A 461,373-nucleotide genomic window follows, 5' to 3' on the forward strand; every position below is an offset into this window, starting at 1 on the left:
ACTGGTATTCGGTTTCTTGGAACGAAAATGATAAGAAGAACACCTTTTTCAAGTATTCAGGTTGGGTAATGGTAAAAAACAGAGAATAATTTTCAGAACTCAATAGAAAACCGTTGCCTGTGTAACGTTTTTTGTTTTGTAAAATCCTTATCTTAGATATTCAAACTTACATCATGAAAGATTTATTGATAAAACGTTTTGAATATTACAAAATGCTCGGTGACCAATCTTTTGAGCAGCTTTCAGATGAACAGATTTTCTGGCAGTTTAATGAAGAAAGCAATTCTATAGCGATTATTGTTAAGCATATCGCCGGAAATATGTTATCCAGATGGACTAATTTTTTAACCGAAGACGGCGAAAAATCATGGCGGAACAGGGATGAAGAATTTGTTGATACTTTTAAAACGAAAGCTGAGGTTCTGGAATATTGGGAAAAAGGCTGGAAATGTTTTTTTGACGCTCTGAACCAGATGAATGATGAAAATGTACATTCCATAATTTACATAAGAAATGAAGCACATACGTTTATGGATGCCATTTTCCGTCAGTTGGCGCATTATCCTTATCATATCGGGCAGATTGTGTATATCGCAAAAATGATGAAGAATGAAGACTGGAAAAGCCTTTCTATTCCGAGAAACAAATCGCAGGAATTTAATTCTGAAATGATCAGTAAATTCAGACAGCAGTAATGAAGAACTTTACGATTCAAAATAAAGGAATTATTTCTGATGAATTTTTAAATAGAAAAATTACAGATTTTCATTCTGCGTGCCAATATGTTTCGATCTTGCCTTATAAAAGAAATAATGATAAAAGCAGAACCGAATGTGTTTTTGATGATTTTGGCGGAACCTGCAGCACAAAACACGCCCCCCTGAGAAAACTTGCGCTCGAAAACCATCATAGCGATGTAAAGCTGATTCTTGGAATTTTTAAAATGGACGCAGAATACACTCCGAAAATTAGCGCTACTTTGCAAAAATTTAATTTGAAATACATTCCGGAAGCGCATAATTATCTCAAAATTGATAACGAATATTTCGATTTTACAAACCGCAGCTCACATTATCATCAATTTAAAGATAAACTGCTGATTGAAAAGGAAATAGAATTCAACGAAATTGGGGCTCAGAAAATTTCATTTCATAAAGATTTTCTTGGAAAATGGCTGAACGAGGATCGCATCGCTTACAGTTTAGATGAATTGTGGAATATCAGAGAACAATGTATCAGAGATTTGCAGCAAATTGATGAGCCTGAAATTCATAATTCATTTCCGGTTTGTTACCAGAACAGTCCGGAAATAAAGGATGAATTTAATCAATAGACTGAATCAATTCAGAATTCATCTTAAAATGATTATCTTTGCACCCACAAAATTCAGAATCAATAAATGTCTCAATTTCAAAGAACTGCCGCATTTCATACTCTTGGCTGCAAATTAAATTTTGCGGAAACATCTACCATTGCCCGTCAATTAACAGAAGCAGGTTACGAAAAGGTAAGTTTTGATGAAAAAGCGAATGTGTATGTTATCAATACCTGTTCGGTAACTGAAAATGCCGACCGCGAATGCAAACTTCACGTAAAAAGAGCCATGAAAGCCAATCCGGATGGTCTGGTTGTAATCGTGGGATGTTATGCACAGTTGAAACCGGAGGAAATTTCACAGATTGAAGGGGTAGATTTGGTTTTAGGAGCCAAAGAAAAATTCAATATTCTGAGCTATCTTGATGATCTGGAGAAATCTGAAAACGAAGGGATCGTTCATTCATGCGAAATTGAAGAAACCGATTTCTTTATCGGAAGTTACTCTATCGGAGACAGAACCAGAGCTTTTCTGAAAGTTCAGGACGGTTGCGATTACAAATGTACGTACTGTACAATTCCTTTGGCAAGAGGAATTTCCCGTTCCGATACCATCGAAAATGTATTGAAAAATGCCAAAGAAATTGCTGAAAGAGACATCAAGGAAATCGTTCTTACAGGCGTAAACATCGGAGATTACGGAAAAGGTGAATTTGGAAACAAAAGACACGAACATACTTTTTTAGATTTAATTTCTGAGCTTGATCAGGTTGAAGGGATCGAAAGAATCCGTATTTCTTCCATCGAGCCGAATCTGTTGAAAGATGAAAGCATAGAACTGGTTTCGAAAAGCAAAAGTTTTGTTCCGCATTTTCATATTCCTTTACAATCGGGAAGTGATGAATTGCTGAAAAAAATGAAGCGCCGTTATTTAACGAAATTATATACCGACAGAGTCAATAAAATCCGTGAGGTAATGCCGGATGCAGCGATTGGTGTGGATGTAATTGTCGGTTTTCCGGGAGAAACAGAAGAACTGTTTATGGAAACATATAACTTTCTAAATGAGCTTCCAATAACTTATCTGCACGTTTTCACCTATTCTGAAAGGGAAAATACGGAAGCGGCAGAAATGGAAGGCGTAGTTCCGATTCCCGAAAGAAAAAGACGCAATAAAATGCTTAGAATTTTATCTGAAAAGAAAAAGATGGCATTTTACCAGACCCAGCTTGGAAAAACACTTCCTGTACTTTGGGAACACGAAAACAAAGACGGAAAAATGTTTGGCTTCACAGAGAATTATGTGAGGGTTCAGAAAGATTTCGATCAGGCTTCAGTCAATCAGATTGAATTCTTAAAGCTTGAAAAAATAGAAGCGGACGGAACCGTTTCTGTGATGAATTCTTTTGAGAGTTTTCTCGAGAAAATTTAATATTCTTTTAAACAATTCATTTAAAATAATTCAGACATTGCTATCAGAGTGATGTCTTTTTTTGTTTTAATGAAATCGAAACCTGAAATCATCACATTTAATCCAAAAATAACTTCTTTCATTAGTGTTTTTGATGTTTCTCAAGCCGTTCATATCAATTTAAATTTTTTAACTTTGGTAAAATTCAAAATGATATGAGAGACAAATTTTTGCTTTGGGGAGCTATTATTCTCGTCGTTGCGTGGTCGGTTGCTTTTTTAATAAGGGCAGATTGGTGGATTCCTGTTTTGTTAACCATTGTGTATGCAATCGGAATTTATAATATTACCCAATCTAAACATGCTATTCTAAGAAATTTTCCTGTTTTGGGCTATTTCAGATACTTTTTTGAGAGTATTTCACCGGAAATGCAGCAATATTTTATCGAAAGAGAAACCGATGGAAAACCTTTTCCGAGAAATCAGCGTTCTGCGGTGTACAGAAGAGCCAAAAATTTAAGTGATACTGTGCCTTTCGGAACACAGCTCGAAGTTAACCATAGAAAATATGAAGGAATTAAGCATTCCATTTATGCAAAATCTCCGATGGAAGAGCTTCCGAGAGTCTGGGTAGGAGGAGAGCAGTGTTCTCAGCCTTATCATGCTTCGTTATTTAATATTTCGGCAATGAGTTTCGGGGCTTTAAGCGACCGCGCTCAGATTTCTTTAAACAGAGGCGCAAAAAAAGGAAATTTTTACCACAATACGGGAGAGGGAGGGATTTCCCCGCATCATCTGGAAGGAGGCGATCTTTGCTGGCAGATTGGAACCGGATATTTCGGCTGTCGTGATGAAGAAGGGAAATTCAATCCGGAATTGTTTAAAAAATATTCCACTTTACCCAATGTAAAGATGATTGAAATTAAATTATCTCAAGGGGCAAAACCAGGTCATGGCGGAGTTTTACCGGCTGTTAAAAATACACCGGAAATTGCCAAAATCCGTCACGTCACGCCGGGAATGACGATTATTTCACCGCCTTCACATACTTCTTTTTCCGATGCTGCAGGTTTGTTGAGGTTTGTACAGCAGTTAAGAGAACTTTCCGGAGGAAAACCTGTTGGTTTTAAATTGTGTATCGGAGACACCAAAGAATTTGAAGATATCTGTGTCCAGATGAATGTTCTGAAAATTTATCCTGATTTTATAACCATTGACGGAGCAGAAGGGGGAACCGGAGCTGCACCGCCGGAATTCTCGGATGGAGTAGGAATGCCATTGGAGCCTGCTTTGATTTTTGTTAACAGAACGCTGAATAATTATAATTTAAGAAGTAAATTAAGAGTGATTGCAAGTGGAAAAGTTCTTACAAGTCTAGACATTTTAAGAGCAATCGCGATGGGTGCAGATATGTGTAATAATGCGAGAGGATTTATGTTCTCTTTGGGCTGTATTCAGGCTTTGAGGTGTAATAATAATATGTGTCCGACAGGAGTTGCTACTCAGGATAAAATGTTAATTAAAGGACTTGATGTTACGGATAAAGCGGAAAGAGTGTATCATTTTCATAAAAATACGCTTCATACATGCAATGAACTGATTGCAGCGGCAGGAAGAAGTTCTTACGAAGAAGTAGATGCCACAATGTTCATGAGGGGCGATGAGTTTGATCACTTGGCGGATCTCTATTTTCCGGATATTTTGGGAAATGTAAAGCAGAAAGCTAAGTATTAATTTAAGTAAATAAAAAAGCGCTTCTTATTGGGAAACGCTTTATTTTTTATTGTTCTAGAACAGGTCTAGGTCTTGAATTATAGAGTTGAAAGTTAAATACAAAACAACTGTTTTGAAGAGAATATCCAACATAGTTGTAATGAACATCTCTTGCAAATGCTGCTCTTGAAGGAACAATGATTACGCCCTGCAAATTGTATGCATTACCATCTGGTAAATTATCATATGATTCAAAATATTTTAATCCTTCTTGAAAACCTTCAATTTCGTAATAACTTCTGTTTTTTGCAGCTTCTAAAGTTGCATTACTCAAAACGCTTTGTTTTACATAATAGAAAGAAGGATCTGTTACAGGAGATCCGGAATCGTTTATAGTATTTACTAAAGTTCCAGTAGAGGTAAATGAAACATTTCCATCAACTTGTGTAGCCAAATAATAATTTGCTCTTATCATAGTTTTGATTTGACTATTGGATGATATAGCTTTTCCTGGATTCGGCTGTGCTCCGTTTCTTATAATATAAATAACTCCTGAAGGAAGTTTTACAGGATTTAATTCAGATAATTTTTTCTCATTATCATCAGAAGTATCTGTAGAACTGAATGCTTTTATATTTCCCTGTGAATCAAGGTAATTTCCATCCATAAACTTTTGGATCGCCTGATCATCATATGAATTTCTTACCGAGATGTCTTCCGGTTCTACAAATGTTTCAACTTCATCATCCTTTTTACATGCCGTGAAACAAAGAGATCCAGCAAGGATATATAAAAATATTTTTTTCATTTTTCAAAAAACTTTAATTACTTTACAAATAATATAACGACAAAAGTATAAAAAATTATGAGAATAGATAAATTTTTATGGAGCATTCGTTTTTATAAGACCAGAACCATTGCTACTGAGGAGATTAAAAAGAACAGAGTGTCGATCGGTGCGTCGGTTGTAAAGTCTTCTAAAGAGGTGAAGGAAGGAGATGTAATTAAGATCCGTAAAAATCAGATTGACTATCAAATTAAAGTAATTCAGATTCCTAAAAGCAGGATCGGAGCAAAGCTTGTTCCTCTTCATATAAAAGATGTGACTGATAAGGAACAGTATGAGCTGTTAAAAATGCGTAAAATGTCTCAGGATTATTACCGGAATAAAGGTGAGGGAAGACCTACGAAAAAAGACCGCAGAGATATGGACGATTACGTAGAAAATGATATTGCCTCAGATTTTACGGACTGGGACGATTTCTTTGGCGAAAATGGGGACGACTCTGAAAACGAAGATTAACAATAAAGCTCTAGAGATAGAGCTTTTCTGTTATTTCATTCACAATATCTTCCGGAGTTCTGTTGTCTGTAATTATGCTGATCTGTGCTTTATTATAAAAATCATTCCTTTCGAATAAATGCTTGGCTATAAATTCTGCAAGATTTTCATCAGTAATATTTGCAATTAAAGGTCTTTTTTCCTTCTGTTTAGAAAGTCTTTCTGTTAAAGTTGCAACAGAAGCCCTTAAAAAAACACTTTTTGAATTATGGTTGATGATTTCCATATTATTATAGTAAACAGGAGTTCCGCCCCCCAGACTTAAAATCGTATTTTTTTCGGACGCAAGAATTTCTTCCAATGTCTCTCTTTCCAGCTTTCTAAAATAGATTTCTCCCTTTTTATCGAAGATTTCAGGGATTGTCATTTTGTTTCTTTTGGAAATCTCTTTATCCAGATCAATTAATTTAAAATTGAGTTTATCGCTTAATATTTTGGAAATGTGAGATTTGCCACTTCCCATGTATCCGACTAGTGAAATTATCATGAATTTTTTTTAAACAAATTTGCAAAAAAGTTTTGAGATAAAGAAAAAACTCATATCTTTGCACCACTAAAAACGAGGGACATTATCACTGTGTTAATCGTTAATAAAGTGACCGACTCGGTAGCTCAGCTGGTAGAGCAATACACTTTTAATGTATGGGTCCTGGGTTCGAATCCCAGCCGGGTCACAAGCAAAAAAGATTACTGGATTTTTGTAGTTTTTATTGCCTGCGTGGTGAAATTGGTAGACACGCCATCTTGAGGGGGTGGTTTCCTAAGGATGTGCTGGTTCGAGTCCAGTCGCAGGCACAATGCAGAAAATTTTAATAATTAATAGTAAAGTTTAGAATTTTAATTTTATATTTAATCCTATTAGTTGTGACGACTCGGTAGCTCAGCTGGTAGAGCAATACACTTTTAATGTATGGGTCCTGGGTTCGAATCCCAGCCGGGTCACAAGTTTACTGAAAAGTAAATTTTTTTCATATTAATATTTTGTGATTTGGTGTTTCAAGGGCTTTCTCAAGAAGCCTTTGATTTTGAAAAATAAATTTTGCAGGAACAAAATAATTTGTATCTTTGCAGCTCTTAAAAAAAAAGAATATTACTTTTTAAAAAGTAAATTCAAATTAAGTGACCGACTCGGTAGCTCAGCTGGTAGAGCAATACACTTTTAATGTATGGGTCCTGGGTTCGAATCCCAGCCGGGTCACAAGTTTACTGAAAAGTAAATTTTTTTCATATTAATATTTTGTGATTTGGTGTTTCAAAGGCTTCGTAAGAAGCCTTTGATTTTTTATATAATCTACCTTTATTTATAGGCATAGAGTGAAACTAACAAGCGTTGCCTATGAGAGCAACGCTTGTTAGTTTAAGATGATTTTGAATTTGATTGAATTAATCCAGAGGCATATTGTCGATTAGTCTTACTCCATCCACAACAACTACAATAAATGCACGGAATTTTCGGTCTTTGTAAAAAAAGTCTGTTTCTTTCAGTGTTTCTTCATCGGCGATTAGAAAGTATTCTAATTGCATTCCTCTCTGCTGATCAAAAATATCCTGTACTCTGGATTTGATTTCCGGAACGGTGATGACTCTGAACCAATCGTTTACTTTTTTAAGTGTTTCATAAATAACAGCAGAGGCTACTCTTCGGTCTTCATGAAGTCTTTGGTTTCGGGAGCTTAAAGCAAGTCCGTTCTCTGCTCTGTAAATTGGAACACCCTTGATGTTGATCAGAAGTTTTTTCTTTTCAACCATTTTTTTGATAATCGCCAGTTGCTGGAAGTCTTTTTCTCCGAAATAAGCATTATCAGGCTTTACCTGACTAAAAAGTTCTTCTACAACCGTTCCTACTCCGTCAAAATGCCCCGGTCGGGATTTTCCTTCCATTTCATTTTCCAGTCCGTCAAAATCATAATGCTGGCTTTCTGTTTTTTCAGGATAAATATCTGTAACTTCAGGAATGTAAACAGCATCTACCAGACCGGATTTTTCAAGGATGGAAATATCTCTGTTGATATCTCGGGGATACTTTTCGAGGTCTTCCCGATTGTTAAACTGGGTAGGATTAACAAAAATTGATGATATCACCAGATCATTTTCTTCTCTGGCTGCTTTATATAGTGATAAATGTCCGTCATGAAGGGCTCCCATGGTAGGTGCAAAACCTATCTTCTTGCCCATTTCTTTCTGTCTTTCAATGAAATCCTGAAGAACTTTTTTACTTTTTAGAACTTCCATAGTTTATTTTAATAGTAATTCAAAAATACTAAAAATATCATATAATTATGACACATGATGTCCTAGTTTTAATAATTTTAGAAAGGGAATTATCGTAAAAAAATGTTAATTAAAATAATAATGAATGTTTTTTCGTAATTTTGCACATTAAAGCATTTTTACAAAAATTAGATAGAAATTTATGCCGAATCAAAAAATACTGTACATTACTACAGAGATGTATCCATATCAGGAAGATACAAATATGGCTGCAGTGGTAAACAAAATGGCACTTAAGATGCACCAAGAAGGCAATGATGTAAGAGTTTTTATGCCAAGATTTGGACAAATAAGTGAAAGAAAATTCCAGCTTCATGAGGTGATCCGCCTTTCAGGAATGAATATTATTATTAATGATCTGGATCAGCCTCTTATTATTAAAGTAGCGTCTCTTCCGGGGGAAAGACTTCAGGTTTACTTTATTGATAACGAAGAGTATTTCAAAAGAAAACAATATTATTTTGATGATGAAGGACTGCCTTTTGAGGATAATGATGAAAGAGCAATATTTTTTGCCAGAGGAGTAATTGAAACCATTAAGAAACTGAATTGGGTTCCGGATGTTATTCATCTGAACGGATGGATGGCTTCTTTTGTTCCGATTTATCTGAAAACCTATTACGAAACAGATACTTATTTCAAGGATGCCAAAATCGTTCTTTCATTATACAATGAGAAAGACGCATCTTTAGCTTCCAATATCGACGAAAAACTGAAGTTTGATAATATTTCAGGATTAAAAGCGTTAGATAATCCGAGTGTAAAATCTTTTGTGATCGAAAGCATGAACTACGTAGATATGGTTGTAAAAGGAGATGAATTTTTAGATGAAGACTTAGATAAAGCTTTCAACGAAAGTTCTACTCCCAAATCGGAATATCTTGACGTAGATTCTATAAATCAAATTTATTAAAAAACACATTTTTAATGATTCATACTATTAAAAAAGCAATCACCGTTTTTTCTATGGTGGTTTTCGGAAGTGCATTACTTTATAATTGTGAGCCGGATGCAGATACACTGGGGGAACAATTATTCTTAGATGGTGCTGCACAGGGAAATGAAAAATCTTTTGATGTTACTGCATTCAATATAAATAATAATGATAGTATCCGAAGTGATGCCTCAAAATTAACTTATGCTGTCTTAGGTGCTTTCAGTGAAGGGCAATTCGGAATGCAAAAAGCTTCTTATCTAACGCAGCTCAGATTACCACTTTATGATCCTGATTTTGGAACAAACGCTGTTGTAGACTCTGTAGTTTTGGTTATGAAGCCTAGATACGCTACTGACAGTGTTACAACCAATACAGTAGATGATAATTATACTTACACAACAGCAGCCGACGGAAGTGTTAATGCTAAAAAAGTAGTAAATACATATCCTGTTTTAAAATTTGGTAAAACGAAAAGAACATTTAATTTAAGAGTTCACGAGGTAAATACTTTTTTAAAAGGAGCTTCTGATAGCGTTAAATCTAATCAGACTTTTGATATCGGTGCGGATTTAGGTTCAAAGCAGTTTAAAGGCTATGTAAGTTCTATAGCCATCACCAAAGATGATGGCGGAGCAGCTTTATTCACCGCGTCAACTCCAGGAATTAGGATTCCATTAGATAAAACGTTTTTTCAAAATAAAATTATAGCAAAGAAAGATCAGCCAGAACTTCAGGATGCTTCAAATTTTATTAGATATTTTAAAGGGATTAGAATTTCTGTTGACGAACAGGATGGATATTTATTCCAGTTTTCACCTAATGATATGGATCTTATCATGTATTATAAATATGATAAAACAGAAAACGGGACAACTACTAGACCGCAAACAACATTTTCATTTCCGTTAGGTTCTGCCAATACACATGTTGGACAGTATGAATATAACAGAACTGCTTCTGCATGGGCAGCGGCTACAATTGGGAATCAAAATAATGGTGCTCCAAAACTATTTTTACAGGGAATGGGAGGTCCATCAATAGGTATTAAAATTCCAGATGCAACTATTAATCAGCTTAAACAACTATATCAAAATGATAAAGCTGCTATTATTAGTGCTAAAGTCAGAATATATACAGATCCTACGGACTGGAATAATAATTTTGCTAAACCTAGAGAATTTACAATTTTGCAAAAATATAAAGATCTTACTTCATCTACTCCGGATAAAACTAGAACAGGCTTTACTTCTGATATACTAAATTTAGCAGGTTCTAACAATTATAGTATTTATAAGATTTTTGATTATGATAAAAATCCTACATATTATGATTTTATAGTTACCAAATCGGTTAAAGATCTTGTAGAAACTTCAGCAGATAATACTACAAAATATTTTAGAATTGATATGGGATCTTTCCAGACTAATTCTGATGGTATTAGTTTAGTAGGATATAAGTTCACTACAACACCATATAATACAAATAGAGCTGTTTTTGTGGGATCACAGGCAGGAAATCCAAACAGAGTTCAGTTAAAAGTAATTTACGGTACAAAATAATTTAAAATACACTTGATAAAAATATGTGCGGAATCGTTGGATATACAGGTTTTCAGGACGCTTACGATATTGTAATTAACGGTCTTAGAAGATTAGAATACAGAGGGTACGATAGTGCCGGAATTGTTCTTGAAAATGCGGAAAATAAACTTGAAGTTGAAAAAACAAAAGGCAAGGTAGATGATTTGGTAAATATCTCCAGTCAGTTAAAAGGAGTTGCAAAAATTGGTATGGGACATACACGTTGGGCTACACATGGTGTTCCCAGCGACAGAAATTCTCATCCACATTTATCCAATAACGGAAAAATAGCACTTGTTCATAATGGGATCATTGAAAATTATGATACGATTAAAACGATGCTTACTGAAAAAGGATTTACATTTAAATCTGAAACAGATACGGAAGTTTTAGTAAATCTAGTACAGTATTTTATGGATTTAAATACTGAAATGGATTTTCCTACCGCAGTAAGATATGCCCTTAATGAAGTATATGGAGCATATGCGATTACAGTAATGCATGAAGATTTTCCGGGAGTATTGGTTGTAGGAAGATTAGGATCTCCTTTGGCAATAGGAATTGGAGATAAAGAGTATTTTATCGCTTCAGACGCTTCTCCATTCGTAGAATTTACGAAAGAGGCTATTTATCTTGAAGAAGGTCACATGGCGACGATTTCTCTTGAAAATGGAGTAGACATCAGAACAATCAGTGAGAACTCTAAAATTGAACCGGAAATTCAGGAGCTTAAATTAAGTCTAGAGCAGATTGAAAAAGGAGGGTATGAACATTTCATGCTAAAAGAAATTTTCGAACAGCCTAAATCAGTTCATGATACGATGAGAGGAAGACTTATTGTAGATGAAGGAGTTATAAAAATGGCAGGAATCTGGGATCATATCGAGAAATTTAAAAATGCCAATAGAATCATTATTATTGCTTGCGGAACTTCTTGGCACGCAGGACTTATTGGAGAATATCTAATTGAAGAATATGCAAGAATTCCTGTTGAAGTAGAATATGCTTCTGAATTCAGATACAGAAATCCGATTATTACAGATAAAGATGTTGTTATTGCTATTTCTCAGTCAGGAGAGACTGCAGATACCATGGCAGCTTTAAAATTGGCTAAAGAAAGAGGAGCATTTATTTATGGTATTTGTAATGTCGTAGATTCATCTATTGCAAGAATTACAGACGCTGGATCTTACACGCATGCTGGTCCTGAAATCGGAGTAGCTTCTACAAAAGCATTTACTGCACAGTTAACCATTCTTTCTTTAATAGCTCTGAAATTAGGAAAACATAATGGAAATTTAGGAAATGCTGAATTCATGAGCTTAATTGCTGAACTGGAAGCCATTCCTAAAAAAATAGAAGATGTTTTGGGAACGACTCACGAGTTGGTACAAAATATCGCGAAGGACTTTGTAAGTGCAACAAATTTCTTATATTTAGGAAGAGGATACAACTATCCTGCAGCACTTGAAGGTGCTTTAAAATTAAAAGAAATCTCTTATATTCATGCTGAAGGATACCCTGCTGCAGAAATGAAGCACGGTCCTATTGCTTTAATTGATGAAAATATGCCTATTGTTATCATTGCTCCTAAAAAAGGACATTATGATAAAATTGTAAGCAACGTTCAGGAAATTAAAGCAAGAAAAGGAAAAATTATTGCTGTTGTAAATAAAGGAGACACGCAGGTAAGTGCGATGGCAGATTACGTTATTGAAATTCCGGAAACATCAGAATGTTTCTCTCCAATCGTTGCATCAGTGCCTCTACAGTTGTTGGCATACTATATTGCAGTGTATCGCGGAGCTAACGTAGACCAGCCTAGAAACCTTGCGAAATCTGTAACGGTAGAATAAAAATTACTTGTAAATAAAATAAATTTAGATTTCTTCCGTTATTTCAAAAAAAATCTTAAAAGTTTCTTAAAAAAATTATATATTTACGGCTTAATTATAAAAATTAACATGAAAAGGATATTTCTTTTATTATTGTCTGCGTCGGTAGCATCGGTATCTTGTTCAGGTGGGGGAGCCTCTTCAGTGGGTAAACCGGGAACAAAAGGAGAATTGATACCTAGAGAAAAAACAAAATCATTTGTTGCAGAAAGACCTTACGGAATGGTAGCTATTCCTGCAGGATCGTTTGTTGCAGGATTAACTGATCAGGATTTCACAAACAGTCCTGAAAAGGCTCCGGCAAAAACTGTTACTGTTTCTTCTTTCTTCATGGATGAAGCAGAAACTACTAATGCGGAATACAGGGTATTTATCAATTATGTAAGAGATTCTATCGCAAGAACTTTACTTGCTGAAGCTGCCGGAGAAGGTGGTGAAGGTAAAGGTAAAGGAACAAGCATCGGAGATTATGCATACCTTGCTCAGAAAGAAGAGAATTTAACACCATATCAGGAATATTTAGAAGGACAAGGCGGTGGAAACGAAGGAAACTACGATCCAACGAAAAAAATCGACTGGAAAGTTCCTTTGCACTGGAGTACATCTAAATATCCGGATGTAGAATATGCGGAAGTTTTAGAATCTATGTATTTACCAGCTTCTTCAAGAATCGGTAATGAAAGAATCCTTGACGTTAGTAAATTGAAGTATACTTACAGATGGGGAGATATGGATGTAGCAATGGCTGAAAAAGAAAGAGGAGTAAACTACCTTAGAAGCGAAAGCATTGCCATCTATCCGGATACTACTGTTTGGGTAAAAGATTTCCATTTTGCTTATAACGAGCCTTTGTTTGAGCAGTATTTCTGGCACAAAGCTTACAAAGATTATCCTGTAGTAGGGGTAACCTGGGATCAGGCAAGAGCATACTGTAACTTCAGATCTAAATTGAAATCTGATTATAACGAAAGCTTAAAAAGAAGAAAACAAAGACCATTGCAGTTCAGACTGCCTACGGAAATTGAGTGGGAATATGCTGCAAGAGGAGGAATGCAAAATGCTACTTATCCTTGGGGAGGTCCTTACTTAATGGACGACAGAGGTTGCTACTTGGCAAACTTCAAACCGAAGAGAGGTAACTATATGGAAGACGACAAAAAAGGTACTTATACATATACAGCTCCAGTTAAGAAATTTAAGAAAAATGGATTTGGGTTATTTGATATGGCTGGAAACGTTTCTGAATGGACATCATCTGATTACAACAACTCTTCGTACGGATTCTCATCTACTTTAAATCCTTCTACGAAAGATTTGGCAGATACTAAGAAATCTATCAGAGGAGGATCTTGGAAAGATGTAGGATATATGCTTATGAACGGTGCAAGAGACTGGGAAAGAAAAGACTCTGCAAGAAGTTATATCGGATTCAGAACTGTACAGGATATTCCTGAAGCTGCTGTTAAACCAAGAAAAGTTAACAGATAATTCAATCACCATTATTTTTCGATAAATTTTATTTAACATTAAAAAAAACTAACTTATATGTTTAAGACTAAAGATGCTTGGATGAATTTCTTCTATTCATTCGGTGCTGCAATTGTAATTCTTGGAGCTTGGCTTAAAATTACTCACATTACCTTGGGACCAATTAACGGAAACATGGCCCTTACAGTGGGACTTATTACGGAAGCTATCATCTTCATTATTTTCGCTTTCGACCCGCCAAAATCTGAGGAGTCTTATGCTTGGGAAAACGTTTATCCTGAATTATTAGATAAACACGCAAACCCAAATCCATTACACTCAAATGTATCTAAAAGCAACTCTGCTCAATTTGCTGAATTAGAAAACTCTCTTTCTACCAAATTAGACAAAATGCTTCAGGATGCTAAACTTGATGTTCAGTTATTTGAAAGATTAAGAACAGGAATAGATAAATTTTCAAGCTCAGTAGATCAGATCAACCAGACTGTTGACGTTTCTGCTTCTACTCATAAATATAACGAGCAGTTAAATAAAGCAGCGCAGCACATGGAAAGCATGAATGCTTTATATGCAATGCAAATGGAAAGCACTAAAAAACAATCTGAGTTTACTAATAAATATGTTGCAGATATGCAGAAATCTGCTGAACAATCAGAAAAATTCAATCAGGAACTACAAGGTTTAACTTCAAACTTAAACAATCTAAACAGAGTTTATGGTGGTATGCTAACTGCTATGAAGTCTTAATTTCCCAAACCATTTTTAAATTAACTACTTAATCAAAAAACAAAGAAAAGAGAATGGCAGCAGGAAAACAGACACCTCGTCAGAAGATGATCAACCTGATGTATTTGGTGTTCATCGCTATGATGGCCCTAAATATTGATGCGGAAATCATCAGGTCATATTATGACTCTACTAAAGCTCTTAATGAAACAAGAACTTTAACTGAAAGAAAAAACGAAAAGATTTTTGAAAAAACTCTTGAAGCTAAAGCTCAGCAGGTTCCCGATACTTACGCGCAGCCATGGGCTCAGTATCAGGTTCTTAGAGATAAGATCAATGTTTTGGTAAAATCTGCTCAGGAAATTAAAGATGTTCTTAAGAAGAAATCAGAGTTTCACGATAAAGATGCACAGGGAAAAGATGTTGACGTGAGTGAAAACTTTGCAGCGCTTAACAATAATGAAGCTACAACTGAATATTTTTTCAGAGAAGGAGATGAAAACACACCGTCAAAAGGTGCATTGGAATTAAAGGCAAAAATTGATGATGTAAGAAATTACATTAACGCTACTTTCGGAAACAATCCGCAATTGAAGGATTTGGTTGAAAGAGCTAATAAATCTTTAATTGCCGAATATCCAAAAGGAAAATCTCCAAATGACAAAACTTGGTTCCAAAACAAGTTTTATCATCAGCCGCTAATTGCTGCAATTTCTAACTTAGAAATTATTCAGAATGATGCAAGAAACGTTCAGTCTGATGCATTGGCATTAATGCTACAGGAAAAAGTGGATGCAAGTATCAAATTTACAAGCTATGAAGCAATTGTTTCTGCGCCTGTAGATGTTGTTGCAGGAAAACCGGCTGAAGCAGTTGTAATGTTAGGAAACTATTCAAACAGTAATAAGATCAGTATTTCCGGAGTAAGCAGACAGGAAAATGGAAAAGGTTATGCAAATCTTAATACAAGCGGAATCGGACAAAAAACATTTAGCGGAAATATTACATTAACAGATGCGACTGGAAAAGCTCAAAACTTCCCTTTCACACATACTTATAATGTAATTGCAGGACCACAGGAAGTTAAGCTTCAAAAAGGTTTATTGCTTTCTCCTGATAAAATGAATGTTGTTTACAGAGGCTTAGAGAACCCTCTTTCTGGATCAATCTTGGGTGCTGATAATTCTAAATTGTCTCTATCTGCTCCAGGTGCAGTAGTGAAAAGTGCAGGTCCTGGTAAATGGAATGTAATTCCTTCTACTGGAAATACTCTTAAGCTTACATTATCTGGTACAGATCCATCGGGTAAAACTGTTTCTCAGACATTTGAATATAGAATTAAGAATGTTCCTGCTCCTCAAGGTCAAATGAGAGGTCAAACAGTATTGAATGTTCCTGCTACTTCTATACCAAATCAAACAGTACAGGCAGCAATTCCTGATTTTGATTTCCCAGTTTCATTTACTGTTAATCAATTTATGGTAAAAGTTCCGGGTAGAGCTGCATTATTAATCAAGGGAAGTAGTCTTGATGAAGCTGCAGGATTAGTGAAAAATCTAAGAGCTGGAGATGTAGTATATGTCTTCGACATTAAAGCTACTGCCACAGGTTTAGGAAATCAGACGTTGAAAAATATCTCACCAGTTGTAATCAACGTTCAGTAATTTTAATAAGATAAAAAAATATTATGAAAAAATATATTAGCAGTCTTTTAGTATTGGTTTCGGGGTTTGCATTCTCCCAAACCATCCTGAACGCTTCTTCTCCAGAGGAGTTTAGACAAATGAGAGCTGAAAACAAACAAAAAATTGGTGATAGTATTGTTGACAAAAAGGTAAAGCCTTTGGAATATGGATTTGTTGATGATAAAGACATTCTTAAAAGTATGTTTGTTTGGGAAATCATTGATATGAATGATAAAATTAATCAACCATTCTACTATGATAATCCTGATGGTCTTACATCTAGCCAGACTAGATCTTTATATCAATTGTTGTTAGATGCTGCTACAAGTGGAAAAATTGCTGAAGTTTATGATGATGAAAATTTTGTAACTAAATTGAGTCCAGAAGGTATTCAAAAAAGATTAGAAAGTGTAAGAATTGCTGATGCAGCGATTGACATCTTAAATTCAGGGAGACAATTAACAGAACAGGAGAAAAAAGAATATACTGACGTTTTTAAAACGACAACTGATAAAGTTAAAGTTTTAAAAGTAATGGGTATGTGGTTCATTGATAAAAGAGATGGTCAGTTGAAATATAGACCACTTGGTCTTGCTGCTATGGGACCAGATCCTGCGGTACAAGGAAGAACAGGACCAGATGGACAGCCTTTAGCTGGAGCAGATGAATTGATTGATCTTTTCTGGATTTATTATCCAAGTGCAAGAGATATCTTAGCTAACAATTACGTTTATAACAGAAAAAATTCATCAGCAGATTTATCTTTTGATGATTTGATCAACGCTAGAAGATTCTCTTCTGTTATTTATAAATCATCAGCAGGACTAGGTGATGGAGTCATCAAAGACTATATTCCAAGAGACGCTGAAGATCAGATTGACGAAAGCGACAGAATTAAGGCGCAGATCCTTCAAATGGAAAATGATATGTGGAATTACTAAGATTTCACTTGATAATTATAGAAAACCTGAGTATTTTTACTCAGGTTTTTTTATTATGAAGAATGTAGATTATATTATCGTTGGAGACGGATATGCGGGACTTTTTTTTGCACATCAGTTAATCAGAAACAACAGGTCTTTTGTGATGTTTTCGGAAAGACAGAAGAGTGCTTCGCAGGTTTCTGCGGGAATCATTAATCCTGTTGTCCTTAAAAAGTTCACCACTTTCTGGAAAGCACAGGAACAGATCGATTTTCTTAAAAATACTTTAAAAGAAATTGAGAATTATACAGGACAAAACTATCTTATAGATGCACCTATCCACAGAATTTTTCATGATGAAAATGAACAGGCACTTTGGCTGAAAAAATCCAACAATGATGATCTTTCTCAATTTTTAGATAAAAATTTTGATCTTTTAGAGGTGGTAAAAAATGATTTTCTTTCAGGAAAGGTTAATCAGTCTGCAAGATTAAATGTTAATGGATTTTTTACGGGTTTATTTGATTTTTTAGAAAAAAATGAAAATTTAATCGCTGAAAAATTTATTTATTCTGATTTAGATGCAGAAAGATCAACATATAAAAATTTTACATTCAAAAATATTTTATTTTGTGAAGGAATGGGAGTGAAGCATAATCCTTTTTTTTCCGATATTCCCGTAAACCCCAATAAAGGTCACCATATCAAAGTAGAACTTTCAGAAAAAATTCCTGAAAATATTACTATCAAGAAAAAGCATTTTCTTTTTCCGGTAAATGATCAGTTGTATTTTTACGGCGGTACTTATGACAGAGAGCAGCTGCATCAGGAAATTGACGAATCTGCCGTTGAGCAGCTTAAAAAAGGGCTGATGGAATTTTATCCTCATCCTTTTGAAATTAAAGACATCAATTTTGGATTCAGACCAACCGTAAAAGACAGAAGACCGATTATCGGAAGACATTCTGACCATCACAATTTTTATGTTTTCAATGGTTTAGGAGCCAGAGGGATTCTGAACGGCTGTTATTTTTCCAAAAGCTTATATGATTTTATTGAAGAGGGCATTCCGTTGCATGAGGAAATTTCTTTAGAGCGGTTCAAAAATAAAAATTAAGGCTGAAACTCATAAAAGTTCAGCCTTAATCGCTAACAAATAATATATTTTTAGTTCACTGCCGTAGCATAAATTGTATTTTCTGCCCATCCTCCGGCAAATGCGTCCAGATAGATTGGAGTAGATGAAATTCCACCTTCTGTACTTCCGGCAATATATCGGTACGTTTTTGTTCCCGAAGATGTATTATGGATAAGAATAGTTCCTGTAGCAGTATCATAAGTTCCCGGTCCGGTAACTTTAAAACTCATTAAGGCAGGAGACTTTACATCGGGAGACCTGTTTCCGGCCTGTCCGATTGTAGTAAGATTTTCTTCAGAAAAGGTGCTTCTTACAAATAGCCAGTCATTAGGAGACAGAGATCCGCCCGCAGGTTTTACAAGCTGGCTCACCGTTATCATCCATTTTCCGGGAGGTAACTGAATGGTGGCTCCTGTGTATCTGTATTCGCTGAATTTTATAAAAGGAAGATTATAGCCTCCGTTAGATCCTGAACCTATAATAACCTGTGTGGAAGGAGATACCCAAGTGGCAACTCCATTGGCATCTGAAGTGAGAACTTTTCCTGCTCCCTGTGTACCATCTGCAATTTTTAATGCTCCTTTTGAAGCCGAACGAACATCCAAAACGGTAGAAGGCGAAGTTGTTCCTATTCCTACTTTTCCGGTTTTATTCAAAGTCATAAGCGGATCTCCATCCGGTTTAGCTCCGGAAAAGAGCTGCAGAACATCCTGCGTATTTCCCAATCCATAAAAATCGTCTCCCGCGGGACTGTTCCATAACGCCAGCTTTTTGCCATTCCCGCCTCCTAAATCCAGTTTGTTTTGTGGAGTAGTGGTTCCTATTCCGATTCTGTTATTGGCTGCGTCTACAGAAAAGGTACTTCCGTCCACAGAGAAGGAATGAACGGATGAACCTAAGAACGCCAAAGTATTGGCTCCCTGACTTACCAATCTGTTTCCCGAAAGAGTTCCGTTGGAATTATAGATATTTGAATCTTTATCAACGGTAATCAGCTTTAACCAGACCACACCTGTAAAGTAATAGTATCCCACACTATCAATATTAACCGCTGTACCGGATAATGAACCTGTGGAAATATTGTTTACAAATATTAATGTGGAAACCGGTACATTTTTCATGCTTTGGGCTCTTTGTCTGTCGACACGGGGAACGAGTAATCCGTCGACAGCGGCAGAAGTACCGGTGGCGTTTTTGGCATTTACGTCTAAGGTAGAATTCGGCTGAGCGGTATTAATACCTACTTGTGAGAAAGCCGTAACAGATGAAATAATACATAAACATGCCAGAATTGTTTTTTTCATTTTTAGTGTATTTAGAATCTTTGTTTTTGTTTCGATTAAAAACAGGAAGCAAATATTTAAAGTGGAATGAACTTTATAATATTTACTTTCCTGAACACACATTCACTATCTATTTGCTATAAATTCAGTGAACTATATAACCCTTATTATGTCAAAAATTTAAATGTGAAAATCAATTATTGTGATATGATATTCATAGATAATTTGTGATGCGATTAACGGGGCAAAACTATAGCCAATATTGAAAAAAACAGATACTGCAAATCTACTTTAATTTGTTAATGAGCTGATATTGAGTGTTTTATTTTTTATTTTGAGTAGTTTTTCAGTAGAGTATAAATGACGAAATTATTAGAGTTATCATGGTGATGAAATGAAAAATCCTTAACGAATTAAGGATTTTATTATATTTTACGCTAAAGTTCCATCATCCATTTATTCAGATCAACATCTGAAGGAAGACCTAATTTTTTTCGTAGCCTGTATTTTCTGGATTCTATCGTTCGGATCGAAATATTTTTATACGTTGCAATAGTTTTTGTAGAGAGATTTAATCTGAGAAAACAACTGAACCTGATATCGTTGGGAGAAAGATGAGGATATCTCGTGACTAATGTCTCATAAAACTCGGGATAGACTTCTTTGAATTTCATCAGAAAGAACGGATCATTTGTACTGGCAAGTTTGGTAAGTTCGTCCAGAGAATTATTCAGCTTACTTTTCAGTTTGTCTGTTTCCTGCAATGTTTCCGTGATGATGGCTTCCTTTTCTTTTTGCTTTCGGATGTATCGCTGTCTCAGCCCGAATATAACCGCTAATGCCGACATAATGATTATGGTAATAAGAATGTAAAGCTGGATTCTGTCTTTTCTTTCATTTCTCTTTTCACGGTCGATAATCTTTTTTACAGGGATTACCAAAGCTTCCCTTTCTGCATCATCAATGCTGTCTTTTATTTTGATGTATTTTTCAAGATATTCGCTCTTTTTAGAAATGTCACCAAGCTTTTCATACACTTCCGAAACAAATTTGTAGATGTTTTTTTCGTCGTTTTTTCTGGAAAGCTTTTGGGCAATAACCAGGGATTTATTAAAAAAATCTAATGCTTTATCATAATCCTTTTTAAAAAAATACAGTTTTCCGAAAGCATAAAACGTCATCGATTTTTGGTAATGACTATACTGATCGGATATTTTTAATGCCTTATTTAAATAATATTCTGCAGAATCCGGCTTTTTCAGACTTAGAAATCTTTCTGCTGTGTATACATAAGTAAGAGGCTGTACAACAAGTTTTTTCCGGTTCTTTTGTACGGCATCCGCAGAATCCTTAAGGTGCAATTCTTCAAGATTGGCAATTTTCCAGGTATAATAATAGAAAAGAAGTTTTTCTCTTTGCTTTTTCTGCTGAATTTTTTTAGCGTAAAATATCGCCTTATTTAGATTTGAATTAGATTGATTCAATAACCCGAGAGAAGCATAATTCCTTCCATATTCCCCAAACAGCTTTCCTAAAAGCAAAGGATTTTTTGTTTTTTCTGAAAGATTTTCTGAGGTTTCTAAATACTGCAGACTTACTTTGTAATCATTTAAATACCAGTAAAGTCCGCCAAGATTAATATTGGCGTTAATCACTCCCTCAGTATCTGAATTTCTGGTATAGGCTTTTAAAGCATTTTTATTCAGAATGATACTTTTATTAATATTTCCTTCAACACGAAGCTGATCTGTAATACTGTCAAGAACTGATATTGAATGATTCTGAGCATAGCTTTGAATTCCTAATACCAAAAAGACAATACATACAATATAATCCCGGATGTGATGAAACACCATAATTTATGTTTTATAAAGCAAATTACGATAATTATTATAAATTGAGAAAATCATTATCTTTTTAAAAAGAATTGCTGAATAAAATTCCTAAAAAATAAGTTTATGATGAATTTAGGGAAAATTTTAAAATTATTTTAACAATTGCCATAATTTTTGCTATATCTTAATCAAATAGCAGCTATGAATGAAAATGTTTTAGGAATAATCGCCGGTCTTCTTACTTCTGGATCAATGATTCCTCAATTGGTAAAAGTGATTAAAGACAAAAATGCTGATGATCTTTCTTCGGGAATGCTTATTGTACTTATCTCGGGAGTTTCTCTCTGGATCTGGTACGGCTTTCTGAAAGATGAACTTCCCATCATCCTTACCAATGCATTTTCGGTAGTTGTAAACGTTACATTGCTTATTTACTGCCTCATCTATAAGAATAAATAACCTGAAAAACAAACACTTCCGTCATCAGGAAGTGTTCTTATCTATACTAATCTTTATAATTACTTTAAAGTAAATTTTGCCAAAGGCGCCATTCTGGCTTTGTTAAGAGTTAAAGTATTTCCGTTTACAGAATAATTATCAGCAGAAAGCAGCGCTTGCGTAAATGCACGTTCCGTTTCCAGATCATCACAGGCAATCATAGTAGACATACCCTGGTTGAATTTAATGCGCATGACTTCTGGCTTTATTTCAAAAGTACCGCCTACACCGTTGCAGCCGCCATGACCTTCATATCTCATTGTCGAAGTATTCAGCATAAAATGGGGTACAGCCTTAGGATTTTTAAGCTGAATAGGTTTACCGTTGAGTTCAGTCAATTGCCATGTTTTTCCGGTGATGTCAGAATTATTTTCAGAAGGAGCCGTTGCGGAAGGCTTAGACATGCATGAAGCCGCAAAAGCCGTAAAGAGTAGTGCACAAAAATAAGTGATTAATTTTTTCATAATTTTAAAATTTCGTGATTAATAAGAAGCCATTTTAGTATTGGATGAAGAAGCTTTGCTTTTCTTGTGATGGAACAATACCATATTGTAATCTTTCTTCAGAAAAGTAATCTCACCACGCACATCAGAATATTGATAGTTTGCGTCTCCTGCTGTAAACTCGGGAAGTTCATCGCTTTTTTTAAGCTCATAAGATTTGCCGTTCAGATGCACCACAACAGTGTGTTTAGTTTCATTAAAACTTACCTCCAGCTGTTCTCCGGATTCATCTGTATAAACTTCTTTGGTAATTTTATCAGGTTCCTGTTTTACGGCAGCATTGTTTTCAGCTTCCACAATTTCCTCTTTTACCTGATTCTTACATGCTGTTATGGTGAAGACCACTATAGCTGTTAATGTAATAATCCGCAATAATTTTTTCATAATAAGATGTGATTTTTAAGTGATTCATTGATGTAATGATGCTTAAAATTACAATTTTTTATGATAATAATATGTTAAATTTTTATAAATTAATTAAAACTAAATGCTTTTTTACCGTTATTAAAATATTTTATGTTAAATAAAATAAAGTAAACCCATCTTTGAATAAATAAATAACATCCCATTTAAAAACCAAAAGAGACATTCCGGGAACGTCTCTCTCAAAATCAAAATAATGTGTTTTTAGAATCCTATGGCGCTTTAATCTGATCGATAGTGAAAAATGCTTTGGTTGTACTACACGTTCCGGACGGACAGTTTGTTGCGTTTCCTGCATTTCCGGGAGTAGAAGAACCCATCATATAATACATTTTATAAAATGTTTTGTCGGCTCCGTCGTTCGTGGTCCACGAGTACAAACGCTGTTCCGGCATACCTCCGGCATAGGTTTCAGGATCTCCCCAATAAGGATTGGTAGATGCGGTTTGTATCCTTGCTCCTGTGGTAGCGTCAATAAGAGACGCGCTTGAAGTCGCATTATCTCCTGCCCATGCCCCCACAGGAAGTCTTAGCTGGTTTTGCTGATAGCCACCTGCTCCTCCCCAAAGATAATGTCCGTTGGAGATAATTTCCACTACTCCGGTAGTGTTGTTTCTTATTTGCAGATTTACCTGCGAGAAATTTGTATTTGTAGGAATAAATGTTCTTACCGAAAATCTTCCGTCCGGTGTCGTGATGGAAAGAGCATATCCGGCTCTTCCGTTATCCGACGTTGCAACAAGCGGTCCCATTACGGCAATACTTTCTACACTGGCAAGAGACTGTGTCGAGCCACTTTCCGAAGATGAAGTATTGAAAACCCTCCATTCAGATCCATTCCAGAAATAATATCCGGGAGTAATCGTTGGTCCCGTATTATAAATTAAAAGTCCAGCGGCATTAGGAGCTGATCCAAGCTGCATGGTAGCAGAAGTAAGACTTATTCTGGGACCGAGAATCCCTTTGTTCGTTGAATTCACATCTAAAACTGCAGAAGCATCGGGAGATGTTGTATTAATGCCAACTTGCGCAAAAGAAAAAACAGAAGCAAGAAGGAAGCCTGAAATAAAGATTTTGTTTTTCATGTTATAATATTAATGTCAGTTTTTAATAAGATAAAAAAAGATAAGAGTTTTCGGTGGTATTTTGTAGTAAAAGTAATAAATATTCTTTTATTATGATGAATAATTTAATATAAATGTTATTATATTTTGTTTTTGTCAATAATATGGGAATTTTACAATAATTTAACATAGTTGTGAGCGGTTTGTATGACGTAGAAATCGTATTAAAGAACTTCACAAATAATAGATAAAATTTTTTATAATGTTAATTATTTGGTAATCAATTTTTTTATTCCTTTTAAGATAGGTGTGCTTTACTATAATTAAACAAATTCAGCGAATTTAAAGAAGTGTTAAATATTGTTAATGTAAACAAGTTGTCACACAATTGTCTTGAAACTTAATGAAACTAAAGTCTACATTTGTGCCTTGAAATCATGAGAAACTATATCGTATATTTTTTGACCACTCTTTTTCTGCTTTTTGTAGTAGAAAGCAAGATCAATGTCAAAACTTTACGAAACGATTACACTCATACTTCTCAGAATTTACCCAAAAAAGCAAACCGTTTAAACCAGACCTGCGAAAAGCTTTCTATGCAACAGGCTTCGGATGATGTAAGCAATGCATATACGCTCGAACTTGCCGAAGACGATTTCCAGTTGTCCGATACCTTTCAGGCAATGGTGGCTTTCGCCAGTGTTTTCACCTTGGTCTATATTTTTGGTTTAAAAAGTTTCAAAAGACTAAAATCAGCGATCCATAGCTGTATATCAGAATATTCTTCTGTTAAAAAATTCATTCTGATTCGTTCTATCAGAATTTAAAATCCACATTTTCGAACCCGTTTTCTGCCGATTAGCTATTCGGTGGGAAAATCCTGCGTTGTAATTGCCGGCAATCAATTATTCCGTCGATCCTCTTATTGCCATTTTCATATTTAAAACATTAACGATTTACATAAACTCTAGAATTATGATTAAAAGAGTTGTCGCAAGCATTGCGCTAAGCAGTATTTTATTGTTCACAGGTTGTAACAAGAAAAAAGAAGAAAAAGAAGAAGCCGCTGTTTATCCGGTAACCTCACCCGTTGTGATGGATACTGTGATTGATAAAGAATATGTGGCGCAGATCAGATCTGTAAAGAACATCGAAGTTCGTGCACAGGAAAAAGGTTTTCTTGAGAAAATCTTTGTAGATGAGGGACAGTTTGTTCGTCAGGGACAAACCTTATTCAGAATTATGCCGAAATTATATCAGGCAGAATTACTGAAAGCTCAGGCAGAAGTTGCTCAGGCAACAATTGAGCTGAAAAATGCAAGTACATTAGCCAACAACAACATCGTTTCCAAAAACGAAAGAGCAATGGCGAAAGCTAAGCTGGATGCAGCCAATGCTGAAGCGAAACTGGCACAGATTCACCTGTCTTTTACAGATATTAAAGCTCCGTTTTCAGGAATTATCGACAGAATTCCTTTGAAACTGGGAAGTCTGGTAGATGAAGGGGATTTATTAACCTCCCTTTCTGATAACAACGATATTTATACCTACTTCAATGTTTCGGAGCCGGAATATCTTAACTATCAGAGAAATGTAGCTTCAAGAGGAAGCAATATGGTAGATCTCGTCATGGCAAACGGAGATGTTTTTCCGCAGAAAGGACAGGTTCAGACCATTGAAGGGGAATTTGACAGTGAGACAGGAAATATCGCTTTCAGAGCTAAATTCCCCAATCCGGATAAACTTCTGAGAAACGGAGAAACGGGAAAAGTAAGAATGACGTTACCATTGAAAAATGCTTTAATCATTCCTCAGAAAGCTACCTACGAAATTCAGGATCAGAAATATGTTTTCGTGGTAGACAAGAACGGAGTGGCAAAATCTAAAAATATAAAGATCGCTTATGAGCTTCCTGATGTATACGTAGTTGCTTCAGGGCTTTCAACCGGAGATAAAATCTTACTGGAAGGCGTTCAGAAAGTAAAAGACGATCAGAAAGTTCAGACAAAAGTTCAGGATCCGAAAAAAGTTCTTCAGTCATTAAAATTAAAAGCAGAGTAGAATACGATAATCGATACGTGATCGTGATTATGCAAAAACTTCATAATCATCATTTATCATTCATCATTAATAATTCATCATTATTTTATGTTTAAGAAATTTATTCGCAGACCTGTTCTGTCTATCGTAATCTCTTTGATTATCGTATTTATGGGAGTTTTATCCCTTGTAAAATTACCGGTTACCCAGTTTCCGTCTATTTCTCCACCCAAAGTAAACATTACGGCGGATTATCCCGGAGCCAACAATGAATTGTTGATTAAATCCGTTGTTATTCCATTGGAAAGAGGTCTGAATGGGGTTCCCGGAATGAAATATATGACTTCTGATGCCGGAAACGACGGGGAAGCTTCCATTCAGGTGGTTTTCGATTTGGGAACCGATCCGAATGTAGCAGCAGTAAACGTACAGAACCGTGTTTCTTCGGTGGTTAATAAACTCCCGCCATTGGTTGTTCGTGAAGGGGTGAAAATTACCCGTGAAGAACCCAATATGCTGATGTACATTAACCTGTACAGTGATGATCCGAAAGCTGACCAGAAATTCCTTTTCAACTATGCAGACATCAATGTAATGTCTGAATTGAGAAGAGTAAGCGGGGTCGGTTTCGCAGATATCTTGGGAACAAGAGAATATGCGATGCGTATCTGGCTGAAACCGGATAGATTAACGGCATACAGCATTTCCGCAGATGAAGTAATGGAATCCCTGAATCAGCAGAGTTTAGAAGCTTCTCCGGGTAAAACAGGTGAAAGTTCCGGAAAAAGATCGCAGTCCTTTGAATATATTTTAAAATATCCGGGTCGTTTTAATAATGAAAAAGATTACGGAAATATTATCCTTAAAGCTAAACCCGATGGCGAATTCATCAGATTAAAAGATGTTGCCGATATAGAATTCGGTTCGTCCATGTATGATATTTATTCTACCTTAAACGGAAAGCCTTCTGCGGCAATCACGGTAAAACAATCGTATGGTTCCAACGCAAGTGACGTTATCAAGAATGTAAAATCTTTGATGGAAGAATTGCAGAAAACCACTTTCCCGAAAGGAATGCATTACGACATCAGTTATGACGTATCAAAATTCCTTGATGCTTCTATTGAAAAAGTAGTTCATACGCTTTTTGAAGCCTTTATTTTGGTGGCAATCGTGGTATTCCTATTCTTGGGAGACTGGCGTTCAACCTTAATTCCTGCTTTGGCAGTTCCGGTATCATTAGTAGGTACTTTCGCAGTCATGTCCGCCTTCGGAATTACCTTAAATATGATCTCGTTATTTGCGCTTGTTATGGCGATCGGGGTCGTGGTAGATGATGCGATTGTGGTAATTGAAGCCGTTCACGCCAAGATGGAGGAGAAGCATTTATCTCCGCTAAAAGCGACTGAAGAAGCAATGCACGAAATCAGCGGGGCAATTATCGCAATTACTCTGGTAATGGCATCCGTATTCATTCCGATTGCCTTCATGTCCGGTCCGGTTGGAGTTTTCTACCGTCAGTTTTCCATCACTATGGCTTCTGCAATTATTCTTTCAGGGGTTGTAGCTTTAACATTAACGCCGGCTTTATGTGCTTTAATTTTAAAAAATAACCACGGAAAAGCCAAAAGAAGAACTCCGATTACTATTTTCCTTGATAAATTCAACGGATTATTTACAAAAGGAGCGAACAAATATGAAGGAATGCTAAACAAAACGGTGAAGAAAAAAACAATCACTTTACCATTACTATTAGCTTTCTGTGCATGTACATTCTTTTTAAGCAATTCATTGCCTTCAGGATTTATTCCTGCGGAAGATCAGGGGATGATTTATGCGATTATTCAGACTCCTCCGGGTTCTACACTGGAAAGAACCAACCAGATTGCCAAAGAATTATTAAGAGAATCTGAAGATATCGATGGAGTACAGTCTGTTTCTTCACTGGCGGGTTACGAAATCCTTACGGAAGGTACGGGTTCCAACTCCGGTACTTGTCTTATCAATCTTAAAAGCTGGGAAGACCGTAAAGAATCTGCCGCGGAAATCATAGAAAAGCTTGAAGAAAAAGCGAAGAATATTCCCGGTGCAAATATAGAATTCTTCCAGCCGCCTTCCATTCCGGGCTACGGTGCTGCAGGTGGTTTCGAGCTTCGTCTGCTCGATAAAGCGGGAAGCGGAGATTATCAAAAAATGGAAAAGGTAAGTAATGACTTCGTAAGAGAACTGAAAAAACGTCCGGAACTGGGTTCTGCGTTTACGTTCTATTCCGCGAGTTTCCCTCAGTATATGTTGAGAGTGGATAATGATCTTGCCGAGCAAAAAGGAGTGACGATTGAAAATGCAATGGATAATTTATCCACATTAATCGGTTCCAACTATGAAACCAGTTTCATCCGTTTCGACAGACCTTATAAAGTAATCGTTCAGGCGGGCCCTCAATATCGTGCGCTACCGAGTGATCTTTTGAAATTGTATGTGAAAAATGATAAGGAGCAAATGGTTCCGTATTCAGATTTTATGCATCTGGAAAAAGTGTACGGTCTTTCCGAGATTACCAGACATAATATGTACAATTCTGCCGAGGTGAGTGGTACTCCTGCTCCGGGGTACAGTTCCGGACAGGCGATTGCAGCCATTAAAGAAGTTGCGGATAAAACCCTTCCGAGAGGTTTTGGGATCGATTGGGCAGGTATTTCTAAAGATGAAGTAAGCCGTGGAAACGAAGCGATTTTCATTTTCTTAGTGTGTTTAGGATTTGTTTATCTGATTCTTTCCGCACAGTACGAAAGTTTCATTCTTCCGTTACCGGTAATTTTATCGTTACCGACAGGTATTTTCGGAGCTTTCTTATGTCTGAAATTATTAGGATTGGAAAACAATATTTACGCTCAGGTGGCAATGGTGATGCTGATTGGTCTTTTGGGTAAAAATGCCGTACTGATTGTAGAATTTGCCGTACAGAAAAAAGCGGAAGAGGGAATTCCTGTAGCGCAGGCAGCCATCGAAGGAGCCGCGATTCGTTTCCGCCCGATTCTGATGACCTCATTTGCATTCATCGCAGGTTTAATTCCATTGGTTCTGGCAACGGGACCGGGAGCAATCGGTAACCGTACCATCGGTACCGCTGCAGCAGGAGGAATGCTGATCGGAACTATTTTCGGACTGATGATTATCCCTGGATTGTATTACATCTTCGGAACAATCGCAGAAAAATCGAAACTGGCAAAATATGAAGAGGAAAATCCTTTAACAGAACAAACAGAACCGTACCAACACGACGACAAACATGAAGATTTATAATAAAAGATATATAGCTGCCATTGCCTTATCGCTTGTTTTAGCAGGCTGTAAGGCGCCCATGGCGACTGTGGTAAAAGATGAGGTGAAAGAAAATATTCCTCAGAATTTTAATCAGCAGGATCAGGGTGATGCCAATAATAACAGCGGAACAACCCCTTGGAGACAGTTTTTTACAGATCCTAATTTAGTAGCCTTAATAGAAACTGCTTTAAAAAATAATCAGGAGTTAATGATTACTTTGCAGGAAATTGAGATTGCAAAAAGCGGTGTCTTGGCGAAAAAAGGAAGATTAACACCTACTGTTTCCGCAGGAATCGGTGCAGGAGTTAAAAAAGCAGGGCGTTACACCAGCGAAGGAGCAGGTGATGCCACCACAGAAATAGAACCCGGAAAAGAAATGCCGGATCCGCTTGGAAATTTTGAGGGCGGACTGATGGCAAACTGGGAAGTGGATATCTGGAAAAAGCTGAGAACGGAGAAAGAATCTGCAGTAGCACATTATCTTTCTACCGTGGAAGGGAAGAATTTCGTTCTTTCGAATTTAATTGAGGAAGTTGCTGATAATTATTATGAATTATTGGCTCTGGATAATCAGTTGGATATCATTCAGCAGTACACGAAGTTGCAGCAGAGAGCTTTGGAGATCTCAAAAATCCAGAAAGAAGCTGCAGCAGCCACGGAACTGGCGGTAAAAAAATTCGAGGCGGAACTGGCAAAATCTAAAGCTTCGGAATTTACCATCCGTCAGGAAATTACTGAAAAAGAAAACGAAATCAATGCGCTTTGCGGACGATTTCCTCAACCAATTGTAAGATCAAAAGGAGATTTCATGTCGATGATTCCTCAGACGGTTTATACGGGAATTCCGTCACAGTTACTGGCAAACCGTCCCGACATCAAACAGGCTGAGCTTGAATTAAAATCATCAAAACTGGATGTGGAAGCAGCCAGAAAAGAGTTTTATCCAAGCCTTGAAATTTCTGCAACGTTAGGACTGGAAGCTTTTAAACCATCTTATCTGGTTAAATTGCCGGAATCTATGGCAGCAAGTCTGGTGGGTGAACTAGCGGGTCCGCTGATTAATAAAAGTGCCATTAAAGCGAACTTTCAGACAGCGGATGCAAGACAGATTCAGGCGTTGTACGAATATGATAAAACCATTCTGAATGCGTATCTGGATGTTGCCAATTTAATGTCTAAGGTGAAAAACATCGATCAGTATTATAAACTGAAGTCTGAAGAAACACAGGCTTTGGAAAAATCAATAGATATAGCGAATCAGTTGTTTAAAAATTCAAGAGCCGATTATCTGGAAGTTCTTCTGAACCAGAGAGACGCTTTGGATGCCAAAATGGAACTGGTGGAAGCTAAACAAAAACAGCTGAGTACAGTTGTTGATATTTACAAGAGCTTAGGCGGAGGCTGGAAGTGATTTGTAAATCTTAATGTTTTAAAAAGAAAAGAGGCTGCCCGTAAGGAACAGTCTCTTTTCGATTAAAACTGAAAACTTTAATAAAAAGGTTCATATTTCAGAACCTCCTTCCCAATTTACCTGTAGGATACAGGACTAATTTATTTCTTCACGGTTATTATCTTTTTAAAAAAAATGGTTATTAGCTTTTTTGAAAATTAAATTTTAAAAAACCAGCCTTCCAAAAAAGTAATTTCTCCTGTTAAGGAAGGTGGTGAGATTTATGAATAGAATCATGTTTTTATTAGCTTTTCAAAATTTATCTGCATGTGCTTTTTTAGGGCTTCTTTTCTATTCAATGATTATAAAACGGCTTTAAATAATTTTTGTCTGTTGTTTTGATTTCCGGTTTCGAAATTATAACGTTATGGTGAAATAAAAAAACAAATGCGGTCATTATTCATAAATTAAGACAGCTTGATGTTTTGATTTTTATTGTTTAATTGTTTGATTTTCAATTGATATATTTGTAAAGTAGAAATAATTCTATACCACATTTTAATTCCATATTCTTTGATAAAAAATGATCTATTTTCTGTACTTTTGACGGAGTTTACACATAGGATTATTTAACAGGGTGAAAAAAAAATTATTTTTTATTCTTTTTGTCGGAATTTTTAATTTAGTCTTTTCGCAGGAAGGGTACAGCGATTATTATAAACTCAGGCTGAAATATGAAGATTTTCCGGAAAATGATATGAAGGCATTTCCTTTTATAAAGCCATACATCAATTTGGCGAAAAAGGAAAAGAATTACGGAAAGCTGGTTCAGGGATATAAAGATGCTGTATTTTTTTCTTCCTTAAACGAAAATAAGCTGAAGTATGCAGACAGCATGATCTGGGCAGCCAATCAGACGAATGAGGATGATCTTAAAATTGTTGCCCATATTGATAAAGGCGTTATTTATTATTACCACTATAAAAAATTTCAACTTGCTCTTAATGAATATCTTGAAGCTTATAAATATTCAAGAAATACAAGAAATCAATATCTGAAATATCAGAATCTGTATCATATCGGAGTGGTGAAAAGCTATCTCGGCTATTACGAAGATGCTTCACAGGTCTTTACGAAATGCCTTGTCTATTACAGGGAAAAGGCGAAATCAATCACCAAGCTTCATCCTAATGAAATTTATAACAATAAGAAAGGCTATCTCAACAGTCTTCACCAGCTTATTATCTGCAACAGGCATCTTGGGAAACAAGAAGAAGTGGATGCTGCTATACAGACAGGACTTACGGAGATAGGAGATAATTCGGAATATGCTCTGGAAAAAGGATATTTCCTTTTGTCGAAGGGTATTTCAGAATACAAGAGAAATCAATTCAAGGAAGCGTTAGAAGACTTTAATCAGTCTCTGCCCGTGATCAGAGAAAGCCGTGATTTTGCAAGGCTTTCGGTAAGTTATTTCTACATCGGGAAAACTTATTCCGATCTTAAAAAGACCAAACAATCTATTATTTATTTTAAAAAGATTGATTCCATTTTTCAGAAACATCAGTTTATCCTTCCGGAACTGAGGGAAAATTATGAAATCCTGATCGATTATTCCAAAAAAGAGAAAAACGAGAAGAACCAGCTCTATTACACAAGCCAGTTGCTTCGGGCAGACAGTATTATGTCTAGAGATTTTATTTATCTGTCCCCGAAAATTCATAAAGATTACGATACCGATACTTTACTGGACGAAAAAAATAAACTTCAGAAAATAAATTATCTCGGGACTATTATTATCATTGTGTTAATTATCTGGGCAATCGGTTTGGTTGTTCTGCTGACGAGAAGGCATAAAAAATCCAAAGAAATTCAGAAAAAGTATATTTTAGTTGAAGAGAAGTTCACGGCAAACCATCAGAAAGAAGAAATGGACGAAACCAAAGAACTTGTTCCGCAGATCGAAGAAAAGAAACTGACGATTACAGAAAATAAGGTAGAAGAACTTCTGAAAAAGCTTAAAACGTTTGAAGATAAAAAAGGGTTTACACAAAAAGGATTAACAATTAGTAAATTAGCCGCCCAACTGGGTACTAATTCAAACTATCTCTCACAGGTGATTAACGAATATAAAAAAGCGAATTTCAATAAATATTTAAGTGAACTCAGAATCAATTACATCACCAATCTGCTTTTTGAGGATAAAAAATACTTAAAATACAGCATCGAAACCCTTGCAAAAGAATGCGGAATCGCTTCCCGACAGAATTTTTCAGATCTTTTTTACGAAATCAACGGAATTCGCCCTACAGATTTTATTAAAAAGAGAAAGGAAGAGCTTGAAAACAACAGAGAAGATTAATGCATTGTTTTTATAAAATTCCTGAAACAAAATTTTACTGAAATTGTACTGGGATTCTTTGGGGCAGTTTTCTGTTTTGGTATTTTAAAACAAATCTTAGATCCCAATTTTTCTATATACAAATATTTTGAATAGCATTTCAATGGAATTGTAGTGTATGATAAATATGATTATATGAGTCATTGTCATCTCATAAAAACAAGCGATGATAAAAAAATCTATTTAGAAGATCTTAATATCATCATTTTAATTGATACCGGAGACTCAATCGTAAAAAATAAAAATGTTACGTATTTTATGCTTTACAAAAAAGGCCGCCGCAAAATCTTTTATGATATGTACCTGAAAAAACTGAAAGTTTTAAACTGAAACGCTATTTTAGAAGTAAAATCTTCATTATATTTATATAAAATTAATAATCATGAAGAAGTTTCTTTTAGTCTTTTTGAGTATTATCATTATTCTCATTGCTTTTGTTTTAATCAGAACATTCACCTATCCTTTCAAAAAAACAGATCAGGCAGATTCCGGAGGATGGAAATTTGTAAAGAACGATTCGGTTGTTAAACGTTTTTCCGACGGATTAAAGATCCCAACAGTTTCCACCGGAGAATTAGGGGATTTCGATTATTCCCCTTTTGTAACATTTAAAGAATATCTGAAAAAAGCATATCCAGAAGTTTATAAAAATACAGAATATGTTGAGGTGAATACTTATGGTCTGGTTTTCAGGTTTAGAGGAAGCAATCCAGGTCTCGCGCCCATTATGTTTCTGTCTCATATTGATGTGGTTCCTCCCGGAGATGCGGAGGTGAAAAATACAGCAGAAAATGTTTTCAGACCCAATGATAAACCTTTTCCAGCCATTACAAAAGTTGCTGAAGACTGGGATTTTGCTCCGTTTTCAGGAGCCGTTGCCAATGGAAGAATTTACGGACGCGGAGCAATTGACATGAAAGGAATGCTTTTTTCTCTGATGGAATCCATGAATAATGTAATTAAAAATAAACATACGCCGAAACGCGATATCTATCTGGCTTTCGGATTCGATGAAGAAGTAGGAGGGAAGAAGGGAGCAACACAGATTGCCTCTTATTTTAAGAAAAAAAACATACAGTTTGATGCTGTTTATGATGAAGGCGGGTTAATTTTAGAAAAAGGAAGCATTTCTGGAATCGATTCGGATGTAGCGGTAATCGGCTGTGCCGAAAAAGGTTTTCTTTCTGCCAAAATAAAAGTGAAAGGTTTAGGCGGACATTCGTCAACACCGCCCATGGAAAGTGCGATCGGAAAAGCCGCCGTTATTATGCAGCGACTGGAAGACGATCAGATGAAACCGGTAATTACCCCTTTAATCCAACAGTTTTTTGATAATATAGGAAGTTCCATGTCTTTCCCGAGCAGAATGGCAATCTCCAATCAATGGCTTTTGAAACCGCTTCTTCTTTCTCAGCTTACCAAAAATAATTCTACCAATGCTTTAGTTCGTACGACAACGGCACTTACCATGATGAAAGGAAGTGACGGAACCAACGTACTTTCTCCCGAAGTTGAATTTGTGGTTAATTTCAGGCTGCTTCCCGGAAATACCATAAAAGATGTAAAAGCACATATTGCCAAAGCAACCGAAGGTTTTGAGGTGGAAGTGGAAGAAATTGACAATACCAGAGAAGCTTCTGCAGTTTCATCAAGCAATACAAAAGCGTATCAGCTAATTGAACAAGGAGTAAAACAGCTTTATCCGGCAGCTATTGTAACGCCGTATCTTACACTGGGCGGAACGGATGCCTACAAATATCAGATGGTAAGTAAAAACATTTACAGATTTATGCCTGTTAAAATCAATAATTTTGAGCAACAGAGCATTCACAGCACCAATGAATATCTCAGTGTCGAAAATTATATGAAGATGATTCATTATTTTGAATTTATTATGACGAATTATGATAAATGATAAATGATGAATGATGAATGATAAATTTTACAATTAAATTTCAGGCAATTGGCATTTGCAATGTTTTCCTGAGCGCGAATCAGTGGAAGTATTTTAGATCGTATTCAGTTTATTACATCAATCCAAAATCATCAATTCAAAAAAATTTCAAAACTAAAAAATAACACGTCGAGTTTTGTCGCATTACCGCAATAGCTTTGTCTTATCAAAATTACGAAGCTATGGAACTGCCATTATATCTAAGTTTTAAAGAGTTTGAAAACACCTATTACGACAACCTTGAAAAATGGTTTGAGGAATATAAGAATACAAGCGAAACCGACTATCTGAAAGCACTTTCGGATCTGTACAGCCCTTATCTGTATTACAACTTTGCCAACGACAGACTTCAGGCAGATGCTTCCATACAGATCAAAGACTGCTTTTTTCCTTATTACGACAAAATCGGGATTTCTTTCTGCACAACCTGTGAAAACGGAAAGCCTGCCAAAAATTTGAAAAAAATCAATCATCAGTTCGAATGGAAAACCGTTACGATGATGGAATATGCACAGCATATTTTGGATAAAATCAACAGATACTTGTCGAAAAATAGTAATAAAGAAGATAAAAGCGTGCTGGATTTTATCAACGATTTTGAGATCATCACTTCGCGTGAAGGAGCGGGATACTGTGTAAACTACAACCAGCATCAGGCGACAATTCCTTTTCTGAAAGCCTATCTTCCGGTTCACGGACAAACGGTGAATATTGCGGTATACAGAGATTTTCTCTTTTCCGTTGTTCAGATCGCAGAATATATTGATCAGAAATTAAAAGAAGTACAGGCTTTTGAAAGCATGATCTATTCTAAGCTGAAATCAGACGCGAGATTCAAAGTACAGATGAGCCATCAGTTTTTAACGATGTGCAATTAACCAAAACACCAAAACATTCATATAGCTAAATTGTAGTTTGAAATTAGTTGGTACTTTTTCAAACAGAAAATCCCGGTTGAAAAACTGGGATTTTTTTATGATTTCACGTAAAATTTGATTTTTTCTTTTTCCTATATTTGAAAAAAAACTAAACTATGAAAAAGCTTTTATATATTTTTACAATGATTTCCTGTGGTGATAAATATACTGCAGATATGGAATATACTATAACGTTTCCTTCAACAAATAATGTAGAATTACAAAAAGAACACTACAAATTTGATGCTAAAACCGATCGGGCTGCAAAAATTGAATTTATAGTTACAGCAAATATTTTAAGCAACTTATCAAAAGATATTAAAACTGATTTTAAATCCGGAATTCTCAGAAAGAATGGTGAAATTTTAAAAATTGATTTAGATCAAAAAACAATTGATAGTGTAAACGATAGATCAAAGAAAATGTTTCCAAATGAAAATTTTAAGCCTTTTAAAATTGTTTCTGATTAAGTTGCAATTATACAATAAAGTAAAAATGATTTAGAAAGAATATTGATTAAATTATTTTAGATTTGTGATGGTCAATCATCAAACTATAAACAAAAAAGTCTTAAGTAAAACCTAAGACTTTTATTTGCAGAGAGGAAGGGATTCGAACCCTCGATACAGTTACCCGTATACTACCTTTCCAGGGTAGCTCCTTCAACCACTCGGACACCTCTCTTTGTATTTGAGATTGCAAAAATAGACTATTTTCCGGAATCTGCAAACTCAAAATGCAAATTTATCCGGAAATTTCTCCACAAAGGCTTTGGGAGAAGTTGTCTGCAAAGCTTCCGGTGTAGTTGGGATTGTCAATTAAGTGCATCGCTTTGGTAATTGCACTTTCAGCGGTCATATCTTTTCCGCTGATGGCTCCGATTCTTGAGAAAATATTGCTGTTTTCGTATTTTCCGAACGATATTCCTCCTGAAATACACTGACTAACCACCACGATTTCAGTTCCGTTATCTCGGATCTGCTGCAAAGTTTCCACCGTTTTTTCGCTGCTGAAAATGGTTCCCGAACCAAAAACCTGAAGAATAAGAACCTTCATTTTTGGAATTTCTTTGAAGTGATTCAGGTTCATGCCCGGAAAAATTCTCCAGAAAATAATATCTTCCGAAATATGATCGTCAACGTGAAATTCTCCAGCAGAATGATCCCGAAGAAGATTATCCTTAATAATATTCAGATGAACTCCAGATTGTCCGAGAATAGGGTAGTTCGGACTTGCATAGGCATCAAAATACTCCGCAGAATATTTCAGGGTACGGTTTCCTCTCAAAAGTTTATATTCAAAATAAATCGCCACTTCCTGAATAACCGCTTCGTCATTTTCATACAGACTTGCATAATACAGACTCGTGAGAAGATTTTCTTTCGCATCGGTCCGTAAATCCCCGATCGGTAGCTGTGAACCCGTTAAAATAACGGGTTTTTTCAATCCTTTCAGCATAAAACTCAATGCAGAAGCGGTGTAAGACATCGTGTCTGTGCCATGCAGAATTAAAAATCCGTCAAACTGATGATAATTTTTCTGAATATAATGAGCGATAATTTTCCATTCTTCAGGTCCCATGTCCGAAGAATCCAACGGTTTTTCAAAAGGATGTACAAAAACTTCGCATTCCATCAGCTTCATTTCGGGCATTTTTTCAAAAATATTTCCGAAATCAAACGCACGAAGGCTTCCGCTTTCATAATCTTTCTCCATACCGATCGTTCCACCGGTGTATATCAACAGGACTTTTCTTTTCATACAGGACTTTTCTTAGATTTTTATCCTCCATTCGCAGGATTCCTCAAATTTACGTTAATTTGCAAAGATTTGAAAATGAATGAAAGATTTACAGCAAACTTTTGAGTATTTAAAGCAGTTTTTAACGGAAGAAAGATTACAGAAGATCGAGCATTTTGCACCGGAAAGTTCAGATTTTATTCTTCCGGTGGTGGAAGATGTCTATCAGTTCAGGAATGCAGCCGCAATTGTACGTTCTGTGGAAGCGTGCGGTTTTCATAAAGTAGTGGCTTTGCAGGAAGAATACAGTTTTGAACCCAATCTTCGCGTTACAAAAGGCGCAGATACATGGGTGGAAGTGGAAAAAATGCCCAGAAGCATGGAATCTTTCCAGAATATAAAAGACAGAGGCTATAAAATTGTTGCAGTATCGCTGGAAAATAATGCCAAAATGCTTCCCGAATACGAAATTACAGAACCCATTGCTTTGGTTTTCGGGACGGAAATGGAAGGAGTTTCTCAGGAAATTCTGGATTTTGCCGACGAAACGCTGGCAATTCCGATGTATGGTTTTACCCGAAGTTTTAATGTTTCCGTAGCAGCTTCTATTTGTCTGTATGAACTGAAGCAGAAATTATTAAAATCTGATATCGATTATAAACTGAATGAAGAAAAACTCCTGAGGATGAAAATCCGTTGGGCAGTAAACTCCATAAGAAGCGGACAGCAGATTTTTGATAAATATTTAAAAGATAATGGTCTTGAATTTTAAAAGATGAAATTCTCCATTGTCATAATGCTCTTATTATTGATTTTTTCTTGTTCGCAGAAAGATCAAAATTCTACTTCAAAGAAAGATTCAACGATTATGGCTATTGATTCTGTTGCGGTAAACATTGACAGTTCTAAAATTGAAAATTTAAAACAGAAAGAAGTAGAGTATGAAGAGCCTAAAGACGGAAAATACTCTCAGATTATTAAAGATAAAGATATTTCTGCAGAAATTTTCTACATTGTAAAACAGGGAAGAATTGATTATTACAAACTAAAAGTTTATCAAGGAAAAAGAATACAAAACCTTAAAGCTGTTTCAAATTGGGAATTTCGGAATGTGGAAGAAATGGATTTTAGGTTTCAAGATGTAAATTTTGACGGAATCAATGATCTTACAATATCAAAGGAAGTCGGAATGAATTGGTTTATATTAAATGGATGGATTAACAAGAAAGGAAAATTTATTCCTGAAAAAATGCTTAATGAAATCTACAATCCGATTTTTGATCCAAAGAGCAAAAAAATAGAATCATATCACAGGGTTTCCGGAGTTGGAGAATTTTGGTCGACTTATGAATGGAAAAATAGTAAATTAATTCGTACTTCTTATTCGGAAGATATTGTTGATATCAATTAATTTAAATCATCTGGTTATAATTCCACGCGGCAACAAAAATTCCGGCGGTCTCTGTTCTCAGTCTCTGATTTCCCAAAGAAACTGCTTTGATATTATTTTCAGCTAAAAAAGAAATCTCTCTTTCAGAAAAATCGCCTTCAGGACCAATTAGAAAAGTAATGTTTTTAAGTTTGGGAATCTTATTGAGTTCCGTTCTTTCTAAATTCTCATGGCAATGCGCAACAAACGTATGTTCAGGATCAATATTTTTAAGAAAATCCTGAATTTTCGTTACATCATTAATTATAGGAAAATGAAATCTTAAACTCTGTTTGGATGCGGCAATTGCCTGTTTTCTTATTTTATCGAGATTGATATTTTTACGCTCTGTTTTTTCCGTTTGGAGAAAAGTAATTTCTGAAATTCCCATCTCCACTGCTTTTTCAACGAAGAATTCAATCCGGTCAATATTTTTCGTCGGAGCAATCGCAATATGAAGTTTCGGACTGAAATCAGGAAGATTGTTTTTAATTTCATCCACTTCAATATGGGCTTTTTTGCCTTCAATCATCAGTTTTCCGGAGGCAAGATTTCCTTTTCCATCCGTTACATGAATGGCTTCATCATTTTTCATCCGAAGAACTTTTACAATGTGTTGTTGTTCTTCATCGTTAATCGTTACCGCATTTCCTTCAATTTCTCCGTAAAAAAGTTTCATATTTAAATATTTAAAATCTGCCTGAATTTTCTAATTGATTATCAAAAATAAGTTTCATTTTCGCTTAAAAATGCTACTCCTGTTTTTATCGTTGTATAAATATCGCCTTCACAATCTCTGTAGGAACAGGTGTAAATTTCCTCAATCCATTTATTGTTCATGAAAATCAAGTTCAGATATTCGTTTTTTCTTAAATTATTTTTGATGGATAAATAATCTCCTTCTTTCGGCTCATATTCAAAACTGAAAACATTTTCTGCATTGATCTGTTCGATAATTTCTTCCTTAATATTCTGAACATATCCCGTTTCTGAACTTGCCGGAAAATAATCAGCGAAATCCTCTGATGCTTCATTTTTACCCGTTACCGTTTCTAAGATCCAGTAATATTTTGAATTCTTCTTAGAATGTTTGCCGAGTATTTTTTCCTCTAACAGTATTTTCATAAATCGTATTTTGCGGTTGCTGAAGTTCTCAGATCAGTAAATTCTCCACGCTCAAATTTTAACTGAGCAACCATCGCAATCATCGCCGCGTTATCCGTAGTATATTCAAATTTAGGGATGTAAATATTCCAGCCCAGTTTTTCATGATTGTCCTGCATCGCTGTCCTCAAAGCCGAATTTGCCGAAACTCCTCCTGCAATCGCAACCTCGTTGATGTTTAAATCTTTTGCTGCCTTTTCCAGTTTGTTCATCAGAATTTCAATAATCGTTTTCTGTACCGAAGCACAAAGATCATTCATATTATTTTTAATGAAATCAGGATCTTTTTTTACCTCTTTCTGAATAAAATACAGCACCGAAGTCTTAATTCCGCTGAACGAATAATCGTAATTTTCCAGTTTAGGTTTATTGAAGGTAAAAGCATCCGGATTTCCTTCTTTAGCCAGTCTGTCGATAATTGGACCTGCCGGATAATCGAGATCAAATATTTTCCCGATTTTATCAAATGCTTCTCCTGCGGCGTCATCAATGGTTTTCCCGATAATTTCCATGTCGAAATAATCTTTCACCAGAACAATCATCGTGTGTCCGCCGCTCACGGTAAGACATAAAAAAGGGAACTTTGGCGGCACAGGATTTGCATCCTCGATGAAATGGGCTAAAATGTGCGCCTGGAGATGGTTTACCTCAATAAGCGGAACATCCAAACTCATTGCCAAAGACTTAGCAAATGACGTTCCCACAAGAAGAGAACCTAAAAGTCCCGGTCCGCGTGTAAATCCTATCGCAGAAATTGCATTTTGTTGTATATTTGCTTTTGTTAAGGATTTTTCAACAACGGGGATAATATTTTGCTGATGCGCACGCGAAGCCAGCTCAGGAACCACACCGCCATATTCTTTATGGATCGCCTGATTCGCTGCAATATTCGAAAGAATAGAATTTCCCTTGATGATAGCTGCTGATGTATCGTCGCAGGACGATTCAATACCTAAAATTATAGAGTCGCTCATAATAATGGCAAAGTTAGAGAATAATAACGAGAATGAGAACAAAAAATCAGTAGCTGGTAACTTAGGTAATCAGGTACAGAAAGCTGTTGAGAATGCGGAAGGTGTTGTAAAAGAAACAGTTAAGGAAGCGTCTGAACTTGCTTCAGATGCAATTAATCATCCCATTGAGACGGCTGAAGAATTTGGAAAACAGGCGGTAAAAGACGTTACGAGTTATTCCTGGTGGGCAAAACTTTTACTGATTCTCTTCTGGCTTGGCTTGGCTTTGGTGGCAGCCATTTTTGTAATTATTAATCTTCCTTCCACAAAACAATGGGCGGCAGATCAGGCGTTACAAATTGTTAATCGCGACTTTAAAGCACAGATGTCAACAGAAAGTGTTGAGGTTAATTTTTTCGGAAATGTAAAAATCAAAGGTTTAAAAATCAAAGATTATAAAGGATATGATTTTATCCAGTCCAAAGAATTTATTGCCAATTCCAACTGGCTTTCTTTAGCCTCCAATATTACTAAAAACAATTCTTTAAGCTTCAATTCCCTTACTTTAAAAAATGCGGATGTAAAAGTGATTACGTACAAAGGCGACAGCATTTCAAACTTTATCCGTTTTACACAACTATTCGACAGCGGTAAAAAAAGAGATCCCAATAAACCTCCGTTTCAGCTCGATTCCCGATTGCAGATTCTGGATTCTAAAGTTTCCATCGTTAATCTGAATTCTCCGGGTGAAAAAGGAAAATGGTTAACCGCAACCAACTTTAATCTGATTGCCCCGAATGTAAAAGTAAACGGAAGAAATATTTCAGGATCAATCAATAATATGTCTTTCACCACAACAAGATGGGGGAAATCTCATTTTGTGGATACTTTTTCAACGGAGCTCTCCATGACGCCGGAATATCTTTTTCTGAAAGATCTTACTTTAAACACGGATCACTCGCTTTTACAGGGAGATATTAAATTCAACCTTCATGATGACGGTTCGTGGGCAGATTTTGCAGACAAAGTAAAATGGGACATGAACCTAAAATTGGGAAGCCAGTTAAGCGGTTACGATATCAGTTATTTTGTAACGAACTGGGATAACTTTAAACCTTTCAATGTTTCAGGGAAAATGACAGGTCCGTTGAATGATTTTAAGCTGGATAATTTTCTCATCCGAAATCCTGATGTGAATATTGCCACCAAAAAAATGAAGGTGAATAAACTGCTGAAAGGTAATTTTTTAATCGAAACCAATGATCTTTCAGCAGATTTTACGTATAAGGATCTGAAAGCGATGATGCCTTCATTTGTCGCTAAAAAAATGAAAAACTTTGCGGATGATTTCGGAAAATTAAAATACAACGGAACTGCAAGTGTAAATCCGAACCGTGTCTACGTTTCCAACGGAAATCTGATGACGGGAATCGGGCAGGCAAAAATCACGAATTTTTCTTTAACGGAATACAGCTCTCCGATGCCGAAATATGCCGGAATAGCTGAAGTGAAGGATCTTAATACTTCCGTGATTACAAAAAACAAATCGGTAGGATTAATTTCTGGGAAGTTCAATATCAACGGACAGAGTTTCGATGTGAATACGATGAAACTGACGACGAAATCACAGATTTCGAGCATTGAAATTATGAATAAGGAGATCAATAATCTGTATCTCGACGGATTATTGGATCATAAAAAATACAACGGACTCATCACTGTGAATGATGAACAGGCAAAAGCAACCATAAAAGGATTAATTGATTTCAGCACTTCAAGAATTTCGATGAATGTAAATGCTGATGTTAATTATCTGAATATGAATTACTTTACCAATAAACCCGGAAACCAGATTGTAAGCGGTAAGGTAAATGGTAAAATGGCAATGTCATCCATCAACGATTTAACACTGGATGTGGAAGCCAGCGGAATTAATTTTGCAACGGCAACTCAAAAATATTCCATTCCGAATGCAAAAGTGAAGACTTTTGTTGAAAACGGAGGACGTGTGATTGACGTGGATGCTCCGGGAGCTGTTAACGGAAAAATCTCAGGAAGATATAATTTAGGAGATCTTGCCGGAATGGTAGAAAACGGACTCAATAAAATTCTTGTGGGTCCTGCACCGAGAAAAATGTACAGAGGACAGACTTTTGCCATGAATTTTGATGTGCAGCAAGGTTTGGTAAGCTATTTTTTACCGGATCTTAAAATTCCGCAGGGTGCAAAAGTAGAAGGGCAGTACGACGGAAATTCCAATAACCTGATTCTGAATGTAGATGCGGCTTCACTGAAATATATCATGACGAAAACTCAGGAGATCACAGAAGCGGACAAAGCTCTGGCTGCTGCAAATCCTGATTATAAAATCAACGAAAGGGATAATATTACCAGAGACAGCGCGATGGTAGACAGCGTTATGGTAAGAATTAATACGGCAAATCTCAATGAGCAGATTTATGCTAAAATCAACAGGGTTCTGTACAATAAAAATGTTCTTAAAGATATTACCTTAAGCGGAAGGAACGAGAACAATACCATTCTTCATCTGGCAACGAAATTTAAGCACGGAAGTCCGGAAGATGAGCTGGATGATAATCTTAAAGAATATGCCATCAACGTTAACCAGTCAACCAACGCAGGAGGAGATTTTGTGTTCAGGTTCGAGCCTACTGAGGTGAAGTTTAATGACGTAACGTGGGCAATAGATACCAGTCCGGAACTCAATCATTCCATTACCTACCGTAAAAAAGAGGGCGATTTTGATATTCAGAATCTCAGGATTTTTTCAGACAACAGTGCATTGTTTATTAAAGATGCCCAGTTTAAATCTGCAAAGGATTTTTATGTAGATGCGGAAGTAGATAATTTTGCCATCGAAAAACTGCTGGATATGCAGGGCGGAGGAAACTCTATGAACATTAAAGGTCTTGCAAACGGAAGTGTGAAAATTAAAATGGATAAAAACACGCTGCAGCCTTTGGTGGATATGACGATTGATGATATCATGATGAACGGAAATGATATGGGGGATATTATAATTTCTGCAACCAACAGTTATTCTCTGAATGTCTACGACGTCGATGTAAAAGTAAATTCCGCAGGAATTATCGGAAACAACAGCCTTCACGTAACCGGAACGGTGAACAATAATACTGCTTCTCCAACCATTGATCTTACTGCAGAAATGCGTGATTTTGATGTAGCTTTTGCCCAGCAGTTTGTAACCTCGGTTTTTGGAAATCTGAGAGGAAAAGCAACCGGAGATCTTAAAATTTCAGGAAAATTCAGCAATCTGGATTACAGCGGCGATATTGCGCTTAAAGGATTCGGACTGAAACTTTTGTTTACTGGAGTCGATTATTCTTTTGATGATACTGTAATTCCCTTAACCAAAGGTTTGGCGATTCTTAACAGCGTTGAGGTTCATGACGGAAGGACGAATTCGAAGGGAAATATTTCCGGTGCGATTCAGTTTGAGACACTCTCTTCGATGGGAGTCAACCTCGTGATGAGAGCCGATAATTTACTTATGCTGAATACTACCCAGAAAGATCTGGATTTGTTCTGGGGAAGAGTTTACGGGCAGGGCGATCTTTACGTTGACGGACCTGTTTCCGGTTTGAGTATTTCTACACCGAATATGAAAGCCTTAAACGGAAGTACTTTTACATTCAATTCAGGTTCCACTTCCAATGTTGAGGAATTTAAAATGCTGAGATTTCTGAAAGAAGGAAAAGACGGATTGGTAACTTTAGACGAAAAGAAAAAATCCGGAGCCAATATGAATCTTGATTTTGCTCTGGATGTTGATAAGGGAACTACCGTAAATGTTTTAATTGGCGACGATGTAGGAAATATCATGGTAAAAGGAGCAGCGGAAAAACTTCGTTTCCAGATGAGCCGACAGGGAAATATTGCCATGAACGGAGCCTATAAAGTAGACAACGGAACTTTTGTTTCTAAAGCTATTCTTAATAAAACCTTCCAGATCGAGAAGGGAAGCAGCATCCGATGGGACGGAGATGCAATGAAACCTGCTTTAGATATTACAGCAAATTATACAAGAGTGGTTTCCAATGCCGGAGAATATCTTAATATGGGAAGTCTTCAGCCGATCAGTATTCTGCTTCAGGCAAATATTACCCAATCGCTTATTGATCCTAAAATAGATCTTAATGTAACCGCTTTGGATGTTTCCAGTCAGATTAAAGAAACTTTGGCAGCGAAGATGAGTCAGGAAGGTGAAAAAGTACTTCAGTTCGGGTCTGTATTGTTGTTGAGTACCTTCAATGTTTCTGAGACTGGAGGAGTGAATGTAAATGTGGGAGATGTTGCGCAGACGCAGGGATATAATTTATTGCTGAAACAATTGGGTTCTGTGTTAAATGCCATGAGCAGCGAGTTCCAGATCGACCTGAATTATGTAAAAGGAGACCAGTATTCCAACATTGGAGACAGAGCGAATGCTGGTGTAAGTTTTGCACTTTCACCAAGAGTAAAAGTAAAAACAGGATTGGGAATTCCGTTAACAAAAACCGAAAATACAGACGTTAATTATCTTTCCGGAGAAGGAACGATAGAATATGATATTTCTAAGAAAAATGACGGAAGTCTCTTATTAAGAGGGTATTCCAAGCCTTCCAATATCGGAATGGTGAACGGAGCCGGATCGAACGGAACTGCAAATCAGGCTTACGGAGCGGGGATTGTTTGGTCTAAGAGTTTTAATTCTATATTCAAAAAGAAGAAAAAAGATAAAAAACAAACGGCTGAGCAAACGCAAATAAAAACAGATTCTGTAAAATCAGGGAGTAAATAATCAGAATATTTTAATGATTTTTGTCATATGTGTTAATTATTGTTAATCTTTGTTATAATTTTTTTTGTTAAATTATTTTTTATAAATTTGCAAAAAATATGTAGATTTTTTAAAGAAATTGTAATTTAACTAATATGAACTATCAACTGGACGAAATAGACAAGAAAATTCTTGATTTCTTAGTAGAGAACACAAGAATGCCTTTTACAGAAATTGCTAAGCAGATGGATGTTTCTGCGGGTACAATTCACGTAAGAGTGAAAAAGATGGAGGATGCAGGTATTATTTTGGGATCATCTCTTAATATAGATTACGGAAAGTTAGACTATCACTTCACCGCTTTTATCGGAATCTTACTAACCAAATCTAACAGAACTCAGGAAGTTCTGAAAGAATTATCTACTATTCCAAACGTAATTGAAGCTAGCGTGATTTCAGGAAAATATAATATTTTCTGCAAAGTAAGAGCTAAGAATACAGACGACGCAAAGAGAATCATCTATCAAATCGATGATATTCAGGATGTAATGAGAACAGAAAGTATGATTTCTATGGAAGAATACTTAAGTGATAAAAACAGACTGATTAACGCGATCTCTGTATAATCAAATTTTAAACGAATTATATAAAAGAACTTATGAAATCTCTCATAAGTTCTTTATTTTTGAAGTTATGGAAGAATACAGCTATTTTGATGAAGATCCGAAGAAAGGGTGGGGTTTCATCCTTGCTTTTGCAGCATTGCTCTTGTTTACGATTATGGGATTCGGGATCGATCTTGATGAATATTTGCAGCATGAAACCCTGAATATTCCCGCTTGGTATGCTTACACTGTTTTCGCGATTGATGCTTTAATGGTGGTAAGTCTTGTCCTGATGTTTTTTTACAGAAAAATAGGCATCTTTGCCTTTCCTGCCTTACTGGTTCTGCATTTCTTTATGCACAACTATTACCTGTCTACTTTCCTTTACACCGACGTTACGAATCTTTTCCTTTTTACAGGTTTCGGAATGTTGGCGATTATTCCGAAATGGAAGTTTTTTAGGTAATTTAACAATATAATAAATTGAGAGCGGGCTTTGTCCGCTTTTTTATGGATGTAAAAGACTTCTTTTTTGTGATAGATAAATCTTTATCATCGTTATAGACAGAATGGTCTGTCTGTTTTTGAAATTTTGTATTACCTTTGACTTATAAAAAAACAAAAGAATGGTATCACCTAAAGAAAGAATCATAGAAACTACGTTTGAACTGTTTGCTAAGCAAGGATATAATTCCACGGGAATAAATCAGATCATTGCCGAAGCAAAAGTGGCAAAGGCAAGTTTTTATCAGTATTTTAAATCGAAAGAAGATTTGTGTGTAGAATTTCTGAACGTAAGACATGATTATTGGTTTGATGAGCTCAACAAATTTGTATCAGGCGAAAAAGATGTAAAATCAAAACTGATCGCTTCTTTTGACTTTTTAGTAGAAATGAATCGGAAAGAAAATTTCAGAGGATGCAGTTTTCTTAATATTTTATCTGAGATACCGACGGATAGCCTAAAAATACTGTCTGTTATACAAAGTCATAAACAGGATTTGAGAGATCATTTTTCATCATTACTGGAAGATGCAGATCTTTCTGATCATGTCTATTTGCTTTTTGAAAGCTCAATTGTCGAAAGTCAGGTTTTCAGATCAAATGAATTAATAGAAAAATCAAAAAAAATAGTTAACAATCTAATACATTAAAAATGGAACAGAAACACCCACTTCCACCGTTCACTTTAGAGACAGCCCTTGAAAAAATTCAGCTTGCAGAAGATGCATGGAACAGTCAGGATCCTGAAAGAGTTTCCAAAGCCTACACTTTAGACAGTGAATGGAGAAACAGAGATCAATTTGTAAATGGCAGAGAAGAAATTGTAAAATTCCTCAGCAGCAAATGGCAGAAAGAATTTAATTATAAGCTGAAAAAAGAATATTGGGCGCATGCAGATAACCGTATTGCTGTACGTTTCGAGTATGAATATCAGAATAAAGAAGGAAACTGGTTCCGGGCTTACGGAAACGAAAACTGGGAATTTGACGAAAATGGTTTGATGAGAAAAAGATTTGCAAGCATTAATGATTTAGCGATAAAAGAAGAAGATAGAAAGCTAAAATAATTTTCTTGGAATTTTGCAAGAAGTAAGGTTCTTTAAATTTTGACTCTGCTTTTAAGGTAAGAAAATAAGATTTTACTCAATCAGTTTTATTGAAGATGAAAATCCTTGTGCCTTAAAATGTATGGATTACGAAAAGGCTTCGCTCCCTTGCGAAGATGTTAACAAACGAAAAAGCACCCTTTTTGGATGCTTTTTTATTTATTTTTAAAAGAATTATTTATCTAAAATTCTCTTCACTGCTTCTTTCACGGCAGTAGAATCAATTTTATATTTCTTCATCAATTCAGCAGGCGTTGCAGATTCTCCGAAAGTATCGTTTACTGCTACAAATTCCTGTCTTGTCGGTCTTTTTCTTGCCAACATTCCCGCAACAGATTCTCCCAGACCACCGATGTAGTTGTGTTCTTCAGCCGTTACGATTTTTCCTGTCTTTTCAACAGATTTTAAGATGATTTCTTCGTCCAAAGGTTTAATCGTGTGGATATTGATCACTTCACAAGAAATACCTTCTTTTTCAAGCTCATCTGCAGCAAGCAAAGATTCCCAAACCAAATGTCCCGTTGCAACAATTGTTACATCCGTTCCTTCCTGAAGCATAATTCCTTTTCCGATCTCGAAAGGCATATCTTCCGGAATGAAAACAGGAACTACAGGTCTTCCGAATCTTAAATAAACAGGACCTTCAAAATCAGCAATCGCTAAAGTAGCCGCTTTTGTCTGGTTGTAATCACAAGGATTAATCACCGTCATTCCCGGAAGCATTTTCATCATTCCGATGTCTTCAAGAACCTGGTGTGTTGCACCGTCTTCACCCAAAGTAAGACCCGCGTGAGAAGCACAGATTTTTACATTTTTATTGGAGTACGCAATCGACTGACGAATCTGATCGTAAACTCTTGAAGTAGAAAAGTTAGCGAAAGTTCCCGTAAAAGGAATTTTTCCTGTAATGCTGAGACCGGCTGCAAGACCCATCATATTCGCTTCCGCAATACCTACCTGAAAAAATCTTTCAGGAGCCTTTTCAATGAATTTTTCCATCTTCAAAGAACCGATAAGGTCTGCACAAAGCGCCACAACATTAGGATTTTTATCTGCAAGTTCAGCCAATCCGGCTCCGAATCCTGAACGTGTATCTTTTTTTTCTGTATATGTAAATTTCATGAGGATTTTAAATTTTAATAATTGATTAATGATGGATGATAATTGATGTAAAAATATAATTCATCAATCATCAGTAATCATTCATATTAATAGTCAGCCGGAGCCTCTAAGTATAACTGTTTGAATGCTGTTTCCAGTTGCTCATCATTCGGAGCTTTTCCGTGCCAAGCATGAGTTCCCATCATATAATCTACACCATAACCCATCTCTGTATGAAGAATAATGGCTACCGGTTTTTCTTTTCCGGTTTCCGTTTTTGCTTTTTCAAGAATGGCAATTACCGCCTCAAGGTCGTTACCGTTTTTCTCTTCCAGAACTGTCCATCCGAAAGCTTCCAGTTTTGCATGAAGATTTCCTAAAGAAAGTACGTTATCTGTACTTCCGTCGATCTGTTGTCCGTTATAATCGATGGTAGAAATAATATTGTCTACTTTTTTGGCTGCTGCGTACATAAATGCTTCCCAAACCTGACCTTCCTGCAATTCGCCATCGCCGTGAAGAGAGTAAACCAAAGAGCTGTCTCCGTCCAGTTTTTTACCCTGAGCTACGCCCAAAGCTACAGAAAGTCCCTGTCCTAAAGAACCTGAAGCCACTCTTACGCCCGGAAGACCTTCGTGAGTAGTCGGGTGTCCCTGTAATCTTGAATCTAATTTTCTGAATGTACTAAGCTCCTGAACCGGAAAAAATCCGAATCTTGCCAAAGTAGAATAGAATACCGGAGAAATATGTCCGTTAGAAAGATAGAAATGATCTTCATTTTTACCTTCCATCTTGAAAGGAAGATGGTAGTTCATTACCTTTCCGTAAAGGGCTGTGAAATATTCAGTACAGCCTAAACTTCCTCCCGGGTGACCGGAATTTACAGCATGAACCATTCTTAAAATGTCTCTTCTGATTTGTGTAGTAAGAGATTTTAACTCTTCAATACTTTTACTCATTATATAAGATTTATTTGTATGCGAATTTACAATTTTTTAATGGCTTACGGAAATATGAAAGATTCACGTTTTTAAATCTAAAAATTGCTCAGTCTGTAAAAAATCCAGATACTTAACAAAGAATATGATACCAGATTAGCAATGATAATTCCTTTAAAAATTTTACTTTTTTCAACGTGGATCAATACTTTATTCCTTCTGACTGAAGAATATTCCATAAAGATTGACATGAGATAAGTTATCAGAATACTTATCGCTAAATCAAAAATGATTTCAGAGGTGATTTTTGAATGTACAGGGGATTTTACATTTCCAAAAATAATATCCAAGACGGGAAAATAATCATAGCTATCTAAATAACTAAATAATGAAATACCTAAACCTAATCTGATGATACCCTGAATCATAAAACCTCCAAGAGTCGAAAATATATTCATGATAAAGACATCATGCCAGATTAATTTAAAGCTGGTTTTAAATAAAAATGAAAAAATCAAAGACTCTATAATTACAACGAAGGCAAAGGAAACAAGAATATACCACCATTCATAAAAAAATAATGGTAAAACCGCATTCAGAATAGAAAAATGAATTTTCATGATTAAGCAGAGAACATCAGCTTAGAACAATTGTTCATTATTCTAAACAATCTTCAGATAAGATTTATGTCTTACGATCCACAGTCCAATGAAAGTTAATAACCCGTTCAGAACAATTAATTCTACCCCGATTCTGTAATCCGTATACGTTGTTACCAGATAATTGATAATGTAAGTTGCAACCGGAGCTAAAATCGTTACCGCCAAAATTGAATATTTCCTTGAAATCTGAAACTTTGTGAAAATTCCGAAGGCAAAAAGTCCTAAAAGCGGTCCGTAAGTATATCCTGCAATCTCCATGATGAGGTAAACAATCGATTTGTCATTCAAAGCTTTAAAGACCATAATCAAAATAAAGAAAATGATCGTAAACGTTAAATGAACCTTCATACGAAGTTGTTTTTTCTCTTTCTCCGTTTTGTTTTTATCTTCATTGAGATTTAAAAGATCTACGCAATACGAACTCGTAACGGCAGTTAAAGCGCCATCCGCAGAAGGAAATAATGCCGAAATTAATCCGATAATGAAGATAACGGAAATGATCATAGGGAAATGTCCCTGAAGCGATAAAGCGGGAAACAGGTCGTCTCCCATGATATTTTTAATGTTACCCGCAGAGTCTTTGAACCCGAAAATATTGGTAACGGTTTCTCCGTCTATTTTTCCATATTCTGCGCCGTTCTGCAAAGCAAAAAGATAAAGAAGACCTCCTAAAAACAGGAATGCCAGATTCACAAAAAGCAGTGTTCCTGCGAAAGTGAGCATATTTTTCTTTGAATTTTTAAGATTATCCACAGAGATATTTTTCTGCATCATTTCCTGATCTAATCCTGTCATCGCAATCGTAATGAAAATTCCCCCTAAAATCGTTTTCAGGAAAAATGTTTTAGAATTCGGATCAAAATTGATGAAGTGGGTATAATTTTTCTGTTCTAAAATCGTATATGCTTCGCCTAATGATAAATTTAAATGGGATAAAATATAAACGATACACGCAATCAGACTGATAATCATGAATGAAGTCTGCAAAGTATCGGTAATCACAATTGTTTTTACACCGCCTTCAAACGTGTATAAAAGCACCATTAACAGCAGAACTAAAGCGGTAACCCAGAAAGGAACGCCTAAACCTTCCAGAAGGAAAATCTGAAGAACGTTGACCACTAAATATAACCTTGCCGTTGCCCCAATTGCCCTTGAAATAATAAAAAATATTGACCCGATCTTATGCGCTTCGACATTGAATCTTTTGCCTAAATACGTATAAATCGAGGTGAGGTTCATTTTGTAATACAGCGGAAGAAGAATTGCGGCAACAATAAAATATCCGATGAAAAAGCCGATCACCATCATATAATATTCGAATCCACCGTAGATGTATTCAGTTCCCGTCATTTTTCCGACTGTTCCGGGAACGGAAATAAATGTTACTCCGCTTAAGCTGGTTCCGATCATTCCGAAAGCGACAAGCCACCATTTACTTTTTTTATTCCCGATAAAAAACGACTGATTATCAGAATTTCGGCTTGTAAAATAAGAAATAACCAAAAGTCCGATGAAATAGACAAAAACAAACAGCAAAAGAACAGTTCCGGAATTCATGCTTTAATTTAAATTTTAGCAAATATAGTTTTTTTCTGTTCTGCCTAAAAAGAAAAAACCTTCAGGATATATTTCCGGAAGGTTTTATATGTAATGTTGAAGTTAAGGCTGAGAACTCAGAAGCTCAAACTTAATCTCAACCTTAGCTTAAAACTAAGCCTGTGTCTTATTTACCAGAACATCCTGAAGTTCTTCATGCTTCTGGAAAGTAGCCTTGGCAAAAGGACAAAGCGGAATAATTGTTTTTCCGTTCTTTCTTGCAAAATCTACTGCCGCAAGAAGCATTTCTTTCCCAACGCCTTTTCCGTTGTATGCTTCTTCAACTTCGGTGTGATCGATGATGAATCTTTCTTCTCCAGCCCAGGTGTACGTCATTAAACCTGCATGGTTTCCGTCTATGAATGCTTCAAAATTTCCGTGTTTCGGGTCGTTGGTTTGTTTTACTTCAATCATATTATGAAAATTTGGTTAGTATTTCTATATCGTTTGTAAGAATCTTATGAATCGGACACGCATCCGCTATGGCGTGAAGTCTTTTCAGTTGTTCATCATCAAGATTTGTGCCTTCAAAACTGATGTCTCTTTTGAAAATGGCTCTTTTCGTTAAAGGAAAATTTTCCAGTTCCACTTCAACGTTTATTTTTTCGACGTTCCATTCTTTTCGGTCGATGTACATTCTTAAGGTTGCTGCTGTGCAGCTTGCGAGGGAAGTGGCAAGAATTTCAAAAGGATTAAAACCTTTATTTCCGCCGCCTTTGTCTACAGGTTCATCTGTAATCAGCGTGTTTTCTCCCGCAACAACTTCGGTGTAGTATTTTTCTGTTCCCAGACTTGCTTTTACTGTGATTGCCATTATTTTTTGGTATTGAATTGATAACTCAGTGCTCCTGAAGGACACAGGTCGATTTGGTTTTTAAGTTCTTCTGCGGTTGCATTTTCAGGTTTCAGCCACGGTCTTTCTTTCGGGTTATACACTTTCGGAAGTGTTTTTACACAAACGGCGGCGTGGATGCACTTTTTGGGTTGCCAGAGCACGGTAATCTCTCCGTTTACATATTCGTGTGTTTCCATATCAATTTTCGTTTAAAGTTTTTTCTATTCGTCTGTCCGGAATCAGCCAGAGCAAAGCAACCGTATAATATAGTGCTACTGCAATATAGGGATAAATAAATGAAACAATAATTCCTGAAACATAAAGCACTATGGATGCATTTTCCTTAAAGCGGGAAGCAATGGCCTGTTTCAGCTTAGAGCTTTCCCCTTCGGATTTTATGATCGCATTTTCCAGAATCGTATAGGCAATCGCACAAAGTACCAGTCCGAATCCGTAAGTGGCTACCGGATTTTTGGCAAAATGTGTTTCTCCGATCCATTCCGTTGCAAAAGGCATTAAGGAAAGCCAGAACAGCAGATGAAGGTTTGCCCAAAGAACTTTTCCGTTTACTTTTTTCACTGTCTGAAAAAGGTGATGATGATTGTTCCAGTAAATTCCTACATACAGAAAGCTGAAAATATACGCCAGAAATTTAGGAATAAGCGGTTTAAGGCTTTGCCAGTCATTTCCTTCCGGAACTTTCAGTTCCAGTACCATAATCGTGATGATGATCGCAAGGACCCCGTCACTGAAGGCTTCTAATCTTCCTTTGGTCATTATTTGCGGATCGTATTTTTGAAATTTTCCACTTTACTGTTCAGCTCTTTCAGCATTTCAGGGTTGATGACACCGCTTTCCAGATCAAAATTTTCATAAAATTTAGGAAGCGAGAAAGTTTCTTTGATATCCGCTCCGAAATTCGGGAAAAATATTTTTGCCGTATTCATCACATTTCCGCCGCCGTAACCTCCCGGAGAAGTAGACATCAGAAACATCGGCTTGTCCTGAAAAACCTTCACGTTGATTCTTGAAGCCCAGTCGAAAACGTTTTTAAAAGCCGCACTGTAAGATCTGTTGTGTTCCGCAAGCGAACAAATAATCACATCACATTCTTCTATCGCTTTCAGAAAATGGTGTGCTTCTTCCGGAAAACCTTTCTTTTCACGGTCTACGGAAAAAACAGGCATATCAAAATCATTCAGATCAATCAGATTGATTTCTTCATTCTTAAAATCTTTTAGAACGAATTTTACAAGTTCCCTGTTGATGGAAGTGGAAGACGTACTTCCTGCAAATGCTAATATTTTCATCATGTATGATTTAAAAATTGAATTACGGTTTTCTGTTTAAAATAGCTTTCGGAAGTGGGACATATTCATTTTCATCTCCAGGAACCAAAGGAAAAGCATCGTGGTTCTGGTCGTGCCAATTCACTTTTGCCTGATCGATCAGTTCTTTTTCGGAATTTACAAAATTCCAGAATATAAACCGCTCTTCTTCAAATGGTTCGCCACCGAAAAGATAAACCGTTCCGTTTTCGCTCATGTCAAATTCGCAGAGTTGGGTGTTTTTGGCTATCATCAGTTGTTTAGATCCGTAAGAATTTCCGTCAGTAGAAACAGTCCCGTCCAGAACGTACATAGCCGCTTCTCCATAAAGATCTTTTCCTATGCTGATCTTTTTTGCTTCTTTGGTTTTAATTTCAATAAAAAACAGCTTACTGTGAACAGGAACCGGCGATTTTTTCCCAAAAGCTTCCCCTGCAATTAATTTATACTGAATTCCGTCTTCTTCCCAAACCGGAATTTCATCTGCTTCAATGTGGTGAAATGTGGGTTCAGACTGTTCCAGATGTTTCGGAAGTCCCACCCAGATCTGGAATCCGTGAAGTCTTTTATCAGAATGTCTCAGATATTCCGGAGTTCTTTCAGAGTGTACCACACCTTTTCCGGCAGTCATCCAGTTTACGGCTCCCGGTTTTATTTCCAGAGCACTTCCGATGCTGTCTCTGTGAAAAATAGATCCTTCCAGAAGATATGTTAATGTTGAAAGCCCGATGTGCGGATGTGGTGGAACATCAAGATTCTGATAATCTTTTAAGTCGGATGGTCCCATATGATCGATAAAAACGAAAGGTCCGACTGCTCTTTTTTCACGGAAAGGCAATAATCTTCCGACCAGAAAGTTTCCGATGTCCGCAGATTTTTCTTCTATAATAAGTCCGATGTTTGACATGATGTGCGTGATTTATTTGTATTAAATTTTTGTTTTACTTTGAATCCTTACATGAGGACTTTTGAGGTTGAATGTTTATAGATTCCCATAAACTACGATTTCTTCTGCGAATCTCAGTTTGGAATTGAACCATTTAATCAGATTCCGTAAAAATAATTCTTCATCCGCTGTTTCAACAGGTAATCTTGCGATCTGATTTACAATTTTTCTCATCGTTTCATTTTTATATCGGTTATGACTTGTGATGTCAAACGTTTCAGAATCGGCAGCTTTAAAAATGTCAATTACATAATCGAAATCTTTAGATTGAATGAAGATCCCCTTGTCTGTTGGGATGTAATATTTTTCCAGACTGCTGTTTTCAGCCCATAATATAAATCCTATTTTATGAATTTGCTGATCTGGTGTTGCTGTAAAATATAAGAGTTTTTCCTGAATTTTTTTCATGGCTTTCTCTTCATCATGCTTACAGATATGGTAATATTTTTTTGCAGTTTTATCATCACATTCAGTTAATCTGCATATCGTATTAATTTTGTTGCGATGAAATTCCTGTATACTTAATTCTACATCATTATTGTTTTTCTTCAGGAGTTTTTGGGCTGAATGTAAAGGAATGTTTATTCTGTTTCTCAGTTCTTTAATCGTATTAGTTTCCATGTTTTATTTAATGGCTTGAAATAATTAGTAAATTATCCGGATATTTTCCGAACCATCATCTAAATATATAAAATTAATAAAAAGAACAGCTTGATGATGATTTTTAATTAAAATTAATCTGCAAGATAACCGAATCTCCCTAAATTGAAATCTTCAAAAGCCTGCATAATTTCTTCTCTGGAATTCATCACAAATGGGCCATGAGGAAAGATAGGCTCATTTAAAGGCATTCCGCTGATGATTAAAACGATTGAGTCTTCTTTTGCTTCTATAGTGAAATCTTCTCCTTCATTTTGAAACAGAACGAGATGATTGAGTGGCGCTTTTTCTTCATTATTAATGACAATACTTCCTTCAATCACCAATGTAGCAGTATTGAAATTTTCGGGAAAGGTGAATGCAGCTTTTCCACCATTTTTCAGTTTTGCATTCATCATATGAACCGGACTGAAGGTAAAAGCGGGACCTTTCTGATTTTGATATTCTCCGGCAATCACTTCAATATGTCCGTTTTCTCCAAGATCCACTTTCGTCATATCCGAATTTTTAATTGCCTGATATTTCGGACAGCTCATTTTATAAACCGACGGAAGATTTACCCAAAGCTGAACCATCTGGAAAATTCCGCCATCTTTTGCCCATTCTTTTTCGTGATATTCTTTGTGAAGAACACCTTTTGCGGCAGTCATCCACTGTACATCGCCCTCACCGATAATTCCGCCACCTCCTGCGCTGTCATGATGCTGCACTTTTCCTTTATAGGCTATGGTTACAGTCTCAAAACCTCGGTGCGGATGAACGCCCACTCCGCGAGGCTGATCTGTTCCGTTAAAGTGAAATTTTGAATTGTAATCGAGCATAATGAACGGATCCATTCTTTTCATATCCATTCCCTGAACGCCCGGAATAAAATTATGAACCCTAAAACCGTCGCCCACAAAATGCGCAGGTTTCGGAGATACTATTTTTTCTATTTTTTTAGTTGCCATAATATGGTTGTATTATGAAGCAAAGGTATCTTAAGCAAAAATCCTGTACATTGATCTGTGTTAATAAGGGGGATTGATTGATGATTGATTATTGATTATTGATTATTGATTATTGATGATTGCGCTGAGCGGATGTTTTCAGTTTTTTATTTGGGATTTAAAAAATTCCCCTCCTTTGGAGGGGTGGCGAAAATTTCGGAGAAATTTTTGACGGGGTGGTTCCAGAACTAAAGCTGAAATTTCCCCTTGAATAAAATGTTCTCCACAATTTCATAGCTTATTGAGCGGCATGTCTGAACTCTTTTTTGGGATTCGGCGGCTGCGAAGCAGCCGCCGAATCCCAAAAAAGCGAGTAGCGAAAGCTGCAAAAAGCTCCTGAAATAAATGAACAATTGATTTTTTCTTTGCCTAAATTAGGAAATCGACAAACCGGTTTGTTTTATCAATCCTCCTTCGATTTCATATTCTTCCCATCCGAAATATGAAGCCTGCGGAAAATAAATCCGGAGATGATCGTTAGAATTCCGACAGTAAGAAAAGTAAATCGGAAAGCGTTGTGGATTTCTCCGTGAATAAGATCGGTATTTTCAAAAATTTTAAGCACAATTAATCCGAAAGCAATTCCGAATCCGATGGCAAGCTGCTGATTGACGGATATAAGTGAATTTCCGCTGCTGGTCTGAAAATTTCGCAGATCCGCAATAGAAATGGTATTCATGGAGGTAAACTGAATGGAATTAAAGAATCCCAAAATGGAAATAATAGGAATAAACCAATACAATGAGGTGTTGATATCGGGAATTGCCAGAAGACAGATCAGCGTTCCGATAATAAAAGTATTCGTCATTAAAGTCTGTCGGTAACCAAAACGGTCTAAGATTTTTATCACATACGATTTCCCGAACATTGCGGTTAAAGCCATCGGAGCGATGATCCAGCCGGAAGTTACTGCCGATTGTTTATACGCAATCTGAATCATTAACGGTAAAAGCAACGGAACAGAGCTGATTCCTAATCTGGTGGCAAGATTTCCGACAATTCCGACTCTGAAAGTTCTTACCTGAAATAAATTTAAAGGAAAGATAGGGCTTTCATCACGTTTGGCGTGTTTGTAATAGTAGTAGAGACAAAGAAATCCTAGAATGAAAATGACCAGAACCGGTGTTGTATTCTGTATATCTCCGAAAAGTTCCAAAGCAATGGAAAGCAGGAGAGAGGCTGCTGCAAAGATCAAAAATCCTTTCAGATCAAAATCAACGTCTTTGGATGTGTAGTTGGGCATGAACTTTATACCTAAAACAATTCCCAGAATTCCGATCGGGATGTTAATTAAAAAAATCCAGTGCCACGAAAGATAATCTACCATATAACCTCCCACCAAAGGACCGAGAACGGGACCGATCAGTGCAGGAATAATGGCAAAGTTCATCGCCTTTAATAATTCACTTTTATCGAAAGTTTTAATTAAAGCTAATTTTCCGACAGGCGTCATCAAACTTCCTCCAATACCCTGAATAACACGGGAAATAACGAGCTGTGTAAGATTTTGAGACATGGCACAAAACAGAGATCCCAAACTGAAAAGAATCAGGGAAAATATAAATACTTTTTTGGTTCCGAAACGGTCTGCCAGAAATCCGCTTGCCGGCATAAAAACGGCTAATGTAAGTACATAACTGATGATGGCGTTCTGCATATTCAGCGGAGATTCCTGAAGATCTTTTGCGATGGAAGGCAGGGAAGTATTCAGAATAGTGGAATCCAGCATCTGCATGAAGATAGCCGTTGCAAGAATCAGCGGCAGAATTTTTTTAATCGAATTTTGAGGCTGCGAAAGTGTTTCTGACATGTATTTTTACTGGAAAAGCTTCCAGATTTGTTTGGTTCAAAAAAAATGAGAATGTAATTTTCAGAGCAATTTTTATTCCTTTTAATAAAGACACGATGTTAATCGATGGATTAAGCTGTTATTTCCACGAAGGAAAAATCTATTTGCTGCAATATTTTTCCTGATACTCCTTAACTGTTAGCTATTTTAAGTTTTTGATGATGTTATCAATAACGACATTTATAATATTCTATTTTCTTAAATTTTACGATCAATTGTGAATATTCGTGCAAAAATTTGTGCCATTTGTATTAAAAAATATTCCAATAAAAAAGTCCTGCGAAACTTCACAGGACTTTTTAATTTATTTTCTTGGTTTTTCAACCCCTTTCCATTCTTCGTAAGCTTTTCTGTACTGGCTTAATTCGAAAGTTTTGAAATCTTTTGTTTTGTATTCGATGTTATCTGTGTTTTGCTCAAACGGCATGATGTAGTAGAAATCTGCATCTGTTCTGTCCGTTTTTGTCCCTTTTTTCACAGAAGGAACATATTTTGAGAATTTATAGCTTGGAAGATACTGTTTCACTCTCGCATAGAACGCTTTATTTTCTTTCTCTTCAGGAATAATGTCTACGATATTGAAATCTTCTTTTTCTTTATTGATCCAAAGATAATACGTCTTATCTTCTCCAGTATTTCTGTTGTTGGAGTTGAAAGCATAAAGCTCTTTCGGAACCAGTTCCTTAATTTTTTCTGCATCAACTTTTGTATAATACTGTCCTTTAGAAGGATCTACATACGTTTCCAGATTGTACATTAAAACAGAATTGTTATCCAGATTTTTGTTTTTGAAATACTGGTTTAAGGATAATTCTGCGGTTTCTCTAAGTTCTTTACCTCTTGCATCCAGTTTTTTAGTCGGATTCTGAGGATTCACTTTTTTTACAAATTCATATAAAACTTTCGGTTTTATATCTTTAAGGTGAGGATACGTTTTCAGCTGTTCCGCTTTTACCAGCCAGTAATATTGTTGGTAGAAGTCGTCTTTATCGCCATCTTTCACACTTTTATACACCATTGCCAGTTTTTTGGAGCTAAGATATTTACCATATTTTCCCTGTCCGAAAGCAAAAGTCATGGATAATAAAGCAAATAAGATAGTAATGTTTCTTCTCATTTTTTTATAATTGATATTTTCGTTTTCCAAATATAATTATTTATTAGATAATATATTTGATTAACGGTTAAATTCTGACAATATTATTAAGGTAAATGCAAAAGAAAATCCTGTATTGCTACAGGATTGATAAATTTTTATGTAAAGTTTAGATTTTTAGAGTTCAGGATTTCGTTTCAGAATGCTCATCTTCTATTTGTTAACCAAAAATAGGGAAGAATAAAAAAAATCTCACAAACTCAAAAAACGCTCACATTCTCATACTCCTGAATCTATTCTCCGTAAGAAGTTTCATGCACTTTTACCGCTCTTCCGCTCGGATCGTTCATGTTTTTGAATGCTTCATCCCATTCCAGCGCAATCGGCGTAGAACAGGCAACGGAAGGAACCGAAGGAACTGTTGCGGCCGCAGTTTCACTTGGGAAATGTTCTTCAAAAATTGTTCTGTAACGGTATTCTTCCTTGTTTTGAGGTGTATTTAAAGGAAATCTGAATTTTGCATTTGCCATCATTTCGTCCGTTACTTCTTTTTCAGCAACCGCTTTTAAAGTATCGATCCATGAATAACCGACTCCATCCGAAAACTGCTCTTTCTGTCTCCAGACAATAGATTCCGGAAGAATATCTTCGAAAGCTTTTCTCAGAACCCACTTTTCAATTTTTCCTTCGGCAGCATTTACCATTTTATCTTTTGGATTCACAGTCATGGCAATATCCATAAATTCTTTGTCTAAGAAAGGAACACGTCCTTCAATTCCCCAACTCATCAACGCTTTGTTGGCTCTTAAACAATCGTACAGGTGAAGTTTTCCTAATTTTCTTACGGTTTCATCATGGAATTCTTTCGCATTCGGAGCTTTATGGAAGTATAAATAACCACCGAACAGTTCATCAGAACCTTCTCCCGAAAGCACCATTTTAATTCCCATCGATTTAATCACTCTTGCCAAAAGATACATCGGAGTAGAAGCTCTTACCGTCGTTACGTCATACGTTTCCAGATGATAAATAACATCACGAACTGCATCCAGACCTTCCTGAACGGTAAAATTAACTTCATGGTGAACCGAACCGATGTGTTCTGCTGCTTTCTGAGCTGCTGCCAAATCCGGCGATCCTACCAAACCGACTGCAAAACTGTGCAATCTCGGATACCACGCTTCCTGTGTATCTCCGCTTTCCACTCTCTGTCTTGCAAATTTTGCCGTTATCGCAGAAATTACGGAAGAATCTAATCCGCCTGAAAGCAAAACTCCGTAAGGAACGTCGCTCATCAATTGTCTGTGAACCGCATCTTCCAGTCCTTTTCTTAATTTCTCAATATCCGTTTCGTTATCTTTTACGGCATCAAAACTTTCCCAGTCTCTTTTATACCATTGCTGAAGCTCGCTTCCGTCTTTGCTGTACACCAAATGTCCCGGTAAAAAAGTCTCAATGGTTTTGCAGACTCCTTCCAGCGCTTTCAGTTCTGAGGCAACGTAATAGTTTCCGTTTTTATCCCAACCGTGATATAGAGGACAGATTCCCATGTGATCGCGTGCAATGAGATACACATCATTTTCTGTGTCATATAAAGAAAAGGCAAAAATTCCGTTTAATTTTTCAACAAAATCTTTTCCGTATTTTTGATATAAAGCTAAAATAACCTCACAGTCTGACTGTGTCTGAAATTCATAATCAGGAAATTCTTCTTTCAGTTCTCTGTGATTGTAGATTTCACCGTTCACGGCAAGAACTATTTTTCCGTCTTTGGTAAATAACGGCTGTTTTCCGGAGGTAGGATCCACGATAGCAAGTCTTTCATGAGAGAAAACCACTTTGTCATTCTGGAACACTCCGCTCCAGTCCGGACCACGGTGACGAATTTTTTTAGACATTTCAAGAACCTGAGGTCTTAATATTTCGGTTTTTTGTTTGGCGTTAAACAAACATACAATTCCACACATTTTTTTTTCATTTAATTTGAAACAAAAGTAGAATAGTGGTTTAAAAATAACAACAAAAAAATTAAATAAGTTGATATTTTTAATTAATTAATTTAAAATGAAGTAAAAATTTAATTATTTTAAATTGAAAATATGATTTTAGTTGATTTTTTTAACTCAGATCTCTAATTTATTCATTACATACGAAATTATTATGAGATATTTCTTAATGTATGGTAATTTATTCTACAAATTTTAACCCTTACTTTGTGGCTCGAAATAATTTTTTTTCATCATTTGTGTTTTTACCTTCTTGCAATTCAGTTTGCGAGAAGGTTTTGTTTTTATTCGGAACCTAACAGAACTCCTGAAACGTTCCACGAACTGAAGCTCGTTCCTTCAGTTGGGCCCTGCGGAATTTTTACCTGAATGGTATGTTTTCCGGCTTTTAAATCTCCAAGTTGTATGAAATTTGGATTGGTAACGGTTCCGGGACACCAGTTCGATCTGCTGAGATCGGATGATGAAAGCCCGTCCGGAAAATTTCCTGAAGCCGGATTATAAAGACGATAAGATCCGCAGTCGGTTCTCCACGGCACAAAAGAATAGGTCATTTTTCCGTCTAAAAAGATCGAGTTGGCTTTCGGTACAAATTCATCGCCGTTTTCCCAGCCTCCATGACCGGTAGTTGTATATTTCAACTGGGCATTTTTCAGATCCTTTTTTAAAGTAAACTCTACAAACAGTCCTTTATCATTATTAAACATGGTAGAATAGTCCTGTCCCGCCGTTTCCATGATGTTTAAAGTGTTGAATAAAGGAATAACCGTATTGTTTTTATAGATTGTCTGATCGCTTTTGTGGATGGTGATTTCCAAACTGACTTTATGACCGCCTTTATCGTAATTTCCGATGAATGTTCCGATCCATAATTCCTTTTCAGAAAGGGAAGGCTTAAGGTCTGTGATGTCTTCACGGTACGGACTGATGGTCTGCCAGTTTTTATCTTTTAACTGAATATGATTGAACTTATTGATCCCGAACGCCGTGAAAAATCTCATCATTTCTACTGCAGGATTGTAATTTTCCGTTGCTGTAATTCCGTAATATTGTTTTCCGTTTCCGTTTTCATAAACAGGAAGTGTTTTTACGCCTTTTTCCAGTCCGTCGAAAAACGACTGCGATTTGTCCTGCGGTACAAAAAATACGGTTCCGGTTCTGTCGTAAGCGTCGCCCTTGGATTGTTGTTTTAATTCAACAAAAATATTTTCGCCCTCGGAAATTTTAGGGAACTTAATTTTTTTCAGAATAATGGTTCCGTTGGCGAATCTTTTTATGTTTTCGTCAGATTTAGATTCATCTGAAAAATTAAGGGTTTCATGATCAAAAACTTTAAGGGTAGTGAATCTGCTTTTCCACAAAAGATCTCTGTAACCTAACTGATCGGTTGAATTAATTGATCCTTTCAGAATAGCATCAATGTTAGTTTTCTTAACTTTTTTAATCGATTGAGCGGTGATCAGAGAGTTTTTATTTCTTTCAATTTCCAGAACAAATCCCAGATTTTGCCCGATTACAGAAGGTCCTCCCTGAATTTTCAGATCGTTGGTGTACCAGACTTCAATAGTGTTGGAATTGATTTTGGTAACTGCTTTTTTGCAGGTGTAGCCTAAAATTTTCTTGGTTTCATTGGTAAATTCAAAAGTCTGTTTTGCCACAGATTCTTTGTCTGAAGTTGAAATAATTTCGTCAGATTTTAAAAACGCATAAGAAATTACCGTATTCGAAGGTCTTTCAATTTTCGTAATTTCGAAAGGGAAATCTGCTTTTTGTTCTCTTATTTTATTATTCAGGATAAAATTTTCCTTTTCATTTGCCCAGACTAAAGTGGGAGACTGTTCCGTTAAAACTTTTCCGTTGGATGAACTGAGGTACTGTACTTCGTACGTCTGTGCAAAAGATAAACAGCATAAAAAAGTAAAGAAGCTTACTAAAATTCTTAGATGCATAATTTGAAATGGTTTTAGCAAAGATAATTGTTAACTGAATAGATATTATTTAGAAATTCATTTTTATATTGTTAGAAAATAATTGCCTGTAATTTATCTTGTTGGAAATCTTTGAGTTCTTTGCTGAGTGACACGCCTTTGCGAACTTAAAAACAGTTGGTATATAAAAGAATCTTAGCGATCCTTTGCGTTAAAAAGCAGTATGATTAATATCAGATATCAAATTAAAAAGAAGATATAAAGATTTAAAGATTACGAAATATAAATGTAACAAAAAAACTACCCTGAAAAGAGTAGTTTTGTTCATTATATAAAGAATGTTTTTTAAGAAACTCTTTCAATTAAAGCCATATAGAATCCGTCATAGCCTTCACTTGGCATTACTTTTTCGTCTTTAATCATTTTAAAGTTCGGATTGTTTCTGATGAATTCATCAACCTGCAAATTATTTTCAGAAGGTAGAATAGAACACGTTGCGTAAACCATTTTTCCTCCTTTTTTAAGCATTTTAGAATAATCCTGAAGAATCTGCTGCTGTTCAATTTTAATTCTGTCGATAAAAGCCTGATCGATTTTCCATTTGCTGTCCGGATTTCTTTTTAAAACGCCCAAACCTGAACATGGAGCATCGATCAATAATCGGTCTGCTTTTTCATGAAGCCTTTTGATTACTTTATTATCAGAAATCATGCGGGTTTCAATGTTGTGCGCTCCGGCTCTTTTTGCACGTCTTTTCAGTTCGGCAAGTTTCCATTCGAAAATATCCAGTGCGATGATCTGTCCTTTATTCTGCATCAAAGCGGCTAAGTGAAGCGTTTTTCCTCCTGCACCTGCACAAGCATCAACAACTCTCTGTCCTTCCTTTACATCAAGGAAATACCCGATTTTTTGTGATGATGCATCCTGAACTTCAAATAAACCTTCTTTAAAAGCAGTGGTAAGGAAAACATTCTTTTTTTCCTCCAATTGTACTGCATCCGGATAATTTTTAATAGGGTAAGAAACGATGTTTTCATCAGAAAGATCAGAGATAAGCTCTTTCGTTGTTGTTCTCAGAGAATTTGCTCTTAAAACCGTCGGAGCCTGCTCATTCAGGGCATACATTTCTTTTTCCCACTTTTCACCCAGTTCTTTTTCTAAAGTTTCGGCAAGCCATTCCGGAATAGAATGTTCGATTGCTTTCGTAGGAACGGTTCCTTTTTTCAGTTTGGTAAGAATGTCGGCGATTTTTATTCCGTCAAATTCTTCAAATTTTTTATAGTTCGTTTTGCTCCAAAGAAGATAAGCAATGATTAATTTATAAATATTGTTGGGCTTTACACCTTCCCCCATGTAATATTCAAGGCGTTTTTTCCAACGGATGATGTTATAGAAAATCTCAGAAACCACTGCTCTGTCCTGGCTTCCCCATTTTTTATTCGCTTTCAAAAGTCTTTCGATTACTTTATCGGCGTATTTATTTTTTTCGAAAAATGTTTCCTGCAAAGCATCGTGAATTCCGATTGCCAGGTTTCTGTGTATCAATTCCATAAAATTGGGTTCTGCTATTTTGAATCTGCAAAAGTACGAATTTCTGCTGAGAATTTCTGTTTCAAAATTTTAGTCTGTAAATTCAAAATTTTGCTTTGGGCTTTCTCTGTGGTTAGAAAAATAGAAAAACAACTGAATAATAACCAATACAACGATCATCATAAGTTGCGAATTGGCTTTATCTGATCTTTCTTTATTGATTTTCTGATATTTGTAGATCTGGGATTTTGAATATTCTTTGGATTCATTTAAATTTTGAAAACGGTCGACTTGGGAAATTTCTTCATCAACAAATGTCATTGTGTAATTAGGAATTAAGTCAACTTCATTAAATATCTGAACAAATAACCTGAAAAACAGGACTAAAGAAATAAAAATTAAAAATCTACGTGTATATCTCATGTTATTAAATTTTAATTGAAGATATTAAAAAATTAACTTTGCAAAAAATTAAAAATATGAGTGATACTGTACTTTGTCCAAAATGCAGCTCCGAGTTTACTTATCCGAGCGATAATATGATGGTTTGTTCCCAGTGTTTCTACGAATGGAATCCCGAAGAAGAAAGCGCAGATGCATCAAATTCAGGGAAAATCTTAGATTCTAACGGAAACGAGCTTCAGGATGGAGATTCTGTGGTGGTTATTAAAGATCTTCCCGTAAAAGGTGCTCCAAAACCTGTAAAAGCAGGAACAAAAGTTAAAAATATCCGTCTGAGACCGGACAGCGATCATAATATCGACTGTAAGATCGATGGTTTCGGTTCTATGGCACTGAAATCTGAATTTGTGAAAAAAGCTTAATTTTTAGGATTTTACTACCAGAAGAAGAAAATAAAGCAATAAAAAAAGGAAAGAATTGGACAGGGTAATCTTTCAAGAGACTGCATTGTTTGCCTAGAATAAACGGATTTCGTCTCAGGAGGCAGAAAGAGAATTAACCAAAAATTTCCTTATGCTGTTTACATACAAATGTAAGAAAAAGTTTTAAACCCAATTCTTACATTTGTGTTTTTTTTATCCACAAATCCACAATAAGTTGTAGAGAATGCGATCGTTACGGGATTTTTTCAGGAGCTGTTTCCAGCTTTCGCTACTCGCTTTTTCTTAGTTTCGGCGGCTGCGAAGCAGCCGCCGAAACTAAGAAAAGAGCTCAGACACGCCGCTCAATCTGGGCTATGATATTCAGCTTCGTCATAAATATTCGTCAGAATTTAACCGAATGAAACAGCGATAGTTCCGTTCAGTTTTTCATCAGAATACAGAATAATTTCTTTGTTTTTTACCCTTACTTTATTCCAGTAATGGTTTCCTGCGAAGCGGCTCTCCAGAACTTCCGCCTCAAAACCGTTTTCAGAGATTTTTATTTCTTTCGGATAATAGGAAAATTTTGAAATCTGAAAATCATGCATTTCACTTTCACTGAAAATATTCACTTCTCCGAAAAGTTTGGCAACGTAAGAATTATAAGGATTTTTAAAAGCTTCTTCCGGATTTCCTTTCTGTACTATTTTTCCGTTTTGCAGCACGATAATTTCATCCAGCCACGGAATAATATCCTGAAGTTCGTGCGTGGAAATTACCAGAGAGATGTTATTCTGCTTTACATATCGGAAAAGCTTTTCCCTCAGTTCAATCTTTCTCGGAAAATCCAGATTGCTGAAAGGTTCATCAAGGATCAGAAGCTTCGGAAGTACGGAAAGTGCTCTTGCGATGGCAACTCTTTGTTGTTGTCCGCCACTCAGATATTTAGGTAAAATAGGAGCAAATTCTTCTAACCCGACAACTTCCAGAAGTTCAGAAACCGTTGCCTTCTTTTTTGCGAGATTAATATTCGAAATAAATTTTCCTACATTTTCAGCAACCGTCGCATAAGGCATCAGATCAAAATTCTGGGCAACAAATTTCATCTCAGCTTCTCCCGGAACCAGATTTCCTTTAGGTCCCTGTAATTTTTTACCGTCAAAAATAATGTCACCGCTTTCCCAGTCCAGCAATCCGTAGATCAGGCTCAGTAAAGTAGATTTTCCGCATCCGCTTTCTCCGGCAAGCGCAATAATTTTACCTCCCTCAAAGCCGAGATTGAGGTTCTGAAACAAGGGTTTTTCTTTAGAATAGGAAAAGTTTAAATGATTTATTTCTAATAGCATATTACAAAAGTAATGAATTGAAATGTTTTTAGGAAAGAACAATATTTTTTATTATTTTAGCGGGAGTAATAAAAATTTATAAATCATGAAGAAAAAGCTGTTTTCGCTGGTTATTCCTGCATTTTTCGCGTTAGCTGCAGTGGTTTCCTGTAAAAAGGAAAAGCCCCTTTCCAGCGATAGCAATGAAGTGGCAACTACAAAAGACGGGGCACAATATGTTGTGGATACCCTTAACAGCAGAGTGGAGTGGAAGGGATATAAAATTTTTAAATCTGAAAACACAAGCCATTTCGGAACCATTAAATTCGAAAGTGGCGATGTTACCGTAAAAGAAGGCAGGCTGGAAAGCGGAAAATTTGTTGCAGATATGGCTTCCTTAACTTCTGAAGATCTGAAAAACGATACCGAAAATCTGAACAAACTTAACGGACATCTGAAAAGCGGGGATTTTTTCGAGGTAGAAAAATTTCCGACGGCTTCGTATGAAATTACCAAAGTAACACCTTCTGCTGAAGGAGATTATAATACTTTACTGGATGGGAATTTAACCATCAAAGGAATTACAAAACCGGTTCAGTTTAAAGCCAATGTTTCCGTGAAGGAAGGTCTGGTGAATATTGCTACAGAACCGAAAGACATTATGAGAGAAGAGTTTGGGGTGAAGTTTCAGGCTCCTGCCGAAAATGGCGTGATAAAAGATGAGGTAACTCTTCAAATCAACGTGAAAGCTTTAGAAAAAAAATAATTTTTTTATTTAAGTGAAATAAGTGATTGAAGTCTGCCTCCCCAAAAGAGGCAGATTTTTTAACATTTTTAAGAAAATTATTCAACTGAAAAACCGTATTTTTGCAAAACATTTTGAAAGGGTAAAACAATGATAGAAAAGATAGAAGAATTACTCGTTGAGGTAAACAGCTTTAATGCTACATCTAAGGAGGAGATCGAAAACTTCCGAATCAAGTATAATGGTAAAAAAGGAATTCTGAATGATTTTTTTGAAAAATTCAAAGAAGTTCCCAACGACCAGAAGAAAGATTTCGGGCAGAAGATCAATACCCTGAAGCAGGCTGTTAACGTGAAACTGGAGGATTTGAAAAATGCTTCTGCATCTTCTATTATCGTAGAAAAAGAAGATCTTACAAGATAAGCGTTTCCTTTGGATCTGGGATCAAGACACCCGATCAATTTAGTGAAAAACAGGATCATCGAAATTTTTAAATCTATCGGTTTTGCTGTGGCAGACGGACCTGAAATCGAGGACGACTGGCATAACTTCACGGCACTGAATCTTCCGGAATATCATCCGGCGAGAGATATGCAGGATACGTTTTTCATCGAGCAGAACCCCGATATTTTATTAAGAACACACACTTCTTCCGTACAGATCCGTTACATGGAAGAAAATAAACCGCCGATCAGGATTTTATCGCCGGGAAGAGTGTTCAGAAACGAAGCGGTTTCTTCACGTTCTCACTGTATTTTCCACCAGATTGAAGGATTATATATTGATGAAAATGTAAGCTTTGCAGATTTGAAGCAGACCATTCAGTTCTTTACGACTGAACTTTTCGGAAAATCAAAAATCAGACTCAGACCTTCTTATTTCCCTTTTACGGAGCCAAGTGCGGAAATTGATGTCTATTGGGGATTAAACTCGGAAACAGATTACAGGATCACGAAAGGAACGGGATGGCTGGAAATCATGGGATGCGGAATGGTAGATCCTGCCGTTTTGAAGAATGTAAACATAGATCCGGAGAAATATTCGGGATATGCTTTCGGGATGGGAATTGAAAGAATTGTAATGCTTCTTTATCAGATGAGCGACATCAGAATGTTCTTTGAAAATGATATCAGAACATTAGAGCAATTCAAAACTTTATAAATATTGAAGTTTAAATAAATTTAAATCCTGTAAAAACTTTATTTACAGGATTTTTTACTATTTTTATGCTAAACTAGTTTAAAAATTTCATATTCGAATGATCGTTTTAATCTTTTGACAGAAATTCTTTTTTAGTTAAAAAACACACTAAAAACACTTACTAATAACACAAACAAAAATGGCTAAGAAATTATTGAATTTTAAAGCGAGGAAAATTATTCATTATTCATTACTCGTTTGTATCCTGCTCATCCAGCTTCTTATCGCAGGCTTTTTCTATAACGAGTTTATATCGAAAAAGAATTTAACTTTTTTTGAAAATCAGCTGAAAGAAGTTCATACTCTGGAAAATCTTACGGACAATTCCCGCGGAGAACTCCTGAATGCACAGAGCTTTCTTCAGAAATATATGGTGAGTAATGACAATACCTATCTCAATTCATATTTTACTTCTCTTAATAAACTGGGTAAAAATCTCGACAGCATCGGACATTACGAAAACAAATATCCGAAGCTTAAAAACGTGTTAACCTCCAAGAAAAAAGATTCTATGGAGATAAAAAAGCTGAAATCTCTGATAGACTCTACCTACGAATATTCTACAAAATCGAACTTCAAAGTAGAAAACAGCCTTCCGAAACTGGAGAAATACAGCGTAAACTACGATTTCGATAAATTTAAAGTAGAAACAAAAACAATCTCCGATACGGTAAAGAAAAAAGGACTTTTCGGACGTTTGGGAGACGCTATTTCTGGAAAAGAAAATGTACGGAAGGAAAGTACAATTATCACGGTAAAACAGGGAAAGGAACCCAATCCCGCCAATATTAAGGCTGAATTCGACAGCATTTTTAATGAAGTTAACAATCATTATAAAGGTGAAATTAAGAAGATTCAGGTAAATTTGGTCAGAAACCAGAACAACAGCGGCAATTTCTATAAAATCTTTAATAATCTTCTCGTTTACAGCAACGGTCTGATGAATATTTATGATGTTGCCATTAAAGATTCGAAAGCAGAACTGGAAAAAGAATACCAAAAACAGAATTCCGAAAGCAACAGAATCAGAAAGAATCTGGTATTCGGTGCGATGATCCTGATGTTCATTGTTTCCGTTTTGATTATGTTCCTGACCAGAATTGCATTTATTTATGAGAAAAAACTGAATGCTGCCAATAAGCAGATCAGTGAAAACCTGAATTTCAAAAACAGAATTTTGGGAATGCTGAGTCATGAACTGAGATCGCCTCTGAAAATTATAGGGTTGTTCATCAACAGAATTAATAAAAGAACGGAGGATGAAAAGGTGAAGGAATATCTGAAATCCATCAGTTTTACCAACGATTCTCTGCTGATGCAGGCAAACCAGATTTTGGAATACACCAAAAATCAGGCGGTTGAAAATAAGCTGATTCCGGTGAAGTTCAATCTTAAAAACGAGATCACTTCAATTCTTACTTCCATTGAACCGTACATTGAAACCAGAAACAACAGATTCATTATTGATGAAAATATAAATCCGGATATCAACGTTTATTCTGATAATAAAAAGATCAACCAGATTTTCATGAATATTCTGGGAAATGCAAATAAATTTACTGAAAACGGACAGATAAAAGTCACTGCAAAAACGCAGCCTGTTGACGAAAATACAATATCTTTGATTACGGAAATCAGCGATACCGGTGTCGGAATTTCCAAATCTGATCTTGAAAAGATATTCGAACCTTATTATCAGGGAGTTTTATCAGAAGATGTGGAAAATCTCGGAGCAGGATTGGGATTGAGTTTATGCAAAGAAATCATTGGTTTGTATGATGGGAATATCTCTGTTTTTAGCGAAGAAGGAAAAGGGACAACCGTACATTTTTCTGTTAATTTAAATATCAGTAAATGAGTGGAATAAATTCAGGATCTGTAAGATTTTTGCTTGCGGATGATCATAGCCTGATAAGACAGGGAATTGTTTTTCTTCTGGAAGATATGGATTGGGAGAGTGAGATTTTTCACGCTTCCAATCTGCAGCAGCTTATGATTTCCATACAGGAACAACCTGTGGATATTGCGATTATAGATGCCCATTTTCCTGATGGAAACAGCATTACTGTTGTTCCGGAGATTAAAAAGATGAGTCCGAAAACCAAGATTCTCATTTTTACAGGAATTGAAGAAAGCGCCCATTCTTTAAAATTCTTAAACGCGGGAGCTGACGGATTTTTAAGCAAGCTGAGCGAGGAAGAGGAGATTGCAGAAGCGATTAAGAAAATGTACAGCCATGGAAGTTATATTTCTGAGGTTACACAGGCTTTGTTGAGAAACTCCATAAGCAACCCGACACTCATTAATCCTTTGTTGTCTTTAACGGAAAGGGAACTCCAGATTGCGGAAATGTACGCGGAAGGTCTTGGAAATCTGGAAATAGCCAACCGGCTTGATATTAAACAGAATACGGTAAGTACACTCAAAAAAAGAATTTTCGACAAACTTAAAATTGAAAATATTGTAGAACTTATCGAAGTGATGAAAAATCATTACTAAACTTTAAAATACATTTTAAAATTGAAATCATGAAATTGCAATATTTCATGATTTTTTTTATTAAAATGATTAATTTTTCGATAAAGTATTGAATTGTTTATTGTTGTAGATAAATATCTACAAGCTTAGCGATATATATCTAAAGGATTTATTAGAATTATATACCACAATGTGCCTACATTTGTATCAACAAAAGCAAACAATTATTAACCGATAGTTAAAAGTGATTTTTGATTCTGAAAACACAAATGATGAAAAAAAATTATTTCAGAATCAAAGATTTAAAGCACAAATGATAATATTTGTATCGGGATTGCAGAGCAGAAATGCTCTGTAACAGATACTAAAAAAGGTAGCAAAGGTTAGAAAGCAGCCTAAAAAAACACACACAATGAAAATCAAGCCTCCGAAATTTCGGAGGCTTGACGTTTTTAATTACTGACCTAAGAAACAAAACGTAATTAAAAACAAGATTCTATTGAAAATTTACTACGGTTCTATTTACAGAATGGTTAAACTTCTTTATTCTTTATGATTGTCTTTTGAGATTTTTGACATTGTTGAACTTTCGGTTTCCAGTTAATTTTTAAATTAGTTTTATTAGATTTTAAAAAAATCAATCTAACTTAACGGTTAACTTTTTTTCTTCGTCCAGCTTTTTATCCTGTTGTAATCAATGAAATACGTTAACTTTAGAGAAATATTATTCACAGTAGGTTCACTGAAAAGCATATCATAGTTTTTCTTCACATTCAGCTTCGAAAATTCAAGATAATTGGAAGTTGCGTTTCTGTATAATAAAGTAAGCTGGCTTCCCGGAGCAAACCACCACGAAAATCTCAGATCCACATTCCATGCATTGTAGGTTCCGTTCAGGTTTTTGTCAAAAGCATTTGTCTCTGCAAGACTTCCGTCCTGATTCAGCGTATAAAACTGTTTGTACGTAACATCTGAAAAATAATGTCTGAATGTCAATGTAAGAGCCATTTTTTCGTTAAAAGTATATTTTGAGGTCAGTACATTTTCGTAGGTATTTCTCTGTCTTCTTCCTATGAAAATATCAGTACTGTTTTTTCCGGCAAAACCTGTTTCATTATTGCTGAAACTCGGATTAAAGCCCCAGTTTACATTAAATTTGTCTGAAAAACGGTAGCGCAGTCCAAAATTGGTAAGTACCTGATTTCTTCCTTTTTCATCATATGCATAATAATCGAAACTGAAATTAAGCTGTAATTTCTTTCGGCTGTCGCTTTCAAACCAAATCCACGAATCGAAATATTTAGGAACCTGAAGATGTCTCCCAAAAGTTCTCGGCTCGTAAATATCATTCTGGGTAAAAGGTGTAAACTCTATTCCTCCCCCGAAAACCCTGAAGTTTTTATCCGTAAAACTGTTATTGTTATTAAAAATCAGATTCTGAAAAATAAAAGGTTCCAGTCTGTGAAAATAATTCAGGTTGAAATTCAGATACATATTGTTGAACGTTTTCGTAGGCTGCAAAATTCTGTAACCGTACCAGGCGTTGTAATTTCCGAAATTCGTTCTTGTCGAAAATCCTACATCGTTGATGTCCCAGTCTTTTGTAGTGACATTTCCGTTGATATTAAAACGGTTTTTCCCTGAAATTTTTGCAAAGCCAAGCTCACCTTTAGTCCCGAATTTGGTTTCACCATCCATCACCCAGCTTCCTTTTAAACTTCCGAAAGTATTGTAAGTATTTTTTTTGTTGTTGATATCCCAGAGAATTCCCGTTGCATTGGCATCGCGGAAATCTCCGTTTCGGGTAACGTTGGTATTTACCAAAGAGACAGAAGAATTTCCGTTGAATCGCTGATCAAAAACCAGAACATTGTAATTCGTCCACGGTTCTACAACCTCTCTTCTCACTTCCCCGGTTTCATGGTTTAAAATCGTAGCTTCCATTTTTTGCGTTATTCCGTTAAAAAAACCTATTCCCAATCCTTTTTTTGTTCTTCCAGAAATTTTAAAAGCATTGAATAATTTTACCTTTGAAGGATATTCCGTTACCTCTTCATTGTCATTGGTTGCAGGATATCTCGAAGGTTCCCCGCCAATTCTTCTTGAATAGAACATTCCACCTTTACTGAATAATTCGGTTCCTTCTGTAAAGAATGTTCTCTGTTCGGAAAACTGCTGTTCAAACGGGGTTAAATTTAAAATCGAATTATCAAAATTTGCCTGTCCGAAATCCGGAATCAGAGTCATATCGAAGGTAAAAGCATCATTAATACCGTATTTTACGTCCATTCCGCCGTTGATATTGGCGGTTGTTTTTCCGTCGAAACTGTTGACGTACGTGGAAAAATAAGGCGTGAAAGACAATCGGGTAGGAGGATTGATGTTTTCAATTCCTTTTAAAACACCATCGAATAATGTGTAAGAATTTTTTGCATTATCCACAAAATTCCAGTCATAGGAAGCTTTGATCCGCTGAATCCTGCGGAACATATTCATTCCCCATTCCTGAACATTACTTTTTGGAAATCTCAATTCAGAATAAGGGATTTTCATTTCTACCGCCCATCCTTTTTCGTTGATTTTTGCACCGCTGTACCAGATGGAATTCCAAGTGTCATCTTCTCCGTCCGTCGTAATTTTTGCATCAAACTGAACGCCGGCTGCGGTTACCATAAATTCCAGACTCTGCTGCTTGTCGTTGTACCCGTTTAAAGTAACTCCAAAGAAATCATCATTTCCTACGCCGTCTCTTTCTGTGAGTTCTTTGGCAATTTTATGAGGAGTAGGATCGTACATCTGGGCTCCGAAATAAATTCCTGTATCATCATATAAAATTCTGACTTCCGTTCTGATAGAATCTGCCTGAAGTTTTCCGTTGTTGGGCTCTCTTTCTATAAAACCGGTAGCAACAGGAGCATTCCGCCATTCTGCATCATCCAGAATTCCGTCTATTTTGGGAGATGATGAGGTTTTTGTGATGACGATGTTTTTTCTGACAATCTGCGCATCTTCCTTTTTCTGAGAATAGGTGAGTATGGAAGATAAAGTAAGGCAAATTGCCAGGATCTGAGTTTTCATAGTTCAGTTCTTAATGTTTTAAAGAAGACAACCGAAATCTGAAATCTATTACATCACAAAACAAAAAAATGTCTGCAAAATTTGCAGACACCTTATTTCTAATGATTTACAATGAATTTATTTTGTAAACTTTAAAGGATATTTTACATTTTTATATCCGTCGATACTTGCTTTTAATGATCCGACTGCCAATTCAGCTTTCAATAAAATAGGGATATGGTTGGCGTCGTTGGAAACCCACATCGTTACTCCTTCTTTCTCTTTAAAAACCCTTCCGCTTTTCACAGACGGAATAATTTTTAAACAGTTAATTGTCCCGAATTTGGTATCCAGATTTTCAGTTCCTACCACTTTTAGCTGAAAAGGAAACATTTCATCATCAATCCATACATTCATGTTGATTACTGTTCCGGTTTTCAGTTCAGTGGCAGTTTTACTTCTTAAATAATAGAAGCAGGAAAGCATATCCTGAACTCCTTTTACAGATTTTATTACTTTCGATCCGTTTGCCGGCGTTTTCTTATCCGTTAAAACCAATGTATTGTTGTCGTGGTTGAAGGTTGTTTCCAGATGCTGTCTGTAGCTTCCTTCCCGCACGTTTCTTACATAAAAGCTCGGAAGTTCAGTCTGCATATTGATGTAGCTTTCATAAAAATCTTCTACCTTAAAAAACGCTCTTACTGCTCCCGTTGTCTGTCCCGTTCCTCTTACATGAAGATGCGGAGCTCCTTTGAACGTAGTTTTCTGTGCCGTAAGATTAGCGGTACCCGCATTCAGAAATCCGTAATGGATTCTCAGCGTAATAGACTCTCCGTCTGCAATATTATCAATCTGTCCAAATCCCAGAATGAATATAAATATCGAAATAACACTTAAAAATTTCTTCATAATTAAAATTTTACAAAAACATTGCCAAATTCAATAACTTTAAAATATGAAATATATTTGACAAATCTCAGTTTTTTATTTAGACTGAATTAAATATGCTTCGCATTAAAATTAGTAAATTTGCGCTCACAAGTATAATTAAATTATCTTATAATTATGATAACGACGGATATATTGATCATAGGAGCCGGTCCCACAGGACTTTTTGCTGTATTTGAAGCAGGTTTATTAAAAATGAAGTGCCATATTATTGATGCACTTCCTCAACCGGGAGGACAGTTGGCTGAGCTTTATCCTAAAAAGCCTATTTTCGATATTCCGGGATATCCTTCTGTAAATGCGGGAGAGCTTGTGGATAATTTGATGGAGCAGATCAAGCAGTTTCAGCCGGGATTCACTTTGGGAGAGACTGCAGTTTCTTACACAAAAGTGGATGACGAATGGTTTGAAGTCATTACGAACAAAGGAACGGTTCACAGAGCGAAAGCGATTGCTATTGCAGGAGGTTTAGGAACTTTCGAGCCAAGAAAACCTACCATTGAAAACGTAGCCGATTACGAAGAAAAAGGTCTTGAATATTTCGTAAAAGAACCTGAACATTTCAGAAATAAAAAAGTAGTGATTGCCGGAGGAGGAGATTCTGCACTGGACTGGAGTATTTTCTTATCTAATGTAGCGAGTGAAGTTACGTTGATCCACAGAAGAAACGAATTCCGTGGCGCTTTGGATTCTGTAGAAAAAGTTCAGGATCTTAAAAATCAGGGTAAAATTAAATTAATTACTCCTGCAGAAGTTACAGCAATTAAAGGTGACGGAAAAGTAGAAGCGATTACAGTGGCAATTGACGGACAGGATCCTTACGATATTGAAACAGATTATTTTATTCCGTTATTCGGTTTAACACCAAAATTGGGAGAAATCGGAAACTGGGGACTGAATATTGAGAAAAATGCAATCGTTGTAAACAATGCTTTGGATTATCAGACGAACATCGACGGAATTTACGCGATCGGGGATATCAATACTTATCCGGGGAAATTAAAGCTGATTCTTTGCGGGTTCCATGAAGCGACTTTAATGTGTCAGAGTGTTTACAACAGACTGAATCCGGGTAAAAAATTCGTTCTGAAATATACAACGGTAAGCGGCGTAGACGGATTCGACGGAAGCAGAAAAGAGGCTGAAAAGGCAGTTGTGAAAAAAATTGACTAATTTTGTTGTCTGTTGTTGAATATCATTACATCAACAATCAACTATTAACGATCAACAAAAGATGAGCGATATTAATATAAAAATTACCGATAGGGAAGGAGTTACGCACGATGTTGTTGCGCCAACGGATATGTCTATGAATCTGATGGAAATCATCCGTTCTTATGAACTGGCGGAAGAAGGAACCATCGGAGTTTGCGGAGGAATGGCTATGTGTGCTTCGTGTCAGGTTTACGTGACCAACGATCCGGGACTTGATGAAATGGGCGCAGAAGAAGATGCCATGTTGGGTGAAGCATTCCATGTACAGGAAAACAGCAGACTGGGATGTCAACTGCATATCGTTCCTGAAATGGAAGGTCTGGAAGTGGAGATCGCTCCTTATCCTTAGAAAGATTTTAACTTACCATAAAATAAAAGCCTCCCGAAGATTTTCTTCGGGAGGCTTTGTTTCTATTATTTTACAGGCTGAAATTTTGGATGTCCCACCTGCCACAAAGCAAATGAATAAATATCGGCGTACTCTTTAAAAATAACATCGAAATCACTTGTGAAATGTCCGTTTTCATAGTTTACATACAGCAAAACAGGTTTTTCTGAGGCGGAATCTTTTTGCAGTATGGCTGCAAATTTTCCCGGCTCCCAAGGTTCAACTCTGGAGTCGTTCATTCCGGTGCGGATGATTACAGCGGGATACTTTACTCCCTCTTTTACTTTACTCTGGGCATCCATTTCAAGGAGGTTTTTGGTGTCTTCTTCATTCTTTAAAGTTCCTATTTCCGGAATCTGATTGGGACCATTAGGGGTAATCTCAGAACGTAAGGCATTGGTCATTCCCACTTCTGCTATAGCTACAGCATACAGATCAGGTCTTTCCGTTATGGCTCTTCCAATGAGTACTCCGCCCATACTTACGCCATTTCCTATGAGTTTTGAAGATGAAGTATATTTTTGGGAGATCAGGTATTCCGAACATGCAATAAAATCTTTCCATGTATTCGGTTTTTTTGCTTTCATACCGTCTTTATGCCAGTTTTCACCTTTTTCACCTCCTCCTCTTACATGGGCTATTGCCAATACGACGCCCTGTTCCAAAAGTACGGAAAGTCTTGTTGAGAAACGGGGCTCATATGAAAATCCATAACCGCCATAACCTGTAATATAAGCAGGATTACTGCCGTCCATTTTTATATTTTTAGGATAAATAACAGATAGCGGAACCATAACGCCGTCGTGGCTTTTTACTTCCACCTCTTTTACGTTGTAAAGTGTGCTGTAATCCGGATATTTTGTTTCTGAATTAAGGTATTTACTTTTTACGATATCTCCTTTTTCAGGGTTGTATTCGTAGGTCGTTAATGGAGTCAGCCAGTTAACGTTGTTACAGAATATGTTGTCATTTTCTCTTTGGTTGAGAGATAATGAACTGTTAACTCCGGTTGGAAAATCAATTTTTTTTCCGGCAAGCGTATTGATATTGACCTGATATTTATCTCTTACAATACCGTCTCCTAATGAATAATAAAGATAGTTTTTAGAATTATGAATACTTATGATTACTTTATCCTTGTTTTCCGCAACTACTGTGGTGGCTTTATCAGGGGCAGGATTTGATAAGCTTGTGAGAGTGATTTTATAATTTGGAGCATCTTTATGAGTCAGCAGAAACAATTTGTCGCCGGAAATAAATACATCAGTAATGTCGTCTGATGGTTTTACGATTTGTCTCCAGTTTATTTTTTTGTTTTTTAATTCAGAAAAAGGTGCAACAAAAATCGGACTTTCAGATTTTACAGAACTTAATCTTAAAACAATATTTTTATAGTCATCGGTAAAATAAATTGAGGGAAATTGCTCTGTTAAAGCATTCAGTTCCGGATAATCTTCTCTGGATGCTAATACCTTGTCAGCTTTTGTGTCGGTTCCAATCACATGAAGCATTGCTTTCATGTCTTTTAGAAGCATATTGCTGCTTGGATCTGCGGTACTCATTTTTGTATAAAGAAGAGCCTTATCGTCGGGAGTAAATTCAAAAGCAAATTCACTCCAGATAGGACCGATTTCATCCTTTAAAAATTTCTTGGTGGCAAGATCAAAAATTCTTAAGTTGCAGATTTCCCCACCTGCTTTTGACAGTAAGATGGCAATTTTCCCTGCTTTCGAGTCAAGTACAAAATTGGTGATTTGTGTATTTTTGCCAAGCGTTTCAGGATCAAAAATCAGCGATTCTTTTCCTGTTGCAAGATCTCTTGAATAAAGCTTAGAAAGGTTTTCGCTTTTTTTAGTCTTTGTATAAAAATAAGTGTTTCCTCTTTGATAGATGACGTCGAAAGAATCACCGTTCATTTCCTGTACTTCTTTCATGCGTCTGTAAAGATCTTCACGGTGCGGAATTTTATCAATCACGGTATGGCTGAAATCAGACTGAGATTTGAACCATTTTTTTACTTCCGGATTTTTGATGTCTTCCAGCCATCTGTAATGATCTGTGATTTTTGTACCGAAATAATCATCCACCACCGCTTTTTCAGGAGTTGCAGGATAATTGTACTGTGCGGATATTATTTGACTTAAAAATAATCCTGCTGAAAGAAATATATTTTTCATGGCTGTATTTTTTTTGACAATTAAAAGTCTGTAATGTAAATATACTAAACTTCCTCCCTAGAAATCCATTTTCCAACATTCGGAGCCTGATAATTTTTCATCATTTCCAGTAATTCTTCAATATTTTCACAGATTAAAAGCATCTCACGGTTAATCTGCTTTAAAAATCCTTTTTCCACCATTGTTTCCACCAGTCTGATCAGATCGTCATAAAATCCGTTGATGTTTAAAATTCCAATTGGTTTTTTATGAAGTCCCAGTTGCGCCCAGGTTATCATTTCAAAAAATTCTTCCATTGTTCCGTAACCTCCCGGAAGAACAATAACGCCGTCGCAAAGTTCATTCATTTTGGTTTTTCGCTCATGCATGGTTTCCACCAGAATTAATTCTGTCAATTGTTTGTGGGCAATTTCTTTGGACTGTAAAAAGCGGGGAAGGACGCCGGTTACTTTTCCGCCTTCATTCAGTGCTCCGTCTGCAACAGCGCCCATTAAACCAACATCTGCGCCGCCGTAAATAAGCTGAATTTTTTGTTTTGCCAGAGTTTCACCAAGCAAAGCTGCCTGTTCTTTGTAAATAGATGCAGAACCGAAGCTGGATCCGCAGAATACGGTGATGCTTTTCATATGATTTCAATTTTTATGAACCATTAAGGTAAATTAAGCAATTAAGTTTCATTAAGATTAATCATTCTGATTTAATTAGTAAAACAAATTATACTTAATATTCTTAACAGCTTAAATGAATCTTAATGGTTTAAACAAAAAATATCCAAAATCAAAACGACTTTGGATATTCAATATAGCAATTTTACAATTTTATTTCTGAGGAATGTTGGCTAAAATATCTTTCAGGAAACTCCAGAATTTCTGTGCCGAAGGAATATTTGCCTTTTCATCCGGAGAGTGTGCCCCACGAATGGTCGGTCCGAAACTTACCATTTCCATTTCAGGATAATTGGCTCCGATGATTCCGCATTCCAGACCTGCGTGACAGGCTACCACGTGAGGTTTTTCAGTGAATTTCTCCACGTAGATTTTTTCCATCAATTGAACGATTTCAGAACCCGGTTTTGGTTTCCATCCCGGATAAGAACCGCTGAAAACGGTATTCATTCCGGCAAGTTCAGCAACCGATTTTAACTGTTCAGCCACCGAATCTTTAGATGATTCTACAGATGATCTGGAAAGATTTAAAATTTTTAATGCACCGTGTTTTAATTCAACTCTTGCGACGTTATTGGAAGATTCTACCAGATCTTTTACATCCGGACTCATTCTGTACACTCCGTTATGAAGAGATTTCAATGTTAAAATAATCTTTCTGGAATCTGCTTCCGAAATCGCTTTCTCTGAAGTTGTCGTGTTTTCGATATTGATCTGAAGACCGGCTTCAATGCTTGCAAACTCGTCTAAAATTTCTTTTTTAAGTCCGTTCGTCACTTCTTCGATAAATTCCTGAGCATTTCTTACGGAAGCAACAGCAACGGCTTCTCTCGGGATAGCATTTCTCAATCCGCCTCCGTCAATAGAAATCAGCTGAATGTTTTCTTTTTCCAAAGCCTTATAGAGAAGTCTTCCCAAAATAACATTTGCATTTCCGAAGCCTTTGTGAATATCCATTCCGGAATGACCGCCTTGAAGTCCTTTCACTTCAAATCTTACAATTTGTCCTTTTGCGTCTTCAGTTTCGTAGTTTTGAGAGATCGTTACATCAATTCCTCCGGCGCAGCCGATATCGATTTCATCGTCTTCTTCGGTATCAAGATTCAGAAGGATATCTCCGGTTAACTGTTCTGGTTTCAGACCTAAAGCTCCTGTCATTCCTGTTTCTTCATCAATGGTGAAAAGTGCCTCCAAAGCAGGATGCGGAATATCTGAACTTTCCAGAATAGACATGATCGTCGCTACTCCTAAACCATTGTCGGCTCCCAGAGTGGTTCCTTTTGCTTTTACCCAGTCTCCATCGATTTCCATTTTGATTCCTTCTGTTTCAAAATCAAAATTTACATCATTGTTTTTTTGGCAAACCATATCCAGATGCGATTGCAGAACCACAGATTTGCGGTTTTCCATTCCCGCTGTTGCCGGTTTTTTGATGATCACGTTTCCTACTTCATCTACCGTGGTTTCCAGTCCTAAGTTTTCACCGAATTCTCTGATGAATGCAATTACTTTTTCTTCTTTTTTTGAGGGTCTCGGAACCGCATTTAATTTGGAGAAATTTTTCCAGATAATCTGCGGTTCTATATTAGATAGCTCCATGAAATTTATTTTTATCAAAATTACGAAATAAAAAATGCTTCCGATCATTCAGAAGCATTCTTTTTTATTGTTTTAAATGTATTTTCAGCATCCGCATTCTCCGTAAACAGGTAGGGTAACAACCGTTCCGTCCGGTTTTTCAATCGTAAGCGTACCTTCAAAAAGTAAAGCTTCTTCTCCTTTTATTTTTTTACCTTTTACCGAGATTTTATAGTCGTCGCTTTCAATTTCTTTGCTCAGTTCTTCGTCTACTTCCATATCACTTGAAGAGATCAGGTTCATGGCGAGTCTTTTTCCGTCCAGCTTCATGTAGGCTGTTTTTCCGGCATCATCTGCATAAATATATTTTTCGTTTTCAAAATCCGACTTGCTTTTGGCAAAATAGCATGAACATTCCTTAATTTCTTTCGGAAAAGGAAATGGATCAACGGCAATGCCTGTTTTCTGGGCATCTGTTTTTACAGAATCCTGAACTACCGTTACAGAATCTTTTTTTGCCGAATCGGAAACTGTTTCTTTATCCTTTTTGCACGCAACCAGAAGGAAAGCCGAAAAGAAAATGATTACATATTTCATCGTGTATTATTTAATTTAACCTAAAAATTTTCGAAACTTAAAGGTATGAAAAATTTAATTTATTGATTTTTCTGATAAAGTTTGACCGTTTAAAATCATTCATATCTCATTCTGAATTCATCAATTTTATTCAGAATGATGTTTGTCCAGTCTCCTTCATCCGGTGAAATGATGATGGTTTTAAATCCGAATTTTTTTCCTTCCATTTCAACTCCGGCAGAATCATCAATATGAATATCAATGCCAAATTCCGGAGGAAATTTAGAAATATTTTTGCCTTTCTTTTTTACTTTTCTGTCGTGCAATTGCTGATTGATGATAAAATCAACCGGAATACTGTAAGATAGAAACATCAGCTTAATTTTTAAGATACTCCTGTAAGAAGTAGTATAAATATAAATTGTATGTTTTCTGTCTCTTAATGCTTTAAACAAGGCAACTGTTCCGGATCGAATCCTTTCGCATCCGGTAATTTTAGCCCAAAAAGTCTCTTTTTCTAAAGGAAATCTATGGTTGGAAATAATGGTATCATCTAAATCAAAAGATATTTTCATAGATTGAAAACTGCGGAAATTCTGAGGCTATCCTCTCGCTCTTTCAAGCAGCGTCATCATAAGCAATGAAAGAATGACCAGGCTTTCTTCTTCGTCATCTATATCAACCAGTCTGTCCAGTTGAAATCTTCTTCCGAAGAAAGACGGCATTTTTTTCAGTTTAAAATAAGCTTTTCCGTCTATTCCGGCTACGGTATAGGAAGGATTTAAGAAATATCCGGTAAACATTCCGATCACAGGGATTTCGCTCACCATTCCGTCCAGAAACTTTGTCCATGCGTTGTCTTCTGTGATGGTAAATCTCTCTTTATCGTTACTGTCCAGAACGTTGTAAGTCGATTTCCAGAAAGAACGCATCCCTTTTCTCGCAAGTCTTCCAAAGCTTCTTCCTGTCGCTATTTCAGTTAAAGAATAAGAGGCATTAAAATCAAGCCATCGATCGGCTTTGATTCTGAAAAGTTCTTTAGACTTGCTTTCATCATTAAAAATGATAACGTCTTCTTTCAGTTTGAACATTTTCTGACGCACATAAGCGACGTAATTTCCGTTTTTGTCTGTAATATTGAAATCACTTGCCAGTGTTGAAATTTTAAATTTAAAATCCAGTGGATAGTTTAAATTGTTAAGAACCATTGAGTTTTATTTTTTTAAGTTAATATTTAGATGATCAAATATAAGGTTTTTAATCTGAGCTTAGAAAACGGAACTGTGGAAATGGAGGATTATTAAAAAGATTTAAAATTTATTTTTAGACTCTTAACATAAAAACAACAGGTAGTAAACTGTCAACAATTATCATTATTTTTGTTCTATGGATTACCCGAGTAAAGTTTTAGCGAAAGCAGTGGATGAAATTGCCGGATTACCCGGTATCGGAAGAAAAACGGCTTTGCGTTTGGCATTACATTTATTGAAACAGCCCAATTCCAGAGCAACAAGTCTTGGAAATTCCCTCATTAATCTCGTGAACGAAATAAAATACTGCAAAGAATGTCACAATTTTTCAGATTTTGAGATTTGTGAGATTTGCAGCAACGAGAAGCGAAATGATGAGGTGATCTGTATTGTGGAAGATGTACGCGATGTAATTGCTATTGAGAATACGGGAAAATACACAGGGAAATATCTAATTCTGGGGGGTAAAATCTCTCCGATGGAAGGAGTAGGACCCAATCAGCTAAACATTCCGAGCATCGAAAAAAAACTGAATGACGGAAAGGTGAAGGAGTTTATTTTTGCTTTAAGCGCAACGATGGAAGGTGACACCACGGCATATTACATTTACAAAAAGTTTAAAAATTTTGAGGTAAACTTTTCCAGCATAGCAAGAGGAATTTCTGTAGGAGATGAGCTGGAATACGCAGATGAAATTTCTCTGGGAAGATCGATTATGAACAGATTGCCTTATAACGAAGGAAATTCTTAAAAATTAAAAGAAAAATACTTCATGGAAGCTGCATTTTCAAATATCCCAATATCAGAAAAACTGAAAACCTACAGTTTGGTCTGTATTTATCTTGCTGTAAATTCTCTTTTTATCATTAAATACGGAGAACAGTATAACATCCCGCTTTTGGCAGGATATCTTGTGGTATTTTTAGGATTGGGTTTCTTTTATCTGAAAATTCGTCTGAAGGAATTTTTTTATAAAACGGCTTTTTTCCTGGGAATATTTTTCTTCTTCCTGTTTAGCATGTACCTGAATTACAAAGTGGATGGAAACACGCTGAATGTTGATCGCTGGTCGGCAATGGAAGTCGGAATTAAGGCTGTTTTCAATGGGCAGTATCCTTACCATATTCCGGATCATATGGGAAGAGAATCTTCCAATCTGCCGGTTCTTATTGTTTTTGGGATGCCTTTTTACCTGCTTTTCGGAAGTGTAGGTTATCTGCAGTCTTTTTCTTTCCTGCTTTTTGCGTATTTAATTTTTAAAATTTTTTCGGATTACAGACAGAGACTTGCGGTTTTGGTATTGCTTTTCCTTTCGCCAAGTTATTTGTGGGAAATATATGTTAAAAGTGATTTGTTTTCCAATTTTATTATCATTGTAGGATCGGTTTATTTAATTTGGGAAAAATTCATCAAAGAGAAAAAGATAAATTCTGCGGTTGTATCGTTTTTATCCGCTTTAATTTTACTCACGAGGCTTTCCGCGGTTATTCCACTGACGGTTTTATTGTTTAAAAAATTTGTTGATTTTTCAATAAAAGAAAAACTGCGCTTTACGGCTGTTTTTTTAGTTACAGTGATTGCGGTCTGTTATATTTTCTTTCACAATGCACCAGATTTTAATGTTTTTCTGAAGCATAATCCTTTTGCTATTCAGGGAGCAAAACAACCTTTGATATTAAGTATTTCTTATATTGTTGCAGGCTGTATACTTTCATTTAAAGTAAAATCTTTTTATGAAACCCTGCTTTGGTCAGGAGTTTTACTGTTTATCTGTGTTTTTGTTCCGTTTGCGATGTTTTTTGCAGAATATGGCTATGAGAATATGATCGTTAATTCATATTTTGATATCAGTTTTTTCAATATGTCGATGCCGTTTGTAATGACTGCTTTAATTTTGGGCATTTTTAAAAATAATATAAAAGTATAGATGGTTTCCGTAATTATTCCCATGTATAATGCTGCACAATCCATTGTTTCTGCTTTGGATTCTGTGAAAAATCAGACTTTTCCACTGGAGAAATTTGAAATTATCATTGTAAATGACGGTTCCACTGACGAAAGTGCTTCTAAGGTTACAGCTTACATTAAAGATCATTCTCAGCTTAATATAACTTTATTACATCAAAAAAACGGTGGGGTTTCGAGTGCAAGAAATACAGGTTTAAGAATTGCAAAAGGAGATTATATTGCTTTGCTGGATGCCGATGACGAGTGGGATTCCGCGAAAACGGAAAAACAGATACAGTATTTTGAAAATAGTAATCTGAAAATAGATTTTCTTGCCACGGCGAGAAATAACAATAAAATTCTTTTTCCGTACCGTATAAAAAATGGTCTTGCAGAAATTACCTTTAAAAAGCTTTTGATAAGAAATGAAGCACAGCCTTCAACGGTAATGTTCCGAAGAAAAGTTCTGGAAAATACAGGCTATTTTGATGCCGAACAGCGGTATGCGGAAGATGTAAACTACTGGATGAAGGTTTCCCTGAAAAATAAAATGTACATTCTGAATGAAAGTCTGGTTCTTGTAGGCAAAGGAAAAAGAAGTTTCGGGGTTTCGGGTTTGTCTGCAAATCTTCCCGAAATGGCAAAAGGTTTTAAAAAGAATCTGAAGGAAATGTATGATTTAAAAGAAATAAACTTTATTCAATATACCACATTTAAGCTTTTTTATAAAGCAAAATATTTACTTTTGCTCCTTCGGACTTTTTATTATAATTTAAACAGAACAAAATAAACATTTCACAAGTATCAAATGAAAATACTCATCACAGGAGGAGCCGGATTTATTGGGAGTAAGTTGTCTTTAGAACTTAAGAAGAAGGGGTATGAAGTTACGGTTCTGGATAATCTTTCTTCTCAGATTCACGGAGAAAATCCTGATGAGGATTCGCCTTTGTACAGAAATATTTTAGGGAATGTAAATTTCATTAAAGGAGATGTTGCTCATTTTGAAGACTGGGAAAAAGCGATTGACGGACAGGATGTTATTGTGCATTTTGCGGCAGAAACCGGTACCGGACAATCCATGTACCAGATCGAAAAATATACGGATGTGAATGTTTCCGGAACGGCAAAAATGCTGGATATTCTCGTAAATAAACCCCATCAGGTAAAAAAAGTGATTATTGCTTCTTCCAGAGCGGTTTATGGAGAAGGAAAATATCTTCATCCCGAATTGGGACTGATTTATCCAAGACCCAGAAACGTGGAAGAGATGCGAAAAGGAAATTTCGAAATTATTTATCCGGACGGGCAGATTCTTCGCGCTTTGCCAACGGATGAAGAATCTAAAATACATCCGACTTCTATCTACGGAATTACAAAATATACACAGGAACAGATGGTAATGACTGCCTGTTCTTCCATGGGAGTTGCTCCGGTTGCGTTGAGGTTTCAGAACGTTTACGGAGAAGGACAGTCACTTTTAAATCCTTACACGGGAATTTTATCTATTTTTTCGTCCCAGATTCTTAACGGAAACGATATTAATGTTTTTGAAGACGGAAACGAATCCAGAGATTTCATTCATGTGGATGATGCCGTGGAAGCAACAATTCGTTGTATTGAAAATGATGCGGCGAACGGCGAAGTTTTCAACGTGGGAACTGGGGTTTCTACCGCAGTAACTACGGTAGCGGAAAATTTCAGAAAATTTTACAATGTCGATTTTGAAATTAATGTTTCCGGACAGTTTCGTCTGGGAGACATCAGGCATAATTTTGCAGACATCAGCAAGATTAAATCAAAATTAAATTTTCAGCCGAAAATATCTTTTGAAGAAGGAATGTCTAAGTTTACCCATTGGGTTCTGCAACAGAATATTCAGGATGTAAAGTTCAAAGAATCTCTGGAAGAAATGAAAGTAAAAGGACTTTTAAAATGATTGCTTTAAAGGGTAAAAAAATACTTTTTCTGTCAGTCAGTTTTTTTAAATATGAAAGAGCCATAGCAAAAAGACTTTCTGAACTGGGCGCTGAAGTGGATTTTTATGATGAAAGACCTTCCAATTCCAATTTTTCGAAGGGCATTATCCGTCTTAATAAAAGATTCTACCATCTTAAAATAAACAATTATTATAACCGGATTCTTGAAGAAATTAAAGACAAAGAATACGATTATTTTTTCCTGATAAAAGGAGAAGCCATTCCTGTTTTTTTTCTTGAAAAAATAAAGAATGATAATCCCGGAATGGAAATGATTTACTATAATTTTGATCCATTGACGGAATATCCCAATCTGATTGAAAATCTTAAATATTTCGACAAAAAGTTTACGTTTGAATACAATGATTCGGTAAAATATAACATAAGCTTCAGACCTTTGTTTTATGTTGATGAATATAAAAGTTTACAACAGTATTCTCAGAAACCGGAATATGACATTGTTTTTATCGGAAGCGCTCATACGGATCGTTATATTGTAGGAGAAAAGATCAGAGTAATGGCAGATCGGCTTAATCTGAAATCTTACTTTTATTACTATGCAATGGGAAGAATCGCATTCCGACTGAAAAAGATGATTGATAAAAACCTGAAGCAGTTTGATATTACAAAAGTAAGTTTTGATAAGCTGAATCACCATCAGATCATCGATTTTTACAGAAAGACAAAATCTGTACTGGATATTAATAAACCTTTCCAGAATGGCTTAACCATAAGAACCTTTGAGGTATTGGCTTCGGGAAGAAAATTAATTACCACCAATTCGGATATCAGGAATTATCCTTTTTACTGTCCTGATAATATTTTAATTGTAGACAGAGAAAATATTCAGCTCAATCCTGAATTTTTTGCAACCGATTGTAAAGAAATGGATCAGGAAATTTTATATAAGATGTCTTTGGATTCTTTTATAGACTGCCTTTTTGGGGAAGATCAGAATGATTACTGGAATTCTTTCAGATCTAATTAAACTTAAATCAGTTTATCATAAAAACAAAAAAGCAACTCGACAGAGTTGCTTTTTATATGTAAAAATAAGATTTGCTTACTTCGTTGGTGCAGGAGTCTGAACCGGAGTTGTTGCTGAAGCAGGAGCAGAAGACTGATTAGCCGGAGCTTCTTTTTTTGCAGGCGTCTGAACCGGAGCTGTTGCTGAAGGTTTACCTGTAATTACAACGCTTAAAAGGATAAGAACAATAATTGTTCCTCCTAAAGTCCATGTTGCTTTTTCCATAAAGTCGTTGGTTCTCTGTACTCCAAACTGAGCAGAAGATGCTCCTCCGAAAGTACTGGAAAGACCTCCTCCTTTAGGATTTTGAGCCATAACGATGATAACCAATAAAATACTGGCGATCATAATAAGAACCATCAATAGTATAAATATAGAATCCATTAATTTGATATCTTTTTGAATGGGCAAATTTAATCTTTTTTTACCGAATGACAAAGAAAGATATTATAAATGTTAACAAAAATAAAAAACGGCAACAACTGTTGCCGTTTTTTCTGTAAAAACAGGATGTTTTATTTAAAATCAGAATCTTTAGCCTGATTTACTTCGTAAGATTTTACGTTCATCGTCATGTCCATACCCATTTGGCTTACCGTAATGGTGTAAGGCATTTTTACGCCTGCCACATCTTTGTAATCTGAGTATGTTGTAGGAACAGTCATGGTTTGTCCCATCGCTTTTACTGTTTTTGTTTCTCCGGTTTTAAGACCTGTTTTTACGCTGTAATAGTAAGTGTTATCACCATTTTTTACAACATAAGAATCTTCACCGCCGATTTTTTCAATTCCTGCAAGCTTGTAGTCAGCAGATTTTGCAAAACCAACCTCCGGGAAAAGTTCAGTATTTTTAAGCTTTTCAGCAATTTGCTCAGGCTTCATATCCACTTTATTCCCCATTTGCTCAGAATAACCAGTCTTACCGTCAAATACCTGCTTCTGAACAGTCTGTCCCATTGCAGTAACCATAGTAAGCTCTTTCCCGCCTTTTGCTTTCATCATTTTCAGGTCGATATTCTGTCCCTGCATAGACATGGAAGCATTTACCGTGTAAGAAGAAACTTTATCGATGTTTGCTTTTCCTCCGATAGCGTTAATGTATTTATCTGCAATAGAAGCAACAGTAACTCCGGCATCCACTTTCTGTGTTGTTGGTTTTGCTACAGGATTTGCTTCTTTATCAAAATATTTTACCGGATATCCTAATTTTTCCAGTCCCTCAGAAATGTCAGATGCTTTTCCGGCGATGAAAATTCTGCTCTGGTTAGGAAGAATGGTAGATTTTACAGCATTAGAAACATCGGCAGCTGTTACCTTATCGATAGATTTCAGATAATTGGTATAAAAATCATCAGGAAGATTCTGTACTTTCTGGTTTAAAGCAAATCTTGCAATGGTTGCAGGCTGCTCTAAAGACATGATGAAAGAACCTTTCAGTTTTGCTTTTGCATTTGCAAGTTCTTCAGGCTTTACGGTAGAAATCGCGTTAAGTTCATTCATAAATTCCTTTACCGCTTTATCCGTAACTTCATTTCTTACACTTGCGCTTGCAGAGAACTGCGGAGAATATTTGCTTGCGCTAAGATTAGAGTAAGCGCCATATGTAAATCCGTTTTTCTCACGAAGGTTCATGAAAAGTCTCGCTTCACCGCCACCTCCAAGAATATAGTTTGCAATAGTTGCAGGGAAGTAGTTCGGATCTTTCATTTTCAGCGTGTTCAGGTTGTTCAAAGAAACCACAGACTGTACTGCAGAAGGAACATCCACTACGTTAATTTCCGTTTTGGCAACATTAGAAGCAGGTTCTAAAGGAGAAACCGGAGTATTTGCTTTTTTCCATCCGCTGAATGCTTTTTCAACCATTGGTTTTACCTGATCGAATTTTACGTCTCCAACGATTACCAGATAAGCATTGTCCGGAGCGTAATATTTTTTGTACGTATTCTGTACATCTGCCAATTGAATTTTGTTGATTGATTCTACTGTTTCAAATTCTCCTCTTGATGTATTTTTACCATACATTAAAGCGTTAGAAACCTTTGAAGCAATTGAAGACGCATTTTTCTCTTCAGATTTTAATCCTTCAATCGCTCTGTCTTTAGAATTCTGGATCTCTTCAGCAGAAAATTTTGGATTAATGATCGCATCTGCCATTAAGCTCAATACCTGAGGAAAATATTTTGAAAGGGAATTTGCCGCAGCTCCGTTAGAAGAAAAGTTTAAGTTCGCTCCAAGATAATCCACTTTTTTGTTGAATTCATCCTTGCTCATGTTGGTGGTTCCGTTTTCGAACTGTTCCGCCATGATTTCGCTTACGCCTGCTACACTTCCTTCATAATAAGGCGCTCTGTCCATACTAAGACTTGCGCTTACTCTCGGAAGTTTATTGTTTTCCACCACCATTACCGTAAGTCCGTTGCTCAGCTGGAAAGTTTTTGGCTTTGCAATGTTAATGGCAGGAGTTGGTCCCGGTTTTGGCATTGCATTAAGATCTATCTTTTGTGCTGAAACCATTCCTGCGAAGAAAAATGCTGCAGCTATATATGTTAATTGCTTTTTCATTTGTAAAAATTTAATTTTTAATAATCATTTTAACCTAAATACCGGTAGATTACTTTTTCTCAGGTACGTAATTGATGATTATTCTTTGGTTGGAATTAAGATACTTTTTAGCAGCATTCTGAAGATCCTGTCTTGTAATGCTTCTGTAGATATCAATTTCTTTGTTAATCAGGTTTGTATTGCCCATCAAAACGTGGTTGGTTGCCAGTGAAGCAGCAATCCCCTGAATATTGGAATTAGAATTTACAAACTGGTTTTCAAACTGGTTCTGAAGTTTTTGATAATCTTCCTCAGAAATTAAAGTAGTCTGCAGTTTTTTGATCTCTGCATCAATGTCCGCCTGCAAAGTCGCCTTTGTGGTTTGTCCCATCGGGATCGCAAAGAATGCAAAAATACCGTAGTCTTCAAGACCCTGGTTGAAAGCCTGTACCTGAAGCGCTTTTTTATCCTGATCCACTAATTTTTTGTATAAAACAGAAGATTTTCCGCTGCTTAAATAAGAAGAAAGCATATCTAAAATATAAGCATCTTTCTCCTTGTTACCCGGCGTTCTGTACGCAAATACATAAGCAGGAAGCTGAATGTTCGGATCCGTAGCCGTTACTTCTTTTTCCTGAGTAATAGGAGCATCTTTCGGGAAATCTTTCGGATAAACCGTTCCTTTTGGAATTCCTCCGTAGTATTCCTTAATCCATTTTTTAGTCTGTTCAGGCTTAATGTCTCCCGCTACTACCAAAGTAGCGTTGTTTGGAACATAATACTTTTTATAAAATGCCTGAAACTCTTCTAATTTCGCAGCATTAAGATCCTCCATAGAACCGATTGTAGGCCAGTTGTACGGGTGATTGGTAAATAAATTTTTCTGTACTGTTGTGAAAAGATTTCCGTAAGGCTGGTTATCCATTCTCAATCTTTTTTCTTCTTTTACAACCTCTCTTTGAGTGTCTACACCCACCTGATTGATCACAGCATGACGCATTCTTTCAGCCTCCATCCAAAGTCCCAACTGTTCGTTGTTTGATGGGAAAGTCTCATAGTAATACGTTCTGTCATTCGTAGTATTGGCGTTGTTTTGTCCCCCGTTTGAAGAAACGATCTTAAACCAGTCACCTCTCTTGATGTTAGGTGTTCCTTCAAATAAAAGATGCTCGAAGAAGTGAGCAAAACCTGTTCTTCCTTTTACCTCGTCTTTTGCACCCACATGGTACATTACTCCCGTTGTTACAACCGGAGCCGAGTTATCCTGATGAAGAATTACATGAAGACCATTTGGTAAGTCATACTCTTCGAATTTAATTTGTTGTGCATTAAGGGCCATTCCGAAGAAAGCCGCTGCAGCAACAGAAAGAAGTCGCTTTTTCATAAAGTAGAAATTGTTTTGTCAATTAGTTCCAAAAATACGTTAATTGTTACATTATTATCAAAATAAAATTAGCCTTAAAAGTATTTCTCTGGAATAAAATTATATTATGTTAAAAAGTGGTATCATATTTTCAGTGAAAGTCTAGAATAACAATTACTTTTGTAAACAAGAAATCATTGTCGTGATGAAAAACTTTTTAGACCAGAATATCTCACTAGAATCTTTAGTTACCTTATTCAGCCAGGCTCCCGTTGCGATGTCTTTGCTGATGGGAGAAAATTTCATAATAAAAAATGCCAATCAGCAGATTCTTGATCTTTGGGGGAGAGACGCTTCGGTAATCGGGATGCCCCTGTTTGAAGCCCTTCCGGAGATAAAATCGCAGGGACTTTTTGAAATTTTAGATAATGTGTACAAAACAGGCGAAATATTCAAAGGAAACAAATGGTCTGTTTTTCTGGAAAAATTTGGCAACTACGAAGAACATTTTTTCAACTTTATCTATGCACCCGTTTACAGTGATGAACTTAAAGTTATCGGGGTAAGTGTTGTAGCCACAGAAGTTACAGAACACGTTATTTCAGAGAAAAAACTTTTAGAAAGTGAGTACCGCTTTGAAGACCTCATCAGACAATCAGATTATTCCACAGCCATTTATCGCTCAGAAGATTTATACATAGAACTTGCCAACGACAAAATGCTGAGAACGTGGGGGAAAGATGCTTCCGTGATAGGCAGGAAACTTGAAGATGCACTTCCCGAACTCGAAGGACAGCCATTTATAGGCTTATTAAAAGACATCTTTAAAACAGGAAAAACCTACTCCGCGACAGAAGACCGTGCAGATCTTGTAGTAGACGGTAAACTTCAGACTTTCTACTATAACTTTTCTTATAAACCGCTTAAAAATTCCAACGGGGAAGTGTATGCGATTCTTAATATGGCTGTGAACGTTACAGATCTTGTAAAAGCCAGAAAAGAAATACAGGAAAGTGAAAGAAAATACCGCGATCTGGCAGATTCTATGCCTCAGTTTGTCTGGACTTGCGACAGGCATGGCAAAATAACCTATATGAATGATAATTGGTACAAATACATGAAGTTCAGCAAAGAAGAAGATGCCAATGAAGCCATTAAAAAAGTCATAAGACCCGAAGTTTATCCGAATATTATAAAAATCTGGGAAGAAAGTGTAAACACAGGAAAACCATTTGAAGTGGAATACGAATTTTCAGATCCTCAGAATCCGGATGTTTACAGATGGTTTTTGGGAAGGGCAGTAGCCAGTTTTGATCCGGACGGAGAAATAAACCAATGGATCGGAACCTTCACCGATATAGATGATTTCAAGCAATTGCAGACCCAGAAAGATAATTTCTTGGGCATCGCAAGTCACGAGCTTAAAACACCGCTTACCAGTTTAAAGCTCTACACCCAGTTTATTGAAATGAATCTTAACAAACAGGGCGATTATAAAAATGCAGAGGTGGCAAAGAGAATGAACGATCAGATTGATAAACTGACGGAGCTTGTGAATGATCTTCTGGATGTTACCAAAATTCAGAAAGGACAGATCCAGCTCAATGAGTCTGAGTTTGATTTTGATCAGCTTGTAGAAGATGTTATTGTGGAACAGCAGATGACGGCGAGACACAAAATTATATTCAATAAAAGCGAGATTGGAAAAGTAACCGCAGACAGACACCGTATTTCTCAGGTAATGAGCAACCTCATCAGTAATGCCATTAAATATTCTCCTGATGCAGATGAAATTGTGGTTTCTACCCAGATAAAAGACGACATGATCAATTTCAGTGTCAAAGATTTCGGGATCGGAATTCCGGAAGACAAACAGCATAAAGTTTTTGAGCAATATTACCGGGTAAGCGGAACAAAAGAACATACCTTTCCGGGTTTAGGATTAGGACTTTACATCTCCTCGGAAATCATCAAAAGGACAGGCGGAAAAATTTATGTTCACTCCGTAGAAGGAAAGGGGTCTGATTTTTGCTTCGAAATACCTAAAATTAAAATATAAAACATGTCTACACAAATTTTAGTCTTGGATGATAGTCCTGCAATTGTTGATTCTATTGAAATGATGATGGAGCTTGAAGGACTTACTGTTGCCAAGTTCTATAAAGGATCGGATATGCTCGATGCACTGAATACACAGCCAAAACCGGATGTTATCCTCATGGATATGTGGCTTTCCGGAGAAGATGGAAGAGATATATGCAGAACCATAAGAGCCGATGAAAATTTAAAAGATATTCCTGTGCTTATTATGTCCGCAAGCCGAGGACTGGAGCAGTCTGCGCTCGATGCGGGAGCCAATGATTTTATCGCAAAACCTTTCGACATGGGAGATATGATTTCCCGTGTGAGAACGTATATCAAATAAAAACAGATTTTCTTGAAACATCAAAATCCAAAATTTGAATTCTCCATATAATACACTAATTTTGTGTTCCCAAAAATTTTTTGCAGCATGGAGGATTATCTGAAAGGACTGAATGAATCACAATACGAAGCCGTTACCACATTACAGGGACCATTAATGGTTCTCGCAGGAGCGGGTTCCGGAAAAACGCGTGTACTTACCATGCGTATTGCCCATCTCATTACCAACGGAATAGATCCTTTTAATATTTTGGCGCTTACCTTTACCAATAAGGCAGCAAAAGAAATGAAAGAACGTATTGCAAAAGTAGTGGGACAGAGCAATGCAAGAAGTCTCTGGATGGGAACTTTCCACTCTGTTTTTGCAAGAATTCTGAGAAGTGAGGCACATTATCTCGGCTATCCTTCCAACTTTACCATTTACGATCAACAGGACGCATTAAATGTCATCAAAAAAGTGTTGAAAGACATGAATATTGATGCCGATCTGTATAAACCCAAAAAAGTTCAGGCAAGAATTTCTACCTACAAAAATAACCTCATCACCGTAAAAGCTTATTTCAACAATCCTGAATTGATGGAAGCCGATGAAAAAGCCAATATGAAATTCATCGGGCAGATTTACCAGCGGTATGTAGAGCAGTGCTTCAAAAACGGATCGATGGATTTTGACGATTTGCTGTTAAAAACCAACGAATTGTTAACCCGTTTCCCTGAAGTGTTAGCAAAATATCAGGACAGATTCAGATATATTCTTGTGGATGAGTATCAGGATACGAACCATTCTCAGTATCTTATCGTTAAAGCTTTAGCCTCAAAATTTGAAAATATTTGTGTTGTGGGAGATGATGCACAGTCCATTTATTCCTTCCGTGGTGCGAATATCTACAACATTTTGAACTTTAAAAAAGACTATCCGGATGCAATGACGGTAGCTTTGGAGCAGAATTACCGTTCTACCCAGAATATTGTAAATGCTGCGAATGTAGTGATCGCGAAAAACCTTCAGCAGTTCAAGAAAAATGTTTTCAGCGAAAATGAAGAAGGAGAAAAAATCAAAGTATACCGTTCTCTTTCCGATGCCGATGAAGCGAATTTCGTAGCCGGAAACATCTGGGAGACCAGAAACCGTGAGCAGAGAAAATACAGCGATTTTGCCATTTTATACAGAACCAACTCTCAGACGCGTGCTTTCGAAGATGCGCTGAGAAGAAAAAATATTCCTTACAAAGTCTACGGAGGTCTCTCTTTCTATCAGAGAAAAGAAGTAAAAGATCTCATCGCTTATCTGAGACTTTTAGTCAATGAAAACGATTCTGAAGCGTTGATGAGAATCATCAACTATCCGGCAAGAGGAATTGGAGAAACTACCCAGAATAAATTGGTTGTTTTTGCAGATGCACAGAATGTTGCCGTTTCAAAAGTTTTGGATAATTTACCGATGTATGCGCCACATTTAGGCTTAAACAACGGTGTTTTAAACAAACTGAACGACTTCTGGTCGATGATCAAAGCATTTCAGGTACTGCTGAAAACGGAAACAGCATACAGCGTTGCGATGGAAGTGGCGAAACGAAGCGGACTGATTAAATTTTTAAAAGACGATCAGACTCCCGAAGGAATTTCCCGTGTAGAAAACGTTCAGGAATTAATGAACTCAATGCAGGGATTCATTGAAGAACAGATGCAGCTGGAAGACGGAGATCCGAGCTTACCGAATTTCCTTGAAAACATTGCCCTTTCTGCCGATACGCAGGATAAAAACAATGAAGAGGATATGGTATCGTTAATGACGATCCACCTTTCAAAAGGTCTTGAATTTCCGGTTGTACATTTGGTGGGGCTTGAAGAAAACCTTTTCCCGAGCTTCATGAGTTCTTCCACAAGAGAAGATCTGGAAGAAGAAAGACGTCTCTTCTATGTTGCTTTAACGAGAGCCGAAAAGCAGGTGTTTTTCTCTTATGCCGTATCACGTTTCCAGTGGGGGAAAATTACCGATGCGGAACCTTCAAGATTTTTAAGTGAAATTGATGAAGAATATATCGAGTTTGTAAATCCTGCGATTGAAAAACGTTTTATCAACAATTCGGGCATCAAATCCAATATTTTTGATGAACATCCATCGGAAATGAGAAGTTTCAAAAAAGTGGAAAAGAAAACCATCGAAAGAAGCGACAGCTCAAAACCGATTGCAGAACCACGCAAACTGAAACCTGTAAGTACGGCAAAAATCATCAATCCGAGCGGAGCTTCTTCTCAGGATATTGAAGTGGGCGATAAAGTAAGACACGACCGTTTCGGAATCGGAGAAGTAACTTTCCTCGACGGAACTGATCCTCAGAATATCAAAGCCAAAGTAGTCTTTCAGCATGAAGGCGAGAAAAATCTTATCCTGAAATACGCGAAACTAACAAAGATTTAAAAATTCATTTCAATTTAAAAAAAATCCTGCGATTGAAAAACGTTTTATCAACAATTCGGGCATCAAATCCAATATTTTTGATGAACATCCATCGGAAATGAGAAGTTTCAAAAAAGTGGAAAAGAAAACCATCGAAAGAAGCGACAGCTCAAAACCGATTGCAGAACCACGCAAACTGAAACCTGTAAGTACGGCAAAAATCATCAATCCGAGCGGAGCTTCTTCTCAGGATATTGAAGTGGGCGATAAAGTAAGACACGACCGTTTCGGAATCGGAGAAGTAACTTTCCTCGACGGAACTGATCCTCAGAATATCAAAGCCAAAGTAGTCTTTCAGCATGAAGGCGAGAAAAATCTTATCCTGAAATACGCGAAACTAACAAAGATTTAAAAATTCATTTCAATTTAAAAAAATAGAAGATGATAATATTCATTTTCTGTATTCTTTTAGTCTATTAATTTTGTAGACTAATAAATATAATTTACATTTGCACTTTTAAAACATGAATTTAAAGTGAGGAATGTATGAAGAATAAAAAAACTATTTTTTCGGCATCGGTATTATTTTTCCTGGGAACATTTGCGTACGCACAGGAAAAAGATACAGTAAAAACAAACAACTTAGAGGAAGTTGTTATTTTAGGATCAAGAGGCGGGGCAAGGTCTAAAGTAGACAGCCCGGTTCCGGTGGACGTTTTCAATATCAAAGAATCTTCGGTTATTTTACCGCAAACAAACGTCGCACAAATCCTTAATTTCATTGCACCGTCATTTACATCAACCATACAAACCAATGCAGACGGAACCGATCATTTGGATCCTGCACAGCTCAGAGGATTGGGTCCCGATCAGGTTTTGGTTCTTGTGAATGGAAAAAGAAGACACACTTCCGCGTTAGTCAATGTTAACGGATCTCCCGGAAGAGGAACAGTAGGAACCGATCTTAATGCCATTCCGTCTTTTGCCATTAATAAAATTGAAGTTTTAAGAGACGGAGCTTCTGCGCAGTACGGTTCGGACGCTATTGCAGGAGTCATCAATTTAGGTTTGAAAAGAGATACCGGAAAACTGACGGGACAACTAAGCTATGGCGGAAATCTTACTCCAACAGCCAACGATCATACAGGAGATTTTGACGGACAGAATATTCAGGTGGATCTTAACTACGGAAATAAAATCGGGAAGAAAGGCGGATTTTATAACATTACATGGACATCCCAGTTCAGAAATCCTACCTACAGAGCGGGAACAGAAAGCGGAAACATTTTCAATGCTTATAACGCGATCGAACAGCGTGCTTTAAATAACGGCGTGAATCTTTCATCCCTTTTCACGAATATCAATAATACTCCGAATTCCCAGCAGATCATCAATTATATTCATCAGTATGCACAGGAAGTCAATTATTTTTCTCCGACATTGCAGAACCAGATTCAGTCGGCGAATACAATTTCCGCATTACAGGGAATTTTAAATACGAATGTGACGGATCAGGAGCTGGCTTACAGAGGTTTGTCCAGAAAAGATTTCAATATGCAGGTGGGACAGTCTAAACTGAATAATCATCAGCTTTTTGCCAATGTAGAAGTTCCGCTGAACGACAACTGGAAAGTTTATACTTTTGGCGGATACAGCTTCAGACACGGAACTTCGGGAGGATTTTTCAGAAGACCCAACCAAAGCAGAACATTTACAGGATTGTATCCCAACGGTTATCTGCCGCAGATCGGAACAGACATTCAGGATCTTTCGCTTTCCGCAGGAATTAAAGGAGACTGGAAAGGCTGGAACATCGATTTCAGCAATACTTTCGGACAGAATTCCTTCAGTTATGATATTAAAAATACCGGAAATACCTCTTTAAGATTCAATTCTCCGAATGAGTTTGATGCAGGAGGTCTAAGATTTTCTCAAAATACAATCAATTTAGATTTTTCAAAGAAATATGATGTCTGGAGCGGAGTCAATGTGGCTTTTGGAGCAGAACACCGTTACGAAAATTTCAAAATAACAGCAGGAGAAGAAGCATCTTACGCTACGTATGATGTTTCCGGAAATCTCTGGACCGGAAATACAGTTCGTCCGACCGACTTTTTCGGCGCTTCACTTCCAGGAGGTTCTCAGGTTTTCAGTGGATTTAAACCAGAAAACGCAGTAAATAAAAACCGACAGGCAATTGCAGGATATGCAGATGTTGAATTCAATTTTACCAACTGGTTATTGGCAGATGCAGCCGTGAGATATGAAAATTATTCAGATTTCGGTTCTACATTCAATTATAAATTGGCTTCAAGAATCAAAGTAAATAAAGACCTTAATTTCAGGTTTGCGGGTTCTACAGGATTCAGAGCGCCTTCCATCCATCAGATTTATTATAATGTAACGTCAACTTTGTTTACAAACGGACAGCTTCTGGAAGTGGGAACATTCAGCAACGATTCCGAAATTGCCAATTTGCTGGGAATTCCAAGTCTGAAACAGGAAACTTCAAAATCTGCAAGTGTAGGATTTACCTATAAAATTCCTTCAGCAAAACTTACGCTTACTGCAGACGGATATTTCATCAGAATTGATAACAGAATTCTGCTTACCGGTCAGTTTGCAAGATCTGCCGTTTCTCCGGCAGCGCAGCTGATCTACGATGCCGCAAGAGTAAATGCCGTACAGCTTTTTACCAACGCCATAGATACTGAAACCAGAGGATTGGATATTGTTCTTACACATAATGCAAAATTCTCAAACATCAAACTGGATAATAATTTTGCAGTCAATCTTAACCAGACCAGAAAAGTCGGAGCCATCCATTCATCCGGATTATTACAGTCTTCAAATCTGGAAAATGTTTATTTTTCCGAAGCATCAAGAGTGTATCTGGAAGAAGCAGTTCCCAGAGTAAAAGCCAGCTTATCCAATCAGCTTACGTGGGGAAATGCCATTTTCTATCTTAGAAATACCTACTTCGGAAAGGTAACGAGCGCCGATATTATCGATGCAAACGGAGACGGTGTCATTTCTCCGAACGAACATCAGGAAATTACAGATAAAATCATTACCGATGTTTCTCTTGCTTATCAGTTTACCAAAAATATAGGACTTACCGTTGGTGTCAATAACCTGTTTGATATTTATCCAACGAAAAACCTTCCTGCTTCTTCCAATAACGATCAGTTTATTTACTCAAGATCAACTTCACAGTTTGGGCAGAACGGAAGATTTGTATTTTCAAGACTTAACTTTAATTTTTAAGTGTTTTTTTAATTCTCAATCTGAAATGAATCCGGTTTTTCCGGGTTCATTTTTTATTTGGCTGAAAGACAATTTGTATCTTTAAACCATAAAAGTTATACAATGAAAAGGATTCTGCTATTTTTACTTCTTACCCTGTTTTCCACACCGCTTTTTTCTCAGGAATACCTCACCGAAAACAATATTCATTATTATGATGAGAAAACCAGTAAATCCGATGCTTACATCAATGAAAGATGCATGCTGGATATTTATATTCCGAAAAATGTGAAAAATTTTCCGACGGTGATCTGGTTTCACGGCGGAGGTTTAACCGGAGGTGAAAAGGAAATTCCGGAAGGGCTGAAAAATAAAGGAATCGCAGTGATTGGAGTTAATTACAGACTCTCTCCGAAAGTTAATGCCCCGAAATACATTGAAGATGCAGCCGCAGCAACAGCATGGGTTTTTAAGAATATTAAAAATTATGGAGGAAATGAAGATCTTGTCTTTATTTCAGGACATTCTGCGGGAGGTTATCTTGCCATTATGGTAGGTTTAAATAAGATGTACCTGAACAAATATGGAATTGATGCCAATAAACTGGCAGGAATTATTCCTTTCAGCGGACAGATGATCTCTCATTTTACCACAAGAAAAGAAAAAGGAATTGATGAGCTGGATGCCAGAATTGATGAATATGCACCATTGCATTTCATCAGAGCAGATGCACCGCCTTTGTTATTAATTACCGGAGACCGTGAAAAAGAGCTGCTCGGAAGATATGAAGAAAATGCTTATATGGCGCGAATGATGAAGCTGAAAGGTCATAAAGAAACTACTTTATACGAACTTCAGGGTTTTGATCACGGCGGAATGGCGCAACCCGCTTTTCCTTTGCTTATCAACGAAATTAAAAGAGTGGAAAAGAATAGGAAATAGGATGGAGGTAAGAAGATGGAAGTAGGAACTAGGAACTAGGAAGTAGGTTGAAAGCGGGAGGTTAGAAGCGGGAAGATTTGATGTTAATAAATGTGCATACAGATTTTAAACTTCCATCCTCCAGCTTCTAACCTCCATCTTCCATCTTCTAACTCCCAACTTCTCGCCCAATTATTTTGCAAAGTTTTTTATTTTTTCTTTCTTTGGAGCGAAAATAAAATGATTTCGAACGATGGGTATGTTTTACAACAATGCGGTTTGTGATATTTATATAGGAAAAAGTGCAGGAGCTAAAATGATGCAGGACATCAGAAATGCTCAGAGAAATGTGAAAATTGTTTCCCCTTATCTTTCTCCTTTTTTAATTAAAGAGCTGATTTACCTTCATTCCAGAGGAATTAAAATAAGATTGGTTACCAGCGATGAAATCGAAGATTTTTACGGCTACGACAAGAATATTCACAAACTGATTATTCAGAATAAACACGTTGACGAAAAGGCAAAACAGACAAGAGACAATTTGGTAAGCCTCTCCGGAACTCTATTATTTGCCATGATCGGTTTGGGCGTGGTTTTGCTTCCGTTGATGTATCTTTTAAACAATTTTAAACTTGCTTACGGATTTATTATTGTCATTTTAATGTTTCTTATAAGAGATTCCATCGTCAAAAAAATAAAAAAGACAAAAGTGTATCATTACAGCTACAAACAGCTTTTTCCCTTCAAGGTTTTTGTCTCTCCGAATAGCGGAAATTCTACCAATAAAACCTTCATTCACAGTAAAATTTACATTATTGATGACGAAATTGCCTATCTAGGCTCTCTGAATTTCACAGGAAGCGGCGTGAAAGACAACCACGAAACCAGAATACGAACAACCGATCCGGAAGCCGTTGCTAAAATTATCGAAGAAGTAAAAGAAGTATTTTATCACTCCAATCTTCCGGAAAGAGATATTCAGTTTTGGGGAAGTCAGTTGTATGAAGAACCCATTAATTAATGTGAAAGGTAAATTTGCTTTGCAGTCAATGGTGAATTTTTCATTAAGACTATTCTCAATCATGTTAAATTCATTGCGAAGCGGCGTGAAAGATAAGCACGAAACCAGAATACGAACAACCGATCCGGAAGCTGTTGCTAAAATCATTGAAGAAGTAAAAGAAGTTTTCTATCACTCCAATCTTCCGGAAAGAGATATTCAGTTTTGGGGAAGTCAGTTGTACGAAAAACCCATTAATTAAGGTGAAAGGTGAATTTGCTTTGCAGTCAATGGTGAATTTTTCATTAAGATTATTCTCAACCATGTTAAATTCACTGCGAAGCAAATTGATTATTCACCATTCACCTTAATTAATCACTGCATTTATTTTCTGCCACAAAACATCATCGAAATTCGAAAGAGCAAGATTCACATTGTCTGCAGCATCGCCCATTCTGATGATGACGAGTTTTTTACTTGGAACGACATAAATTTTCTGGTCATTTTTACCTAAAGCACAAAACATATCATCCGGCGCACTCGGAATCAATTTTCCGTTGAACTGAAACTGAGTCTGCGGCATATGATAACTTGTTTTTCCGTTCAGCCACCACAAATAACCGTAGGCTAAATTGATACTTTGGGAAGTATTCGTCGCACTTTGAAAATAATTCGAGTTGATGATCTGTGTTCCGTTCCAGTTTCCGTTGTTTAAAGCCATCAGTCCGAAACGCGCCATACTTCTCGTTGTACTCCAATATACACTGTTGTCACCACTCTGGATCCAGTTTCCTGTCATCCCGATTTTATCCCTCAGTTTGGTATTGAAATATTGTGACCATGTCTGTCCCGTTGCTGCGGCAACCACATCCTGAAGTTTTACATAAACATTATGATACGCCCATCGTGTTCCTGCATCGGCTTTGTACTGTAGATTTGCCGGACTTACATTATCTCCGAGACTATCGTCCAATCCGGAAGTCATCGTCAGTAAATTCCGGCAGGTAATTAAATTTTCTTTTGCCAAAGGAGCGCTTGTCCAGCCAGTTCCGATGTATGTGGAAACTTTATTGTTGATATTTATAAATCCTTCCTGTTCTGCAATTCCCGTTACGGTTGAGGTTAATGTTTTTCCGGCACTTGCCCAATACCAGGATGTGGTAGAAGTATGTCCCGAAAAATAGTTTTCCATAACAATTCTTCCGTTTTGTAGGATCATAAAACTTTTAGAATGTTTGGTTTCCAGATAGGTCAGAAGATCCTGAACTTTGTCCTGATGCCAGTTTAATGCAGAAAGAGATTTCGTTTCCCAAGCATCACTGTTGGAAGGAGGAAAGTACATGGCTTCCGTTGTAGAAACCGTACTGTTCGGATCTGAAGAGGGTTCCGTAATATCATCAGAAGAACTGCAGGATAATGCTAAAAAACAAAATGCAGGAACAGAAAATAGATTTTTTATTTTCATACGAAATTAGTTTAAATTCTAATTTTTAGATCATCATAACAATGAATAGTTAAAAATATTTCATGAAAAATGTTAAAAAGATCTTCAATTGCAATTTAAACTAATTTCAGAATTAACCGCAAAAGATGCAAAAGATAATAATGGAGCGAATTTTCAGAATAAGCAAAGCACTCAAAAGAATAAAAATCAAAGATTTTTAAAAACTATTGTGATCTTTTCTTTTAAAACCAGCACTTTGAATAAGGATTAGCTTATCTTTTGTGCCTTTTGTGCCTTTTGTGGTTATATAAAAAGGTTAAATATTCTTTGTAAAAAAGTAATTATCTTCAATTAGAATTTAAACTAAAACTTTTTACTTTTTGTGCGCATCAATAAAACGGATCATATCATCCGTAAGCTGATCCATATATTTTTTATCAGTTGTTCCGAAACCGTGTGTTCCATCTTCAACGACGACAAGTTCAGCTTCTATATTTTGTTTTTTCAATTTTTTTACCAGTTTTTTAGAATGACTTAATGGCGCCACTTTATCTTTATTTCCATGAAGAATAAAGGTTGGAATTCCGTTTTCCGTCTCATTGATCGGGGAAACCGTTTCCAGATAATCTATAGCTTTTCTTTTTTCATCATTAATATCGTACCCGGAAATTCCATAAACCAGTTTCTGTCTGATCTCAACAATCGGCTTAAAGAACAGACCGACAATAGACACCGGAACTTTTCCCAGTCGTGTATGAAGAAGTTTGTTAATATCAGTCGGCCCGAAATTATCAACCACATAATTCACCTTTGCCGAATAAGAAGATAATTCAGGGCTTCCCAAATATTCATTGTCATTTGTGTAAGCAGCCATCAGAGCAAGATGCGCTCCCGAAGAAGCTCCGAAAAATCCGATATTATCGGGATCAAAATGGTATTGGTAAGCATTTTTTCGCACCCATCTCACCACATCTTTGGTATCCTGAATCGGCAGCGGAAAGTGTACGGTTTCGCTTACAAGCGTATAATCGATGCTTACAACAGCATAATTTTTTTCAACAAGTTTTAAAATGAAATTTTCGATGTAATTGTTGGATCTTACTACTTTATCGCCTTTCGCCCATGCTCCGCCGTGAACATAAATAACCACCGGAAGTTTTGCGGAACCTGCATTTTTTGGTTTGTACAGATCCAATTTGATGGGATTTCCGGAAGCATCATTTTTATACGTAATATTTTCTGAAAAATCCGTTTTTTCGGGAAGAAGAACACTTGGCGGTGTTGGAGTTCCTTCGACCGGACCCTGAGAATAGCCTAATGTAAAAAAGCTGAGCAGAAAAATAAAAAACAGGCTTTTGGAAAACCTGTATGCAGTATTGTCATTCGTAAATTTCATAGAATATTTTTTTGAAGCGTATTATTTTACTAACTCCTCAAAAAGCCTACCAAAAGTATCTTCCAGATTTCTGGATTTCCCGGGATGAGGTCTTGAAGTCTGCACCACAGAACTTCTTACGGCAGTCAGCCAGCGAAATCTTTCCGGGATTTCAAGCTGTGCAATCGGTCCTCCGTCTTTTGCGCCGTCTGCAATTTTTTTGAAGCTTTCCAGATTCTGGACCACGTCTTCGTAATCGATTTTGCTTCGCATCAGCTTAAATTTATTCGGACAGAGATAAAATTCTACCTTTATAAATTTTTCTTTTTTTGAAAACATCACCAGTCCGATATTGAAAAACTCTTCTCTTTCAACCTTCGGAACCAATCGTATTACCGCGTATTCGTAGATTTTATCCTCTTGCATTTTTAGCTTCGTTTAAAAAGATTTCAGAATGTTCTAATCGGGTCTTCAGGAAGTTGAAATAGATTTCACGGATTTCTTCCGGCGTTTCTTCCGCATCATTCCAGTGCAGCCAGTCTTCGGGAATGATATTCACAATTTCTCTAAATACCTTTTCGTTCAGTACTTCTTTGGCAAACAGATCGGCTTCATCCAGCTTTGATGCCTGTGGAAGCAAAACATGGTCTTTTACATATTTAAAAGGTGTTTTTGCTGCCGCATCAAAATTCTGCCATGAGTGATGAAAATAAAAAGAAGCTCCGTTATCAATAATCCACAGTTCTTTGTGCCACATCAGCAGATTCGTGTTTCTGAAAGTACGGTCGATGTTTGTGATAAATGCATCCAGCCAGACTATTTTCGAAGCCAGAAGTGGATCGATTTTCACACTCGGATCATAAGTAATGGAACCTGAAAGATAATGAAGCCCCAGATTAAGACCTTCGGAATTTTTCAAAAGATCCTGAATTTCTTCATCGGCTTCGGTTCTTCCGAAATCTACATCCAGATTCACAAAAACAAGCTCGGGAATTTTCAATCCCAAAATTTCTGTAATTTTTCCGCCGATCAGTTCAGAGATCAGCATTTTTACTCCGTGACCTGCTCCACGAAATTTCAGAACATATTTAAAATCATCATCTGCTTCTGCCAGAGCAGGAAGAGAACCTCCCTCCCGAAGCGGCAGAATATAACGCATGACGGTTACCTTTCTTAAATCCAACATAAGGCAAAAATAAGATATTCCTTTGTCTTTATTTCTATTTATACTATTTTTAAGTAAAAATTGATTGTTTCGAAATTATGATTCTGAATAGACCATAGCGGAATAAAGAATCTGAATATAAATTTCCTGAACGATGCTCGAATCTATTAATGCTGTGTCGGAATGACAAAGAAAAATTTTTAATATATTATTATACAATACAATATGCAGATCACAAAAAAGCAAAATATCATTATTTCCAATCCTGAAACCCGGGATTTTCTCGCCGATTCCTTTTTTTCGGAAACTGAACAGAAATTACCGTTGGTGATTTTCGTTCACGGCTATAAAGGCTACAAAGATTGGGGTGCATGGAATCTTATGGCTGAGAAGTTTGCGAAAGCCGGATTTTTCTTTGTTAAATTTAATTTTTCGCACAACGGAACAACAGTTGAAAATCCTCATGAATTTGCTGATCTTGAAGCGTTTGGAAATAATAATTATTCTAAAGAGCTTTCGGATCTGGGAACCGTGATTGATTACTTCGTTAAAAATGAAAAAGTAGATGCTGATAAGATTATCCTGATCGGTCACAGCAGGGGAGGAGGAATTTCTATCATCAAAAGTTTTGAGGATGAAAGAATTAACGGTTTAATTACGCTTGCAAGTGTAGATACACTGGATCGTTTCCCGAAAAACGAAGCCTTCGAAAAATGGAAGGAAGCTGGAGTGTATTATGTCATAAATGGAAGAACAAAGCAGGAAATGCCTCATTATTATCAGTTTTATGAAGATTTTGAAAATAATTTTCACCGTTTTGATGTCGAAAGGGCAACCGAGATGGCGAAAGTACATTATTTAATCATTCATGGGACAGATGATGAGGCAGTGAATGTAAAAAGCGCAGAGCATCTTCACATTCTGAACCCAAATTCTGAGCTGTATCTTATTGAAAAAGCCAATCATACTTTTGGGGCAAAAGAGCCGTGGGAAGAAGAACAACTTCCGAAAGACCTTCATGAAGTTACTGAAAAATGCATTACGTTTATTACAGAAAGAATTCTATGTTAAATGTTTAATTTACTGAATTTTACATAAAATTTAAAATTGTAAATATTTTTTCATATATTAGTGATAAATTAAATCACCAAAAATCAAGTTATTATGAAAAATTCAGAATTAAAGAATGGTCAGAAATTAAGCAGAGAAGCTCAAAAGCATATTGCCGGAGGAGAAAAAGTTTTAATCTGTGCAAGCGGATGCTATAATTACTACTTAAGTGACGGTCAGGGAAATTGTCTTGTACCTCCATGTCAGTCACCAAATTTCGGAACAGAAACCAATGCTAACGGACGTTGGCAATGTTGCTACTAATCTAAGCAAAAAATAAAGGAGCGAAAAAATTTCGCTCCTTTTTATTTGTTGATCTTGATCGCATTCTTTTTTACCGATTTTAAAAGACTTCTGAAGTTTTTCATCGTCATCATTTCAGTAGACGGTGTAAAGATCGTTGCTTTCTCACCTTTTTCTACAGAAACTTCCGAATAGGCTTTAAGGGTGTAGATTTTTTTCAATGTTTTGATGTCATAAACATCCATCATCGCAAATGTTTCATTTTTGTTGTATTCATACTGTACACCGATCGAATTGTCTAAACCGTTTCTAACTTTGAAAGTATAAATATTCACCAGAAAATTGAAATCGGAATTGTTTTTAAGGTCTTCCAGATCATCCGTTTCCGGACTGAACGGAATATCATGACTGATTAAGTTTTCAGATTTTGCTGTTTTTAAATCATAGGCTTTTCCTTCACTTAACTGAGTAAATAATTTCATGGTTTCTGCAGTCATCATTTCCCGGTGGTGCGCATCAACCGTAGTATTGATATTGTTTATCAGCCATTTTTGATCTTTTGAAAATACGAGCGATTTGCTGTAAATTCCATAATCTTTTCTAACCGGATAGTAGCATGACTGCAAACCCAGCAATATCAATAATAAGAAGAAATATTTTCTCATAAATCCCTTAATAAATCAGAATTTTCCACGCTTCTTCAATTTTACTTTCCAGTAATAATTTCTGAGCTTCCAGATGAACATTCTCATCGGAATGATAGTTTCCTGCCGGTAAGATTTCAACATTCGCTAACATTCCCAGGTCGTTTCCTGTGAATATTCTGCTGAATTTTATTTCATCCGGAAGAAGATCGAAACCGATTCCTTTCGTTACCAGAGGTTTTGGAACTTCAAAAAGATTGTCTGCCGTATTTCTGGAATACCAGTTGCTTCCCAGTCTAGCTACCATGTCCAGTTTTGCCTGATCCAGATTTGCATTTTCATCCAGATATTCATCGCGGATATGAATTTTCTGAACTTCACAGATCACCAGATTTCCTGCACCGCCCTGATCGCCTAAAGATTTTACTTCTAAAACTTTGCATTCAAAATTTACAGGACATTCTTCAATTAATTTAGGCTGAACAAGCTCTGCATCTTTCATCGTCAATCCGGATTTGATAAACTCGTTAACGCCTTCTTCATATTCCGTTGAAGCCAGAGAGATTTGCTGTACAATTGGAAAATTAACCGTTCCGATCACCACTTCCGGAACTTCCAGAACATTTTCCAACGTGTGTTTGATAGTGTTATCACGAACTCTTCTCGAAGGTGAAAAAATCAAAACCGGAGGAACCGTACTGAACATATTAAAAAAACTGAACGGCGACAAATTGCTGTTTCCGTCTTTATCAACCGTTGATGCCAATGCAATCGGACGCGGTGAAACGGCAGTCTGCATAACTGTCTGCAGTTGCACGGGAGTTATTTCTGAGGGGATGAGTGTTTTCATTATTATATTGTTTTTTTAACACATAAGTCACATAAGTTTAAAGTTCAAAATATTGAAAATATTTAGTACACATTAGTTTGAAAATCTATAGATTTTCATTTATAACAGATTTTCAAAGTCTTTATTTACAAATGTTTCCGTCCCTTCATGATAAAGATTATAAACATTAAAATTTACAAGAATTGATTTTGAAACTTTAAGCAAATTCATATAATTCATTGTTTGCGCTCTGTGAATGTTATGAAATTCTGTAACGGATTTTATTTCCAATACTATAGTATTTTCAATTAGAAAATCACATTTAACCTTACAGTTAATCTTTAAATCTTTATAGATTAGTGGAATTTCAAGTTCACTTTTATATTTTATGCCAAGCAAATCAAATTCTCTTTCTAAACATTTATGATATATTTCTTCATAAAGACCGGGACCAACAATTTTATGAACTTCTATACATGCACCAATTATCTTATACGTAAGCTCATTGATGTATTTCTTAGTAAGTTCCATAATTGTGTTTTGCCTTGATTCAATGAAAATCTGTAGATTTTCAAACTAATGTGTTCTCTTATGCAGATAAAAAAATCTTCTTTGTGACTTATGTGTCAAAAATTATCTAAAAAATTTTATATTTAAACAGCAGGAATAATTTTCCCTGAAACTTCACCGAAACCAACTCTCACTCCGTCTTTTTCAGCCCAGGCTTTCATGGTTACCGTATCGTTGTCGTTGATGAATTTTCTTTCCTCTCCGTTGTTTAACTGAATCGGATTTTGACCTCTCCACGTTAATTCCAGCATGGAACCGAAAGATTTCGGATCGCTTCCTGAAATGGTTCCGCTCGCGTAAAGATCTCCGACTTCCACGTTGCAGCCGTTTACGGTGTGATGCGCCAGTTGCTGCGTCATGTTCCAGTACATGTGTTTGTAATTGCTTTCGCAGATCAGGTTTTGCTCTCCGTTTTCAGGCTGAAGATAGACTTCAAGATTGATGTCGTAATTTTTATCTCCTTCAAATTTCAGATAATCCAAAACTTCAGGATCCTGTGTAGGAGAAGCGGTTCTGAATGGCTCTAAAGCTTCCAGAGTAACCACCCACGGCGAAATAGAGGAACCGAAATTTTTAGCTAAAAATGGTCCCAGCGGAACGTACTCCCAAGACTGAATATCTCTTGCCGACCAATCATTGAAAACCACCATCCCGAAAATTGCGTCTTCAGCATCTTTGGTGGAAATACTTTCGCCCATTTCGGTATTTTTATTGATGATGAATGCCATTTCAAGTTCGAAATCCAGCTGTTTGCAAGGTCCGAATACCGGCTTTTCCACATCTGCAGGTTTCATCTGACCTTTCGGACGGTTGATTTCCGTTCCTGACACTACAATAGAGGAAGCTCTTCCGTGGTAACCTACCGGAAGATGTTTCCAGTTGGGAAGCAGTGCATTCGCAGGATCTCTGAACATTTTTCCCACGTTGGTTGCGTGTTCGATGCTGCTGTAGAAATCTGTGTAATTCGGAATATGAACCGGCATCATCATTTTAACCTGATCCAGCTCATAGAAGGCTTCTTCAATGGTTTTTTCATCTTTTGATAAGATAGAATTTTCAAGCAGTAATTCCTGAATTTTTAAACGAACGGCATTCGTTACAGGCTTTCCAAGTTCGATGAATTCATTTAAGGTATAGGCTTCGAAAACGTTATCGCCTAAGCCTTCGATTTCTTCGAAATATCCCAGATCATATAACGTTGCAAGATCGATGATCTGATCGCCGATTCTTGTACAGCATCCGATGTATTCTTTGTTGAAAACCGCTACACCAAACGGAATATTATGGATAGAAAAATCTGAATCTGATGAATATTCTACAAATGATTTCATAATTTTAGAATTTAGTTTGGACTTTATATAAATCCGTTAGATTTTAAATTTTAAATATTCTGAAGGCTTTTTAATCAGTTTAAGCGTTCAAAATATTTACTTTTTAGATTTGGTTTTGTTTTTAACTTTAGAAAAAGATTCTTCGTCAATCCATCTTGCTTTAGTATTCACGTCGATCAGGTACAGAATATTGTCTTGTCTTGTTAAAAGCAATGTTTTGGTAACGGGGATGGGAACTTTTTTGTTTTCCAGAAGATCAGCTCTTAAAGAAATGATGTTCTTTTTATTTCTCACGATATCTCCTGAAAAAACATTCGAACTGCTTTCTCCGGTAGCTTTATCGTCAAAAACTTCTACGTAAGTCGCTTTGTTTCCTTTAATGACAATAAAATCCCTTTCGGTATGGTCTGCTTCATCATTGATGAAAATAAACTTTTTATTGTCAATGTTTACCGCTTCCAGATTTTGGTTGACTCCTTTTCTTTCTTCAAGTCGGGTAAGAATATCATTTAGTGAACCGTACTGCGCTTTTAATCCAAAGCTTGCTCCTAAAAATAACATTCCAATTAAAAATTTTCTCATATTAATGTGTTTTTTAAAAAAAGTTTTGTCAAGACTGTTCATCCTGACAAAACTCAATATTACAAATAAAATTACAGGTTTCCTCTTCTTTCCTGTTCTCTTTCCAATGCTTCGAATAATGCTTTGAAGTTTCCGGCTCCGAAGCTTTGCGCTCCGTGTCTTTCGATGATTTCAAAGAATAGGGTAGGACGGTCTTCTACAGGTTTTGTAAAGATCTGCAGCAAATATCCTTCCTCGTCATGATCGATAAGAATTCCCAGTTCCTGAAGTTTTTTAAGATCTTCGTCGATGTGTCCCACTCTTTCAGGAACCATATCGTAATAGGCTTCAGGCGGCGCAGATAAAAACTCAACACCACGTTTTTTTAATTCTGTTACGGTGTGGATAATGTCTTTTGTAGCAACTGCAATGTGCTGTACTCCTTCACCTTCGTAGAAGTCCAGATATTCTTCTACCTGAGATTTTTTCTTCCCTTCTGCAGGTTCGTTGATCGGGAATTTTGCGTAGCCGTTTCCGTTGGACATTACTTTAGACATCAAAGCAGAATATTCTGTATTAATCTGCTTATCATCAAAAGAAAGAATGTTTACAAATCCCATTACTTTTTCATACCATTCTACCGTTGGAATCATTCTGTCCCAGTCTACGTTTCCTACGCAGTGGTCTACATACAGTAAACCTGCATCTTCAGGCTTGTAATCGCTTTCCCACTTTTCGTAACCCGGCATGAAAGGACCGTTGTAGTTTTTTCTTTCGATAAACATGTGAACGGTTTCTCCGTAAGTATAAATTCCGGACATTCTTACCTCACCATTTTCGTCTGTTAATGTTACAGGTTCAAGATAAGGTTTTCCGCCTCTTTTTGTGGTTTCTTCAAACGCAGAATAGGCATCATCCACCCAAAGAGCCAAAATTTTCACTCCATCACCATGTTTTTTTACATGCTCATTGATGGGAGAATCAGACTTTAGCCCTGTTGTAAGTACCAATCTTATTTTTCCCTGCTGAAGAACATAAGAAGCACGATCTCTTACTCCGGTTTCAGGACCAGCGTAGGCAACAGACTGAAAACCGAAAGCGGTTTTATAATAATGCGCAGCCTGTTTAGCATTTCCTACATAAAACTCAATGTAATCTGTACCGTTGATGGGTAAAAAATTCTCAGCCTGAGCAATTTTTTCGGCAAATGTAAGTGTTGACATATTCTATTTTTACTTTTATATTTATGGGAATGCAAATTACGAATTTCTTACTAATACGAAAAATATTAACAAACACCCGTTAGGTTTATTTAACATAATCGTAAAGAAAAGTTCATTTAAGTATGCTTAAGTTTATTGTTTTGGTAATAATGTTTATAGATTTGTATTGCTAACAAATGAAAAAAAAATATTTCGAAAAACGAAGCCACAGGTTTTCCCTGCGGCTTTCTTTATTTTACATTGTTTAATCTTCCTGCGTCGGGATTATAATTATCCCATATTTTCCAGACATTGTCTATTTTGCGGATGAAATAAATTTGGGTATTCAGCTGATTGACAAAATGCTCTTCGCCTGCCGTTCCTACTTTGAACAGAAGATTCCAGAATTCCTGAGATTCCAGAATTTTTTTGTCAGGTTCATCCGTCACGATATGGATATCGAACACTTCATAATTCGAACGGTTATTTTTCGTTACCAGATGAAAATCCCTGTCGCACAATTCTTTGCTGAAGTGCGATGCTCTTTCCAGAAATGGAGATTCATTAAAAACCAAATCTTTGAAGAGTTCAGTTTTATGATACGGAAACTGTTTATAAAATTCAAAAACGGTAGCGCAGTAATCATACACCATCTGGAAAAACTTCTGGTTGTTGTTTTCTTCATTCCCCTGCCTTTTTTCCTTTACAAACTGTATGTAGGCATTTAAATCTTTATACCCCAGAAAAATACAGATCTTATCCAGTGTTTTCAGAAACCGGAGATCGTTGTGCGTTTTGTCCTGATAATCATTTTCAAAAAAACGCTGAAGGGTAACATGGGAAATCGTATTCCCAATTTCAAACTTTTTTCCGCCTTTAAGTTCTTCAGCCTCAGAAAGTTCATCTTTAATGATTTCAGAAAGAATAATATAATGGCTTCGCTTCCATTCCTGTACATTTCCCAGAACCGAATTTTTCACTTTGGGATGTTTTATAACCTCTTCTCTTATCGAATTATATATCGTTTTCAATGTCCTGTTTTTAAAAGCTCTTTAGCAAATATACTGCCATTTAACTGAATTTTTCCGACTATTTCATTATGTTAAATTGAAGGTGCATTTTTTAAAGGACATAGAAACTGAAAATCTGGTAAAATATTGAAAAAAATTATTGCTTAAACCTTTCATAAGCAGCTTTTTCCAGCATTTCCCTGTCATCGGGATGCGCGATGCTGATTAATTCCTGAGCTCTCTGTCTTAAATTTTTTCCGTAAAGATAAGCAGTACCGTACTCCGTTACAACCCAATGAATATGCCCTCTTGTGGTTACCACTCCGGCTCCCTGTTTAAGGAAAGGAACAATTCTGGAAACTCCTTTTTGGGTTCTCGAAGTAATGGCAATGATCGGTTTTCCGTCTTCGCTTAATGCTGCTCCTCTCATAAAGTCCATTTGTCCGCCGATTCCGCTGTACTGCATCGTTCCGATGGAATCTGCACAGACTTGTCCGGTAAGATCAATTTCAATCGCCGAGTTAATCGCAACCATTTTATTATTTCTCATGATATTGATTGGGAAATTTACCGTACTTACATCATCAAAAGAAAATACCGTATTATCGTCTACATAATCATACAGTTTTCTTGTTCCGAAACAGAAACTGGTAATGGTTTTATTGTCGTTGTAACCTTTATATTTATTATTGATGACATCATTCTGGATCAGATCAATTACACCGTCACTCAGCATTTCGGTATGTACTCCCAGATCTTTATGATTATGAAGACATTTCAAAACCGCATCCGGAATGGTTCCGATTCCCATTTGCAGGGTGGATTTATCGTCAATTAATTCTGCAACATTTTTTCCGACCAGCATTTCTTCCGGACCTACTTTTGCTCCATAATCTACGGTTGGAAGTTCTTCTTCATGCCATACAAGCTTATGAATTCTGCTGATGTGGATCATTCCGTCACCATGCGTTCTCGGCATTAAAGGATTGACTACGGCGACAATTATTTTTGCAGTATCAACCGCAGCTCTGGCAACATCCACAGAAGTTCCCAATGTACAGAAACCATGTTTGTCCGGAGGGGAAACGGTAATTAAAGCAACATCAAGCGGTAAAATATTTTTTCTGAAAAGGATAGGAATCTCACTTAAAAATACAGGGACAAAATCTCCTCTGTCGGAATTCACCGCATCGCGTACAGGAGACGAAACAAATAAAGAATTAACGAAAAATTTGTCTTTGTACTCAGGTTTTGCAATTTCCACATTTCCCTGTTGGGTAATAGAAACCATTTCTACATTATCCAAACGGTGGGATTGCCTCGCTAGTTCGTCGATTAAGTAATTCGGAGTACAGGCGCTTCCGTGAAAGAAAACACGGTTTCCGCTTTTAATGGTATAAATAGCTTCTTCTGCGCTGATGTAATTATGCATATTGAAATTTTTTATGAATTTTTCTTAGTCTTAAAGATAGTTCATATTGTTTTTACTTAGTCTTATTATTCGAAGATTTTTATCATGTTTTAATTAAATTGATTCAAAAAAAGGACTGAAATTAATATTCAGTCCTCAATATATTTTGATAATAATTTCAGTGCTAAAAGCCGTAAGCCAGTCGCCAAAAGCTTCATTACTCCTGAGAACGGTCTTCAAGATGATTGTCTTCGTTTTCCAGCCAAGAGGTTTTGTATGATGTGTCTTCCACTTTTAAAGCTTCTTCTGTAATTTTCAACGGACGGAAAGGATCTACCATTACAGCATATTCTTCCGTGAATTTCTTACCAATGCTCCTTTCCATTGCTCCCGGATGAGGTCCGTGAACGATTCCTCCCGGGTGAAGCGTGAAATCCATTAAGTCGATATGGTTTCGGCTCATGAAATCACCTTCCGTGTAGAACAGAACCTCATCAGAATCGATATTCGAATGATTATAAGGAGCCGGAATGGCTTGTGGATGATAATCATACATTCTCGCACAGAACGAACAAACTACGAAATTATGGGCTTCAAAAGTCTGGTGAACCGGAGGCGGTTGATGAATTCTACCTGTGATCGGCTCAAAGTTTTTGATATTGAATTTATAAGGATAAAAATAACCGTCCCATCCCACAACATCAAACGGATGTGTTGCGTAGATGAAGTCTGTAATCTGGTTTTCTTTTTTTACTTTAATTAAAAATTCTCCCTTTTCGTCTTTAGGTTCCACAAAAGTAGGAGTGATGATGTCTCTTTCGCAGAAAGGAGAGTGTTCCAATAATTGTCCGAATTCGTTTCTGTATCTTTTCGGCGTATAAATCGGGGAATGGCTTTCTACCACGAAGAAAACCGTATCATCAGAATACAGTTCCACCTGATAAATCGTTCCTCTCGGAATAATTAAATAATCGCCTACAGAAAACTCTAAATTTCCCACAAAAGTTTTTAAAATTCCGCTTCCGCTGTGAGCGTATAAAAGCTCATCGCACTCAGCATTTTTGTAAAAATAATCCATTGATTTTCTTGGCTTCGACAGTCCCATTTTCAGGTCGTTGTTCACCATTAAGAACTTACGGCTGTCCATAAAATCGTCTTCGGGAGTTACGTTCATTCCCTTAAACATTCTTGGCGTTACATTTTTTTCAACAGCAATTTTCGGGGCTACATCTTTCGGTTCACCGATGGATTTTATCTGTGTCGGACGGTGAATATGGTACAATAACGAAGAAATTCCATGAAAACCTTCCGTCCCGAAAAGCTGTTCATAGTAAAATTTATCTTCAGGAGATTTGAAAATCGTGTGTCTTTTTTGGGGAATATTTCCCGACTGATGATATCTCATTTTACTTTTATATGTTGATTCTCAAATTTAACACTTTTTCATGAATTCAATTTAATAATATTTTTCAGATGAGTTTTGTGGTTGGAAAATAATTGTTAGCTTTGTCTAACAATTATAATTTCATGAGGCGAATATTATTTTCTGCAATCTTCTTTTCGGGGTTCTGCTTTTCACAGGAAACGGACAGTCTGGCTTTGAATGGGTCGAAAGAGCACGATTCTGCAAAAGTTTCAAATCCAAAAATCAAAACAAGAGATATTGATGATGTGGTGATTACAGGAACGATAAAACCAATCAGCAAATCAAAAAGTCCTGTAAATGTTGAAATTTATTCGCAGAAATTTTTTCAGAAAAACCCGACTCCGAGCATTTTTGAAGCCATTTCCATGGTGAATGGAGTAAAACCTCAGTTAAATTGTTCTGTCTGCAATACGGGAGATATTCACATCAACGGACTGGAAGGTCCTTACACGATGATTTTAATTGACGGAATGCCGATTGTCAGTTCGCTGTCCACCGTTTACGGACTGAGCGGAATTCCGAATAGTCTGGTTGACAGGATTGAAGTGGTGAAAGGTCCTGCTTCCTCTATTTATGGCTCCGAAGCAATGGGCGGTGTCATCAATATCATTACTAAAAATGCTTTGACTGCACCCAAATTAAGTGTCGATCTAATGACGACAACCTGGACTGAAAATAATGTTGACCTTTCCACGAAATTTAATTTGGGAAAGAATGTCGCTTCGCTGTTGAGTATGAATTATTTCAACTATACAAAAAGATTCGATTTTAATAAAGATAATTTTACAGATGGAGCTTTGCAGAACAGAATTTCAGTTTTTAACAAATGGAATTTCCGCAGGAAGGAAAACCGATTGGCGAGTTTTGCTCTGAGATATTTATATGAAGACCGTTTTGGCGGAGAAATGCAGTGGAATACATCTTATCGGGGAAGCAATGAAGTGTACGGAGAAAGTATTTATACGAATAGGGTAGAGGCTTTCGGGGTCTATCAATGGCCTTTGAAAGAAAATATTATGACCCAGTTTTCCTATAATTTTCATGATCAGAATTCTTTTTACGGCAATAATCCTTTTTTGGCGAATCAGAAAGTGGCTTTTACCCAGATGTATTGGGATAAAAAATTCGGAAAACACGATTTGATTCTGGGGGTTACGTTTAAAAAGACATATTATGATGACAATACGCCGGGAACATTGTCTGCGGACGGATTAACCAACGAACCGATGAGGTCGCCGATTTTTGGAGCTTTTATTCAGGATCAGTGGGAAATTAATGAGAAAAATACGTTGCTTTTAGGTTACAGATTGGATTATGACAAAATTCATCATGCCGTACATTCTCCGCGTTTTGCATGGAAATTTTCACCGAATCCTTATCATACTGTAAGATTCAATTTCGGAACAGGTTTCCGTGTGGTGAATTTATTTACCGAAGATCACGCTGCATTAACGGGTTCGCGTGAAGTGGTGATTCAGTCGAATTTAAAGCCGGAAAAATCCATCAACGGAAATGTGAACTATGTATGGAAAATTCCGGTTGGAGATCAATTGATTAATTTGGATGCTTCAGCATTTTATACGTATTTCAGCAATAAAATTGTAGGAGATTTTGATACCGATCCTGCGAAAATTATTTATGATAATCTTCAGGGCTACGGAATTTCGAGAGGAGCTTCTTTAAATCTGGATTATACTTTTGATTTTCCTTTGAGCGTTAATCTGGGAGTGACGTATCTGGATGTTTATCAGAAGTTTGATGGGGAAAATAAAAAATCGCAGCAGCTTCATGCTCCAAAATGGAGCGGGACATATAATCTGAGTTATCGGTTTAAAAATAATCTGACAGTCGATTTTACAGGACAGTTTTACGGACCGATGCGGCTGCCGGTTTTACCGAATGATTACCGACCGGAATATTCTCCGTTGTATACTTTGGCGAATATTCAGATTTCAAAGAGTTTTAAATCAGGATTTGAAGTGTATTGCGGAATTAAAAACCTGTTCAATTTCACTCCGAAAGATCCTTTGATGCGACCTTTTGATCCGTTTGATAAAAATGTAAATGATCCGATCAGCAATCCTTATCATTATACTTTTGATACAACTTACGGATATGCACCGATGCAGAAAATAAGAGGCTTTTTGGGTGTGAAATATACTTTAAAATAGTTGTGAGTTTTTAACGCAAAAGATAAAAAAATAATGGTAAAAAAAAGCTTCAAAAGTTTACAAAATTCAATAGTTTTTAAACTTAGAGCTTACTAAAAAAAAGTAACTATGAATTCAGGTTGGATTTTCGCAAAGTCGCAAAGTCGTTTAAGATAGTATGCTTTAAGGTGCAAGGATTTTATCTGCGATAAAATTCATTATCAGCATTATAAAAGAAAATCTTTGATTTTCTCCTTGCGTCTTAAAAGAATAGAACTTTTATCAAATCTTGTGCCTTAGCGTTTTTCCAATATATTTAAACAGATTCTGAATAGTTTTGTTTTTCTAAAAGGCTTAAAAATCTTTTGCCCCTTTTGCGGTCGAAGAATATATAAAATGAAAAATATAATGAAATTTTTATTTTTAATGTTGGTGCCGTGTTTTTGTCTTTCGCAGATGAAAACCGGCACTTTTGCGGATTTGGAAATTCAGCAGAAGGAAGATCCGAAACCAATCATGATTCATCTTTATACAGATTGGTGCGGTGTCTGTAAAATCGAGAAATTCAATTTAAATAAGGATAAAGAACTGGTTGAACTCATCAATCAGCATTTTTATATTATTAATTTTGAAGCCGAAAAAACAAAAGAGAACATCAGTTTTTTAGGAAAAGAATATCATTATCTGCCTAACGGAAATTCAGGAATTCATGAGCTGGCTCTGGCTTTATCGAAAAATAAAAGTCAGCCGGTTTATCCTTTGTGGATTATTCTGGATAAATATGGAAATTTAATTGAATATCATGAAGGATTGTTTAAACCTGAGGGATTAAAGAAGAAGCTCAAAGAGGTTTTGAACAAATGATTTTGTTTAGCAGATTGATTGGAACTTGTGGATTTCTACGGTACGCTGAGCGGAGCCGAAGCGTACGATATGGTTATTGTAGAAATATCTTCTTACTATACGCTTCGGCTCCGCTCAGCGTACAGCAGAAGGTTACCAATACAAATATTCCTCATCTATTTTATTGGAGAGGAAATTTTTACTTCAAAATGATGAAGGGTTATGAAATCTGCGGGAGGGGTTTTTATTTCAAAAGCACTGCAGCAATCGCCAAAATTGCAGGTAAAGCCTGAACAAAAAATATTTTCTTCGTTGCTGAAATGGCACCGTAAATTCCGGCAACGGCAACGCATCCTAAGAAAAATAAAGCAATATTGGTCTGCCATTTCGGATCTTCGATGAAGAATGACCAGATGAGTCCGGCTGCAAGAAAACCATTGTACAGTCCCTGATTGGCGGCTAAACCTTTGGTAGGTTTAAACATTTCGGGAGGCAAAGCTGCCTTGAAAACTTCTTTTCCTTTGGTTTCCCAGGCAAACATTTCCATCCAGAGAATATAAAGGTGTTCGAGGGCAACAGCGGCGATGAGTATTTTAGCTACAATTTCCATAATTTACGTTTTTGTTTTGTAAAACTAAAAAAATAAAGTTAAGTTTGGTTATACAATTTTCAAAAAAAATGGAAACTTTCAGGCAGCATTTGGAAAAATTTATTTCGGTAACCGATGATGAATTTTCTTCCATTCTTTCATTTTTTCAGCCGATGGATAGTAAGAAGAAACAGAATCTGATGAATGAAGGAGAAATCTGCCGGTCGATGTATTTTGTGGTAAAAGGCTGTCTGAGAAAATTTTTCATCAATGAAAAAGGAGTGGAGCAGACTACGGAATTTGCGATTGAAAACTGGTGGATCACCGATACTTTTGCGTATGAAAGACAGTCTGTCTCGAACTTTTCCATTCAGTCGGTCGAGAAATCAGTCATTTTAAAAATTGATTCAAAAGATCAGGAAGAACTGCTGAAAAAACATCCCGTTATGGAGCGGTATTTCAGGATGATCTATCAGAGAGCGTATGCCGCTTCGGAAAGACGCATCCGTTATCTTTACGAATTTTCACGCGAAGAACTGTATGTGCATTTCAGTACCCAATATCCGTGGTTTATTCAGAGAATTCCGCAATATTTAGTGGCTTCTTTTTTAGGTTCTACTCCGGAATATTTAAGTGAAATCAGGGCGAAATTACGTTCTTAAACCAGTTTAAGATTTTTGCAGACTTCAAACCGGAACTTTGTCTCAGAAATTTAAACCAAAATATTATGAGTGCAAGATTCAACTGGACAACCGTTCATCCTGCTGCGTACAAAGCGGGAATAGGCATGGAAACTTCTCTTCAGAACAGTTTTTTAAGCCCGATTCAGAAAGAATTAATTAAAATCAGAGCTTCGCAGATCAACGGATGTGCTTTTTGTCTGGATATGCATACGAAAGATGCGTTGAAGTATGGCGAAACACCGCAAAGAATTTTCCTGCTGAATGCATGGAGAGATGCAAAAGAACTTTATACGGAGGAAGAGCAGGTTATTCTGATGATTGCGGAGGAAATTACGTTAATCAGTCAGAAAGGATTAACCGAAGAAACCTATCAGAAGGCGAAAGAGCTTTTTGATGAAACCCAGATTTCAGATATCATTATGGCAGGTATTGTCATTAATATGTGGAACAGAATTGCAATTTCTACCCATATGCCGATTGGGAAATAGATTTTTAATACAAAAGGTAAACACAAAAGAGCTTTCCATATCTGAAAAGCTCTTTTCATTATTAAGTCTTTTTAAACTTTTTATTTAACCGCAAAAGTCAAAAAAGATCAACTAAACTTTTATTTAAAGTTGGTGATTATAAATAAAAAAGGTCACAATAGTTTTTAAAAATCTTTGATTTTTATTCTTTTGAGCACTTTGATTATTCTGGAAATTCGCTTTATCATTATCTTTTGTCCCTTTTGCGGTTTATTCTGAAATTAGTTTAAACTAGTCTATTTATTTTTTCAATTCCTTTAGAATTTCTTCGCCTACACTTTTTGCAGACTGAGGATTCTGTCCGGTAATTACTCTCTGGTCGCTCACTGCGTGAACCTGCCAAAGTCCGGATTTCTCAAATTTTGCGCCTCTTTCTTTCAGCTTATCTTCCAGAAGGAAAGGAACCACGTGGGTTAATTTCACTTCAGCTTCTTCCTCATTGGTGAAAGAATTGATCTTCTTACCATCAACCAGATATTTTCCGTTGTTCAGTTTAATGTTGACCAAACCAGCCGGACCGTGGCAGACTGCTGCAACCACACCGCCGTTTTCATAAATTTGAGAAGCGATGGAAGCCAGTTCTGTATTGTCTGCAAAATCCCACATCGCACCGTGACCTCCCGCATAAAATATCGCTTTATATTCTTCCGGATTCACTTCCGAAGGTTTCATGGAATGATCGATCTTGTTCTTATACTTTTCGTTTTCCCAGAATTCTTTATTTACAGGATCTTTCAGATCAAATCCGTCAACCGGAGAAGTTCCGCCTTTCGGGCTTACAAAATCGATTTCATATCCTGCTTTGTGAAGAACTTCCCACGGATGAGCTACTTCACCCAGATAATATCCTGTTTTTTCGCCAGTGTCGCCTTTTGTCCCATGACTGGTAATGACGAATAAAATTTTCTTATCCATATTTTTATATTTTTTGGTTTGTGCCTGTATAAGTCCTGCGGTAAAAACAGCAAGGATGAGTAATGTTAACTTCTTCATGATGTATTCTGCCATTAAGCTGTACTTCAACTTTACTTTTTAATGGTGATTTTGGTCTAAATAATTTCTGTTAAATAAATCTGTGGTTGCTCCTGAAGCTTTTCATTCACCAATTCTCCGAAAGCTTTGATGTAAGGCTGCTCGTTATGTTTTGCTAAACCTTCCTCGTTTTTCCAGATTTCATAAAATATAAACTGGTTTTTATCTTCAATTCCCTGGTGAAGCGTGTAAAGTTCGTTGGCTTCCTCTTTCACCGTCTCTTTTACCATATTCTGAAGAACTTCCAGAACTTCTGCTCTGTATTCTTCTTTGGCTTTAATAATTGCGGTTAAATATATTTTCATTACGCCAACTGGGGTTTTAATTCTTTTTCAAAAACTTCGGTAAGATGCTCTCTGTACAGCTTCATATCTCTTTCTACATCAGCATTTTTTTCGACGTCGTGAAAATGGAAGCTTTCTAATTTTTCAAGAGAAACGAAAGCATTCATACGGTGGAATCCAAATAACGGTCCATTGTCTACACTGGTTTCATTAAAAAATTCTCCCGGAAGCGTAAATGCGGTTGCAGGCGCGTTCCAGCTTGTGGTTACCATGTATTTTCTTCCGCCAAGCATTCCTCCCGTTCCGTAATTAATCTTCGGATTGTCGGCGCTTCTTCCGTCGCTCATATAAATTCCTTTGGCGTGTCCTGCGGTGAAGACTTCATCGATATATTTTTTAAGACCGTTGGGTAACTGGAACCACCAGATCGGAGTGTGGTAAATGATGTAATCTGCCCATACAAATTTTGCCACTTCTTCATTTTTATCATACCCTTCATCTACGTTGGTGATCTTTATTTCTACATTTTCAAAATTTTTAAGCACTTCCAGTGTGTTCTCTGCGATGGTCTGGTTATATTTTCCTCCGGAATGTCCGAAATTCTGTCCTCCGTTGATAATTAATACTTTTTTCATTGCTTTTATGATTGTTTAAATTTTACAGGGACAAAGGTATTGGCTAAATTGCTATAAGAAAAATAATAAAAATCATAGCTAAGTATTATTTAAATGATAATTAGTGTATTGGTTTGTGAATCAGTATTTTAATTTAAATATAGACCGCCTTTATCGCTTTCATTGATGCTGAAAATATCATAATCATGATTATTTGGGTACATTTGCATCATAAAAGTAATACCTATGGTTAATTTAGAATGGTACAGAACTTTTAAGGCAATCTACAAAACAGGAACCCTTACCGAAGCTGCGGATACCCTGTTTATTTCCCAGCCGGGCGTAAGTCTGCATCTCAGTTCGCTTGAAGCGTATGTCGGGTATAAATTATTCGACAGAACCGGGCGGAGAATGATTCCTACGGAAAGAGGAAAGGTCTTGTATAATGCCATTACCGAACCTTTGGCAAAACTGGAGGAGGTGGAGAAAAACTTTCAGAAATCGACAGAGAAACTCACACCTACCATCAGTGTCGGCATGTGTTTTGAAACCTTTCAGACAACACTGGAGCAGTATGTTTCCAGCCTGCCGTTCAATCTGATCATCAGTTTCGGAGAATACCGCGAAATGCTCGATCAATTAGATAAAGGAATTTTAGATTTAATTATTACTCCCAAAAAAGGAGTTTCGCCGAATATTGAGCATGAAGCATTTTCTTCCGAACAGATCATTCTTGTGGGAGGAAAAGAGGTTGATAAAGAGCAGTTTGAAATTATTTTAAATGAAAAGGGAATCGAACACGCGGAAGAATGGCTGAAAAACGAAAAATGGTACGGAACGGCGGGAGATATGGAGCATCTTTTTCAGTTCTGGATTCTGAATTTCGGGCATAAACCGAACTTCCGTCCCAATTATATCGTTCCGAACCTGAATTCAATTGTGCGTTGTCTGAAAGGCGGAACAGGTTTGGCAGTGGTTCCTGATTTTCTCTGCAAAAAGGAAATTGAAAACGGAGAGGTGCAACTGATCTGGGAAGGCGAAAAACCATTAAAAAACACGCTGCATTTCGGATGCCGGAAGAAAACGAATTATCAGACGGAGATCGATCACATCAAAGCACTTTTCAGGAAGATGATGGGGAAAGAAGACATATAAACTAATTATGAAAAAAATTCTTGAAACAGAAAGGCTTATTTTACGTGAATTAAATTCAAATGATGCACTAAGTTTTTATGATCTTAATAATAATCCCAATGTTATTAAATATACAGGAAACTTGCCTTTTGAGAACGTGGAAAAAGCCAGAGATTTTTTGTTGAGCTACAGAGATTATGATGAAAATGGTTTTGGAAGATGGGCAGTAATTGAAAAATCTACAGAAAAGTTTTTAGGATGGTGTGGTCTGAAATACAGTAAGGAAACGGATGAAACGGATATCGGTTTTCGTTTCTTTGAAGAATACTGGAACAAAGGATTTGCAACAGAAAGTGCAAAAGCATGTTTAGAATATGGCTTTAATGAATTTCATCTGAGTAAAATTGTAGGAAGAGTTATGGCTGAAAATATTGCTTCTATAAAGGTTTTAGAAAAATTAGGACTTGTTTACGATAGAGAATTCGATTTTGATGGTCATCAAGGTTTGAGGTATAAGATTGAACCTGCCAGATTAAAAATCTAATGAGAGTTCAAATGAAAATTAAAAAGGTTAACAATCAACAATTATAAATAGATAAATAAAAAGTATGCAACAGAAAACATACACAGGGCAGCCTGTAATTACATTGAACAACGGAGTGGATATTCCGGCTTTAGGTTTCGGAGTTTGGCAGATGGAAGATATGCAGGAATGTGAAAATGCGGTGATCAAGGCCATTGAAACCGGCTACAGAATGATCGACACGGCTTCCATTTACCAGAATGAAACCGCAGTAGGAAATGCGATTAAAAACAGCGGAACAGACCGTGAAGAATTATTCATTACTTCAAAACTTTGGGTTCAGGATACTTCTTATGAGCAGGCAAAAGGGGCTTTTCAGAGAACTTTAGACCGACTGCAACTGGATTATCTGGATATGTATCTTATTCACTGGCCGTATTCGGATTTTAAAGGAGCATGGAAAGCGATGGAGGAACTGTATCAGGAAGGGAAAATAAAAGCAATCGGGGTTTGTAATTTCCCGGAAGATAAAATGGAGGAATTAAAAGCAAATGCAACGGTACTTCCTGTCATCAACCAGATCGAGCTGCACCCGATTTTCCAGCAGAAAGAACTTCAGGTGTACAACAGGGAAAATAACATCATCACGCAGCCCTGGAGTCCGCTTGGAAACGGAAACGCAGGATTACTGGATCATCCGGATCTTAAATCAATGGGCGAAAAATACGGTAAAACGGTGGCGCAGGTAATTTTAAGATGGCACTTACAGGAAGGATTCTGCGTGATTCCTAAATCGGTTACCCCTTCCAGAATTGAAGAAAACTTTAATGTTTTTGATTTTGAATTAACCGACGATGAAATGAACGTCGTTCGTTCTTTAGACACCGGAAAAAGATTATTCTTCGATCCGAAAGATCCGGAATGGGAGCAGAAAATGCTGAAATCGGTAGCGGATATTTAAGATCTGGAATTTCATTTAAATAGTTTTCATTAAAAGTCTGTTTAAACTTTTATTTAACCACAAAAGTCACAAAAGATGTACTAAATTTTTTATTTAAAGTTGATCATTATCAATGAAAAAGCTCACCATAGTTTTTAAAAATCTTTGATTTTTATTCTTTTGAGCGCTTTGATTGTTACATAAATTTGCTTTAACAATTATCTTTTGTCCCTTTTGCGGTTAATTCTGAAATTAGTTTAAAATGTTTTAAATAAAAAGAAGCAGTAAATTATTATTGCTTCTTTTTTTTATTAAAAAATATCATTTAACTTTACGATGATACTTAAAAACTAAAATTATGGATACAAAAGTTAATGATCAGATCACCAATGCCGTAACTCAGGCTAATGTAAAAGTTTTAGGAGAGGCTCCTGCAATGGCAATGGGAAATCTTTATCAGGCTATGGCACATTCTACAGGCATACTTTTTCAGAATGCAGTAAGCGCTCAGAATCAGCAGAATATATTGGCTCAGGCTGCTACGACACAAGGTGTAATGCAGATTTACAGCATCGATACCGCTGCAGACGGCATTGCTGATTCAAAAATACTAAATGGCGGTGTCTGAATATTCAAAAATTTTCAGAGACAATAAAATTGAATATCTTACCGGAATCAGAATTAAAGCAGTGAATTTATTTTATTTTTGCTGACTTATAAGTATTGTATAATTTCATGAACAAAATAATTTTATCCTTTATGCTGCTCTCTGTTATTTCCTGCACCGGAAGTGATGAAGATCAGAACACAGACAATAAATCTTCCATTATCGGAACATGGTATGTCGAAAAAACCGAGATTTACAAATCTTTAAATCAGCAGGTTCTGGTTTCTTTTTCAACGGAATGTCAGAAAATGAGTACCCACGAATTTACTTCTACCCATCTTTTCTCCATTTCTTTTGCCCAGAACAACAATACCTGCGAAAAAGGAAATACTGTAAGCCAAAAATATACGTTTGATAAAACAAACAGTACATTCTGGTTTGAAGGGCAGGAAAAGTATCCGTACTACATCACAAAGCTTAATGAATCTGATATGGTGGTAGAAGACCGCACTCAGGATTTCGATGGCGACGGAGCCAAAGATGTATTGAGACGTTTTTATAAAAGAATCAAATAAAATAATTGATTTATCCCTTTACTTAATATTGGAGAACAACAATGAGCAGGCGGTTTTATAATAGGGTCCCTTCGACAAGCTCAGGGTGACCTCTCGAATACTAATCGCAATATTTAAATATTGTCAGGCTGAGCCTTTCGAAGCCTTTATGAGTAAAAAGGGGTAAGTCAATAAAATAAAAAACTCCTTTCGGTCTGAAAGGAGTTTGTTTTTTATATTCTGTACAGTTATTTCGTAAGATCAAGACCCCCGAAATTTCCGGAGCTCATCATGAGATAAACGCCCTCAGTTTTATCCAGCGTATTCCAGTACGCATTAAGTTCTTCCGCGTTGGTGAACACTTTTAAATTTTCATTCTTAAACTTTTCTTTGATCAGTTCCGGTGAAATCGGCTCCATTCTTTTGATTTTCAGGGCATCTTCAGAATAGAAAACAATCGCTTCATCCAGTCCGTCCATTGCGTGATCGTACTGCTCCAGAAACACAGGATTTAAGCTTGAATACGTATGAAGTTCAAGGAAACCATATTTCTTTTCATTTTTAAACTGCTCACAGAATGCTTTTACGGCTGCCTTTACCTTACTCGGCGCGTGTGCAAAATCTTTATACAATGTTCCGTTGTCTTCTCTTTCCACCCTTTCCAGACGCTTTGAAGCTCCTTTAAAGCTCATGATCGCTTCATAGAAATCTTCATCCATAATTCCCAGAGTATGGCAGATGTGTCTTGCGCCTTCAAGATTTAATAAATTGTGTGCGCCAAAAACAGAAAGCGGAACATCGCCCATTTCCGTTTTCAGGTGAACTTTTCCGTTTACAATTTCGTATTCAGGGGTTTTGTAAGGAATTTTTCTGAAATAATTTTCAGCACTTTCCACCACTTTTACCACTTCCGCATCTTCTTCATTGTATACCAGAACACCGCCTGCCGTTATGCTTGCCACAAATTTTCTGAACTGCTCCACATAATCATCAAACGTTTTGAAAACGTTGATGTGATCCCATGCAATTCCGCTCAGCAAAGCAATATTTGGCTGATACAGCAAAAATTTTGAACGGAGATCGATAGGAGAGGAAAGATATTCATCCCCTTCCAACACCATAAAATCGTTGTCTTCGCTTAATTTCACCATACAGTCGAAACCTTCCAGCTGCGCTCCCACCATGAAATCCACTTCCTTCTGATGGAAATTCAGCACATGAAGAATCATGGAAGTAATCGTTGTTTTTCCATGTGAACCTGCGATCACAACCCTTGTTTTATTTTTAGACTGTTCGTACAGAAATTCGGGATACGAATAGATTTTCAGTCCAAGCTCTTTGGCTTTCGCCAGTTCCGGATTGTCCTGATGTGCGTGCATTCCGAGAATGACGGCATCGATATCCGAAGTGATCTTTTCCGGAAACCATCCCATTTCTCCGGGCAGAATTCCTTTCTTTTCCAAACGTGATTTCGAAGGTTCAAAGATGGCATCATCCGAACCTGTTACATGGTATCCTTTATCTTTTAATGCAATGGCAAGATTGTGCATTGCACTTCCGCCGATCGCGATGAAATGGGTTTTCAACTGTATTTACGGTTTTTTTACATTAGTATTAATGATCTCCTGAAAAGCATTGGTAATGTTCGTCCAGTTTGTTTTGTAATTCGGCATTACCGAGCTTGCATCGGTTTTGCTGCCTTCATTCGGACCTTTTTTTATGTTGATTGTTGTGGCAATCCCGTCATAAATTTTCTGGTGGTCTTCCTGTATTCTTCTGAAATTATTCTGGGAGAGTGTATTGTCCAGCTTTTTAAGATCTTCGTCTGTAATTTTAAAATCCTGCCTGTATTTTTTACCCTGTCCTTCGAAAGAATAATGAGCAGTATTTCCTTTAATCAGAAGATTTTCATACATCGGTGCAAATCCCCCGCTTTTCGAATAGCTGATGTCGAAATCCGAATACACTTTCTGGCTGTTGCATGATACTAATACTATGATCGCGAATAAAATTCCTAATATTCTTTTCATCATTTTATACTTTAATTATCTGACTCTTTTTGCTCTGATTTTTTAGCTTTTAATTCTTCATCATAACTGTGCAGAACATTGAAATCCTCCGTCTGCTCAATCGCTGTCATGATTTTATGCAGAATCTGCTGTGCATTTTCTTTATCGTAATCTATATCAAGAGGCGCTTTAAATTCCATCGTTGGTTTTACACCCGTAACTTTTACACGAAGTCCCTTTTTATCGAAAGCCCTTCTGAACCCGTTGATTTTAATAGGAATAACAATAGGACGTTGGTTTTTTACCAGTTTTGCCGTACCCCTTCTTCCCTGTGCAAATGCTGCCGTAGTTCCCTGAGGAAAAGTAGCTACCCAACCGTTATCCAATGCTTTCATGATATTATCTACCTCACTCATGTCTACCATCCGGTTTACATTTTTACCTTCTGCTCTCCACGTTCTTTTTACCGTTACCGCTCCTGCAATCTTAAAGATTTTAGGAAGAATCCCTTTATTCATGGTTTCTTCCGCGGCCACGTAGTAAAAATCGATTTTAGGATTTAAAAGATAGATCGGATTTTTAATGGTGTTTAAATACCCATTGTTCACTGAGCAGAATGCATGATACATCGCTGCCACATCTGCAAAGTACGTTTGATGGTTGGATACAAACAGCACATTGGAATCCGGAAGATCCACAAGATACTCAGTACCGGTGATTTTTAGTTTATTAAAGCCGTTGAATCTTCTGTAAGATACAATTCCTAAAATAAAAATAATCAGCCTTTTTAAAAAATAAGGAGTTCCGAACGCGTCGGTGAAAATGTTTTTCTTCGCCATCTCTCAATTAAACACGGTATTGCAAAGTTACATTTTTTTCAGCAACTGGCTGAATTCGCTCAGGATCATTGCGGTAGCGCCCCAGATAATATATCCGTTGAAATTAATCACCGGAACTTCATTTCCTGCCGTGCTCGGTAAAACCATCATGTCCGGCTCATCCGGAAGATTGAGAAAACAGGTGATCGGAAATTCGATCACTTCCACTGCTTCACTTTGCTGCAGAATAAATTCAGGATTCTTTCTGGTGTATGAAATATAAGGATAAACATAAAAATTGCTGGGCGGAATGTAGATCGGCGACATCTCCCGGATCATCCGTACATAATGTTTCTCGATGCCGATTTCCTCTGAAGTTTCCCGCACGGCAGTTTCTGCAAAATCCTGATCCGTTTCTTCGCGCTTTCCGCCCGGTAAAGAGATCTGTCCGCTGTGACGGTCGTGCTCATTAATGGTTCTCTGGATTAAAGGGAAATGCCACTCATCGTTTTTCAGGTACAAAACAATGTTTACGGCAGCAAACTTTGGATTTTTTTCCAAAACCTCTTCATACGTAAAAACAGGGCGGGAAGGAGGCGAGAAAACACCGTGCGCATGGATTCCCGGCAATTCCGCAGTTTTTATTTTCTTTAATAAATCTTTTCCAAAACTCATTTTCAAATTTAATCATTTCTTTTGAAGAAAGGAAGAGCGGAGAATGTTAATTAATGGTAAAAGTGGGAGAGTGGTTGTTGGCTGTTTGTTGATGGTTGATGATTGATGGTTGTTGGGGGCTTCGGCTTCGCTCAGCGTAGTGCTTGGTTGATTTGTTTGAATGACTGAATTTATGAAATCTGTTTTTTGCTTGTTTTTGAAGGATGTTTTTTGATGAACGGGTTAAAATTACCGTAGAAATGTCCATTTTCCACCATCATAAAAAATTCTGACCTATTTTGACTGCTTTTGATAGGTTTTGAACGGTTTAAAAACCCATTTCTTCGGATCATGTTCGGGTCTTCTTCGGATCGGCTTCGGAAAAATGGGATTTTTTCCGAAGAAAGACCGAACAACAATCGAAGGATTTCGGGAGAATTTTGATAACAATATTTCTTTAATCGTACGCTTCGGCTCCGCTCAGCGTACTTCAGTGCGACTTCATTTTAAATAGATCATTGTAAACCAAACTCCACCGTGCGCTGAGCGGAGCCGAAGCGCACATCATCGTAAATAATCATTCCTAAAGTTGTTCAAACCCGCAAAGACGCAATATTTTTTAACATGCTCTATCTATTTAAGGCGCAAAGATTTTATCTCCGATAAAATTTTAATGCAGATATTTTTACGCTTCGGCTCCGCTCAGCGTACATCAGCGCGACTTTATTTTAAACAGATTATTGTAAACCAAACATTCACCGTGCGCTGAGCGGAGCCGAAGCGCACATCATCGTAAATAATCATTCCTAAAGTTGTTTTAATCGCAAAGACGCAAGTATTTATTTTTTTAATCACGTTTTAAGGCGCAAAGATTTTATCTCCGATAAAATTTTAATGCAGATATTTTTACGCTTCGGCTCCGCTCAGCGTACTTCAGTGCGACTTCATTTAAACAGATCATTGTAAGCCAAACCATCATCGTGCGCTGAGCGTAGTCGAAGCGCACATCAATAAGACTCTATTTTAAACAGATCATTGTAAACTAAACGCTCCATTGTGCGCTGAGCGGAGCCGAAGCGCACATCAATAAGACTCCATTTTAAACAGATCATTGTAAACCAAACCCTCCACCGTGCGCTGAGCGGAGCCGAAGCGTACATTAAAACATACACTTTAAAAAATATCACCATGATTTCCAACCTTTTTCAAAAAAATTGCATCCTTTAAAATAAAACGACATCTTTTGTCGTTAATGCTTTGTAATTTTGCAGAAAAGTAAAAAAGACAGGAGTTTATTTTTATTATTCTGAACAAAAAATTAATAAAAACAAGCTGTTAAAAGCTCATAAAAAAACAATAGCCATGATTAAAACAAATAAATTTCGGACAGGTTCTGTCAAATTCAGTATCAATTCTCTAAGAATGCGGGTTTCCTTATTTTTCTAAGCATTCCCTTTCTTAATTTCACCTTTACAATAACGTTAAAATTACACTAAGTATGAAAAAACTCAGCATGAGTGTGTTCACTCTGTGCGGCATTCTGGGCGTTTCCGCCCAGGAAGTAGTCTGGCAGAAAGACATCCGGTCTTCTACTCAGGATTTCCTTTCACAGGTCACCACAACCATCGATCAGCAGTATTTAATTACCGGAAGCAGCATTCGGGGTAACAGCCAAAAGATCACAGGCAGCAGCTCTCCTGCCACCTCCGGTCTGCCTTCTGCCACCTCGCAGCAGAATAATGGTTACGATTTCCATCTGGTTAAGCTCAACCAGCAGGGCGAAGAGATCTGGGAAAAATATTTCTCAGGGAAAAACCACGATTTTTTATCGGCAACGGTTAATACTCAGGAAGGCGGATTTCTTCTTGCCGGAACTTCCTACAGCGGAAAAGGTTTGGATAAAAAAGACGATTCCAAAGGCGGATCAGATTTCTGGCTGATCCGCATCAACGAATTTGGCGATGAATTATGGCAGAAAACCATAGGCAGTACAGCGGACGAAGAAGCGCGGGCGGTGATTCAGACCACCGATATGGGATTCTTTGTAGTAAGCAATGTGCAGAACTCACCGAAAGGCTACGGCTCCAAAGATGTTTTGGTGGTACGACTGGATAAAAGCGGGAAAGAACTATCCCAATTGGTATTAGGCGGGAAAGGTCTTGATGAAGTGGAGAAGATGATTCCCACCAAAGACGGTGGAGCTTTGTTAGGGATCTATTCCAGAAGCGCAGCTTTGGCAGGAAGCGGGAAGACGGAGGCTGGAAGTAGTAAAACCATCAACTATCAACCAAAAACAAGCAACAATTTTGGTGAAGGTGATTACTGGATCGTTAAGCTTTCGAAAGACGGAAAAGTGGAATGGGAAAAAAATTTCGGAGGAAAAGGCGACGATCATGTAAGAACACTTGCGCTGACTTCAACCGGCTACCTGATCGGTGGGGAGTCCAGATCGGAAAGATCGGGAAACAAATCAGTTGGTATTGAAGAAGGAACCGATCTTTGGCTAATCTCCATTGATGAAAGAGGCGAAGAAATCTGGCAGAAATCCTACAGCTTTAAAAATAGGGATGTTCTGATGGGGATGAGTGTCATTGCCGGGAAGCAGGAAGATGGAAGCGGGAAGTCCAAAGGGATTCTGCTAGGTGGTTACACACAGGCGGAAGGCAGGATTGAAAATGATGACGAGACTTTCTGGATGCTGTATCTCGACCAGAACGGAAATGAGCAGTGGAGAAAGCACGTAAAAGGAAAATCCCGAAAAAAAGAGGAACGGTTATCTGATATCAAGCTGAACCGTGACGGATCAATCATACTCGCAGGAACCAGCGCAGAGGAACTTGGAAAAGAGAACTGGAAGATTGTAAAACTGGGCGACAGACAGGTTGACCAGCTGATCGAGAAGCAGGATATTAGGATCTACCCGAACCCGGTAACGGATTATGTGTACGTGGAGCTTGGATTTGAGGGCTTGAGAGAGGGAGCGTTTGAGGCTGAAATTGCAGTGTACGATATGGGCGGAAGAAAGCTTGAAACGGTGAAAACAAAAAATAAGATCACCAAGATCAATACCCAGCCTTTGATTCAGGGAGCTTATTTGATTACCATTAAAACAGATACAAATAAAACCGCGAATGCTAAATTAATAAAAAAATAAACATGAAAAATAAAATATTATTAATGATAGCAATTACTTTTTCCTACAGCTTATATGCTCAGGATAAAAAGTTTGATATCAGTTTAAAATCACCGGATGCTTCACAAATTTCGAAAAGCACAGATATGCCTTCTTCAACTTATACAGGAGTTATAAGCAGCAATATTCCTATTTATAATATTAAAATTGATAATGAGAGTTTTCCAATTACTATTAATTATCATGCATCAGGGGTAAAAGTTAAAGAAGTTGCTTCGAAGGTCGGTTTAGGATGGTCTTTATCCATAGGAAACACCTCTTTATCAAAACAGATATTTGGAGAGGAAGACCGTGGCTGGGTGCCTAATATTCCTATGGATGAAAATTATTTTACTCCGAATGATTTACAGTCAACTAGCTATGCATTAGCAGCATCTATTACAGGATTTAACCAAGATACTGGAAATCAGGATTTATATGCTACCAAAAGAGATACTCAACCTGATATATTCTCATATTCTGTAAACGGTGTTTCAGGTGAGTTTCATTATGACCACACCGGAAAAATAATACAGATTCCTTATCAAAAAGTGAAAATTGAAAACGTTTTCAAGATTACAGATGACAAAGGAGTTATATATAATTTTATTGGTGGGAACTCTGTAAGAAATTTAGGTGGCAGTACTCCTACACCTCAGGATATACAGGTTACAGATTACGTAATAGAAAGTATTGTTTATCCTTCAGGTAAAAAAATAATGTTTGAGTACGATCCTATTTCATATGGTTATCTAAGCAACTATACTAAAAAATATTCATACCCAATACAAGATTGCCAAACCACTCTAGGAAACAGTGATGCATCGGCACAAAATGAATATGACGAATATCCAACTTATTCGGAAGTTCTTAAAGAATTTATTCTCAGGAAAATAACCTTTCCTGAAGGCGAAATTAATATAAATTATAGTACCAGAGAAGATATTGTTGATGGAAAAAAAATCAGCAGTATAGAAATTAAAGATAAGAATCAAAGACTTATTCAGAATTACCAGTTTAATCAAAGCTATTTTATTTCTACAGAACAGATTGATGTGCTTAATTATTCCAATCAGACATCTTCATTAATGAAAAAATTAAAATTAAATGAATTGGTGGAGACTATCGAAAATAAAAAATATCAGTTTCAGTATAACGAAGATATGCCTCTTCCGAATCGTTTCTCTAATGCAACAGATTATTTAGGGTATTATAACGGACAAAGTTTAAATACAGGAATTGAATATGTAGAATATAATAATCAAATCTATGGATTAGGTGATAATAAAGAACCTAACATTAATTTTGCTAAGCAGGGAAGCTTAAATAGAATAAAATATCCTACAGGAGGCTCTATGGATATTGAATATGAAAATGACAGCTTTTATTTTAATGATTACGAAAAAAAAATAAGCAAAAATGAACTTATTGTATCGAATACTGATCCAATGCAGACGATTAGCAGTCAAACTACACAAACTCAGATTAATTTCAAAGTAAAGTTTTTATCGACAATAAATCCTCAAGATGATGGTTCTGGAAGTTTACCTGTAGGCCCTCATTTTGTAGGAGAAATTTTAGATGCTAATAACACCGTTGTAAAAACATTTCTTGTAGTGAAAGATTATGATTTTCTGTTACCGGCACAATCTTATAAGGTAAGGGTCAGAAAATCAGGCAGTGTTCCTTCCTCAGAATATGCTTCTTTAGAATTAGAGTGGTTTGATGTTCAAAATCCACTTAAAGATTATGATAAAAATGTAGGAGGTATTAGGATAAAAAAAATAGTAAAAAAAGATTCTGATAATACTAATGCATTGATTCAAAACTATAAATATGTATTAGAAAATAACAGAACATCAGGAGAATATTTAGGAGATAAAATAAATTACTATTATATTTCAACAAGTCCTTATGGTACATTTGGAAATTCATGTTCCAGATTAGTAATTACAAATTCAGGAAATGCTAATCTTACAAGCATTAATGGTAAACCTGTTGCTTATAAAAGAGTAATTACAGAGGTAGAAAATACTTCAGGTACAGAAAATTATAAGACAATAGATTATTTTACCAATTATCCTTCTTCTAATTTTACATTTGCTGGTCAGCCTTTCTTTTTATATGCTAATAATCAGTATGCAAGAGGAATTCTTAATAAAAAAGAGTTTTATAATTCTGCAAATAATCTTGTTGAAAAACAGGAGTTTGATTATGAGTTTGATTATAAACTTAATGAACAATCAGCCGACTATTTATATTCACCTGAGCTTACTATCCAGCCTTATGTGCTAAACATAATTGCCGTTACATTAGATACTCCAACTACTTTTCCTTATTATAAAGCAAGTTTTCAATATTACAGATACTCGATAAATTCAAGTTGGGTAAAGTTGAAAACGCAAAAGAATACTCGTTATCTTAACAATCAAAGTATAGCAACGACTTCAAACTATTTTTATGATACTACTTATAAGCATCTTAATCCAACGTCTCTAATCATTAATATACCTGATTCATCTCAAAAAACAATCTATCAATACGCCCACGAAAAAGGTAACCAAAAATTAATTAATGCTAATATAATTGGAATTCCTTTGGAAACAGAAGTAAAAAAAGACAATAAAACCATTTCCAAAAGCGAAACAAAATATGATGATCCTGCCAATTTATTTCCGACATCTGTATTATCGTATGATCTCCAAAACCCTACAGTTGCTTCCACGGAAGTGACTTACGACAGATACGATGAAAAAGGAAACATCCTTCAGTACACCACCAAGGACGGAATTCCGGTAGCCCTTGTCTGGGGATATAACAAAACCCAGCCCATTGCCAAGGTGGAGGGAATCACTTACGATCAGCTGACATCCTCAGTTCCGGTTTCAGGGATTGTAACGGCTTCCGACAATGATGCCGCAGATCCTGCACAGGAAAGCCTTCTTCTGGATGCCCTGAATAGCTTCCGAAAACAGTCGGCGCTTTCAGGAAAGCTGATCTCCACCTACACCTACGATCCGCTGATCGGGGTAACCAGCATCACCCCTCCGTCCGGTGTAAGACAGACCTACACTTACGATTCGGCAAACAGGCTGAAAGAAACAGGAGTAAGAGGGAAAAACGGCGCAGGAAGCTATATCAACAAAAAAGTGTCTGAAAACAAGTACAACTACAAACCATAACACAAACATGAGAAAATACAGTACAACCAAAGCATTCTCCCTGTTGGGGCTGGTTTTTGCCGCGATGTCCTTCGCACAATCCCAGAACGAGAACTACATACAGTCCCAGAGCTGTCTGAATGACGACTGCAGCCGTAAATCCGAGACCATCACTTACTTTGACGGTCTGGGAAGACCCAAGCAGATCATCAGTGTAAAAGCGGCACCCGGCGGAAAAGACCTGGTAACGCCCATTACCTATGACGGCTTCGGAAGACAGGTGAAAAACATCCTTCCCGTTCCCGCCGCCACCCAGAACTCCTCCATCCATACCGGAATTACCGATGAAACGGCTGCCAACTCCTATTACGGGGTTTCCAACGCATATTCTGAAAAGGAAATGGAAAACTCCCCGCTGGACAGGGTATTGCAGCAGGCAAGCCCGGGAGAGCCATGGAAGATGAGCTCGGGACACACCCAGAAGCTGAAGTACGAAACCAACCTGGGAACAGAGGTGAAGAAATTTATTACCAGTACAACCACCAGTACCGTGAACAATGTTTCCACCACGGTTTCCACGCTTTCGGTTTCTTCAGATAATTCAGGATATTATTCTGCCGCAACACTGTACAAAAACACCGTAACCGATGAGGACGGAAATCCTGTAACGGAATTTAAAAACGGACAGGGACAGACGATTCTGGTGCGCAGAAATGACGGGGCACAGAATGTGGACACGTATTACGTGTACAACGAGTACAGCCAGCTGGCTTTCGTCATTTCCCCGAAAGCGGTAAAACAGATTTCAGATAACAGTAACCTGATTACGGATGCTATTTTAAACGAGCTCTGCTACCAGTACCGGTACGACGGAAGAGACCGTCTGGTTGAAAAAAGACTGCCCGGAAAAGAATGGGAACTGATGGTGTACGACAAACAGGACCGTGTGGTGCTCACGCAGGATGCGATCCTGAGAACAGTAAACAATACCTTCGGAAGCAAAGGCTGGCTTTTCACCAAATATGATGAGTTCGGAAGGGTGGCGTATACCGGTTTCTTCTCCAACACCGCATCGAGACAGGTGATGCAGAATGCCCTGAACAGCATGACTGCCAATGCCTACAATACCGAAAGAAGATCCTCCACCTCCTTTAATCTGCAGGGACTGGAGGTGTACTACGACAAACAGGCATTTCCTACGGGAAGCATGACCCTGCTTTCGGTTAATTATTACGACACCTACCCTCCCGAAGCTCCGGCGGTTCCGGCAACGGTTCTCGGGCAGCATACGATGAAACAGACCCTGGGAAGCAGTGAAGATGCTTCCACGATGGGGATTTTAACCGCTGCCTACGTTAAAAACATAGAAGACAACAACTGGACGAAAACCTACAGCTATTATGATTCGATGGGAAGAGCCATTGCCACCAAAAGCACCAACCATCTCGGAGGATACACCAACACCGAAACCGAGCTGGATTTTGCGGGGGTTCCTGTAAAAACCAATACCTATCACCTCAGAAAGCAGGGCGAAGTCGGGGTAACGGTACAGGAAAGATTTGAGTACGATTCTCAGAACAGGTTGGTAAAACATTACCATCAGGTAGACAATAATCCTGAAGAACTGCTTGCCGAAAACACCTACAACGATCTGTCCCAGCTTGTGAACAAGAAAGTGGGAAATAATCTTCAGAGCATCGATTACACCTACAACATCCGCGGATGGATGACCAAGATCAATGATCCGGCAAACCTTAACGGAAAACTGTTTGGATACAAAGTAAAATACAGTGAAATGGAAGGGCTTGAAACTCCCAATACAGACTTTTCTACTCTGAAAGTAAAACCGAAATACAATGGCAACATTGCGGAGGTAGACTGGAGAACAGGAACAACCACAGGAGACAACCTGAGAAGATACGGCTATGTTTATGATGGAGTGAACAGATTACTGGCAGGATTTTACCAGAAAGATACCAATCCTTCTGCAAAGGAATATTTCGAAAAGATGGAATATGATCTTAACGGAAATATCTCCAATCTGAAAAGATCGGCACAATCTCAGCAAGGTGCTTCTGCATTTAATATTGATGATCTTGGCTATATTTATACCGGAAACAGGCTGACTTCCGTTACCGATTCCTCAACAGATTACAGAGGTTATCCCGATACTTCAGGAAACACCATTTCCTACGACCTGAACGGAAACATGAAAGATCATAAGGATAAAGGTATTCTTCAGATTGATTATAATTTTTTAAATCTTCCGAAATACATTAAGTTCAGTGATTTTGCAAGTTACGACAGGAGCAATAAAGTATATGTAAATACGAATTATCTTTACAGAGCAGATGGCGTAAAGATGAGAAAAGTACATAATTATAAAGATCCTTCCTATGCTTATGCTTTGGGAACCAGAACCACCGATTACTTGGATGGGTTTCAATATGAATATGACTGGACACCATTATCCGGAATACCTACGAATGATTTTCAGTTAAAATTTGTTCCAACTTCAGAAGGGTATTTTGATTTTGTAAAAAATAAGTATATTTACAACTATACAGATCATTTGGGAAATATCCGTTTAAGTTATTTCAACAATGGAAGTGGCGCAGAAGTTCTTGAAGAAAATAACTATTATCCTTTTGGGATGAAGCATGAAGGATACAATACTTCTTTCAGTTTTGGAAGCAGTTACCAGTACAAATACAACGGTAAGGAATTACAGACGGAGTCCGGCATGTATGATTACGGTGCAAGGTTTTATATGGCTGACATCGGACGTTGGGGAGTTGTGGATCCATTGGCTGAAAAGATGACGAGACATAGTCCTTATAATTATGCGTTTAATAATCCAATAAGGTTTGTTGATCCTGATGGAATGGAAAATAAAGACATTCATCTTTTAGGAAATCTGGCAGATAAAGCACTTGAGCAATTAAATGCAAATAGTAAACTTGCTATGACAAAGGATGAAAATGGAAAATTAGCTACTGCAGATTTAAGTAAAGCTGATTATAATAAGCTATCTGCAACAGATAAGGTTTTATATGATGGGATTAAGAATACCAGTATTGATTCAAGAATTATTGCTGATAGTAATAATTTAACACCAAGTGGAGGATTAAAACCGGGAGGTTCTTTTGGAGGAGCTGATTATGATGCTGCTACAAATATGAGTACAGGAACCCAATATACAAATCCTGAAGTATTAGGAAACGCTGAAAGCTTTACAGGAACTCAAAGAGGTACAGGAATGACGCATGAAGTTGTAGAAAATGTACTTATCACACAAGAGTCTTTAAAAACTAAAAGTGATGTTGCTATTGATACACAATCAAATCCAAGTCCTGGTTTCCAAAAAGGACATGACGCTGCAAGAGCAATGATGCCATATGATAATCTGGTAATAAAACCTCGTGTTGTAAGTGAAATACGAGGGATGGAAGTTAAATGGCTTTATGAAATGTATACTCCAAAAGGACAAAGAAATACTAAATCTTATGGAGAAAAGATCCATTTTAGAATTCCAGTCAATAATAAAAACTTAAAGAAATAATATTATGAAATATTTAATATTTTCCATTTCTCTAATACTTATTAGTTGTACATCAAGTAAAATGTTAGATATTGAAAAAGATTCTTCTGTTTATAATGTAAAAATAACTAAAGTGTATGAAAATGAGAAGAGCTATATTTTTGTCACAGATAAAAATGATGTAATAGAATCAACAAAACAACTTACACAAAATTTAAGATGTAAAAAGATTAAAATAGGTGATAGTTTAAAATTTGATGTTATTCCAGTAAGCGGAATGGTTGATGAAGGAGGAAGATTACATATAGAAAGAATGTTTGATGTAAATGATTCTTTATCTATAGGCTATCGAGAGTTATATTTTGCGAAGATTGTGAAAAAATATTGTTGGAAATAATCTTTATATTTTACCCGATGACGCGGATTTGTAATCCGTGAGCAACAATAAAGAACCCACCGCTTTGCGGTGGGTTTTGTGTTTTATAAAGTTGTTTCGCGAAAGCGAGGTTTTATTGCGTAATAATCTGCTGTAGATTATCTTTCATTCTTTTGTTAGAGATTGCTAGATCAATCATTTTAAGCAAAGCCTGTTGTTCGTCTTCAGGGAGCAGATCAATCAATTTTATTTTTTCTAAAAGCGGTAGATTAAGTTCTTTCTGCAAATCATTGTCATTAAAAAACTCACCTATGGAAACCCCGATGACGCGGATTTATAATCCGTGAGCAACAATAAAGAACCCACCGCAATTGTGGTGGGTTTTGTTCCCCGAAAAGATACGGGTATGCCTATGATAAAATTAACAGGTTAACGGCAGGGTTTTACCAGAATCCCCAAAACCCGAACAGTAAAGAGAATACGGAATCTTTAGCGTATGATCTGAACGGGAATATCACCAGTCTTTACAGAACCTCGGTTCTGGAATATGGGAATACAACGCCGACCATGATTGATAACCTGCAATACATCTATGCTTCCGGCAATACGCAACAGGCTTACCAACATCAATGATTATGCACAGAATGCAACAGGATATGAAGGCGGCGGACAAACCATCGGATATGATGTGAACGGAAACATGATCAGTATGCCGGATAAGGGAATCAGTGTGATCAAATACAATCATTTAAATCTTCCCCATCATCTGGAATACAGCAGGGACGGCATTGAAATGGTGAAACTGGACACAAAATACCGCGCCGACGGAACAAAGCTCCGTAAGGTAAACACCACAACGATTTCCGGAATTAACGGCTACACAACCTCTGTAAAGACCATCGATTACCTTGACGGCTTCCAGTATCAGAATATCACTAATTCAGGTGGCGGAGGCGGTGGAAGCTCTTCTTTTTCGGCTTCAAATCTTGAAAGTTCACGAGCGATGGAGACGCAGGCGTTCAGTCTTGTGGACATTGGAGGGCTGGAACCTGTCGGAATGCTGAAGAATTCTGAACTACAGTTTTTGCCGACTTCAGAAGGATTTTACGATTACATAAAAAATCAATATATTTACCAGTATAAAGATCACTTGGGAAATACAAGGGTAAGTTTTGGGAAAAACAGCGCAGGAGTTCTAGAAATTGTGGATGCTAATGATTATTATCCTTTTGGAATGAATCATTTGAAGAGCGGAAATTCTTTCTTCGGAGCGAGTTCGTATAAGAATTATAAGTACAATGGAAAGGAGCTTCAAGAAACGGGCATGTATGATTACAGTGCAAGGTTTTATATGGCTGATATCGGACGTTGGGGTGTTCAAGATTTATTAAGTGAATTTTACTATTCATACTCGCCATATAATTATGTTGGTAATAATCCCATTATCAGGACAGATCCTACAGGAGCAGATTGGTACACAGACAAAGATGGTAATTACCAATATAATTCCAATCTTAATAAAGATAACGCAGATAAGTTCTTTAAAGACAATAAAATTGAAGGAGCAAAATATTTCGCGGCTAGTGGTAAAGCTATTTCTGGATATAATTTAGGAAAAGATAATCAAGAAATTACTTCAAGTTATAATTTAAATAGTGATGGCTCAGTAACTGATAATATTTTAGGTAAAAACATTGATGCTGGTTCAACAGGTCAATTAGGAGAAACAGGTAAATCTGTGACTGCTGTGGATGATAGACCGACAGGTGATTTAAATAAGAATGGTGATAAATTTTATTCGAATGATAAAAATACATATCAATTAAATAATAATCATTGGGTTAAATTATCTGGTCAAATGGTTGATGCAAATGCTCTTCATGCTGGTGGAATGGGATCTATTTATTCAACTCACAATTCTATTACCTTAGTAGATCGTGCTATTTATAATGATAATTTAACAACCATTTTTGATTATACAATTGATTTAAAAGGATTGGCAGTTGGTATGGGTTTATCTTCTATAGAGAAAGGGAAATTTGAAAAACCTTCTATAAAAGGTCTTGTAATTGGGTTTATTTATAATTTTTATTCAGGAACTTTTAATCAATTAAATTCAATAAGAGAACATGATGAAAACGCTGAGAAAAATATAAATCAGAATAAAAAGTAATGATAAACGGTAGAATTATTATAAGAGCAATTATATATTTATTGAAATTTTGTGGAATTATCATAGGGATTGATATTATATATAATATTATAGTGCATCATCAATTAAAATCAGTTAATATAATATTTGATATTATTTTTGGCTTTCTTTTTTGGATACTATTTCTTTTTTCTGACAGATTGCGGTCTCATAAGTAATATTTTGACATATATGATACGTGGGCAATAATAAAGAACCCTGACCTGATCTCGCGGATTTGTAATCCGTGAGCAATAATAAAGAACCCACCGCAATAGCGGTGGGTTTTATGTTATAATGAGCTACATTTTTATTAAAGAAGTCTTTAAATTTTAGTAGTGAGTATTATTTTTTATGTTAATAAATTTTGCAGAAATAATCAATATATTTACCAGTATAAAGATCACTTGGGAAATACAAGGGTAAGTTTTGGGAAAAACAGCGCAGGAGTTCTAGAAATTGTGGATGCTAATGATTATTATCCTTTCGGAATGAATCACCTAAAAAGTGGAAATTCATTCTTTGGATCAAGTTCGTATAAGAATTATAAATACAACGGGAAGGAGCTTCAAGAAACGGGCATGTATGATTATGGGGCGAGATTTTATATGGCTGACATCGGACGTTGGGGTGTGGTGGATATGAAAGCAGAGAAATACAATTCTATGTCTCCTTATAATTATACAGCTAATAATCCCATAATATTTATTGATCCTGATGATAAGGATTTAATAGTTACAACTTTTGGAGATCAACAAAGAGTATTTGATATATTTAAAAATATTATCCAAAATGATTTTGGAAATAATGTAACAGTAAATATAGATAAGAGTGGATTGGTATCTTTTGTACTTGCAGAAGGAGCTGTTCTTTCTGGTGTTCAGCAACGATTATATGATGCATATAGTATGCTACTCGCTCCAGGTTCTAAAACTACAATATCATTGACAGAGAAAAGCAGTAAAACCTTAATAGGTGGATTTGATATTTCTTTAGGAGATGATGGTAAAAAATATCAAAACACTGTCGATTTATGGGATGTACAACATGCTGCAACTGAAAACAATTTAGCATCAACGGATATTTTTCATGAAGCATATGAATCTTTTTTGGCACAGAATGTTCCTGAGGTAGCAAGTTTATCTCAAGATAATGCTTATGACGTTGTACATCCTATGGCAGTTACTAAAGGAGATGAAATACAAGGAGTAAAATCAGGAGAAAATAAAGACGGTAATATAAATACTAAAATAATGAGTTTTACTAATTATCAAAACTTCACTGATAAAAATGGTAACCAAATGCATAGGGTTGTTGTATATCAAAATGGAAATGTAGTTTCTTCTAAAGAGAAAAAAGGGAACATTAACCTTAATGAAATACAATAATGAAAAGGAATTTATTTTTAAGTGTTTGCTTATTATTGTTTTATTCATGCAATTCCAGCAAATTAAGCACTAAAGAAAGTATTGATATTAAGGACTCCATTCAGGTTTCCAATTTTGTGATAAATTCTGGTTTATGCGATAAATTAAGATATATTGAAGATAACAAAAATTATTTTTCAGAAAATATTGGTTACTCTTCGTTAATAATTTTTGATATTAATAAAAAAGAAAAAACAACTCTCAATATTACGTTAGGAAATAAATACAGAAAAACTACCAAAGAAGAAAGAAAGAAGCAAGTTCAGGATTATATTGATAATTTAAAAAATAGAGTGAATTGTAATAAACCACCCGATCTCCTGAAGCAGCTGCCACAAAGGCAGAAATGACAACTCCTGATCTCGCGGATTTATAATCCATGAGCAATAATAAATAACCCACCGCTTTGCGGTGGGTTTTGTGTTATAATAAAGCTGCATTTTTATTAAAGAAGTCTTTAAATTTTAGTAGTGAGCATTATTTTTTATGTTAATAAATTTTGCAGAAATAATCAATATATTTACCAGTATAAAGATCACTTGGGAAATACAAGGGTAAGTTTTGGGAAAAACAGCGCAGGAGTTCTAGAAATTGTGGATGCTAATGATTATTATCCTTTCGGAATGAATCACCTAAAAAGTGGAAATTCTTTCTTTGGATCAAGTTCGTATAAGAATTACAAGTACAATGGGAAGGAATTGCAGGAGACGGGCATGTATGATTATGGAGCAAGATTCTATATGGCAGACATCGGACGTTGGGGCGTCGTAGATCCGCTCGCGGAGAAGTACAGAAGGCATTCTGTTTATAATTACGCTGTAAACAATCCTATTCGATTTATAGATCCTGATGGTCGTGGTGTTAACGATATTGTAATTAAGTATGGAAATAATGAATCAATACGGTTATCATCCGTTAATGATATTCAAAAACTAAAAGGGATTGACAATAGTTTTGTTAAATCTGCATATCAGGCTTTAAATGCTATGAGCACCCAAAAGGATGTGGTTGATGCGTTAAATAATTCTAAAACGACTCAACTAGTAGAATCTTCAGTGACTGTTTTTAATAGTTCGGATCAAACAACTAAATGGAATCCAACTCTGGGAGGGGAAGGATTAACAACAGGAGAAATACTTTCACCAGCATCTTCATTAGTTCACGAACTTAACCATTTTAATCTTTGGAGTGTAGATGAAGGTGTATCGCTTGACGTATACGATCAAACCCCTATTGAAGGTTTTAATAGTTCTTTATCTGAATATAAAGCTGTAGAAGCAGAAACTGCATCAAATAATGGTGTAGCCGTAAGAAACAGTTATGATGATATAAAACCCGTTGTTACAGAAGGACCATTATCGAAAACAAAAGTAAAAGATTACACTCTTCCAGATTCTATTAAAAATCAAAACCAAAGAAATAAACAAATTGAAGCAGAAATTAAAAAAACTATCAAAGGGAATTAATTAAATATTTTAAAAATGAAAATTTGTTATATATTTTTCTTTATCAGCTTATTTCAACAAGTATTTTCTCAATCCTGTAATTGTCCTATAGATGGAGGAAAAATTATAAAGTGTTATAAAAATAATGAGGCTCAACAGGTATATAAAGGAACTTTTTTAAAGGATAATCCTGATATAACTCCTGTTGATTTAACTATTGTAACTAATAATGAGAATGCTATAGTAAGATCAATTGTAAATGGTAAAGTAGTTGATGTTGGTAGTGAATTAGATTATATTGCAATAATATATGATGATAATCAGGTTATTATTTATGATTTAATGAAAGATGTTGTTCTTAAAAAAAATGATATTGTAGAAAAGGGGACAATATTAGGCAAGGTCAAATTAAATAGTTTTACTCCGAAGAATTATAAAGAAATTTTAAATTATGTTGGAGAAATCTACAGTATAAACCTAAGTTTTTATTACATTGATAGTAAAACCGCAGATATGATACACAATCCTATTTCTATGGATAAAATAACTTGTGAAACTATTATCTGTAAAAATTGCCAACCTAAGATTTATGGTATGTAATTTTGATCAGAACATTGTAATGTTCCAAATATATTGGCTTTAAAGTTTTAAAACCTAAAATAAACCACTGCAATCCGCAGTGGTTTTTAGTACGATCGAAATACAATTTCTGTTGTAAATCATCATTTTATAGAATAAAAAGATTTGATTTTGCCTATCGTTCTGCTAAAATACTTTGTAATATATTAACACTGATTATTGCTACGATAGAATCTCATTTTTATTAACTTTTTGTAAATCAATCGCATCATGGATAAACAAACAGCAATTGAAAAATTAAAGGCTATGGCAAATGAGCAAAAAGACAGCCTTAAAAAATTCTTGGCAAAAGAAATATTAACGCACGATGAATCGATTACACCTCAACATCCGCGGATGGATGACCAAGATCAATGATCCTGCAAACCTTAACGGAAAACTGTTCGGGTATAAAGTAAAATACAGTGAAATGGAAGGGCTTGAAACACCCAATACAGACTTTTCTACTCTGAAAGTAAAACCGAAATACAACGGCAATATTGCGGAAGTAGACTGGAGAACAGGAACAACCACAGGAGACAACCTGAGAAGATACGGCTATGTTTATGATGGAGTGAACAGACTACTGGCAGGATTTTACCAGAAAGACACTAATCCTTCGGCAAAGGAATACTTCGAAAAGATGGAATATGATCTTAACGGAAATATATCCAATCTGAAAAGATCTGCGCAATCTCAGCAAGGCGCTCCTGCATTTAATATTGATGATCTTGGATATATTTATACCGGAAACAGGCTTACTTCCGTTACCGATTCCTCAACAGATTACAGAGGTTATCCGGATACTTCAGGAAACACGATTTCCTACGACCTGAACGGAAATATGAAAGATCATAAGGATAAAGGTATTCTTCAGATTGATTATAATTTTTTAAATCTTCTGAAATATATTAAGTTCAGTGATTTTGCAAGTTACGACAGGAGCATAAAGTATATGTAAATACGAATTATCTTTACAGAGCAGATGGCTCAAAGATCAGGAAAGTACATAATTATAAGGATCCTTGCTGTCCTAAACACATCATTAGGATTTTGTTTAAAAGAATCATCAGTATTGATTGCAGATAATATTTTACAGTTAAAGATTTCCTTTTTTCAATCTTATCAACTCGATGAAATGAGATTTTTCGTGAGAAATCATAAGCTCAGCCCGTATTTTCCCCTAATCAGAACCCGTGATGCGGTAAAACCAGCAAACGGTGACAAAACCGTACTGTAATCGGTGATTTTTAAAATTTACCATTTTATTGTGGTTCGCGGAGTTCCTGTACAGCCTACCTTTGTCTTACTATTAACCAATTAATTTTAATAATATGAAAAACTTAGTTACAGGTGTATTTACACTATTGGCCATGGGGTTCACATTTGCACAGGCAAATATGGACATGAGCACTCAAAACGGAAACATGAACGTTGCTACAGTAGACCAGACAGGTCTGATGAACGTAAATCAGTTGAATCAGGATGGTAACAGAAACACTGCGGATATTGATCAGGTTGGAATTTTAAACACAAATGAGGCAGAAAGTTTAGGAAACCGAAATGCTGTAGACGTAGAGCAGACCGGTATCGGAAATTCAAATCTTACAAGCCAGACCGGAAATCGTAACGAAGCTACAACATGGCAGGTAGGTATGCTGAATTCTACACAGCAGACACAGCTCGGAACAAGAAATGAAACATCTTCTACACAGTGGGGAAATATGAATACCGCTGTTCAGTATCAGGACGGGGTAAGAAATGATGCTTCCTCTTTCCAGTGGGGGAATAGCAATGCTGCTACCCAGATCCAGTTAGGACAGAGAAACGAAGCTTCCTCCACTCAGGTAGGTGATGAGAACACTTTGCTGCAATATCAGCAGGGTAATGATAACAGTGCAACAAATATTCAGACAGGCGATAATAACATTGCTGCAGCCTTCCAGGTGGGAGACGATAATATGGCAATGGGAAGCCAGACAGGAGACGACAACCTGTTGGTTCAACTGCAGATCGGGGATGGAAACAGCGCTATGAATACACAGTCCGGTGACGGAAATCTGGCGGCGGTAAGCCAAAGCGGAGACGCACACATCCACGTTGGAAATCAAATAGGAAACAATAATTCTTTAATGGTTAATCAATCAAATTAGTACTTCTGTAATCTGAAGTTTGGGAGAGACTGCGGTCTCTCCTTTTGATTTTTTAACAGCCATTTTCAGTCGGTATTTCTACGTAACTGAAACCAGTGATTTTAAAAGATTACCGATTACACGTGTTTTGTGCCATGTTACATTAGACTAACTTTATCAAAATTAATAATCATGTGTACTCTAAGATGGGGTGTCTTTGCAATGTTCTTTTTCCTATCTGTAAAATCTCAACAGATAGATTGGGACAGGATTAACAGCAATAATGTTCTCAGCGTTATCACTGTACAGAATCAGGATCTTGCAGCTTCCTCCGATATTATTCAGATGGGTAACGGTAATCATGCAGAGCTTTCCATCAATGCCAAAACAGATATTGCGGTGATACAGTCGGGAGACTATAATGCGCTTTACTTTGTGAATTCATTTTCGGAAGCAGAAACAAAAACTGCAGTTACAACTCAAGGCAATAACAATATTATTGATATCACGGGAAGCAACAGTATATCCGAAGGTTTGCAGATCCACGTAAAAGGCGATAACAAAACCATCTTCATGAGGAATTATTAAAAATCAGGTGATGAAAAACAGGTTTTCCTTTATTTTGTGTACTTTTTTTATCCTTCTGTCACACACCACTTTCAGTCAGGAGGATAAAAAAGTCACGGTAAAAATAGAAAGCAAAGTCGTTGAAGACCAGATTCAGCTGAAAGCAGTGGTTGCCAATAACACCTCAATCTATGCAGAACTGAATTATCTTCTGATTTCAATTAAAAAAGGAAACGGAGGAAACCTTTCCAACAACAAGCAGAGCGGTAAATTTTCAATTAATCCCAATGAAGTAAAGGTTTTGTCTGAAATAAACGTAAATCTTGAAAAAAAAGACGCTTTAAAAGCTTTTCTCTATGTAAAAGATGAAGAAACCCAGAAGCTTATTGCGAAAGACAGTCTTGAGCTCAACGGAGATTTGTTCAGAAAGAAAATTGCAGGAATTGAAGAAGATGTTTTTTTCGAATTAAAAGGTTTAACGATTGATGAAACCAAAAGCAAAGTAGGAAAGGACTTCTATGATATGTTTTATATGAATTACAGCCAGATTCAGGATAAACTCAATGCCGCTGTAAAAATTTCAGAACTTCCCGTCCGCGGAACCAACGGACAGATCAATATCGAAATTGAAGATAAAATTATATACAGTTTTATAACCAACCCAAGCGAAGATTACCTGAAAGAACAGTTGGTTGCCACTTTAAAGTATATAAAAGAATTTAATGCTAAAAAAAATCTGATTAAGAATGAATTCATCTATTAATAACACCAGCCATGAAAACTCTTATTACTCTACTCAGCATTTTTGCGGGAATTTTCTCAGGAAAAGCACAACAGCTCGTTTACAAACCCATTAATCCCGCTTTCGGAGGAGATACATTTAATTATCAGTGGCTTTTAAGCTCTGCCAATGCTCAGAATCAGTTTGATGATAAAAAAAGCAACAGCTTACTCGATAATTTTAATTCTCTCGACAGCTTCAGCCAGAGCCTTAACCGTCAGGTTTTGAGTGAGCTGTCCAGAAAATTATTTGCAGACCAGTTCGGAGAAGGAAGTATTCAGCCGGGAAATTACCTGTTCGGCTCCATTTACTTACAGATTACCGCTACCGCTCAGGGACTGCTGATTAACATTTTGGATACCAAAACAGGCGATCAGTCCGAGATTGTTATTCCAAAATAAAGAAGATTACCAATTACTAATTTTTTTGACCATGAGATCCACAACCTATACCAGAATTTTTTTCTGGGTGATAACGCTGTGCATTCTACAGGCATGCAGCTCTTTGCTCGGATTGCCCTCCAGTCCGGAAAAGTCTACGCTTGGCGAAAGCACGCAATACACCACAGAACTTAAAAATTTACCCCTGCCCAAAGAAAAAATCGTGATCGGAGTATACAAATTCCGGGATCAGACAGGGCAGTACAAACCTGCTGAAAACGGAAACAACTGGAGTACAGCTGTTCCGCAGGGAACCACCACCATTTTAATTAAAGCATTAGAAGACAGCAAATGGTTTATCCCGATTGAAAGAGAAAATATTGCCAACCTCTTAAACGAAAGGCAGATCATCCGTTCCACAAGGCAGGAATACCTTAAAGATACCGATAAAAACACTCAGGCATTGCCTCCGCTCTTATACGCCGGAATTTTACTCGAAGGCGGCGTTATTTCCTATGACAGCAATATTATGACAGGCGGACTGGGTGCACGATATTTCGGGATCGGGGCTTCTACACAATACAGACAGGATCGGATTACCATTTATCTGCGTGCCGTTTCTACATTAAATGGCGAAATTCTTAAAACCGTCTATACTTCAAAAACTATTCTTTCTACGAGCGTTAACGGAAGTTTTTTCAGATATATCGATACCGAAAGATTGCTGGAAGCAGAAGTCGGTTTAACGCAGAACGAGCCTGTTCAGCTTGCCGTAACCGAAGCTATTGAAAAAGCGGTAAAAGGATTGATTGTGGAAGGAATTAAAGATAAGATCTGGGGAAAATCAGCCGATAATATCGAGAATTATCAGGCAATACTGGATGAATATGACAGAGAACAGCAAAATAATGTAAACAGAGCGATCGGAAATAAATTTCCGGGCAGTTACCGAAAGAATTTTGCTGTTTTCGGAAACGTGGAAGCACAAAAAATTAAAGACGATTACGTAAATCCCAAAATGAATATTGGCGGAAAACTGGGTTTTAAATATTTCATGAATCCTAATTTCAATCTTGAATTCAATTCAAACGTATTTACATTAGAAAATGAAAACATTGTAAAAAGAACTTTCCTTGTTCCGGAAATTAATATCGAATATCTGCTTTTCCCGAAATATAAATTCACACCCTACATTTATGGTGGAGCAGGAGTGATGTATTCTGAGATCAAACCTCAGTACAAAGCACAGTTTGGCGGCGGCTTCGAGTATATTTTTGCTAAAAATGTAGGCTTAAGAGCATCTTCTCAGTACGATCTGGGTTTTAAAGATCAATGGGAGGGGCTTATCAACGGGCAAAGAAAAGATCAGGCACTGAGATTTTCGCTGGGACTTAATTTTTATATCGGTAACCAATAAACCCTGAACTATGAAAACAATACTTAAAATATTCAGTATAATTATTTTTTCCCTGCTTCTGTTTTCCTGCAATGAAGAGCTTGTAGATCAGGCACAGACAGGAACGCTAAAAGGGAAAGTAGTAAAAAGAGGAACCAATGCCCCGATTGCCAATGTGAAGATTTTCACTTCTCCCAGTACACAGACTGTGTTTTCCGCAGCAGACGGATCTTTTGAAATTACAGGAATGCCTATCGGGAATTATTCTGTAAAAGCAGAACTTACCGGCTACGTTACCAATTATCAGGCGGTTAATATTCAGACCAATAATCAGGCGGTGAGTGTGGTTTTTGAAATGGATGATGATAAATCTTTAAATTCTCCTCCCACAGCTCCGGTATTATTAAGTCCTGTTGATAATGCGGTCAGTCAGCCTTTAAGTGTAGAACTTACCTGGAATGCAAGCGATCCGGATACCAAAGACGAACTTACATACAGTTTAACAATTAAAAATAACGTTAATACAAATGTGGTTCAGGTAAATGATGTCATGGTAAAACATTACACCCTTTCCAATCTTAATTACGGAGTAAGCTATTTCTGGCAGGTTTCTGTTTCAGACGGAATCCATCCTCCGGTGATGAGTGCCATCGGTAAATTTACCACCAGTACAGTTCCAACGAACCGCTATCATTATGTTCGGAAACTCAACGGGAATCTGGTTATTGTTTCCAGTGATGCTTCAGGAACGAACTTTCAGTTTACCAATTCTTCTTTCAACAGTTGGCGTCCGAGAAAAAATAACAATTCAGGGCTGGTTGCTTTTTTAAGAACTGAAGGCGGAAGCAACCATATTTACACTGCAAATCCAGATGGTTCCAATCTTTTTAAGGTAACTACGGTTCCGGTTGCAGGCTTCATGAATGATGAGCTGGATTTTTCCTGGAGTACAAACGGACAGGAGTTTTTATATGCAAATTTTAATAAATTATACAGAATTAATAAAGACGGAAGCGGTCTGAATCTCGTTTACACCACGCCGGACGGAAGCATGATCTCCGAGTGCGACTGGAGCTATGACGGAACTAAAATAGCATTAAAAACCAATGATTACAGCGGTTACAATTCAAAAATTTACGTGATTGATATGCTGGGAAATGTTCTTAAAACCGTTCTCACGGGACTTCCCGGAGCCAGTGGCGGACTGAATTTTTCCGTCGACGGACAAATGCTGCTTTATTCGCGGGATATTTCAGGATATCAGGATACTTCCGGAAATTACAGACAATTGGATTCCCATGTTTTTGTCTATAATCTAACAACAAACACAAACCACGATATCTCGGTGGAAAGCGATAAGGTGATGGGAACCAACGATCTCGATCCCAGATTTTCGCCGAACAATGCTCAGGTAATTTTCATGAATACTTCTAATGATAACATCTCCCAACGGAATGTTATGGTTATTGATCTGAACAGCTCGATGACGGATCTCACTAGAGCTGTTCTTTTCAATAACGCGGAAATGCCGGATTACGAATAACGTTTATGAAATTACTGATCTGTGAATGGCCAATTCAAAGACATTCAGTGCGAATGGTTAGCTGTCAATCCTTAATTACCATTTGCCTGTAAAGTACAATTGGCTGTTCACCTTTTAATCGGAAACATTTTTTGATTTTTTCATGGTTCTTAAAAGGAAATTCCAAACCCGTAAGTTTGGAATTTTTTAATGAAAAAAAGGAGCTGTCGCTTAGTCTATGATATGATTTTCCAATGCATATTTTACAACTCCTACCGAATTTTTTACATTCAGTTTTAAAAGAATTCTTTTTCTGTGTGTTTCTACCGTGTTTATGCTTATGAAAAGTTTTTCAGAGATGTCTTTGCTGCTGAGTCCGTCGCAGATTAATTTCAGGATTTCCATTTCGCGCCTCGTTAACGGATCTTTTATTGAGTTTTTCCCGGTGTCCTGTTCGTTGCTGATGAAATTTACCATTCTGTCTTTTGCATGATTGCAGACATAAATTTCATTGGAAAGTAGGGCTTCTATTGATTTTATAAATTCATCGTAGCTGCTGTTTTTATCCAGGTAGCTTTTGATGCCTTTGTTGAATAATTTCCTGATGTCGATTACATCATAATCGTTTCCTATAATAATAATCTTAATCGCTTTATTTTCGGTGGTAATATTTTCCACAGATTTATATAGTTCCGTAAAAATCAGCATATTGGAACTGATCATGAGAAATTCCGGCGGATCGTCCTTCAAAAGTATTTTTAATGCTTCCGGGCAGTTGCAAATATCAATTGTCGTGAAAATTCCACTTTGTTCGAGAAGTTTTGAGAGCCCTTCCGTATACAACAGAGGTTCGTCGAAGATGGTTAATCTTGGTCTCATCATGATTAGTTTTAGTTTATATAAAAATAAGAAAAAAACATAATATTTTAATAAATATAATCAAAAAATATATGATTATTGTAGTTAAATGTGTAAAATATTTTATTTTTTTATGATTATTTGATAAATAATTCCCTTTAATTTGAGTTTTGAAGCCAAATTGTAGAGTTATTGATGATGAAGTTTCGTATTTATAGCGGTTTTGAATGGTTCATTTCAATTTAGAAAAATATTTAACTAACACTTTTGGGATTTGTTTTACCGGAAAATTTATTGACTGCAGATAAAGAGAATCCATTTCCTGTATGGTTATGTTCTTTGAATTTTATCATCATTTTGATAGTAAAACGTAAAATTTTGAAAAATTAAGAATTTTATACAGTCTTTTCTGAGTTTCTTTTTCGGATAAATTTTTAAACCCAAAATCATAAAGAACGACATCCCTATTCATGAATTTTACATAATAGATCGTGTTTTCAACGGTATTGATAGCTCCCTGTTTTGAATAAAGTGTCTTGAAAGATTCTTTAAAAAGCCTTTTGAGTTCCTTTTTTGTGTATTTTTTGGAAAGAATCTCATATAATTTCGTGACGGTAGGAGAATTTTCATGAACCATCGGTATGGCTGCAATCGGAATCAGAACATCACAGATTTTTTCATCGTCGTGAAGATTGGAATAGCATTCAGAATATAGGTATGCAATATAAGCTATTTCTGAAAATAGTTCGTTTCCGCAGGATATTCTTACCGGATTATTTTGGGCTAAATTAAGATATTGTATGGCTTCCCTGTAATTTTTTTGAATCATCTCAAGATGAGCCAGTTTTTTGTAGAGTTCATACAAAAACTGATTGTCTTCAGAATAGGGTATCCTTACAAAAGGGTCTTTTAAATTTTTATTTTGTTTAAAATAATTTAAAAGTTCAAGATATGATATTTTTGCCTGATCATAATTTTTCAGGGCAAATTGAGTAGAAGCCTTACCGCCTAAAACACTGAATTTATAATCTGACGAAGGAAATTTCACTAAAAATGTTTCATACTGCTCAAACAGTTCTTTGGATTTTGCATTAGCCAAGTCCAGTTTTCCATTCTCTACATCTTCTATAAATTCATTTTCATCTTTAATAATTCTTTCATAGGCTAACGAATCCTCTTTCTGACCAAAAGCAACAAAAAAAGACAACAATAGAATAAAGGAGAAAATGTTTCTCATTTCAGGTATTAGTTTTTATAATAAGCGTGTAAAATTATGAAAATCAGATCATAAAAAATCTCCGTAAAAATACGGAGATTTTAAATTTTATACGTTAAAATTAATTTTTGATAAGTTTTTTTGTTAAGATTTTTCCATTTTCAAAAGTGGTTTTTGCAATATAAACACCCTTTTGAAGCTCGGAAATATTAGAATTGTTTTCTCTAACGGTCTTTAGAAGCTCTCCGTCGATAGAATAAATGTCTATTTTGCCTATTTTTTCTTTCGATTTATAAACTAAATTTTGTCTTACAGGATTCTCAAAAGAAATATCATTCTCAGCTTTTGTAATATTTAGAGTTGATAATGTAGTCGTATTAAATAAATATTTTACAATACTTCCGCCAACATTTGAAATAATATTATTGTTGTTGACTATTATTTCTTCAATACTAGCAAAAGAACTGTCCGCATAATAACCAAAATCAGAAGCTATTGAGCCGCTTTGAGTGAGTTCTGTGAAAAAAACAGGAGATTCATCTGATCCGTAAGGAATATATGGATGAGAAGATTGGTTTCCTCCAATGTAATAATGTCCATCTTTTTCAATAATGCTTTTTGCTAAAGCAGTGGGATGTATTGCAGATAAAGCACAATTAAATGTGGTATCAAGAGTTCCATCAGGGTTAAGTCTAAAAACTTCATTACCGGCAGGATTTGATTTTGAAATAACAATCTTATTATTGCTGTCTATAATTGCTGTACTAAAAGGAGCAAAATCTAAATTAGACTGTAAAACACCATTATTTCCAAAGTTCATTAGCGGCTGTCCATTCGGATTGAATTTTTCAATGATGCTATTACTGTAGGGTGAGTTAATTTTAGTAAGACAAATAATATTAGATTGATTATCTAGTAGTACAAACGCGCCATAGTAAAAGTTTCCCTGAATTGCTACGGAACCATTAACTCCGAATGAGATATCCATACTTCCGTTAGCATTAAGCCTGTAGATAGCAGTAGAATTATAAACGAGTATTTTTCCATTTTGTAAGAGTAGTCCTAAAGAACGACCATTTGTATCACTGTTAAAATCATTAGATATAATAGAGGCTCCATTAGTTCCGAAAGTGGTATCTAGTTGTCCGCTTGGAAGTATTCTGTATATAATTCCTACATTGGCAGAACCGGAAATTCCACCACTCACATTACCGTAACCAAAAATTACAAGTTTTCCATCAGGTTGCATTTTGGATTGACATTGATAGGTGTAATAAGGTAACTGAATTTTTCCATTATTTCCAAAATTCGAATCCAGAATTCCATTAGTGGTAAGCTTATATACAAATGTTTCGTTACCATTCGGCACAGAATAAGATGAATAAATACTGCCATTGGAATCTTGAGTCATAGTCCATGAATAGCTATAATTGGCAACATCAGATAGTCCGTTTGAACCAAAAGAAAGATCTTTGGAAATAATCTGTGCAAAAGTAAGATGTACTACAGTAAGCAGCACAAGAAATAATAGTTTTCTCATTTGTGTTTAAAATTCTTTTGTGTAATCTGATACAAATATATAAAAAAACCTCTAGTTTTCTAGAGGTTTAAAATTTTGTATTAATTAGAATATCCTATCAATTCTTCTTTATTGGAATTGTAAATTCTGTATTCTAAATATTTAAAAGAATCCCTTGGAATAACGGTTACCCACTTTTTGTATTTCATAAACCATTTCATCTGGATGCTTTTTATTCCTTTCGTAAGGTAAGCTTCCACAAATGGATGTACATGCAGGTAAAGTTTTCCTTTTTCCTTTTGCATAATGGTTCTCAGGGTTTCTTCCATTCTTTCCACGATCACGATCGGAGCTACGATTTCTCCGTCTTTGTTCGGGTTTTCTTCTTTGGTGTCGATCTGTTTTTCCGGACGGTTTCTTTGTCTGGTAATCTGTATCAGCCCGAATTTACTCGGCGGAAGAATCTTATGGCGGGCTTTGTCTCGCTTCATTTCTTCTTTCAGATGTTCGTACAGATCTCTTCTGTGCTCTGCGTTGGGCATGTCGATAAAATCGATCACAATAATTCCACCCATATCACGGAGACGCAGTTGTCTTGCGATCTCGGTTGCTGCCATTTTATTCACCTTTAAGGCGTGTTCTTTGTTTACGGCAGCTCCGGTTGTGATATTATTTCCGGAGTTTACGTCGACTACGTGAAGCGCTTCTGTGTGTTCTATCACCAGATAAGCACCTTTTGAGCTTGGGATATTGACGTGTTTTCCAAAGCTTTGTTTGAGCTGTTTTTCAACATTGTAATATTCCAGAAGAGGAATATGGGAATTGTAAAAATGGACAATATTTTTCCTTTCCGGAGCGATAACTTCCAGATAGTTTTTCATTTCTTCCACCATCTGTTCGTCGTCGCAGGTAATGCTCACGAAATCCTGGTTGAAGTTGTCTCTTAAAATAGCTGAAGCTTTATCATCTTCGCTTAAGACTCTGGACGGAACTTTATTTTTCTGTATATTTTTGAAGGTTGTTTCCCACTTCTGAATCAGCTGATTCATATCATTGTGCAGGTCTGCAACTTTTTTGCCTTCGGCTACGGTTCTTATAATAACCCCGAATCCTTCAGGCTTGATGCTTTCGATTAAGGTTCTCAGTCTCTCTTTTTCTTCAAAGCTTTTCACTTTCTTGGAAATCGAAACTTTGTTATCGAAAGGAATAAGTACCAAAAAACGCCCTGTTAAAGAAACCTGAGTGGAAATTCTCGGTCCTTTGGTAGAAATGGGTTCTTTGGTAATCTGAAGCAGAACAAGATCGTCTTTGGCGATTACCTTGTCTACGGTTCCGTTTTTGTCTATTTCGGGTTGTATCTCGAAATTTTTTAAGCTTGAAGTATTCTGTTTTTTGGAAATGGTATCTCGTAAAAATTTTCTGTACGTAAGATACTGTGGTCCCAGATCCTGATAATGCAAAAAGGCATCTTTTTCGTATCCGATGTTTACGAAAGCTGCATTAAGGTTAGGTGCCAGTTTTTTTACTTTCCCAACAAACAAATCTCCAACTATAAAATCGCTTTTGTCCTCTTGCTCATGAAGTTCACATAGTCTTCCGTCTTCCAGCAGTGCAATCTTTGTAAGATCATCCTCATGCGAAACTATTAGTTCTTTCTTCATTTTGTTGTAAGATAAAATTGTTAAGATTGTAGGAAGAGAGTGTTTTTTTCATCAAATAAATTTTAACCTTAAGTTAAGCATAACAATTGAATGAATGATAATTTTTTTGATAAAATATAAAACGTTCTTTTCCTTAGACATCTTATAGTTGCAAAACAAAATATAGTCGGTGAGGCTTTAAAATTTAAAATCACCAACTATATCTTTATATTGTAAATCTCGAGAAAAAGAGATTATTTCTTCTTATGTCTGTTCGCTCTTCTTCTTTTCTTTCTCTTATGAGTTGCAACCTTGTGTCTTTTTCTTTTCTTTCCGCTTGGCATAATTATAATTTTTTAGTAACTAGTTAATATTCAGTTAATGTCTTATTTTACTGTAACTTTCGTTTTTACTTTCTCCACAAAAGATTTTGATGGTTTGAAAGCAGGAATGTTATGAGCAGGGATTTCAATGGCAGTATTTTTAGAGATGTTTCTTCCTGTTTTTGCTGCTCTTGTTTTAATGATAAAAGATCCAAAACCTCTTAGATAAACGTTATCTCCATTATACATAGAAGTCCTGATTTCTTGCATAAATGCCTCTACAACTTTCTGTGTTTCATTCTTTTCGGTTCCCAACTTATTTGAGATGGTGTTTACCAATTCTGCCTTTGTCATTTCCTTATTTTAATTTTAAATTTTAGGTGTGCAAATTTAGTTAAAAAAATTGAATATTAGCAAATTAGTGGTAAAATATTTTTTGATAAGAGGTTGAGAACTCAGTATTTATTCTGTAAGGATGTCATCGTAAGTCACGATTACATACTCGAATTGTAGTACCCATTCTCCACGCAGAAGCGGATGAGGTGCAGTTTTGTCTTCAGTCCGAGCTTTTCCGTAAGGCGGTTAATGTACGTGTCAATGGTTCTCGTGCTGAGATTCAGTTTTTCTCCTATCTCCTTGTTACTGAAGCCTTCATAGCAGAATTTCATCAGTTGAATTTCTGTAGGAGAAAGTTCTTCCTGACTTTTTTTCTGGCGGTTCATATAATCCATTACCGCTAAAGGCTGCTGTTCCCACTGTTTCGTATAGGCTTCATAATCGAAGCTGTCTGAGGTTATTTTTCCTTTGATAATTTCTTTAATAATCGTACTTTTTTTCTGGCAGTAAAAAGTATTGGGAATTTTAGAAAGAATTTCCGCCATATCTTCCTGATACGTTCCGGAATACGTAATAATCGGGGTTTCAGAATCGCTTTTCCGGATATATTTAATGGCTTCCAGCCCGCTGAGAACAGGCATAAAAAGCTCTACAATAAATACATCTTCCTGCCTTCTGTAATTCCTGCTGATCAGTTCATGCCCGTTGTTGCAGTCGTTCAGCAGCATGTAGAACGGATTTTCCGTCAGCGTCTTGATCATTATTTTTTTAAAATAAAAATCACTGTCGGCAATAGAAAATCGCACAGTATTGGTTAATATTTTGCTCACTTTTAATATCGATTTGGTGGATGATAATTAAAATTCAGATCACTAAATTAGGAAAATATGCTGAAAGTGAAAATTAATCTTAATTTAATTCAAAAAATAGAATTATTTAAGGTGAAAACTTAAATTTTGTGCATAAATTATTTTTTTATAATTTCACAGAACCAAACCAAATCACAAAATATGTCTTCGATCAGGGAGAAAAAATTAAACAAAGCAGACGTTAGGGTAGGCATTTGGAAATTTGTTCTATCATTCATTGTCTTATCAGGTGTATCCTTCATCTGTGTCTTTTTCTTTTTTAAAAGCTATGATATCCAGCGGGAAGGAATCAAAAAACAGGCGGATGACTACCGCGAACTGCTCACCAGAAGCGACCTTCTCAGAATTCACGTCGACAGCATCCTGTATCGTATGGATCAGCTCGACATCAATAAAGTGGATAACGATATTTTCCTCCGCAACTACATTATGGATAACGTAAGAGATGCCAAAAACATCATGGGAAAAGACAGTGCCGACAATTTTAAGCATTATTCCATCCTCATGAAGCAGATTGAGCCGATGCTTGCACTGAAAAACCAGATCGTGAACGTTTCTTACAAAGAGCAGAATGCTTTACGGGATCTCAGCGAATGCCGCGGTAAAGTAGGCATTGTAAACCACGAACTCAGGGTAGATCCTACAAGAAAATTTTCGGGAAGCCGACGAAGAAGATAATAACTAAAATTATGCAGGGACAAATCACACTATCGAAAAAAGAAAGGCATTATCAGTTTTTATATTTGATCTTAATGCTTTTTGCAGCGCTTATTTTTCTGGCAATTATCTTTTTAAAAGGTTTTGAATCTCCGTTTTCAGACGAAGACATGATCTCGGTACAGAATCTTGAAGAAAAGGCAAAATTCGATCAGAAGCAGAAATTTTCCTACAAAACCTTAGACAGCACATTTTCTATGATCAATAAGCTGACAGACGAATCGCCGCAGCCTTTCGTGGAAAGCAATATCATGTACGGAATTAACGACGTTGCCAATTACTTCCAGAACGGAGACAATATTTCAGACATCAGAAAAGATGCGTATCCGCAGATTGCGAAATTCTACAAAATGTATTTCAACGACAAAAAAGTAATTTCCAGCAAAACGGAAAATATCAAAAGCTTCGAAAAGCAGTTTGAAGAATGCTCCATAGGTTTCAAAGAAAAGAAAAGCCAGCTTTTTCAGCGGGAAACAGCTTTAAAGGCACGGACTCAGTAAATTTTAAAATCCTTTTCATAAGACACACCAAATAAAACACACACATCACACAATCATTAACTATGAATTATTTTCAAAAAAACAAAAAAAACATTATCATCGGTGTTATTGCGACGCTGCTCATTGCAGCACTGGTTGCATTGTGGCTGCAGAAGAAGGTAATACATTCCGCAGATGATATTGTAGGGGTTGTTTATCCCTCTTCCCTGAAAGTAGGAGACACCCTTTTGTTTGAAGACAAAACCCAGTTTGCGAAAACCAAAAAATGGATCTTCGGAGACGGAACTTCAAGCGATAAAAACAGCGGCTTCCACTTTTACAACAGACCGGGATATTATCAGGTAACGTTGATTATTGATAATAAATATTCCAAATCTTTTCCTGTAATGGTTTCCGCGAGATCAATTCCGAAGCCCGTAGATTCTGCAAAAACAAGAACTTTAATCGACGCACAGACTCAGGCAATGCAGTTTGAAAACGTACAGTTCCGTGCGATTTCCGATGCCAAACAGTTTACCTGGAAATTCGGAGAAACCGGAAATATCGATTCTAAAGATAAAATGGCAATTTATTCCTACAAAAAACCGGGAGATTATGTCGTAACGCTTTACACCGACGAAAGTGCAGAGCCGATTCTTCATCAGATTAAAATTCTTCCCGCTTATGATGCGCTTGAAGAAGAGGTAAGTGTAGAAGACGCCTATGCTAAAATAGATAATGATTTTAAATATCATCTTCAGCAGATTGCCAACGGAAACAGCTTTAATATGCATTACAATTATTTACTGAGAACCTATCTGTGCAATAATGAAAATACCGTAGTAAAAGTAAGTGACAGCAAAGTCAATAATTTTTATATGTACTGTGCAGGTCTTCAGTTTGATAAAAATATGGTGATCCAGACCGTGAAAGTGAACTTCGATGATGCGCAGAACTGCGTAACCAAAGTTGATATTAACCAAAGTAAATAATTTTCCGTTCAGAATTTTTTTTGAACCACCACACCAATCATTAAATAAATCAGGATGAAAAATACACTTCCTCTAGCAGCATATTATATCGGAGTTTCAGTATTGCTCGTAAGTTGTCAGGTAAAACTGCCGTCGAAAAGAACTCCGGAACCCACCCATTACGGACAGGTTGATAATTCACCGGTCGTCAACGGTTTTCCTAAAAAATCAGTTCCGTGGATCGCCATATCCGACAGATCCAGAAATACAGCTTATCTCGATAAAAGCGATGAAAAATCCTATAAAGAAGTTAAATTTCTGGAACCTTTAATGGTGTTAAAAAACCGCGACGGAATGGTAAAAGTAGCAGAATACATTCCGGATGCGCTCATGAAAAAAGTATCTTCCAAACAGATTAAAACCTACGGCTGGATTCCTGAATCTGAACTTCTTTTATGGAGCAATTCCTTAAAAAGCGAAAAGACAGGCTTTCCGGTAAGAGTAGCCATTGTACCGAGCAACAGTGAGGTCATCAAAAACTCAGAAAGATATTACAAGAACGATTCCATCATGGTTTTCAATTCGCCAAGTCTTATTGAACAGGCAAATGTGAAAATTCCTAACGGGCAGATCGTGTACGTCTACAAGCAGGCAGAAAACAACAAAAGATTTCTGGTGGGTAAAAAACCAAACATCGATATCGACAGCATCAGTACAAGTCTCTACGGATGGGTAAGCTCCAACGTAGTTTCGACATGGGGAGAACGTTCTGCCGTAAAAATGAAAAATACCACAGGAATTACAGAAACCACGCTGGGAATTCATGAAGGTTCTCCGGGAGGAAACGATACCGAAAACAGGACTGCTGTTTTGTTGACAGACGTAAACAAAAGAACACCCCTTGAAAATATTTTTCCTGTAACATTACCCTTAAATGAACCGCCCACTCCGGATTCTAAAACGAAGTATTTTACCAATATTTTAGATTACAGCAAAAATTACGTTTTCAATGTATTGGGAGAGCCGATATATTTCGACCGTTATCGCGAGATTACAGAGAAAAATAAAAAAATAAATATCGTATTTGCCTTAGACATCAGTGCTCCGAATGCACCGTATGCTCCGATTGTGAAATCTTTATTACAGGATTTACAGTTGAGATTCGAGAAACCATCTTACTTTAATCAGGTAAAATACGGAGTTGTTTTGTACAAAAATAATTCCTGTGGAGACAATGTTGCGGTTTCAAATTTAAGCACAGATTACAGCAAAATAACCACCTTCATCGATCAGAAAAGCAATGAGATGAACTGTGTAAGCAACAGTGGTTATCAGCCGGTAAACGAAGGTTTGATGGCAGCCGGAAACCTTTTGTCTAACGTTCCGGATGAAACCAATATTGTCATAACGGTGGGAACATCCTCCAGTCAGGGCGGAAATATGTACGGAGTCATCAATTCTCTAACGCAGGCTCAGGCGAGACTGATCATGTTTCAGACCAGTGCGAGATCATCCGATACCTACAACGATTTTGTTTTGATGGCAGAAAATGTGGTAACGAATACGGCAAAAAATATCGCTGAACTGAAAAAACAGAAAATTATTAATCAGAATGATGTTTTAACGAAAAATAATTTCAGTCTTATTGAAGGAGATGAAGGCTTTTTCTCACTCGATTATCCAAAGCAGAGTATGGCACAGGGATTTGTAATTTTTCCTAAAAAAGGAGATATCGCGAAGCCGGGTTATCTTAAAAAATCTGTCGACAGTCTGATTGCGCAGGTTACTCTTGATAATACGACTTTGGATAAATCTTTAAACGATTATTTCCATTCATCAGTAGGAGCAGGAAGAACGGATGTAGATGTAAAATACAAATATCTTTATCCGGGACTTACCAATCCCGTTCCGGCAGGAATTGCCGCACAGCTCATCAATTACGGAAATCCGTTTCTGGTGAAAGGTTATATTCCGAAAGAACTGAAAGATTACAAACCGGGATTAGAGAAAGGAATTTTAATTTCTGAGAAAGAATTTGACAATTTAAAACTTTTCTACACCGAAGTTTATCAGAATACAGGAGCAGAACGATCAGATTTCAGCCAGTCCAGAGCGATCAACGAGTACGTGAAACTGCTGAAAAAGTACAACCCTACTCTGAAATTTTTAGACAAAAGTGATCTTTACAAACAGCCGATGTCTTACTCCGTGGGAATCAGCACAGGTTTTGATAATTCTGATGAAGAGCTGATGTCGAAATATATGCTGAAAGGCTGGAAAAAATCTAAAATTGTGACTAATGAAACGGTAAAAACCTATTTTAAACATTACAAAGATTTAGCCGACAGAATGTTGTCTCACAGAAATGATCCTGCGGTGAAAATCGAGCAGAACGGACAGACTTTTTACTGGCTGAATGAATATTTTATGCCGACCATGATGCCCGTTGAAGAACCGGAATATACTCAACATTAATTCTTTATAAACAGAAAAGCGGAAAATAATTTTCTGCTTTTTTTATTTTTTAATGTAAATTTTTTATCTTTGGATTACCCAAATCACGTAAATATGTCACAGCAATCATCACCTCATGACGGCAAATATTTTGTTGTCCAGAAAGGCAAAGCCCAGTGTAATCAGGGTGATCAGTTCCCGCAGTACAAAGTTACCTCCCATCAGAAACATTTTTGGAACGATTCCGAGGGTAATGCAGATTTTCTTGGCGTTACCGAAGACGATCTTCAGTTTAATCCATCCGGTCCCAGTTTCGGAAAATGTAAACTGAAACCTACTTCAGGAGGTTATCTGCCATGTTCTTATGCACCTGCCGGAAAATGGCAGAAAACATACGACAAAGTAACCATTATGGGGAAGAAGATCGTCACCGAATTTTCTGAACTGCAATGTGTAATCGGAGGTAAAATTACCATCAAAGATCACGGACAGCGTGGAGAAATGAGTAAACAGAATGTGAAAAATGCGGATAACAAAACCGTTCAGCACATCAATCCTTTAGTGAAAATGCAGGATTTTAAAGAAACCGTTCTTGAAAATGAAATTGATGCGTATTAATTAATCCAAAAAAACGTTCTATGTCTAAACAAGGAGTTTCAAAAATCTCAGGAAACCCAAGTCCGGTTGTTGGTGAAAAAACCACTTACATGGTTACAGACTGGTATCCCGCCACGCCCGCAGAAGAAAGAAATCCTGCTGTGGTTACCTGGGAGCTTTTTAAAAAACGTCCCGACGGAAGTTTTACCACAACAAACATCAAAAAAGTGGGGGACGGAAGTTTTACCTTTGGAGAAGTTGCAGCCAAAAATACCTATCGTCTCGAAGCTTATCTTCATCAGCCCGAAGGAAAAGGAAGTACCACCATTGATATTACTCCACAATCGGGAGAAATTCCAAAGATCAATAAAGTGGAACTGCGCTATGCAGACGATTCTCCGGGAACCGTTTTCAGTTATCAGGAAAAACTTGTTGCCAACGCGCAGTGCATAAATCTTGCCGGTAAAAAACTGCTGTTTACGCTTTGGGAAGATGATGCAGCAGGAGAGGGACATAACTCTAAAAATAAATTTGTAGACAGCAAAGAAGCGGTTGTAAGCAGAACCGGAACGGCAACCGCAGAATTCATACTTACTAAAGCTTTGATGCAAAAAGCTTCACAAGGAGAAAGAGATCCTAAAGAACTGGAATTCTATGTAACGGTAGAATATTACAGAGACAGAAAACACGCAAGTGAAAACAGGGTGATAAAAAATCCTGAATACAAACCGCCTGTTCAGCCGTCTCAGGCTCCGAAATCCACGCCAAAAGCCACAGGTTCACCCGCCGCTTCAAAATCTGATTCTAAAAAAGAAACAAGCGGAGTATTTGATTCCTTCACAGAAACCGTAAGAAATGCGTGGAATGAACTTTGGGACTGGGCAGAATCAAAAGGAACGGTAAAACCGGATAAAAAACCCACGGCTCCCAAACCGGAAGGTAAAACGACGAGTGTGGTAAACGGAGAAACTAAGGATTCATGCCTGTGTAAAGAAACCAAATTGTCTTGGGGGAAACATTTTACCTGTCAGGAACGCAAAAAAATTATTGAAATTTCGCATAGACTTGGCTGTAAACCCGATTATCTTACTTCAGCTATGGCTCTGGAAACAGGAGGTACTTTCAATCCCGCAATCGTCAATAGTTTAGGATACACAGGCTTAATACAGATAGGAACTACGGCGGCAGCTGATATCAACAGGAGGAAAGGAACCAATGTAACTGCCGGAAAAAACGGAAATCTGAAAAACATGACCAAGCTGGAACAGCTTACATACGTAGAATATTATCTGGAACCCTATAAAGGAAAACTCAATACACTGGCAGATTTTTACCTTGCTATTTTAATGCCTGTAGACTGCGGAAGAGGGAATGAAAGAAATCATGTTGTTTTTGATAAGAACTTACAGCTGGATTATGATAAAAATAATAAAGTTATTAAAAACACAAAATGGGTAAGGCAAAAAGCTTATCAGCAAAATCCTGCATTTTTTAAAGAAGGAAAAAACGAAACAGGAAGAACGTACGTTTGGGAAATAGCGGAAGAAATAGAAAAATGGTACAATAAAGGGGAAGCAAATGCAGAAACGAGCTTTTCATGCCAGAAATCTGCTGCACCTGCAAAAGTAGAACAGCAGAGTGGAAAATGGCATGATCCTGTTGATAATCCAAGACTTACAAAATATAACTATGGCGGAAATGTAAAACCTTCCAGCGGAACATACGGATGGTGCAGAAGAAACAGCAACGGAAGCAAAAAATACCATTCAGGATTTGATTTCTTTGCCATCCCCGGAAAAGATAAAGTATATGCAACTTTAAAAGGTAACATCCATCAGGTAAGATATTCTGCAACTGCAGGATGGATTGTAAGAGTAAAAATTCAAAATGTGAAAGACCTTTTGGAGCAGGAGAAAAAAGTAGCTTACAAAACACAGTTTACCGATGAGCTAAAAGGAATCAATATAAAAGAGACAGATGACGTCTACTTTATTTATATGCATTTAGACAGTGTTTCGGTAACGGAAGCTGATGCAAACGCCAAAAAAGAAGTGGACGCAGGAACCGTTTTAGGATATGCCGGAGTTTCGGGATCTATTGCAAGCGGAGGAAGAGCGCCTCATTTACATCTTGAAGTGGCAACAGTTTTGGATGCATATGGAAAAGGTGAATCGGTAAGAACGAACCCTGCAAGATTTGTAAAACTGAATTCTTACGATACAAAAGATCAGGATGAAGCAGCCAAAACAAACCATACATATAAAAAATAAGACTATATATGAAGAACTATTCTAAAAGATTATTGCTAATACAGCTTTTGCTGTTTATTTTTATCGGATGCAAAAAATATCAGTCACAGGATCACATCAATACAAAATTTACTGTTGATAAAGAAAATATAAAAGACGATAGCTACAGTTCAAAAAATTTAGATAATCTTTTTGCCGCAAAAGGAAATACTTATTTCGAGCCAGATTATACAGGTACTTCTTTTGACGATTATTACGTTAAAAATATTGTCGTAAAAGACCAAAAAGGAAAGAAATCTAATTACCTGCTTTTCTTTGATAACAAAGATATTTTAAAAGATACTTTGAGAATTGCCGATGATAAAATGTATTCTTTAAATGTTATTTTTGATAGCAACCGGAAAGGAATTGCGGTAGGAACTTTCGATGCAAAACAATCTTACTTTAAAATCGAAAAGAATTTTGAATTGGATAAAAATATAAAGCTTAAACCCATTCCCGTTTCTTCAAAAATTGAAAAATGTCCGCTTCCTGTACAATTGCTGTCTGAAGAAAATGTAGGTCTGGAAGAACATTTTACATTTGGAACACAAAATTCAGACACCAAAAAAGATAGTCAATCTGCACAGACTGTCGTTGATGAATTTTCACAATGGAAAGGAAATTATCAGGCTGACTTTGAAATTTCAAGAACGGATGGAGATTATCAGGTAAAATATGAGGTTAAAATTACAGATAAAAATAATGTTGCCATTACCGAAAAGATTAATGATGAAAGCAATTTAGTTTCAGGAACTTTTATAAATTCTGCATCTGATGATAAAATTGTGATCAAATCCAAAACAGATGATACATTAGAATATATTGTTGCTAAAATTGGCGGAAAATATTATCTCATGGGAAATACCATCTATATGCTTAATCCCCCGAATGACAAATATATTCTGAAGAAAATTTAAAAATAGCAGAGGTTGTGTTTTTCACAATCTCTTTTTTTTGTAAATCTTTTAAATTCATCTCGCTTTTGCCGTTAAATATATTTTGAACATATTCTGTTGTCATTTGCTGAATGAATTTCCTTTGCGAACGCAGTATTAAAATACCACAGTACTTTTCATCTTAAATCATTGTCTGAATCCTTTTTCAGTTAATTTTAAAACAAAAAATATGGTCGGATTAAAATTTATGGTATTTTTGATCTAATAAATACGTCAAAAGTATACCTTATGATTACAAAAAAAATCATTGGAATTTTTTTACTGGCAGGACTTTTCACCATTTCCTGCTCGAAAAATGAAACAAAGAACAAAGCAATAAAAGCAGACTCAATGTCCGTTTCTCAGCCTGTTGAAAAAACAGCAGTTCCTGTTGAGAAAAAAGATTCAGCACAATCTGATGAACAAACAGAAAGTCCGGAAGTAAAAGATACAAAAAAGACCGTCTCCAAAACTTCTGTTGAAGGAAAATTTATCGCAACAACCTGTGAAGGTGCAAGATTTTCAATAGAATTTAAAAATACGGATGGAAATCCAACGTTTAAAATTTTAGATAAAACAAAAGTAATTGCTGCCGGAAATGTTTCTGCGGAAAGCGATGAAAAAACAGGAGAGATCACCAATATTATGATGGGCGAAATTGGCGGTGTGTATGAAGGTGACAAAATTGTGATCCAGAATTACGGAAATGCCATGAACGAATTCGAACACTTCACCCAATGCGGCGACAAATATCTGGAATTCAACAGACAGAAATAATCAAAAATTAATAATTGAAATAGAAACAGCATCCATTTTCGGGCGCTGTTTTTTTGTGGTTAAATTTAAAATGGTTTTAAAAAAGGTTGCATTTTTGGCTGAGTAGAAAACCTTTGTGAACTTAAAAAAGTGATTCACATTAAAAAAACTTGTGAACTTTACATTAAATTAACAGGATAATCAAAACGGCAAAACTATTTTGCTGACTAAAATTTTTCCTCTAACTTAGTTTTAGCCAAAAAACAAAATATATGACCGTTCATTTTATCCTTTCCGGTGAAACGCTGGAAAGTATAGCTGAAGAAATTAATCTCGAAAATCCAAAATACCTTAAAGAATTTCACAATACCCATTGTGCAAGAGAAGATTTTATATATGATGACCTTGTTCCGCGGAAAAAACTTCTCATTCCCGATATTCAAAAAATAAAGGAATACAACAGCCGCAACGATGCCGATTTTAAAGATCCTAAATTAAATCCCAAAATCCCTTTCCATCCTGAAAATCTGGCTAAAATTTATACTGTCGAAAGCCGGGAAACCGAAGAAAATGTGCTTGAAGAAAAAAAGAATGCACTTTCTTACACCGTTTCAGTAAAGTGGATTCGGAAAGAAGACAATGTTCATATTTTTCATCTCTTCAAAAATAATTTTTCGGAAAAATCGGGAAGCATGATGGCAGATCTCGCTTCAGAATCCATCCGTTCACTGAATCCTGTTGAGGTAAGAACTGATGATAAAGGCAGAATTGTACTGATAGCTTTACCAAAAGAAACATTGGATAATTTTACTAAAATAAAAGAACGTTTAGAAGATCTTTTCCCCGATAAATACGCGAAAATGTATCTTGATGAATTCAAACGGATTGTTCTCGATCCTTCACTTTTCCACAGCAGAATGAAGGACGATATTTTCATCAAAAATTATTTTGCCGACCTAAGAAACAGCTTTACAAACGGAAAATCTTATCTTACACAGTCAATCGGCGAAGAAAATACAGAAATTCATATTCAGCAGAAAGTGGAACATTTTGAAGATCATGAAATCGTTCTCCGCCAGAATATAAATTCACACGAAAATGTGCTTGATTTCATCGGAAAATATACACTGCATAAAGATTCTGGATGGGTAAAAGAAATCGGGATTGAATATACTATTTCTCAGTTTGGTGTAAAAAACAATAGTGTTTTTTCTCTTAAAGAATTGCTGTAAGTCATTTATAATAAAGGAATATTACGGCAATATTAAATCTACGATCGTAGAATTACGACATCGAATCGTAGAAATACGACAAAATTTCAAATTGATATTTAAAAACTTTCAGAAGAAAAATTGCCGCTTTATCTTTGTTACACAATCACCGAATCACAAAATAGTAATAACGATTAAAATTTACCTGTCATGGCAGCAAATTCAAGAGGAATCTTAAAATTCAATGGCGGAGAAGGGCAAAAATTACTGAAGCTGAACTACAGCGTTTCAAGATCTACGGATGTTTCCGGAAGAGTAGCTTCAGATCCTTCCAATGCGCTCATCAAAGTAACCGTAGAAGCTACCGAAAAATCAGACATTCTGGAAAGCTTACTGAACGGAAAATACAAACCCACAACCGGCGAAATCACCTTCAACAAATCCCACGAAGAAGGTACATTAATCACCCTTTCATGGAACAACGGATACGTGATCCAGCATGAAGTGGAATTCGATGCCGTAGACGAAAACAGCATGCTCATCAGTTTCGTGGTAAGCGCAGAAACCATCGACTACGGAAACTCCAAATACGAAGGTCTTTGGCCATCAAGCTAAACAATTCATTTCATTCGTATTCATACAAAAGACTGTCACACAAGGCGGTCTTTTTTTACCATTTTTAATTAAATTTTGTTAAAATAATTATTCTAAATCACATTATTAAGACATATTTTTCCGTTTTTGAGAAAAAACAGTTAACTTAGTAAACAATAAAAATTCAGAAGGTTATAGATTCATCCCATAAAAAAATAAGGAAAATCCAAACCCGAAGAACACCAATCACCACACACCAAATATTAATCTGAATAGTACAATGGGAGTATTAGTTACCAATGAGACTGTAAAGCAGCTATTTCATATAGCACAATCCATCGCGAAGGAAAATTACAATGCCACCTACGGAGCTCCGCACATTTTGCAGGCACTCATGCACAAAGACATCGGGCTGAACGAATTCCTTAAAAGCATCGACAAAGATCCCGGATATTTCTACGAATGGGCAGATGTTCGCATTGAAGATTATCCTAAAACCACCCATCTTCCCAACGAAGCCGGAGAAGATGAAACCGTAGATCGTATTGTGGAAGAATCCGATGATATTCGTCTGAAATTAGGTCTGGACGAAATTACCCCGATCTGCATTCTAACGGCAATTGTAAAACCTCAGGTCGCTTTTACGTTACAGCAGCTCAAATCCCTTCCTCTCAGAGAACACGAAATTTTTAATTTATACAGAAAAGATACGCCTTACGAAAGTTCGGAAAACGGAGAATTTTCTTCAATATTTTCAAAAGGTTCAGATTATTCAGACCCGTCTTTTCCTTCCATAAAAAGCTATTGCACAGACAGAACCGCACAGGCAAGAAAAGGAGAGCTTGAAAACATCATCGGAAGAGACAAAGAACTCAGAATGCTGGTCGAAATTCTCTGCCGGAGAAGCAAACCCAACGTCATTATTATCGGAGAACCCGGAGTCGGGAAAACCGCTTTGGTAGAAGGTTTTGCCATTGAAATCACCAAAGGAAATGTTCCTGAAATGCTTAAAAACGGAACTTTGCTGGAATTGGACACCGGAGCATTACTGGCAGGAACCTCTTACAAAGGGGAAATTGAAGACCGTCTGAAAAAAGTCATCAACGAATGTAAAAAGATAGAAAAAGCCATTCTTTTTATTGATGAAATTCATACCCTTTTAGATCCCAAAGGAAGCATCGGAAACGTTGCCAATCTGCTTAAACCTGAATTGGCAAGAGGTGAAATTACCGTTATCGGAGCCACCACTCAGGAAGAATACAGAAAAATTATTGAGCCGGAACAGGCTTTCAACCGACGATTCGAAGTGCTTACCGTACAGGAACCAGATGAAAAAACCTGCGTTAAAATGATCGACGTTTTACTCGAAGGTTACAAAAAACACCACGGAATTGAAGTAGAGAAAACTGCTCTTCCCGAATGTGTCCGTCTGGCAAAAAGATATGCAAAAGGCAAAAAACTTCCAGATGCAGCCATCGATCTCTTAGACAGAACCATGGCGGCGATTAAAATGCTCGACGAACTTTCAGAAAAAGAACTGGAAAGCTGGAAATTAACCTACGAAAAGCTTCAGAGCGAAGATTATTTCGATGAAAAAGACAAAGCAGACGAACTGATCTGGAATTACAATCTGCTGAGAGACAAAATAAGTCCGATTTTATGGGGATCTTTAAGTGAGCAGCCGCAAATCGACAATTCCATGCTTATGGAACAGATTCAGAAAATTATTGAAGACAGCTACGCCGAACTTTTGCAGCACGCCTCAAAGAAAAGAGAAAAAGTAGACCGTCTTGAACTCGCGGCGGTAATGGCGGCAAAAACAAACATTCCGATCGGGAAAATTCAGGCGCAGGAAAAAGAGAAACTGCTGAATATGGAATCTCTATTAATGAACCGTGTTGTAGGGCAGGATCACGCCTTAAAAATCCTTTCCGATGCAATTGTTGAAAACCGAAGCGGACTCAATAAACCGGGACAGCCCATTGGATCATTCTTCCTTTTGGGACCAACAGGAACCGGAAAGACCGAATTGGCAAAATCGATGGCAGAACTCCTTTTCAACGACGAAAAAGCAATGGTTCGTTTCGATATGTCTGAATTTAAAGAAGAACATTCAGCCGCACTTTTATATGGTGCACCTCCCGGATACGTAGGTTACGAAGAAGGAGGAATGCTCGTCAACAAAATAAGACAGCAGCCTTACACTGTGGTGTTATTTGATGAAATTGAAAAAGCCCATCATTCGGTTTTTGATGTGTTTTTACAGATCATGGACGAAGGAAAAGTTCATGATAAACTTGGAAAAGAAGGCGATTTCAGCAATGCACTGATTTTATTTACCTCAAATATCGGAAGCGAAGAAATCGTAAAACAGTTTGAAGAAGGAAAAATCCCGGAATCAAAATCCCTAATGCAGATCATGTCGAATTCAGGACGTTTCAGACCTGAGTTTTTAGCGAGAATTACAGAAATTATTCCTTTTGCGCCAATTACAGAATCCATCGCCGAGAGAATTTTTAATATTCAGTTAAAATCATTGCACAATTCTTTAGCGCGACTTGGAATGAGCCTGAAAATCTCCGATGAAGCCGTGAAAAATCTTGCATTGGGCGGATTTAGCAGCAAATACGGAGCAAGACAGATCTCAGGAGTGATACGTTCTCAATTGGCAAGACCGATCTCGAAAATGATCGTAAGAGAAGAAGTAAAATCCGGACAGACCATTCATGTCGACTGGAATTCCGAAGAAGAAAAACTGAGCTGGAAAGTAGAGTAAGAAAATAGTGAATCTGTTTAAAGAACTTTTCACAAAAGCATAAAAACAATGAACCCAAATCTCAAAAATATTTTTCTAACCGCAATGGTATTGTTGTGTTCTCATTTTACGAACGCACAGTTTCTTGCTGCTTCCGATACTTCGGAAAGCAGTGTGAAGAAATACAAAAGCATCATTAATGCCAACAGAGAAATTGTAGATTTTATTGAATATTCTCTGGTTCAGAAAGGTTTACCGAGACATTTGAGAAATTTAGCCTTAATAGAATCCCATTTCAACAGAAATATAGCTTCCGGAGCCGGAGCAGTGGGAGTCTGGCAATTTATGACCGCTCACGCCAATCAATACGGATTAACCGAACAGAACAGAACGGATATTTACAAAAGCACAAAAACAGCAACAGTTTCCTTAGCCAATCTCTACAAAAAATACAACAACTGGATCACTGTAGTGGCTGCTTACAACTGCGGAGAAGGAAATATTGCCAAAGCCATGACCGCTGCAAACTCTACTCAGTACCATATTTTTTGTAAGTTTTTGCCGGAAGAAACCATCAATCATGTTAAAAAATATCTGAATGCATGCTACGCAACCGGAGAACTCCAAAATGTTCTGGCAAACTATAATTCCTCAAGAATGAACACCGTTTTCTTCGTAAAAGGAGGAAGCGGAAAAAACAGTGGGCAATTGGCAGAAACCGAGATCAATGCAGGATTCAATCTCAACATCATTGCTGATGAACTGGATGTAGATGTAGATAAATTACTTTCATGGAATCCCAATATCAACGATGAACTTCAGAAAAAAGGAGAAGGCACTTTATACCTTCCTACCGATCTGATGCCCGATTTTTTATTGAGAAAAACTAAAATTCTTTCAAGATCCGTAAAAGAAGGAAATACACAAAACACCGCACAGTAGAACACTAAGCGATCATGTTTAACCTACCAAATCACAGGAAATATGAAAACAGAATCACAAAATATACTACAGAATCCTTCCTTCCGCCCATCGCAGAATGCAGACGGAATTTCTCAGAATCATCACACAGGAATCAACCGTCTGGTAAAACTTTCTCTGGTGATCGAAGGAAAAGTGATTAAATATTACAAGCATTTTCAACTTACCCAAAGTACAAAACGCCACCACCAATTCAGCGTGACATTGGCTCATGATGCTTTAGGTGACCGACAGACTCATACTCTTGAAGAAGCCAATAAATTTCTCGGAAAACGTTTAACAGCCGTTATTTCCTACAAAGATATTGAAAGCAGCCCCGAAAGAACCTTTGTCGGAGTCATTACAGGAGTAGGTTTCAGTCAGGAAAAAATGAGCCTTGGAAATATTGTGTTAACAGGGTACAGCCCGACCATTTTACTCGATGGAGCGCCGCATATTCAGAGTTTTGGCGGAAGTTCACCGGTTAATATGGGAATTATTGCCAACGAAGTCATCAAACAAGGGATCGATTCCAGCCGTTTTGATGTAAGAGTGGATACCAACGATTATTCGCAGATTATTTACAGCAGTCAGTACGATGAAACGCACTACAATTATCTGGCGAGGATGGCTGAAGCCTATGGCGAACAGTTTTACTATGACGGCGAAGTATTGCATTTCGGAAAACTTCCGCCTCAGAACAAACCGATCAAATTAACCTACGGGAGCAGCGCCAATGATATTAAGGTTGAATTAAAAGCAGTACACACAAAACCCCAGTTTTACGGTTACAACAGCAGCAAACATGAAAAACTGACTTCGGGCGAAACGCCGGTTCAGCATGTGGGAGATTTGGCAAAAACAGCTTATTCCCACAACGAAAAAATATATAAAACCCCTGCATTACAGGTTGCGCCCATTAAAGCTTCCACTCATCTTGATGTGGAATATTCTCAGAAAAGTGCGGCGGGAAGTGAAGCGGTGAGCGTATTTTCATTTTCAGGAAATACAACCGTTCCTTTTTTGCATCCGGGTTGTGTGGTGGATGTTCAGATGAGAAAATTAGACAGCAACGAATCCGATTATTTTACGAGAATCATGGTGACGGAAGTTACTCATGAAATTGATACCATCGGTCATTACAAAGGAAGCTTCGAAGGAATAGCTTCAGACACCGGATTTTTACCAAAACCCGAATTTAAAATTCCAAAAGCAGAACCGCAGATCGCCACCGTAATTTCCAATACAGATCCGGAAGGACAGGGAAGAGTTCAGGTAAGATTCGACTGGCAAACCAACGATACAACGCATTTTATCAGAATGATGAGTCCTGATGCGGGAGGAACCGATCAGGTGAACCAAAACAGAGGATATGTCGCAATTCCCGAAGTGGGAGATCAGGTGATGGTGAATTTTGTTCACAGTCATCCCGACCGACCCTTCGTGATGGGCGGAATGTTTCATGGCGGAATCGGTCTCGGCGGTGGTGTGGATAACAGAGTAAAATCTATTCAGACGAGAAGCGGTCACAGAATTATTTTTACAGAGGATGAAAGCATCGTCATTACCGATAAATCGGGAAATAAAATTCATTTAGACACCACCGGAAGCAACATCACCATTACAGCTCCAGAAACCATGACGTTCAATTGCCGGAACATGAACATCAACGTCGGCGAAAATATGAGCACCAATGTCGGAATGAATAAATCCGACACCATCATGGCAAACCATACCGAAAGCGTAGGTTCTATGAAATATCTTTCTACAGGAGCCGATTTCATGACGAATGTTGTCGGAAAAATGAGTCATTACGTAAAAGGCGATATGGAAGTCTATGGCGAAAAAGAACATAAATTGACAAGCCTTAAAGGCGTTGAGGTCAACAGTCAGGGAAAAGTGGAACATCACGCAGAAAAAGAAGTTCAGAACAATAGTGGCGAGAAATCTAAAAATCACTAAAAAATGAGCATTGAATATTTTGTAGAAGGTAAAGCGGTCACCCGTTTTGATGGAGATTCCAGAACTTTTGCCAAAGAAGGCATCAGTCATAACAGTGCGGCAACCGTGGAACAGAAGGGAAACGGAACGGGAGTAAGCTATAACAAAGCAGAAACCATTAATCCCGATGATAAACCCGTTAATACCATCGATATAAGCCTTAATCTTTTTTTTGACGGAACCCAGAATAACAAAACCAATACCCGGCTTGGCGGAGATTTCAAAGAAGCAAGCAGCGATAAAGACGACAGTTACAACAACGAGTTCACGAACGTCGCCCGTGGTTATGATACGATTGATCCGAATGCACAGAATCAGGTTTCATGGTATATTGAAGGAATCGGAACGGAGGACAGAAAAAGCGACAGCATTTTAAAAGGTGTTGCACAGGGAACCGGAGATACCGGAGTGGTGGCAAAAGTGGCAAAAGGATGCAAAAGAGGAGCTGAAGCGATCGTGAATAAACTTAAAAATAACACGAAACCCATCCGCGTTCTTACCGTAAATGTATTCGGCTTCAGCAGGGGAGCGGCGGCGGCGAGACATTTTATACACGTTGCAAATTCTCCGGGAATAATTTCTTATGCTTTGGGAAAGGAAACGTTACAGGTTTTTCCTCCCGAATTCATTAATAATGAAACGGTTACAATAAAGGATAAAGATGGCTCCAAGTCGCAGTTCATCATGCGGCACGGATATTTCGGAGCCTGTCTTCTGGCGCAGGATCTGGATGTGAAGGAAATAAAATTCCGTTTTGCAGGACTGTACGATACCGTTGCTTCTTACGGACTTAACCACAGAGGAGGTTTCGGGATTGATGACGATACAAAACAACTTGGTTTAGACACCATCGGAGGCGGAAAAGTAAATTTTGTGCTTCAGCTTGCTTCGGATGATGAATACAGAGATAATTTTGATTTAACGAATATCGACAGTACAGGTTTATATGGGCTGGAATTTACCCTTCCCGGAGTGCATTCTGATATTGGCGGATCTTACGGAGAAGGAGATGAAACTTCCGTTTTATACTGCGATTCTTACGATCCATATAACAATGTAAACACCCACAAAGAATGCGAAGCATTTAAAAAAATTGTGGTCGAGGAAGGATGGTATCATGATGAGCAGTTGGAAATTAAATATTTCAGGCAGAAAGATGTGAATTACGACCGATGGTGGAATAAAACCTCTATGTATTACGGTCTCGTGGGAACCAGAAAGTTATCCAATAAATATGATAAAATCCCGCTGAACCAGATGTTTCATTATTCCAAACAGCATGAAGTGATATATCTCGAAGATCTCATCAACGAAAATCATAAAATAACAGATTCTTTTTTAACCGGAATTTACAGTCAGCTTTCTACTTACACCAACGCGTGTAACCAGCTCAGAAATACCTATGTAGAAGATTTTAAAGCCGGAAAAAAACCTTCAGTTGCCAAATACAAACAGGATATCAAAGCGATTTCGTATTTAGGTCACATTCAGGAAGAAGATCTTAAAAAATTAAGAAACGAATATCTTCACTGGTCTGTAAAAGCCAACCAGATCGGTCTGGATGCACGACCCAACGACAATGCCCCGAAAAGAAGAGGTGCATTGGCAGCACAATACCGCAAAAGAAACATACAGAATGGATAAAACGATAAAAATAGTATTTTTTTTAATCCTCCTTTTTCAGAATATAAGTTGCCAGAAAATGAAAGAAGAACAGTTGCCGGAATTTAACGTAGAAATAAGCAGTCCGAATAACAATATGATTGTAACGCCAGTGGAAGATAAAATCACCACTCTGGAAGGTGTTCCCGCGAGTCTGCCTTATGGAAGTTCGTCGGGAACGTGGGGAAATTCAGGGAAAGGCTGGACAGAACAGAACGGAACTCCCGTCGGAATAGATGTTACTTATTTTTCAAGATATGAAGATACTTTTTATCATCTGAAGGCAGATTTTCCGGTGGAAAAAATTAAAGATTATATGCAGCGTGCGTATGCGCAGCGCGAAGCTTCTTTTTATGATAAACCTTTGGAAGAATATAAAAATCTGGGAAGGAATGAAAAATACAGCAGCGCAGAAAATCCGTACAACAGTTTTACAACGCTTGTTTTTGGTTTTGCCCCGAAAGGGATGGTTGTAGTATGGCTGAGATTCCGAGCCGTTCAGATTGAGCTGGGAAAATTTCAGGCTGAAATGGTAAAAGATGATCAACAGCTTGAGCAGAAGTTTTTCTCGAAACTTTCCGTAACGCGTGAGGAAATGAAAAAGAACAGATTTTTGGATGCGGAATCTAAAGAATGGGAAGACTACAGAAAAAAATACAATTGGAAACCGCAGATTACTTCAGAAAATCCGGCTTTTAAACTGTTCGAATCCAATATCAGTTATTACAATGCCGAAGAGGAAATTATTCTCCGTTCGTGGATTGGTAAAATTCCTTTAAGAGAAAGAGCGGTTCCGAAAGAGCTGAATTTCACATGGGAAACCGCAAAAGGCGAACAGTTTATCGGTAGAGCTTACTTCAACTGGGAAAGGCTCAACAGCGAGTTTGAAAAAGCGGGAAAAGATTTTCAGCTAGATTTTAAAGTGGCAAAAGATAACAGCAGTTTTGATATTTCCATCAAAAATCAGCCTGTGAAAGCAGACAGCATAAGAATATTCAGGACAGACAGGGAATTCCACGATTCCTACCAATAAAATAATTATCAGTTCTCAGTTTAGTTTATAGAATTCCGGTGAAAGATTTTTCATCGGAATTCTTGTTTTAATTTCAATTTTTAACCGTTAAGAAATAGTAAAAATGTCTTAATTAAATCTTAATATTTCCCTTTTTGGTGTGTAAATTTAGCTGTATTTTCATATTTTAAAACATTTTAAATATTTGATTATTAATATTTTAATTTTAAAAATATTTCTTTAATCGTAGAATTACTACACAAAGTCGTAGAACTACTACAAAAACTGAGATTACTGTTTAATTCCTTTTGGGTTCAGAAAAGGTGCCCTATCTTTGGAATACCAAATCAACCAAATCACAAAATATTAACGATTAAAATTTACGAATCATGGCAGCAAATTCAAGAGGAATCTTAAAATTCAACGGCGGCGAAGGACAAAAATTATTAAAGCTGAACTACAGCGTTTCAAGATCTACAGATGTTTCCGGCAGAGTGGCATCAGATCCTTCCAATGCACTGATTAAGGTTACAGTGGAAGCTACTGAAAAATCCGACATCCTTGAAAGCTTACTTAACGGAAAATACAAACCGACAACCGGCGAAATCACCTTCAACAAATCTCATGAAGAAGGGACTTTAATTACTCTGGGATGGGAAAACGGATATGTAATCCAGCATGAGGTGGATTTCGATGCAGTGGATGAAAACAGTATGCTCATCAGCTTTGTCATCAGCGCAGAAACCATCGACTACGGAAATTCCAAATACGAAGGTTTATGGCCGGGAGCTAAGTAATTCAAAACACAACAATCATCTTAGTAAAAATAAAATTGGTTACAGAATAGCATGGCTCAAAAGAGTAGCTATTCTGTTTTTTCTTTTTTACACTGAATTATTTCATCTTTTTCAATGAATTCTTTAAAAATAGAAGTTACATTGAAATTCGATAATAAAAATTTATTTGATGTAAGGTCGGATAAATTTTAGCATTTAAAACAAAACACATCAAATCACAAAATATCAGGCTATGTTTAAGGATGAAAATATGCCCCAAACGCCTTCTTTAACAGGAGAATCTTCGATGCTGATGAATGAGAATTTACAGCCGAATAAACCTGTTTTGGTGGATGAAAAATTCTGGTCTCAGCAGCCGACTTCGAAAATACATAATGCAAAGGCAATTCCCGAAAGTCAGATTCAGGGAATCAACCGCGTGGTAAAGCTGGATATTGTTGTTGAGGGAAAAGCGGTAAAGCATTTTAAACACTTTCAGTTAAAACAAAGTGCGACAAGACATCATGAATTCAGTCTTTTATTAGCACACGATACATTGGGAAGCGCAGAAAATCATAATCTGGAAGCAGCCCAGAATTTTTTAGGCAAAAGAATTACCGTAATTTTTAAATATAAAGACCTCGAAGACGGTCCGGAAAGAAGTTTTGTAGGAGTTATTACGGAAGTAGGATTCAGTCAGGAAAAAGGAAGTCTCGGAAATATAGTTCTTTCAGGATGCAGTCCGACGGTTTTGCTGGATGCGGCTCCACATATTCAGAGTTTTGGCGGTGCACAGGAAATCAGCCTGAACAGCATAGCCAATGAGGTGATTAAAGAAGGTTTCGGACATGGAAAATTCGATTTTCGCGTAGATGCACAACACGGAAATGTTTCCTACAGCTCTCAGTATGAAGAAACCCAATACAATTATCTGGCAAGAATTGCGGAAGCCTATGGCGAACAGTTTTTTTATGACGGTGAAGTGCTGCATTTCGGAAAACTTCCTCCACAGGAAAAACCTGTAAAGCTTACCTACGGAAGCAGCGTGAATGATGTGAAGATCAAAATGAAAGCACAGCACGTAAATCCTACATTCTACGGCTACAACAGCAGTAAAAACGAAAAATTAACAACGGGTAATTCAAAAATCAGTCATACCTCAGATATTGCCAAAAGAGCGTATGAAATTTCAGAAAGAACTTTTACGACGCCATCCTTAAGAGTTGCTCCCATTAAAGCAGCCTCTTTTATGGATATTGATGCTTCACAGAAAGGAACCGCCGGAAGTAAAGCTTCCGATGTTTTCATTACTTCGGGTGAAACTACCATTCCTTTTCTTTATCCGGGTTGTATTGCCGATATTGAGATGAGAAAAACCGATACGAACGCGACTGCTTATTTCACTAAATTAATGATTATTGAAGTTAATCATGAAGTAGATGCAAGAGGATATTACACCGGAACTTTTGAAGCGATTGCTTCAGACACAGGATTTATTCCGCGTCCTGAATTTCAGTTGCCGAAGGCGGAACCTCAGTTTGCCAAAGTGATTTCCAACTCAGATCCGATGAATCAGGGAAGAGTAAGGGTACAATTCGACTGGCAAAACGGCGCAACCACTACAGAATACATCCGTGTAATGACTCCAGATGCGGGAAGCAGCGATAAAGTGAATAAAAACCGTGGTTTTATGGCAATTCCGGAAGTCGGGGATCAGGTGATCGTTAATTTTGTTCATCAGCATCCCGATCGACCTTTCGTGATGGGCGGAATGTTTCATGGTGCAATTGGTGCAGGTGGCGGAGCCGGAAATAATATTAAAAGCTTAAGCAGCCGAAGCGGAAATAAGCTTGAACTGGACGATGGAGCGGGTTCTGTTTTTCTTACCGATCAGGGTGGCGCGAATATGAAATTTGACGGAGCTGGGAACGTAGTACACAATGCAAATAATGACAGCACCAAAACGGTCGGGAATAATAAAACGGATAAAATCGGAAACAATAAAAAACTGGAAGTCGGCTGTGATCATATTGCAGATGTGGGAAATACTCATAAAGTAGAAGTAGGAAAAGGGAAGAGTGTTTTTACAATGGATAATACAGGAACTATTGATTTAACAGGAGTTAAACAGGTTAAATTAAAAGTTGGCAACAGCGAAATTATCATTACTTCTGATAAGATTTCTATTACAGGTGCTGAAGTGGATATCAAAGCGGGAGAAGCTACGGCAAATTTTAAAGGAAATACCAAAATAACCGGAGGACAGGTTGATATTAATTAACAGATGGAGTTTATAAAGTACGAAATTAAAAAGGGTGATACACTGGAATCTATTGCAGCGAAACAGGGCATTTCAGTAAAAGAGCTTGTCGATTTTCATAATTTATATTGTGGAACGACAAATTTTATTATTGGAAACACGCTGCCTATTCATCTTCAGACTCTATGGGTGGAAAAAAAGACGAAGGAGGAAATCAACAGGGCAATAGAAGACGTAAAATTTCCGCGAAAAACAAGATACAGATGCGAACAGTTCAACACCACCAAATTAGAGGACAGAATAACGTTTCACTGCAATACAAAAAAAGAATATGTGGTTGAAAAAGATGCTGCCAGTACAAAAGCGAAAGTCAGGCTTAAGGAATATTTATACAAAATAAATCCTGAAAATATGGCTCTTGCCATAGAAGCGGTAAAAGAACTGGAATTTGATAAAGAAAATGTCATTTTCGAACTGGAATCTGACAATACCATAAAACGCGTACAGAATTTCCCTGAAATTAAAGAAAAGTGGGAACTTTTTAAACCCAGATTAAAATCCTCAGAATTTTACAGGCAGGTAGAAAAAATCAGTCCGAAAGCGGCTGAAGATATTATAAAAGGAGGTGGAGTGGAATTTGAAAGCGAAGCCAATCTGAGAAAAACATATGATAAGTCACTTCTCTATCATGTTCTTTTCAATGATTATGATGCCCGTAAAAAAAGCATACAGAATAGCACGCTAAAATTTATTTCCCAGATATTTGTAGATATTCATATTGAGCTGCAATTGCAACATTCCATTATTAAGGAAGACGATTATTTTATAGAATTCAGAACAGTGGGAACACTTTTAAGAGATAAAATAGATTCTTCATTGCTGGAGCAGCAGTACAATAAGTTTTATAAACCTATTATCGAATATGGTTTCAGCGAATACAACTATGATTATCGGATCAGAAGGATGGTTGACAAAAAAACAGGAATCATCGTCAATGCTTCTGCCTTAATGAAAGAAGAAGTGAAAAATAATTATCAGTTGGTCACCCAGTTTGATTTAAAGCAAATTGAATATTAAAAGTATCTTAGTTATGGCGGATAAAGTATTTACATTCAATAACGTTTTACCCTTTCATATTGTAAAAACTCTTTTGGTGATTATACCTTGTTTAATGGCTTATGGTGCACTCTATTATTGGTTGTTTAAAGGAGTATTCAGACTCTCATTTGCCATGTTCTTTATTCTTTTTTATCTCGGGACCTGTTATCTTATACTGAAAGCAATGTCCGTAAAAGTGAAAATATGGTTTGATGAAAACTCTTTTTACCTGCAAAAAGGAAATCAGTCTCCTGAAAAGTATTCCAAAACAGAAATAGAAGGATTCTACGCTTATGATTATGAAACCAAAGCTCCGGCGTTGCAGAGTTCAAAAATATACTTCAGATTTTGTCTGAAAAATAAGACAGATATTTATTTAAATGATGTTGAATACAGAAATAAATATGAAGAGGAAAAAGGAAATGAACTGAAACAATTCATCAAATCTTCTCAGCAGGAACTCCATTTTTCAAAAAAAGAAAAGAAAAGCCTTCAGAATATTTACTGGTATTCAAAGTAAAATAAGTTAAAGATAGTTAGTATAAAAGAAGTCCTTAGTCCAGACTTACTTGAAAATTGATGATGTTTAAATCAAATAAAATATAACATTATGAGTGCTTCATATATCCCGAAAGATGTTTATGCAGTCTGTACATTTCAAACGGATTCGGAACCCAGACAATTAATTCCCACAAGAGAAACGATCACGGTTTTCTATGGATCAGATAAAACAAGACCTTTATTAACGGTTGAAGACCGCAATATCAATAAAGAATTTCCCTGTAAAAGTCCTAAAAATGCAATGTGGGGATTTCTTTGTTTCGGAGCCGGTCTTATTGTAGGAGCGCTTCTGGTGTTATCCGGTCCTGTAGGTTGGGCGGCACTGGCTGTAGGAGTGGGTGTTCTTGCGTGTGCAGGTGCTGCGGTGTATCATGCCACAAAAATAAACCATTTATGCACCGAATCTTTAGGAAAAGGAAACTGGAAGATTGAACATGAGAAAGTAACCTTTGATAGATCTAAGGCAATCACCCAGAATTCCATACTCGTTTGCGATACAGGAGGTTTGCTGAGTCCGATTTTTAGTTATGCCGTCGCTAAAAAATATGCACAGCAAATTGATAGCAATAACGGAAAAGAAATTCTCCTTAATGCAGCTGCATCTTTTTTCGGAGGAGCAGGAATTGTAATTGCCGGAGCTGAAATGGGAATTGCTAAAACATTATTATGGATGGGCATAACGATGGGTGTAATGAATGAATTAAGCTACTGGGAAAGAGAAGGTATCCGAAATAGTTCACTGGAAGATAACAGCCATTATCAGGATATGAATAAAGAAGCGGATGAAAACAGCAGAATTCCGGGTTATTTAAATGATCTACCGGAAAGCGTTACAGGCATTACTCCTTCAGATCTGGCAAGTCCCGATATTCTTGAGCTTAATGAAAAAGGAGGATTAGCAAGCAGAGACGGAAAAACGCCGGTTTTCTTTAACAGCAAATGGTATATTCAGGACTGGCAGAAGAATCTGATAGAAATAAAACAGGGAACAGCCTTATCCAAAGACTTAACCGCTTTAGAAGGAATAGATTCCCGCGAAGTATGGAAAACTCCCGAAGGAAAAGCAATTGTAGAGAATATTCGTAACGGCAAATACTCAGAATCGCTTGTCGCAACAGCTAAAGACGGCTTAGGAAGAGTACGTCCCCGGAACCTGCCCAACTTAGCCAGAGAACTTCCCACTATAAAAATGCAGAACATCAAAAATATAGGAAAACTCGGCGTAAAAGGAGCAGGATTTGTAGGATTCTTTTTTCCGTTTATTGCAACCTATTTTTCAGAAGATTCAAGAAAAATACTGGCTCTGGCAATGGCGGAAGACTTTGGAAAAGGCATCAATGTAGTGGCGGATGAAGCCTGAAATAAAAGACTTATCTGAGTTTCGTATAAATTCTCGTAACAATAATTCATGATAAAGATAATCTCGAAAACGTTAATAAATGTTATAAAAAATAAATGAACTCAGAAATTTATTATCTTTAATATTCAATTAATTTTAATAAAAATAGTATGGAAGCCTACAATTTTGAGACTGCTATTAAGCCCTTTTTTTGGGTATCCTCAGAAAAAACATATTCAGTATGTTTAAACGCAGGAACGTACAAACCTGAAATTTTCGAATGGAGAAAAGACGAAGGTTTCGAAGGCAACGGTTACGACTGGACTTCACTGGCAAAAGTTTTTGTAGAAGAAAAAAAACCGAACCTGTCGGACGACATTAAATTCGATCCGGAAGCCGATATGTTCTGTGCCTATTCCAGCAATCCGGAAAGCCTGAAAGAATTTATTTCTGAATTCAAAAAAGCCTGCGAAGACGAAATGCTGATTCAGGATCTCTTTTCAAAAGCCGAAATTGATTAAATATCCCTTAAAATATTCAAAAAGATCTCAATTTGAGGTCTTTTTTATTTGTAACATTCCGACTGATTAAACAATTTCGATCCAAAATCTGTTCTTTCTTATCCTGTGAATGAAAATATTTTCAGGAGCTGTTTCTCGCTTTCCGCACTCGCTATTTCTTTAGTTTCGGCTGCGGCGGCTTTGCCGCCGCAGCCGAAACTAAAGAAATGAGCTCAGACAAATGCTGCAATCGAGGCTAGGACAACGGAACCGTTGAAATTTTCAGTAAGATTAGTACTCATTTGTCATTCTGATTGGAATTTTGCGAAGCATTATGGAATGAAAAATCTTTTTATACGAGTGTAATTAATTCAGATCTTCCTTGGTCAGAATGACAGTTCATATTGCCTGAAAATCGACTTCGGAAGCTGAAGCGTTAAGAAAATGAATCAGATGAACGTTAAAAAAATTCTACTGTCTGAGCGCGACAGAATTTTAAACCGAAGAACCAATTTACCATTCGCGCGAGTTTTAGAATTTTTAGAGAATAGGATTCATTTTTAGCATTCAGCTTCCCGGTCTTGAACTTTTACTTCTTTTGTTTCATGACAAAAGAAAAATATTTAGAATAGAATTCAATATTTAGATTTTTTTAGAAGACAATTCGCACTGTTATTTTAATTCAACACAAAAGAAAAAGAAAAGTAATTTCTTATCTTTGTTCCTTATGGAAAATATGGACGCAACACAAGATAAAAGGTTATTTCTCATCGATGCTTATGCGATGATTTTCAGAGGATATTACGCATTAATCAGAAATCCGAGGCTTACAAGTAAAGGTCTGGACACTTCTGCCATCTTCGGATTTACGAATTCTTTAATTGAACTGATCAGAAGAGAAAAACCAACCCATTTGGCAGTGGTTTTTGATGTAGGAGAGGCAAGTATAAGAACGGAAGACTTCTCAGATTATAAAGCGAACCGAAGCGAAACGCCTGAAGCCATTAAAAATGCGATTCCATACATTCACAGGATTTTAGAGGCAATGCACATTCCCATTTTGGGAGTTCCGGGATATGAAGCAGATGATGTAATCGGAACCATTGCCTGCAAAGCAGAAAAAGAAGGCTACGTCACATTCATGGTAACGCCGGATAAAGACTTTGCACAGCTTGTAACCGATAAAATCAAAATTTATAAACCGGGACTTAAAGGCGGCGATATTGAAATTTTAGGCGTTGAAGAAGTTAAAGCCAAATACGAAATCGAAGATCCGAAACAGGTAATCGACTTTCTTGCGATGATGGGAGATGCAGTCGACAATATTCCCGGACTGGAAGGCGTTGGTGAAAAAACAGCCATGAAATTCCTGAAAGAATTCGGAAGCATAGAAAATCTTTTGGCCAACACCAATCAGCTTAAAGGAAAGCTGAAAGAAAAAGTGGAAGCTTCAGCCGAAAGAGGAATTTTATCCAAAAAATTAGCGACCATTATCTGCGATGCTCCTGTAGAATTTCATCAGGAACAATACGATCTGGAAACGCCTGATTTTGAGAAAGTAAAAGAAGTTTTTGAAGAAATAGAATTCCGGAGATTATACGAAAACCTTTATCGTGCTTTTGCTCCGGCTGCAGCGCCAAATGTAGTTACAGAAGTAGAAGTAACCGTTACGGAAACAACTCCTCAGCAAAAAGTTGCACAGGCAGTAGGACAGTTGGATCTTTTTGCCACTTATGAAGATCTCGATCAGGCAACATCCACAAAATCGACGATTGAGCAGAATGATCACCTTTATCAGTTTGTGGATAATCCGAAAGCACAGAAAATTTTAGTCAATAATTTATTAAAACAAAAAGTAGTCTGCTTCGATACCGAAACCACCTCTCTTAATGAACTGGAAGCCGAATTGGTCGGGATGAGTTTTTCCTACAAAAAAGGATTGGCGTATTATGTTCCTTTATCCGAAGATCAGGGAGAAGTTCTGCAGACGCTGGAAATTTTCAGACCGTTTTTCGAGAAAGAAGATCTGGTAAAAGTAGCGCACAACTTAAAATTCGATTATAAAATCCTTAAAAGATACGATATTACGGTAAAAGGAGCCATGTTTGATACCATGATTGCGCATTACCTTTTAAATCCGGACGGAAGACACGGGATGGATTATCTTTCGGAAGTTTACTTAAATTACAAACCTGTTTCCATCGAAACCATCATCGGTAAAAAAGGAAAAAAACAAGGCAATTTCCGTGATGCGGATCTCAGAACCCAGACCGATTACGCTGCAGAAGATGCAGACGTAACCTTCCAGTTGTACGAATTGTTTGCGCCACAGCTTAAAAAAGAAAATTTAGAAGACTTATTCTTCAGTATAGAAATGCCTTTGATGGAAGTTTTGGCAAAAATGGAACTGGAAGGAATTTCTCTTGACGAAAAATGGCTGGCTCAGGAAAGTATTGATCTTGAGAATGATCTAAGACAACTCGAATCCAAAATATTTGAGATTTCAGGAGAAGAATTTAATATGAATTCTCCGAAGCAGCTGGGTGAAATTTTATTTGAAAAAATGCAGCTTGATCCGAAAGCGAAAAAGACAAAAACCGGACAGTATGCAACTTCGGAAGATGTTCTTCAAAAACTGTCTTCAAAACATGAAATTATCAAGCATATTCTGGAATACAGAACCTATCAGAAATTAAAATCAACCTACGTTGATGCATTACCGTCTCAGATTGAAAAAACAGACAACCGTGTTCATACCAATTTTTCGCAAACTACGGCTGCAACAGGTCGTTTGGCGAGTGTAAACCCGAATTTGCAGAATATTCCGATCCGAACTCTTAGAGGTCAGCAAATTCGTGGCGCGTTTGTGTCTGCAGAAGGAAAGAAAATTATTTCTGCCGATTATTCCCAGATCGAATTGCGTCTGATTGCCGAAATTTCCGGGGAAGACAATATGATTAAAGCGTTCCAGAACGGGGAAGATATTCACGCTTCTACGGCGGCAAAACTGTTCAATATTCCGTTGGAAGAAGTTTCCAAAACACAGAGAAGTCAGGCAAAAACCGTAAACTTCGGAATTATTTACGGACAGGGCGCTTTTGCATTGGCAGAGCAGACCGGACTTTCCAGAACGGAAGCCAAGCAAATGATCGAAGCCTATTTTGAAACCTATCCGAAACTGAAAGAATACATGGCGGAACAGGTAAGAAAAGCCCGAGAAGTCGGTTATGTGGAAACACTTTTAGGCAGAAAACGTCATTTGAAAGACATCAATTCCAATAATTTTGTGGTTCGTGGTCACGCGGAACGAAATGCGGTAAATGCGCCTGTTCAGGGAAGCGCGGCAGATGTCGTAAAAATGGCAATGATTAAAATTCAGAAAGAACTGGAAAAGGAAAAGCTGCAGACAAAAATGCTGCTTCAGGTACATGACGAATTAATTTTTGAAGCCCCGATTGATGAGGTGGAAGTTGCCAAAAACATCATTAAAATGGAAATGGAAAACGCAGTTGAAACGCAGGTTCCGCTATTGATTGAGGTTGGAGTAGGGAATAACTGGCTGGAAGCGCATTAATATTAAAAAATTCTGAGATGCTTCGGCAAGCTCAGCATGACATCGCTACGAATGAGCTGCTAAAATAAGGTGGTAAGTATTAGAGATGTCGTGTTGAGTGTGTTGAAGCATTTTTTCTCAAACAATTAGTTTCAAATGTAAGGCTTAGAAAAAACTCAAACCGTGAAAAAAACAAAACTATATATTCTTACTGCATTTTTTATTATTGTAATTTCTTCTGTTTTCTTTTTTAATTTACGTGAAAAAGAACATAATGAAAATGGCTCCGAAGTGAAAAAAATTACTAAGGAAACAAAAGAAAGTGTAAAAGAAGATTCTCTTATTGTTTTTACAAACTTTATTAAAGATTTTAATTCTCATAAAGCTGAAAATATTGATAAATACATTGATGCTGATTTAGGGATGATGCTTTTTTATCATGACGGTCCATATCCTATTCTGAGAATAAATTCTACTTTAGAAGATGAAATTGACTGGTTTAATCAGGAGGTTTTTGAAAATGTAAATTTTACAGATTCTCCCATTTATTTAGGCGATTTTGAATTTTCTAAAACAGGATTTTTCGTTAAACAAAATAAAGGTGATTTTTCCTTAAGAGATTTTGATAATACATATACATCACATTCAGAATCATTTTTTAAAGAAAACAGAAAACTTGAAACATCCTGTAATTTTTCTGCAATAGGAATTTCAAAAAATCAGGGTGGGACTTATCATTTTTATTTTAGACTTGAAGGAAAAAAACTTACGCTTCTTGGATTAAGTACAGAATCGGTAAGTGATTATTTGTTTGCAAATCCTAAGGCAGCATTTATTCCGTTTGATAATAAAAGTGATATCGAAAATTATTTTAAAACTCAAAAATTATTCAGAGATAAAGATCAGAATGCTTATATCGACTTTGATAAAAAGGAAATTACTTATTATGATTTTCCGGATGATCCTTTTGTATTTGAATATTTCGAGATGGGCGAAATTCAAAATGATTCAGATAAAATAAAATCTGTAGAATTAATTTTTTATCCTGATAAATCAAACAAAGAAAATGGGTTTTTTACTTATTTTTCGAATAAAGGATCTTTTGTGGTTCCGTCAATGGGAGTTCGTCCTCCTTATTTTTATGAACCGATCAGGAAATAGATGAAATGAGGCTTATTATTTTTATTGCTGTCAATTTTTATTGCTGTCATTTGAGCTTGTTGAAGTGTCTGAAAAAATAGATATTAAAAAAGACAAACTTTCATATTTGTGAAAGTTTTTTTATTGATCGGTTTGAAAAGATCATTTCTAAGAAAAATTATTAATAATTTTAAATGAACAAATTTATCTGATGAAGTTTTTATTTTTGCTTTTCCCTATCATTATCTTTTCCCAAGCGAAAAAGGATTCTATTTATGAAAATTATATATATTCAAAAGCGAAATGCATTGAAGAAAATAAAAAAGATAAGATTCTGTATGATAAACTAAAGCGTGAAGCTTCCGAAATGGATTTCAATTCTTTAACCAGAACCTTAATAGATGATTTGGATGAGCGACAATTTACCAGAAGATACATTAATTTCAGATACAGTGTTTTTAGATTAGAATGTGGAAGTTTAGATCCTGGCGAATATGAATGTGAAAAATACAATCTCAAAGATCCGTTTTATAATCTTCGAAATTGGACCACTGATGATTTGATTTATTTAGGGAAAAAATTTAAAGATAAATTTATCATTCCAAGTTCGGTTGGCAGTGGTTTGGGATATTATGAAGGATATTATTACGTGGATAAAGAAGATGCAGAAAAATTCAAGAAATTTAGTGTAGGAAAAGTGAAGGAGTCCGGAGCAGAATTTTACTACTATTCCAAAAATAGTAAAAATTCTTTGGAAATCTCAGTAAATACAGGGATGGATTACATACAATTTAGTTTTTATAATCTGCCGGATCATCAGGTAAAAGTTTATCAGTATATCAACAGTAAAAAAACAGTAAAAACCTACGAATACAAATATGATAAGTGGGAAATTATTGAGTGATTCAATTTACATCAAACCTTTCCCTTTCATTTCCTGATAAACCAGTCCCAGACAGCTTTGTCCTTCCGTATTTTCGTCCCAGTACATATCATGAACTTTGATGCTGTAGAGCATAATAAAATCAATAATGCTGAATTTTCCGATAGGATAAACCTCATAGTTGATATTAAACGGCTTATTGGAAGCTCCTTTAAAAGAGATTTCAGAGTCTCCGGCAATTCCGTCTTTTCTGAAGTTGGAACCTAAAGCATCGGCTGCAGAATACACATTCAACCACTGAAGCTGATCTCCGGGTTGGGTTTGGCGATTGTTGTAAAATTCAGGATAATAAGAATTTACAAATTCATAAGGTGTTCCGATAGTGATAATGGCTTCACAGTATTGTAAAGCGTTTTTAGAGGCTTTTATGCCGTAGGGAAAAACATAGTCTAATGCGAGAACACTTCCGAAACTGTAGGCGTGAAAATGAATTTTACAGCCCTTTTCGTTTTCCGTAATATAATCTACAAGATGTTCTAAATTTCCCTGAATCAGCTGTTTTTTTGATCCGTGCTGCAAATAATCGTTGGCGCAGACAAAATTGGTGGCGAGATCTGTGATAATGGTATTGGCGTTCGGAACAAGCAATACCAAGAGCGCTGTAAATAATACGATCATTCGGGAAAGCGAAGTAAAATCAATGTTAATATGATGTTTTTCGGAAAGATCGATAAAAATTCCTTTCATCGAAATATATTTCAGGTCTCCGATGGGAATCTGCTTCCTCAGTTCAGTCATTTTTCCGTTTTCAAGAAACTGACCTGTAGCTTCGAGAACGGCAGGAAACATCAGAACCAAAGAAAGCGATAAAATTAAAAATATGGAGAAAACATACATTAACTGTCCCGGTCTTGAATAGTTTTGGGGGATAAAAATCCGTTTGATGATTAATGGAAATTTCCTGATAACCAATGCGAAAAGCCAGAGACTTTTGTAAATAAGCGTCCTTCCTTTGAAATCCTCGGTGAGAATTTCGTTGTATTTGAAGTCGTAAAATTTGTAAACAGGATTTTCGGGTGATTCTTTTTCGAAAATGCTTACAACGGTACTTTCCCTGTTTTTGCTGTAATGGATTTTTTCGATTTTGGTCTCATACTGGTAACCATTTGTATTGAAATTGATTTCATTTTTTAACCGTTCTGCATAATTTTCAACCGAGTTACTTTTTGAAATTCCCAATCCGGATATATAGATTCCTATTTTCATGGCTGAGCGTTTTTTAAAGAAGTAAAAATTAGATGAAAGGATGAATTAAATATCTATCCTGAATGACGATAAAAAAAGAAGTAATTTATCCTGAATTTTCAGATAACTGATGTTGAGATAATTTCATGTTTTTAGTTTTTAAGGTTATTGAAATCAATTTAAATAACTGATTGTTAGTTTGTTTTAAATTTAGCGATTTTTTTCTTAGAAACTAAATTATTAATGAAAATTATTTTTGAGGATGCAATTCTGTTTTTTTTAATTTCTCAATTTCATCAAGCATCTTTTTGTTCCAGTCTTTACCATTTCGTTTTTCGAGATAAGGCGTTACAATTTCCTCGTATTTATGACGACCTTCATTTTCAATATAATCTACGGTGCAACCTGTATTTTTCAGATAAATCCCATAATGGCTTCTGATACTGTCAATTTTACGATAAGTTTCCTGATCATACATAAAAATAGGCAATCCATAGCTTTTAAAAACAATGCTGTCATTTTTAATATCTTCTTTTGCCTGTTGAATGTATTCATTTTCACTTTTCGTAATCGACTTTCGGGTATTAAAGAAAGTGCTTAAATTATAATAACTTATCCATAAAAGCATTATTCCGCACAAAATGGTGAAAGCCAGAAGAAATCTGTTTTTAGGATTTAAATTCTTAATTCTGATGTGACTTATTAACCACGAAATAAGAACAAAAAAAGCAATAATAAAAAGAAGATAATGCGGTTGACTTTCCGAAATAACGGTCAGGAAATCAAACTTCATAGGATAAAGAATAAGATAATTTCCTAAAGTATAAACAACGATAAGCAGGGATAAAACAGCTATATTGATGCGAAGTAACTTTTTAGAAATCATCTTATTAAGTTATGATAAAGCAAATGTAAGAAAAGCGGTAAACATAATTCCGCTGATCAGTAAGATAAAAATAGCTGACTTTTTTACATCTTCCAGTGTTCTGCCTTCTTTTAAAATCAGTTTTCGGAAATCTCCTGAAATTAAGGTGAGTAAAGCAGTAGTGAAAAGTAATCCCAATGCTGTACAGACTCCCGTGCCAAAAGGCGTTTTTTCATTGTTTCCTAAGAAGAACGGAATAAAATCATATAAAAAAAGAGCATTCCAAACGACTATAACAACGATTTTTACTAAAGGTTTTAATGGAAATCCGCCCTGTTTTTGCTGCTGAACGATCGTTAAATCTTTTTCGGTTGAAGGAAAATTAGTTTTCTCCAAAAATCCGGTCTTTTTAATTTCGCTGATTACAAATTCAGGATCTGTCATTGTCCAGAACACAACGTGCTGATTGTAGTTGTCTACTCTGTGCAGAATTTTGATACCTTTTCCGATGAAGGGAACTGAAGAATAGGGTTTTATCGAAATAATATCCTGCGGCTGAAAGATAAGATTTCCTACCAGTGAGGCATTTATTTTCAGGGTATTTTCGTCTACGTATAAATTTGCGAAAGGGTAGGTTGCATTGGCTCTGCCGATTCTCGCGCCGCCTGTGAGGGAGAATGTTTTCATTTGTGTTATTTTATAATTCTTATGATGGCAAGATCATCAGTCGGTTTAATTCCGTAATGATGTTCAAGTTTTTTTAATTTGAGGGAAAGCATTTCTTCAGAATCAAAATTGCTTTTATCATGCAGAAGATAGTCTGCCGGATTGATTTTTTCGCCGTGATCTGTCTTTTTAATTGGGATGAAAGATGAAATTCCGTCTGTAGCAATAGAAACATCTTTAAGCTTAGTGAATCGTATTTTCTGAGTCTGATTGCCGTACCATTCTTCGAAATCTTCTTTCAAATGATAGGTCAGATAATCCGGTTTGTTGTCTCTTTCAAATTCTGTTGTTTTTCCATTGATACACACTAAACCGTCTCCGATACATATGATAATTCCTTCGTCTTTTTTGGTGTCGTAAAGAAGAACAGTCAATGTGGTTAGAAGTTCTTTTTCATCAAGCATCAAATGATTTTTGACGGTTGAAATTTCTTTGAAGAGCTCTTTTAAAACAGCTTTTAAATCTTCTTCAGGATCAGAATTTTTCTCTGTTTCGTATAATTCTTTATAACCTTTTTCAATGCATATTTTACGCAGGATCTTCCCAAATAGTGCAGAAGCAAACTGACTTTCCATAGCAGTTGAACATCCATCCATTACAGCACAAAGAATCTTATTGCTCCCTATTTTCTTTGTGATGAGAAAATCTTCGCAATGATTAATGTGGTAATCGCCAATCTGAAGAACAGAATAAATGTTCATTAATAATTTGAAAAAGGTTATAAGTTTTTAAATATTTTACGCAGAATATTCAATTCCTCCGATGTAAACCAAAGAGAAAAAATCTGTTTCTACGGAAGTCGGTTTCGGAATCTGCTTATTCAGGAAAATAATGGAATTGATATCAAAATCAAGATTCAGTTCGTTGAGCCTATTGATTAAAATCGGGAGCCACTGTTCGGCAAAAGAATAGTCTGCAAATTTTTCGTAAATGGTTCCGTTTCCGTTTTCATAGCCGTATTCTACAAAATCGTGATCCAGCCAGATGGTGTCCTGAGATTCTGCAAATTTTGAAATAAAAACATCATCAGAATCTTCTTCCAGATAAAAATTTTCATCTTCTTCCACAAATTCATAAAAATCTTCCTCGCTTTTGAAATTTCCTACCCAAAAGTCTAATGTGTCTGTAGTCATTTGCTTTTCTAATTTTAAACGTAATAAAGATCAAAGGTAAAATAATATTTGGAGATTTTTAAAACAGATATTTAAGTATTTCGTTAGCAATGGCAGAATCTTTTTTGGGAATTTGGGTACAACGTGTCTGAAATTCATCACGTGAAATTTTTTTTTCTGAGTATAAATAGTGTTCAAACCACACTTTTCCTTTCGATTTCACAAACTTTTTATCGAGAGCGGGAGCAATTATATAACGGTATTCTGAATGACAGTTCAAACAGTTATTCTCGTAGAAAACAATTCCGGGAGGGGAACTTTTAGTCTTAAAATTTTCCATCTCAATAATTAATGGCTTCTTTCGGGCAGAATTGTTCAGCTTTAATGTTTTAAAAATATCCAAAACCTGCTGAATATCTCCATTTTTATTTCTCATGTATAAACCCTGCGCAGAATCTGTCTTTGGAATATAAACCGAAGCGAAACCTCCGTAATTATTTCGTGAAGTTTCAAAAAGAGCTTCTGTACCATCAATTGGAATTTGTATGAAAATATGATCTTTCAAAGGTTCTTTGTATATCTTCGGATTATAAGATCCGTATTCTATCCAGATGGTATCTTCATCTTTTGAAAGGTAAGCAATGTAAGAATCGATTCCTTGTAGTTTGGTAAATTTCCAGTCAGACGAATATTCAAAACCTATTTCACCAACATTGAATTTCTCAGTAAAAACAGTTTCTTTTTTAGCACAGAATGTAAGCGTTAAAAGTATGGGAATAAATAAAAGGCGAGTAGTCATTTGTTCTTTATCTGAAAGTAAATTTAAGCATTATCTGAAGTGAAAATCATCATCATCAACATCGTTAAAAAATAATACAACAACGTCGAACTGAGAAATAAAATACAAAATATAACATTGAAAGTAAAATAGCCACGAATAATCGGAATGTTTTCCAAGAGACTGTTAATCCCGAAAAGCATTAAGAAATATCCGGGAACAGCAAAGTTGATCATCACCAAAAACAAGCAGTTTTCCAAGCCTTTATATTCAAAGAAATCGGGAGTAATGATAATGAAGTACAAACTTGCCAGAATGGTAATCATGAAAAGTACCATTAAATATATTTTCAGCTTCATCTGCTTATTTTCCCTCCTGAAAAAGAGGAAATAATGGAAATTTGAAATTCCCAGTAAAGCGGCAAAAAAGATTAAAGCTTCCCACATCTCTATAAAACTCTCTTTTCCAGTTCGCTTTCCCGAATTGTCTTTTCCAATCTCGACAGTCTTGTTTTTTCCTGTTTCGCGCTCATGATCCAATGCAGCATTACTTTTTTATAAGAAGGAGCCTGAATGCTGAAAAATTCCCATGCTTTTTTATTGGCTTTAAATTTTTTTTCAAACTCAGGATCGAGGGTTGCAGGTTCTTTTTCGTGGGAATAGATCGCAGATTTTTCCTCTTTTCTCAGTTCAAAAGCTTTTCGTCCGGCTTCGGTCATTAATCCGGTTTTTGTAAGCTCTTCCACTTTTCTGATATTGACTGCGCTCCAGATGCTTGTCGGTTTTCTTGGCGTAAAACGGATGCTGTAACTTTCATCATCAATCGATTTTCTCACCCCGTCGATCCAGCCGAAACACAAAGCCTGATCTACAGATTCCGACCACGTCATGGAAGGTTTTTTCGTTCCGACTTTCCAGAATCCCACCAACAATTCTTTTTCTGTGGTATGATTTTTTTCGAGCCATTTTCGGAAATCTTCTGGTGTTGGGAAAAATGTTGCAGTCATTTCTATTTTGAATTTTAATTTTCTTTCAATCCGTTTTCAGGTTGTTTATTTTCCAAAGCATCTGAAAGTTCTTTGAAAATTATTTTCGAATAATGTTTTCGGGCTTTTACAAACAATCTTATCGTAGAAATATCATCGGAAGTCTGCAATCCGTTGAAATGCAACGTGGTTTGGTTTTCGCCAATACTTCTCATCGCAAAATCTACATTTTTTAAGGTGTCCTTATCAATTACAAATTTTTTGATTGTATAAAAATGAATGTCATCCTGTTTAAAAAACGGGTATCTTTTGTAAGTTGATTCTGACATTGGGTAAATGGTATCGAAAACAATATGATTTTCTTTTAATCTTTCTACAATTTCTTTCTGGGTCATTGCAACTCTAATTACACATTTCCTGCAATTCAAATTGCCGTTGGAGTAGGTGTAAGAAAAACTTGGAGGAGGTGCAGTTGCCATTAGAACAAATCCGGTGGGAAATAAAATGAAAGCAGGATTTATTTTTTGAATTTTAAGAAGATTAAGACGGTTTATTTTCTTAATTAAATAATAAGAAACCGGCAGAAATACAATTACCGAAAGATCAGAATAATCTACAACTCTTGTAATGGGAATCAATGTAAACTTGTTATACATTTCAATTACTTTTCCGGAATATGGAGATTTCCAGAATGCAAACAACAGAGCACTTATCCAGACAGAATGGATTTTTAGTTTCGGAAAAATATAGGTCAGGATCAACGGCAAAATAATAATTCCCACCATATCAGAAAGTTTTCCTGTGAACCAACTGGAAAAAATGGGCTTGAAAAAATGATCGTTTAAAAATAAAATAACAACACAGAATATGAAAATATAATTGAGAATTAAATATTTATTTCTTAGTGGCTTCATCTTAATATTTGATTGAAAGCCGAATTTACAGAAATTCTGATAAAGTAAGCATTCGTGTTGGAGGTTAATTAGTTATTATGGAGGTTTCGGGCGGAGCGAAGCTCCGCCCGAAACCCTTTAACCTTAAGTTCGAAACCTAAAATTCAAAATCTCAAACCATAAAATTTACCCTCCCTGAAACATATTCAGAAGATTTTGAATAGCATTTTCAGAATGAAGCATTTCTGTACTGTTTAAGGTAATCTCTGTAATTTCCGAAGCCCGTTTCAGCATACTTTTCTCGTAATTTGAAAGAGCCGATTTTGCGTCTTTAAAGTCGTTGTCCGTAAGATTTTCTGCTAATTCAAAAGCATCCTGCATTGCCATATTCACACCTTCTCCCGCATAAGGAGGCATCCTGTGAGCGGAATCACCCAGTAAAGTCAAATTCGTGGAAGTTTCCCATTTTTGATCAGGAGGGTAGTGGTATTGAGGACGTGGAATAATAGATATTTCATCGCTCTCAAATAATTCGTGAAAATCTTTACTCCATAAAGAGAATTCTTTTTTGAACCAGTTAAAAACCTGTTCCTTATTATCAAAGACAATTCCGGAATCTTTCACCCAGTTTTCATCGGTTTTGCAGCCTGTATAAAACGTTAATGTTCCGTCTCCTTTTGTACTGAAAAGCAAAGACTGATGCAGATCCAAAGCAAAAATTTTTCCGCCATTCACCAGTTTCCATAACTTCGGAGCGTTAATTTCTGCGTTGTAAATATTTCCTTCCACCATGGTTACTCCTGAATAAACAGGCTTAATATCCGAAAGATAAGACCGGATTTTAGAATTCGCTCCATCCGCTCCGATAACAATATCTGCGTAATAAGACTTTTCGTTTTTAAAATGCAGTTTCCACCCCTCACCATCTTTTTCCATCGAAATAAACTGACTGTCCCAAACCACAGTTTCAGGCTTTAAAGAATCCAGTAAGATCTTTCTGAGCGGTGCTCTGTCGATTTCCGGACGGTCTTCTGCATAAGATTCTTCGGAAGCATGTTCATCCAGGAAAACATTCAGATCTTTATCTAAAATTTTTAATTTTCCTGCGCTAGGACGATAGTTAGCTTTAAATTCATCCATCAAACCCGCTCTTTGAAGAGCTTCCAAACCAGATTCCTCATGAAGATCCAATGTTGCGCCCTGAACTCTTACATCTCTATTTTCATCTCTTTCATATACTTTTACTTCGGCATTCTTTAGTTGTAAAAGTCTTGCTAAGGTTAATCCTCCGGGACCACCGCCAACGATGGCAATTTTTTTGTTGTCTGTTACCATAATTTAAATTTTATGGGACAAAATTACTTCTTGGGCAGAACGGAAAATTGTATAAATCGGTCGTTTTTATTTTGGCTTAATTCTTTTGGCAGAAATCCTGAAAGTTTTTTAATCTCCCTAATAAAATGAGACTGGTCGGAAAAATTTTCTTCAGGAAATAATTTTCCTTCCTTAATGTGCTGAAATGAGGCTCTGAAACGGAGAATTCCACAATATGATTTTAAAGAAATGCCAAATTGCCGGTTAAAGTAACGGTTGATTTGTCTCTCACTCCAGATTACCTTTTCCGAAAGTTCTTTTACCGTTAATGAACCCTTTGACGAATAGATAAGATTAAATAATTTAAGTTTCCTTTCATCTGTTTTTTGCGTGGAAAGCTCTTTTTTTATTTGAATTGAAACCTTTTCACAGAATTTTTTAAAATCATTAAAATCCTCAATATTGAAATTCCAGAAATCGGCAGGTAGAATTTTTGCGCTATTTAATAATTCCGAAATGCTCTGATGCAAAATATATTCCGTTGCCAATAAATTGAAGCTGACCGCAAAAATCTTTGTTTTTTCAGTAATAATCACATGTTCAGGATGCGTTCCGATTCCCAGTAAAACGACATGAAGCGGCTCGGTTGGAGATTGCGAAAAGATCAGATCAATCCTTCCGTCCGGTAAAAGAATGACTTCTTTATGTTCCGAAGGGTTATCCAGCATCCAGAAACTTTCCACAAAATTGGAAAGTGAAGATTCTGGTTTTTGGGATTGAAAAATCAGATTTACTATTTTATTCATCAATTCCATAAATTAAGATCTTATCAATTTCAGGAATATTCAAGTTTTCTTTTTTATTAATTCTGATGAGCTGCTCAGCAAAATATTGAAGTTCTTTTTTTGCATTTTCAATTGCTGTTCTCAACGATTCTTTATCTACTTCAATTTGATTCTCCGAAACCGGATAAGCATAACTTTCCTGGGGCATCGAATGTAAAAAATCGAAAATGATCTTATGTTCCTGTATTTCAACTTTAGGAGATGGATGTCCTGTATAAAAATGATGATTCCCTTCGTCGGAAACAAGATCTTCCCATTCAGTAATGTGTTTAAGCCTTCCGCAACATTGTGGAAAATAGGTGTCTACATCATTAATCTTTAAAATGTAACCGCCGTCCATAGAACACACCAAATCATCAATTCCGCGATTTTCTTCAGTCTGCTGTATTTCAATTTCTCTGTAAATGATTTTCAACAGATCTGCATCAGAAATTTCACTTATTCTGTAAAAAGATGAACTTTTAAAATAAGCTTTGAAACTTTCGGAAAAACCAGTCTTTAGATTCGCGGAAATATTATAATTTTCCCACTCATCCGTAAATTCCAAATAGGAACCGGAAGGCATTTCCAGATCTTCATCGTAATTTGAAACTTCTATAACAGGTATAAGTTCTATTTTCATATTAATAAAATCTGCGGCTTTTGCCTTCTAATGTTTTTTCTAAAATGGAAAGCTGTTCATCAGAAAGATTTTTCAGTATAATTTGACGGCTTCTGTTCATCAGATGATCAGGATAATAAACAAGTTTAACACTTTTTCGGTCAATTTTATATTCTCTGAGCAAAACAGCTCTTTTAGTATTTTTCCTGTTGGAATTTGAAAAAAATAAATTCGTAATACGCCCCGGAATAAAACCGAAACTTTTCAGAAACAAAAAAATTGAATTATCGTTGATCAACAGATCAAATGTACCCAATTCCATTCCCCAACTGAGAAAGCCTTTGTCTGTAATTATTGTTCCGCTAATATTTTTAAGTTCAATTGAATTTTCCTGTCTGTAATTTTTAATAATATTTTTCTTCTGAATGAAATAATAAATACCGACAATAATTGCAGAAAAGATTGATGCAATAAAGAAATAATAAATAGGAACTTCAGGCATTTTCAGATATTATTATTTTGATCAAGTTTAAGAAGATCTGATTGTAGTTTTTCAGAAATTATATTTTCATTAATTAAGTACTTTTTCATCATCTTTAAAAAACTTTTTGATTTTTTGAGAAATTCCTTTTCAAAATGCTCTTCACCGGTTTCTTTAAGATTAAAATATGCGCGATGAATGAAACGTCCTGAACCTTCATAATTTTTTACTTGTAAATAAAGTTCCTATTAAAGAAAGGTATGAAACAAAATTATACTGAAGGTGATTTCTTTTCAGATAATCTGTTGGAAGATCGGCGAACAAATATGAAAACTGTTTAATAATATCAATTCCGTCAATTTGTTTTTCTCTTTCTATTACAAAATAATAGTCCGTGATTTCTCCCTTAAAATCAGCTTCTAAAACATAGTAACCTACAGGATCCCAATAACCAGCTTCAACATCCGATGAATCGTAAAAAATTATTTTGGTATCAATGGTACTTGTACAAAAATGATGGTGAATATTAAATTGATGTCCTCCAAAAAAGATTTTCATTTCCTCTTTCTTGTAACCTCTAAGAAAATCAGAGTCATTTTCATTTTCTCTATGAAGTAATTTTTCAAAGCTATTGAATGCTTTTTCCTTAAGGTTGTACTTTTTACATATTTCGGCTAGTTGTAAAGCAAGATTATTTTTCATCTGTTTTATTATTAGCTAAAAATAGTTATTTTTCTTGTTTTATGTTGTTGGTAAATGATTCCGGCGGAAGCGAAGCTTCCGCCGGAATCATTTTATATTTAATCATCAATCCTTCCATAAACAAATAGCTTATCAATTTCAGGAATATCAAGATTTTCAGTTTCGCTGATCTTTACAAGTCTCCGAGCGAAATCATACAGTTCTTTCTTGACATTTTCAACAGCAATTTTCAGCAAATCTTTATTTGCTTCAATCTGATTTTCCGAAACCGGAGGAGCATAACCTTCCTGAATTGGAGAATTCAAAAAATCGAAAATAATAGTATTTTCGGATTTTATGATTTTGGGTGACGGATGTCCCATGTAAAAAAACGAGTCTTCATCCAAAAACAGATTATTCCAATATTCAATATTCGATAAATCGCCGCAGCACTGTGGAAAATAGCTGTCCACATCATTAATCTTTAAAATATAACCTCCAATCAAAGGAGAAATTAAATCTTCAATGGTAAGGTTATCATCATTCTCATCAGTCGTGATTTTATTTTGAATAATTTTCAGAACATCAGAATCTGGAATTTCACTGATCCTGTACAATGAAGATCCTTTAGAATACGATTGTAAATTTTCAGAAAAACCCGCATCTAAATTGGTAGCAATACGATAGTGTTCCCATTCTGTAGAGAATTCCCAATAGGGACCAAAAGGAGGCAACGGAATATCATTATCATAATTGGTGATTTCAATGACTGGTATAAGTTCTATTTTCATATTAATAAAATCTGCGGCTTTTGCCTTCTAATGTTTTTTCTAAAATGGAAAGCTGTTCCGGATTAAGATTTTTCAAAGTTATTTTTTTCGATCCGAGTATGTGGTCGGGATAATAGACCAATACGGCATTCTTCTCATCAATTTTATATTCTCTTAAAAGAATAGAATGTCGTATATTTTTTCTGTTTTTATTTGAAAATAAGAGATTGATAACCTGTAAAGGGATGAAGCTGAAACTTAAAGCGAACAGAAAGATAGAATTTTCATTGATTAAAAGAGTAAAAGTACATAATTCCAATCTGTTCTTATTTCCGCTATCCGTAAATATTGTACCGTTTATATTTTTTATTTCAATAGAATCTGAATTTTTACAGGTTGTAAGAACTTTCTTTTTTTCAATAAAATAGTAAATGGTTTTTCCGATAGCAAATAAGCAAAATCCGATTACAAAAACCAGAAAAAAAATATTATTCATTTTAAAAGAAATTACAATCACTCAAAACTTTTATTTTCGATTAATAGCGAAATATTGGGAAGATATTCTGTAAACCAATCAGGTAATTGTGATGAACTGATACATGATGAAATATTTCCGTTTTCAATTCTAGCTAAAGGAATGTGTTCAATTCCGGAGGTATCGTAAATCTCAACAGAATCGAAAATTTTAAAGTAAATATCGAGTTTCTCTAAATTACCATAAAAATTTGTAGCCAATGTAAAAGGATCAACATGATGTCCTCCTTCTTTTGTTCTGTAAAGTACCCTCAGCTCAGATAAATCAGTGTTGGTAAGTCCAAAAAAAATTAAATGGATTTTATAGCCTGCATTTTTAAACTTTTGTGGGATCGACCATGTTTCGTGATTGGTAAAATGCCCCTCATAAGCAAAATCTAAGCTGTTGCCTAAAGCTGTTTCTACGAGCTTATCAAAAGTATCTTCAACAATTTCCGCAGCTAATTTTGTACATTCTTTAGAAGATCGGATTCCTTTTTTCCAAAATTCACTTTTCTTCACCATTAATAATTTGTCACCGTCAAAAATAGAATCACTTAGAGCGGCAGGAACATAATGAGGACCGAGTGATGATTTTCCTGCTCCGTTAGAGCCTGTTATAATATATAATTCATGCATTAAAAATCTGAAAAATTTAATCTTTTTCGTAAATGATGAGCTTCGGATTTAGTTAATTCCCGAATAACAGAAAAATCTTTTTTATTCTCCTGAATAACAACAAGCTTTATACTGCCATCAGGATATTCAAGATAGCATTCATTTGTATTAACCTCATTTGTATTAATCATGAAAGGATGTCCGCTATGTAATTTTTGATTGCGAAGTTGTCGCACAATATTAGGAGATATCTTTGTTGATTGCATAATCAAATATACAAAAAATTTAAACCATCGGCAACACAAAATAAAAAGTACTTCCCTGATTTAAAGAACTTTTAACGCCGATTTCTCCGTTTTGTTTTTCGATGAAATTTTTGGAAATTGCGAGTCCTAAACCGGTTCCGTTCTGATGTTCTCCCGGAACCTGAAAATAGCGGTCGAAAATCTGTCGCTGGTATTTTTCTTCAATCCCTTTTCCGGTATCGGTAATGCTGAATTTTATTCCGGATGATTCTTTTTCAACCAAAATCAGGATATTTTCATCCTGAAAAGAATGTTTAATAGCATTGCTCAGGAAATTATTCATTACCCAGACAGTTTTATCAAAATCAGCTAAAACAAAGTCCTTTTCATCCGTCATAAACTGGGTTTGGATCGAAATGTTTTTCTGTTCCGCCAGTTTTTCCACATTTTTTACAGCAGTCTGTACCATTTCTTTTGGAGCGCAGCTTTCGATATTCAGGCGGATATTTCCGGTTTCCACCTGGGATAAATTCAACAGTTCTCCCGTAATATCAAGCAGCCTTTGTCCGTCTTCATTAATGCTTTTTAATAATTCTTTCTGCTGATCATTCAGTTCCCCGAATTTTTGATTTTCCAAAAGCTGAACGCCCATTTTTATGGCTGAAATCGGCGTTTTTAATTCATGCGAAATGGTTGCGATAAAGTTGGTTTTTGCAAAATCCAGTTCTTTAAAAGGTGTAATATTTCGCAGCAGAATAACCTTTCCGATGTATTTTTTTTCCTTTTCTCCCGTCTTTGTAATATTGATCGGGATTACATCCTGCTCAAAATAATTTTCCTTATTGTCGGTTACAATTTTAATAGGATCTTTCTGCGGATGATTGATGTTTTTCAGAAGTTCCCTTATGAGATCATTGTTTACAGCCACTTCATGAACCGTTTTCCCGATAATTTCATCTTTATTGAGATTGGTGATTTTAAGAGCCTCATCATTAATCATATAAATAAAATGATTTTCGTCCAGACCGATTACAGCATCGTGCATATTATTCACGAGGGTTTCAATCCGTTTTTTATCCATAAGCTGTTCAGACAAAGTGCTGCTTTCATATTCCTGAAGCTTTTCTGCCATGATGTTGAAAGAATTGGCAAGATCGTTAAACTCTTCACTTCCCCGGAAATGAACCCTTTCGTTATAATTTTTATTCGCAATCTGCCGGATGCTGAACGTAAGCTGACTGATGGGTTCCGCAATCGTCTGAGGAAGATTAAAAACAAGCGTGATCGCAATTAAAAAACAAATGGTTCCGAGACAGGCGATCCAGAACGTGGCATTTTCTGCCGTAATGATCGCAATATCGCTTTTTCGCTCAATTCCTTTCATATTCAGAGACATGATTTTTACCAGATCTTCACGAATCAGCTTTTCCTTTTCCGGCGAAGGATCATGGATGTAACTGTTGAAATGAAGATTAAGATTCTGGGTAGCTTCTTTCTCTCCGAATTCCGTTAAATTTCTTTCCTGAAGAAGATTATTTTTCTTAAAATCTTTAATGGCAACGGCGCTGTCGGTTTTCATTTTATCCAGAGCCAGAAGCATATTCTGAGAAAATTCCAGACTGTTGTAATTGGCGATAAGAATTTTTTCTGTATCAGATTTCAGTTTATTGATGTAAAAAGACCCGATAACCGATAGCAAAACAATCAGCACAAATAAAAGACCTACTCCGAGGGTGAGTTTCGTTTTTAGTTTCATTGCATTCTAAGATAAAATAATAATGTCGATCTGTCTTTCATTCAGTCGGTTCATTAAAGTGTAAATCCAGCTGTAGCCGAAAATTCTCTGCAAAAGATGAGCGTGCGGTTTTCCGATGCATACTGTGGTGATGTTATGCGCAATCACGTAGTCCAGAATTCCTTTATGAATACTGCTTTCCTTCTGCCGGATCACTTTGGCTCCCAATTCCTGAGCTAAATTAAAATTATTAATCAGAAATCGCTGCTTGTTCAGGGCAATTTTTTCAGGATTTTCTGATGGTTTCTGGATGTAAAGAACGGTCCACGGACTGTTGTAATAACTTGCCAGTCTTGCCGTTTTCCGGATGATATTTTTGGCTATTTTCTCATTGCTGCTGATGCAGGCAAGAAATTTTATGGGCTTAAAATTCTCGGTTTTGATCTCCGTTTCTACCTTTCTTTCAACATGGGTTGCCACTTCTTTTAAAGCCAGTTCCCGAAGCTGCAAAATATGTCCGCTCTGAAAAAAATTGCTTAAAGCCGTCTGGATTTTCTCTTTTTTGTAAATTTTTCCTTCTTTCAGTCGCGTTAGAAGTTCATCGGCGGTTAAATCGATGTTGACCACCTCATCCGCCAAAGCCAGAATTTTATCAGGAACCCGTTCCGAGACTTCTATTCCGGTGATCTTTTTTACTTCTTCATTCAGGCTTTCAATATGCTGAATATTCATCGCACTAATGACGTTGATTCCATTATCCAGAATTTCCAGAACATCCTGCCATCTTTTTTTATTTTTGGAACCTTCAATGTTTGTGTGAGCCAGTTCGTCCACCAAAACAACTTCGGGATGGGTATTAATAATAGTCTGAAGATCCATTTCTTCCAGATTTTTACCTTTATAAAAAGAAGACCGTCTCGGTATTTCTGGGATTCCGTCTGTTAAAGCGACAGTTTCTTCTCTTCCGTGGGTTTCGATGTAGCCAATTTTTACGTCAATTCCGTTTCGCAAAAGAGCATGCGCTTCCTGAAGCATACGGAAGGTTTTTCCTACACCCGCGCTCATTCCGATGTAGATTTTAAATTTCCCTTTTCTGGATTTCTGGATGAGTTCTAAAAAATCTTTTGCTGAAGACATTTTTTGACTTTTTTTATAATGGATTTATTAATTATAAACCTAACAGGTTTTTAAAACCTGTTAGGTTTCCCATCTTAGAATTACTAAACTTTTAAAACTAAATCTAAATTGATGCAGTCTTTTCTCAGAACCAGGCTGCTAAACTGGTGGTGATGAAAAAATTTCCCTGTCTGAAATTGTCGTTTTTCACAAAAATGGCATCTTTGGAAGTAAATCTTCTTGCTTCCGTACGGAAAACCACATTTTTCAGGATCTGATAATCGACATTCAGAGAATATCCGAAAGTCTGAAATCCATTAGGCGTTTCCGTAGCGATGATAACCCCGTTTTTGTCGCTGAAATATTCCACACGTCCCGCAAGACTCCACTGATCGTCAAACTGATACTTCATCAATACGTTTGGAGAATACCAAAGGTTGTAGCTTTCACTTCCTTTTTCTTTCTGTTCGGCTCCGATATCAAAACCTAACGTCGTTGAGAAATGATCCGTCAACTGAAAATTTCCGTACAGATCATGGAAGTAACGCATTCTTTTATCATCCTGCGGTTTATCGTTTCCTATGAATGAACTGCTGTTCAGTGTAATCTTATCGTTGGGTTTAAAAGTTATCTGATGCCCGAAAGAAAGACTTTTATTTCCTTCAGCTTTTGCAATTCTCTGCCATCCGTTTAAAACAAGACCGCTCAGAAACCATTTTCCGTTATCCGAAGTATAAGAAACTTTAGCTCCGGTTTCGAAATAGGGAGAATTTTCTGCCGCGAGACTTCTGGTAAGATTAACGTTATCTTTCCCGATTGCGCTTTCCCAGCCAATGTGTGACGGCATGATCCCTGCATCGATCCACAGATTTTTTGTTTTGGAAATTTTAATCCCGATATTCGCTTCATTTACATATTTCAAAGCGTCCTGTTCCGCAGCCAGATTATCCTGTGCATAAGTTCCCGCCATCAGAGCGAGATTGGCGCGCATCCTGTCGTTTTCATAGTTGGCTTTGATAAATCCTAAATTAAGGTTAACTTCATTGTGCCTGTTGTAGCTGTACAAAAAGTTCTGGCGGTTTCCTCCGGAAGGTTCATTGAAATCATAGGTGTAAAAAAGTTCAGCGTAAGCAGAGATTTTCAGCTTGGCATCGGTTTTTGCAGAGTCTGTGTTTTGTGCCTTCGGTAAGAAAAATCCTGCCAATAAGAATGCCGCAATATATTTTTTCATAAAATTTTACTTTATTTAAGCTGATCCAGAGCAATGTTAAGTTTCAATACATTTACTTTTGACGGACCGAAAATAGATGTTTCTGTTTGATTTTTGATAAGTTGTTCCAGTTTTTCTGAACTGATATTTCTGTTTTTTGCCACTCTTTTAACCTGATAAAAAGCGCCTTCCGGAGAAATGTCCGGATCAAGTCCGCTTCCGCTTGCCGTTACCAGTTCTACAGGTACTTTTGCGTTCTGCATTTCGGGATTCATCATTTTTAAAGTGTCAATTCTTTTCTGTACGGTCTGAAGATATTCCTCGTTGCTTGGTCCTTTATTGCTTCCCGCACTTCCTGCTGCATTGTAATCTACCGCAGAAGGACGACCGTGAAAATACTTCGGAGACGTAAAATTCTGTCCGATATTGGCGTAAAATTTCTGTCCTTTAAAATTAATAATTTCTGCATTTCCCTGAGTTGGTAAAACTTTAGAACTTGCGTAGACAATTCCTAAATATATTCCGACAATTACAAGCATCACCAATGTAAGTCTGGATGCTGATAAAATATGATTTTTCATTTGAATTAAATTTTTGAGTTGAGTGGATAGAAGATGGAAGAAGGATGACGGGAGTTAAAATATTACGTTCCATTTCCAGCTTCAAATTTCCAGCCTAATAAAAAAGACTTATAACTAAATCGATAAGTTTTATTCCGATAAATGGGGCAATAATTCCGCCCAGTCCATAGATCAAGAGATTTCTTCTCAATAATGCGCTGGCTCCGATCGGTTTATAAGCAACTCCTTTCAAAGCTAAAGGAATCAGGATCGGGATGATGATGGCGTTAAAAATAATCGCAGATAAAATCGCAGATTCAGGGCTGTGGAGATTCATAATATTCAGCTTTTGAAGCGCCGGAATAAACGTGATGAACAATGCTGGAATAATTGCAAAATACTTGGCAACATCATTCGCAATACTAAAAGTTGTTAACGTTCCGCGTGTCATCAGTAACTGTTTCCCGATTTCCACAATTTCAATAAGTTTCGTAGGATCATTATCTAAATCCACCATATTTCCTGCTTCTTTGGCTGCCTGTGTTCCGCTGTTCATTGCTACACCCACATCGGCCTGTGCAAGTGCGGGAGCATCGTTGGTTCCGTCTCCCATCATGGCAACCAGTTTTCCTTCCTGCTGTTCTTTTTTAATGTAGTTCATCTTATCTTCCGGTTTTGCTTCGGCGATAAAATCGTCTACTCCGGCTTTTTCAGCGATAAATTTTGCCGTTAAAGGGTTGTCTCCGGTTACCATTACCGTTTTCACGCCCATTTTTCTTAACCTCTGAAAACGCTCCTGAATTCCGGTCTTGATGATGTCCTGAAGCTCGATAACTCCCCAGACTTTTTCATTAACAGAAACAACCAAAGGAGTTCCTCCGTTTTCGGAAATTCTGGTAACGGCTTCCTGTGTTTCGGAAGGGAAAATATTTCCCGCTTTTTCTGTCAGTTTTTTAATGGTGTCATATGCTCCCTTTCGGATTCTCGTGTTTTCAAAATCGATTCCTGAAGTTCGGGTTTCAGCCGTAAAATCGATATAAACCGGATTGGGAACAAGTAAATCTTCGGATTTTAACTGGCTTAATTCGATGATCGATTTTCCTTCGGGCGTTTCATCCGCAACGGAACTCAGTGCCGAAGCTTTGATGAATTCATCAAGCTGAATTCCATTTGAAGGATGAAATTGGGTTGCCTTACGGTTTCCGATGGTAATGGTTCCTGTTTTATCCAGAAGCAGTACATCAATATCTCCCGCAGTTTCAACGGCTTTACCACTTTTGGTGATCACGTTGGCTCTCAAAGCTCTGTCCATTCCCGCGATTCCGATTGCAGAAAGCAGACCGCCAATCGTTGTGGGAATCAAACAAACGAAAAGTGAGATAAATGCCGCAATGGTAATCGGTGTCTGCGCGTAGTCTGCAAAAGGTTTCAGAGTAACGGTTACGATAATAAAGGTTAGCGTAAAGCCTGCTAAAAGTATGGTTAATGCGATTTCGTTGGGTGTTTTCTGTCGGGAAGCACCTTCCACAAGAGCAATCATTTTATCTAAGAAAGATTCTCCCGGTTTGGTGGTTACTTTTACTTTTATTCTGTCGGAAAGTACTTTTGTACCGCCTGTTACGGAACTTTTGTCTCCTCCTGCTTCACGGATAACAGGTGCGCTTTCTCCAGTGATGGCAGATTCGTCGATGGTTGCAAGACCTTCGATAATTTCTCCGTCCATCGGGATCTGGTCTCCGGCTTCGCAAAGGAAAATATCGCCCAGTTTCATTTCGGCAGATTTTTTCATCACGGTTTCTACCTGAAATCCCTGTTTGTTGCTTACGACAACTTTTGCGGGAGTTTCCTCGCGGGTTTTTCGTAAAGTATCCGCTTGCGCTTTTCCTCTCGCTTCGGCAATGGCTTCGGCAAAATTGGCGAATAAAACCGTAAAAAATAAGATAACGAATACTAAAAAATTATAGCTGAAACTGCCTTGAGACTTGTCTCCGGTAAGGCTGAACAGGCTTACAATAAGCATGACAACCGTTCCGATCTCTACGAGAAACATGACAGGATTTTTAAACATGATTTTCGGATTCAGTTTTACGAAAGACTGTTTGATGGCTTCGTTTACCAAATCTTTTTGAAACAATGTCTGAGATTGATTTTTCATTTTGTTTTGAAAGTGTTATATCATTGGAAATCAAAATCAACCATTAAAGCAAATTAATATTAAAGAATAAAAATGGATAATATTAGTTGGGTATGGATGAAAATTGAGACTAGTTTTCTTTATATAATCTGCTTAATGGTTTGAATTGATTTTTGAATTAAATTTTTCTTTTTTGAAGCATTAAGATTTATTTAAGAAGCGAAGTTTAATCAAGAAATTCAAAGAATATTTTAAACTTAATAATTTGATAAGATTAATTTTTTTAACGTCTTAAATAAGTCTTAACGGTTCAAATTAATTTTTAATTATTTAGAAAAATACTTAAGCTGTTCTGCAATCGGACCCAAAGTAAGGGCAGGGAAGAAGGACAGCGCAGCGATCAGAAGAATAACGGCTAATGTCATAAATCCGAAAGTGGCAGTATCTGTTTTCAGCGTTCCCGAGCTTTCAGGAATGTATTTTTTCTGTGCCAGTAATCCTGCGATTGCTACCGGACCGATAATCGGGATAAATCTCGATAATAAAAGCACAATTCCTGTGGAAATGTTCCACCATGGTGTGTTGTCTCCCAAACCTTCAAAACCGGAACCGTTGTTTGCAGATGATGAGGTAAATTCGTACAGCATTTCACTAAAGCCATGGAAACCGGGATTATTCAGCGTTTTGGCTCCGAATTCAGGCAGATAAGCTGTTAGAGCTGTTCCTACCAAGATCAGAAAAGGATGGAATAAAGCCACAATCATGGCGATCTTCATTTCTTTAGCTTCAATTTTTTTGCCTAAAAATTCAGGGGTTCTTCCCACCATTAATCCGCTGATGAATACGGCTAGAATGATGAAAATGAAATAGTTGAGAATTCCGACACCGCATCCGCCGTAGAAACAGTTGATCATCATGGCAAGAAGCTCATTCATCCCCGAAAGCGGCATCGTACTGTCATGCATGGCGTTTACAGATCCTGTTGAAATAACGGTTGTAGCAATGCTCCAGTACGCTGAAGCAGCACTTCCGAAACGGATTTCTTTGCCTTCCATGGCTCCAAGATGAGAATCTGTTCCCATTTGGGTAATCAGAGGGTTCCCGTTGGTTTCATTAATAACGTTCGGAACGGTTAAAGCCAGAAAACCAATCGTCATGACAGCAAAAATCGTCCAGGAAAGTTTTCTTTTCTTCAAATAAAATCCTAAAGCAAAAACCAGTGCAAAAGGAATAATCATCTGAACAATCATTTCTGTCATATTGGTCGTATAATTCGGGTTTTCTAACGGATGAGCCGAGTTGGCTCCGAAGAATCCTCCTCCGTTTGTTCCCAGATGTTTGATGGCAACAAAAGCCGAAACCGGACCTCGTGAAACATCCATTTTGCCTCCTTCCAGAGTGGTAATATGGTCTTTTCCTTCAAAAGTCATCGGACTTCCGTTGGATGAAAGGATGAAAGCAACCACAATGCTTAAAGGCAATAAAATACGGATCACAGATTTGGTGAAGAAATCGTAAAAATTCCCCAGTTCTGTTGTCGTTTTATCTCTGAAAGCTTTGAATAGAACTGCCATTGCAGCCATTCCTGTCGCAGCAGAGACAAACTGTAAGAACATTAAATACAACTGACTGAAATAACTAACTCCCGTTTCTCCGGAATAGTGCTGCAAATTACAGTTGACTAAAAAAGAGATAGCGGTATTGAAGGCTAAATCCGGCGACATATCCGGATTTCCGTCCGGATTCAAAGGAAGCCAGGATTGATTCAGCAAGATAAAAAAGGCAAGAATAAACCATACAAAATTGATGGTTAACATCGCAAACATATTCTGTTTCCAGGTCATTTGACGGTTCGGATTGATGCCTGAGATTTTATAGATCAGATTTTCAGCGGGCTGAAAAATTTTATCTAAAAAGGTTTTTTTGTAGCCGTATACATTAGCAATATATTTTCCGAGAAAAATACCAATCACTAAGGTAATCGTGAACATGGCAATAATGCCTAAAATTTCTGTGTTCATTATTTTTGGTTAAAATTTTTCAGGTTTTATTAATACATAGCAGATGTACACAAAGGCGATAACGGATAGGAAAAATAAACTCCACATAATTTTTATATTTTATCAAAAAATTCAACGGATTTGTAAGAGATCCAGAATAATAATGCGCTGAGAAGAATTAAAACTATCAACATCATACGGCAACAATTAGGGTTAATAAAGTAAATACTACGTAAGATACCATCAGCAGACTCAGTTTTGAGCGCTCCCGTTCTCTGAACGTTTTTCTTGAAATTGTCATTTTATAAATATTTTATTCAGACTGACAATGCCAAAAGAAGTTCCATTGTTGTTTAGATTAATTTAATTAATTGAAAATGAGTGTTTTGATTATGTTTCATCATGTGCCAAAATACAGAAAAGCCTATCAAAATGATAGGCTCGTTATTAAAATGATAGGTTTTATTTTTTTAACCAATAAGTTCTTTCTTAAAAAAACAGACTAAAACTATGTTCCTTTATATTTTTGAAGGCATTTTTTAGCTTAAAGCGAAGCTTCTCTTATGTAATCTTAACTTCTAAACTAAAACTTAATGGTTTAATTCTCAATGTATTTAAAATTAGTTGTAATTAAATGATAATCAATTATTTATTGTTTTAAATAAAATGCTCCAGTATCTACAGCGTGGATTTTAATTAACATTTATCTCAAATGATATTCTTCCAGTTTGCGGTATAAGGTAGCAATCCCGATTTCCAATAATCTCGCTGCTTCTGCCTTGTTTCCTTTGGTGTATTGAAGCACTTTCTGAATATGTTCCTTTTCCAGAGATTTCATGCTGAAAGAATCGTTTTCAGAAGAAACTTTTTCAGAGTAACGCGGAAGACTTTCTGCATCAAGGATATGATCGTTCATTAGGATTAAGCTTCTTTCGACAGTATTTCGAAGTTCCCGTATGTTTCCTTTCCAGTCGTTTTTTTCCAATGTTTTATAGTATTCCGGAGAGATTTCAATATTGGAGATATGAAGTTTTTGAGAAAAAACATTCACGAAATTTTTAGCCAGAGCTTTCAGATCCTCTTTTCTCTCGCGAAGTGACGGAAGCCTGATTTCAAAGATATTCAGCCGGAAATAAAGATCCTCACGGAAGTTTCCCTGCTTTATTTCTTCCTCCAGATCACGGTTTGTAGCGGCAATCAGTCGGAAATCCGATCTGGAAACCTTCGTTTCTCCCATTTTGATAAACTCTTTGGTTTCCAGTACACGAAGCAGTTTTGCCTGAAGCTCAATCGGCATTTCTCCGATTTCATCCAGAAATAGGGTTCCGCCATTGGCTTCTTCCACCAGTCCTTTTTTATCTTTTACTGCTCCTGTAAAAGCTCCGGCTTTATGCCCGAAAAGTTCGCTTTCCAGAATTTCTTTGCTGAAAGCGGAACAGTTGATGGCTACAAAATTATTTTTCTTTCTGTCGCTGCCTTCATGAATGGCATTCGCAAAAACTTCCTTTCCGGTTCCGGTTTCGCCCGTCAGAAGAACGGTTGCATCCGTTAACGCTACTTTTTCAGCCAGTTTTTTTGCCTGAATAATGGAGGGTGAATTTCCGATAATCGTTTCAAAACCTTTTGAATAAGAACTCTTCTGAATGATTTTCGACCTGTTATCTTTTGCTTTTTCTAAAGATTTATAAACCAGCGGAATAATTTTATCATTATCATCACCTTTCACCAGATAGTCGTAGGCGCCATTTTTCATTGCCTGAACTGCGTCCGTAATATTTCCGAAAGCCGTCATCAGAATAATTTCCAGATGAGGATATTTTGTTTTGATGGATTTTACTAAATCTACTCCGAAAGCATCGGGAAGCCGAACATCGCTTAGCACGACATCAAATTCATACTGTTCTAGCATCGTCATCGCAGAACGTGCGGTGGAAGCTTCTTTTACGTTAAAATTTTCTTGGGAAAGGATCATTCCTAATAGTTTCAGGAGCTTGATCTCGTCATCGATGATGAGGATGTTTCCTTGCATGGTGTTGTAATTTGGAAAACTGATGCAAACTTAAATATAAAATGCGAATCTTAATCATAGATTTTAATATTTATAAAATGGAAGGATTCTTTTTTGATTGCTTACATTTGTATTCATTCTATTTTTAAGGGTGAAAAATGAAGTTTATGATTGATAAAAAATTCAGGGAAGAAATTCATACAGATAAAAATAACTACGAATATATCACGGTTTCCAATGACGAAAATGGAGTGAGAATTTACACTTTAAAAAATGGTTTAAAGGTTTTTCTTGCCCAAAATTCTGATGCTCCAAGAATCCAGACTTATATTCCTGTGAGAACCGGAAGCAATAACGATCCTTCTGATAATACAGGTTTGGCGCATTATCTAGAACACATGATGTTTAAAGGAACCTCTAAATTAGGAACTCAAAACTGGGAAAAGGAAAGTGAATTATTAGATCAGATTTCAGATTTATACGAACAGCATAAAGCTGAAAATGATCCTGAAAAAAAGAAAGAAATTTACCGCAAAATAGATGAAGTTTCTCAGGAAGCCAGTCAGTATGCCATTGCGAATGAATATGATAAGGCAATTTCTTCTTTAGGCGCAAGCGGAACCAACGCGCATACATGGTTCGATGAAACGGTTTACAAAAATAATGTTCCGAACAATGAGCTTGAAAAATGGCTGAAAATCGAGAAAGAACGTTTTTCTGAACTGGCCTTAAGGCTTTTTCATACCGAACTGGAATCTGTTTATGAAGAATTCAACAGAGCACAGGACAACGATTCGCGTCTGGTAAATTATGAACTGATGGACGCACTTTTTCCTACGCATCCCAACGGACAGCAAACGACTTTAGGAAAGGCAGAACATCTGAAAAATCCTTCCATGAAGGCGATTCATAAATATTTTGATGAATATTATGTTCCGAACAATTATGCTATGGTTTTGGTGGGAGATCTTGATTTTGAAGATACGATTCAGCTTGTTGACCAATATTTCGGAACCATTCATTACAGAGAGCTTCCGAAAAAAACGCCCATTATCGAAAAACCGATTACGGAAATTATAAAACGAACGGTAAAAAGTCCCACAACGCCGAGAGTACAATTGGCGTGGAGAACGGAAAGTTACGGCACAAAGGAAGCGATGTTGGCGGATGTGGTGGTAAATATTCTTAGCAACAGGGGAGAAGCAGGATTGCTGGATCTGAATATCAATCAGACTCAAAAATTATTGTGGGGACAGGCGTATTCAGTAGGTCTGAAACAGTACGGATATTTTTCCATCGTTGCCGTTCCGAAGGAATCGCAGACTTTGGATGAAGCCCGAGATTTGGTTCTGGAGCAGATCGAACTGGTTAAAAAAGGAGAATTTCCGGACTGGATGCTTCCTGCCATCATCAATGATTTTAAAATCCAGAGGATGAAAGCGCTGGAAACCGCAGACGGATTGGCAACAAACCTTTACGATACGTACATCAAAGAAAGAACGTGGGAACAGGAACTGAATGAGATGGATCAGTATGAAAAACTGACGAAAGAAGAGGTTATCGCCTTTGCCAATGAGTTTTTCAGAGATAATTATGTTATCGTTTATAAAGAAAAAGGAGTAAACGAAAAATTGATCCGCGTAGAAAATCCGGGAATTACTCCCGTAAAAATAAACCGTGAAGCCCAGTCTGAGTTTTTACAACAGATTTTAGAAGAAAAAACGGGAGACATTCAGCCTGAATTTGTGGATTATGAAAAGGAAATTCAGAGAGATGTTATTAAAGGCAAAACCGTCAGTTTTGTTAAAAATAAATATAACGATATTGCGCAGGTTCATTTTATTTTTCCTTTCGGAAGCGATCACGACCGCGATCTGGGAATTTCAACTCAGGTTCTTCAGTATTTGGGAACTGAAAAATTCTCTCCGGAAGATCTCAAAAAAGAATTCTTCAAAATCGGCGTTACCAATGATTTTAAAACCACGAATGATCAGCTGATTATCTCGCTGAACGGTCTGGAAGAAAATATTGAAAAAGGAATAGATCTTCTGCAGCATTGGCTGTATGAAGTAAAGCCGGATCAGGAAATTTACAGACAGTTTACAGAAACTATTCTGGAAAACCGTGCTGCGATGAAGAAAGATAAGGGTAGAATTATGACGGCTCTTACCAATTATACCAAATTGGGACCTTTTTCGCGGTTCACGGATGTTATTTCAAAAGAAGAGCTGGAAAGCAGCAATGTGGAAGTTTTTACAGACCGTATGAAGAAGCTTTTCAAATATCCGTATCAGATATTTTTCTACGGAAGAAATTTTGAAAATTTTACTTCATACATCGGAAAATATACTGAAAATGAAAGTTTTGTCATTCCGGAACCTAAAAATTATCCGGAACCGGAAACAGACGGAAATGTATACTTCACAGATTACGACATGGTTCAGATGGAAATGAGTAAGGTAGGAAGAGGTCGCAATGTCAACACGGAAAATTTTGGTAAAATCAATGTTTTTAATGAATATTTCGGACGCGGTTTGTCATCCATTGTTTTTCAGGAAATCCGTGAAAGCAAAAGTTTAGCGTATTCTGCATACGTTTCTTACGCGGCCAATTCAGAGCTGGATCATCCGGATTACATTACCACCTACATCGGAACGCAGCCGGACAAATTACAGATTGCTGTAGATACGATGACTGAACTGATGACCGAGCTTCCTGAAGTGAAGGTACAGTTTGAAAATGCAAAAAATTCTGCTTTGAAACAGATTGCTTCGCAACGGGTAACGAGAACGAATATTTTCTTCAATACGTTAAGATTAAGAAAACTGAATATTCATCACGATTTCAGGAAAGATATCTATCATCAGATTGAAAGCCTGAAATTTGAAGATCTGAAAGATTTTTACGACCATTATATAAAATCCGTTCACTTCAACACCGCCATTATCGGGAAAAAAGAAAACCTGAACAGAGAAGCGGTTGATAAAATGGGAACCTTCAGTGAAGTGAGTTTAAAAGATATTTTCGGACATTAAAAAAGAGGCTTGAAAAAAGCCTCTTTCCGTTTCATGTCATTGCACAATCGCCGTCTCCATCCTGAAAATCCGGATTAAAATCTTTCGGCAGATTAGCAAGTAAATTTTTATGGAACATATATCTTCTTTCAAAATCTTTCTGATAAATTTTCTGAAACTGCTTTGAAGAAGCGATATTTTCATTAAGTTCAATATGATAATTCGTTAGAACCTTCACTTTATTTTTCACAATGAAATTATTCAGAAATACAACAAATCTCTTTAATTCTGTTTTTGAAAATAAGTATAAAACTTTAAGCGTTCCGTCTCTTAGAAGCAGAAGCGAACAGGTTTCCAAATTGTTATTTTCATCATAAATTTTTATCCAGAAATATCTGAACTGTTTTGAATAGGCTGAAAAAAGGTAATCTTTTTCGGTATTTTCGCTTTCCAGAACCCATGGATTTTCAATAAACCAGTTGATCTCATCAGGCGTTCTGTTGCTTTTAAACGCCAACAGAAATGCTGAACTTTCCGCATCAATTTTATCTGAAATTTCAAACTTAAAATCAGGCTTTTGGATGAAAATTTTTCTAAACGATAATAGTGTGTTGATAAAACTATCCACAATTTTAAAAACCGGCTGAAAAGGTTTTAAACCAGACTTTTTTGCAGGAATGATCGTTGCAAAATCTGCTTTGAAATAATATCTCTTTCCTCTTTTAGGCTGAATGTACCGGAAAAGTCCAATTTTATTATACAGACTTTCTGCTTCTTTTGTAAATTCTGTGATGGCAATATTTCCGTCGTATTCTTCAAAGGCTGTATTTAATAAAGTCTGTGCAATTTTCTTTCCGCGAAACTCATTGCTGATGAAAAGGGTACTGAGCCATGCATACTTAAAAGGTTTTCCATCGATGATAAAATGATCGGGAAAACACCCTAAATAACCCGCCAACTGATCGTTATGAAAGGCAAGAATCAATAAAATGTCTTCGTCACCGGCTTTCGGATTTCTGAGATGGGAAATAGCGCGATGCTTCGTGATGGGAAGGAAATCATACTTTTTATAATCGCCGGATGATATGAATTCTTCAAGTTTTTTTCGGTTTAAAGTTTTCAGATCAATCATCTTCTCGCAATTTTATTTTTGTTAAAAATCTTCTTCAATTTAAAGTAAGCCATTTCTTTTTTTAATGTAATTTCAGCCGTTTCGCTTGTTTCAAAAGGGATTCTCTGAAAATTTTGAGGAACACTGTCGAGCTTAATTCCTGCGCTCCCAAAGCTGCAAAATAATTCGGGATTTCTAAATAACTGATCAAAAAAAGCTTTTTCTACCCCAAAATCGGTGAATGGAAAAGCAAAACTTTCATATAAAAAATCATTATGCTTCAAATAGTCAAAAGTTCGGTTACAGGATTCAAGTTGCTGATTAATAGATAATTCATGGTACAAAGGATGATCCCAACTGTGAGAGGATATTCCGAATCCCTTTTCCGTAAGACTTTTTAACTGATCCAAAGTCATGTAGGGCTTCTGCTGACTTAAAAATGAATTGAAATCAATTTCCAGAATTTCTGCAAGCTGGTCTAAAAGATTTTGTTGTAAATAACTGATTTTTAAAATTTCAGAAATACTATTTTCTTCTGTTTTAAGAATGCTGAAGACTTTTGGGTTTATATCATTTTTTTTCTCGATTTTATCAACTAAAAGACTTGCTTTACAGCGAAACATCAGGTTTTTATTATCAACAAATTCAGGATTGATAAAGTTAACCGCATAAATTCCTTTTCTTTCCAAAATAGGCAGTACAACGTCATAAAACTCACGCAATCCGTCATCAAAGGTCAGCAAAGCAATCTTCTTTTTCGGCTTAAAACTTCCTTTGATAAAATCTTTGAATTCCCGCCAGTTGACAAACTGAAAATATTTCAGAAAATAATCTAAATCCTGCTCAAACTGTTTTACATTTTTATACTGAATGATATTTTGAAGATGAGGCAGATTTTCATCGGAAACACAATGATAAACGGGTAAAAAGTAAGACAGGGGAAATGATTTTTCGACATTCCCATTTTCAAATTCTGACAAAAAATTAATGATTTTTCTTTTCATTGATCTGTCAAAAATAAAAAGAATCTATTTAAATCCGTTGAAAAATTTAAATAGACTCTTTTAAATATGTTTTAAAAATTATTTTACAATCTTCATCTCATCAATCAGCCATTTGGAATCTGCAAATTTATCAATGATGAAAAGAATATACTTCGTATCCACCATGATATTTCTGCTGAAACGAGGGTCATAATTAATGTCGCTCATTGTTCCTTCCCATTGTCTGTCGAAATTCAGTCCTACCAGATTTCCGTTGGCATCAAGAGCCGGACTTCCGGAGTTTCCTCCAGTTGTGTGGTTGGTTGCTGTAAATCCTACAGGAACGTCGCCGGTTTTATCTTTGTACACTCCGAAATCTTTCTTGCCGTAAAGATCAATCAGTTTTTTCGGAACATCAAATTCATAATCTCCCGGAACATATTTTTCCATTACTCCCGCCAAATGCGTCTGATAATTGTAAGAAACGGCATCTCTCGGAGAAGAACCTTTCACTTTTCCGTACGTTACACGGAGCGTAGAGTTCGCATCAGGGAAGAATTTTCGGTCTTTATCCGTTGCCATTTGCTGCGCCATGTAAGTCTTCTGTAAAGCATCAATTTTCGTCTGCATCGACGTGAACTGAGGATCCGCTTTTGTGATGTAGGTATCTCTCATGGATAAATAAGTCTGATAAACAGGATCTTTTTTCAATGTTTTGATCAGTTTGTCCTGATTGGAGAATGCCTTGTCGATATCTTTGCTCAGAGAAGCTCCGTTTACTTCAGTTCTTCCTGTGATGATGGAGTTTTTAGAATCTTCTTCAACGGTCTGAAGATTTTGTGCTTCATTTTTATATTTTTCAAATCCTGCAGGTAAAAATTCCGGAGCCGTTTTATTGGCATAAAGAGCCAGTAATTTTGCCGTAACTTTTGCATCAAGTTCTGCATTGTAATCTTTGTAGAAAGAAGTCAGCCTGTTCTTAAAGGAAGTGGTTCCTTTTTCGTCCATTCTTCCGGCTTCAACCGCAGTAACGTAGTTGTAGAAAAGATTGGCAAGCATTAATGTTTCTGCATTTCTGATGGTTTCAGAATAATATGCGTTGTTTAATGCATAAGGAGCCTGATCGTTGTAAAGTTTGTTCAGTTGATCTAAAGTCGTTTTAATATCTTTATTTTTAGCGATCAGAGAATTTTCATACTGTACTTTTTTCTCTACCGCGTTAGATTTTTTCAGACCTTCTACTTCGCCTATCCATTTTTTCCAGTAATTGGCTACCGAAGCGTATTTTGAAGCATACTGAATTCTTGTGGCATCATCGGTACGCATTTTTTCGTCCAGTGTTTTCAAAGCAACATCTCTCACTGCAATTCTCGCAGGGTCGGTGTCTTTCATAATTTTTTCAACTGCGATGGCAGGAAGATATTCTGTGGTTCTTCCCGGAAATCCGAATACAAAAGTAAAATCATTCTCGTTTTTATCTTTAATGGAAACCGGAAGATAATGTTTCGGAACGTAAGGAACGTTATCTTTAGAATATTCCGCTGGTTTGTTATTTTTATCAGCATAAATTCTGAACATGGAGAAATCTCCCGTATGTCTTGGCCAAACCCAGTTGTCTGTATCCGAACCGAATTTTCCGATGCTTTGTGGCGGAGCTCCTACCAGACGGATATCTTTGAATGTTTCGATAGTGAAAGCATAGAATTTATTCCCATAATACATGGATCTTACAGAAATCGACTGATAAGGTTCTGTTTTCTGAGAATTTTTGTAAATCTCAATATTTTTGGCAATCTGCTTAGAAAGGTCAGGTTCCTGAAGTTTATCGGTTCCTTCTAAAATCTGAGAGGTCACTTCTTTGATATCAACAATAAAGTCTACCGTTACTCCCGGATTCGGAAGTTCTCCCTGAGGATTTTTTGCCCAGAACCCATTCGATAAAAGGTCATTCTGTACGGTTGAATGAGACTGAATCTGTCCGTATCCACAATGATGGTTGGTAAGCAATAACCCTTTTGGCGAGATAATTTCCGCGGTACAGCCTCCGTTGAACTGTACTACCGCATCTTTTATACTTGCTTTTTGCGGATTGAAAATATCTTTGGCAGAGATTTTCATTCCCAAATCTTTCATTTCCTTTTCATTAAGCTCCGTTGGAATCCACATTCCGCCGTATTGCTGTGCAAACGTCATTACAGCCGGCAAAAGAAATACAGATAGAAGTATCTTTTTTGTCATAATCAAAATTTTGCCCCAATTTACAAAGAAAAAGGGAGATTTGGGTTAAAATTGGCTGATAGTTGATTGTTTTTTTAGAGGCTGTTCAAATTTAATATTTTATGATTCTTTTATTTTCAAAAACAAATTTTAATTCAGCATAACGATTATTCTAGAAAAGTAAAAACAAATAAAATTTTTGTATCAGGATTGATGATAAGGTTTAATCTTTAATCAGTTCGATCTATCAACCATCAACAAGAAACCATCAACAAGAAACTATCAGGCGGCTTAATTTTTGCTGCTGAAAAAGCATTCACAATCAATCAATTATTATGAAAAAAACAATTCAGATTCTGGGAATCGCTCTTGTATCGCTTGTAGTTTCCTGTACCCAAAAAGACAAAAATCCTGAAGTGAACCCTAAAACAGATCCGATGGCGATTCAGACTCCGGTGGACAGTACAAAAATGAATTCCGTTGCGGGTGCTGATAATTCAGAAAATTCTTTGGACTGGGACGGAACGTATGAAGCCACAGTTCCATGCGCAGACTGCCCCGGAATTAAAACGACACTTGTTCTAAATAAGGACAAAACTTTTAAAATCACAGAAGAATATCTGGAAAGAAATTCTAAAAATGAAGATACAGGAATGTTTGTATGGGATTCTTCCGGAAGCATCATTACCTTAAACGGAAAAACTTCAAAATACAAATATAAAGTTGGGGAAAACACACTTACACGGCTTGATATGGAAGGAAAACCGATTGACGGTCCCAATAAAGCTCTGTATATTTTTAAAAAGAAATAATCTAATAATTTCCAAAATCCCTCATCTTAAGGGATTTTTTATTGACATCGGTGATATTAAAACTGATAGGCAATTATTTTATCATCTTCCATCAGGCTTTTCATTAAAATTTCATGATTGGTATTATTGCCTGTAACCACCCATTTTGTCGAGAGATTTCCCTGTGTATACTGTTGTTTTGCCAAGGTAAATTTCAGATTGTTTTTCTTAAAAAGTTCTTCACAGTGTTGAATATCATGATAATTGACTACCGCAATTTTATACTCCCGGATTTTATGATGTCTGTCTATAAATTTTTCAAAATACGTTAAATAATTTAAAACCAATAAAATAAGAAGCGTTCCGAGAAGGGAAAGATATACATATCCGCATCCGACTGCCATTCCGATGGAAGCGGTTGCAAAAATTGTTGTGGCAGTGGTAATTCCGTCGATTTTATTATCCCCTTTAAAAATAACTCCTGCTCCTAAAAAGCCGATGCCGGTAATGATATTGGCAGCCAGCCGATCCGGATTGGCGACCCCGATTTTAATGGAAAGTATTGTAAACAGGCAGGATCCGAAACAGACCAGAATAAAAGTACGCAGACCTGCCGATTTATTTCTGTATTCCCGCTCCGTTCCGATGAAAATGCCGAGAAGAACGGAGATGAAAATCAGCAGAAGCTCATTCTGGATGACGTAATGATCTTTTAAAAATTCCATTTTGAAGATTTTACTAAATAAAATTACAATAATTCTTTTGATAAAAATCCAAATGAGGTATATTGTATCATAAAATGCTACAACCTTGAATGAAAGTCTGAAAAAGTCGATTGAAAACCTGTATTCTGTTTTTTCAAAATATGAAATCCGATCTTTTATAGAGGGATGCCCCTGTTGTGTTTCGGATCGTGATAAAGAGAAAATTCATAGTAAGGAACTCAGAGAACTCGAAGAAGAGGATCTTTCCCGATATGCTTTCAAAGCAATGACAACGTGGGGAAATGTGAATGATTTTAAACATTTCCTACCGAGAATACTGGAGCTTTGTATCGATCATGATCTTGGAATTCAGCCGTTTGGTATTTTCGGAAAACTGAAATACGGAAAATGGGAAGTCTGGGATGATACTGAAAAAGAAGCGGTTACAACTTTTCTTTTGGAATGGTGGAAGTATTTCTTAGAAAACAGGACTTTTTTTGATGATGATTTGTTTTTCGGGATCTATAATGTGACGGGTGAAATGGAAAAATTATTAGACTGCTGGAAAGTGGAGATTGTCCAAAACAGCTTTATGATTTATGTAGATTTTATCCGGTATTATTATCAGGATTTTGTCAACGAAAACAAGCAAAATAAAAATTTCGATGAATCAGATCATGAAAAATTTCTGAAATGGATCAAAGAAAATGCAAAAAGTCTTGAAGAAGGTTTCTACTATTTCGAAAAGAGGGATGAAAGATTTGCAAGCGAAATTTCAGACGCTCTGTATATTTTGGAACACAGCTAAAAAAAGACTGCCTTTGAAAGACAGTCTTTTGTAATTATCTAAAGCAAAATTATTTTTCTACCAAATCCAAAAACTGCTGTTCATCCAGAATCTCAATCGTTCCGATGTCCTGCGCTTTTTTCAGTTTGCTTCCTGCTTTTTCGCCAACGACAAGGAAATTAAGGTTTTTGGATACTGCCGAAATATTTTTTCCGCCGTGTTTTTCCACCATTTCTTCTGCTGCTTCTCGGGTAAATAATGATAACTTTCCGGTAAAAAGGAATGTTTTTCCTTCCAAGACATTGGATAAAACTTCGTTCGTGCTTTCGCCTTTTTCCAGTTGTACTCCGTAAGATTTTAACCTTTCGATCATCAAAATATTTTCGGAATTTGCAAAAAACTCCACGATGCTTACCGCGATTTTGGTTCCAATATCTTCTACTTGGCAAAGCTCTTCCACGGTTGCATTTTTCAGATCTTCGATGGTCGGGAAATTTTTAACCAGTTTTTTGGCAACCGTTTCTCCGACGTGTTTTATCCCGATTCCGTACAGCACTTTTTCAAACGGAATTTCTTTGGATTTTTCGATTCCTGAAATGATGTTCTGTGCCGATTTTTCTGCCATTCTTTCGAGCGGGAGAAGCTGTTCCTTTGTTAACACATAGAAATCCGCAGGATTTTCAATCAGTCGTTCCCTGTAAAGCTGCTCAATCGTCTCACTTCCCAGATTATCAATATTTAAAGCCTTTCTCGAAACATAATGGATCATTCTTCCCACAACCTGTGGCGGACAGTGAAGGTCATTCGGACAGAAATGAATTGCCTGATCTTCAATTTTTACAAGCTCAGTGCCGCATTCCGGACAATTTTTAATGTATTCAATTTCCTTGCTTTCTTCCGTTCTTTTTTCGGTATTGACGCCAACAATTTTCGGGATAATTTCACCTCCTTTTTCTACATACACGAAATCGTTTTCATGAAGATCCAGCTTTTTAATAATATCTTCATTGTGAAGTGAGGCTCTTTTCACAATTGTTCCGGCTAATAAAACAGGTTTCAGATTCGCAACCGGAGTGATGGCTCCTGTTCTTCCGACCTGATAAGAAACGCTTTGCAGCTCGGTTTCCACTTTTTCAGCCTTAAATTTATAAGCCATTGCCCAGCGTGGAGATTTTGCGGTATATCCAAGCTGTCTCTGCTGTTTTAAAGAGTTGACTTTTAAAACAATACCATCAATTTCAAACGGTAAATTATGACGTTCAACATCCCAGAAATTAATAAATTCCTTCACCTCATCCAAAGTCGTACATAATTTTGCCTGCTGAGAAGTTTTGAAACCCCAGCTTTGCGCTTTCTGAAGCAGTTCCCAATGCGATGCTGCAGGAATATCTTCTGAAATAAACTGATACAGAACCGATGAAAGCCCACGTTTTCTCACTTCACCGCTGTCCTGCATTTTCAGACTTCCGCTTGCGGTATTTCTGGGATTCATGAACGGATCAAGACCTTCTTCCTCACGCTGTTTGTTGATTTTATCGAAATTTTTCCGGGTTAAATAAATTTCTCCGCGCATAAAGAAATGTTCCGGAAAATCACCTTTCAGTTTCAGAGGAATATCCGAAATGGTACGAACGTTTGCTGTAATTTCATCACCCTGAAAACCGTCGCCGCGAGTTACTGCCTGAACCAGTTTTCCGTTTTCATACAAAATGGAGATCGAAGCACCGTCGTATTTCAGTTCGGCAACAAATTCCACCGGTTCGTCAATGGTTTTAATAATTCTTTTTTCCCAGTCTTCAAGATCATCAAAATCATAAGAATTATCCAGAGAATACATTCTGAATTTATGCTGAACCGTAGGGAAAACTTTAGTAATTCTACCGCCGACACGAACGGTAGGAGAGTTTTCATCATAAAATTCGGGATATCGGGCTTCCAGATCACGAAGTTCTTCCAGCAGCATATCAAAATCATAATCCGAAATCGTCGGAGTATCAAGGAGATAATAATTTTCGTTGTGCTGATGAAGTTCTTTTCGCAGATCTTCTATTTTCTGTTGTATGTTTTCGGACATCGGGTTTCTATCTTTTTCAGCAAAAATAAATAAAAGTAATTCCAATTTAAAAAATAAGGGAATTAAATATTCTGCGAAAATTAAAAAGTTGTAACATATTTAAACCCACTGATTATCCACCAGATAAAATCGGGGTTAAAATTCAGGTAACATAAGGTTCCCATATAATTTAAAAAATGTTAAAACTCCCTTAAACAGAGGATCCTGAAAGTCAGAATACATTTGCAAAGCTAATTTGTAGATATGAGAAAAGTAAAGATTGTATTGGGACTATTGTTCCTGAGTTTTGGAACGCTTGCGTATGCGCAAACCACTCAGGCTTCTATTGTAGGAAAAGTTACCGGAATCGGAAAAGCTCCGCAGGAAAAGGTAAAAGTAACCATTGTAAATGAATCCACAGGGTTTAAAACGGAAACGGAAACCAATTCGAAAGGGGAATATATTTTCAAAGAAATTCCTTTGGGCGGCCCTTACACGGTATTCGTAAATGATGAAAAAAGGGAAGGCTACAATGTGAATTTTGGAGATCAGGTAACGGTAAACGTAGATCTGGGAAGCGAGAAAAGCATTGAAGAAGTTGTTGTTACCGGAAATTTAAAAAACAAAATCGGGAATTTAGGTGCGGCAACAGCCATCACAACCAAAAATATCGGAATTTTGCCTGTAAACGGAAGAAACTTCAACAACCTTGCTGAACTTTCACCTTTGAGCGGTAAAAACGGAAGTATTTCCGGACAGTTGGGTTCTTCCACGAATTTTACCATCGACGGAATGACAGCGAAAAATCCTACTTCTGCAGGTTCTACCACAAGCAGAAGTAATGCTCCGTTTTCTATTTCCATCGAAGCGGTTCGTGAATTTAAAGTAACCACCAATCAATATGATGTCACATTAGGAAGAAGCGGAGGCGGAACCGTAAGTGCGGTTACAAAATCCGGAACGAATAAATTTTCAGGAAGTGCATGGGAATATTTAAGAACAAACTGGCTTTCGAGCAAATACGACATCAGAGGAAATAAAATCAACAACGACTTTTCCACTTCTCAGTTCGGATTCTCTTTGGGCGGACCGATTATCAAGAACAAGCTGCATTTCTTCGTTGCTTGGGATCATCAATTGGATTCAAGACCGTTGCAGATTGCTGATATCAAATCTCATGACGACGAATTGAGATTAAATACCACAACGGCTACTTTAAATAAGTTCCTTGATATTGCCAGAGCTAAATATGGGGTTGGAAATACACCACAGTTCGGAAGTTTTGATAAAGTGAGAAATTCTGATGCCGGATTTTTGCGTTTAGACTGGCAGATTAACGATAAAAATTTATTAACTCTAAGAAATAACTTCACCTACGATCTGAATAAAAACGGTTTGGGAGACAACACAGCGATCAATGCATTTGAATCGTATGGAAATGATAAAAATCTGGATAACAGTTTGCTTTTGACTTTAAGATCCAACTTAAAACCGAACATGACGAACGAACTGAAGGCGCAGTATCTTTACACGTTTCAGGACAGTTACCAAAACGATCAGCTTGGTCATCCCGTTCCGAGAGCAATTGTCGAAAATATCGTAACCAGCATCGATGGAAAAGACAAGGCAACCAATATTCAGATCGGAGGTCACCGTTTTGCGCAGGAAAGTTTCAGGAATAATGTTTTCCAGATCGTAGACAATTTATACTACAATACGGATAAAATTAAATATACATTCGGTGCAGATTTAATGTATACGATGGCAAAATCGGTGTACGGAAGTGAAGTGAACGGAAGGTTCCACTTCAGGGAAAATCCTACTGTGAACGGTGGAGATAATTTATTTAATTTTAATAATCTTGTTGCGTACAGATTTTACAGAGAAGTTCCTTTGATGCAAGATCCTTCCGTGAAATCCAATATTTATAATTTAGGAGTTTACGGACAGATTCAGACAAAAATTGCAAAAGGTCTGGATTTAATGGCGGGTTTAAGATTAGATTACGGAGGCTATCCGAAAGCAGGATTCAATCAGAAATTGTATGATGAAATGGGAATCCGGACAGATAATCAGATCAAATCATTCATCATTCAGCCGAGATTCCAGTTCGATTGGAATATTAATGAAGGAAATAAAGACTTCCTGAAATTCGGGGCTGGAATTTTCTCTTCAGACATCAATAATTATATGATTATCAATAATCTGGTGTTTGACGGAAGACATTTGGCAACAGTGGATGTAAATCCTTCACAGATTGGTCTGAAGCCGGATTTCATCAGCTACAGAAACGATTACGGAACGGTTCCTACTTTAGCGCAGTATCAGCTTCCTACCATTAACTACACAGGAAAAGATGCAAAAATTCCGGTGGTTTATAAAGCCAATGTTTCTTATACGCATTTCTTCAACGAGAGATTCAGAGCGGGAGTTGCGGGTTACATGACGTTGGGAAGAAACAACTATTTCTACTACGACAGAAATATGGTGGCAAATCCTTATTTTACGCTGGATAATGAAGAAGGAAGAGGGGTTTTTGTTCCTGCAGCAACGATCGCAGCCAACGGAACGCTGAACTGGAAAGACGGAAGAATCAACAAAAATTTCGGAAGAGTTCTGGAATTGGTAAGCGATGGAAAAGTCAATCAGTTTTCATTCGTATTAGATACAAGTTACCGTTACTGGAAAGACGGAGAAATTACAGCAAGTTACACCTGGGCGGACATCAAAGACAATACTTCGTATAACGGAAACGTAGCCAATTCTGCAACCTTGTCTACCATGGTTTCAGGAGATCCGAGAAACTTAAGAATGTCGTATTCGGACAACCAGTTCAGAAACAAAGTCGTGATTTACGGGAACTCTCCAACGATTGCAGGATTTACTTTGGGAATCAGGTATGCCGGAATCGGCGGAACCCGTTTCTCTGTAACGGCAGGAGGAAATGTAAACGGAGATTTCGTAGACACGAACGATTTAGCTTACATTTTCCCGAATCTTACGCAGACTTTAATTGATAATCCTGAAGTGGGACAGGCTTTGAAGAACTATATTACGGATTACAACAACAAAGTTGCAGAAAGAAACGGCGGGAAGAATGGATTCTACGGAGTTTGGGACGTTCGTGTAGCAAAGAAAATCAAATTTGAAAAAATCGGAGCCTTTGAACTTTCAGTGGATATTTTCAACGTTGCCAATTTACTTAATAAAGAATGGGGCGTTAACAAATCTTACGGAAATACGGCGCTGTACAGAATTACAGGATTTGATCAGACAACAAAACAGTTCAAATACAGCCTGAATACAAGCGGACTGGAGCCACTTTCAGGAAATCCTTACCAGATACAGATCGGAGCGAAATATTCTTTCTGATTTAAAAATAAGTTTAAACTCATTTTAATATAACTGCAAAAGAGACAAAAGACTTTGTTGGATTTATTTAAAGTATTTCAAAAGTCTGCAAAGAGAAAAATCTTTGATTTTTTTAACTTATGTGCTCTTTTTTTACATTTAAGTATTCAACTTAAACAACTAAAGTGTTAAAATCTTTTGCGGTAAAAAAGTTTAGACAAATTTAATGTGAAAAAATGTGAATGGTCAATTTGCTTTGCAATTCAATTGTTAATATTAAATGATTGAGAATTGACAGCGAAGGACGCACGATTGACTATTCACTTAAATAAATTTATATACCTTTATCTGAAAGTTGAAAGACTTTCGAATACTATTCAAATTATATTATGAAAAATTTTATCTTAGGGTTCGCAGTTTTAAGCACAGTAGTAATGAAGGCACAAACCCAGATTGTAGCGCACAGAGGTTATTGGCAGACGCAGCCGCCGACAACGGAAAATTCTCTGAAATCATTGGAAAATGCGCAGAATTTAAAGATTTACGGATCCGAATTCGATGTGAGAATGACGAAAGACGGAGTTTTGGTGGTAAACCATGACGAACATCACGCAAAAATGGAAATTTCCGAAACCGATTTTAGAGAACTGGAGAAAGTAAAATTATCCAACGGTGAAGATTTTCCCACGCTGAAAGACTATTTAAAACAGGGGAAGAAAGATAAATCGCTAAAACTGGTGGTTGAAATAAAGCCTGACAAAACCAAGGAAAAAGAAGATGAACTGACGGCAAAAACCATCAAAATGATTAAGGATATGAAGCTTGGAGCGCAATGCGATTTCATTTCTTTCAGCTTAAATATCTGTAAGGAAATTAAAAGATTGGAACCAACTTTTAAAGTTCAGTATCTTAAAGGAGAGCTTTCTCCGCAGCAGATCAAGGACGAAGGTTTGGACGGGATCGATTACCATTACAGCATTTTCCAGAAAAATCCTACATGGATTGCAGATGCAAAAGCTTTGGGATTGATCACCAATGCATGGACGGTAAATGACGTTGCCATTGCCGATGAATTAAAAAAGCAGGGAATCGGTTTCATCACCACCAATATTCCGGATCAGCTTAAAAAATAAGATCATGTCATCTTTATACAGAAAGTCTGTCTCTTTTGAGGCGGACTTTTTTTGTTTTAAAAACTTCCTTTAAAATTCAGTCAACTTTGTGGTATCCCTTATTTACTCAGGAAAAGACAATAAAATTAAGGAAATAAATCAGCTTTAAAATATTAAAAATTATTCATTCGTTTAACCTCTTGTTAACCAGTTGGCTGTGCAATGTTATTAAGGTTTAATTAATATGGCGTTTAATAATTATTTAATAAATGTTAAAATAGTATTAAAATTCTACTCATAATATCGTTTTAGTTTTGCGCAAACAAAAAGGATATGCGTAAAGAGACACAAAAAGTACTCATTTTATCATTACTAGGACTTGTCAGTGTAAATCTGGCGGCTCAGCAAAAAGTGAAAAGAGATACCATTAAGAATATCGACGAAGTTGTGGTAACCGCTTTGGGAATCAAGAGACAAGACAAATCTTTAGGATATGTTGCCGAAAAAGTAAATTCAGACACTTTTGAAGAAACTCAGAACAACAACTGGGCTCAGTCTATGGAAGGAAAAGTTGCCGGACTGAAAGTTCAGACGGCAGGAGCGGGACCGCTTGCCAGTTCCAGAATTACCTTAAGAGGCGAAAAGTCGATGGTATTGGATAATAATTACGCATTAATTGTTGTAGACGGAATTCCTTTGGGAAATTCCACCACAGGAACCGGAACTCCGGCTTACGGAGCGGGTTCCGGAGGGGATGTTCCGATTGATTTAGGAAACGGACTGAACAGCATCAATCCTGATGATATTGAATCGGTAACCGTTCTGAAAGGAGCTTCTGCAGCCGCATTATACGGATCCCGCGCTGCGAACGGAGCTTTGATGATCACCACAAAATCAGGAAAAAGCAAAAACGGAAAAATTCAGGTAACCTTCAATTCCTATTCAAGTTATGATACCGTTTTGAAATGGCCGGATTGGCAGTACGAATACGGACAGGGAACTTTGGCTAAAAATACAGCAGGACAATTCTATTATTCCTACGGCGCTTCTGCAGACGGCGTAAGTACCGGAGGAACGAGCAGTGCTTTCGGACCGAAATTCGCGGGACAGTATTATTTTCAGTATGATCCTGCCGTTGGCGGACAGAGTAAGGAAAGACAGCTTTGGAGAGCTTATGAAGACAACATCAAAGGATTCTGGAGAACAGGTTCTACGTATTCCAACAGTCTTTCGGTAGAGAGTTCTAATGATAAAACCAATTTCAGAACATCGCTTACCTATCTTAATAACGAATGGATGATGCCGAATACAGGTTTCGACCGACTGAATTTTGCTTTGTCATTCGCGCATCAGTTAACTAAAAAATTAAAAGTATCCACCAAATTTACTTTCAATAAAACATCAAGTGACAATCTTCCGGCAACGGGATACAATAACCAGTCGATTTCCTATTTCATGATCTTCCAGAATCCGAACGTGGATCTTGCTTGGTACCAACCGATCTGGAAGCCGGGACAGGTTCAGATCGATCAGATTCACCCTTTCAGTACATTTATCGACAATCCTTACCTCATCGCTTACGAAATGCTGAACGGAGTGGATAAAAAAACGATTTTCGGAAACATTACGGCAGATTATCAGTTCAATAAAAATTTCAGTCTGATGTTAAGATCCGGACTGGAAGTGCTGAACGAAAAAAGAACAACAAAACGTCCGTGGAGTTCAGCCAATTATGCAAAAGGATTCTACAGAGAACAGTACATTAAAAATCACGAATACAACAACGATGTTTTATTTTCGTACAAACAGAGCTTTAATAAATTCAATATTTCTGCATCAGCCGGAGGAAGCATCCGTTACAATCAGTATGTGATGAATGATTATCAGGCAAACGGATTGAAAATTGCCGGAGAATACAATCTTACCAATGCGCTTGGAATTGATGTAAAATATCCGAGACCGGGAGACGAAGAGGTAAACAGTGTCTATGGTTTGGTAACATTGGGATACGACAATAAATTCTTTGTGGATGTTACCGGAAGAAACGACTGGAGTTCCACACTTCCGAAATCCAACAGATCATTCTTTTATCCTTCCGTAAGTACAAGTTTCATTCTTTCAGAAATTTTCAAACTGAAAAGCGACCGATTTAATTACTGGAAACTGAGAGCTTCGTGGGCAAAAGTAGGAATCGACGGTTCTCCTTACCAGTTAGATACTTATTATGATACCAGTTCCATCACAGGAAGTGTGGTAGCGAGAAATATCTTCAACAATCCGAATCTTAAGCCTGAAAAAAATGCCAACGTAGAAGCGGGGATGGATTTCAGCGTATTAAAAAACAGATTGAATTTTAATTTCACGCTGTATCAGAACATGAGTGAAAACCAGATCATTCCGGTTTCTCTTCCTTATGAAAGCGGTTATTCCCAAAGAATCATCAACGCGGGAAAAATCCGAAACAGAGGTATGGAATTATCTTTAAATACAACACCTTTTAAAACCAAAAGTTTCTCCTGGATGATCGGAGCCAACTGGTCTGCCAACGAAAACAGAGTACTTACCACGTCGGAAGGCTTCGACGGAATTATTTCAACCGTGGGAGGAGTGGTTTTTTATAAAGCCGTTGTAGGAGGTTCTTTAGGAGATATGTATGGTTTCAAACTGGTAAAAAACAGTCAGGGACAGGTTGTTTATGACAACGCAGGATTGCCTTTAAGACCTGCAGAAATAGAAAAAGTAGGAAATGCATTCCCGAAATGGAGAGCCGGTCTACAGAATGATTTTAAAATTAAAAATTTCACCGTAAGCTTCTCATTCGACGGTCAGTACGGTGGTGTTGCGTATTCGCAGTCGCATCACAAAATGTCGGAACAGGGAAAACTGAAATCTACACTTCCGGGCAGAGATAATCCGAACGGAATGATCGTAGGAGAAGGAGTAGTGCAGAATCCGGACGGTTCTTACAGCCCGAATACAAAAGCGGTTACCGTATCTGCTTATTATGCAGAATACTACAGAAGAGCCAACGTGGAAACGAATACATTCAGCACAGATTTTATCAAACTGAGAGATGCAAGAATCGCCTATTCTTTCCCGAAAGAAACCATAAAATCTTTAGGACTGCAGGATCTTACCTTAGCTATTTTCGGAAAAAATCTATGGATGTGGACAAAGTTCCCGATGTTCGATCCCGAAGTAGCCACTTTAGATAACGCCACCATTACTCCCGGAGTGGAAATGGGGCAGCTTCCAACCGCCAGAACCGTTGGATTTCAGTTAAATCTTAAATTTTAAATCTTAAAAAAATGAAAAAATTATTCATCAACATAGCTTTGGTTGCTTCACTTTTTATTTTCAATTCTTGCGACAGAAATTTTGAAGAAATCAACACAGATACCAGTAAAATTCTCAATCCGTCTGTAGGAAGCCTTCTTGCTCCCATTCAGTACGAAATGGCAAACTACGGATACAGCAGAGCCAATGATTTCACTTTCGATATCATGCAGATCGGTCTGGATTTTCCGAATGAAGGAAATACGTACAGCAGATATTATATGACAGAGGGAAGTGGAAACGGTGTCTGGAACACCTCTTACAAATGGCTGAAGCAGGTAAATGACCTGAGAACTTTTGCCAAAAAAGAGCAGAACAACAATTATCTGGCAATTTCCATGGTTTTGAATGCGTGGATCTACTCCAATCTTACCGATGCTTTCGGAGATGTGCCTTTTTCTGAAGCCGTAAAGATCGATCAGGGAATCATTACCCCAAAATACGACAGCCAGAAAGATATTTATGTTCAGCTTTTAAATGATCTTAAAACAGCAAACAGCTTATTCGATACCACCAAAACATTAACGGAAACCGATCTTTTCTATAATGCCAATAATAATGTGACGGGAATCGTTAACTGGAAGAAGTTCTGTAATTCTTTATCATTAAGATTATTAACGAGAATTCTTAAAAGAAACGGAGAAGTAAATGTTCATGAAAGAATTCAGGAAATTGTAAGCAATCCTACCACATATCCTATTTTCCAGAACAATACAGACAGCGCTTTATTAACCATTTCCGGAATTTCACCTTATCTTCCGCCGATAGCAAGACCACAGGATTTTACGGCATATCGTGCCGCAGGAGAATTTTTTGTGAATGCCATGAAAAACAATAATGATCCGAGAATGAGTATGTTTTTCACACAGGCAAAAGATCTGGCAACGAATGCGAACATCGGTTACAAAGGCGCTCCTTCAGGATATGCTTTGGGAAGTGTTTTCAATTATCAGCCTTCAAACTTTAACCAGAATCTTGCAAAAGCGCCGTTGAAAGATTTAATCATGACGTATTCTGAGGTTCAGTTTATTCTTGCAGAGCTTTCTTTCAAAGGAATTATTACAGGAAATACCCAGACTTATTATGAAAACGGGGTAAAATCGATTATTGAACAATGGGGAGCCACTGTTCCTTCCAATTATTTTACCAACGCTAATGTGGCTTACAACGGAACTTTCGAAAGAATTATGCTTCAGAAATACATTTCTCTGTTTTTTGTAGATCATCAGCAATGGTACGAATACAGAAGAACAGGATTCCCGGTTTTACCGAACAACGGCGGGCTTCAGAACAACGGACAGATGCCGGTAAGATTTATGTATCCTACCCAGACCAAAGTAATGAACACTGCCAATTATAATGCAGCAGTTCAGGCAATGGGTGGAGACAATATCAATGTTAAAATGTGGTGGAATAAACCATAAACTTATCCGTAGGATCGGGCTTTAGCCCGATTTTCAGAAAAATAATCAGATTGGCTTCAGCCAAAACTTACATTCAAATATTATTACAATGAATATAAAATTTTTAATGCCTTGTCTTTTAATTTCAGCAATGGCATTTTCACAGGCTTCTGTTTCGGGATATGTGTACGAAGACAGCAACAAAAACCTGAAGAAGGAAAACAAAGAAAAAGGAATCGAAGGAGTGGCGGTTTCCAACGGAGCTCAGGTTGTGTTAACCGATAAAAACGGAAGATACAGTCTGCCTGTTCAGGACGGACAGACCATTTTTGTTATCAAACCTTCCGGCTATATGACTCCTCTAAATGCAAATAATCTTCCTCAATATTATTATCAGTACAAGCCAAAAGGTTCGCCCGCAGATTTTAAATACAAAGGTTCTGCACCTACAGGCGAACTTCCGAAAGAAATTAATTTTGCCTTAAATAAACATAATGAAAGCAAAAATTTTGATATTCTGGTTTTCGGAGATCCGCAGCCTTACACAGAAAAACAGTTGGATTATTTTAAAAGAGCCATTGTAAACGAAGTGAAAAGTACGAAGAAAAATGCGGTTTTAGGAATCAGTCTCGGAGATTTGGTAGGAGATAATTTAAGCCTGCAAAAACCTTACGCAGACGTGATGAAAGAAATCGGACTTCCTTGGTATAACGTGATGGGAAATCATGACATGAATTACGAAGCGAAAGAAGATATGCTTTCTGATGAGACTTTTGAATCCAATTTCGGACCAGCAAATTATTCCTTCAATTACGGAAATGTACATTTTATTATCTTGGATGATATTTTATATCCCGATCCGCGCGACGGAAAAGGATATTGGGGAGGTTTCCGTGAAGATCAGATGCAGTTTATCGAAAACGATCTGAAACTGGTGGATAAAAATAAACTGATCGTTGTTTCTTTCCATATTCCTCTGGAGCATAAAAATGAAGATAATTTCAGAAATGCAGACCGCCAGAAATTGTTTGATCAACTTGCTCCGTTTAAGAATGCTTTGTTGCTTTCGGCGCACACTCACATTCAGCAGCAGCTTTTTTACGGGAAAACAGCAGGATGGAACGGTTCCAAAGACCTTCATGAATACAATGTAGGAACTACCTGCGGCGACTGGTGGTCCGGAACTTCGGATGATTTGGGACTGCCGACTTCTACGATGAGAGACGGAACAGCAAAAGGATATTCTTTCATCAGTTTTAATGATAATGAATATAAAGTAAAGTACAAAACTGCCGGAAAGCCGGAAGATTATCAGATCAATTTATATGTTCCGAAAGTAGTTCCTTTCCCTTCAAAAACGTCTGCTAAAGTTTTGGCAAACTTCTTCATAGGAAGCAAAAAAGATAAGGTAGAATACAGAATAGACGGCGATAAATGGGAAGAAATGCAGTATGACGAAACCGTAGATCCGAGTTTTGCGATGTCGGTTTTCAAATGGGACACCACGCAGAATATTTTCCCCGGAAGAAGACCTTCTAATCCGGAATCTTCAAAACACATCTGGACCGGAGATTTCCCGAAAAAACTTTCTTTAGGAAAGCATAAAGTTGAGGTAAGAGCAACGGATATGTATGGAAACCAGTTCTCTGCCACAGAAGAATTTGACGTTCAGAACCAGATTATTATTCCTTAATTTTCATTTATTACTATACTTTCAAAGAAACCGGCTCTATTTTGGAGTCGGTTTTGCTTTAAACATAAGCGGTTATTTATAAATTAATCATAATACGGATTTTTAGCTCGGCTAATGTTTCGTAAATTTGCATCAACGAATAAAAAATTCTTTAAAAATGGATATAAACGGAAAAAATGCCATCGTTACAGGAGGCGGAAGAGGATTGGGAAAAGCTGTGGCTTTAGCTTTGGCAAGTGAAGGAGTAAATGTAGCCATCACGGGAAGAAATGAAGAAAACCTTAAAATGGTAGTCGATGAAATCCAGAAACTGGGAGTAAAATCGGCTTACGCAGTTTTCAGTATTGATAATGAAATCCATGTAAAAGCAGGAATCGAGTCTATTGCGGAGCAATTGGGAGGTGTTGATATTTTAATTAACAACGCAGGGATCGGAGATTTCGGTTCTATCGAAGAAATGCCTTCCGAAACCTGGGAACAGGTGATTAAAACCAATCTTTTCGGGGTATATTATGCGGCAAAAGCAGTTTATCCTTTCATGAAAGAAAAAGGAGAGGGGGATATTGTAAACGTTGCATCTACGGCAGGTTTGAAAGGCGGACCGAATATGTCGGCTTATGCAGCCTCAAAAGCAGCAGTTGTTTCCCTGTCTCAGTCGATGATGGCAGAATGGAGAAAACAGAATATTCGTGTGATTACCTTAACGCCGAGCACGATTGCTTCAGATATGTCGATTCAGGGAGGTTTAACAGACGGAAATCCTGATAAAGTTCTTCAGCCGGAAGACTTTGCAGAGTGGGTAAGAGATATTTTAAAAATGAACAGAAGAGCGTTGATCGCAAACGGTTCTATTTTCTCTACCAATCCATAATTGGTTTAAAGTTTAAAGTTTTGAGTTCTGGATTTTTTTCGGACTCAAGATATAAAACAATTGTAAAAGCGGACTTCGGTTCGCTTTTTTTCTGCGGGAAATCTGTCATTCTGAACGGGAACGAAGTGAGAGTGAAGAATCTCTAATCAATAAACAACAAATTTTTCTTCCGTCAGAAATCGAGATTCTTCCTTCGTCAGAATGACAAAGTAAGCGTGTCGCCTTCGCTGAGTGAAATGCCCTTGCGAACGAAAAATATTCTCAATAATTTCAAAGAAACCTTTGCGCCTATTGCGTTTAAAAAGAAACCATTAAGAAAACATTTAAGCAGTTAAGAAGAATTAAGAATTTTGCAGGCAAACTGAAGGATAAGCTTAAAAATAATTAGGATGTAATAAAAATTTCTCTGTGTGCTTATTTAAGTGAACGCCTTAGCGAACTTAAAAATGTGCAGTAAGTTTTTAAAAGAAAATCTTCGCGCTCTTTGTGTTAAAAACAAGAACAGCAATGTTTTAGTAAATAAAAAAGATAGATTCTTCCTTCGTCAGAATGACAAAGTAAACGTATCATCTTTGCTGAGTGAAACGCCTTTGCGAACGAAGAATATGCAGTACACTATTAAGAAAATCTTCGCGGACTTTGCGTTAAAAACAAAACTAATCGCTTTAAAAACAAAACCAGCAATATTCCAATAAATCAAAAAAGTAGTTTTATTTTTGCAACAAATTATTCACATGCAAAATTATTTAGAATTCGATTTCAAAATCACACCGCTTCAGCCGTGGAACGAAATATTAATGGCAGAACTTATTGAGATAGGTTTCGACAGTTTTACGGAAGAAATCAACGGTATTTTTGGATATATTCAGAAAGATTTATTTAATGAAGAAGAGCTGAAATCTCTGCCGCTTTTTCAGAATGATGAGGTAAAAATTGAATACACTTTTAAGGAAATGCCGAATATCAACTGGAATGAAGAGTGGGAAAAGAACTTCGAACCGATTAATATTGATGATAAAGTGCTTATCAGAGCAGAGTTCCATGAATCTGTTCCGGGGATGCATGAAATTGTTATTCAGCCGAAAATGTCTTTCGGAACAGGGCATCATCCGACAACGCACCTGATGATCCAACAGATGATGGATATTGATTTTAACGGTAAAAAAGTTCTGGATATGGGTTGTGGAACGTCGGTTCTGGCAATTTATGCAAAACAGATCGGAGCCGGAGAAACCAAAGCGATTGATATTGATGAATGGTCGGTGGAAAACTCCAAAGAAAATGCAGTAAGAAATAATGTAGAACTGGATATCGAGCTGGGAACTGCAGAAAATTTAGGCAAAGAACATTACGATATTATTTTGGCAAACATCAACAGAAATATTTTAATTTCAGACATTCCGACGTATGTTTCTGTACTAAATGAAGGTGGAAAATTACTGCTTTCCGGATTGTGTTTCTTTGATGTAGATGATATTCTTGAAGTGTGTAAGGAAAACGGTTTAACGCTTACAAAAAAACTTCAGAGAGAAGAATGGGTAAGCTTGCTGCTTGAAAAATAAATAATCACATTTTTCACTTAGCTTAAACCTCAATCTTAGCCTTAATCTTAACCTCAGTTTTAACCAAATCTTATGAAAACCTTTTTCACCATTCTGTTTGTATTCGTTGTTCAGATTTTCTCTGCGCAGGAAGACGATTACGTGTACGCAAACGGAGTTTTCGATTTTGAAGAAAATAAAACACAGAAAATATTCACGGACTGGACGAGGATAAGACAGTCTCCGAATATTACTTCTCCAATTTTGGATTCTTTGCAGAGCAATCAGCAGATTTTAATTCTCAAAAAAGACGAAACGATCCTTCAATTAGGCGAAAGAAGAGCGAACTGGTTTAAAATTTCTTATCAGAAAGGCGATACAACTTCCGAAGGTTACGTTTGGGGTGGAAATCTTTGTGTAGGATACAGAAATAAGAATGGTTACGATTTTCTTTTCGGTTTCACTAAAACATTAGCGAAGAAAAATCCTGATTTTAACGGAACCATTCAACAAAATTACGCTTCTGTAAAAGTTATGGAAGAAAATACACTGATTGATGAGGTTTCCTTTGAAACAGGTTCGGGAGAAAGTTTAAGTTACGGAAGTTTTGTAATGGAAAGCAATCATAAGCTGAAAAATGTTGAACTGACTTTAAAAGCCACTGTTTCAGGTGAGGCTTGTGGAATTCCAAGTTATGATCAATATATTTTGTTTAGAAATAAAAAGCTGATAGCTTTACCTCAGTTAATGAGCGTTGGTGATGCCGATGTTTATTACCATTCTGAAGAATTTGTCTTCCCGAATGACAAAGGCGGAATTTCCAATGCTTTCATCTTTAAAATGGAAGAAATGGAAAAGGATGAAAAAGACCGTGAAAAGAAGAAGAAAGCTTCTAAAACATATATTTGGGACGGGAGTTCTTATCGTTTGAAGTAAAGTCAAAATAGGTTGTCAAAAGTCAAACTATTTGACTTTTGTCATTCTGAGAGCAGCGAAGAATCTCTAAAATCAAATAATTAAGATTCTTCACTATATTCAGAACTTACTTTATTTGTTTAAGGTTATAATGTAACTGTAAGTTATTTTTAATTTCTCATTGCAATATTCCATAATTATTATTTCCTCTTTTTCATAAAAAGAAGGAAATAATAATTTGCAAATTTATATAAATCTCAATATATTTTTTAAAACTCTTGAGAAAGTAATTGCTTTTTGTCTTTTTTTTAAATTATTTTCCTTTATAAGTTTTTGTATTCTTTGTTCTACATAAAGTTTTACTTGTTTCTTTGTCATAAATTTGTTTTATTTATTTCACAAAGATTTGTCGGATCAGGCTCAAAAGTTGGGGGGGGAATGTTAAGTAGTTTTATCTTTGCATAATGCTAAGCGATCAAGAACTTCTTAAATTGTTACTTCCTGAATTTTTAGTTGAACACTTTGATATCCTCAAAGCAGAAACTCATGATGCAGAACTTCATCTTTATTTTGAAGAAAAAAGCAGTATTCCTCATGAATTTAAAGAAAGACAGCTGGAATCGAAGGGCTTTTTACCTGAAATCATTATAGATGATTATCCATTACGGGGTAAAATCGTAAAACTTCATGTGAAAAGAAGAAGATGGACTGATAAATCCTCTGGTGAAATCCTTCAAAGAGACTGGCAGCTGGTAGCGAAAGGAACACGCATGACAAAGGATTTAGCAGGCTTCTTAAAAAAATTAGCCGACACTAAAGCTCTTCCCCTAAAAGTCATAGCAGAATTTTTCGGGATCAAAGGCAAGACCTTTCAGAGGCAATACAAGAATAAACTCAGCGGGTATCATAGCTGGGAACAGAAACGACACGCAGAAGACTGGATCATTTACCCTGAAAATCTCTCATCATCTTTATCCTTAGATGAAGTGGCACTCTCTGACGGAGAACTCTACACGCTGCTTACCTCCAAGACTGCACGAGGCAGGAAAGGAAGCATTGTTGCTATCATAAAAGGTACCCAGAGTGATTTTGTCATCACGCATCTTTTAAAAATCAGCAGAAAACTTCGGATGAAGGTAAATGAAATTACTTTGGATATGGCGGGTTCCATGAAGCGTATTGCCCAACGCTGCTTCCCTGGTGCAACACAGGTAATTGACCGCTTTCATGTTCAGAAGCTGGCTACAGAAGCCCTTCAGGAAATCAGGATCAGACATCGTTGGGATGCTATTGAAATGGAAAATACGGTAACGCAAGGACTGGAGGAAGAAAAAAACTCAGGTACAGAAATATTTGAAAACGGTGATTCACGCAAACAGCTTTTAGCAAGAAGCTTGTATTTGCTTTATAAAAGCCGTGAAAAATGGACACTTTCCCAAAAACAAAGAGCTGCTATTCTTTTTGCTCAGTATCCCGATCTGGAGAAAGCATATCAATTGACCGATGGACTGCGAAAGATTTATAATCAGAATATTCCAAAATCATTGGCGATGACTAAACTGGCGCATTGGTTCAAAGAGGTGGAAGAAGCAGATTTTAAATCTTTTTCTACCTTAAGAAAAACAATAATGAATCATTACAGGGATATTTTAAACTATTTTCATCAAAGAAGCACCAATGCCGCTGCGGAATCCTTCAATGCCAAAATCAAAAACTTTAGATTACAGCTTCGTGGAGTAAAAGACAGAACTTTCTTTCTATTTAGATTAACTAAACTTTTTGCATAGCCCCCAACTTTTGCGATTGATCCGATTTGTCTTTTAATTTATTGTCTATCAGAGTGAACTGAAAAAAAATAAAAAATATAGTTATTAATTTATAGTGTGATGCTAATTGTAATAGGTGGATTATGCATTTTTTGCAAAAAATGTATTAAAAAACCTCATAACAAAAGCTATGAGGTTTCTGTGAGCGCGAAAGGATTCGAACCTTTGACCGTCCCGATAACAATCGGGATGCTCTATGTGGCTGAACTCTCAATTAGCTTTTGAATTTTGGAACTGCTTTTCCATGATTTTATTTCCTGTTCTCTTTTATAAGCATCATTCTTAGAATTAAAAATTTCTGAATAAACGATTATCCAGTCTTTAGCTTTTGAAGTAAAGCCTTTATGATCCGATAAATGTTTCCTTAATCTTTCCTGTAAAATTTCACAGGAATGTCCGACATAATATTTATTTAAAGATTTAGAAAAAAGAATATAGCAGTAGCACATAAAATTAATATAAACAAAAAACCTCATAACATTGTTATGAGGTTTAAGTGAGCGCGAAAGGATTCGAACCTTTGACCGTCTGCTTAGAAGGCAGATGCTCTATCCAGCTGAGCTACGCACCCTAAAATTGTCGGGGCGGCAGGATTCGAACCTGCGACCTCCTGGTCCCAAACCAGGCGCGATGACCGGACTACGCTACGCCCCGATTGAGGTCATCTTTTTAACAAGAATTACCTTGTTTTTTGTGGTTGCAAATGTATAACCTTTTTTTGAATTATGAAAGTAAAATTGAAATAATTTTCTATTAAATTTTTCAATGTCCTTTTTTATTATCTTTACCTTATTAGTAACCATTATTTTAGATGAAATTTAAATGAAAAAGAAACTTTTGCTTTTATTCCTTATTTTCCTTATTATTTCATTTATTTTTAATTTTTATATTGAACAAAAGCTGTATGAAACTTTTTCAAAAATAAAAAGAGAAGACATCATGAGTTTAGATCATCATTCCAATAAAAATTTCTATCAATACGGAATTGAAAATATAGGTGAAAATTTACAGCAGGAATTGGTAGAAATGAAAATTGATGAATGCAGACTGAATGTCTGAAAAGATTTATTTTACATATTTCAGGATAAAGTTGTTTATATCGGAAATGGTAAAAAAAGCTTAATGATAAAGGTTGGTTATCATTTTTATGGGACTGTGTTTTATATCAAAGGATTTCAGAACATCTAAATTCATAATTCTGCGGAGCAAAACATAATGTGAGAGTTAAAAGCTAAACTAAAACAAATGACCATTACTAAGTTACGTATAATTGATTGGTATGACGATATTATTACATCAGTAGTTTCGTTTGAAAAGGAGGTGTATTTATTTCATTGTATTGACAAGAACTTTAAAACTCATGAGAAGACATACTATTGCGTGAAGATCGATGAAATATCATTCTTGCGGATTGAATCAATTCTGGTAAACCTTAAGAGGTTTAAGAGAAAAGAGTGGAATGTTATTAATGACATTTTTAGAAGTAATAATAAAAAAGAGAATGTTTTTTTAGTAAAATCAACATCTTATCAATAGGTGAAAAAATTGTTTTTCATGAATTAGAAGCTTCGGATTTGTTAAGGGAAATTAAATTTCCATTTGATGTTTCTGGGATCAATCGCAAAAGTTGGGGGCTATGCAAAAAGTTTAGTTAATCTAAATAGAAAGAAAGTTCTGTCTTTTACTCCACGAAGCTGTAATCTAAAGTTTTTGATTTTGGCATTGAAGGATTCCGCAGCGGCATTGGTGCTTCTTTGATGAAAATAGTTTAAAATATCCCTGTAATGATTCATTATTGTTTTTCTTAAGGTAGAAAAAGATTTAAAATCTGCTTCTTCCACCTCTTTGAACCAATGCGCCAGTTTAGTCATCGCCAATGATTTTGGAATATTCTGATTATAAATCTTTCGCAGTCCATCGGTCAATTGATATGCTTTCTCCAGATCGGGATACTGAGCAAAAAGAATAGCAGCTCTTTGTTTTTGGGAAAGTGTCCATTTTTCACGGCTTTTATAAAGCAAATACAAGCTTCTTGCTAAAAGCTGTTTGCGTGAATCACCGTTTTCAAATATTTCTGTACCTGAGTTTTTTTCTTCCTCCAGTCCTTGCGTTACCGTATTTTCCATTTCAATAGCATCCCAACGATGTCTGATCCTGATTTCCTGAAGGGCTTCTGTAGCCAGCTTCTGAACATGAAAGCGGTCAATTACCTGTGTTGCACCAGGGAAGCAGCGTTGGGCAATACGCTTCATGGAACCCGCCATATCCAAAGTAATTTCATTTACCTTCATCCGAAGTTTTCTGCTGATTTTTAAAAGATGCGTGATGACAAAATCACTCTGGGTACCTTTTATGATAGCAACAATGCTTCCTTTCCTGCCTCGTGCAGTCTTGGAGGTAAGCAGCGTGTAGAGTTCTCCGTCAGAGAGTGCCACTTCATCTAAGGATAAAGATGATGAGAGATTTTCAGGGTAAATGATCCAGTCTTCTGCGTGTCGTTTCTGTTCCCAGCTATGATACTCGCTGAGTTTATTCTTGTATTGCCTCTGAAAGGTCTTGCCTTTGATCCCGAAAAATTCTGCTATGACTTTTAGGGGAAGAGCTTTAGTGTCGGCTAATTTTTTTAAGAAGCCTGCTAAATCCTTTGTCATGCGTGTTCCTTTCGCTACCAGCTGCCAGTCTCTTTGAAGGATTTCACCAGGGGATTTATCAGTCCATCTTCTTCTTTTCACATGAAGTTTTACGATTTTACCCCGTAATGGATAATCATCTATAATGATTTCAGGTAAAAAGCCCTTCGATTCCAGCTGTCTTTCTTTAAATTCATGAGGAATACTGCTTTTTTCTTCAAAATAAAGATGAAGTTCTGCATCATGAGTTTCTGCTTTGAGGATATCAAAGTGTTCAACTAAAAATTCAGGAAGTAACAATTTAAGAAGTTCTTGATCGCTTAGCATTATGCAAAGATAAAACTACTTAACATTCCCCCCCCAACTTTTGAGCCTGATCCTGTTTCTGTTCTGTATGAAGTTTGAGTGATGTAGATTGATGGGTAAAAAATATAAAGTTAATATAAACAAAAAACCTCATAACAAAAGCTATGAGGTTTTTGTGAGCGCGAAAGGATTCGAACCTTTGACCGTCTGCTTAGAAGGCAGATGCTCTATCCAGCTGAGCTACGCACCCATTATAAAGTTGATTCCCGCTTAGTTAGTAGATAAGCGCGTTAAAAAAAGTCGGGGCGGCAGGATTCGAACCTGCGACCTCCTGGTCCCAAACCAGGCGCGATGACCGGACTACGCTACGCCCCGAAAAGATATATAGAAAAGCGGAGGGTAAGGGATTCGAACCCTTGCGACACTTTCGCGTCGACAGTTTAGCAAACTGCTCCGTTAACCACTCCGGCAACCCTCCTGTTTATCTTATTTTTTAATGATCGTTGTTCCTTTATTGCGAGTGCAAATATAGAACAGATTTCTTTATTTACCAAATATTTTTCAAGAAAAATTTGTGTATTTTTGAGGTAATAAACAACAAAAAAAGTAAACAAATGCGTAATACATTATATATCATCGGATTAAGTTCTTTGATTTTTTCCTGTACTTCTCAGCAAAATGCAAAAAAAAAACAATACATCCCGAGAACCCCTTCAGTACAGCCGAAAACAGCAGGGCAGACTTCAGCTAATGATAAGCCAAAACCAAAAATCACTTCCGATCATGGAGTAGAATTTTTTACGACCAATATTGCGGATATTACTAAAAATGACAACACCGCAAGTTATGGTTCTATTGTTTCTGCAAAACCCGCAGGTTATAAAGTGGTGAAAACTTACTTTCCGGCAATTGCACAGAATTTCAGACAGCGATATTTAATCTTACATTATACAGCTTTACCGGATGATAAATCCATTACCGTATTATCTCAGCAGGCGGTAAGTGCACATTATCTTGTAAATAATACAGGAGATAACGAAATTTATCAGTTGGTAGATGAAAATAAGCGTTCGTATCACGCCGGAGTAAGCGCTTGGAGAGCCGATAAAAACCTTAATGATACATCTATCGGAATTGAGATTGTAAATTCAGGATTCACCACAGATGCTGCAGGAAAAAGAACTTTCATGCCTTTTGATGATGCTCAGATGAAAAAAGTAGCCGCTTTGGTGAAAGATATTGTGGCGAGATATAATATTCCGGCAACCAATATTCTGGCACATTCAGATATTGCCCCTACAAGAAAACAGGATCCGGGACCTTTATTTCCATGGAAAAAATTATACGACGAATACCAGATCGGAATGTGGTATGATGATGCCGTGAAGCAAAGTTTCTATGATCTGGCAACATCTACGGATTTCCAGTCAAAATACAACGATCCGACGTTTATTTTTAATGTTCAGACGCAGTTGCAGAAATTCGGGTATGCCTTGGATCTGAGCGGGAAATGGGATGATGCTACGAAAAAAACAATAGAAGCATTTCAATATCACTTCAGACCGCAGAATTACGACGGAATAATGGACGCGGAAACCTTCTCCATATTGCAGGCTTTAAACGTAAAATATCCTACAAAATAAATAAGGAAAGCGCATCGGTTTCGGTGCGTTTTTGTTATCTTTAAAGTCTCAAAATAATTAAAAAATCTGTAATGGAAAATTTCAGGAAAGAAAGCGATTTGCTGGGAGAATTAGAAGTTCCGGTGAATGCTTATTATGGAGTACAGACGCAAAGAGCGATTAATAATTTTAAAATTTCAGGACAGCTTTTATCTTCATATCCGGAGTTCATTAAAGGGTTGGCTTTCGTAAAAAAAGCGGCAGCTAAAACCAATTATGAGCTGGGTCTGCTGGATGAAAATTTATATCATACCATTGCTGAAGTTTGTGATGAATTAATAAACGGAGAACTGCACGACCAGTTTCCGGTGGATATGATTCAGGGTGGGGCAGGAACTTCCATCAACATGAACGCCAATGAAGTAATTGCCAACCGTGTTCTGGAGAAACTCGGGAAAAATAAAGGACAGTATGAATTCTGTTCACCCAATGACCACATCAATCTTTCCCAGTCTACCAACGATGCTTATCCTACGGCAATTAAAATGGGACTGCTTCAGATGAACATTTCTCTTGTAGAAAAACTGGAGAAAATCGTTGAAGCTTTCAGATCGAAAGGAAAAGAATTTCAGGATGTTATCAAAATGGGAAGAACGCAGCTTCAGGATGCGGTTCCAATGACTTTGGGACAGGAATTTGAAGCCTTTGCAGCTACTTTGGAAGAAGATATTTCTAAATTAAATAATAACGCCAATCTTTTTGTAGAAGTTAATATGGGTGCCACTGCGATCGGGACAGGAATTAATGCTCCGGTTGGATATGCAACACTCTGCGCGAAAAATTTAGCGCAGTTAACAGGTTTTCCTGTCGTTTCAGCGCCGGATCTGGTGGAAGCTACACCGGATACAGGTTCTTATGTGATCTATTCATCCGCAATGAAACGTCTTGCTGTGAAATTATCAAAAATCTGCAACGATTTAAGATTGCTTGCTTCAGGACCGAGAGCAGGATTGTCGGAAATCAATTTACCTCCGATGCAGCCGGGATCATCTATTATGCCGGGAAAAGTAAATCCTGTGATTCCGGAAGTGGTTAATCAGGTTTGTTTTAAAGTGTTCGGAAATGATCTTACGGTAACTTTTGCAGCAGAAGCAGGACAACTGCAGCTCAATGTAATGGAACCTGTACTTTCTCACGCGATCATGGAAAATATTCACTTTTTAGGCAATGCTTTGGATACACTCCGCGAAAAATGTATCGTCGGAATTACGGCAAATAAAGAAGTCTGCCTGAATATGGTGAAACACAGCATCGGAATTGTAACCGCCTTAAATCCTTACATCGGCTACAAACAATCGACAGCGATTGCCAAAGAAGCTTTGGAAACAGGAAAAAGTGTGTACAATTTAGTATTGGAAAAAGGACTGCTTTCTCAGGAAAAACTGGATGAAATCCTTGATCCTAAAAATATGCTGAAACCCCACAACAAATAATAGTAACGATAAGCGATAAATGATTAAAATCTAACCCGATTTTATCAGTTATCGCTTATTATTCATCATTTATATTTTTCTTTTGAGATTTTTAATCATCATTCCTGCGCATAACGAAGAAAACAATCTTCCTTTTGCATTAGATTCTTTACAACGGCAGAGTTTTAAGGATTTTAAAGTAGTGGTCGTTAATGACGGTTCTACAGACGGAACTTCGGAAGTCATCAGAAAATATACAGATCATGATTCAAGATTTGAAACGATTGATCTTCAGAAATCTGCGCACCAACCCGGTTCAAAAGTAGTCAATGCTTTTAAAAACGGCTTGAATACTCAGAATATAGAGGATTTTGAAATCATCTGTAAATTTGATGCGGATGTCATTTTACCTGAAAATTATCTTGAAACGGTAGAAAATGCATTCAGAAATAATCCGAAATATGGATTGGTCGGCGGTTTACTGTACGTTGAAAAAGACGGAGAATGGATTTATGAAGGAAATTCCAACAAACATCATGTTCGTGGTCCGATGAAAGCGTACCGAAAAGAAAGTTTTATCGGGATGAAAGGCATTCGTGAAACTTTGGGATGGGACAATATCGATGCCATTTTACTGGAAAATCTTGGGTGGAAAGAAGTTGTTCTGCCGGAACTTCACGTGAAATTAATTAAAGTAAAAGGAGCTGATTATACCATAAAACCCGCAGATTACTATGGAAGATATTTTTATTTTTTAGGACTGAACCGGTTTTTAGCCTACATCGCTTCCTCAAAAGAAGCAGCGAAAAGCAAATCGGCTGCATTTTTCTTTTCAATCATTAAATCGTATGAAAACTGCCGTTCTCAGAAATTGGAACTGAAAATTTCAAAAGAGGAACAGAGAGTCATCAACAATCAGCGCTGGAATATGCTGAAGAAAAAATGGCTGAAAATGTAATTAATTAAATAAAATGTGGTTGTCCGCAATTCGTCATTATTAAAAAAACTTTGGGTTCTCTGCTGAGTGAAACGCCTTTGCGAGCTTAAAAGCGGTTAATATTTAAAAACTCTTGCGAACTTTGCGTTAAAATTAAGCATTATGATTAATTAAGTATAAGCAAAAATAAAATCTATTCAATAGAAACGGATTTTAGTCCGTTTAACAAAATATAAAATTAGCCTAAACGTTAGAATTTTGAAAAAAATAGCCTACATAGAAATTGATACCCACGCGGAAATTGCTCAGGATTTTATCAATGTGATGAGCGGTTCCGGAGAATTTACCGTAGATTATTATTTTTCAAAAAAGATAAAAGATCAGATCATTGAATCCGGAGAGAACATTTTTCTGTCGGACAGTTCAATGATTTTGGATCAGCTGAAATTACAAAGATATGATGTAATTATTATCGGAACGGTTCACCGTTATTTCAACACCTTTCTTGCGATTGTAAAAAAATACAATGCTTCCGTGATCGTTCACAACATGAACTTTATGAAATCTTCAAAGTTCAGCCTCATCAAAAGTATTTTCAAAGAAGATCAGATATACAGACTGAAATTGTTGTGGAAAGAAGGTCTGTTAAACTCATCAAAAGTCTATCAGACAGCAAAAAAGCTATTGGTTTTGGATGAAGAGTTGAGTTCTGAAAGGTATAAATTCTTGCCTCTTTTTTACACTAAAAATTTTAAAAAACCGGAAAATAAAGTGTTAACTATTGTTATTCCGGGTGGAGTTTCCCAGCAAAGAAGAGATTATAAAAGAGTTTTTTCAGTCATAAACAATCTTGAAAAGTTAAATAAACATTCAGATCCTGAAAATAAATTCATTGAATTTGTCTTTTTAGGAAGAGCAAAAAATGAAGAATTAAAAGATATTATAGATCTGGAACGTTCATTGAAATATATCAATATTACATATTTTTCAGAGAGGGTTACTCAAACCGATTTCGAAGACTGGATGCAGAAAGCGGACGTTTTGTGGTGTCCTATTCAGCAGAAAACTACGTTTTTCAGTCAGGAAGAAATTTATGGCAAAACAAAAATGACGGGAAATCTTGGAGATGCCATCAAATTTGGAAAACAAGCTGTTTTTCCTTCAAATTATGCTTCAAAATTAGATTTTATTGTTCCTGAGCAAAAAGATATTCTGGAGCAGTTTAAATTACTCAAAAACAGTCAATTCGACTTTCAAAAAGAATTCAATAAAAAATCTGTTCAGCAAAAACTCGAAAAGCTATTAAACGAATTAATTTCTATTTAAATTTAAAAATACTTTTGATGAAATTTCTGTTCAGATAGTCTTCAACAGGGAAAATCTTGGTAAAATAATTTCCGATAAAAATCAGGATCAGCACAACGGCGGGTTTGTAAATCATGTTGATGAAATTACTTTCAAAATTCGGCAAAACAATCGCAACCGTAACCGCTAAAGTACAGATAATGGATACAAAAATCATTTCAATCGTTAAAGGAGAAACTTTAAACATTACATAGTTGAAAATAATCTTAATGACATTGTAGGTGGTAAGAGAAATCGCTGTAGACAGGGCAATTCCGCTTAATTTAAGATCTGTGTTTTGTAAAAAGTAAAGATTTAAGAGTATGGTGAGTCCTGCTAATAAAAGCATTACAACAATATTAAATTTATAATATTTTGAAAGGGAAATAATGTTTCCGTTGAAGCCCGTTGCTAAATCGACCAGAACCGCAGATCCCCAAATCCACACAACCGGTTGATATTCTCTTAAAAGAATCCCGTTTTTAGGCATAAAATAAGTAAGATAAGGAAACCCGATGATGATGCATGAAAACAGAACTGCTCCCAGAAAATACAAAGTGAGGGATGTTTTCTTATGAAATTTATCCAGACCTTCCATATCTCCGTCTGCAAGGTTTTTACTGATGATAGGTGCTGAAATATTAAATAAACCTAATTGGGGTATCGATATTAGTGAAATTAAAGCATACAGTGTAGAGTAAATTCCGTTTTCTTCCATCCCCAGAAATTCCCCAATCATAAAATTGTTGATGGCTAAATAATTTCCAAAAGTTCCTAAAAACCCGAAAAAACTATAAGCGGCGAACTCTTTGTAAAAGTTATCTTTTTTGAAATAATCTGTACTGAAATCCAGATTTATTTTTTCCAGTTTATTGGTGTAAAAAATATATCCAAAAAACATAAGAGCAAACATTCCGAAAAAGAAAATCAATGCGATTTTTTCAGGAATAGTTGAAGGCTCTGTGTACCGTGATGCTAAATATATAAAAATAAGAAAAGCACCCAGATTGGCAATTTTTGGAAAAAGATTGTCAAAAATATTAGAAACGACTATTCTTTTGTAATTTGAAATATATTTATTAAAAATTGCACAAAAAGAAAGAGTTAAAGTAAGTGGCAGAATGATGTTTTTAATTTTCCATGCTTTGGTATTCTTAAATTCCGGAAAAAAATAGGGAATCAAAAAGAAGATACACAGAAATATAGCAAAATTAATGACCACAGCAAGCAGAGATAATGAAAGCATGTTTTGCTTTTTTCCGTCTTTATCTACTTTATGGAAAAATTTTACATTAGCATAAGAAATCCCGAACACAACGAAAGGAACGAACATTTCTGCGGTTGGCATGATATATCTTAAAGTTCCGTAGAACTCAAGATTATTCATGAAAATAAATATTGAAACGGTTCCCAGTAAAAAACCAATATACCCAATGATGGAATATTTAAAGCCCTGCCTTGCTACTACACTCATCTTTTATTAGTTTTTCGGAATAAAAATAATGTTGTTGATGTATTCTGTTTTATTTTTTTCGTCGCTGATGTTTTTTAAAAGAATTTCTTCCGTTAATTTTTTAAGCTCAAAAGTGTGCCTGTTCAGATAGTTTGCATCATAACCCCAGGATTCAACTTCTGAGATCTCTTCCCAGATCGGAGTCTGGTGATGTCTCTGTTCCATTTCTACCATTAACGTCGGTGAAAACTGTTTAATAATCTGCTTCGCACCTTGAAGTGTTTTCATTTCATTGCCTTCCACATCAATTTTAATAAAATCGAGTCTGCTGAAATGCTCAATTGCCGCCCATTCGTCGAGTTTTATTACTTTTACTCTTTCGGTGTAGCTCTGTTCTTCGCCTTTTTCCTTGTAGTCTGTATTCAGGGTTCCTCTTGAAGCAACGATTTTTCCGTTGATGATCGGAACTTTAAATTCAGCCGTTGTATTTTCGTCAGACAGTGCCAAAGGAAAAATCCGCATTGCCGGAAATAACCTTTTCAGACGATGATACAGTTTTTTATTGGGCTCAAAAGCATAGATGTTCTCATGATCCAGCTTATTTTCAAGCTGATAAAGGAAGCTTCCTACATTGGCTCCGATATCAAAGATTACTGCATTTTTAGGTAAGAATTCTTTAATCCAAACCAATTCCGGTTCTACATTTCGCGACGAAAAATTATCTTTGGTAAGATTGTTTAAGGTTTTAAAATATCTTTTTTTATAAAAATTCGGGCTTATATATTGCAGCTTCTCAGCAATTCTTTGGTACAGAGACATTGTAAGGTTTTTGGACTAATCAGCAAATATAAGAAAAAAGGTTAAAACAATGTTAAAATAATGCGATTGTAAATATTTGATTTTTAACATCTTGGGTAATTTTAAAATTTAGTTTTAATTTTAAGTGAATTCTTTTGTCTTTCGGTAGGATGATTTCAAATGTTTCTAAGGCATTCTGTAGTAACGCATTGAAAATATAGAGCTCAATGATTTTAAAAACTCTTCATCTTTATCCATTAAAAACTTTCGTCAAAAATCCGTAACTTTGCCAACTACTAAAATTTTTTATGGAGAGTATTAAAGTTCACGACAAAACTTTTGTTCCTTATCTGGAGGATGCCGAGATTCAGGAGATTGTAAAAGCTACGGCTTTAAAGATTTATGAAGATTATAAAGATGAAGTTCCTGTTTTTATAGGTGTTTTGAATGGGGTGATTATGTTCTTCTCAGACCTTTTGAAGCATTATCCGGGACCATGCGAAATTGCTTTCATCCAGATGAGTTCTTACGTGGGAACAGAATCTACAGGAATTGTTTACCAGAAAATGGAACTGACGAAGGATGTAAAAGACCGTCACATCATTCTGGTAGAAGATATTGTAGATACCGGAAATACCGTAGAAAGTCTTTTCAAGTATTTTAACGAGACGCAGCGTCCTAAATCTGTAAAAATAGCTTCATTCTTACTTAAACCTGAAGTATATAAGAAGGATTTTAAGCTGGATTATATCGGGAAAGAAATTCCAAACAAATTTGTTTTAGGGTACGGTTTGGATTATGATGAATTAGGAAGAAACTTACCCAATTTGTACCAGTTAGAAGACGGACAAATCAATCATTAAAACGCTGTTGGCTATTAGCTGATAGCTTTTAGCTTAAAAGTAAAATAAAGAAATAAATTTAATAATAACTTAAAAACAGCTAAAAGCAGGAAGCAGGCCGAAAAAAGCAGTGCCGATTGCCGGAAGCAAAACAACATTATGATAAACATCGTTCTGTTCGGTCCTCCAGGAAGTGGAAAAGGAACACAAGCACAAAACCTGATCGAGAAATTCAATTTAAAACAAATCTCAACAGGTGATCTTTTCAGATTCAACATGAAAAATGATACCGAGCTTGGAAAATTGGCAAAATCTTACATTGATAAGGGAGAATTGGTTCCGGATCAGGTAACAACAGATATGCTGATCGATGAGATCAGAAAACCTACCGATGCAGCAGGATTTATTTTCGACGGTTATCCGAGAACGGCTGTTCAGACGGAAGCATTGGAAAAAATAGTGAAAGAAGAACTGAATGATGAAATTGATGTATGCCTTTCTTTGGTGGTTGAAGATTCAATTTTGGTAGACCGATTGCTGAAAAGAGGAGAAATCAGTGGAAGATCAGACGACAGCAACGTAGAGATCATCCAAAACAGAATAAAAGAGTACTACGCAAAAACAGCAGAAGTAGCCGAGCTGTACAAGCAGCAGGGCAAATATGTTGAGATCAATGGTGTCGGAGACATCAATGAAATCTCTGAAAAACTTTTCGCTGAAGTAGAGAAGTTTCAAAAGTAAAAATTTTTGATTCAAGGTTCAAAGTTCCAAATTCAAGGTTAAAACTTTGAACCTTCAACATAAAACCTTGAATTAAAATTATGTCAAATTTTGTAGATTACGTAAAGATTCATTGTAAAAGCGGTCATGGAGGAGCAGGTTCTGCGCATCTCCGCCGTGAAAAATATATTCCTAAGGGCGGTCCGGATGGAGGAGACGGAGGTAGAGGAGGCCACGTCATCATGAAAGGAAATGCCAACGAATGGACTTTACTTCCTTTGCGTTACACGCGACACGTAAAAGCGGAGCGTGGTGAAAACGGAGGAAAAAATCAGTTAACAGGAGCTTACGGAGCCGATGTTTATATTGAAGTTCCTATCGGAACGATTGCTAAAAATGAAGATGGCGAGATCATCGGTGAAATTCTGGAAGACGGTCAGGAAATTATCCTGATGGAAGGAGGAATGGGAGGAAAGGGAAATGAGCACTTCAAATCTTCTACCAACCAGACTCCAAGATTTGCGCAACCGGGAATGGACGGACAGGAAGGATACGTTGTTTTTGAGCTTAAAATCCTTGCGGATGTAGGTCTTGTAGGGTTTCCGAACGCAGGAAAATCTACGTTGTTATCCTCCGTTTCTGCGGCTAAACCTAAAATTGCAGATTATGCTTTTACCACTTTAACCCCTAATTTAGGAATTGTGGATTACAGAAATTATAAATCTTTTGTAATGGCAGATATTCCGGGGATTATTGAAGGAGCAGCTGAAGGAAAAGGTTTGGGACACCGTTTTTTAAGACATATTGAAAGGAATTCTATCCTGTTGTTTTTAATTCCGGCTGATTCTGAAGATCATTTTCAGGAATTTAAGATTCTTGAAAATGAATTAAAGGAATACAATCCTGAATTGCTGGATAAAGATTTTATTATTTCCATCTCAAAATCCGATCTTCTGGATGAAGAGCTGAGGAAAGAAATTTCCGCAGAATTTCCCGAAAACAGACAGCCTTTATTTTTCTCAGGCGTTACCGGAGAAGGTCTTATGGAACTGAAAGATGTGATCTGGAAGAAATTACATGGATAGGATTTAACCGATACTAAAATATAAAAGGAGAAACGCTTTGTTTCTCCTTTTTTAGTGTTCGTAATTATTTTTTTATAAACTTTTTCGTTGTTTTTCCTTCTTTAGTTTCGATGGTAATGAGATATGATCCCGAAGGAATATGTTTAATATCAATTGTATTTCCATTCAATACGGTATTAATTTTCTTCCCCGAAATATCATAAACATTTACATTTTCAACTTTCAAAGTGGATTGAATCGTTAAAAAATCAGAAGCGGGATTAGGATAGATATCTATAGAGCCTTGTTGTTGGTATTTTGTTAAATCAAGTTTTAAAGAAATTTGTTTTTGATTTTGTGTTTTTGTTTGCTTTACTACCGTTGAAGGACAATCTTCTATTGTCGCAAGAAACTTTGAATTATACATAACGAATGAATCTGGAAGCATTAAAATATAATTTTTTGCTTTCATTGTAATATCTTTATTATCATGAATTATGTAATTAGTATGTGTTGTAATCTTGTCTCCTGCTTGATAAGTAAAATATACATTAGGTTCGGTAATAAGATCAAAAACAGGTGGGCAAGAATCATTTCCAGTAATAAGCAATGAAGGTAAAGTTTTTGTAGTAGTTTTTCCTTGAAGATTCACAGCATCAAGGATTACACTACTTCCTCCGTAAACATCCGGGTTATAAATCTTACTTAGATATCCTCTATTATCATAACTTATATAAATATCATTGTATTTATTTCTTTGAATAGCATAACATTCTAAATTTGAATTATTGTAAATTTGATTATATACAACGGATGTAGTCGAATTAAGCATATCTATTGCTAAAATACTCCCTGTTGCATTATTGCCTACATAAAGAATAGATGCGTCTTTATTAAATTCTGTAACTGTGGGATGTAAACTTGAAATTGTCAGCAAATAATCGTTTGTTACTTTTCCAATTGAATTATTATATGACATTACCTTAGATTCATGTAAAGATCCTAACCATACAGCAAGGCTTATGTAATTCGAAAAGCTTGAATTAATAGTAGGTGAAGAAGTTACTTTAGAATTGTAATAATTTATAGGGGCGGTAATATTCATATTACTTACGGACGGAACACTATGCAACCCTGTATTATCCACCAAATAACTATACATCTTAACATCCATTGGAAAACATACCCAAACAGATTTTCCATCTGCGTGAGGGACAACAGTTACACCGTAAGATGCATAGGAATTTCCCATATCGTTATAAAGCGTTACATTTTTTTGTCCATCAACAACTTTACCTAAAGGAACTCCATTACTTACAGCTCCTAAAGACATATCAACAAGCGAATAGGAAACTGCATCATACGGAAAATTACTTACAAAAACGTAATATTGACTTGGTTTTCCAGGGTGTTTTACAATAGATACCTGCCAAGGATTTATCCCATTATTAATACCCAAACCATTTTCCATCACCTGATGTTCTCGATTTCTTATTTGGCTACCATCTGTATAAAACAATAAATTGCCATTATTATCACTTACTGTTCCACTCGCCCACATACTGCCTCTTTGACTATCTACTAGAGTTGTTGTTGTACCATCAAACCTTACATAAGCATAGTTTCCAAAATACCAATTGTTATTTTCACCTTGTGAAAACATCAGTATCGGGAATAAAGCCATTATAATTGTTATATAAAACTTTTTCATGTTCTTAATTTTATATAATTAATTATTTTACTTTTTTCTCAAGTGCTTCAATTCTTTTCTGTTGCTCTATTGTATAAAGCGTAAGTTCTTCAATCTTTTTCAGAAGTAGAATATTCATTTCCTTAAGTTCAATACCATTTTTGATTGCTTCCTCAGTTGTGGGAACTTCCGGAAGATGTCCGTTTTCTTTGATAAATTTTTCAACACTATTTAATGGCATTAATTTGTAATCTTTTTCAAATACGTAATCTGCCCATCCGTTGTTTGCGGCGATATCTACTTTTACTTTTTCTGTTCTAATCCCATCTTTTACAAAAAGTTTGTATTTCTCACCATCGGCAGTAATTCCATCTGCAGGTAGTTGATTCGTAAACTGTCCGATTCCGATTGTTCCGTTATTTCCAACAATCCAATTTCCTATATTAAGTTCACTTTCTGGAGTAGCAGAATATGGGATGATATTTGTTCCTATGAAAATATTGTTATTACCTGATAAAATACTTTTTGCATTAGAATATCCTAAATTAATATTATTTGATCCTGTTGTTAACGCTCTAAAAGAATTTGCTCCTAATATCACGTTTAAACTTCCGTTTCCAATATATCTCATAGCACTATTTCCTAAAGCGATATTATCATCTCCTACAAGTGATCCTGATCCCATTGCTCCCAGTCCTATTCCGATGTTTCCTGTACCTCCCTGCATGTTTTCCAAAGCATTAGTTCCTATTGCAACACTAAATGTAGCAGAAGGAGTATTTCGCATGGTGCCACTACCTACCGCAGTATTTGAACTACCACTTGTTAATGACGCCAAAGCATTACTTCCCAATGCTACATTACCTGAGGATGTGGCATTTTGCGTTAATGTTCCCATACCAAACGCTGTGTTTAAAATACCTGTAGTATTGCTCATACCACCGCCAAAAAGCAAGTTTTTATCCCAGATTTGAGCTGTATATCCTATATTATGAAATGAAAACTGACCAGTTGGTGTAATTCTCATTTTTTCATCATTATTTATCTTAATAACAAGGGGTTGATTATCTAAAGTTCCTATAAAATTTGTTCCTGGAGTTGTTCCTGTGTTTCCTGTAAGATTCCATTGAGCGTTTGCTGTAATACCTAATACAACAGAAAGTAGAATGATTGTTTTTTTCATGATTATTAAATTAGCCACAAATGTAACTATGGATAAAATAAAATTCATTGTTAAATGACTTTTTTATAATACTTTTTATTTCATATATTTATAATTTGTATACATATAATTCAGTGTTTTCACTTTTGGAACAATTATTGACACTCACCACTCAAATGTAAGCTATGAAATATATATTCAGTCTTTTTGCTTTTATTTTTCTGTTCTCTTGTACCCCGCAAAAAAACAATTCAAAATATTCAAAAATCGAATATGAAGCAGGAGCCTGTTTCGGATCTTGTCCTATTTTTAAAATAACCATTAATCCTGACAGAACTGCTGTTTTTGATGCAGAACATTTTAATTTTACGAACGGATTTTCTAAAGGAGATTTCAATAAACCCCGTGAAGGAACTTTCAAAGGAACAATAAAGCAGGAAGACTATAATAAGCTGATTGCTTTACTGGATGGTTTGGAGGTGAAAAAACTGAATGAAAAATATGGTGAAAGAAATATTACGGATCTCCCAACTTCCCATTTAAGAATTAATTTTGCCGACGGAACCTCAAAACATGTTGAAGATTACGGGAAAAGAGGAACCGAAAAACTTGAAGAATTATATAAGTTTTTTGAAGATTTAAGATTCAGTCAGCAATGGACAAAAGTGAATTGATCCATTAAAAATATTTAAGCTACCTTTGCAAAATATAATTCCTTCATTTTGAAGGAATTTTTATTTTAATTATTAAATACAATTCATTTGAATTTTACAGACTTACAATTAATAGATCCTATTTCAAAAGCAATTCAGGAACAAGGATATACCAACCCGACCCCGATTCAGGAAAGATCTATTCCGGAAATTTTAAAAGGTAAAGATTTTCTGGGTTGCGCACAGACAGGGACAGGAAAAACGGCAGCTTTTGCGATTCCTATCCTTCAGAATCTTGCTCAGAACAAATTTCCAAACAAAAATATAAAAGCTTTAATCTTAACGCCTACAAGAGAACTGGCAATCCAGATTGAAGAAAACATCAATGCTTACGGAAAATATTTGCCTTTAAAGCATCTCGTAATTTTTGGAGGTGTAAAGCAGGGAAATCAGGAAGCTGCGCTGAAAAAAGGAGTTGATATTCTGGTCGCGACACCGGGAAGACTTCTGGATTTTATTGCTCAGGGAATCATCAGCTTAAAAAATCTTGAAATTTTTGTACTGGACGAAGCTGACAGAATGCTGGATATGGGTTTTGTGCACGATGTGAAAAGAATTATTAAACTTTTGCCTCAAAAAAGGCAGACTTTGTTCTTCTCTGCAACCATGCCTTCAGAAATACAGAAACTGGCAGATTCTATTCTTAATAATCCTGTAAAAGTAGAAGTTACTCCGGTTTCATCTACCGCAGAAACCATTAAACAGTCGGTTTACTTTGTAGAGAAGGATAATAAACTGAATCTTTTAACGCATATTTTAAAGAACGATATTTCAGATTCTGTCTTGGTTTTTGCAAGAACGAAACACGGTGCGGATAAAATTGCGAGAAAACTACAGAAAGATGATATTACAACAGAGGCTATTCACGGGAATAAATCCCAGAACGCGCGTCAGAATGCTTTAAGTAATTTTAAATCCGGAAAAACAAGGGTTCTGGTTGCGACAGACATTGCAGCGAGAGGGATTGATATTGATGAACTTAAATATGTCGTTAATTTCGAGCTTTCCGATGTTTCTGAAACGTATGTTCACAGAATCGGAAGAACGGGTAGAGCAGGAGCGGAAGGAACTTCTATTTCATTTGTAGACGGTCTGGATCTTCTGAATTTGCGAAATACGGAGAAACTGATCGGAATGAAAATTCCTGTGGTAAAAAATCATCCGTTTCATACAGACGATCTGGTTGCTCAGAAAAGAGATTCGAACAACAAGCCAGTTCCTGCAGGAGGGGAAAAACCGAAACAGGCAAGAGGAAATTCTTCAAAATTCAGCCGAAATAAGTCAAAGCCGGATAACGGAGCGGCATCGGTTGGTTTTAAAAAGCCTAAGAATAAAAATTTCACCAGAAAGAAATAATACAAAAGCCTTCCGGATCCGGAAGGCTTTTATGTTTAATGCTGAACGAATATTTTCTTCGCATTTTCAGTTGTAATGCTGTCAATCTCCGAAAAATCTACTTTATAGAGATCAACCAGTTTTCCGGCAACAAGATCAAGATAAGAACTCTCGTTGCGCTTTCCTCTGTGCGGAACCGGAGCGAGATAAGGTGAATCTGTTTCCAGAACAATTTTATCCAACGGAATTTCATGCAGAAATTGATCTATTTTACCATTTTTAAAGGTTACAACACCACCGATCCCTAAAATGAAATTCAGGGCTATTGCCCGTTTTGCCTGTTCTAAATTCCCTGAAAAACAATGGAAAATTCCTCTAAGTTTCGGATGTTTTTTTCTTTCCAGCACTTCAAAAGTCTCATCGAAACTTTCTCTGGTATGGATTACGATAGGAAGATCTTTTTCAATTGCCCAGTCGATTTGCTGTTCAAATGCTTTCACCTGAATATCAAGAGTGGTTTTATCCCAGTACAGATCGATTCCGATTTCTCCGATGGCAGGAAAAGACCTTTGATCGAGATAATTCTTAACGATTTCGAGTTCTTTTTCCCAGGATTCCGGTTTTACGTAACAGGGATGCAATCCCATCATCGAAAAGATATGTTGCGGATATTCAGCTTCCAGTCGGAGCATTTTTTCGTGAGATTCCGAATCGATTGCCGGAAGATAAAATGCTGTAATTCCCTTATCTAAAGATCTCTGAATGGCTTCTTTTCTGTCTTCATCAAATTCTTCTGCGTATAAGTGCGTATGCGTATCAATCATTTTTTTATATCATTTTTAACAGGTCTTCGTAAGGACTTTCCAAATTCAGTAAAATTCCGAAAGCAGGTTCCGTTTTGATGCCCTGTTTTTTTAATTTTATTATTTTCTTTTTAAAATCGTTTCCTTTTTCCTGTAGTATTTTGTATTCAGCGATCATGTGTCGGTAAGCGTTCTGTTCGGTTGCAGGTTTGTTTTGTCCGAAAATTTCAACAGGAAATTCTTCCAGTTTGAAATTTAAAACAGTTGCCTGTTCATTATTTACCGTGATTTTTTCAATTTTTAAATCAAATTCAGAGAACATTTCAGAAAGAGCTTTCTTAAATTCAGTGAAATCTGTTACTTCACAGATGATATCCAGATCACTATCTTCAATATCAATTTCTATCGGGATGGTTCCTGCCAAAATGGGCGAATAATTCTTCAGTTTTTCAAGAATCTGATATTTCGTTAAAACTTCATGAGCTCTTTTCTGCTTTTCATTTCCGTGTTTCAGATAGTCGATCTTTTTGAAATCAATCATTTTGATTCTATTGAATTTGAAGACTCAACATGATGGGTGTTTATCTGATGTAAAACTTCATTTGTGATGTCTTTTCCTCCCGTAAAGTTTCTGTAAAAAGAGGCAATACTGAAAATAGGTCCGAAAGGAATTCCCCACCACCCAAAAAATAAAATCAACAGCGAATATTTCCAACTGTATTTTGAGGAAGACTCATCAGATTTTATAAAATAAATATCACTTGGTCTTTTTGATGATAGGAAAATAATTGAAATTGTATATGAAAAAACTACGAATTTAGCACCTTTCTGTAATTCATCATTTAATTGATCGGTTGATAATCCTTCTGTGTTTTTAATAATAACCATTAGTTTTTAAAATATTTTATGCTTTACTTTTTTTCGCTGAGCTTCAATTCTTAGGTTCAATTTTTCTTTAAATTCAATGTATTTCGGATCTTTTTCGTCGTTGGTTTTATGCTCCAACGCTTTGTGGATTTTAAAATTTTCTTTAATAAAATCTTTTGTCTCATCCGAAAAATAAGCATTTCCGAATTTTTCGAAAATGTAATTAATTGCCTGATTGTTAGGATGAATCATATCTTCTTTGTAAAAACGGTAATCGCGGAGATCGTCCATTAAAATTTCATAAACCGGAAGATAATGACAGTAATCCAGTTCATCAATCATCTCATGAATTGCAGTGATCAGTTTAGATTTACTCAGCTGATTTTCAATCATTCCGTCTTTTGTATGGCGAACCGGAGAAACAGTAAATAAGATCTGAACATCGTCCGGACAGATGTCTTTGAGGTTTAAAATTGTATTGTACACAGAATCTGTAAGTTCCTGAAAGGTCAGAAGTCTTTTTTCAAAGAATTTTTGTGGAATTTTATGACAATTAGCAACAAGTTTGTTTTTAGGCGTAAATTCGTAAATAAATGAGCTTCCGTAAGTGATAATCACCCAGTTGGATTTTTGGAGAAAAGAATTTCCCTCCTCAAGACCGGAATTTATTTTCTGTAACGTCTGATGAACATACCGTGTATCAAAACTTGAGTGGTGATCCAGAGAAATGAATTCATCGTTGAAGGTAATCAGTTCTTCTTCATGATAAAATTCAGCATCATGAAGTCTTTTAACCGCGTTATTGATTGAAAAAGGGTTGAAAATCGTTCCGAAAGGATTATTGATGGTCTGCAATTGCCCTTGCAGAAAAAGATGCGACATTTCAGAGGCAAAACAGGAACCGATCGAAAATATTCTATCTTCAACTTCAATCTTCTTCTGCGATTCTTTGATATCAACTTCGGTTCTGAATTTCATTTAATCAATTTGAAAATTTGAGAATGTGTCAATTTGAAAATTTAAGGTTTATGCTTACTCATTTTCAAATTGACTTATTATCAAATTATGATTCTCTTCTCAATAAATAATTGGCAAGTTCTGCAAACGGCTTTTTCTTTTCTTCCGGAATATCGATTTTCTGAAGATAGCTTTGTCCGATTTCGTTATGCTTTTCAATAAGACGTAATGCTTTTTCGTCTACTTTCGTTCTTCTGAAAATCTTTTCCACACCGTAAACTTTATCGATATTATCGGTCTTTTTAGAATACCAGTAATCCAATTCTTTTCTTTCTTCTTCTGTAGCGTGTTCTCTCGCCATCAGGTAAAGAACGGTTTTTTTGTTTTCGTAAATATCTCCGGCGTGTTTTTTACCGAACTGCGCCTGATCTCCGAAAACATCCAGATAATCGTCCATGATCTGGAATGCAATTCCGATATGTTTTCCGAAGTTAAAAATGGCTTTTGCATCCTTGAAGTTTGCTTTAGCAATCAATGCTCCGATTTCAAAGGAAGAAGCGCTTAAAACTCCTGTTTTGTAGGTAATCATTCTGATGTAATCGTCAAACGTTACATTTTCCTGAGTTTCAAAATTGATATCATATTGCTGTCCTTCGCATAAAAGTAGTCCTGTATGGGTAAAAATCCTGATGCACGCTTTGAAAATCTCAGGCTCAAGATCTTCGAAAAATTTATAGGCTTTCAGCATCAGTCCGTCTCCTGAAAGAATTCCGACATTAATTCCGTGTAACGTATGAATCGTCGGTTTGTTTCTTCTTAATGGAGCTTCATCCATAATGTCATCATGGATCAGGGTGAAATTATGGAAAAATTCAATTGCCAGAGCCGGCTTTATTGCCTCTTTAAGATCGCCGCCAAATAAATCGCAGGCCATTAGAACCATGATCGGACGAAGACGCTTTCCTCCGTGCGAAATAATATAGTTCATGGGTTCGTAAAGTTCTGTTGGCTTATCTTTGAAAGTATATTTGGTAATGGCATCCGCAACAATCTGCTGATATCTGTCTAAAAATTCCATAAATTCTAATAGTTTAAGCAAAAATACAATTTTTCAGGGCTTTATAAAACAAAATCCTCACCGTTTTAAGAGTGAAGATTTATTATTAAGTCAAAAATTATTTTAATTGAACTGTATCCGGATTTTTACTTCCATGTCGAATGGTGAGAATATAAATTTTATGATCTACACATTCGTAATAAAGAAGATATTTATGAACAATCTTTACAGAAACGTTTGGTATATCTGTCTTTCTTCCAATATCCGGAAATTCAGAAAGTAATTCTAAATTATTTTTGATTAAATTATTAAGCTTTATACTGAATGAGTTTGATTTGTTTCTGTTAATCCAATACTGAAGAATATCAAGCCATTCATTGCTGGCTCTTTTTGTCCAGATTATTTGTTTAGCCATGCATTGATTTCTTTCTGAAAATCTTCATCAGATAAAATACTTCCCTCTTTAATTTCTGTTCTAGCTTCCGAAACTGCTTTTTTTTCTTCTTCATTGGTTATGTAGATTTCTTCATCGTTTTGAAATTGAAGAAGCTGCAATAGCTCTTTTAGTCTTGCCTTGTTGGTAATGCCTGTGATCTGATTAATCAGGTCTATCTGTAATTCTGCAGTGCTCATAGCTTATAATTTAATCCATATAAAATTAATAAAAATTTTAAACTTTAAAAAAACAAAAAACTTTGCCCGAAAGAGCAAAGTTTTATTATTTTGAGTAATCTCAGTTGTTAAGATAATGCAGTTACTGCAAGGTAAGTAATTCCTGCAACAATTGCAGAGATAGGAATGGTAAGAACCCATGCCCAAAGAAGGCTTACAGTGATTCCCCATCTTACGGCAGAAACTCTTTTCGTAAGACCAACCCCGATAATGGAACCTGTAATCGTATGTGTGGTAGAAACAGGAATTCCGAAGTGATCTGTAATGAATAACGTAATAGCACCTGCTGTTTCAGCACTTACTCCTTCCAGAGAAGTTACTTTTGTAATTTTCGTTCCCATGGTTTTGATGATCTTCCATCCACCGCTCATTGTACCTAAAGCGATTGCGATGAATGATACCAAAGGAACCCAGATGTAATGCTGTGCAAAGTAATCGAAACGCTCTCCAGATTTAAGATTTAAATAAATCGGATCGTGAAGCATTTCAACGTGATAGTAAATTAATGCCGCACCAATGATTCCCATTACCTTCTGCGCATCGTTAAGACCGTGTCCTAAACTGAAAAGCGCTGAAGAAGCAAGCTGCAGTTTTTTGAAAGACTGGTCTGCTTTATGCGGGTTTGATCTTTTATAAAGGTGAACAATAATTAAAGTAATGATAATTGAGATAATCATCCCGATAATCGGTGCCATGAAAATGAAAAGGAAAATAGGAATTACTTTATCAAATTTCACAACGCTCTGGTGTGTTACCTGCGAAGCGGCTGCTTTTACGGTTTCCCAAGTTCCCAATTCCGGCTGTGCTGCTGCAACGTTGTGATAATCCATCATAAAAGCGTGCATTAAAGCGGCTCCTAAAAATCCTCCGATCAGTGTGTGTGAAGAGGAAGAAGGAATACCAAACCACCATGTTAAAAGGTTCCATGCGATTGCCGCAACAAGACCTGAAAAGATAACTTCGAGGGTGATAAAATTCTCATTAACTGTTTTGGCAATTGTATTACCAATTTTAAATTCTCCAATGATGTAAGCAGCGATGAAGAAAGCTGCAAAATTCCAGAGTGCTGCCCAAAGAACCGCCTGGAACGGAGTTAAAACTTTTGTAGAAACAATAGTCGCAATTGAGTTGGCTGCATCATGAAAACCATTGATGTAATCGAATATTAAAGCCAATGCAATAATAACTATAAGTAAAATCGGAAATTCCATTGTTTAATTATAATTATTAATTAAGCGTATTTAATCATGATGTTTTCAATCGTGTTGGCAACATCTTCTGCTTTGTCAGTTACAACTTCAAGATAATTAAGTACAGATGAAACTTTGATAATGTTGATCGCATCGTTTGTTTCGAATAATTCTACCATAGAATTGGATAACAAATCGTCTGCAATGTTTTCGATAGAGTTTACTTTGATACAAGCTTCTTTTACCTGCTCCATATTTTTGAATCCTTTCAGGTTTTTCATCGCATTCTGAATCTCAAGACAAGCTTTGTGAATCAGTAATGAAAAGTCTGAATAAGCCTTCATTTCAGGCGATTTGTAAAGGAAAATATATTTTGTGGAAGCATATATGTAATCTGCGATATCGTCTAATCCTGTTGCTAGAGTGTGGATATCTTCCCTGTCGAAAGGAGTGATGAAGTTTTTCCCCAGTTCTACGAAGATCTCGTGAGTAAGCTCATCATTTTTGTGTTCGTAATCGCTCATCTTTTTCAACATAGAATCGTCGTTCAGATCGAAATCTTTGATTCCGTGGTTGAATTCCTCAGACATTGCTACAAGGTTTTCTGTTACTTTTTCGAAAAGCACAAAGAAGATTTTATCTTTCGGTTGAAAAGCGTGGAAAATATTACCAATTCCCATTGTAAAGTTTTTATAATTCGAGTGCAAATTTCTTAAAAAAGCACCTTACCTGAAAGAGTATAACGTTAAGTTTTGTTAACATTGCATTAAGGTCTGGTTATCAAGCAAAAAAACCTACTGTAAAGTCGGTTTTAATATTGTTTTAAGCAGGATTAGTTAGCCTCTTCAGCTCTCATATCCTTACCTCTGAATTTCATTGTAGAAATATTGCTCAAAAGATCTCCTTTGAAAGATTTTTCAACTTCGAAGAAAGAGAATTTCTCTAAAATTTCGATGTCTCCGATCTCAGCTCTTTTTTTGCTTTTTCCGTTCGATGTCGCTTTATTGATGATGTCTAAAACGTCAAGTTTTTTCAACTGATCTTTTTTACCAAGATTGAAGAAAAATCGAACCATATTTTCGTTCTTTCTTCTTGGTTTTGCACCACGCTCTCTTCTGTCGCTTCTTTCTCCACGTTCACCTCTGTCGCGGTCTCTTCCTCTGTCACGGTCTCTTCTGGAACCTCTGTCGTCATCTCTGCTGCTTAGTTTCTGCTCCACAAGATCATGTCTGTCTTTGTAGTACATTGCAAGATCTTTTAGTTGGAACTGAAGCAGTTTGTGCGCCAGTTCTTCTTTAGTGAATGCTGATAAATCAGGAATCAGAGAATCGTCAAATTCAAAGAAATCTTCGTGAATTTCGAAAAGACTTTCGAAAACTCCGCCTACCTGAGCTTTGATAATATCGTCACCGGTAGGAATTTTACCTTCCGTGATTTCAATTTTCGTAGCCGATTTGATCTGCTTTAATTTTCTGCTTTCTTCAGGCTTGATTAAAGACATTGAAATTCCGTCTTTTCCTGCTCTTCCTGTTCTTCCGCTTCTGTGTACGAATACTTCAGGATCATCCGGTAAAGAATAGTGGATAACGTGGGTAAGAGAATTTACATCCAGACCTCTCGCTGCAACGTCTGTCGCTACAAGAATATCGATGTTTTTCAGTCTGAATTTCTTCATTACCGTATCTCTCTGCGCCTGAGAAAGATCTCCGTGAAGCGCATCTGCTGCATAACCGTTCTGCATTAAGAAATCGGCAACTTCCTGAGTTTCCATTCTTGTTCTGCAGAAAATAATAGAGTACTGATTCGGGTTGGAATCAATTAATCTTTTTAATGCTTCTTTTTTCTGACGGTATCCTGCTACATAAAATTCGTGCTTAATGTTCTTCTTAACTTCGTTAATAGAACCTACCGAAATTCTGTGAGGCTTCGTTAAATAATTTTTGGAAATTCTTTCCACTTCCTTGTTCATTGTTGCAGAGAAAAGGAAAGTCTGTTTTGTTTCCGGTGTTTCGCTTAAAATTGTTTCCAACTCGTCTTTGAAACCCATGGAAAGCATTTCGTCTGCTTCATCCAAAACCAACCAGTGAATAGCAGAAAAGTCTAGCGCTTTTCTGTTAATCAAATCGATTACTCTTCCCGGAGTTCCCACAATAATCTGCGGTTTGTCCTTCAGAGATCTCATTTGTTCCATAATGCTGCTTCCACCATAAACTGCAGTAGTTTTGATGTTCGCCATGTACTTAGAATAATTTTTTATGTCTTTAGCAATCTGAAGACATAATTCCCGCGTCGGACAAAGCACCAAAAGTTGGATTTTGCGACTCGTTTCGTCAATCATATCCAAAATCGGAAGCGAAAACGCTGCTGTTTTGCCTGTCCCCGTCTGCGCAAGTGCGATCAAGTCGCGAATATCTGAAAGAATAAAAGGGATAGTCTGTTTTTGGATTTCTGTCGGGCTTTCGTAACCCAGTTCGCCAATTGCCTTAAGAATATCAGGACTTAAATTGGTCTCCGTAAATAAATTCATTAAATATTATAAAATTTCTGCAAATATACAATAAATATTTGATTTGTTTTTGAATTATTTTTAAATAATCAAACTTAAATTCAGAATCCTTTAATCTTTTACTTTTATTTTGAAAATTAAATGCAAAAAAACAGGGTGCAAATTATAAAGATGTTAACCATTGTTTTTTTTTATTAGATGTGTTTTATTTTTTCTCTGTAATTTATGAATTTTCAAAAATTTTAAACTTTCAGATCCATTTAAATTCTTTATTTCATTATTTATCTAGAAAAAGTATAATTAAAAATACTTCGGTTTTTGTACATTTGAATCATTACAATTTATCAGTTTTATAATTTAAAATAAAAAACTTTACAGAATGATGTCCGCAACAATTTCTCCAAAAGTATTCGATTTTCTTAATCAACTTACCGTTAACAATAACCGCGAATGGTTTACGGAAAATAAAAACCTTTACACGGAATCTCAGGAAAATGTGATTGCTTTTCTTGAAGATCTCATTAAAGAAATGTCTGGTTTTGATGAGGAACTGGGAAAAATTGATGCTAAAAAATCTCTGTTCAGAATTTACAGGGATACAAGATTTTCAAAAGATAAAATCCCTTATAAAACGAATTTCGGAGCTTCACTGGGAATGGGAAAAGGAAGTCAGAAAGGCGGATATTATCTGCATCTGGAACCAAAGAAATCGTTCATTGCAGGAGGGATTTATATGCCCGAATCTTCAGTTTTAAAGGAGTTGAGAAAGGAAATTTCTTTATATGGAGAGGATTTCCTTAAAGTCATCAATAATAAAGAATTCAAAAAGTATTTTCCGGAACTTGATCAGGATGATAAGCTGAAAAAAATTCCGCAGTGTTTTGAAAAGGAAGATCCGATGGGAGAGTATCTCAAACTGAAAAGTTTTATCGTGGTTTATAACCTGAAAGATGAAGACGTTTTCGATAAAAATGCCGTGAAAAGCCTTTCCAAAATCTTTAAAGTGATGAAGCCTTTGAATGATTTTCTGAATACGCCGTTTTTGTAGGTGAATTTGTTCAACCCTCACAGGTTTTCAAAACCTGTGAGGGTTAGGATCGATAAATTGTATAAATCAAAACGTGTAAATTCTTACGAATCATAGTTTTGAATGTATCGTAGCATTGTATCGATTAATGAAACTTTGCAAAGTCTAACAATTCATTTTGTTTGTCATTCTGCAGGAATCTAGACTGTGATAGGTTTTGCGGGATGATGATTATTTAGCTTCTGATAATGTCCAGTCTAAATACATATCTTCATTGATAATTTCAACAAGAAGGTTTTCAAAGTCTTCAAAAAAGTTATGACCTAAATTTACTGGTGTTTGTTGTAAAGCTTCTTCCAGTTTTTCTTTAGTATAATAATGACGTTTTACTTCATTATTTTCATCACGTACAATATGGTATATTTTGTTTCTCAGTAAAACAGTTATCAATTCATCAAGTTCTTCATTATCATTATATTCATCATCTTTGTAAATGTCATTGATTATTAAATTGTAATTGTTTTTTTGAATATCATAATGTTGATAAAAAACTCTTATTAATCTTTCTTTATTTAATTTTTTGATAACTTCAACTAAGGCTTGTCTTACTCCAGTGGCACTTCCAAATTCAAATATTCTGCCGTCTTTCTTTATAAGGAGTATAGGGCCTTGACCTACTAACCTTACTTTTTTGTCTTTTGCTTGATAACCAAAAACGAATATATCATCATAGTCTTCTGTATAGCTGACTTCAACATGATTCCCCGCATTGTTTAGTACATATTCTCTGGCTATTTTTAGATATTCTTCTTTGTTTTCTTGCATTTTATTTTTATGTATTTATTGTGGAGATTGTTTAAGAATTTTGTACGATTAAAGTTTTTAACAAAGCCTGAGTTTTCGATTTTTTGAGATTATTAATTAATAGAATTTTTATTTTTAATACATTTAATTAAAAATATATCTAAATAGCCATAAAACACTATGTCCTCTTAAATTTGAATTTATTTCATTTAATTCAGTTTTTAGAGAATTAGCTCTTTCCACATAATTTTTAATTTTAGATAGACTTATGTCTGTATTCTCTTCAAGAAAACTACAATTTTTGAAATGTTCAGTAGTTTCCTCTGGTTTCAAATTTTTATATGATATATGTTCCTTTAATTGTTTAGTGAATTCGGTTGAAACATTTAGAGGTGAATTTTCTTTTAAATAGTCGATACTGTAAATGAGATCGATAAATTTTGAGTAATCATTTTTTACTATAAAAATTCTAAATAAGTATTCGCTTGGAATTGATTTATAAATTTCAGAATTAAACATTGGCATGGTGTCGTAGGTTCGCTGTAGTTTTCCATTAAAATTATTTTTTTCAAATACTATCGAATAATAATTAAGAATATAAAATTTTGTTTTATCAAAGTCTGAAATATATGCTGTTGATTTTGGAAGAGCAATTTCTTCATTATATTTCAAAATTAGCTTTCTATAATTGTTTAGTTTGTTTGCTATTGACAGTCTATTAAAAATGTTTGTTAAAATGATTCCTATTAATGAACCGAGAAATATCTTCATCTATGTAATTTTATTAATTTCAAATATAATGATAAATGTCAAAAATGTAGATTCAACCTCATAATTCCCACCCACCCAAAAAATAAAATCCGCCACAAATTTGCCCACCCAATTTTTTAAAAGTAATTTTGCATGAATCTAAAATAAAAGTAAAATATGTCAACTTACGTAGTTGTAGGTCTTCAGTATGGAGATGAAGGTAAAGGAAAAATCACGGATGTTTTATCGGCAAAATCGGATTACGTTGTACGTTTCCAAGGGGGGGACAACGCGGGTCACACGGTTTATGTAGGTGAAGAGAAATTCGTTTTGCACCTTCTTCCATCGGGAGTTCTTCAGTGCAAAGGGAAATGTATCATTGCCAACGGAGTAGTGGTAAATCCTAAATCTTTCATTAAGGAGGTGAATCAGATCGAAAGCAAAGGCTTAAAGACAGATCACATTTTCATCAGCAGAAGAGCGCATGTCATCATGCCTTACCACATTCTTTTGGATACCTACCGTGAAGAAGAGCACGGAGGAACTCAGATCGGGACAACAAAAAAAGGAATCGGACCTTGCTATGAAGATAAAATTGCAAGAGTGGGGATCAGAATGATCGACCTTTTGAATCCTGAGATCTTAAGAGACAAAATCGAGAAAAACTTAAAAATCAAGAATTCTCTTTTTGAAAAATACTTCGGAAAACCTACATTGGACGTTGAAGAAATTTACAACGAATATTTAGAAATCGGAAAACAGCTTCAGGACAGAATCGTAGATACAGAACTTGAACTGAATGAAGCGATCAGAGACGGTAAAAATGTTTTATTCGAAGGAGCGCAGGCTTTAATGCTGGATATCGACTTCGGAACGTATCCTTACGTAACTTCATCTTCTCCGTCTACAGGAGGAGTTTGTACAGGAGCGGGAGTTCCGCCGACTTCATTGCAGAACTTAATTGGTGTTGCCAAAGCATACTGTACAAGAGTTGGAAACGGACCTTTCCCTTCAGAACTGGATAACGAACTGGGTGAGAAAATCAGACAGATCGGAGGAGAATTCGGAGCAACGACAGGAAGACCTAGAAGAACAGGCTGGTTAGACCTTGTTTCTTTGAAGCACGCTTGTATGATCAACGGAATCAATAATTTAGTGATTACAAAATTAGACGTTCTTACAGGAATTGAAAATTTAAAAGTCGTTACGCATTACAAAACCGAAGACGGAAAAATCATTGATTATTTCACTTCATCCACTGAAAAATTATACAACTACGAACCGATCTATCAGGATTTGCCGGGTTGGAACGAAGATATAACGAAAGCCAGAAGCTACGACGAACTTCCGCAAACGGCTCAGGAATACATCGAGTTTATCGAAAAATATTTGGGAATCAACGTTTATTTAGTTTCTGTTGGACCTGAAAGAAGCCAGAATATCATCAGAAAAGAATTATTCTAAGAATATTTTTTCCAAAATACAGAAAGAGATCATCAAGCGATGGTCTCTTTTTTTATGAATAAATTTAAAAACTAAATTTCTACTTTCTGTTTATTCTGTAAATTTCAACCATCAACCATCAACTATCAACTAATTCCCTTTTTCAGGAGCTTTTTCCAGCTTTCGCTACTCGCTTTTTTGAGGTTTCGGCGGCGGCTTTGCCGCCGCCGAAACCTCAAAAAGAGCTCAGACATGCCGCTCAATCTGGGCTAAAATAAAGGTCTGCAATTTTAACTTTCTCCGTAAAATATTTAAACTCAGGAATTTATTATTTACAACATAGTTAAATTTCTTACTTGGTATGAAAATTTTAAAAACGTTATCATTTTAACAAATATTTGGCAAAAAATTTGATATTGAATCAATGCTTATTGGTAAGATCATAAAAACTAATAATCAAATTTTTTTAACAGTTTAAATATTTTAGTGATGAAACACACAAATCAAAATCAGGAATTTCGTTTTAACGAAGTTCTTTTCGAACACCGTAACAAAGAATACGGAGCCTATGTATTAAGAAGAGAATCAGACAGAATCTTAACAAAAGCATTTTTTATAGGAGTCAGTGTATTGGCTGCCGTTTCTTTAACTCCGCTTGCAATTAATGCATTTAAGAATCCCGAAGTGACTGACGAAGGAGGGTATGAATTACCTCCACCAATTCTTATTAATGAATATGATGATACTCCACCTCCAGTAGCAGTTCTGCCTCCAAAAGCACCATCTGCTCCTGTAAAAACATTCGATGATACGGTTCCGACACCTACTTCTCATGTAACCAATGAAAAAGTTGTAGAGAAAATTGAAGGAGCTGTTGCAGGAACAAGAAATAATCCTGATGGAGAAACTGCTCCACCGAATACTTATATACCAACAACTCCAACTATCGGGACTGGTCCTGTAATTACTACCGCTCCACCAGTAGTACCTAAAGAGGATCCCAATAAGATTTTCAATAGTGTAGATTTGGGAAAAGAAGCAAATTTTGATGGTGGAATAGACTCGTTCAGAAATAAAGTAATGAGTAATTTTGACGGATCAGGCTTTGATTCTGGTGATGTAATGAAAACCACCATTACTTTCATTGTAGAAAAAGACGGTACCATTTCTGGAATAAAGGCTGCGGGTTCAGATGCAGATTTCAACAGTGAGGCGGTAAGAACAATCAGATCGATTAAAGGAAAATGGACACCTGCAAAAAACAAACAGGGTGAATCCGTAAGAAGCTATTTCAAATTTCCGATCACGATGAAATTTGATCAATAAGACATAAAAAACAAATCTTGAAAAGTTATCCACAAAGAATTTTTTTTGTGGATAATTTTTTTTATTGCTAAATTGCTTATTAACAATATTTTAACTCAAATTTCGTTTTATCCGCTTATGGAGAGCAGGGAAAAATGTGTATTTTTGAAACTTAAAGTTCTAACAATGGCAAAAATCATAGGTATCGCTAATCAGAAAGGAGGAGTTGGGAAAACAACAACAGCTGTTAATTTAGCCGCAGCATTAGGGGTATTAGAGAAAAAGATATTAATCATCGATGCAGATCCTCAGGCGAATGCAACTTCAGGTTTGGGCGTGGAAGACGTAAGATATTCTACATACAATCTTTTGGAGCACAGCGTGGAGACTTCAAAATGCATCAAGCAGACGGCAACTCCGAATCTGGATATTGTGCCTTCTCATATCGACTTGGTGGCAGCGGAAATTGAGCTTGTCGACAAAGAAGAGCGTGAATATATGCTTAAAAAAGCTTTACAGAGCGTAAGAGACGATTATGATTATATTATTATCGATTGTGCGCCGAGTTTAGGTCTTATTACCGTAAATGCACTTACAGCAGCAGATTCTGTAATTATCCCGATTCAGTGTGAGTATTTTGCATTGGAAGGTCTTGGAAAATTACTGAATACCATTAAAAACGTTCAGAAAATCCATAATAAAGATCTTGATATCGAAGGTTTGCTTCTTACGATGTACGACAGCCGTTTGAGACTATCCAATCAGGTCGTGGAAGAAGTAAATTCTCATTTCCCTGAAATGGTATTCGAAACCATCATCAGCAGAAACGTACGATTAAGCGAAGCGCCAAGCTTCGGAGAAAGTATCCTGAATTACGATGCGGAAAGCAAAGGAGCAATACAGTACATTCAGTTGGCGGAAGAAGTTTTATTGAAAAACGAGAAATTAGTAAAGAATTAAAAGCAGCTAGCTAAGCTAAACGCTAAAAACAAAATATGAAGGATAAAAAAAGAGCGATGGGGCGTGGTTTGGGCGCAATTCTTAGTGCCGAATCCAAAGCAACGATCAATTCTGCCACCGATGAGGGAGCAGATAAGTTTGTAGGGAATATCGTAGAAATTGCATTAGAAGATATTTATCCCAATGCGTCTCAGCCAAGAACTTATTTTGACGAAAAAGCATTGAACGAACTCGCACAGTCAATTAAAAATTTAGGCGTTATTCAGCCGATTACTTTAAGAAAAGACGGCGAAAAGTTTGAAATTATTTCCGGGGAAAGACGTTACCGCGCAAGTAAAATTGCAGGTTTGGAGTCTATTCCGGCATACATCCGTCTGGTTAATGATCAGGAATTGCTTGAAATGGCACTTGTTGAAAATATCCAGAGAGAAGATCTTGATGCGATAGAAATTGCATTAACGTATCAGAGATTGATGGAAGAAATAGGTCTTACTCAGGAAAATCTCAGCCACAGAGTTGGGAAAGACAGAAGTACCATTACAAATTCCATCAGATTACTGAGGTTACATCCGGATATTCAGAATGCGATCCGAAGCGGAGAAATTTCTGCAGGACACGGAAGAGCCATCATCAGCCTTGAAAGCGAAGAACATCAGCAGATTTTGTTTGATCTCATCATCAAAGAAAAACTGAACGTTCGTCAGGCTGAACAGGCAGCTACAGCCATTAAAAACCCGAAATCTCCGGCGGCAAAAAAAGCAAAAGCCGAGCTTTCCAATAATTATAAAAGAGCGCAGAAAACAATTGCAGATATTTTAGATGTAAAAGTTGAAATCAAAGCCTCTCCAAACGGTAAAAAAGGTAAAATTGTTCTGGACTTCAAAAATGAAGATGAGCTGGAATATATTTTATCCCATATTAAATAAATGAAGAAAATACTTTTCACATTTTTTCTGTGTCTGTTTGCAGTTGCGTATTCACAGGTAAATCCTAACGACACCATTCGGGTAGACTACCGTCCGAAAGACAGTGTTGCTGTAGAAAAAAACAACACCAAAACAGAAGCGAAGGTTGTTGCAGATCTGGAAAAAGCAAACGGACCTACCAAAAAAACACTGAAACTGAATCCTACAAAGGCAGGATTGTATTCTGCTGTGCTTCCGGGATTGGGACAGGTGTATAATAAAAAATACTGGAAGGTTCCTATTGTTTTAGGAGCAGTAGGAGCGGGAGTAGGAATTGCAGTATGGAATGACAATCAGTACAGAAAATACCGAGAATATTACATCGCCAAGCTCAACGGAACACCGAATGAATTTGTCGATACCCATCCATGGCTCGACAAGGTGGCTCTCGGAAATGCGCAGGACAGATCCAAGAGACAGAGAGATTACGCCATTGCAATTACAGGATTAATTTACATTCTGAACATCGTAGATGCGGTAGTAGATGCCCATTTATACGAAGCAAGGCACGATCCGGATCTTACACTGAATCCGGCAATGATTCAGGATCAGTACGGAATTGCACCTCCGAAAACAGGCTTAAGTTTAAGTTACAGATTTTAAAATAATTAATATTAATTCTGTTAAACTAATTTATTGCTGACTTGGTTAAGTGAAATCGAAGATTCGACGAAGTCAAACGCCTTTGCGAATGAAAAATATGCAGGAGGATTTTAAAGAAATCTTTGCGGGCGTTGCGTTAGATTATAAAATTAAATAAAGAAGTACATGAAAATAGCATTAGTTGGATACGGTAAAATGGGCAAAATCATTGATGAAATTGCCACGAAAAGAGGACATGAAATCGTTGCCCGGTTAAAAGAAACTCCAACTGCTGAAAATCTCAATAATCCCGATGTCGTAATTGAATTTTCGTTACCCGAAGTTGCTTACGAAAACATCAAAGCCTGTCTGGAAAACAAAATTCCTGTGATCTGCGGAACAACGGGCTGGCTTGAAAAAAAAATCGAAATTGAAAAATTGGCTGTAGAAAAAGAAACCGCTTTTTTATATGGTTCAAATTTTAGTCTCGGCGTTAATTTATTCTTTGCCTTAAACGAAAAACTGGCAGATTTAATGAAAAATGTGGACGAATATTCTTGTCAGTTGGAAGAAATTCATCACATTCACAAATTGGATGCTCCAAGCGGAACGGCAATTTCCATCGCCGAAGGAATTTTTAAAAACAATCCGAAATTCGATTCCTGGAAACTGGAAGAAACACAGGGAAATCAACTGGGCATTTTTGCAATCCGTGAAGATGAGGTTCCGGGAACACACAGTGTTTTTTACAGAAGCGAAGTGGACGAAATAGAAATCAAACATACCGCATTTAACAGAAGTGGTTTTGCTTTGGGCGCAGTGGTTGCGGCAGAATGGATTAAAGATAAAAAAGGAAATTTCACGATGAAGGACGTTTTGGGACTTTAATATTGTAACAAAATTCTTACATTGCAAACTAATAAGAGTGAATGGTGAAGTGTTAATAGTGAATTTGTGATCATTTATCAGACATCATTCATCAATTATATTATAGATTAGGCACAAAAATTTATGAATTATTTTTTAACGTACGCAGTTTATGTTCTCATTTTATCTGTATTGATGGGGATTTCCACATGGAAACTGTTCAAAAAATTAGGATATAGTCCGCTTTTCGCGTTTATTCCTTTTTACAACTATTTCATTATTTTAAAAGAGACAAAACATCCGAAATGGTGGGCAATTTTATCGTATCTGCCAATCGTGGGACCTATTATGATGTCTGTTTTTCATTTGTATTTAATGAAAAAATTCGGGAAAACGCTCTTTAAGGATCAGCTTCTTACCGTACTTCTTCCGTTTATCTACATGGCAACGGTAAATTATGGAAAAGATGTTGAATTGGAAGACGAAAATGCAATATTCCTTACCGACGAAGAAAAAAACGCAAAAAAGAAAGATTCATTTGTAGGATCTGTGACGTTTGCAGTAGTTTTCGCAACAATAATTCACGTTTTTGTAACGCAGCCTTTCGGAATTCCGACAGGATCTATGGAAAGAACTTTATTGGTAGGTGATTTCCTTTTCGTTAACAAATGGAGCTACGGATACAGACTTCCGATGCGGCCCCTTGCAATTCCTTTCCTTCAGGGAACCATCATGGATACAGGAGAAAAAGGAAACCCGAAAGATGATCCTAAATCTTATGTAGATGCTGTAAAATTACCTTATGAAAGAATTTTTCAGTTCAATAAGCCTCAGAAAAAAGATATCGTTGTTTTCAATTATCCGCAGGATTCTGTGCATACCGCGATCGACAGAAAAGATCCTTACGTAAAAAGATGTGTAGCCGTTGCGGGAGATACTTTCGAAATGAGATCCGGAAGACTTTTCGTTAACGGAAAAGCTGAAACATTTTTAGGAGATCAGGAAGTTCAGCACGCATATACGGTAAACACGGGAACCCAGTTAGACATTCCCGGACTTTATAACACTTACGGATTCCTTCCTGTAAGAGAAATTCAGAACGAAAAAAGCGGTGGCTTTGTATATATGTTTCAGGGACTTACTGATAAAACGGCTAAAGAGATTAAAGCTTTGCCCAACGTTATCAGTATGGAAGAAAATATCTATCCTAAAGATTCTGCTACGATTTCTTATAAATTAAATGCTGATAAAACAGCATACACCAAAAGTATTGATACCACCCAATCTATTTTCCCAATCAATAAACCATGGAATCAGGATTGGTATGGACCTTTAAAGATTCCTAAAAAAGGAGATGTCGTTACCATCAATCAGGAAACCTTACCGGAATACCAGTGGATTATTTCACAATATGAACATAATAAGCTGGAGAATAAAAACGGTAAAATTTTTATCAATGGAAAAGAAACCAATCAGTATACCATTCAGCAGGATTATTATATGATGGTCGGAGATAACAGAGACGCTTCTTTGGATGCAAGATTCTTTGGTTTTGTTCCTGAAGAAAATATCGTTGGAAAGCCAATGTTTACATGGATGAGTGTTGAAGGGGCTTTCAAAGATTCAAGTTCTTCTTATCAGGCAAACGGTTGGAGAATCCGTTGGGACAGAATGTTTAAAGCTACAAACACAGGGGAGGCAAACAAAACTTCGTACTGGTGGATTGCGGCGATGATTCTTATTCTGTTCTTCGGTTGGGAATATTTCGTGAAATTATTCAGAAAGAAAAAAACGGAAGACGACTTGTAATCTACTTTGTTAAAGTTTAAATCTTTGACAAAGTTTCAAAATCAATTATTCAATTGAAAAAATAAATTATAAATAGAATGAAGTATTTGAAAAAATACTTCATTTTTGCATTATGAATATGAAGAATGTATTATTACCGGCGTTTTATCTGCCGCCAATTTCTTGGTTTTCAGTTTTTTTAGATCCTGAAAATGAAATTATATTTGAACAGTTTGAAAGTTTTCCCAAACAAACCTACAGAAACAGAGCTAATATTTTTGGAGCAAACGGAAAATTATCATTAATCATTCCTATTGCTCATAACGGATGCAGAGAATTTAAGGATATTGAAATTTCTCACCGTGAAGACTGGAGGAATCTTCATTGGAAATCCATTAAAACGGCATATCAGAGTTCGCCTTATTTTGAATTTTATGAAGATAAATTCAGAAAAATTTATGATCTGAAAGAAAAATATCTGTTGGATTTTAACCTGAAAACACTGGAAATTATTCAGCAGATCCTTAAAACAGAAAAGGCACACTCTTTGAATGAAGAATATATCAAATTTCCGGAAGAAATTAATTTCAGAGATCAATTTTCGGCAAAACTTCCTTCAGAATACGAAATGGACGAGTATTATCAGACGTTCTCTGATAAACGCGGTTTCCTGAAAGATTTATCAGTTTTGGACTTAATTTGTAACAAAGGACCGGAATCTTTGACTTATATTAAAAATATTAAATATTCATAGTAAAATGAAAAAGGTATTATTAGCAGCTGTTTTTTTAGTGGGATTCGGTTTCTCCAACGCACAGGAAGTGAAAGCGGGGGCAGATCCGATGCAGGATAAAGATCTTATGACATGGTATCATAAAGATTTCGCTACAACGAAAGTTTATGGTGTAAATACAGAAAATGCCTATAAGTTTTTAGAATCTAAAGGTCTTAAACCTAAAACAGTTTTGGTGGGAGTTTTGGATAGCGGAGTTCAGGTAGATCATCCCGGATTGGTAAAAAACATCTGGACAAATCCTAATGAAGTGCCGAACAACGGAAAAGATGATGACGGAAACGGATATGTCGACGATATTCACGGATGGAATTTCATCGGTGGAAAAAACGGAGATATTGATATCGATAACATGGAGGTAACCAGAGTTGTTGCTAAATATAAGTCTGTTTTTGAAGGAGACGATTCTACAAAAAATAAAGCAAATCAAGCTAAAATTCCTGAAGAATTTGCTATGTATATGAAAGCCAAAGATCTTTTCACCAAGAAAAGTATGGAAGCAAAACAGGGTTTCAAAACCTATTCCATGATTAATGAGGCAATTCCCGTAATGGTAAAACTACTGAACGGAAAACCTCTTACTCCTGAAAATGTTGCCGCTATAAAACCGGCAGATCAGAGAGAAGCAATGGCTGTACAGGTTTTAACACAGGTTGCTCAAAGTCCTGAATTTAAAGGAAAATCTGCTGCTGAATTCGAAAAAGCAATGAGCGGCCAGATTAAAGAAGCTTTAGACTATTTTGGTCCTCAGGAAAAACAATACAATCTGGATTATGATCCGAGAAAAGAAATCGTAGGAGATAACTATGACGACTATTCTGAGAAAAACTACGGAAACAACCATTACGAAGGTCCGGATGCAGAACACGGAACTCACGTTGCAGGAATCATCGCTGGTCTTCCGAACGGAAAAGAAATACAGTATGGAGTTGCTTCGAAAGTAGCAAAAATCATGTCTGTAAGAACCGTTCCGAATGGTGACGAAAGAGATAAAGACGTTGCCAATGCAATCAGATACGCTGTTGATAACGGCGCGAAAGTTTTGAACATGAGTTTCGGAAAACCGGTTTCTCCGGGTAAAAATGTTGTTTGGGATGCATTTAAATATGCTCAGGATAAGGGAGTTCTTCTGGTAAAAGCTGCAGGAAACGAAAACGAAGATGTGGCAGAACATTTAGCTTATCCTACCAATTTTAAAAATGTAACAGATGAAAAACCATTTGTAAACAATGTTTTGGTTGTAGGAGCAAGTACCAATAAAAATGATGCTTTAAGAGCGAGTTTCTCCAACTTCAATAAGAAAATGGTAAATGTTTTTGCTCCGGGTGAAGAAATTTATTCTACCGTTCCTCACAATGAGTATAAATATTTACAGGGAACTTCCATGGCTTCTCCGGTTGTAGCAGGAGCTGCAGCAGTTTTATTAGCGTATATGCCTAATTTAACTCCGGCACAGATCATAGAATCTTTAGTAAAATCCAGCAACGCAAGTACCGCAAACCAATTTGGGGATTTCTCTGAAGCAGGAGGCGTAATAGATCTTAAAAAAGCAGCGGAATATGCATATACAAATTTTTACAACGGAAAAGCAGGCTCTTCAAAGAAGGCTGAAAAATCCGTAAAAAAGACTGTTAAAAAATAGTATATCTTCCTGTATTTAAGAAAGAAACATACAAAGTCCGAAATTTTCGGACTTTTTTTATTGGTAATATTTAATTTTGGCACGGTTTTTTGTAACTTTATTGTAACAAAATAATAAACAACAAAATGAAAAAGTTACTACTTGCAGGGATGTTGGGAACAGCGCTTTTTGCAGTGTCTTGTTCCGCGGTGAATAACGCTAAAACAGCCCAAACCCAAAGATCAGAATTTTTGAAAATGAAGGGAGACTGGCAGATCGTCAGTGTAAATTATGATAAAAATTTTAAAGTAAAACCATTCGATGATGGGGTAGATGCACAGTGTTTCGTAGGAAGCCACTGGAGATTGATTCCTAATAACTGGACCGGAGCATATACATTAAACGGGGGTGGAACGTGCGGAGCAGGATTTACACAGCCTATTAAAATTGATGTAGTAAGCGGAAATACTTTCAATTTCAAAAAAATTGCAGACGGTACAAAAGCGAAGCAAAATACAGCAGGATATACTTTAACACTGATTAACCAGAATACAGACCAATTCTCATTGGAACAGAATATTCCTTTCGACGGGGAAAATGTAAGAGTAGTTTACAATTTCGAAAGAACAGGAATGAAATAATTTAATATTAAAAATATAAAAAGATGAAATTTACAAAAACATATATCGGAGCGTTATTTTTATCATCAGCATTACTGCTTACAAGTTGTGAGGCTGTACAAAACTCTAACCATCAGCAGAGAGGAACAGCAGTAGGTGTTGCTTCCGGAGCTGTACTTGGTGGTATTTTGGGAAATAACGTAGGAAAAGGTAAAAATGCAGCTTTAGGAGCTGTTTTAGGAGGTATTATCGGTGGTGTTGCCGGTAATGTTATCGGTTCTAAAATGGACAAGCAGGCAAGAGAAATTAAAGAAACTTTACCGGGAGCTCAGGTAGAAAGAGTAGGAGACGGTATCAAAATTACGTTGAATGAAAGCATCGTTAACTTCGATTTCGATTCTTCAGCTTTAACAAGTACTGCAAAAACAAACTTAGATAAACTGGCTCAGGTTTTAACGAACAATCCGGATACCAATATTAATATTTACGGACATACAGACAGCAAAGGTTCAGATTCTTACAACATGAGCCTTTCCGAAAGAAGAGCAAACTCTGTAAAAGCGTATTTAGCAGGTAAAGGAATTGCTTCAAACAGATTATTTGCTTTAGGTGAAGGAGAAAGTATTTGCAACAAACGATACAGAAGAAGGAAGAGCTAAAAACAGAAGAGTAGAATTCGCCATTACTGCCAATGAAAAAATGATTAACGACGCACAGAACGGTCAATAATTATTTAATATATAAATATTTTCGTGAATAACCGCAATAGCGGTTATTTTTGTATTTTTATGGTGATATTTTTTTTAATTACTATTTTTGCATTTGAAACAACATAAATGAAGAAATATTTAAAGCTGCTCCGTGTTGAGCAATGGGTGAAGAACCTGTTTGTTTTTGTTCCTCTTTTTTTCTCGGGTAATATAAAAAACCTCGATTTACTCGCAAAAAGCATCTTTGCTTTTATCATTTTTTCTTTGGCAGCAAGTGTCGTTTATATTTTAAACGATTATAACGATATTGAAGCAGATAAGAAACATCCCGAAAAAAGAAGAAGACCTTTGGCGAGCGGAGCCATTTCAAAATCTCAGGCGGTAGGAATTTTTACAGGACTTATTATTCTGGATATCGCACTGGTTTTCTTTGCCCAGATGTATTTTCAGGAAAGCTTGTGGAAATTTGCAACCATTGTAGGATTTTATTTTGTAATGAATCTTGCTTACACTTTTAAACTGAAACATGTTCCGATTATTGATATTTCCATCATTGCGGTAGGATTTGTATTAAGAGTTTTATCAGGAGGTTACATTACGGGAATAAGCATTTCTCAATGGGCAATTTTACTCACTTTTGTACTTGCACTGGTTTTAGCCATAGGAAAAAGACGCGGAGAACTTATTAATGCACAGGTTTCAGGAAAAACGAGAAGAGCTTTGGACGGCTACAATGTACAGTTTGCAGACATTGCACTTTCCATTTCCGTTACTCTGGCAATTGTATGCTATCTAATGTTTACCCTGTCTCCTGAAGTTCAGGCAAGATTTCATTCAAGAGTATTTTATACCGTAATTTTTGTTGTTTTTGCCTTCTTAAGATATTTACAGCAGACTTTGGTATACAACAGAACCGAATCTCCCACGAAAATTGTTTACAGAGACAGATACATTCAGATCACCTTAGTGTTGTGGGTTGCTGCATTTTTAATTCAAATCTACTTTAAAAAATGAAGCCGAATTTTGTACAAAAAGTAACCAACTGGGGCAATTTTCCCATAGTGGAAAAAGAAATGAGGTCTGATGACAGCTTCAGAAAAATAAAAGAATTTGTTCTGAATCATAACGAAGTGATTGCAAGAGGAAACGGAAGATGTTATGGAGATTCTTCATTGGGAGAGCATATATTTTCAACCAAAAAATTAAATAAATTCATCAGTTTCGACCGTCTGAACGGAATTATTGAATGCGAATCGGGGGTTCTGCTTTCCGATGTGCTGGAAATTGCCGTTCCGCAGGGATATTTTCTATATGTAACGCCGGGAACGAAGTTTGTTTCTGTGGGAGGCGCCATTGCTTCCGATGTTCATGGTAAAAATCATCATGCTGAAGGATGTTTTTCCGAATATGTGATTGAATTTAAACTGATGATCGAAAACGGTGATATCATCAACTGTTCAAGAGAAGAAAATTCAGATAAATTCTGGGCAACTATTGGCGGAATGGGATTAACCGGAATCATTTTAACGGCGAAATTCAAGCTTAAAAATATTGAATCGGCATACATCCGTCAGGAAAGCATTAAAGCGGAAAATCTGGATGAAATCTTTAACTTGTTTGAGGAAAGCGAAAGCTGGACGTACACCGTTGCATGGATCGACTGTCTTCAGAAAGGTAAAAATATCGGAAGAAGTATTCTGATGAGAGGAGAACACGCTTTTCAGCATGAACTGCCTCAGAAATTTAAAGAAAAACCTTTACGTTTAAAGAAGAAATTTGAACCTACCGTTCCGTTTTATTTTCCGGGATTTGTTCTAAATAGTTTAACGGTAAAGATTTTCAATTATCTCTATTATAAAAAACAGTCCAAAAAGGAAGTTAAAAATTTTATTGATTATGAAACTTTCTTTTATCCTCTGGATTTTGTTCACGACTGGAACAAGATTTACGGAAAATCCGGCTTTATCCAGTATCAGATGATGATTCCCAAAGAATCCGGAAAAGAAGGAATGAAAAAAATTCTGGAAACCATTGCCAACAGCGGAAACGGTTCTTTTTTAGCTGTTTTAAAGCTGTACGGAAAAGAAAATCCGGAAGCTTACAATTCCTTTCCGTTTGAAGGATATTCTCTGGCATTGGACTTCAAAGTCAATTCCAAACTGAAAAAACTGATTGATCAACTGGATGATATTGTAGAGCGGTACAACGGTAAAATTTATCTTACCAAAGACAGCATGAGCAGATCTTCGCTTACCAACTATCTGAAAAATGTACAGAGCTCAAAATTTGTGTCTCTGCAGCATAAAAGAATTTTAAATAATATTTAGCAGACATGATCGTTTTAGGAAGTACATCGGAAGTAGCACAGGCTTTTGTAGAAAAAGCATTGCAGGAAGGAGAGAAATTTGAAAAAATCTATCTTTTTACCTCCAGTAAAGAAACGACCGAAAGATTTGCAAGGCATATTGATGTGAAATTTCTTCAGCAGTCCGAAGTGATAGAGCTCGATCTCATGAAAGGGATAGATTACAATCAGTTTGATTATGTCAATTCAAATTTGCTGTTCTGTGCAACAGGATATTTAGGAGAGGGAACAGAAGAAGGATTGTATGACAATAAAAATACACAACGGATTATTGATATCAATTACGCTAAACTGGTTCCTGTGATGAATTATTTTGCGCAGAAATTTGAAAGCAGAAGATCCGGAACAATCATCGGTCTTTCTTCTGTTGCCGGAGATCGCGGAAGACAGAGTAATTTTATTTACGGAAGTGCAAAAGCGGCTTTCACAGCTTATTTAAGCGGATTAAGAAACTATCTTTTCGATAAAAAAGTTCACGTAATGACGGTAAAGCCCGGCTTTATGGCAACCAAAATGACTGAAGGTCTGCCTTTGAATCCAAAACTTACCGCAACGCCAAAACAGGCAGCAGAATCTATTTTCAAAGCTTATAAAAAACAGAAAAACGTAGCCTATGTTTTGCCGGTCTGGGGAATTATCATGATGATCATCAGAAATATTCCTGAATTTATTTTTAAAAAATTAAAGCTTTAAAATTATTTTATTTAAAATATACTTTCGATCTTTACGTTACAAGATAAATATTCTAAAATTGACTTAAAGCGATGAAAAAACTGTACTGCTTCGATTTCGACGGAACGCTTACTTACAAAGATACCATGTTTATGTATCTGAAATTCTATGATCCTACAAGATTTCGTCTGCAGTTTTTGAAGCATGTTCCGCTTTTTGTTCTTTTAAAACTGAAACTTGCCGATACGGAAAAAGTGAAAAAAAGCTTTATCGGTTCCATTCTGAAAGGGCAGACTCAGGAAAAAATCGAAAAAAAATCCAGACAGTTTTTTGAGCATTATTATCCTAAAATCGTAAGGGAAAATGCACTGGATTTTATTCAAAATATGGATCGTAATAATACGCAGAGTCTATTGGTTACCGCATCATTAGACATCTGGACAAAACCATTTGCCGAAGCTTTTAAAATGCAGCTTATTTCCACTAAAGCCGAGTTCAGAAACGGAGTTTTTACAGGGAACTTTGTGGGAAAAAACTGCAACGGAAACGAAAAACTGGTAAGAATTCAGCAGGAAATCAGCAATCATAAATACGATAAAATTATCGCTTTTGGAGATACTTCCGGAGATAAGCCGATGTTGAAGTGGGCGAATGAAGGACATTACCAATTTTTTCACTAATTTTGGGCGGTAAAATATACAGATGAAGCAGAGCCTTTTAAAACAATAAACTCTACTGATTTTGTAGGTTTTACAGATTGTACATATTCCACAGAAACTAATATTTTCAAAGTAAAAATGAATAAAGTATACCTTGATAACGCTGCAACAACTCCACTTTCGGAAGAAGTTATCGATGCAATGGTTGATACCATGAAAATGAATTTCGGAAATCCATCCTCTACACACAGTTTTGGGCAGGAAGCGAAAATTCTTATCGAAAACGTAAGAAGGCAGGTTGCAGACTATCTTCATGTAACGCCCGCTGAAATTATTTTCACCTCTTGCGGTACAGAATCGAACAATATGATCATCAAATCTGCTGTCGAGCATCTTGGAATAGAAAGGATAATCAGCTCACCCCTTGAGCACAAATGTGTTTCTGAGAGTATTCTGGATATGAAGAGCAGAAAAGGAGTAGAAGTAAACTACATCCGTCCGAATGAAAAGGGTGATATTGATCTTCATAAACTGGAAGAACTTTTAAAGGCTTCCGAAAAGAAAACACTGGTAAGTTTAATGCATGCCAACAACGAAATCGGAAATCTTATCGATATTAAAAAAGTAGCGGAACTCTGCAAGGCAAATAATGCACTTTTCCATTCAGATACCGTACAGACAATGGCTCATATGAATCTGGATTTTTCCGATATTCAGGTAGATTTTGCTTCTTGCAGTGCCCATAAATTTCATGGACCGAAAGGCGTTGGATTTGCGTTCATCAGAAAATCAAGCGGTCTGAAGGGAATTATTACGGGAGGACCACAGGAAAGAAGCTTAAGAGCGGGAACCGAAAATGTTGCAGGAATTGTAGGATTAGGAAAAGCTCTGGAAATCTCTCTTAAAAATCTTGAAGCATATACCCATCATATGCAGGAAATTAAAAGCTACGCCGTAGAAAGGCTTACAGCGGAAATTCCGGGCATAAAATTCAACGGAAGAAGTTCTGAGAAGGAAAACAGTCTTTACACCGTTTTAAGCGCTTTATTACCGTATAAAAACCCTCTCATCGGGCTTCAGTTAGATATGAAAGGAATCGCAATCTCTCAGGGAAGTGCGTGTTCTTCCGGAGCCTCAAAACCTTCTATGGTGATGATGATGGTTTTATCTGAAGATGAAATGGATCATTGCACGCCTCTTCGTATTTCTTTCAGCCATTTAACCACTAAAGAAGATATTGATGCACTGGCAACAGCTCTGAAAGAAATTTCTAAAGATTTCGTTATAGAAAATACAAATGTTGAGCATAGATAGTCTTATTACTCAAAAAGCGTAATTTTGATTATCCAATTAAGGAAATTATAAAAGAATAATATTAATTTAAATAAAAGAAACAAAAATGGCTTTAGAAATTACAGATAGCTCATTTCAGGAAACGGTTTTAAAATCAGATAAGCCGGTATTAGTAGACTTTTGGGCAGTATGGTGCGGACCTTGCAGAACGTTGGGACCAATCATCGAAGAAGTAGCAAACGATTTCGAAGGAAAAGCAATAGTTGGTAAAGTAGACGTAGATAACAACCAGGATATTTCTATGCAATACGGGATCAGAAATATTCCTACAGTTCTTATTTTTAAGAACGGAGAAGTGGTTGATAAATTAGTGGGTGTTGCTCCAAAAGAGGTGATCGCTGAGAAATTGAGCGCACACTTGTAAAAAATAATAAATTTGATAATGAACGCCTTCCGTTTTCGGGAGGCATTTTTTTTGAAATAAATTTGCAGGTAACGAAAAAAGTTGTACTTTTGCCATCACAAAAAAGAAACGAAGTTCTTTAAGAAACAAAAACATGATCCGGTAGTTCAGCTGGTTAGAATGCCGCCCTGTCACGGCGGAGGTCGCGGGTTCGAGTCCCGTCCGGATCGCAGAAGTTTTTTCAATTTACTTTTAAAACAAAATTTGATCCGGTAGTTCAGCTGGTTAGAATGCCGCCCTGTCACGGCGGAGGTCGCGGGTTCGAGTCCCGTCCGGATCGCAGAAGTTTTTTCAATTTACTTTTAAAACAAAATTTGATCCGGTAGTTCAGCTGGTTAGAATGCCGCCCTGTCACGGCGGAGGTCGCGGGTTCGAGTCCCGTCCGGATCGCAGAAGTTTTCTCAATTTACTTTTAAAACAAAATTGATCCGGTAGTTCAGCTGGTTAGAATGCCGCCCTGTCACGGCGGAGGTCGCGGGTTCGAGTCCCGTCCGGATCGCAAAAAGTCTTCTAAATTTTAGGAGACTTTTTTATTTTATAGAAATTATATTTCGTTATTCTGTGGAAGTAGCTTATACATCTTTAGAATAATTTTAGAAAAAATAGACTTAACGGATCAGGCTCAAAAGTTGGGGGGAATGTTAAGTAGTTTTATCTTTGCATAATGCTAAGCGATCAAGAACTTCTTAAATTGTTACTTCCTGAATTTTTAGTTGAACACTTTGATATCCTCAAAGCAGAAACTCATGATGCAGAACTTCATCTTTATTTTGAAGAAAAAAGCAGTATTCCTCATGAATTTAAAGAAAGACAGCTGGAATCGAAGGGCTTTTTACCTGAAATCATTATAGATGATTATCCATTACGGGGTAAAATCGTAAAACTTCATGTGAAAAGAAGAAGATGGACTGATAAATCCTCTGGTGAAATCCTTCAAAGAGACTGGCAGCTGGTAGCGAAAGGAACACGCATGACAAAGGATTTAGCAGGCTTCTTAAAAAAATTAGCCGACACTAAAGCTCTTCCCCTAAAAGTCATAGCAGAATTTTTCGGGATCAAAGGCAAGACCTTTCAGAGGCAATACAAGAATAAACTCAGCGGGTATCATAGCTGGGAACAGAAACGACACGCAGAAGACTGGATCATTTACCCTGAAAATCTCTCATCATCTTTATCCTTAGATGAAGTGGCACTCTCTGACGGAGAACTCTACACGCTGCTTACCTCCAAGACTGCACGAGGCAGGAAAGGAAGCATTGTTGCCATCATAAAAGGTACCCGAAGTGATTTTGTCATCACACATCTTTTAAAGATCAGCAGAAAACTTCGGATGAAGGTAAATGAAATTACTTTGGATATGGCGGGTTCCATGAAGCGTATTGCCCAACGCTGCTTCCCTGGTGCAACAGTAATTGACCGCTTTCATGTTCAGAAGCTGGCTACAGAAGCCCTTCAGGAAATCAGGATCAGACATCGTTGGGATGCTATTGAAATGGAAAATACGGTAACGCAAGGACTGGGGGAAGAAAAAAACTCAGGCACAGAAATATTTGAAAACGGTGATTCACGCAAACAGCTTTTAGCAAGAAGCTTGTATTTGCTTTATAAAAGCCGTGAAAAATGGACACTTTCCCAAAAACAAAGAGCTGCTATTCTTTTTGCTCAGTATCCCGATTTGGAGAAAGCATATCAATTGACCGATGGACTGCGAAAGATTTATAATCAGAATATTCCAAAATCATTGGCGATGACTAAACTGGCGCATTGGTTCAAAGAGGTGGAAGAAGCAGATTTTAAATCTTTTTCTATCTTAAGAAAAACAATAATGAATAATTACAGGGATATTTTAAACTATTTTCATCAAAGAAGCACCAATGCCGCTGCGGAATCCTTCAATGCCAAAATAAAAAGCTTCAGAATGCAGCTGCGGGGAGTAAAAGACAGAACTTTCTTTCTATTCAGATTAACTAAACTTTTTGCATAGCCCCCAACTTTTGCGATTGATCCATTTTTCGGGATCAAAGGCAAGACCTTTCAGAGGCAATACAAGAATAAACTCAGCGAGTATCATAGCTGGGAACAGAAACGACACGCAGAAGACTGGATCATTTACCCTGAAAATCTCTCATCATCTTTATCCTTAGATGAAGTGGCACTCTCTGACGGAGAACTCTACACGCTGCTTACCTCCAAGACTGCACGAGGCAGGAAAGGAAGCATTGTTGCTATCATAAAAGGTACCCAGAGTGATTTTGTCATCACGCATCTTTTAAAAATCAGCAGAAAACTTCGGATGAAGGTAAATGAAATTACTTTGGATATGGCGGGTTCCATGAAGCGTATTGCCCAACGCTGCTTCCCTGGTGCAACACAGGTAATTGACCGCTTTCATGTTCAGAAGCTGGCTACAGAAGCCCTTCAGGAAATCAGGATCAGACATCGTTGGGATGCTATTGAAATGGAAAATACGGTAACGCAAGGACTGGAGGAAGAAAAAACTCAGGTACAGAAATATTTGAAAACGGTGATTCACGCAAACAGCTTTTAGCAAGAAGTGTATTTGCTTTATAAAAGCCGTGAAAAATGGACACTTTCCCAAAAACAAAGAGCTGCTATTCTTTTTGCTCAGTATCCCGATCTGGAGAAAGCATATCAATTGACCGATGGACTGCGAAAGATTTATAATCAGAATATTCCAAAATCATTGGCGATGACTAAACTGGCGCATTGGTTCAAAGAGGTGGAAGAAGCAGATTTTAAATCTTTTTCTACCTTAAGAAAAACAATAATGAATCATTACAGGGATATTTTAAACTATTTTCATCAAAGAAGCACCAATGCCGCTGCGGAATCCTTCAATGCCAAAATCAAAAACTTTAGATTACAGCTTCGTGGAGTAAAAGACAGAACTTTCTTTCTATTTAGATTAACTAAACTTTTTGCATAGCCCCCAACTTTTGCGATTGATCCGACTTAACCATGATAAAAAAAATTATTATGCTTATTGGTATAACTGCCGTAAGCAATTTATTTTCTCAAATCTATGACAACGGAAATTATATTACTGGAAACACTTCTATAAGTGGAATTTCTTCTTATAACAGTTTGCCTTGGTCCGAATGTCAAAATGAGGCAGGAAGTACATCGGAAACAAATGGTACAGCAGGATTTGCCTGTTTCAAAAGTCCGGTAGAAAGTTATTTTTTAGCAGATGATTTTACAGTTCCACAAGGACAGATATGGAATATCAGCCAACTTAATGTTTTTGCATATTTTAATAATTATGGTCAGGCAACTCCATCTATTATTAAGGTTGCAATTTTTGATGTAGAAGATCCCTTTGCAACACCTGTTTTCGGAGATTTTATAACAAATCGATTCTCAAGTGTATCAAGTCCTTTAGCGAACAGAATTTTTAACTCTGCTATTCCAGCTAGTAATAATAATTTAAATACAAACCGATTAGTCCAGAAGATTACGGCTAATATTGGTACAACTTTACCTTCAGGACATTACTGGGTATTCTGGCAAGTTCAGGCACAGGATATATTTAATCATTTACTGAATGATAACTTAAATATGTATTCTCCGGCTCTGACAGTTTCAGGTGAAAGAAATATGGTTAATTGGAATGCAAAACAATATAAAGTTCCTATTGGTTCTGTAAACACCACATTGGATGGAGGATATCCTTTTTCTGTAGCGGATGTTCCTCAGGATTTGCCTTTTCAGCTACTTTATATAAATACTTTAGGAACTACTGACATAAAAACATTCGATAATAGCTTTAAAGTTTTTCCCAATCCTACGGACGAAATTCTTAATATAGTCTGGCCTTTTTCCCTAGAAATTAAGGAAGCGTCAATTACAGATATTTCAGGAAAAAAAGTTAAAAAAGTTGCTTTAAATTCAAAATCACTGTTAGTCTCTGATTTGATTCCGGGAGTTTATTTTCTGAATATTACAACAAATGATTCTAAAATACAATCTGTAAAATTTATTAAAAAATAATAACTATTCAAGTTAATGTTATGAAAATTTCCAAGATATATTTTCTTTCTTTAATCGTGTTCGGATTTACCAGTTTTAAAGCTCAGACTCAGCAAGAGTATGCTCTTAATCTTGTTGGAGCTTGTTATCAGCAGTCTAAAACTTTCGAGGCACATTCTTTTTCATGGATTGGTCTTACCAGTATAGTTTCAGATGAAGCAGATAAAGGCAGCTCATCTGGTGATAATCCCTATAATTTAGATTTACTTGATAATCTCACATTTAATTCTAATATGACCCTTTTAATTAATGTTTGGAATGGGCAATATCAGGGTATTTATAATTGCAATCGCGCTTTGTATTATCTTCCCTATATGAGTAATAATGCAACTTACGGAAATCGTCTTAAAGGGGAAGCTTATTTTTTAAGAGCTTATTATTATTTTAATTTAGTTCGGTTATTTGGTGATGTTCCAATCCCTTATTTTTCTCCTGATGACACCTATGATGTACAAGTTTCAAAGTATATCAGAAAAACAAAAACACAGGTATATGCACAAATAGAAAACGATCTTACTCAGGCTATTTCTTTTTTACCATTAAAAGACACCTATGGGGCATCAGATAAATGGAGAGCCTCAAAAGGCGCAGCTTTAGCTTTGATGGCAAAAGTAAAGCTTTATCAGGGGCAGTGGAGTAGTGTAATTAACTATGCAGATCAGATTACGGGGTATTTTTTAAGTCCAAATTATCAGGATAACTTTAAGGTAAGTGGTGAGAATAATATAGAATCCATTTTTGAAATTCAGGGAACATATGATGTTAACAATAACTATAACGGAATCCAAGGCTATAGTACAGTACAAGGGGGAAAAGGTTCCGGAGGTTGGGGTTGGGGATTTAACACACCTTCTGCAAACTTGCAAAATAGTTATGAAAACGGAGATACAAGAAAAAATGCTACCATTATTACTTTAGGGACTACACTTTGGGATGGGAGGTACGTACCAACAAATCTTACAAATCCTAGATATAATTACAAAGCTTATCCAGGTGCAAATGCTGATGCTTGGGAAACTGATGCGAATATTAAAGTTCTTCGTTATGCCGAAGTTTTATTGATGAAAGCAGAAGCTTTAAATGAAACTTCGCAATCAATATCAGCTTTAGCACTAGTAAATCAAGTAAGAAACAGAGCAGGACTTACCTCTCTTTCAGCTTCTGGTTACACCGCGGTAAGAGATGCCATCAGAAAAGAGCGAAAGCTAGAATTAGCAATGGAACATGATAGATGGTTTGATATTATTCGTACAGGTCAAGCCGTTTCTGTAATGGCATCAGATGGAAAAACTTTTCAAAGCTATTACAATGTATTTCCAATTCCGCAACAGGTAATTACCAATAGTGGTGGTTTAACTACACAAAATCCAGGATATTAGGATTATTATTTTTATAGAGTATAATCAGGCACAATTAAAATCAAACAGGTAATATTCTGTTTGATTTTTAGTTTAATTTTTTAAGATTATCTTATCATAAACTTATGACCACACTCAACTTCGATTGGAGCAATAAGGAGGCAATAAAAGAAAACCTTTTAAAATGGTCTTATGATGAAAGTTTAGTACTTTTGGAAGATGATGAAGATGTTCTTTTTTTTGATAACGAATGGATGGGAATAATTTTTCCGTACATGTTTGACGAAAAATGCATTAAGAGAAATTATATCATCCTTATTCTTAAAAACTATATCAGAGATAGTTTTTTACGGAGAAGATCATTATCTGAATTAGAAACTATTCAGGAATTGTTTGTTGATGAAATGCAAACGTATTGTTCAGTGAAAAATGATCATCTCATGCAGGATTGTGTAGATTACTTTATATTCTGTAAAAACAAATTAGGAAAAGGGCATCACCACAATAGATAGTGTACTGAATGTAGATTTACCTATTTTTTTAATTAAACTACCTTTCAAGAATTCATAAATAAAACTCGATAAAGGACTTACTAAAATGAACGGTGGGTAATTTTAATTTTCCTTAACGTTTTTTAAATTTTTCTTTTCATTTATGATAGAATTTAGCTAATTGAATTATTTATTAAAAATTAGTTAAATTTTGCAATTATTTTTCTTTTATTTCGAATAAATATGTATATTCGTTAAACAATCACAAAGTTAGATGAAGATTGTTCAATTAATCACACAAAATTGAATAATGTCATTAAAATTATTTCGAAAACCTAACGTAGTTGCGCTTCCGCAATCTATTCCAAATACATTTTAGTGAACATTTAACTTGTTGGATTATAATAATAAGTATAAAACCTTAAAGCTATGAGGTTAATTTTTATTGTATGCACAATTTTAAGTTCTCCATTATTTCTATCTCAGGTAGGGATAAATACACCCAGTCCTGATCCTTCGGCAGCTCTGGATATTGTTGCTAAAGCATCAGATAAAGGTTTACTTATTCCTCGTGTTCCTCTTCAAAACATTACAGATACTTCTACAGTACCTAATCCTGCTGTAAGTCTTCTTGTTTATAATACAACTACAAATACAGGAATTACTAAGGGTTATTATTATTGGGACGGAAGCAAATGGCTTAGATTTAATGACAGTTCGAAAATTTTTTACGGAAACTCAGATCCAACGATTCCCACTACAAATTCTACAGGAGACATATTTATTAACAATTCCACTGGGACTCTTTTTGTGTATAATGGCAGCAATTGGATTTCACAAATGTCAGGAACAGAAATCCTTTCTGTAAAAATTATTGCTGCAGACGGTCAGACAGAATTCCCAACCCCATGGAGCGTCAGTACTTCCAATACAAAAGTCTACAGAAACGGGGTAAACATAGATTTTCAGGTTCTTTCTTCTTTTAATATAAAGCTGGAAACCGGAGTATCCTGCTATGCCAACGATGAAATAAAAATTTACAAATTCTTATAAAACTTTAAAATTACTTATCATGAAAAGGTATTTACAAACTTCAGCAATCTTAGTATTTCTTTTTTCAGCTTTTGGAGCTGTAAAAGCACAACAAACCACAGGTGATGTAACCCAAAACTCTGCCAATGGAGCAGCACAGGCTCTTAACGGAACAATAAGAGTGATTGACAACAAAGGAACAATCAAGTATCTGCAGGCTAAAAACGGGATCACAACACTCACGAATACTACAAATAATGTAACAACAACAACGTGGCAGTTGGGAGGAACCCTTACTGATGATACCAGTATAGATCTTAACGGGAAAAAATTTGGTCTTGCCAATGTACTTCAGAATACGAATACCAATCAGGCAGGATCTAATGTTCCGGCAACTTCTGCAACGCTGGGAACTTCAGGATATACAATTCTTGTAAGGGATGAGGCTACGGGAAATGTCTTAAAAATGCTTTCAACAGATCTTGTACAAAGCGGGCATGAAAAATTTACTTCAACTGCGGGTCAGACCTCTTACAGTTTAACAGGATCACCTGCACTTCCTACCTATTCTCAGGTTTGGGTATATAGAAACGGAGCAAAACTAATTGCCAATGAAGATTATACCGTTTCTGGATCTGCCATAACATTGGTTCCAAACGGAACTGCTCCGAATGATTGGTCTGTATTGGCAGGCGATATTATCGAGGTTCAGTATCTGAAATAAGATTGCTTCCCAAAACCAATAATTCATTTTCATATTATTGATAAACACGAGATGGACAAATTATTCAATTTTATTTTTTTCGTTTTATCTGTTTCGTTCTATTCACAAGTCAGGGTTATTGATAATAAAGGTAACCTTAAACAGGTTGATGAATCGAAATGGACTTTATCCGGCAGTAATATTTATAATAAAAACTCCGGAAATGTAGGAATTGGTATATCCAGTCCCTCAGAAAAGCTTGAAGTAAATGGAATTGTAAAATCAGCGGGAGCTGCCTATACCAACTCGGGGCTTTTCAATAAAATTTTATATGCAAATGCTTCCGGTAATGTAAGTCCACTGTCTTTAGGATCCGGACTTACATTCTCCGGTGGTATTCTTAATACGGTGAATAGCGGAACAGTTACGAGTGTAGGATTAAGTATGCCTGCTGCATTCAGTGTTTCCAATTCTCCGATTACCAATTCGGGAACGATTACCGTGTCCGGCTCGGGAACAATTGCTCAATATATAAGAGGAAACGGAACTTTAGGGAATTTCTCTTTATCCAGTTTAAGCGATGTATCTCTTTCGGCTCTTACAACGGGACAGATTTTGCAGTATAACGGTACTTCATGGATAAATATATCACCCAATTCAACGCTTACAAGAGGTAATTTAACGACAGCCACTACAGGATTATCTGTAACCGGAGGGACTAATGCCGTCTTGGGAAGTGGAACAGCGGTGGATTACAATTTAGTTACGGGCATCGGTAACCTTGTTTCGGGAACTCAGGGAGTCTTGGGAGGGACAGGAAATACAAACACCTATATTGGTGCGGACGGACAGAAACATTTGCTTCCTTCGGCATATTCTTTACCAATTGCAAGCTCTACAACTCTTGGAGGGGTAAAGATTGGTTCAGGAATAAATGTTGCTCCAGACGGAACCATATCGGCAGCAAATTCGGGAACAGTTACAAGTGTAGGACTGAGTATGCCTGCTGCATTCAGTGTTTCCAATTCTCCGATTACCAATTCGGGAACGATCACAGTTTCCGGCTCGGGAACAATTGCTCAATATATAAGAGGAAACGGGACTTTAGGGAATTTTTCTTTATCCGGTTTAAGCGATGTATCTCTTTCAGCACTTGCAACAGGACAGATTTTGCAGTATAACGGTACTTCGTGGATAAATATATCCCCCAATTCAACGCTTACAAGAGGAAATATAACGACATCAACCACAGGATTATCTGTAACAGGAGGGACTAATGCTGCATTGGGAAGCGGAGTAACTTTAGATTACGATTTAGTTACGGGCATCGGTAACCTTGTTTCGGGAACTCAAGGAGTCTTGGGAGGGACAGGAAATACAAACACCTATATTGGTGCAGACGGACAGAAGCATTTGCTTCCTTCGGCATATTCTTTACCAATTGCAAGTTCCACAACTCTTGGAGGAGTAAAGATCGGTTCAGGAATAAATGTTGCTCCAGACGGAACGATTTCCACTTCCAATACGGGAACTGTAACCAATATTTCCACAGGAACAGGGCTTACAGGAGGACCCATAACATCTACAGGAACTATATCTTTAAGCAATACGGCAGTCACTGCCGGAGCTTATGGAACAGCGTCTACAACTATTCCTACCTTCACAGTTAATGCACAGGGACAATTAACAGCAGCCGGAACTTATCCAACATCAGGAATATCCATTGCAGGCGATGTTACCGGAACTTTAGCAGCCTCTACGGTCGCGAAAATTCAGGGAAGAAATGTTGCTAATACAGCTCCGACTAACGGACAGACATTGATTTACAATACCACTAACAGCCAATGGGAACCCGGTAATTATACATTTCCTCAGTTGCTTGTAGATGCTTCAAGAACAACAACGTATACTCCTGCTGTTGCCTATGCTGTTATTCCCTACAATACGACAGCAGTAAATGTAGGAACTTCATATAATACAACCTCAGGAAATTTTACGGCTCCGGCAGCAGGAACCTATCAGATTATTGTCAACAACAGTTTCAGCGCAAATACCGCTGCCAATCACTCTATAACAACCCGAATTATTGTAAATGGCACAACAGATACAGAATCATCCTGTTCGGCATCTCCATACGCAGGAAGCGGAGTTAATATTACAAGCTCTCCCTCAACAGTGGTGAGCTTAACAGCCGGACAAACTGTTAATATACAAATCGGCGGGGAAGTGGGAACTGTTACCGCTTTAACGGGTACCGGTCAGCACAGATTAAAAATCATCAGGTTAAATTAATTCGGATAATTAACCTTGTATACCTTACATTTCAGTCAATTTCATACGATATTTAACATAACTACATTTAATAATTCTTGATTCAAAAGGTTAACTGTTCACCGTATTTTTACGGTAAATTGATTCCGCATTTTTTTTATCCGATTTTAGGTCTGATATTTGTACTGAGTAGAAAAAAAAAATTATTGCCCATTTTTATTTATGAAAAACAGACTTGTGAAAAAATCATTTCTTTACGCATTCTTTATTACTTTAATGATGGTTTCCTGCAAAAAGGAAATTGAAAAAATCAGCGATAAAATCAGTGATACAACATCATCAATAAGTGAACCCGATTCTGAAAAAGATTCTATAATTGTAAAAAAAGATTCTGTAATAGAAAAAGAATCTTTACCACCCGCAATGCAGGAAGATGGTTTTTACAATGCTTTTATTTTCCCAAAAGACAAAAAAATGAAAGATTCTCTCTTCGGAATCTTCAATGAAAAGTATACTGAAAAGGAGCGTTATGCTATTTTAGCTTTAAACAGGCTGGATTCTAAAAATAAATGGAATGCCGATACTTTGGTGGTTCCTGCAAAAATTGATACTACATTAATGGAGTATTCTCCTTTCCCGATGCAGCTTGATGTGTTGAGTCCGGTGAAGAAATTTGTTATCTTTTCATATCCTATTCAGGCTTACGGAGTATATTCAAACGGAACATTGGTAAAATGGGGTCCTACAAGTATGGGGAAGAAAACCGCTAAAACAAAGACAGGTCTTACTTTTGCCAACTGGAAAAAGCAGCTGGCAATTTCAACGGTAAGCAGCGAGTGGAAATTGCCTTATAATTTCAATATTTTTAATCTCGACGGAATCGGATGGCATCAGTATGATCTTCCGGGTTATCCTGCATCGCACTCCTGTTTAAGATTATTAATGAAAGATGCAAAATGGCTTTACGGTTATGCAGATACGTGGGTATTAAATCCGGGTGGTGCAACTACAAAAGCAAAAGGAACTCCCGTAATGGTGTATGGAGATTACGGCTGGGGCAAAAGAAAGCCTTGGAGAAAACTTCTGAACGATCCGAATGCAAACAGCGTTTCTGTGGAAGAAATGACTAAGATGATAGAGCCAAACATCGAAAAAATACTCAAAGAGCAGGACAACAGAGAAAAAGTGGTGGATTCTATAAAAGCGGCAAAAGCTGTATTGGAACAGATGCCGCAAACAACCAGAACTGTTGCTCCTTAATCGATCTTTTCGAATTGCAGTGTAGATTCTTCGGCAAATCTTCTGAGCTTCTGCATTTCATCCTTCCCTTTATACTGACCGAAACGTGCTGCTGTATACGTCAGTGCAATGCAGAATAACATAATAAAGGATGCGGTAAGCGCCCATGGAAATTCCTGACTGTTGATTTGCTTTTCAACATAATACATGGAAATAAAAACCATCCAGAGAATCGAAAAAACAAAATATAAAAACATAAAAAACGTCCAAACTGCGGAACTGGGTCCGAAAACGCCCCGTATCGCAGTTTTTTCGTCTTCAATTTCAATCCTTAAAGACAATCTTGGTTTCCAGTAGGTTTCATAATCTGTTTCCACACAGATGGTTGCAACTTCTTTATTAATATTGCCGGAAAATTCATCTTTATGTTCTTTAAGATATTTTTTCAGATTTTCTGCATATTCTTCTTTGGTTAAATGAGTGAACATCTTAAATCGCGGTCTGGTTCTTATTTTGTCCAGTGTAGTTTCTTCGGTTTTCATATCATTCCTGTTCTTGGTAAGGTATCGGATCTTCGAGAGTAAAGCTCAAAGTCATTTGTTTATTTTTTCTTTCAATCAGCATATCGATGGTTTTTCCCTCATCGGATTTCATCATTTCCATGATTTTATTGAGCGTCATATCTTCTGTTTTTTTGCCGTTAATACTAATCAGGCGGTCGTCTTTCTGAAGTCCTGCTTTAGCTCCGGGAGAATCTTTACGCACTCCGGCAATGGAAAAAATAGGTTTTAAGACAAAATTATACTGCAGATTATTATTGATCACTTCAATGCCATTGGAAGGACTTTCTTTGCTTTTAGAGGGAAGATTCACCACATCTTTTGTCCATTCCATGCCGTCCTGCTTAAAATCCAGACCGCTCATATTGAAATGAAAAGGATCATCGTAATTTCCGTTCTTTTTTAGATACATCTTCTGTTCAGAATAGTCGAATGCAACCGTAAATCGTCTCATGATATCTCCGCCAATTGAACCTTTTCTGTTTTCCACCATATTTACGTGCTGAATGGAGTATTCATCAGGCATTGCTGTTAATGGCTTTTCAAATTTAAAATCTCCGAGATACAGGTTGTGAATTCTGCTTCGTTTACCATATACATCACCATTGAAGCCACGACCGAGATAATCATCAATATTCGGTCGGTTGTATACAAAATCTTTAATGAGAGCAGGAAAAAGCCACATCGGATCACTATTCCCCAAATCAATCAGTAATTTTGAAGGCTTTCGTTCCCTTGTCATTTCCACATCGGCAATCACATAAGGTTTATTTTTTTCAATACTGATATCGATTTCTTTAAAATTTTTTATTTTTTTCTGAAATAAAGTTTTATCGTTGTAAATGGTAATTTTTTTAGACGAATAATCAATTAAAACAGGATGATCTTTGAAAAAATGATAGCCAATGATTCCGTTTACAGGAATTCCTACGTGCGAGGAAATATTAAAATCCTGATCTGTAATAATATAAACCGTCATTGAATAGTTTACGAAATTCTTTCCGATTTTTGCAATATTATTATCGGAACGAAATCCGTCGATACTTGCGCTTCCTCCTAAACCGGCAAATTTTATCTTCTCAATATTCTGGAGATTGATTTCTTTATTTTCAAGACTGAAAATAGAAGTTTCTGCGACTCCGGTATCAAGTAAAAAAGTCAGATTTACTCCATTAATATTTACAGGAATAAAAATTAAATTGGCAATAAGTTTAAAAGGGATGACCGTTTTTTTTGCATCCTGAACTTCAAAAGAATTTTGAGCATTCATAAAAATGCCGAACAGTAAGAACACAAAAAAATACCTCAGTTTCATTTACTGAATTTACTGAATTTATCCTTACCATTAATAAAAAAACATTCCCAAAATGAGAATGTTTGTATTTTGTTTAATAATTTAAAACGAATGTTTACATTTCGATAATCTATTTGGAGAAAAAGTCCATCAGATCCATATAATTTTTCTGGTTCACTCCATGACCGCTCATATATTCTCTGAACGTAAAATAACAGCTTAAATCGTACAAAAGATCTGCCGCTTTTCTTCCCCATTCCAAAGGAATTACGGCATCATCCGTTCCATGAGAAATAAAGAAGCGAAGTCTTTCCAGTTTTTTCTTATCTCTTACAATATCGGTGAGTAACTTTTCTTCCGGGTAACTGCTTAAACACGCCACAAGATTAAACATTTCAGGATATTTCAAAGCCAGAGCATAACATAAAATTCCCCCCTGACTAAAACCACAAAGGTGAGTCTTGCCTTCGGTAATTCCATAGCTGTTTATAATTTTAAGAATACTTTCCGTAACGCTGTTTAAAGATTCTGTAGCCTGCGGAACATCAATAAAGTTGTCAGGATTGTTAAAATCGATATCATACCATGAAAAGCCTTCAAACTGGGTGTTTCTCGGTGCTCTGAAGCTTACGATAATCCAGTCTTTAGGAAGAGTTTCTCTGAAGCTGAAAAGATCCTGTTCATTGCTTCCGTAGCCATGAAGCATGAAAAGAATGGTGGTGTCGGAATTGATATTTTCGGGTTCTCTTACGATGTAATCTAAATTCATAAGGCAAAGATAATTATTAATGATGTATTTATTCTTTAGCTCCATCAAAATAAGACCATTTAAAATAGATGGACAAACTGTCTTAAAACTAATATTAAACCCGCCCAATATTTAGACAAAAACAGCGTTATAATTATTTATTGAATTGATATTATTTACAAATCATTGTTGGAAATTTTTCATAAAAGTTATTTTTATATTGATAAAAAACCTATATTTGGAACATTAAAAATCTATTTGGAGAAATGAAGCAATTTTACAAATCAAAAAGTTTACTTAGACTTTCTTTTTTATTCGCTGTATTATTTTCAGCAATCTTAGTTGTTAATTCTTGTAAGAAAGATGACGATGATGAATTTACAGATCATATTATTCAGTTTGAAGCTAAAATAAATACAAAAGGTCCAAATCCACCTGCAAATCCACCTGTTACAGGAACTTTTTCTACTGTAGTTACACAGATCGGAACAGGGCAGAGTACTACTTTTAATCCTACAGGAACTACATGGTCCAGCGGAGAGCAGTTTGTAAGCTCAAGCCAGGCTCAGTTGAACTTAGCAGCAAATGCTGTTCTTCCTTATTCGGATTCTGAGCTAATCATTAATATCTATGTAGACGGAGAAGTTGCAAAAACTAAAAAGGTAGTAGGATCGGGTACACAAAGTGCTTCAATTTCTTACAGCTTCTTAGAACTATAAAAAAAATCATTCGAAATACCAAGACCATCTGAAAAGGTGGTCTTTTTTATTGACATTACCTAAAAAATCGGGGGCGCAAAATTTTCAATTTTGCGCCCCCGATTTTTTACTATTATTAACTTTTAAATTACTTTCACGATAAAATAGCTCTTCTTTCCTTTTTGTAAAAGTAAAAACTTACCGTCAATCAGATCACTTTCATTAGCTGTGTAAACATCATTAATTTTCTGTTTGTTTACCGAAATAGCATTTCCTTTCAGTTCTCTTGTTGCTTCACTTTTAGATTTTAAAAATCCTGATTTTTCAGAAAGCAAATCGATAATATTTACTCCTAAAACATCATTCTTTGCTACCTCTTTCTGAGGAACTCCGTCGAAAACTTCAAGAAATGTTTCTTCATCAAGACTTACCAGATCTTCAGCCGTAGAACGTCCGAAAAGGATTTCAGAAGCTTTCAGTGCTTTTTCGTATTCATCTTTTCCGTGAACCCAAGCCGTAACTTCCTCAGCTAATTTTTTCTGTAGTTTTCTTTCGTGTGGAGCCGTTTTATGCTCTTCAATTAAAGATTCAATTTCTTCTTTCCCTAAAAATGTATAAAACTTGATGAATCTTTCCGCATCTTCATCCGTTGCATTCAGCCAGAATTGGTAGAATTTATAAGGTGAAGTTTTCTTTTTATCCAGCCAGTAATTTTCTCCGCTTTCAGACTTTCCGAATTTCGAACCGTCTGCTTTTGTGATCAAAGGAACCGTTAATGCAAAAGCTTCACCCTGTGCTTTTCTGCGGATCAGTTCTGTACCGGTCGTGATATTTCCCCACTGGTCAGAACCGCCCATCTGAAGCTTAACGCCATTATTCTGGTATAAATGTAAAAAATCGTATCCCTGAATCAACTGATACGTAAACTCAGTAAAGCTCATTCCGTCAACACCTGCCTCTCCGGAAAGTCTTTTCTTTACAGAATCTTTCGCCATCATATAGTTGACGGTAATATTTTTCCCGACGTTTTTTGCAAAATCAAGGAAAGAAATATTTTTCATCCAGTCGTAATTGTTTACCAATTCCGCTTTATTCGGCTCGCTTCCCGAAAAATCCAAAAATCTGGAAAGCTGGTTTTTCAGACAGTCTACATAATGCAGCAAAGTATCTTCATCCAGCAGATTTCTTTCCGCAGATTTTCCCGAAGGATCACCAATCATTCCTGTTGCACCCCCTACCAAAGCAATCGGTTTATGACCGTGCTGCTGAAAATGAGCCAGAATTTTTATCTGAATAAGACTTCCGATATGTAAAGAATCTGCAGTAGGATCAAAACCGATATAGGCTGTTGTCATTTCCTTATCCAGTTGTTCGTCCGTTCCGGGCATCATGTCGGCAAAAAGCCCGCGCCATTTCAGTTCTTCAATAAAAGAGTTCATTATTTTTTGCTTTAAAATTTAATGTGCAAAGATAATCATTTCAGGGGAATAAGGCGAAGACAGAAACTTTCAATTCAGGATGAAAAACAGGTTGATTTTTTAGGAGCTGTTTCCTGATCTCCGCACTCGCTATTTTGTTTGATTTGGGTTTCGGCGGCTTTGCCGCCGAAACCCAAATCAAACAAAATGAGCTCAGACAAATGCTGCGATCATGGCTAAACCTCAGTCGGAATACAAATTGTACAGAAAAAATCATTTGATCTCCTGCATTGTATTTTCAGCTAAAATCAATTATATTTGTTAGTAATGAACGACGAACAATTATTTCCTCTCATTCATAAAGCGAAGGAAAAAGACCAGAAAGCGCAGACCAGGCTCATCAACATTTTTTGGGTTGATGTTTTTTCTTTTGTAATGAAAAAAGTTCACGACGAAAATGATGCCGACGAAATCACCGTGAATGTTTTTTCAAAAGTTTTATCAAAGCTGGATATGTTTGATCCTCATTTTCAGTTTAAAACATGGATTTTAACTATTGCTCAAAATACCATCATCGATTTTTGGAGAAAAAAAAGCCGCGAAAATCAGGATCCTACAGAAAATTTGGATGAGGTAAAAAACCAGTATGCCAAATCTCCTGAAGAATTGATGATTTCCGAAGAAGAACAGAAGAAAATCATCAAAACAATAGAATCTTTAGATGTCAATTATCAGGAAATCATCCGTTTAAGATTTTTCGAGGAAAAAAGCATCAAAGAAATAGCTGAAGAACTGGGCATTTCTGTCGCCAATACAAAGGTCCGTGTTATGCGTGCAAAAAAAGTCTTAGCAGAACTGTTGAAAAATAATGAGTTTGAGGATCAATAATCACAAACTTTTAAAATCCCGATCTTAGAATTTAAAAAATATAGTTTTCCTGAATTTTATCATATTCTGAATAAATTTTCAATAATTGCTAAAAACCATATATGATTAAACGTTTAAATTTTCTAAATTCGTATGAAAATTAATAAATATGACTTTTGGAATTGAGGCAGCAAGCTATTATGTACCTTCATTATATTTGGAAATTAAAGATTTAGCAGAAAAAAGAGGAATCGAACCTGCAAAACTCGAAAAAGGATTGGGATTGCATAAAATGGGCTTTCCCGATGTTCATGAAGATGCCGCAACTTTCGCAGCAGAAGCATTACTTAAACTCATACAGGATTATAACATCAATCCGAAAGAAATATCAAGAATTTATTTAGGAACAGAAAGCGCTTTAGATGCCGCTAAACCAACCGCTTCTTATGCTATGCAGATGGTGGAAAAAGTTCTGGAAAAAGAATTCGGAGAACGGGTTTTCAGGAACTGTGATGTGGTAGACATGACTTTTGCTTGCATTGGAGCAGTAGATGCGCTTCATAATTCTTTAGATTTTGTAAGAGCAAACCCTGATAAAAAAGCGGTCGTCATTGCAAGTGATTATGCAAAATACGAACTGGCTTCTTCCGGAGAATACACACAGGGGGGAGGAGCAGTTGCGGTTTTAATTTCTTCAAAACCTGATCTCATTGAAATTGAAAACGACTGGGGAGTTGCCACAGAATCGGTCTTTGACTTTTTCAAGCCGCGTCGTCATTTCAAAAAAGAAGATTTAACGAATGCTCCCGAAAGTTTTCCCGAAAGAATAGAAATTTTCACGGATGAGCCAGTCTTTGATGGACAATATTCCAATCAGTGTTACCAAGACAGAATTAGAGAAGCCTACGATCATTATAAAGTAATTACAGGACTTAATAAGCCTTACGAAAACTGGAAATATCTGATCTTCCATCTTCCATACGCCTTTCACGGAAAAAGAGTTTTCACAGAAATTTACAGTTTAGAAAACGGTCTGTCTTACCAAACGCCTGAAGAACAAAAAGCAGTGGCAAAATCTGATGGTTATATTCAGTTTATTAATGATAAAATTGAAAAATCTCAACGTGCATCTTCGGAAATCGGAAATATGTATACCGCTTCTATTTTTATGGCTTTACTTTCCGCTTTACAGACTTCTTTTAACGAAAATGAAGAATTGGCAGAGCAGGAAATCGGATTTTTAGGGTACGGAAGCGGATCAAAATCCAAAGTTTTTGCCGGAAAAGTTTCAGAAAACTGGAAAAAGGTGGTCAAAAAATGGAATTTATTTGAAAGTTTAAAAAACAGAACAGCAATTGATTTTGAGACTTATGAAAAACTACACAGAAAACAACTGCAAAATTCTGTTAATGAAAATTATAAAGGTTTCGGACTGAAATCTGTGGAATTGGAAAATCCTGTTTTGAAAGGAGCGAGATATTATGATTATCAAAAATAAAAACTTAATGAAAAACACTCTATCTTTGGGGTGTTTTTTTATTATAGCGTGAAAATAGAAAGAGTTATTGAAGAATTTAATCAATCGGATGAATATCTTAACAGAGAATATATTCTAAATATTTCTCCAGAAGAAATTTTAGCAACTTTGGATGATTTGGTGTTATCAAAAGATGATTTTCCACATGAAATATATAATTGTTATGATCTTAATGAAAATCAAATTCAAAAATTGAGACCATTTTTAACGGAAGAAATCTATCCTGATTTTGATAAGTATACGTATCAATTATCTTGTTATGAAGATAGATATTAAAATTAATCCCAAAGCCCGATTTTATCCTGATAGCTCTTCGGCGTTACTCCCACTAATTGCTTAAATACTCTCGTAAAATAATTCGCATCCGAAAACCCTGTCTGATAAGCCGTTTCTTTAATGCTGTTCTGGTTCGCCAAAAGTTCTTTTGCCCGATTGATTCTTTCCTGCAAAATAAACTCATTCGGAGAAGTTCCCAGTTCGTCTTTAAACATTTTAAAGAAATTGGATTTACTTACATAAGCCATTTTTGCAATGCTGTCTATCGATAATTTCTGATGAAGGTTTTTCTTAATATAATCTACGGCAAAACCTATTCTGGATTTGTTTTTAACAATATTTTTCTCCACCAGGCTTCTTGCCTGCGTCTGCATCAGACGGATCAGAAGTTCCTTCAAAGCAAAATCTGCCATAATATCCTTTTGTGAATTATCGTCCATCGCAATTCTCATAATATTATTCGTTGCCGAAGCCAGAGACTGATTATTAAACAGAAAATATTCATCCAGTTCAATATTCCAGCGCGAAGTTTCATCCACCTTTGGAAGATGATAGTTGAGGTGATTGAGAGAATTCTCTATAAATTCAGGATTCAGGCTAAGAGAAATACATTGGGAAGGCGTTTCATCCGCTTCAGGAAAATCGATCACCATTGTTTCTCCCGGCGAAACCAGAACACTTTCTCCCGGAAAATAATCGAAATAGCCCGTTTTATGATCTATTTTCATGTGCTTTTTCCCGCGAAGCATTGCAGTGAATGCAATCGTTTCAAAATGCAGTTTTACATTGAAAGCAGCCTTATGCGTTTCATAGATACTGAATTCACAATTGTTTAGATTGAATTTTGTCTGATTTTCAACCAAGTGCATAAGCTGGTTTTCCCTTTTCAATTCAGGAGTTTCTAATAAAATCTTGTTATTGTTCATTTCTAAACATTTTTAATAGCCTGTTTACTCAAATATAGAAAATAATCGGCTTACAATACTGTTAATGAAATAATAAAATTCTACGTCTGCACGATTTTGAAGTTTTTTTGTACGATTGTGCTATCCGAATCTCTAAGGGAAGTGTAATTTGGCAATAGATAAAAATTAAAATTGTACGAATATGAGCACTACAACACAACAACAATCAGGCACACTATTGCAATGGCCTGAATTCAAAAAAAGATATGACAACTACATCAACGGGCAATTTACAGCTCCGGTCAACGGGCAGTACTTCGATGTAGTTTCTCCCATTGACGGTAAAAATTTCACACAGGCAGCCCATTCATCCAAAGAAGATCTTGAATTGGCGGTAAATGCGGCCGAAAAAGCATTCCAAACATGGAAAAGCACTTCTTCCACAGAAAGAAGCATCATTTTAAACAAAATTGCCGACAGGATCGAGCAGAATTTAGAATACATCGCAACCGTTGAAACCATCGATAACGGGAAAGCGGTAAGAGAAACTTTAGCCGCAGATATTCCTTTGGCGATCGATCATTTCAGATATTTTGCCTCCGTTATCAGAGCGGAAGAAGGTTCTCATAACGAACTGGATAAAGATACCGTTTCACTAATCGTTCACGAACCGCTTGGAGTAATCGCACAGATCATTCCATGGAATTTCCCGATCTTAATGGCAGTCTGGAAATTAGCTCCGGCTTTGGCAGCAGGAAACTGTGTCGTTTTAAAACCCGCAGAAAGTACTCCGATTTCCATTATGGTTCTTATGGAACTCATCGGCGATTTGCTTCCGGCAGGAGTGGTAAACATTGTGAACGGTTTCGGAGCAGAACTGGGAAGAGCTTTGGTAACCAATCCGAAAGTAGCAAAAGCAGCATTTACAGGTTCTACAGCAACGGGTAGACTGGTTATGCAGTACGCAACAGAAAATATCATCCCGGTAACGTTAGAATTAGGAGGAAAGTCTCCAAACGTTTTCTTCAATTCGGTAATGGATGCAGACGACGAATTTTTAGATAAAGCCATCGAAGGAGCAGTTCTTTTTGCTTTGAATCAGGGTGAAATCTGTACCTGTCCGTCAAGATTACTGGTTCAGGAAGATATCGCAGATGCTTTCATTGCCAAAGTGATCGAAAGAGTAAAAGCCATCAAAGTCGGAAACCCTTTAGACAAAACCGTAATGATGGGAGCACAGGCTTCACAGATTCAGAAAGACAAAATCCTTTCTTATATCAAATTAGGAAAAGAAGAAGGTGCAGAAGTGCTTGTTGGAGGCGATGTAAATCATGTCGGAGAAGGTCTGGAAGACGGATATTATATTCAGCCGACCATCTTTAAAGGAAACAACAGAATGAGAATCTTCCAGGAAGAAATTTTCGGACCTGTTCTGGCGTTCACCACCTTCAAAGACGAAGAAGAAGCATTAAAAATCGCAAACGACACCATTTACGGTCTTGGAGCGGGAGTCTGGACAAGAGATGCGCATCAGCTTTATAACATTCCGCGTCATATTGAAGCAGGAAGAGTTTGGGTAAACCAGTATCATGCATATCCTGCAGGAGCACCTTTCGGAGGATACAAACAGTCGGGAATCGGTCGCGAAAACCACAAAATGATGTTGGATCATTACCGTCAGACTAAAAATATGCTGATTTCCTACAACAAAAACAAACTAGGTTTCTTTTAATCTTAAATATTAGGGCGTGCCCGTTTTCCCCGTCTCGGCAACGGGGAAAAACGGTCGGGCTATTCAGGGCTCCACTTCGTTTCGGTGCTCCGTTTCACTCCGCACCGGCTCGTTCCTCGCCGCCCTTCCTATCCCTCACGCGAACAACCATTCGTCCTGATCCGGAATTTTCGGGTGAGCAGGAACTTTTGTGTCATTTAGAGCCGTATCAAAACTTTAAAGAACCAGACTAAACTTAAAAACCAACTCAAAAAAATAAATAATGATTCCAAAAACAATGAAAGCAGCAGTTGTTCAAGGTTATGGACAACCCCTGAAAATAGAAGAAGTTCCCGTAAGAGAACCCGGAAGATATGAAGTACTCGTAAAAGTAATCGCTTGTGGCGTTTGTCACACAGATTTACACGCGGTGGACGGCGATTGGCCTGCAAAACCAAAAATGCCTTTAATTCCGGGACATGAAGGAGTAGGGATCGTGGTTGCATGTGGTCCTGAAGCTTTTGTAAAAGAAGGAGATGCAGTGGGAGTTCCGTGGCTCTATTCCGCTTGTGGATGCTGCGATTACTGTATTACAGGCTGGGAAACACTTTGCGAAGCCCAGAAAAACGGAGGATACAGCGTTGATGGAGGTTTTGCCGAATATGTAATTGCAGATTCACGATATGTAGGACACCTGAAACCGGATGTTAACTTTTTAGAGATTGCGCCGATTCTTTGTGCCGGAGTTACTGTATACAAAGGCTTGAAGGAAACGGAAACAAAACCGGGAGAATGGGTTGCCATTTCAGGAATCGGTGGATTGGGACACGTTGCCGTTCAGTATGCAAAAGCAATGGGAATGCATGTCGCCGCTATTGATGTTGCAGATGATAAACTGGATCTGGCTAAAAAATTAGGCGCAGATCTGGTCGTGAATGCCAAAACAACAGACCCCGGAGAATACCTTCATAAAGAAGTTGGCGGAATGCACGGTGCATTAATAACAGCAGTATCTCCGATTGCCTTCAAACAGGGAATTGATGTTCTGAGAAGAAAAGGGACAATCGCGTTAAACGGTCTTCCGCCGGGATCATTTGAGCTTCCGATTTTTGAAACCGTATTAAAAAGAATCACGGTGCGCGGTTCCATCGTAGGAACTCGAAAAGATCTTCAGGAAGCGCTGGATTTTGCAAATGAAGGACTGGTAAAAGCAACGGTAACTGCGGCAAAATTAGAAGATATTAATGATGTTTTCGACAAAATGAAGAAAGGGCAGATCGATGGCAGAATCGTTCTCGATATTGCAGGAAGTTCGAATTAAATAGAATTTAAGGTTTCGGCGAAATTTCATTTCGCCGAAACTTTTTAACTTTATATAAGAAAGATAATGACAAAGAAACGGAGGCTTTAAGAACATGATTTTTGCGAATGGATCAAAGAAGAGATAATGACATTCTGAAATACCGAAAATGTTGTCATTCTGACGAAGGAAGAATCTAAACCTTATTTATAAAGATTTTTTACTTCACTTCTGAACTGCGTTCGTAGACCTTTAATTCACTAAAAATAAAGAAAAATGCAAACAAGAATAGCAAGACTCTCAGCAACCGAAAAAGCTTTGGAAGTCATTTGGGAACTGGAAAAAAAATACGGTGATCTGATGTTTTATCAGGCAGGAGGATGCTGTGAAGGAACGCAGCCGCAGTGTTTTGAAAAAGGAGGATTTTACCCGAGAATGAACGATGCGATGATCGGTACGATTAACAATCATGAATTCTGGATTGACCGTGATCTCTTCGAATACTGGAAATACTCACATTTTACACTCGATGTTGTCGATGGTTTCGGACCGGGCGGATTCTCTTTAGAAACACCTCTGGGAAAAACATTCAAAGTCATTTACAGACTTTTCACGCCAGAAGAACTGGAGAATTTAGAACCGGTGAAACGCAGTGAATAAAAATCTGCTGAATCGGCACAATCTGCGAGATAAAAAAATATAAAGTCTCATGCAGATTTAGCAGATGACGCAGATGTTTAAGTTAAATATTATTCGTGCAATTCGTGAAAAAACATTCGTGCAATTTGTGTTAGGTACAAAAAAAACTAACCTTCACAAACCTACTCACAAACATAGAAGCTACCAATTGTCCGACCGCATTTAAAACCGTTGCCAAAGGATCAACCAGCGTTCCGATAATCATCACTGCCGGAATTGCTTCCTGTGGTAATTTGTAAACTGAAATCATCAGCATTTCTCCAATATATCCTCCGTTCGGAATTCCTCCCGCAACAATGCTTACAAAAACAGTAATTCCTAAAGCTAAAAGAAGATTCATGGGATCAAAAAAATCTCTTCCGATGATTAAGAATGCCACATAGATTTTAATGATTGACGACATGGAAGAACCGTTTTTATGCAAAGTTGTCCCAATCGGGATCACAATATTTGAAATCTGGCTCGGAATTCCGATTTTTGAAGCTGCCTGTAAATTGGCGGGCATCGTGGCGAAACTGCTGCAGGTACTCAAAGCGGTTAAAGTGGGGAAAATAGCATTCGTCCAGAAACTTTTAACCCCGTTCTGTCCTTTTGCCATAAACGCATAGAGCGAAAAAAAGACCAGAAAATAGACCACTCCTGCAATATAATACAATCCTAAAGGTTTCGCATAAAATCCGAAAAGCTGAGGTCCCAGCGTAGCAACCTGATACGCAAAATAAGCGCCCAAACCAATCGGGGCAACTTTCATAATCAACAAAAGCAGTTCCTTCATCACTTCATAACCCGAAGCGATAAATGACCGGAAAGCCTGTCCTTTTTCTCCCGCTTTTCTGGCGGAAAATCCCGTCATGAAAGCAAAAATTAAAAGAGCCAGCATATTTTGTCTTGAAAAAAGCTGCGTAAATTCTCCTACCGTAAAAAATCCTACGATTCTGTTTCCCCAACTGTCATTGCTTGTAGCTTCCTCCACAATTTCAGAACTTCCCGAAACTCCGGAAACTGGAAAAAGATAAACGGCGCAAATCGTAAAAACCGCGGCGGTTAAAATAAAAAACAGAAAGGTAAAAGCCATGGTAACCATTATTTTTCCAAATTTAGACTGCTGCTCTAACGAAGCAATAGAATTGGAAACGGCAAAGAAAACCAGCGGAACAACACTTACAAATAGCAGGTTCAGGAAGATATCTCCCAAAGGTTTTATATAATCCACAATATCGGGAGCAACAATTCCGATGATGCTTCCGACAATGATTCCCAAAAGTAAAAGTAAAATTCCTGAATAGTTCTTCAGCACTTCTTTCATGCGTTGCTTTTTAACCAAAGATAGCTTAATTTTTAACATTCCGTTATATAAAATTCAGTCATAAAATCCTTAAATTTGAGTAAACATCGTTTCTATGGCTTATATAGATTACTATAAAATTTTAGGCGTAGACAAAAACGCAACGCAGGAAGATATCAAAAAGGCATATCGCAAACTCGCAAGAAAATTACATCCCGATCTCAATCCTGATGACAAGGAAGCCGAAAGACAATTCAAAGAGCTGAATGAAGCCAATGAAGTTCTGAGCAATCCCGAAAACCGTGCAAAGTACGATAAATACGGAGAACACTGGAAGCATGGTGAAGAATATAAAAACGCCCAGCAACAGCAGCAAAGACAATATCAAAATCAGGGAGGAAACTTCGGAGGCGGATTTTCGGAAGCGGATTTCGGCGACGGGGAAGATTTTTCAGATTTTTTCCAGAGTATGTTTGGCGGAGCAGGAGGAGGTTTCGGAAGGAATTCAAGGGGAAGTGCGTCGGGAAAATTTAAAGGACAGGATATTCAGGCAGAATTAACCTTAACCTTGAAAGATGCTGCAACAACACATCCTCAGACTTTTGATATCAATGGCAAAAAAGTAAGAATTACCATTCCGGCAGGAGTGTATGACGGTCAGCAGATTAAATTAAAAGGGCACGGAAATCCCGGTTTCAATGGCGGTCCGAATGGAGATTTATACATTACTTTCAATATTACTCCTGATCCGAATTTTGAAAGAACCGGCAATGATCTGAAATCTAAAGTTTTGATTGATCTTTACACTGCAGTTTTAGGCGGTGACGTAAAAGTAAATACTCTCGACGGAAGTGTAAATCTGAAAGTAAAACCTGAAACACAGAACGGAACAACGGTGAGACTGAAAGGAAAAGGTTTTCCGGTGTACAAGAAGGAGGGAGAATTCGGTGATCTTTTTGTGACGTATGAAGTGAAATTACCGACCAACCTGACTGAAAAGCAGAAAGAACTTTTTCAACAACTTAAAAATTCCTAAGCCATGAGTGAAAGAATATCGAGGGAAGAACTCGTAAAAATATACAATGTAGAAATTACTTTTTTTGATGAACTGGTGAATTCCGGATTGCTCAATATTCATACAGAAAACGAAATCCGTTATGTGATGTATGAAGATTTGCCCACGTTTGAGCGGTTTACCAACTGGCATTATGATCTGGAAATCAATCTTCCCGGTTTGGAAGTGATCCATGAAATGCTGAAAAAAATGGATGATCTCAGACAGAGGAACCGTGAACTGATGAATAAACTTTCTGCAATTGCAGATAAATATGAGGATGGGTAATTTAGTTGATAGCTGAAACATCATGATTGATGATTGATGTTTTGGAGTTGTGAAAAAACAATAGATCAATGAAGAGATCATCATTTAATTAAATTTTTCATTTAGCTTTGCATCAGAAATTACTGTTTATGAATGAAGAGAAAAGTATTGTTTTAAAGCCTAAAAGGAAAGATTTCGAAGAAATATATTTCAGCGGAAATCAGGGAAGTTTGTTTTTTTCATCGACTACCAGAGGAAAAACGATTACAACGATTGTGATTGCTGTTATTTTACTGATTGTTTTTGTTTTCAGAAATGATTTTACCAAAGAAAAAGCGGGAATTTTATATTTTGTAAGTTTTTTGTTTTTGCTGTGTGCAGTTTTTCTTTCTGTAAGCATCAACAAAGTTTCGAGATGGAAAAAGCAGGTAAATAATTACTTGAATAAGCTTGAAAATTGTAAAATCTACGAAATCCGGTTTGATGAAAATTTCTTTACCGTAAATATCGATGGCGAAAAAGAAACCAGCGAGTGGAAAGATTTTACTTATTTTGACAGCAATAATGAATTCATTACCGTTGAAGGAAAATACAGCTATATGTTTCCCAGAAAATCAATGAGCGAAAAGGAATACAGCTTCCTGAAGCAGGTTTTAAAGAAAAATATTAAGACTGATTAAAATAATATTCTATGAATGAGAGAATCATTCCACTAAGATACAATAGGACAGATTTTGAGGAAATATATTTCAAAGATAATCAGGGCAGCCTGTTTTTTTCGCCCACAACAAAAAACAAAACAATCTTCACCCTTGTTATTGGAGTAATTTTAACTGTTTTACATTTAGGTAATTTAGTGAGCTTGGACAATATTGGAGTGTATTATTTTCTAAATTTTGTCTTTTTTGGAAGTATTCTTTATCTTTTAGTTGCTTTTATTACAGTAGTGAGATGGAAAAAAGTGATTACAAAATATTTAAAATCGCTAGACAATAGCTCCTTTTTTCAGTTAGAATTAACAGAAATGTTTTTAATTATAAATATAGATCATCAGGAAGATTATATTCAATGGAAAGAGTTTACCAAAGTAGAATCTAAAAATGATTATATTTTTTTACAATCAGGCATTCAAAATTATTTGTTTCCTAAAAAAGCAATGAGTGAAGAAGATTATATCTTTTTTAAGGAATCATTAAAAAAGATTTTATCTAAATAAAAAACTCAGAGCCAAACACTCTGAGTTTTATTTTATCATGAAAAGCTGATTAATCCAGCCAGCCCATTTCCTTCATCCAGTCGTCGTTGTAAATTTTTCCGACGTATCTTGAACCATGATCGTGAAGAAGAACCACAATCACATCGTCTTTCGTAAACTGATCTTTCATCTGTACCAAAGCAGAAATTGCGCTTCCCGCAGAATATCCGCAGAAAATACCTTCTTCTTTAGCCAGTTTTCTTGCATACACTGCTCCGTCCCTATCCGTTACTTTTTCAAAATGATCGATTACCGACATATCATAGTTTTCAGGAAGAATATCTTCACCAATTCCCTCTGTAATGTACGTGTAAGCATTTCCTAAGTTGATTTCCCCCGTTTCGTGGATCTCTTTTAAGATCGAACCGTACGTATCTACTCCGATTACTTTAATGTCAGAATTTTTCTCCTTGAAGAATGTTCCGCAACCTGTAATCGTACCTCCTGTTCCTGCTCCTACAACAAAATGCGTTAGTTTTCCTTCTGTCTGTTCCCAGATTTCAGGCGCCGTAGACTCGTAATGAGCGGCTCTGTTGGATAAATTGTCGTATTGGTTTACGTACCATCCGTTTTCCGTTTCTTTAGCCAGTCTTTTGGAAACAGAATAGTAAGAACGCGGATCGGTAGGTTTTACATCCGTCGGACAAACAATAACTTCTGCTCCTACAGCACGAAGAATATCACATTTTTCTTTAGACTGTTTAGAGTTGGTTACAAAAATACATTTATATCCTTTGATGATCGCGGCAAGAGCCAGTCCCATCCCTGTATTTCCGGACGTTCCTTCGATAATCGTTCCTCCGGGTTTTAATCTTCCATCTTTTTCAGCATCTTCAATCATTTTCAGAGCCATTCTGTCCTTCACAGAGTTCCCCGGATTGAAAGTTTCCACCTTTGCCAAAACCAGTGCCGGAAAATCTTCACCCAAAACTTTATTAAGTTTTACAAGAGGCGTATTTCCGATGGTTTCGAGGATGTTGTTTGCGTATTTCATAAATGTCTTTTAAAGCGTTGCAAAGATACGGCTTTCAGATAATTAATAATTAAAAATGAATAATTAATACTGTTTTCTCAATTTCAACCCCTCAAAACCAACCTTTCCAATCCAAACCTAAACTCTAAAAGCCCTCAAAACCCTCTCACTCTATTTATCTTCTTACGCTCACCCTCTCCAACTCTCCACTCTCCAACTCAATAAGGAGCTTATTCCCGCTATCCACTGTATCTTTTTTGTTACGGCTTCCTGAACTACATTCGTAAACCTCCAGTGTATGCTCCAGCCGCAACAAAAAAGGATGTCGTTCCTATCGGGGCTAGGAATTTGCCGTTATCAGAACATTTGTCATTGCGAGGAACGTAGTGACGAAGCAATCTCAACTCAAAACGAAGTTATACTTAATATTCTTAAACCCTTAATAAAACTTAATGTTCAAATTGTAGAAAAGTGAATATAATTTTACAAATCTGAGATTGCTTCGCTTCGCTCGCAATGACAAATTCCGTCGAATAATTAATATCAATTATACTTTATTGCCTTCACCGGAGAAATCTTACTGATCAGATAACTCGGAATTATTAAAGCCAGTCCTGAAATAATCAGAATTCCGGCAGAAATAGAGATAATAGCAATCGGGTTAAGATCTACCGGAACCGTACTAACGTAATAATTTTCCGGATTTAAGGTAATTACTCCAAAAACTTTCTGAATCAAAAGCAGTCCGAGACCAATCGCATTTCCGTACAGCAATCCCGGAATCATAATAATTAAAGTATAATTGATAAAAGTAGCCCTGATCTGTGAATTGCTGGCTCCTAAAGTTTTCAAAAGACCGATAGAATTTGTTCTTTCAATAATCAGGATCAGAAGAACCATGATGATATTAATGACCACAACAATCAGCATAATGATGATAATCAGAGCGATATTGGTATCGAAAATACTGATCCAGTCCGTAATCTGAGGATATTTTTCAGTGGCTTTTTCAGCATAATTTTTATAGCCGATGAGTTTCTCAATTTCAGGAAAATCGCTGTCGATATCATTTACATTTTTAAAGAAAATATCCAGTCCGCCCATTTCATCAGGCTTCATATCCTGAATTTTTCTTACATGATTAATTCCTCCCAACACAAACTGATCGTCGATCATCTTAATATCGGTTTTATAAATTCCTACCACTTCAAATTTTCTGTAAATAGGCTTTTGATCTGCCTTTGAAAATACCGTTACAATGCTGTCCTTCACTTTCAGATGAAGATCATTGGCAATCTTCTGGGAAATAGTAACTCCGTTGTAATAGCCAACTTCCGTAACTTTCGGGGAAGTTCCGGCAACCAGAAATTTTTTGAACCTTACACTGTCAAAATCTTTTCCGATTCCTTTGAAAATAATCCCTGCAAAATTGTGCTCGTTCCGCATAATTCCCGTTACCGTAGCATATTTCTGCACACTTTCCACATCCGGAAGTTCTTTTATTTTCTGGATATTCAGTCCCTGATTATCAAGAACGGAAGTATTGTAGGAAGAGTTTGATCTCGTGGATCTTACAGTAACGTGTCCGCTGAAATCTGCAAGTCTTTCCTTAATCGCTTTCTTCGAACCGAATCCGGTGGAAACGGTAATGAGAGAAACAATAATTCCCAATGCCACAGAAAGTCTGCCGATGAAGATGATAACCCTCGAAAGGTTATTTTTGTTATCTTTGGAAAACGCTATTTTTTTCGAGAAATATAAAGGAAATTTCAAACTTATGAATTTAGATTTCAAAATTAAAAATTTACTTCTTATTTGCCTAATTTTTTTAGGAGTATTCAATCAATATTATTCTCAGGCTCAAGATAAAAAAGATTTTAAAACGGGAGCAGATCAGCCGGAGCTCTATTTGCCTTTGCTGAAAGGAAAAATTGTAGGAGTGGTAACGAACCAGACCGGACTGATGAGCGATAGAACGCACGTTGTGGATTTTTTGGTAAAAAACGGAATCAGAATAAGATCCATCTTCGCGCCGGAACACGGTTTCAGAGGGGATGCAGATGCAGGCGAGAAAGTAAAGAACGGAGTAGATGTAAAAACCGGAATTCCCATCGTATCATTATATGGTAAAAACAAAAAACCGACTCCGGAACAACTGAAAGAAATGGATATTCTGGTGTTTGATATTCAGGATGTTGGAGTGAGATTTTACACCTATATTTCAACACTTACGTATCTTATGGAAGCAGCCGCTGAAAATAATATTGAAGTGATTGTTCTGGACAGACCCAATCCGCATGACGGCTACACAGATGGTCCTGTTTTAAAGAAAAAATGGACAAGTTTTGTGGGAATGCATGAAGTTCCGGTCGTCTATGGATTAACAATAGGAGAGTACGGAAAAATGGTGAATGGAGAAAAATGGCTGAAAAACGGAGTTCAGGCAAAATACACCTTGATTCCGATGAAAAATTATCATAAAATGTTGCGTTACCAGATTTCAGATAAGCCGTCTCCAAATTTACCCAACGATAAAGCCATCAATTTATATCCGAGTTTATGCTTTTTTGAAGGAACGCAGGTTTCCGTGGGAAGAGGAACAGATTTACCGTTCCAGATCTACGGATCACCATGGACAAAAAATCTTCCTTATCAGTTTACTCCGAAGCCAAGTGCAGGAGCAAAAGATCCTTTTTTAAACGGAAAATTGTGCTACGGCGAAAACCTTTCAGATTATAGAAAAGATTTAAGGGAACTGAATCTGGACTGGGTAATAAAAGCGTACAAAAACTATAAAAATCCTGATCTGGACTTTTTCCTGAAACCAACCACAGGAAGTAATCTGTGGTTTGATACTTTAGCCGGAACCGATGAGCTGAGAAAACAGATTGTTGCCGGAAAATCAGCTTCGGAAATCAAAGCATCCTGGAAGTCTGATTTGGAAAAATTCGAGAAAATAAGAAAGAAATATGTTGTTTACGAAAACTGATGAAATATGAATTGTCAATTGTCAATAGTGAATTCATTTTATTTGTGAATCTAAATTGACAATTGACAATTAAAATTTTTTAATCAAAATTCTGCGGCGGAGTTTTGTCGTCTTTTCCTTTATTCATGATCACAAGACCGATTGACAGGCCGATAACGCCCGCTGCCGCAATCATTAAAGCTCTTTCCAGTTTATCTGCCTGATCGTTTCCCAGGTAATTCATCAGAAAAAGAATCCCAAAAGTGATGATGCAGATAATAATATGATTTTTACCGAATAGTTTCATTGTTTTATTTTAGTTTATAAGAAATCATGACACCGCCTCTGTAAGGAAGAATTTCCCCGCTTTTGTTAAAGCCTTCCGCTACGTCATACCGAGCTCCCGTCGAGCGTACATAGCCTTTGTAGAAATCCTGAGAAGTTCCGATTCCTGCATAAATATCCATGTTCCAGTTTTCAGCAAGTTTAAACTGATAGCCCCCTGTAATTCCCAATATTATAGAATATCCTTTTTGATATATATCAGAATATTGGTAGACATTTCCATTTTTTTCATCAATAAAAGTGCCGTCACTCCAGTAATTCCACTTTTGGGCAATAAAGCGGGAACCTGCAATATTCCCTCCGATATACCAGTGCTTGAATGCTTCATCAAAATAATATCTTCCTTCCAGCGAAACCGAGTAATACTGCAATTCGTGTCCGGCAAAAGATTTCCACGGAGAAATTAAAACATCGCCCTGTACCGTGAATTTTTTATTTAACTGATGCTCTAATCCTACATTTATAACTCCTACAGGTATTAGTAAAGCATTTCCTTTAAGGTATACACTTTTTTCAGAAGTCTGTTGTGGTTCTTGTTCCTGTGCATTGAGTGTTCCTAAAAAAAACACGGTTAAAATCCCTGCAATCAATCTTATTTTAAGCATTTTATTTTATTTGTTTTAGTAGCTCATCGGCTAAAGTAGAATCTTTCTGAGCCTGTGTTGCCATATTTTTAGACATTTCTGCGTATGTTTTTGCCATTTCTTTATTTCCGGTTAGAAAATAAAGTTTCGCAAGAATATATGTGTTTTCGGAACTTTCGCCTCTCATCACAGATTTTTCAGCCCACTCCGCCGCTTTTTTCAGGGATGATGGGGTTTTTACATGTTCCGCAAATACCCACGCTGCTTTTAATAATTCATTAGGTTCAAACGCTTCTGAATTTCTGTAATAGGCTAAAGCTGCTTTCTCGTATTCCGGAAAATTCGAATTTTGCTCATAATAGCCAAGTTTCATCTGGTTGAGTTTCACTTCCGCATCATGCTTTCCTACAAGAGGTTCTGCATTTTTCATGAAGTAATCATCATTGATTTTTTTATTCTGCTGATCGATAGACTGCTCCACAATTTTGCCAAGCTTGATCTGATTGTCAAATTCTTTATACGTTTCTTCCGGTAAAAATTTGATGATTTCAGCTTTTCTGTCTGTAAAAACTTTGTAATTTTTGTCTTCAGTAGATTTTAAGAAAAACAGTAACAGACCAACGTCGTCTTTTGAGAATTCTTCAGTAGCTTTTTTATTTTCAAAATACCTTTCAGATGCCTGTTTGGCAAAATTAAAATCCGAAGAAGAATTGAGTTTCATAATATTGATCAGAAAATCGGGATCTTTTTCACCCTTCGCAAAACGTTCTTTCAGCGAACCTTTTTTGTTGTTAGGATAATTTACATCCTGCGCCATCGTCAGAAACATATTTTCTTCCATATATCCGAAATTCTGGGAAACAAGCTCTCCGTCGCCATTCAGAAAAAGATAAGTAGGATAGGAGCGTACTCCGTATTTTACCGCAATATCTCTTCCTTCACCTTTTTCCATATCAAATCTTGCGTTCACAAAATTTGCATTGAAATAATCTCCGACCGATTTCTGCGTAAAAACATTTCTTTCCATCATTTTGCAGGGACCGCACCATGAAGCATAGGCATCCAGAAAGACAATCTTTTTTTCTTTTTTTGCCTTTGCAATAAGGTCTTTAAAAGGCAGTTCTTCAAATTTAATGGCTTCCTGAGCAAATGCCGTAATGGCGGAAAATAACAATAAACCGGAGATAATCTTCTTCATTTCCAATTAGAATTTGTTGGCGAATATAGTATATTTTGGCTGTATATCGATAAAATTGTATGCTAATTATATTATAAAAAAAGAGATTGCCGTGTTTCGACAATCTCTAATTTTATTCATCCTTTATCTAACTTATAGCTGGATTATGGACATTGCCTCTCCCATGTAGACCATACAACACATACTTTTACATTTTTTATTGTTTCATATTCGCAACACCAGCGTGGAAAACTAGAAACCGCACCAACAGTCGCTTTTAATTCATTTCTGTTAAGAATTTTTCCGTTTTTTAATTTTTGATTTTTCATAATAAATTAATTTTTAAGATTGTTATTGTTTAAAAATTTTGGTTAATAAAGATGTCTTACTTTTAATCACAAATGTAATAGGCTTCACATCCTGAAAAAGGATCATAATGTGGGTTTTCTCCTTTATAACAGCATTTGTCATAGTCTTTTGTAGCTCCGCCATGGATTTTTTTCAGTTCTTTCACTTTCAAAGGGCGCAGATTCTTAAGGTTTTTAATTGCTTTCTCCATAATAATTTTTAAGATTTTAGTTATTAATATTTTAAGTCGCTTTAGTTTTTTCTATGTTGAATAATCTGATATCAATATTATAGATCCCCAAACAGATTTTACATTTTATTCTACAAAAAGCAGCTTATTGTATATCAATAACATTTTGGAAAAACGAAAGAACAGAGGGAAGATGTTTTTGCGATTTCTAAACCCCAGAAATGATAGAATAAAGGATTATTTATCGGGGATAAATGATTTGTAAGTTCTTCCAATGGGTAATTTTTTCCCATTGACCACAATTTCATTGGCGCAGATGACTTCAATTTTTGACCTTGAAACAATATAGGATTTATGAATTCGGATGAAATTATTTCTGTCCAGGCTTTCCTCAAATTTACTGATGGGTATTTTTACAGTATAGGTTTCCTGTTTTGTATGGATCTTTATGTATTCTCGGATACTTTCAACATAGAAGATATCCTGCAGTACAATTTTTATTTTTCTCTTTGCGATATTGATAAAAATAAAATCCCTGTTTTCCATTTCCAGAATGGCTTTTTCTGCATTCATCAGATGTTTAAATTTTCCTAGTGCATCCAGAAATCTGCTGTAGGAAATGGGCTTTAAAAGATAATCTACAATATTCAGGTCATATCCTTCCAAAGCATATTCGTGAAAAGCGGTTGTGACAATAACATGAGGAGGATTCTTGATTTTTTTTAAAAATTCAAATCCTTTGAGTACCGGAAGATGTAAATCTAAGAATATAAGATCTATTTTATGGGTGTTAAGCAGACTGTTGGCATAGATGGCATCCGAACATTTTCCTACTACATGAAATTCTTTATTTTGAGAAATGAAATGTTCTATGATTTCCATAGCAATGGGCTCATCTTCTATAATCAGACAATTATATTTCACTTCAGGAATCATTTTAATCAAATAATATTTTCAAACTAACCGAATACAGGTTGTTGCTGTCATTAATTTCCAGACTATGTTTTGGATATAACAAATCCAGTTGTCTTTTAATATTTTTTAAACCAATTTTTGTACTTTCTTTTTCAGGATGTTCTTCTTTAGAGTTTTCAATACTATAAATCAGAACTTTATTTTTAAGTTCAAGATTAATGGTGATAAAAGAGTTGAATCTGCTTTCCGAAGCACCGTGTTTAAAGGCATTTTCAACAAATTGCAGAAGAATTAAAGGGGAAATTTCCTGTAATTCATCATCAACGGAGAGGTTAAACTCTACTTTAACCTGTTTGTGCCTTATTTTCTGTATATCTATAAAATCCTGAATGTTCTCTAGTTCCTGCTGAAGATATACTTTGTTTTTAGCAGAATCAAAAATGTTGTAACGCATTATTTTAGCCAGTTTCAAAATAATTGTTGGAGTTTCGTCTGATTTTTTCAGAGAGAGTCCGTAAATATTATTAAGCGTATTGAAAAGAAAATGCGGATTTATCTGTGTTTTAAGCAGCTTTAGTTCGGTATCCGTTTTTTCTTTTGAAATTTCCATCAGTCTTTTTTGCGTTTCATTTTGCTGAATAAATTTTTCGAAACCTAATGCAATAGCAATGGCAAAAACAATATTCATCATTGCCACAAAAATTCCCGCTAATGAAAACCTTGTTGTTTCTTCGGGGAAAGAATAGCAGAAAGGAAATATAAGATCGTGAGAAAGTACTCTGTAAAGACTTACAAAAAAAATTACTGTAACAATTACAGCGAAAACCCTAAGTGCTTTATTTTTAAGAATCTTTATTTTACCATCTATAATTGATAAAACGATGTAAGATGCTGGAATTTCTGTGATAAGAAAAGTACATTCTGAAATAGCGGAAAGATGTACGGTTTTTTGCCATGAAAATTGTTTAAAACTTTCATGAAGATACACAACGGAAGCATGGATCTCAAAAAGAAAATATGCAAGCCAGAAATAGATACGATATTTTGTCTTTTGCTTTAGTTTCAAAATGCGATATTATTTAAAATAAAAAAACGGATAAAATTCAGTTTTTTTTATTAAAAATAACAATAAAATCTACGAATGACTAATGAACGTCTATGAAAAAAAAGAATCTTTTTACTGAAAATAAAAAAAACCGTCTCGGATAAGACGGTTTTGTGGTTTCTCCAGGAATCGAACCAGGGACACATGGATTTTCAATCCATTGCTCTACCAACTGAGCTAAGAAACCATTTAATTTTTGCTTCTTTTTTGAAGTGGTGCAAAAGTAATAATAATTATTAACCTTGGCAAATTTTATTTAAAACTTTGAAAATAAAACCACCTTTTTACAGGTGGTTTTTTTAAGTGGTTTCTCCAGGAATCGAACCAGGGACACATGGATTTTCAATCCATTGCTCTACCAACTGAGCTAAGAAACCATTCTTGTTACTTCGTTGTTTTAAAGTGATGCAAAAGTAGTAAGTTTTAGTATATGAAGCAAGTATTAACAAGACTTTTTTTAACAAAACTTAAAAACCTACTGATTTTCAACCGAATTATTTTCCTGTTCGCGTCTTATCTGTTCGCTCATTTCCTCTAATACAGGCTTAATCGTGCTTTCCGGAAGATCACTTATTCGGATATACATCAGTCCGTCGATGGCATCATTGAAGTTGGGATCTACGTTAAAAGCGATAACTTTCGCGTTCTGCTTAATGTATTTTTTAATTAAAACAGGCAGTCTCAGCTCCGGTTCCAGATCATCGATGATTTTATCAAGCTTGTTCAGATCAGATTCCATTTCTTCAAAAAATAGATGTTTGTCCCTGTCGCGAAGCTTTACTTTGTATTCGTTTCTTGGGGTAATATACTGTGCAACTGCAGAATCATAATAATTCGAACGCATAAACTCGATCATCAGAGATTTGGAAAATTCTGAAAATTTATTGGAAATACTTACACCTCCCATTAAAAATTTATGATCCGGATTTCGTAAGCAGACATGTACAATTCCTCTCCATAAAAGGAAAAGCGGAAGTGGTTTCTGCTGATATTCCTGACAGATATACGCACGCCCCATTTCAATCACTTTTTTGAAAAAAGGATGAATGTCCTGCTCGAATTCAAATAAAGAACTGGTGTAAAAACCTTTGATGCCGGATTTCTTCATCACTTCTTTACCCAAAGCCATTCTGTAAGCTCCTACAAGTTTTTCAGCGGCACTGTCCCAAAGAAAAAGATGATGATAATGTTTGTCGTATTCATCAAGGTCGAACGGCAGATTACTTCCTTCCCCCACTGCACGGAAGGTAAGCTCACGCTGTCTCCCGATTTCCCGCATAATAGAAGGGATTTCTTCGTAAGTGGTAAAATAAACTTCGTAATTTCCGTTGCTGAAAAACATCTTATCTGTGCCTTTCAGTTTATTGATGTCTTTTAAAATATCTTCTTTCGGAGTTTCGTCGATGATATTCTGAACGATATTTTCTTCTCTTAGTAAAGGGAATTTTACCGAAAGATTTTTAAGATTAATACTTTGCGCCAAAGATTTTCTCTTTTCGTAGTAAGATTTCATCATATAAACCTTACGTTTCAGAAATTCTCCCAGTTCCTCGATGGTTTCCATATCATCCATCGCCTTAACGGTAATAGGTTTTCCGATTCTTATTCTGATCGGTTTTTCCCTGTCGTTCATCATTTCTGCCGGAAGCATCAAGGTCTGCAAATTAGGATGAATTTTTGCCACCTGATAAAAGATTCTGCTGTTTTTTGCATGAAAATACATAGGAACGACCGGCACTTTTGCCATTCTGATGAGCTTTAATGCCGGTTTTTCCCATTCTTTATCCAGAATTTCACCGTAAGGATTGTTCTTATTGGAAACTTCTCCTGCAGGGAAAATTCCTACACAGCCTCCATTTTGCAGGTGCTTTAACGTTTCCCGCATTCCTGAAGAGCTGCTGTATGCTTCTTTTCTGCCTTCAAAAGGGTTTACAGCAATAACATACGGTTCCATCGGCTTGATCTTTTCCAGAAGGAAATTTCCCATCACCTTAAAATCCGGACGTACTTCTGACAGAACTTTGCACATTAAAATTCCGTCAATCGCGCCAAGCGGATGATTGGATACCAGAATAAACGGTCCTGTTTTCGGAATTTTTGCCAGATCTTCTTCAAAAGCGATATAGCTTAAGTTGCGCTCTCTTACAAATGAGTCGAAAAAGTCTTTGCCTTCCTTGTCTTTTAGTTTGTCGTATAATTTATTTACTTCGTTTATTTTAGCAATGCTCATCACAGCAGATGCTACAGGATTCTTTAAAAATCCTATTTTACTTAAGCCGGAAGCCTTTATCAGATCGTTTTTCGAAATTAAACTCATATTGTGTTTAGTCGCAATTAGTTTTTATTGTGTTACCATTTGAAGCGTATTTTTCGCTATCTGCTCCAATAATACACTTTTTTCCTGGTAAAATTTATCTATGTTCTCTATTTTCGCATTTCTTACGGTAAATAAAGATACATTTTTTATAACTTCTGTTTTAAATACTTTTTGAAGTTCTTCATTTAATTCATCTACAGTATTGAATTTATCTTCAAGACATAAAGCCAATGAAATTGCAGAATTCTGCATCAGGGAAACCTTAATCTTGTATTTGGATAAATATCCGAATATCAGACTCATATGGTCTTCTGCGATAAATGAAAAGTCTCTTGTGGAGATTTTCAGCAAAGTCTGGTTTTCCTTTAAAATATAAGATTCTTCGCTCTGGTTTTTTTCCGAAGCACCTACTTTTGTTCCTTCCTTTGTAGGATCTACAAAAGATTTTACGTAAAAAGGAATGTTTTTCTGCTGTAGTGGCTGTAATGTTTTCGGGTGAATCACACTTGCTCCGTAATACGCCATTTCAATAGCTTCTTCGTATGAAATATTAGAAAGCAACGTTACATCTTTGAATTTTCTCGGATCTCCCGTCATTACGCCCGGAACGTCTTTCCAGATCGTCATAGCCTCTGCATTTAAGCAATACGCAAAAATCGCGGCAGAATAATCAGAGCCTTCTCTCCCTAATGTTACCGTAAAATTGTTATTATCCGAACCGATGAATCCCTGCGTAACGTAGCAGATTTCTTTATTTAAATTGGAAATAAATTCTTCCGTCTTTGCCCAGTCTACCACACCTTCTCTGTAAGAATTGTCTGTCTTTACATAATCTCTTGCATCTAGCCACTGATTGGTAAACTGAATTTCATTCAAATATTCGCTCACAATTTTCGTAGAAATCATTTCCCCGCAGCTTACCACCTGATCGTAAACAAAATCGTAGTTCGGAGATTTGTTTCTTCTTAAAAAAGAATCAATATCGTCAAAAAATAAATTGATTTCCGCAAACACCGCATGATTTTCGGGAAATAATCCTTCCGCGATCTCAATGTGTTTTCGTTTTATCTTTTCAATTTCAGTTTGATAGTTATCCTTCTTGAAATAAAGTTCTACAACCTTTTCCAACTCATTTGTCGTTTTGCCCATCGCCGAAATTACCAGCAGACATTTGGCAAATCCCTGGCTTTTTAAAACCATGGCTACATTTTTTACACTTTCGGCATCCTTTACCGATGCTCCACCAAACTTGAAAATTTTCATTAAATTGTTAATAATAAAATTGTTAGATAAAATTTGTGGGAATATTTTACGGGTGACAAAATTATACATTTACAACGAGATATGAAAGAGCAGAATATCGCTGCAGGCTTAAGATTTTATTAAAATTATCAATTAGGAGAAATTATTCCGATTGCTTCAATAAAACGGGAGGCGTATTTTAGGATAAAGATTTTTTAAGATCAATGTGTTTGATTGTATTTAACTGATAGACAGTAATTAAGGTCTTTTATTAATTATTCTTTTAAATTGTAATAAATTTTACGAAATTTGGAGAAAACGTAAAAAGCAAAATATGTCAGAGCAACCATTACAGACTTTAGGAGAATTTCTTATTGATAGACAGGATGATTTTCAGTATTCCACGGGAGAGTTTTCCCGTCTCTTGAGTGCAATAAGACTTGCTTCAAAAGTAGTAAACAGAGAAGTAAATAAAGCAGGAATTGTAGACATCGCAGGCGCTGCAGGAAACCAGAATGTACAGGGAGAAGAGCAGCAGAAGCTTGATGTAATTGCCAATGAAATTTTTATTACCGCTTTGTCTCAGAGAGAGGTTGTCTGTGGAATCGCTTCCGAAGAAAACGACGATTTCATCGATATTAAATGTGGCGAAAACGGACATTTAAGCAAATATGTGGTGCTGATTGATCCTCTTGACGGTTCTTCAAATATTGATGTAAATGTCTCGGTAGGAACCATTTTCTCAATCTACAGAAGAGTTACGGAGCCCGGAACTCCGGTTCAGCTGGAAGACTTTTTACAGAAAGGAGTTAACCAGATCGCAGCAGGATATGTTATCTATGGATCTTCCACAATGATCGTGTATACAACAGGAAACGGAGTGAACGGATTTACATTAGATCCTTCTTTAGGAACGTATTATCTGTCTCATCCGAATATGACTTTCCCAAAAACAGGGAAAATTTATTCCATTAACGAAGGAAACTATATCAAATTTCCTCAGGGCGTAAAAAATTATCTTAAATATTGCCAAATGGAAGAAGGAGACAGACCGTATACTTCAAGATATATCGGTTCGTTGGTGGCAGATTTTCACAGAAATATGCTGAAGGGCGGAATTTACATCTATCCTTCATATTCGCAGGCTCCGAATGGAAAACTGAGATTGCTGTACGAGTGCAATCCGATGGCTTTCCTTGCGGAACAGGCAGGAGGAAAAGCAACAGACGGCTTCAGAAGAATCCTTGAAATTGAACCGACAGAATTGCATCAGAGAATTCCGTTTTTCTGCGGAAGTATCGATATGGTGGAGAAAGCGGAAGAATTTATGCGAATTGACAGTGTAAAATAATGAAAGCAGAATATTCAAGATATTTATTAGTATTCAAACGCCCGAGTGGAACATCTCGCGGCGTTTTGCTTGAAAAAGAGACCTTTATTCTCAAAATTTCAGAAAATGGAAAAAGAGGAATAGGGGAGTGTGCGATTTTCAGAGGATTAAGTTTTGACGACAGACCGGATTATGAAGATAAATTAAAATGGCTTTGTGAAAATATTCAGCAGGAATCTGAGTTTTTAAAAGAAGAACTGAAAGAATTTCCTTCCATTTGGTTCGGGTATGAACAGGCTGTTCTGAATTTAAAAAATGGTGAAAACCTGTATTTCCCAAGTGATTTTACAGAAGGAAAGAATCCAATCGTCATTAATGGTCTGATCTGGATGGGCGACATCAATTATATGGAAGAGCAGATTCAGGATAAGCTGGAAAAAGGTTTTCACTGCATCAAGCTGAAAATAGGAGTCGACTGGAAATCCGAGCATGATATTCTTCAGAAACTGAGACAGAAGTTCTCAAAAGACAGGCTTGAGCTTCGCGTGGATGCGAACGGAGGTTTTAATAAAGAAGAAGCAAAAGTCGTTTTGCAGCAATTAGCCGATTTACACATTCATTCCATCGAGCAGCCGATAAAAGCAGGAAACTGGAACGATATGGCAGAATTATGTCTTGAAACGCCTACTCCGATTGCTTTGGATGAAGAGCTGATCGGGATTACAGATTTTAATGAAAAAAGAAAATTACTAGAAACCGTAAATCCTCAGTATATCATTTTAAAACCCGCTTTGGTAGGAGGTTTCTCAGGTTCTGATGAATGGATTTCTCTGGCTGAAGAACGCAATATCGGATGGTGGATTACATCTGCTCTGGAAAGCAATATTGGTCTGAATGCGATTGCTCAGTATACTTTCACAAAAAAAAGCCCGATGCCGCAAGGATTGGGAACCGGAGCTTTATTTGTTAATAATTTCGATTCAAATCTGGATCTGAAAGGAGAATTATTGTGGTTTAAAAATTAGATTTCACAAACAGGATTGTTGTAATGTTCTTCATCCCATGTTCTGCAGCATCTTAATTTAGGATTCCAGTTAAGACAACCGATGGGAACAATACCTCCTTTGATTGTTTTTAAATCACTTTTCTTAAGTTTTTTTAGATTTTTCATAGAAACATTTTTTTTTGGTTTTGTAATGTAAATATGAATTTCTTTTTTGGGATATCCTACAACTTTAACTTACATTAACACACATTAAAGTGAATTAATATAAGTGAAAAAAGAATATAAAAGATTTGCAAAGTCCGGATGAACTCTGTGTGTTTCTGTGAAAAATTGCTTTGAGATTTTTAATTTGTAGTTTTCAGTCGTATAATCTTGGTGTTTATAATATTAATAACTGGCGATTAAATGATATCTTTTACAAAAATCGCTTTCTTAATATATTCTAAAATGAAAGAAAACTTACTTTTAACCTTTTTCATAATATAAAATGTTAATATTTTTGTGGTAATAAATTTACAATCTTTATGCCAAAAGTCAATGCATATTTTTTATTTTTTTAACATTTTTCTTAAATTAACTATAAACTGTTGTGTAATAGGTGTTTGTAAATTTTTCATCTGCTTTTTTAATTTCATGCAGGTATAATTTTCTTTTAATTGATTAATTTATAGAGAGTTTTAATGTTATTTCAATCCTGATATTTACATCTGCTGAGAAAAAGCCCCTGAAAGAATTATTAATTGATAATTACTCTTTTGCATTATTATTTCCATAAACCCTCAAAATTTCATAAATTTGCAAATTGTCGTGTTATACGGCATTTAAAAGCGAATTTTAATGGAAGAAGAAAAAAAATCACTCAATTTTATTGAGCAAATTATCGAAGATGATTTGGCAAACGGTCTGGGAAAAGATCAGCTCCGTTTCCGTTTTCCGCCTGAACCAAACGGTTATCTGCATGTAGGTCATACCAAAGCGATCTGCATCAACTTCGGTTTGGGTGAAAAATACAATGCTCCCGTAAACCTTCGTTTCGACGATACGAACCCTGAAAAAGAAGAACAGGAATTCGTAGATTCTATTATGAAAGACGTTGAATGGCTAGGTTTCAAATGGGATAAAGTTTTGTACGCCTCCGATTACTTCCAGCAGCTTTACGATTGGGCAGTTCAGTTGATAAAAGAAGGAAAGGCTTACGTAGATGAGCAGCCTTCTGAAGTGATTACCGAACAGAGAAAAAATCCTGCAGAGCCAGGTGTGGAATCTCCATACAGAAACCGTCCTGTTGAAGAATCGTTAGATTTATTCGAAAGGATGAAAAACGGCGAATTCGAAAGTGGTTCTATGTCTCTTCGTGCAAAAATCGATATGACTTCACCGAATATGAACATGCGTGATCCTGTGATGTACAGAATTCTGAACAAACCTCACCACAGAACAGGAACCGATTGGAAAATTTATCCGATGTACGACTGGGCGCATGGTGAATCCGATTATATTGAGCAAATTTCTCACTCGCTGTGTTCTTTAGAGTTTGAAAACCACAGACCTTTGTACAACTGGTACTTAGATCAGGTGTACGAAGAAGGAAAAGTGAAAAACAAGCAGAGAGAATTTGCGAGAATGAACGTTTCTTACATGATTACTTCCAAAAGAAAACTACAGAGGCTGATTGCCGAAAATGTAGTGAACGGTTGGGATGATCCGAGAATGCCTACCATTTCCGGAATGAGAAGAAAAGGTTTTACCCCTGCTTCCATCAGGAATTTTATTGAAAAAGTAGGAGTTGCCAAAAGAGAAAATCTTATTGAGCTTCAGTTACTGGAATTCTGCGTTCGCGAAGACCTTAATAAAGTCGCAAAACGTGTAATGACGGTTGTGGATCCTGTCAAATTAGTCATTGAAAACTATCCGGAAGGAAAAGAAGAATGGCTGGAAACAGAAAACAATCCTGAGCAGGAAAATGCAGGAACAAGAGAAATTCCGTTTTCCAGAGAATTATATATTGAGCGTGAAGACTTTAAAGAAGAAGCAAACAACAAATTCTTCAGACTAAAGTTAGGCGGAGAAGTTCGTCTGAAATCTGCTTACATCATTAAAGGTGAAAGAGTAGAAAAAGACGAAAACGGAAACATTACGACCATTTACGCAACCTACGACGAAAAATCCAAGTCAGGAAGCGGAACAGAAGAAAGTTTAAGAAAAGTAAAAGGAACCATTCATTGGGTATCTGCGAAACATGCAATTCCTGTGGAAGTAAGAAATTACGACAAATTATTCACTGTGGAACAGCCAGATGCAGAGAAAGATGTCGATTTCCTAAACTTTATCAATCCGGATTCTGTAACTACCATTCAGGGATTTGCTGAACCAAGCTTAAAAGATGTGGCAGTTGGAGAACCTCTTCAATTCCAGAGAATTGGCTATTTCACGAAAGATCAGGATTCTACGGATACAAACTTTGTATTCAACAGAACTGTGACGTTAAAAGACTCTTATAAGCCGGAGTAAAAATTTATTATACATATAAATAAAACAGGGCTTAATTTTTAAGCCCTGTTTTTTGTTTTTAACCCTAGCGAAACAAAAACAATAACCAAAAAATAGGGTTCTCCGTGAAAAACATTTGCGTCATTCGTGTTTAAAAACAGTAATTAAAATTAAAAATTGTGAAACTTATACACTTATATACCAACTCATTCAAAGGGCTTTCCAAAGAAAGCTGGATGCTTGCTTTGGTCATGCTCATCAATCGTGCAGGTTCTATGGTACTTCCTTTTCTGGGAGTTTACATGACCGATCATTTAAAATTCAGTATCGAAAATACTGGAGTTGTACTCAGCTTTTTCGGAATCGGTTCGGTAATCGGTTCATGGCTGGGCGGATTTATTACAGACAGAATTGGGGAATACAGAGTTCAGTATCTCAGCTTATTGCTCAGTGTGCCTTTATTTTGTATGATTCCTCTATTTAAGACAGAAATAGGAGTGGCGACCATTATTTTGCTGCAAAGCATTGTAAGCGATTCCTTCCGTCCTGCAAACTCGGTTGCCATTACAAAATATGCAAAACCCGAAAACATAACCAGAGCATTTTCCTTAAACCGGATGGCAATTAATTTAGGCTTTTCCATCGGTCCCGCTTTGGGCGGTATTTTATCGGCAATTTCCTACGAATTTTTATTTTTCAGCAATGCTTTTACAGCTTTGGTGGCGGGAATTTTATACATCGTCTTTTTCAGAAAACGAAACATGCTGGCAAAATTAAAAGCCCGAAAAGTACAGGAAGCCATAGAAATTAAAAAAGAAAATTCGCCTTACCGCGATGGTAAATTTCTGGTTTACTGCTTTTTCTGTATGCTTTTTTCAATCTGTTTTTTCCAGTTGTTCAGTACGCTGACTATTTTTTACAAAGACACGGCGCATTTAAGTCAGCAAAGTATAGGATATATTTTGGGATACAGCGGCTTTTTAGTCGTTTTACTTGAAATGGGATTGGTACAGGTTGCCGAAAAATATCTCAGTCTTGCAGTAACCATGCTTTTGGGAACCTTCATCTGTGGATTTGCTTATGCCATGCTTGGTTTCGATTACAGTATCGTGACTTTGGTTGTATCCATGAGCCTTCTCTGCGTAGGAGAAATCTGGGCTTTGCCATTTATGTCAACCATCACAGCATTACGCTCCGGAAAAAACAACAAAGGAGCTTACATGGGCTTGAACGGAATTTCATTCTCCATCGCCTTTATTGTAACACCTACTTTGGGAACGTTCATCGCCGAAAGATTCGGATTTACTATATTATGGATCGGGACAGGAGTTTTAGCCACAATCATTGCCATTGCATTTTATTACATTGTTCCCTGGATGATTGGCGACAGAAAACACGCAGAATCTTAAATATTTTGGGCGTGTCCCTCATTCCGGAGCTAAACCTCATAGGTTTTTAAAACCTATGAGGCTTCCCATAGAATTCGGGTCGGGCTGCTTTGGGGTCCGCTTCGCTTCCGTACTCGTTCGTTCCTCACTCGCACCGGCGCCTTCGGCACCGCCCGCCGCATCCCTCACGTGAAGGAAAACACACTCTAAGAAATTCAGTCCGTCACAGAAAATGTTGACGGACTTTTTATTGTAGCGTGAATTTCGCGTAACAACAATGTAAAATATCAATAGAAATGGTATTTAACTATTATAATGAGCAAGAGAAAAATTTGGCTTTAACCAAAATGTATAGATCAGATTTGGCGTAAACTCAACTCACATTATTTTAAACAAATCTTCTGCGAATTTATATTTTCCACACAGAAAAGTACAGTTTTTGCTTCCTTTCATTCGATGACAAAACTCTGCTTTCTATTTTCATTATGTTCCGTTTCCCTGCTGTTTTCTCAAGAAAGAGATTCCGCAGCACTGATTTCAGAAGTCAGAATCGATGCCTACAAGAAACCCACAACTTTTATTTCGTCCACAAAATCGGTTGCTGTAGTTTCAGAAAATCTGCTTAACCAGAATACACCCGAAAGAATGCTCGAATCCATCAATCAGATTGCAGGAGCCAGAATGGAAGAACGTTCTCCCGGAAGTTACAGGATTTCCCTTCGCGGAAGCACTTTGCGATCCCCTTTTGGCGTTCGGAATGTGAAAGTTTATCTTGATGATTTCATCCTGTCCGATGCTTCGGGAAACACCTATTTTAATGTTGTTTCTCCTGAACTCATCAACCGGATGGAAATATATAAAGGTCCTGAAAGCGGAGATTACGGCGCCGTAACGGGCGGAACTGTTTTGCTCCAGACCAGAAAATCAGATCAGATTTCCGCAAATCTGGCAATTGGAAGTTATGGAACCTTTAACCAGAGTTTTGATCTTTCCAAACGTATCGGGAAGCACTTTTTTCAGGTTTTTCAGAACTATTATCAGACCGATTCTTACCGTGATCAGTCGAAAGTTCAGCGAAAGCAGATTTTTGTAAAAGACCATTTTCAATATTCAGAAAATGGATTGCTCAAAGCCATGATTTTGTACGCTGATCTCGATTATCAGACTCCGGGAGGACTCACGTTAGAACAGATGCAGATCAACCGGAAACAGGCAAGACCGGAAACCAAAACAGTTCCGGGTGCAAAAGAACAAGATGCCGGAATCCGTAATAAAATGATTTTGGCAGGAGTTTCAAATGATTATAACTTCAGTCCGGATTTCTCCCATTTCATTTTAATTCAGGGTTCATATGTCGATTTTGAAAATCCGTTTATCACCAATTATGAAAACCGTTTTGAAAAGAATTTTGCACTAAGAACACACCTCAATTATGAAAGAAACTGGAAGACTATTTCATTAGCCTACCGATTGGGATTTGAAGGCGGAATTAATGATATTTTGGTCAGAAATTACGATAATAACAGAGGAACAGAAGGAAACCCACAGAATTTCGATCATATTAAAAATACTTCAGGATTTTTCTTTTTTTCTCAAGAACTGAATGTCAGCGAAAGATTATTTACAGTTCTGTCCATCAGTTTAAATTCAAATTCTTACGACTGGAACCGGATATATCCCCGAAATGAAGAAGGAAAAGTTCATTTTAAAAATCAATGGCTGCCCAATTTTGGGTTTACCTATCTTTTGGGAAAAGGTTTTTCGGTACGCGGAAAAATAGGGAAGGGGAATTCTGCGCCGACGAATGAAGAAATCCGCTCTTCGAATCAGCAGTTTAATATAAATTTAAAACCCGAATTCGGCTGGAATAAGGAAATCGGGATTCGAAAACAATTCGGCAACTATATTTTTGTGGAAGGAAATTATTTTGATTTTAGAATGAAAGATGCAATTGTGAGAAGGCAGAACGAAGCAGGACAGGAATACTTCGTCAATTCCGGAGAAACCGTTCAAAAAGGGGTTGAAATTTTAATGGAATCGAAGAATTTCAATCTGAAAAACAACTTTTTAAGCCATTTCAGATTCAGGTTTTCGGGAAGTTTTTACGATTTTACATTTAAAAATTATCAGCAGAACGGAAATAATTTTTCAGGAAATGAAATCACCGGAGTTCCCAAAACAACAATCAACAGTTTGCTGAATTTTACGTTTTTCAGAAAACTTTCGGTAGATTATTCCCATTTTTACACCTCAAAAATCCCTTTGAACGATGCCAATTCTGTTTGGTCTGAATCAAATTTAATTGGAAATATTCAATTCAGATTTCCTGTTAATTTTGAAAAAACGAGAGTCAATGTATATCTTCAGATTCAGAATCTTTATAATACAGAATATGTTTTAGGTTTTGATATCAATGCTTTCGGAAACCGTTATTACAATCCGGCTGCCAAAAGAAATTTTGTGTTGGGTATGAAGGTTGATTTTTAATGTCATTGCGAGAAGCGAAGCGACGAAGCAATCTCATCTTGTTGTCCGCAATTTGTAATCATTAAAAAAACTTTGGATTCTTTGCTGAGTGAAAAGTTTATCCTGAGCTTGTCTAAAACTAAATATATGATTAATTAAAGATAAACAATAAAAATAGATAAAGATTGCTTCGTCACGTTGTTCCTCGCAATGACATTATTCCGAAAGTATGTTTTTCACAATCATTTCCGCATGAATTCTCGAATTTTCAATAAACCATAGATGTGTATCTTTTCCTCCGCAAACCACTCCCGCCAAATATAAATTCGAAATATTGGTTTCCATGGTTTCAGGATGATAAAGTGGGTTCAGGCAATCGCCCTGCAATTCGATTCCGGAATTTTTTAAAAAATCAAAATCAGGAAGGTAGCCGGTCATTGCAAGAACAAAATCATTTTCAATTTCCTGCAATTCACCATTTTCATCTTTAAAAACAACGGAATGTTGTTTAATTTCCATCAATTCGGCATTGAAATGAGCAGCAATACTTCCTTCCGCAATTCTGTTTTCAATGTCCGGTTTCACCCAGTATTTTACACTTTTTGAAATCTCGGAATGTCGGATAATCATGGTGACTTCCGCGCCTTTTCTGTAAGTTTCCAAAGCAGCATCGACCGCCGAATTGCTCGAACCTATCACAACAATTTTCTGTTTTGCGTAAGGATAAGGTTCTGTATAATAATGTCTTACTTTGGGTAAATCTTCTCCGGGAATATTCATCAGATTCGGAATATCATAAAAACCCGTTGAAATAATGACGTTTTTCGCTAAATATTTTCCTTTCGAAGTTTCAATGGTGAAAATTTCATTCTCTTTGGAAACTTTTTCTACCTTTTCATATAAATTAATGTTGATATTCCGCTGTCTTGTAATTCCCTGATAATATTCCAGAGCTTCCTGTCTTCCCGGTTTTGGCGCTGTTGAAATAAAGGGAATTCCGGCGATTTCCAGTTTTTCAGCAGTTGAGAAAAACCGCATATATAAAGGATAATTGTACAGAGAATTAACGATGGTTCCTTTTTCGATAACCCGATAAGAAAGATTATTTTTCTGCGCTTCCAGTGCACAGTTCAGCCCGATCGGTCCGCCTCCGATGATAAGAATATCTAAAATTTCCATACAACAAATGTAAGGAAAACCCATCAACAAAGGCTTTTTCAGTAAAAGCAAAAAACTATTCTTTTCATAATGACCATCTATTCGAAAAATATGAAATTCCTTCAACAGTAAACTTTCAAAACGATTCTAAAAGCATGGCATTTATTTTGGTAAATGATAATCAGACATTAAAAACATGAAAAAAATAATCATTTCCTTGCTGGTTTTATCTGCGGTTGAGTGTAAGAAGAACCCTGAAAAATTCGTTAATGATGAGGTTAATGCTAAAGGCAAAACCATTACGGATAGTTCAATCAGTAGTAGAACGAAAATTACCAAAGATCAGGCTTTAAAAAAGATCAATGAGGATATTATACAGGCTTTAAAGGATAAAAACTTTAAGAAGTTTGCGGAATTTATTCACACTGAAAAAGGAGTCCGTTTTTCGATGTACGCTTTTGTGAATCCAAAAGAAGACAAGAAATTTTCAAAAGCAGATTTTATCAGATATCAACCTGCCAAAACACTTTTCACTTGGGGAACAATGGACGGTTCCGGAGATCTGTACAGAGCGACTCTCCATGATTATTTAGCAGACTGGGTGTACTCCAAAGATTTTGCGACAGCGCAGGTTTCTTTAAATGAGTTTCAGGGAAAAGGAAATTCTCTGAATAATGTAAAGGAAATTTATCCAAATGCAGATTTTACGGAAAATTTCATGAAAGGCTCAGAAGCCAACTCCGGAATGGACTGGAAATGCCTTCGTCTGATTTTTGAAGAATTTCAGGGAAAATATTATCTGATTGGTGTTGTTAACGATCAGTGGACGATTTAGAATAAATTTAAAAAAATTGCAATGTTGCGAATGCTCAGTGTAATATTTAAACAATGTATAATTGTTGAATGTAATTTTCATTCATAAAGAAGTTCAACGATCCTATGTCATTTTGACGAAGGAAGAATCTCATAAATAGTTGTTTTATAAGTAACTGAATTGTTAATAACTTATTCTGACAAAAACCTTCGACAAGCTCAGGGTGACATCTGTAATACTAACATAATATGATATCAATACAGTACATTAATATGTAAAATCTTCGTGATTATAAAATTTCCGCTAATTTTTTAGTTAAATTTTTTCTTGAAAACTGTTCAATATTCTGAGTGTTTTCCGAAAGATTTCCGTCTTTCCAAAGTTCAAATTTTTCTAAAATAAACTCTTTAATTTTCCCGGAATCATCATAACTGAAATGTTTTCCGGCCTGTGTTTCATTTAAAATTTTCGAAACATCTGCATCTTTAGGTCCAAAAGAAATGATTTGCTTTCCTGTTGCCAGATATTCAAATATTTTTCCGGGGATGATCCCTTTGGAAGAATCGTTCGGAAAGTTGGTGATGAGCAGTATTTCCGAAGTCTGCATTTCTTCAATCGCCTTGTCGTGGGAAAGATATCCTAAATTCAGAATATGATTTTTCAGGTTTGAATGTTCTATTGAATTCAGAATTTTATCATCAATTCTTCCGGCAAATTTCAAGGTAAACTTTTCAGCAAATTCAGCATTTTCTGTAACCAGATCATTCAGAGCTTTCCACAGATTTTCAGGGTTTCTCAACTGTTCCAGAACTCCGATGTAACTTAATGTGAATTTTGTTTGAGTGTTGGAGAATTTAAGCGTTTGATTGTTTGAGTCTGACTCGTCAAAACCATTCGTAATACAAAGTGCATTAGCTCCGTTTTTACGGAAATTTTCAGCATCGGTGTAGCTTGTTGCTAAGGTAATGTCTGCATTTCTGAACACTTCGCTTTCCAGTTGACGGTGCTTTTGGTCGGAACTTTTGGTCAGTTTTAGGTGTTTGTAATAAGAAATTTCTGTCCACGGATCACGGAAATCGGCAATCCATTTCAAGTTGGGAAGTTTCTTTTTTAAATTTAAACCAATTAAATGTAAAGAATGGGGCGGTCCCGAAGTTACCACAACCTCAATTTGATTCTCTTTTAAATATTGTTCCAGAAATTTTACGGAAGGTTTTACCCAGAAAACTCTCGCATCGGGAATGAAAAAATTGCCTCTCACCCAAATCGAAAGCTTAGATTTCCAGCTTTGATTTTTGCCGACATCAAACTGTCCCGCTTTAAATTTTTTATTGCTTTTGTTCAGTTTTTCAGCCAGTTGATAAGGTTCCCAGATTTTTGTTTTTACAATGTCTAAATCTTTCGGAACATCTTTCATCAAACTTTCATCCAGCAAAGGATAACTCGGGTTTTCCGGTGTATAAATCACAGGTTTCCATCCGAATTCTGGTAAATATTTTGCAAATTTCAACCATCTCTGCACACCGGGACCTCCTGCAGGAGGCCAGTAATAGGTGATGATGAGTATTTTTTTTGGTTCCATTAATAATGAATTCTGTTGTCATTCTGAATGAAGTGAAACGGAATGAAGAATCTCATTTAATTTCATCATTTAGAAATTTCCAAGTTGGATTAAATTCGTTAATTAAACTTTCTTTCTTGCTTCTAATCCAGCCTTTAATTTGTTTTTCTCTATTTATTGCAACATCAATATCCTTGAAATGCTCAAAATAAACCAAATAAAAACATTTATATCTAAAGGTGAAGCTTTTATCTATAGCTTCTGGATTTCTATGCCAATATAATCTTTTTTCTAAATCATTAGTTACTCCAGTATATAAGACTGTTTTGATTTTATTAGTCAATATATAAACATAATAATTGTGAGTTTTCAGGGTTTTCATTGTTGTGTTTATTGTGTTCAGTAAAGAGATTCTTCACTGCGCTTTGCTTCGTTCAGAATGACATCGTGAAATCTAAGCTTCTTTAGGTTGGGTTTGCTTCTTATTTTTATTTAACCAAAAAATTCCGGCGCCACTCAAAAGAACAAATAAACCAAAACAGATAAGCGAAATCCATTTTCCTTTTTCGATAACTTCGGGTTCGAAGATCATTCTCACACTATGATTTCCCGCAGGAACGTGAACGGCACGAAGAAGATAATCTGCCTTAATGTAAGGAACTTCTTTCTCGTCGATGAAGAATTTCCATCCGTGAGGATAGTAAATTTCAGAAAAAACTGCCAATTGCGGCGTTTTGGACTGAGATTTAAATTCCAATTCGTTGGGTTGATATTTCGTTAAATTGATAAACGCTGTTGAGTCTGCCTGAACAGGTTTTCCGTCGAAATATTTCTTATCATCTGCGGAAATAACAGCGGTTCTTTTGCTGTTGATGGTTCCGATTGCTTTGATTTCCTGATTCGGAGATTCTACGAATTTAAGATCGCTTACAAACCATGCGTTTCCGTTGGCTTTTGGATTCGGCATTGCCTGAGGTTGTTCTGGACCTCCTAAAACCAAATATTTTGCATTCAGAAGATTCAGGATATTCGGAACTTTTACAGAATCCATGATCTGGAAATATTCGTTGATTACATCATCGTATCTTCTCAGTTTTACCGCGTGATAACCTCCGATAGAAGATTTGAAATAAGAAGTGTTTGTTTCGCTGAATGTTCCTAAAATATTGTTGAAAATTCTGTAATGCGTTTTGTCTTTTTCGGCGATGGTTTCTAATGTTTTGTTCACATTTACATTCGCTAAAATTGGCTCCAGATTTGGATTTCCCTGAACTTTTTCAGCCATCAGATCAGAGCTTTCTGTCTGGAAAGGATTTTCAGCAAAGATTTTATCAACATAATTATCATCGTTCAGATAACGCTTGTTAACCGTCCAAAGATCGAATAAACTGACTACTCCAATAATTACCAAAGCGATATTCTGATTCAGCTTTTGCTTTAAGACAAGGAATAAAGCAGCAACTGCGATAGCAACATAAATAAATGCTTTGATGGCATCGATTCTGAATAATTTAAATCTTTCGTCTGTAAGATAATCCAGTAAGAAAGGAGGAAGGTAGGTTTTTTCATTATCGGTATGAAATCCTAACAGAGATTTTCCGAAAACCAGTAAAATCAATACAAAACCTAAAGTTCCGCCTCCTACATAAAGAAGTATTTTTTGTTTGTATTCCTGTGTGAGTGTTTTATCTGTGAAGAATCTGTATAATCCGATGATCGCAATTAAAGGAAATAATAATTCTACAACCACCAAAATAGAAGAAGGTGCTCTGAATTTATTATAAAACGGCACAAAATCGATGAAAAAGTCGGAAAGTGCCATGAAATTACTTCCCCAAGCTAAAAATACGGTGAGAATAGAAGCTCCTAAAATCCAGTAGCGGTATTTTTTCCATGCGATGAAGAATCCTAAAAGCGCAAGAAAACAAACAATAGCTCCCTGATAAGCAGGTCCTGAAGTTCCCGGCTGATCTCCCCAATAGGTTAGATTCCCGAAACCTTTGGAAATTCTGTCATATTCAGCTTGTGAGCTTACGTTTTCCTGAACCAATTCCTGAATTTTAGCCATCATTTCTTTTCCTTCCGGTTCCTGACTTCCGCCTCCCATCAATCTCGGGATGAAAAGGTTTAAAGTTTCCAGTTTTCCGTAGCTCCACATCAGCATGCTTTCTTTATCCATTCCGGAATCTCCGCCTGTATTGCTGCTGTTCGTAAGAATCTGTTTTCCACGAACGGTTTCTTTGATGTACTCTGAATTCGCCATGATTCTCTGAGAATTCATTCCGACTCCTATTAAACATGAAGCGGCAACAATTCCCGAAGAGATCAGAAAGTGTTTCATCGGCGTTTTTTTCAGAATACCTCTTATCAGCTCAGAAAGGAATAAAAATCCTAACGCTAAGAAAAGATAATACGTCATCTGTGGATGATTCGCAGCAATCTGAAGCCCCATAAATAGGGTAGTGACAATGAAGCCCCAAATATATTGTTTCCGGATGTAGACGAGTAAAATTCCTGCTAAGAGCGGTGCGAAATATTCAATGGTATTGATTTTTCCGTTGTGTCCCGCAGCAATGGCAATATAAAAATAGGTGGAAAGTCCGAAAAAAGTAGCTCCTAAAAGAGCGTATTTCCAGTTTCTTACCACAACCATTCCCAAAAGGAAAAATCCTGCGGAAAGAAGAAAAAGATAATTAACCGGTCTTGGCAGAAAATTCAGTTTGGAATCGATTTTTTTGATGATGTCTCCGTTAAACTGACTTCCCATCTGATACGTCGGCATTCCTCCGAACATGGAATCGCTCCAGTAGGTTTCTTTTCCGGTATCGGCTCTGTAATCGAGAAGCTCTTTTGCACCGCCTCGATATTGAACGATATCATGCTGAAAAAGCTGCTTTCCCGTAAAAACAGGAGTGGAGTATAAAAATGCTAAAACGATAAATACAACTAATGAAATTGCAATATAAATCAGGTTTTTATTTTTCGCCATGTTGATGGTTATTATCTAAATATTTTTCGGAATTGTTACCTTTTGCTGTTGTTTTCTTTTACCTCTTCATAATCAACGGTTTCTGCGTCCCAGTTGATTTTTTTCTTCGTATTGTCTGAGTTTCTGATGTCCTGCTCCCTTCTGTTTTCGTTTCTGTTCTGGTTAGACAGATAGCTGTGGAATTTTCTGAAAAAGATTCTCTTCAAAATATTCCACACAAAATAGATGATAATCGTTGCGAGTACAAACTCAAAAATATGTTTCATCATAATAAAAATATTTAAGGTTTAATGCTCAAAGCCTCTGTAACGCTTTGACATTTCAACTTTAAACGATCTGCTTTATTTCGCAGAAGGATTTACCATTACAGAAGAATTGGAAACACTCGTCATAGACTGAGATTCTTTTCCTCTGGAAATACTTTCAATCTGTGTCGTTTTTACAGAAATATTCTGGTTTTTAATCCATCCTGTATTCTGGTCAAACGTAATCGTTCCGTTTTGTGTAAGTTCCGTGCTTAAGCTGTGTGTAACATCACCCTGATTTTCCTTATTAACTTTCTTTGGAATCCCTCCGGTTACTGAAATTTCAGCCACTCCGTTTCCTACACTTTTCAGAATATAGTTAGATGTCACTTTAATTCTTCCCTGTGCATCAGCATTTTCGCTGTTTGTCCATTTTTCGCCGATTTTCGCACCTTTTTTAGGGATAATCGTTAAATTTTTATTGAACTGATCTCTAAGAACTTTTTCGTTAAAAGATTCCTTAAGACTTGCAACAACGCTTTCTTTCTGGTTTTTATCTTTAATCAGCGATCCTACAGAATTGGCAACTTTAGTGTAAACAGCATCAAAACCTGTAATAGAAATTACATTTCCTTTGGTGTCCATCTTCATTTTCAGCTTATTTCCGGTCAATGCTCTGTTGATATTCCAGATCATCTTCAGGTCATCCTCTTTCGGGATCGGCAGTTTCGTATCTACTACGATTGTTTTTCCCTGTGCCGTCTGAGAGCTTCTTTTTGCGATTAGATTTAATGTAATATCGTAAACATTCCCTTTAATATCATTCACCGTAAAAGACATTTCGTCGGTAGATTCGCTCGTTCCGTTCAAAGTTTTCCCTTGAGGATCAGTCATGGTTTTCGTATCTCTCTGATACGTTGTTAAAGGATAAGTTTTTCCTTTTTCCAGTTTAAAAGTCTGCGTATACACTCCCGCTGAATCTTTAATCGCCGGATTTTCCTCTACTTTTGCTACGGAATCTGCCGGAACTTCCACTGTAATCGTTTTTCCGGTTTTAGGATCTACTTTTGTAATTTTTGCCGTTTCTTTTTTGTTGCACGAAACAATGGCTATGGTTGAAATGAGCGCTAACGCTGCTATGTTTTTCATTGTAAATTTTTAAATGTTAATGGAATTAATTGGCTTTCATAAATTTCTGTCTCACCGCTTCATATAAAATTGCTCCACACGCAACAGAAACATTTAAAGACTGTGTTTTTCCCTCGATCGGAAGTTTTATTTTTTCATCAGAATGGTGAAGAACCTCTTTGGATATTCCTGTTTCTTCATTTCCCATAACGATTGCACAAGGTTCTGTAAAATCAATATCATAAATTAATTTTTCAGCCTTTTCGCTTGCTGCAAAAACAGAAATGCCGCTTTGCTGAAGAAAATCTACCACATGAGCCAGATTCGGTGCTTTACAGATTTTCACATTATAAAGAGCTCCTGCGGAAGTTTTTATCGCATCGGAATTAATCGGGGCTGCTCCTTTTTCGGGAATAATCACCGCATCTACTCCCACACATTCTGCGGTTCTGCAGATGGCGCCAAAGTTTCTGACGTCTGTTAATCTGTCCAGAATCAATAAAAAAGGAGTTTTTCCATCCTCAAACAATTGAGGAACCACATCTTCCACTTTATGAAAAGGAACATCCGAAATAAAAGCAACCACTCCCTGATGATTTTTTCTCGTAAAACGATTCAGCTTTTCTACCGGAACGTAATTGGGACGGATTTTATTTTTCGCCAGAATGGCTTTAAGTTCAGCATAAATAGGTCCCTGCAATGCATTTTGCACAAAAACCTTGTCAATTGTTTTTCCCGCTTCTATAGCTTCAATTACGGGACGCAGCCCGAAAATAAAATCGTCTTTCATTGAATAAATTTTATGTTAAAGGTTAAAAGTTCAAAGTTCTATGTTTAAAGTTTAATGTTTTGAGTTCTCGGTTTTAAAGTGAATCCGGTTCACATCAAGAATTTTAAACTTTAAACCAGAAACAATTATGTTTTGTACTTTGTTCCTTTTAAATCTGTTATATTTAAATATTTAATAAATGAGCCAATTTTTCGGCTTAATACTTCAGTCTGTTCTCTTAATGTTTCAAATTTTTCTTCAGAGATGAAATTTCTGTCAAAAACCCGGTATAACTGGGATCTTGTTTCGCCACAAGAAGCCTTAGCTATTGAAAGAAACTGAATAAATTCTCTGTTCCCGTTTTTTTCAAAACCTTCTGCGATATTATCCATTACTGAACCTGAAGAACTATCAATCTGATTGCAGAGTTTAAAATTATTTTTAAGATTAGTAGATTCAATTACATCATAAATATCTTTGCATAAAGCACGAGACAACTGCCAAATTTCTAAATCTTCAAATGTTTTAACACTTGCCATAATTGATCTTAATCTATAAACCTTAAACTCAAAACAAAAAACTTTGAACAACTAATATTTTTCCCCTAAAATAGCTCTCTTCTGCGCCAAAGCATAGCCATAATGCAGACCTTCATGCATATTGTTAAAAATAATGGCATCCTGAATGCTTTTCAGATCCAGCCCAAAACTTGTGGTGTAAGGCGTATAATCTGAAAAGAAATCGCTGTCGTAATCTTTCATCAGGATTTTTGAAGTTTCGGTTAATAAAAACTCCAGATCTTCCACTTCAGATTTCTGCACATCCAGATTCGGAAGCGTTCCTTTTTTATAAGTTTCGATCCAGTATTTATCAATTCTGAAAGGATTTCCGCTTAGATAATAATGCAGCAACTGCTGTGTAGCAACCGTATGAGCAATGTTCCAGTAAAGATTATTATTGAAACCGTCCGGAATCAGTAAAAGATCTTCGTGAGAAGTGTTCTGTAGAATATCCAGAAGGTTTTTTCTTACTTGTCTGTGTGCTTGAAAATGATAATTCATTTTGCAAAAATTTTAATCTCCAAAAATAGTTTAATAAACTGGAAATGACAATTTTTGAACGGTGGATTAAAGCAAAATTTATATATTTTTAAGAAAAATAGTATTGATTGTATTGAGTTTTAAGCCTTCATCTATTCAGGATCCTGCATTAATGCCGGAATATTTAACAAACTTTAACTCAAAAATGGCATTTTTTATGTTGATTAATGCAAGTATTTATTGGAAATTTACCCATTATTTTAAATCAAGATATGTCAGAGATCAATCAAGCTGAAGATATCCGTCAACTGACGGAGCAGGTAAAAGAAGCAAACTACTTTTTTTCTCTTTTGAGACAGGAAATCAACAAGGTTATTATTGGACAGGAATATATGATAGACCGTCTTCTGATCGGTCTTTTGGGCAATGGTCACGTTCTTTTGGAAGGTGTTCCGGGACTGGCAAAAACTCTGGCGATAAAAACTCTGGCTGAAGCGGTTCACGGAGAGTTTTCCAGAATTCAGTTTACGCCGGATCTTCTTCCTGCGGATGTTGTGGGAACAATGATCTACAATGTAAAAGACAATGATTTCTCCATAAAAAAAGGTCCTGTTTTCGCGAATTTCGTTTTGGCGGATGAGATCAACCGAGCACCAGCGAAAGTGCAGTCGGCTCTTTTGGAGGTGATGCAGGAAAAGCAGGTAACCATCGGAGACGAAACCATGAAGCTTCCAAAACCGTTTTTGGTATTGGCAACGCAAAACCCGATCGATCAGGAAGGTACTTATCTTTTACCGGAAGCACAGAGCGACCGTTTTATGCTGAAATGTACGATTGATTATCCAAAACTGGAAGACGAAAGAACCGTAATGAGAATGGTTTCCACTTCACATCAGCCAACTGTAAAACCTGTAATTTCTCTTGAACATATTGTTGCGGCGAAAGAATTGATCAATCAGATCTATCTTGATGAAAAGATTGAAAAATATATTCTGGACATGGTTTTTGCCACCCGTTTCCCTGAAGATTACGGACTTTCGGAACTTAAAAATTATATCAGTTTCGGGGCTTCTCCGAGAGCTTCAATAAATCTTGCGATTGCTTCCAGAGCTTATGCTTTCTTAAAAGGAAGAGCATTTGTAATTCCGGAAGATGTAAAATCGCTGGCAAAAGATGTTCTGAGACACAGAATCGGATTAACTTTCGAGGCTGAAGCGGAGGAAATTTCTTCAGAAGAGATCATCAACAGAATTCTGGCAAAAATTCAGGCTCCATAATATTAAAATCATGCATCCAAAAGAAATTGAAACTGTTTCAAATTTAAAACCATTTGACCGGTATAAATATTTTATCAAAAAGATTGCTGATTTTGAAGTATTATATACCATAAAAAGTTTAGAAGGAAACTTTGCTATTTCTGAGACAGATAACTATCTTATGTTTCCTGTGTGGTCTCATCAGGAGTTTGCAAAACTGAATCTGAATAAAGAATGGCTTAATTTTAAAATTATAGAAATTTCTTTAGAAGAATTATCAGATAAGATTTATCCTTTTATTTTGGAAAATAATTATCTGATAAATGTCTTTCCAATGAATAACAAAACAGGCTTTGTTGTAAGCCTTGAAGAGTTTGAAAGAGACTTATCGGAAGAATTAAAAAATTATGAATAGAATTAAAATATCAGCTCTTTAATTTTAGAATGGAACAAATTATCATTAGAAAGGCAGCTCAGGAAGATTGTGAACCGATGCTGGAATTAATTAAAGAACTGGCGGATTATGAAAAGGCTTTGCATGAAGTTACCTTAACTTTAGATCAGTTTATTGAAGACGGATTCGGAAAATCTCCTGTTTGGGGGGCTTTTGTAGCAGAATTCAATGGTGAAATTGTCGGGATCTCTTTGTATTACGACAGATATTCGACCTGGAAGGGAAAAAGATTGTATCTGGAAGATCTTGTGGTGACGGAAAATCTGAGAGGAAAACAGATCGGCAAGAAATTATTTGAAGCCACCATGGAATACGGAAAATCTAACCAATACAGCGGAATGGTTTTTCAGGTGCTCAACTGGAATGAACCAGCGATTAATTTCTACAAAAAATACAGCCCGAAATTTGATGACGAATGGCTGAATGTATCTATAGAGTTTAATGTTCAAAGTTTATTGATACCGTAAAGGCGATTTAAATTTTAATAAAATGGAACATTTTAAACTAAAAACATTGAACAAAGAACCTCAAACTTTAAACTAATTATATGCAGATAAAAGATATTGTAAAAAAAGTAAAGCAGATAGAAATCCGGACCCGAAAGAAGACGGAAGCTACTTTAATGGGGCAATATCACAGTGCTTTTAAAGGACAGGGAATGACGTTTTCGGAAGTTCGTCCCTATCAGTTTGGAGATGAAATCCGCAGGATCGACTGGAACAAAACGGCACGTTTCCGGGAGCCTTTTGTAAAGGTAATGGAGGAGGAACGTGAACTGACGATGATGTTGGTTGTGGATATTTCCGCTTCAATGGATTACGGAACCAAAAATCAATTGAAAAGAGAATATGTTGCAGAAATTGCAGCAAGTTTAGGTTTTTCAGCAGCTGGAAATAATGATAAAGTAGGCTTGATTCTGTTTGCTGATAAAGTGTACAAAGTTATTCCGCCACAGAAAGGAAGAAAACATATTTTATCCATTATCAGTACCATTTTAACCGCAGATTATGTTCCTGCCATTTCAAAAATGGATAAAGCGATGGAATACATGATGGGAATTTTCAAACGGAAATCTCTGGTCTTCCTGTTCTCGGATTTTGAAGATGAATATGACTCTAAAATGCTGAGAGTGGCTTCCAAAAAACATCTGTTGTTGGGAATGAGAATTTATGATGAAAAAGACAATGAAATTCCGGATGTGGGATATACCTTATTATATGATGCAGAAACCGGAAAGCAAATTTGGGTAAATACCTCAAGTGCAAGATGGAGATACAATTTTGCCGAAGCCAAAAAGCAGAAGCTGAAATCTTTAGAAGAAGATTTTGCCAACAGTTCGGCGAGTTTTATGAATATTAGTACAGGTTCGGATTATTCGAGATTACTGTATAATTATTTTCAGAAGAAATAAAAATAGACACTTTTTGTCATTGCGAGGAGGAACGACGAAGCAATCTTTTTTAATACAGATTCTTCCTTCGTCAGAATGACAAAAAACGACGTTAAAATTTAATAATAAAATTGAAAAAACTATTATTTATATTTTGTTTTTTAATCTGTGCAAATGCATTTTCGCAGATCCTTTCTTCCAGTGTTGAGAAGAAAACCATTGCTTTGGGAGAAGTGAACCACATTGTGATCACCATTAATAACCTGAACAATGAAAAAGTTTCTGCAGCTCGAGAGAATGAGTTGCTGCCTTTTCATTTCGAAGAAATTAAGGACAGTATTGCGCAGACTCAGGATGTTTATTACAGAAGGATTGAATTTGCTGTTTTTGATGAAGGAAAATTTACCATTCCCGAACTGGAATTCAAAGTCAACGGAAAAGTTCTGAAAACAATTCCTTACGAAATTGATGTCATTAATACGGCTCAGAAGACTGACCAGATTAATGACATTATGAACAACAAAGAAGTAAAACTTGAAGCTACCGATTACTGGGAACTGTATAAATTTTACATATTAGCCGCCATTGCGGTCATCTGTCTCATCATTGCGGTCATCATGTTCATTAAATTCGGACGAAAACCAAAAGATTCGCCAGTTGTCGCCACAAATCAGACCTTGAAGGAACTGGATTCTCTTAAAAAGAAAAAATATGTGGAAAGTGGAAATTACCGTTCATTTTATGTTGAACTGATCGATATTTCCCGAAAATTCATCGCAAAACAATACCGCGTTCCGGCAGATGTTTTACTAACGGATGACCTTATTGATGTGATGAAGAAGAACAATACCATTTCTCAGGAAAATGAAAAAATAGTGGAAGACGTATTTTTAAGAGGCGATCTGGTGAAATTTGCGAAAACATTCCCAGATCAGGCAACCATGGAAAAAGATTTTGCCGACATCAGAGATTTTGTAAAAAGATCATCAAAAGATCTTGAATTTGAAAACTTGAGAAAGGATGCCTGATTTTGAATTTTACAGTCCGTGGTTTCTGCTGCTTTTCGCGCTGTTTATCCCTTTGTTATTCAGAGATGCGAGTAAGCAGAAAAGAAAAGGAATAAAAGTTCCTACGGTAAAAAATATGGGGGAAAGCGGTGGAATTCATTTCATCATGTTTATTCTGAGAATATCGAAGTACATTATTCTTTCTGCGCTCATTATTGCCATGGCAAGACCGAGAACTTTTACGGTTTCTCAGGACAGAGACGATACAAAAGGGATCGATATCATGCTTTCTGTGGATGTTTCCCTGAGTATGCTGGCAAAAGATTTAACGCCCGACCGTTTAACGGCTTTAAAAGATATTGCGATTAAATTCGTTAATAAAAGACCGAATGACAGAATTGGTCTCGTTGCCTATTCCGGAGAAGCATTTACCAAAGTTCCGGTAACTTCCGATCATCAGGTTGTTGTGGATGAACTCAATAATCTTAATCCTTTGGAATTACAGCCGGGAACAGCCATCGGAGAAGGACTTTCCGTTGCGGTTAACCATTTGAAAAACAGCAAGGCAAAAAGTAAAATCATCATTCTGATGACGGATGGTGTGAATACCATTGAAAATGCAATGCCTCCTGCAATTGCTGCGGAACTGGCTAAAAATAACGGAATTAAAGCATATTCCATTGGAATCGGAACGAACGGATACGCTTTAATGCCTACACAGACCGATATTTTCGGAGATCTTGTTTTTACGGAAACCGAAGTGAAAATTGATGAGCCTGTTTTAAAAGAAGTCGCACAAATGACGGGCGGAAAATATTTCAGAGCTACATCAAACAGCAGTCTTGAAGAAGTGTATGATGAAATTAATCAACTGGAAAAATCTGATGTAAAGGTGGCAAAGCTTTTCAATTATCAGGAATATTTTAAAATTTTCCTGTGGATTGCTTTGGGTATGCTGTTTTTAGACGCTTTACTGAGATGGGTGTTTTATAAAATTTTAAGTTAATGGATTGGTATTTAGGAAATTATTGGTTTTTATTATTGCTGTTGCTTTTGCCGCTGTTAGCTTCCTTTTTGATCCGTTTTCTGAAATGGAAAAAAAAGAAAAGAGAAATTTTTGCAGACAGCCAGTTTCATGAGCAGTTATTTGAAAAAAAATCTGGTTTTACCAAGTTTTTTCCGGCGCTCTATCTTTTTGGAACATTGTTTTTAATATTTTCGATTATCGATTTGTTAAGCGGTTCAGAAGAAATTAAAACCAGTCAGAAATTAAATAATGTCATTTTCATGCTGGATGTTTCCAACTCGATGAATGCTGAAGATATTAATCCGAGCCGTTTAACGGAAGCAAAGAATCTCATGCTTCAGACGATGCAGAAGATGAGAAGTGATAAAGTGGGGATGGTGATTTTTGCAGGACAGGCAACCTCCATCATGCCTTTAACCACAGATTACAGTTCGGCAGAAACCTACATCAGCGGAATCGAAACAAACTCGATGCAGATTCAGGGGACAGATTTTCTGAACGGGATGAAAATTGCTGCCGAAAAATTCAAAAATGTAAGCAAAGACGGAAGAAAAGTTGTTTTGCTGAGTGATGGGGAAGACAACGAAGGAAATGACGAAGCAGCGATACGACTGGCTAAAAAAGAGGGAATAATGATTACGTCCGTCGGAATAGGAACAGAAGAGGGAGCTCCGGTTCCGGAATATGTTTTCGGACAGTTAATGGGGTATAAAAGTGACATTAACGGACAGACCGTTATCTCCAAAAGACAAACGGAAGCACTTAAAAAAATGGCTGATGCAACAGGAGGAAGCTATATTGACGGAAATAACATCAATGAAGCACCGGACAGAATTTTAGACGCATTAAGAAAGAAAACCGGTTCATCCGAAACGATGGTGAAATCACAAAATGCCAATCATTATTACCAGTATTTTCTGGCAGTTTCTCTGTTTTTCTTCTTTCTGATTTATTTATTTAATCCTAAAAGAGACTTTAATTTATAATAATCCGGATACATTGTCTCAGAACCAGACTATTACTTTAACCCAATTTTAACAAATAAGACACTGTTTATTAACATTTAAAGGAATAATTTTGCACATAATGAATACTAAAATCATTTTTTTATCGTTTATAATTGCTTTCATCTTTCCGGGAAATCTTTTCGGGCAGAAAAACTACAGGACTCTGGTGTATGAAGGCAATGAAAAATTCAACGGTAAAGATTATGATGGAGCGTCTGTAAAGTATCTGGAAGCGATAAGAACCAACAGCAAAGATTTTACAGCGCACTATAATTTAGGAAACGCATTATATAAGAGTAAAAAATATGAAGAGGCAAAAGCAGAATTCGAGACGGCTCAGAAACTTTCTCAGACGCTTCCGGATAAAGCAGCAGCTCTTCATAATTTGGGGAACACGTACATGCAGATGAACAAGCCGGAAAAAGCGGCAGAATTTTACAGACAATCCCTGAAACAAAATCCTTACAGCGAAGTAACAAGAAAAAATTACGAAATTGCCAAGCTGAAGGATAAAGAAAACCAACAGAAAAAACAACAGCAAAATAACTCCGGTAAAGGAGGCGGTGGTAAAGACCAACAGCAAAATGATGATCAAAAAGGAAAAGATCAAAAGCAGGATCAGGGACAAGGTCAGCAGAATAAAGGAGACGGACAGGGAAATGATCCCAACCGGAACCAGAATAATGAAGGCAAAATCCCTAAAGGTCTCGAAAATCAAATACTCAACAAAGTAAGCGACAAGGAAAAAGAAACCGCCAGAAGAATTTTGAATAAAAATTCTTATTCGATGCCCGAGAGCAACGAGAAAGATTGGTGATGCAGAACAGAATTATTTACATATTACTTTTAATGTCTTCCGTAATTTCTTACGGACAGGTAAATCTTTCTGTAACTCCGGATAAAACAACTTATAGCTCCAAAGAAATTGTAAATCTCAGCATCGTTCTTGAGGTAGAAGGAGCCGAATATAATCAGCAGACAAAACTTCGTCTTCCTGATTTTTCCAAATTCAATCTTATTGGTACCGGTTCACTTAGCAATGGATTTATAGATCCCGAAAGTAACGTTGCCGTTTCACAGACCATCACAAGACTTGCTCTTGAACCCAAACAGAAAGGAAAAGTAAAGATCGGATCTTTCCTGATTACCATCAACAATAAAATTTATAAGACGGAACCTTTTGACATTTTTATAAAAGATGTAGAAAAGAAACCGGTTGCAGCCAACAATGCTTCAAAAGACGTTTATCTCAATATGGAGATTGATGACCGTGAAGTGTATCAGGATCAGCCTACCATTGCTGTTCTGAAGGTGTATTCAAAAAACATGGATAACTTCAGAAGAGTAAGAAATATTCATCTTCCCGAACAGGACAATCTGGATGTTTTTCCGGTAAGCTTTACCAAATCTGAGATTGATCCTTCCGACGCAGGAAATATGGCATCCCAGATTCTGGCTGTATTCATGGTTTTCCCGAATGAAGCGGGGTATGTGGATATTCCGGGAGTTTCTGCCTCTTTAAATTCCTATGCGAATAAAAATAAAATTGTTTCCAATAAAGTAAAGATCAACGTCAAAAAGCTTCCTGAAGGTTCTCCGGAATGCTTTAAAAATGCAGTAGGAAACTTCAATGTAACGGTTGCCAATACTTCAAAAGAAAAAGTTGAGGTTAAAAAACCGATGAATGTTCTTATAAAAGTAAGCGGAGAAGGGAATCTTAAAAGCATGGAGCTTCCCAAAATTGCGGAATCTCCGGATTATGAAGTTTTTGCACCCAAAATTACTTCACGTGTAACGGTGGGAACAGAAGGGATGAAAGGTGAGGTTTTGGCCAATTATCTTGTGATTCCTAAAAAAGCGGGAGAAATAACCATTAAAACAGAGCAGTTTGCCTTTTTTGATCCTTCAAGTAAAGAGTATGTGGACCTCGGACAGCAGTCTTTAGCCGTAAATGCTTTTTCTCATGATCAGATTCTTGAATCCCGCACTGCGGTTGAGAAAGTGAATGAGTATACCAATACTTTTCTAGAAACGGTAAATACGCCAGTTTTAAAAACAACATCATTTAAAGTAAAAGAAAAAAAGAAATTCCACTGGAATATTCTTTTCATCAATATTGCGATTTTACTTTCGTTATTCGGGATGTATCTTCTGTTTAAAACGTGGCAGAAAAAAAACAGATTATCTAAAGAAACTAAGACTCCGATGGCTTTAGGTTCTGTTGCTGAAACAGAAAATGAAATCCGTGAAAAGTTTAAAACAGACATCAATGATTACTTCGGGTATTTGGAAAATCTTAAAGATAATGAAGATTATCAAAAGTTTTTTCAAACCTTCGATGAGCTTGATGAGGAAGTGAAAAGCCAATATTCTGTAAATCCGGCTGATCATTTCGCTGAGTTGCTGGAAAAAGAAAAAGGTTCAGCAATTGCCGAAGAATACAGGAATCTTATTCAGAGAGTGCAGGTTGAAAAGTATGCCCCGATAAAATCTTCCGAAGGAATGGACGAACTTTTATCAGCAATCGTTAATTTGTATTCTAAGATTAGCAAATAATTAATTTATTTTCATATTTTTGCGAAATTATTAATTGCAAGGAAATGGAAATATTTAATGATTTTTCGATAAAAGAGATTATTACCTGTTTTATGGTTCTTTTTGCAGTGATTGATATCATTGGCTCTATCCCGATCGTGGTAAGTCTGCAGCAAAAGTTCGGACAGATAGAAGCAGAAAAAGCGTCTATTACCGCAGGAGCTATTATGCTTGTTTTCCTTTTCGTAGGGAATAAAATTCTGAAATTTATCGGTGTTGATGTTAATTCGTTCGCCATTGCGGGAGCTTTTGTGATTTTTATCATAGCCCTGGAAATGATTCTCGGAATTGAGATCAACAAAACGTCTGAAGCAAAGGCTGCATCCATCGTTCCCATCGCGTTTCCGCTGGTTGCAGGAGCAGGAACCTTAACAACAACACTTTCTCTGAAAGCGGAGTTTCATGACATTAACATTATTTTTGGAATTATTCTCAACACAATTTTCGTATATTTGGTGCTGAAATCAGCAACGTGGCTGGAGAAGAAAATGGGCGATGCGACACTCGCTATTTTACAGAAAGTTTTCGGAATTATCCTGTTGGCGATTTCAATTAAATTATTCACCGCGAATTTTGCGCAGCTGGTGCAGAATTACATTAATTTTTAAGAGTTATGCAGAAGTTTTATAAAGTATTTTTGGTACTGTTCATCGTGTTTATCGCAATTAATCTTTATGCTTTAGACTGGCAATCGGATATTTTGTCTGAGGATAACCTGAAGTTTGTTTTCTCAATAGCTTCAGCGGCAATAGGTCTTATTTTGCTTTTTGTAATGAATACATGGAGCAAAATTGGAGTAAGAAAATAATTGAATTACAATCTTATATAAAGCCTCTTTCAGTTTGAAGGAGGCTTTTTTATTTCTGCTTCTTATTGCATTTTAGCTCTCGAATAATAAAAATCTAAAGTAAAGAGTTTTGCTCCTTTAGGAGCAGAATCTGTGTAGAAATAAGAATAAATCTATTAATCAATCCGTAGGATTGATATCTATGATACGATACATTTTATAAAGATAGCGTTCCTACGGAACACCGAACATTTTTCGAATATGATTTCTACACAGATAAAACTCCATAGAGTTTTCTAACATTTTACTTTAGACAAATTGTTGAATCTTTTGCCTCTTTTTCGGTCAAATAAAATTTAAAGAAGTTTATTATTTTAAAATCGCCAGATTTTTTAGAACAGCTTCAGATTTCAGTTCAGTTTCTGTCCATTCTTTTTCGGGATTGCTTTGTGCGGTAATTCCGCCACCTACAAATAAATGAACCGCATTTTTATACAGTTTTGAACAGCGAAGATTAACAAAATACTGTACCGTTTCATCAGTCTCAATTTTAATATATCCTGCATACAGTTCGCGCGGAAATTTTTCAATCTTCTGAATTTCTTCTTTACAAAAATCTTTCGGAATTCCGCAAACAGCAGGAGTGGGGTGTAATTCCTGAATAATCTGATCTAAGTTTTCAGGCTTAATTTGGGCTTTAAAATCGGTTCGGAGATGCTTGATATTTCCTGAAATATGATCGTAGGTTTCAGATTCCGTTACGTTTTCAGAATACTGATTTAAAATATTTCTGATGTAGGACGTTACAGGTTTCTGTTCCTCAATTTCCTTTTCCGACCAGTTTTCAAAAACGGGAAGCGTTCCTGCGAGACTCATCGTTTCAAATTCGTGCGTTCTTTTACTGAATTTTCCTAAAACTTCTGAAAAAGCACCCATCCATGAATTTTCGTCATCGATAAAAATATATCTGAATGCATTCGGATAGGATTGACAAAGATGATTAAAGCTTTCTTTCAGATTAATTTCTTCAAAATCGGTGAAAATTTTTCTTCTCGAATAGACCAGTTTCGGAAGCTTATGTTCTTTGATAACCTCAATTACTTTTTCAAGATTTTTTAAATATTCTTCCTTGGTTTCAGCAACAAATCCGCTTTTATCCTCAGGTAAAATATCACTTGAAATTGCTGTCTGATTAAAATTTTCAGGGTTTAATTCAATAATTTTTCCTCCAAAATCCAATCGTTCCAATCCATCAAAAGAATAAAAACTGATAGGGTTTTCGCCGGAATTTTCATCTGTGGAATACAGTTTTTCGTCGAATGGAAATTTGAAATAAATCATTGTTTGAAGCTTTTTGGAAAATCAAAGTCGGGAAATAATATAAGAAATTCCAACATTGATTTTTCTTTCTGCAAAGGTATTATTAGTCTTAAAAATCTCAAAATCAAAGTCAGGGTTTTTTAAGGAAATATTCTTGATGCTGTAATGCTGATATTCCGCAGAAATGATGAAACGTCGCAGCAATCTGTACTGAAGCCCCAAAGAAAATCCGAGATTGGTCTGTGTGCTTTTAAAATCCTCCAGTTTGGTTAAAGCGTCATTTTCAGGAGTCAGAAACTGCATTTTATAAGTCTGATTATTTAGCAAAATTCCTGCAAACGGACGGAAGTTTTTCCAGTTATACATCAGTTTAAGCTGAAGTGCAAACTCAAAATGTTCATTATTAAACTTCTGAAATAGAAGCGGCTGATTATGTTCGGTAAAATAATATCCGTTCAGAAAGGTGTCTTCTTTGTTGGCATCGAGATCGAAGGATGAATTCCAGTGATACGCATTGGCAGAAACCCAGACTAAAAACTGAGAATCAAAGAAACTTTTGGAAGCCCAGATTCCGAGATTTTCCCCGAACTGCGGTTTATTTTCTAAAGACCAGTTTGCACTTTTTATACCCAATCCGCCTTCAAATCCGTACTGAAAGGTCACCGGTTTTCGCAATCTTGCTCTTCTTGAAGCTCTCTGTTTGTCGATTTCCTGTTTGTATGCATCCGTCACAAATTTCGTTTCCTGAACGATCGGTGTTTTCATCACAACATCATTCAACTTGAATTTTAAAGGCTTCATAAGATATACGGTATCATAAACGACTACTTTTTCGTAGACGTAAACCGTATCAATTTTCTTTTTCCTGATTTTCTGTGCAAACGAAAAGTTAACACAGGCGATGAGAAAAAGAAGTATTATTTTTTGGAAGGACATATTCTGCTTTTCAATTTATTTTTCAATAAATACGGTGTCTCTTTTAATGATTTTTTTAACGACAATTACTTTCTGCGAAGTTTCTTCAATGGTGTCGCTTGCAGCCGTTTTTTTTAAAACCGGTCTGCTTTTCAATCCTGTTTCATCGTCGTTTATTTTTGTTTTTAAAGTGTTTTCCTCTTCAATTATATTTGTTGCTGACTGATTTACAGCATCATTGTCTGATTTTTCTTTTTTATCGAAATTGATAGTTTCTAAATATTCTTTAGTCTCTTTATTTTTGATTTCACCTTTGTTTTTAAAAGTTGAAGAAACTGAATCATGATCGGTTGTGAAAAACGAATTTTTCGGATTTATAAAAAAAACGGACAGAACGATGATGATTAAAAACGTTCCTCCAATTATTATTTTCTTTTTCAGGCTTTTACCGGATGATGAAAATGCAACATTATTAATTTTAAGATCGGAAGGAATCTGCAATTTTTTTGATGGCTGAATGGTAAAATCAGCAAATTTGCTTTTGAATGTCTGCGCCCAAAGCAATCCGCCAAGTCCGAAAATAACAAGCAGTTGAGCCATTTTTTTCTTCGGAGTATTTTGATTGACAAAATTCTTCATCAGATAATTCTGAATCGATTTTTTCGCTCTCAAAAGGTGAGATTTTGAGGTGTTTACGGTAATTCCCAATAAACCGGAAATTTCTGCATGAGAATGATTTTCAATAAAATACAGATTGAAAACGGATTTATGATGGGATGGAAGATTGTCGATAGAAGACAGCAGTTCTTCACTGGTGAAGTCGTAAACGAATACATTTTTCTCTTCTAATAAATGATGGTTCATTTCTGAATAGGTATCTGGGATTTCCGAAGGTTCTGTGGTTACAAAAGTATCTTTGCTGTGTTTGCGGATGTGTTGCAGTGCATTATTTACCACAATTTTTTTCAGCCATGCAAAGAGAGCCTTTTCGTCATTCAACTGATCGTTTTTCTGGATTGCGGTAATAAAGCTGTCCTGCACGATGTCTTCTGCCGTGTAAATATCATCAATATATCTTCTGCATATTCCCAGAAGTTTCGGGGAATAATCGAGATAGATTTTCTGCCAGTTGAAGTTGCTGCTGTTTTGCTTCATAATTTAATTCGCGACAAATAGTAGGTTTTTATTTACCGGAAGTATTATTAAAATTTTTTGATTATCCGTTATTAATCATAATGCTTAATTTTTACGCAAAGGATCGCTAAGATTCTTTTATATACCAGCTGTTTTTAAGTTCGCAAAGGCGTTTCACTCACCAAAGAACTCAAAGATTTTCAATTATGACCAATTACGGGCAATATATAAAATTTTGACCTTTTCAAGATAAAGTTAAATCTTTATATAAATGAACAGTGCCGATAAAAAATAAATTTAAAGTTTTCATGGTTATTATTTTCTTATAAGATGCAGAAAAAATAAAAGGTTGCAGCAGGAAAATAAAAAAAGCTCAAATTTTTTTTGAGCTTGGTATTTTTCAGTGAAAATTTAATCTTATCGGTTGATGATATTGTTCGTCATCGTGGTATGATTGATGAGCTGACCTTTTTCATCGCGGATCTCAATTTCTGAAACATGCATCGTTTTTCCTTTTCGGATAAATCTTGCAACGGCTGTTACGATTCCGTCTTTTTTGCTTCTTAAATGGTTGGAATTGATGTTGGTTCCCACTCCGAAATATTTTGTACCATCAATAAAAATATTAGACAGGCTTGAACCCATGGTTTCTGCCAATACACAGCTTGCGCCACCGTGCATAATTCCGAAAGGCTGATGAATTTTTGGTGAAACAGGCATGGTTGCCGTTAATGTTTCATTGTCAACATCAATATCCGTAAATTTTATATCCAGAGTTTTTGCAAATGTTTCTCCGCCCCAGTTGTTGATGAATTCTAATATTTCTTCCTTGCTTTTATCTTTTATGAACATATTTTTTAATAATGAATAATAAGTGATTGGTAATGAGTAATTTTGATAGCTTCTAGCTTCCAGCCTCTATCTTCTAACTTCCAGCCTCAGAATCATTTCCCATGATATTCGGGTTCCAGTTTTCAGGGATTTTAGGAACTATATCATTTTTTATGTAGTAATCCTGAATTTCCTGCATAATTTCTGTAAACGGTGCAGATGCAATTCTTTCGTAGGGAATGGTATACCCAAGATAAATGATTTTTCTTTTAAAATCTCCCGCCGCGAGAACGATAGGAACTTTAGCCGCTAAAGCCATGTGATAAAAACCTTTTCTCCATTTCGGAACCCAGCTTCTTGTTCCTTCGGGAGTGATGACCAGACTGAAATCGTCTTTTTCAAACTGTTTGGCTACGAAATTCACCAGATCATTCTTCTGGCTTCTGTCGATCCCGATTCCGCCCAGACCTTTTACAACGCTTCCGTACCAAGCTTTGGTGTGTGCATCTTTGATGATGATTTTTAATGGTTTTTTCAGAGACCAGTAGGAAAGATTTCCTAAAATATATTCCATGTTGTGCGTGTGTGGCGCGACTACAAGAATACATCTGTTCAGAACGTTTTCGTCGCCCTGAAGAACGACTTTCCAGCCCATTAATTTTAGCAGCAGTTTGCCGATCAGCTTTCTCATATAGTTTTAGATTAAAAACAAAAAAGTATAACCAAAGTGGTTATACTTTACAAATATATTGAAATATTATCGCTCTTAAAACAGACTGCTGATTAAATCAACAATTTTCATTACAATTTCTAGTGCCAGTTGTACCATGATTATTGAATTTTTATTGAGTGTTTTGGTTATAATGTTTTACTACACAAATATAAAGATTTTTATTAATATAGCGAATAAAATCTTTATATTTTTTTGTTTTCAGTGAGAGAAGAAGAGTGTGAATTTCAAACGGTTGAGTTATTCATTCACACCTTCTGCCACTCTCTGCAGTTTAGTTATTTGGTTTGTATGGAAATTTCGTTTTTACCTTCGTCTACCTTGAAGTCGATGTTGGCTCCTTTCATCTTTTTGATGCTGCTTTTCATGGAGTCGATTACCTGATCTGCCTTATTACTCGGAACTTTTTTTCCGTTAACGATAATGCTGTCTTCATCATCAGAGTTGTATTCAATCGTAGAACCGTTTACCGTGATTTTATTTTTCTCGATTTTGATGTTTCCGTCTTCATCTCTTTCCTGATCGTCATCATTAATTCCGTCTGCATTAAGATCTCCGTCGAAGCTGATTCCGTCTTTTTTTACAGGGATCACTACGGTTTTCAAAGGAAGTACCAGTTCATAATCTATGCTGTAATCTCTGAAACGGTGTTCGTAAGGATATTTGATGTAGTTTGGAAGAATAATTTTATTGTTTACCACTTCTACAGGAACGCTTACATTTAACGGAAGGTTATAGCCTTTAGCTTCTTTTTTAATAATTAAATAAGGCGTTTTGATGTCTGCTTTTCTTGTTACATCCATATGCATCCAGTCTCTTTCGTATACGGAAACTTTGTCTGAATAAAGATCATCATCGTATCCTTTAAAGTTCTGAGGAATGGAAACCTGCTTGAAATCTACATAAATACTGTCTGATTGGGTGTTGATCGCAATTTCTTCTGTATCTTCTTTATGACCTTTCAGGAACATTTCTCTTTTTGCCATGCTGAATCCGAAATAAGTACCTAAAGTGATGAGTGCAAGGAACAAAGCTCCGATTACCCAGCCTGTATTTCTCAGTTTTGTTTTAGGCGAAATTAATTTGATGCTTAATAATCCGAATAACATGGCAGGCAATAAACTTCCAAGAGTAATCAACGCCATGATAATATACTTCATATTGTCGTTATCAAAATAGAAATTCATCTGGCTGATCGGCGGAAAATCGCTGTCTGCTCCCATGAAACCGAATACCACAAATACTCCGATTAAACAAGATAAAGACATGAATCCGAAAATTCCTCCTAAAATATATCGTAATACATTCCAAAGTCCGCTTCCGGCGTTGTTGATGTAGGGTTTGTTTTCGATATAGATTTCTCCGACCCTCTGAGTAGATTCGTTGGCAAACTGTACCAATTTATTAGACTCATTCTTAAGATTGTCGAAGTTCATAGGCTTTCCCTTCATTTTCAGGAAATCTGCTGCGGTTTCTGCTTTTGGCAAAACTGCCCAAAGAATGATGTAAAGTAAGAAAACCAAGGTTGAAGAAACGGCCGCCGTAAAGATTCCAAGGATGAAAACACCAAGCCAGATGGCTCTCATGGCAGTAATATCCATTCCTACGTAATGCGCTAAACCTGCGCAAACATAAGCGATTTTTTGTCTTTCAGGATCACGGAACAGTTGCTTTTTATCAGAATATTCGGTTCCTGAAGTGTTTGTTCTTTTGGTATTTTTTTCAGAATAATAAGCTTCTTCCTGCTCTTCGATTTTTTCAGGGCTTCCGATCTGTGCAATTACTCTTTCTACATCCGAGTCGTTAATTACCTCACGTTTTGCCATAGAATCTTTGAAGATTTCTACCATTCTGATTTCTATGTCATGCATTACTTCATCTGCTTCCGAAGCATCCAGAGAGCTTCTCAGAGCATTCAGGTAATCGCTAAGTTTTATGTATGCGTGTTCTTCTATGGTAAAAGAAAAACCTGCGAGTCCTATTGAGAGTGTCTTGTTCATAGCTTTGTTTTTAATTTTTTTGAGTGATTTGGTTAACTGAATTGGTTAATTCGTTCCAGGTGTTTTGAAGTTCATCTAAAAATAATTTACCTTTTTCGGTAATCTGGTAATATTTTCTCGGAGGTCCTCCTGTAGATTCTTCCCATCTGTATGAAAGAAACTCGCCGTTTTTTAATCTAGTTAAAAGAGGGTAGAGTGTTCCTTCTACAACATCCAGTTTTCCTTTTTTCAGTTCATCGATTAAGTCGGAAACGTACATTTCGCGATGATTGATGAGACTTAAAATACAGAATTCCAGAATCCCTTTTCGCATTTGCGCTTTGGTATTTTCAGTATTCATCTTTAATAAGTTTTGTTAATTAGTTACATAATTTTCGAAACCCGGAACCTAGCTAGTTGTACCTGTTTCGATTTTACATTACAAAGATATGTAATTAAAATGGTATTATGCAATACAAAGTAGTGAAAAAATATAAATAAATAGTTTAACTAATTGATAGTCAGTTTAATTATTTTTAATGAGAAATTTTATATAATGAGAATTTTATGAAAATCAGATCATATTTTTAACAATTTTACCTTTTAGGCTCAATGTTCTTAAAGTAACCAAAGCTTTTTTCTTTAATTCTTTCTGATATGATACGAAGCTGTAGTTTTTGTAGAATCTACGGACGATAAGAGCCATTTCCATCATGGCAAAGTGTTCTCCTATGCAGAGTCTCGGTCCTGCTCCAAAAGGGTAGTAGGCGAAGTTTTTGGCATTTTCATCATCAAAACGTTCAGGAATAAAAGAATCGGGATCATTCCAGTACTTCGGGTTTCTGTGCAGCCCTGTAATATAGAGGATTATTAAAGTTCCTTTTTTCCAAGAGTAATTTTTAAAGCTGTCGTCTTCCAGAGCCTGTCGGTCGATTGCCCAAGCCGGAGAATGCAGTCTCATTGCTTCTTTGATAATATTTGAGGTAAAGGATTTTTTCATTAAGCTTTCTGTACCAAAAGCATTTTCACCTTCTGCAACAATTTCAGCTTTTAGCTTTTGTTCAGCTTCAGGATTCCGGCTGATCTCGAAAAAGATAAAACTTAAAGCATTGGCGGTGGTTTCGTGTCCTGCAACGAAAAGAATGAGCATTTCATCAATTAGCTGTTCATCAGACATCGGAAGCTGTGTATCTTCATAACGTGCCTGAATAAGCATATCCAGCAAATCATTTTTTTCTTCGCCTGAGCTCCTTCTTTTATCCAGAACATTTTTAATGATATTTTTTCCCTCATTGCTTTTTCTCATCACTTTATCAATTATCCCAAGACTTTTTATCATCTGGCTATACAAAGGAATTCTTACTTCTTTCGCAAAGACTTCCTGAACTTCGGTAATGATTTTTCCTAATTCTTTTACGCTTTCTTCATCAATATCCGAGCTGAAAAGTGTTTTAGCAACAATGTTGAAAGCCAGAGTGTGAAAGAAGTCGTACAAATCAGTCTCCGGTTCCTGTGGAAAAGCCTGAAATGCTTTATCAATTTCAGTCTTCATAATGCCAACCAAGTTGGAGATTTTGATCTTACTGAATCCCGGCTGGATGAGTCGTCTCTGTTTCAGCCAGTCTTTCCCGTTATTGGTAAGCAGTCCTTTCCCGATATATTTTCCTAAGATAACCGATTGTATATCAGATTTATAATAGTTTTTATGGTTTTGCTTTAGAATATATTCAATAAATTCCTTATCCTGAGAAAAGATAAAATCGATGTTCGTTATGCTGGCTTTAAGATGAAAAGTGTCTCCTGCAATGTTATGATTTCCGCTGATCACTTCTAAAGGATTGTTTATTCCGTATAAAAGTGAATACAGTTTTCTTTTTCCTTTAATTTCTGTAGGATAATTGTAATTTGGGGTCATGTTGAATATTTATAATAAATGTAATACTAATCTCTGAATTAAAATATGTTTAAAGCTAAAAGTCATATTTTTGTATTACCTGTTTTATCATTTTAATTTTATGCTTTTTTTAATTTTAACCATAAAAGAAACGAAAGATTTATCATAAATTCATTATCAAAATAATCAGCGTTCTCATAAGCATGAAAGTCTGATATTTTTTAAACCAATATTTTTTTCTTTTGTGTAGAAACTTTAACAAAGTCAGGTGGATTTTTTAAGTAAAAAGGATAAAAAATATTCTAAATGATTGAGGAATAATGACGTCTAAATAATATATACAATGAAAATACAAAAGGAAATCGATTTTATTCTGGCTGTTGATGCCCTGAAAAATGTACAAAGAAGAAATTACAATGCAGACGATTCACGAAGGGAAAATACGGCGGAACATTCATGGCAGATTATTATTCTGGCGCAGATCCTTTTTCCGTATGCGAAAAACAGAGCAGATATCGATTTGTTGAGGGTAATCAGAATGTTGTCTATTCATGATTTGGTGGAGATTGAAGCAGGAGATACTTTCATATTTGATGAAGCGGCAATGGTTGGGAAATTTGAAAGAGAGAAAGTTTCAGCTCAGAAAATCTTCGGAATTTTAGACGAACCGCTGCGCTCCGAATTTTTTAATCTTTGGCAGGAATTTGAGGAAGAGCAGACTCCTGATGCAATTTTCGCCTGCGCGATCGACCGCATTATGCCTTTTATTTTAAATTCCCATACTTCAGGAAAAAGCTGGACGGAAGCCGGAGTCACGGAAAAGCAAATAAGAAATATGCTGGAAAATGCCATTGTAAGAGCTTCAGATGAATTGGGAGAGGCTTTTCAATTGTTGCTGCTGAAAAATTTGGAAACTGAAAAGGTATTGAAATAGAAAGGTTTCGGCGGGCTTTGCCCGCCGAAACCGCCTTAAAGAACATTGAAAATATTGGATTCCGGCGACAGAAGGTCGCCGGAACCTTTTTATAAGATTTGGATAGGTTTCTTAAACTCATCAATCGCTACAAAAGTAAAATCGCCTACGATCGCTCTTTCCCTTTCATACGAATACATCTGTTCCGTGAAAATTTCCACATTTACTTTCATACTCGTTTTTCCGACGTGAACCACTTTTCCAATCAGTTCAACAATGGTTCCGGCAGGAATCGATCTTTTAAAATCAATCTTATCGCTGCTTACGGTTACCACGCGTTTTCTTGCAAATCTGGTGGCAGCAATAAATGCCACTTCATCCATCAGTTGCATCGCTGTACCTCCGAAAAGGGTATCGTAATGATTGGTTGTGTTCGGGAAAACCGCTTTGAAAATTCGGGTTTCAGATGCTTCAATTCTTTCTTCTGTAGTCATATATCATTATTAATTAAAGCGAGATGAAAAATAGAAGAACAACAGAAAAAGCAGAGACAGAAATCTCTGAGTGTCCATTAGATCAACAAACTTCAAATCGCGAAAGTTTTTTGTTATGAAGAAAAAGGCAGGTCTCCTGACTTGTAACATCTTTATTTCCTTCCCATGACCAGCACAGTGGATTTTAATAAAGACTTCAGTTACTTACAGTTGCGCGACAGCTCGTGATTTTCACACGATTCCCTTTTAATCTGCAGTTAAGCAAAACCAGTTTCCTGAAAAGTAACAGACTTTACAAAAGAGTTAAAGACGGATGCTTTTCGGGTACAAAAATAATGATTATTAATGAATTATTCGGGAGTTTTATAGATGATCTGGCTTTCGGCTTTTCCCTGTTTGATAGTCCAGATCGTTGTATAGCGGTTTTCACCGGAACCGTTAATCATATATAGAAAAATATGATCATTGTCGATGGCGGTTACCCCAACATTATTGAAATCCATTGTAGGCTGAAACATATTTTTAATGGCGTCTCTTACAAAAACAGAACCTCTTCCCGGCTGCTGAACGCGTACAGATTTTATTTCGGTTAAACCTTCAGGTAATTCCTTTCCTATACCCCAGGCTTTTACTTTGTCAACTTTAATAATATTTCCATTGGCATCTTTTTCCTGTTTCTTGATGTGCGCATAGGAAGGATAAACATCAATGATGACTTTTGTTCTCTGATTTCCCGGAATTTTAGGATTGGTATCGTCTGTAAAGATCAGAGATTTTCCGTTCTTGGATTTTGAAGGCGTAAATGGTGCTAATTTATCTACAAAAACCACACGGTTTTTATTAACCATACCTTCTTTAGTAATGCTGTCGTATCTCACGAAAGGTTTTTCCGTGTCCTCTTTTTCAGGATATTTTATCCAGATCCATTCCGTTTCTCCCGGTGCAGGTTTTTCGTAAATAAAAACATCTCCTGTTTTCATACGGATTTTATCGACGATTTTTCTGTAGTCGTCTTTATGAACGCGCACCATTGCATAACCTTCTTCAGCTTTTACAACACCGAAAGGAACTTTATTCTGACCTTTCGCCAACACAAAAGAAAAAACACCGAAAACTGAAAGATAAAATGCTTTACGTAGAGACATCATCATGAAATTTTTTGACAGTTCAAATATATAAATTAAAATTTGTTTAAACTTTTCAAAAGTATAAAAGTAAACTGATGAATGTATCTAAACTAATTTAAATTAAAAAAACTGTCATGAAACCTTTGTATTGGTTTTCTGTATATATTCACTCGGAGTTACCCCTTCTATTTTCTTGAATACTTTATTAAACGTTGACTGATTTTTAAATCCGGCTTCAGAATAGATATGCATTAAAGTCATCGTTTTCAATTCATCACTCTGTAATTTATCTTTTACATATATCACTCGATGCGTATTGATGTAATGATTAAAATTATCGAATCCGTTGATTTTTATGGCTTTGGAAATATAATTGTTATTCACTTTAATCGTACTGCTGAGCTCAGAAATCGTTAAATCTGCATTTCTGAAGAGTTTATTGCCAATCACCTCATTGTCTATTTTCTCAAAAATATTTTCCGCAAGTTGTAAATCTTTATCTGCAACCGGAACGGGTTTGGAAATCTTCTTCTCAATAAATATATCTTTATTCTTTAAATTTTGAATCTGGCTTTTGTAATAAGTTCCTAAAAATATCTGTATCAGATTGACGGTAAGGATGAAAGCATCTGTAAGACGTCCTTTTTCAAGATCATTAAAAGGATATCCGAAATAATCGTTTCCGGCAAATATACAGCAAAAGCTTATAAGAAAAATGGCGTATACGGTAAAGAAAACAACTTCTCTTTTAGAAAAAAAAGTATAAGCCCAGAATGGCAATGTAACAATCCATATCAGACTGCAGACAGAAATATTCCAAAATCTGAATATGATAAACAGATTGTAGAGCGGCATTACAATAATGAAAATTTTTACGACTTTAAGAACATCATAGTTATTGCCTACTATATAAAAAGGAAGCAGTAATGAAAAAAAACCTCCGATGAGATAATAAACCATTACCGGATCTTTCATATAAAATGAGAAAACCAGGATGAATGTAATAAAAGTTACACCCAGTATATAGACGTATCTGTTGGCGAGCTCTCTTTTCAGATTAAGCACTTCGCTCTCAATATTTTTTTTCCCCATACCAATCTAATATAATAAAATTCAGAAAATCACTTATTAATTATTTTGATTATCAGTAGTTTATATTAGTTGCAATGAAAAGCCATTTATCATTTATCTTTTGTTTTAGACTCGATAAAGTGACTTTATATTTGCAATGTGTTTTTCAGTTAGCAAAATTACAATAAAAATTTAAGCTTTATAATTGTTAATATAAATATCTGATGAACCCCCTTAAAAAACATATATTATGACGAACAAAAAAAAATTATTTCTTCTCATTTCCTTTACAGTTTTGGGATTTAAATCTTTTGCTCAGGTTGGTATTAATACCACGAAACCGCAAGGTGTATTTCACGTAGACGGCAAATCTACTTCTGCCACAACGAATGATCCGAACAACGCACCAACAGATGTACAGTCTTCCGACGACTTTGTTGTTAAGAGTAATGGAAGTGTAGGTATTGGTACGGTAAATCCTGACGGTTCCGCTATACTCGACATGAATGTTGATCAGCTGACCTCGGGAAACAAAAAAGGTCTTCTTGTTCCAAGATTGGCTTTGACATCAAGAACAGACATTACAACCATTCCTAATCCTGCAAAAGGCTTACTTCTCTATAATTTAGGAACAAATTCAGGATTCAGTTATTCAGGATATGTTTTTTGGAATGGAAGCGAGTGGCGACTGATAGAAGACACTTCTCCGGTTAGCGCAGTTGCTGTGTTAAACTGTAACGCGGCGGCGTTGGATCCATCCCAGTTGATTGACGGCAATACTCCTACAGCGATTACTTCCGGAACTATTATGAAAATACCATATTCCGGATCAAATGGAGGTCAGTACAGCGGAATTACATTATACTCCGTTGGAAATCCCGGAATTACAGCAACAATTGCAGGCGGAAAACTGGAAGCAGGATCAGGTTCTTTGGTATTTGCGGTACAGGGAACTCCTATTGCTTCGCAAACGTCACCTGTTGGGATTACATTTGATCTGACTCCTTTTATTACCGCTAATTCGGGACTTACAGGCTGTAGCTCAGTTACCGTAGGAACTCAGGTGAATGCTGACATTAAAACAGTAGCTGTGATGGATTACATGAAGTTTATTACAGATCCGGATACAGGAGTAAAAGGGTTTGTAGTAGAAGCAAAAACGCCGGATGGTCTTTATACAGTAAGAGTTTTTATGAGACACTCTGTTCAGAATGCCACGGCAACGGCAACAAACAACTTAACATCTACAGCAAGCGGAGCAGAAAACAATGTACAGTTGCGAAATAACTCCAGTACAGCAAAAACCATTATGTGGAATTACTCTACATTTTATGGTGGACAGATTACAGATGCCGGAGGAAATTTAGTGGTTCCTTCACAGATTCCTGGTGGAGGAGACGGAAATACCTGGAGATCATTATCTACCTCTAATGCAGGAGCATGGGGTAATCCGGGAATCTATAATGCCAGCAACAGCGGACCGGAATATCGATACTATTCCTGGATTGATACTTCCACAACCTCCAAAGTAGCTTACATAGCGACTGTAATGGCAGGGATGGATCCTTCGGCTACTGCAACACAGGTTACCAAACAAAAAGTTTTTATTAAAATCGAACAGATTACAGGACAATAGTAAATATAATACACATTGATGAAAAATGAATTTCAAGGACATCCATATTGGTAAGTTTATTGAAATTAAGGTTACAGAATGTGGGATGGAAATTTCCCACATCTGTAATTATTTTAATCTCGGAGAAAAAGATATACTAAGAATGTATGATTCTTCACACATAGACAGTGCACTTTTACTAAAGTGGAGTAAACTTCTTAATTATGATTTCTTTAGACTTTACACACAGCATTTAATATTTTATGCACCCCCTTCTTCCAATTTAAAATCAGCACTTAATAAAAAGAAGACCTTAAAATCCAGTTTCAGAAAAAATATCTACACACAGGAAATCATTGATTTTATCCTCGAATTGATGGAAGAAAAAAAACTATCAAGACATGAAATCTATGAAAAATACAAAATTCCTAGCACAACACTTTACAAATGGATATCAAAGAGAAAAAAATAAAGAAAACAGTTCCGGACTACAAGCAGATTTATAGTGATTTAGTTGCATTGAAATATCCTGAAAAACTGGATCAGTGTACACCAATCCTTCAGAAAAGAGAATTGGATTTCTTAGAAGTCTTAGAGATCAATAATATTTTAAAACCCAATAAGACAGATCAGAATTTGAAATCATATGATAAATCTACCATTCTGAAAATTCTGGATTACCAGAAAAAAAATAATTTAAACAATACTGAACTGGCTATTAAGTTTAAAATGAGCAGAAATACGGTAGGGAAATGGAAAAAAATATTCTTCTGAATTAATCTGAATAGGAAACCGGAAGATAACCGTGCCGTTGCAATTCTTTTAAATCTTTAATCTGCCTTAAATAAGAATCAGAAAGAAGATAAATTTCATCTGAAACTTCCAACACTTCCTTATAGCGATGATCTGAGAGGATAATTCCTTTCTGTTGTGATTGTTCTTTAATTATTCTCTGAATTTCAACAATCATTTTTGGAGATAAAGCGTTAAAAGGTTCATCCAGAAGAATAAACTTTGAATCGGAATATAAAATTAAAAGAACCTCAACAATTTTCTTCTCACCGCCGGAAAGACTTCCAGAAGTTTCATTTAAAAAAGGTTTTAACAAATCTGATCCAGTGAGCTGATCTGCATTTTCTTTATTACAGAAAAGTGAGATCAGTTTTTTAATTTTTACACCCCTCGGAAGAAAAGAATGCTGAGGTAAATAAGCAATCCTTCCTTTCCTGTCCATTTGGTTTTGTAAAATTTTATCATCCACTCTTACAAACTGAGAATCGCCTTTCTCTGTTCCGAAAATAATTTTTAAAAGAGTAGATTTTCCCGTACCGTTTCTTCCAAGCAATCCGATAATCTTTCCTGCTTCACAACCCATGTAGATATCTCTCAGAATTTTCTTTTCGTTAAAAGATTTTGTAACACTGTCAACATGCAATTTGCTCATATCAATTTTGTAATCACATTAACAATTACCCCTGCTGAAAAAGTGAAGATCCAAAGAAAAACTTTTGAAAACCCGAAATTGGCAAAGAAAAAATATTCATTTTTAAATCTTAATTCATAAATAAGATAATGAAAAGCCGGAAAAAATACCAAAAAACACAATCCGAAATTGTCAGCCGTAAAACCAAGTAGGGTATTCATCAACAAAGAAAATAGAACAGCAGGAATCAATAATTTTACATAGAAAATCCAGAGAATTCTTATATTTTTAACCATATATTATATCTGTTTAAACTAATTTTGAATTCAACCAAAGTTAAATCAATTGATTATAAAGTTTCTACTAAAATATCTTAAGCTCTCAGAAGAATAAAAATCTGAAATTTTTTAGAAACTGATAACCAAATATCGTTAAATTTTCTCCAGATCTTTTTTTGAAAAAAACAGATAAGAATAGATTCCAAAGAAAACAAAAACAACTGAAAATAAAACGGCAGCAATATAAAAAGCATCTCCGAAACTGTACGCAATATTTATTTTTCCATCCATTCCCATTCCTGTGGTATGTTCCATATCTTCCATTTTAGCTTTAAAACTCAGATAAAATCCTAAAAACCCAAGAAGTCCGGTTAAAGAAACCCCAAGATGATAAAGATACTTGTTTCGTATGGTTTTCATCAGTTGCACAGCAATTCCCGCAATCGCCATTAGAAAAGAAAGAATAACAAACGGATTTGGCGAAATATCACCTTTGTCACTTTCTTCCTGAGAATCATCGGATGACGTTGAATGATCTTCCTGATTGCTTACGGAAGATGCATAAGGAGAACTTTTTTTAATGCTTTCTCTCATTCTTTCGTCCATTTTTTGCTTAGAAACTCCCGTTATCAGATCAGTTCCCTTTACAGACATCAAAGTAACGTTACCGCATTTCACAAGGAAAAAGGGAAATAAAAAACAAAGGATAATTACAGTATAGCTCGGTATCGGCAGAAAGTCGGACAGCATTTTTAAGGTCTTCATAAATTATTGTTTGGGGTAAAAATATAAAATTTAAAATAAAAGAGCGTCCTGAACAGACGCTCTCATGAGATATTTTGTAAGTACATTACTCTTTTCTGAGTTTTGCTTTTACATTATTTTCTGTAATCATTCTTCGCAATCCGGTAATCTCATCCTTCGTAAAATACTTTTTCGGAACCATATTCATCGTCTGTGCGCTTTGGTAGATTAGAAACCATTCTTTATTTTCCTTCACTTTATAAACCGTATTCCATGCAAATTCTGCATCAAAAGTTTCTCCTTCTGTACGGATTTTCTCTTCCGTAAAAATATATGTAATATGTTCCTGAATCTTTTTATTGGAACTGAAAGCAAATTTCAGCCGTAAAAAAGACCGGATCACGATAAACAGAAACATAATTCCAAGCCACATTGAAGCCGAAAGCAAAATTTCCTGTTCAGAATTGCCATCCGCAAACAGTTTTACAATAAAGAAAAGCAGAATCAGCAAAGGAAAAGCAATAAGCCTTATTAAAGAACTTTTGAGATGAAACATCAGAAAATCCTTAAAACTGATATGAGTTTTTACCGTTATCATTTAAATTCTTTCCAGTTCGTCTGCGTCAATCATTGTTTTAAAAGTTCCGTAATTCACAATTACTTTATTACGCGAAATTTTTTCAATCGTTCCCACACTCGTGCTGCCGGAAATACGGACGCGTTGCCCGACTTTCATCCAAAGAGCGCGGTCGGTTTTGCGTTTTTCCTCCAGTTTCTCATTGGTTTCCGTAATTTTTTCAATTACTTCTTCCTTTTTAAGCTGTTGGGTAATCTTCCTTTTCACAACTTGCAGACGTTTAGACTCATCTTTATCTGCTCCCAGTTTTCTGAATTTTTCCTGCTCAAGAATTTTTACAAAATCTTTTACCACATCTTTTCTGGATTTCCCTTTTACGTAGCTGTCGATAAAAGCCTCAATCTTGTTCCCAAACTGCAGTTTACGGTGCTCTTCTTCATATAATTTCTGGAAATTGAATAGCTTCTGCTGAAGCTGTTCATTCAGTTTCTGAAGGTTATCGCGCTTATCTTCTACAGATTCTTTTCTTTCGGCAAGATCGGTCTTTAGTTTTTCCACTTCATATTTTTCCTGCTGAAGTTTTACAATCGTTTTATCCAGATTTACAATATCATGTTCCACCTTTTTCTTGGCAGAATGAATAATGAATCTCGGGATTTTATTCTTTTCCGCCACCTCAAAAGTAAATGAACTTCCCGCTTGTCCCACTTCCAGTTTATACATCGGTTCCAGCGTTTCTTCATTGAATAGCATTGCGGCATTCTGGGCATTCGGAAGCTGTTCTACAACAAGTTTAATATTGGTGTAGTGCGTCGTAATGATTGCAAAACTTTTTTTGTCATAGAAAAACTCAAGGAAACTTTCTGCTAACGCACCTCCCAGTTCAGGATCGGAACCTGTACCGAATTCATCGATTAGTAAAAGCGTATTCGCTTCAGCTTCACGAATGATTCCGGACATTTTCTTCAATCTTGATGAATACGTCGAAAGGTGATTTTCAATCGACTGATTATCCCCAATATCGGTCATGATCTTATCAAAGAAAAACATTTCCGATTTTGGATGTGTCGGAACAAGAATTCCGCTCTGGATCATCAGTTGAAGCAAACCAACCGTTTTCAGCGTAATGGATTTTCCTCCCGCATTTGGTCCGGAAATACAGATGATTCTGTTGTGTTCCGTTAAACTCAGCGTCTGAGAATAGATCGTTTTATTTTCCGCTTTATTCCTTAAAAACAGTAAAGGATGGAACGCTTCTCTTAATCTTAACGTTTTGTGGCGGTTGATTTTTGGTAAAACACCGTTGATAAGTTCAGCAAATTTTGCTTTTGCTCTTGTTAAATCAAGGTCGAAAATATACTTCTGATATCTCCAGAGCTGAGGTTGGAATTCCGCCAGTTCTGCGGTAAGCTGTCTTAAAATCTTATCAATTTCCTTTTTCTCTTCCTCCTCACTTTCACGAAGTTTGAAATAATGCTTTACTACGGAATCCGGCTGAATATAAGTGATGGAACCTGTTTTTGAAAGTCCCAAAACCCTTCCCGGAACTCTTCTTTTGAATCCCGATTTTACCGCTAAAACTCTTTGGTCATCAATAATCGTTTCGCGGATATCATCCAGAAAATCACTCTGTCCGTAAGTCGTTAACGCACGGTTGAAATTTTCCTGAATCGCTTTTTTCGCGTGCTGAATTTCACTTCTTAATCCTTTTAAAACAGGAGAAGCTTCACTTTTAACCTCACCAAAACGGTTGAACACTTTATCAACTTTATCAATAATCTCTTTTCTGAATTCCAGAACAGAAACATCTTCCATGAGAGTAGGGAAGGTTTCCGGCATGGTCGGGAAGAACTTCTGCAGTTTCCCGATTTGCTCCGTGATGGTTTTGATTTTGATGAAAGCGCTGTTTTCCAGTCGGTAATTTTCGATCAGCATAAGCTTCAGCTCACTTTCGATATCTTCATATTCATCAAACGGAATTGCATTTGAACTTTCAAAACTCGAAAGATACTCGGAAGTTTTTTTCAATGAAAGTTCTGCCTCGTCTATTTCCATCGGACGAAGTTGAAGAATTTTTTCTCTTGTTTTCGGAGAATACGCAAAGGGAGAAATTTCCGCGAGCAATTGCGGAAACTCTAATTCGTTTAAATCTTCTTTATTTATATACACAGTGCAAAGATAATTAATTTGAAAATGAAATAATTTGAGAATTTGAAAATGATTTATTGATTTGATCTCTTTTATTAATATAAGCTTCGGCAAGTCCAGTTTGATATTTTGTAACGCTTCGATTGTATTCAGGATGTTATCTTTTTGTAAAGTTTTTCTGAAATCATTAATGTGCTGTATAATGAGATAAATGTTTGATTTTAATTTTAAAACCTAACAGGTTTCTAAAACCTGTTAGGTTTACAAATGTTTAACAGTCTCCATTGAATTGTTGGACTTTGTTCTACACTTATTTCAATAAAATTTTTGTGATTTTTGTATCAGAAATTAGTGAGTTTAATTACTAAATTTATGTAAGTTTGAACTATGAAGCTAGAAACCGAAAGATTAATTCTGAAACCCATCGACGAAAGTTATACGGAAGACATTCTAAAGATCAGAAGCAATGAAACCATCAACCAGTTCGTACACCGAAATCCTCCTAAAAACAATTATGATGCGCTTCAGTTTATTTTAACCATTAAAGAAAATACCCGAAATCAGACGTCTTTTTATTGGGGAATTTCGTTAAAAGACCAGCCGAATCTGATTGGAACCATTTGTCTCTGGAATTTTTCCGAAGACCGAAAAGAAACAGAAGTCGGTTATGAATTATTACCGGAGTATCACAGAAAAGGAATCATGTCGGAAGCTTTGGCTGTAGTCGTGGATTTTGCATTTAAAAATTTACATTTGCATGAAATTGTTGCGATGACGCACAAACTCAATGAAAATTCAAAAGGGCTTCTTTTAAAACATGATTTTGTATTGCAGGAGGGTAGAAAGGATGAAGATTTTCCGGAGAATCTGGTTTTTAGTTTGAAGAAATAATTTTCTTTGTCATTTCTACGAAGGAGAAATCTTTTTTTATTTTAATCATTAAATTTGCGCTAGATTCTTCATTGCGCTTTGCTTAATTCAGAATGACAAGTTGGCGTAAAAATTGAATTTTCAAATTAATTCATTCTCAAATTTTCAAATTTAAAAAATGACCTGGACAGAAATATTAGCCCCGATAAAAAACACAGAATACTTTACCAATTTATGGGAAAAAGTAAAGCAGGAATATGCAACCACTAAAGTTTTTCCACCAAAAAATCAGATTTTCAGAGCGTTGGAAATTACGCCTTTTGAAGATATCGAAGTAGTGATCATAGGGCAGGATCCTTATCATAATGATTATCAGGCAAATGGTTTATGTTTTTCCGTTTCCGAACAGGTAGCTGCGCCGCCTTCTCTGAAAAATATTTTTATTGAATTAAAAGATGATTTAGGTGTTGAAAGAACTTCAAAAGAATTGGACGATTGGGGAAAACAAGGCGTTTTACTGTTGAATGCAACATTAACCGTTCGTGCGCATTCTCCGAATTCACACAAAGATTTAGGCTGGGAAAAATTTACAGATTTCATCATCAAGGAAATTTCAGATAAAAAAGAAAACGTGGTTTTTGTTCTTTGGGGCGCTTTTGCACAAAAAAAAGCCGAACTCATCGATCCGGCTAAACATTTTATCTTAAAATCTGCGCATCCTTCTCCGTTTTCCGTTTACAAGGGATTCTTTGGAAGCAGACCTTTTTCAAAAATTAATGAATATCTGGTTTCAAAAGGGAAAAAGCCTATTTCATGGTAGGATTTTCTCCTCCTTTTTTAATGGTAATTCCTATTTTGTACTTTCCGTTCAAAGCCTTTGCTCCGTCTGCAGAAGCAGGATAAGGCTGAACATCCGTTAAAGAAATAGTATATCCGTTAAATGCAGCCGACTGATGATAGTTTCTGCCTTCATTGTCCATACTGGCTAAATTCAGAACCACAGGTCGGGTTGCAGTTCCCATTACTTCAACCTGTGCCACGGCAACACCTGCCCAAATGCAGTTTACGTCTTTTGGGCAACGGCTGTCTTCAGAAATTCCTTTGAAAGTTACATTCATCTGATATTCTTCAAGGAATTTGTTTTCACCCTCGTTGAAATAGATGATTCCACCATCTTTGCTGGTTACTTTGGTAACGCCTGTTTTATCCGTGTTCACTTTTAATTTATTTTCTTTTTGAGCATTACAGTTCATTAAAAACAATGAGCCTAAACTCAGGATAAGCATTTTATGTAGCATAATTTTTTTTATATAATATTAAGCATATCTAATAATACTACCAAAAACATTGCCACACCTACCACAAGACTGAAACCTGTTCCGTAAATAAATCCTATAAAAGCCCCTTTTGTTGATTTCAGGGCTTTATTCACATCCTTGCTGTCGTGAAGAAGTTCTCCGATAAACACTCCCGCAAACATTCCCACCAGAAAACCCAAAGGAATAGGTAAAAATATTCCGACAATGGTTCCGATAATCGAACCGATGCTTCCCCAACGCGTTCCTCCGTATTTCTGATTGGTTTTTGCCGGAATTACATAATTCAAAACTACAGAAGCTACCGTCAGAATTCCGAATGCCCAAACATAAATCATAGGAAGATCTGCATCTGTTCCGAATTTATAAATTAAAAGTCCGCAGATGCTCAGCAATAAGCCCGGCAAAACAGGAAGAAACGTCCCTAAAATCCCCAGAAACAAAAGAATAAGACAAAGGATATTAATCAGTGTAGAGTCCATAATTTAAATTTATTTGCAGTATATAACAAAAGTGACTCCAAAGAGCCACTTTATATTGATAAAAAAATTCTGTTAAAGATTCAGGATCACGTACTGTAAAATAACACCCGCATTTCCGATGTTTCCTGCAGCATGATTGTGGAAACTTGTATAATAAATATAACCGCTGTTTGAAGAACCAGAGCATGGACCTACAGTTGCGCCCAATGCAACAAGATAAGGAACTAAAGTTTGCGGAACGGAAATCGTAATCTGGATACTGCTTCCCGGAATTGTAACGCAAACCGGAACAAACGTTGTGTTCGGAGCATTTCCGATTGGCGTTACCGGAATTCCTGTAGCCGTAAAATGATTCGTTCTCAACATCAATGCCTGATTGGCGCCGTCTTTTACCAGAACTTCCCAGTAAGAAGGGTCATAATTGGTAATTTTTTGCCAGGATCCCAAATCAAAATCGATATTCAGATTGTTGAAACCAAGTGCCGAAGACAATCCTGCGTTGCTTACCACAGCCGGAACAATGCCCGAATTTCCTGTGTTTGTAGAACAAAGTTTTGAATCGGGAACAAATCCTCCCGCAGGAGCGCAGCTTGAAGTATTGTCTGTACCACCCACTAAATAAGAAACATCCCAATCTGAAGCATAAATACTTCCGCCATTAGCAACGAAGATCGCAAGGTTTGCATCGATTGCAGGGAAAAGTGCCTGATTGGTAGAGTATTTTCTGGAACCGCAGTTCAGGAAAATAATATCATACTGTGCAATGGTATTTAAATTTGTAAGATCATTATTCGTGATTTCCGTAGCCGTATATCCCAAAGAAAGAATAATATCTTCAATTTTATCATACGAACCTTTTACATAAGCAATTTTAGCCACCTGATTCAGTTTGGTCTGAGACAGATCCAACGTTAAAGTTTCGTTATTTTTTACCGTTGCAGCAACTTCTGTACGGAAATTGCTTCCATTCCCGGTCTGAATGTGAATGGTGTGATTGCCTACCGGAGCGTCCAGTGTAAAATTACCATCCGCATCAGAAGTTGTGTAGTAGATTTTATATTTATCGTCAAAAGTAAAAACAGAGGCGCCTCCAATGGCTTTAGCTCCGTTCTGTGACATTACTTTTCCGGTTATTTTTCCGGTTTTTACCGTATTATCTACCGTAGCTTCTGTGGGAGAAGAAGGATCCGAGTGACAGGAACCCAAAGAAAAAAGGATGATAAAAATAAAAAAGAGGTTAAGTTTTTTCATAAATCATAGTTTTTAATTACGAGACTAAATTAATGATTTTATTATTAAATATATTAAAATTTTAAAACAATTTTAAATAATCGTTAATTAATTTTCAATTGTTTTGTGAAAAATTCTTATTTAATCGGTGTTGGAAGGATTTAATTTTTTACTAAATTTGTTAGAATGAATGATCAGTTACAGGAAACCAAAAATTTCATACAAGATTTAAGCGAACAGCTTTATTTATATATTACCAAAATTTCTCCGGCAGGTCTGGATTGGATTTTTCATGCCTTTACAAAGCTTGCTATACTTGTTATTTTATTTTTGCTGGTAGACTTTCTTGTAAAACCTGTGATTAATCTTATCTTCCGTTTTTTTCATAACGAAGAAAAATATCCGGTGATAAAATCAATTTATCAGTCAAGAATAACAAATTCCGTAGCTCATCTTTTTGCTTTGGCAATTGTACTGGGGATTCAAACTTCTATATTTCCGCCAAAAGCAATTCCCAGAACCAACATTTTTATTATACGTTCCATTAATTTAGGACTTGTATTAATTCTTGCCGGAATGCTCTATCGTGGTCTCACTGCTTTCAGAAATTATTTCGCCATTAAACAGGATTATTACAAAATCATGGCATTGAATGCGATTTCTGAAACAATGAAAATTTTAGGAATTTTCATTTTCTCCATTGTAGGAATCTGTGTGATTTTCGGAATTAAAGGAGCTACCATTGTTGGAAGTTTAGGGGCAATTACTGCGGTTTTGGTACTGGTTTTCCGCGATACCATTCTTGGATTTGTAACCGGAATCCATGTTTCAACTTCTAAAAGTCTTAAAGTAGGAGACTGGATCAGTATTCCCAAATACAATATCGAAGGAAATATTTCAGACATCAGTCTTTTAACGACGAAGATCATGAATTTCGATAAAACCATTTCATCGATTCCCACCTATGATCTTTTAACCACTGAGATTAAAAATCTTCAGGTGATGTCAGAATCCAACACCAGAAGAATTAAAAAATCAATCTACTTTAATATCAATTCCTTTAAATTTTTAACGGAAGAAGACATTGATCGCCTGAAAGACATTAATCTGATCTCAGAATATCTTGAAGGAAAAAGCATTGAGCTGAAAAAAGAAAAAGAGACTTTGAAGCACAGCGATAAAATAGTGAACGGGAGACAGCTTACCAACATTGGTGTTTTCAGATATTACGCAGAAAAGTACCTGCAGAATGATCCCGATGTGGATCAGGATGGGGCAATGATGGTTCGTCAGTTGGATATTACTCCGCAAGGTCTGCCTTTGGAAATCTACTGTTTCGCCAATGATTCGCGTTGGGAACATTTTGAGCAGATTCAGGCAGATATTTTTGATCATTTACTGGTTGCTTCTAAAGAATTTGATCTTCAGGTAATGCAGATCAGTGTAAAGGTGTAATGAAACTTATTCTTCGAATGTAAAATTTCATGAAATAATAAACCCACTTTTAAGTTGGGTTTTTTTATTTTTGCAGTATGACAAAACTAAGTGTAAACATTAATAAAATTGCGACGCTGAGAAATGCAAGAGGAGGAGAAACACCAAGTGTAACGGAGGCGGCCGTAAAAATTCAGGAGTTTGGAGGACAGGGCATTACCATCCATCCAAGACCGGATGAAAGACACATCACAAGAAAAGATGTTTATGATCTGAAACCTTTGGTAACCACGGAATTCAATATCGAAGGAAATCCTCACCGTTCCTTTATCGATATGGTTCTTGAGGTGAAACCGGAACAGGTAACGCTGGTTCCCGATGCAGATGATGCTATTACTTCAAACGCGGGCTGGAACACGAAAAAGCATCTGGATTTTCTTACGGAAGTGATCGCAGAATTTAAAAATGCAGGAATCCGTACTTCAATTTTCTTGGATCCGACTCCCGAACTAGTAGAATATGCTGCCAAAACAGGAACCGACAGAATTGAACTTTACACCGAAGCTTACGCTAAAAATTATACTTTAAATAAAGAATCTGCTATAAAACCTTACTACGATACGGCGGTTGTTGCCACAGATTTCGGATTGGGAATTAATGCAGGACACGATTTAAGCTTGGAAAATTTAAAATATTTCGCCGATACCATTCCGAATTTGCTTGAAGTTTCGATTGGTCATGCTTTGGTTTCCGAAGCGTTATATATGGGAATGGAAAATACAGTTCAGGCTTATCTGAAGAGACTGGCAAAATGGTAAAAAGACTGGAAGTTGTAGTTGTATGTGAAGCTAAAGGTCTGATAAGTATTCTCTAGGCTTCCTGCTTCCATCACCCCGCTTCTATCTAAAAACAAAAACGTATGGAAATTTTAAATTCAAAAATATTTGGCGAAAATCTTTCGTCGACACCGCTTTTGGTATTTCACGGTTTATTTGGAATGCTTGATAACTGGGGAACCTTCGGAAAAGATTTCGGAGAATTTGTACCGACTCACCTTATTGATCTCCGCAACCACGGGAGAAGTTTTCATTCGGATGAGATGTCTCACGACGATTTAGCGGATGATATTCTTCGGTATATGGATCATTACGGCATACAGAAAGCAAATATTCTGGGGCATTCTTTAGGCGGAAAAGCAGTGATGCAGTTTGCCATTAAATATCCTGAAAAAGTTGAAAAGCTCATCGTTGTGGATATTTCTCCGAAAGCATATCCTCCACATCATCAGGGAATTATCAAAGCTTTAGAGACGGTGGATTTCAATACGGTAAATTCCAGAAATGATGTGGAAGCGGTTTTAAGTCAGTACATTCCTGAAAGATCAACCATACAATTCCTCACAAAAAATCTGTATTGGGACGATAATAAAAAACTCAACTGGAGATTTAACCTGAAAACTTTGTCTGAAAAATACAATCAGTTTGTTTCGAATGCGATAAAGTTCGGCGTTTTCGAAGGAGAGACATTGTTTATCGCAGGTGAAAAGTCAAATTATATTCTTCCTCAGGACGAATTTGCCATCAAACAGCAGTTTCCCAAAGCTCAGTTTTCAACGGTGAAAAATGCAGGACATTGGGTGCAGGCTGAGAATCCTGTAGATTTTGCTAAAATTGTCAAAGAATTTTTGAATATTGTATAACATAAAGCATTTATTGGGGTTAATTTGTTAAAATTTTCTTAAAACGAAAATTTATTCTACTTTGTGTGATATTTTTTAATATTTTAGTCGAAGCTAAATCACTAAATATTAACATCATGGAAAATAAGAAAAACAAGAAGCCGTTCTTCGCATCATTTTTAGAAAAACAGATCGCAGAACCGGAAAAAATCAAAGGAGGATCTGAAACTGCTGCAACAGCTCCGTTAAAAGATAATGTTACAACAGCACTTCAGGACAGCGTTACAAAACCTTCCAATGATAATGTTACCATGAAATATCCTTCCGATGGCGATGAAGGCGGTAATGAAATCTAAAAACGAATAACCCAAAATAAACAACTATGAAAAACAAAGATTCAAAAAAGAAACCTTTCTTCGCTTCATTTTTAGAAAAACAATTACAGGATCCTGAAAAAATTAAAGGAGGAGGAGATGTAACTATTGCATCACAGGACAGCATTACAAAACCCGCTGTAGATACAGTGACCAAGCCGATCTATGATATGGCACAGACTATGAAATATCCGTCCGATGGTGATGATGATTCTCCATCAGTTTAATGGATTTTTATTATACAGATCACATTAAAAAATCATATTAAAAGGAAACTTACACTCTAAGTTTCCTTTTTTAATAAAAACCGGCAGATGATTCTTTGTATTACGCATTCTCAGGATTTTTACAATATTGATATCTTTTTTGAATATTTAAAATCTAAAAATATTCCTTATTTCAGGCTGAATTCAGATAAAATCAGTCATTATCAGAAAATCAGCATCAACGAAAACTTTTTTGAGTTAACGGATGAATTCGGAAATACCGTTAATTCAAACGAAATTAAAGCGGTGTGGCACAGAAAATCATGGGGAATTTCCGTTCCCGGAGAACTGGACGGAAACTACACAAAAACTTTCCTGAAAGAGTATGCAACTCTCAGATACAATCTTTTCACTTTGCTGGAAGAAGTTCCGTGGATCAATCCATTTGAGAATGAAAACAAGATAGATGGCAATAAGATGCATCAATTGAGAATTGCCAAAAAAAACAACCTTACTATTCATGAAACTATTTTTTCAAACGATTCAGAAAAAATAACCGAATTTTTTCATCAGAAATGCGGCGGAAAAATGGTGGCAAAACTTCATGGTGCGCTTTCAAAAACAATGAGGGGCGAAAATTTCCTTTCCACCAATATCATCGATGAAAATTCTCTCGAAAATATAGAAGACATAGAATATTGTCCCATGATTTTTCAGCCCTACATCGAAAAAGAATATGAACTGAGAATACTGTATCTCGAAGGAGAATTTTTTACCGGAAAAATCAATAACAGCGAAAATGCCGACTGGAGAATTGCCAACGAAAATTATTTTTGGTCAGAATACAGCTTACCCGAAAATATTAAAACCAGTTTAACTTCAATGATGAAAGAAATGGGACTGTACATCGGAGCAATCGACATGATAAAAAGCAAAGACGGAAACTATTATTTCCTTGAAGTAAATCCGCAGGGAGAATGGGGAATGCTGCAGAAAGAACTCAATTTTCCGATTGCGGAAAGAATTGCCGACAACCTTATAAAAAGAATGAAAAACCAATGAATAAAATTTTAATAATTACTCATACAGGAGATAATTTTTCCATAGAAAAAGTAACGGAATACATTTCTGAAAACCATTGTGAAGGTATCCGTTTCGATGTCGATTTATACCCTTTGCAAAATAAATTATCCACCCGTTTTGAAGACGGAAAATGGATCAGTATTTTAGAAACACCCGAAAAAAAACACCGTTTAGATGATATTTCCGCAGTCTGGTACAGAAGAGCCTACAACATCGGAAGCGGACTGAAGGAGGAACTCGATTCTAAATTTTACGGAGCCGCGATGGGAGAGATCAGAACCACGCTTTTTGGTTTTTTAGAGTCTATTGATGTGTATTCATTAGGAAAACCGAGTGTATACAGAAGGCTGGACAGCAAAGAGGAACAGTTGAAAATAGCCCATAAAATAGGACTACAGATTCCCGAATCATGCCTTACCAACAATCCGGAAGAAGCGAAACAGTTCATTGTAAAACATAAAAATGTGGTTGCCAAAATGCAGACCGGATTTGCCATTTATGAAGACGGTGTTGAAAGTGTGGTCTTCACCAATGTGGTAAACGAAGATAAACTGAAGGAACTGGATACGCTTTTGTACTGTCCGATGCAGTTCCAGAAAAAAATTGAAAAGAAAAAAGAACTTAGAATTACCATTGTCGGAAGAGATGTTTATGCTTTCGAAATCGATTCTCAACAATCGGAAGCCGCAAAAATAGACTGGCGAAAAGATGGTGTCAATCTCATTGATAAATGGATTCCTGCGGAACTTCCGATAGACATCGAAGCGAAGTTGCTGGAACTTTTAGACGTTTATCATATCGACTACGGCGCAATTGACATGATCGTTTCGCCGGAAGATGAATATTATTTCATTGAGATCAACTGTGCCGGAGAATTTTTCTGGCTCGATAATCTTACCGAAGGAAACCTTATTTCCAAAAGTATTGCCGATATCTTATGTGATAAAGCTCCAAGAAGAAACAATAGGGTTCTTGTTTAAAAATTTATTCAGAACAGATGATATGGAAAACGGGCGAAAGTCCGTTTTTTTATTTCAAAACAATTTCACGATTTAAATAAAATCAGGATTACTAAAACTTTTGTCGTTTTATCCATTTAAAAAACAGAAAATCTCCCTTAAAAATCGCAAATTTGCATAACGTAGAATATTATCATAATTTAGTCAGCAATCAAGTAAAAAAAATTGATGGTTTTTGTAACGGGAGCAACCGGAATTTTAGGCAGAGTAATCGTTTTGGAACTTCTGAAAAAGGGAAAAAACGTTCGTGCAGCAAAAAGACCGACGAGCAATTTAAACGAAGTAAGGCATTCCTATACATTTTATACGGAAAATCCCGATGATTTCTTCAACAGAATTGAATGGGTTGATGTAGATTTTAATGATATGTATTCTCTTCAGGAAGCTTTAAAAGAGGTGGATGAAGTATATCACTGCGCTGCAAAAGTAAGCTTTCATCCTCATGATGAAAAAGAAATGTATCGTACCAATATAAAAGGTACAGAAAATCTCCTGTACGCCTGCGAAGGCTCCGGTGTGAAGAAATTTCTTCACGTAAGCTCAATTGCTGTCCTTGATAATTTCAACGAAAAAGGAGAACTGGACGAGGATTCCGATTTCAATCCTAAACTGGATCATTCTGCATACGCACTTTCCAAACACCTTTCCGAAATGGAAGTATGGAGAGCTTCAGCAGAAGGTTTAAACGTTGTTATTGTAAATCCCGGAATCATCATCGGAAGCGGAAACTGGGGAAACAGCAGCGGAGATGTTTTTCCTACCTTCGAAAAAAACAGCTTTACATTTTCTGGCGGATCTAGTTATGTGGATGTAAGAGATGTTGCAGAAATTTCCATAGAATTAATGGAAAAAAACATTTTCGGGGAACGTTTTATTGTTATTGCAGAAAACAGAAGGTACGCAGAATTAGGAAAACAGATCAGATCCAGATTGAATTTAAAGGAAGCTAAAATTCTTTCAGACTTTCAGCTCAATATCGGAGTTTTGGCAAATACATTATTCGGCTGGTTGATTCCGGCTTTAAGAATGACAACAAGATCCAATGTGAAATCAATTTCAGAAATGAACACCGTTTCCAACGAAAAAATAAAAAGCAGATTGAATTATCAGTTTATTCCTCTTTCGGAAAGTATTGATTTTCATTTAAATAATTATATCAACGATAAAAAGATAAAGCAATGAATCTTGCAGAGGCAATTATCTTAAAAAATACAGAAAAGCATCCCATAAAATCTGCCATCGGATTTAAAAAGAAAGATGCAGGCTGGAAAGAACTGAGCTGGAAAAAATTCGGCGAAATTGTGTATAAAACAGCCAATGCACTTAAAAATGCAGGAATTCAGGAAAATGATAAAGTAGCCATTTATTCGGATAACTCTTCCGAATGGATGATTTTTGATCTCGCGGTGTTGGCAATCGGAGCCATCACGGTTCCAATCTATTCCACCAATAATGCAGAACAGGCAGAATACATCATCAACGATTCGGAAGCGAAGGCAATTTTAGTGGGAGATCAGGCTCAGTACGATGCGTGTCTGGAAATTTTGAAGAAAGAAAGTACAAGTCTGCAAACGATTATCATTTCTAAAAAAGCAGTCTGGATCAAGAAAGAATTCAGCAGTTTTTATCTGGAGGATTTTATCGCTAAAAGTTCTCCCAAATTAGAATTCTGCAAGAAAGAATATGAAGATATTGCCACGCTTATCTACACTTCCGGAACTACAGGAACACCGAAAGGAGTCATGCTTACGCACGGAAATTTCATAAAAGCCTTTGATGCGCATTTTGAATTTTTCAAGTTTAATAACTTTGAAGAAGAGCTTTCTCTGGCATTTTTACCTTTAACCCACGTTTTCGAAAGAAGCTGGAGCCTGCTTTGCCTTTACGGAGGCGCAAGAGTGTATTTCCTCGAAGATCCGAAAAATATTGCCAATGCTTTGGAAGAGGTAAAACCGACCATGATGTGCGCGGTGCCGAGATTTTTCCAGAAAGTCTACGCCGGAGTGTTGGAAAAAGCAGAAGAAGGTTCATCCTTGAAGAAAAAAATATTTAACTGGGCATTGGAAACCGGTTCGCAGACCGCAGAATTAAGAAGAAGAGAACAGCCGGTTCCGTTTGGATTAAAAATAAAAGAAAACATTGCCGAATCTTTGGTTTTCAGTAAAATTAAAGAAAAAATGGGCGGAAGATTATGGTTTCTGCCTTGTGGCGGAGCTTCATTATCTCCTGAAGTGACGAAGTTTTTTGAATCGGTTGGAATTCATGTGACGGTTGGCTACGGTTTAACGGAAACTACGGCAACTTTAACCGCTTTTCCTTTGACGAATTTTGAACACGGAAGCTGCGGAAAACCTCTTCCGGGCGTGGAAATCCGAATCGGGGAGAACGACGAAATTCAGGCAAAAGGAAACGGAATCATGAAGGGATATTACAAAAAGCCTGAAGAAACGCAGAAAGTTTTCACGGAAGACGGCTGGTTTAAAACCGGAGATGCCGGAACCATCGACAGCAAAGGAAATCTTACCATTACAGACCGATTGAAAGATCTCATGAAGACTTCCAACGGAAAATACATCGCGCCGCAGCAGATTGAAAATATTTTAACCAACAATAATTTCATTCAGCAGATTGTTCTGATTGCGGAAGGAAGACAGTTTGTTTCCGCTTTAGTGGTTCCTAACTTTGAATTTTTAAAAGAATATCTCAAGAAAAATAATATTGCTTTCAATAATTGGGAAGAAATCGTGAAAAACGAGAAGGTAAACGATTTTTATAAAGATAAAATTAAAGAACTGCAAATAGATTTATCAGATTACGAAAAAGTGAAAAAATTCACATTGATGCCTTCGGAATTTGATATCAATACAGGAGAAATTACTCCGACATTGAAGGTAAAAAGAAATGTAGTGCTTAAAAAATATGCAGATCTCATAGAGAAGATGTATTAAATTTTTAAGGCTGAGTTGAAGATAGAGCTGTAATAACTGTACATTAAACCAGATCTCACCTTGCAAAAATTGAAATTATGACAACACAGGATTTTTTAGGAAAAAAAGATTTTACAATAAACAATCAGACGGTTTCAGAAAGCTGTCCTTCCAATATTGCCTTAATTAAATATTGGGGAAAATACGACAATCAGATTCCCGCCAATCCAAGCATCAGTTTTACATTAAATCATTGCAGAACGAATACTTCGATGGAGTTTTCTGCCAATGAACCTTTTTCTGTGCAGACTTTTCTTGCCGGAAATGAAGAAGTAAAATTTGCCGAAAAAATTGAAAAATATTTCAGAAATATCGAACAGTATCTTCCATGGATTTTACAGGGAAAATACATCATCAGAACCGAAAATACTTTTCCTCACAGCTCAGGAATTGCAAGTTCTGCTTCCGGTTTCGGAGCGATAGCTAAATGTTTAATGAATCTGGATGAAACATTCTCGGGAAAAACTTCGGATGAAGAATCGTTGAGAAAAGCCTCTTTTTTAGCAAGATTAGGAAGCGGAAGCGCCTGCAGAAGTCTTTACAACGGATTGGTTGTGTGGGGAGAATCTCAGGTAAAAGGAAGTTCTGATCTTTTTGCAGTACAATACCCAAACGATGAAATTCATGAAATTTTTAAAGATTTTAATGACTGGGTTTTACTCATTCATGAAGGTCAGAAAAGCGTTTCTTCCACAGTCGGTCATGGTTTGATGAATACCAATCCTTACGCAGACAGAAGATTTCAGGAAGCAAGAGAAAATTTCGGTCCCATGAAAGAAATTTTAACCAATGGAGATTTACAGAGTTTTATTAAACTGGTAGAACACGAAGCATTAACACTTCATGCCATGATGATGATGAGCGATCCTGCATTTATTTTAATGAAAACAGGGACTTTGGAAGTCATCAATAAAATTTGGGATTTCAGAAGAGAAACCAATTTGCCGTTGTTTTTTACGTTAGATGCAGGAGCAAACGTTCATCTTCTCTTCCCGAACGAAGGTTCAGAAGAAAAAATAAAATCTTTCATCGAAACCGAACTCTTGCAGCATACGCAGAACAATGGAGTGGTGAAAGATGTGATGAAGTTTTAATTTGTGAAAAAATATAAGGGTTAAAGACATACTTAAAATCTTTAACCCTATTTTTATCTATTTATCTAAGATTCCCCTGATTTTATTCGCATTGGAAATCAGTTCTCCAAGATATTCGAAATTTTCTTTTTCCAGTGCTGCTTTAAACTTTCTTAACTGAGCAATATGCTCATTAAGAACATCCAAAACATTTTCTTTATTTTGTTTGAAAATCGGAACCCACATTTCAGGATGAGACTTTGCCAGACGAACAGTGCTGGAAAAACCGGAACTAGCCAGTTGAAAAATAGTTTCTTCTTCTTTCTCCTTTTCTAAAACCGTATTAGCCAAAGCGTAAGAGGTGATGTGGGAAATATGCGAAATGTAAGCGGTGTGAACATCATGATCTTCCGCATTCATGTAAATCAGATGCATATCAAGACTTTCTACAATTTTTTCAACCAGTTGTAAAGCATCTTCTGCGGATTCTTCCTTATCGCAGATAACCCCTGCTTTTCCGGAGAAACTTTCTGAAACTGCCGATTTCGGGCCGTTGTTTTCCGTTCCCCACATCGGATGGAAAGCCACAAATCTTGATCTTTTCGGATGATTTTTTACCGCATTTACAATTCCTGCTTTGGTAGATCCTGCATCCATCACCGTCTGATGTTCTGAAATCAGGTCTAAAACATTCGGCAATAATTTTCTCGCGGCATCCACAGGAATGGAAAGAATGACCAGATCAGAGTTTTTAATTCCGTATTCCAGATCTACTTTTGCATCGATTATTTTGAGTTCTAATGCTTCATTAAGATGGTCATTGCTGTTATCAATACCGTAAATGAAATCGGCAATTCCTTTTTGTTTTAATTTTAAAGCCATTGAGCCACCGATTAATCCTACACCAATAATACTTATTTTCATCGTTTAAATTTTAAAATAAAAAACCCCGCCCAAGGACGAGGTTTTGTTTTATCTATATGAAATCCTTATCCCAGATCTGAGTTAAAAATTCCGTAATAATATGTTCCGTTGTTTGTAATCACGAGACAAAGGTAAATAATTTTTTTTAATCAGGATTAAAAAGTGAATTGTGAATTTCGCTTCGCGAGTCAAATTTTTTACAGGTCAATTAACTTCGTTGCCAATTCGCTTTGCTGTCAATTTATTTCATTGTGAATTTAAGAATTAGCCATTGCTTGCGTAGCAAAATTCATTATTCAAATCATTAAGGATTGCTGATAATCAATGTTGAAGGAATATCCGATAACCATATGCTTTTCGTATCGATGAGGTTTTTCCAGCTTTTGCTGCTGATGAGCATTAAATCCTGCGAATTCAGAAACTCTTTCTCAATTTTTTTCTCATTGTATAAAGTGATGTGATTGGGCGCAACCTGTTCAATGCTTCGGATGAGTTCTTTCACTTCAGTATTATTCCGGATCTGTCCTGCAACATCTAAGATAATAATCTGGGAATTGTTATTATTGATGAGTCTTTTGGCATATTCAAGCAGATAAAAATCACTTAAATTAAAAATCGGGACAAAAACTTTGTCTGCGGAAGTAAATTCTTTTTCCACCAGAATACCAACAGGAATCTGGGTTTTATCTAAAATCTGTAACGTAAAATCGTCAAAAGGAGAGTTGTTGAAAATATTTCCTTTCCCTTTTACCGTATTTAAAAGTTTTTCCGGATTAATAATCTTTGTCGTGAAACCAAGCAATCTTCCCAGTAAACTTCCTTCATACATCGATTTTCCGAGCATAATCAGAAGAAGATCATAATTTCCTTTGTTGGTAATGTGTGTAAGATCGTTTTCAATATCATTGGATGCTTTGAAAAGCGTTGTGACTTCAAGATTCAGATCGTTGGACGTTTCTATTACATTTTTAAACTGCTCATTTTCGTATTCATTAATATCGTAAGCGTGCATTTCGTTCACGGGAGCAATATTCATCGCGGTTATGCTTTTATTGCCGTTCATTTTATGGGTGAAATCATGAGCCAGTTTCAGCAGCGTGCTTCCGGATTCAGGATGGTCAAAAGATAATAATACCCTGTATTTCGCATCATTTACCGGAGATTCCTCATCATCTTTTTTAGATTTAAATAGAAAATTGATGAAATCCAGCGCAGGTCCCGTCATGAATGTTGTAAAGAGCGCCATAATTACCATCATCGCAAATATCTGAGGACTTAAAACGCCCAGATCATAACCGATATTCAGGACAATAAGTTCCATTAAACCTCTGGTGTTCATCAAGGCTCCGATCGTTAAACTTTCTTTCCAGTTGATGCCTAAAAATTTTGCGGTTAAGGCACTTCCTGCAAATTTTCCTACGACTGCGGTCAAAATGATAAATCCTGCTGTAATCCAAAGATGACTGTCATTCAGTAATCCGATCTGGGTACGAAGTCCTGTAAATACAAAGAAAAGGGGCAGAAGAAGTACCAAAGCGACATCTTCCACTTTATCAATAAACAGTGTTCTGAATTTTGCATTTTCAGGCATGATCGCTCCTGCCATAAAAGCTCCGAAAAGCGCATGAATCCCAATAACTTCCGTAGCATAAGCCGAAAGAATTAAGGTTAAAAAGAAAATCGCAACCATGGGTTTGTTGATGGTGCTTTTTCCTGCCTGTAAGTCTCCGATTCTTTTTAGGAACGGTCTTACAATCTTAATCATAAAAAATACATAGGCAATTGCCATCAGGATCACGTAAATGGAGCTTTCAAACGATCCGGCTTTTACGATAGCAATTACGGCTGCTAAAATACACCATGCCGTAATATCATCGGCTGCTGCACAAGTGATGACTACCGTTCCCAGTTTGGTTTTCTGAAGATTTCTTTCCTGAACGATTCTTGCCAAAACAGGAAACGCCGTGATGCTCATGGCAATAGCGATGAAAAGCGCGAATGAGGTAAACTGAATTCCTTCCGGCGCAAATTCTTTATAAATGAAATAAGACAGACCAATTCCCAATGCAAAAGGGATAATGATACTTGCATGACTGATGACCACCGCATCGTGTGCTTTTTTTCTTAAAACGCTTAGATCCAGTTCCATTCCTACAATGTACATGAAGAGGATAAGCCCGATCTGGCTTAAAAACTGAAGATTTCCTAAAGATTCTTTCGGGAAAAGAAATGCCGAAAATTCCGGGAAGTACATTCCTACAAGGGAAGGTCCCAAAACAATTCCCGCAATCATTTCACCGATCACGGAAGGCTGCTTGATCTTCATACAAATCCAGCCGAAAAGTCTTGCAATAAGAATAATCGTAACGATTTGCGCCAGTAATAAAGCTAAAGGATGGTGAAGATTGGTCTTGAATGATTCTAAAAAGTTGTCCCAACTGGAACTGTTGTTTGTTTTTGTAATGATCTTTTCTCCGATTTCCAAAGTCTGCCCTTCAATGATGAAAAAATACATCAGTGATGAAAAAACAATAATGGTGGAAATATAAAAGATGATATTTCTGTATTTTCCCCAATTCATGATTCCAAATTTTAGACAAAATTGCTAAGAAAATCGGAAAAAAAAGATGATTTTTAATCAAATGTAATGAAAAGAAAGAATTTTGCAGTGAAATCTAATGTCCCAATAAATCGGAAAGAGATTTCCTGTAGGTTTCCCCGATCTGAAGCTTTAAAAAGCGGTCATTTCCCAGAGAAACAGTAGTAATAATTTCGTTGGTGGAAAATACTTTTACAGCAGATAAAGCAACAACTTCTTTTTTATTGACCTGCGCAAAATCTTTTGCAGGAAGCATTTCCAGAAGGTTTTTGAAATTCAGGTTTTTTAGAACAATATTGGTTCCGTCTTTAAGAAGGATTTCCTTGTCCCGACTGTCGATTTCCGAAGTTTTGATGTAGGCGATCTGGTCCGTAAAAATTACGGTTTTGCCGATGTTGGTATTCCACTCGATAAAATCTTTTTTATGGGTTTTCCAGAGCAATTCTTGCGCTTTTTCGAAAGCCTGTGTTAACCTTTCTTTTTTGATGGGTTTTCTTACATAATCCACAACATTCAGGTCGAAAGCTTCGGCTGCATATTCTTTGTAAGCGGTGGTAAAAATGATTTTTTTTGAGCCTGAAATGGCTTCTGCAACCTGCAATCCGTTTATTCCGGGCATTTCAATGTCTAAAATGCAGACGTTGCAGTCGATATTTTCAATTTCGTTAAGAAAAATTTTAGGATCATTGAAGGCTTTTACAACTTCTACATTTTCAATCTGTTCGCATAGGAGTTTTAAATAGCTGATTGCCAGTAATTCATCATCAAGAATAACGCATTTTATCATAAAAATCTCCTAAATTGATTGTTAATTCTGCCGTGAAGATACCGTTTTTTGAACTTTTCTGAAGCGTGTAAAAATTATTGTAGATCATTTTCAGCCTTTGATCCAGAGACTGGCTTCCGAAGCCGCTTTTTTCCTTTTCGAGAACATTTTTCAGAGAAGCTTTATTGCTTACTTTCATCGTGAAAATTCTTTTTTCAAGTTCAAGCTGAATGGAAATAAAAGAGTCTGAAGCAAGGAAATCGGTGTGTTTAAAGGCATTTTCAATCAAATCTACCGAAAGAAGAGGGGCAAAAACTTTCTCTTCGTAAATTTCATCCGATTTATTGATTTTCGATTTAATTCTGAAATCAAAAAGCGGATTTACTTTAATTTTGTTGATCTCAATTAAACTTAAAGCAAAATTTAATTCTTCTTTTGGGCTTACGAATTTGTTATTGCTTTCGTATAGAATATAGTCTAAAACATTCGCAAGTTTATCGAGCGACATGTACGTCTGATAGGCGTGAGACTGCACCGAATTCAGAATGTTTTTGAATAGATGCGGGTTCAGCTTTGTTCCGATGTGTTCAAGCTGTACTTCATTCAGTCTTTCCTGAATCATTTTATTGGCAGTCGAAAGCTTGGCATTTTTTACTTTAAATTTCTGATTTTGGCTGAATAAATAAATGCTTACCGTTAAAAAAAAGAAAACCGCAAATACTCCGATGAATATCCAATAATCATGAATCATGTAGTAATTGCCTTCCATGGATTGAAAATTTATTTACTTCTTTTTATTTTCTATTTTAAACCAAACACTCGGTATTTGCGACATGTCATGCTGAGCTTGTCGAAGCATCTTTATTTTTTATTTAAACGCAAAGTTTTAATAAAGATAATTCTAAATTTAAAAGAAGCAAAGGTATAAATGCTTCGCAAAGCAGACTGATAATTTATTTCAATTTCTTCAAAGAATTCACCGTTACGCTTTCCTCGCATTTTTCGAAAGTAATTTCGAAAGTTGGTTTTTCTTCGGGATAGGTGAGAAGATAATCAGGACAGGGTTTTTTCTGTGCGTGGCTTCTGTCGAAATCAATCTTTCCTTTGGTGATGATACTGTCTTTCAGAAATTTTTCATCAACTTTTAATGTTGCCATTTCTGTTTTTGCTGTTTCAGAATATTTAAAATCTTTAGACAGGGTTTCTGCAATAACGCGGCTGTTGGGAAGATAACCGCTGCAGCTTGCGCCTTTTTTGTTTAAGATAAAAAATACAATAATACATCCCGGTACAAGACCGATTGCATAGAATTTCAGTTTTTTCATTAGAAAATTAAAAGATTGATATCGTGATAAGTAAGTCCGAAACGGTCGCAGATGATTTTCTTCGTATGTCTGCCTTTGTACATATAAAGACTCTGTTTCATTTCATTTTTGCGAACCAGCATATTTTCGAAACCGCCTTCTTCATCATAATTTAAAATATAGGAAAGGAAGAAATTGGAGATCGCTTTTGTTGTGGTTCTCGGCATTCTTGAGGTAAGGTTCGGAAGTCCGCAGTGGATTACGCCGTGCTTAATGATGTATGGATCTTCCATGGTGGTAAGTTCGGAAGTCTCGATTACTTTTCCGTTGTCGATGGTAATATCGATAATAACACTTCCTTTTTTCATTTTCATTACCATATCTTCGGTAACGATGGGTGTCATATTAAGTCTTGGAAGGGCTCCGATCACAACATCGGCTCTTCTTAACGCTTTTTTCAGCTCTTTCGGATCGATAATGGAAGTCGGAACTCTGCTGTCAACCAAAGTATGAAGTCGTCTTAATTTTGAAAGGGAATTATCGAAAACTCTTACACTTGCGCCTAAACCGATGGCTGCTTTTGTTGCAAATTCTCCAACGATTCCTGCTCCCAAAATAACCACTTCAGCGGGTCTTACTCCTGTAATTCCGCCCAACATTAAGCCGTTGGATAAAGCTAAAAGCTCGGAAGCATAAAGAATGGAAACCGTTCCTGCAATTTCGCCGACCAATCTTACTAAAGCTAACTGTTTGTATTCGTCTACAATGAATTCGAATGCAATGGCATTTACTTTTTTCTCTGCCAGTTTTAAGAAATAGTCTTTATCTCTCAAATTGATCTGAAGTGCCGATACAAGATAGGTATTCGGTCGCATATAATCGATTTCTTCGTCTGTAGGCGGATTGACTTTTAAAATTAAATCCTGCCCGAAAGCTTCTTTCGGATCGTTTGTAATTCTCGCTCCCGATTCAGAATATTGCAGATCTGTAAAGAACGAACCTTGTCCGGCTCCGGATTCTATGATTATTTCATGACCACTTTCTACCAAAACCTGCACCGCATCAGGCGTTATGCAAGCTCTTCTTTCATTCAGGGAAGTTTCCTTCGGAATTCCTATGCTGAATTGTTTTCCTTTTTTAATGACCTCCAGTTTTTCTTCTTTCGGCATCAGTTCCTCTTCGGTAAAAGGAGTAAAAATGTTTGTAGTACTCATCCTTTTAAATAATTAGGTTCTTACAGATCGTTATTTTACATTCAAATTCAGGAGCAAAGATACATAATATTTACTCGAATGAAATTTCTCTGTTTTCTCCGGTATTAATGATGCTCATTTCGTGGTATTTGAGACCGTAAAGATCTTCTTCATATACTTCCGGCCATTCGATAATGCAGAGAAATGAATGGTCTAAATATTCTTCCATTCCGATATCATACACTTCTTCAATGTTTTTTAAACGGTATAAATCGAAATGATATACTTTTCCTTTTGGGGTATTGTACTCATTGACAATAGAATAGGTGGGTGAGTTTACTTCGTCTGTACTTCCCATATTTTTAAGGAGAAACTGGGTGAAAGTTGTTTTTCCGGCGCCCAGGTTTCCTTTTAAAAGGAAAATGTTATGCTCTAATTTTGAAATGACGGTTTCGGCAATATTCTGCCAGTCTTCCATATGTTGAATCGTGAATTGCATATTTTTAAACAAAGATAATTAATTACAGTAAAAAATTTAATTCTTTATTTTAGAATTATTGAGATAAACATGATAAAAATGTTCTGTCCTTTCCTTTGCTTTTTGAGGATTTCTAGACCGGTTGTATTTTAGAGGAGCTTCGTATAATGCTAAAATTTCAGCCATTTCCATGGGTTTCAGATCTTTGGCATCCTTTTTAAAAAGAGAATGGGAAACCTCAGATAATCCTTTTCTGTTTTCTAAGAAATCAAAACTGCCGAAATTAAATTGAAGACATTCTTTCTGGCTAAATTTGTTTTCAATAAATCTTGCTACAATAAACTGATTCATGAAATAATTTATTCTTTTTGTATGCTTAATTTCTAAAGTTGGTAAAATCTTGCAAGACATTTGATTACATGGGCATTCTTTTCGAGGAGAATCTGAATTAGTGAATATACCAGACATATAATTCCATGAATTTTCGGATAACGAATTCGGATAAACAGTATTATAAAAATTTGAAAAGTTATTAGGAATTTTTTCGCTGCTTCTGATGTTGAATGTGATTGTTCTTTTGTCGTTGGTCTTTAAGATGAACATTCCTCCAAACTCTAGATACAAAAGGAATACAATGAAAATAGTAACAGTTATAATAAAAAATCGTCTGAAATATTTCATAAATAAAGAAGATAGTTATAGTTTGATTCAAAAATAAATAAATTAAATTGTTTTAAATCAATAAATTATGTGGGCTAGTAAAAATCTTCTTTACAATCCTATTATAGAAAGAATATAATTTTTGTATATTTTTGCAGCATGATTTCCAAACAGACCATAGATAAAATATTTTCCACGATTCGGGTAGAAGAAATCGTTGGAGAATATGTGCAGCTCAAAAGAGCAGGGTCTAATTTCAAGGGATTAAGTCCTTTTCATGACGAGAAAACACCGAGTTTCGTTGTTTCGGCAAGCAAACAGATCTGGAAAGATTTCTCCACCGGAAAAGGAGGGACAGCGATCTCTTTCTTAATGGAAATCGAAAATTTCACGTATCCTGAAGCACTTCGTCACGCGGCAAAAAAATACGGAATTGAAATTGAGGAAGATCAGAAGGATTTTTCCGAAGAAGCAAAAAATGCACAGTCGGAAAGAGATCTGCTGTATAAAATCCATGAAATTGCGAACGATTTTTTTCAGAATTTCCTTTGGGAAGTGGAAGAAGGGAAATCAATCGGTCTTTCTTATTTTAAGGAGCGTGAACTTCGTGATGATATCATTAAAAAATTCCAGCTCGGCTATTCGCCTGAAAAAAAGAATGCCTTTACAGAATATGCTTTAGAAAAAGGCTATTCAAAAGAAATTCTGGAGAAATCGGGTCTTTCAATTTTCCCTGAGAATTCTCCTGCCGGAATCGACCGCTTTCGTGAAAGAGTAATCTTTCCGATCCACAGTTTTTCGGGCAGGGTTTTAGGATTCGGAGCAAGAATTCTTAAAAATAACGTAAAAACAGCCAAATATCTCAACTCTCCGGAAACGGAAATTTATCATAAATCTAACGTTCTTTATGGTTTAAACCAAAGCAAGCAGGCAATTTCGCGCAAGAATGTCTGTCTTTTGGTGGAAGGTTATATGGACGTTATTTCGCTTCACATGTCGGGAATCGAAAATGTGGTGGCAAGTTCCGGAACTTCTTTAACGACGGAGCAGATTAAGCTTATCAAAAGATTAACGGAGAATGTAACCATTCTTTTTGACGGGGATAATGCAGGAATTAAAGCCAGTTTCAGAAGTATTGATATGCTTTTGACGGAAGGGATGAATATTCGGGTGATGCTGTTTCCGGACGGAGACGATCCCGATTCTTTTGCACGAAAACATCCGCAGGAATATGTAGAAAAATTCATCGAAAATGAAGCGATGGATTTTATTGATTTTAAAGCTGAAATTCTTTTCAAGGAAATTGGAGATGATCCGATTAAGAAAGCTGAAGCCATCAGAGACATTGTGAAGTCGGTTTCCTTTGTTCAGAATGCTTTGAAAAGGGAAGTGTATCTGAAGCAGGTTTCTACAAAATTCGGACTTTCTGAGCAGAGTCTGTTTAATGAGCTGGATGTTCAGAAGCAGATCACTCAAAATCAGACCCATAAAGCACAGATTAAAGCGGAAGCGCAACAACCTGCAAAGCTTGAAGTAGTAAATGATCCGAGAGATTATATTGATCCGGTACTTTTTAATGTAACGAAACTTGAAAATGACCTTATCAATCATATGCTCAATTACGGAGATGTTGTTCTTCACCGTACCGCGCCGGATCAGCAGCAATATGATATTACGGTGATTGAAGAAATTCTTCACCATTTTGAAGAAGACGACTACGAATTTCAGGTGGAACTGAATAAAAAAATCGTAGACTATATAAAAGAAGGAATTGAGAAAGAGGAACTCCGAAAAGGAAATTTCTTTTTCGGATTAATGGATGAAGAATTGAGCAAGGCAGCCGTTAATTCCATGAATATTTACAGTGAGCTGAACGACTGGACCACAAGAAATATTTTTTCGCCCAATTACGGGGATAAAATTCCGGAGCAGGTGGCAGGAGATATTCTGATTCATAAATTCAGATATGTTAATTTCCTGATATCAAAAGCAAAAGGAGAATTGGCAGAATATGCAGAATCCGATGAATCTAAATATTTTGAACAGCTGAAGAAAATTCAGATGCTCACAATGGTTTCCAAGGAATTGGCTAAAATTTTAAATTATTCTGCAATTACTGGTATTTATACTGACAGATAAGAGGAAATAATCTGCTAATTATTGAAACTTTATGACAAAAAGTCTTATAAAATTTTAGGAATAAAAGTTGTAAATTCAATCTTGTAAAAATTTAATACACAAAGCAAACATATGGACATTAAAAAAGAATTCAGAGATTTCTCTGTAAAACATTTAGGAAATAACGGTTTAGTAACCGATCAGTATATGGGAATGTACGGTCCTACAGGTCTTACGCCGTACATCATGGAGGAAAGAAGATTAAACGTTGCACAAATGGACGTTTTCTCCCGTTTAATGATGGACAGAATTATTTTCTTAGGAACAGGAATTGATGATCAGGTGGCGAATATTGTAACCGCTCAGCTTCTTTTCTTAGAGAGTGCAGATCCTTCAAAAGATATTCAGATTTACATCAATTCTCCGGGTGGAAGCGTTTACGCAGGTTTAGGAATCTATGATACGATGCAGATCATTAAGCCGGATGTAGCAACAATCTGTACAGGTATTGCAGCTTCAATGGGAGCGGTTCTTTTGGTTGCCGGAGAAAGCGGTAAGCGTTCTGCTTTAAAGCACTCAAGAGTAATGATTCACCAGCCTTCCGGAGGCGCGCAAGGGGTAGCTTCTGATATGGAGATCAACTTGAGAGAAATGTTAAAGCTTAAAAAAGAGCTTTACGAGATCATTTCCGAGCACTCAGGACAAACTTATGACTGGGTAGAAAAAGCTTCAGACAGAGATTACTGGATGACTTCCGAAGAAGCAAAAGGATACGGAATGGTAGACGAAGTTTTACAGAGATCTAAAGACAAAAAATAAATTTTGTAAAAATATTAAGAAAGCGCATCAATTGATTTTGGTGCGTTTTTTATTGAAATGGATCAGTAGCTTTTTCCGGCTTTCCGCACTCGCTGTTTCTAATATTTAGGGTTGCGGCGGCGGAGCCGCCGCAACCCTAAATATTAGAAACGAGCTCAGACAATTGCTGCAATCCGGGCTAGGATAAAAGTCGGATTTACAAATTTTAATATCAATAGTAATAAAAGTAATTTTCAGACCTAAAATAAATACTTTAACAAATTTTATAAAATGTAAGGGCAAAAACGGTATCATTTTTTCAAGATGATGAGTACAACACTTAAATCATAAAAATTATGTCAAAGAAAATTGCAATTTTAGCAACACACGGATTTGAAGAAAGCGAATTGAAATCTCCAAAAGAACATTTAGAACAGCAGGGTTGGACAGCTCACATCATCAGTCCGGAATCCGGAACCATCAAAGCATGGGCAGAAAAAGATTGGGGAAAGGAATACAATGTTGATAAAACTTTAGATGAAGCCAACGCTTCAGACTATGATGCATTGGTTTTACCGGGTGGCGTTATCAATCCGGATCAGTTAAGAACCAATGAAACTGCTTTATCTTTTGTAAGAGATTTTTTCCAGCAGCACAAACCCGTTGCAGCCATTTGTCATGGACCACAGATTCTTATTAACGCCGAAGTGGTGGACGGAAGAAAAATGACATCGGTGGATTCAATCAGCAAAGATCTTAAAAATGCGGGAGCGAACTGGGAAGACAGCGAAGTTGTGGTAGATCATGGTCTGGTCACAAGCCGTACTCCGAAAGATCTTCCAGCCTTTAATGCAAAGATGATCGAAGAAATCAAAGAAGGAAAGCATAAAGAGCAGACCATCTAAAATATAAAAGCACAAACTTTAATTTTACAAACTCTGATTATAAAAAATCCGGCGGCATCGAAGATGCCGCCGGATTTTATTTTTCATTTTCTGTAGATCTTCTCTTTTTAAAGAACATCCTGTAAATCAAAAATGTCTGTACTAAAACATTTCCAAAAAATATCAGAAACATCTTATATATTGGTATTGACGCATAAAAAGGCAACAGCTTATCAAATAATACTGCGGGTGAATTCACCAAAACTTTAATTATCGATAACGGATACTGCAAAAATTCAGGTTTTATACCGATAAAAAACTGGTCGTAGATAAATACATAAAGAATATCAAACAACAATATTCCCAGAAACAGCAGTATAAATTTTTTCACAGCCTTATTTTCGATTAATTAAAAGCCTCAATAATCTTAGAAAAATCTTCCAGTTTTAAAGCGGCTCCACCAATCAGACCACCATCGATATCAGGTTGAGAGAATATTTCCTTTGCATTATCCGGTTTTACAGAACCTCCGTAAAGAATAGAAACTTCATCAGCAACTTCCTGTCCGTATTTTGCAGCGATAATGCTTCTGATGTGAGCGTGGATTTCCTGTGCCTGTTCCGGCGTTGCAGTTTCTCCGGTTCCGATTGCCCAAACCGGTTCGTAAGCGATCACTACTTTTTTAATTTCCTCTGCTGAAAGTGTGAAAAGAGCCACTTCAGTCTGGTTTTTTACCACTTCAAAATGCTGTCCTGCTTTTCTCTGCTCCAAAGTTTCCCCGTTACAGTAAACCGGAATCAGACCTTTATCCAAAGCTAATTTTACCTTTCTGTTGCAGTGAGAGTCTGTTTCGCCGTGATATTGTCTTCTTTCAGAATGCCCGATTAAAGAACCTGTTGCATCAATGGATTCAAGCATATCAACCGAAATTTCTCCTGTGTACGCTCCGCTTTCATGTTCGCTGATGTCCTGTGCGAAAACGCCGATTTCATCCTTTTCAAAAACATCTTTTGCCATCATCAGATACAGAGACGGAGGAGCGATCCATACTTCGCAGTTCGTAGTATTGTTGTTTTTATAGCTTAGTAACTGAACCATTAATTGTTGGGCATCAATTACATTTTTGTTCATTTTCCAGTTTCCTGCAACTATTTTTCTTCTCATAGTTTCTTTTATTTTAAAGTTAAAAACTAAAAGTCAGAAACGGATTTCTAACTTTTAATGACTCAATTATCGATTAATATTCCAAAGATTTTTCAAAAGCGTATAAAAAGTATGCTCTTCATCCGTCACTTTATTATCCGCCTTAATCAGCGTTTTCGCAAACTGGATGAAACTTGTTCTTTCCTCTTCTGTAGAATCGTCGTAGAAACAACGCGCGTGAAATTCAAAATGATCTTTCCATTCTTCCGGCTGAAGCAGGGCAATGGTTTCAAGCTCATTATCAAGATTCATTTTAAAAGGAAATTCATCGGCTAAATACTGCTGAACAAGCATTCCTTCTTCCGGAGCAAATTCTCCGTCTACAGAAGAAAGAATCATCAATAAATGATAATAAGCAATGGGTTTGTTAGACTTTTGCATTGATATAGTTTAAATTTTAGTGTTTTTTTATTTCAGATAATCTTTTGCAGGCTGTTTGTCAATAATTTTTCCGTTTTCCAGAACCAGTACAAAAGGATTGCTTCTTGCGATGGTTTTAATTGCTGTAGCATCCATCATCAAATTTTTAATGGTTTTAAAAGTATTCGGAAGCGTTGAAACTCCGTAAACAGCAGTTGTACCCTGAGTTTTTATTTTAGTTTCAAGCTGTTTAATAAGTTCTGGAGAAACATTTTGAGGATAGTACGTGAAAATTAAAATAGCTTTTGGAGCATTGATAACTTCCTGAGTCATATCCATTCCCATAGTATCTTCAAGCTTGAATTTTGCAATTTCAGATTTGTAGCCTTCTTTTACCAGAACAGATTCATTCTTTCCTTCCTCTATTTTCCAGGGCGATCCTTCTGCCCAATATTCTGTCTTTTTGATATAATCGTCCTGATTCACTTTTATAACTTCTCCTGTTTTAGAATTCTTCAGGGAGTAAAACGTTTTATACTGAAAAGGATTTTTAGCAATCTTAATTTTTTCCGTTTTCAGATCGGTTCCGATTTTATAATCACGGAAATCGATAACAGGTTCATGAATAATTCCATAAGCACCCAACACAATCATCGCAACAGAAAAAACGCCCAGAAGAATATATTTGAATTTATTTCCTGTTTCTTTTTTTGTGCTGAAGCTGTATGCATCTTTTTTCTTAAATTCTTTTCTGTAAAGAATGAAAACAGCAATTAACCCGATTAAAAGCACAATATCTTTAATAAAACTCTGCCAAGGTGTAAACTTTATGGCATCTCCAAAACATCCGCAATCTGTTACCACATTGTAATAGGCAGAATAAAAGGTAAGGAAACCAAAGAAAATACATAATGCAATTAATGCAGAAAGTGTGAATTTAAGTTTCAGTTTGATCAAAAGCATAAAGCCCAGAAGAAGTTCCAGAACCACAACAAATATGGAAAGCGGCAGTGCAAACTTCTCGAAAAACGGCATATTAAAAACATTCGGGGCAAAGTATTCTTCCATTTTAAAGGAAAAACCAACCAGATCAACCGCTTTTACAAACCCTGAAAGGATGAAAATAATCGCAAGTAGGAATCGTAATAAACCTTTTATCATAATTAATTTGTTTTTTATTCTACATGGGGTGCTTTTTCAGAAAATTTTATCAGACAGAACACCGCATAATTCAGCATATCAAAATAATTGGCATCCAAACCTTCGGAAACCAGAGTAACACCTTGATTATCTTCAATTTGTTTGGTTCTTAAAACTTTCTGATAAATAAGATCCGTAATCGAAGAAATTCTCATGTCTCTCCAGGCTTCACCGTAATCATGGTTTTTTCTTTCCATTAATTGCTGTGCTTCGGCTGCATAATGATTGTAAAGCTCTAAAATCTCCTCTTTATTTTCATTAAAATCGTTGGAAAAACCTTTTTCAAGCTGAATCAGTCCGATGATGGAGTAGTTCACAATGGCGATGAATTCATCCTCTTCACTTTCGTCCACCATTTTTTTGTCAGTCATTTGTAACGTGCGGATTCTGTTGACTTTAATGTAAATCTGATCCGTAATTGAGCTTGGTCTTAAAACCCTCCAAGCTGCGCCATAATCCTGTAATTTTTTGCTGAATAATTCGCGGCACTGACTGATAACTTTCCCGAACTGTACTGATGTTTCTGACATAAATTCTCTTAATCTTTCAAATATACGAATTTTTGTGTGTTGGAGGGGTTCGGAATAGGAGAGTTTGGGCGTTTTTGGGTGAGAGCGTTTATGAGTTTGAGGGAGAGCGTTTATGTATGGTGTGGTTAATGGGCATTTAAATGATATTTTCAGATTTATGCGTTTCTTTTTTATGTTATTTTTGTAGAATAAACTCAATTTGTAATTCCAAAATGTTTACTCATAAACCATCCGGCTTCGCAGCTCTGTCATTCTCCAACACTCAAATCTTTGAACACTTTCACTCCATCAACTGCAATGGAAGATTAATAGATTTATCAGCCCCGAAAATCATGGGAATTCTCAATCTCACTCCGGATTCTTTTTCAGACGGCGGAAAATTTAACAATGAAAAATCTGCGCTGGAACAGACCGAAAAAATGCTGAAAGAAGGTGCTGAAATCATCGACATTGGACCGCAATCCACAAGACCGAATGCAGAATTTCTGACTTCCGCAGAGGAAATCCGACGAATCGGAAATATCATTTCTCTAATTAAAAAAGAATTTCCGGAAGCTTTAATCTCTTTGGATACATTTTATTCCGGAACCGTAAAATTTGGTTTTAATGAGGGCATTGATCTGATCAATGATATTTCCGGCGGTCAGTATGATGATAAAATGTTTGAAACTGTTGCAGAAACAAAGCTGCCGTACATTTTGATGCATGTAAATCCTACTTATAAGACGATGCACGATAAGATACAATTTGAAGATATTATTCTTTCAGAAAATCGATATTTCTCAGAAAAAACGGCAGAATTGCTAAAGTTAGGAGTGAAAGATCTGATCCTTGATCCCGGTTTCGGATTTGGTAAAACAGTGGAAGATCAAATGAAAATGATTGACGAAGTACAATATTTAGGATTTGGAAAATTTCCTTTACTGATAGGTATTTCAAGAAAATCTTTCATTTATAAACCTTTAGGAAAATCTCCATTGGACATTAATGAAGAAACTCAAAAACTCCATCTGAAAGTTTTGCAGCAGGGCGCGAAAATTTTGAGAGTTCATGATGTCTTGGAAGCCAAGAAAACTTTAGATAGATTTGTGAGGAGCTAAAATGATGCGAATCGTCGGATTTTCATGATTAAAAAACAAAAAAGCTGTCTCAAAAGCCAAAAACTGGACTTTTGAGACAGCTTTTTATAGTTCTTAATTTATCTTTCCAGTGTAAAATTAGAAATCACTTTCGGACGTTCGGTTTCATTGGCTGCTTTCCATGAAGTTCGGTACATCCATTCCGTCATTTTATACAGCTTTTTGTAATTAATGTTTTCCGATTCATCTTGCGGAGTGTGATATTGATCGTGCAGAACACTCGTGAAAAATATTGCAGGAATTCCTGCCTTTGCATAGGGTAAATGATCGCTTCTGAAATAAAAATATTCTGCATGCTTCGGCGAATCCCAATCTTTCAGATATCTGAATTTCGTACTCTCATTATTGGCATCTTCAGCCATTTTTACCAATTCTTCAGAATTTTTGTGAGGCGAATTTCCTCCCAGAAGCGCAGCTTCATTATTATCATTTCTCCCGATCATATCACCATTGAGAACGGCAACAATATTTTCTTTTGGCACTACAGGATGCGCTGCATGCCATCTAGAACCCAATAAACCTCTTTCTTCGGCACCATGAAAAACAAAAAGAATACTTCGTTTTGAAGGCTGTTTTTTATAGGCTCTTGCCATTGCCAACATCGCAACACAGGTACTTGCGTTATCATCTGCGCCGTTGTAAATTGTATCGTTTTTTACAGGATGTCTTATTCCGTCGTGATCCTGATGTCCGCTGATTAAAACATATTCGTTTTTAAGTTTCGGATCTGTGCCTTCTATTTTTCCGATGATGTTTACGGAAGGATATTTATACGTTTCTGTGATGAGGTGCAGCGAAATTTTAGGATTGTTTTTTACCCAGTCAGAATTTTCTCTTTTAATCCATAAAACCGGAATATTATTCGTCACACTTTCTCTTAAACCTTCTACTCCGTAAGAACCTCTCGTCATTTGCGGTAAAACTTCAACCCAGCTTTTATCCGAAGTTTCGTCTGTAATGAAGATGATTCCTTTTGCTCCCAGTTCAGATGCTTTGTTATAGTATTTTGTTCTTACAAAACCGGGATATCTTCTTACGAAAAGCGTCATTTCCTTTTCAATATTCTTGTCAGATGCATTTACGGCGAGAATTTTACCTTTAATATTTAATTTTAATAAATCTTCGGGTTCGGCGTTTCCGGCATAAACAATTTCAGAATCGATGTCTGCATTTACGGGTTCCGCAACAAGAAAATCTTTCCATAATTTTAAAGAATTATCCCCGATTTTCAGACTGCTCTGCGGAATTACCTGATGTCTGTACATATCAAAAAACTGAAAGAAAGTTCCATTGTCTCCGGCTGGTTTCATTCCTGCTTCCTTGGCTCTGTCAGCAAGCCACATTGATACTTTAAGCTCATCTAAAGTTCCTGCTTCACGACCCAAAAACTGATCGGCTGCAAGATCATACATATCCTTGCGAAGATCGCCTTCTTTAATAGCAGAAACCAGAGGTTTTTGATAGGATTGAGCGGTAAAAATCCCAAAAACAAACACACTGATTGCAGATAATAGGTAATTTTTCATCTTGAATTTTTTAATGATTGGATTGCACTTTTAAAATTTAACACAAAATAAACAAAAAATGAAGTTTAAGTTGAGATTAAACTTTAAATAAGAAGAAATACGTTTCTAAAAGTTTAATTCAGATTCGCAAGTTTATCCGCAAACTGCTTAGAAAATTCTTTTCGGTCTTCCTCCATTTTCTCAGGTGTGGAAGGAAGGATATAATTGAAAAGGATTTTATTTTCGTTATCCAGAAAGATGATTTCCTTTTCGTTTCCATCGATCATTTGGGCAAAGATTTCCCACATCGAGGTATCTTTTAATTTTAATAACTCGAAAAACTGATCTGCTTTTATTTCGATTTTCTGCATTTATCTTTTATTTAACGGTTTCATTTTTTAAAAATCCAGAATCTTTAATTTAAACTGAACTGCAAAATTTTGTTTAAAATTAGGAGTGGTGTAATATCCAACCCTGTAAAATAATCCCAGATTAAAGTAGGTAGATAGGAAATTATTCCATTCCAGACCGACTTCCTGATAAAGATGATCCAAAGGACGGAATCTGAACTGATGGTAATCGGGATGCTTCATATTTCCCGTTGTTCCTCTTAACACAAAGTCGAAGCTTGAAATATTCTGCCCGAAGCTTTTAAAATACCATGGGATTTTGTGGGTAAAATAATAGGCAATAAACCGGTCGTTGTAATATTTTCCCCCTTCCAGAGTGGCAAATCCTAAGAAAGAAGTTAGGTTGAAATTAAAATCTTTTCTTGAAGAAGCAAGCCCGTTCATGGTGAAATTTTTCCAGATCGGCGCATCTCCGAAAACCATTCCGCCATAGAGTCTGAAACCGGTGGTTCCAAACATCGTTTTGAAATTATGAACCAAAAGCGCATCAAATCTTGTATAATCGAAATCTCCGCCAAATATTTTGTAGCTCTGTTCATAATTAAAGTACAGTTCAGGATATTTCTGATCAATCAGCGATTTTCCCTGCGGCGTCATAATATTCGTAGAATTTGGGGAATATTTTAGTGTAAATAGGGTATTGAAGTTATCAAAAGAAGGACCTCTTCCACGGAAAGAATAATCGAACATCGCTTCTTCCAGATTTCTTCGGGCAGCAAAAACCAGTGTTAATCCGTTGGTAATATCGTTCAGGTAAGACACGGAAGCGCCTTTGTAACGGTAATAACGGTCGTTATTCAGGTTATTTCCATAGTTTGCCGTTCTCATTTTAAAGCTCCAGAGTCTTCTGTAAAATTCACCGGAAGCCGTCACATCATCATAATAATCCAACCGGAAATACGAGTCTTTTTCCAGCGTTGTTTTGATATCAAGACCAATCCTGTATTTCCATTTATCATCCTTAAAACCGTAAGCGAAAAGGTAATCCGGAGAAAAATACGGATTGAAATTTTCATTAAGTTTTGCTTTTAATCCAACTCTGAAGCCTTCGTAAAGATTGTAATTGACGATTTCGTCTACTGCAAAATCTACCACCCCCACTTTAATCTGTCCGTTTAGGAACAAACCGCCCAAAACCTTTGCTTTTCGGTCGATATTGTAGATTTTTCCGAGACTGTCGATGGTTTTATAGGTATTTTTTTCTCTTTCGGTAAGAGGATCAGTTCGGTATTGGTCTAAGGTTTTTCCGTCGATATTTTTTACTGAAAAAGTATAGCCTTTGAAGTCATTCTGAGAGTTTTCGGCAGGGGAATGATAATCGAAATACCGCGATGTAAGGAACGCATAGGTTCCGAACGTTTTTTTACTTTTCCTGTCGGTTTTTTCATCACCTTTTTCGTTTTCCATCTGCATATTGCTCATTTTCAGCTTTACGGTTTCGTATGCCAGAAACCATTTGTTGTTGAAGAAAATCCACGAACTGGTAATAATTCCGTCGTTTTTATTCTTGCTGAAATTTTCAATTTTTTTTACGCCGTAGGTTTCGGTATCTACATAAATAGCGCCGTTGTATTTTCGTTTTTTATCGGGCTTTTTGTAATTCACTTCCCTGAAACGGATAACGAAATTTTTTCTTCCGTCCATTTCAATGGTATCGGTAAGAAAGAAGCGGTAAAGTCCGCGGTTTTCTTTTTTAAGCTGATCCGGAATTTTGTCTCTGTTGCTTTGCTGAAGCGCGATCATTTCATAAATAGGCTGTTTGAGACCGGAAATTCTGTTATCCAGAATATTGATCTTCTCACCGTATTTTTTAGAATACAGAAATTCCTGCGCTCTTTCCCAGAGAAACAGTTTGCTTTTTGAAAATATTTTTCGCGCGGTAATGTTGTTTAAAGAATCTTTTTCCCGCTTTTTTTTGAACATTCCGGTTTCTTCGAAGAATTTGTTGTACTGCGAAATGCTGTCTTCGTCGATATCGAGAGAAATTTTTTCGTAAGATTTGTAATAGTAGGAATCCAGCGTTTTGGGAGAATTCTCATGGAAATACTGATTCACTTTATTAAGGATTTCCAGTGCTCTCGGATCACTTTTGTCTTCGATGATAACGGTTTCAATAGAGGTAACTTTCGATTGTGAAAAACCAAAAATACAGATTGAAAAACATAGAAACAGTAAAATCCTTTTCATAGAAAACCTTGCCAAAATTACTAATATTTATTGTCCCGCAAAAGTTTTGTTAATTGATATTAATGGGATCATTCATTGGAAATATCTTTTAAAAAATAAGGCTCAAACTCCCCATCTTCAATCAAAGGACGGGATTCTTTTTGTATTAGAAGAAAATATTATTGCAGAGAAACACTCAGTAAGCATATGTTTCATGGTTATTTTTTCAGAAAGATAATAAAAAAACAGAAACCCGAAAGCTTCTGTTTCTATTTTGCAGATAATTATTTAAAAATACGGCTTAGTTTAACAGGTTAAATCTCAGTTTGATTGCAAAGTTATCTTTAAATTCCGGGGTCTGATAATATCCTAAACGGTAAGAAAATCCTACCCCAAAGTTTCTTCCCAGAAAACGGTTCCAGATAACTCCGGCTTCCTGATAATAATGATCCAGTACCTGAAACTGGAACTGATGATCCTGTCTGTTTTTCATGTTTCCGATCGCCGCCTGATATTCAAGTTCGATATTGGAATATCTTGATCCGAAAGTTTTAAACCTGAAAGGAAGATACTGCGATACTTTGAAGGCAACAAATTTATCGGTAAAGAACGTTCCGGAAGGCATGGTTGCAAAACCTAAATTGGAAGGTGTCGTAATGCTCGAAGTCCAGTTGTCTCTGTTCGCATCGGTTTGTCCGGCGATTTCAAAGTTTTTCCAGATCGGTGTATTTCCTGAAGAAATTCCTCCGAAAAGTTTGATGTTCGTATATCCTAATTTTGATCTGAACTGATGAATAATTAACGCATCCACTCTGTGATAATCCAGATCTCCGCCTAACGTTTCAAATCCTTTTTCGTAATTCATGAAGATTTGCGGATATCCTTTTTCATAAGTGAACTTTCCGCTCGGCGTCATGATATTTTTGTCATTCGGCGAGAATTTTAGGGATAAAGTGGCGCTTGTATTATCGAAACGGCTTCCCAGATTTTTATACTGATAATCAAAAAGAGCCTGTTGCTTTTCTTTATTCACGGCAACTTTCACGCTTAAAGAATTCGAAATATCATAAAGGAAAGAAGCGCCCCATTTCTGGTTTTTGTAAAAAGTTGAGTTGTGAAGATCCAGATTGATGTCTGAAAATTTCATCATCATGTCCCACATATTGTTGCTGAATCTTCCGGCTGCGAACACATCATCCACATAATCGATCCTGAAAACAGACGTTCTTTTGTCTGATAATCTTACATCAAGCCCTAAACCGTATTTCCAGGTGTGATCTTTAAATCCGTACCCGAAATAGCCGTCCGGAGAAAATGTTTTGTTGAATTTTTCATTCAGCTTGATTCCTGCTCCCAGACGAAGACCTTGGTATTTATCGTAACTGAAAAACTTCGTAATATCGAAATCGATGAATTTATACCGCAGATTTCCTCTTAAAAGCTGCGTTAAAGTATTCAGCTTTTTTTCAAAATCATGCTTTTCCACAAAACTGTCGATCTTGGTGTAGGTTGCACTTTCTCTCGCGGTAAGACTGTCGGTTCTGTATTGGGACAGGAGACTTCCGTCCGAGTTTTTCATTTCAAGAGAGTAGCCTTTGAATTCGGATGCTTTTTGTTCTTTATTGATCTCAAAATCGAAGAAACGGTTTTTTACATATAGATAATTTCCGAAATTCTTTTTGTTGTATTTCGTTTTTTCTCCGGGTTTCAGACTGTCTTTTTTAGAAGTCTCGAAACTTTGGCTTCCCATTTTTACTTTCATGATTTCGTAGTCTAAGAACCACTTTCCATTAATAGGCTTCCAAACCGAAACAATATCTCCTTCATTCCGCTTTTTGCTTTGACTTTCAAATTTTTTCAAAGCATAAGTTTCGGAATCAATATAGATTTTCCCGTTGAATTTTCTCGGATTCTGCTTCTTTTTGTCAGTGATTTCTTTGAATTTAATCACAAAAGTTTTTCTTCCGTCGATCTGTAAAGTATCGGAAAGATAAAAATTGAATAACTTTCTGTTTTCGGGTCTAAGCTGTCTCGGAGTTCTGTCAAGATTAGAAATATTGATCGCTAAAGCCTCATAAATCGGATTTTTAAAACCCGACATTCTGTTATCAATGATATTGGTTTTCTCACCGAAACTTTTAGAATATTTGTATTCTGCGGCTTTCTCCCAAAGAAACAACTGGCTTTCGGTGGTCGCCTGAATAAGATCTTCTCCGATCAAAGAATCTTTTTTCTCTTTATCTGTTTGCTTAAGGTCTTTTTTATCAACTTTCGAAAGCGAGTCTTTTCTTACTGCCAAAAAGTTTTTGTACGTATCCACAGAATCTTTATCTACATCAATAGAAAACTTGGAATACGATTTAAAATTGTAGGAATCCAGCGATTTGGGTGAATTCTCTTTGGCTCGTTTATTCACTTCATCCAAAATTCTCAACGCTCGCGGATCACTTTTATCCTGAATGACAATTTTGTCTATATTTCCCATCTTTTCAGACAAAGGCTGCATAGAAACTTCCATAGACGGTTTTACATCCGTTACGACATCCTGAAAATTGCTGGCAAGAATTTCGACCTTTTTACATTTTGTCTTAAAAGATACACTGCCGGTGAAGTCGGTTTTCCCAAGAAGTGCATCGTCACAGTAAACGGCTGCATTGTGAATAGGCTTTTTGTCCGATTTACTGAAAACTTTCACCTGATTCTGTGCAAAAAACACTACCGAAATAAACAAAAACAGGGAAGATAGATATTTTGTCATTAGTCTTTTTTATAGATAAGACAAAACTAAAAATAAGAAGGTTACAAAATGGTACGAAAAAATATAATCTTTTGTTAAAAATAAAATCAGCTGTACACAAAGATGGTACAACTGATTTTCTATAATAACTTTATTGACGTTTTAAGTTTGTTTAAATATTCAAAGCTTTCTGATAGGCATTTTCAAGACCATCAAGATTTTTTCCTCCTGCTGTTGCAAAACCAGGATTTCCGCCGCCGCCGCCTTGGATTTCTTTTGCTAAATCTTTTACGATAGTTCCCGCCTGATAATTTGCAGCCAGATCATCTGAAACACCCACCGTAATCATTGGTTTTCCGTCTGCATCAGAAAGGATAATCGTTACTGAAGTCGGGATTTCTCTCTTCAACTGGAATACGATGTCTTTTACAGAACCTGCATCAAGAGACGTTTTCTTTACCAAAAGCTGTTTGTCGCCTTTTTGTTCGTAAGCATTTTTCCAGTCGCCGATTTCACCTTTTGCTTTTTCTTTCTTGAAAGCTTCCACTTCCGATTTTAAAGAAGCATTTTCTTCCATCAGTTTTTCAATCGAACGGATGATGTCTTTGGATTTTAACAACTGAGAAAGTTCAGCAACCTGCTTTTCAAGATTTTTGAAATATTTTTCAGATTCGTCTCCGGAGATCGCTTCAATTCTTCTGATTCCTGCTGCTGCGGAACTTTCGGAAAGAATTTTAAAATGACCTATTTCGCTGGTGTTTTTTACGTGAGTTCCACCACAAAGTTCTTTTGAGCTTCCAAACTGGATCATTCTTACATTGTCTCCGTATTTTTCGCCAAACAAAGCCATTGCTCCCTTGTCTAAAGCCTCCTGAATCGGGATGCTTCTGAACTCCTGTAACGCAATACTTTCTTTGATTTTTGCATTCACTTTATTTTCTACCAAAGCCAGTTCTTCTTCCGTCATTTTGTTGAAGTGGGAGAAGTCGAAACGCAGATAATCGGGACCTACGTAAGAACCTTTCTGTTCAACGTGCGTTCCCAGAACTTCTCTTAGCGCTTCATGCAGTAAGTGCGTTACCGAATGGTTTGCCTGAGAATTTTTTCTTTCCGTGACATTTACTTTAGCATAGAAAACTGCTCCTGCATCTTTCGGAAGACCGTTAATTAACGAAATAATCAGCCCGTTTTCTTTTTTGGTTTCCAGAACCTCAAAACTTTCCGTGGCATTTTCAAGAAGACCTTTATCTCCAACCTGTCCGCCGCCATCCGGATAGAAAGGCGTTTCGCTTAGAACTACCTGATAAAATTCTCCGTCTTTATTTTCTATTTTTCGGTATCTTGTAATGTAAGTTTCAGATTCTAATTGGTCGTAGCCTACAAAATTTTCTGCTTTTTCCTCAAGAATTACCCAGTCGTGGACTTTTTGTTCAGCACCGCCTCTGGAACGCTCCTGTTGCTCTTTTTTTCTCGCTTCAAAACCTGCTTCATCAATCGTTAAGCCTTTTTCTTCAGCAATAATTCTCGTTAAATCATTCGGAAAGCCGTAAGTATCATATAATTCGAAAACTTCATCGCTTGGAAGTACCTTCAAATTGCTTTCAATGGTCTGCTGAATTAATTTTTCAACTCTTATCAGTCCGTTTTCAATTTTATTAAGAAAAGATTCCTCCTCGCTTTTGATCACTTCTGTAACCAAAGCTCCCTGTTTTTCAAGTTCAGGGAAGAATTTACCCATTTGCTCCTGAAGAACGGCAACCAATTTATAAAGGAAAGGTTCTTTCATGTCTAAGAATCTGTAAGAATAGGAAACCCCTCTTCTTAAAATTCTTCGGATAACGTAACCTGCACCTCCGCTTGAAGGCAATTGTCCGTCCGCAATGGCAAAAGAAACTGCTCTGATGTGATCTACCACAACACGAATCGCAATATCCTTTTCGTCTTTTAAAATTCCGGTATATTTTTTCCCTGAAAGTTCTTCCACTTTAGCAATCAAAGGGGTGAAAACATCCGTGTCATAATTGGAAGATTTTCCCTGAAGCGCCATACAAAGACGTTCGAAGCCCATTCCGGTATCAACATGTTGTGCAGGAAGTTTTTCCAAAGAACCATCAGCTTTTCTGTTGAATTCCATAAAAACGAGATTCCAGACTTCCACCACTTGAGGATGGTCATTGTTCACCAATTCAAGACCGGAAATTGTAGCTTTTTCTTCCGGAGTTCTTAAGTCAACATGAATTTCAGAACACGGTCCGCAAGGTCCGCTTGCTCCCATTTCCCAGAAATTGTCCTTCTTGTTTCCGTTGATGATTCTGTCTTCAGAAATGTGGGATTTCCAGAAATCGTAAGCATCTTGATCTCTTTCCAGATTTTCGGAAGCATCTCCTTCAAAAATGGTTACGTAAAGATTTTCTTTAGGAATTCCGTACACTTCCGTCAGCAATTCCCAGGCAAAAGCAATAGCATCTTTTTTAAAATAGTCACCAAAAGACCAGTTCCCCAACATTTCAAACATGGTGTGGTGATAGGTATCTCTACCTACATCATCCAGATCATTGTGCTTTCCGGAAACTCTTAAACATTTCTGGGTATCGGCAATTCTTGGGGCTTTAGGTTCTTTGTAACCTAAAAAATAATCTTTAAACTGCGTCATTCCCGAGTTGGAAAACATAAGGGTAGGATCGTCTTTCAGCACAATAGGAGCCGAAGGAACGATAAGGTGTTCTTTACTTTTAAAATAATCTAAAAATTTTTGACGAATCTCTTGTGATGTCATAATACTATATATTGCTTTGCTTTTTACAATTTTGATAAGATGCAAATTTAAGATTTTTAAAGTAATGTAAAAGAATAGTTTTACGTTTTCAAATGTAGTTATTTGAATAAAGGATAAATAGTCTGTTTTTAATACAAAGGATATTAATTTTTTTTACTTTTACAAAAACTTATGTGATGATAACAAAAGCGGAAAGACTTGCGAAATGGGCTATAATAATTAATATTGCACATCCTGTTTTACTTATCTTATTGTACTTTTTAAATGGTTTTTTTTCAGAAAATGTTACGGGCACAATTTTTATTTTTTGCATATATCTTATCATTCCTGTACTTCTCATTAATTGGATTTTATCGATTTGGAGTCTGATATTACAAAGAAGTATGAAAGGATTTTGGGCAATACTTTTTACAATAATATACACCTGTATTTTCGTTATTATCTTTTATATACTAACTACTGTAAAAATGTGCTGATTTTTTCATAATTTTAAATATATGACAAAAAATGAAACCATCAAAAGCTGGATCGATCAGTATTCCGGGCAGTTGTTGAGAAGAGCTGTTTATCTGCTGTCGGATAGAGTAGAGGCGGAAGACATTGTTCAGGAGGTTTTTGTCTCTGCTTTTTCGTCATATGAATCCTTTGAAGGGAAAAGTCAGCCTTTAACGTGGTTAATGACAATTCTAAACCGAAAGGTTGCCGATTTTTACCGCAAAAAATACAAATCGGAACCGCAGATAAGTCTGGATCATTTTTTTGATGAGACCGGATCGTGGAAAAATGACGATGTGCTGAATGACTGGAATGCTGAAAATAAAGGAACAGAACTTTTAGACGATACAGAATTTAATACAACATTGGAGGATTGCCTGGAAGAATTGCCCGTTCGGTGGAAACTTCCGATGAAAATGTATTATCTTCAAGAAAAAAAAGCACCTGAAGTAAGTCAGGAACTCAATATTTCTACGACTAATCTTTGGAAGATTCTGCAGAGAAGCAGAATGCAACTAAGAGAATGTCTGGAATTTAACTGGTTTGCCAAGTCTTAAAATGATTTTAAAATGTTAAAAAAACTAATCCATATCCTATTTTTACCATGCAGCCAGGCAACCATGCTCATGGAAAAAAGAAACGCAGGTACAATTTCTTCAAAAGAGAATCGAAAACTTTCCATGCATCTGAAAATCTGTAAATGGTGCAGAGCGTATAAAGAAAAGCTGGAAATTTTAGATGAAATTTTAAAAAGAAAACTTCTCAACGAACAGAAAGATAAAATTAATGATTCTGAAATTCAGGGTTTTAAAGAAAAAATGGTTAAAAATTTAGATCTTTAATAAAATTTTTGTCAGGATTTTGAAAACGTTCCGACTATACTTTTGAAAATAATAAAGTATTAACTCAAAATCTTAAAAAATGAACGGAACTGCACTTAAAATCGATAACGAAAACCTTGCCGGAAAAGCAGGGTATTACCTCTCACTTTTCGGAGCTGCTCTTATTCTGCTCTGGATTGGAATCTTCAAATTTACACCCACAGAAGCGAACGCGATAAAACCTTTGGTGGAAAACCATTTCCTTACTTTTTTCGTATATAATATTGTAAGCATTCAGGCAGTGTCTGATACTATCGGAGTGATAGAAATTATCATTGCAATACTTTTAATTTTTAGTGTGAAATTTGCATCACTCAGAAAGTACGCCGCCATCGGAATGATTGTTACTTTCCTTACTACCTTAAGCTATTTGTTTACAACTCCGGGAGTTTGGAAAGTGGTCGATGGAATTCCGGTTACAGACTTTTTCATTCTGAAGGATCTGATGCTTTTAGGATTTGGTTTAATGATTTTAAATGTGAAAAAATGAATAATAAAATAAAAATGAAAAACATACTAATTTTACTCAGTGTAGTACTGGGAATAGCAGTTTTTGCGACAAGCTGTGGAGATGCCAGACAAAAATCCACAGACACAAAAAAAGAAAATGAGACCATTATGGACAATAAAAATGTAAAGGAAGTTTATTTTGCAGGAGGATGTTTCTGGGGAACCGAGCATTTTTTTCAGCAGATTCGCGGAGTAGTAGGAACAGAAGTTGGCTATGCCAACGGAAATAAAAAGAATCCTACATATGAAGAAGTAGTAAGTCATACCACAGGTTTTGCCGAAACCGTAAAAGTGAAATACGATCCTGAAGTAGTAGATTTAAAACTATTAATTGATCTGTATTTTAAAACCATAGATCCTACAAGCATCGACAAACAGGGAAATGACAGAGGAAACCAATACAGAACGGGAATTTATTCCACAGATAAGGAAACGGAAGCGATCGTAAAAGCTGAAGTGGCAAAACTGGCTAAAAATTACAGCAAACCAGTTGTGGTGGAAACCATTCCTTTAAAGAATTTCTATAAAGCGGAAGATTATCATCAGGATTATCTGGATAAAAATCCGGGAGGTTACTGCCACATCGAACCGGGATTGTTTGAAATGGCAAGAAATGCCAATCCGCCAAAAAAAGAAACAAAAGGAAGTAACGAAACCAAATATCAGAAGCAGGATAAAAAGGTTTTAAAAGAAAAACTGACTGCCGAACAGTATAACGTTACTCAGGAAAACGGTACGGAAAGAGCTTTCCAGAACGAATACTGGGATGAAACCAGAGAAGGAATTTACGTAGATATTACCACAGGAGAACCTTTGTTTATCTCAACAGATAAATTTGAATCCGGTTGCGGATGGCCAAGTTTTTCTAAACCGATTACCAAAAAATTAATCGAAGAGAAGTTAGACCGTTCTCACGGAATGACAAGAGTGGAGGTGAGAAGTAAAACCGGAGATGCGCATTTGGGACACGTTTTCAATGACGGACCTGCAGACAAAGGCGGACTTCGTTACTGCATCAATTCAGCTTCTCTGAAGTTTATTCCGAAAGCGGAAATGCAGGAAAAAGGTTACGGAGAATATATTTCTCTACTCGATAAAGATAAAAAGTAAGTGTTAAGTGAAGAGGTGATTGAAGGGGCTGCCGAAAGGCAGCCTTTTTATGTTTATACTTTAAATTTAGGACTCTGTTATTCAGAAAGGAGCGGAACGAAGTGGAGCGCATTGAAGAATCTATTGGAGTTTTAGCAGAAATCGTTCTTTAATGCTTAACATGGAAATATTCAGAAACAATAGAAAAGCAAATAAAATGTAGTATGCGCCTTTTGGAAGTTGAGATACATTTTCAAAAACTGTTTGGAAATGTTGATTAAAGGCTAAAAACTTATCCATAAAAGTAGGTTCTTCAACTTCGTAAATCAAGTCATTGCACAAAAGATATTCGGATTCTTTTTCTTTAGTTGGTTCAACATAATAATGAACTGCAAAAATATTTCCGGTTTTCTCTGTATCTATAGCATACATATCATTTTTCGAAATGTGCATATCATTTAAAATGGAAATGAGATCTGCATAAGTATTTTTGTCAGAAAGAATAAATTCAATTCCGGAATTTTTCTCATTTCTTTTCTGCATTGCTTTGATTTCGGAAACAAAAAAATCCGAATTATTTTTGGCTTCATTTGGTGGAACGGCAATTTTCTTGTAATTCCAGTTTCTTAGTGGTTCAAAGGTAGCATTCTGATTATAATTGTCTTTTCTAAGTTTCGCAGGGAGTCCAATGTCAACCACATTATAAACTGTTTTATCAATATATGGATGAATGTAATACCAGAACAAAACAGGAATCAGCAAAGCACTGATCAGTCCCGGAAAATAATAGATCTTTTTCATGGTAATAATTTAATTTCATCTGAATGAAAATTTTAAGCCAAAAAATAAAAAAAGTGATCCGTAAAAACGAACCACTTAAAAAAATAATCTGAATATATTGTGTTGAATGTTTCAAAAAAATTACCAGTCCTTCTTTCTGAGAATCCAGTACGACCCGAAAATAAAAATCGCACACCAAACCAGACACGCAATTAAGCTTTCGGTAGGGTAGTGGAATTCATATTTTCCGCCAAAGATTTGCGCCGCTTTTAAACGCATCATAGGATTGGGAATAAGGCTCGACATACTTTCCAGCGGAAAAAGATGACTGATGAAGAAATCGTCTTTCATAATCTTTAATCGTTCCGCTTCCTGTGTTCCTCTTACCTTTGAGAAAACTTCTATGGTCGACAAAATGCTTTCTGCAATCCACAAAACAAAGAATGCAAGAAAAACAAAGACCGATTTTCTCAGCAAAACCGAAAGAAACATCAGAAAACAGAAAAATGTAAACAGCTTCACAAAGTAGTTGCCAATAAAGAAAACCTCTTCAAAAACTTTTCCTGAATCTGTCGTATCGGAATACTGATATCCCAAAAATAAAGTAAGCGCAAATACAATAACCGTGGAAATAATCGTGAAAATGCTTATCGTTAACAATTTAGAGCTGATAAATTCCTTTCTGCTTAAACCGTCAATCGTATTCTGCTTAAACATCCGGTTGCTGAATTCCTGCGAAATCGAAAAAACAATGATTAATCCTAAGAAAATCTTCAGCAAAGCCACAATCCATGTTGTGAAATTCCAGATTCCCGGAAAATTGTAAATTCCCTGCTCTTTCAAATTAATCTTTCCTCCGAAAGCATCAAAATCTACCAGTCCGACGAAAAGCAAAGTAATAAGAATCGCAAAATATAAGATCGTAAAAACCTTAAACGGTCTGTAGTTCAGGTTTTTGTAATATTCTAGTTTTAGTAATTTCAGCATGATTATTTTGTGTTTTTTACAAGTTCAAGGAATTGAGATTCAAGAGACAGTTTTTTCTTCGTTAAATGAGATAAGAAAATCCCTTTTTCAGCCAGTTTCTGGTTCAGCGCCGAAGCCGAAATAGAAGCATCATCACGGATCTGTGCTTTCAGAATATCGCCTTCCGGATTTACCGCAGTAAACCACTGCAGCTCATTCAGTGCATTTAAAAGCAATGTATTGTTGTCTGCTTTCAATTCAAAATAACCATTATTGGCGGTCATCTCATCCACCCTTCCGCAATAGATGGAATTTCCCTCCTTCAAAACAATTACATGACTGCATATCTTTTCAATTTCATCCAGAAGGTGACTCGCAATAATAATCGTAATACCCTGTTTTGCAATATTATTGATGATATCTCTGATCTGGATAATTCCTTCAGGATCAAGACCGTTTGTAGGCTCATCCAGAATAAGAACCTCCGGATTGTTCAGCATCGCCGAAGCAATCGCAAGACGCTGTTTCATTCCCAGAGAATACGTTCGGAACGGATCTTTTTTTCTTTCCAGAAGATTAACCGTTTTCAGCACTTCATCAATTCTGGAATAAGGTGTTCCTTTAATTTCGGCAACAATTTTAAGATTAGTCTCCGCATTCAGATAAGGATAAAAATTAGGCTGTTCTATAATCGCCCCGATTTTTTTCAGCGTATCCGGATCAGTTCCTTTCTTTCCAAACCAGTACCATTCTCCGCTTGTCGGGTTAATCGTAGAAAGCAGCATCCCGAAAGTGGTGGATTTTCCGCTTCCGTTCGGTCCTAAAAGTCCGTAAACATTCCCCTTTTCCACATCAAAGGAGATATTGTTTACCACGATTCTCTTGAATTTTTTAGTCAGATTCTTTACTGATAAAATTTTTTCCATGTAATTTGTTTTACATAGTAGTAGTGTATATAATTCACGTTTTGTTACAAATTATATCATCAATCCGTAAAATTTAATTTCTAAAAACATTAAATTTGATAGAATTAATAGGGAATTATGAAGTTAATTGAACTGGCAAAAGAACTTAACGTTTCAGCAGAAGCGATCAAACAGTTTATTCAGGATTTTGATCTTGAGCTTGTAGAATGCATAAGCACAAATTTTGAAGTAAAAGAAGATTTTGAAAAGTTTGCACGCGAAAATATTGAGTTTTTAAAACTTTACGAAAAAGATTTAGACAAAACGAAAACACTGGAACAGATTTCGGAAACCATCAATCAGCCCAAAGAAAAAATAGAAAAAGCCATTAAAGAAGCCGATCCGAATATTTTCGACAACGGTTTCTTCAAATCCTCCATTTCAAGCTACGGAATCGATAACAAACTGGGCGGAAATTATCAGTTTGTATACGATTATTTCGGGCATAAAACCAGCCTTCAGAAAAGAGATTTCATCGGCTACAGAGATCTTTTCTTCTATATTTCAGGCGCTCTGGAACCGTTTTTAAATCCGCAGCAGATTAAAGACTGGGGAATCAATAAACCTGCCGGAATTATTCTGTACGGACCTCCCGGAAGCGGTAAGATTTTCTGGGCAAATAAAATTGCCGAAATTATAGGCTATCAATTTAAAGAAGTTAAAAAACATTACCTCGGAACCTCTTTTGTAGACGGAATTCAGACCAATTTCAATGATTTTCTGGTAACCATCATGAAAAAAGACAAAATTCTGCTGTTTCTGGAAGACTTTGATGAAATTATGATGGCAAGGAAAGCAGACAATAATGTCGCTTCCTGTAATCTGGAAACACAGGAACTTATTCTGCACTATATTTCGAAATTTGAGCAGGGAAATCTTTTAATGGTAGGATCTGCAAATTCCGTTTCTGAAATTAATGAAGAAATTCTGGCTCCCGGAAGATTCGATGTCATGATTCCGGTTTTTCCGCCCAATCTTGCGGAAAGATCTGAAATCATTTTATATGCGATGACAAAAAATCTGGAGAAGGATTCTTTGCTGTTTAAGATTTTAAAAAACAACAAAGCCGATAAAATTCCTTTCTGGAATGAGGTTTCTTCACAAATGAAAGTATTCAGCAATACGATGCTGATTGATTTTACCCAAAGTTTGAAGAAGAGAATTAAAAACGAATATCAGAAAACGCGGAACGAAAATTTAAAGATCGATCAGAAACTTTTAAAAGGCGCTTTAAGAGATGCGGCGGCGAAACTGACGGAAGAATATCTGGATCAGATTGCGAGATTTTTAGCAGATGCGATCATCAATAATTTCGATCAGTTCCAGCAGAGAATTCAGAATCTTAAAAAAGAGCTGGATACTTACAAAGCAGTTGAAGAACCAAGAAGAATCATCGGATTTCATCATAACGGTGAAGAAGAGGGAAGTCAGGGATAGAAAGGTGAATACGCTTTGCTTGTGGGTTGTGAATGGTTAAATGATTTTTTACAAACTATTTAATTTAAACACATAAGTCACATGAGATTTAAAATCAACTTGAAATTATATGTAAGAACACATTAGTTTTTGAAAATCTTTGATTTTCTTTATGAGATCTTTTCTATTGAGCTTTTAAAGTAATTTGATTTGCTTGTGAATTTTTTATCAAGCTTGTTCTAATTAATTTAGACACATAAGTCGTATAAGATTTAAGATAAATTTCAAATTATATGCAAGAATACGTTAGTTTTTGAAAATCTTTGATTTTTCTTATGTGATCTTTATTATTGAGCATTTAAAGTAAAAACTCATGTGACTTATGTGTTTAAATTAATACCATAAATAAGTTCAATGTAAGAAGCTTCTAAATCAAAATTGACTTTAATAAAAATTGAATATAAGTTTTGGCTAAAGCCAATTGTTTTCTTAATCATTAAAATGGGCTAAAGCCCATTCCTATTGATATTTTTGTATTGTTTTACATCAAACTCACGTTAATTATAAAAGTTTTTAAAAAAATTCACAAGCAAAGCAAATTCACCAATAACCATTCACCACAAATTACTTATGAACAGCATCTGGGAACTTGAAACTTTTTACAGAAAACGCGAGGTTATTATTATCGGAGCCGGTTTTACGGGACTTTGGACGGCAATCTCCATTAAAGAAAAATATCCCGGAAAATCTGTTTTGATCATTGAACGAAATTCTGTTCCGATGGGTGCTTCCACGAGAAATGCAGGTTTTGCGTGTTTCGGAAGTTTAACGGAAGTAATTGCCGATTCTGAAAAAATGGGCTGGAAAAAAACATTAGACCTTGTAAAGATGAGGTTTGACGGTTTGCAGAAAATTCAGCATTATTTTAAAAATTCCGAAATAGATTTTGATCTGAATGGCGGTTTTGAAATTCTTAACCATGATGAGCCTTTACAAAAAATGGATGAAGTGAATCAAAAGCTGAAATCCATTACCAATGTTGAAGAAACCTATTTTTTAAACAGGCATAAAATTCAGAAATTCGGTTTGGTGAAATCTCAATATCTCATTGAAAATCCGTGTGAAGGAAGTCTGCATTCAGGAAAACTGCTTCAGAAGTTACTTGAAAAGTGTCACGAATTAAAGGTTGAATTTCTTTTCGGAACAGAAGCTGAAAATATCACGGAACATTCAGATGAAATTGAAGTTCATCTTTCAAAAAATCTTTCTGTGAAGGCAGATCAGTTAATACACTGTACGAATGCTTTTGCTTCAAGATTTTTAGACAAGGAAGAAATTATTCCGGCTCGAGGACAGATTATTTTAACGGAACCGATTGAACATCTGAAATTGAAAGGGACATTTCATTATGATGAAGGTTTTTACTATTTCAGAAATCTCGGAAACCGGATTTTACTCGGAGGCGGAAGAAATCAGGATTTTAAAACAGAAGAAACCACATCTTTTGAAACCACAGAATTTTTGCAGAATCATCTTGAAAATTTTTTGAAAGAAGTCATTTTACCCAATCACCATGTTGAAATCGCTCATCGCTGGTCAGGAATTATGGCAATGGGAACCGAAAAAACACCGATTGTAAAACAACTTTCAGAAAGACAGTTTTGCTCAGTCCGCCTTTCGGGAATGGGCGTTGCGCTGGCTCCGAAAATCGGGGAGATTGTGGCGGAAATGATTTAATTTCAGTCACATTAGTTTTTATTACTTTAAAATAAAAGACAAGTGGGAAGAAAATCAAAGATTTTCAGAAACTAATGTGTTCTTCTCTACAATACGAAAGAATTAAAATCTTAAGTGATTGATGTGTTTAAATTTGAAATTAACTAAGAATACCAATATATAAGCTGAAGGTATATTTCAGCAGGAATCTGTACTAATTCGCGAAATCTGCGGGACAAAAATTTGCACTCATAATTTTATCCGTATTTTTGCAAAAAATAAACAATCGTGATTAACAGCGACCAGATAAAAGAAATTCAGTCAAGAATTGATGATTTACATAAATATCTTCAGATCGATAAAAAGAAGATAGAAATTTCTAATGATGATGAAAAAACAGCAGCTCCTGAGTTTTGGGACAATCCTAAAGAAGCTGAAGGATTTCTGAAACAGCTCCGTTCCAAAAAGAAGTGGGTGGAAGCGTATGACGAAATCAATACCCAGTTTGAAGATTTACAGGTTTTAGCAGAATTTGCCAAAGAAGATCCGGATTCCGAGAAAGAACTGGACGAAACGTTCCCTCAACTGGTTGAAAAAATCGAAGACCTTGAGTTCAAAAATATGCTTTCCAATGAAGGGGATGAGCTTTCTGCCGTTTTACAGATCACTGCAGGAGCAGGAGGAACAGAAAGCTGTGACTGGGCTTCGATGTTGATGAGAATGTATACGATGTGGTCGGAAAAGCAGGGCTATAAGATCCGTGAACTGAACTTTCAGGAAGGGGATGTTGCCGGAGTAAAGACCGTAACGCTTGAAATTGAAGGAGAATTTGCATTCGGCTATTTACGTGGAGAAAACGGAGTTCACCGTCTGGTAAGAATTTCGCCTTTCGATTCCAATGCGAAGCGTCATACGAGTTTCGTTTCGGTGTATGTGTATCCTTTGGTGGATGATACCATTGAAATCAACATCAATCCTGCCGATATTTCATTCGAAACCATGAGATCTTCCGGAGCAGGAGGTCAGAACGTAAACAAGGTAGAAACGGCGGTTCGTCTTCGTCACGCACCTACAGGAATCATCATTGAAAACTCAGAATCGCGTTCCCAGCTTCAGAATAAGGAAAAAGCAATGCAGTTGCTTCGTTCGCGATTATACGAAATGGAACTGGAAGAGCGTATGAAAGCCCGTAACGAGATCGAAGCCAATAAAATGAAGATCGAGTGGGGAAGCCAGATCCGAAACTACGTTATGCACCCTTATAAACTGGTAAAAGATGTCCGTTCCGGATACGAAACTTCGGATGTGGATTCTGTAATGAACGGAAACATCACTCCGTTCCTGAAAGCTTTCCTGATGGCGGATGGGACGGCGGTTTCAGATGATGATATGGAATTGTAACAGGATGTTTAAATTTCGTTAAAATCTTATAATAAATTTCCGATTGACGTTTATTAATCCTATTTTTGCTACTTATCAAAATGTATGGAAGATTTCAATAGCTGGAAAGATTTATTAAATCCGGAGTTTTATATCAAGCTTGGAGGATTTTGGCTCATTCTGTTTATCATTTTCGCCGAAACAGGTCTTTTTGTAGGATTTTTTTTACCGGGCGATTCATTGCTTTTCGTTTCGGGAATTTATTCAATTGATATCATCAGAGAGACTTTCGGCTCCACAGGGAGCGATTTTTTCGATACATTTATTTTAGCGGCATCTGTAGCTTTAGCGGCAATTGTTGGAAATGAAGTAGGCTATTATTTCGGAAGAAAAACAGGTTCTGCTTTGTATAAAAAGCAGGATACATGGTTGTTTAAAAAGAAATATCTTTATCAGGCGCATGATTTTTTCGAGAAAAACGGAGCTTTGGCAATTATCATGGCGAGATTTTTACCGGTGGTAAGAACATTCACCCCGATCGTTGCAGGAATCGTAAAGATGGATAAAAAGGCATTTTTAAGAGATAATGTTATCGGAGCGGTTCTCTGGTCGTTTTTATTGATTTTTGCAGGACATTATCTGGATAAATTATTCATCGATCAGTTTGGAATCGATCTTAAGAAAAAATTAGAACTGATTATTATTGTGATTGTTCTGATAACAACAGTTCCGGTTATTATCAAATTTTTATTCGGAAAGAAACAGGATTTCTCCAAGTATGAAAATCATAATTTTGATGAAGACGAAAAATAAAAAAGTATTTTTAAAATAGATCTAACCCGTTCATTTGAGCGGGTTGTTTTTTGCGATATGTTTAAGATTCATCCTTCTTGGCAAATAGAGAAGCGCGAAAAGCCAACCTCAAAATACAAACTCTGATTTCAGAAACTAATCCTTAATCCATTCTAAAATATTGGGATAAATAATACTGTCTCTTTTTTTCTTACTAAAAAATCTAGGCACATGACCTGTATTTTCCATAAAAATAAACTTATGAGGGACATTTTGAGCCGTTAAAGCAGAATCTAAAGAAATACCCTGTTTCGGGCTCACTAAAAAGTCCTGATTTCCCTGAAAATGAAGGGTCGGAACATTAGAAATATGGGCAATCGGACTGGCTTTTTTAAATTCTTCCGATAAATTTTTTCGCAGAAATTTCGTTCCCACCACTTTTTGGATGGTTGGTGAAGAATATTTGGAGTAAAATGAATTGAGGTATTCCGGAGAATAAAAATCTGTCGGTCCGCTTAAGGAGATGATTTTTTTAATTTTATCAGGATTTTGATAGCCATACAGCAAAGCAAGATGACCTCCCGCACTTTCTCCCAAAAGGATATAATTGTTGGGTTGAAGCTCCGCCTTCTGCGCCAGTTCGTTGAATTTGGCAATCACCGAGTTGATGTCTTCAAGCTGTTCCCGGTACGTGATTTTTTTTGATTTTGAAACCAGCCGGTAATTCATATTAATGCTCGGAATATTATTTTTAAAGAGCATTTTCTGAATCTGGATCATGTGTTCTTTTTTGCCCAAAGTCCATGCTCCGCCATGAATCAATAAGACAACGGGAGAATTTTCAGGATAATCTGAAGGAAGAAAAATGTCTGCTTTCTGCCTTTTATGTTCGCCATATTTCAGATTGTAAATTTTCTGTTCGTTATTCGTTCCCACCCAGACTTTAAATTTTCTCGTATTGCATGAAGTCAGAATAAAGCCAATTAACCCTAAAACAAAGAAATGATAACGACGAATCAGCTTTTTCATAGAATAAATGTACAGAAAATTAGAATTTAAAAATTAATAATACCAGAAATTTTTATTTTTTGTTATGAGTTCCACTCCATATATCCGAAAAGAAAATGGTTGTTTTCACACAATAAAGTTTTTCCTCCCGAAGCAAATAAACTTTCTCCCCGAAACCATGTTTCGTAAATAATTTCTTCAGGAGAATATTCCTGACTACATTTTTTACAAAAAATTGAATGAAAATCTTTACGAATCATCACTTTAATTGAAAAAGATTGTACATATTGATTTTTTTCTGCAAAATCAATATCTGTTTTTGCTTCCGAAAGTAATTTCCGTAAACGGGTGATATTTTGATATTCAATATGTCTTGGAGCATCATGAGGTAATTTTTTGCCATACTTATGATAGATTTCCATTTCATCATCATAAACTTCTATCAGCTTTTCAGTTTCAATCTTCACTTTTGAGACGATCTCATTGTTACTGTTTTTTACGTCGAAGGTGTAATATATCATTGTAATATTTTGATTTTAAAGGCTGAAATTAGAATTCGCCTTGTAAGTTTCATGGTATTTTTTGATGATTATTACGAATATACAAATTATGAGGAATACAATTTGATATACAGATTTTAAAATAATTAATCTTGATTAACTAAGCGATAAATAAGTTTAAATAAAGCTCGGTCAGTCATGTGAAAAACCGAATTAAATAATTATTTTTGCCCTTTAACAAACATTAAAAAAATATTAAAATTTTATGGCATCTGGTTTTTTTGCGATCTTGGATGATATTGCTGCATTAATGGATGATGTGGCGGTTACAAGTAAAATAGCAACTCAGAAAACAGCTGGAATCTTAGGCGACGATCTTGCTGTAAACGCTGAAAAAGCGACTGGTTTTCTTTCGTCCAGAGAACTTCCTGTTTTGTGGGCAATCACAAAAGGATCATTCATTAATAAGCTCATCATTCTTCCGATTGTTTTCGTACTGAACTGGCTGTATCCACCTGCGATTAATTATGTTTTAATTTTAGGAGGTTTATATCTTGCTTTTGAAGGCGTGGAAAAGATTATAGAGTTTCTGTTTCACAGGGATAAAAAAGGGCATGAAGTGGTAGAAGAAGTGGAGGAGAAGAATACCAATTCTGAAGAAACGGAAAAGGCAAAGATTAAGTCTGCAATTACTACGGATTTTATTCTGTCTATTGAAATCGTAATTATTGCTTTGGGAACAGTGCTGGAAGAAAGCCATCCCTTTATTACCCAGATTCTGGTAACCTCATTGGTGGCTTTTATTGCAACTGTAGGTGTTTACGGAATTGTAGCTTTAATTGTAAGAATGGATGATGCGGGATTTAAACTGATCAGAAAGAGTAACGATAAAGGAATTATCGGAAAACTGGGACATCTTCTTGTAAAAGCACTTCCAATAGTCATTAAAGCTTTAGGAGTGATCGGAACCATTGCCCTGATTATGGTTGCCGGAGGAATTTTTGCACACCGAATAGAGTATTTCCACCATATTCTACCATCATGGTCTTCAGATAAAATGCTTACGGTTCTTAAAGAATTGATTCTGGGACTTGGAGGAGGATTGCTTGCCGTGGCTGTTTTCACCATTGGAAAAGCTTTGTTTTCTTTAGTAAAACGCGCATAGAAAATTGATCGATAATAGTAAAAATTCGCGGCTTCGTAGAAGCCGCGAATTTTTTATTTCGAAGATAATTTAATTACCTAGTTCAGATCATAATTCATGATCACCAGTCGCAGGATAAAATGTACATAATCCTGGTCTGCATTTTTTCTGTTGATCAGATGGTTTTTATATTCATAGGATTTCAGGACAGAAAGCAGTTGTCTGTAAGTCTCCAGATCTTCGTTTTTGATCTTTACCCTCATATTTCCGTCTCTTCTTTCTACGATTTTGTCATCCAGCGTTCTTACTTTAAATAAAACCTCGCATGATTTTTTAGCAGGTCCGAAATATCTCTCAACAATATTAATTTTGAATGCATCAAAAGTAATCGTATTGAAAATAAGATTCGCCGTAGATTCTGGTGTATGGAGTTGAAGCTTGTAGTTCATGAGAAATTTTTACAATAAGTACAATATGTACAGGTTTTTAATTTAAAGTAGTTTTAAAATTCAAAAAGAGACTTTTCAAAGAAAGCCTCTATAAATATAGTTAATTGAAAAGATCTTTCACCTTATCGAAGAAAGTTTTTTCTTTACCGGATGGTTCCGCAACCATTTCTCCGCTGTTCATTTGTTTTTCGAAGAAGTCTTTTTGATCTTTTGTCAGCTTTTGCGGAGTCCATACATTGATGTGGATAAACATATCACCTTTTCCGTAGCTGTCGATACTTGGAAGACCTTTTCCTGCTAATCTCAGAATTTTTCCGGATTGCGTTCCTGCATCCACCGTAATTTTCACTTTTCCGCCAACGGTAGGAACCTCTTTTTTCGTTCCCAAAGCCGCTTCAGCAAATGAAATATACAATTCCTGATGAAGATTATCTCCTTCTCTTTTAATTACTTTATCAATTTCCTCTTCGATAATCACCAGTAAATCTCCCGGGATTCCGCCGAAAGGAGCATCATTACCTTTTCCTCTTACATTTAACTGGATACCGTCTCTTGCACCGGCTGGAATATTGATCGTAACTTCCTCTTCATCTTTAATCAATCCCTGAGCATTGGCTCCCGCAGGAATTTTATCTGCCACTTTTCCGATTCCCTGACACGTTCCGCAGGTTGTCTGGGTCTGCATCTGTCCGAACATCGTATTCATTACCTTAAGCTGCACACCGGAACCGTTACAGGTAGGGCAGGTTTTTGAAGTGGCACCTTCTGCCATCTTCATTTTCTTTACTTTAATGGTTTTCTGCGTTCCGTTCACCATTTCATCAAGATTCAGCTTAATTCTGATTCTTAAATTAGAACCTTTTACCTGTTGACGACCACCGCCGCCACCGCCAAATCCTCCGAAACCGCCACCGAAAATATCTCCAAACTGGCTGAAAATATCTTCCATGTTCATTCCGCCACCGAAACCGCCTCCTCCGAAGCCTCCGTTTCCGCCCATTCCTGCGTGTCCGAACTGGTCGTATCGCGCACGCTTCTGTTCGTCGCTCAAAACTTCGTAAGCTTCTGCTGCTTCTTTAAATTTTTCTTCGGCATCTTTATCGCCCGGATTTTTATCAGGGTGATATTTAATGGCCATTTTACGGTATGCTTTCTTTATTTCGTCGGCTGATGCAGATTTGCTGATCTCAAGAACCTCGTAATAATCTCTTTTTGACATCTTTATATGAGTAATTAGTAATGAATAATGAGTAATATCAAAAATTGCTTATTACCCATCACTTATTGCTTATGTTAATTTCCTGTAACTACTTTTGCAAAACGGATTACTTTCTCTCCTAAAGTATATCCTGTTTCAATTACATCTACAATTTTTCCTTTTAAATCTTCTGACGGAGCAGGAATCTGAGTGATCGCTTCGTGGAAATCCACATTAAAGCTGTCTCCCGCTTTTACTTCCATTGCTTTCAGTCCTTTTTCTGTTAGTTTATTTTTGAATTTGTTGTAAATTAATTCAACACCTTGCAGATCAGCAGGATTTCCGTTCTTCGCAATTTCTTTAATTGCTCTTTCAAAATCATCCAATACGCCAAGCATAGAAATCATCATATCCTGATTTGCATACTGGAAAAACTCCATTTTCTCTTTGCTCGTTCTTTTTTTATAATTTTCGAATTCTGCGTACAGTCTGATGTAACGATCCTTTTCTTCTGCCAAAAGTTCCTCTGCCGTCGGTTTTGCTGTCACATTTTCCTCAGTTGCCGCTTCGTTCTGAATATTCGTATCTTCTTGATTATTGATGCTTTCTTCGTTAATATCCTGATTTACCATAATTCAATCTTTATTTTCCTTTTTATTCACAAACATTCTGCCAAAGAAAAAAGCGTGACATTTCGTCAGATTTTGAGTATTTGTTGCAATTGAATAACGAGCGGCTAAAAACGTCTTTCCTCTGAAGGGGGACAGAAATTTGTAAAAATTTTTTGACGGGATGGTTTTAAATATTCTTAAAGTAAAGTTGTTTTTCTTGTTTTTAAGAAGCTGTTTCCCGCTTTCCGTTACAATTCCTCATTACGCGGCTCCGCTTTGCTCCGCCGCTCCATTGCGGGATTTTCTCTTCAATCGGGGCTAGAATTGAAGTCGTGTTTTAATTATTGGGAAATCTGTTATTTGAAAAATTTAACATCATTACAAACATCAGATTTAAAAAAATTAATAATTGTCCAAAATTTGTCATCATTGAAAAGCTTTGAGTTCTTTGCTAAGTAGAATGGCTTTGTGAACTTAAAAATATACATGAGTCTTTAAAAAAAAACTTTGAGGACTTTACGTCAAAAAATAAGCACGATCATTAATTAATGAAGTATGTACAAAAAAATTACGGTTACTTAATATAAAAAGAAAATAATTTTGGTACAGAACTATTTCCCAAAAAATGTCTGATACAGAAGATAAAGATTCAAAATGATAATAATAAATGAAATAATCAAGACACAGATTTTCAGGAAAGGTTTGTTGACAAATTCGCCCATTTTACCTTTATCACTCGTAAACATAACAAGCGGAACCACTGCAAAGCTCAACTGCATCGAAAGGATAACCTGACTTAAAACCAATAAATCCGTAGTTCCTTCTTCGCCATAAAGAATAGCCACAATAAGAGCGGGAATTACAGCAATTAGTCTTGTGATCAGTCTTCTCAACCATGGTTTTAATCTGATGTTCAGAAAACCTTCCATTACAATCTGTCCGGCAAGTGTTCCGGTAAGTGTAGAATTTTGTCCGGAAGCGAGAAGAGCAATCGCAAAAGCAATACTTGCCATTGAAGCTCCTAAAATCGGAGTCAGCATCTTATACGCATCATGAATGTCGGCAACATTTTTATTCCCTGTAATATGGAAAGTTGCCGCTGCCAGAATAAGAATTGCAGCATTAATGAAAAATGCAAGCATTAACGAAACCGTACTGTCTAAAGTTGCAAATTTGATAGCCTCTTTTTTACCTTCTCGTGTACGCTCGTAATCCCGTGTCTGCACAATGCTGCTGTGCAAGTACAGATTATGAGGCATCACGGTAGCTCCCAAAATCCCGATCGCAATGTAAAGCATGGCGGGATTCTGAATGATTTCTTTTTGAGGAATCAGACCACCTAAAAGTTCATTAACAGCAGGTTTAGAAATAACCAATTCATACACAAAACAGGCGAGAATAATAAAAATCAGTCCGCCGACAATACTTTCGATCCATCGGAAACCTTTTGACTGAAGGAGAAGAATGAAAAGGACATCAATAGTCGTAATGACAATTCCCCAGGTAAGAGGAATATGAAAAAGTAAATTTAATGCAATCGCAGAACCGATTACCTCCGCAAGATCACACGCTGCAATGGCAATTTCACAGAATATCCAAAGAATAAAATTGGTAGTGGGACTGAAATGGTCTCTGCAAGCCTGCGCTAAGTCTCTTTCTGCAACCACACCTAATTTCACGGACAAATGCTGCAAAATCATTGCAAAAATATTCGAAATTAAAATTACAGAAAGCAGGGTATAGCCAAACTGCGCTCCTCCGGCAATATCTGTTGCCCAGTTTCCGGGATCCATATATCCAACGGCAACCATCAGTCCGGGACCTGCAAATGCAAGATATTTTCTCCAGAAACTTGCATTTTTAGGAACTTTCACCGAAGAATATACTTCAGATAATGAGTGAGAGGTTTTATCTTTTCGCCAGGCGCTTTTTAATTTCAGATTCATAAATGTTAGAAATGACTAACAAATATAATTAAATAAATAAAAACATACCGTATTTAAAAGAAAAAATCCCGAAAATTAAATTTCCGGGATTCTGATTTTTAAAAGTTTAAGACTATTTTGTAAATCTTACAGACATTTTTCTGTCGATTGCTCTTTCTGCATCAGATGCTTTGGCATCTACAGTTGCAAACTGACTTCCGTATCCGTCTGCTCCGGTCACCTGAGATCCAACTCCTTGTTTCTCCAACCATGATTTAATATAATTTGCTCTGTCTGCCGATAATTTCAGGTTCTTAGTTTCATCTCCTGTTTTATCGGTATAACCTCCGATTTTTATTTTTGCATCAGGATAAGCTTTTAATATAGCTACCAAATTCTGCAACTGTCCTTCAGAACCCGCTTCTAAGGCTGTAGAACTTCCTAATTTAAAGTTTACATGGTCAAAATTATACCACGTTTTTTTTAAAGCAGCATCATCTTTAGCATTTTGATACCCTCCGGATTTTAAGAAAGTGATCATGTTGTCTTCCATTCCTCCTTTATATCCTTTTAAGGCAACTCCGTTTAAGTCGATATTCTCATCAACTTTAGCACTTGCGGAATTCATTCCTGCAGTATCGGTTGTCATAGCTGCATTTATCGTATCTGTAGACACGGTATTAGAATCCGTCATTGTGGTTGTCGTTGTTGTTTCTTTTTTATCGCACTGTTTCCAGATAAAATAAGCAGCAGCCACTAAAAGTAATAATGGAAGCAACCATTTCCAGATAGAACCACCTCCTTCATTGTTGTTTCTTTCCGGGAAAGTTCCGTTAGGCGCTGTACTTCTTGTTACATCAATTTTTGGTTCTTCAGAAACCGTATTTTTAATGGTATCCTTATCATTGTCAAACTTGTACCCTTTAGCCCAATCCCAGTCGCCCATATTTAATGAAGCCAAAGAAAGTCCTGCAGGTAAAAGTGTTGAAATAATACCTTTCTGATCACTAAGTAAACTTGAAATTCCGTTTTTATCAAGATTATTGTCGGCAGCATATTTTCCTACAGATCCAATCGTTGCACCTGTCACCAGATTGAGCAGCGAATTTGAAGAATTGTTGCTGATTCCTGCAAAGGTTGCGATTCCGTTTACGATTCCACTTAATTTATCACCAAAAATTAATGATAAAAGACTGGAAATGATAGAATTGTTTGATGATCCTCCCATCAGATTGCTTAAAATTCCATTGGAAGCAGCTCCCGAAATTGCATCTAAAACGGCAGGATTATCAGATTTGTTTGCTAAACCACCCACAACAGCAGGCAATAAACCTCCGATTGCTTTTGAAATAGCGGACTCACTTTCTCCGAACTGTGATGCAGCCTGAGATACTAAAGCCGGACCTAATTGTCCTTTAATTAAATCAATAACATTTAAAGACATAATAAATTTATTTTAAAGATTAATGTTGGGATAAATTTAAACAAAAAACAGTCCAAATGTTGATTTTAAAAAAAAATCTGCAAAAAATATTAAAATTTTTGCAGATTTAATAATTTATTATGTTAAGCTTTAATATGCTTTTGCGAATAAAACTCTTCTTTTAGATGGCTTTCCGGAGATCAGTGAAATTCCTTCTTCAATATCATCATCCAAAGGAATACATCTGATAGTAGCCTTGGTTTCATCCTTAATCTGCTCTTCTTCTTCAGCAGTTCCGTCCCAATGCGCATAAATGAATCCTCCTTTTTCTTCCAAAACCTTCTTGAATTCTTCATAAGTATCTACTTTCGTGATGTTATTTTTTCTGAATTCAAATGCTTTATTGTAAATATCCTGCTGAATTGTTTTCAGTAATTCTTCAATATAAGAATCTAAACCATCAATAGAACGGACTTCTTTCGTTAAGTTATCTCTTCTGGCAATTTCCACAGATCTGTTTTCAAGATCTCTTGGTCCCATTGCAATTCTTACAGGAACACCTTTCAGTTCATATTCCGCGAATTTCCAGCCCGGTTTGTTCTGCGTATCATTGTCAAATTTTACAGAAATTCCTTTTGCTCTCAGTTTAGCCTGAATATCTAAAGCCACTTCGCTGATTTGCGCCAACTGTTCTTCTCCTTTAAAGATCGGAACAATCACAACCTGAATCGGAGCCAAAGTAGGAGGAAGTACCAATCCGAAATCATCAGAGTGCGTCATAATCAAAGCGCCCATCAAACGCGTTGAAGTTCCCCATGATGTTGCCCATGCGTGTTCGATTTTACCTTCTTTATTCGTGAATTTTACATCAAATGCTTTTGCGAAATTCTGTCCTAAAAAGTGAGATGTTCCCGCCTGTAAAGCTTTTCCGTCCTGCATCAATGCTTCAATACAATAGGTTTCGTCTGCTCCTGCAAATCTTTCGGAAGGCGTTTTCAACCCCTGAATTACAGGAATTGCCATAAAGTTTTCTGCAAAATCTGCATATACGTTATTCATTTTCTCAGCTTCTTCTATCGCTTCTTCTTTGGTAGCATGAGCAGTATGCCCTTCCTGCCATAAAAATTCTGCTGTTCTTAAGAAAAGACGTGTTCTCATTTCCCAACGGACAACATTCGCCCATTGGTTGATTAATATAGGTAAATCTCTGTAAGACTGGATCCAGTTTTTATAAGTATTCCAGATAATTGCTTCTGAAGTGGGACGAACGATAAGCTCTTCCTCCAGTTTAGCATCCGGATCTACAATAAGTTTTGAAGGATTGTCCGGATCTGTTTTTAATCTGTAATGGGTTACAACTGCACATTCTTTAGCAAAACCTTCTGCATTTTTTTCTTCAGCCTCAAACAGGCTTTTGGGCACAAAAAGCGGGAAATAAGCATTAACGTGACCTGTCTCTTTGAATTTTTTATCCATTTCGTCACGCATTTTTTCCCAGATCGCATAGCCGTATGGTTTAATCACCATGCATCCTCGTACTCCTGAGTTTTCAGCTAAGTCGGCTTTTACCACCAACTCATTATACCATTTGCTGTAATCTTCGCTTCTTGAGGTTAATTTTGCCATTATTTTTTAAAATTTTTTTAACTTTTTTATGTTATTGTTATCTAAAAATAAAAATCTATTTTTGATAGATTTTTGTAACCGTATTTTGGTACATTTTTAGTACAGATTGCAAATATAATTTAAATTAAAAATTTTTACGTTATCATGAAAAGAAATATACATAAAAATTTGCTCGGAATGTTAAAATCCAAAGGGATTCTGGCAATATCAGGCGGATTGTTACTTGTGTCTTGCGGCGCTCAGATGGGTGGCTACAGCGAGACAGATGGCGTTTATTACGACCCGAATAAAGATACGCTACCTGAAGGCGTAATCATCAACGACAGAGGAAACAGAGTAGGAGAAGATTACAATTATTATCAGGATGATTCCAATGTGATTCAGAATGCTGAGGCCAATGCTAAAGAAGGAAGATACAGCGATTGGAATAACTATAACTGGAATACTACAGCTACAGATTCAGACTGGGGAAGCTATGCAGGAAGCCAGACCAACTATTACGACAATTCATGGGGATGGGGTTCTCCCTGGGGTTGGGGCGGATGGTATGGCGGCTATAATCCTTATTGGGGATATGGCGGATACGGTGGCTGGAATCTCGGACTTTCCTGGGGTTGGGGCGGCTCATGGGGATGGGGCTCCGGCTGGAACATGGGATGGGGATATTCTCCATACTGGGGCTACAATCCATATTGGGGTTGGGGCGGATATTACGGCAATCCTTATTGGGGCTACGGAGGATATTGGGGTGGCGGATATTACGCACCAATGTACAGAAGAAGTGGCTCTAACGGAAGAGGTTTCAATACCTATAACGGAGGATTTGCCAGCAAGTATGGCGTAAATTCCGGTGGATTCAGAAGAAGCAACAGCAATGTAGGCGGATTCAGAGATTCCGGTTCAAATAACGGTGGATTCAGAAACTCTGGTAATACAGGAGGATTCAGACAGGGAAATACAAACGGCGGTTTCAGAAACCCCAATCAGACTGGTGTAAGACCGCAGGGAGGCTTCAGAAATCCAAACCAGAGTCAGCCAAGACCAAGTTACAATTACCCACAACAATCGCAGCCAAGATATAATGACGGAGGTTTCAGAAATAACGGAGGCTTCAATAATTCCAACAGCGGAGGCGGCTTCAGATCAGGAGGCGGTGGCTTTAGCGGAGGAAGCAGCGGCGGCGGTGGATTCAGATCCGGCGGTGGCGGCGGAGGCGGTTTCCGAGGTGGCAGATAATTTTAAAAAGTAATAACTATTCAAAAAATAATGTTAAAAAAATCTTTAGCAATAATGAGCATTTCTGCTGCATTTTTTGCGCAGGCTCAAGATGTTTCTGTGATTAGAAATACAGTAGATGTTTATTCTAATGCTCCAAATATTGGTTCCGCTAAGTTCAATGCAATGGGTGGTTCCAACGGAGCTTTAGGTGGTGATGCAAATGCGCTGCTTACCAATCCTGCGGGTTTAGGGGTGGCAATTTCAGGGGAAATTTCCGGAACATTATCTATTACAAATAACAAGAACACCTCTACTTATGCAGGTTCTTCTTACGGATACAGCATCAATAAAGGTGATCTTGGAAACTTAGGAGCTGTAATGACTTTTCAGTTATTAACCGAAAGTGCATGGAAATTCATCAATATCGGGGTAAACTATTCCAACCAGTCGATTGAGAATTATATTGAAACTCCAGGAAACAGCAATTTAGTGTATGATTTTCCTGATGCTAAAAGTTCATCTTTTGGTAGACATGCCTATGACAGATATGGATATTTATCCAAAACAAGTGTTGGAGTAGGAGCAAACTATAACAATAATTTATATTTAGGGGCAGGATTGAATTTTTTCAACTCGTCAATAGATCAGTCGGATACAGCAATGTTTAATTCTTTGGCTGATGGAAGCTCTGAATATTTCAGTAAGCAGAATACTCCTTTCTACGAAAAAGGAAACGGTTTTTCAGCTTCATTGGGGGTAATTGGAAAATTAAGTCCGAATTTCAGATTGGGAGCAGCTTTAGAAACTCCGACTTTCTGGGATATCGACAGAAGCTACAATTTCTACAATGATCCTATTTATGGAGATGATACTGCTATTGAAAACAGAAAATTAACCACTCCTTTAAAGGCAACAGTAAGTGCTGCATTTATTGCGAGTAAAAGTTTTGCTTTGAACGTAGATTATACATTAGGTTTAACAAAGCCTAAATATAAAGTTTACGGAGATGCTGAAACGGAGCTGAACGACTTCTTTAAAGAGAATTACAAAAATTTATCAGAAGTAAAGATCGGTGCAGAATACAGGGTTAAACAGTTCAGACTGAGAGGAGGGTATTCTTATGCTTCAAGCCCTTTTGATGCTTTAACGATAAACAGATATTCCAACAATGGAGGTGTGGATGAAAATCAGTCGTACAGCAACCTGATCCTTAACGACAGAAATGCTTTATCTTTCGGTCTTGGGTACGATTTCAAATCATTCTACATTGATGCTTCTTATCAGAACATCACTTCAAAATATACCAATCCGTTTTTGTACGGTGTTGCTGATGGTAATTACGAAGCAGGATATTATTCGCCAAGCCGTTTAATTTCAAGTGATGCTTTTGCGGTGTCGGATGTTAAAAACGTAAGAAATAATTTCTTTATTACACTTGGATGGAAATTCTAATCTGAATAATAAAACTTATATAAAAAGCTCCGAATTTACGTTCGGAGCTTTTTTATTTTAGAAAATTAAAGTAATTAATGGTGGTGCCCTACGTGATCATGACTGTGAAAAAGATGCATGACCAAAGCTAAAGAAACCCCTAAAATCACAAGCCCTATTTTCAGCCAGTCGATGTTATGGTTTTTATTGCTTTCAAAAATAATTACCGAAGAAATATGCAGGAAAATTCCTCCTACGATCGCCAGAAAGTAAGGCTGAAGATCGGGATTGAAATAATTTCCGAGCAGCATTCCCATTGGAGAAGCCAAAGCAAAAAGGGCAACAATGAGCAGCGAAGGATAAGAAGGATTGGACTTTGATTCATCTTTTCGGTTAAATAAAAATGCGCCCAAAATAAACGATATCGGAAGATTGTGAAAAACAATTCCCAAAAGATAAGGCGATAATTCTTGTTCTTCGTTCGCTAAAGGAATTCCCTCAATAAAAGCATGGATAAAAAGCCCCACCATTAAAGCAGCAGGCAGGATATTATGTTCGCTGTGATGATGAAAATGCCCATGTTCGAAACCTTTGGTTAGAGCTTCAAGAATCATTTGCAGTAAAACTCCGGCAATCACGAAAATACCCAGACTGCTTCCTGTTTCTGAGGTATAAACCTGCGGAAATACTTCATTCAGACAAATGGTAATCAGAAATCCGGCACTTAAAATCAACAGATTTTTTGCCAGTTTTTCTTTTTTACCAAAATGTTTTCCCAGAAATACTCCTGTAATAACGCTTAAAACCAGTAAAAGTACGGTAATCATTATTTTTTCTTGAATAAATTAATGCAACGCGGAGAAGTATCCTTATTAAAATCGTTCAGTTGGTAATCTCCCCAGATTTTTACTCTCTCAAAACCACATTCAGTTGCGTAGGAATTGATAGCATCCAACGTATGAAGTTTTACTTTTTCGAAGAAGTGATAAGGCTTTCCGTCTGCTTCAAATTGAATGTCTTTTACAATATGTCTTCCCTCAATTTTCTTTTTTATTTTAAACTCAATATCTCCACGAATGATGGTAGATTCCGGAACAATGCTTTTTCTTACGTATTCTTCATTCAGATAATCCAGAACAAAATATCCGCCCGGTTTTAATGCATTATAAACGGACTGAAATACTTTTTTGTCGTCACTTTCATTATCAAAATATCCGAAGCTTGTAAAAAGATTGAAAACAGCGTCCATCGGATCTGCATCAATCGGGTTTCTCATGTCGTGAACATCAAAAAGCAAGGTCTGATTCTCAAACTGCTTATCGAATTCTATACTCTGTCTGGAAAGATCAAGTCCCAAAACATCATACCCAAGCTTATTAAGAAAAACCGAATGTCTTCCCTTACCGCAAGCGAGATCGATGATTTTTGAGTTCGGCGGAAGCTGTAGTTCAGCAGTAAGTTTTGTGATGAAATTTTCCGCTTCTGTATAGTCTCTGTTGCTGTACAGTACATGATAATAAGGGGTATCAAACCAAGATTCAAACCATTCCATACTGCAAAAATAGTGTTTTTTGAGCGATTGTCTGCTTTTGTGAACCCATGGTTTTTGTAGTTGCAGTGATTTCTGTAAACTATAATCTGACAACCAACCACTAAAATTGCTATTTTTGCAGTATGGATATAGAGAATATACAGATTCAGATAAAAACATTCTTTGGGCTGGAACAGATTTTGGCGGAAGAGATCAAAAAGCTGGGAGGAAGAAAAGTTGAGGTTAAAAACCGTGCGGTAAACTGTGAAGGAGATTTAGGCTTTTTATACAAGATCAATTACTCTGCGAGAACGGCTTTGAAAATTTTGGTTCCGATTCACGAATTTAAAGCTTTCAATCAGCACCAGTTTTACGACAGGCTTTTTAAATTCAACTGGGAAGAATTTATGGATGTGGATCAGTCTTTTGCAATTGATTCTACGGTAAATTCTGAAACATTTAAGCATTCTCAGTTCGTAACGCTGAAAATGAAAGATGCTATTGTGGATTATTTTCAGGAAAAATTCAAAAAACGCCCGAATGTAGAAACCAAAAATCCGGATATTAAATTCCACCTTCATATCGACAGAGAGTTAATTACCATTTCTCTGGATTCTTCGGGAGATCCTTTATTTAAGAGAGGATACAGAAGAGAGCAGGGAGAAGCTCCGATTAATGAAGTTCTGGCAAGCGGAATGCTTCAACTGGCAGGTTGGGACGGGAAAGGTAATTTCCTTGATCCGATGTGCGGTTCGGGAACACTTTTAATAGAAGCGGCAATGATCGCTTTGGATCTTCCTGCGCAGATTTTCAGAAGGAGATTTGCTTTCCAGAACTGGAAAAATTATGATGCGGATCTTTTTACCAAGATTAAAGAATTCCGAATCAACAGGGTGAAAGAGTTTACCGGAAAGATCGTTGGCTACGATATTGATGCAAGAATGCTGAATGCGGCAAGAATGAACATCGAAGCAGCAGAAATGGAAGACGTGATTGAAGTAAAGAAACAGAATTTCTTTGATTCCAAAAAAGAACTTTTCCCTTTGTTAATGGTTTTCAATCCGCCTTACGACGAAAGAATTTCTATTAATGATGATGATTTTTACAAGAAAATAGGTGATACTTTCAAGACCCATTATCCGAATACATTAGCCTGGCTGATTTCTTCTGATCTGGAAGCGGTGAAGAAAATCGGTCTTCGTCCGTCAAGAAAAATCAAGCTTTTCAACGGAAAACTGGAAACCAGATTTTTGCAGTATGAAATGTATGAGGGAACGAAGAAAATTCATAAACTTGAAGAAAAATAATATTAAAACCTTCCTTTTTACGGAAGGTTTTTTATTTTTGTCAAAAACTCAAACTATGAATTTCGATTTTCTAGACGTTTTTGGCGTTGTAATAGATGTTGTGGAATTATTAGGCAGCAATTCTTCAGATTCAAACTATAATGAAAAATCTAAAATAGAAAAAAAGACAAAATATTTAACGGAAAAAGTAAGTTCATTGTTTCTTTTTATTTATGCAGTCCTACTTTTTGCTGTCTTCAAGGATCCGTTACCCTCTGAAAATTATGTTCAAACGTTGATTATTACTTCATTGATTGGTTTGGCGATATCTTTTTTGCTGTTTTTTATTCTGTATATTTTGGAAAAATACTATTTTAAAAATGTCTTTCAATGGCTGTTTTTTAGTTTTTCAGCAATTGTGATGATAATTTCAGCAGTTTTGTTTATCTATTTTGATTCAGGAATATTTATATAATGTATGATCCCTTTTCAATGTTATAAACGATAGAATGATAATATGAATAAGTAAAATTATTGCAATTATAATCATGCTGGAGGATATTTCATCTTTAGCTTTTTTTTCTACGGTTTCCTTTATAGGTTTCAGGAAAACAAAATTGCCGACTTTTGTTTGTGTTGCAGATAAAAAATCGTCATAATCATAAGACATCATAGTAATGTATTCAAAGTTTTTAATCTTTTGAAAATCATATTGTTTTAAACTGTTTTCTGCCTGTTTCAGTAGTCTGTTGAATTCGAAATTTGTTTTCTTTTCATCTGTTTCAAAATCTAAATACTTTTTAAATGTTAAAGCATAATAAATATTTTTTTTCTCTGATCTAAATGGATAAAGAAATACGATCTGAATAATTTTTTTCGAACTCTTGAGTAATTTTACCTGCCTTTGAATAACCGGATTTTCTACAATTTTAAAATTTTTTATTCTTACACCTGAATTTTTCACAGTGTAGATTTCTTCAATATTATTTATTTCTTGAGTTTTTGCCCAAAAATTTGATACAATATTGCTGTAAAAAAGCAAACTCAAAAATAGGCAGGAATTTACCAAAGCAGTTACCGTATTTTTTCGTTTAGATGGAATATCAAAATGAGCAATCAGAAATTTCGTAATTAAAAGTGTTAATGCTGTAAGAATCAGTATTGTGATAATTAAAATATCTCTTTCAAATATTGGCGGAAAGCGACGGATATTGAAAAACCAGTATAGAGCTGAAATAATAGAAATATTAATGATTAATGCACAGATTAAAGTTATTACTGAATATTTAAATTCTCTAAAATCACTCATCACATTTATGTTTAAAGGTCAAAAATACTTAAAAATCAATTATTGAGGTCTAATGTTGCTATTTATCATCTAAAATTAAGCTGTTAATTTCCAAAATCTTTTTGCTCATTACTTCCCGAATAAGTATTTTTGAAAAATTTTCAGATTTGAAGCCTACCATTTCCATTATCGTTGCTATTTTTAACCGTAAAGACGAACTTTTTGAACTCCTGAATTCTCTTACTGCGCAGACAGACAAAGAGTTTGAGATTATTATCGTGGATGACGGCTCATTAATCGATTTGAAACCAACAATTGCAAAATTCGAAAGTTTTTTAACCATTAAATATTTCCGGAAAGATAATTCTGGACCCGGTTTATCGAGAAATTACGGGGCGAGAAGAGCCGAAAACGAATGGCTTGTTTTTGTGGACAGCGACGTGATTGTAGAGAACGATTACATCGAAAACATCAAAAAAGATATTCTTGAAATTCCATGTGATGCTTTTGGCGGAGCAGATAAGGCGCATAAAGGTTTTAATTTAATGCAGAAAGCCATTTCTTATTCCATGACTTCTGTTTTTACGACCGGCGGAATCAGAGGAAGTAAAAAAGCGGTTTCAAAATTTCAGCCCAGAAGCTTTAATATGGGCGTAAAAAAGGAAGTTTTTGAAAAAGTCGGAGGTTTTTCAGAAATGAGAATAGGAGAGGACCCGGATCTTTCCATGACGCTTTGGAAAAATGGTTTTACGACTGCTTTTTTCGATGATATTGCAGTCTATCACAAACGAAGGGTAGATTTCGGAAAATTTTCAAAACAGGTATATCAGTTTGGCTGTGCAAGACCTATTCTTAACCAAAGGCATCCGAATTATGTGAAAATTTCGTTCGCATTTCCTACCTTATTTATGTTGGGCTACATCATGGGCTTTGTAGAATATTTTATTCTGGGAAAAGGCGTTATTCTTGCATTTTATGGGTTATATACTTTTATGGTTCTTTTCCACGCTTTGTGGGCGACCAAAAACATCAGCATTGCCGGAATGGCCGTAATTTCCACCTACATCCAGATGTTTTCTTACGGTTATGGCTTCTTAAAATCGTGGATTTTGCTGAATATTTTCAGAATGAAACCCGAAGATGCCTTCCCGAAACATTTTCATAAAGTTTGATTTTACCACTAAAATTTTTGATGCATTACTTTTTAGCGTAAATTTTTTGACGCAAAGATTTTTAGCAAAGCTTTAATTTTAGTCAGCAAAGGCAAATAAATTTGCTACGCAAAGCTTGAAAAATACGCTTCATCAAAGCAACTTGTTGGTTCTTCTTTGCTCCCTTAAATAGTGGGTATTTAAAATTAAACTTTGCTTTAAAAAACTATGATTTTCGATTACAGTAAATATTGCTCTGTAGGCGCGAAACTTATCTAAAAAAATACATTTTTTGAGCTTTTGAAATGCTGCAAAATAGCATACAAAATATCTTTTGCGGTTAAAAAACAAAAGCTGTCGAATTAACAACAGCTTTTTTACAATAATTAGGATATGGAGATGGTTTCATGGCTGAGAACACCTGTTTTAAGCATGCATTCTCTCATCTTTTCATACGTTCGTTCGATATCGTGATCCAGCCCTATTGAGAATCTGATCAGTCCATCGGAAATTCCCATCGCAGCACGTTCTTCCTCTGGAATTTCAGAAGAAGTGGAGCTTCCTGAACATGAGAATAAAGTTTTATAAAAGCCTAAACTTACCGCAAGATAACCCAGATTTTCCTGCTGCATTAATTCCATCAGTTCATTGGCTTTTTCTGTAGTTCCCGCGTCTAAAGTCAGCAAGCCGCCGAATCCGTACTCTTCGTGCATCATCGTTTTCATCAGTTCGTGGTTTTTATGAGATTTTAATCCGGGATAAGATACACGCAATCCGTCTTCTTCAAATCTTTGTGCAAGATACATTGCGTTATAACTGTGCTGTTTCATTCTGATGTGCAGCGTTCTGAGATTTTTAAGAATACTTGCAGAACGAAGACTGTCCATCGTAGGTCCCAACAGCATACACGCTCCGTTATTCACATTTTTCGTATCGTTGATGAATTCCTGAGTTCCGCAGTACACTCCACCTACGGTATCGCTGCTTCCGTTGATAAATTTCGTTAAAGAATGGATCACAATATCTGCGCCCAAAAGCTTTGGTGAAATGGAAAGCGGAGAGAACGTATTGTCTACGATCAGTTTCAGATTATGTCTTTTACAGATTTCAGAGAGTTTTCTCAGGTCAGCAACTTCTAAAAGCGGATTGCTTACACTTTCACAGTAGATGATTTTTGTGTTCTCGGTAATTGAATTTTCAACAGATTCAAAATTATTGATGTCTACAAACGTCGTCTGAATATTAAATGGCGGAAGAAAATTTTTCATAAACGCATACGTTCCGCCGTAAATTGTTCTGCTCGAAATAATATGATCTCCGCTTTTGCACACCTGCATCAGAACTGAAGTAATCGCTCCCATTCCCGATGCGGTTACGTTTGCTGCTTCTGTATTTTCAAGTTTGGCTAAAGCCTGCGCAAGATACAGATTCATTGGAGAAGAATGTCTTGAATATAAATAGCATCCTTCTGCATTTCCTTCGAAAGTATCGAACATCGTTTTTGCAGAAAGAAAAGTGTAGGTAGAACTGTCGGAAATCGATGGGTTTACTCCGCCAAATTCACCAAAATATTGCAAATCCTGTATTTCGTTGGCTGCATTAAAGTCGTTCATATCGTTTAAGTTTTTATGCTATAAATATGAATAACCTCCTGAACTATTACAACAGAAATTTAAATTATTAGAATTTAAATCTAGTAAAATGCTAATCAATAGAAAAAAAGTTTATTATATTTGATTGTAATAAACTTTTGACTAAAATTTATCTATGAATTTTGATGAAACGGATAAAAAACTGCTCCTTTTTTTGCAGGAAGATGCCAAACAAACCACCAAAGAACTGTCTCATAAGCTTGGTTTGTCGGTAACGGCTGTTTATGAACGCATCCGGAAACTCGAAAATACAGGAGTGATTTCAAAATATGTTGCCATTCTGGACAGGAATAAAATCCACCGCAATTTTATTGTGCTTTGCCATATCAAACTCGCTCAGCACAGAAAAGAATACGTCCTGCAGTTCGAAAAAGAAGTGATGAATTTAGAAGAAGTCACAGAATGCTTCCATGTAAGCGGAGACTATGATTATATCTTGAAAATCGGGGTAAAAGATATGGAAGACTATCGAAATTTTATGCTTACGAAGCTTACCACATTGCAGCATATTGCAAGTACACACAGCTCTTTCATGATCTCTGAGGTAAAAAATACAACGGCAATTGTTTTGTAGAGAAAAAAGTCTTTTTTAGGAGCTATTTCCCGCTTTCCGCACTCGCTATTTTCGGGATCTAGGGTTGCGGCGGCAAAGCCGCCGCAACCCTAGATCCCGAAAATGAGCTCAGACAAAGCTGCAATCGGGGCTAAACTGCGGTCTTACGATCAAATAAAAGTTATAAATTAAACCAAAACCCCATTCTTAGAAGCAATAGGATCAGGTAAATCCGTTTCTCCGGTCATTTGCAGAAGATCAATTTCAATCGTTCTGCAGATCGAAAGCATCGGAATATCAAACATCAGACCTTCAAAAGGATTTTCAGAATAATCTCCTACCAGTTCCATGATAATATAAATCCAGCCAATCGTAATACAGAACGGAATCGAAGCCCAGATTCCCCAGTCTCCTAACTTCGCAAATTCACTCACTAAACCTAAAGGAAGAAGCATAATGAAGATGATATTAAAAACAAAAGCAGTACTTGCAAACTGTCTCGGCAAAGGAAATTTTTTAATCCTTTCCGCCTGTCCCTGCAGCGTATAAAATTCATTAAGACAATCCTGCAGTTGCTTTTGGTTGAAATCTGAAATCACACCCATATTTTTAAGCTCATTAACATCTTTCGACTGCTGAGCAATAAGGTAAGTCGCGAAATTTTTATACTGAGACTGCAATTCAGTTTCCTCTTCAGACAAATATTTGTTCAGAAAAATAGGCGTTCTCCCGTAATCCGGAAATCCTGCCTTTATCAGTCGGTTTCTCTTATGATCCACATTTTTAAACTGATCTTCTTCCACTTTGATATGTTCCCACTCTGTAGGAATCAGGAGTTGCTCCCTTAACTGATACAGCCATGCAATATGCCGGAAAACGATTTTCTTTCGGCGGTCTTCCAGATCAAATGTTCCTACTTTTTCTTCTTTGGTATCGAAGGCATACACCATCGATCCGAGCATTCTGCTGGAATTAACAATTCCGCCCCAAATTTTTCGGGCTTCCCACAATCTGTCGTAAGCTTGGTTGTTTTTAAAACCAACTAAGAACGCTTCCGCAGTACCAATTAAAGCCACCGGAACCCAAGGAATAATCATCCAGTCCCAATGGAAAAAGTGAAAAAGTACAGCAATTAAAGTGCACCAGATTGAAATCAGAATCACATGAAATCCTGATAAATTGAGAACCTGTCGGTAATTAACGTATTTTGTTGTAATCATATTTGTGCAATTTAATTTTGAACCAGCAAAAAACTTAGCAAAACAGATACCATGTTTTGAAACAGAATTTGAAAAACTTTCGCTGGCAGCATATAAATATAAGAAATTAAGACACAAAAAAACCTCTAAAAAAATTAGAGGCTTACAATTTTTATTTCAAGCTGACTTAATATTTCAGCATTTCTTCGATTTTATTGGACAGCTTTTCCGCATTCGGAAGCATTTCCTTTTCAAGTACCAAGTTGATTGGAACCGCAGGAACATCAAGAGAACCCATCGTTTCTACCGGAGCATCAAGATACTTAAAACAGTTTTTAGAAATTCGGTGTGCGAAAGCTTCCGCAAAAGAATTATTCAACTGCTCCTCCGTTAAAACGATACATTTTCCGTGCGCTTTTACCCTCTCAAAAACCAGTTCTTCATCCAGAGGAATTAAAGTTCTTAAATCAATCACCTCAACTCTTCCGTTGAAGTTTTTCGCCGCTTCTTTTGCCCAGTAAATCCCCATTCCATAAGTGACGATCAATAAAGTTCTGCCTTTTTCGGTTTCCTCTTTATCAGCTTCAATAATTACTTTTCCTTTTCCGAAAGGTAAAATATAATCTTCCGCAGGTTCAATGGTTTTTGCATCTTCCGTTCCCGGAACCTTGCTCCAGTACAATCCTTTATGTTCAAGCATCACCACCGGATTCGGATCGTAGTAGGCTGCTTTTAACAAACCTTTGAAATCTGCAGCATTGCTCGGATAAGCGATTTTAATTCCTTTGATATTCGCTAAAATACTTTCAACACTTCCGCTGTGATAAGGACCGCCGCCGCCGTAAGCTCCGATCGGAACACGGATGATATTGCTTACAGGATATTTCCCCTGACTTAAATAACTCGATTTTGAAATTTCTGTAATTAATTGATTGATCCCCGGATAGATATAATCCGCAAACTGCACTTCAACAATCGGTTTTAATCCGACTGCGCTCATTCCCGCTGTGGAACCGATAATATAAGCTTCCTGAATCGCGGTATTGAAAACCCTTTTGCTGCCGAATTTTTTTCCTAACGTTACCGTCTCACGGAAAACCCCTCCGATTCTTTCCCCAACATCCTGTCCGTACAGCAAAGCTTCCGGATGTTTCCACATTAGCTCCTGAATCGCGTGAATTGCAGCATCTACCATTACAATTTTTTCTCCGCCTTCAGGTTCTCTGGTTCCAATCTCTTCCGTAATCGGAGTTGGCGCGAAAACATGATTCATTACACTTTCAGGCTTCGGATCTTCTGCATTTTTAGCCTTTTCAAATGCTTCTTCAGCTTCAAGACGGGCTTTTTTCGTAATCTGTTTTAATAATTCTTCATCAACTCCGGATTCGATCAAATGATTTCTTAGAATATTTCCCGGATCCTTCGCTCTGTGTTTGGTTAAATCTTCCTCGTCTCTGTAAAACTCTCTTCGTACTCCGGATGTGTGGTGACCGATGAGAACTGTTTTGGCACAAACCACCAAAGGTTTTCTTTCTGTTCTTACAAAATCCACCGCTTTTTTCATTACCTCAAAGCTTTCAACGAAATCTGTTCCGTCCACTCTCATTCTGCTTAAGCCCGTGAAACCGGCTACAAAATCATAAGCATCACACGTTCTAGCTTCCTCCTTGGTTACGGAAATTCCCCATTCATTATCCTGAACAAGGAAAATAATCGGTAACTGATGTAAAGCAGCAAACTGTAAAGCTTCACTTACTTCACCTTCCGTTACAGAATTATCTCCCAGACTGCAAACCACCACCGGATTGTTTTCAAAATCCTGCAATTCAAAATCCTGAATATATTTAATTCCCTGCGCAACTCCCGTTGTAGGAATGGTCTGCATTCCTGTCGCAGAACTCTGGTGAATAATTTTAGGTTTATTTTCGTCCCTGCTTGAAGGGTGAGAGTAGTAAGATCTACCTCCGGAAAAAGGATCATCTGCTTTTGCCAGCAATTGAAGCATAAGCTGATAAGGTTCAAAACCGATTCCTAAAAGTATGCTTTCATCACGGTAATATGGGGAAACCCAGTCTTCTTTTTTTAACTGATATGCGGTTGCCAATTGAATAGCTTCATGACCTCTTGATGTGCTATGAACATATTTACAGACATTTCTGTTTTCTTCATAAATATCTGCCATTGCTTTGGCAAGCATCATATGGTTATAAGCCTTGAGTAATATATCTTGAGAAACCTTTTCGTGAAGTGTATTTTCCATAGAAAGCAAAGATAAACAAAAAATCAAAATACTAACAATCGTTAGTGTTTTTGGATAATTCAATGACTTTCAGGGTTTTTGAGGGGTAATTTAATTAAAAAAACAGATTTATCCCAACCGGATATGCATACCATGATTCATCAGCATTTATAAAAACTAATTCCAAAAGACAAAAAATTAAAGTAACTTTACATTCTCTTTTTTAATAAAAGCTAGAAAAATTACATGTATTTAGTTTTTGACACAGAAACCACAGGTTTACCGAAGAATTTCAACGCTCCGCTTTCAGATTCAGATAACTGGCCAAGAATGGTGCAGATTGCGTGGCAGTTGCATGAAGATGACGGAACATTAATTGAAAATCAGGATTATATTATAAAACCGGAAGGGTATGATATTCCCTTCAATGCCGCAAGAATTCACGGGATCACTACAAAAATCGCCAATGACGAAGGTCGTGATCTCGAAGAAATTTTAAATGAATTTTCTAAAGTTTTAGAAAAAGTAAGAGTGGTTTCCGGACACAATGTGGAATTCGATTACAACATTGTGGGAGCCGAATTTTACCGTAAAAATATTAAAGATAACCTTCAGGAAAAGCCAAAAGCCGATACCATGATTCTGGGAACAGATTTCTGTCAGTTGGGAGGCGGAAAAGGAGGAAGGTACAAAGCTCCGAAGCTGGAAGAGCTTTACGAAAAATTATACGGTCATAAATTTGATGAAGCCCACAACGCCGCAGCCGACGTAAATGCCACGGCGCAGGTTTTCTTCGAAATGATGAGAATCGGGGTGATTCCTGCGGAAGTTTTAAAGGTTTCCGAAGACCAGCTTGCGTATTTTAAAACGCTGTATCCTGATCCGATAAAGCCCTTTAATATTGTTATCAGAAGGCAGGTTGCGGATTTTCACAACAAGAAAAAACAGCAGGATATCGGAAGTATTGAGGAGATCGATCTCGGAAAATATTTCAACTTCGATAACCACAGTGTTTTCTCTACTTTAACAGCTACTACAAGCATCAACGATTTAATTAAAAAAGCAAGTGATGATAATTTTCCCGCCGTCGGAATGGTGGATCTGGGAAATATGATGGGTGCTTTTAAATTTGTTACGGCGGTAGAAGGCGCCAATGGCGACCGTGCGAAAAAGCATAAAGAATACCTCGCTAAAAAACAGGAAGCGGAAGAAAAAGGCGAAGAATTTAATGAGCTGGAACCGATTTCGGAACCTTTGATTCCTGTTGTGGGCTGCGAATTTTATATTTCAGACCGTTATGAGCAGAAGCAGTTTACCAAAGATGATCCCGACAGAAGAACGCAGGTTGTCTTATTGGCAAAGGATTTTAACGGCTATAAAAATTTAGCCAAACTATCCAGTATCGGATTTCTTAAAGGATTTTATTTTGGAGTTCCGAGGATCAGCCGGGAATTGATTGCCGAATATAAAGAGGGAGTTATTGCCTTAACTTCGGGAATTCACGGAGATATTCCGGATGCCATTTTAAATACGGGTGAACAGAAAGGGGAGGAGCTTTTCAGATGGTGGAAAGATACTTTCGGAGACGATTTTTATGTCCAGATCCAGAACCATAAACTACCGGAAGAAGAGCATTTAAATGATGTTTTATTGCATTTTGCAGATAAGTATAATGTTAAAATTTTAGCGCAGAATGAAACGTTCTATACCAATAAAGACGATTCTAACATTCAGGATATTGTAAGCTGCATCAAAGACGGTGAAAAACTTTCAACGCCTGTAGGAAAAGGTTTTGGAAAGAGGAGAGGACTGGCAACCGGAGAATATTACATAAAAACAGCGGATGAAATCAAGGAAGCATTTTTGGCTTATCCTGATGCATTCGATGCGTATGAAGAATTTTTTGCGAAGTTCAAACCTTATACGCTAAAAAGAGATGTTCTCCTTCCTAAATTTGATATTCCGGAAGAATTTATTCATCCCGAAGACGATATCGACGGCGGAAAACGTGGTGAGATGGCTTATCTTACCTATTTGACGTATGAAGGGGCAAAAAGAAGATATGTTGATACCGGAATTACAGATGAGATAAAAGAACGTCTGGATTTCGAACTGGAAGTTATTGCCAATACAGGATATCCCGGTTACTTTTTGATTGTTCAGGATTTCTGTAACGAAGCCCGTAAAATGGGCGTTTGGGTAGGTCCCGGTCGTGGTTCTGCGGCAGGTTCTGCAGTAGCGTACTGTATCGGAATTACGAATGTTGACCCCATTAAATATGATCTCCTTTTCGAGAGATTCCTGAATCCGGAAAGGGTTTCCATGCCCGATATCGATATCGACTTTGATGATGAAGGACGAGATAAAATCATCAAATGGGTGGTTGATAAATACGGAAAAACACAGGTTGCCCAGATTATTACCTACTCGGTTCTGGGAGGGAAATCTGCGATTAAAGATGCGGGAAGAGTTTTGGATGTTCCGATTCCGGACACGAATAATATTGCAAAATTAATTCCTTCCACACCGGGGATGAATATTGCGAAAGCTTTAGCAAAATACGATAAATTAAAACCTGAAGAACAACAGCTTGTTGACGAAATGCGCTACGTTCTCGACAGCCCGAATGATGCGCGTCACGGTGTTTTGGCAAGTGCTAAAAAAATGGAAGGCTGTATCAGAAATACAGGAATTCACGCTTGTGGGGTTATCATTACACCGGAAGATGTAAGTAATCTGGTTCCGGTAACTATTGCGGCAAAAGATGCCGATATTCTGGTTTCGCAGTTTGATAACTCGGTGGCAGAAAGTGCAGGACTTCTGAAAATGGACTTTTTAGGTCTGAGAACTTTAACCATCATCAAGGATGCTTTAAAACTTGTAAAAGCAAGGCATGGAGTGGATATCGATCCCGATCTCATTCCGCTTGATGATACAAAAACCTATCAGTTGTTTAAAGAGGGAAGAACAGTCGGGATTTTCCAGTACGAAAGTCCTGGAATGCAAAAGTACATGAGAGAGCTGAAACCTACCGTTTTTGCCGATCTTATTGCCATGAACGCATTGTACCGTCCCGGTCCGATAAAATACATCCCGAACTTCATCAACAGAAAGCACGGAATTGAAGAAATCGTCTACGATTTACCGGAAACAGAGGAATATTTAAAGGAAACCTACGGAATTACGGTTTATCAGGAGCAGGTAATGCTTTTGTCCCAGAAACTGGCGAATTTCACGAAAGGGGAAGCCGACACGCTGAGAAAAGCGATGGGTAAAAAGCAGATCGACGTTCTTAATAAAATGTACCCGAAATTCATAGAAGGCGGAAGAAAAAATAACCTCAACGAAGAACGTTTAGAGAAAATCTGGAACGACTGGAAAGCCTTTGCAGAATATGCCTTCAACAAATCTCACTCTACGTGTTATGCATTTATTGCGTATCAGACCGCTTATCTGAAAGCCAATTATCCGGCAGAATATATGGCGAGTGTGATGAGTAACAACATTAACAACACCGATTCCATCACCATGTTCATGGAAGACTGTAAAAGTATGGGCGTTGATGTTTTGGGACCGGATGTAAATGAATCTCAGTACAAATTCTCGGTAAACGAAAAAGGACAGATCCGTTTTGGTCTGGGAGCCATTAAAGGAATTGGTGAAGGTCCGAGTGAAGCCATTACAAGAGAAAGACAGAACGGAAGATTTAAAAATATCTATGATTTCTTCGAAAGAATTCTGCCTTCACAAATGAATAAAAGAGTGGCGGAAAGTTTGGTTTTGGCAGGAGCTTTTGATGAACTCGACAATTTCCACAGAGGTCAGTATTTCGATATTGATATGGCGGGAAGAACCAATCTGGAAAGACTGATCCGTTACGGACAAAGCTTTCAGGAAAGTAAAAATGAAATGGAACATTCTCTTTTCGCAGATTTTGCAGAGGAAGTTCAGATCGAGCAGCCCAAGCTGCCTCCGTGTCCCGAATGGCCGAATATGCATAAGCTGAATAAAGAAAAAGAAACCATCGGATTCTATCTTTCTGCGCATCCTTTAGATGAATTTAAATATCAGTTCCAGTTTATACAGGGAAGTCTTTCCAAAAAATCTGTTCTGGAAAAAGAAGATGAATCGAAAATTGTAATTGATGAGGTTCCGATCTTAGAGCAGGACGTTCCGGAAGATGTATCTGAACTTGCGGAAATTGTTTCCGATGATGTCATTGCGGGTGAAGAAGAGGAACTCATTGAAGAAGTCACCAAAAAAGCTGAGCCGAAAGGTGTTTTCCATTTCCTGAATCTTGATGAGGTAGATGCATATAAAGAACAGGCTTTTGCGAATAAGCAGGAAGAATTATTCGAAGAGAAGAAAAAAGACTGGAAAACCTTACAGAAAGAAAGAGAAAACGGCGGTGGCGGAAAAGAATACACCGTTGCCGGTCTGATTACCGAATATGTGGTAAAAGATGGCTTCAGAAGCGGAGAAAAAGTGGCTTTTGTAACACTGGAAGATTACTCCGGTTCCTATTCTTTCCGACTGGGAGACCGTGATTATATGAAGCTGAAAGAAAAACTGGAGGTTCAGCGTTTTGTTATTTTCAAAATTAAATTTGCTCAGGTAAAGGACGGAAGAGTTTTTGTGAATGTTACAGATGTCATAGAGCTTCAGGAAGCTTTTGAAAGATTTGCGAAAAGTATTTCCTTGGTAATGGATGTCATGGATTTCCGACCGGAAGATCTTAACTTTTTCAGAAAAGTGCTGGAAAGAAATCAGGGAACGCAGAAGCTGAAATTTTATCTCAAAAACGTGGAAGAAGATTCGAAGATAGAGCATCTTGAAGTACAGTCGATGAAACATTCCGTAAATCTCAGCGGAGAGCTGATTAAAGAAATTCAGTTATTAAATAAATATGAATTTTATCTGAATTAAGTAATTTCAAAACCTGATTTTTATAAATTTAAAGTGATTATAAAGTGGCTAAATCCTGCTTGTAATCACTTTTTTATTTTTTACGGTAGTCTAAAAAATAATCTCGTTTTGTAAGATTATTTTGCTGGCTTACAATTGTTTATCATGTTGCTTGTTAAAATTATATGAATATTTGGTTTTAATTAATAAATTTTTACTTTTCTGTATTAATAGATAATGAATTGATATTTTTTATAATATTTAATGAATAATTTTTATATTTTTACCGCCCTTAATTTTATTGATATATGAAGAAAATTCTACTCACGTGTTTGCTTGCCTTAGGATCGGCAACGTTTGCACAGGTGGGGCCGCCTCAGGCGACCAATCCGAATACCAACAACGGCTACGGATTTACGCAGACCTCGGGAACCTACACACCACTTTCAGCAAGCAGAACGGTATGGCAGTCGGGAGCAACCTTAGCGACGGATGCTGTTTCAGCTGCAATTAATTTACCATCAGCTTTTAAATTTAATGGTAAATCTTATAACACTGTATACCTTAGCAATAATGGTTTTGTAACCCTTGGAACTCCTGCTTTGGCAGCTACTTACACAGGGCTTTCTACAGATACCACGACTCCTTATGAGGGAGCATTTGCTTATTTTGCAGTCAATCTGAAAAATGCCAATACAGCCACTTCTGAGATTTCCTACGAAACAGTTGGCTCTAAATTTATTGTACAGTTTAAAGACCTTCAGGGAAGTGCTGCATCTGCTGGACAGCTTCTTAATTTTCAGATCCAGTTTGATTTAACCTCTAATAGTGTAAGCATTGTCTACGGAAATTGTGTTTCCGGTACTGCGGTCTTAACGGGACAGGTCGGAATAAGAGGATCGGAAGCTTCCGATACCAATAACAGGGTAGGAACAGACTGGACGGCAACTTCTATAGGAACCAGCAGTACAGATTCCGTTACTTTAGGAACTGCCAACGCAACAACTGTACCTGCTTCCGGTCTTACCTTTACTTATTCTCCGGGAACATGGATTGCACCTCCTGTAAATTATGCTTCTATTCCTTTTACTGAAAGTTTCAGTACGTGGGAAAACGGAAATTCCATAGGAGATCTTCCCAATGCCAACTATTGGAGAACATGGCCTTCGAGAGGGGATAACTCATGGAGAGCGAGTGATATTGCAGTAAGTGGTTACGCAAGTACAACAGGATGGACAAGCGTAGGCGGAAATATAGCCGTTGCTGCACCGGGTATAGCTCCTACCGCAAGATTCCATTCGTACAATACGATCAATGCTTCAGGATATATGGATTTGTATATCAATTTATCCTCAGGAACAGGATCGAGGCTGTTGTCTTACGACTATCAGAATACTTCAGGAACTGATGTTTTAAAAGTACTGGTTTCTACAGATGGCGGAAACACCTTCAGTCAGGTAGGTTCTACTCAGGGGATTTCTGCTTCATGGGCTACCAAATATGCAGACTTGGGAACGAGCAGTCCGACCGCGATTGTAAGATTTATGGCTACAGGAGACAATGGAAGCAACGATATTTATGTTGATAATGTAAATATTTCGGTAATTCCTTGTATGTTCCCGGATTCTGTAACTCCCGGAACAACTACGTCTACAACAGCTCCGGTAAACTGGGTGATGGCAAATCCTGCACCGGCATTTGATATTTATTACAGCACGACCAATACAGCGCCTACTGCTGCAACAACGCCCAATGTTGTCGGTGCAACAGGTTTAACCTATACGATAGCCAATTTAACGCCGAGTACAACTTATTATGTTTGGGTAAGATCCCGTTGTTCTGCTTCAGATCAGAGTGCATGGGTTTCAGGATCTTCTTTTACGACGAAAACCTTCTGTCCTACAGTTTCTGCGCCTTCTTCGGCGGCAACAGGAGTTTCCGTAACGCCTGCATTTACATGGACGGCAAATCCGGAAGCTACAGGATACAGAATATCTGTGGGGACAACTTCAGGAGGAACAGATGTTTTAAATAATTTGAATGTAGGAAACGTATCAACGTATACTTTACCAACAGAATTAACTTATAACACAAAATATTATTATACGGTTAATTCCTATAACGCTACGATTTCATCTACAGGATGTACAGAAAGAACATTTACCACACTTTCTATCTGTCCTGCACAATCTGCACCTGCAGCATCTGCTATAAATGTTCCGCTGACACCTACCTTTACATGGACTGCTTCTTCCTCTTCTGCAGTTACAGGCTATAAACTGAGAATAGGAACAACGCCGGGCGGAAATGATGTCCTTAATAATTTTGATGTAGGAAATGTAACTACATACACATTGCCAACTTCTCTTAATTACAGTACAGTGTATTATTGGTCTGTAGGAGCATATACGGCAACTCAAAACTCTTTAAACTGTACAGAGAGAAGCTTTACAACTGTGTGCCCGGCTGTAACATCTCTTCCGGTATTTGAAAATTTCGACACCACATCTACAGGAAGCAGCAGCAATACAAATGCGCCTACCTGCTGGAGATATTTGGAGCCATCATCTTGGGCGGGATATGGCTATGTAAATACATCATATAATTCTTCTGCACCAAATGGTTATTATTTATATAATGATACAGCTACTACAGCGGGAGGAATGTTGGTTTCCCCACAAATTACCCCCCTTTCAAACGGAGCAAACAGAGTTCGTTTCATGGCTGTCGGAGGGGCTGCAGGTTATACGCTTCAAGTAGGAACGTTAAGCAATCCTGCTGATGCTTCTACTTTTACGCAGATCAGTGCGGTTACTTTAACATCAACTATGGCTCAGTATACGGTAAATATTCCGGCGGGAACAGATCAGTATCTTGCGTTCAGACACGGTGTAGGAGGAACTTACAGAGGTATTGGAATTGATGATATTAATATTCAGCCTATTCCAAGCTGCGATAATCCGACATTAATTACCGTAGCATCCACTTCAGCTAACGGAGCTGCGATTAGCTGGACGGCACCTTCTTCTACGGTTGGAGTAGGGTATGATGTCTATTACAGCACCACCAATACAGCACCGACAGCAACAACTGTTTTAAATGCTTCAAATTCTGTAAGTACAAGTGGAACGGGTACAACTGCTAACCTGACAGGATTAACCAGTGATACATTCTACTACGTATGGGCAAGAGCTAAATGTACTGCGACTGATAACAGTGCATGGGAAGGCGGAACAAGATTCTATACAAGCAATTACTGTACTCCGGCAACTTCCAATCAGAATTCATGGATCAGCTCATTTACATCCACTACTGCCAATACCAATATGGCATACAGTTCTGCAACAGCGAACAGTGCAGCAACTTTTGGATATAAAAATCTGATGAGCTCAAATAATATTTCAATTGCGAAATCTTCTTCCAATACGGTTATTCCTATTTCTATAACTGCGGGAGGTCCTACGGTTGGGGTTGCTGTCTGGGTAGATTTAAATCAGAATAATGTTTTTGATGCTTCCGAAAAACTGTATGCAACAACAAATTATACTACAACCACAAGCGGTGCAACACTTACCATCCCTGCAAATACATCTGTAGGAACTTACAGAATGAGGGTTTTGATCAATTACAACAACAGCGCACCAACGGATCCTTGTTTAGGTTTCTCAAGGGGGGAAATTATTGATTATTCATTCATTGTAACCGCTCCGCTTGCCACAAACGAATTATCCGGTACGAAGGACGAAATTAAAGTATATCCAAATCCTTTTACGGATATTTTGAATGTATCTGATATTTCTAATGTGAAAGCCGTTTATGTAACAGATATTGCAGGAAGGTTAATTAAAACCATTGCTAATCCTGAATCATCAGTTAAGCTAAATGAATTAAAGCAGGGAATGTATTTAATTACTTTAGATATGAAGGATGGATCTAAAAAGACTTTCAAAGCAATTAAAAAGTAAATTTTATTAACCATACTCTGAGCATGAATTATAGAGGCTGTCCCAATGGATAGCCTCTGTTTTTTGATAAATGTTTCATGAAAATTCTTTACTATGAAAACCTTATCACAGCCCAAATTTTGAAGTTGTCTAAAATTTTTTTCGTAAAATATACCTGAACAGAAAAACGCTTTCAATTTTTTTATAAATTAGCCCTTTAAAATTTTAAAATAACACAATGATTACAACCGCCAATCTGGAAAAATACCGTAACGGAGATTTTCTGCAATTCGTAAACAATGTACTGGAACTTTTACCTCAAACCACTGCCGACCAATTAAATATAGGGATTCAGAGAACAGCCCTGCAAACCGCGGCAGAAAGTTTTAATAATGCCTATATGCCCTATACAGGGAGTGATATTACACCGGAAATTCAGGCTTTGGATACGCAGAGAGATAACGCTGTTATTGGGATCAAGATGATGCTGGAAGCATGGCAGTACCATTTCGATCCGGTGACCAAGAACAATGCCTTTGCACTTTTAGATATCCTTAACCGTTTTGGGGATCGTATCTACAAGCTTCGGTATCAGTTGGAAACTGCCACTATTAACAGCATCGTAGCAGAATGGGAAGAAAAGCACAGCGATAAAATCTCCCAGCTTCAACTTACTGCTTGGGTAGACGAGCTGAAAACTTCCAACCAGAATTTTAACAACAGGTACATTGCCCGTACTGTGCAGCTGTCCGAAGTAGAAACAGGTGTATTAGCTAACGCCAGAACAGCATCTACGGAAGCTTACCGAACACTGAAGCAGCATATAGAAGCTCATGCCCTGCTTACCCCGAATGCAGAATACGATCAGTTAATGGCAAAGCTCAGCAGTCTGGTAAACCAATATAATCTTGCCGTTACCAAATACAGCAGTACGGAAGAAAGCGGGGGAGAAGATCAGAAACAAGAATCTCCGCAAACGCCTTCCTAGAGCCACCGCCGAAGGGAGGGAGCTGTCGGGAACAGCCGAAGCCGTCCCGCCTAAGGGAGCAAACTTTCGGAATTCGCCGAGTATATTCCGCCAAAAGGAAAACATTTTCGGAGAGTTCCGAAATCGTTTCGCCCAAAGGAATGTGTTTTCGGGAACAGCCGAAGATAAAACGCTTGAGGGAATATATTGCGGTAAAAATGATGAGAGAAAATCAAGATGTACAATTGTGCGACTTAATTCTTGTATAATTTTCTTTATATACTGTTTAATAAATTTTAACAGAACATTATTTATATAAATAACGCTAATGTATACTATTTGTATAGACTGTCTCAAAAGGGTAGTCTATATTTTTTTATGTTAAGTTGTATGCTGTTGTAAATCAATTATTTGGGAGTAATTTTTAACTGTCTGATAAGCAGCTTTTTACAGGTAATTTTTTATTGTGATTATTGTAAGTATTTAAATGATTGTTTAATAATAATGTATTAAATTATTTGTTTTGTTGTTAAATATTAAATATTTGTGAAATTTTGGTTAATTAGGTTAAAAATTATTTATACTTTTACAGTACCTAATTTTAATTTGCTAAAAAAATGAAAAAGCTCAATTTTCTGTTCTTGCTTTTGATGTGCTTGTTTGTATATCAAAGCTATGAGGGACAAAATTTTACTGTCACGACCTGTTCAACAGGGATTGGATCTAATACGTACGGACCAATGAACAGTACTACCACAACTAATAACAAAAACAGGACTGCTTTTATTCTTCCTGCTTCACAACTCGCAGCTATAAACGGAGGAACAATTACCGGAACTTATTTCAGAAGGATTGCTACTTCCGGTTCTCTTCCTGCAGGTACCAATTTTAAAATTTATCTGAAGCTTACTACGGCGACTGATTTTGGTTCTGCTTCTCCGGACTGGGCTACTGAAATTTCAACTGCTACATTGGTTTACGATTCAGATCCTGCTGCGACTGTTGGTTCTGCTGCTGGATTTAAGCAGTTTGCTCATACAACTAATTTTTCTTATACTTCCGGAAGTAATTTAGCAATATATCTAGAGTACACTCAAACAACTGCTCCTTCTTCAAGTATTACGTGGGATTATGAATATGGAACAACCTGTATTTCTACAACAAACAATAATACAACTAAATACTTAAATACATCCAGTGCTTTTACGGCAACACTTACCAGTTCGAACTACAGAAGACCTGTGATTGGATTTGATGTTACATTCCCTCCCGCTGTTGCAGCTCCTGCATGTACTACAATTTCTGCTCCTGCTGCCAATGCTACTGGTGTTTCTGTAACTCCTACTTTTACGTGGGCTGGTGTTTTAGGACAAAATGGCGCTACGAGTTATGTGATTAATTTAGGAACAAGTCCTGGAGGTACAGATGTTATGAATGGAGTAGATGTAGGAAATGTTACTACTTATACAGTGCCCTCAGGTACACCTCTCAACTTCAATCAGCAATATTATCTTACTGTAATACCTAAAAATTCAATAGGAAGTGCTACCGGATGCACCGAAAGATCTTTTACTACGGCAAACATTAGTTGTCCTTCTGTAAGTGCTCCTGCAGCTGCTGCAACGGGAGTTTCTACAACACCTACAATTACTTGGGCAGCTACTACCGGCGCTACAGGTTATAAAATATCTATGGGAACAACTTCCGGAGGAACTGATGTTTTGAATAATGTAGATGTAGGAAATGTTACTACTTATACATTAAGTACGGCACTAAATACTTCTACAACTTACTATTATACGGTAAACGCTTATAATGGAGGGACGATTTCTTCTTCATGTACTATAAGAAACTTTACGACAGTTTGTGGTGCTTATACTCCAAGTTACACAAATAATTTCTCTACATTCCCTGGAGCATGCTGGTCTCGTTTAAATGGAGGATCACCAGCAACAGGACCTGGAACAGGTACTACCAACTACTGGATAGAAGATGGATTCTTAAATTCCGGTTCTACAGGTGCAGCAA

At 36.4% G+C, this 461,373-nt stretch carries 414 protein-coding genes, 17 tRNA genes, 4 pseudogenes and 1 riboswitch (2 of these 436 only partly in view); of the genes and pseudogenes, 228 read left to right on the forward strand and 207 right to left on the reverse strand.

Annotation, left to right across the window (positions count from 1 at the left end):
• The 5 genes from PFY09_RS17785 to PFY09_RS17805 all read left to right on the forward strand — a co-directional run.
• Nucleotides 1-89: the end of a T9SS type B sorting domain-containing protein gene (locus tag PFY09_RS17785; protein ID WP_271160579.1), read on the forward strand. Its footprint begins 2,008 nt before the window's first position; the window shows 89 of its 2,097 coding nt (coding positions 2,009-2,097); its start codon lies off the left edge, out of view; its stop codon occupies nt 87-89.
• A gap of 84 nt (nt 90-173) precedes the next feature.
• Entirely contained in the window at nt 174-695 is a 522-nt protein-coding gene (locus PFY09_RS17790) for a DUF1572 family protein (RefSeq protein ID WP_271160580.1), read from the forward strand.
• Nucleotides 695-1,333: a hypothetical protein gene (locus PFY09_RS17795; RefSeq protein WP_271160581.1), complete on the forward strand. Its 639-nt coding sequence runs from the start codon at nt 695-697 to the stop codon at nt 1,331-1,333. The genes PFY09_RS17790 and PFY09_RS17795 overlap by 1 nt, the downstream gene beginning before the upstream one ends.
• 66 nt (nt 1,334-1,399) lie before the next feature.
• The gene (gene mtaB, locus PFY09_RS17800) at nt 1,400-2,746 is read left to right on the forward strand and encodes a tRNA (N(6)-L-threonylcarbamoyladenosine(37)-C(2))-methylthiotransferase MtaB (protein ID WP_271160582.1); all 1,347 of its coding nucleotides are present in this window, start codon (nt 1,400-1,402) and stop codon (nt 2,744-2,746) included.
• Between the two features lie 194 nt (nt 2,747-2,940).
• Entirely contained in the window at nt 2,941-4,458 is a 1,518-nt protein-coding gene (locus tag PFY09_RS17805; protein ID WP_076392693.1) for an FMN-binding glutamate synthase family protein, read from the forward strand.
• A gap of 46 nt (nt 4,459-4,504) precedes the next feature.
• On the opposite strand, the gene PFY09_RS17810 is transcribed toward PFY09_RS17805, so the two are convergent.
• The gene (locus PFY09_RS17810; RefSeq protein WP_076392691.1) at nt 4,505-5,245 is read right to left on the reverse strand and encodes a hypothetical protein; all 741 of its coding nucleotides are present in this window, start codon (nt 5,243-5,245) and stop codon (nt 4,505-4,507) included.
• A gap of 57 nt (nt 5,246-5,302) precedes the next feature.
• Here PFY09_RS17810 and PFY09_RS17815 point away from each other — a divergent pair, with 57 nt between their 5' ends.
• The gene (locus tag PFY09_RS17815) at nt 5,303-5,740 is read left to right on the forward strand and encodes an RNA-binding S4 domain-containing protein (protein ID WP_076392689.1); all 438 of its coding nucleotides are present in this window, start codon (nt 5,303-5,305) and stop codon (nt 5,738-5,740) included.
• A 10-nt stretch (nt 5,741-5,750) separates the two neighbouring features.
• On the opposite strand, the gene PFY09_RS17820 is transcribed toward PFY09_RS17815, so the two are convergent.
• Nucleotides 5,751-6,266, reverse strand: coding sequence for a shikimate kinase (locus tag PFY09_RS17820; protein WP_076392687.1), 516 nt, complete (start codon nt 6,264-6,266; stop codon nt 5,751-5,753).
• A gap of 114 nt (nt 6,267-6,380) precedes the next feature.
• Here PFY09_RS17820 and PFY09_RS17825 point away from each other — a divergent pair.
• From PFY09_RS17825 to PFY09_RS17840, 4 genes are all read left to right on the forward strand, one after another.
• A tRNA-Lys gene (locus PFY09_RS17825) sits at nt 6,381-6,453 on the forward strand.
• A 38-nt stretch (nt 6,454-6,491) separates the two neighbouring features.
• Nucleotides 6,492-6,574, forward strand: a tRNA-Leu gene (locus tag PFY09_RS17830).
• 74 nt (nt 6,575-6,648) lie between these two features.
• Nucleotides 6,649-6,721, forward strand: a tRNA-Lys gene (locus tag PFY09_RS17835).
• A 183-nt stretch (nt 6,722-6,904) separates the two neighbouring features.
• A tRNA-Lys gene (locus PFY09_RS17840) sits at nt 6,905-6,977 on the forward strand.
• Between the two features lie 185 nt (nt 6,978-7,162).
• Here the strand turns inward: PFY09_RS17840 and panC are convergent.
• Entirely contained in the window at nt 7,163-8,011 is an 849-nt protein-coding gene (gene panC, locus PFY09_RS17845) for a pantoate--beta-alanine ligase (protein ID WP_271160583.1), read from the reverse strand.
• Nucleotides 8,012-8,192: 181 nt separating this feature from the next.
• On the opposite strand from panC, the gene PFY09_RS17850 reads away from it, so the two are divergent.
• From PFY09_RS17850 to PFY09_RS17885, 8 genes are all read left to right on the forward strand, one after another.
• A complete protein-coding gene (locus PFY09_RS17850) occupies nt 8,193-8,963 on the forward strand; it encodes a glycogen/starch synthase (RefSeq protein ID WP_271160584.1) in 771 nt (256 codons plus the stop codon).
• Nucleotides 8,964-8,977: 14 nt separating this feature from the next.
• On the forward strand, nt 8,978-10,546 hold the full coding sequence (locus PFY09_RS17855) for a DUF4270 domain-containing protein (protein ID WP_271160585.1): 1,569 nt from the start codon (nt 8,978-8,980) through the stop codon (nt 10,544-10,546).
• Nucleotides 10,547-10,569: 23 nt separating this feature from the next.
• The gene (glmS, locus tag PFY09_RS17860) at nt 10,570-12,423 is read left to right on the forward strand and encodes a glutamine--fructose-6-phosphate transaminase (isomerizing) (RefSeq protein WP_271160586.1); all 1,854 of its coding nucleotides are present in this window, start codon (nt 10,570-10,572) and stop codon (nt 12,421-12,423) included.
• Nucleotides 12,424-12,531: 108 nt separating this feature from the next.
• Nucleotides 12,532-13,950 carry a T9SS ring complex lipoprotein PorK/GldK gene (gene porK / locus PFY09_RS17865; RefSeq protein WP_076392676.1) on the forward strand — a complete coding sequence of 473 codons (1,419 nt, stop codon included), beginning with the start codon at nt 12,532-12,534 and terminating at the stop codon, nt 13,948-13,950.
• A 57-nt stretch (nt 13,951-14,007) separates the two neighbouring features.
• Nucleotides 14,008-14,697 carry a type IX secretion system motor protein PorL/GldL gene (gene porL, locus PFY09_RS17870; protein ID WP_076392674.1) on the forward strand — a complete coding sequence of 230 codons (690 nt, stop codon included), beginning with the start codon at nt 14,008-14,010 and terminating at the stop codon, nt 14,695-14,697.
• Between the two features lie 53 nt (nt 14,698-14,750).
• Nucleotides 14,751-16,340, forward strand: a complete 1,590-nt coding sequence (porM, locus tag PFY09_RS17875; protein ID WP_076392672.1) for a type IX secretion system motor protein PorM/GldM — start codon at nt 14,751-14,753, stop codon at nt 16,338-16,340.
• Nucleotides 16,341-16,363: 23 nt separating this feature from the next.
• Nucleotides 16,364-17,302 carry a type IX secretion system ring subunit PorN/GldN gene (gene porN / locus PFY09_RS17880; RefSeq protein ID WP_076392670.1) on the forward strand — a complete coding sequence of 313 codons (939 nt, stop codon included), beginning with the start codon at nt 16,364-16,366 and terminating at the stop codon, nt 17,300-17,302.
• Nucleotides 17,303-17,357: 55 nt separating this feature from the next.
• Entirely contained in the window at nt 17,358-18,401 is a 1,044-nt protein-coding gene (locus PFY09_RS17885; protein WP_271160587.1) for an NAD(P)/FAD-dependent oxidoreductase, read from the forward strand.
• 50 nt (nt 18,402-18,451) lie between these two features.
• Here the strand turns inward: PFY09_RS17885 and PFY09_RS17890 are convergent, their stop codons facing one another.
• Nucleotides 18,452-19,726, reverse strand: a complete 1,275-nt coding sequence (locus PFY09_RS17890; RefSeq protein ID WP_271160588.1) for a hypothetical protein — start codon at nt 19,724-19,726, stop codon at nt 18,452-18,454.
• Between the two features lie 416 nt (nt 19,727-20,142).
• Nucleotides 20,143-21,561: a hypothetical protein gene (locus tag PFY09_RS17895; RefSeq protein ID WP_271160589.1), complete on the reverse strand. Its 1,419-nt coding sequence runs from the start codon at nt 21,559-21,561 to the stop codon at nt 20,143-20,145.
• 180 nt (nt 21,562-21,741) lie between these two features.
• Between PFY09_RS17895 and PFY09_RS17900 the strand changes: the two genes are divergently transcribed.
• Complete coding sequence (locus PFY09_RS17900) at nt 21,742-21,999, forward strand: SemiSWEET transporter (protein ID WP_076392662.1); 258 nt, start codon at nt 21,742-21,744, stop codon at nt 21,997-21,999.
• Nucleotides 22,000-22,058: 59 nt separating this feature from the next.
• Here PFY09_RS17900 and PFY09_RS17905 read toward each other — a convergent pair whose 3' ends face one another.
• The 3 genes from PFY09_RS17905 to PFY09_RS17915 form a co-directional block, all read right to left on the reverse strand.
• Entirely contained in the window at nt 22,059-22,502 is a 444-nt protein-coding gene (locus PFY09_RS17905) for an META domain-containing protein (protein ID WP_268053135.1), read from the reverse strand.
• An 18-nt stretch (nt 22,503-22,520) separates the two neighbouring features.
• Nucleotides 22,521-22,925 (reverse strand): hypothetical protein, encoded by a 405-nt coding sequence (locus PFY09_RS17910; protein WP_271160590.1) that lies wholly within the window; start codon nt 22,923-22,925, stop codon nt 22,521-22,523.
• A gap of 251 nt (nt 22,926-23,176) precedes the next feature.
• Nucleotides 23,177-24,049, reverse strand: a complete 873-nt coding sequence (locus PFY09_RS17915; RefSeq protein ID WP_271160591.1) for a hypothetical protein — start codon at nt 24,047-24,049, stop codon at nt 23,177-23,179.
• Between the two features lie 416 nt (nt 24,050-24,465).
• Here PFY09_RS17915 and PFY09_RS17920 point away from each other — a divergent pair, with 416 nt between their 5' ends.
• From PFY09_RS17920 to PFY09_RS17960, 9 genes are all read left to right on the forward strand, one after another.
• The gene (locus PFY09_RS17920; RefSeq protein WP_271160592.1) at nt 24,466-24,855 is read left to right on the forward strand and encodes a hypothetical protein; all 390 of its coding nucleotides are present in this window, start codon (nt 24,466-24,468) and stop codon (nt 24,853-24,855) included.
• 148 nt (nt 24,856-25,003) lie between these two features.
• A complete protein-coding gene (locus PFY09_RS17925) occupies nt 25,004-26,089 on the forward strand; it encodes an efflux RND transporter periplasmic adaptor subunit (protein WP_185117468.1) in 1,086 nt (361 codons plus the stop codon).
• An 87-nt stretch (nt 26,090-26,176) separates the two neighbouring features.
• Nucleotides 26,177-29,371 carry an efflux RND transporter permease subunit gene (locus tag PFY09_RS17930; RefSeq protein WP_076392652.1) on the forward strand — a complete coding sequence of 1,065 codons (3,195 nt, stop codon included), beginning with the start codon at nt 26,177-26,179 and terminating at the stop codon, nt 29,369-29,371.
• Nucleotides 29,358-30,803, forward strand: coding sequence for a TolC family protein (locus PFY09_RS17935; protein ID WP_271160593.1), 1,446 nt, complete (start codon nt 29,358-29,360; stop codon nt 30,801-30,803). Before PFY09_RS17930 ends, PFY09_RS17935 begins: the two co-directional genes overlap by 14 nt.
• A 616-nt stretch (nt 30,804-31,419) precedes the next feature.
• Nucleotides 31,420-33,144: a helix-turn-helix domain-containing protein gene (locus PFY09_RS17940; RefSeq protein ID WP_271160594.1), complete on the forward strand. Its 1,725-nt coding sequence runs from the start codon at nt 31,420-31,422 to the stop codon at nt 33,142-33,144.
• A gap of 174 nt (nt 33,145-33,318) precedes the next feature.
• Nucleotides 33,319-33,513, forward strand: coding sequence for a hypothetical protein (locus tag PFY09_RS17945; protein ID WP_271160595.1), 195 nt, complete (start codon nt 33,319-33,321; stop codon nt 33,511-33,513).
• Between the two features lie 52 nt (nt 33,514-33,565).
• Complete coding sequence (locus tag PFY09_RS17950) at nt 33,566-35,098, forward strand: M20/M25/M40 family metallo-hydrolase (RefSeq protein ID WP_271160596.1); 1,533 nt, start codon at nt 33,566-33,568, stop codon at nt 35,096-35,098.
• Between the two features lie 221 nt (nt 35,099-35,319).
• Nucleotides 35,320-36,015 carry a hypothetical protein gene (locus PFY09_RS17955; RefSeq protein WP_271160597.1) on the forward strand — a complete coding sequence of 232 codons (696 nt, stop codon included), beginning with the start codon at nt 35,320-35,322 and terminating at the stop codon, nt 36,013-36,015.
• A 155-nt stretch (nt 36,016-36,170) separates the two neighbouring features.
• A complete protein-coding gene (locus PFY09_RS17960) occupies nt 36,171-36,524 on the forward strand; it encodes a hypothetical protein (protein WP_256039895.1) in 354 nt (117 codons plus the stop codon).
• A 127-nt stretch (nt 36,525-36,651) separates the two neighbouring features.
• On the opposite strand, the gene PFY09_RS17965 is transcribed toward PFY09_RS17960, so the two are convergent.
• Nucleotides 36,652-36,738, reverse strand: a tRNA-Ser gene (locus tag PFY09_RS17965).
• A 60-nt stretch (nt 36,739-36,798) separates the two neighbouring features.
• Nucleotides 36,799-37,815, reverse strand: coding sequence for an asparaginase (locus tag PFY09_RS17970; RefSeq protein ID WP_271160598.1), 1,017 nt, complete (start codon nt 37,813-37,815; stop codon nt 36,799-36,801).
• Nucleotides 37,816-37,894: 79 nt separating this feature from the next.
• On the opposite strand from PFY09_RS17970, the gene PFY09_RS17975 reads away from it, so the two are divergent.
• Complete coding sequence (locus PFY09_RS17975; protein ID WP_271160599.1) at nt 37,895-38,566, forward strand: TrmH family RNA methyltransferase; 672 nt, start codon at nt 37,895-37,897, stop codon at nt 38,564-38,566.
• Between the two features lie 3 nt (nt 38,567-38,569).
• On the forward strand, nt 38,570-39,205 hold the full coding sequence (locus tag PFY09_RS17980; protein ID WP_271160600.1) for an XAC2610-related protein: 636 nt from the start codon (nt 38,570-38,572) through the stop codon (nt 39,203-39,205).
• A gap of 1 nt (nt 39,206) precedes the next feature.
• Here PFY09_RS17980 and PFY09_RS17985 read toward each other — a convergent pair whose 3' ends face one another.
• From PFY09_RS17985 to tsaD, 3 genes are read right to left on the reverse strand one after another with little or no spacing between them, the layout of a single operon-like run.
• A complete protein-coding gene (locus PFY09_RS17985) occupies nt 39,207-39,902 on the reverse strand; it encodes an RsmE family RNA methyltransferase (protein ID WP_271160601.1) in 696 nt (231 codons plus the stop codon).
• A gap of 41 nt (nt 39,903-39,943) precedes the next feature.
• Nucleotides 39,944-40,348: a hypothetical protein gene (locus PFY09_RS17990; protein WP_076392626.1), complete on the reverse strand. Its 405-nt coding sequence runs from the start codon at nt 40,346-40,348 to the stop codon at nt 39,944-39,946.
• Nucleotides 40,345-41,361, reverse strand: coding sequence for a tRNA (adenosine(37)-N6)-threonylcarbamoyltransferase complex transferase subunit TsaD (tsaD, locus tag PFY09_RS17995; protein ID WP_076392624.1), 1,017 nt, complete (start codon nt 41,359-41,361; stop codon nt 40,345-40,347). Before tsaD ends, PFY09_RS17990 begins: the two co-directional genes overlap by 4 nt.
• 4 nt (nt 41,362-41,365) lie before the next feature.
• Here tsaD and PFY09_RS18000 point away from each other — a divergent pair, with 4 nt between their 5' ends.
• The 5 genes from PFY09_RS18000 (at nt 41,366) to PFY09_RS18020 (ending at nt 48,316) form a co-directional block, all read left to right on the forward strand.
• The gene (locus tag PFY09_RS18000; RefSeq protein WP_271160602.1) at nt 41,366-46,162 is read left to right on the forward strand and encodes a translocation/assembly module TamB; all 4,797 of its coding nucleotides are present in this window, start codon (nt 41,366-41,368) and stop codon (nt 46,160-46,162) included.
• Nucleotides 46,163-46,296: 134 nt separating this feature from the next.
• Nucleotides 46,297-46,767, forward strand: a complete 471-nt coding sequence (locus tag PFY09_RS18005) for an Lrp/AsnC family transcriptional regulator (protein ID WP_029298841.1) — start codon at nt 46,297-46,299, stop codon at nt 46,765-46,767.
• 67 nt (nt 46,768-46,834) lie between these two features.
• Nucleotides 46,835-47,212: a hypothetical protein gene (locus PFY09_RS18010; protein WP_076392620.1), complete on the forward strand. Its 378-nt coding sequence runs from the start codon at nt 46,835-46,837 to the stop codon at nt 47,210-47,212.
• Nucleotides 47,213-47,372: 160 nt separating this feature from the next.
• Nucleotides 47,373-47,900 carry a TetR/AcrR family transcriptional regulator gene (locus PFY09_RS18015; RefSeq protein ID WP_271160603.1) on the forward strand — a complete coding sequence of 176 codons (528 nt, stop codon included), beginning with the start codon at nt 47,373-47,375 and terminating at the stop codon, nt 47,898-47,900.
• A 2-nt stretch (nt 47,901-47,902) separates the two neighbouring features.
• The gene (locus PFY09_RS18020; protein ID WP_268053155.1) at nt 47,903-48,316 is read left to right on the forward strand and encodes a nuclear transport factor 2 family protein; all 414 of its coding nucleotides are present in this window, start codon (nt 47,903-47,905) and stop codon (nt 48,314-48,316) included.
• A gap of 213 nt (nt 48,317-48,529) precedes the next feature.
• Here the strand turns inward: PFY09_RS18020 and PFY09_RS18025 are convergent, their stop codons facing one another.
• The 18 genes from PFY09_RS18025 to PFY09_RS18110 form a co-directional block, all read right to left on the reverse strand.
• On the reverse strand, nt 48,530-49,477 hold the full coding sequence (locus PFY09_RS18025) for a transketolase family protein (protein ID WP_087707565.1): 948 nt from the start codon (nt 49,475-49,477) through the stop codon (nt 48,530-48,532).
• An 86-nt stretch (nt 49,478-49,563) separates the two neighbouring features.
• Nucleotides 49,564-50,415: a transketolase gene (locus PFY09_RS18030; RefSeq protein WP_271160604.1), complete on the reverse strand. Its 852-nt coding sequence runs from the start codon at nt 50,413-50,415 to the stop codon at nt 49,564-49,566.
• Nucleotides 50,416-50,492: 77 nt separating this feature from the next.
• Entirely contained in the window at nt 50,493-51,014 is a 522-nt protein-coding gene (locus tag PFY09_RS18035) for a hypothetical protein (protein ID WP_271160605.1), read from the reverse strand.
• Between the two features lie 42 nt (nt 51,015-51,056).
• The gene (locus tag PFY09_RS18040) at nt 51,057-52,616 is read right to left on the reverse strand and encodes a sodium:solute symporter (protein ID WP_271160606.1); all 1,560 of its coding nucleotides are present in this window, start codon (nt 52,614-52,616) and stop codon (nt 51,057-51,059) included.
• Between the two features lie 153 nt (nt 52,617-52,769).
• On the reverse strand, nt 52,770-53,069 hold the full coding sequence (locus tag PFY09_RS18045) for a GNAT family N-acetyltransferase (RefSeq protein ID WP_175608849.1): 300 nt from the start codon (nt 53,067-53,069) through the stop codon (nt 52,770-52,772).
• A gap of 1 nt (nt 53,070) precedes the next feature.
• Nucleotides 53,071-53,469, reverse strand: a complete 399-nt coding sequence (locus tag PFY09_RS18050) for an OsmC family protein (RefSeq protein WP_087707571.1) — start codon at nt 53,467-53,469, stop codon at nt 53,071-53,073.
• Entirely contained in the window at nt 53,469-53,687 is a 219-nt protein-coding gene (locus tag PFY09_RS18055) for a (4Fe-4S)-binding protein (protein ID WP_076395681.1), read from the reverse strand. Before PFY09_RS18055 ends, PFY09_RS18050 begins: the two co-directional genes overlap by 1 nt.
• A 1-nt stretch (nt 53,688) precedes the next feature.
• Nucleotides 53,689-54,267 carry a TMEM175 family protein gene (locus PFY09_RS18060; RefSeq protein ID WP_271160607.1) on the reverse strand — a complete coding sequence of 193 codons (579 nt, stop codon included), beginning with the start codon at nt 54,265-54,267 and terminating at the stop codon, nt 53,689-53,691.
• Nucleotides 54,267-54,800, reverse strand: a complete 534-nt coding sequence (locus PFY09_RS18065; RefSeq protein WP_271160608.1) for an NADPH-dependent FMN reductase — start codon at nt 54,798-54,800, stop codon at nt 54,267-54,269. Before PFY09_RS18065 ends, PFY09_RS18060 begins: the two co-directional genes overlap by 1 nt.
• A 22-nt stretch (nt 54,801-54,822) precedes the next feature.
• Nucleotides 54,823-55,725, reverse strand: a complete 903-nt coding sequence (locus PFY09_RS18070; protein WP_076395687.1) for a pirin family protein — start codon at nt 55,723-55,725, stop codon at nt 54,823-54,825.
• Between the two features lie 75 nt (nt 55,726-55,800).
• Nucleotides 55,801-56,385 carry a hypothetical protein gene (locus PFY09_RS18075; RefSeq protein ID WP_271160609.1) on the reverse strand — a complete coding sequence of 195 codons (585 nt, stop codon included), beginning with the start codon at nt 56,383-56,385 and terminating at the stop codon, nt 55,801-55,803.
• 113 nt (nt 56,386-56,498) lie between these two features.
• Nucleotides 56,499-57,374, reverse strand: coding sequence for a pirin family protein (locus PFY09_RS18080; RefSeq protein ID WP_271160610.1), 876 nt, complete (start codon nt 57,372-57,374; stop codon nt 56,499-56,501).
• A gap of 442 nt (nt 57,375-57,816) precedes the next feature.
• Nucleotides 57,817-59,223: an MFS transporter gene (locus PFY09_RS18085; protein ID WP_271160611.1), complete on the reverse strand. Its 1,407-nt coding sequence runs from the start codon at nt 59,221-59,223 to the stop codon at nt 57,817-57,819.
• A gap of 343 nt (nt 59,224-59,566) precedes the next feature.
• On the reverse strand, nt 59,567-60,379 hold the full coding sequence (locus tag PFY09_RS18090; protein ID WP_271160612.1) for a hypothetical protein: 813 nt from the start codon (nt 60,377-60,379) through the stop codon (nt 59,567-59,569).
• Between the two features lie 272 nt (nt 60,380-60,651).
• A complete protein-coding gene (asnB, locus tag PFY09_RS18095) occupies nt 60,652-62,325 on the reverse strand; it encodes an asparagine synthase B (RefSeq protein WP_271160613.1) in 1,674 nt (557 codons plus the stop codon).
• Between the two features lie 323 nt (nt 62,326-62,648).
• Entirely contained in the window at nt 62,649-64,313 is a 1,665-nt protein-coding gene (locus tag PFY09_RS18100) for a GLPGLI family protein (protein WP_271160614.1), read from the reverse strand.
• 324 nt (nt 64,314-64,637) lie between these two features.
• Complete coding sequence (locus tag PFY09_RS18105; RefSeq protein ID WP_076395703.1) at nt 64,638-65,843, reverse strand: RsmB/NOP family class I SAM-dependent RNA methyltransferase; 1,206 nt, start codon at nt 65,841-65,843, stop codon at nt 64,638-64,640.
• 69 nt (nt 65,844-65,912) lie between these two features.
• The gene (locus PFY09_RS18110; RefSeq protein WP_271160615.1) at nt 65,913-66,245 is read right to left on the reverse strand and encodes a hypothetical protein; all 333 of its coding nucleotides are present in this window, start codon (nt 66,243-66,245) and stop codon (nt 65,913-65,915) included.
• A gap of 56 nt (nt 66,246-66,301) precedes the next feature.
• On the opposite strand from PFY09_RS18110, the gene PFY09_RS18115 reads away from it, so the two are divergent.
• Nucleotides 66,302-66,646 carry a zinc ribbon domain-containing protein YjdM gene (locus PFY09_RS18115; protein ID WP_076395707.1) on the forward strand — a complete coding sequence of 115 codons (345 nt, stop codon included), beginning with the start codon at nt 66,302-66,304 and terminating at the stop codon, nt 66,644-66,646.
• A 410-nt stretch (nt 66,647-67,056) separates the two neighbouring features.
• Here PFY09_RS18115 and PFY09_RS18120 read toward each other — a convergent pair whose 3' ends face one another.
• Entirely contained in the window at nt 67,057-67,992 is a 936-nt protein-coding gene (locus PFY09_RS18120) for a sulfate/molybdate ABC transporter ATP-binding protein (protein WP_271160616.1), read from the reverse strand.
• An 85-nt stretch (nt 67,993-68,077) separates the two neighbouring features.
• Here PFY09_RS18120 and PFY09_RS18125 point away from each other — a divergent pair, with 85 nt between their 5' ends.
• From PFY09_RS18125 to PFY09_RS18140, 4 genes and pseudogenes are all read left to right on the forward strand, one after another.
• Complete coding sequence (locus PFY09_RS18125; protein WP_271160617.1) at nt 68,078-68,737, forward strand: YceI family protein; 660 nt, start codon at nt 68,078-68,080, stop codon at nt 68,735-68,737.
• A 129-nt stretch (nt 68,738-68,866) separates the two neighbouring features.
• Nucleotides 68,867-69,877, forward strand: a pseudogene (gene pheS / locus PFY09_RS18130) (phenylalanine--tRNA ligase subunit alpha).
• A gap of 178 nt (nt 69,878-70,055) precedes the next feature.
• Entirely contained in the window at nt 70,056-71,774 is a 1,719-nt protein-coding gene (locus PFY09_RS18135; RefSeq protein ID WP_271160618.1) for a sensor histidine kinase, read from the forward strand.
• Entirely contained in the window at nt 71,771-72,415 is a 645-nt protein-coding gene (locus PFY09_RS18140; protein WP_076395716.1) for a response regulator transcription factor, read from the forward strand. Before PFY09_RS18135 ends, PFY09_RS18140 begins: the two co-directional genes overlap by 4 nt.
• A gap of 633 nt (nt 72,416-73,048) precedes the next feature.
• On the opposite strand, the gene PFY09_RS18145 is transcribed toward PFY09_RS18140, so the two are convergent.
• Together PFY09_RS18145 and PFY09_RS18150 are read right to left on the reverse strand one after the other, a co-directional pair.
• Nucleotides 73,049-75,472, reverse strand: coding sequence for a DUF5916 domain-containing protein (locus PFY09_RS18145; RefSeq protein WP_271160619.1), 2,424 nt, complete (start codon nt 75,470-75,472; stop codon nt 73,049-73,051).
• A gap of 117 nt (nt 75,473-75,589) precedes the next feature.
• A complete protein-coding gene (locus tag PFY09_RS18150; protein ID WP_271160620.1) occupies nt 75,590-76,360 on the reverse strand; it encodes a DUF3108 domain-containing protein in 771 nt (256 codons plus the stop codon).
• A gap of 156 nt (nt 76,361-76,516) precedes the next feature.
• Here PFY09_RS18150 and PFY09_RS18155 point away from each other — a divergent pair, with 156 nt between their 5' ends.
• A complete protein-coding gene (locus PFY09_RS18155; RefSeq protein ID WP_087707623.1) occupies nt 76,517-77,572 on the forward strand; it encodes an NAD(P)/FAD-dependent oxidoreductase in 1,056 nt (351 codons plus the stop codon).
• Between the two features lie 61 nt (nt 77,573-77,633).
• Nucleotides 77,634-77,963 (forward strand): 2Fe-2S iron-sulfur cluster-binding family protein, encoded by a 330-nt coding sequence (locus PFY09_RS18160; RefSeq protein ID WP_087707626.1) that lies wholly within the window; start codon nt 77,634-77,636, stop codon nt 77,961-77,963.
• A 65-nt stretch (nt 77,964-78,028) separates the two neighbouring features.
• Here the strand turns inward: PFY09_RS18160 and PFY09_RS18165 are convergent, their stop codons facing one another.
• The 6 genes from PFY09_RS18165 to PFY09_RS18190 form a co-directional block, all read right to left on the reverse strand.
• Nucleotides 78,029-80,179: a prolyl oligopeptidase family serine peptidase gene (locus PFY09_RS18165; protein WP_271160621.1), complete on the reverse strand. Its 2,151-nt coding sequence runs from the start codon at nt 80,177-80,179 to the stop codon at nt 78,029-78,031.
• A 44-nt stretch (nt 80,180-80,223) separates the two neighbouring features.
• On the reverse strand, nt 80,224-80,805 hold the full coding sequence (locus PFY09_RS18170; protein WP_076395726.1) for an LOG family protein: 582 nt from the start codon (nt 80,803-80,805) through the stop codon (nt 80,224-80,226).
• Nucleotides 80,806-80,997: 192 nt separating this feature from the next.
• Complete coding sequence (locus tag PFY09_RS18175; RefSeq protein ID WP_271160622.1) at nt 80,998-82,443, reverse strand: aminoacyl-histidine dipeptidase; 1,446 nt, start codon at nt 82,441-82,443, stop codon at nt 80,998-81,000.
• Nucleotides 82,444-82,527: 84 nt separating this feature from the next.
• Entirely contained in the window at nt 82,528-83,019 is a 492-nt protein-coding gene (locus tag PFY09_RS18180; protein ID WP_271160623.1) for a hypothetical protein, read from the reverse strand.
• A 95-nt stretch (nt 83,020-83,114) separates the two neighbouring features.
• Nucleotides 83,115-83,573 (reverse strand): hypothetical protein, encoded by a 459-nt coding sequence (locus tag PFY09_RS18185; protein WP_271160624.1) that lies wholly within the window; start codon nt 83,571-83,573, stop codon nt 83,115-83,117.
• Between the two features lie 27 nt (nt 83,574-83,600).
• Nucleotides 83,601-84,206: an LURP-one-related/scramblase family protein gene (locus PFY09_RS18190; RefSeq protein WP_076395739.1), complete on the reverse strand. Its 606-nt coding sequence runs from the start codon at nt 84,204-84,206 to the stop codon at nt 83,601-83,603.
• 178 nt (nt 84,207-84,384) lie between these two features.
• Here PFY09_RS18190 and recR point away from each other — a divergent pair, with 178 nt between their 5' ends.
• Genes recR through PFY09_RS18215 form a run of 5 tightly spaced genes read left to right on the forward strand, consistent with a single transcriptional unit; the run spans nt 84,385 to nt 89,162 of the window.
• On the forward strand, nt 84,385-84,999 hold the full coding sequence (gene recR, locus PFY09_RS18195) for a recombination mediator RecR (protein WP_076395741.1): 615 nt from the start codon (nt 84,385-84,387) through the stop codon (nt 84,997-84,999).
• A 21-nt stretch (nt 85,000-85,020) separates the two neighbouring features.
• The gene (locus PFY09_RS18200; RefSeq protein ID WP_271160625.1) at nt 85,021-86,175 is read left to right on the forward strand and encodes a hypothetical protein; all 1,155 of its coding nucleotides are present in this window, start codon (nt 85,021-85,023) and stop codon (nt 86,173-86,175) included.
• On the forward strand, nt 86,176-86,985 hold the full coding sequence (locus PFY09_RS18205; RefSeq protein ID WP_076395745.1) for a glycosyltransferase family 2 protein: 810 nt from the start codon (nt 86,176-86,178) through the stop codon (nt 86,983-86,985).
• A gap of 18 nt (nt 86,986-87,003) precedes the next feature.
• Nucleotides 87,004-88,134, forward strand: coding sequence for an NAD-dependent epimerase/dehydratase family protein (locus tag PFY09_RS18210; RefSeq protein ID WP_271160626.1), 1,131 nt, complete (start codon nt 87,004-87,006; stop codon nt 88,132-88,134).
• Nucleotides 88,131-89,162 (forward strand): CgeB family protein, encoded by a 1,032-nt coding sequence (locus PFY09_RS18215; RefSeq protein WP_271160627.1) that lies wholly within the window; start codon nt 88,131-88,133, stop codon nt 89,160-89,162. The genes PFY09_RS18210 and PFY09_RS18215 overlap by 4 nt, the downstream gene beginning before the upstream one ends.
• Before the next feature lie 75 nt (nt 89,163-89,237).
• On the opposite strand, the gene secG is transcribed toward PFY09_RS18215, so the two are convergent.
• From secG to PFY09_RS18230, 3 genes are all read right to left on the reverse strand, one after another.
• The gene (gene secG / locus PFY09_RS18220) at nt 89,238-89,585 is read right to left on the reverse strand and encodes a preprotein translocase subunit SecG (RefSeq protein WP_271160628.1); all 348 of its coding nucleotides are present in this window, start codon (nt 89,583-89,585) and stop codon (nt 89,238-89,240) included.
• 131 nt (nt 89,586-89,716) lie between these two features.
• Nucleotides 89,717-91,762, reverse strand: coding sequence for a M16 family metallopeptidase (locus PFY09_RS18225; RefSeq protein WP_271160629.1), 2,046 nt, complete (start codon nt 91,760-91,762; stop codon nt 89,717-89,719).
• 49 nt (nt 91,763-91,811) lie between these two features.
• Nucleotides 91,812-93,125, reverse strand: coding sequence for a M16 family metallopeptidase (locus tag PFY09_RS18230; RefSeq protein ID WP_076395751.1), 1,314 nt, complete (start codon nt 93,123-93,125; stop codon nt 91,812-91,814).
• A gap of 184 nt (nt 93,126-93,309) precedes the next feature.
• Between PFY09_RS18230 and PFY09_RS18235 the strand changes: the two genes are divergently transcribed.
• The 8 genes and pseudogenes from PFY09_RS18235 to PFY09_RS18270 all read left to right on the forward strand — a co-directional run bounded on the left by PFY09_RS18235 (nt 93,310) and on the right by PFY09_RS18270 (nt 103,358).
• Entirely contained in the window at nt 93,310-95,163 is a 1,854-nt protein-coding gene (locus PFY09_RS18235) for a PAS domain-containing sensor histidine kinase (protein ID WP_271160630.1), read from the forward strand.
• Between the two features lie 3 nt (nt 95,164-95,166).
• Nucleotides 95,167-95,529, forward strand: coding sequence for a response regulator transcription factor (locus PFY09_RS18240; protein ID WP_108410490.1), 363 nt, complete (start codon nt 95,167-95,169; stop codon nt 95,527-95,529).
• A gap of 87 nt (nt 95,530-95,616) precedes the next feature.
• Complete coding sequence (locus PFY09_RS18245; RefSeq protein WP_271160631.1) at nt 95,617-97,950, forward strand: ATP-dependent helicase; 2,334 nt, start codon at nt 95,617-95,619, stop codon at nt 97,948-97,950.
• A 22-nt stretch (nt 97,951-97,972) separates the two neighbouring features.
• Nucleotides 97,973-98,341: pseudogene (locus PFY09_RS18250) on the forward strand (ATP-dependent DNA helicase); the annotation flags it as partial.
• 134 nt (nt 98,342-98,475) lie between these two features.
• On the forward strand, nt 98,476-101,196 hold the full coding sequence (locus tag PFY09_RS18255) for a TonB-dependent receptor plug domain-containing protein (protein ID WP_271160632.1): 2,721 nt from the start codon (nt 98,476-98,478) through the stop codon (nt 101,194-101,196).
• Nucleotides 101,197-101,298: 102 nt separating this feature from the next.
• Nucleotides 101,299-102,117, forward strand: coding sequence for an alpha/beta hydrolase (locus PFY09_RS18260; protein ID WP_271160633.1), 819 nt, complete (start codon nt 101,299-101,301; stop codon nt 102,115-102,117).
• A 238-nt stretch (nt 102,118-102,355) separates the two neighbouring features.
• Entirely contained in the window at nt 102,356-103,117 is a 762-nt protein-coding gene (locus tag PFY09_RS18265; protein WP_271160634.1) for a phospholipase D family protein, read from the forward strand.
• Entirely contained in the window at nt 103,098-103,358 is a 261-nt protein-coding gene (locus tag PFY09_RS18270; protein WP_271160635.1) for a hypothetical protein, read from the forward strand. The genes PFY09_RS18265 and PFY09_RS18270 overlap by 20 nt, the downstream gene beginning before the upstream one ends.
• A gap of 105 nt (nt 103,359-103,463) precedes the next feature.
• On the opposite strand, the gene PFY09_RS18275 is transcribed toward PFY09_RS18270, so the two are convergent.
• The 4 genes from PFY09_RS18275 to PFY09_RS18290 form a co-directional block, all read right to left on the reverse strand.
• Nucleotides 103,464-104,561: a serine hydrolase domain-containing protein gene (locus PFY09_RS18275; RefSeq protein WP_271160636.1), complete on the reverse strand. Its 1,098-nt coding sequence runs from the start codon at nt 104,559-104,561 to the stop codon at nt 103,464-103,466.
• Nucleotides 104,562-104,913: 352 nt separating this feature from the next.
• Nucleotides 104,914-105,936 (reverse strand): alpha/beta hydrolase, encoded by a 1,023-nt coding sequence (locus PFY09_RS18280; RefSeq protein WP_271160637.1) that lies wholly within the window; start codon nt 105,934-105,936, stop codon nt 104,914-104,916.
• A 21-nt stretch (nt 105,937-105,957) separates the two neighbouring features.
• Entirely contained in the window at nt 105,958-106,341 is a 384-nt protein-coding gene (locus tag PFY09_RS18285; RefSeq protein ID WP_271160638.1) for a DUF3037 domain-containing protein, read from the reverse strand.
• On the reverse strand, nt 106,328-107,101 hold the full coding sequence (locus PFY09_RS18290; protein WP_076395768.1) for a HipA family kinase: 774 nt from the start codon (nt 107,099-107,101) through the stop codon (nt 106,328-106,330). Before PFY09_RS18290 ends, PFY09_RS18285 begins: the two co-directional genes overlap by 14 nt.
• Before the next feature lie 204 nt (nt 107,102-107,305).
• Here PFY09_RS18290 and PFY09_RS18295 point away from each other — a divergent pair, with 204 nt between their 5' ends.
• Both PFY09_RS18295 and PFY09_RS18300 read left to right on the forward strand, forming a co-directional pair.
• Nucleotides 107,306-108,151: an alpha/beta hydrolase family protein gene (locus tag PFY09_RS18295; RefSeq protein ID WP_271160639.1), complete on the forward strand. Its 846-nt coding sequence runs from the start codon at nt 107,306-107,308 to the stop codon at nt 108,149-108,151.
• Between the two features lie 93 nt (nt 108,152-108,244).
• On the forward strand, nt 108,245-108,454 hold the full coding sequence (locus PFY09_RS18300; RefSeq protein ID WP_116099740.1) for a hypothetical protein: 210 nt from the start codon (nt 108,245-108,247) through the stop codon (nt 108,452-108,454).
• Between the two features lie 41 nt (nt 108,455-108,495).
• Here the strand turns inward: PFY09_RS18300 and PFY09_RS18305 are convergent, their stop codons facing one another.
• The 9 genes from PFY09_RS18305 to PFY09_RS18345 form a co-directional block, all read right to left on the reverse strand.
• The gene (locus PFY09_RS18305) at nt 108,496-109,098 is read right to left on the reverse strand and encodes a hypothetical protein (RefSeq protein ID WP_271160640.1); all 603 of its coding nucleotides are present in this window, start codon (nt 109,096-109,098) and stop codon (nt 108,496-108,498) included.
• Nucleotides 109,099-109,105: 7 nt separating this feature from the next.
• Nucleotides 109,106-109,927, reverse strand: a complete 822-nt coding sequence (locus PFY09_RS18310) for a flavin reductase family protein (protein ID WP_271160641.1) — start codon at nt 109,925-109,927, stop codon at nt 109,106-109,108.
• Nucleotides 109,928-110,026: 99 nt separating this feature from the next.
• Nucleotides 110,027-110,437, reverse strand: a complete 411-nt coding sequence (locus PFY09_RS18315) for a GxxExxY protein (RefSeq protein ID WP_271160642.1) — start codon at nt 110,435-110,437, stop codon at nt 110,027-110,029.
• Nucleotides 110,438-110,559: 122 nt separating this feature from the next.
• A complete protein-coding gene (fahA, locus tag PFY09_RS18320; RefSeq protein WP_271160643.1) occupies nt 110,560-111,807 on the reverse strand; it encodes a fumarylacetoacetase in 1,248 nt (415 codons plus the stop codon).
• 96 nt (nt 111,808-111,903) lie between these two features.
• Nucleotides 111,904-112,389 carry a hypothetical protein gene (locus PFY09_RS18325; protein WP_271160644.1) on the reverse strand — a complete coding sequence of 162 codons (486 nt, stop codon included), beginning with the start codon at nt 112,387-112,389 and terminating at the stop codon, nt 111,904-111,906.
• Nucleotides 112,390-112,460: 71 nt separating this feature from the next.
• Nucleotides 112,461-113,591 carry a 4-hydroxyphenylpyruvate dioxygenase gene (hppD, locus tag PFY09_RS18330; RefSeq protein ID WP_087707682.1) on the reverse strand — a complete coding sequence of 377 codons (1,131 nt, stop codon included), beginning with the start codon at nt 113,589-113,591 and terminating at the stop codon, nt 112,461-112,463.
• A 230-nt stretch (nt 113,592-113,821) separates the two neighbouring features.
• Nucleotides 113,822-114,601, reverse strand: coding sequence for a hypothetical protein (locus PFY09_RS18335; RefSeq protein WP_271160645.1), 780 nt, complete (start codon nt 114,599-114,601; stop codon nt 113,822-113,824).
• Nucleotides 114,602-114,737: 136 nt separating this feature from the next.
• Nucleotides 114,738-116,012: an acetyl-CoA hydrolase/transferase family protein gene (locus tag PFY09_RS18340; protein ID WP_271160646.1), complete on the reverse strand. Its 1,275-nt coding sequence runs from the start codon at nt 116,010-116,012 to the stop codon at nt 114,738-114,740.
• A 196-nt stretch (nt 116,013-116,208) separates the two neighbouring features.
• Nucleotides 116,209-117,396 (reverse strand): homogentisate 1,2-dioxygenase, encoded by a 1,188-nt coding sequence (locus PFY09_RS18345; RefSeq protein WP_271160647.1) that lies wholly within the window; start codon nt 117,394-117,396, stop codon nt 116,209-116,211.
• Between the two features lie 122 nt (nt 117,397-117,518).
• Between PFY09_RS18345 and PFY09_RS18350 the strand changes: the two genes are divergently transcribed.
• Both PFY09_RS18350 and PFY09_RS18355 read left to right on the forward strand, forming a co-directional pair.
• Nucleotides 117,519-119,588: a TonB-dependent receptor plug domain-containing protein gene (locus PFY09_RS18350; protein ID WP_271160648.1), complete on the forward strand. Its 2,070-nt coding sequence runs from the start codon at nt 117,519-117,521 to the stop codon at nt 119,586-119,588.
• A 387-nt stretch (nt 119,589-119,975) separates the two neighbouring features.
• Entirely contained in the window at nt 119,976-120,431 is a 456-nt protein-coding gene (locus PFY09_RS18355) for a thioredoxin family protein (RefSeq protein ID WP_271160649.1), read from the forward strand.
• 223 nt (nt 120,432-120,654) lie between these two features.
• Here PFY09_RS18355 and PFY09_RS18360 read toward each other — a convergent pair whose 3' ends face one another.
• Nucleotides 120,655-121,020, reverse strand: a complete 366-nt coding sequence (locus tag PFY09_RS18360; RefSeq protein ID WP_076395792.1) for a DUF1304 domain-containing protein — start codon at nt 121,018-121,020, stop codon at nt 120,655-120,657.
• 68 nt (nt 121,021-121,088) lie between these two features.
• Between PFY09_RS18360 and PFY09_RS18365 the strand changes: the two genes are divergently transcribed.
• Together PFY09_RS18365 and PFY09_RS18370 are read left to right on the forward strand one after the other, a co-directional pair.
• Nucleotides 121,089-121,661 carry a Crp/Fnr family transcriptional regulator gene (locus PFY09_RS18365; protein WP_271160650.1) on the forward strand — a complete coding sequence of 191 codons (573 nt, stop codon included), beginning with the start codon at nt 121,089-121,091 and terminating at the stop codon, nt 121,659-121,661.
• Nucleotides 121,662-121,726: 65 nt separating this feature from the next.
• Nucleotides 121,727-122,170, forward strand: a complete 444-nt coding sequence (locus PFY09_RS18370) for a carboxymuconolactone decarboxylase family protein (RefSeq protein ID WP_256039829.1) — start codon at nt 121,727-121,729, stop codon at nt 122,168-122,170.
• Between the two features lie 279 nt (nt 122,171-122,449).
• On the opposite strand, the gene PFY09_RS18375 is transcribed toward PFY09_RS18370, so the two are convergent.
• From PFY09_RS18375 to PFY09_RS18385, 3 genes are read right to left on the reverse strand one after another with little or no spacing between them, the layout of a single operon-like run.
• Nucleotides 122,450-123,217 (reverse strand): type 1 glutamine amidotransferase domain-containing protein, encoded by a 768-nt coding sequence (locus PFY09_RS18375; RefSeq protein WP_271160651.1) that lies wholly within the window; start codon nt 123,215-123,217, stop codon nt 122,450-122,452.
• Between the two features lie 41 nt (nt 123,218-123,258).
• Nucleotides 123,259-123,546, reverse strand: coding sequence for a putative quinol monooxygenase (locus tag PFY09_RS18380; RefSeq protein ID WP_271160652.1), 288 nt, complete (start codon nt 123,544-123,546; stop codon nt 123,259-123,261).
• A complete protein-coding gene (locus PFY09_RS18385) occupies nt 123,546-124,160 on the reverse strand; it encodes an NAD(P)H-dependent oxidoreductase (protein ID WP_271160653.1) in 615 nt (204 codons plus the stop codon). Before PFY09_RS18385 ends, PFY09_RS18380 begins: the two co-directional genes overlap by 1 nt.
• Nucleotides 124,161-124,385: 225 nt before the next feature.
• Here PFY09_RS18385 and PFY09_RS18390 point away from each other — a divergent pair, with 225 nt between their 5' ends.
• The 5 genes from PFY09_RS18390 (at nt 124,386) to PFY09_RS18410 (ending at nt 127,918) form a co-directional block, all read left to right on the forward strand.
• The gene (locus PFY09_RS18390; RefSeq protein ID WP_271160654.1) at nt 124,386-125,294 is read left to right on the forward strand and encodes a LysR family transcriptional regulator; all 909 of its coding nucleotides are present in this window, start codon (nt 124,386-124,388) and stop codon (nt 125,292-125,294) included.
• 7 nt (nt 125,295-125,301) lie between these two features.
• Nucleotides 125,302-125,817: a GNAT family N-acetyltransferase gene (locus PFY09_RS18395; protein WP_271160655.1), complete on the forward strand. Its 516-nt coding sequence runs from the start codon at nt 125,302-125,304 to the stop codon at nt 125,815-125,817.
• A 64-nt stretch (nt 125,818-125,881) separates the two neighbouring features.
• Nucleotides 125,882-126,757, forward strand: a complete 876-nt coding sequence (locus tag PFY09_RS18400) for an aldo/keto reductase (RefSeq protein WP_271160656.1) — start codon at nt 125,882-125,884, stop codon at nt 126,755-126,757.
• Nucleotides 126,758-127,094: 337 nt separating this feature from the next.
• Nucleotides 127,095-127,364 (forward strand): RebB family R body protein, encoded by a 270-nt coding sequence (locus PFY09_RS18405; protein ID WP_271160657.1) that lies wholly within the window; start codon nt 127,095-127,097, stop codon nt 127,362-127,364.
• Nucleotides 127,365-127,471: 107 nt separating this feature from the next.
• Nucleotides 127,472-127,918, forward strand: coding sequence for a lipocalin family protein (locus tag PFY09_RS18410; RefSeq protein ID WP_271160658.1), 447 nt, complete (start codon nt 127,472-127,474; stop codon nt 127,916-127,918).
• A gap of 227 nt (nt 127,919-128,145) precedes the next feature.
• Here the strand turns inward: PFY09_RS18410 and PFY09_RS18415 are convergent, their stop codons facing one another.
• The 4 genes from PFY09_RS18415 to PFY09_RS18430 are packed head-to-tail and all read right to left on the reverse strand — an operon-like array spanning nt 128,146 to nt 131,399.
• The gene (locus tag PFY09_RS18415) at nt 128,146-129,483 is read right to left on the reverse strand and encodes a UDP-N-acetylmuramate--L-alanine ligase (RefSeq protein WP_271160659.1); all 1,338 of its coding nucleotides are present in this window, start codon (nt 129,481-129,483) and stop codon (nt 128,146-128,148) included.
• A gap of 6 nt (nt 129,484-129,489) precedes the next feature.
• Nucleotides 129,490-129,927 (reverse strand): hypothetical protein, encoded by a 438-nt coding sequence (locus tag PFY09_RS18420; RefSeq protein ID WP_271160660.1) that lies wholly within the window; start codon nt 129,925-129,927, stop codon nt 129,490-129,492.
• Nucleotides 129,928-129,938: 11 nt separating this feature from the next.
• Nucleotides 129,939-130,745, reverse strand: coding sequence for a lysophospholipid acyltransferase family protein (locus PFY09_RS18425; protein WP_076395816.1), 807 nt, complete (start codon nt 130,743-130,745; stop codon nt 129,939-129,941).
• 27 nt (nt 130,746-130,772) lie between these two features.
• Nucleotides 130,773-131,399: an NUDIX hydrolase gene (locus PFY09_RS18430; protein ID WP_271160661.1), complete on the reverse strand. Its 627-nt coding sequence runs from the start codon at nt 131,397-131,399 to the stop codon at nt 130,773-130,775.
• Between the two features lie 1,477 nt (nt 131,400-132,876).
• Between PFY09_RS18430 and PFY09_RS18435 the strand changes: the two genes are divergently transcribed.
• From PFY09_RS18435 to PFY09_RS18450, 4 genes are all read left to right on the forward strand, one after another.
• Complete coding sequence (locus PFY09_RS18435; RefSeq protein WP_271160662.1) at nt 132,877-134,532, forward strand: T9SS type A sorting domain-containing protein; 1,656 nt, start codon at nt 132,877-132,879, stop codon at nt 134,530-134,532.
• Between the two features lie 2 nt (nt 134,533-134,534).
• The gene (locus tag PFY09_RS18440; RefSeq protein WP_271160663.1) at nt 134,535-137,732 is read left to right on the forward strand and encodes an RHS repeat domain-containing protein; all 3,198 of its coding nucleotides are present in this window, start codon (nt 134,535-134,537) and stop codon (nt 137,730-137,732) included.
• A 7-nt stretch (nt 137,733-137,739) separates the two neighbouring features.
• Entirely contained in the window at nt 137,740-141,273 is a 3,534-nt protein-coding gene (locus PFY09_RS18445; RefSeq protein WP_271160664.1) for a DUF6443 domain-containing protein, read from the forward strand.
• A gap of 61 nt (nt 141,274-141,334) precedes the next feature.
• Nucleotides 141,335-141,649, forward strand: coding sequence for a hypothetical protein (locus tag PFY09_RS18450; RefSeq protein ID WP_271160665.1), 315 nt, complete (start codon nt 141,335-141,337; stop codon nt 141,647-141,649).
• Between the two features lie 112 nt (nt 141,650-141,761).
• On the opposite strand, the gene PFY09_RS18455 is transcribed toward PFY09_RS18450, so the two are convergent.
• The gene (locus PFY09_RS18455; protein ID WP_271160666.1) at nt 141,762-141,914 is read right to left on the reverse strand and encodes a hypothetical protein; all 153 of its coding nucleotides are present in this window, start codon (nt 141,912-141,914) and stop codon (nt 141,762-141,764) included.
• Between the two features lie 306 nt (nt 141,915-142,220).
• On the opposite strand from PFY09_RS18455, the gene PFY09_RS18460 reads away from it, so the two are divergent.
• The 13 genes from PFY09_RS18460 to PFY09_RS18520 all read left to right on the forward strand — a co-directional run bounded on the left by PFY09_RS18460 (nt 142,221) and on the right by PFY09_RS18520 (nt 154,108).
• A complete protein-coding gene (locus tag PFY09_RS18460) occupies nt 142,221-143,801 on the forward strand; it encodes an RHS repeat-associated core domain-containing protein (RefSeq protein ID WP_271160667.1) in 1,581 nt (526 codons plus the stop codon).
• Nucleotides 143,802-144,157: 356 nt separating this feature from the next.
• Nucleotides 144,158-145,207 carry an RHS repeat domain-containing protein gene (locus PFY09_RS18465; RefSeq protein WP_271160668.1) on the forward strand — a complete coding sequence of 350 codons (1,050 nt, stop codon included), beginning with the start codon at nt 144,158-144,160 and terminating at the stop codon, nt 145,205-145,207.
• Nucleotides 145,207-145,596 (forward strand): hypothetical protein, encoded by a 390-nt coding sequence (locus PFY09_RS18470; protein WP_271160669.1) that lies wholly within the window; start codon nt 145,207-145,209, stop codon nt 145,594-145,596. The genes PFY09_RS18465 and PFY09_RS18470 overlap by 1 nt, the downstream gene beginning before the upstream one ends.
• A 120-nt stretch (nt 145,597-145,716) precedes the next feature.
• Nucleotides 145,717-146,712, forward strand: a complete 996-nt coding sequence (locus PFY09_RS20820) for an RHS repeat domain-containing protein (protein ID WP_333781129.1) — start codon at nt 145,717-145,719, stop codon at nt 146,710-146,712.
• A gap of 15 nt (nt 146,713-146,727) precedes the next feature.
• Nucleotides 146,728-147,291, forward strand: coding sequence for a hypothetical protein (locus tag PFY09_RS18480; protein WP_271160670.1), 564 nt, complete (start codon nt 146,728-146,730; stop codon nt 147,289-147,291).
• Nucleotides 147,292-147,540: 249 nt separating this feature from the next.
• Nucleotides 147,541-147,687 (forward strand): hypothetical protein, encoded by a 147-nt coding sequence (locus PFY09_RS18485; protein WP_271160671.1) that lies wholly within the window; start codon nt 147,541-147,543, stop codon nt 147,685-147,687.
• On the forward strand, nt 147,638-148,270 hold the full coding sequence (locus tag PFY09_RS18490) for a hypothetical protein (RefSeq protein WP_271160672.1): 633 nt from the start codon (nt 147,638-147,640) through the stop codon (nt 148,268-148,270). The genes PFY09_RS18485 and PFY09_RS18490 overlap by 50 nt, the downstream gene beginning before the upstream one ends.
• Nucleotides 148,271-148,643: 373 nt before the next feature.
• Nucleotides 148,644-149,462, forward strand: coding sequence for a hypothetical protein (locus tag PFY09_RS18495; protein WP_271160673.1), 819 nt, complete (start codon nt 148,644-148,646; stop codon nt 149,460-149,462).
• A gap of 171 nt (nt 149,463-149,633) precedes the next feature.
• On the forward strand, nt 149,634-150,029 hold the full coding sequence (locus PFY09_RS18500; protein ID WP_271160674.1) for a hypothetical protein: 396 nt from the start codon (nt 149,634-149,636) through the stop codon (nt 150,027-150,029).
• A 10-nt stretch (nt 150,030-150,039) separates the two neighbouring features.
• On the forward strand, nt 150,040-150,771 hold the full coding sequence (locus tag PFY09_RS18505; protein ID WP_084196397.1) for a CsgE family curli-type amyloid fiber assembly protein: 732 nt from the start codon (nt 150,040-150,042) through the stop codon (nt 150,769-150,771).
• Between the two features lie 11 nt (nt 150,772-150,782).
• On the forward strand, nt 150,783-151,190 hold the full coding sequence (locus PFY09_RS18510) for a curli production assembly/transport component CsgF (protein WP_271160675.1): 408 nt from the start codon (nt 150,783-150,785) through the stop codon (nt 151,188-151,190).
• Nucleotides 151,191-151,221: 31 nt separating this feature from the next.
• Nucleotides 151,222-152,586 (forward strand): CsgG/HfaB family protein, encoded by a 1,365-nt coding sequence (locus PFY09_RS18515; RefSeq protein WP_271160676.1) that lies wholly within the window; start codon nt 151,222-151,224, stop codon nt 152,584-152,586.
• Between the two features lie 10 nt (nt 152,587-152,596).
• On the forward strand, nt 152,597-154,108 hold the full coding sequence (locus PFY09_RS18520) for a carboxypeptidase-like regulatory domain-containing protein (RefSeq protein ID WP_271160677.1): 1,512 nt from the start codon (nt 152,597-152,599) through the stop codon (nt 154,106-154,108).
• Between the two features lie 210 nt (nt 154,109-154,318).
• Here the strand turns inward: PFY09_RS18520 and PFY09_RS18525 are convergent, their stop codons facing one another.
• From PFY09_RS18525 to PFY09_RS18550, 6 genes are all read right to left on the reverse strand, one after another.
• Entirely contained in the window at nt 154,319-154,966 is a 648-nt protein-coding gene (locus PFY09_RS18525) for a response regulator transcription factor (protein ID WP_271160678.1), read from the reverse strand.
• Nucleotides 154,967-155,297: 331 nt separating this feature from the next.
• Nucleotides 155,298-156,182: a tetratricopeptide repeat protein gene (locus PFY09_RS18530; RefSeq protein ID WP_271160679.1), complete on the reverse strand. Its 885-nt coding sequence runs from the start codon at nt 156,180-156,182 to the stop codon at nt 155,298-155,300.
• Between the two features lie 100 nt (nt 156,183-156,282).
• Nucleotides 156,283-157,701 (reverse strand): T9SS type A sorting domain-containing protein, encoded by a 1,419-nt coding sequence (locus tag PFY09_RS18535; RefSeq protein WP_271160680.1) that lies wholly within the window; start codon nt 157,699-157,701, stop codon nt 156,283-156,285.
• Between the two features lie 80 nt (nt 157,702-157,781).
• Entirely contained in the window at nt 157,782-159,341 is a 1,560-nt protein-coding gene (locus PFY09_RS18540; protein WP_256039297.1) for an Rne/Rng family ribonuclease, read from the reverse strand.
• A 365-nt stretch (nt 159,342-159,706) separates the two neighbouring features.
• The gene (locus PFY09_RS18545; protein ID WP_027388329.1) at nt 159,707-159,997 is read right to left on the reverse strand and encodes an HU family DNA-binding protein; all 291 of its coding nucleotides are present in this window, start codon (nt 159,995-159,997) and stop codon (nt 159,707-159,709) included.
• Nucleotides 159,998-160,137: 140 nt separating this feature from the next.
• On the reverse strand, nt 160,138-160,740 hold the full coding sequence (locus PFY09_RS18550) for a response regulator transcription factor (RefSeq protein WP_271160681.1): 603 nt from the start codon (nt 160,738-160,740) through the stop codon (nt 160,138-160,140).
• A gap of 249 nt (nt 160,741-160,989) precedes the next feature.
• Here PFY09_RS18550 and tssO point away from each other — a divergent pair, with 249 nt between their 5' ends.
• From tssO to PFY09_RS18670, 24 genes are all read left to right on the forward strand, one after another.
• A complete protein-coding gene (gene tssO / locus PFY09_RS18555; RefSeq protein ID WP_076392023.1) occupies nt 160,990-161,526 on the forward strand; it encodes a type VI secretion system TssO in 537 nt (178 codons plus the stop codon).
• Between the two features lie 11 nt (nt 161,527-161,537).
• The gene (locus PFY09_RS18560) at nt 161,538-162,065 is read left to right on the forward strand and encodes a type VI secretion system transmembrane protein TssO (protein ID WP_076392025.1); all 528 of its coding nucleotides are present in this window, start codon (nt 161,538-161,540) and stop codon (nt 162,063-162,065) included.
• A 62-nt stretch (nt 162,066-162,127) separates the two neighbouring features.
• Nucleotides 162,128-163,036: a PKD domain-containing protein gene (locus tag PFY09_RS18565; protein WP_076392027.1), complete on the forward strand. Its 909-nt coding sequence runs from the start codon at nt 162,128-162,130 to the stop codon at nt 163,034-163,036.
• Between the two features lie 54 nt (nt 163,037-163,090).
• Nucleotides 163,091-165,490, forward strand: coding sequence for a type VI secretion system protein TssR domain-containing protein (tssR, locus tag PFY09_RS18570; protein ID WP_271160682.1), 2,400 nt, complete (start codon nt 163,091-163,093; stop codon nt 165,488-165,490).
• 93 nt (nt 165,491-165,583) lie between these two features.
• Nucleotides 165,584-166,087 (forward strand): DUF4280 domain-containing protein, encoded by a 504-nt coding sequence (locus PFY09_RS18575; RefSeq protein ID WP_271160683.1) that lies wholly within the window; start codon nt 165,584-165,586, stop codon nt 166,085-166,087.
• A 20-nt stretch (nt 166,088-166,107) separates the two neighbouring features.
• Nucleotides 166,108-168,336 (forward strand): M23 family metallopeptidase, encoded by a 2,229-nt coding sequence (locus PFY09_RS18580; protein ID WP_271160684.1) that lies wholly within the window; start codon nt 166,108-166,110, stop codon nt 168,334-168,336.
• An 8-nt stretch (nt 168,337-168,344) separates the two neighbouring features.
• Complete coding sequence (locus PFY09_RS18585) at nt 168,345-169,274, forward strand: hypothetical protein (RefSeq protein WP_271160685.1); 930 nt, start codon at nt 168,345-168,347, stop codon at nt 169,272-169,274.
• A 267-nt stretch (nt 169,275-169,541) separates the two neighbouring features.
• A complete protein-coding gene (locus PFY09_RS18590) occupies nt 169,542-170,069 on the forward strand; it encodes a hypothetical protein (RefSeq protein ID WP_271160686.1) in 528 nt (175 codons plus the stop codon).
• A 251-nt stretch (nt 170,070-170,320) separates the two neighbouring features.
• Nucleotides 170,321-171,280, forward strand: coding sequence for a hypothetical protein (locus tag PFY09_RS18595; protein ID WP_271160687.1), 960 nt, complete (start codon nt 170,321-170,323; stop codon nt 171,278-171,280).
• 189 nt (nt 171,281-171,469) lie between these two features.
• Nucleotides 171,470-171,874 carry a type VI secretion system tube protein TssD gene (gene tssD, locus PFY09_RS18600; protein WP_076392041.1) on the forward strand — a complete coding sequence of 135 codons (405 nt, stop codon included), beginning with the start codon at nt 171,470-171,472 and terminating at the stop codon, nt 171,872-171,874.
• A gap of 259 nt (nt 171,875-172,133) precedes the next feature.
• Complete coding sequence (locus PFY09_RS18605; protein ID WP_271160688.1) at nt 172,134-174,629, forward strand: ATP-dependent Clp protease ATP-binding subunit; 2,496 nt, start codon at nt 172,134-172,136, stop codon at nt 174,627-174,629.
• A gap of 48 nt (nt 174,630-174,677) precedes the next feature.
• On the forward strand, nt 174,678-175,550 hold the full coding sequence (locus tag PFY09_RS18610) for a lytic transglycosylase domain-containing protein (RefSeq protein ID WP_271160689.1): 873 nt from the start codon (nt 174,678-174,680) through the stop codon (nt 175,548-175,550).
• Between the two features lie 42 nt (nt 175,551-175,592).
• The gene (locus PFY09_RS18615; RefSeq protein WP_076392047.1) at nt 175,593-177,530 is read left to right on the forward strand and encodes a type VI secretion system Vgr family protein; all 1,938 of its coding nucleotides are present in this window, start codon (nt 175,593-175,595) and stop codon (nt 177,528-177,530) included.
• 3 nt (nt 177,531-177,533) lie between these two features.
• Nucleotides 177,534-179,213 (forward strand): T6SS phospholipase effector Tle1-like catalytic domain-containing protein, encoded by a 1,680-nt coding sequence (locus PFY09_RS18620; RefSeq protein ID WP_271160690.1) that lies wholly within the window; start codon nt 177,534-177,536, stop codon nt 179,211-179,213.
• Between the two features lie 58 nt (nt 179,214-179,271).
• Nucleotides 179,272-180,264, forward strand: a complete 993-nt coding sequence (locus PFY09_RS18625) for a DUF2931 family protein (RefSeq protein WP_271160691.1) — start codon at nt 179,272-179,274, stop codon at nt 180,262-180,264.
• 368 nt (nt 180,265-180,632) lie between these two features.
• Nucleotides 180,633-181,040, forward strand: a complete 408-nt coding sequence (tssD, locus tag PFY09_RS18630; protein WP_084196398.1) for a type VI secretion system tube protein TssD — start codon at nt 180,633-180,635, stop codon at nt 181,038-181,040.
• Nucleotides 181,041-181,272: 232 nt separating this feature from the next.
• The gene (locus tag PFY09_RS18635) at nt 181,273-183,300 is read left to right on the forward strand and encodes a type VI secretion system Vgr family protein (protein ID WP_271160692.1); all 2,028 of its coding nucleotides are present in this window, start codon (nt 181,273-181,275) and stop codon (nt 183,298-183,300) included.
• 3 nt (nt 183,301-183,303) lie between these two features.
• Nucleotides 183,304-184,356, forward strand: a complete 1,053-nt coding sequence (locus PFY09_RS18640; RefSeq protein ID WP_271160693.1) for a LysM peptidoglycan-binding domain-containing protein — start codon at nt 183,304-183,306, stop codon at nt 184,354-184,356.
• Between the two features lie 13 nt (nt 184,357-184,369).
• Nucleotides 184,370-184,897: a hypothetical protein gene (locus PFY09_RS18645; RefSeq protein WP_271160694.1), complete on the forward strand. Its 528-nt coding sequence runs from the start codon at nt 184,370-184,372 to the stop codon at nt 184,895-184,897.
• 90 nt (nt 184,898-184,987) lie between these two features.
• Nucleotides 184,988-186,298 (forward strand): hypothetical protein, encoded by a 1,311-nt coding sequence (locus tag PFY09_RS18650; protein ID WP_271160695.1) that lies wholly within the window; start codon nt 184,988-184,990, stop codon nt 186,296-186,298.
• 149 nt (nt 186,299-186,447) lie between these two features.
• Nucleotides 186,448-186,798 carry an immunity 51 family protein gene (locus tag PFY09_RS18655; protein ID WP_076392061.1) on the forward strand — a complete coding sequence of 117 codons (351 nt, stop codon included), beginning with the start codon at nt 186,448-186,450 and terminating at the stop codon, nt 186,796-186,798.
• Nucleotides 186,799-187,513: 715 nt separating this feature from the next.
• Entirely contained in the window at nt 187,514-190,351 is a 2,838-nt protein-coding gene (polA, locus tag PFY09_RS18660; RefSeq protein ID WP_271160696.1) for a DNA polymerase I, read from the forward strand.
• 162 nt (nt 190,352-190,513) lie between these two features.
• Complete coding sequence (locus tag PFY09_RS18665) at nt 190,514-191,491, forward strand: hypothetical protein (protein WP_271160697.1); 978 nt, start codon at nt 190,514-190,516, stop codon at nt 191,489-191,491.
• 190 nt (nt 191,492-191,681) lie between these two features.
• Entirely contained in the window at nt 191,682-192,374 is a 693-nt protein-coding gene (locus PFY09_RS18670) for a hypothetical protein (RefSeq protein ID WP_271160698.1), read from the forward strand.
• 6 nt (nt 192,375-192,380) lie between these two features.
• On the opposite strand, the gene PFY09_RS18675 is transcribed toward PFY09_RS18670, so the two are convergent.
• The 25 genes from PFY09_RS18675 to PFY09_RS18795 all read right to left on the reverse strand — a co-directional run bounded on the left by PFY09_RS18675 (nt 192,381) and on the right by PFY09_RS18795 (nt 215,809).
• Nucleotides 192,381-193,619 (reverse strand): hypothetical protein, encoded by a 1,239-nt coding sequence (locus PFY09_RS18675; RefSeq protein ID WP_271160699.1) that lies wholly within the window; start codon nt 193,617-193,619, stop codon nt 192,381-192,383.
• A 229-nt stretch (nt 193,620-193,848) separates the two neighbouring features.
• Nucleotides 193,849-194,484, reverse strand: coding sequence for an FEKKY domain-containing protein (locus tag PFY09_RS18680; protein ID WP_271160700.1), 636 nt, complete (start codon nt 194,482-194,484; stop codon nt 193,849-193,851).
• Nucleotides 194,485-194,493: 9 nt separating this feature from the next.
• A complete protein-coding gene (locus PFY09_RS18685) occupies nt 194,494-195,150 on the reverse strand; it encodes a hypothetical protein (protein ID WP_271160701.1) in 657 nt (218 codons plus the stop codon).
• 5 nt (nt 195,151-195,155) lie between these two features.
• On the reverse strand, nt 195,156-195,890 hold the full coding sequence (locus PFY09_RS18690; RefSeq protein ID WP_271160702.1) for a protein phosphatase 2C domain-containing protein: 735 nt from the start codon (nt 195,888-195,890) through the stop codon (nt 195,156-195,158).
• A gap of 36 nt (nt 195,891-195,926) precedes the next feature.
• Nucleotides 195,927-196,322 (reverse strand): immunity 22 family protein, encoded by a 396-nt coding sequence (locus PFY09_RS18695; protein ID WP_076392074.1) that lies wholly within the window; start codon nt 196,320-196,322, stop codon nt 195,927-195,929.
• Between the two features lie 58 nt (nt 196,323-196,380).
• The gene (locus PFY09_RS18700) at nt 196,381-197,100 is read right to left on the reverse strand and encodes a hypothetical protein (RefSeq protein WP_271160703.1); all 720 of its coding nucleotides are present in this window, start codon (nt 197,098-197,100) and stop codon (nt 196,381-196,383) included.
• Between the two features lie 23 nt (nt 197,101-197,123).
• Nucleotides 197,124-197,438, reverse strand: coding sequence for a hypothetical protein (locus PFY09_RS18705; protein ID WP_271160704.1), 315 nt, complete (start codon nt 197,436-197,438; stop codon nt 197,124-197,126).
• 89 nt (nt 197,439-197,527) lie between these two features.
• Nucleotides 197,528-198,085 (reverse strand): YdeI/OmpD-associated family protein, encoded by a 558-nt coding sequence (locus PFY09_RS18710; protein WP_271160705.1) that lies wholly within the window; start codon nt 198,083-198,085, stop codon nt 197,528-197,530.
• A gap of 14 nt (nt 198,086-198,099) precedes the next feature.
• Nucleotides 198,100-198,978: a hypothetical protein gene (locus tag PFY09_RS18715; RefSeq protein ID WP_271160706.1), complete on the reverse strand. Its 879-nt coding sequence runs from the start codon at nt 198,976-198,978 to the stop codon at nt 198,100-198,102.
• 165 nt (nt 198,979-199,143) lie between these two features.
• On the reverse strand, nt 199,144-200,292 hold the full coding sequence (locus PFY09_RS18720) for an FAD-dependent oxidoreductase (RefSeq protein ID WP_271160707.1): 1,149 nt from the start codon (nt 200,290-200,292) through the stop codon (nt 199,144-199,146).
• A 23-nt stretch (nt 200,293-200,315) separates the two neighbouring features.
• Nucleotides 200,316-201,077 carry a helix-turn-helix domain-containing protein gene (locus PFY09_RS18725; RefSeq protein WP_271160708.1) on the reverse strand — a complete coding sequence of 254 codons (762 nt, stop codon included), beginning with the start codon at nt 201,075-201,077 and terminating at the stop codon, nt 200,316-200,318.
• Entirely contained in the window at nt 201,070-201,738 is a 669-nt protein-coding gene (locus tag PFY09_RS18730) for a hypothetical protein (protein ID WP_271160709.1), read from the reverse strand. Before PFY09_RS18730 ends, PFY09_RS18725 begins: the two co-directional genes overlap by 8 nt.
• Nucleotide 201,739: 1 nt before the next feature.
• Nucleotides 201,740-202,219, reverse strand: a complete 480-nt coding sequence (locus tag PFY09_RS18735; RefSeq protein WP_271160710.1) for a hypothetical protein — start codon at nt 202,217-202,219, stop codon at nt 201,740-201,742.
• Between the two features lie 195 nt (nt 202,220-202,414).
• Complete coding sequence (locus PFY09_RS18740; protein ID WP_271160711.1) at nt 202,415-202,900, reverse strand: hypothetical protein; 486 nt, start codon at nt 202,898-202,900, stop codon at nt 202,415-202,417.
• A gap of 98 nt (nt 202,901-202,998) precedes the next feature.
• Nucleotides 202,999-203,670, reverse strand: a complete 672-nt coding sequence (locus PFY09_RS18745; protein WP_271160712.1) for a hypothetical protein — start codon at nt 203,668-203,670, stop codon at nt 202,999-203,001.
• A 1-nt stretch (nt 203,671) separates the two neighbouring features.
• Complete coding sequence (locus PFY09_RS18750; RefSeq protein WP_271160713.1) at nt 203,672-204,145, reverse strand: hypothetical protein; 474 nt, start codon at nt 204,143-204,145, stop codon at nt 203,672-203,674.
• A 17-nt stretch (nt 204,146-204,162) separates the two neighbouring features.
• Nucleotides 204,163-204,801 (reverse strand): zeta toxin family protein, encoded by a 639-nt coding sequence (locus PFY09_RS18755; RefSeq protein WP_271160714.1) that lies wholly within the window; start codon nt 204,799-204,801, stop codon nt 204,163-204,165.
• On the reverse strand, nt 204,801-205,046 hold the full coding sequence (locus PFY09_RS18760; protein WP_271160715.1) for a hypothetical protein: 246 nt from the start codon (nt 205,044-205,046) through the stop codon (nt 204,801-204,803). The genes PFY09_RS18755 and PFY09_RS18760 overlap by 1 nt, the downstream gene beginning before the upstream one ends.
• A 19-nt stretch (nt 205,047-205,065) precedes the next feature.
• A complete protein-coding gene (locus tag PFY09_RS18765) occupies nt 205,066-206,781 on the reverse strand; it encodes a HAMP domain-containing sensor histidine kinase (protein WP_271160716.1) in 1,716 nt (571 codons plus the stop codon).
• Between the two features lie 6 nt (nt 206,782-206,787).
• Complete coding sequence (locus PFY09_RS18770; protein ID WP_076392091.1) at nt 206,788-207,897, reverse strand: histidine kinase; 1,110 nt, start codon at nt 207,895-207,897, stop codon at nt 206,788-206,790.
• Nucleotides 207,898-208,021: 124 nt separating this feature from the next.
• A complete protein-coding gene (locus tag PFY09_RS18775) occupies nt 208,022-209,107 on the reverse strand; it encodes a porin (RefSeq protein ID WP_271160717.1) in 1,086 nt (361 codons plus the stop codon).
• An 11-nt stretch (nt 209,108-209,118) separates the two neighbouring features.
• On the reverse strand, nt 209,119-209,667 hold the full coding sequence (kdpC, locus tag PFY09_RS18780; RefSeq protein ID WP_271160718.1) for a K(+)-transporting ATPase subunit C: 549 nt from the start codon (nt 209,665-209,667) through the stop codon (nt 209,119-209,121).
• Nucleotides 209,668-209,761: 94 nt separating this feature from the next.
• Nucleotides 209,762-211,801 carry a potassium-transporting ATPase subunit KdpB gene (kdpB, locus tag PFY09_RS18785; protein ID WP_268053280.1) on the reverse strand — a complete coding sequence of 680 codons (2,040 nt, stop codon included), beginning with the start codon at nt 211,799-211,801 and terminating at the stop codon, nt 209,762-209,764.
• Nucleotides 211,802-212,106: 305 nt separating this feature from the next.
• Nucleotides 212,107-213,801, reverse strand: a complete 1,695-nt coding sequence (kdpA, locus tag PFY09_RS18790; RefSeq protein ID WP_271160719.1) for a potassium-transporting ATPase subunit KdpA — start codon at nt 213,799-213,801, stop codon at nt 212,107-212,109.
• A 682-nt stretch (nt 213,802-214,483) separates the two neighbouring features.
• Nucleotides 214,484-215,809 carry a sigma-54-dependent transcriptional regulator gene (locus tag PFY09_RS18795; protein ID WP_271160720.1) on the reverse strand — a complete coding sequence of 442 codons (1,326 nt, stop codon included), beginning with the start codon at nt 215,807-215,809 and terminating at the stop codon, nt 214,484-214,486.
• 137 nt (nt 215,810-215,946) lie between these two features.
• On the opposite strand from PFY09_RS18795, the gene PFY09_RS18800 reads away from it, so the two are divergent.
• Complete coding sequence (locus PFY09_RS18800) at nt 215,947-218,823, forward strand: M16 family metallopeptidase (protein ID WP_408640176.1); 2,877 nt, start codon at nt 215,947-215,949, stop codon at nt 218,821-218,823.
• 31 nt (nt 218,824-218,854) lie between these two features.
• On the opposite strand, the gene PFY09_RS18805 is transcribed toward PFY09_RS18800, so the two are convergent.
• The 3 genes from PFY09_RS18805 to PFY09_RS18815 form a co-directional block, all read right to left on the reverse strand.
• Complete coding sequence (locus tag PFY09_RS18805) at nt 218,855-219,934, reverse strand: GNAT family N-acetyltransferase (RefSeq protein ID WP_271160722.1); 1,080 nt, start codon at nt 219,932-219,934, stop codon at nt 218,855-218,857.
• The gene (locus tag PFY09_RS18810) at nt 219,931-220,893 is read right to left on the reverse strand and encodes a polysaccharide deacetylase family protein (protein WP_271160723.1); all 963 of its coding nucleotides are present in this window, start codon (nt 220,891-220,893) and stop codon (nt 219,931-219,933) included. Before PFY09_RS18810 ends, PFY09_RS18805 begins: the two co-directional genes overlap by 4 nt.
• 102 nt (nt 220,894-220,995) lie before the next feature.
• Nucleotides 220,996-223,134 (reverse strand): S46 family peptidase, encoded by a 2,139-nt coding sequence (locus tag PFY09_RS18815; protein ID WP_271160724.1) that lies wholly within the window; start codon nt 223,132-223,134, stop codon nt 220,996-220,998.
• 314 nt (nt 223,135-223,448) lie between these two features.
• Here PFY09_RS18815 and PFY09_RS18820 point away from each other — a divergent pair, with 314 nt between their 5' ends.
• Complete coding sequence (locus tag PFY09_RS18820; RefSeq protein ID WP_271160725.1) at nt 223,449-223,925, forward strand: copper resistance protein NlpE; 477 nt, start codon at nt 223,449-223,451, stop codon at nt 223,923-223,925.
• Between the two features lie 56 nt (nt 223,926-223,981).
• Here PFY09_RS18820 and PFY09_RS18825 read toward each other — a convergent pair whose 3' ends face one another.
• Nucleotides 223,982-224,629: an MgtC/SapB family protein gene (locus PFY09_RS18825; protein WP_271160726.1), complete on the reverse strand. Its 648-nt coding sequence runs from the start codon at nt 224,627-224,629 to the stop codon at nt 223,982-223,984.
• 85 nt (nt 224,630-224,714) lie between these two features.
• On the opposite strand from PFY09_RS18825, the gene PFY09_RS18830 reads away from it, so the two are divergent.
• On the forward strand, nt 224,715-225,416 hold the full coding sequence (locus PFY09_RS18830; RefSeq protein ID WP_271160727.1) for a hypothetical protein: 702 nt from the start codon (nt 224,715-224,717) through the stop codon (nt 225,414-225,416).
• Nucleotides 225,417-225,465: 49 nt separating this feature from the next.
• On the opposite strand, the gene ligA is transcribed toward PFY09_RS18830, so the two are convergent.
• Nucleotides 225,466-227,469, reverse strand: coding sequence for an NAD-dependent DNA ligase LigA (ligA, locus tag PFY09_RS18835; RefSeq protein ID WP_271162357.1), 2,004 nt, complete (start codon nt 227,467-227,469; stop codon nt 225,466-225,468).
• 243 nt (nt 227,470-227,712) lie between these two features.
• Between ligA and PFY09_RS18840 the strand changes: the two genes are divergently transcribed.
• The 9 genes from PFY09_RS18840 (at nt 227,713) to PFY09_RS18885 (ending at nt 243,457) form a co-directional block, all read left to right on the forward strand.
• Nucleotides 227,713-230,820, forward strand: a complete 3,108-nt coding sequence (locus PFY09_RS18840) for a TonB-dependent receptor (RefSeq protein ID WP_271160728.1) — start codon at nt 227,713-227,715, stop codon at nt 230,818-230,820.
• A 368-nt stretch (nt 230,821-231,188) separates the two neighbouring features.
• Nucleotides 231,189-231,932, forward strand: coding sequence for a glycerophosphodiester phosphodiesterase family protein (locus PFY09_RS18845; RefSeq protein WP_271160729.1), 744 nt, complete (start codon nt 231,189-231,191; stop codon nt 231,930-231,932).
• Nucleotides 231,933-232,244: 312 nt separating this feature from the next.
• Nucleotides 232,245-235,208 carry a SusC/RagA family TonB-linked outer membrane protein gene (locus PFY09_RS18850; RefSeq protein WP_271160730.1) on the forward strand — a complete coding sequence of 988 codons (2,964 nt, stop codon included), beginning with the start codon at nt 232,245-232,247 and terminating at the stop codon, nt 235,206-235,208.
• 11 nt (nt 235,209-235,219) lie between these two features.
• Nucleotides 235,220-236,671 (forward strand): SusD/RagB family nutrient-binding outer membrane lipoprotein, encoded by a 1,452-nt coding sequence (locus tag PFY09_RS18855; RefSeq protein ID WP_271160731.1) that lies wholly within the window; start codon nt 235,220-235,222, stop codon nt 236,669-236,671.
• Between the two features lie 88 nt (nt 236,672-236,759).
• Nucleotides 236,760-238,343 carry a calcineurin-like phosphoesterase C-terminal domain-containing protein gene (locus PFY09_RS18860; protein WP_271160732.1) on the forward strand — a complete coding sequence of 528 codons (1,584 nt, stop codon included), beginning with the start codon at nt 236,760-236,762 and terminating at the stop codon, nt 238,341-238,343.
• A gap of 157 nt (nt 238,344-238,500) precedes the next feature.
• Entirely contained in the window at nt 238,501-239,214 is a 714-nt protein-coding gene (locus PFY09_RS18865) for a 3-ketoacyl-ACP reductase (protein WP_185209135.1), read from the forward strand.
• Between the two features lie 734 nt (nt 239,215-239,948).
• A complete protein-coding gene (gene prmA / locus PFY09_RS18870; protein WP_271160733.1) occupies nt 239,949-240,776 on the forward strand; it encodes a 50S ribosomal protein L11 methyltransferase in 828 nt (275 codons plus the stop codon).
• Nucleotides 240,777-240,848: 72 nt separating this feature from the next.
• On the forward strand, nt 240,849-241,691 hold the full coding sequence (locus tag PFY09_RS18875) for an SH3 domain-containing protein (RefSeq protein WP_271160734.1): 843 nt from the start codon (nt 240,849-240,851) through the stop codon (nt 241,689-241,691).
• A gap of 443 nt (nt 241,692-242,134) precedes the next feature.
• The gene (locus tag PFY09_RS18885) at nt 242,135-243,457 is read left to right on the forward strand and encodes an ISAon1 family transposase (RefSeq protein WP_456298846.1); all 1,323 of its coding nucleotides are present in this window, start codon (nt 242,135-242,137) and stop codon (nt 243,455-243,457) included.
• A 181-nt stretch (nt 243,458-243,638) separates the two neighbouring features.
• Here the strand turns inward: PFY09_RS18885 and PFY09_RS18890 are convergent.
• The 4 genes from PFY09_RS18890 to PFY09_RS18905 form a co-directional block, all read right to left on the reverse strand.
• Nucleotides 243,639-243,708 (reverse strand) — tRNA-Thr (locus tag PFY09_RS18890).
• Nucleotides 243,691-243,972 (reverse strand): GIY-YIG nuclease family protein, encoded by a 282-nt coding sequence (locus PFY09_RS18895; protein WP_333781130.1) that lies wholly within the window; start codon nt 243,970-243,972, stop codon nt 243,691-243,693. The genes PFY09_RS18890 and PFY09_RS18895 overlap by 18 nt, the downstream gene beginning before the upstream one ends.
• Nucleotides 243,973-243,993: 21 nt before the next feature.
• Nucleotides 243,994-244,067, reverse strand: a tRNA-Arg gene (locus PFY09_RS18900).
• An 8-nt stretch (nt 244,068-244,075) separates the two neighbouring features.
• Nucleotides 244,076-244,150, reverse strand: a tRNA-Pro gene (locus tag PFY09_RS18905).
• A gap of 168 nt (nt 244,151-244,318) precedes the next feature.
• On the opposite strand from PFY09_RS18905, the gene PFY09_RS18910 reads away from it, so the two are divergent.
• A complete protein-coding gene (locus PFY09_RS18910; RefSeq protein WP_271160735.1) occupies nt 244,319-244,555 on the forward strand; it encodes a hypothetical protein in 237 nt (78 codons plus the stop codon).
• Nucleotides 244,556-245,130: 575 nt separating this feature from the next.
• Here PFY09_RS18910 and PFY09_RS18915 read toward each other — a convergent pair.
• The 4 genes from PFY09_RS18915 to PFY09_RS18935 all read right to left on the reverse strand — a co-directional run bounded on the left by PFY09_RS18915 (nt 245,131) and on the right by PFY09_RS18935 (nt 246,910).
• Nucleotides 245,131-246,453 carry an ISAon1 family transposase gene (locus PFY09_RS18915; protein ID WP_456298847.1) on the reverse strand — a complete coding sequence of 441 codons (1,323 nt, stop codon included), beginning with the start codon at nt 246,451-246,453 and terminating at the stop codon, nt 245,131-245,133.
• A 155-nt stretch (nt 246,454-246,608) separates the two neighbouring features.
• A tRNA-Arg gene (locus PFY09_RS18925) sits at nt 246,609-246,682 on the reverse strand.
• A gap of 50 nt (nt 246,683-246,732) precedes the next feature.
• Nucleotides 246,733-246,807 (reverse strand) — tRNA-Pro (locus PFY09_RS18930).
• Between the two features lie 18 nt (nt 246,808-246,825).
• Nucleotides 246,826-246,910: transfer RNA gene (locus PFY09_RS18935), tRNA-Ser, on the reverse strand.
• A gap of 136 nt (nt 246,911-247,046) precedes the next feature.
• On the opposite strand from PFY09_RS18935, the gene PFY09_RS18940 reads away from it, so the two are divergent.
• The 4 genes from PFY09_RS18940 (at nt 247,047) to PFY09_RS18955 (ending at nt 251,789) form a co-directional block, all read left to right on the forward strand.
• Nucleotides 247,047-248,075: an N-acetylmuramoyl-L-alanine amidase gene (locus PFY09_RS18940; protein WP_271160736.1), complete on the forward strand. Its 1,029-nt coding sequence runs from the start codon at nt 247,047-247,049 to the stop codon at nt 248,073-248,075.
• A gap of 71 nt (nt 248,076-248,146) precedes the next feature.
• Entirely contained in the window at nt 248,147-249,547 is a 1,401-nt protein-coding gene (gene aspA / locus PFY09_RS18945) for an aspartate ammonia-lyase (protein ID WP_108411751.1), read from the forward strand.
• Nucleotides 249,548-249,629: 82 nt separating this feature from the next.
• Nucleotides 249,630-250,484 carry a glycosyltransferase family 2 protein gene (locus tag PFY09_RS18950; RefSeq protein WP_271160737.1) on the forward strand — a complete coding sequence of 285 codons (855 nt, stop codon included), beginning with the start codon at nt 249,630-249,632 and terminating at the stop codon, nt 250,482-250,484.
• 237 nt (nt 250,485-250,721) lie between these two features.
• Nucleotides 250,722-251,789: a hypothetical protein gene (locus PFY09_RS18955; RefSeq protein ID WP_271160738.1), complete on the forward strand. Its 1,068-nt coding sequence runs from the start codon at nt 250,722-250,724 to the stop codon at nt 251,787-251,789.
• Here PFY09_RS18955 and PFY09_RS18960 read toward each other — a convergent pair.
• Complete coding sequence (locus PFY09_RS18960) at nt 251,782-253,281, reverse strand: lipopolysaccharide biosynthesis protein (RefSeq protein WP_087712064.1); 1,500 nt, start codon at nt 253,279-253,281, stop codon at nt 251,782-251,784. The genes PFY09_RS18955 and PFY09_RS18960 overlap by 8 nt on opposite strands.
• Before the next feature lie 6 nt (nt 253,282-253,287).
• Complete coding sequence (locus PFY09_RS18965; RefSeq protein ID WP_271160739.1) at nt 253,288-254,079, reverse strand: FkbM family methyltransferase; 792 nt, start codon at nt 254,077-254,079, stop codon at nt 253,288-253,290.
• A 287-nt stretch (nt 254,080-254,366) separates the two neighbouring features.
• Here PFY09_RS18965 and hpt point away from each other — a divergent pair, with 287 nt between their 5' ends.
• From hpt to obgE, 3 genes are all read left to right on the forward strand, one after another.
• Entirely contained in the window at nt 254,367-254,921 is a 555-nt protein-coding gene (hpt, locus tag PFY09_RS18970; RefSeq protein WP_076392149.1) for a hypoxanthine phosphoribosyltransferase, read from the forward strand.
• Between the two features lie 138 nt (nt 254,922-255,059).
• Nucleotides 255,060-255,641, forward strand: coding sequence for an adenylate kinase (locus PFY09_RS18975; protein WP_076392151.1), 582 nt, complete (start codon nt 255,060-255,062; stop codon nt 255,639-255,641).
• Between the two features lie 80 nt (nt 255,642-255,721).
• Nucleotides 255,722-256,705: a GTPase ObgE gene (gene obgE / locus PFY09_RS18980; protein WP_076392153.1), complete on the forward strand. Its 984-nt coding sequence runs from the start codon at nt 255,722-255,724 to the stop codon at nt 256,703-256,705.
• 64 nt (nt 256,706-256,769) lie between these two features.
• Here the strand turns inward: obgE and PFY09_RS18985 are convergent, their stop codons facing one another.
• Together PFY09_RS18985 and PFY09_RS18990 are read right to left on the reverse strand one after the other, a co-directional pair.
• On the reverse strand, nt 256,770-258,395 hold the full coding sequence (locus PFY09_RS18985) for a T9SS type A sorting domain-containing protein (RefSeq protein WP_271160740.1): 1,626 nt from the start codon (nt 258,393-258,395) through the stop codon (nt 256,770-256,772).
• A 22-nt stretch (nt 258,396-258,417) separates the two neighbouring features.
• Nucleotides 258,418-259,557, reverse strand: coding sequence for an autotransporter outer membrane beta-barrel domain-containing protein (locus PFY09_RS18990; RefSeq protein ID WP_271160741.1), 1,140 nt, complete (start codon nt 259,555-259,557; stop codon nt 258,418-258,420).
• Nucleotides 259,558-259,721: 164 nt separating this feature from the next.
• Between PFY09_RS18990 and PFY09_RS18995 the strand changes: the two genes are divergently transcribed.
• Both PFY09_RS18995 and PFY09_RS19000 read left to right on the forward strand, forming a co-directional pair.
• Nucleotides 259,722-260,210, forward strand: coding sequence for a DUF6438 domain-containing protein (locus tag PFY09_RS18995; protein ID WP_271160742.1), 489 nt, complete (start codon nt 259,722-259,724; stop codon nt 260,208-260,210).
• 87 nt (nt 260,211-260,297) lie between these two features.
• A complete protein-coding gene (locus PFY09_RS19000) occupies nt 260,298-261,605 on the forward strand; it encodes a DEAD/DEAH box helicase (RefSeq protein ID WP_271160743.1) in 1,308 nt (435 codons plus the stop codon).
• Nucleotides 261,606-261,640: 35 nt separating this feature from the next.
• Here the strand turns inward: PFY09_RS19000 and PFY09_RS19005 are convergent, their stop codons facing one another.
• The 10 genes from PFY09_RS19005 to PFY09_RS19050 form a co-directional block, all read right to left on the reverse strand.
• Nucleotides 261,641-262,408 (reverse strand): TatD family hydrolase, encoded by a 768-nt coding sequence (locus tag PFY09_RS19005; RefSeq protein ID WP_271160744.1) that lies wholly within the window; start codon nt 262,406-262,408, stop codon nt 261,641-261,643.
• Between the two features lie 4 nt (nt 262,409-262,412).
• Nucleotides 262,413-262,928, reverse strand: coding sequence for a DUF4269 domain-containing protein (locus PFY09_RS19010; RefSeq protein ID WP_271160745.1), 516 nt, complete (start codon nt 262,926-262,928; stop codon nt 262,413-262,415).
• Nucleotides 262,925-263,275, reverse strand: a complete 351-nt coding sequence (locus PFY09_RS19015) for a hypothetical protein (RefSeq protein WP_271160746.1) — start codon at nt 263,273-263,275, stop codon at nt 262,925-262,927. The genes PFY09_RS19010 and PFY09_RS19015 overlap by 4 nt, the downstream gene beginning before the upstream one ends.
• Nucleotides 263,276-263,281: 6 nt before the next feature.
• Nucleotides 263,282-264,232: a GSCFA domain-containing protein gene (locus tag PFY09_RS19020; protein WP_271160747.1), complete on the reverse strand. Its 951-nt coding sequence runs from the start codon at nt 264,230-264,232 to the stop codon at nt 263,282-263,284.
• Nucleotides 264,233-264,317: 85 nt separating this feature from the next.
• Nucleotides 264,318-265,289 (reverse strand): polyprenyl synthetase family protein, encoded by a 972-nt coding sequence (locus PFY09_RS19025; protein WP_076392171.1) that lies wholly within the window; start codon nt 265,287-265,289, stop codon nt 264,318-264,320.
• A gap of 97 nt (nt 265,290-265,386) precedes the next feature.
• Nucleotides 265,387-265,683: a type II toxin-antitoxin system RelE/ParE family toxin gene (locus tag PFY09_RS19030; RefSeq protein WP_087712446.1), complete on the reverse strand. Its 297-nt coding sequence runs from the start codon at nt 265,681-265,683 to the stop codon at nt 265,387-265,389.
• Nucleotides 265,668-265,901: a hypothetical protein gene (locus PFY09_RS19035; RefSeq protein WP_271160748.1), complete on the reverse strand. Its 234-nt coding sequence runs from the start codon at nt 265,899-265,901 to the stop codon at nt 265,668-265,670. Before PFY09_RS19035 ends, PFY09_RS19030 begins: the two co-directional genes overlap by 16 nt.
• A gap of 107 nt (nt 265,902-266,008) precedes the next feature.
• Nucleotides 266,009-267,151, reverse strand: a complete 1,143-nt coding sequence (locus PFY09_RS19040) for an inorganic phosphate transporter (protein ID WP_076392173.1) — start codon at nt 267,149-267,151, stop codon at nt 266,009-266,011.
• A 20-nt stretch (nt 267,152-267,171) separates the two neighbouring features.
• On the reverse strand, nt 267,172-267,810 hold the full coding sequence (locus PFY09_RS19045) for a DUF47 domain-containing protein (protein ID WP_076392175.1): 639 nt from the start codon (nt 267,808-267,810) through the stop codon (nt 267,172-267,174).
• A 152-nt stretch (nt 267,811-267,962) separates the two neighbouring features.
• Nucleotides 267,963-269,657, reverse strand: coding sequence for a DEAD/DEAH box helicase (locus PFY09_RS19050; protein ID WP_076392177.1), 1,695 nt, complete (start codon nt 269,655-269,657; stop codon nt 267,963-267,965).
• 358 nt (nt 269,658-270,015) lie between these two features.
• Between PFY09_RS19050 and PFY09_RS19055 the strand changes: the two genes are divergently transcribed.
• Nucleotides 270,016-270,684, forward strand: coding sequence for a DUF2461 domain-containing protein (locus PFY09_RS19055; protein ID WP_271160749.1), 669 nt, complete (start codon nt 270,016-270,018; stop codon nt 270,682-270,684).
• A 210-nt stretch (nt 270,685-270,894) separates the two neighbouring features.
• Here the strand turns inward: PFY09_RS19055 and PFY09_RS19060 are convergent, their stop codons facing one another.
• On the reverse strand, nt 270,895-271,488 hold the full coding sequence (locus PFY09_RS19060; protein ID WP_271160750.1) for a hypothetical protein: 594 nt from the start codon (nt 271,486-271,488) through the stop codon (nt 270,895-270,897).
• A gap of 123 nt (nt 271,489-271,611) precedes the next feature.
• A complete protein-coding gene (locus tag PFY09_RS19065; RefSeq protein ID WP_271160751.1) occupies nt 271,612-272,238 on the reverse strand; it encodes a hypothetical protein in 627 nt (208 codons plus the stop codon).
• A 156-nt stretch (nt 272,239-272,394) separates the two neighbouring features.
• On the opposite strand from PFY09_RS19065, the gene PFY09_RS19070 reads away from it, so the two are divergent.
• From PFY09_RS19070 to PFY09_RS19220, 30 genes and pseudogenes are all read left to right on the forward strand, one after another.
• On the forward strand, nt 272,395-273,681 hold the full coding sequence (locus PFY09_RS19070; protein ID WP_076392183.1) for an adenylosuccinate synthase: 1,287 nt from the start codon (nt 272,395-272,397) through the stop codon (nt 273,679-273,681).
• A 468-nt stretch (nt 273,682-274,149) separates the two neighbouring features.
• Nucleotides 274,150-274,986: an energy transducer TonB gene (locus PFY09_RS19075; RefSeq protein WP_271160752.1), complete on the forward strand. Its 837-nt coding sequence runs from the start codon at nt 274,150-274,152 to the stop codon at nt 274,984-274,986.
• 165 nt (nt 274,987-275,151) lie between these two features.
• Nucleotides 275,152-275,925, forward strand: a complete 774-nt coding sequence (locus PFY09_RS19080; RefSeq protein WP_076392187.1) for a ParA family protein — start codon at nt 275,152-275,154, stop codon at nt 275,923-275,925.
• 35 nt (nt 275,926-275,960) lie between these two features.
• Complete coding sequence (locus PFY09_RS19085) at nt 275,961-276,851, forward strand: ParB/RepB/Spo0J family partition protein (RefSeq protein ID WP_087712454.1); 891 nt, start codon at nt 275,961-275,963, stop codon at nt 276,849-276,851.
• Nucleotides 276,852-277,493: a DUF5683 domain-containing protein gene (locus tag PFY09_RS19090; protein WP_076392191.1), complete on the forward strand. Its 642-nt coding sequence runs from the start codon at nt 276,852-276,854 to the stop codon at nt 277,491-277,493.
• A 165-nt stretch (nt 277,494-277,658) separates the two neighbouring features.
• A complete protein-coding gene (dapB, locus tag PFY09_RS19095; protein WP_271160753.1) occupies nt 277,659-278,360 on the forward strand; it encodes a 4-hydroxy-tetrahydrodipicolinate reductase in 702 nt (233 codons plus the stop codon).
• 123 nt (nt 278,361-278,483) lie between these two features.
• On the forward strand, nt 278,484-280,148 hold the full coding sequence (gene lepB, locus PFY09_RS19100; protein ID WP_271160754.1) for a signal peptidase I: 1,665 nt from the start codon (nt 278,484-278,486) through the stop codon (nt 280,146-280,148).
• Between the two features lie 112 nt (nt 280,149-280,260).
• Nucleotides 280,261-280,881 carry a WbqC family protein gene (locus PFY09_RS19105; RefSeq protein ID WP_372487775.1) on the forward strand — a complete coding sequence of 207 codons (621 nt, stop codon included), beginning with the start codon at nt 280,261-280,263 and terminating at the stop codon, nt 280,879-280,881.
• Between the two features lie 4 nt (nt 280,882-280,885).
• Nucleotides 280,886-282,562 (forward strand): S8 family serine peptidase, encoded by a 1,677-nt coding sequence (locus PFY09_RS19110; protein WP_271160755.1) that lies wholly within the window; start codon nt 280,886-280,888, stop codon nt 282,560-282,562.
• A gap of 125 nt (nt 282,563-282,687) precedes the next feature.
• On the forward strand, nt 282,688-283,182 hold the full coding sequence (locus tag PFY09_RS19115; RefSeq protein ID WP_076392201.1) for a lipocalin family protein: 495 nt from the start codon (nt 282,688-282,690) through the stop codon (nt 283,180-283,182).
• A 23-nt stretch (nt 283,183-283,205) separates the two neighbouring features.
• A pseudogene (locus PFY09_RS19120) lies at nt 283,206-283,890 on the forward strand (OmpA family protein).
• Between the two features lie 107 nt (nt 283,891-283,997).
• On the forward strand, nt 283,998-284,885 hold the full coding sequence (locus PFY09_RS19125; RefSeq protein ID WP_076392205.1) for a decaprenyl-phosphate phosphoribosyltransferase: 888 nt from the start codon (nt 283,998-284,000) through the stop codon (nt 284,883-284,885).
• Nucleotides 284,882-286,198, forward strand: coding sequence for an FAD-binding oxidoreductase (locus tag PFY09_RS19130; RefSeq protein WP_271160756.1), 1,317 nt, complete (start codon nt 284,882-284,884; stop codon nt 286,196-286,198). The genes PFY09_RS19125 and PFY09_RS19130 overlap by 4 nt, the downstream gene beginning before the upstream one ends.
• 5 nt (nt 286,199-286,203) lie before the next feature.
• A complete protein-coding gene (locus PFY09_RS19135) occupies nt 286,204-286,929 on the forward strand; it encodes an SDR family NAD(P)-dependent oxidoreductase (protein WP_271160757.1) in 726 nt (241 codons plus the stop codon).
• A gap of 71 nt (nt 286,930-287,000) precedes the next feature.
• A complete protein-coding gene (locus PFY09_RS19140) occupies nt 287,001-287,588 on the forward strand; it encodes an HAD family hydrolase (protein WP_076392211.1) in 588 nt (195 codons plus the stop codon).
• A 117-nt stretch (nt 287,589-287,705) separates the two neighbouring features.
• Nucleotides 287,706-288,881: a cysteine desulfurase family protein gene (locus tag PFY09_RS19145; RefSeq protein WP_268053322.1), complete on the forward strand. Its 1,176-nt coding sequence runs from the start codon at nt 287,706-287,708 to the stop codon at nt 288,879-288,881.
• An 85-nt stretch (nt 288,882-288,966) separates the two neighbouring features.
• Entirely contained in the window at nt 288,967-289,284 is a 318-nt protein-coding gene (trxA, locus tag PFY09_RS19150) for a thioredoxin (RefSeq protein WP_108411389.1), read from the forward strand.
• A 135-nt stretch (nt 289,285-289,419) separates the two neighbouring features.
• A tRNA-Asp gene (locus PFY09_RS19155) sits at nt 289,420-289,493 on the forward strand.
• Nucleotides 289,494-289,529: 36 nt separating this feature from the next.
• Nucleotides 289,530-289,603: transfer RNA gene (locus tag PFY09_RS19160), tRNA-Asp, on the forward strand.
• Nucleotides 289,604-289,639: 36 nt separating this feature from the next.
• Nucleotides 289,640-289,713 (forward strand) — tRNA-Asp (locus PFY09_RS19165).
• Between the two features lie 35 nt (nt 289,714-289,748).
• Nucleotides 289,749-289,822: transfer RNA gene (locus tag PFY09_RS19170), tRNA-Asp, on the forward strand.
• A gap of 165 nt (nt 289,823-289,987) precedes the next feature.
• Nucleotides 289,988-291,307 carry an ISAon1 family transposase gene (locus PFY09_RS19180; protein WP_456298848.1) on the forward strand — a complete coding sequence of 440 codons (1,320 nt, stop codon included), beginning with the start codon at nt 289,988-289,990 and terminating at the stop codon, nt 291,305-291,307.
• A gap of 33 nt (nt 291,308-291,340) precedes the next feature.
• Nucleotides 291,341-292,270, forward strand: a pseudogene (locus PFY09_RS19185) (ISAon1 family transposase).
• Between the two features lie 32 nt (nt 292,271-292,302).
• Complete coding sequence (locus tag PFY09_RS19190) at nt 292,303-293,334, forward strand: T9SS type A sorting domain-containing protein (RefSeq protein WP_271160758.1); 1,032 nt, start codon at nt 292,303-292,305, stop codon at nt 293,332-293,334.
• Nucleotides 293,335-293,354: 20 nt separating this feature from the next.
• On the forward strand, nt 293,355-294,752 hold the full coding sequence (locus PFY09_RS19195) for a RagB/SusD family nutrient uptake outer membrane protein (RefSeq protein ID WP_271160759.1): 1,398 nt from the start codon (nt 293,355-293,357) through the stop codon (nt 294,750-294,752).
• Nucleotides 294,753-294,856: 104 nt separating this feature from the next.
• Entirely contained in the window at nt 294,857-295,243 is a 387-nt protein-coding gene (locus PFY09_RS19200; RefSeq protein ID WP_271160760.1) for a hypothetical protein, read from the forward strand.
• Between the two features lie 408 nt (nt 295,244-295,651).
• Nucleotides 295,652-296,275: a hypothetical protein gene (locus tag PFY09_RS19205; RefSeq protein WP_271160761.1), complete on the forward strand. Its 624-nt coding sequence runs from the start codon at nt 295,652-295,654 to the stop codon at nt 296,273-296,275.
• Nucleotides 296,276-296,294: 19 nt separating this feature from the next.
• Nucleotides 296,295-296,978 (forward strand): hypothetical protein, encoded by a 684-nt coding sequence (locus PFY09_RS19210; RefSeq protein ID WP_076392222.1) that lies wholly within the window; start codon nt 296,295-296,297, stop codon nt 296,976-296,978.
• A 51-nt stretch (nt 296,979-297,029) separates the two neighbouring features.
• Nucleotides 297,030-299,249 (forward strand): beta strand repeat-containing protein, encoded by a 2,220-nt coding sequence (locus PFY09_RS19215; protein WP_271160762.1) that lies wholly within the window; start codon nt 297,030-297,032, stop codon nt 299,247-299,249.
• A gap of 201 nt (nt 299,250-299,450) precedes the next feature.
• Entirely contained in the window at nt 299,451-300,488 is a 1,038-nt protein-coding gene (locus PFY09_RS19220) for a L,D-transpeptidase (RefSeq protein WP_271160763.1), read from the forward strand.
• Here PFY09_RS19220 and PFY09_RS19225 read toward each other — a convergent pair.
• The 3 genes from PFY09_RS19225 to PFY09_RS19235 form a co-directional block, all read right to left on the reverse strand.
• Nucleotides 300,485-301,009 (reverse strand): hypothetical protein, encoded by a 525-nt coding sequence (locus PFY09_RS19225; RefSeq protein ID WP_271160764.1) that lies wholly within the window; start codon nt 301,007-301,009, stop codon nt 300,485-300,487. The genes PFY09_RS19220 and PFY09_RS19225 overlap by 4 nt on opposite strands.
• Before the next feature lies 1 nt (nt 301,010).
• Nucleotides 301,011-302,342: a PDZ domain-containing protein gene (locus tag PFY09_RS19230; protein WP_271160765.1), complete on the reverse strand. Its 1,332-nt coding sequence runs from the start codon at nt 302,340-302,342 to the stop codon at nt 301,011-301,013.
• 109 nt (nt 302,343-302,451) lie between these two features.
• A complete protein-coding gene (locus PFY09_RS19235) occupies nt 302,452-303,090 on the reverse strand; it encodes an alpha/beta hydrolase (protein ID WP_076392230.1) in 639 nt (212 codons plus the stop codon).
• Between the two features lie 245 nt (nt 303,091-303,335).
• Here PFY09_RS19235 and PFY09_RS19240 point away from each other — a divergent pair, with 245 nt between their 5' ends.
• On the forward strand, nt 303,336-303,788 hold the full coding sequence (locus PFY09_RS19240) for a hypothetical protein (RefSeq protein WP_076392232.1): 453 nt from the start codon (nt 303,336-303,338) through the stop codon (nt 303,786-303,788).
• A gap of 122 nt (nt 303,789-303,910) precedes the next feature.
• Here PFY09_RS19240 and tyrS read toward each other — a convergent pair whose 3' ends face one another.
• The gene (gene tyrS, locus PFY09_RS19245) at nt 303,911-305,206 is read right to left on the reverse strand and encodes a tyrosine--tRNA ligase (protein ID WP_271160766.1); all 1,296 of its coding nucleotides are present in this window, start codon (nt 305,204-305,206) and stop codon (nt 303,911-303,913) included.
• Between the two features lie 306 nt (nt 305,207-305,512).
• On the opposite strand from tyrS, the gene PFY09_RS19250 reads away from it, so the two are divergent.
• The 3 genes from PFY09_RS19250 to PFY09_RS19260 all read left to right on the forward strand — a co-directional run bounded on the left by PFY09_RS19250 (nt 305,513) and on the right by PFY09_RS19260 (nt 307,865).
• Nucleotides 305,513-306,073, forward strand: a complete 561-nt coding sequence (locus PFY09_RS19250) for an RNA polymerase sigma factor (protein WP_271160767.1) — start codon at nt 305,513-305,515, stop codon at nt 306,071-306,073.
• A gap of 148 nt (nt 306,074-306,221) precedes the next feature.
• Complete coding sequence (locus PFY09_RS19255) at nt 306,222-307,550, forward strand: hydroxymethylglutaryl-CoA synthase family protein (protein ID WP_271160768.1); 1,329 nt, start codon at nt 306,222-306,224, stop codon at nt 307,548-307,550.
• 48 nt (nt 307,551-307,598) lie between these two features.
• A complete protein-coding gene (locus PFY09_RS19260) occupies nt 307,599-307,865 on the forward strand; it encodes a DUF7683 domain-containing protein (protein WP_116548090.1) in 267 nt (88 codons plus the stop codon).
• A 2-nt stretch (nt 307,866-307,867) separates the two neighbouring features.
• Here the strand turns inward: PFY09_RS19260 and PFY09_RS19265 are convergent, their stop codons facing one another.
• On the reverse strand, nt 307,868-308,791 hold the full coding sequence (locus PFY09_RS19265; protein ID WP_271160769.1) for an AraC family transcriptional regulator: 924 nt from the start codon (nt 308,789-308,791) through the stop codon (nt 307,868-307,870).
• A gap of 181 nt (nt 308,792-308,972) precedes the next feature.
• Here PFY09_RS19265 and PFY09_RS19270 point away from each other — a divergent pair, with 181 nt between their 5' ends.
• From PFY09_RS19270 to PFY09_RS19280, 3 genes are all read left to right on the forward strand, one after another.
• On the forward strand, nt 308,973-310,502 hold the full coding sequence (locus PFY09_RS19270; protein ID WP_271160770.1) for an aldehyde dehydrogenase family protein: 1,530 nt from the start codon (nt 308,973-308,975) through the stop codon (nt 310,500-310,502).
• A 262-nt stretch (nt 310,503-310,764) separates the two neighbouring features.
• On the forward strand, nt 310,765-311,802 hold the full coding sequence (gene adhP, locus PFY09_RS19275) for an alcohol dehydrogenase AdhP (protein ID WP_076392242.1): 1,038 nt from the start codon (nt 310,765-310,767) through the stop codon (nt 311,800-311,802).
• A 255-nt stretch (nt 311,803-312,057) separates the two neighbouring features.
• Entirely contained in the window at nt 312,058-312,441 is a 384-nt protein-coding gene (locus PFY09_RS19280; protein WP_185206438.1) for a DUF779 domain-containing protein, read from the forward strand.
• Between the two features lie 130 nt (nt 312,442-312,571).
• On the opposite strand, the gene PFY09_RS19285 is transcribed toward PFY09_RS19280, so the two are convergent.
• On the reverse strand, nt 312,572-313,786 hold the full coding sequence (locus PFY09_RS19285; RefSeq protein ID WP_271160771.1) for a dicarboxylate/amino acid:cation symporter: 1,215 nt from the start codon (nt 313,784-313,786) through the stop codon (nt 312,572-312,574).
• A gap of 94 nt (nt 313,787-313,880) precedes the next feature.
• Here PFY09_RS19285 and PFY09_RS19290 point away from each other — a divergent pair, with 94 nt between their 5' ends.
• The 4 genes from PFY09_RS19290 to PFY09_RS19305 all read left to right on the forward strand — a co-directional run bounded on the left by PFY09_RS19290 (nt 313,881) and on the right by PFY09_RS19305 (nt 316,302).
• Nucleotides 313,881-314,801: a J domain-containing protein gene (locus PFY09_RS19290; RefSeq protein ID WP_271160772.1), complete on the forward strand. Its 921-nt coding sequence runs from the start codon at nt 313,881-313,883 to the stop codon at nt 314,799-314,801.
• A gap of 3 nt (nt 314,802-314,804) precedes the next feature.
• Nucleotides 314,805-315,107 carry a chaperone modulator CbpM gene (locus tag PFY09_RS19295; protein ID WP_076392252.1) on the forward strand — a complete coding sequence of 101 codons (303 nt, stop codon included), beginning with the start codon at nt 314,805-314,807 and terminating at the stop codon, nt 315,105-315,107.
• Between the two features lie 128 nt (nt 315,108-315,235).
• Nucleotides 315,236-315,766, forward strand: coding sequence for a hypothetical protein (locus PFY09_RS19300; RefSeq protein ID WP_271160773.1), 531 nt, complete (start codon nt 315,236-315,238; stop codon nt 315,764-315,766).
• Between the two features lie 11 nt (nt 315,767-315,777).
• Nucleotides 315,778-316,302, forward strand: a complete 525-nt coding sequence (locus tag PFY09_RS19305) for a YcxB family protein (protein ID WP_271160774.1) — start codon at nt 315,778-315,780, stop codon at nt 316,300-316,302.
• A gap of 49 nt (nt 316,303-316,351) precedes the next feature.
• Here PFY09_RS19305 and PFY09_RS19310 read toward each other — a convergent pair whose 3' ends face one another.
• Nucleotides 316,352-317,335, reverse strand: a complete 984-nt coding sequence (locus tag PFY09_RS19310; RefSeq protein ID WP_271160775.1) for a PLP-dependent cysteine synthase family protein — start codon at nt 317,333-317,335, stop codon at nt 316,352-316,354.
• A 522-nt stretch (nt 317,336-317,857) separates the two neighbouring features.
• The gene (locus PFY09_RS19315) at nt 317,858-319,087 is read right to left on the reverse strand and encodes an ABC transporter permease (RefSeq protein ID WP_076392590.1); all 1,230 of its coding nucleotides are present in this window, start codon (nt 319,085-319,087) and stop codon (nt 317,858-317,860) included.
• 4 nt (nt 319,088-319,091) lie between these two features.
• On the opposite strand from PFY09_RS19315, the gene PFY09_RS19320 reads away from it, so the two are divergent.
• On the forward strand, nt 319,092-320,303 hold the full coding sequence (locus PFY09_RS19320) for an exo-beta-N-acetylmuramidase NamZ family protein (protein ID WP_271160776.1): 1,212 nt from the start codon (nt 319,092-319,094) through the stop codon (nt 320,301-320,303).
• 79 nt (nt 320,304-320,382) lie between these two features.
• On the opposite strand, the gene PFY09_RS19325 is transcribed toward PFY09_RS19320, so the two are convergent.
• From PFY09_RS19325 to PFY09_RS19375, 11 genes are all read right to left on the reverse strand, one after another.
• Nucleotides 320,383-320,589, reverse strand: a complete 207-nt coding sequence (locus PFY09_RS19325) for a hypothetical protein (protein WP_076392260.1) — start codon at nt 320,587-320,589, stop codon at nt 320,383-320,385.
• A 4-nt stretch (nt 320,590-320,593) separates the two neighbouring features.
• Nucleotides 320,594-321,232 carry a DUF3575 domain-containing protein gene (locus tag PFY09_RS19330; RefSeq protein ID WP_271160777.1) on the reverse strand — a complete coding sequence of 213 codons (639 nt, stop codon included), beginning with the start codon at nt 321,230-321,232 and terminating at the stop codon, nt 320,594-320,596.
• 1 nt (nt 321,233) lies between these two features.
• A complete protein-coding gene (locus PFY09_RS19335; RefSeq protein ID WP_271160778.1) occupies nt 321,234-322,409 on the reverse strand; it encodes a thioredoxin family protein in 1,176 nt (391 codons plus the stop codon).
• A gap of 143 nt (nt 322,410-322,552) precedes the next feature.
• Entirely contained in the window at nt 322,553-322,717 is a 165-nt protein-coding gene (locus tag PFY09_RS19340) for a hypothetical protein (RefSeq protein ID WP_175608805.1), read from the reverse strand.
• A 62-nt stretch (nt 322,718-322,779) separates the two neighbouring features.
• Nucleotides 322,780-322,947, reverse strand: a complete 168-nt coding sequence (locus tag PFY09_RS19345) for a hypothetical protein (RefSeq protein WP_271160779.1) — start codon at nt 322,945-322,947, stop codon at nt 322,780-322,782.
• A 216-nt stretch (nt 322,948-323,163) separates the two neighbouring features.
• On the reverse strand, nt 323,164-323,850 hold the full coding sequence (locus PFY09_RS19350) for a LytR/AlgR family response regulator transcription factor (RefSeq protein ID WP_271160780.1): 687 nt from the start codon (nt 323,848-323,850) through the stop codon (nt 323,164-323,166).
• A gap of 13 nt (nt 323,851-323,863) precedes the next feature.
• Nucleotides 323,864-324,907, reverse strand: coding sequence for a sensor histidine kinase (locus PFY09_RS19355; RefSeq protein ID WP_271160781.1), 1,044 nt, complete (start codon nt 324,905-324,907; stop codon nt 323,864-323,866).
• A gap of 153 nt (nt 324,908-325,060) precedes the next feature.
• A tRNA-Phe gene (locus PFY09_RS19360) sits at nt 325,061-325,133 on the reverse strand.
• Between the two features lie 117 nt (nt 325,134-325,250).
• Nucleotides 325,251-325,323 (reverse strand) — tRNA-Phe (locus PFY09_RS19365).
• Between the two features lie 98 nt (nt 325,324-325,421).
• Complete coding sequence (locus PFY09_RS19370; protein WP_116097819.1) at nt 325,422-327,263, reverse strand: lysophospholipid acyltransferase family protein; 1,842 nt, start codon at nt 327,261-327,263, stop codon at nt 325,422-325,424.
• Nucleotides 327,264-327,287: 24 nt separating this feature from the next.
• On the reverse strand, nt 327,288-328,526 hold the full coding sequence (locus PFY09_RS19375; protein WP_076392272.1) for an aspartate kinase: 1,239 nt from the start codon (nt 328,524-328,526) through the stop codon (nt 327,288-327,290).
• A 313-nt stretch (nt 328,527-328,839) separates the two neighbouring features.
• Between PFY09_RS19375 and fbp the strand changes: the two genes are divergently transcribed.
• Both fbp and PFY09_RS19385 read left to right on the forward strand, forming a co-directional pair.
• Complete coding sequence (gene fbp / locus PFY09_RS19380; RefSeq protein WP_076392274.1) at nt 328,840-329,856, forward strand: class 1 fructose-bisphosphatase; 1,017 nt, start codon at nt 328,840-328,842, stop codon at nt 329,854-329,856.
• Nucleotides 329,856-330,860 (forward strand): o-succinylbenzoate synthase, encoded by a 1,005-nt coding sequence (locus PFY09_RS19385; RefSeq protein WP_271160782.1) that lies wholly within the window; start codon nt 329,856-329,858, stop codon nt 330,858-330,860. Before fbp ends, PFY09_RS19385 begins: the two co-directional genes overlap by 1 nt.
• On the opposite strand, the gene PFY09_RS19390 is transcribed toward PFY09_RS19385, so the two are convergent.
• On the reverse strand, nt 330,857-331,006 hold the full coding sequence (locus PFY09_RS19390) for a bacteriocin-like protein (RefSeq protein ID WP_157967241.1): 150 nt from the start codon (nt 331,004-331,006) through the stop codon (nt 330,857-330,859). The genes PFY09_RS19385 and PFY09_RS19390 overlap by 4 nt on opposite strands.
• A gap of 672 nt (nt 331,007-331,678) precedes the next feature.
• Here PFY09_RS19390 and PFY09_RS19395 point away from each other — a divergent pair.
• The 3 genes from PFY09_RS19395 (at nt 331,679) to PFY09_RS19405 (ending at nt 337,206) form a co-directional block, all read left to right on the forward strand.
• Nucleotides 331,679-333,352 carry a glutamine--tRNA ligase/YqeY domain fusion protein gene (locus tag PFY09_RS19395; protein WP_076392278.1) on the forward strand — a complete coding sequence of 558 codons (1,674 nt, stop codon included), beginning with the start codon at nt 331,679-331,681 and terminating at the stop codon, nt 333,350-333,352.
• A 215-nt stretch (nt 333,353-333,567) separates the two neighbouring features.
• The gene (locus PFY09_RS19400; RefSeq protein ID WP_408640193.1) at nt 333,568-334,740 is read left to right on the forward strand and encodes an MFS transporter; all 1,173 of its coding nucleotides are present in this window, start codon (nt 333,568-333,570) and stop codon (nt 334,738-334,740) included.
• Between the two features lie 435 nt (nt 334,741-335,175).
• Nucleotides 335,176-337,206: a TonB-dependent receptor gene (locus PFY09_RS19405; protein WP_271160784.1), complete on the forward strand. Its 2,031-nt coding sequence runs from the start codon at nt 335,176-335,178 to the stop codon at nt 337,204-337,206.
• Nucleotides 337,207-337,401: 195 nt separating this feature from the next.
• Here PFY09_RS19405 and PFY09_RS19410 read toward each other — a convergent pair whose 3' ends face one another.
• Entirely contained in the window at nt 337,402-338,364 is a 963-nt protein-coding gene (locus PFY09_RS19410) for a YpdA family putative bacillithiol disulfide reductase (RefSeq protein WP_271160785.1), read from the reverse strand.
• A 175-nt stretch (nt 338,365-338,539) separates the two neighbouring features.
• Here PFY09_RS19410 and PFY09_RS19415 point away from each other — a divergent pair, with 175 nt between their 5' ends.
• Nucleotides 338,540-339,178, forward strand: coding sequence for a hypothetical protein (locus PFY09_RS19415; RefSeq protein ID WP_271160786.1), 639 nt, complete (start codon nt 338,540-338,542; stop codon nt 339,176-339,178).
• A 268-nt stretch (nt 339,179-339,446) separates the two neighbouring features.
• On the opposite strand, the gene PFY09_RS19420 is transcribed toward PFY09_RS19415, so the two are convergent.
• The 8 genes from PFY09_RS19420 to PFY09_RS19455 form a co-directional block, all read right to left on the reverse strand.
• Complete coding sequence (locus PFY09_RS19420; RefSeq protein WP_271160787.1) at nt 339,447-340,739, reverse strand: glycosyltransferase family protein; 1,293 nt, start codon at nt 340,737-340,739, stop codon at nt 339,447-339,449.
• Between the two features lie 52 nt (nt 340,740-340,791).
• Entirely contained in the window at nt 340,792-341,100 is a 309-nt protein-coding gene (locus tag PFY09_RS19425; RefSeq protein WP_108408776.1) for a GIY-YIG nuclease family protein, read from the reverse strand.
• Nucleotides 341,101-341,172: 72 nt separating this feature from the next.
• Nucleotides 341,173-343,707, reverse strand: coding sequence for a glycosyltransferase family protein (locus PFY09_RS19430; protein WP_271160788.1), 2,535 nt, complete (start codon nt 343,705-343,707; stop codon nt 341,173-341,175).
• 35 nt (nt 343,708-343,742) lie between these two features.
• On the reverse strand, nt 343,743-343,976 hold the full coding sequence (locus PFY09_RS19435) for a hypothetical protein (RefSeq protein ID WP_108408774.1): 234 nt from the start codon (nt 343,974-343,976) through the stop codon (nt 343,743-343,745).
• 72 nt (nt 343,977-344,048) lie between these two features.
• Nucleotides 344,049-345,101 (reverse strand): DUF6263 family protein, encoded by a 1,053-nt coding sequence (locus PFY09_RS19440; protein ID WP_271160789.1) that lies wholly within the window; start codon nt 345,099-345,101, stop codon nt 344,049-344,051.
• Nucleotides 345,102-345,126: 25 nt separating this feature from the next.
• Nucleotides 345,127-345,870 (reverse strand): 23S rRNA (guanosine(2251)-2'-O)-methyltransferase RlmB, encoded by a 744-nt coding sequence (gene rlmB, locus PFY09_RS19445; RefSeq protein ID WP_076392298.1) that lies wholly within the window; start codon nt 345,868-345,870, stop codon nt 345,127-345,129.
• Between the two features lie 125 nt (nt 345,871-345,995).
• On the reverse strand, nt 345,996-346,388 hold the full coding sequence (locus tag PFY09_RS19450; RefSeq protein ID WP_271162361.1) for a four helix bundle protein: 393 nt from the start codon (nt 346,386-346,388) through the stop codon (nt 345,996-345,998).
• 51 nt (nt 346,389-346,439) lie between these two features.
• Nucleotides 346,440-346,910: a DinB family protein gene (locus PFY09_RS19455; RefSeq protein ID WP_076392302.1), complete on the reverse strand. Its 471-nt coding sequence runs from the start codon at nt 346,908-346,910 to the stop codon at nt 346,440-346,442.
• A gap of 251 nt (nt 346,911-347,161) precedes the next feature.
• Here PFY09_RS19455 and PFY09_RS19460 point away from each other — a divergent pair, with 251 nt between their 5' ends.
• The 11 genes from PFY09_RS19460 (at nt 347,162) to PFY09_RS19510 (ending at nt 356,433) form a co-directional block, all read left to right on the forward strand.
• Entirely contained in the window at nt 347,162-348,166 is a 1,005-nt protein-coding gene (locus PFY09_RS19460; RefSeq protein ID WP_076392594.1) for an AAA family ATPase, read from the forward strand.
• A gap of 10 nt (nt 348,167-348,176) precedes the next feature.
• On the forward strand, nt 348,177-348,560 hold the full coding sequence (locus PFY09_RS19465; RefSeq protein WP_271160790.1) for a DUF2750 domain-containing protein: 384 nt from the start codon (nt 348,177-348,179) through the stop codon (nt 348,558-348,560).
• 29 nt (nt 348,561-348,589) lie between these two features.
• Complete coding sequence (locus tag PFY09_RS19470; protein ID WP_271160791.1) at nt 348,590-349,066, forward strand: GNAT family N-acetyltransferase; 477 nt, start codon at nt 348,590-348,592, stop codon at nt 349,064-349,066.
• Nucleotides 349,067-349,146: 80 nt separating this feature from the next.
• Nucleotides 349,147-350,010, forward strand: a complete 864-nt coding sequence (locus PFY09_RS19475) for a DUF58 domain-containing protein (protein ID WP_271160792.1) — start codon at nt 349,147-349,149, stop codon at nt 350,008-350,010.
• 110 nt (nt 350,011-350,120) lie between these two features.
• A complete protein-coding gene (locus PFY09_RS19480) occupies nt 350,121-351,017 on the forward strand; it encodes a BatD family protein (RefSeq protein ID WP_408640177.1) in 897 nt (298 codons plus the stop codon).
• Nucleotides 351,010-352,002 (forward strand): vWA domain-containing protein, encoded by a 993-nt coding sequence (locus PFY09_RS19485; protein ID WP_271160793.1) that lies wholly within the window; start codon nt 351,010-351,012, stop codon nt 352,000-352,002. The genes PFY09_RS19480 and PFY09_RS19485 overlap by 8 nt, the downstream gene beginning before the upstream one ends.
• Nucleotides 352,002-353,009 (forward strand): vWA domain-containing protein, encoded by a 1,008-nt coding sequence (locus PFY09_RS19490; protein WP_271160794.1) that lies wholly within the window; start codon nt 352,002-352,004, stop codon nt 353,007-353,009. Before PFY09_RS19485 ends, PFY09_RS19490 begins: the two co-directional genes overlap by 1 nt.
• A gap of 100 nt (nt 353,010-353,109) precedes the next feature.
• Complete coding sequence (locus tag PFY09_RS19495) at nt 353,110-353,847, forward strand: tetratricopeptide repeat protein (protein ID WP_076392314.1); 738 nt, start codon at nt 353,110-353,112, stop codon at nt 353,845-353,847.
• Entirely contained in the window at nt 353,847-355,586 is a 1,740-nt protein-coding gene (locus PFY09_RS19500; RefSeq protein WP_271160795.1) for a BatD family protein, read from the forward strand. Before PFY09_RS19495 ends, PFY09_RS19500 begins: the two co-directional genes overlap by 1 nt.
• Before the next feature lie 44 nt (nt 355,587-355,630).
• On the forward strand, nt 355,631-356,233 hold the full coding sequence (locus tag PFY09_RS19505) for a MarC family protein (RefSeq protein WP_076392318.1): 603 nt from the start codon (nt 355,631-355,633) through the stop codon (nt 356,231-356,233).
• Between the two features lie 5 nt (nt 356,234-356,238).
• On the forward strand, nt 356,239-356,433 hold the full coding sequence (locus tag PFY09_RS19510; protein WP_076392320.1) for a hypothetical protein: 195 nt from the start codon (nt 356,239-356,241) through the stop codon (nt 356,431-356,433).
• 348 nt (nt 356,434-356,781) lie between these two features.
• Here PFY09_RS19510 and PFY09_RS19515 read toward each other — a convergent pair whose 3' ends face one another.
• From PFY09_RS19515 to PFY09_RS19550, 8 genes are all read right to left on the reverse strand, one after another.
• Nucleotides 356,782-357,753: a chorismate-binding protein gene (locus tag PFY09_RS19515; RefSeq protein WP_271160796.1), complete on the reverse strand. Its 972-nt coding sequence runs from the start codon at nt 357,751-357,753 to the stop codon at nt 356,782-356,784.
• A 21-nt stretch (nt 357,754-357,774) separates the two neighbouring features.
• Nucleotides 357,775-358,668, reverse strand: coding sequence for an outer membrane beta-barrel protein (locus tag PFY09_RS19520; RefSeq protein ID WP_271160797.1), 894 nt, complete (start codon nt 358,666-358,668; stop codon nt 357,775-357,777).
• Between the two features lie 15 nt (nt 358,669-358,683).
• Nucleotides 358,684-359,802, reverse strand: a complete 1,119-nt coding sequence (locus PFY09_RS19525) for an RNA polymerase sigma factor (RefSeq protein ID WP_271160798.1) — start codon at nt 359,800-359,802, stop codon at nt 358,684-358,686.
• A 396-nt stretch (nt 359,803-360,198) separates the two neighbouring features.
• Nucleotides 360,199-360,633 (reverse strand): PaaI family thioesterase, encoded by a 435-nt coding sequence (locus PFY09_RS19530; protein WP_076392328.1) that lies wholly within the window; start codon nt 360,631-360,633, stop codon nt 360,199-360,201.
• 73 nt (nt 360,634-360,706) lie between these two features.
• Entirely contained in the window at nt 360,707-361,303 is a 597-nt protein-coding gene (locus PFY09_RS19535) for a 1-acyl-sn-glycerol-3-phosphate acyltransferase (RefSeq protein ID WP_076392330.1), read from the reverse strand.
• A 317-nt stretch (nt 361,304-361,620) separates the two neighbouring features.
• Nucleotides 361,621-363,342 carry a PspC domain-containing protein gene (locus tag PFY09_RS19540; protein WP_271160799.1) on the reverse strand — a complete coding sequence of 574 codons (1,722 nt, stop codon included), beginning with the start codon at nt 363,340-363,342 and terminating at the stop codon, nt 361,621-361,623.
• 10 nt (nt 363,343-363,352) lie between these two features.
• Nucleotides 363,353-363,682 carry a PadR family transcriptional regulator gene (locus PFY09_RS19545; RefSeq protein WP_072952756.1) on the reverse strand — a complete coding sequence of 110 codons (330 nt, stop codon included), beginning with the start codon at nt 363,680-363,682 and terminating at the stop codon, nt 363,353-363,355.
• Nucleotides 363,683-363,895: 213 nt separating this feature from the next.
• Nucleotides 363,896-365,236, reverse strand: a complete 1,341-nt coding sequence (locus PFY09_RS19550) for a cytochrome P450 (protein WP_271160800.1) — start codon at nt 365,234-365,236, stop codon at nt 363,896-363,898.
• A 322-nt stretch (nt 365,237-365,558) separates the two neighbouring features.
• On the opposite strand from PFY09_RS19550, the gene PFY09_RS19555 reads away from it, so the two are divergent.
• Complete coding sequence (locus tag PFY09_RS19555; RefSeq protein WP_271160801.1) at nt 365,559-366,149, forward strand: HD domain-containing protein; 591 nt, start codon at nt 365,559-365,561, stop codon at nt 366,147-366,149.
• A gap of 89 nt (nt 366,150-366,238) precedes the next feature.
• On the opposite strand, the gene PFY09_RS19560 is transcribed toward PFY09_RS19555, so the two are convergent.
• The 3 genes from PFY09_RS19560 to PFY09_RS19570 all read right to left on the reverse strand — a co-directional run bounded on the left by PFY09_RS19560 (nt 366,239) and on the right by PFY09_RS19570 (nt 368,841).
• The gene (locus PFY09_RS19560) at nt 366,239-366,622 is read right to left on the reverse strand and encodes an acyl-CoA thioesterase (RefSeq protein ID WP_076392338.1); all 384 of its coding nucleotides are present in this window, start codon (nt 366,620-366,622) and stop codon (nt 366,239-366,241) included.
• A gap of 109 nt (nt 366,623-366,731) precedes the next feature.
• Nucleotides 366,732-366,909, reverse strand: a riboswitch (cobalamin riboswitch).
• A 63-nt stretch (nt 366,910-366,972) separates the two neighbouring features.
• A complete protein-coding gene (locus PFY09_RS19565; RefSeq protein WP_271160802.1) occupies nt 366,973-367,767 on the reverse strand; it encodes a hypothetical protein in 795 nt (264 codons plus the stop codon).
• A gap of 114 nt (nt 367,768-367,881) precedes the next feature.
• Nucleotides 367,882-368,841: a helix-turn-helix domain-containing protein gene (locus PFY09_RS19570; RefSeq protein WP_271160803.1), complete on the reverse strand. Its 960-nt coding sequence runs from the start codon at nt 368,839-368,841 to the stop codon at nt 367,882-367,884.
• A 229-nt stretch (nt 368,842-369,070) separates the two neighbouring features.
• Here PFY09_RS19570 and PFY09_RS19575 point away from each other — a divergent pair, with 229 nt between their 5' ends.
• The 3 genes from PFY09_RS19575 to PFY09_RS19585 are packed head-to-tail and all read left to right on the forward strand — an operon-like array spanning nt 369,071 to nt 371,209.
• On the forward strand, nt 369,071-370,456 hold the full coding sequence (locus PFY09_RS19575) for a hypothetical protein (protein ID WP_268053560.1): 1,386 nt from the start codon (nt 369,071-369,073) through the stop codon (nt 370,454-370,456).
• 25 nt (nt 370,457-370,481) lie between these two features.
• Nucleotides 370,482-370,907, forward strand: a complete 426-nt coding sequence (locus tag PFY09_RS19580; protein ID WP_108409775.1) for a transposase — start codon at nt 370,482-370,484, stop codon at nt 370,905-370,907.
• A complete protein-coding gene (locus tag PFY09_RS19585; RefSeq protein WP_271160804.1) occupies nt 370,883-371,209 on the forward strand; it encodes a helix-turn-helix domain-containing protein in 327 nt (108 codons plus the stop codon). The genes PFY09_RS19580 and PFY09_RS19585 overlap by 25 nt, the downstream gene beginning before the upstream one ends.
• A gap of 1 nt (nt 371,210) precedes the next feature.
• Here the strand turns inward: PFY09_RS19585 and PFY09_RS19590 are convergent, their stop codons facing one another.
• From PFY09_RS19590 to PFY09_RS19605, 4 genes are all read right to left on the reverse strand, one after another.
• A complete protein-coding gene (locus PFY09_RS19590) occupies nt 371,211-371,879 on the reverse strand; it encodes an ATP-binding cassette domain-containing protein (RefSeq protein WP_271160805.1) in 669 nt (222 codons plus the stop codon).
• 410 nt (nt 371,880-372,289) lie between these two features.
• Nucleotides 372,290-372,901, reverse strand: coding sequence for a hypothetical protein (locus PFY09_RS19595; RefSeq protein ID WP_271160806.1), 612 nt, complete (start codon nt 372,899-372,901; stop codon nt 372,290-372,292).
• Between the two features lie 85 nt (nt 372,902-372,986).
• The gene (locus PFY09_RS19600; protein ID WP_076392356.1) at nt 372,987-373,478 is read right to left on the reverse strand and encodes a YcxB family protein; all 492 of its coding nucleotides are present in this window, start codon (nt 373,476-373,478) and stop codon (nt 372,987-372,989) included.
• Complete coding sequence (locus PFY09_RS19605) at nt 373,479-375,626, reverse strand: endonuclease MutS2 (protein ID WP_271160807.1); 2,148 nt, start codon at nt 375,624-375,626, stop codon at nt 373,479-373,481.
• Between the two features lie 366 nt (nt 375,627-375,992).
• Here PFY09_RS19605 and PFY09_RS19610 point away from each other — a divergent pair, with 366 nt between their 5' ends.
• Both PFY09_RS19610 and PFY09_RS19615 read left to right on the forward strand, forming a co-directional pair.
• Nucleotides 375,993-376,496, forward strand: coding sequence for a GNAT family N-acetyltransferase (locus PFY09_RS19610; RefSeq protein WP_271160808.1), 504 nt, complete (start codon nt 375,993-375,995; stop codon nt 376,494-376,496).
• A 157-nt stretch (nt 376,497-376,653) separates the two neighbouring features.
• Nucleotides 376,654-377,295 carry a uracil-DNA glycosylase gene (locus PFY09_RS19615; RefSeq protein ID WP_271160809.1) on the forward strand — a complete coding sequence of 214 codons (642 nt, stop codon included), beginning with the start codon at nt 376,654-376,656 and terminating at the stop codon, nt 377,293-377,295.
• Here PFY09_RS19615 and PFY09_RS19620 read toward each other — a convergent pair.
• The 3 genes from PFY09_RS19620 to PFY09_RS19630 all read right to left on the reverse strand — a co-directional run bounded on the left by PFY09_RS19620 (nt 377,282) and on the right by PFY09_RS19630 (nt 379,524).
• Nucleotides 377,282-377,773, reverse strand: a complete 492-nt coding sequence (locus tag PFY09_RS19620; protein ID WP_271160810.1) for a hypothetical protein — start codon at nt 377,771-377,773, stop codon at nt 377,282-377,284. The two genes, PFY09_RS19615 and PFY09_RS19620, sit on opposite strands and share 14 nt — an antisense overlap.
• Nucleotides 377,774-377,781: 8 nt before the next feature.
• Nucleotides 377,782-378,273 (reverse strand): DUF456 domain-containing protein, encoded by a 492-nt coding sequence (locus PFY09_RS19625; RefSeq protein WP_076392366.1) that lies wholly within the window; start codon nt 378,271-378,273, stop codon nt 377,782-377,784.
• 72 nt (nt 378,274-378,345) lie between these two features.
• Entirely contained in the window at nt 378,346-379,524 is a 1,179-nt protein-coding gene (locus PFY09_RS19630) for a carboxypeptidase regulatory-like domain-containing protein (RefSeq protein ID WP_271160811.1), read from the reverse strand.
• A 165-nt stretch (nt 379,525-379,689) separates the two neighbouring features.
• Between PFY09_RS19630 and PFY09_RS19635 the strand changes: the two genes are divergently transcribed.
• The 10 genes from PFY09_RS19635 (at nt 379,690) to PFY09_RS19680 (ending at nt 389,378) form a co-directional block, all read left to right on the forward strand.
• Nucleotides 379,690-380,958 carry a mechanosensitive ion channel family protein gene (locus tag PFY09_RS19635; RefSeq protein ID WP_076392370.1) on the forward strand — a complete coding sequence of 423 codons (1,269 nt, stop codon included), beginning with the start codon at nt 379,690-379,692 and terminating at the stop codon, nt 380,956-380,958.
• Nucleotides 380,959-381,035: 77 nt separating this feature from the next.
• Nucleotides 381,036-381,755, forward strand: coding sequence for a pyridoxine 5'-phosphate synthase (locus PFY09_RS19640; RefSeq protein ID WP_271160812.1), 720 nt, complete (start codon nt 381,036-381,038; stop codon nt 381,753-381,755).
• Between the two features lie 101 nt (nt 381,756-381,856).
• Entirely contained in the window at nt 381,857-382,636 is a 780-nt protein-coding gene (locus tag PFY09_RS19645; RefSeq protein WP_271160813.1) for an alpha/beta fold hydrolase, read from the forward strand.
• A 116-nt stretch (nt 382,637-382,752) separates the two neighbouring features.
• Nucleotides 382,753-382,971 (forward strand): microviridin/marinostatin family tricyclic proteinase inhibitor, encoded by a 219-nt coding sequence (locus PFY09_RS19650; protein WP_076392376.1) that lies wholly within the window; start codon nt 382,753-382,755, stop codon nt 382,969-382,971.
• A 26-nt stretch (nt 382,972-382,997) separates the two neighbouring features.
• On the forward strand, nt 382,998-383,216 hold the full coding sequence (locus PFY09_RS19655) for a microviridin/marinostatin family tricyclic proteinase inhibitor (protein WP_076392378.1): 219 nt from the start codon (nt 382,998-383,000) through the stop codon (nt 383,214-383,216).
• 87 nt (nt 383,217-383,303) lie between these two features.
• Entirely contained in the window at nt 383,304-384,257 is a 954-nt protein-coding gene (locus PFY09_RS19660; RefSeq protein WP_271160814.1) for an MvdC/MvdD family ATP grasp protein, read from the forward strand.
• Entirely contained in the window at nt 384,254-385,258 is a 1,005-nt protein-coding gene (locus PFY09_RS19665) for an MvdC/MvdD family ATP grasp protein (protein ID WP_271160815.1), read from the forward strand. The genes PFY09_RS19660 and PFY09_RS19665 overlap by 4 nt, the downstream gene beginning before the upstream one ends.
• Nucleotides 385,259-385,465: 207 nt before the next feature.
• Nucleotides 385,466-386,479 carry an NAD-dependent epimerase/dehydratase family protein gene (locus PFY09_RS19670; RefSeq protein WP_271160816.1) on the forward strand — a complete coding sequence of 338 codons (1,014 nt, stop codon included), beginning with the start codon at nt 385,466-385,468 and terminating at the stop codon, nt 386,477-386,479.
• On the forward strand, nt 386,476-388,245 hold the full coding sequence (locus tag PFY09_RS19675) for an AMP-dependent synthetase/ligase (RefSeq protein ID WP_271160817.1): 1,770 nt from the start codon (nt 386,476-386,478) through the stop codon (nt 388,243-388,245). Before PFY09_RS19670 ends, PFY09_RS19675 begins: the two co-directional genes overlap by 4 nt.
• A 77-nt stretch (nt 388,246-388,322) precedes the next feature.
• Nucleotides 388,323-389,378 (forward strand): diphosphomevalonate/mevalonate 3,5-bisphosphate decarboxylase family protein, encoded by a 1,056-nt coding sequence (locus PFY09_RS19680; protein WP_271160818.1) that lies wholly within the window; start codon nt 388,323-388,325, stop codon nt 389,376-389,378.
• A 57-nt stretch (nt 389,379-389,435) separates the two neighbouring features.
• Here PFY09_RS19680 and PFY09_RS19685 read toward each other — a convergent pair whose 3' ends face one another.
• From PFY09_RS19685 to PFY09_RS19720, 8 genes are all read right to left on the reverse strand, one after another.
• Nucleotides 389,436-390,281, reverse strand: a complete 846-nt coding sequence (locus tag PFY09_RS19685; protein WP_271160819.1) for a prephenate dehydrogenase — start codon at nt 390,279-390,281, stop codon at nt 389,436-389,438.
• A 304-nt stretch (nt 390,282-390,585) separates the two neighbouring features.
• Nucleotides 390,586-392,862 (reverse strand): cation:proton antiporter, encoded by a 2,277-nt coding sequence (locus tag PFY09_RS19690; protein WP_271160820.1) that lies wholly within the window; start codon nt 392,860-392,862, stop codon nt 390,586-390,588.
• Between the two features lie 94 nt (nt 392,863-392,956).
• Nucleotides 392,957-393,667, reverse strand: a complete 711-nt coding sequence (locus PFY09_RS19695; RefSeq protein WP_271160821.1) for a LytR/AlgR family response regulator transcription factor — start codon at nt 393,665-393,667, stop codon at nt 392,957-392,959.
• Nucleotides 393,645-394,415: a histidine kinase gene (locus PFY09_RS19700; RefSeq protein WP_084196407.1), complete on the reverse strand. Its 771-nt coding sequence runs from the start codon at nt 394,413-394,415 to the stop codon at nt 393,645-393,647. The genes PFY09_RS19695 and PFY09_RS19700 overlap by 23 nt, the downstream gene beginning before the upstream one ends.
• A 184-nt stretch (nt 394,416-394,599) precedes the next feature.
• Nucleotides 394,600-394,971, reverse strand: a complete 372-nt coding sequence (locus PFY09_RS19705) for a hypothetical protein (RefSeq protein WP_076392396.1) — start codon at nt 394,969-394,971, stop codon at nt 394,600-394,602.
• On the reverse strand, nt 394,971-396,164 hold the full coding sequence (locus PFY09_RS19710) for an alanine dehydrogenase (RefSeq protein ID WP_076392398.1): 1,194 nt from the start codon (nt 396,162-396,164) through the stop codon (nt 394,971-394,973). Before PFY09_RS19710 ends, PFY09_RS19705 begins: the two co-directional genes overlap by 1 nt.
• A 70-nt stretch (nt 396,165-396,234) precedes the next feature.
• Entirely contained in the window at nt 396,235-396,642 is a 408-nt protein-coding gene (gene tsaE, locus PFY09_RS19715; protein WP_271160822.1) for a tRNA (adenosine(37)-N6)-threonylcarbamoyltransferase complex ATPase subunit type 1 TsaE, read from the reverse strand.
• 36 nt (nt 396,643-396,678) lie between these two features.
• On the reverse strand, nt 396,679-396,972 hold the full coding sequence (locus PFY09_RS19720) for a transglycosylase domain-containing protein (RefSeq protein WP_271160823.1): 294 nt from the start codon (nt 396,970-396,972) through the stop codon (nt 396,679-396,681).
• Between the two features lie 468 nt (nt 396,973-397,440).
• Here PFY09_RS19720 and dnaG point away from each other — a divergent pair, with 468 nt between their 5' ends.
• From dnaG to PFY09_RS19735, 3 genes are all read left to right on the forward strand, one after another.
• Nucleotides 397,441-399,420 (forward strand): DNA primase, encoded by a 1,980-nt coding sequence (gene dnaG / locus PFY09_RS19725; protein ID WP_271160824.1) that lies wholly within the window; start codon nt 397,441-397,443, stop codon nt 399,418-399,420.
• Nucleotides 399,421-399,531: 111 nt separating this feature from the next.
• Nucleotides 399,532-400,218 carry an ATP-dependent Clp endopeptidase proteolytic subunit ClpP gene (clpP, locus tag PFY09_RS19730; RefSeq protein WP_214589093.1) on the forward strand — a complete coding sequence of 229 codons (687 nt, stop codon included), beginning with the start codon at nt 399,532-399,534 and terminating at the stop codon, nt 400,216-400,218.
• Between the two features lie 335 nt (nt 400,219-400,553).
• Entirely contained in the window at nt 400,554-401,102 is a 549-nt protein-coding gene (locus PFY09_RS19735; protein ID WP_271160825.1) for a type 1 glutamine amidotransferase domain-containing protein, read from the forward strand.
• A 384-nt stretch (nt 401,103-401,486) separates the two neighbouring features.
• Here the strand turns inward: PFY09_RS19735 and tpiA are convergent, their stop codons facing one another.
• The 4 genes from tpiA to PFY09_RS19755 form a co-directional block, all read right to left on the reverse strand.
• Entirely contained in the window at nt 401,487-402,245 is a 759-nt protein-coding gene (tpiA, locus tag PFY09_RS19740) for a triose-phosphate isomerase (protein ID WP_087711354.1), read from the reverse strand.
• A gap of 66 nt (nt 402,246-402,311) precedes the next feature.
• Entirely contained in the window at nt 402,312-402,665 is a 354-nt protein-coding gene (locus tag PFY09_RS19745) for a TerB family tellurite resistance protein (protein ID WP_271160826.1), read from the reverse strand.
• Between the two features lie 27 nt (nt 402,666-402,692).
• Nucleotides 402,693-403,805 carry a BT_3928 family protein gene (locus tag PFY09_RS19750; RefSeq protein WP_271160827.1) on the reverse strand — a complete coding sequence of 371 codons (1,113 nt, stop codon included), beginning with the start codon at nt 403,803-403,805 and terminating at the stop codon, nt 402,693-402,695.
• Nucleotides 403,806-403,819: 14 nt separating this feature from the next.
• Entirely contained in the window at nt 403,820-404,374 is a 555-nt protein-coding gene (locus PFY09_RS19755) for a DUF1599 domain-containing protein (protein ID WP_271160828.1), read from the reverse strand.
• 332 nt (nt 404,375-404,706) lie between these two features.
• Here PFY09_RS19755 and folP point away from each other — a divergent pair, with 332 nt between their 5' ends.
• Nucleotides 404,707-405,474 (forward strand): dihydropteroate synthase, encoded by a 768-nt coding sequence (folP, locus tag PFY09_RS19760; RefSeq protein WP_271162362.1) that lies wholly within the window; start codon nt 404,707-404,709, stop codon nt 405,472-405,474.
• A 98-nt stretch (nt 405,475-405,572) separates the two neighbouring features.
• Here folP and PFY09_RS19765 read toward each other — a convergent pair whose 3' ends face one another.
• From PFY09_RS19765 to PFY09_RS19790, 6 genes are all read right to left on the reverse strand, one after another.
• On the reverse strand, nt 405,573-407,039 hold the full coding sequence (locus PFY09_RS19765; RefSeq protein ID WP_271160829.1) for a M20/M25/M40 family metallo-hydrolase: 1,467 nt from the start codon (nt 407,037-407,039) through the stop codon (nt 405,573-405,575).
• Between the two features lie 113 nt (nt 407,040-407,152).
• Nucleotides 407,153-407,389 (reverse strand): hypothetical protein, encoded by a 237-nt coding sequence (locus PFY09_RS19770; RefSeq protein WP_108411330.1) that lies wholly within the window; start codon nt 407,387-407,389, stop codon nt 407,153-407,155.
• A 27-nt stretch (nt 407,390-407,416) separates the two neighbouring features.
• Nucleotides 407,417-409,615: a hypothetical protein gene (locus PFY09_RS19775; RefSeq protein WP_271160830.1), complete on the reverse strand. Its 2,199-nt coding sequence runs from the start codon at nt 409,613-409,615 to the stop codon at nt 407,417-407,419.
• Nucleotides 409,616-409,895: 280 nt separating this feature from the next.
• Nucleotides 409,896-412,352, reverse strand: a complete 2,457-nt coding sequence (locus PFY09_RS19780; RefSeq protein WP_271160831.1) for a DUF5686 family protein — start codon at nt 412,350-412,352, stop codon at nt 409,896-409,898.
• A 151-nt stretch (nt 412,353-412,503) separates the two neighbouring features.
• A complete protein-coding gene (gene alaS / locus PFY09_RS19785) occupies nt 412,504-415,107 on the reverse strand; it encodes an alanine--tRNA ligase (protein WP_271160832.1) in 2,604 nt (867 codons plus the stop codon).
• Nucleotides 415,108-415,276: 169 nt separating this feature from the next.
• Nucleotides 415,277-415,447, reverse strand: a complete 171-nt coding sequence (locus tag PFY09_RS19790; protein ID WP_271160833.1) for a hypothetical protein — start codon at nt 415,445-415,447, stop codon at nt 415,277-415,279.
• A 157-nt stretch (nt 415,448-415,604) separates the two neighbouring features.
• Between PFY09_RS19790 and PFY09_RS19795 the strand changes: the two genes are divergently transcribed.
• The 4 genes from PFY09_RS19795 (at nt 415,605) to msrB (ending at nt 418,103) form a co-directional block, all read left to right on the forward strand.
• Nucleotides 415,605-416,159 (forward strand): RNA polymerase sigma factor, encoded by a 555-nt coding sequence (locus tag PFY09_RS19795; RefSeq protein ID WP_271160834.1) that lies wholly within the window; start codon nt 415,605-415,607, stop codon nt 416,157-416,159.
• A gap of 12 nt (nt 416,160-416,171) precedes the next feature.
• A complete protein-coding gene (locus tag PFY09_RS19800) occupies nt 416,172-416,444 on the forward strand; it encodes a hypothetical protein (protein WP_271160835.1) in 273 nt (90 codons plus the stop codon).
• A 79-nt stretch (nt 416,445-416,523) separates the two neighbouring features.
• Nucleotides 416,524-416,973, forward strand: coding sequence for a DUF417 family protein (locus PFY09_RS19805; protein WP_271160836.1), 450 nt, complete (start codon nt 416,524-416,526; stop codon nt 416,971-416,973).
• A 14-nt stretch (nt 416,974-416,987) separates the two neighbouring features.
• Nucleotides 416,988-418,103, forward strand: a complete 1,116-nt coding sequence (gene msrB / locus PFY09_RS19810) for a peptide-methionine (R)-S-oxide reductase MsrB (RefSeq protein WP_271160837.1) — start codon at nt 416,988-416,990, stop codon at nt 418,101-418,103.
• 120 nt (nt 418,104-418,223) lie between these two features.
• Here msrB and PFY09_RS19815 read toward each other — a convergent pair whose 3' ends face one another.
• From PFY09_RS19815 to PFY09_RS19825, 3 genes are all read right to left on the reverse strand, one after another.
• Nucleotides 418,224-418,883, reverse strand: coding sequence for a hypothetical protein (locus PFY09_RS19815; protein ID WP_271160838.1), 660 nt, complete (start codon nt 418,881-418,883; stop codon nt 418,224-418,226).
• Between the two features lie 120 nt (nt 418,884-419,003).
• Nucleotides 419,004-419,849, reverse strand: a complete 846-nt coding sequence (locus PFY09_RS19820) for an ABC transporter permease (protein WP_271160839.1) — start codon at nt 419,847-419,849, stop codon at nt 419,004-419,006.
• A 2-nt stretch (nt 419,850-419,851) separates the two neighbouring features.
• Nucleotides 419,852-420,754 (reverse strand): ABC transporter ATP-binding protein, encoded by a 903-nt coding sequence (locus PFY09_RS19825; RefSeq protein ID WP_076392438.1) that lies wholly within the window; start codon nt 420,752-420,754, stop codon nt 419,852-419,854.
• A 117-nt stretch (nt 420,755-420,871) separates the two neighbouring features.
• Here PFY09_RS19825 and PFY09_RS19830 point away from each other — a divergent pair, with 117 nt between their 5' ends.
• From PFY09_RS19830 to PFY09_RS19845, 4 genes are all read left to right on the forward strand, one after another.
• Nucleotides 420,872-422,230, forward strand: coding sequence for an AAA family ATPase (locus tag PFY09_RS19830; protein WP_271160840.1), 1,359 nt, complete (start codon nt 420,872-420,874; stop codon nt 422,228-422,230).
• A 609-nt stretch (nt 422,231-422,839) separates the two neighbouring features.
• Nucleotides 422,840-423,946, forward strand: a complete 1,107-nt coding sequence (locus PFY09_RS19835; RefSeq protein ID WP_271160841.1) for an NAD(P)/FAD-dependent oxidoreductase — start codon at nt 422,840-422,842, stop codon at nt 423,944-423,946.
• 267 nt (nt 423,947-424,213) lie between these two features.
• Nucleotides 424,214-425,326 carry a peptide chain release factor 2 gene (prfB, locus tag PFY09_RS19840; RefSeq protein WP_087709536.1) on the forward strand — a complete coding sequence of 371 codons (1,113 nt, stop codon included), beginning with the start codon at nt 424,214-424,216 and terminating at the stop codon, nt 425,324-425,326.
• Between the two features lie 84 nt (nt 425,327-425,410).
• Nucleotides 425,411-426,118 (forward strand): DedA family protein, encoded by a 708-nt coding sequence (locus PFY09_RS19845; protein WP_076392450.1) that lies wholly within the window; start codon nt 425,411-425,413, stop codon nt 426,116-426,118.
• Nucleotides 426,119-426,253: 135 nt separating this feature from the next.
• On the opposite strand, the gene PFY09_RS19850 is transcribed toward PFY09_RS19845, so the two are convergent.
• Together PFY09_RS19850 and PFY09_RS19855 are read right to left on the reverse strand one after the other, a co-directional pair.
• A complete protein-coding gene (locus PFY09_RS19850; protein ID WP_271160842.1) occupies nt 426,254-427,126 on the reverse strand; it encodes an alpha/beta hydrolase in 873 nt (290 codons plus the stop codon).
• Nucleotides 427,127-427,188: 62 nt separating this feature from the next.
• Nucleotides 427,189-427,626 carry a chorismate mutase family protein gene (locus PFY09_RS19855; RefSeq protein WP_271160843.1) on the reverse strand — a complete coding sequence of 146 codons (438 nt, stop codon included), beginning with the start codon at nt 427,624-427,626 and terminating at the stop codon, nt 427,189-427,191.
• 244 nt (nt 427,627-427,870) lie between these two features.
• On the opposite strand from PFY09_RS19855, the gene PFY09_RS19860 reads away from it, so the two are divergent.
• On the forward strand, nt 427,871-428,770 hold the full coding sequence (locus tag PFY09_RS19860) for a DUF808 domain-containing protein (protein WP_268053602.1): 900 nt from the start codon (nt 427,871-427,873) through the stop codon (nt 428,768-428,770).
• A 77-nt stretch (nt 428,771-428,847) separates the two neighbouring features.
• On the opposite strand, the gene PFY09_RS19865 is transcribed toward PFY09_RS19860, so the two are convergent.
• The 6 genes from PFY09_RS19865 to proS form a co-directional block, all read right to left on the reverse strand.
• A complete protein-coding gene (locus PFY09_RS19865) occupies nt 428,848-429,198 on the reverse strand; it encodes a prevent-host-death protein (RefSeq protein ID WP_076392458.1) in 351 nt (116 codons plus the stop codon).
• 100 nt (nt 429,199-429,298) lie between these two features.
• A complete protein-coding gene (dnaJ, locus tag PFY09_RS19870) occupies nt 429,299-430,417 on the reverse strand; it encodes a molecular chaperone DnaJ (protein ID WP_256039055.1) in 1,119 nt (372 codons plus the stop codon).
• 74 nt (nt 430,418-430,491) lie between these two features.
• Nucleotides 430,492-431,028: a nucleotide exchange factor GrpE gene (locus PFY09_RS19875; RefSeq protein WP_076392462.1), complete on the reverse strand. Its 537-nt coding sequence runs from the start codon at nt 431,026-431,028 to the stop codon at nt 430,492-430,494.
• Between the two features lie 590 nt (nt 431,029-431,618).
• A complete protein-coding gene (locus PFY09_RS19880) occupies nt 431,619-432,953 on the reverse strand; it encodes an Nramp family divalent metal transporter (RefSeq protein WP_271160844.1) in 1,335 nt (444 codons plus the stop codon).
• A gap of 112 nt (nt 432,954-433,065) precedes the next feature.
• Nucleotides 433,066-434,376, reverse strand: coding sequence for an OmpA family protein (locus PFY09_RS19885; protein WP_271160845.1), 1,311 nt, complete (start codon nt 434,374-434,376; stop codon nt 433,066-433,068).
• Nucleotides 434,377-434,505: 129 nt separating this feature from the next.
• Nucleotides 434,506-435,981: a proline--tRNA ligase gene (gene proS / locus PFY09_RS19890; RefSeq protein WP_076392468.1), complete on the reverse strand. Its 1,476-nt coding sequence runs from the start codon at nt 435,979-435,981 to the stop codon at nt 434,506-434,508.
• Between the two features lie 144 nt (nt 435,982-436,125).
• On the opposite strand from proS, the gene PFY09_RS19895 reads away from it, so the two are divergent.
• Both PFY09_RS19895 and PFY09_RS19900 read left to right on the forward strand, forming a co-directional pair.
• A complete protein-coding gene (locus PFY09_RS19895; protein WP_271160846.1) occupies nt 436,126-437,217 on the forward strand; it encodes a prolyl-tRNA synthetase in 1,092 nt (363 codons plus the stop codon).
• A 54-nt stretch (nt 437,218-437,271) separates the two neighbouring features.
• Nucleotides 437,272-438,651, forward strand: coding sequence for an OmpP1/FadL family transporter (locus PFY09_RS19900; RefSeq protein WP_084196413.1), 1,380 nt, complete (start codon nt 437,272-437,274; stop codon nt 438,649-438,651).
• Between the two features lie 74 nt (nt 438,652-438,725).
• Here the strand turns inward: PFY09_RS19900 and PFY09_RS19905 are convergent, their stop codons facing one another.
• Together PFY09_RS19905 and PFY09_RS19910 are read right to left on the reverse strand one after the other, a co-directional pair.
• Nucleotides 438,726-439,454, reverse strand: a complete 729-nt coding sequence (locus PFY09_RS19905; RefSeq protein WP_271162363.1) for a ZIP family metal transporter — start codon at nt 439,452-439,454, stop codon at nt 438,726-438,728.
• Nucleotides 439,455-439,456: 2 nt separating this feature from the next.
• Nucleotides 439,457-440,182 (reverse strand): class I SAM-dependent DNA methyltransferase, encoded by a 726-nt coding sequence (locus PFY09_RS19910; protein WP_271160847.1) that lies wholly within the window; start codon nt 440,180-440,182, stop codon nt 439,457-439,459.
• Between the two features lie 122 nt (nt 440,183-440,304).
• Between PFY09_RS19910 and PFY09_RS19915 the strand changes: the two genes are divergently transcribed.
• Together PFY09_RS19915 and PFY09_RS19920 are read left to right on the forward strand one after the other, a co-directional pair.
• Nucleotides 440,305-441,468 (forward strand): THUMP domain-containing class I SAM-dependent RNA methyltransferase, encoded by a 1,164-nt coding sequence (locus PFY09_RS19915; protein WP_271160848.1) that lies wholly within the window; start codon nt 440,305-440,307, stop codon nt 441,466-441,468.
• Nucleotides 441,455-441,922: a branched-chain amino acid ABC transporter substrate-binding protein gene (locus PFY09_RS19920; protein ID WP_271160849.1), complete on the forward strand. Its 468-nt coding sequence runs from the start codon at nt 441,455-441,457 to the stop codon at nt 441,920-441,922. Before PFY09_RS19915 ends, PFY09_RS19920 begins: the two co-directional genes overlap by 14 nt.
• Here the strand turns inward: PFY09_RS19920 and PFY09_RS19925 are convergent.
• Nucleotides 441,905-442,756: a hypothetical protein gene (locus tag PFY09_RS19925; protein WP_271160850.1), complete on the reverse strand. Its 852-nt coding sequence runs from the start codon at nt 442,754-442,756 to the stop codon at nt 441,905-441,907. The genes PFY09_RS19920 and PFY09_RS19925 overlap by 18 nt on opposite strands.
• Before the next feature lie 146 nt (nt 442,757-442,902).
• On the opposite strand from PFY09_RS19925, the gene PFY09_RS19930 reads away from it, so the two are divergent.
• Nucleotides 442,903-443,907, forward strand: a complete 1,005-nt coding sequence (locus PFY09_RS19930) for a glycosyltransferase (RefSeq protein ID WP_271160851.1) — start codon at nt 442,903-442,905, stop codon at nt 443,905-443,907.
• Between the two features lie 365 nt (nt 443,908-444,272).
• On the opposite strand, the gene PFY09_RS19935 is transcribed toward PFY09_RS19930, so the two are convergent.
• The gene (locus tag PFY09_RS19935; protein WP_116099344.1) at nt 444,273-445,499 is read right to left on the reverse strand and encodes an aminotransferase class I/II-fold pyridoxal phosphate-dependent enzyme; all 1,227 of its coding nucleotides are present in this window, start codon (nt 445,497-445,499) and stop codon (nt 444,273-444,275) included.
• Between the two features lie 154 nt (nt 445,500-445,653).
• Between PFY09_RS19935 and PFY09_RS19940 the strand changes: the two genes are divergently transcribed.
• Nucleotides 445,654-446,112, forward strand: coding sequence for an Lrp/AsnC family transcriptional regulator (locus PFY09_RS19940; protein WP_271160852.1), 459 nt, complete (start codon nt 445,654-445,656; stop codon nt 446,110-446,112).
• A 167-nt stretch (nt 446,113-446,279) separates the two neighbouring features.
• On the opposite strand, the gene PFY09_RS19945 is transcribed toward PFY09_RS19940, so the two are convergent.
• Nucleotides 446,280-447,311: a bestrophin family protein gene (locus tag PFY09_RS19945; RefSeq protein WP_271160853.1), complete on the reverse strand. Its 1,032-nt coding sequence runs from the start codon at nt 447,309-447,311 to the stop codon at nt 446,280-446,282.
• A 166-nt stretch (nt 447,312-447,477) separates the two neighbouring features.
• On the reverse strand, nt 447,478-449,550 hold the full coding sequence (locus PFY09_RS19950) for an alpha-ketoacid dehydrogenase subunit alpha/beta (RefSeq protein WP_271160854.1): 2,073 nt from the start codon (nt 449,548-449,550) through the stop codon (nt 447,478-447,480).
• A gap of 225 nt (nt 449,551-449,775) precedes the next feature.
• On the opposite strand from PFY09_RS19950, the gene dnaE reads away from it, so the two are divergent.
• The 4 genes from dnaE to PFY09_RS19970 all read left to right on the forward strand — a co-directional run.
• Nucleotides 449,776-454,455, forward strand: a complete 4,680-nt coding sequence (dnaE, locus tag PFY09_RS19955; protein WP_271160855.1) for a DNA polymerase III subunit alpha — start codon at nt 449,776-449,778, stop codon at nt 454,453-454,455.
• Between the two features lie 287 nt (nt 454,456-454,742).
• Nucleotides 454,743-458,399 carry a GEVED domain-containing protein gene (locus tag PFY09_RS19960; RefSeq protein WP_271160856.1) on the forward strand — a complete coding sequence of 1,219 codons (3,657 nt, stop codon included), beginning with the start codon at nt 454,743-454,745 and terminating at the stop codon, nt 458,397-458,399.
• 217 nt (nt 458,400-458,616) lie between these two features.
• Complete coding sequence (locus PFY09_RS19965; protein WP_271160857.1) at nt 458,617-459,366, forward strand: DUF6261 family protein; 750 nt, start codon at nt 458,617-458,619, stop codon at nt 459,364-459,366.
• A 596-nt stretch (nt 459,367-459,962) separates the two neighbouring features.
• Nucleotides 459,963-461,373: the beginning of a fibronectin type III domain-containing protein gene (locus PFY09_RS19970; RefSeq protein ID WP_271160858.1), read on the forward strand. 1,478 nt of this gene lie beyond the right edge of the window; 1,411 of the gene's 2,889 nt are visible here — the first part of the coding sequence; its start codon is at nt 459,963-459,965; the stop codon falls past the right edge of the window.

This window comes from Chryseobacterium gambrini (assembly GCF_027920505.1).
GTDB lineage: Bacteria > Bacteroidota > Bacteroidia > Flavobacteriales > Weeksellaceae > Chryseobacterium > Chryseobacterium gambrini.

What these genes read in the sequence shown, in the direction of transcription:
- PFY09_RS17790 (WP_271160580.1), top strand. Translation starts at nt 174, where the DNA reads ATGAAAGATTTATTGATAAAACGTTTTGAATATTACAAAATGCTCGGT.
- PFY09_RS17795 (WP_271160581.1), top strand. Translation starts at nt 695, where the DNA reads ATGAAGAACTTTACGATTCAAAATAAAGGAATTATTTCTGATGAATTT.
- mtaB (WP_271160582.1), top strand. Translation starts at nt 1,400, where the DNA reads ATGTCTCAATTTCAAAGAACTGCCGCATTTCATACTCTTGGCTGCAAA.
- PFY09_RS17805 (WP_076392693.1), top strand. Translation starts at nt 2,941, where the DNA reads ATGAGAGACAAATTTTTGCTTTGGGGAGCTATTATTCTCGTCGTTGCG.
- PFY09_RS17810 (WP_076392691.1), bottom strand. Translation starts at nt 5,245, where the DNA reads ATGAAAAAAATATTTTTATATATCCTTGCTGGATCTCTTTGTTTCACG.
- PFY09_RS17815 (WP_076392689.1), top strand. Translation starts at nt 5,303, where the DNA reads ATGAGAATAGATAAATTTTTATGGAGCATTCGTTTTTATAAGACCAGA.
- PFY09_RS17820 (WP_076392687.1), bottom strand. Translation starts at nt 6,266, where the DNA reads ATGATAATTTCACTAGTCGGATACATGGGAAGTGGCAAATCTCACATT.
- panC (WP_271160583.1), bottom strand. Translation starts at nt 8,011, where the DNA reads ATGGAAGTTCTAAAAAGTAAAAAAGTTCTTCAGGATTTCATTGAAAGA.
- PFY09_RS17850 (WP_271160584.1), top strand. Translation starts at nt 8,193, where the DNA reads ATGCCGAATCAAAAAATACTGTACATTACTACAGAGATGTATCCATAT.
- PFY09_RS17855 (WP_271160585.1), top strand. Translation starts at nt 8,978, where the DNA reads ATGATTCATACTATTAAAAAAGCAATCACCGTTTTTTCTATGGTGGTT.
- glmS (WP_271160586.1), top strand. Translation starts at nt 10,570, where the DNA reads ATGTGCGGAATCGTTGGATATACAGGTTTTCAGGACGCTTACGATATT.
- porK (WP_076392676.1), top strand. Translation starts at nt 12,532, where the DNA reads ATGAAAAGGATATTTCTTTTATTATTGTCTGCGTCGGTAGCATCGGTA.
- porL (WP_076392674.1), top strand. Translation starts at nt 14,008, where the DNA reads ATGTTTAAGACTAAAGATGCTTGGATGAATTTCTTCTATTCATTCGGT.
- porM (WP_076392672.1), top strand. Translation starts at nt 14,751, where the DNA reads ATGGCAGCAGGAAAACAGACACCTCGTCAGAAGATGATCAACCTGATG.
- porN (WP_076392670.1), top strand. Translation starts at nt 16,364, where the DNA reads ATGAAAAAATATATTAGCAGTCTTTTAGTATTGGTTTCGGGGTTTGCA.
- PFY09_RS17885 (WP_271160587.1), top strand. Translation starts at nt 17,358, where the DNA reads ATGAAGAATGTAGATTATATTATCGTTGGAGACGGATATGCGGGACTT.
- PFY09_RS17890 (WP_271160588.1), bottom strand. Translation starts at nt 19,726, where the DNA reads ATGAAAAAAACAATTCTGGCATGTTTATGTATTATTTCATCTGTTACG.
- PFY09_RS17895 (WP_271160589.1), bottom strand. Translation starts at nt 21,561, where the DNA reads ATGGTGTTTCATCACATCCGGGATTATATTGTATGTATTGTCTTTTTG.
- PFY09_RS17900 (WP_076392662.1), top strand. Translation starts at nt 21,742, where the DNA reads ATGAATGAAAATGTTTTAGGAATAATCGCCGGTCTTCTTACTTCTGGA.
- PFY09_RS17905 (WP_268053135.1), bottom strand. Translation starts at nt 22,502, where the DNA reads ATGAAAAAATTAATCACTTATTTTTGTGCACTACTCTTTACGGCTTTT.
- PFY09_RS17910 (WP_271160590.1), bottom strand. Translation starts at nt 22,925, where the DNA reads ATGAAAAAATTATTGCGGATTATTACATTAACAGCTATAGTGGTCTTC.
- PFY09_RS17915 (WP_271160591.1), bottom strand. Translation starts at nt 24,049, where the DNA reads ATGAAAAACAAAATCTTTATTTCAGGCTTCCTTCTTGCTTCTGTTTTT.
- PFY09_RS17920 (WP_271160592.1), top strand. Translation starts at nt 24,466, where the DNA reads ATGAGAAACTATATCGTATATTTTTTGACCACTCTTTTTCTGCTTTTT.
- PFY09_RS17925 (WP_185117468.1), top strand. Translation starts at nt 25,004, where the DNA reads ATGATTAAAAGAGTTGTCGCAAGCATTGCGCTAAGCAGTATTTTATTG.
- PFY09_RS17930 (WP_076392652.1), top strand. Translation starts at nt 26,177, where the DNA reads ATGTTTAAGAAATTTATTCGCAGACCTGTTCTGTCTATCGTAATCTCT.
- PFY09_RS17935 (WP_271160593.1), top strand. Translation starts at nt 29,358, where the DNA reads ATGAAGATTTATAATAAAAGATATATAGCTGCCATTGCCTTATCGCTT.
- PFY09_RS17945 (WP_271160595.1), top strand. Translation starts at nt 33,319, where the DNA reads ATGAGTCATTGTCATCTCATAAAAACAAGCGATGATAAAAAAATCTAT.
- PFY09_RS17950 (WP_271160596.1), top strand. Translation starts at nt 33,566, where the DNA reads ATGAAGAAGTTTCTTTTAGTCTTTTTGAGTATTATCATTATTCTCATT.
- PFY09_RS17955 (WP_271160597.1), top strand. Translation starts at nt 35,320, where the DNA reads ATGGAACTGCCATTATATCTAAGTTTTAAAGAGTTTGAAAACACCTAT.
- PFY09_RS17960 (WP_256039895.1), top strand. Translation starts at nt 36,171, where the DNA reads ATGAAAAAGCTTTTATATATTTTTACAATGATTTCCTGTGGTGATAAA.
- PFY09_RS17970 (WP_271160598.1), bottom strand. Translation starts at nt 37,815, where the DNA reads ATGAAAAGAAAAGTCCTGTTGATATACACCGGTGGAACGATCGGTATG.
- PFY09_RS17975 (WP_271160599.1), top strand. Translation starts at nt 37,895, where the DNA reads ATGAAAGATTTACAGCAAACTTTTGAGTATTTAAAGCAGTTTTTAACG.
- PFY09_RS17980 (WP_271160600.1), top strand. Translation starts at nt 38,570, where the DNA reads ATGAAATTCTCCATTGTCATAATGCTCTTATTATTGATTTTTTCTTGT.
- PFY09_RS17985 (WP_271160601.1), bottom strand. Translation starts at nt 39,902, where the DNA reads ATGAAACTTTTTTACGGAGAAATTGAAGGAAATGCGGTAACGATTAAC.
- PFY09_RS17990 (WP_076392626.1), bottom strand. Translation starts at nt 40,348, where the DNA reads ATGAAAATACTGTTAGAGGAAAAAATACTCGGCAAACATTCTAAGAAG.
- tsaD (WP_076392624.1), bottom strand. Translation starts at nt 41,361, where the DNA reads ATGAGCGACTCTATAATTTTAGGTATTGAATCGTCCTGCGACGATACA.
- PFY09_RS18000 (WP_271160602.1), top strand. Translation starts at nt 41,366, where the DNA reads ATGGCAAAGTTAGAGAATAATAACGAGAATGAGAACAAAAAATCAGTA.
- PFY09_RS18005 (WP_029298841.1), top strand. Translation starts at nt 46,297, where the DNA reads ATGAACTATCAACTGGACGAAATAGACAAGAAAATTCTTGATTTCTTA.
- PFY09_RS18010 (WP_076392620.1), top strand. Translation starts at nt 46,835, where the DNA reads ATGGAAGAATACAGCTATTTTGATGAAGATCCGAAGAAAGGGTGGGGT.
- PFY09_RS18015 (WP_271160603.1), top strand. Translation starts at nt 47,373, where the DNA reads ATGGTATCACCTAAAGAAAGAATCATAGAAACTACGTTTGAACTGTTT.
- PFY09_RS18020 (WP_268053155.1), top strand. Translation starts at nt 47,903, where the DNA reads ATGGAACAGAAACACCCACTTCCACCGTTCACTTTAGAGACAGCCCTT.
- PFY09_RS18025 (WP_087707565.1), bottom strand. Translation starts at nt 49,477, where the DNA reads ATGAAATTTACATATACAGAAAAAAAAGATACACGTTCAGGATTCGGA.
- PFY09_RS18030 (WP_271160604.1), bottom strand. Translation starts at nt 50,415, where the DNA reads ATGAGTAAAAGTATTGAAGAGTTAAAATCTCTTACTACACAAATCAGA.
- PFY09_RS18035 (WP_271160605.1), bottom strand. Translation starts at nt 51,014, where the DNA reads ATGAAAATTCATTTTTCTATTCTGAATGCGGTTTTACCATTATTTTTT.
- PFY09_RS18040 (WP_271160606.1), bottom strand. Translation starts at nt 52,616, where the DNA reads ATGAATTCCGGAACTGTTCTTTTGCTGTTTGTTTTTGTCTATTTCATC.
- PFY09_RS18045 (WP_175608849.1), bottom strand. Translation starts at nt 53,069, where the DNA reads ATGATTGAAGTAAAACAAACCAACGACCCGAAACACGGAAATTTTGAA.
- PFY09_RS18050 (WP_087707571.1), bottom strand. Translation starts at nt 53,469, where the DNA reads ATGGCAATCACAGTAAAAGCAAGTCTGGGAACAGAAAAATACTACACC.
- PFY09_RS18055 (WP_076395681.1), bottom strand. Translation starts at nt 53,687, where the DNA reads ATGGAAACACACGAATATGTAAACGGAGAGATTACCGTGCTCTGGCAA.
- PFY09_RS18060 (WP_271160607.1), bottom strand. Translation starts at nt 54,267, where the DNA reads ATGACCAAAGGAAGATTAGAAGCCTTCAGTGACGGGGTCCTTGCGATC.
- PFY09_RS18065 (WP_271160608.1), bottom strand. Translation starts at nt 54,800, where the DNA reads ATGAAAATATTAGCATTTGCAGGAAGTACGTCTTCCACTTCCATCAAC.
- PFY09_RS18070 (WP_076395687.1), bottom strand. Translation starts at nt 55,725, where the DNA reads ATGTCAAACATCGGACTTATTATAGAAGAAAAATCTGCGGACATCGGA.
- PFY09_RS18075 (WP_271160609.1), bottom strand. Translation starts at nt 56,385, where the DNA reads ATGGAAACTAATACGATTAAAGAACTGAGAAACAGAATAAACATTCCT.
- PFY09_RS18080 (WP_271160610.1), bottom strand. Translation starts at nt 57,374, where the DNA reads ATGGCAACTAAAAAAATAGAAAAAATAGTATCTCCGAAACCTGCGCAT.
- PFY09_RS18085 (WP_271160611.1), bottom strand. Translation starts at nt 59,223, where the DNA reads ATGTCAGAAACACTTTCGCAGCCTCAAAATTCGATTAAAAAAATTCTG.
- PFY09_RS18090 (WP_271160612.1), bottom strand. Translation starts at nt 60,379, where the DNA reads ATGAGAAGAAACATTACTATCTTATTTGCTTTATTATCCATGACTTTT.
- asnB (WP_271160613.1), bottom strand. Translation starts at nt 62,325, where the DNA reads ATGTGTGGAATTGTATGTTTGTTTAACGCCAAACAAAAAACCGAAATA.
- PFY09_RS18100 (WP_271160614.1), bottom strand. Translation starts at nt 64,313, where the DNA reads ATGCATCTAAGAATTTTAGTAAGCTTCTTTACTTTTTTATGCTGTTTA.
- PFY09_RS18105 (WP_076395703.1), bottom strand. Translation starts at nt 65,843, where the DNA reads ATGGAATTGATACACAGAAACCTGGCAATCGGAATTCACGATGCTTTG.
- PFY09_RS18110 (WP_271160615.1), bottom strand. Translation starts at nt 66,245, where the DNA reads ATGAGATATACACGTAGATTTTTAATTTTTATTTCTTTAGTCCTGTTT.
- PFY09_RS18115 (WP_076395707.1), top strand. Translation starts at nt 66,302, where the DNA reads ATGAGTGATACTGTACTTTGTCCAAAATGCAGCTCCGAGTTTACTTAT.
- PFY09_RS18120 (WP_271160616.1), bottom strand. Translation starts at nt 67,992, where the DNA reads ATGCTATTAGAAATAAATCATTTAAACTTTTCCTATTCTAAAGAAAAA.
- PFY09_RS18125 (WP_271160617.1), top strand. Translation starts at nt 68,078, where the DNA reads ATGAAGAAAAAGCTGTTTTCGCTGGTTATTCCTGCATTTTTCGCGTTA.
- PFY09_RS18135 (WP_271160618.1), top strand. Translation starts at nt 70,056, where the DNA reads ATGGCTAAGAAATTATTGAATTTTAAAGCGAGGAAAATTATTCATTAT.
- PFY09_RS18140 (WP_076395716.1), top strand. Translation starts at nt 71,771, where the DNA reads ATGAGTGGAATAAATTCAGGATCTGTAAGATTTTTGCTTGCGGATGAT.
- PFY09_RS18145 (WP_271160619.1), bottom strand. Translation starts at nt 75,472, where the DNA reads ATGAAAACTCAGATCCTGGCAATTTGCCTTACTTTATCTTCCATACTC.
- PFY09_RS18150 (WP_271160620.1), bottom strand. Translation starts at nt 76,360, where the DNA reads ATGAAGAAATTTTTAAGTGTTATTTCGATATTTATATTCATTCTGGGA.
- PFY09_RS18155 (WP_087707623.1), top strand. Translation starts at nt 76,517, where the DNA reads ATGATAACGACGGATATATTGATCATAGGAGCCGGTCCCACAGGACTT.
- PFY09_RS18160 (WP_087707626.1), top strand. Translation starts at nt 77,634, where the DNA reads ATGAGCGATATTAATATAAAAATTACCGATAGGGAAGGAGTTACGCAC.
- PFY09_RS18165 (WP_271160621.1), bottom strand. Translation starts at nt 80,179, where the DNA reads ATGAAAAATATATTTCTTTCAGCAGGATTATTTTTAAGTCAAATAATA.
- PFY09_RS18170 (WP_076395726.1), bottom strand. Translation starts at nt 80,805, where the DNA reads ATGAAAAGCATCACCGTATTCTGCGGATCCAGCTTCGGTTCTGCATCT.
- PFY09_RS18175 (WP_271160622.1), bottom strand. Translation starts at nt 82,443, where the DNA reads ATGGAGCTATCTAATATAGAACCGCAGATTATCTGGAAAAATTTCTCC.
- PFY09_RS18180 (WP_271160623.1), bottom strand. Translation starts at nt 83,019, where the DNA reads ATGAAATATGTAATCATTTTCTTTTCGGCTTTCCTTCTGGTTGCGTGC.
- PFY09_RS18185 (WP_271160624.1), bottom strand. Translation starts at nt 83,573, where the DNA reads ATGAAAATATCTTTTGATTTAGATGATACCATTATTTCCAACCATAGA.
- PFY09_RS18190 (WP_076395739.1), bottom strand. Translation starts at nt 84,206, where the DNA reads ATGGTTCTTAACAATTTAAACTATCCACTGGATTTTAAATTTAAAATT.
- recR (WP_076395741.1), top strand. Translation starts at nt 84,385, where the DNA reads ATGGATTACCCGAGTAAAGTTTTAGCGAAAGCAGTGGATGAAATTGCC.
- PFY09_RS18200 (WP_271160625.1), top strand. Translation starts at nt 85,021, where the DNA reads ATGGAAGCTGCATTTTCAAATATCCCAATATCAGAAAAACTGAAAACC.
- PFY09_RS18205 (WP_076395745.1), top strand. Translation starts at nt 86,176, where the DNA reads ATGGTTTCCGTAATTATTCCCATGTATAATGCTGCACAATCCATTGTT.
- PFY09_RS18210 (WP_271160626.1), top strand. Translation starts at nt 87,004, where the DNA reads ATGAAAATACTCATCACAGGAGGAGCCGGATTTATTGGGAGTAAGTTG.
- PFY09_RS18215 (WP_271160627.1), top strand. Translation starts at nt 88,131, where the DNA reads ATGATTGCTTTAAAGGGTAAAAAAATACTTTTTCTGTCAGTCAGTTTT.
- secG (WP_271160628.1), bottom strand. Translation starts at nt 89,585, where the DNA reads ATGGATTCTATATTTATACTATTGATGGTTCTTATTATGATCGCCAGT.
- PFY09_RS18225 (WP_271160629.1), bottom strand. Translation starts at nt 91,762, where the DNA reads ATGAAAAAGCAATTAACATATATAGCTGCAGCATTTTTCTTCGCAGGA.
- PFY09_RS18230 (WP_076395751.1), bottom strand. Translation starts at nt 93,125, where the DNA reads ATGAAAAAGCGACTTCTTTCTGTTGCTGCAGCGGCTTTCTTCGGAATG.
- PFY09_RS18235 (WP_271160630.1), top strand. Translation starts at nt 93,310, where the DNA reads ATGAAAAACTTTTTAGACCAGAATATCTCACTAGAATCTTTAGTTACC.
- PFY09_RS18240 (WP_108410490.1), top strand. Translation starts at nt 95,167, where the DNA reads ATGTCTACACAAATTTTAGTCTTGGATGATAGTCCTGCAATTGTTGAT.
- PFY09_RS18245 (WP_271160631.1), top strand. Translation starts at nt 95,617, where the DNA reads ATGGAGGATTATCTGAAAGGACTGAATGAATCACAATACGAAGCCGTT.
- PFY09_RS18255 (WP_271160632.1), top strand. Translation starts at nt 98,476, where the DNA reads ATGAAGAATAAAAAAACTATTTTTTCGGCATCGGTATTATTTTTCCTG.
- PFY09_RS18260 (WP_271160633.1), top strand. Translation starts at nt 101,299, where the DNA reads ATGAAAAGGATTCTGCTATTTTTACTTCTTACCCTGTTTTCCACACCG.
- PFY09_RS18265 (WP_271160634.1), top strand. Translation starts at nt 102,356, where the DNA reads ATGTTTTACAACAATGCGGTTTGTGATATTTATATAGGAAAAAGTGCA.
- PFY09_RS18270 (WP_271160635.1), top strand. Translation starts at nt 103,098, where the DNA reads ATGAAGAACCCATTAATTAATGTGAAAGGTAAATTTGCTTTGCAGTCA.
- PFY09_RS18275 (WP_271160636.1), bottom strand. Translation starts at nt 104,561, where the DNA reads ATGAAAATAAAAAATCTATTTTCTGTTCCTGCATTTTGTTTTTTAGCA.
- PFY09_RS18280 (WP_271160637.1), bottom strand. Translation starts at nt 105,936, where the DNA reads ATGAAATTTACGAATGACAATACTGCATACAGGTTTTCCAAAAGCCTG.
- PFY09_RS18285 (WP_271160638.1), bottom strand. Translation starts at nt 106,341, where the DNA reads ATGCAAGAGGATAAAATCTACGAATACGCGGTAATACGATTGGTTCCG.
- PFY09_RS18290 (WP_076395768.1), bottom strand. Translation starts at nt 107,101, where the DNA reads ATGTTGGATTTAAGAAAGGTAACCGTCATGCGTTATATTCTGCCGCTT.
- PFY09_RS18295 (WP_271160639.1), top strand. Translation starts at nt 107,306, where the DNA reads ATGCAGATCACAAAAAAGCAAAATATCATTATTTCCAATCCTGAAACC.
- PFY09_RS18300 (WP_116099740.1), top strand. Translation starts at nt 108,245, where the DNA reads ATGAAAAATTCAGAATTAAAGAATGGTCAGAAATTAAGCAGAGAAGCT.
- PFY09_RS18305 (WP_271160640.1), bottom strand. Translation starts at nt 109,098, where the DNA reads ATGAGAAAATATTTCTTCTTATTATTGATATTGCTGGGTTTGCAGTCA.
- PFY09_RS18310 (WP_271160641.1), bottom strand. Translation starts at nt 109,927, where the DNA reads ATGAAAACACTCATCCCCTCAGAAATAACTCCCGTGCAACTGCAGACA.
- PFY09_RS18315 (WP_271160642.1), bottom strand. Translation starts at nt 110,437, where the DNA reads ATGGAACTTACTAAGAAATACATCAATGAGCTTACGTATAAGATAATT.
- fahA (WP_271160643.1), bottom strand. Translation starts at nt 111,807, where the DNA reads ATGAAATCATTTGTAGAATATTCATCAGATTCAGATTTTTCTATCCAT.
- PFY09_RS18325 (WP_271160644.1), bottom strand. Translation starts at nt 112,389, where the DNA reads ATGAGAAAATTTTTAATTGGAATGTTATTTTTAGGAGCAAGCTTTGGA.
- hppD (WP_087707682.1), bottom strand. Translation starts at nt 113,591, where the DNA reads ATGTCAACACTTACATTTGCCGAAAAAATTGCTCAGGCTGAGAATTTT.
- PFY09_RS18340 (WP_271160646.1), bottom strand. Translation starts at nt 116,012, where the DNA reads ATGCATAATTACATCAGCGCAGAAGAAGCTATTTATACCATTAAAAGC.
- PFY09_RS18345 (WP_271160647.1), bottom strand. Translation starts at nt 117,396, where the DNA reads ATGAGATATCATCAGTCGGGAAATATTCCCCAAAAAAGACACACGATT.
- PFY09_RS18350 (WP_271160648.1), top strand. Translation starts at nt 117,519, where the DNA reads ATGAGGCGAATATTATTTTCTGCAATCTTCTTTTCGGGGTTCTGCTTT.
- PFY09_RS18355 (WP_271160649.1), top strand. Translation starts at nt 119,976, where the DNA reads ATGAAATTTTTATTTTTAATGTTGGTGCCGTGTTTTTGTCTTTCGCAG.
- PFY09_RS18360 (WP_076395792.1), bottom strand. Translation starts at nt 121,020, where the DNA reads ATGGAAATTGTAGCTAAAATACTCATCGCCGCTGTTGCCCTCGAACAC.
- PFY09_RS18365 (WP_271160650.1), top strand. Translation starts at nt 121,089, where the DNA reads ATGGAAACTTTCAGGCAGCATTTGGAAAAATTTATTTCGGTAACCGAT.
- PFY09_RS18370 (WP_256039829.1), top strand. Translation starts at nt 121,727, where the DNA reads ATGAGTGCAAGATTCAACTGGACAACCGTTCATCCTGCTGCGTACAAA.
- PFY09_RS18375 (WP_271160651.1), bottom strand. Translation starts at nt 123,217, where the DNA reads ATGGCAGAATACATCATGAAGAAGTTAACATTACTCATCCTTGCTGTT.
- PFY09_RS18380 (WP_271160652.1), bottom strand. Translation starts at nt 123,546, where the DNA reads ATGAAAATATATTTAACCGCAATTATTAAAGCCAAAGAAGAATACAGA.
- PFY09_RS18385 (WP_271160653.1), bottom strand. Translation starts at nt 124,160, where the DNA reads ATGAAAAAAGTATTAATTATCAACGGAGGACAGAATTTCGGACATTCC.
- PFY09_RS18390 (WP_271160654.1), top strand. Translation starts at nt 124,386, where the DNA reads ATGGTTAATTTAGAATGGTACAGAACTTTTAAGGCAATCTACAAAACA.
- PFY09_RS18395 (WP_271160655.1), top strand. Translation starts at nt 125,302, where the DNA reads ATGAAAAAAATTCTTGAAACAGAAAGGCTTATTTTACGTGAATTAAAT.
- PFY09_RS18400 (WP_271160656.1), top strand. Translation starts at nt 125,882, where the DNA reads ATGCAACAGAAAACATACACAGGGCAGCCTGTAATTACATTGAACAAC.
- PFY09_RS18405 (WP_271160657.1), top strand. Translation starts at nt 127,095, where the DNA reads ATGGATACAAAAGTTAATGATCAGATCACCAATGCCGTAACTCAGGCT.
- PFY09_RS18410 (WP_271160658.1), top strand. Translation starts at nt 127,472, where the DNA reads ATGAACAAAATAATTTTATCCTTTATGCTGCTCTCTGTTATTTCCTGC.
- PFY09_RS18420 (WP_271160660.1), bottom strand. Translation starts at nt 129,927, where the DNA reads ATGAAAAGAATATTAGGAATTTTATTCGCGATCATAGTATTAGTATCA.
- PFY09_RS18425 (WP_076395816.1), bottom strand. Translation starts at nt 130,745, where the DNA reads ATGGCGAAGAAAAACATTTTCACCGACGCGTTCGGAACTCCTTATTTT.
- PFY09_RS18430 (WP_271160661.1), bottom strand. Translation starts at nt 131,399, where the DNA reads ATGAGTTTTGGAAAAGATTTATTAAAGAAAATAAAAACTGCGGAATTG.
- PFY09_RS18435 (WP_271160662.1), top strand. Translation starts at nt 132,877, where the DNA reads ATGAAAAAACTCAGCATGAGTGTGTTCACTCTGTGCGGCATTCTGGGC.
- PFY09_RS18440 (WP_271160663.1), top strand. Translation starts at nt 134,535, where the DNA reads ATGAAAAATAAAATATTATTAATGATAGCAATTACTTTTTCCTACAGC.
- PFY09_RS18445 (WP_271160664.1), top strand. Translation starts at nt 137,740, where the DNA reads ATGAGAAAATACAGTACAACCAAAGCATTCTCCCTGTTGGGGCTGGTT.
- PFY09_RS18450 (WP_271160665.1), top strand. Translation starts at nt 141,335, where the DNA reads ATGTTAGATATTGAAAAAGATTCTTCTGTTTATAATGTAAAAATAACT.
- PFY09_RS18460 (WP_271160667.1), top strand. Translation starts at nt 142,221, where the DNA reads ATGCTTCCGGCAATACGCAACAGGCTTACCAACATCAATGATTATGCA.
- PFY09_RS18470 (WP_271160669.1), top strand. Translation starts at nt 145,207, where the DNA reads ATGAAAAGGAATTTATTTTTAAGTGTTTGCTTATTATTGTTTTATTCA.
- PFY09_RS18480 (WP_271160670.1), top strand. Translation starts at nt 146,728, where the DNA reads ATGAAAATTTGTTATATATTTTTCTTTATCAGCTTATTTCAACAAGTA.
- PFY09_RS18485 (WP_271160671.1), top strand. Translation starts at nt 147,541, where the DNA reads ATGGATAAACAAACAGCAATTGAAAAATTAAAGGCTATGGCAAATGAG.
- PFY09_RS18490 (WP_271160672.1), top strand. Translation starts at nt 147,638, where the DNA reads ATGAATCGATTACACCTCAACATCCGCGGATGGATGACCAAGATCAAT.
- PFY09_RS18495 (WP_271160673.1), top strand. Translation starts at nt 148,644, where the DNA reads ATGAAAAACTTAGTTACAGGTGTATTTACACTATTGGCCATGGGGTTC.
- PFY09_RS18500 (WP_271160674.1), top strand. Translation starts at nt 149,634, where the DNA reads ATGTGTACTCTAAGATGGGGTGTCTTTGCAATGTTCTTTTTCCTATCT.
- PFY09_RS18505 (WP_084196397.1), top strand. Translation starts at nt 150,040, where the DNA reads ATGAAAAACAGGTTTTCCTTTATTTTGTGTACTTTTTTTATCCTTCTG.
- PFY09_RS18510 (WP_271160675.1), top strand. Translation starts at nt 150,783, where the DNA reads ATGAAAACTCTTATTACTCTACTCAGCATTTTTGCGGGAATTTTCTCA.
- PFY09_RS18515 (WP_271160676.1), top strand. Translation starts at nt 151,222, where the DNA reads ATGAGATCCACAACCTATACCAGAATTTTTTTCTGGGTGATAACGCTG.
- PFY09_RS18520 (WP_271160677.1), top strand. Translation starts at nt 152,597, where the DNA reads ATGAAAACAATACTTAAAATATTCAGTATAATTATTTTTTCCCTGCTT.
- PFY09_RS18525 (WP_271160678.1), bottom strand. Translation starts at nt 154,966, where the DNA reads ATGAGACCAAGATTAACCATCTTCGACGAACCTCTGTTGTATACGGAA.
- PFY09_RS18530 (WP_271160679.1), bottom strand. Translation starts at nt 156,182, where the DNA reads ATGAGAAACATTTTCTCCTTTATTCTATTGTTGTCTTTTTTTGTTGCT.
- PFY09_RS18535 (WP_271160680.1), bottom strand. Translation starts at nt 157,701, where the DNA reads ATGAGAAAACTATTATTTCTTGTGCTGCTTACTGTAGTACATCTTACT.
- PFY09_RS18540 (WP_256039297.1), bottom strand. Translation starts at nt 159,341, where the DNA reads ATGAAGAAAGAACTAATAGTTTCGCATGAGGATGATCTTACAAAGATT.
- PFY09_RS18545 (WP_027388329.1), bottom strand. Translation starts at nt 159,997, where the DNA reads ATGACAAAGGCAGAATTGGTAAACACCATCTCAAATAAGTTGGGAACC.
- PFY09_RS18550 (WP_271160681.1), bottom strand. Translation starts at nt 160,740, where the DNA reads ATGATCAAGACGCTGACGGAAAATCCGTTCTACATGCTGCTGAACGAC.
- tssO (WP_076392023.1), top strand. Translation starts at nt 160,990, where the DNA reads ATGTCTTCGATCAGGGAGAAAAAATTAAACAAAGCAGACGTTAGGGTA.
- PFY09_RS18560 (WP_076392025.1), top strand. Translation starts at nt 161,538, where the DNA reads ATGCAGGGACAAATCACACTATCGAAAAAAGAAAGGCATTATCAGTTT.
- PFY09_RS18565 (WP_076392027.1), top strand. Translation starts at nt 162,128, where the DNA reads ATGAATTATTTTCAAAAAAACAAAAAAAACATTATCATCGGTGTTATT.
- tssR (WP_271160682.1), top strand. Translation starts at nt 163,091, where the DNA reads ATGAAAAATACACTTCCTCTAGCAGCATATTATATCGGAGTTTCAGTA.
- PFY09_RS18575 (WP_271160683.1), top strand. Translation starts at nt 165,584, where the DNA reads ATGTCACAGCAATCATCACCTCATGACGGCAAATATTTTGTTGTCCAG.
- PFY09_RS18580 (WP_271160684.1), top strand. Translation starts at nt 166,108, where the DNA reads ATGTCTAAACAAGGAGTTTCAAAAATCTCAGGAAACCCAAGTCCGGTT.
- PFY09_RS18585 (WP_271160685.1), top strand. Translation starts at nt 168,345, where the DNA reads ATGAAGAACTATTCTAAAAGATTATTGCTAATACAGCTTTTGCTGTTT.
- PFY09_RS18590 (WP_271160686.1), top strand. Translation starts at nt 169,542, where the DNA reads ATGATTACAAAAAAAATCATTGGAATTTTTTTACTGGCAGGACTTTTC.
- PFY09_RS18595 (WP_271160687.1), top strand. Translation starts at nt 170,321, where the DNA reads ATGACCGTTCATTTTATCCTTTCCGGTGAAACGCTGGAAAGTATAGCT.
- tssD (WP_076392041.1), top strand. Translation starts at nt 171,470, where the DNA reads ATGGCAGCAAATTCAAGAGGAATCTTAAAATTCAATGGCGGAGAAGGG.
- PFY09_RS18605 (WP_271160688.1), top strand. Translation starts at nt 172,134, where the DNA reads ATGGGAGTATTAGTTACCAATGAGACTGTAAAGCAGCTATTTCATATA.
- PFY09_RS18610 (WP_271160689.1), top strand. Translation starts at nt 174,678, where the DNA reads ATGAACCCAAATCTCAAAAATATTTTTCTAACCGCAATGGTATTGTTG.
- PFY09_RS18615 (WP_076392047.1), top strand. Translation starts at nt 175,593, where the DNA reads ATGAAAACAGAATCACAAAATATACTACAGAATCCTTCCTTCCGCCCA.
- PFY09_RS18620 (WP_271160690.1), top strand. Translation starts at nt 177,534, where the DNA reads ATGAGCATTGAATATTTTGTAGAAGGTAAAGCGGTCACCCGTTTTGAT.
- PFY09_RS18625 (WP_271160691.1), top strand. Translation starts at nt 179,272, where the DNA reads ATGAAAGAAGAACAGTTGCCGGAATTTAACGTAGAAATAAGCAGTCCG.
- tssD (WP_084196398.1), top strand. Translation starts at nt 180,633, where the DNA reads ATGGCAGCAAATTCAAGAGGAATCTTAAAATTCAACGGCGGCGAAGGA.
- PFY09_RS18635 (WP_271160692.1), top strand. Translation starts at nt 181,273, where the DNA reads ATGTTTAAGGATGAAAATATGCCCCAAACGCCTTCTTTAACAGGAGAA.
- PFY09_RS18640 (WP_271160693.1), top strand. Translation starts at nt 183,304, where the DNA reads ATGGAGTTTATAAAGTACGAAATTAAAAAGGGTGATACACTGGAATCT.
- PFY09_RS18645 (WP_271160694.1), top strand. Translation starts at nt 184,370, where the DNA reads ATGGCGGATAAAGTATTTACATTCAATAACGTTTTACCCTTTCATATT.
- PFY09_RS18650 (WP_271160695.1), top strand. Translation starts at nt 184,988, where the DNA reads ATGAGTGCTTCATATATCCCGAAAGATGTTTATGCAGTCTGTACATTT.
- PFY09_RS18655 (WP_076392061.1), top strand. Translation starts at nt 186,448, where the DNA reads ATGGAAGCCTACAATTTTGAGACTGCTATTAAGCCCTTTTTTTGGGTA.
- polA (WP_271160696.1), top strand. Translation starts at nt 187,514, where the DNA reads ATGGACGCAACACAAGATAAAAGGTTATTTCTCATCGATGCTTATGCG.
- PFY09_RS18670 (WP_271160698.1), top strand. Translation starts at nt 191,682, where the DNA reads ATGAAGTTTTTATTTTTGCTTTTCCCTATCATTATCTTTTCCCAAGCG.
- PFY09_RS18675 (WP_271160699.1), bottom strand. Translation starts at nt 193,619, where the DNA reads ATGAAAATAGGAATCTATATATCCGGATTGGGAATTTCAAAAAGTAAC.
- PFY09_RS18680 (WP_271160700.1), bottom strand. Translation starts at nt 194,484, where the DNA reads ATGATTTCTAAAAAGTTACTTCGCATCAATATAGCTGTTTTATCCCTG.
- PFY09_RS18685 (WP_271160701.1), bottom strand. Translation starts at nt 195,150, where the DNA reads ATGAAAACATTCTCCCTCACAGGCGGCGCGAGAATCGGCAGAGCCAAT.
- PFY09_RS18690 (WP_271160702.1), bottom strand. Translation starts at nt 195,890, where the DNA reads ATGAACATTTATTCTGTTCTTCAGATTGGCGATTACCACATTAATCAT.
- PFY09_RS18695 (WP_076392074.1), bottom strand. Translation starts at nt 196,322, where the DNA reads ATGACTACAGACACATTAGACTTTTGGGTAGGAAATTTCAAAAGCGAG.
- PFY09_RS18700 (WP_271160703.1), bottom strand. Translation starts at nt 197,100, where the DNA reads ATGACTACTCGCCTTTTATTTATTCCCATACTTTTAACGCTTACATTC.
- PFY09_RS18705 (WP_271160704.1), bottom strand. Translation starts at nt 197,438, where the DNA reads ATGAAGCTGAAAATATATTTAATGGTACTTTTCATGATTACCATTCTG.
- PFY09_RS18710 (WP_271160705.1), bottom strand. Translation starts at nt 198,085, where the DNA reads ATGACTGCAACATTTTTCCCAACACCAGAAGATTTCCGAAAATGGCTC.
- PFY09_RS18715 (WP_271160706.1), bottom strand. Translation starts at nt 198,978, where the DNA reads ATGAAGCCACTAAGAAATAAATATTTAATTCTCAATTATATTTTCATA.
- PFY09_RS18720 (WP_271160707.1), bottom strand. Translation starts at nt 200,292, where the DNA reads ATGGTAACAGACAACAAAAAAATTGCCATCGTTGGCGGTGGTCCCGGA.
- PFY09_RS18725 (WP_271160708.1), bottom strand. Translation starts at nt 201,077, where the DNA reads ATGAATAAAATAGTAAATCTGATTTTTCAATCCCAAAAACCAGAATCT.
- PFY09_RS18730 (WP_271160709.1), bottom strand. Translation starts at nt 201,738, where the DNA reads ATGAAAATAGAACTTATACCTGTTATAGAAGTTTCAAATTACGATGAA.
- PFY09_RS18735 (WP_271160710.1), bottom strand. Translation starts at nt 202,219, where the DNA reads ATGCCTGAAGTTCCTATTTATTATTTCTTTATTGCATCAATCTTTTCT.
- PFY09_RS18740 (WP_271160711.1), bottom strand. Translation starts at nt 202,900, where the DNA reads ATGAAAAATAATCTTGCTTTACAACTAGCCGAAATATGTAAAAAGTAC.
- PFY09_RS18745 (WP_271160712.1), bottom strand. Translation starts at nt 203,670, where the DNA reads ATGAAAATAGAACTTATACCAGTCATTGAAATCACCAATTATGATAAT.
- PFY09_RS18750 (WP_271160713.1), bottom strand. Translation starts at nt 204,145, where the DNA reads ATGAATAATATTTTTTTTCTGGTTTTTGTAATCGGATTTTGCTTATTT.
- PFY09_RS18755 (WP_271160714.1), bottom strand. Translation starts at nt 204,801, where the DNA reads ATGCATGAATTATATATTATAACAGGCTCTAACGGAGCAGGAAAATCA.
- PFY09_RS18760 (WP_271160715.1), bottom strand. Translation starts at nt 205,046, where the DNA reads ATGCAATCAACAAAGATATCTCCTAATATTGTGCGACAACTTCGCAAT.
- PFY09_RS18765 (WP_271160716.1), bottom strand. Translation starts at nt 206,781, where the DNA reads ATGAAACTAAAAACGAAACTCACCCTCGGAGTAGGTCTTTTATTTGTG.
- PFY09_RS18770 (WP_076392091.1), bottom strand. Translation starts at nt 207,897, where the DNA reads ATGTCTTCAGCAAAAGATTTTTTAGAACTCATCCAGAAATCCAGAAAA.
- PFY09_RS18775 (WP_271160717.1), bottom strand. Translation starts at nt 209,107, where the DNA reads ATGAAAAAATATATTGCGGCATTCTTATTGGCAGGATTTTTCTTACCG.
- kdpC (WP_271160718.1), bottom strand. Translation starts at nt 209,667, where the DNA reads ATGAAAAATCATATTTTATCAGCATCCAGACTTACATTGGTGATGCTT.
- kdpB (WP_268053280.1), bottom strand. Translation starts at nt 211,801, where the DNA reads ATGAAAAATCAATCTCAGACATTGTTTCAAAAAGATTTGGTAAACGAA.
- kdpA (WP_271160719.1), bottom strand. Translation starts at nt 213,801, where the DNA reads ATGAACACAGAAATTTTAGGCATTATTGCCATGTTCACGATTACCTTA.
- PFY09_RS18795 (WP_271160720.1), bottom strand. Translation starts at nt 215,809, where the DNA reads ATGCAAGGAAACATCCTCATCATCGATGACGAGATCAAGCTCCTGAAA.
- PFY09_RS18800 (WP_408640176.1), top strand. Translation starts at nt 215,947, where the DNA reads ATGAAGTTTATGATTGATAAAAAATTCAGGGAAGAAATTCATACAGAT.
- PFY09_RS18805 (WP_271160722.1), bottom strand. Translation starts at nt 219,934, where the DNA reads ATGATTGATCTGAAAACTTTAAACCGAAAAAAACTTGAAGAATTCATA.
- PFY09_RS18815 (WP_271160724.1), bottom strand. Translation starts at nt 223,134, where the DNA reads ATGACAAAAAAGATACTTCTATCTGTATTTCTTTTGCCGGCTGTAATG.
- PFY09_RS18820 (WP_271160725.1), top strand. Translation starts at nt 223,449, where the DNA reads ATGAAAAAAACAATTCAGATTCTGGGAATCGCTCTTGTATCGCTTGTA.
- PFY09_RS18825 (WP_271160726.1), bottom strand. Translation starts at nt 224,629, where the DNA reads ATGGAATTTTTAAAAGATCATTACGTCATCCAGAATGAGCTTCTGCTG.
- ligA (WP_271162357.1), bottom strand. Translation starts at nt 227,469, where the DNA reads ATGTCCGAAAACATACAACAGAAAATAGAAGATCTGCGAAAAGAACTT.
- PFY09_RS18840 (WP_271160728.1), top strand. Translation starts at nt 227,713, where the DNA reads ATGAGAAAAGTAAAGATTGTATTGGGACTATTGTTCCTGAGTTTTGGA.
- PFY09_RS18845 (WP_271160729.1), top strand. Translation starts at nt 231,189, where the DNA reads ATGAAAAATTTTATCTTAGGGTTCGCAGTTTTAAGCACAGTAGTAATG.
- PFY09_RS18850 (WP_271160730.1), top strand. Translation starts at nt 232,245, where the DNA reads ATGCGTAAAGAGACACAAAAAGTACTCATTTTATCATTACTAGGACTT.
- PFY09_RS18855 (WP_271160731.1), top strand. Translation starts at nt 235,220, where the DNA reads ATGAAAAAATTATTCATCAACATAGCTTTGGTTGCTTCACTTTTTATT.
- PFY09_RS18860 (WP_271160732.1), top strand. Translation starts at nt 236,760, where the DNA reads ATGAATATAAAATTTTTAATGCCTTGTCTTTTAATTTCAGCAATGGCA.
- PFY09_RS18865 (WP_185209135.1), top strand. Translation starts at nt 238,501, where the DNA reads ATGGATATAAACGGAAAAAATGCCATCGTTACAGGAGGCGGAAGAGGA.
- prmA (WP_271160733.1), top strand. Translation starts at nt 239,949, where the DNA reads ATGCAAAATTATTTAGAATTCGATTTCAAAATCACACCGCTTCAGCCG.
- PFY09_RS18875 (WP_271160734.1), top strand. Translation starts at nt 240,849, where the DNA reads ATGAAAACCTTTTTCACCATTCTGTTTGTATTCGTTGTTCAGATTTTC.
- PFY09_RS18885 (WP_456298846.1), top strand. Translation starts at nt 242,135, where the DNA reads ATGCTAAGCGATCAAGAACTTCTTAAATTGTTACTTCCTGAATTTTTA.
- PFY09_RS18895 (WP_333781130.1), bottom strand. Translation starts at nt 243,972, where the DNA reads ATGAGGTTTTTTGTTTATATTAATTTTATGTGCTACTGCTATATTCTT.
- PFY09_RS18910 (WP_271160735.1), top strand. Translation starts at nt 244,319, where the DNA reads ATGAAAAAGAAACTTTTGCTTTTATTCCTTATTTTCCTTATTATTTCA.
- PFY09_RS18915 (WP_456298847.1), bottom strand. Translation starts at nt 246,453, where the DNA reads ATGCTAAGCGATCAAGAACTTCTTAAATTGTTACTTCCTGAATTTTTA.
- PFY09_RS18940 (WP_271160736.1), top strand. Translation starts at nt 247,047, where the DNA reads ATGCGTAATACATTATATATCATCGGATTAAGTTCTTTGATTTTTTCC.
- aspA (WP_108411751.1), top strand. Translation starts at nt 248,147, where the DNA reads ATGGAAAATTTCAGGAAAGAAAGCGATTTGCTGGGAGAATTAGAAGTT.
- PFY09_RS18960 (WP_087712064.1), bottom strand. Translation starts at nt 253,281, where the DNA reads ATGAGTGTAGTAGCAAGGCAGGGCTTTAAATATTCCATCATTGGGTAT.
- PFY09_RS18965 (WP_271160739.1), bottom strand. Translation starts at nt 254,079, where the DNA reads ATGTCTCTGTACCAAAGAATTGCTGAGAAGCTGCAATATATAAGCCCG.
- hpt (WP_076392149.1), top strand. Translation starts at nt 254,367, where the DNA reads ATGGAGAGTATTAAAGTTCACGACAAAACTTTTGTTCCTTATCTGGAG.
- PFY09_RS18975 (WP_076392151.1), top strand. Translation starts at nt 255,060, where the DNA reads ATGATAAACATCGTTCTGTTCGGTCCTCCAGGAAGTGGAAAAGGAACA.
- obgE (WP_076392153.1), top strand. Translation starts at nt 255,722, where the DNA reads ATGTCAAATTTTGTAGATTACGTAAAGATTCATTGTAAAAGCGGTCAT.
- PFY09_RS18985 (WP_271160740.1), bottom strand. Translation starts at nt 258,395, where the DNA reads ATGAAAAAGTTTTATATAACAATTATAATGGCTTTATTCCCGATACTG.
- PFY09_RS18990 (WP_271160741.1), bottom strand. Translation starts at nt 259,557, where the DNA reads ATGAAAAAAACAATCATTCTACTTTCTGTTGTATTAGGTATTACAGCA.
- PFY09_RS18995 (WP_271160742.1), top strand. Translation starts at nt 259,722, where the DNA reads ATGAAATATATATTCAGTCTTTTTGCTTTTATTTTTCTGTTCTCTTGT.
- PFY09_RS19005 (WP_271160744.1), bottom strand. Translation starts at nt 262,408, where the DNA reads ATGATTGATACGCATACGCACTTATACGCAGAAGAATTTGATGAAGAC.
- PFY09_RS19010 (WP_271160745.1), bottom strand. Translation starts at nt 262,928, where the DNA reads ATGATTGATTTCAAAAAGATCGACTATCTGAAACACGGAAATGAAAAG.
- PFY09_RS19015 (WP_271160746.1), bottom strand. Translation starts at nt 263,275, where the DNA reads ATGGTTATTATTAAAAACACAGAAGGATTATCAACCGATCAATTAAAT.
- PFY09_RS19020 (WP_271160747.1), bottom strand. Translation starts at nt 264,232, where the DNA reads ATGAAATTCAGAACCGAAGTTGATATCAAAGAATCGCAGAAGAAGATT.
- PFY09_RS19025 (WP_076392171.1), bottom strand. Translation starts at nt 265,289, where the DNA reads ATGGAATTTTTAGACAGATATCAGCAGATTGTTGCGGATGCCATTACC.
- PFY09_RS19030 (WP_087712446.1), bottom strand. Translation starts at nt 265,683, where the DNA reads ATGGCTAAACAAATAATCTGGACAAAAAGAGCCAGCAATGAATGGCTT.
- PFY09_RS19035 (WP_271160748.1), bottom strand. Translation starts at nt 265,901, where the DNA reads ATGAGCACTGCAGAATTACAGATAGACCTGATTAATCAGATCACAGGC.
- PFY09_RS19040 (WP_076392173.1), bottom strand. Translation starts at nt 267,151, where the DNA reads ATGGAATTTCCGATTTTACTTATAGTTATTATTGCATTGGCTTTAATA.
- PFY09_RS19045 (WP_076392175.1), bottom strand. Translation starts at nt 267,810, where the DNA reads ATGGGAATTGGTAATATTTTCCACGCTTTTCAACCGAAAGATAAAATC.
- PFY09_RS19050 (WP_076392177.1), bottom strand. Translation starts at nt 269,657, where the DNA reads ATGAATTTATTTACGGAGACCAATTTAAGTCCTGATATTCTTAAGGCA.
- PFY09_RS19055 (WP_271160749.1), top strand. Translation starts at nt 270,016, where the DNA reads ATGATGTCCGCAACAATTTCTCCAAAAGTATTCGATTTTCTTAATCAA.
- PFY09_RS19060 (WP_271160750.1), bottom strand. Translation starts at nt 271,488, where the DNA reads ATGCAAGAAAACAAAGAAGAATATCTAAAAATAGCCAGAGAATATGTA.
- PFY09_RS19065 (WP_271160751.1), bottom strand. Translation starts at nt 272,238, where the DNA reads ATGAAGATATTTCTCGGTTCATTAATAGGAATCATTTTAACAAACATT.
- PFY09_RS19070 (WP_076392183.1), top strand. Translation starts at nt 272,395, where the DNA reads ATGTCAACTTACGTAGTTGTAGGTCTTCAGTATGGAGATGAAGGTAAA.
- PFY09_RS19075 (WP_271160752.1), top strand. Translation starts at nt 274,150, where the DNA reads ATGAAACACACAAATCAAAATCAGGAATTTCGTTTTAACGAAGTTCTT.
- PFY09_RS19080 (WP_076392187.1), top strand. Translation starts at nt 275,152, where the DNA reads ATGGCAAAAATCATAGGTATCGCTAATCAGAAAGGAGGAGTTGGGAAA.
- PFY09_RS19085 (WP_087712454.1), top strand. Translation starts at nt 275,961, where the DNA reads ATGAAGGATAAAAAAAGAGCGATGGGGCGTGGTTTGGGCGCAATTCTT.
- PFY09_RS19090 (WP_076392191.1), top strand. Translation starts at nt 276,852, where the DNA reads ATGAAGAAAATACTTTTCACATTTTTTCTGTGTCTGTTTGCAGTTGCG.
- dapB (WP_271160753.1), top strand. Translation starts at nt 277,659, where the DNA reads ATGAAAATAGCATTAGTTGGATACGGTAAAATGGGCAAAATCATTGAT.
- lepB (WP_271160754.1), top strand. Translation starts at nt 278,484, where the DNA reads ATGAATTATTTTTTAACGTACGCAGTTTATGTTCTCATTTTATCTGTA.
- PFY09_RS19105 (WP_372487775.1), top strand. Translation starts at nt 280,261, where the DNA reads ATGAATATGAAGAATGTATTATTACCGGCGTTTTATCTGCCGCCAATT.
- PFY09_RS19110 (WP_271160755.1), top strand. Translation starts at nt 280,886, where the DNA reads ATGAAAAAGGTATTATTAGCAGCTGTTTTTTTAGTGGGATTCGGTTTC.
- PFY09_RS19115 (WP_076392201.1), top strand. Translation starts at nt 282,688, where the DNA reads ATGAAAAAGTTACTACTTGCAGGGATGTTGGGAACAGCGCTTTTTGCA.
- PFY09_RS19125 (WP_076392205.1), top strand. Translation starts at nt 283,998, where the DNA reads ATGAAGAAATATTTAAAGCTGCTCCGTGTTGAGCAATGGGTGAAGAAC.
- PFY09_RS19130 (WP_271160756.1), top strand. Translation starts at nt 284,882, where the DNA reads ATGAAGCCGAATTTTGTACAAAAAGTAACCAACTGGGGCAATTTTCCC.
- PFY09_RS19135 (WP_271160757.1), top strand. Translation starts at nt 286,204, where the DNA reads ATGATCGTTTTAGGAAGTACATCGGAAGTAGCACAGGCTTTTGTAGAA.
- PFY09_RS19140 (WP_076392211.1), top strand. Translation starts at nt 287,001, where the DNA reads ATGAAAAAACTGTACTGCTTCGATTTCGACGGAACGCTTACTTACAAA.
- PFY09_RS19145 (WP_268053322.1), top strand. Translation starts at nt 287,706, where the DNA reads ATGAATAAAGTATACCTTGATAACGCTGCAACAACTCCACTTTCGGAA.
- trxA (WP_108411389.1), top strand. Translation starts at nt 288,967, where the DNA reads ATGGCTTTAGAAATTACAGATAGCTCATTTCAGGAAACGGTTTTAAAA.
- PFY09_RS19180 (WP_456298848.1), top strand. Translation starts at nt 289,988, where the DNA reads ATGCTAAGCGATCAAGAACTTCTTAAATTGTTACTTCCTGAATTTTTA.
- PFY09_RS19190 (WP_271160758.1), top strand. Translation starts at nt 292,303, where the DNA reads ATGATAAAAAAAATTATTATGCTTATTGGTATAACTGCCGTAAGCAAT.
- PFY09_RS19195 (WP_271160759.1), top strand. Translation starts at nt 293,355, where the DNA reads ATGAAAATTTCCAAGATATATTTTCTTTCTTTAATCGTGTTCGGATTT.
- PFY09_RS19200 (WP_271160760.1), top strand. Translation starts at nt 294,857, where the DNA reads ATGACCACACTCAACTTCGATTGGAGCAATAAGGAGGCAATAAAAGAA.
- PFY09_RS19205 (WP_271160761.1), top strand. Translation starts at nt 295,652, where the DNA reads ATGAGGTTAATTTTTATTGTATGCACAATTTTAAGTTCTCCATTATTT.
- PFY09_RS19210 (WP_076392222.1), top strand. Translation starts at nt 296,295, where the DNA reads ATGAAAAGGTATTTACAAACTTCAGCAATCTTAGTATTTCTTTTTTCA.
- PFY09_RS19215 (WP_271160762.1), top strand. Translation starts at nt 297,030, where the DNA reads ATGGACAAATTATTCAATTTTATTTTTTTCGTTTTATCTGTTTCGTTC.
- PFY09_RS19220 (WP_271160763.1), top strand. Translation starts at nt 299,451, where the DNA reads ATGAAAAACAGACTTGTGAAAAAATCATTTCTTTACGCATTCTTTATT.
- PFY09_RS19225 (WP_271160764.1), bottom strand. Translation starts at nt 301,009, where the DNA reads ATGAAAACCGAAGAAACTACACTGGACAAAATAAGAACCAGACCGCGA.
- PFY09_RS19230 (WP_271160765.1), bottom strand. Translation starts at nt 302,342, where the DNA reads ATGAAACTGAGGTATTTTTTTGTGTTCTTACTGTTCGGCATTTTTATG.
- PFY09_RS19235 (WP_076392230.1), bottom strand. Translation starts at nt 303,090, where the DNA reads ATGAATTTAGATTACATCGTAAGAGAACCCGAAAATATCAATTCCGAC.
- PFY09_RS19240 (WP_076392232.1), top strand. Translation starts at nt 303,336, where the DNA reads ATGAAGCAATTTTACAAATCAAAAAGTTTACTTAGACTTTCTTTTTTA.
- tyrS (WP_271160766.1), bottom strand. Translation starts at nt 305,206, where the DNA reads ATGAACTCTTTTATTGAAGAACTGAAATGGCGCGGGCTTTTTGCCGAC.
- PFY09_RS19250 (WP_271160767.1), top strand. Translation starts at nt 305,513, where the DNA reads ATGAACGACGAACAATTATTTCCTCTCATTCATAAAGCGAAGGAAAAA.
- PFY09_RS19255 (WP_271160768.1), top strand. Translation starts at nt 306,222, where the DNA reads ATGACTTTTGGAATTGAGGCAGCAAGCTATTATGTACCTTCATTATAT.
- PFY09_RS19265 (WP_271160769.1), bottom strand. Translation starts at nt 308,791, where the DNA reads ATGAACAATAACAAGATTTTATTAGAAACTCCTGAATTGAAAAGGGAA.
- PFY09_RS19270 (WP_271160770.1), top strand. Translation starts at nt 308,973, where the DNA reads ATGAGCACTACAACACAACAACAATCAGGCACACTATTGCAATGGCCT.
- adhP (WP_076392242.1), top strand. Translation starts at nt 310,765, where the DNA reads ATGATTCCAAAAACAATGAAAGCAGCAGTTGTTCAAGGTTATGGACAA.
- PFY09_RS19280 (WP_185206438.1), top strand. Translation starts at nt 312,058, where the DNA reads ATGCAAACAAGAATAGCAAGACTCTCAGCAACCGAAAAAGCTTTGGAA.
- PFY09_RS19285 (WP_271160771.1), bottom strand. Translation starts at nt 313,786, where the DNA reads ATGAAAGAAGTGCTGAAGAACTATTCAGGAATTTTACTTTTACTTTTG.
- PFY09_RS19290 (WP_271160772.1), top strand. Translation starts at nt 313,881, where the DNA reads ATGGCTTATATAGATTACTATAAAATTTTAGGCGTAGACAAAAACGCA.
- PFY09_RS19295 (WP_076392252.1), top strand. Translation starts at nt 314,805, where the DNA reads ATGAGTGAAAGAATATCGAGGGAAGAACTCGTAAAAATATACAATGTA.
- PFY09_RS19300 (WP_271160773.1), top strand. Translation starts at nt 315,236, where the DNA reads ATGAATGAAGAGAAAAGTATTGTTTTAAAGCCTAAAAGGAAAGATTTC.
- PFY09_RS19305 (WP_271160774.1), top strand. Translation starts at nt 315,778, where the DNA reads ATGAATGAGAGAATCATTCCACTAAGATACAATAGGACAGATTTTGAG.
- PFY09_RS19310 (WP_271160775.1), bottom strand. Translation starts at nt 317,335, where the DNA reads ATGAAATACGCAAACAACATCCTCGAAACCATCGGAAATACGCCTCTT.
- PFY09_RS19320 (WP_271160776.1), top strand. Translation starts at nt 319,092, where the DNA reads ATGAATTTAGATTTCAAAATTAAAAATTTACTTCTTATTTGCCTAATT.
- PFY09_RS19325 (WP_076392260.1), bottom strand. Translation starts at nt 320,589, where the DNA reads ATGAAACTATTCGGTAAAAATCATATTATTATCTGCATCATCACTTTT.
- PFY09_RS19330 (WP_271160777.1), bottom strand. Translation starts at nt 321,232, where the DNA reads ATGCTTAAAATAAGATTGATTGCAGGGATTTTAACCGTGTTTTTTTTA.
- PFY09_RS19335 (WP_271160778.1), bottom strand. Translation starts at nt 322,409, where the DNA reads ATGAAGAAGATTATCTCCGGTTTATTGTTATTTTCCGCCATTACGGCA.
- PFY09_RS19340 (WP_175608805.1), bottom strand. Translation starts at nt 322,717, where the DNA reads ATGAAAAATCAAAAATTAAAAAACGGAAAAATTCTTAACAGAAATGAA.
- PFY09_RS19345 (WP_271160779.1), bottom strand. Translation starts at nt 322,947, where the DNA reads ATGGAGAAAGCAATTAAAAACCTTAAGAATCTGCGCCCTTTGAAAGTG.
- PFY09_RS19370 (WP_116097819.1), bottom strand. Translation starts at nt 327,263, where the DNA reads ATGAGTTTAATTTCGAAAAACGATCTGATAAAGGCTTCCGGCTTAAGT.
- PFY09_RS19375 (WP_076392272.1), bottom strand. Translation starts at nt 328,526, where the DNA reads ATGAAAATTTTCAAGTTTGGTGGAGCATCGGTAAAGGATGCCGAAAGT.
- fbp (WP_076392274.1), top strand. Translation starts at nt 328,840, where the DNA reads ATGTCAGAGCAACCATTACAGACTTTAGGAGAATTTCTTATTGATAGA.
- PFY09_RS19385 (WP_271160782.1), top strand. Translation starts at nt 329,856, where the DNA reads ATGAAAGCAGAATATTCAAGATATTTATTAGTATTCAAACGCCCGAGT.
- PFY09_RS19390 (WP_157967241.1), bottom strand. Translation starts at nt 331,006, where the DNA reads ATGAAAAATCTAAAAAAACTTAAGAAAAGTGATTTAAAAACAATCAAA.
- PFY09_RS19395 (WP_076392278.1), top strand. Translation starts at nt 331,679, where the DNA reads ATGGAAGAAGAAAAAAAATCACTCAATTTTATTGAGCAAATTATCGAA.
- PFY09_RS19400 (WP_408640193.1), top strand. Translation starts at nt 333,568, where the DNA reads ATGCTTGCTTTGGTCATGCTCATCAATCGTGCAGGTTCTATGGTACTT.
- PFY09_RS19405 (WP_271160784.1), top strand. Translation starts at nt 335,176, where the DNA reads ATGACAAAACTCTGCTTTCTATTTTCATTATGTTCCGTTTCCCTGCTG.
- PFY09_RS19410 (WP_271160785.1), bottom strand. Translation starts at nt 338,364, where the DNA reads ATGGAAATTTTAGATATTCTTATCATCGGAGGCGGACCGATCGGGCTG.
- PFY09_RS19415 (WP_271160786.1), top strand. Translation starts at nt 338,540, where the DNA reads ATGAAAAAAATAATCATTTCCTTGCTGGTTTTATCTGCGGTTGAGTGT.
- PFY09_RS19420 (WP_271160787.1), bottom strand. Translation starts at nt 340,739, where the DNA reads ATGGAACCAAAAAAAATACTCATCATCACCTATTACTGGCCTCCTGCA.
- PFY09_RS19425 (WP_108408776.1), bottom strand. Translation starts at nt 341,100, where the DNA reads ATGAAAACCCTGAAAACTCACAATTATTATGTTTATATATTGACTAAT.
- PFY09_RS19430 (WP_271160788.1), bottom strand. Translation starts at nt 343,707, where the DNA reads ATGGCGAAAAATAAAAACCTGATTTATATTGCAATTTCATTAGTTGTA.
- PFY09_RS19435 (WP_108408774.1), bottom strand. Translation starts at nt 343,976, where the DNA reads ATGATGAAACATATTTTTGAGTTTGTACTCGCAACGATTATCATCTAT.
- PFY09_RS19440 (WP_271160789.1), bottom strand. Translation starts at nt 345,101, where the DNA reads ATGAAAAACATAGCAGCGTTAGCGCTCATTTCAACCATAGCCATTGTT.
- rlmB (WP_076392298.1), bottom strand. Translation starts at nt 345,870, where the DNA reads ATGAAAGACGATTTTATTTTCGGGCTGCGTCCCGTAATTGAAGCTATA.
- PFY09_RS19450 (WP_271162361.1), bottom strand. Translation starts at nt 346,388, where the DNA reads ATGGCAAGTGTTAAAACATTTGAAGATTTAGAAATTTGGCAGTTGTCT.
- PFY09_RS19455 (WP_076392302.1), bottom strand. Translation starts at nt 346,910, where the DNA reads ATGAATTATCATTTTCAAGCACACAGACAAGTAAGAAAAAACCTTCTG.
- PFY09_RS19460 (WP_076392594.1), top strand. Translation starts at nt 347,162, where the DNA reads ATGTCAGAGATCAATCAAGCTGAAGATATCCGTCAACTGACGGAGCAG.
- PFY09_RS19465 (WP_271160790.1), top strand. Translation starts at nt 348,177, where the DNA reads ATGCATCCAAAAGAAATTGAAACTGTTTCAAATTTAAAACCATTTGAC.
- PFY09_RS19470 (WP_271160791.1), top strand. Translation starts at nt 348,590, where the DNA reads ATGGAACAAATTATCATTAGAAAGGCAGCTCAGGAAGATTGTGAACCG.
- PFY09_RS19475 (WP_271160792.1), top strand. Translation starts at nt 349,147, where the DNA reads ATGCAGATAAAAGATATTGTAAAAAAAGTAAAGCAGATAGAAATCCGG.
- PFY09_RS19485 (WP_271160793.1), top strand. Translation starts at nt 351,010, where the DNA reads ATGCCTGATTTTGAATTTTACAGTCCGTGGTTTCTGCTGCTTTTCGCG.
- PFY09_RS19490 (WP_271160794.1), top strand. Translation starts at nt 352,002, where the DNA reads ATGGATTGGTATTTAGGAAATTATTGGTTTTTATTATTGCTGTTGCTT.
- PFY09_RS19495 (WP_076392314.1), top strand. Translation starts at nt 353,110, where the DNA reads ATGAATACTAAAATCATTTTTTTATCGTTTATAATTGCTTTCATCTTT.
- PFY09_RS19500 (WP_271160795.1), top strand. Translation starts at nt 353,847, where the DNA reads ATGCAGAACAGAATTATTTACATATTACTTTTAATGTCTTCCGTAATT.
- PFY09_RS19505 (WP_076392318.1), top strand. Translation starts at nt 355,631, where the DNA reads ATGGAAATATTTAATGATTTTTCGATAAAAGAGATTATTACCTGTTTT.
- PFY09_RS19510 (WP_076392320.1), top strand. Translation starts at nt 356,239, where the DNA reads ATGCAGAAGTTTTATAAAGTATTTTTGGTACTGTTCATCGTGTTTATC.
- PFY09_RS19515 (WP_271160796.1), bottom strand. Translation starts at nt 357,753, where the DNA reads ATGATTTATTTCAAATTTCCATTCGACGAAAAACTGTATTCCACAGAT.
- PFY09_RS19520 (WP_271160797.1), bottom strand. Translation starts at nt 358,668, where the DNA reads ATGTCCTTCCAAAAAATAATACTTCTTTTTCTCATCGCCTGTGTTAAC.
- PFY09_RS19525 (WP_271160798.1), bottom strand. Translation starts at nt 359,802, where the DNA reads ATGAAGCAAAACAGCAGCAACTTCAACTGGCAGAAAATCTATCTCGAT.
- PFY09_RS19530 (WP_076392328.1), bottom strand. Translation starts at nt 360,633, where the DNA reads ATGTTCATAAAAGATAAAAGCAAGGAAGAAATATTAGAATTCATCAAC.
- PFY09_RS19535 (WP_076392330.1), bottom strand. Translation starts at nt 361,303, where the DNA reads ATGAGAAAGCTGATCGGCAAACTGCTGCTAAAATTAATGGGCTGGAAA.
- PFY09_RS19540 (WP_271160799.1), bottom strand. Translation starts at nt 363,342, where the DNA reads ATGAACAAGACACTCTCAATAGGACTCGCAGGTTTTTCTTTTACCATA.
- PFY09_RS19545 (WP_072952756.1), bottom strand. Translation starts at nt 363,682, where the DNA reads ATGAATACTGAAAATACCAAAGCGCAAATGCGAAAAGGGATTCTGGAA.
- PFY09_RS19550 (WP_271160800.1), bottom strand. Translation starts at nt 365,236, where the DNA reads ATGACCCCAAATTACAATTATCCTACAGAAATTAAAGGAAAAAGAAAA.
- PFY09_RS19555 (WP_271160801.1), top strand. Translation starts at nt 365,559, where the DNA reads ATGAAAATACAAAAGGAAATCGATTTTATTCTGGCTGTTGATGCCCTG.
- PFY09_RS19560 (WP_076392338.1), bottom strand. Translation starts at nt 366,622, where the DNA reads ATGACTACAGAAGAAAGAATTGAAGCATCTGAAACCCGAATTTTCAAA.
- PFY09_RS19565 (WP_271160802.1), bottom strand. Translation starts at nt 367,767, where the DNA reads ATGTCTCTACGTAAAGCATTTTATCTTTCAGTTTTCGGTGTTTTTTCT.
- PFY09_RS19570 (WP_271160803.1), bottom strand. Translation starts at nt 368,841, where the DNA reads ATGGGGAAAAAAAATATTGAGAGCGAAGTGCTTAATCTGAAAAGAGAG.
- PFY09_RS19575 (WP_268053560.1), top strand. Translation starts at nt 369,071, where the DNA reads ATGACGAACAAAAAAAAATTATTTCTTCTCATTTCCTTTACAGTTTTG.
- PFY09_RS19580 (WP_108409775.1), top strand. Translation starts at nt 370,482, where the DNA reads ATGAATTTCAAGGACATCCATATTGGTAAGTTTATTGAAATTAAGGTT.
- PFY09_RS19585 (WP_271160804.1), top strand. Translation starts at nt 370,883, where the DNA reads ATGGATATCAAAGAGAAAAAAATAAAGAAAACAGTTCCGGACTACAAG.
- PFY09_RS19590 (WP_271160805.1), bottom strand. Translation starts at nt 371,879, where the DNA reads ATGAGCAAATTGCATGTTGACAGTGTTACAAAATCTTTTAACGAAAAG.
- PFY09_RS19595 (WP_271160806.1), bottom strand. Translation starts at nt 372,901, where the DNA reads ATGAAGACCTTAAAAATGCTGTCCGACTTTCTGCCGATACCGAGCTAT.
- PFY09_RS19600 (WP_076392356.1), bottom strand. Translation starts at nt 373,478, where the DNA reads ATGATAACGGTAAAAACTCATATCAGTTTTAAGGATTTTCTGATGTTT.
- PFY09_RS19610 (WP_271160808.1), top strand. Translation starts at nt 375,993, where the DNA reads ATGAAGCTAGAAACCGAAAGATTAATTCTGAAACCCATCGACGAAAGT.
- PFY09_RS19615 (WP_271160809.1), top strand. Translation starts at nt 376,654, where the DNA reads ATGACCTGGACAGAAATATTAGCCCCGATAAAAAACACAGAATACTTT.
- PFY09_RS19620 (WP_271160810.1), bottom strand. Translation starts at nt 377,773, where the DNA reads ATGCTACATAAAATGCTTATCCTGAGTTTAGGCTCATTGTTTTTAATG.
- PFY09_RS19625 (WP_076392366.1), bottom strand. Translation starts at nt 378,273, where the DNA reads ATGGACTCTACACTGATTAATATCCTTTGTCTTATTCTTTTGTTTCTG.
- PFY09_RS19630 (WP_271160811.1), bottom strand. Translation starts at nt 379,524, where the DNA reads ATGAAAAAACTTAACCTCTTTTTTATTTTTATCATCCTTTTTTCTTTG.
- PFY09_RS19635 (WP_076392370.1), top strand. Translation starts at nt 379,690, where the DNA reads ATGAATGATCAGTTACAGGAAACCAAAAATTTCATACAAGATTTAAGC.
- PFY09_RS19640 (WP_271160812.1), top strand. Translation starts at nt 381,036, where the DNA reads ATGACAAAACTAAGTGTAAACATTAATAAAATTGCGACGCTGAGAAAT.
- PFY09_RS19645 (WP_271160813.1), top strand. Translation starts at nt 381,857, where the DNA reads ATGGAAATTTTAAATTCAAAAATATTTGGCGAAAATCTTTCGTCGACA.
- PFY09_RS19650 (WP_076392376.1), top strand. Translation starts at nt 382,753, where the DNA reads ATGGAAAATAAGAAAAACAAGAAGCCGTTCTTCGCATCATTTTTAGAA.
- PFY09_RS19655 (WP_076392378.1), top strand. Translation starts at nt 382,998, where the DNA reads ATGAAAAACAAAGATTCAAAAAAGAAACCTTTCTTCGCTTCATTTTTA.
- PFY09_RS19660 (WP_271160814.1), top strand. Translation starts at nt 383,304, where the DNA reads ATGATTCTTTGTATTACGCATTCTCAGGATTTTTACAATATTGATATC.
- PFY09_RS19665 (WP_271160815.1), top strand. Translation starts at nt 384,254, where the DNA reads ATGAATAAAATTTTAATAATTACTCATACAGGAGATAATTTTTCCATA.
- PFY09_RS19670 (WP_271160816.1), top strand. Translation starts at nt 385,466, where the DNA reads ATGGTTTTTGTAACGGGAGCAACCGGAATTTTAGGCAGAGTAATCGTT.
- PFY09_RS19675 (WP_271160817.1), top strand. Translation starts at nt 386,476, where the DNA reads ATGAATCTTGCAGAGGCAATTATCTTAAAAAATACAGAAAAGCATCCC.
- PFY09_RS19680 (WP_271160818.1), top strand. Translation starts at nt 388,323, where the DNA reads ATGACAACACAGGATTTTTTAGGAAAAAAAGATTTTACAATAAACAAT.
- PFY09_RS19685 (WP_271160819.1), bottom strand. Translation starts at nt 390,281, where the DNA reads ATGAAAATAAGTATTATTGGTGTAGGATTAATCGGTGGCTCAATGGCT.
- PFY09_RS19690 (WP_271160820.1), bottom strand. Translation starts at nt 392,862, where the DNA reads ATGAATTGGGGAAAATACAGAAATATCATCTTTTATATTTCCACCATT.
- PFY09_RS19695 (WP_271160821.1), bottom strand. Translation starts at nt 393,667, where the DNA reads ATGATAAAATGCGTTATTCTTGATGATGAATTACTGGCAATCAGCTAT.
- PFY09_RS19700 (WP_084196407.1), bottom strand. Translation starts at nt 394,415, where the DNA reads ATGGAAGGCAATTACTACATGATTCATGATTATTGGATATTCATCGGA.
- PFY09_RS19705 (WP_076392396.1), bottom strand. Translation starts at nt 394,971, where the DNA reads ATGAAAAAACTGAAATTCTATGCAATCGGTCTTGTACCGGGATGTATT.
- PFY09_RS19710 (WP_076392398.1), bottom strand. Translation starts at nt 396,164, where the DNA reads ATGAGTACTACAAACATTTTTACTCCTTTTACCGAAGAGGAACTGATG.
- tsaE (WP_271160822.1), bottom strand. Translation starts at nt 396,642, where the DNA reads ATGCAATTCACGATTCAACATATGGAAGACTGGCAGAATATTGCCGAA.
- PFY09_RS19720 (WP_271160823.1), bottom strand. Translation starts at nt 396,972, where the DNA reads ATGAATCAGTTTATTGTAGCAAGATTTATTGAAAACAAATTTAGCCAG.
- dnaG (WP_271160824.1), top strand. Translation starts at nt 397,441, where the DNA reads ATGATTTCCAAACAGACCATAGATAAAATATTTTCCACGATTCGGGTA.
- clpP (WP_214589093.1), top strand. Translation starts at nt 399,532, where the DNA reads ATGGACATTAAAAAAGAATTCAGAGATTTCTCTGTAAAACATTTAGGA.
- PFY09_RS19735 (WP_271160825.1), top strand. Translation starts at nt 400,554, where the DNA reads ATGTCAAAGAAAATTGCAATTTTAGCAACACACGGATTTGAAGAAAGC.
- tpiA (WP_087711354.1), bottom strand. Translation starts at nt 402,245, where the DNA reads ATGAGAAGAAAAATAGTTGCAGGAAACTGGAAAATGAACAAAAATGTA.
- PFY09_RS19745 (WP_271160826.1), bottom strand. Translation starts at nt 402,665, where the DNA reads ATGCAAAAGTCTAACAAACCCATTGCTTATTATCATTTATTGATGATT.
- PFY09_RS19750 (WP_271160827.1), bottom strand. Translation starts at nt 403,805, where the DNA reads ATGATAAAAGGTTTATTACGATTCCTACTTGCGATTATTTTCATCCTT.
- PFY09_RS19755 (WP_271160828.1), bottom strand. Translation starts at nt 404,374, where the DNA reads ATGTCAGAAACATCAGTACAGTTCGGGAAAGTTATCAGTCAGTGCCGC.
- folP (WP_271162362.1), top strand. Translation starts at nt 404,707, where the DNA reads ATGGGAATTCTCAATCTCACTCCGGATTCTTTTTCAGACGGCGGAAAA.
- PFY09_RS19765 (WP_271160829.1), bottom strand. Translation starts at nt 407,039, where the DNA reads ATGAAAAATTACCTATTATCTGCAATCAGTGTGTTTGTTTTTGGGATT.
- PFY09_RS19770 (WP_108411330.1), bottom strand. Translation starts at nt 407,389, where the DNA reads ATGCAGAAAATCGAAATAAAAGCAGATCAGTTTTTCGAGTTATTAAAA.
- PFY09_RS19775 (WP_271160830.1), bottom strand. Translation starts at nt 409,615, where the DNA reads ATGAAAAGGATTTTACTGTTTCTATGTTTTTCAATCTGTATTTTTGGT.
- PFY09_RS19780 (WP_271160831.1), bottom strand. Translation starts at nt 412,352, where the DNA reads ATGACAAAATATCTATCTTCCCTGTTTTTGTTTATTTCGGTAGTGTTT.
- alaS (WP_271160832.1), bottom strand. Translation starts at nt 415,107, where the DNA reads ATGACATCACAAGAGATTCGTCAAAAATTTTTAGATTATTTTAAAAGT.
- PFY09_RS19790 (WP_271160833.1), bottom strand. Translation starts at nt 415,447, where the DNA reads ATGAGAAGTACAGGAATGATAAGATATATGCAAAAAATAAAAATTGTG.
- PFY09_RS19795 (WP_271160834.1), top strand. Translation starts at nt 415,605, where the DNA reads ATGACAAAAAATGAAACCATCAAAAGCTGGATCGATCAGTATTCCGGG.
- PFY09_RS19800 (WP_271160835.1), top strand. Translation starts at nt 416,172, where the DNA reads ATGTTAAAAAAACTAATCCATATCCTATTTTTACCATGCAGCCAGGCA.
- PFY09_RS19805 (WP_271160836.1), top strand. Translation starts at nt 416,524, where the DNA reads ATGAACGGAACTGCACTTAAAATCGATAACGAAAACCTTGCCGGAAAA.
- msrB (WP_271160837.1), top strand. Translation starts at nt 416,988, where the DNA reads ATGAAAAACATACTAATTTTACTCAGTGTAGTACTGGGAATAGCAGTT.
- PFY09_RS19815 (WP_271160838.1), bottom strand. Translation starts at nt 418,883, where the DNA reads ATGAAAAAGATCTATTATTTTCCGGGACTGATCAGTGCTTTGCTGATT.
- PFY09_RS19820 (WP_271160839.1), bottom strand. Translation starts at nt 419,849, where the DNA reads ATGCTGAAATTACTAAAACTAGAATATTACAAAAACCTGAACTACAGA.
- PFY09_RS19825 (WP_076392438.1), bottom strand. Translation starts at nt 420,754, where the DNA reads ATGGAAAAAATTTTATCAGTAAAGAATCTGACTAAAAAATTCAAGAGA.
- PFY09_RS19830 (WP_271160840.1), top strand. Translation starts at nt 420,872, where the DNA reads ATGAAGTTAATTGAACTGGCAAAAGAACTTAACGTTTCAGCAGAAGCG.
- PFY09_RS19835 (WP_271160841.1), top strand. Translation starts at nt 422,840, where the DNA reads ATGAACAGCATCTGGGAACTTGAAACTTTTTACAGAAAACGCGAGGTT.
- PFY09_RS19845 (WP_076392450.1), top strand. Translation starts at nt 425,411, where the DNA reads ATGGAAGATTTCAATAGCTGGAAAGATTTATTAAATCCGGAGTTTTAT.
- PFY09_RS19850 (WP_271160842.1), bottom strand. Translation starts at nt 427,126, where the DNA reads ATGAAAAAGCTGATTCGTCGTTATCATTTCTTTGTTTTAGGGTTAATT.
- PFY09_RS19855 (WP_271160843.1), bottom strand. Translation starts at nt 427,626, where the DNA reads ATGATATATTACACCTTCGACGTAAAAAACAGTAACAATGAGATCGTC.
- PFY09_RS19860 (WP_268053602.1), top strand. Translation starts at nt 427,871, where the DNA reads ATGGCATCTGGTTTTTTTGCGATCTTGGATGATATTGCTGCATTAATG.
- PFY09_RS19865 (WP_076392458.1), bottom strand. Translation starts at nt 429,198, where the DNA reads ATGAACTACAAGCTTCAACTCCATACACCAGAATCTACGGCGAATCTT.
- dnaJ (WP_256039055.1), bottom strand. Translation starts at nt 430,417, where the DNA reads ATGTCAAAAAGAGATTATTACGAGGTTCTTGAGATCAGCAAATCTGCA.
- PFY09_RS19875 (WP_076392462.1), bottom strand. Translation starts at nt 431,028, where the DNA reads ATGGTAAATCAGGATATTAACGAAGAAAGCATCAATAATCAAGAAGAT.
- PFY09_RS19880 (WP_271160844.1), bottom strand. Translation starts at nt 432,953, where the DNA reads ATGAATCTGAAATTAAAAAGCGCCTGGCGAAAAGATAAAACCTCTCAC.
- PFY09_RS19885 (WP_271160845.1), bottom strand. Translation starts at nt 434,376, where the DNA reads ATGTCTTTAAATGTTATTGATTTAATTAAAGGACAATTAGGTCCGGCT.
- proS (WP_076392468.1), bottom strand. Translation starts at nt 435,981, where the DNA reads ATGGCAAAATTAACCTCAAGAAGCGAAGATTACAGCAAATGGTATAAT.
- PFY09_RS19895 (WP_271160846.1), top strand. Translation starts at nt 436,126, where the DNA reads ATGAAAAGAAATATACATAAAAATTTGCTCGGAATGTTAAAATCCAAA.
- PFY09_RS19900 (WP_084196413.1), top strand. Translation starts at nt 437,272, where the DNA reads ATGAGCATTTCTGCTGCATTTTTTGCGCAGGCTCAAGATGTTTCTGTG.
- PFY09_RS19910 (WP_271160847.1), bottom strand. Translation starts at nt 440,182, where the DNA reads ATGGAATGGTTTGAATCTTGGTTTGATACCCCTTATTATCATGTACTG.
- PFY09_RS19915 (WP_271160848.1), top strand. Translation starts at nt 440,305, where the DNA reads ATGGATATAGAGAATATACAGATTCAGATAAAAACATTCTTTGGGCTG.
- PFY09_RS19925 (WP_271160850.1), bottom strand. Translation starts at nt 442,756, where the DNA reads ATGAGTGATTTTAGAGAATTTAAATATTCAGTAATAACTTTAATCTGT.
- PFY09_RS19935 (WP_116099344.1), bottom strand. Translation starts at nt 445,499, where the DNA reads ATGAACGACTTTAATGCAGCCAACGAAATACAGGATTTGCAATATTTT.
- PFY09_RS19940 (WP_271160852.1), top strand. Translation starts at nt 445,654, where the DNA reads ATGAATTTTGATGAAACGGATAAAAAACTGCTCCTTTTTTTGCAGGAA.
- PFY09_RS19945 (WP_271160853.1), bottom strand. Translation starts at nt 447,311, where the DNA reads ATGATTACAACAAAATACGTTAATTACCGACAGGTTCTCAATTTATCA.
- PFY09_RS19950 (WP_271160854.1), bottom strand. Translation starts at nt 449,550, where the DNA reads ATGGAAAATACACTTCACGAAAAGGTTTCTCAAGATATATTACTCAAG.
- dnaE (WP_271160855.1), top strand. Translation starts at nt 449,776, where the DNA reads ATGTATTTAGTTTTTGACACAGAAACCACAGGTTTACCGAAGAATTTC.
- PFY09_RS19960 (WP_271160856.1), top strand. Translation starts at nt 454,743, where the DNA reads ATGAAGAAAATTCTACTCACGTGTTTGCTTGCCTTAGGATCGGCAACG.
- PFY09_RS19965 (WP_271160857.1), top strand. Translation starts at nt 458,617, where the DNA reads ATGATTACAACCGCCAATCTGGAAAAATACCGTAACGGAGATTTTCTG.